Genomic DNA, 461,373 nt, shown 5'->3' on the forward strand with positions numbered 1-461,373 from the left:
GGATGGGATAGCCTCAGCAATTTAGGTACAGTAATGGTGTATATCCGTCATTTGCGCAAAAAGATCGAAGCGGATCCGTCCAAACCGCGTTTTATCGTTACTGTCCGAGGTTTTGGCTACAAATTTATAATGGATCACAAAAGATAGTTCCATTGAACTATCCAGTAGTTATTTCGGCTCCCATTTAAACTGTTTTTAAACTCCCTCTATTATACTATTAAGCGTATACGTGGAATCGTTTAATGGAGGAGAGTTGCATGCCATACTACCATTTCAAAAAAGTCTGGACGCCCCTTAGCATGATAGGTGTTCATTTTTATCAAGATGAACAAGGGGATTATTGGGTAAAATATTGGAATTCGAAAAGACGTCGTTTAAAGGGATAAACGGGAGGCAGCCTATGCCATACATCGACTATAAAATAAGGCCAACAGCCGCTCTTCGAGCGAACTGCCGGCCTTTTCTTGTATCCCGTTACAGATAGAGAAGCTTGGCGATCACTTTAGCCGCTTCGGCGCGCGACAAGGCGTTTTGCGGATTAAACTTGCCGTTCCCGCTGCCTTGAATGATTCCTAACTTCTCGACCAGCGCAATCGCCTCGATGGCCCAAGCCCCGGCATCCTCCATATCGCTAAAGCTTGCCGTCTGACCGTTTTCCTCGCTTGTGCCGTTCATGAACTCATAAGCCCGACCCATGATAACCGCCATTTCCTGGCGCGTAATCTTGCCATGCGGATTAAATTGCTGCGCGCTTTTACCATTGATAATTCCCGCTTCGGCTGCAGCGTTGACTGCATCTGCGTACCAAGCCTCGGCTTCCACGTCATTAAACGTCCCCTCTCCGCTTGCGGGAAGCTCCAACGCTCTGGCGATGATCGCCGTAAATTCCGCGCGGGTAATCGTTGCGGCGGGCGCGAACCTCTCGGCATCTACGCCGTTAACCAGATTAGCCGCAGATAACAGTTGCACGTAATCGTACGACCAATGATCGCGATTTAAGTCCGCGTAGTTCGTTACAATCTCGATAGCAATGTAAGAATGCCCAGTCAGCAGCTCGGGACGATCCGCGGACAAAACAACATTCGCTTGAACCAACGTCAGTTTGCCGTCGCTGCCGATTTCGTACAAATTCGTGTAAGAAGTCATATCGTCCGGCTTAATGCCGAGAGAATAAGATACGCTGGCCGCCTGGTCGCCTGCCATTGCCTTAACCGTAAAGGCTTTGCTTGCGGCTTTTGCCGTCTTTTTCGACGTTTGAATTTGATTCTCGTAAGCCTGTTGCTCGGCTTGGGTTGCATATTCAACCACGATTTCAACCGTCTTCGCTTTGCCATTATCCAGCAGCAGTCTGTTCAGCTCTTGTCCGCTCAAAACCAAATTCGGCTGATTAGGCACGGCGATTACGACCTCTCCATCCCCTAATTGCTCAAACAGAGCAGCCAATCCGGTTGGAATTTGAATCGTGCCGCCTTCGCCGCTTAGATCAATCACCAGTCGCCCGGCCTCGATGGCTTCCGTAACTTCCTTGTCGGACAGCACCTTATCCGCGTTCGGAGTTGGCTCCGTAGGTACACCGCCGCCTGTGCCAGGCAAAGAAGGCACTTCGGTCTTCGGCTTCGTGACGGAGAACTCGTCGATCAGATCGCCTTCGCTCGTGCGCGCTTCGACGCGGATCTCGTCCTGCGTAACTTTGATTGCGGAATAGACGGGAACATCTTCGTCGAATATTTCTTCCAGGTAATCAAACTTTGAGCCATCATAGAATTTCCAGCCAGAGGCGCCGCCGTCCAGATAGACCGTTCCCTCATTCGTTTGTTTATTCGGCTTTCCTTCTTGCATCGGGTAAGTTCGCGAATACACATGATCGTGGCCGACCAGCACCAAGTCTACGCCCATTTTCTCCAGGATCGGCGCAAAATAGGTCTGCGTGTACTCCACGAGCGTGTCGCGGCCCGCTTCCGTATGGTAAGCAGGGCGATGGAACATCGCGATCGTCCATTTCTTGTCGTTTTGCTCCAAGTCTTTTTGCAGCCAAGCGGCTTGATCAATCATTTGCTCCTTCGTGCCTTCCGAATTCAACACGACAAAATGCGTATCGTCGATATCGTAGGCATAGGCGTATTGCATTTGCGATTCCGGTCCGTTCATAGGGAAATTCGCGCCTTTGGTGAACACGTCCTTGCCCTCGCTCTTGACGTCGTGGTTCCCAAGCGTAAGCGCGGATGGATACGTAGTCGCATAGATCGAAGAAGCTCTCCAGAACTGTTTCCACTCATCGAAAGCGCCGCCGGCATCCACTATGTCTCCTCCATGCATAATGAATTGCGTGGAAGGATATTGCGTAAAGGCATTCGACATTAGCTCTTGGTAGATTTCCAAGCCATCATCTTCTTTCGTATGCGAATCCGTCACGAACAAGAAAGAAAACGGCGTAGCTTTGTCTTGATCCATTGTGCTATACGAGTACCATGTCGACCAAGCATCCTCATACCCGATCCGATATTTATAAGTCGTATTCGGCTTCAAATTCTCGACCAGAACATTGTGGAAGCGAATTTCTCCCTTGCTGCCCTTCTCTTTCAAGCTGAGTACTTGAAGCTCGCTCTCGGATTTTTGCTCTTTGACGAGGGAAGCTTCCGGCTCTTCGCCCTCTCCCCATTGACTTGCTTCGATATATTGAATAAACGTATCCCGAGTTGCCGAATTGGTCTGCCATGCCGCGCTTAGTTGCGTCGACAAGTCTTCCGCGACATACGTCTGAAGGTATTCGGGAGTATCCGAGCCGTATTGTTCGACGACATCATATTTGACAACCTTGCTGTTCTCCGTGCCGTTGACCGCTTGCACTTGATAGCTGCCACGCGCCAACGTCGCGAGATCCGTCGTCAATTGCCCCTGGGCATTCGTCCGGCCCAGGCTGCCACTGAGCGATTGGCTGCTCACGTCGGATGCGGCAATGTAACCCGATGTCGTACCGTCCGGCAAAATCACCTCGAACCAACCGTCGTCAGGCTCAGCCGATGCGTAATACCGTTGGCCTGCCGTCGCTTCACCCCATTTGTCAGAGGAAGTGTCATCGTCCTTGTATACGTTAGTCGTTGCGGCGGTGATCGTTATGACGGAGCTTTGCTTTAATAGCCCCATAAAGAAAATATCCGCGCCTTCGAACGGTCGGTTATTGCGATCCGTAACCGTAAAAGTAGTCGTCGTATCGATTCCGACTCCAGTCAGCTCCAGGTGATACGGGAATGCGATCGTGTAGCGAATGGGCGTTGCAAGCGGATTGCCTGTCGGCGTGCCGCCAGACGCAAGCTCGGAGCTGCTCATCGTGATGGACTTGTAAGCCTCGCCTCGCTCCAGTACGGCCGCGGAATTCACTTTGAAGTTCACCGTCACGATTTCGTCGGCCGTTGCCGGGGATATACCGTCCAGGTTCACTTGCACGATCCCCTTGTCGTCATCGACCGTCGAAGTGGCCGCAACGCCGTTGACTTCCGCCAGATCTTCGAATCGAAGGGTGTTCGGATCATAGGCCAATTCGAATCCAGCCGAATCCGCATTCGCGTAGTCATTCATGCCCACCTTAACGGCATAGATCTCATTACTCACCGCCTCTTCAGGCGCCGTCATGGAGAGGCGTTCTCCCGCTTCGATCGTGAAGGCATACGATTTCTCCGCCGGATTGCCGTTATTGTCTCTCACTTGAATATCCAGTACATGATATCCCCCGTCCACCGACTCGCCTGGATAGGACAGTATGCCCGTATCTGGAGAATATTGCACCTCGGCCGTAATATCCATGCCATCCAAAAGGACGGACAATGAACTCATGTCCAGACCGGAATCCAAGTCGGCAATCCCCACTTGCAATGCCGCCAGCGGGGCTGTTAAAACTTCATCCTCAAGCGGCGCTATTGCCGTAAGGACGGGGACATCGTTATCCTCGTCCGTTTCTCCATAGATAAAGCGAATATCGTCGACCCAGATGGAGCCTTTATTTTTTTTGCTCATATCGGATTGCTTCAGTTGGAAAAAGAGTTCGAGAATGATCGGGCCTTGTTTCCCTTGCGGAATATCGGCCTCGATATATTTCCAGCCCGTCCAGTTGATTCCGTCGTTATCCACATCGTAGAATTCGGCCTGGAAGGAAGATCCTCTGCCTTCAAGCTCTCTGAATTTTGTCGTCAGCAGATGTCCTTCGTTGTGGCCGTACACCCACATGCCCACTTTGGTCGGGTATCCCGAGATGGGTTGATGGCCGCTTTGATAGCCAACCTCGATCTGGGAGGGATTGTCCACGATATCGATCATGTCGTAGTCGATTCTAGCGGAGTGCTCTCCGTTCCTTACATACTTGGGATTAGACTCCAGATGGAGCGTGGCCTCGTGCATCCGTTTCGGATTGAACTTGATATCGGCAATTACATTCTCGTCCTCGAAGTCTTCTACCATCACGATTGAATCGCTTCCGTCGGCCGCATGGACAGAGACCCTGCCCCCCAATGCCGCGAGCAATTCCACTCCTAGAAGCGTTATGACCAACGAGAATATGACTTTCTTGCGCCATTCCTTTGCTAACATGTTCATGTTATGATCCTCTCTCTCCTCGCAATATCTGTATATCTCCAAGGAGTCTAACAATCATTTGTTAAGAGAAATCAATCTAGTTGTAAAGGAATTTTATTGTTTTGCGAAACCCATAATGACTCCTGGCGAATATCGAAAGCTGAAAAGCAACGGTTAATTGTCCCAATACAAAAAAACGGGGCTGCCCTTAATGGCAGCCCCTTGCAGGCGTTATCGCAGCTCGTTCTTTCAGCATCCTGAAATTTAGCTCGGAATTTCCGTATAAATTTGAAAGGTTACGCCGAATTTATCCGTCACATCGCCGAAGCCGGGGCTGAAAACCTCCTCGCTGAAAGGCATGTTTACTTGACCGCCTTGACGCAACGCTTCAAAGATTCGTCTGGAATGCTCCACGTCGTTCGTCGTGATGCAGATCGTGACTCTTTTGCCCGCTTCAATTGCCGAACCGCCGGGAGAATCCGAGAACATAAGCTCGGATTCGCCAACTCGCAGTTTGGCATGTGCCACAAGGTCCTTGAGATTTTCGGAGAATGTATCCGGCATGTCCGGCATATCTCCATAGGTCAGGATGGAAAGTACTTCCGCTCCGATTGTTTGTTCATAAAACGCGATGGCTTCCTTGGCATTGCCTTCCAAAGTAATGTACGGGGTAAGTTTTACGGTCATCGATTATTCCTCCTTGGGTTTGTTTGATCATCTATTTCTGCCTTCATAGTTATAGACGATTCAACCGGGAAGAATTCATCGGTGCTTTACAACGGAAAAAACAACGGAAGCACGGCCACCATTACGATGCCCATAATGACCTGCAGCGGCAATCCAACCTTGAGATAATGAGAGAAACGATAACGTCCAGCCGACATGACAAGCGCATTGGGCGGCGTGGAGAAGGGCGAAGCGAAACACATGCTGGCCCCGATCGATACCGCGAACAGAAACGGATACGGATTGGCGTCAAGCTGAAGAGCCGCCGAGAGGGCTATAGGCGCGAACAGGACGGCACATGCCGTATTGCTGATGAACAATGTAAGAAGCGAAGTCGTAAAGTAGACGCCCGCAAGCAAGACCATGGGGCCGTAGCCGCCTAACGCGCCTACCATTCCTTCGGACAGCAGCGCCGCGGCGCCCGTCTTTTCGATCGCGATCGACATTGGAATCATGCCGCCGATCAGCACGACGCTCTCCCAATTGATCGTTTTGTACCCTTCCTCCATGCTTCTCACGCAACCGAACACAATCATCAGGACAGCCGCGATCATGATTGACGCCACTGCGGGAATGAAATCCGATACCAGCAGCACGACCATCAGGAGCATGATGCCCGCGGCGATTGGCGCTTTATTGTCCATCGTCACTTTGCGGGATTCCTCAATCGGCTGCCCTACAACGACGACATCCGATTCGTTCGCGAGCCTCGCGATATCCTTCCACGTCCCCTGCACGAGCAAGGCATCGCCGAAGCGCATCTTCTCTTCCTTCAAATTATGGAGAAGATATTGGTCTTGTCGTTGGATCCCGAGTATATTCAAGCGATACTTCTCCCGGAAGCCGGATTGTTTGACGAGCCTGTTAATAAGCCCGGACGTTGGCGTCAGCATGACTTCGGCGATGCCAACATCCTCCGTCGCAAACAGTTCCGTGCCCGATGCCCGTTTGTTCTCCGCGACTTGATGATCCAGCATCGTCAGGTCGAACTCCCGCGCAAACGCCTCGACACGCTCGAAGGCGCCGTACACGTACATAATATCCTCTTCTTGAATGATCGTATTCGATCCGGCGACTTCCTGGTTAATCGTTTTGAAAAATTGGTTTTTGGCCGATATCTTCCGCCTGATCTCGATCACGTTTAACGTGTACCGCGCGGAGATGTCCAGCTCCTGCAGCGTCTTGAAGCGAACCGGGGAATGGTCCGTCACTTGCACGCGGTACAGATTTTGCGTAAGCTGGTACTTCTTCGCCAGCTCCTTCAGCGAACGCCCCGTCCGCCGGTCGCCTTCATCCTTGTCGTTCTGCGGCAAGAACCTGCGCAGGAACAGCATGGAGACGATGCCTACGGCTATGCAGACGAGACCGATCGGCGTATAGGTGAAGAAGGATATCCCGTTATAGCCGCTCGCGGACAATACCTCCTGAATAACCATGTTGGGCGGGGTTCCGATCAACGTGAGCATGCCCCCCATGCTGCTGGCAAAAGCAAGCGGCATGAGCAGCCTGCCCGGATTCGTCTTCGCGCTCATCGCCAGGCTTACAACAATGGGCATCATGACGGCAATCGTCCCCGTATTGCTCACGAACGCTCCAATGACAGCCGTGACGACCATAATCATGACGAGCATCCGAGTCTCGTTCGTCCCCGCCAGCTTCAGCATCTTCCTGCTGACCATGTTCGCGAGCCCCGTTTGGAAGATACCGCCGCCTACAATGAATAACCCGATCATCATGATGACGACCGAATTGGCGAAGCCGGACAACGCCTCGGCTGGCGTGAGAATGTCAAACAGCATTAAAACGATTAGCGCTCCGATGGCAACCAAATCGGAACGCACTTTCCCGGAGATGAACAAAACAGACGCAACGGCTAGTACGGATAAAGTGAGAATCATAGGACCGTTCACGTAAAAGCTCCCTTCTAACGGTGATACCAGAATATGCCTGTCCTATTAGCATACTAAAAGAGGGAGCATTAATCACCCCCCTAAGCCGGCAGGCTATAATACTCGCATAATCCCGCTTTTATTCTCTGTTGGAAAGCGACGGCGTTGGATGATTGGGATTGGGATAAGAACAAATCAATAATAGGAACAAAAAAGGGGCGCCCTCTGGACGCCCTTCCCGTACGTTTATTTCAGCATTTGATAGACTTGCTCTACATCCTTATCCCCGCGGCCGGACAAATTAATGATAATAATTTGATCCTGGTCCATTGTCGGAGCCAGCTTCTTCGCGTAAGCAATCGCATGAGCGCTCTCCAGGGCGGGAATGATTCCTTCCGTGCGGGATAATTCCTGGAATGCCTCCAGCACTTCCTCATTGGTGACCGTTGCGTATTCTGCCCGGCCCGTCACCTTGAGGTGGCTATGCTCCGGCCCAATGCCCGGATAGTCGAGTCCCGCGGCAATGGAGTAGGTTTTTTGCGGCTCGCCGTTCTCGTCCAGCAGCACCAGACACTTGAAGCCGTGAATAATACTCGGTACACCTTGGGTTAAGGACGGTGCTTGATCCGGTTCAACGCCGATTAAACGAACGGTCGGCTCGTCGATGTAGTGCGCGAATGCGCCAATCGCGTTGCTGCCTCCGCCCACGCAAGCCACTACTGCATCCGGCAATCGCCCCTCTTTCTCCACAATCTGCCGCTTCGATTCTTCGCTAACAACGGCCTGAAAGTGCTTGACCATCGTCGGGAACGGATGCGGACCAACCGCGGAGCCCAGCAGATAAAACGTGTTCTTGTAATTGCGGACCAGATCGCCGAGCGCTTCGTCTACGGCATCCTTCAATCGTCCTTGTCCTTTGTCGACCGGTACGACGGTTGCGCCGAGCAACTCCATGCGGAACACGTTAAGCGCCTGCCTACGCGTATCCTCGGCTCCCATGTAGATGACGCATTCCATGTTAAACATCGCGCAGGCCGTTGCCGTGGCAACGCCGTGCTGCCCCGCGCCGGTCTCCGCGATAATCCGCTTGGCGCCCATACGTTTGGCAAGCAGAATCTGGCCGATCGCGTTGTTGATTTTGTGCGCTCCGGTGTGGTTGAGATCCTCGCGCTTCAAATAAATCTTCGGTCCGCCCCAAGCCTTGGATAACCGCTCCGCATACGTCAGCGGATTCTCGCGGCCAACGTATTCGCTCAGGTAATAGCGCAGCTCCTCCTTAAATTCCGGATCGTCTTTAAGCTTGTAGAATTGGTCGCTCAGGTAACCCAAGACCTCCTGTAATTCCGGCGGGACGAAACTGCCCCCAAACTCTCCAAAGTATCCCTCTCGCTGCAATTGTTGGTCCATAGGTAAGCGCCTCCATTATTCGAAATAGAATTGGCTGTTCACTCCTTACATTTTACCATAAATTACTGAAGTCAACCTTTTGAGATTTAGCTTTTCAATCATAGGAAAAACTGTTAGGATAGTGGCTGTCTATATCGTCAGTCGCGGTTCGTAACCATCCCGCGTTACCAAAACTAAGGAGGCCTTTTTATCATGTTCAATTTGTTGTGGGGCGTGCTTTTTATGCTCGTCCACTTTGGCCTTTTCCTGTTGTGCTATCGCATGTTCGGCAAGAAAGGACTATACGCCTGGATTGGCTTTGCCACCGTGATCGCCAATATCCAGGTCGCCAAAACGATAGAGATGTCCATCGGCACGTTCGGCATCGTCATGACGCTGGGCAATACGATTTACACGTCCATCTATATGTCGACGGATCTGCTTAATGAAAAGTACGGCCGGCAATCGGCCAAGCAAGCCGTATGGTTCGGCTTCTTTACGCTCATTGCGTCCACGATTCTGATGCAGATGACGCTCGGCTTCGTGCCGCAAGCCGATGACTTCGCGCACGAGCCGATGAAGGCGCTCTTTGGCTTCTTGCCGCAGGTCGCGGCCGGCAGCATGTGCGCCTACTTTATCAGCCAGTTTCTGGACGTCCGGGTCTTTAGTTACCTAAAGACGAAGTTCCCGGTGCGCAATCAGTTTTGGATCCGGATCAACGGCAGCTCGCTTGTGAGCCAATTCGTCGATTCCCTCGTGTTTTGCACGATCGCTTTTTACAAGGTGCATGCCTTCGACATTTGGATCCAAATCTTTCTGACGACGTATCTGCTGAAGCTGCTCATTTCGTTCCTGGCCACGCCGGTGCTCTATTGGGCAAGAAATATGAAAGTCCGCGAGGAATAAGCCTCGCGGACCTTGGAAGTGCGCAATTTTAATAGAGGCTGCCCTATTTATCGATACGGGATGAAAGGCCAGCATAGCTAACGGAATTGAGACGCGTTATTCAACGGCAAATGGCGCTTTTGGAGCACTAGCGGAACTGAGCGACTCTATTGCTTGCGATTTGATAGGATTAGCTATAAAAACAGGCGATTAGCAGCGCTCAGTTCCATTAGCATTTAAAAAAAGCTGAAATTCTCGAAATAAGGTCCCGCATTTCCGTTACCGGTCAGCCATTCTTTTCAATTGTAAACCACATGTCAGTACGCTGGCCCGTTTCAACGACCCTTGTCTTTTTGAGCACGATCTGCATGCCTTCAAGATGCTCAAAAAGCCGCTGCCCCTCGCCAAGCAAAATAGGCATAATGCCAATTTGCAATTCATCCACAAGACCGGCCTTTAGCAATTGTTGACCGACGCTCGGGCCGCCCACAACCGTGACATCTTTTTCCCCTGCGGCTTGTTTGGCTTGCTGAATCGCAGCTTCGACATCATCTAAGAACGTAAAGCTTATACGGCCGTTTTCTTTTGGTTTTTTCTCCGGCGCTTGCTCAGTAATAACAAAAATGGGTACTTGAAACTCATAAGCATCGGCGTAGCCATCAGGATCACTAGCCATTCCAAAGGTTCTGCGCCCCATAACTGCAGCCCCGGTTGTGTCAATCCACTCCTGCATCAGGTCGGTCTGGCCAAGCTCAATCATATCAGGATAGAGCAGGGCGACACTGCCATTCGCGTCATTAATGAATCCATCAAGCGACATCGTCATACCAAAGACTACTTTTGTCATTTTCAACTCCTCCTCGAATTATATTACTTTCATTGTTTTGTATAAATATACTATAACCCCCAATTTTCATGTGAGGCAAATTTCCTTTTAACTCTCCTATATCTTTCATAATTCTTTCATAGCAATTTGATATGTTTAGAAATAAGTTCTCGAAACTAGTCAGATATTTATTGGAAAGAAAGGTGGCAACCCATGAATCAGAAAGTTTTAGGCAAATCAATGTTAGTGATACTGGCTGTATTGCTAGTATGGTCCGGCAACACGCTGTACCCTGTGCCTATGGCGCAGGCTGCGGAAAGCGATTACGAATTCCTGTTGACTGTCGATGGCACCGCCGTCCGGATCTCGAATTATTTGGGAGACGAAGCAATAGTTGATATTCCCGCTCAATTTAACGGGCTGAACGTAGTTGAAATTAGTACCGGAGCATTCCGGGGAAAACAGCTAACTGCGGTGAACATTCCAAACACAGTAAAGAACATCGGTGAAGAGGCTTTTGCCGGGAATAGTCTCACAGAGCTCATCATCCCGAACTCGGTAACGGAGATTGGGCGAAAGGCGTTCGAGAATAATCTATTGGCCTCCGTGGAGCTCCCGGACAGCCTAACAACGATCCGACAGTCAGCGTTCCAATACAATCTGCTGAGCTCCCTGGTCATTCCGAACTCCGTAACGGAGATCGAGTGGAGCGTTTTTTCCGACAATATATTGGAAACTGTTGAAATATCTGACAGAATAACAACGATTAATCCCTTAACATTTGCCAACAATAGGCTAACAACGTTGAACATCCCGAGCTCGGTATCGACAATAGGAGTAGAATCATTCAAAAATAATCTGCTGCCCTCGCTGATTATTCCGGATACTGTAACGGCAATCAACCCTGGTGCATTCAGTGAGAATAAACTGACTTATGTGAAAATCCCCGATAGTATAACAACAATTAGCGGGGGGGTTTTTAGAAACAATCTTCTAACAACAGTGAACATACCGGACTCGATAACGGAGATTGGCGAGATAGCATTCATGGACAACCAACTCACCTCGCTAACCATCCCGAGCTCGGTAACGCAAATTGGCGGAAGGGCGTTTATGTCCAATCAACTAACGGAGTTGACGCTTCCTTCCAGTGTAATATCGGTTGGTAGGGCTGCCTTTGGAGATAATGAAATTGTTCACTTGTTGGCTCTCAATCCAAATACAACTTTTGGGAACTATCTATTTGATCTCGTCTCGCCAGCAGGACAGGTTATTTCTGAAAACCCCCTTGAAGTGACCTTCTATAGCGAAGATCCCTCTAATGCGAAGACATATGCCGCGAACAACGGATACCTTTTTCAAGATCTCAATGCGGAGCTGAAAAATTTGGAATTGGATATACCGGGACTGCACTTCAATCCGATTGAGCGGAACTTCAACCTGGCAACGAACGCTGACTCTGTCACGGTGACAGCGACCAGCGCTGTTCCATTTTCGGAAGTAAAGATCAATCAGACCGTTGTTCCTTATGGATCAAGCACCGCGCCAATCGATCTTGTTGAGGGATCCAAGACGATTACTATTGACGTGGAAGCCCCTAATGCATTAACAGAGCAATATCAAATCGAGCTGGAGGTGGATCACACCACTCCTGTCATCGATTTGACACCGATCCCAACAAGTCCAACAAACGGCGATGTAACGGTAATGGTTGATGTGGAGGAAGAAGGCAGCGGAGTCAACAGCTTGAAATGGGCGCAAGGAATGCAAACGACGGGTTATTTTGCAAGCGGGGGCACAGCCTTTACCGAAGAATTTGCCGTAAGCGAGAATGGTGACTACACCGTATATGCGAGTGACCATGCAGGAAACGAAGCGGTAGAGACGATCACGATTGCGAATATTGATCGTCAAGCTCCTGTAATCGGTTTGACGCCGAACCCAACAAGTCCAACAAACGGCGATGTAACAGTAACTGTTGATGTTGCAGATGCTGGCGGCGAGATCAGCAGCTTGAAATGGGCGCAAGGAACGCAAACGACGGGCTATTTTGCAAGCGGGGGCACAGCCTTTACCGATGAGTTTACCGTAAGCGAGAACGGTGACTATACGGTGTATGCGCGTGACCGGACAGGAAACGAATCAGTAGAGACGATCACGATTGCGAACATTGATCGTCTACGCCCTGTTATCGGTTTGACGCCGAACCCAACGAGTCCAACAAACGGCGATGTAACAGTAACTGTTGATGCTGCAGATGCTGGCAGTGGGATCGACAGCTTGAAATGGGCGCAAGGAACGCAAACGGCGGGTTATTTTGCAAGCGGGGGCACACCCCTTACCGATGAGTTTACCGTAAGCGAGAACGGTGCCTATACCGTGTATGCGAGTGACCGTGCAGGAAACGAAACGGTACAATCGATCACGATTGCAAACATTGATCGTCTAGCCCCTGTTATCGAATTGACACCGATGCCAACAAGTCCAACGTACGGCAATGTAACGGTAACCGTTGCTGTTGTGGAAACAGGCAGCGGGATCGACAGCTTGATGTGGGCACAAGGAACGCAAACGGCGGGTTATTTTGCAAGCGGGGGCACAGCCTTTACGGGTGGGTTTACCGTAAGCGAGAACGGTGTCTATACCGTGTATGCGCGTGACCATGCAGGCAACGAAGCGGTACAATCGATCACGATTGAGAACATTGATCGTCTAGCCCCTGAAATCGGTTTGACACCGAGTCCAACGAGTCCAACAAACGGAGATGTAACAGTATCCGTTGCTGTTACAGAGGCTGGCAGCGGGACCGATAGCTTGAAATGGGCGGAAGGAACGCAAACGGCAGAATACTTTGCAAATGAAGGCGAAGCCCTTCTTACCGATGAGTTTACCGTAAGCGAGAACGGTGACTACACCGTGTATGCGAGTGACCGTGCAGGAAACGAAGCGGTACAATCGATCACGATTGCAAACATTGATCGTCTAGCCCCTGTTATCGAATTGACACCGATGCCAACAGGTCCAACGTACGGCAATGTAACGGTAACCGTTGATGTTGGGGAAGCAGGCAGCGGAATCAACAGCTTGAAATGGGCGGAAGGAACGCAAACGGCAGAATACTTTGCAAGTGAAGGCGTAACCTTTACCGACGAGTTTACCGTAAGCAAGAACGGTGACTACACCGTGTATGCCCGTGACCATGCAGGAAACGAAGCGGTACAATCGATCACGATTGCGAATATTTTAGTCGTTCCCCCTACTCAGCCTTGGGAAGGACCGAAGACGGAAGTGAAGCTCAAAGATGGAGTAATTGTGATTAAGGTTGCTCCCAGGGACATCGTAAACATCAAGCAAGATGATGGTGAAGTCGTAGATGTGGTTAAATTACCCGATGTCGTGCTGGAACAGATTCCGAAGTTATTGGAAAAAGTGGATAAACCGATCGTCCGCATCGAAATTAACGAACGCAAATCGCCGGTACAGCTTCCCTTGCCTGCCAAGATATTAAAAGAGGCACAAGCCGTTCGTCCGGACGTCGTGTTTGAAACTCGGCTGGACAGCTCCAGCTTCCAACTGGAAGTAAATGTGCTGGATCTGGATGGGTTGGCTGCAAAGTTAGGTACAGACATAAATGATTTGCACGTAAATATTTTGATCAAAGTCGTGACGGGTTCTCGATTGGAGGGTTTAGTGCAAGCAGCCGAGAAAGAGGGAATGCAGTTGCTTAGCGAGCCGATTGAATTCCAACTCGTCGTGACCGGAGGCGGGCAGACGCTGGAACTAAATGATTTCGGCGGCGCGTATATGATCAAGTCGATTATTCTGGACACTAGCCTGGCACAAAAAAATTATACGGCTGTTTTATATGATCCTGCGGATCAATCGTTTACTTTCGTCCCGGCAGTCTCCTCTTTGTTGCTCGATGGACGTTCGGAGAAAGTGATGCGGATGCCGCACAATAGTATTTATGCCATTATGGAAGCAGATCAGGTTCGGTTTGCCGATATGACTTCGCACTGGGCGAGGCTTGGAGTTGAGCATTTGGCGTCCAAGCGAGTTGTAACCGGTATGTCAAAGACATCCTATGCTCCTGACCGTGCCGTTACTCGAGCAGAGTTTACGGCATTGCTGGTACGGGCGCTCGGTTTGCGCGTCCAATCGGTTGCTGATGGGAATCTATTCGCGGATGTTCAGTCAAGTGATTGGTATGCGTCCGCAGTAGAAGCAGGGGCAAGAAGCGGACTCGTGAGAGGAATCGGCGAGTCGAGCTTTGCGCCGAACGAGCAAGTAACGAGGGAACAAATCGCGGTGATGCTGGCAAATGCATATAGAATTGCGACAGAGGCGACAGTAAGCGCCGGATCAACGGCAGACGTATTAAGCAGGTTTGAAGATGCGGCAAAAGTTTCGTCGTGGGCCCAGGATGCGATGGCTGAATCCGTAGCAAGCGGTTTTATTCAAGGCAAGACCGCAAACCAACTAGCGCCGACAGAAACGGCGACGCGCGCACAAGCAGCGGTTATGTTGGAGCGATTTATGAAAGAGATTGGATTTTTGGAATAGACTACACTATAAAAAATTCGCCACATGGGGTTGTAACAACTCCATGTGGTGTTCGTTTTCAAGGACCGAAAGCTTATACTTTCTTATGTGAAAAAAAATCTTGCGTACCCTTTTTCAAAGCTAGGTTTCCTGGGATTTCCCTGAATATTTTCGATCATATCATACAAACCATAGATTCTATCGTACATTTGGCTTCTTTCATATAGTTTTGTATCTTCTGAACCATACTCCTCAAATACCGCGCGCCTGAATTCCATAGGATAATAAGCCATATACATAAAATCCAATGCGGGGTCTTCTCTTCCCGTTTCGCTAAAATCTATAATTCCAATCCGACCGCTGCTCTCATCCCACAGAATATTATCAAAGTGGAAATCCCCATGTACAATACATCCCTGAACCGATGCCGAAGTTTCATCATATTTTTTTAGAAAGTCCTTCACCTGCTCCATCTCTGATTGTGACAGCTTAGACTGCAGCAACTTAACTCCTTCAACCATATCATTCCGAACATCTTCCGCAAAACCGGTCTGTAAAACCGGCTTTTGTTCTGATGTCATATGAAGTTGCTTCAAAAAACTTCCTACTAGTCGACCTATTTGTTGCGCGCTTTCCAAATGTTTTTTTTCCACATATTGAGGTGTAATTCGCGAACCGGGCACATATTTTTCCACTACAAAAGTTTGGTTTGGAGAACAATACAGACATTCAGGCAAAACCGCCTCTGTCCGCCTTGCTAAACTCCGAAGCAGTTCTTGTCGTACGTTATAGCGTTCGATCTGCAATCCTTTGCGATAGAAAGCAATTACTGTATTTTTATCCAAAATCAAAACATCTTTTTCGCATCCCGTGGTGATGAACTCAACTTCCTGAAAGGACAGTTCCCCCATCTCCGCTCTCACATGTTCCAACCTTTGCTCCATTAATTGCTTCTTCCAATGATCCAAATCCATCAGCTCCCCGTGCGAACGATAGTCTTTCACCACTGTCTGCAACTTCGTTGCACATAAACACGTGTGCAATTATAATTATCCCTAAAGAAGGAGATGTAACAGCTTCTACCTATTATTTTCCAAATGGAGAACTTATGAAAAAAATTGAAGAAACGATATATAAACATTATGAGCTGAACGTGTCGCACCTTACACCTCAACAAGGCGGCTGGTCCGCGCTTGCTTACAAGATGATTGCGGGCAACCGCCCGTACTTCTTGAAAATTTACGATAAAAGCAGAGCTTCCACTCCAAAATGGACAGCCCTGATAAACGAATATGTCCCTGTCCTGATCTGGCTCCATCAACACAGCAGTCTAAATGGAAAAATCCCCGTGCCCCGCGTAACAAAGGACGGTAATTACCAATGCTCTAACGCTGACGGTATTTTTCTGCTCTATGATTACATTGAGGGAGAAACCATTGGAAACCGGGATTTAACGGACAATCAGGTGGTACAACTAGCGAACATAATTGCAGAGCTTCACTCGTACGACGAGCAATTGCCAATTAAAACGCAGCATCTTAAAGAAGATTTCTCCATTCCTTTTGTCAGTCAATTAAAGCAGCTAATCAATGGGCAATCGATTGCTCCATTAGACGTAAGAGAAGTGATAGACCAGCATTCAGAACAATTAAGTGAACTTATCGATGAAATAGAAAAACGATCAAGGGATTTGCCACAACGACCCTTACGAAATGTACTATGCCATACAGACCTCCATAACTGGAATCTGATGCAAACAAAAGAACAGGTTATCCTGATCGATTGGGAAGGATTGCGACTGGCCCCCGTCGAGGCGGACTTCATGTTCCTTGTTGATCAACCTTATTATGAAACATTTTTAAGCGTCTATCGGAAACGATATCCTGAGTTTGCCCTGATCCCCGACGTTCTGCGTTTTTATCAGGTAAGACGCAGACTAGAGGATACTTGGGAATGGCTAGAACAGCTTTTATTCGACCGACAGGAGTCCAATGAACGAACGAAGACGCTGGCTAGCCTCACGAAAGAATTGCAAGAAATGGCCGATTAACGCAAATCCTCGCGCTGTCTGAACACCGCACCTGCCGCGCCGAACAGCAGCAGAAACAGCAGCGCGACGATCGCCGGCTCCAGCACGCCCGCCCCCCCTTGCCCCAGCTCAAGCGTATGCACGATTCGATTGACCAGCCACCATGAGGCGATGCCGGCCCCGTCCTCGCCCAGCAGCAACGCGGCTAGCGCGGACAGACTATAGCCGACAAGATTCAGCGCAAGCAGCAGCCCGATAATCAATCCCGCGATCAGACTGCGCGCCGCCAGCGCCACGAACAGCATCATCACGGCAAATGCCCAATGCAGCAAAAACTGCAGCAGCAGCAGAAGCGCATATTGACCCAGCTCGCCTGTCGGCGCATTTTCAAAAAACAGCAGCCTCCCGAGCGCGTTCGCCGCTACCGCCGCGACAAACAACAATAGCGTAAACAGCGCCAGCAGTAGCGCTTTTGCCAGCACGCTTGATACCCTCGCATGACGCATGGAGATATAGTTTTTGTAGAAGCCGGCGCTGCGTTCGCTCCAAGTATAATGAACCGTGAACACAGCCACATACAGAAGCATCCATGAAGGCGGCTGTGCCAGCATATATTGGAAAAACTCGCTGGCGCTCATCGAGCCCGGCGCAAGCCCGGCACTGTAGCTGTCGGCATAACGGCTCATCATAAATATTCCGAACAACTGAAAGGCGAAAAACACGGCCAATAGCAGGGGCAGCATGTTGTTTTTGCGAAACCGCCGGAAGTCCATTCGCAATATATTAAGCATTCGGCACACCTCCGTCCCCGGTACGCTCCAGAAAATACTGCTCCAGGCTGACCTGCTGCCTGGCGATGCCATGCACCGTGACCCCGCCCTTCACGAGCGCGGCATGAATCTGGTACAGTTCGGCATGCTCGTCATACACTTGCAACAGCTGGCTATCAAGCAGCTTGTAACGACGAATGCCCAGCTCCGCCTCCAGAATCGGAATCGCCGCCTCCGGCTCGGTGAGCCGAATCTCAATGCGCTGCTCGCATTGCCGCAGCAGCTCGTCGCGCGAGACGATTTCGACCATCCGTCCCTCATGCAAAATGCCGAACCGAGTCGCCATCTTCGACAGCTCCTCCAATATGTGGCTGGCAATCACGATCGTCAGCCCCGTCTTGTTCAGCTCCAGCAGCAGATGCCGGATATCGACAATGCCCTGCGGGTCCAGTCCGTTGATCGGCTCGTCCAAGATTAGTACATCAGGGCTGCCCAGCAGCGCGAGAGCAATACCGAGCCGTTGCTTCATCCCAAGCGAATATTCCTTGACCTTCCGCCTGCTGCTGTCGGCCAAGCCGACGCGATCCAGCAGCTCCTCGATCCTGGGTTTGCGCGCCTTCATGCCATAGGCGTCGGCCAGCAGCTCCATATTGTCGAACCCGCTCAGCTGTGCGTACAGGCCGGGGTTCTCCACCAACAGCCCCATTCGTTCATGCAGACTGCGCTGCTCGCGAGTCGAGCGCTCAAATAGCCGCATACTGCCTCCAGTTGGATAGATCAGCCCGCCGAGCAGCTTAAGAAGCGTCGATTTACCGGCTCCGTTGCGTCCGATAAGTCCAAAGATTTCCCCTCGATACAGCTGCAAATCGATCGGGTGCAGCACCGTCCGCGAGCGATAAGCCTTGCTGATCTGATTCAGCTCTATGATGCATTCCTGCATTCCCGTCACCTCCCTACTCTCATTTAACACCGAGAAAGCCAAGTTGACGTCAAGAAAAGGTAAAGAAATCGTAAAACCCGATCTGTAATAGCAGCTTTTGCAGCCTACGGCTCCGCCCGGCTCAGGCGAAAGCCGATTCCCCAGATCGTCTCGATATAGCTTTGCTCGCAATGCGCCTTGATTTTATTGCGGATGTTGCTGATGTGCACCGTAATCGTTTTGTCCTCGCCCATATACGGCTCGTCCCAGGCCAGCGTGTACAAATCCTGCTTGGTAAACACCCGGCTCGGATTTTTTAGCAGCAGCTCGAGAATACGATATTCCTGTCTAGTCAGCTGAAGCGGATGGCCCTTTACGGTCGCCTGATACGTTCGGCTGTCCAGCAGCAGCTGTTTATGCCGGTACGCCGGCTCCGCCTCCGAGGCTGGACCAGCGCGCTTTAGATGGGCGTGTATCCTCGCGATCAGCTCCGCCAGCTCAAACGGTTTGGTCACGTAATCGTCGGCGCCTAGTGCAAACAGCTCCAGCTTGTGATCCAGTTGATCACGCGCCGACAGCACGATGACGGGCACGCTCGAGCGCAGCTCCCCGCGCAGGCGACTGATTAGCGCTTCGCCGCTCAAGCCGGGCAGCATCAGGTCTAGCACGATCAGTTCGTAGCCGGTTTGAGCCAGATGCAGCATCGCCTCGCTGCCGGAATATGCCTGCGTGCATCGGAAGCCTTCGCATCGCAAGCCTTCGGCGATAATTTCGCTGATTTGCGCATCATCCTCCACAATCAGAATTCTGCCATTGGCTCCTCGCTGTTTTTCCGTTCCTCGCATATCGTCGATTTCTCTCCGGCTCATACCCTCTCCTCCCGCTTCTTCGGCCATCGGATCCACAGACAAAATTGCTGATCGAGCTGCTCCGCCCGAACCGATCCCTTCATCTTCTGCACAAGCGATTGCACAATCGTCAGCCCTAGCCCCGAGGTCTGTTCGGTGCGCGCCGGGTCCGCCTTATAAAAACGCTGAAACAACCGCTCCGCGTCAATCGTTCGACCGGGGGGCAGCGGATTGGCGAACATAAACTCCCACTCGCTCTCCGTCTCCCGGCAATGAATGGTTAGTCGGCCTTCGCCATGATGCACGTAGTTGCTCAGCACATTCCCGAATACCCGCTCGATCGCATGCGCCTGTCCGACGACAAGCGCTTGGCTCGGCAGCGCCAGTTCCGGCTCATAGCCGGTAGCGGCGATCGGCTCCAGTTGCATGACCAGGCTGTGCCGCAGCAGCTCCGCGGCGTCGACCGTCGACAACTCCAGCCTGTAGTCCGGGTTCTGCAGCTTCGTATAAAGAAACAGCTCCTCGATCAGCTTGGCCATTCCCTTAATCCGGCTGCGGGCCAGCCGCACATAGTCTGCGCGATGCGAAGCCTGCTCGGCACGTTCCGGCACTGGCTCAGTTCGCTCCTGCACTGGCTTTGCTCGCTCCGCCAGCTGCAGGTAGCCGTCCAACGCTGCCAGCGGTGTGCGAATATCATGCGAGAGGCTCGCGATCGTCTCGTGGATTTCCTCGTTTTTTTGAATAAATCGCTGATTCTGCGCCCGCCGCTCGCGCAACAGTTCATTGCAGCTTTCCACCAGCCGGGACAATTCCCGCGACTGGAGCTGCGTCGTGATCAGCTTGAAGGAGTCGTGCTTGCCGATGAAGTCCAGTTGGCGACCAACATCTCGAATCTGCCTTCTATAATACAGTCCGTACCCGGTTTGCAGCATCAGCAGCAGCGATACGATGAGTAAAGCAGCGAGCATACGGCCACTTCCTTTTCGATTTGGCATCGGCGAAATCTAAACCTCGGTTACAATATCCTCATCTTACCACAGCCAAGTGCCTCAAAGGCGCACTGAATCTCAGCCATTTGACTTACCGATGCCCGCCGCTAAGAATTGCCCTGCAGCGGAACCAACTCCCTCGCTTCGCAATACACTGGAAGGGTAACCATGACATTCGCCCGGAAAGGTGTGCTGATCATGAGAGGAACTGCTACTCCCTTCTTCGTGAGGGGTCATACGGCCAGAGGGCCTTGGAATTTGCTGGAATCGTCGCTGATGGGGATTGATTTGCTGTACGTGGCGCGGCCCGCGCCCGCTGCCGCCCAATCCGCCGCGATGCGGATCATCGCCGAAGAGGCGCTTTCCGCATCCTGCGATGTATGGCTGTTGCATCGGCCCGAGGATCACGAGCTGCTCGACGGTGTCATTATTCCATCCAGGAAAACCGGATTTATCCATGAAGGGGCGCTTCCCCTTCACATGAGACCGTTGCCTGCCGATATTCGCTGCAAGGCGATCCATCTGTCGCTGGCGGCGTCCGGTTCGGAGAGCGGATTGGCATCGGGGGATTTAATCGTGGCGGAGGGCTCCTTGCAGGAGAACGAGGGCAACGCCTACAGTTGCTTTGCCCGCGCGTTGGACATTCATGACGACTGGGAAGCGATTTACATCAGCGCCATGAGCTTCGAAGCGGCGAACCGCGTAGCGAACGCATACGTCTCGCGTCTGTTCGGCGAAACGTCCTTGCCCAAGGAGGGCCGCCGAGACGACCGTTTCCTCGGCGCCGCAACGCCTGCCGGGGCGGTCGATTTTGTACCGGAGCTGACCCAAGGCCTGAAACGCTACCTGATCAAAGGCCGCGCAGGCTCCGGCAAGTCGACGCTGCTGAAGCGGCTCGCCGCTGAAGGATTGCGACGCGGCTACGATGTAGAGGTGTATCATTGCGGCTTCGATCCGAACAGCATCGATATGGTCATCGTCCGCGAGCTTGGCACAGCCGTCTTCGACAGCACTGCGCCGCATGAATATTTTCCCGACCGCGAAACCGATGAAATTATCGACATGTACGATTTATGCATCGCTCCCGGAACCGATGAATTGCATGCCGACCAACTGGCGCCGATACAATCCGGCTATGCCTCCGCCATGAAAGAGGCCATCGGGCATTTAGCCAAAGCCAGACGTCTTCGCAATGCCGTCGAGCAGCCTGCGGCCGAAGCTGTTAACATGCAAGAGATTGCCGATGCCGCCCGGGGTTGGGCAGCCGAGCTGCTGCGAAACGGAGCCAACGGTCTGCGTACCGCCCCTGATGGCACGGCATAATGGCTGATGCCAGGGACTTGGACTTAACAACCTCTGTTCCGAGCAAATTGCCTTGGGACAATCAAGAAGTTCAAGGTTGATGTTTACTAAGAAACACATCACAATCAGGCCTATGCGCATATGCATAGGCCTGGATGCGTGACTATGGACACGACGAACTCTGTCGACTCACGGTTTGAAATGAATGTTTTTTCGTTGCAACGTTACGGTGTCGCGTTTGTTCCATACACTTCAAACTCAAAAATTCTTGCTGCAGTGCCTGCGGTCTGTGTGCCCGTCGTGACGTTCAGCTTAATATATCGAGCCGTTGCTCCCGTAATATTGTCAACAGTAATGCCGCTCGCGTTATTGGTTACGTTGACCACCTTGGTCCAGTTTGTACCGTCGTTACTAACCTGGATATTGTAAGCCTTCGTGTTATAGGAAGCGCGCTCTCCGCCTTCCGAGGCGTGCTTGATGACGAATTGGTTCACTTGTTCTACGGAACCGAGATCAATTTGGAGCCAGCGGTCTCCGGACAAGGAGCACCATTTGCTGTCATTGGTTACGATGCCATCCACGGCTTTGGCCGCAGTCTGCGAGGCATTGCACGTGTTGCTGGCCGTAGCGGGTTTATTTAATGCCAGATTTTGAGGACCGTATACCTCGAATTCAAAGATTCTTGCCGCGGCATTTTGGGTTTGCGTAGGCGTCGTAACGTTTAACTTGATAAAGCGAGCCGGTACTACGGTCGTTTTGTCTACCGTGATGCCGCTCGTATTGTTGGTTGCTTTAACTGCCGAACTCCATTTTACTCCGTCCGTGCTGACCTGGATATCATAAGCCTTCGTGTTGTAGGAGGCCGTCTCTCCGCCTTCCGAGGCGTGCTTGATGACAAATTGGTTCACTTGCTTGACGGAGCCGAGATCGACCTGCAGCCAACGGTTATTGGACTTGGAGCACCATTTGCTATCATTGTTGACGTTGCCGTCCACGGCTTTGGCAGCGGTTTGCGTGGTTGTGCATGTACTGTCAACCGTCGCGGGTTTATTTAATGCCAAATTTTGAGGCCCATATACCTGAAAGTCGTAAATTCTTGCAGCACGGTTTGTAGTTTGCGTAGGCGTCGTTACGTTTAACTTGATATATCTTGCCGATACCGGGGCGATATTGTCTTCCGTCTGGCTGTTCGTATTGTTCGTTACCTTTACGACTTCGCTCCAATTCTTGCCGTCGCTGCTGGTCTGAATATTATAAGCCTTCGTGTTATAGGAAGCCGTCTCTCCGCCTTCCGCTGCGTGCTTGATAATAAATTGGTTCACTTGCTTGACGGAACCAAGATCGACCTGCAGCCAACGGTTGCTGGACAGGGAGCACCATTTGCTGTCGTTGGTGACGCTGCCGTCCACGGCTTTGGCCGCCGTCTGCGAGGCGTTGCACGTACTATCGACCGTCGCGGGTTTATTTAATGCCAAATTTTGATGCTCATATACCTCGAACTCATAAATTCTTGCCGCGGAGTCCACCGTTTGCGTAGGCGTCGTGACATTCAATTTAATATAGTGGGCTTGCGCATGAGGAATATTGTCTACCGTAACGCCGCTCGTATTGTTGTTAACCTTTACGACCTCGCTCCAATTAGTGCCATCGGAGCTAACTTGGATGTTGTAAGCCTTCGTGTTATACGAAGCCGACAGTCCGCCTTCCGATGCATGTTTGATGAGAAATTGGCTTACTTGTTGGACGGAGCCGAGATCGACCTGCAGCCAACGGTTGCTGGACAGGGAGCACCAATGGCTGTCGTTGGTGACGCTGCCGTCTACGACTTTGGCCGCATTTTGCGTGGCGCTGCACGTACTCCCGACCGTTGCGGGTTTGTTTAATGCCAAATTCGGAGAACTTACCGTTACCGTGTAGATAACCTTACTCGTCCCGACTAACGAGATTACGATGATCTTCGTACCCGTCTTGAGTGTCGTCGCTTTAGTTACTCCATCTGCATTGTAAATCTCGAACGTTGCATCCTTTGACGGCGTAATCGCGGCCTTTAACGCGGCTAATTGGATGCCGTTCCCGACAGTGATAGTTTCATTTGCAGTCCCGCCCGTACTTACCGTACCGATTGTCGAGGTCAATGTAGCAAAGCTGCACTGTGCATTTGCGCTCGTAGCGGTCCATTTGGCATACAGCGTCAGGTTTCTAGTAATTTGATCGGACGCATTATAGGCTTGCGTTAGCGCACTGTCGTAGTACCAGCCGGCGAAGCTGTAACAGTCCTTTACCGGCGTTCGCTGAAACACCAATTTGCCTCCGGAGCTCACATGGTCAAAGTCAATCGTTGAGCCCCCGTTTGTTTCATAGGACACGACCACATGCGTGGGGGGCCCCCCGATATCCAGTCCGGCAAGTGCAGGCGCTCCGACTGTCATTAACGAAACGATAATTGCTAGCGCCATCAAGTAACCTCTTATCATTGCTCTAATCCGTTTATTTCCTTGCTTTACTCCTGGCCCTTCCATCAATGTTGCCCCTTTCTCCTATCCAAATAATTCGCACAACTTCATTTAGTCGCGTCAACTGGCCTGGTATGCGGAAACTGGAGTGCATCAGAAGAATACGGACTATTGCATCATTCGTATTGGTATTCACCATAGTGCAGAATGATGCATATGACCGTTCGAAATGCACAAGTGTGCCGATGCATCATAAGCTAGCTCCGCGCCATGGAGATCCTAATCCATAGGATGATGCTTTAAAAATAAAAATACATCGTTATGAGAATACGCGACCCTCATAACGATGTACTTTAATTACATTTATACTTCTACATGTTTCCGAAGTCTCAACATGACAATCGCTGCTTCCGCTCTAGTTGTTTTAGCAAAAGGTGCAAAAGCATGATTTAATCGACCAGTTATTATACCGTGCTCAAGCGCCATTTGAGCAAATCCCTTAGCCCATCCGGGAATCGTTGCTTCATCCGAAAAGGCAGATGTTTGATGACTACCTTCTTGCCAGTTCATAGTTCTAGCGATTATTGCCGCCATTTCTGTTCGATCAATGGACTCAAGCGGACGTAAAGTTCCGTCCGAGTATCCTTGGATGATTCCTTTATCGGTTGCTGTATAGATGGCTGTACGAGCCCACGCTGGAATACGATCATGGTCGGTGAAAACGGGATCCGTCGACTCCTCAAGCTCTTCCATTTGCAACGCACGAAGTATCATCGCGATAAATTCCGCGCGTGTAACAGCTGCATTTGGCGCGAAATGGTTGGCATCCTTCCCCTCAATAACCTTCAACCTTGCCGCTTCGCAAATGTCGTCCTTTGCCCAATGGTTTTCAATATCCTTAAATGTGCATGTGTACTCAACCACTGCTTCTTGTTCACGTTCGACTGTAAAATGATAAACTTTAACAGTACCGTTAGACGCTGTTATCGTAATCTCGATCTCATTCGTTCCAACAACAAGCGGCAAATCTTCACTCTCTTTACCGCTTGCAACCGGGTAGGCCACCCCATTCACTCGTAAATCTATTTTCGCTTGGTTATCCCCTAACGTTGGCTTAACTCTAATAGATTCCATACCGCTCTCTATATTTGCCTTATAACTCAATATATTCGGGTTAAATGCGGGATCTAGTTGCAGCCCTTCCGAGAAAACAATTTTTTCAAGATTAGCATTAGAGCTTGGAATTGGTATATAACTCAGCGACTGATTACGAGTAACCGTTACAGTATACGTCTTAGAAATTACTCCATCTAGTAATGCAACGACTATAGTAATCGTATTCTCCCCTACGTTTAGATCCAGCGCGTCACTGAGTTCACCGCTATTTATCTCTCTTGGAGCGCCACCATTAATGGAGATGATCATTTTGGCATTTTTCGCTACTGTAGACGGCGTCACTTTAATACTGCCAACACTATTTGCAACGCTTGCCGTGTAACTAGTGACGTCCTTATCAAAAGCCGGACTTAGAGCCACATTCAGGGATAAACTCAATCCGCTGAGATCCCTGTGTCGCTTTAAATACGGGTTGCCATTGTTTTGATCGTCTAGGGTCCATATGCTGTCGAAATCCCAATTCACATAGGAGTCTATTACTTTCATGTCGTTTGAAGGTAATCCGGTTCCCTGATTATCCGCTTGTCCTGATGTATCTGTATCATAATAGCTGTTTTCGATTATTCCACCCGCATTAGATCCAACTAAGCCACCGACAACCGTATTTCCAGTTACAGCGCCAATCGAATAGCTATTTTCAACCAAACCTACAATATTATCTCCAACTAAACCACCTACATTGACATTTCCAGTTACGTTGCCCGTTGCATAACTTTCGCGGACAATACCCCCGTAATTGTAGCCTACAATTCCGCCTACCTCACTATCTCCGGTTACATTTCCTGTAGCAAAGCTATATTGAACGATCGAATCCGTCCCGTCATCCGCTACTTCATTCTCGCCCACTAATCCGCCAATAAATTCATCGGTTGCAACAACATCCCCCGTGGCATAGCTATAGGAGATCGTACCCCCCTCGTTATCGCCTACCAAACCGCCGACATCATCGCCACCCGAAACATTACCGGTAGCATAGGAGTATTCGATTGATGTTTTTTCACTGTACCCGACCAACCCGCCTAGATCATCTTGTCCCGTTACGTTACCCGTAGCATAGGAATGTTCAATATGAGAATCCATACTGTTCCCGATTAGCCCGCCCATGTCATCATCCGTATTAGTTAGTTTGGCATGAGAATAGCTTTGGCTGACTGTAGAGTTTTCAAGACCACCTACCAGGCCGCCTATATATTGATGCCCCGACACAGTCCCCCTCGAACCGCTATTACTAATAGTGCCGTCTATAAATCTACCGAATTGACCACCTATATAATAATGGTCAGCGGTTACGCTCCCGTCAAAATAAACGTTATTAACGGTATTATCGTAGCTATATCCCGCTATTCCGCCAGTATCATCATGGCCTGTTACATTACCCGTAACACTTATATCCGTAAGGGTTGATGATTCGCTGTAACCAATGAGCCCCCCTATTCTATATTGCAAGCCGGATACTGAACCCGTGACCGTAATATTTTCAAATATTCCGTTACTGACATAACCTGCCAAAGCGCCGACCTCGTATTCGCCTGCTACATAAACGTCCCTAAGATTTAGATTTTTGATAGCCTTAGGGTTATCCATGTAACCAAATAATCCTAGTCTGAAATCAGCAAATTGAGTATCGACATACAAATTCGAAATGGTATAGTGATTACCATCTAAACCTCCTGTAAAGGGAGCCGCATCTTCACCTATTGGTTGCCATGAATTCATAGAATCATAATCGCTCAAATCAATATCATTCGATAATTCAAAATAGCTTCCGAGATAATTCCTCATCTCATATAACTGATCGGCAGTAGAAATGAGATAGGGGTTAGTTTCCGACCCGTCTCCACCAGCAAAGGTTCCTGCAGCAGAAACTCGTTCTGGATTGCTCCAGCTTGGAATACAGCTAAACACCATTAATAACACAAGTAAATATGTAATGGCCTGCCTACTACAATTGCGTAAACTCATTTGTATCCTCCTTCGATAATCTAAAAAAATAGATTTGATAGGAATGATAGCACACGGACTTAAAAGAAAATTGAAAGAACCCCTATGTTGCATTCGCTGGCAGCTTAAACACCTCCAGCAACCTCCAACAACACACAAAGAAGGCGCCCATCCCTGCAGCGCATCGAATCCGGCCGCAGGTGGTCGCCTAATAGCATCTCTTTAAAGCAACTTGATCAGCTCTTCCAGCTCATCAACCCATACTTTTGCGAGTTCAAACTCATTATTTTTTAAAGCCAGTTCAATTTTCATTTCAACCGATCTTTTATTTTGTTCCTTTTCTAGATAGTCCTTGTCAAAATGGCTGGCATAAATCATCTGTCTAAATTTTCGAATGCTCATCTTTCTGATCGTCTTATCTTCAATGATTAACACATAATCCATACCATTAACCACAGAATAGAAATCATGGGAAATCATCAGAATCGCGCCTTTATAGTCTGCAATAGCTTTTTCCAGCGCGATCTGTGAATAGATGTCCAAATGGCTGGTCGGTTCATCAAGAAGCAATACGTTTGCTTTGCTGGCAGCAGCTTTGGCCAATTGAAGCATATTTTTTTCTCCACCGGATAAAGAGGTTATCCTTTGATTAACGATTTCCCCTTCAAAGCCATAGCTTGCAATAAACGATCTAACTTCATCATACGTTTTAAACCCGGCATCGATGAATTCTTCTAGTATGGTATTAGATTCCTTTAGCACTTCGCCTTGATTTTGCGATAAGTAAGCCACTTTAGCGTCTTCATTGATTTTAATAGACTCATGATTATTTTTAAAGATATCTCGGAGTAAAGTCGTTTTCCCGGTACCGTTCGAACCAATAATGGCTACTTTGTCCGCAGATTTGATCTCAAAGCTCACATTGTCTAAAAGCAACTCATCAAAGGCAGCACTATAAAGATCGACATGTACGACAGTGGTCTCTTCCATTTCAGTATCCATGCCAAAACTAATATTCGGTTGCTTAATATCAACAAATGGCGCTTTAATTCTTCGCGCTTCCAATCTTTCTTGGAACTTGACTCTGGCTTTTAATGCTTTGCCTCTAGAAGCCTCTGAATTATAAGTTGCGATTACTCTAAGATTAGCGATTATGTTCTCGTTTCTCTCCAATTCTTCATCTTCGGCGATTTTGAGCTCCTGCAACTCAACCTTAGTCTGAAGCAAGGAGAAGTTATAATCTATATATCGCCCTTCGAACTCTTGGATCTCCGTGTTTTCAAGGTGTATGATTTTGTTGAAACAATGATTCAATAGATAGCGGTTGTGCGTAACCACCAGCAACATGCCTTTGTGGGAATTAATAAGATTCTTAAGTCCATTAAGGTTTTCAAAGTCTAGAAATACATCCGGCTCGTCCATAATCATTAAGTCTGGACTGCTAAGCATTTCCTTCATCACTTGAATCAGCTTGAATTCCCCGCCGCTCAGGTCGGAAACCTTAAGATCCTTAAGCTTCATGAGGTTTGCCAGATTAAGCTTCTTATTTATGTTGCTTTCAAAATCTTCCCCGCCGATGGAATCTAATGCATCTAAAGCGAATTGATATTTCTCTAATAAAGAATCAAGATCCGTTGAAGTCTCCATTTCAGCGCAAATAGCGGTTATTTCATTTTGTAGCTTAATAAACTCTTCCCCAATATATTCATAAACAGTTGTTTCTTTCGTTTTGTCGAATTGCGGGAATTGACTTACATGCCCAATCCTGCAAGTCGGGTCTATTTCCAGCTTGCCCTCGAACAGATATCTTTCCGGATCCATCAGTATGTCTATCAATGTGCTTTTCCCGTTGCCGCTTGTTCCAATAAAAGCGCAATGCTGCCCCTCTTCAAGCGTAAAGGAAATGTTTTTGTATAGTTCCTTTTGCGGAAATGAGAAGGATAAGTTATCAACTTTTATCATCGTGTTTCCTCTCTTTATAACTGAAATAGAGACTATTATTAGATGTATTGCAAATTATAGTTTCGAGTTTACCGTTGTAAGAGTAACACTGATTATAACCAACTTCAATCTATTTGTATCTCATACCTAGAGGGAAAAGTTTCATGCTACTCCCCGCATACAGGCAAACCTTCAAAGTCGAACCGCGATAAAATGCAATACATTGTTTACATTTTGTTAAACTTCATTTACAATCATTTCAAATCAGCAACCGGAAAGGATCTCTTGCATGCTTGTTAACAACGTACGTGAACTAAGGGCGCGCTTTAGATGGTCGCAGCAAGACCTGGCGGATGCCATCGGAGCCACTCGCCAGACCATTGGGTTAATCGAAAAAGGCGATTACTCCCCTTCGATTACGCTAGCGCTTAAAATTGCCGCAGCTTTTCAACTGCCCGTGGAGAAAGTTTTTTATTTAAAGGAGGAGGAGTAGGATGTTCGCACAGGTTATGCGTTCGCCGTTACTATCAACCCTATTGTTTCTTAGCACGTTAGGTTTGTTTTATCTTCTGAAGTTAATGCTGTCAGGGGAACTTTCGACTACGACGGGAAGAATTTATTGCGCCCTCTTCGCTGTCCCTCTAGGCGTGCTGTGGGTGACGCTTGTAAGAGTTTATAATCGCAAAAATCCGAAAGACCGCATTAATGTCTGGGCCACAATTCCGTTTGAAATTCGGGGCGTGGATGAGGGGCAGCAATGGATCACGTTCAAAGCTTGCCGAAACGTCTATATTTACTACAGCTCTTGCTTGCCCATAGCCGTGGGAACGGTCATATTGCTCCCTTCCAATGCCGTTTATACACTAATCACTTTCGGGTTGCTGGGATTGGGCCAGTTCCTCGTCTATAGTCTAACCATGTGGAAGTATAGCCGCGTCTGATTCCTGTTCAGAAATTAACCTATTTCTACCGAAGGGAGCTCAAATTCCGATGAATCTAGCCGTCAAGTGGGTACGAGAATTCAAAGAGCGCGATAACCAGCATAGGCTTAAAGGCTACCGGGACAGAGCGGAGCTCATTCGAAAACGGAAATTGGAAGCGTGGGACGATGGGCAGCTTCAAACGGAATCCCTCCGGCTGCAAAAAGAAGCAAGCTCGGGTACGCCTTTGGACGAGCTGCTTGTCGATGCCTATGCGCTTGTCTGCGAGGCCGCGAAGAGAGCGCTCGGATTACAACCCTTCGATGTCCAGCTCATGGCTGCCATCGCTCTGCACGAGGGATATGTGATCGAGCAGCATACCGGCGAAGGTAAAACGCTCTCCGCCGTTCTGCCTGCCTATCTGCACGCGCTATCCGGCGATGGCGTTCATGTACTGACCTTTAACGATTATTTGGCGAAACGGGATGCCGATTGGATGGGCCCGATCTATCGGTTCCTTGGGTTAACGGCAAGCGCGGTTCAAGCGGGCATGCCTTTGTCAGAGAAACGGATGGCGTACGCCGCGGATATTACGTATGTGACCGCCAAAGAGGCGGGGTTTGATTATTTGCGCGACACGATCGCTCTGGACGAAGTCGATACCGTGCATCGTCCGTTCCGCTACGTCATCGTCGACGAAGCGGACTCCCTGCTTCTCGACGAAGCGCGGGTGCCGCTAGTCATCGCCGGCGAACCTGGTTCTCCCGGCGATGATGGTTCCCGGTTCGCGGCAGTCGCCAGGCAGCTCCGGCAAGAGGATCATTACGACTTCGACGAGTACAAGCGAAACGTTTATTTAAGCGAAGCGGGTGCGGCGAAAGCGGAGTCGCTGCTGGGATGCGGCAATTTATACGAGAGCCATAATAGCTATTTGTTAATGGCGCTAAATTGCGCGCTGCATGCGGAATTGTTATTGCAGAGAGACGTCGATTACATCGTCCGGGACGGTAAAATCGAGCTGATCGACGAATATACCGGCCGCGTGGCGGAGAATAGGCATTTGCCGGACGGGCTGCAAACCGCGCTTTCGGCCAAAGAAGGGCTGCGGTCGAAAGCCGGCGGGAACATTCTTGGCACGATCACCCTTCAACACTTCCTTAGCATGTATCCGAAGATTTGCGGAATGACGGCTACCGCGCATGTTTCCGCTATGGAATTCGGAGATATTTATGCGCTGGAGGTCGTGCCGATCCCTCCGAATCGTCCCAACATTCGGATCGATTATCCGCACCGGATTTATTCCCATAAGGAGGCCAAACTTAAGGCGCTTGTGCAAGAAATCTCGTCCGTCCATGCAACGGGGCGGCCGATTCTCATTGGAACGTCTAGCGTCGAGGAGTCTGAGATGCTGGCGGAGGCGCTAGCGGCGGCCGACGTACCTTGCCATGTTCTGAATGCGAAAAACGACGCAAAAGAAGCCGAGCTCATCGCCAAGGCTGGAGAACTCGGCGCCGTGACGGTATCTACCAACATGGCCGGACGCGGCGTCGACATTCGGCTTGGGGGCGGCAACCCCGCGCAAGGGGAAGTCGTCGCCAAGCTAGGCGGGTTGTACGTGATCGGTACGCATATGCACCAAAGCGCGCGGATCGACAACCAGCTGCGCGGGCGATCCGGCCGCCAAGGCGACCCGGGGGCTTCCGTTTTTTTCGTAAGCTTGGAAGACGAGATATTGCTTAAGTTCGGCATGGATAAAGAATTGCGCGGTCTCAGACAGGATGAAGCTCTAAGCGAATCCGTGCTCCCCAGCAAGATTTCGCATATTCAGCGCGTGATCATGGGCCAAAACTTCCATATCCGCCAGGAGCTAAACAGTTATTCGGATATGGTGGAGGATCAAAGACGTATGTTATACGCGGAGCGGCTTGATATTTTGAATGGCAAGGCGCCGATGAGCGCTTCGGAGCAGCGGGTACGGCTTTATTTTATAGACAAGTTCTGGGCCGAGCATCTGGCATACGTTTCTTACATTCGCGAAAGCATCCACTTGACGAGCCTTACTAACCGCAATCCAATCGACGAATTCCATGAGCAGATCATCCAAGCATTTGCGGAAATTCCGGCTAACATCGATAAAGAATCTGCGGATATGCTCATAAAGCTGGGAGGTTCCAACGATCCGGCGATGTGGGAAAAGTTCGGGCTAAAGACCCCTGCTTCCACTTGGACTTATATCATCAACGATCAATATTTGGAGTTCCTGCAGAATCGCGGTGCATGGAACCCGGGGACGATAATCGCTTATTGGATGCGCAGGATGCTGCGGCCGGTATTCGGGTGGTCGAAATTTTGATGGTGCGGAGTTCGAGGAAGTCGTCGGTGGACGTGCCGAAGCAAAGCCGACGACCCTCCCGTCGACAGTAACGACACGCGTGATCGATAGATAGCACAAAGAAGCACATTGCCACATGAGCAATGTACTCCGAGTCAAATAATGCCGATTAAGCCTGCCTTCTCTTCGTCACCAGCCGCTGCCGGATTCTCTCTATTCTCACCACCGAGGGCACGTTGACTCTGAATTATTGTCCCACTATAGCAGCCGCGACTTCGACAAACCGCTCCCGCGGGAGCTTATCCATCGCCGAATCGAACAACTGATAGTATACGTAAAGCTCTCCTTCGCCTTCCGCCCAAGCCATCCTTTGCATATCGCTGTCTATATCCTTCAGATAAAATGCCTCCATTTCGCCGATCGTCACTTTTTCCTTAATCAATTTATCCAATTCGCTTGAATAAATCTGCCGGTCAGGTATGTTGTACCAAGCGCTCAGCGTCAATTGATGCCCGCTGCTATCTCGATATACCGCACTGTAACCGGTAGTCTTGCCAAGCGGCACCTTACGCAAGCTGACACTTTCATCCCCACCCGGGTTCCCCCAGTTCAAATCGTGCGCGAACTTGTTCAAATCATGCATAAGTGTTCCCTGATGGAAAACAAAGCCGTCTCCCAGCTCGCGTAGCGGCGCATGCAAGTCGGTTTCGGCTGCAAATTGCTCAAATTCCAAATCGCCATATTCCCGCTCATGCGCAAGTCCGATATATCGATTCTGATCCCTCAAATAAAAAATACCCGCTTCTCCTTCATGCAGCATATCCCTCAAGTCCGGACCGATTGGCTCTATTGACACTTCATTCGGTGAAACGCTGATCAGTTCCAATGAAACCGCCCCGTCCGGGGCAAACAGCTTCCACGATACCGCAGCATATCCAAAGCCGCATGCAAAAATAACAGCCGCCGCGATAAACGAAACGTACAATGCTTTGCCGCTCCTCCACCTGAACGGAGACCGGCCCGACTCCAGCCGCTGCCCGCTCCCGCTCTTGCTGCGAATCGCCTCCATCACGCGATCGGTCACATCAATCCGGGGCAATCGCTCTTCCAATGAGCTCAGGCTCTCTTGCCATTGCATAGTCTGTTGCTTCTCCATCTGCATCCCCCTCCAATTCCATCCATATTCGCTTCAGCTTTAATTTGGCACGCTCCACTTTTTTGCGCAGCGCGGCAGGCGATTGGGGAAACGATTGTCCAATCTCTTCATACGATTTCCCCTCTATTACTCTAAGCACGATAAGCGACCGCTCGACAACCGTAAGCCGCCCTAGCGCAAGCTCGCTTTGCAACGCAACTTCCTTCCGTCTCGCCTCCGCATACCCGTCGTCCGCACCTTCATGGCCAAGCGGCTTGAGCAACTTCGACAGAAGTGCCGTTCTTCGCCGCCTACGCAGCACATTCAAGCAATGATGATAGGCGATCTTATATAGCCACGCTGCAAAAGATTGGTTATACACATACTGCGACAGCTTCTCGTAAGCTTTAATGAATACCTCCTGCACCGCATCCTCCGCTTCCTCGCGCTGCATCAGCAGATGATAGCAGTAGATGTACAACCGCTGCTGATACCTTCCAATGAGTGCCTCGTATCGTTCAGTCGCCCCTTCCCGTACGGCGCGAATGAGCCCTTCGTCGGAAGCCTCTTCTCGTTCCCGTTCCGCCTCAAGCTCCATCGCATTCCCTCCTTTCGACCTTTATGTCTGTATAACACCCGACAACGCCGTTTGTGACACTAGTTAATGCTCCTTGTTGATTCGAAACAAAAAAACATCGGCCGAGGAGCGTAGTCCGCAAACGATGTATTCAAACTACGTACTGATAATTTGAGAAACCGCGCCTTATCTATGTTTGCATGTATAAACTCATGCCGTTATAATAAAACTAAAGAAGGAGCCGTGCGTCAACACGACTCCGACAGCACAGTAGACCGCTTCAAAGGCGGTCGGCTTCGGAACTACGATCAGAAATAGACCGCGACCTGGCAGAGGGGCGGTCTATTTCTTTTGGTTAAACGCTGCGACGATGGCGATTACCAGCGTCAAATTATCTTTAACCTCCATGGGCATCCCTCCCTTCTACGAGAGGTAGCCGACCGCCCTTGCAAGCTGTTCTATGTGCTTGTCTAATTATAGCATAATTTGTAAGAAGCACGGCAGTGCGTTTCTGATTTTACACCTCGTAGGAGGAGCCCGCACGCTAAGCAGGCTACTCAATTAGATCACATCGATGCTTATATACCTCATGGTCATGTCTCTAAGAATCTACTAATCTATATCTTGTAAGCGATTACTTAGTTTAGGAGGGTTAGCTCGCTCAGAACCTTACGCCGCGCTTTCGAGATTTGCATTGAACGTAATTCAGTCAAATCGCATTGCCGCAAATGATTTTCCATTATGTAGAGGAGGTTTTTTTATGACAAGCGTTACCCGCATAGGAGAACGGGCTAAAAAATTTCTCTTGGTTGGGCTGGGCCTGGCTGTCGTGCTGCAAGCGCTCGTGTGGGCGCCTGCGCCGGCGCATGCTGCCGTCAAGCCGCTCCCCGATCCAAACACCCCCCTGTACTTTGACGATTTCGACAACAAAGGCGAGTTCAAGCAAGACTGGCAGAACTGGTATAACCAATCCGGAGGAACAGGCACATTCTCGAAAGCGACGGTCGACACTTTTAAAGTCGGCAAATTCGCGCAGACTCCGGCCTCGAGCTCTTCGCAGGCCAAGTTCGAGCCATGGCATCAGACGGTCGACCTGTCCGGGTACCGTTACCTGAATTTTAGAATGAAAAATCCCGGTTATCCCAATGCCCGCATTCGCATCGTCATCAGCGACGGCTACAAAAACTACGATATGACGGGCGGTTTCGCTTCGGTTCCCACGACTTGGACCGATACGCAGATCGACCTGGACGCGCTCAGCCCCAAAATTAATAAGAAGAGGATTCGCTTCGAAATTTGGCTGAGGCAGACGGCCACTGGCTACGGAGAAATTCTAATGGATCACATTTCGGGTACGACAGACAACACTGGCAGCTCTCCTACCCTGTCGGCTGCGCCGCTTACGTCCAACTCGGGTTCGATCAACAATCAGAACACAACCTATACCTTCAAGACGACTTACACGGATGCGGATAACAACAAGCCGATCGCGATGCAGGTTGTTTTCGGAGACAAAGCCTATAACATGCGTGACGCCGACTACACGGACACGAACTACGCCGACGGCAAGGACTACATCTATCTGTCGAAGCTGCCCGTCGGCACGACATCCTATTACTTCCGTGCGGCCGATGGTTCTTCCCCTGCCGCATCCACGACACCTCAGAACTCGCCAACCGTTACGCAATCGACGAACATCATTGATGTCCTCGTGAGCCAAGTCGGCTACGGCGCAAACGATTATAAAAACGCCATCGTAACCTCCACAACCTTCCTGGCCGACACCACCTACCAGATTATTGACGGCTCGAATACTTCGCTACACACTGGGGCCATGACGTACAAAGGGATGGTTTGGGGTAAATACCTCTATGTCATCGATATCTCCGGCATTAAGACAATCGGCGATAACTACACAGTGAAGACAAACGGCGTTTCCTCCTTCCCGTTCCCCATCACGGACAACGTATGGGATGATTACAAGGACGAGATGACCGCCTTCTACCGCGTCCAACGCGCAAGCGTGGCGACATCCGATGCCTATCCGCCAGGATACAGCACGATTCCGCCTTCGGATAAAGTGTTCCACCCTGCAGGACATCTCGACGATGCCATCAGCCTTGACGGCACGACAAGCTACGACCTGACAGGCGGGCATTATGACGCAGGAGACTACGGCAAATACGGAGCCAATCAATGGGTAGGCGCATCGATCGTCTTGGCCTACCTCCGAAACATCGACTCGCCGAGCGTCAAATTCGATAACGACAATAACGATATTCCCGACCTTATCGATGAAGCAATGTTCGCTAGCGATTATTTGGTCAAGTTTTCCGATCTGTTCGACGGCGCAATGTACAACATCTCCCATCATGGCGCCTTTGTTCATCCCAACAAAGAAACCGATGGCATTCGTGGCAATTCAGATGACCGGAAGCTGCGTACAGACGTACTAAGCGTCGAAGGTTCCGCAAAAGGCGCAGCAACGCTCGCGGCAACGGCACGCGCGATCCGTACGGCAATCGCCGAAGGCGATGTTGCAACGTCCCTCATTCCCGATCTAACCGTTTCAGCCAACGAATACGAAGCGGCTGCCGTTACGATGTACGACTTCATGGCCGCTAATCTGACTACCACCCCTCAGCACGGGGATCCCAACAAATCGAAAATTTTCGCGGATGTCGAGATGTACCTGCTTACAAACGATGTAGCTTACAAAAATGCGGCAACGGCTGCCGCCAACGCCCTCACGTTCGACGACTTGAGCTCGACGGCGTATTGGAGCATGCGGCCGATTGCGCTCGCCGAATTTTATCCGGTAGCCGATACAGCGACGCAAGCGCATATTAAGAGCCTGCTTGATCAGCAGTTCCACTACGTCTTGTCGCTTATGGACGATACGCCTTACGGCACAATGAACCAATTCAGCAACTTCGGCGTAAACGAGCCGCTTATGTCTTATATCGGGGATATGATGCGTTACTACGAGCTCTTCGGCGATCCCGATACGCTCCGCATCATTCAGAGAGCGATGTACTGGGTTTACGGACAGAATCCATGGAATATTAGCTGGGTTTCCGGCATCGGATCGGACTATGTCGACTTCCTGCATACCCGGTTTGACGAAGAAGCTGGTTCTGCGGCAGGCCAAGGCGTTGTTATCCCTGGCGCAATGGTAAGCGGAGCGAATATCAAGGATACGAAGGATTATTACAGCGTCACTCCTTGGTATCAAGACAGATACCAGGGCGCGGACAATATGAATCAATGGCGTTACAACGAATATAGCATCAACATCCAAGCCGGCATGCTGTACACGGTTATGGGACTCAGCACGATTAACAATGCCCCAACCTCTGCATCGAATCTGCCGGAGCTTCAGGTGTTAAGCCCGATTATCGGCGATTACGTACGCGGCGATGTCACGGTATTCACCAGCACCAACGCCGGTACGCCAGAAGTGAGAACGGGCGGTACCTATGTGCCGATGACGTTGGACGGCGCTGCCTATGAGTACACATTCGACACCAGCGCACTCAATCCGCTATCCAATCACATTATGAGGATTCGAGGTAACGATACTTCCGGCAACTATTCGTTTAGCCATATGCACTATACGGTTGCCCGTCCGCTTCCGGATCCGTCGCATCCGCTGCTATTCGATAATTTCGACGGCAAAGGGGTATGGGGATCGATCGGACACCACTGGGTGAACTGGTGGAACCAGAACGGCGGCAACAACGAAGGCACGTTCTCCAAAGTTTTGGATACGCCTGGGAATTACGTCGGCAAGTTTACGCAGAATCCTTCCCAGGTCAGCTCCGAGGCCAGGTTCCAGCACTGGCACGAGTCGTTTAACTTGGACGGCTACCGGTACGTTAACATGAAGGTGAAAAATCCGAGCCACTCGAATCTGCGCATGAAGGTAACCATGTCCGACGGTACGAACGGTTATACCTTGGGGGGCGGCTGGGTCAGCATCCCGACCACCTGGACCGACCTGCAGTTCGACACAAGCGCAGCTCCGGCTAACATGAACAGAAAGAAAGCCGTCCTTACAATCTGGCTGAAGCAGACGGTCAAGGGCTACGGCGAAATGTTCATGGACGATTTCCAACTTACGAATACGGCCAGCGGAACCGCGCCGACGTTAACCGCTGGCAGCGTGAATGCTGCAACCGGCAACAGCCAGACGAATTTCACGTTCAATGTCACGTATACGGATGTCGATAACGAAGCGCCTTATGCCGTGGAGGCCGTAATCGACGGCGTCGTACGTCAGATGGTCGAGGTTAACCCGAGCGATACGAACTACGCGGACGGCAAAGCGTACAGACTCGTCACGAGGCTGTCGAAGGGCAATCATTCTTACTACTTCACGACGACGGATAAGACATCCGACGCGGTCAGCACGACCGTGGCGACCGGCCCGTCCGTCAGCTGACGGCAATCGAATTCAAGCACGTCTCTCAGAAAAAGGTACAGCCCTTCAAGAAAATTGAAGAGGCTGTACCTTTTTTTGAAATTTATAATAACCTCTACACTAGTGTCAACCTTTAGAATAAGGTCGAATCCCTTCTGACAGAGATTCATCGCTCCGATCCGGTCATCTATTGATAGCAGACCTTTCTATTCATCGGATACGCCAAGCGCTTTGTTCCGTTCTTTAAACCTCTCGTTATGCGACGATACATAGGCCATTCTCGGCGCCTCGGGATCGATGTACCGTTTGGCGCTGTTAAGCGCTAAGGCCGCATCCGTAAACGCCCCTGCAATCAGGTTGAGCTTGCTTTCGTAATTGGCGAAGTCGCCGGCCCCGAAGATGCCCGGCAAGTTCGTCTCAAGTTTCGGGCTGACGAATATGTTCCAGTCGTCCATATCCAGTCCCCAATTCTTGATACCTGTAAAATCGGACTTCAGCCCGTGGTTGACGATAACCTCGTCTATTTCCAGCTCGCGCGAGTCACCTGATTCGATATGGGTGATCGTCACCCGTTCAATCGTCTTTCCGTTGCCGCTGTACAACTGCGTAACTTCATATGGCGTAAGCACCTCGGCAGAAGACTCCTTCATTCGAACAATGTTTTTCTCATGTCCGCCGAAGCGGTCGCGCCTATGCACGACTGTAACCTGGGCAGCGATGGAAACCAGCTCGTTCGCCCAATCGACAGCGGAGTTTCCCCCACCCGAAATAAGCACTCGTTTCCCCCTAAAAGGCTCCAGTTCCTGCACCGTATAGTGCAGATTGGACACCTCATAGCGCTCGGCCCCTTCCAGCTCCAGCTTCGCCATTCGCAGAATGCCGCGGCCGATAGCCAGAATGACCGTGCGCGTCCAGTGCTTCTCCCCCGTTGCCGCTTCCAGAATGTACGTCGAATCCGCTTGTTTCTCCAATCCGATGATGTGCTGGCCGAATAAGATTGTCGGGTCGAACGTCTTCGCTTGCTCCGATAATCGAGCGATTAACTTCTCGCATAGGATCGGCTCCACACCTCCGACATCCCAAATCATTTTCTCGGGATAAATAAGCATCCGCCCGCCCAGCTCGTCTTTCGCTTCTATTAGCTTCGTCTTTAAATCGCGCATTCCACTATAGAAAGCAGTATACATTCCCGCAGGACCACCGCCGATAATCGTCACATCGTATAATTCAAGCTGCTCAGTCAATCGAAGTCCTCCTCCAGCCGGCTCATGTAACGTCCATGCTGTGATAATCATTATCAACTTAATTGTAGATTCGGCAACGTGACAATAACAATGGACAAAATCGACGGTTGCCTTATACAAATTAAGCTAACGATCGCAGAATATCATCGATTTTTTTGCCGTTGGAAATAATTCCGTTATTCATCCAAGTTAGAAAATCAACTTCGTAAACGCGGTTGTTTCGTACGGCGGGCAGATCGCGCCACTCTGGCTGCTCCAGCAGCTCTCTCTCCTTTCCTTCTGCCTGGCTATGCCACTTATCGAAAGTAATGAACAGATGATCCGCGGTTAACGTACGCAGATCCTCTACAGAGAGATTGAACATGCCCGGCTTATTCGCTTTTGAAGCTATACCTACCGCGGAGTGGGAGCGCAAGCCAACATCGCCATAGAGAACAGTCGAAACAAAGCCTTGCCCTTCGTCCGTATATTGAATAATGTGGTCCGCCGAGATACGCAAAAAAGCGACCGTTTCATCTTTCATAACCCGACTCAGCTTATGACTCGCGCTCCGTGCTTTGAAATCATACTTTGCGATAGCATCGTCGGCCAACTCCGTACGGCCGAAATAATCGGCGACGGTACGCAGCAGCGTGCGCCAATTATTGGTCTGCTCCCGCAAGATGCACGTGTTGGATATGCGTCGGCACTGGGAATATTGCTGTTGCTCGTAACGATCCATAAGCAATATCAGATCCGGCTTATAGCCGGAAAGCGCGTCAAAGTTGCCGCCGTTCTCGTCAAACGTCGGAATATGGTTTAAGCCTAGATAGTCTTGTTTACCCCATTTCGCATGCCAATACTGGGCGATAGGCTGCATATCCAGCGCGACTATGAAATCCTCCAAATACGGCGCCACTACTCTAAGCTGTCCCTTGCGGCTGCGACGGTATTGTCCTGGCGATATGCCTACCGTCTGCTTGAAGCGACGATTGAAATAATATTCATTGTTGAAACCTGCATTCAGCGCAATATCGAGCAGCTTGTCATCGGCGCTTGCCAGCCACCTCTTGGCTTGATTAATTCGCACTTCATTCAAGTACTGGAGCGGAACTTGACCCGTAGTCTCCTTGAACAGCCGGGTATACTTCCAGCGATCAATGCCTGCGAGGGAGGCCAGCTCCTCCACGGTCAGAAGCTCACGGTAATACTGATGAATATGCCGTATGCTAAGCTCTACCCCATGCCGCTCGCTATCCGTTTCCTTATCCTCGGCAGCAGGTGCATTTTGGCGGAATAGAAAGAGCAGCAGCTCTTGAAATCTCACAAATCGTTGGAACAGCTCGAGCTCGCCTGTCGCTCCGCGGAGTCCATATAACTCGTCAAGCAGCTCCATCATCTTCGCGAAGGGTGCGCAGGCAAGCTCTTGCTTATCCGGCAGCAAGCTCGAAGCTGCATCACCGCTCGTCGCAAAGCTCACTCGGTAATAGCTGCAGCTCATAACCTCTTGATCAAGGAATAAAGATCTTCCGGGTCCCTGCAAATAACATTTTCCTTGTCCCGTCCCGCTCATTATAATGATCAGTTCAAGGCCTTCCGTATCGTTTCTATCGCTGCCGTCCAAATCACTCATTCCTGCTTGCTCGCCCGCAACGATTAAGCGGATCGACCGCAGCACATATTGGACTAAAGAAGCAGTCCCAGCTTGTTTGCGCCGTTCGATATCCATCGTTACTATCAACCGCCTTTTAATTGATATTCATTCTCATTAAATATAGTGTAAATCAAAACGAGCCGCCCATCAACCTTCGTTGAGGAGCGGCTCTTTCCCAAATCACTCTTATTTCCTGTTAAGAAGCCAGCAACCGAAGTAATTCATCCATCTTCAACCCGTTGGCCGTAATGGCTCCCGTCTGCCAATACGATCTCTCTACGGGATATACATGGCCGTTCTTAAATGCGGGGACGGTCTGCCATAACGGATCTGCCTTCATTTCCTCAAGCGCTTGCGCGGTACTCTCATCCTCCCATGTCCCGTTGGACGGAAGCAAAATAATATGGTCCGCGTCAAGCTCCGGAATGACCTCCTTCGACAAGACGATATTGCCCTCCGTCATCGCCTCGGCGAAGCCCGGCGCCTTCAGCCCAAGATCCTCATACAAGATTTGTCCGACGAACGTGTTATGAATGCCGAAAATATTTATCGATTTGTCTACGACGTTCATCCGCAGAACAACAAGCTTCTCATCGCCAATCGCCGCGTTCAGCTTTGCCTTCACATCGGCAATACGGGCTTCGTAATCGGCAAGAACCTGCTCCGCCTTGTCGCTGAGACCAAGCAATTCGCCGATTAAGGTCAATGTTTTGCGCGAATCCGCTAGTACGTCGTCCGGCAAGCGGAACGTCGGCGCAACCTTGGAATAAAGCTCGTATTGCGCTGCATCGACCTCTCCGGCGCCGATGATCAAGTCCGGCTCGGACACAAGCAAAGCCTCGATGCTGCCGGTCACGTCGAACAACGGCACTTCCAGCTTCAAGTAATCCTGCTTGCCCCACATCGGGTTATAATATTGCACAATAGGCTTTACCCCAAGCGCAACCAAATAATCTTCACGATAAAGAGCCGAGATTCGCTTCGGATTGGTCGGAATCTCTACCTCTCCGAAACCATCGGTTACGACTCGCGTTTCCGCCTGAGGCGGAGCCTCGCTTGGCGCTGCCGTTGCCTGTGCAGGCGGATCGGTATTCACCGTGGCCCCATCGCCTGACGAGCCGCAACCTGTCACCGTAATCATTGCTGCCGTTATAAGCGATATCCATCCTGTTTTCATAAATCTCGATCTTGCCATGATTAAATTCACTCCCAAAAGTTTTATGTTTTGTAGCAAAACATTTCATTTAACTATAATGATAATCATTATCATTATTCTAGAGTAGATTGTACCCCAAAATGGATTGCATGCTCAATACACATTCTCTACGACCGGCCTTATACAAACTCATCACTTTCTTTGCGCTACACGGATTCTCATCGAAAGAAATGGAAAGTAAACTTGACATTGATTGGGTTGCACGATATACTTTCATTATGGAAAGCTAGCTTTCCATTAGGAGGATGAAAGCTTTGAACAACCGTTTAGAAGAAATCCGCAAGCAACGCGGAATAAAGCAAGAAGAATTAGCAATGGCTCTTGAAGTGTCACGGCAAACAATCGGTTCGCTGGAAAACGGACGTTATAACCCATCGATCCTTTTAGCGTTCAAGATTGCTCGTTTTTTCGGTATGACTATCGAAGAAATCTTTATTTACGAGGAGGATGAGAATGTATGAACAAGACGATTTTGTCTTATTTGATTACCGTTGCAGGCTTCTCCGTACTAGCAGTCGGTGTGTACTTCATCAAAACAATTGAAGATCCGCAAGGTCTGCTGCGAGCGCTGCCTTATATCTGCGTTGGACTTGGGTCTGGTATGTTCGGCCTCGGTATGGGAGAAATAATGTTGCGCTACGCGATGAAGCATAGTCCCACCGCAGCAAAGCAGCTAGAGATCGAGAAGAAAGATGAGCGTAATCTGGCGATCACTAATCGGGCAAAAGCGAAAGCATATGACATGATGATTTTTGTGCTTGGGGCCTTAATTACAGCAATTGCCTTGATGGCTATAGATTTAACAGTGGTATTGCTATTGGCTTTTGCCTACCTGTTTATTCTTGGATACGGCGTTTATTACCGATTGAAGTACTTTAAAGAGATGTAATTCGACACATATTCATCATGAAAAAAGGAATGAAGACAATGACGAAATTATCTTATAGTGGTTTAAAATACGGAGAAAATAATGTGGAAGTAAAATTATTGGTGGATATACAAAATGATTGGATTGAGATAACACATACCAAAGAAGTATCTCAAGTAATGAATAAATCAAAAGGTGAATATATCGTAGTACATCGCAATACTTTGAAATTCGATGTTGTTTCATAATAAGAGATATTGAACTGAAATCTACGAGACGCTGCCAGATTGGCACTTCCGACACTCTTTCCCAGCCTTGGAGAGCCGCCTCAGGTTCACCATCACCTCTTCGCAATTGGAATATATATCTCAATAATATTGTTAGCATTCTTGAGATTTTCGGGAGTTGCCCAACGCTCGATGTCGAATTCTCTGGCATCGGTATAACCGTGTAAGTCCAGCCATTCGTTAATGGCCACATGCGTTGCGTCAATCCTGCTTTCATCGCCTTGGTGCAAGAAGCGAAGAAACCTCCCCTCAGGAACAACGTGCGCAATCATCCAATCCGGATACACTTGCACCAACATCATACTCCTGTCGACACTATGCGGTACTTCTGCAACCCGGGATGCAAGCTTGTCTCGCAGACCAACCACAATCGCTCCCAAAACATCATCATTCAAGCTTGCCCCAACGCTGTATCCTACCAAGTTCATTTGCTTGCGTGTAACGATTTCAACATCGAGCTGAAGCATCTTACACCTCACGAATTGAATTTTTGAATTATTGCCCGATTTCGCATATTACGACTGACTATGAATTTCTTAAATCATATCATCAAAAGAGAAGGAATTGCCATCTGCCGTTGCACAAAGGAATCGACGACCTGCCATCCAGCAATCGACCGATCATAGAACAATATTAATTCATGCAATATTCCCCTCTCTTAGATACAAAGATAATATTCTATCCAATATTCTGCATGTTGCACGTATAAATAGAGAACGTTATAATAAAACTTAAAGAAAGAGCCGTGCGCTAACACGACTCCGGGCAGCACAGTAGACCGCTTCAAAGGCGGTCGGCTTCGGTGAAACGATCAGAAATAGACCGCTACCTTGCAGGGGGGCGGTCTATTTCTTTTGGTTAATCGCTGCGACGATGGCGACAACCAGCGTCAGCAACGCCACAATTAGCGCCCCAAAACCGATCATCAACGTCAAAGCATCTTTACCCTCCATGGGCATCCCTCCCTTCAAAGAGAGGTAGCCGACCACCCTTGCAAGCCGTTCCACGTGCTTGTCTAGTTATAGCATAATTTGTAAGAGGCTGAGTGAAGAAACTTCAAAACTGTTGGTTTGATGTTGATTACTCATGAAAATGTTTTCGGAGAGCGAGAGTTGACTCCTTGTTGAATTCGGGGCTCCTGATCCCCAACGCAAAGAAGTACATCGCTACATGAGCGATGTACTCTGATTTGAATACTGATATACAGCTTTAGGCTTTTACTCTTCGCCAGTGGCTACAGGGTTCTGCGGATAACTAATCCAATCACTCCAGCTCCCCGCATACAACCGAACTTTATTAAAGCCCGCTTCCTGCAAGGCAATCACATTCGGCGTAGCCGTGACACCGGAGCCGCAGTAGACGATCAGCTCGCGGTCGCGGTCCAGGTCGGCGAAACGTTCGGCTTGCGCATCTGCGTCCTTCCAGGCGCCAGACTCGCCGAGGCCGTCCTTCCAAAAGCGATTAATCGCGCCCGGGATATGGCCGGCGACCTTGTCCAGCGGCTCTACCTCGCCGCGATAGCGGGGCGCTTCGCGGGAGTCGATCAGCGTGACGCGTTCGTCGCCGAGTAACTCCTTTACCTCTACCATCTCGACCAGCATCGTGTGCTGAACGGTAGCGAGATACTTGGACGGTATAAGCACTCTCTGCTCCGCCGATATCGGGAAACCCGCGTTGGTCCATGCCGTAAAGCCTTCGTCCAACACGAAAACTTGCTCGTGGCCAAGATACTTCAGCAGCCACCATAAGCGTGACGCCATGGCGCCGCCTTGGTCGTCGTAAACGACGACGCGCGATTCGTTGCTGATGCCGACGCGGCTTAGCGCTACGGTCAGATCGAAGATGTCCGGCAGCGGATGACGGCCGCCATGGCCATCTTCGTCAAGCGGAGCGGACAGATCCTTCTCCAGATCCAGATAGACGGCTCCCGGGATATGCGATGCCTCATATAATTCGCGGCCGGCGTCCGGCTTACCCATCAGGAACCGGCAGTCGACGATAACGATGTCCGACTCGTATAAACGCGCCAGCAGCCATTTCAGTGATACGATATTGTTCATTGCTTCATTCCGCCTTCCAGCTTCTATCTTTCATGCGTCCTATTATACCGGAAACAAGCCTGAAGGAGAAAGCGGCAAAACAACAAGTATCGCAAGAACCGTCATGACCCAACACATTTTTTCATCCGTGCCGCCCTCCATCTCACCTCCAGGTTCGCAACCTCTCTTGCCAAAATTATGCTATGATCAGTGTATATATCAGCTGGAGTATGATCCATTACCTATGTTAATGACGAACGATACGATCTGAGGTGACGCATGGAACCATCGACCATTATCGGCGCCCTCGCGCGAATGACGACGATTCCCGAGGAAGAGGAGCTGCATTTCTTCAAGCAGTTGCTCTGGAAGCCCGTCAAAAAAGGGCAATTTCTCCTTCATGCCGGAGACTTCTGCGAAAGCATCTACTATTGCGAAGAAGGACTTTTCCGCATGTTTTACGAGAACGAGGACGGCTCCGAGCATATCAAAAGCTTCGTGACGGAAGGGAAGCTTTTTACAGATTACCGGGCGTTGCTAACGGCCGAACCGGCCTTCCTGTCGATTCAAGCGCTGGAAGATTCCCGCATCGCCTATTTTACGAAAGCCGCAATGGAGACGCTGTACGAACGCCATGCCTGCTGGGAACGATTCGGCAGGAAGCTCGCGGAAGAGCTATTCATCGCCAAGTCGCGCAAAGAACGGGAACTCGTCGAACTAACCGCAGAGGAAAGATACCGCTTGTTCCAGAAACAGTATCCGGATCTGGAAAGCCGCATTCCCCAGTATCAGATCGCCGCCTTTCTCGCCATCAATCCCGTATCGCTCAGCCGTATTCGCGGCAAACGATAACAAGCCCACAGTCACGGAACAGGAAACACAAAACACGAAACACGAAACACGAAACACGAAACACGAAATAAGCTGCATCGGCGGTTCCCTGTATACTAACCCGCGAATGCAGCTTATTTGTATAATGGCTGTTGCGGACAGCTCTCCAGCCGTTGCACCTTAATCCCCGTCTTTAGCGCTTCGTCCACGACCAGAATGTTGCTGATCGGACCGTTGCCGAGCGCCAGATTTCTAATGCAGGGAAGAACGTAACACGTTTTTCATTCCCATCGCGTCAACACGATCGGGCCGTCCTTCGTAATCGCGACGGTATGCTCGAACTGCGCCGCCCAAGCGCCGTCGATCGTTCGGGCCGCCCAGCCGTTGCGGGCGTAGAACACGTCCGGCTTGCCGGACGTAATAATCGGTTCGATCGTAATGACCATGCCTTCCTCCAGCTTGACTCCTTGTCCCGGAGGGCCTTGATAGACGACCTCGGGATATTCGTGTATATCACGTCCGATGCCATGACCGAAGAACATCGGTATGACATGGCAGCCCTCCCGCACCGCGCGCTTTTGGACCGCGTGGCCGATATCGCCGATGTAATTGCCGGGAAGCGCCTGCTTGATGCCGTCTTGCATCGCTTGCTTGGCAACGCGAAGCAGCCGCTCCGTGGCGGCCGTGGACTTGCCGACGATGTACGTCCAGGCGGAGTCGGCCTTCCAGCCGTTTAGGTCGGCTACCATATCTATCGTGACGATATCGCCGGATTCCAGCGGTTCCGCGTCGGGAAAGCCGTGGCACGCGACATCGTTGACGGATGCACAGGTTGCGTACGGATAACCTTTGAATCCTTTCTGCGCCGGCACGGCTCCCCGCTCGATCATAAACCGCTCTACGAACCGATCGATCTCCAGCGTCGTCACTCCCGGCGCGAGGCGCTTCGACAACGCCTTGTGGCACGCCGCCACGATCCGTCCGGCCATGCGGATTCCTCTAATGTGCTCCTTCGTCTTTAATTCCACCGCCATCCGCGCTGCCTCCTTCAATACATGAAATAGGGATAAAGGACGTATATGCTTACCCTATTCCGGCATTCGGGAACTCATTCCGCTTGGCGGTAACGGAGTTGTGAATTTCCGTACAACCCGCTTGCGCTATAACGGCCGCTGATGCAGTTGGCGGTATTCTCCGGGCGTCATGCCTATCTTCTTCTTAAAAACTTGGAAGAAGGTACTCTCGTTCGTATAACCTACACTCTTCATAATCTCCGCCACGCTCAGCTGCCCTTCTTCCAAATACTTAAGCGCGTGCTTCAACCGAGTGTCCGTCAGAAATTCGGCAACCGTTCCGGTTTCTCTCGATCGGAAATACCTGCCCAGATACCTGGGAGACAACTCCAGCTCATCGGCGATGACCTGCAGGCACATGTTGGGATCGCCGTAACCGTTCTCGATCATTTCTTTGACCGCCTCGACCAGATACTCTCTACGGTCCGGCCGTTCCTGGATGCGCTGCTCGTAGAACTCCGCCAGCATGGCCCCAATCAGCACACGCGCCTCCAAAAACGTTTCCTGCTCTAGAATCCGGCGCGTGTACGACTGGACGCTGACAAGACAGCTCTGATAGCGGATGGGATCGCCAGCTCGCATCTCTTGCTTAATAAGTGCGAGCACGTGCAGAAGAGCGTCGTCGAGACTGTCGCAATGCAACCTGCCCAAATGCTCGAATACGCCGTCCAGCGCGGCGCCCCATCGTTCTTCCCGCCCTTCCCGGAGGGCGGCGGCCAACTCCGCTTCCACTCCGGCGGGCAGCATTCCCTCTTCGGGCAAGCGGCTTCTGTTCTCGTCGAATTGCGTCGTAATGAGGCTCATCGGCCCTTCCGACATCCGGTACAAGAACAGTCGCTTCACTCTGGCATAATGATCCGATACCTGGCGGTAATCGGGAATCGTATCGGAGATAACGGCCGTCAACGATAGTCGGTAGTAGCCGTCGAGCAGATTTTGAATACGGCGTATTCGCTCCTCCAAGCGCTCCGACGTCACCGCGGATTGACCTGCATCCTCAATCGGAACAAGCATGGCGAATTCGTCGCCGAGCATATCCGTCGTCTGAGTCCCCGGCATATCTGCCATCACGTCGGAAGCGATATTTACGATCGCGAACCGAAGCAGCTTCTGCTCCGCCTCGTCCCTTAGCGTTCTGAAGTCCGCGTACCGGTCCAGCTTGAACAGGCCTAGCAGATAAGACTGGGCCGACTGCCCCTGCAGCAAATATTCGCCAAATTGCTGCTCCGTTATCGCGGCGCTGTCCGTGATCCACAAGCGCTGCAAATACTGCCTCATGACCTGTTTGCCGGACTGCTTGGAATCCCGCAGCTTCTCCATGCTTCTCGACAATTGATCATAGGCCGATGAGATGAACAGCCATTCGTCCTTCTCATCCTGTCTGCCGGCGTCGCCATGCTTCTTCCGGAATTTGCTGACCAGGTTGTACATCGGGCGGTACAACCGGATAGACAGCCATAACGATACCAGAAAGGACATGACCGTCAGGATGAACAGCGCAAGGAAGGAGAACAGGCCGATGCGGTTGACGCTCGCGAACACTTCCTCATAAGGCTGGATGCTGACCATGCGCCAGTTGCTGACGCCGGATCGCAGATACGTGACCATCTGCTTGCCTTCTCCGCCCTTAATGACGAAGCTTCCCGATTCCGGCGAGTCCGTCAATTCGTCTGCGATCAAGCTCCGAGTCGACTCGTCCAGCTGCGGCATATCGATGGAATCGATGATCCGGCCGCGTTCGCTGAACAAGAAGATGCGTCCCAGCGTGTTCCCGGCATGATTGTTAATAGCCTTAACGTTGTCGAATAGCCAATCCGGCTTGACCGTAAGGACGAGCATGCTTTCGCGGCCGTTATAGCTGCCCGTTGCGGCGTACATCGTATAAACAAACACCCGCTGCTGATCCGGTTTGTCCAGATCGGCCGGCACCATCGTGAACTTCGGATAGGATGCCGGATTCCGAATCACGTCGGCCAACACGGGCTCCTTGTTGTCGCCGCATAGGACCGGAGCGGTCGGCGAGGTGGAGTAGGAGCACCCGTTGAAGGCGTTATACACCACGATGGAATCCAGGAACAGATTGGAATTCAACGTCGAATCGAGCCTGGCCAGCTTATTATAGAGCTGGAAGATATCCTGGTCCCTCGTGTTCATCAGCGAGACGATATCCCGGTCGTTGAAGGTGGACACGGCGAGATTTTTGATGAAATCGTTCAGATGATCGATGTTGTAATTGACCTGCTCCAGCACTTTCCGGTTCGCTTCTTCCTGCAGATCGGCGGTGAACATGCGCGAATACATAAAGATGCCCGCGCAGAACAAGGCCATAAACCCGCCTACCAGCACGAAATTAGTCAGTAAAAGCTGTGTAAAAAACCTGCCGGAACGATATCCGCCAAAGCCTGTCTTCATCGTCATCCCCCTAAGCCGCTTTCTATCGGTCTGCCCCAGTCAATAGCCCGTTTGCGAGCAGCCATGCCGCCGGATTATGGCGAACGCGGCCATCCAGCTCCAATTGGCTGATCCACGCCTGTCCACTTCCGATTTTGCGGCCTGCTACCGCCAATGCCGGGGCCCATTCCCCTTCGTCGTTGCGATTGCCGCTCGTTAATACCGGCTGCCAGCCCCCTGCCGTAAAAGTCGTGCCCAGCAAAGGGACAATCCGTTCTTCACGTTCATGATACCATAGGCGGAAATCCTCCGTCCCGGCAAAGTCGACCAGCGGATGCCCCGTATCCCTGGAGACGAAATGGACCGGCATCATGCCGCATGGCCGCACGTCGACCGTACCGCCCAGCAGGTCCCATCGACCCGGGGGAAGCTCCAGAAAGAGCACGGTCGCGCCCGCTTCCGCTAGGCTTCCCACCTCGACCTTACGCTCCTGATAAGCTTCGATGCTCCGTATGCAGATGACGTCTCCGGCACCCGCTTCTTCCAATTCTATCGGCACGACCTCCCCAAGCTCGCGCATCCAATCCGGCAACTTGCCGCCAGCGTTGTCCACTACGGCCACACGTCGACCCTCGCTGTCCCGATTCTCCATGTACCGTGCAGCAGCGTCGGCTCCTCCTCTCTCCTTAGGCCAGACTGCCGCTTCGAGCGTCGTCTCGTGCAGCGGCTCTCCCGATGCGTCCGCGAGCTGAAGCCGGAGCACCGCCGTCGTTCGTTCGGAGACATGAAGGGGCGGCGTCTCGATATATCCTTGGAATCGGCTGTCGCATAACGGAATACCGGCTTCGTGGGAGCCGCAGGCGAGCACCTCTCCTCCCGCTTCCAATCGATAACGCAGCCTGGCGCCGGGATATTCCAGCTGCGTATCGTTGCAGATCCAGGCTTCGACCTTCATGCCTTCGTCGCTCCAGTAAGCGAATCGGTCGGACCGCAGCTGCACCGCAAGCGGCGACAATGCCTCGCGGTAAGCGAAGTAGGCTGGCTTGGGTCGCCTGTTCACGTCCATGATCGTCTTCATCCAGCCGGAAGGGAAGGCGTCGATAAACAGATGGATGGCGAACGTGTTCATCCGGCTGTCCCGCCGGAACGCTTCCGTCATGATTCGAGTCGCCCATGCCTGATAACGGTGACTCTCCGCAACCCAGTGCTCAAGCCCCTTAGGCGTTTCATAGAAAAAATAATGGAACCGGCCCGTCTGCGCGCCGATAATGGCGTTCGGCGACCAGCTCTCTTCCTTCCCGCTTGCCGGAAGCCAATCGGGAGGATAATGGGCGGTCATGACTTCCGCATAGTCGAGCCCTTCCGCGCCAAATTCGCCGCAACCGTAATGCCAGCCCTCCTTGACGGGCAGCCACCCGCCTTTATGCAGCAAGCCGATGTCCATCCCGTGGCCGTTGTACCAGCACGAGTAACAATGGTAGTCCGGCAGGCTGCCGGAAGGCGGATCGTAATCCCCGTCGACGTGTTTGATGACGCGATCGGGATTATGCAGCCTGACGGCGATATCGGCGGCATCGAAGAAACGCTCCAGCTCTTGTCGGTCCAGATGCCGGTGTGGTTTATTGGCGGCGTTCGGGAACGGCTCGTTGATATACGACACCAGAATGTTGCAGGGATGAGGGCGGATAAGACGCTCCATCTCCTCGGCCTGACGGACCGCCTCGACGAACTTGTTCCGGCGCAGCACGCCGAACAACGGCAGGTCGGTCTGCGTCATAAGGCCGAGCCGGTCGCAATAGTCGTAGACCTCCTCCTGCACCGGCCGCTGGGTTAGACGCAGAAAGTTCATATTGGCGAGCTTCGCCAACAGCAGGTCCTCCAGCAGCTGCTCCCAATCCTCCTTCATCACGCATTGCTGCTCGTGCCCCATCGTATTCGCCCCGCGCAGCCGGATCTCCCGATCGTTCAGATAAAATTTGCCCTTCGGCTCCGACTCCATATCCTGACGGAAAGATCGCATCCCAAACGTTCGGCTCCCCGTATCCCGCACATCTCCGCGATCGTCCAGCAGCTTCGCCTGCAATTGATAGAGCCATGGGGTGTCCGGCTCCCACAGCCTCGGCTGCTTCAACTGCAGCGGCACTTTGAAGTAATTGACGCCTTTCGCGACCAATAGCTTGATAGGCTGGCGGTAGGTGCCGTCCCCCTTGACCTTCGCCTCCGTAAAGGTATCGCCCAGTCCCACCTCGACCACGCTTTCGGGCTGCCAGGAATGCCAAGCCACGGTCTCCTCCGCGAAGTTGTACCCGTGCACGGCCAGCTCCAGCCTTATGTTCAGTGCGGCTCTATTCCTGCTGAATACCTCGATCCAGGCTTCCGCGCTCTCCTGCTCCGGCATCGGCCTCACGAAGATGTCGCCGATATGGACGGCAGGACGCGCCTCCACGTAGACGTCTTGATAGATGCCCATCCCGGGCGGACAATGATGCCAGCCGTACAGCGGGTCGTCATAGCCGGGACCGGTCGCGGCATACAGCTTGTCGCCCTCGAACCGCTCCCCCGGCGCCTCTTCCGTCTCGCTGCTGCCAAACGTAAAGTCGTTCTCCACCTGCACGATAAGCACATTGGCGCCGACTCGGACATGATCAGTACAGTCGAACTCGAAGGGAGCGAAGAACCCTTCATGACTGCCAAGACAGGTGCCGTTGACGAATACCAACGCTTTATAATCCACGCCCTTGAACTGGACGAAGATCGATCCGATCTCGAGTTCCGACTGCGTGATTTCAAAGGTCGTCCGGTAATAGACAACGGCTTGGCCAAGGGGACCGCCGTAATGCGGGATTTGCGCTTCTTCCCAGTCGCCATGGCCCTCAAGCACGCGCTGGAACGCCTCTCTGTCCTCCCTTGCCTGCCGGCGATACAGGAAGTGCTTCAGCTTCTTTCGCTGCTTCATTGGAGCGAGCTCCGGGGCCAGGTTTCTCATGTACGGCGCGTAACGTTCCTTCATCTCGTTCAGCGCTTGGCGAAGCTTCAGTTCGTCGTCCACTTTCGCCATGACGGCCCAGTCTCCCGAACTATCGCCACTGGCCTCTTTTACAGCCGATAGCCCTATATCGGGCAGCTTCGGTGGAAGGACGGGAGCCAGCTCGCCGCCCCTGCCCTCGATGCGCCTCGTGCCGATATCGGCGAACACGTCTCCGCCTCCGCCGCACTGTGCGGCGTGCGATAATCTATTGTCAGCAGGTTGATCTGCCATTTCTACCACTCCCGTATCTCTGTCTGTCTACTGTCCGATTGTCAGCATTCTCGCAAGAGCCGCCGCCGCTTGCGCCCGCGTGACAGCCTTAAGCGGCTGGAATCGCTCATTGCCCGTTCCCTGCATAATGCCCGACTCCGTCAATTGCCGTACGGCTTCGAGCGCCCACTCGCTAATCTGGCCGCTGTCCGCATAGGAGGTGCCTGCAGTCGCGCTCCCATTCGTCATACCGGCATAACGGCGTGCGCGATCCAGCATAACCGCCATTTGTTCGCGGGTAACGACTTCTTGCGGATGAACGGCTCCGTCGTAGCCGTTCATAATTCCCGCCGCATGGAGCGCCGCGATCTCGCCCGCATACCAGGCATTCGCCTCAACATCCGAGAAAGCGCCGATTTCGTTGGACTTCGGAAGGCTCAGCATTCGAGCCAGCAGCGCCGCGAATTCAGCCCTCGTAATCGTCCGTTCCGGCTCAAAGCGTTCGTTCGCCGTACCTCGCATGTAATCCCGCAGCCCCAGCTCTGCGATATGCTCATAAGCCCAGTGCTTATTCGTAACATCCGCGTAATCGCGTTCATAGAGGAATACGGACGCCTCTACCCCCGAATGAGCGGTATACGACGCTTCGCCGCCGCCAAGCTCCAGTCCGCTTTCGGCGTAACGCCATTCCTTCGCTATTTCGTCGAAAGCGAACAAGGCGATCCGTTTGCCGCTTGCTTGAAGATCATCGTCCAGATCGAGAAAAACCTTGGCCGACAACCCGACGGCCTGGCCGGTCTTTGCGGTTCGGACAGTCAACTTGGCCGCATCGGCAACCCCGCTGAATCCGCTTCGTCCGAACAAGGCCGGAGCGGTCCCCCATTCGATGATGAGATCGCCTTCCGCAAGCGCTTGGCCTAGCTGCTCCGCCGTCAACAGAATGCGGAATCTCTTCCCTTCGAACTGAAGCTCCCTGCCGGATTCCCGCACTTCCTCGCGTATGGCCGCAGGAACCTCAATCCGGTGCCGGCTGACCGATTGTCCGTCGGCGAATCGTAATTCCACTGGTCCGGATTGGCCATTGCGCAGCTCGCGAACCAGCGGCTCCGCATGGATTCGAATGACGGACCTTCCATCGTGCAAAAGGCTTTCATAGGTGCGCTCGCCATCCGGTTCCTCGCCTCCGTTGCCGCCATTCCCCGTACCGCCAGTGTCTCCGTCGCCATTGCCTCCTGTGTCTTCGCCGCCATTGCCTCCTGTGCCTTCGCCGCCATTGCCGCCTGTTTCGCCTTCGCCCGTTTCCTCCTCTTCCGGCGCGAATTGGAATTTCTTCAGATTGGCTACCCCGAAGCCGCCTTTAAACACCAGGTAGACGTTATGGATGCCCTGCACGTCCCCGGTTATTGCCGTCTGCTGCACTACGAAGTTGGTGAAGGCGCCCGTGGAAGCGACCGTCAGTTTGCCGAGCAGCGGACCGTCCACCGCATGCAGCCGTACTTCGATATCTTTGCCTGCCTGCGCCTCCGCTACAGCCACGTCCGCTATGAAGGCGGTTGCTCCCCGATTGAATTCCACGTTGTTGTACCGCACCCAATCGTTGTTGTCCAGACTTCCGATGGAATCGCTGGCCGCGACGACCGTAACGCCCGACATCTCGTCAAAGCCAGTCGCCGCAATACTCGTATAAGCCGAACGAACAACCGCGTTGCCGTCGGGTACAGCCGTAAAGGCCTCCGTCTCGCGTTCAGCGGAGCCGTATTTGGCCGCAATCGTAATATAATAGGTCGTGTCGTTGATTAGCCCCATCAAGGTATGGTAGGTCTGTCCCGCCGGCAGCTCCGTCTGCGCGTCGGGATTTCCCGGCACCGTGCCGTATCGGATTACATAGCCCATTACGCCTTCATGTCCCGTCCAAGACAACGACACCGCGCCGTCCCGCGGAGTGACGTCGCCGACCAGCGGCGCCTTGAGCTCCAGCTCGGAGCGCGACAGCGACACGTTCGAGAAGACCGCTTCCGCATATGCCTCAGGCGTTCGGGAAGATACCGCGAGCCCCGCCAGCATCTCTTCGGGCATATCCAGAATCAGCTGCTGCATTTGCACCCACTCGCCGTTGCTCATGTAGTAGCTCGTAAACACCTTGTTCTCCCTGGTGACCTTAAGCTTGGTCGGCATCGGTACGGGAGATATATTTTTGTAGGTAGTGAGTCCCCCGTTCGACATGCGCACGGTCGTGAACACCTCGCCGTTCGGCTTCATCCGCAGATAGAAGTTGGCGGCGTCCTGTGTGTCGCGCGAACGGAACATGATGCCCGCCATCGTATTGCTGTCCGTATTCGTCAGCGACTCCAAAGTCGCCTCCATCGCGATCTTCTCTTCGTTCGCGTTCTGGACCCATTGCGAGATATAACCGAATTCGTCGCTTGTTCCCCATACGTCCGCGCCGACTGCGCGAAGCGTATATTCGCCGCGTTCATAGGAGGCATAATTAGGCTGGGTGCCGTAATTCCGAAGCTCCCACGGCGAAGCCAGGCTATCCCACTTCGGAATGCTAATCCGGTAATCGTCGACATCCACGTCCGCGTTCCAAATTTGAAGCCCTGCGGATCCTGCAGCCAACGGGCTTGCATCCTCGTATTCGATGAGCAGCTCGTCATTGACGTACCCCCTTACGTATCCCGGGCTGACCGAAAGCCGGAACGTATACCATTCTCCTGGTACGAGGGTGAAGTCCGTCTCTTGCACCATGCCGCCAGCCGCCCGCTTCTCGAGCTGAAGCTTGCCGGTATTGCGGTACATCAGCTGATACCGCGTTCCGGCCCCGACGGAATTGGAATCATTGCCGATCAGAAACACCGTCTGCGCCGAAGCGTTGCTTCCCAGCCAGTTGTTCACTCTCAGCCTGGATTCGATCGAATAATGCGTGCGGCCCAGCTCGCGCTTCTGATTGCCGAACGTGCCGTTGAAATGCAGCAGCTTGCCGTCTTCGTCATTCGTCAACTGCCAGGTACCGGGACTGGACGAGCTTTCCTGTACCCAGCCCGGCTCCAGCTCGTCTTCGAAGAGATCCTCGAACAACACGGCCGTTCCGCCATAGACGACCGCCAGCGGGGAAGGCCCGCCGGATCCCAGACGATTGACGGCTTCGACGTAATAATAATAGTCGTGCAAGGCGCTAGCGTCGGTGTCGACATAGCTCAGCTCATTCGCCAGCACGGCGATCCGCTCGAATGCCGCATCGGGATGGGAGCCCCGATACACATGGTATTCTGTGGCCATGTCAACCCGGTTCCAAGCGAGATGCACTTGATCCAGGCGGGTAAACGTCAGATTTGGCGCATCCGGCACCCGGTCCGTCACCCGGCTGTCGAATGTCATGACGCCATTGCTATTGGCCAGCTCTGCCGGACGCGAACGCGAGGCGCTATAAGCGATTACCTTCCAATAGTAGGTTTCGTCGTAAGTAAGCACGCCTTCCAAGGCATGCCGTGACTTCTCCGTGACCGTGTCCGACACGATGTTGGCGAACTGATCGTCCTTTGCGACGAGAAGACGGTACTGTACCGCGCCCTCGGAAGGCTCCCAACGGAACTGCACGTTTAACGGATCCACGTCTTGTGCGTCATCAACCGGCGCGCTGGCATAGAACGTCCCCAATGACGCGTTCCAATTTCGGTATTCATCGTCGTACAGACCGATCGACGCAAACGGAATCGGCTCGAATCCGGGAATTTGCGTATAGACCTCCGAACCTGGCAGCAGCTCGAAGTTCATCGCGTCCGCGTCGACAAAGCCGGGATCCGCGTTCGTGATCCAGTTTCCTTCTGCCGTCATGGGGCCATTGCGGTATAAAGCGCCGTCCACGACGACATTGTCCTCCATGACGTTGCTGTTCAGCGGCAGCTCCACGGGCACGCCGTTGCCGTCATAATAACCCGAGAGCACGGGATATTTGCTGGCGTAGGGCTCTTGCTTAATGTTAACGCTGCCTAGCAGCCGATTGCGTTGAATCGGTTCGTTAAGGAATTCCTTCCACCGCGCAGACGTCCAAAGCGTGGCCTGGATGGCATGCGGAATATCGATCGAAATATTATTGCGGAATACGTTATGATGGCCGCCGTGAATATGCATATTGGCATTGCTGCCCGCCTTGTAGAAAACGTTGCCGTGAATCAACTGCCCGCTTGCCCCGTCATCCAGGAAGACGGCTTGGGAGGCATGGTCGCTGCCTAGGTGATGAAAGAAGTTATAGCGAATGACGTTGCCCTGCTCGCTAGCGTTGCGTCCCATATAGATGGAGCCCATATCGTCCGCTTCGCGCAGCACGTGATGAATCTCGTTTTTCTCAATCACATGATCGTTGCCGTTCAAATAAATCGCCATATGCGGCGAGTTGTAAATCTCGTTATTCGCCGCGACATTGCCCACGCCTGTCAGCCAGATGCCCGGTCTGTAACCTTCGTCGCGACGGTTGAAATCGCTGATCTTGTTGTTCCGTACCTGCACGTTGCCTGGAGTCAGCGTTACCCGATTACCCGCGCCAACGTAGATGCCGCCCGCTCCCGTTCCTGTCACCTCGTTGCCGGCAATGACGTGGTTGACGCCGCCAAGCCGGTCCCAATCCTGATTCAGATAGATATGTCCCTGAATATTGCCCACCACGCGGGACTCCGGCACGCCACTAAATTCATGAACGGTATAACCCGGTCCCGGCACGCCTTGACCGACGGAGATCGCCACGGTTCCGAGATTACGGAACGTATTGCCGGCAATCGTATTGCCGTCGCCGCCCTCCATGTAGATTCCCATATCCCGGCTGTTTTCGAAGATAAAGCCTTGTATCGTAATAAACGAAGCATCCTCGATGGCGGCAAGCGGCTCCTCCAGCATGGATGCCTGTATGCGTGCCCCGCTTAACGAATCGTTGGGGTACAAATACAACGTGCTGCTGTCGTAGTCCAGGAAATATTCGCCCGGCTCGTCGATCTCCTCTAGCAGGTTATAGGCGTAATAGGTTTTCCAGGCGGCGCTGGCGGTCGACAAGCCGTACAAATGGGCGTCCGCAAGCTTGATCGTGCGGGCCGCCGTGTCGATCTCCTCCACCCGGATATTGTCTTCCGCGAAGCCGTAGCCGAAGTATCCGTGCAGCATAAGCTGCGTCGCCCCGGTCCAGCGGTCGGCGCGGTCGTAATCGTATTTGAACTTGCCTCCCCGATTGCCGTTGTCGTTCTGCCGCGGAATCGAGCCGGTATCCAGCACCTGTCCGAGCGGCAGGTAACCTTCGTTGGGCCAACGGGCCAGATGCATGGCCTGCTCGTTTACGAACAGCTCCATAGGCGCGGACACAACGTCGTGCAGATAGCCGTGTCTGCGATATTCGCCCAGATCGGTTATTCCTTCCGCGCCCAGATCGATCTGCAGCACATGCGCTCTGCCCTCCTCCGGAATGCGGGCCAGCGTCGCCGGATCGCTTACCGGCGAGAACGCGGTTCCGTCCAGTTGGATGCCTCCGCTAATGCGCACCTCTTCTCCGGGGTACGCGGCATAGACGATCGGCTTCGATGCCGTGCCGGAATCCTCCTCCTGCAATTCGAAGGTGGACGTCAGCCGATATTCCCCTTCCCTTACATAGACGGCAACGCCCCCTTCGGGAAGTCCAGCGCCAGCCTTCAGTTGACGGATGCGGTCTCTCGCTTCCTCAAGCGTCGCAAGCGGATTCGTGAGCGTGCCGGCGTTCTCGTCGTCCCCGGCCAGACTGACGTACAGCTCCGCTCCGGGAGAACTTTCTTCGGCCGACACCGTCGCATCCTTGCGGTATACCGTCTCCAGTACAACCTGCAGGGCGAGCAGAATAGCGAGCAACAACGCTGCTTTGGATTTCATTATTTCTCCTCCTTTTTCATGGCCACTACTATGATAACGCTTTCTTCAATTCCCCTAATAAAAGGGCCGGCGAGGCGGCGTTCCATGCCGCCGTCCCCGTCCCTTCAACGCTGCCTTTTATTGCACGGACGCTTTCCACTCATCCAATTGACGCTGCGCTTCTTCAATGACTCTGTCGATGCCGGCCTGCTTGAGCTTGCCTTGGAATTCTTCCAAAATGCGGTCGGCAGCGACCGTGCCGGTATTAAGACCGGGTCCGTATTCGTCGATGACGGTCGTTACGTTCGCGATCTCCGCGCTGACGCTCTCCGTTACGAATTTAAAGCCGATAATGGGCGACGGCGTAGCGGACTCGTTAAGCTCCTTCGTCTCTTTGGCGACGTTAGGATCCTTGCCCGCAAGCGTATAGCCGTTGAAGACGTTTCCGAATACCCAGTCCGAGGCGGTGTACGCGCTGTCGGGAACAAGCTCCACGCTGCCGTCGGAATTCTTGTTGTAATGGGTTCCCTCGATGCCGAACGCAAGCAGATTAAACAGCTCCGGGTCCGTATTTACCAAATTGATAAGCATCATCGCCCGCTCGGGGTTGCCGGAATGCACGGGAATGGCCTGCAGCGTCGTAATGATGGTGTTCGTGCCTACGTAGGCGTCCGTCGTAAATGCGTATTGCATATCCTTGCCGCCTTGCGAAGCTTTGGCTTCCGCTTCGCCGCCGGGTTTCAGCACGTTATGGAAGCCGCCTACGGCTTGGCCTGCCTTCTGATAGTCGCCGATCGACTTGAGCGTCGCCGCGTCTTCGTTGATGTATCCCTTCTCGTAGAAGTCTCTCATCGTATCCAAATACTGACGGTACTCTTCCGTCTCGTACATATTGACGATCTTGTCCGGATTGTCCAGATGGATGACCGCGATATTGGCAAGCACGCTCTCGAGGCCGTAGGTGCGGTTCATGTAGCTGAACATCCCTTGGCGGCCTACCGCGAACGGGATCAAGTCGGGATGCTTCTGCTTGACCTGCTCCAGCAGCGGCGCAAGGTCCGCCAATTGTTTCATCTCCGCTTCAGGCTTGTATAGATCATAGAATTCCTTCTGCAGGACGAAGCCCTCGCGGTTCGTGACCGTCTGGTAATTCGGCACGCCGTAGATTTGGCCGTCGATCCGGGTGGCTTCCCATACGAAGTCGGGCATGCTCGCCTTCACGTCCGGGGCATAGCGGTCGATTAATTCGTCCAGCGGAATAAACGCGCCTTTGCTTTGATTCTGGACGTAGTTGAAGTTCCAGTTGGAGGTCCAGACGATATCAGCCTTTTCGCCGGAGGCGATGACCGTATTCATCTTCTGCGTATAATCGCCAAAGGCCAGCGGCATCAGCTTGACGGTTGCGTTGATTTTCGGCTCGATGAGCTCGTTGACCTTGCTCTCCACGCTCTTTAGATCGGATGGTATCGCGGGCTGCGGATAATACCAGACCAGCTCTACCTTGGACAGTTCTTCGGCAGGTTTTTTCTCTTCCCCGTTCTGAGCCGTCCCCTTGTTGCCCGGCGCTGGATCGCTGCCGCCGTTTTTGCCGTTGCCGTTGCCTCCGCTGCATGCGGACAGCACTAGCGCAAGACAGAGTACGACAAACAGCATGATGTTTTTCTTCGGATACATGATTGCTCCTCCTTTGATGAAACCCCTTAATTGTATTATATCAACTCGAAGGACAAGGTCCTTCAAGAATGACATCGATAAGCAGACGCGAGTTCGCCTCGCGACCGGCGAGGCGGAGCCAACGTTAGCTCTTGACCGAACCAACCGTCAGACCCGCCACGAAATAACGCTGAAACATCGGGAATACGAACATCATCGGTCCCGCCGCGAGCACGGCCATCGCCATGCGGGTGGACAAGCTCGGGAATTTCGCCATGGTCAGGTTCACATTGACCAGATCCATGTTGGCCGATATAAATTCGATCGTGTCCATGATGCGGTAGAGCAGCAATTGCAGCGGCACGAGCTTCTGTTCGTCGATAAACAGCAGCCCCAGCCACCAATCGTTCCAGTAGGCAAAAGAGATGAACAGGCCTACGGTCGCAAGCGCCGGCGTAGAGAGCGGCAAGACGATGCGGAGAAATATGCGCCATTCGCTCGCCCCGTCGATCTTGGCGGAATCAAAGATTTCGACCGGCAGCTTCTCCAGGAACCCTTTCATGATGAGCAGGTAGAACGGACTGACCAGATAGGGCACGATCAGAGCGGCTAGCGTATCCTTTAGATTCAAATATTGCGTCACCAGGATATAAAATGGCACCAGACCGCCGTTGAACAGCATCGTGAACACGATGAACAACAGGGTGGGACGGCGATAGCGGTAATCTCTGCGCGATACGGCGTAGGCGGCCATCGACGTCATCAGCAAGGCGCATGCCGTTCCGATGATCGTTACTCCGATCGTCACCTGGTACGCCTGCAGCAGCTGCAGCGGGTTGCGGAGCACGATCTCGTAAGCGAATGTGTCCCACTGCGCCGGGATGAACCGGTATCCGTTATGGAGCAGCGACTCCTCGCTCGACAGGGAGATGGCGACCACCAGCAGAAGCGGCGCGAGAATGGCGGCGGATAAGACCGCGAAGAAAAGATTGATCACGATGGGCGCCGCCTTCGGTTTCCGGGTTGTCATTTGTCGCTCCTCCTTACCATAAGGCGTTGTCCGAGTTGATTTTTTTAATAATGTAGTTGGTGGTCAGCACCAGCGCGAAGCCGACGACGGACTGGTACAGCCCTACCGCGGTCGACATGCCGATATCCCCCACCACCCGCAGCGAGCGGTATACGTACGTATCGATGACGTCCGTCGCGCCGTACAGAAATCCGACATCGTTGGGAATGAAGTAGAACAGTCCGAAGTCCGCCCTGAAAATATTGCCGACCGCCACGATGAACAGAATGACGACCAGCGGCGTCAGCAGCGGAATCGTAATATGGCGGATCATCTGCATCTTGCCCGCTCCGTCGATCCGAGCCGCTTCGTAATAACTGGAGTCGATCCCCAATATGCCCGCGTAGTAGATCAGCGTGGAGAACCCCACCGACTTCCATAAGTAGACGAGAATGATGATGACCGGCCAGTATGCCGAGGTCTCGTACCATCGCACGGGATCTTGCCCAAAGAACGTCAACAGCTGGTTGAGGAATCCGCTCTTGTGATCCAGAAATCCCATCGTCACGTAGCTGACCACGACCCAGGATAAGAAGTAAGGCAGAAACATGACCGTCTGGTGGATCTTCAGCCATCGTCGCCCGATCTCGTTCATCATAATGGCAAAAGCGATCGCGATGACGGTGCCCAACACGATAAAAGCGCCGTTGTACAGAATGGTGTTTCTCGTAATCCGAAAGGCCGTATCCGACTGGAAGAAGAAACGGAAGTTATCCCAGCCAACCCAGTCGCTGCCCCACAAGCCTTTGGCGAAGTTGTATTTCTTGAAGGCGATAATCAGGCCTACTAGGGGCAAATAATTAAAGATCAGCTTAAACGTCACGGCGGGCAGCGCCAGCATGAACAGCTCCCTGTTTCTCCGTCCGTGCTTCCACTCCGCTCGGGCCCATGATAGTATTCGCATTGCCGTCCGACTCCTTTTCTGCTTGCTCGACTCATGCCGCCTGCCGGTTGCATATTCCCATTATGTCAGCCGTCATGGGCGTTGTTTACTGTAAATCGGGCACTTTGGACTGTCGTTTGGGACCACTATGAATACGGACTATGCTCCGGGACGCCGTCTGAAGCGGCATTTGAGCGTCTAAAGAAAAAAACCACCCCTGAAGGGTGATGACGGGTGACGGGTTGTCTAAGTTATATGCATGCGTTAAGCTGCTCGCCATCGCCATTCTAACGGACATCAGCGACGCAAATCCTTGGCATTTATGCTTTTCAAAATCGTAACGGACATTACGGCCTCTATTTGCGCCAATCCTTCCTGATTTCGCACCATTTATGCGTAGTAGCGTCCCCCTTGTCCGTTAAAACGTGACTCTAACGAAAAAGCGAACAATAGAGCTTCTGGTGTCCGTTAGCCCAGTTAACCTCTCCACGTTAATAGACGCAGCATCGTCATCCGTATCGCTTTCTTACGCGAAACATCCTATCTACAATAAAAATCAACAACAACAAATCAACAACAAAAAAGCTTTCCCCCAAAGGAGAAAGCTCTTTGAACACAAACTATTATTTATCCAGCGTCCCGACTGCCCTGTCGAAGCCGCTGCACTGGCCATTACTTATCCAGCGTCCCGACTGTCCTGTCGAAGCCGCTGCTCCGGCCATTACTTGTCCAACGCCTCGACCACCGTGTCAATGCCGTAGCTTTGGCCAATTGGTCCGTAGCCCATGCCGAGCGTACCGTTGAAGCCGTACACTTGACCGTTCTTGACGGCCTTCAGACCCTTCCATACTTCGGTTTTCTCCCATTCGTCGGAGACGGCAGCCATGTCCGGATTGTCATAGTTGAAGTACCCCAGGAAGAGATGGTCCGGGTTCAGCGCGGCCAATCCTTCCAGCGACATCTCGGCGCCGGCTGTCATAATGGGATCCTCCGGCGCTTTAAGCCCGATCCCCTTATCGTAATAAGGAGTCAGCGTCTGAGTGCCGCCCAGATAGGCTACCGTATCGCGAATTTGCAGGAAGGCGACTCCGCCTTCTACGTCTGCCAGCTTTTCCTTCGCGTCCTTGATCTTGTTCTCGAAACCGGCGATAAAGTCCGATGCCACTGTTTCTTGACCAAGCATTTCGCCGAATTTGGCGACAAGCGCCGGCCAGTTGGTCCATACGTCCGTCTGCGCTTCGTCGATGACGACGGTCGTCGCGATTTTCTCCAACTGCTCCGTTACTTCGGCGTTGACCGCGTTGCCCGCGATGATGAGATCCGGACCATACTCAAGCAGGCTCTCCATGTTCACCGTCGTGTTCTCGCCAACGACAGCCAGTTCGTCGATCTTGTCGACATAAGGCTTGTAGTTCTCGGAGTCCAGCGAGGAATTTTCCTTTGTAAACGGCAGCGCAAGTCCTACCGTCTTCAGGTCGAATACCAAGATGGATTCGATATATCCCCAGTGAACGACGGCCACGCGCTCCGGCTGCTTCTCGATGACGATGCTTCCGTTTGCCGCTTCGATCGTGCGCGGGAATGCCGCGGTCGGCTCTTGCGTTGCTTCCGAGTTCGGCGAAGCCGTAGGCGATGCGCTTGGCGCGCCTCCGTTATTGGACCCCGCGTTGCCGGAGCAAGCGCTCAGGAACAGGAACAGGCTCAGCAATCCAACGATTGCGGCATAACTTGTTTTGCTCGACTTTCTATTCATGACTAGCATCCTCTCTTCGGCCAACTACACCGATAACGATTCTCATTAACAAATAAAACAGTACCATCCCTCGCGCGGAATGAGAATAGAGAGATTCCCGCGGGAGGGATGGACGATTTCCATCCGAGGATACGTATCAGCGTTCCAGCTCCCTGCTTATCAGTCCGATTTGACTGGGAGCGATGCCTTTATATTTTTTGAACAAGCGGCTGAAATAATACGGATCCGCATAACCGACGCTGCGGGCGACGGCGGACACCGAAAATTGCTTCGTCTGCAGCCACTCCTGGGCCTTGTTCATCCGATAGTGGATCAAGTAGTCGATAGGCCCCATCCCGGAATACTTCGTGAATAGATGCGAGAAGTACTTGGCCTTCAGCTTGTATCGCTCGGCAAGCGTCGCAAGCGTAATTGGTTCCGTAAAATGCGTCTGGATATACTGGATCGCATCTTCGATGACAGGATAACTTTCCTTATTCTGCCCATGACGCTCCGATTGCAATACATTGGCGATAATCTGGTAGAAGATCGACTTCTTCTCCAGCAGATTCATGAAATCCGGGGACGAGTCGGCCTCCAGCAAACTGTCGACGAGCCTCAGCAGCTCAGGCGCAAGCGCAGCCTCCAGCAACGCAATGTCCCGGGGCTCCCTTATTCCCTCTTCAACAGCCGCACTTTCCTCCGAACGGTCGAGTTGGGCCCTATCCGAATCAACATGCACAGGAAAATAATGGACAAGACAATAACGAAATCCCTGTTCTCCGGCAATAATCTCCAGCCGCCTGCCCGCTCCGCCGATCAATACCTTCCCCGGTGCCAGCAGGTAGCTCTCATCGTCGAACAGAAACTCCGCTTCCCCATCGAGCGCTATAATGACGCCGCATCGGGCCGTCGGCTTGTCCACATGTCCGCCGTAGACCCGATTGGCTTCCAACTGCGTGCGGTATACGCCGTACAGCGCAAGCGGCGTATTGGCGAAATATTGAGCCAGCTCCTCGTAGGCATATCCCATTGTCGACAACCTCCTAGCCTCTCGTTCTTGTCATCAAATACAAGAAATAAGGCGCTCCGATTACGGCCGTGACGATGCCCGTAGGAATCTCGGAAGGCTGGATGACCCAGCGTCCGATCGTATCTGCCGTTAGGACCAGTAACGCGCCGACAAGTGCCGATGCCGGCAGCAGTCCTTGATGCTTCGGTCCGACGAGCCGCTTCGCGAGATGCGGGCCGATCAAGCCGACAAAGCCGATACCGCCGCTGACCGCGACGCAGGATGCTGCCAACGCTACGCCCGCCGCAAGGAGCTTAAGCTGCTCGCGCGAGACATGGGCGCCGAGGCCCCGCGCCGTCGCGTCGCTTAAGTTCAGCACGTTCATTGTCTGGGCTTTGGTCATGACGTACGGAATCAGGAACAACAGCCATGGCAACAGTGCCATTACGAACTTCCAGTTGGTGCCCCAAATGGAGCCTGCCAGCCATGTAGCGACCATTTGATATTTCTCCGGATTGAGGCGCAGCGTCAATACGATCATGGCCGCGCTGATGCCGGCGGCCACTGCGACCCCCGTCAGAATGAGACGGGTCGGCATAATGCCTTCATGTTTTTTGTACGCGAGCACATAGATCAGAAAAGCCGTCAGCGCCGCTCCCCCGAACGCCAGCATAGGCAGGAAAAAGACGGGAACGTTGGCCGTTGTGGGGAAGTAAGACACATACAGCATGACGACGAGACCCGCGCCGGCGTTGATGCCCAGCAGGCCGGGATCGGCAAGCGCATTGCGCGTGATGCCTTGCATAATACAGCCGGATAATGCGAGTCCTGCGCCGATTAGCATCGAGATAACGATACGAGGCAGCCTGAATTGGAAAAGAACAAGCTCTTGCCGATCCGTTCCTTGCCCGAACATGGTCATAAATAAATCCTTTGGCGTCAGTTTGATGACGCCGGTGTTCATGCTTATGATGAATGTGGTGAAGATAAGTACGGCAAGTATGCTCATTACCAGGATGGAGCGACTGCGGCGTTTCTTCTCGATGGATTCTGCGGTGATGGCCTGCATCTACAGCTCCCTCCTTTCCTTGCGCGCCAGATACAGGAAAAACGGCACGCCGATAAGCGCGATGAGCGCTCCGATAGGCGTCTCTTCGGGCGGATTAACCATACGGGCGGCAATGTCGGCAAAGATAACGAGCAGCGCGCCCAGAATGGCGGAGCACGGAATGATCCAACGATAGTCGACGCCGACAAGCTTCCGCGTCAGATGCGGAATAATGAGGCCGACGAAGCCGACCGCACCGACGACGGCTACAGCGGAGCCCGCCAGAATAAGCACCACGATGGCGCAAAGAGCTTTAACCAAACCCGTTCTCTGGCCGAGACCGCGCGCAATGTCCTCGCCCAGGCTGAGCATAGTCACCGAACGTGATAACACGATGCCCATTACCAGCGCCACGGCAACCCACGGAACCATAACCTGCAATTGATCCCAGCGTGTTCCCGCGACGCCTCCCGCATACCAGAAAGCGATGTCTTGCCCGATCTTGAAGTAAAGCGCGATGCCCTCTGCCAGCGCGCTAAGCAATGCGCTCAGCGCGGCTCCGGCCAATACGAGACGGGCAGGCGACAGGCCGCCCTTGGCAAGCGCTCCGATGCCGTATACCAAGCCCGCGCCGAGCGCCGCTCCCACAAACGAGAACAGGATAACGGACATGAACGGCAGGCCCGGGAAAAATGCGAAGCAGATAGCAAGCATGAAACCCGCGCCGGAGTTGATGCCCAGCAAGCCGGAGTCGGCGAGCGGGTTGCGGGTCATGCCCTGCATGATCGCGCCGGCCACCGCGAAACTCGCCCCCACCATAGCGCCGCCAAACACGCGCGGCAGACGGAGCTCTCTGATAATCTGGTGATCGGTCAGCTCGGGATTGAACTGAAAGATCGCTTGCCACACGACCTTGAATGAGATGTCCGCTGCTCCGAAGTTAATAGAAAGGAAAAGTCCAAGCACGAGCGCGATAAGACCGCCAAACAAGACGACCGTAGCAGCAATCGGTCTGCTCTTGATGGGGGCGTGCGAGGATGGCGTAATCGTTGCGGTACCAGAAAATGCGGGATGATAAGAATGAGATGACTGCTGCGCTTCCGATAAGGAAGATGTTTGCATTGTCGCATTTGATGCTGCTACGTCCGCTTCTGCCGGCTTGGAGCCGTTTCTGGTCTTGTTTGATCTAGTCGACATGGGTTCCTATACCTTCTTATCTTTTATTGATATTGATTCTCAATAACAATCACATTGAAATTATAGAGGAAATGCCCCCCGATTGCAACGATAAAAACTCTTTGCTCAGGAATTCGAGCGTGACTGCCCGCCTTCAGCGCGTAATATCGGAGGTATAACTCCCCGGCTCTAACGACAACACTGCAAAATTTGTACTTTTTAGAGTCATAAGCGTTACTAACGCCTATGGACGCTATGTCGCATAATTTCCTAAAATAAAAAAGCCCTGCTCCCCGTCCTGCAAACGGGAAACAAAGCTTGAATTGTCACTGTGTCATCATCCTACCGAGGAGTTCAATCTGCCGAGCTCGTCTTCGACAAGGGAAGTTAACTCATCCTCATATCCGCCTGTTATGCGATATTTGCGAATGTAATCCTTCACAAACTTGCGCGGGTCCTTGGGCTGGAAAATTCTCGTAAGTTCCTTCAGGCTTTCCTTGACTTCATTCTGGCTATGCTTCGCCATGAAATCTCCTCCCTTATACGATGGATGGTCGTCCTAAACAGTATAATCCGAGAACGTATGCGGCTCTTACACCGCAAGAACCCCCTTCGGTGCAGGCTAACTCCATGGCCAATGAGTCACAATGTTTTCATTTTTCTTACTATTATATCAGTTTGCCCACAATTATGAAAGTGAACAAAAATTAACCCTTGGTCTGTTTTCGTTCGTCATCTGCCTCCGAGTCCGTGCTGGAGGCATCCTCCGAGGACTTGGATTCGGCGAGTTTCTCCTTTCTATACATACGTAAATAAGCCACTACGCCGACTACGCCAACCGCAATTCCGAATGCGAGCAACGCGATCGTAACCCAATCCCGGGGCATGCCTCCACCTCCAATCTACTTCAAATATCGGCGAATCCCGACGTGGAATGTAGGGTCAAATTGCACAAAAATTATTCCATATATTAGCTAATATTATATCGAAATCAACATAGACTGGCAACTCGTGGAAACTGTCCTTATGGGAAAATTTTCTTGCGATCATATTTTCCGGTAAGCTCCGCTCCCCCAGGCAAGAAGCTTTCCGTCCCCATCCATGACCGACGCTCGCAAAGTAATCGTACGTCCTGTGCGATGAATGGTTTCCGCTTCGCAGATCAGAGTTCCTTCCCTTGCACTGGACAGGAAATGGGTGTTCATATTGGCGGTAACGGTCCGCTCATTGCTCTCGGCAAGCATGACGAGAAGCCCCATTGCATTGTCCATCATCGACATCAACACTCCGCCATGCACGATGCCCAGCATGTTCAGGTGAGAGGACTCGATGTTCAAACTGATCGTCGTCTTGACTCCGTCCGCAGACACGACCTTGCACCCCAGCCTCCCCCAAAAAGTCTCCTCGGCCCGCTCCGCAAGCCGCTGCCATGCTTCTGCCTCCTCGGCTCGGCGCGCTGCCTCGTCTTCCCCCATTGCCGCCTAACCCTCCTTCGCCTTCTCCATCGACTCGGCTTCCTCTTCGGCCAACTTGCGGCGCAGCACCTTGCCTACCATCGTCTTTGGAAGCGTTTCCCTAAATGCATACCGGTGCGGCACCTTGTAAGCGGCCAGCCGGTCTCTGCACCATCGGTCAAGCTGACTGTCCGACACATGCCAGCCTTCCTTCAGGACAATGAACGCCTTGACCGTTTCGCCGCGGTATTCGTCCTTCACTCCGATGACGGCAGCCTCCCTCACCGCCGGGTGCTCGAACAGCACCTCCTCAACCTCGCGCGGGTAGACATTGAAGCCGCTCGCGATAATGACGTCTTTGATTCGGTCCATAATCGTACAGTAGCCCTCTTCGTCGATTGTCGCCAAGTCTCCCGTATGGAGCCAGCCTTCTCGAAGCGTTGCGGCAGTTTCCTCGGGACGGTTCCAATACCCTGCCATTACCTGAGGGCCGCGAACGACAAGCTCGCCCATCTCCCCTGTCTTAAGCCTGCGTCCGGTAGACGGATCGACAATCGCGACATCGGTATCCGGGAACGGGAGGCCGATCGTGCCGATCTTCCGCTTGCCCCAGATGGGATTCGCATGAGTGACTGGCGACGCCTCTGTCAGCCCGTAACCTTCCACCAACCTGCCGCCCGTAAGCGATTCGAATTGCTCCTGAACCTCCAGCGGCAGAGCCGACGATCCGCTGATGCACACGTTAATGGAAGACAGATCGTTTTTGGCGGCGTTCGCATGGTTGATCAGGGCCACATACATCGTTGGAGCGCCAGGGAAAATCGTCGGTTTCTCGGCGTCGATCGTCTTTAGCACGGCGTCCAGTTCGAAGCGCGGCAGCAGCACGAGCATCCCGGCCCGCAAGACGGACATGTTCATAAGTACCGTCAAACCGAACACATGAAACAACGGCAGCGCGGCCAGAAATTTTTCCTTGCCGTCCTCCGCCTTATAGCACCATGCCGACGTCTGGAGCGTGTTGGAGACCAAGTTGCCGTGCGTCAGCATCACTCCCTTTGGCGTCCCGGTGGTGCCTCCGGTATATTGCAGCGCCGCAAGCTCATCCCCGCGTCCAAGCTCCGGCAGCTCCACGGAGGGCGCGTGACCGGCGAGCAGCTTTTTGTACGCCAGCACGCCGTGCTTCCCGTACGGAATGTCGTTCTTGAAACCTTCCTTGCGCTGCTTGATGGGATAAAGCAGATTTTTCGGGAAGGGCAAACCGTCTTTAATGGACGTGACAATGACATGACGAAGTGCTGGAATCGGCCCTTCCTCCGGCTTCTCGCCGCGAACGCGCGACAGCCTGCCGTAGAGAAGATCAATCGTGAGGATCGCGACGGCTCCGCTATCCTTCAATTGATGCTCCAGCTCCCGCTCCACGTACAGCGGATTCGTCTGCACGACGACGGCGCCGGCGAGCAGCACGCCATAGTAAGACACGACCGCCTGCGGACAATTCGGCAGCATAATGGCAACGCGGTCGCCCTTCGAGACTCCGAGCGCGACGAGTTCGGTGGCCAATCGGACGGCGGCGGTATGGAGCTCGCGGTAGGTCATCGTTTTGCCCAGGAAGTGCAGCGCCTTGTGATCGGGAAAACGTCCCACCGAGTCCAGCAGGAACTGCGCGATGCTCTGATTCGGATAGCTCAGCGAATGCGGCACCTCCGCCGGGTAATTCGCCAGCCAAGGCCGGCTAAATGGCGCCTTGTCGCCAGGCGGAGTGCTCTCGCTCGACGCGTTGTCTGCGGTGCCCCCCGAAGGATCCTCTTCGGCGGGTGGGGCATCTGCTTCTTGCAGAACGTTTAACGCCGCATCAGGCGAAGACTCCTCAGACACCTCGCCCCCCGTACCCCTCGAAGAGTCCACTTTGGCGGAAGGAGCATCTGCTTCTTGCAGAACGCCTAACGCAACTTCGGGCGAAGACTCCTCGGACACCTCGCCCGCAGTGCCCTCCGAAGGATCCCCTTCGGCGGAAGGAGCATCTGCTTCTTGCAGAACGCCCAACGCAACTTCGGGCGAAGTTTCCTCTGCAGGCGAATCCGCCTCCTGGAGCGCTGCGGTATCCCCGGCTTGATCCGCTGTCGATTCAGGCGCCGCTTCCGGTGCGCGAGCAGACTCCTCCGGCGGCGGAATGGCATCAACCGGTATTCTCGCAGCCAGAGTCGACGGTCCCTCTTCCCCGACGGCATCGGCGTCATGATCCATCGCTTCCGGCGAGTTAAGAAAGATGTCCGTTTCATCATCGACATGACCAGCGTCTGACGCTTGGTTCTGAGAGGAGGATTCTCCCCCCGGGTCGGTGTCGCCGCTCTGAGCTTGAAGCTCGCTCAGAACTGCCGGACTCTCCCCAGTCCCAGGCTCTGCAACGTCCCGATCCCCCCGAGCCTCCCCAGACTCGGCAGGTTCGGGAGCCGCGTGGCTCCCTTCCGAGGCGTTCTTACGTGCTTGTGGCTCTGCGGATACAGCTTCGGCCGAATCTCCTTCCTGCTGATCTGCGGCGCGCGAATCTTCGTTCGGCAATGAATCGGACGATAGCGGGTCTCCAGGTCTACGCGATTCCATCGCTGCACTCCCCCTCTACACGACATAGTGTTCACTGCGAATCACGCGGGCCGCGATCTCTCGCTTGAGAGCGATCGTATCCGACAGTGGCGCCCGCATCAGCTTCTTCAAGACGGACAGCTGCATCTGCAGCCCGTCGCCGCGCTCCAAAGCAGAGAGCGCAGTCTTGGCAAGCGATTCGATCTTCTCCATGGCCTCCTGCACGAACACCTCCGTCATAGACAGCGCAAGGCGAGCGTCCTCCGTTCGGGCTCCCCCTTCTCTGGACAGCATCTTCTGCGACCGCAGCAGCGCGCTTTCCATCGCGAAGACTTGAATCATCAGATCCGCTAATACGCATAGCACCTCCTGCTCTCTTTCAAGCTTCGTGCCCAGCTTTTGGACCGCGAGACCTCCGATGGCGAGAAATGTTTTTTTCGCTTGGGCAACGCGGTAAGTTTCCTTGTCCAGCGGCTCCGAGAATGTCGGCAACGACATGGGTCCCATCAGCTCGCCCAGAAGCGACTGCGTTTTTTCCATGAGCGGGAGCTCGCCTTTCATTGCTTTTTTGAGCAGCGTGCCGGGGATGAGCATTCGGTTGATCTCATTGGTCCCCTCGAAAATCCGGTTAATCCGCGAATCCCGATAAATCCGCTCTACCTTATATTCGCGAATATAGCCATAGCCGCCGTGAATCTGCACGCCCTCGTCGATGACGGAATCAAGCGCCTCCGATGCAAAAACCTTAAGAATCGAGCATTCTATCGCATACTCGCTGATCGCCTTCACCGCCCTTGCCCCGGCACCCTCCGAGCTTTCGGAGTAATCGTCTCCGCCCCCCTCCTGCTCCTCCAGCTCTCGCAGCGTCGCATCAATGTAACCCGCGATCCGGTATACCATGCTCTCCAGCACGAACGTCGTAATGTTCATGTCCGCAAGCTTGGCTCCGATAAGCGGGTATCGCGACAGCTCGTGACCGAACTGCTTGCGCGTATTAGCGTAAGCGGATGCCAGCTCAATGGTCTCCTTCGACGAGCCAAGGCAAGCCGCGCCGAGCTTGAAGCGGCCAATATTCAAAATATTGAAGGCGATTAGATGGCCTTTGCCGACCTCTCCGAGCACATTCCCGACCGGGACGTGGACGTCCTCGAAGAATAACGGGCACGTCGAAGACCCCTTGATGCCCATCTTATGCTCCTCCGGACCGATACTGAACCCCGCCATCTCCCGTTCCACGATAAACGCCGTAAATCGTTCCCCGTCCACCTTGGCATACACGATGAACACGTCTGCGAATCCCGCATTCGTAATGTATAGCTTGGAACCGTTAAGCACATAAAACTTCCCATCCTCCGTCAGCTTCGCCGTCGACTTCGCACCGAGCGCGTCGGAGCCTGAAGCCGGCTCGGTCAAGCAATAGGCCGCGATCCGATTCCCCGACGCCAGGTCCGGAAGGTACTTGGCCTTCTGCTCCGGCGTGCCGAAGAACACGATCGGGAGCGTCCCAATGCCGGTATGAGCGCCGACCGACAATGCGAACGACGATGCCCTCGCCATCGTCTCGGCAAGCAGCGTCGTGCTCACCTTGTCGAGCCCGATGCCGCCGTAGAGCTCCGGCACGTCTGCGCCAAGCAGGCCCAGCTCCCCGGCTTTGCGCATGAGCTGAACCGTCAGTTCATAATTAAGCGCTTCGACCTCCGCGTCGCGCGGCGCCAGCTCCGTCTCCAGGAACTGCTCTGCCGCCTGAGCCATCATCATCTGCTCCTCCGTGAAGTCCTCCGGCGTCACTACCGACGCCGGATCGCTGTCCTGTACGACGAACCGCCCGCCGAAACGTATCGTTCCCGTCGCCACTATCGCATTCCTCCTCAAGTCATAGTCAGTCGAACATCCCGATGCTTTCATCCCGCCTCCGATGCACATCGTCACGACGCCAATTCCGCCACCGCGACGGCGCCGCTCGTGGATGAGTGTTGCACGCTAACTCTCCGGATAGACCTCAATAACGCCAGCGGCTCCCATCCCGCCTCCGATGCACATCGTTACGACGCCAATTCCGCCACCGCGGCGGCGCAGCTCGTGGATGAGCGTTGCACGCTAACTCTCCGGATAGACCTCAATAACGCCAGCGGCTCCCATCCCGCCTCCGATGCACATCGTCACGACGCCAATTCCGCCACCGCGACGGCGCAGCTCGTGGATGAGCGACACGGTCAGCTTCGTGCCGGTACATCCCAAGGGATGCCCGAGCGCGATCGCTCCTCCGTTCACGTTCACACGTTCGGGATCCAGCCCCAACTCGCGGATGATCGGCACGCACTGGGCCGCGAACGCTTCGTTTAGCTCGAACAGGTCCACCTGCTCCTTCGTGATGCCCGCTTTCGCCAAAGCCTTGGGAATCGCCTCGATAGGACCGATGCCCATCACCTCGGGTGCAACGCCCGCAACCGCGAAGCTGCGAAAAGCGGCAAGCGGCCTCACGCCAAGTTCTTCGGCCTTCTCCCGGCTCGTAACGATGACGGCTGCTGCCCCGTCGCTCATCTGGGAGGCATTGCCCGCCGTCACCGTTCCTTCGCGAGCGAAGGAGGGCTTGAGCGGAGCCAGCGTCTGTGTCGTCGTCTCCGGTCGAACCCCCTCGTCGACTCTAAACACGAATGTCTTCTCCCAAGGACGACCTGCATCGTTCGTGCCGGAGCGTGTAGCGGTAACCGGAACGATCTCGTCCTCGAAGCGTCCCGCCTCAATCGCGGCCGCCGCTTTACGATGACTGCCTGCCGCGAATTCATCCTGCTCATCCCTTGATACGCCGTACCTTCTGGCGACCTCCTCTGCCGTATGGCCCATCCCCATGTATACTTCCGGCATGGCATCTACAATTCCGGGATGCGGCGACAGGCGGAAGCCGCTCATCGGAACGTGGCTCATGCTCTCCACGCCGCCGGCGACGACAACGTCCGCTTCACCTAGTCGAATGCGTTCGGCGGCATATGCGATAGACTGCAAGCCCGAAGCGCAGAAGCGGTTAATCGTAACCGCCGGCGTGGTGACCGGCAGACCTGCGTATAACGAAACGATGCGCGCCATATTAAGCCCTTGCTCGCCCTCCGGCATGGCACAGCCGATGATGACATCCTCTATGGATGCCAGATCAAGCTCCGGCACTTTCTCCAGCGCCCCCAGCAGTACGGCCCTCCCCAGATCCTCCGCGCGGGTCTCGGCCAGACTGCCTTTATTCGCCTTGCCTACCGCCGTCCTCGCCGCCGCGACGATAACGGCATCTCGCCCTGACTGCGCGAATGGCGAACCCGGCAACGATTGCTCGGTCCCCATAGTCAAATACTCCTTTCGCAAAACATAATTGTTGGTCCCGCCGACTTATTCGGCGGATTCGACCGCCGGGCAGTCCTGTAAGGCGGCCTCGCCGACTTATTCGGCGGATTTGGCCGACGGACGAACCTGTAAGGCGGCCTCGCCGACTTATTCGGCGGATTTGGCCGCCGGGCGGGCCTACAAGTCGGCCTCGCCGACTTATTCGGCGAATTCGACCGCCGGACGAACCTGTAAGGCGGCCTCGCCGACTTATTCGGCGGATTCGACCGCCGGGTGGGCCTGTAAGTCGGTCTCGCCGACTTACTCGGCGGATCCAGACGCCGGGCGGAGCTGTAAGTCGGTCTCGCCGACTTATTCGGCGGATTCGACCGCCGGGCGGGCCTGTAAGTCGGCCTCGCCGACTTATTCGGCGGATTCGACCGCCGGGCGGACCTGTAAGTCGGTCTCGCCGACTTATTCGGCGAATTCGACCGACGGACGAACCTGTAAGGCGGCCTCGCCGACTTATTCGGCGGATTTGGCCGCCGGGCGGGCCTACAAGTCGGCCTCGCCGACTTATTCGGCGGATTCGACCGCCGGACGAACCTGTAAGGCGGCCTCGCCGACTTATTCGGCGGATTTGGCCGCCGGGCGGGCCTACAAGTCGGCCTCGCCGACTTATTCGGCTGATCCGGCCGCCGGACGGACCTGTAAGTCGGCCTCGCCGACTTATTCGGCGGATTCGACCGCCGGACGGACCTGTAAGTCGGCCTCGCCGACTTATTCGGCGGATTTGGCCGCCGGATGGACCTGTAAGTCGGCCTCGCCGACTTATTCGGCGGATTCGACTGCCGGGCGGGCCTGCAAGGTCTCGCCGACTTATTCGGCGGATTTGGCCGCCGGGTGGACCTATAAGGCGGCCTCGCCGACTTATTCGGCGGATTTGGCCGCCGGGCGGGCCTGTAAGTCGGCCTCGCCGACTTATTCGGCGGATTTGGCCGCCGGGCGGGCCTACAAGTCGGCCTCGCCGACTTATTCGGCGGATTCGACCGCCGGGCGGGCCTGTAAGTCGGCCTCGCCGACTTATTCGGCGGATCCAGACGCCGGGCGGACCTGTAAGGCGGTCTCGCCGACTTATTCGGCGGATTCGACCGCCGGACGGGCCTGCAAGTCGGCCTCGCCGACTTATTCGGCGGATCCGGACGCCGGGCGGACCTGCATGTCGGCCTCGCCGGTCTCGCCGACAATCTTGCCGAGCCCGACCCATTCGGCCACGACCGCTAGTTCCGCAACGGCTTGCCTTTGGTCAGCATGTGGCTCATCCGCTCCTGCGTCTTGCTCTCGCCGCACAGGCTGAGGAATGCCTCGCACTCCAAATCGAGCAGATACTGCTCGCTCACCCGCGCGCCCTGGCGAACGTCGCCGCCCGAGAGCACATGCGCTAGCTTGCCGGCGATAAGTGCATCGTGCGCGCTAATATGGCCGGAGAGCCGCATCGCCTGCACGCCCATGGCGAGCACCGCCTTGCTCTCCCGGCCGCCGATGGCGACGCGCTCCTCCTCGGGCGCGGTGTAACCCGCGCGGTCGAGCTCGAGCACGAGCCGCTTCGCTTCCGCGATGCGGGCGTCCTGCCGGACGAGCGTCCGGTCCTGCGGGCGTAGCAGTCCCAGCTTGGCGGCGTCATGGCCGCTCGTGGACGTCTTCGCCAACGCAATCGTCTCGAACAGCGCATTCAGATGCGGCTGCAAGTCACCCGGCGTCGCCCCGCCTCTGCCAGCCCCCGCTGCCGCCGAAAGCCCCGCCCGTTGCATCGCCGAGATCGCCGCTTCCTTGCAACCGCCACCGGCCGGGATCAACCCGACACCCGTCTCCACCAAGCCGAAATATGTCTCCGGCGACAGTAGGATGACATCCGCCGGCAAGCAGGCTTCGACGCCACCGCCCAGCGTCATCCGGTGCGGGGCCGCAACGACGGGACGATCCAGCCTCTTGAGCCGGAGCATGCTGTCCTGGAAGAAGCGGATGATGTCCTCCACCTCATCCCACTCCCCAGCTTGCGCCTCCATAAGCAGCAGCATGAGGTTGGCGCCGACGCAGAAGTTCCGGCCTTCGTTCGCCAGCACGAGCCCGCGCCAGTTGCGCGACACCTCCGCCGCGCTCTGTCGGATCGCGGACAGGACATCTCCGCCGATCGCATTGTTCGGTGAATGGAATTCCAGGCAGACGACGTCGTCGCCGATGTCGATCAAGCTTGCGCCGGGCGTGCCGAGCACCGACCGTCCGTCCGCTTTGAGCGCCGCCAACGAAATGACGTCCTCCTCCTGCCGTTCCTCCCTCAATCCGCCGGAAGTCGATGCGTAGAACCGCTTACGCTCCGATGTCTCGTAGAAGGAAGCATGCCCTTCCCGCAGCCACGCCTCCACCCACTCCGGAACGATCTCGCCTTCCTCCTTCATCCGCTCAACGGATGCCTCAAGGCCGATGGCATCCCACAGTTCAAACGGCCCCAGCTCCCAGTTGAACCCCCACTTCATCGCGCGGTCGATATCGACGACGGATTCCGCGATGACACCCACTTGCGCTGCCGAATACAACAAAGTCGCCTTGACGGTCGACCAGGCGAACTGCGCGTATCGGTCCTTCGGATTCGCGCCAAGCAGCGCTTTCGCCTTCGCCGCCGCTCCCTTCGCGGACTTCGCGGCGTCGATGACCGGCGAGGAGACCCGCACCTGCGGCCCGTATTCCATCGTCCCTAAGCGAAGCGACTCGATGCGGCTCCGCCCGTCCGCGTCCTTGCGCTTGCGATAAAAGCCGGCGCCGCTTTTTTCCCCCAGCCTTCCCGACGCCACCAGCTCCTCCAGCAATTGCGGCCTTGCAAAAACAGCCCGCTCCGCCTCGTCCCCGCTCCGTTCCCTCACGTTGTCGACAACGTGCAACAGCGTATCGAGACCGACGAGATCCAGCATGCGGTAAGTTGCGGTCTTCGGCCGGCCCAGCGCCGGACCCGTCAACGCGTCTGCTTCCTCTACCGTGAGCCCGAAACGGATCGTGTCCGCCAGCGTGACGAGCATTCCGTACGTGCCGATCCGGTTCGCGATGAAGTTCGGCGTATCCCTGGCGACGACGACGCCCTTGCCCAGCCGGCTCACGCACAGCTCCTCGAGCAGCTCCGTTACCTCGGGCGCCGTGTCCTCCGTCGGCACGATTTCGACTAGCTTCATGTACCGCGGAGGATTAAAGAAATGCGTCGCCGCAAAATGCTCCCGAAATTCCTTGCTCCTTCCTTCCGCCATCGCGGCTACGGACAGACCGGACGTGTTCGTGGTGACGAGCGTTCCGGGCCGCCTTGCCGATTCGATCGCCGCGAGCACCTCCCGCTTGACGTCCAGCCGCTCGACGACCGCCTCGACGATCCAGTCCGTGTCGCCCAGCAGCGCGAGATCGTCCGTCAGGTTGCCCGGTCTGATCCGCGAGGTCCATGACGAATCGTACAGGAGCGCGGGCTGGCTTCGGGCCATGTTCGCGACGGCTCTGCCCGCCAAACGGTTGCGGACCGCCGCATCGTCCAGCGTCAACCCTTTGCCCGCTTCTTCGTTCGTCAGCTCTCCCGGAACAACATCGAGCAGCAGCACCCGCATTCCCGAGTTGGCCAAGTGGGCGGCGATTCCCGCTCCCATGACCCCCGAGCCGATGACGGCGGCGGTCCGGACGGCTGTCGCGCTCCTCCTTCGAGTCGTTGAAATCGACATCGCTTGCTTCACTCTCCTTTTGAAATGTAGTGTTACCTGCCAAATACGCTCTCCGCCAGCAGCTCCGCCACGTCCCGCGCTTCGACCTCCTCGTCCGCGGACAGGAAGCGGAGTCCGTCCTCCATCATGGTCAGGCAATACGGACAAGCGGAGCTAATGACGGACGGCTTAACCTCCAGCGCTTGCGCCGTCCGGGCGTAGTTGACCCGTGTGCCGGAATGCTCTTCCATCCACATCAGACCGCCGCCGGCTCCGCAACACATGCCTTGAGGGCCGGAACGCTCCATTTCGCGCACGTTAATGCCAGGTATGGATCTCAGCACGCTGCGCGGCGCCTCGTACGTGCCGTTATAGCGCCCGAGATAACAGGAGTCGTGGACCGTCACCCGCTCCTCCACGGCGAACCTCGTCTTCAGCCTCCGTTCCGCCACCAGCCTGGCCAGCAGCTCCGTATGATGTTCCACCAGCACGCCCGGCGACAACCCGAAGTCCGGGTATTCATTCTTGAACGTGTTAAACGTATGCGGACACACGGTCACGATATGACTAATCCCATATTTGCCTAATGTCGCGATATTCTCCCTGCACAGCTCCTGGAATAGCAGTTCGTTGCCGATGCGTCTGGCCGTATCGCCGGAGCTTTTCTCTTCATTCCCCAACGTTGCAAAATCGATGCCCGCATGCTTCAGCAGCCGAATAACGTCAAACAGCACTTTGCGGCTTCTCGTGTCGTAAGCGCCCATGGAGCCCGCCCAGATCAGCAGCGATGGCAGTTTCTCGCCGCGCTGCTTCCGCTCCGCCATCGTGTCAACCCGGATGCCCGTACGGCTGTAGCACTCTTCGATCCATGCGGCGCGCTCCGCACGCGGCAGTCCCCAAGGGTTGCTTTGGCGTTCAATGTTTTGCAGCGCCCGCTGGCCATCTGCCGGAAGCCGCCCTTCCATCAGCACGAGATATCTGCGCATGTCGATGATTTTGTCCACGTGCTCGTTGCCGACCGGGCATTGCTCCTCGCAGTTCCGGCACGTCGTGCAAGCCCACAGCTCATCCTCCGTCATCACGTCGCCGATCAGCTCAAGGTCCTCCGCCTTCGCTCCGGCATGTTTCGCCCATCCGGCCTTCTGCACGTCCATCGTAGGCGCTATATTCGTCTTGTAAGCGGCAAGCGGATCTGCCTCGTCTCCATGACTGCCCCAGTCCGGCATGACGGAGCCCATGGCATGCGCGGCCGGCTCGGCGCCCTGCCATATCAGGCTGCCCGGCAGCCATGGCGACTTTGAGGTGATGGATGCCCCTTTCTCCGTGAGATGGTCGCGCAGCTTCACGATGAGATGCATCGGCGACAGCAGCTTGCCGGTGCTCGAAGCCGGGCACACATTCGTGCATCGCCCGCACTCCACGCAAGCGTACAGGTCCAGCAGCTGCTTCTGCGTAAATTGCTCCACCTTGCCGACCCCGAAGCTCTCCGCTTCCTCGTTCTCCAAATCGAGCGGGGCCAGCCTTCCCGGCGGCGTATTGCGGCGGAACCAGATGTTTACGGGCGCGGTGATGAGGTGGAAGTGTTTGGACTGCGGAACGTACACGAGAAAGCTTAGCAGGATTACGAGATGCAGCCACCAGAAGGCTTCGAACCAGGCATGGGCCAGCGGGCTGCCCCGTGCGACCAGATGGCCCAGCAACTCCGAAACAGGACCGCTGATAGGAGCGTGCCGGGCTTCGACGACAGAAGCCGACCCTAACCTCTCGAAGGAGAGAGACAGCAGGATCGACAACATTAATCCCCCGATGAACCAAAGCACGATTGAGGGTTTCCATCCCTTTTTGAGCCGGGCCAGTTGCTCGCCGTACCTTCTATACCCGCCGTAGACGATGGCCAACAACACGAGGAACACGGTAACTTCCTGCAGCCAGGAGAACGGCCCGTAGAACGGAATCGGCAAGGCTTCGCCGCCGTTAAGCCCCTTCCATATGAGGTCGACCGCCCCGAACTGCAGCATGATGAATCCGTAAAAATAAACCAAATGCATGGTTCCGCTTCGCCAATCATTCAGCAGCCGGCGGTGACCGAACATTTCGCTTCCGATCCCCGTTTTCCCGCCGCGGCGGACGTTTCTCCCCCGCCAACGACTCTCCTTGATTCCGGAATCGGGTTCGCTGCCAACGCTATCCTGCAGAACTCCGTCTTTGGCGGTCTTTCGCGCCAAGCCTCCCGGCCGATGCCGCTCGAACACGGCTGGAGCGCCCAGCTTCATATAGCCGATTCTTCGCCACACGACAGCCGCGAACATCCAGACGGCCGCCGCGACGAGCAGCGCGAACAGCAACCATCTCATCCACGACGCATTAGACCCGCCTGCGGCCAGCAAGGCCGCAAGCGCCCTCTTCTCCGTCGATACGCCAATCTGCCCACCGACAGAAAGGAGCATTATCCATTGCCCTGCCACTTGTCAGCCCTCCCTTGTCGACCGATCCCATCTGGCTCCCCTCATCGCGGAGCTCTAGTTTTGGGACAAGCTTTTGAAGCGCTTTCATAAATATCCGCGGTCCTCCATTTATATGAACGGGATGTCGCGAACATGCTTTTTTCGGATGGCTCGCATGGGGTCTAAAGCCGGCGGCAGCATCATAAGGTAGCACTGATGGACAGTGTGTTCCGACCGGAATAACGTCAGTAAATCCAAGCTCGCAAGGGAGGTTGCCATGCAAACAATTGTGGTTCTGCTTAAACAAACCTTCGACACCGAGGAGAAAATAACCGTCACCCCTCAAGGCATCGAAGAACGGGATGCCAAGCTGGTCATTAACCCGTACGACGAATACGCTTTGGAAGAAGCGCTTCGGATCAAAGAGCGCTCCGGCGGCAACGTCGTCGTTGTGACCTGCGGTCCCGAACGCGCGCAGGAGGCGCTCCGCACGGCGCTTGCCGTAGGCGCCGACGAGGCGGTCCGCATCGACTCCGCCGGGCTCGGCAGCGACAGCCACGCGCTCTCCGCTGCTCTGGCCGCCGTCATCGAGCCGCTGTCCCCCGACCTGCTGCTCGCCGGCTTGTTCGCCGTCGATAGCGGCTCCGGAAGCGTCTCTCTCCAGGTAGCAGAGCGGCTGGGCCTGCCCCATGCTTCCGCGGCCGTAAAGCTCTCGATCGGCAGTGCTGCGGAGCTTGGCGTCGACTCCGTCGGCAGCGCTGCGCTCTATGCGCTTGTGGAGCGCGATGTTGAGGGCGATACGGAGACCGTCGCGATTCCGCTGCCGGCGCTGGTTACGGCGCAACAGGGCTTGAACGAGCCGCGATACCCTTCGCTGCCCGGTATAATGAAGGCCAAACGAAAGCCCTTGAAGGTGGTCGAGCCGGACGAGATCGGGCTAGGCGGCGACAAGGCGGCAGAAGCGATCCGCACCCGCCAGATCTCCCTCTCCCCTCCCCCGCCTCGGGCGGCGGGCAAACGGATCGGCGGAGCTGCGGCGCAGCAAGCTTCCGAGCTTTTCAAGCTGCTGCAGGATGAAGCGAAAGTATTGTAAGCGGGTGACGGCAAAGTGGGCGACAAGTAGTTGAATATGGCGCGCTGTTGGGCATGGTGGGTAGTTGAGCCGCCGTTGGGCCAGGACATTGGTAGGCATGGCGCGCCAGTGGGCATGGTGCGCTGTTGGACATGGTTCGTTGTTGGACATGGTGCGTTGTTGGACATTGTGTGTTAGGCCAGGACACTGGTGGGTATGGTATACCGTTGGGACTGGTGCACTGTTGAGCATGATACGTTGTTGGGTATGGTGCGTTGTTGGGTATGGTGCGTTGTTGGGTATGGTACGTTGTTGGGTATGGTGCGTTGTTGGGTATGGTACGTTGTTGAGTATGGTGGACTGTGATTAACGGGAAAGCGTAGGGGCCGTAGTGGAGTAACTTTCTTTCAAAGACTTGATAGAAGTGGGAGTAACAGTTCCCCTTTACGCATAGCTGACTTTCACATTGCTTCGAAAGGAGTCACGAATCATGAGCAGAACGGTATTAATCTACGCGGAGCGCCGTGATGGCGTTTTACGGCGAGTTGCCCTGGAGGCGCTTGGCGCAGCCAGACGCCTTGCTGGCAACGATGGCGCCGTGCATGCCATCGTTGCTTGCTCGGGCGGCGCTGCGGATGATGTCGACGCCTTGCTGGCGCGTGGCGCGGATGTCGTACATGTTGCCGACAATCCCGCCCTCCAAAGTTACACCCCCGAAGTTTACGCTGCCGTTTTGGGAGCGGCAATGACTGCAATCAGTCCCGACGCGTTGCTGCTTGGCCATACTGCGGCTGGACGCGAGCTTGCGCCTCGTCTTGCCGCAGCCCACGGTGCCGGCCATATTGCCGACGTCACCGAGATCGAACTGTCCGGCGACGGGACCGTCGCCTTCGTCCGCCCGCTCTATGCCGGCAAGGCGTTCGAGCGGCGCAGCTTCGAGCCCGGCCATCCTTGGATCGTCACGGTGCGCCCGAACAATCTCCCGCCAGCCGAGCCGCTGGACGCTGGCGGCAGGAGCGACACTGTCACCGAGCTGGCCTTCTCGGTGCCGCCGCTGGTGACGGCCGTGCGCGGTGTCGTGCGCCGCACGGCCGGCGGCATTGATCTCGCCGAAGCCGACATCGTCGTATCGGGAGGCAGAGGCGTGCGCAGCGCGGCGGGCTTCGAGCCGCTTCAAGCGCTGGCCGCGGCGCTTGGCGGCGCGGTCGGCGCTTCGCGTGCCGCTTGCGACGCCGGCTACTGCGACTATGCCCTCCAGATCGGGCAGACGGGCAAAGTCGTAACGCCGCAGCTGTACATCGCTTGCGGCATCAGCGGCGCCATCCAGCATCTGGCCGGAATGAGTCAGTCGCGTACGATTGTCGCCATCAACAAGGACCCCGACGCCCCCATCTTCAGCATCGCGGACTACAGCATCGTCGGCGACCTGTTCGAAGTTGTTCCGCTGTTTACCGCGGAGATCCTTCGTACCCGATCAGCGGGTTGAAACGGTCGTGCCGCACGAACGTTTCTTCCAACGTGAAGAGGCTGCGTTGCATGAGCAACGCAGCCTCACTTCGTTCCAGTTAAGGATTCTTCATTTATGAACTCACATGCACTCCGCCTTGCCTCTAACCCGATGTAACAAAAAACAGGCTGTCATCCAACTAGTCGCACTGGACGACCATTTGGATGACAGCCTTCTTATTTGTCCCTAAGCGAAATCCGGCATCCGGATTTCCATGACGCAGTCCGGCGACTCGTACCAGTCGTCGCGCACCGCGTTGGTGACGGGGTAGGAGCGCATGAGGTAGCTCTCCATGGGCTCCAGGTGTTTCCGCAGACGGCTGAATTCCGTCAACTTCGGATTCAGCCAGTCTTCCATGCCTTCCGCATCCAGCACGACCGGCACGTTAGGCTGCCAGACGGACATGGCCCCGGAAGAGGCAGCGGTCACCATCGTAAACGCCCGCACTTCCTCCCTGCCGTTTACATGGCGCCAGCAATCGAAAATGCCGGGTATGCCAAGAATGGGCTGGTTCGGCACTACCGTGTGCATGACGCGGGGGTCGCGCTCCTGGCCGAACGTTTTCTGGCCGTAGAAGCCGCTGCAAGGAATGATGCAGCGCTGGCGCTTCAGCATGCGCTCCAGAAACGGCTTCTCCGACAGGGTGCTGTAATCCGTGTTCACGGAATCCTTCGCCCAGAACGGGAACAGCCCCCATCTTGCTTCTTGCAGGACCCGCGTGTCATGCCTGTCGTTCATAATGATGGTGACATTCTGCGTCGGGGTTATGTTGAACCGACCCTTGTGCCCCTTCATATTTTTGCGTACTTGGAATTGATCCATCAACTCGCCGATCTCCGCCGTCAATGAAAACCGTTCAATCATCACATTCACTCCTCACTGGATGCTTGCGTTGTTGACACCAGTGTTTGTTAAGCGAATGGAAATTATGCACAACGGAGGAAATAATCGACGCGCTTCATCTTTCACGCCGCCGATATTTCATGCCATGACCGATTAACACTATGAATTACGCTCACCCTGCTAAGTAGTAAAACGTTTGCGAAATTTAAGAGGCGGCATGCCGGTATGCGCGGCGAACAGTCTGGAGAAATGCGGCGTTTGGCGGAAGCCCGTCTCTTCGGCGATACGCGCGATCGTCCAATCCGTCTTGATCAATAGCAGCTTCGCCTGATCCAGCCTGTAGTAGAGCAGATATTGTTGAGGCGTGCAGCCGAATACTTCCGTCATGCAGCGCGTGATATAGTTCGTATGCAGCTCCAGCACCTCGCTAAGCATGGTGTTGCTGATGGTACTCCGGTAATTGAGCTTCAAATAAGCGGCGGCTCGCTCCGCGATCGACACCGCGGCCTTCGCCGCATCGGAACGCCAGCCTTCATCCATCATCTGCAACAGATGGAGGAACCGCTGTTGCCGGTCCCAAAATGCTCCGTGGGAAGAGCTCTTGGCCGCTTCGTGCAACTGAGAGAAGATTAGCTTGGCTTCGTCGGGATAGCTCAGCTTCATACGCTTCGGCACCCGTATCGCATACGTGTAGTAGTCTCCCCGCAGCGTGCCCGGCTGGCTCCCCTGCGTCTCCTCCCAAGCTCCCGCCGCCTGGAAATGCACCCAATCGAACACCGTGGCCTCATTGCAGGGCTTAAAGGAGTAATGCCAGCTGTCCGGCCTCAGAATAAGCACGTCTCCCGGCGTCAGCGTCCATCTATTGTTCTCTTCCGCGACATGAAGCGTCCCCTCGTTCACGAACAGCATGTCGAACACGCCGAGGTTCGTCCGGTTGGGATGCTCGTCTCCCGGCAAGTAAGTCGTACGGTTGGATTCGATAAAGAAAGGCAACGGCGGCGATCGGAACGTCACTAATAAATCGTCTGACAAAAAATCTCCCCCAGCATGGCAATCTCGTTGTTGTAGAAATTCTCCATCTTATTGTAATCGGCACCGAGCCAATCAACAACGACTTTTTCCGCGAAATGGTTCCTTCCCATCGGTCTCCGGGATGATTTTGCGTAAAAATTCGTCTTATCGCTTGACTCTCCCCTATACGTCACAGTTTACTATTAGAAGCACAAGCCTGACGCAACATATGGAAGGAGCGGTCGTTCCCGTGTATAAAATAGGCAAGCTGGCGGCAGATGCCGGCATTACGATCCGCACGCTGCGCTACTATGATCGAATGAACCTGCTCAAGCCGTCGCTCGTCTCGGAATCCGGCTATCGCTATTACACCATGGACGACGTTCTGCGCTTGCAGCATATCACGACCCTCAAGCATCTTGGCTTCACGCTTGCAGAGATTAAGGCCGTCCTCGAAGACGCCGAGCAAACAACGGGCAGAGCGGATGCCTGGAGACAAGCCATTCGCCTCCAAATCGAAGCCGTACGCAACGAAGTCGAGAGGCTTAATCTGCTGGACCGCATGCTGCATACGACGCTCTACACGCTGGAAATGCGCGGAGACGTCAACGCAACCGAAGTATTAGGCTTCATTCAGCAGATGGCGCATCACGAGAAGATCGACAAGGATAACAAAATTCGTGCAAGCCTTCGGAAGTCACGGTTCCAGCCGGAAGAAATCGAAATTTTGGAAGAGCTTCCGCGACTGGATACGGACGACCCCCGTAATATGGCATGGGTCACCTTGCTTCGCGAAGTTCGCGAGCAGAGCCACGCTCCCCCGAATCCCGAGGTCGAGCATCGTCTCGCGGCACGGCTGGTCGATATCGGAGAAGACTGGTTCCGCGGCAACGACGAGACGCTGGACAAGTATTGGGAGTGGATACGCCCCGAACAAGGCAACGAAGCAAAGGTATTGGGACTCGACTCCGAGACGATGGCGTTTATCGATCGGATCGTGGACAACTATTTGGCGAAAGTCCAACAATAAGGAATGAAAGAAGGGAATCATCGTGAGCGAAACAATCGAACGGAAAGCTCCGCCTAAAGCGGCAAAGCCCCTGTCCAAAAATCGTGCTTGGCTGTACGTCATGGCCGGCGGAGGGCTTGAAATCATATGGGCAATGGGCTTTAAATACGAGGCCGTGCCCTCCCTCGTCGTGCTGATCTCCCTGCTGCTCAGCTTCGACCTCATCATACGCGCCACCAAGGTGCTCCCTATCGGAACGGTCTACGCCGTATTCGCGGGCATAGGCACGGTCGGAACGGTCGTGGTTGAAGCCGTCATGGAAGGCACCATCAGCACCGCCAAGGTGGGCATAATTCTGCTATTGCTGCTCTTCATTATCGGATTGAAGCTTAGCGCTGGAGGGAGCGAACAGAAATGAACGAAGCATGGTGGTTATTAATCGGGGCCGGCTTGATGGAGATTGTCGGGGTCATCGGAATCAAGCGCGTCGCGGAGAACAATAACTGGACCAATAATCTGATCCTGATCGGCGGATTCATAATCAGCTTTCAATTGCTGCTCGGCGCGCTGGAGACGATTCCGTTATCTACCGCTTACGCCGTGTGGACGGGAATCGGCACGGTAGGGGCAGCCGTAGTGGGCATGACCTTCTTTAAGGAATCCAAGAGCCTGCTGCGTATCGTCTGCATTGCAGGCGTCATTGGCTGCGTCATCGGACTGAAATTAATTGGTTGAACACTTGCGCGGCATGCTTCGGACGATGCCGTTTTCGCACTTGCACGCTCACATAGCCGGAAACGCATGTCGGCTGACAGACATCGCCTCGGAACCCTCCAGCATGGACTTTACCAGCCGCATATAATCCAGCGACTTCTGCCATTGCTGCCATTCCGGCCTCCAAGCGAAACGCCGGCCGCTTAGAGGAACCAACGCTTCTACTCGAGAAGGCAGCCGGCCGAACGCGCACATGCCGAATACGACGGTCATGTGGAAGTACAGCTCCAACGACTCCGGGTTTTCGTCGGCGACCAGCTTTTGGACGATATAGCCGCCTTCCCCGTCGGCCTGATCTTGCACAGTGATCAGGTGGAATTGCTGCGTCAGCTCCATGTCCAGCTCCTCCACATATACCGTGAACGACTCGAAGCGCGCCATTACCTCTCCATCGCACGGGTCCTGAACCAAAAACCTCTGCAAATGCCGAATGATATCGCAACGCGTCTGAAGATAATGTTCGCCGGAGTGGAACAGTTGATGCCGGTTGGAGAAGCTGCGCAGGCACGCTTCTTCCACCAAGGCTTCCGTCCGTTCTTGCCGAGGCACCACGCAAATATCATGGACCGCGAGGCATGCGGACAGAAGCACGAGTCTAGGCCAGCCCTCCTTGCGTCTCCCCTTCTCGCCTTGACTGCTTGGGGATTCCCCTCCTCCTCGAAGCATTTGCTCGATCTTAACATCTTCGATTCGAACGAGCGGCGGCATCAGCTTTTGCACAATGCACCTGCCACTATTGCCCCCATACGCTTGCCTTCTTCCTTCTCTTCGCCCGAAGCATTGTATTCGAACTTCAGGCTGGGACATACGATCGACGCGCCAAGCTCCTGCAGCTTTGCCTCGATCAGATCTACCGCCCCGCAATATACGGGATAGCTCGTGTCGCCGGAACCGAACGCCGCCGCTTGCTTGCCGGACAGGTCCAATCCATCCATATCCTCGTAAAAATCAAGGAATTCATCCGGCAGCTCGCCATCCCCCCATGTATATGCGCCTATAACGATAGCATCGTATTCCAGCAGCTCCGCCGGTTTGGCGTCATAGGCTTCCTTGCATACGACCTCGAAGCCCGATTCCTTGGCGCCTTGTGCAATCGCCTCCGCCATTTCTTCGGTATTGCCCGTCAAGCTTGTGTACAGCACGATGACCTTCGGCATCTGCAGGCTCCTCTCCCGAATCCAGCCGCACGTAATACGGCATGTTCTCTACTATATCTCGATGGACTGAACGCCCTGGAACAGCGTCGCCATATATAACCTTTCTCCTTGCACGTCGACATCCGTCACGGGAAAGCCCAGCTTGACGGACATCAGGACGAGCCGATCTGCCACGTAAGCCAGCGAAAATAGGCCCTGATCCGTGCAGACATACACGTTCTTGCCCTTGGTGGTCACGGAGAAGATAAACTTCCCTCCGAATGTGATCCGGTCGAATCTGCCTTGCTTATCGCCGACAAGCAGCTCGCCCTCGTCGCTCGCGCCAATCAGATGCCCGCGGAATACCGCAAGACTGCTGACCCTCCGCCCCAGCTCGAACTCCGCCCACTCATCCATAAACCGGTCGTATAGCGAGATCCCGGTCTCATGGCCGACAATGACGTACTGAGGCAGGTTGATAAAATCATAGATTCGTTTCCCCTCGCATGCCAGCAAGCCCCACTTGCTTCCCGTGCGCATCCAAAGTCCGTTATCCGTAGCCGCATAACGCGCGCCGCCGATGTTGCGGTATTGATAACAGGGCAGCGCGAGCCCGTCGTTCTCCCATTGCTCCCCCGTCCATTCGTAAAGCCCTTTGCTCGTGCAGGCGTGGAGATGCTCATGTTGAAGCTGAAGCCGATGAACACTGGCCGAATCCGGCAGTCCTTGTCCAAGCTTATCCCAATTGGAATTTCCGTCTATTTCATATACGCCGTAACCGACCGAACCCGCATACACGCCGTACGGGGTCGCTTTCACCGACGAGAACGGGAACAGCAGCCAGTTCCACGGTTTATGGGTATCCGTTCGCATGGATTGATTTCCCCTTAAGATTATATTGATAATGATTATCACTTTCATAAACATCATAGCTATTCTCCGTTTTTTTGTCAATGCCTGGCGTTTGAAATGCGATGACGGCGTACTTGCCCGAGATCGCCCATTTTTCGTAAAAATAGTCGAGCGCCTACCGATTCGGGCTATTGCACCCAATCACGAATGCCTATCCCGCCGTAAGATGGATAAACAACTAGGAGGTGCTTAAACTGAAACAACCATTCAAAAATAGAAACCGCTCCGCGAAGAAGCAGCTCGTCTTCGTTAGCAAATACAGCGGCGGCGGATCTTCCGCAAAACATAAACACACAGGCAAAAGAAACGGCAAGAAGAGAAAACGAATCGTCGTTCAAGCAACCGGCAGCGAAAATCGACACCGGCATCCCGACGACTGGATAGGCCCAATCGGACCGACCGGGGCAAACGGAGAAAATGGTCCTCAGGGGGAACGCGGGGAACGCGGCGAGCGCGGCAAAAAAGGCGATGACGGCGAACGCGGCAAACGTGGACATACGGGAGCAACGGGAGCAACAGGTCCAGCGGGGCCTCAGGGAATTCAAGGAATTCAAGGAGTTCCGGGGATTCCGGGAATTCCGGGACTGCCAGGACTTCCAGGGCAGGTGGGCCCAATGGGTCCAATGGGCCCTGCAGGCCCGGCTGGGGCAGCCGGGGGGCCACCCGGCGCGACTGGAGCAACTGGTGCCACGGGAGCCACAGGCTCACAAGGACCCATTGGAGCTCAAGGGCCTCAAGGCGCGCAAGGCTCGGTCGGCCCTCAAGGTCCTCAAGGTTTCCGAGGCGATCAAGGTGTTCAAGGACCTCAAGGCGCCGTTGGCCCACAGGGACCCCAAGGTCCTCAAGGTCCTCAAGGACCTCAAGGCAATGCCGGGCCGGTCGGTCCACAAGGTCCGATAGGCATCGGTCTTGTAGGCCCGACAGGCGCTACCGGAGCGACAGGGGCCGTTGGCGGGCAAGGGCTGCCAGGGGTACAAGGACCACAAGGGAATGCCGGGGCTACGGGCGCAACCGGAGCAACCGGAGAGATTGGACTCCAGGGACCTGTCGGACCACAAGGGCCACAAGGCAATGCTGGACCTCAGGGAACGCAAGGAGCGGCTGGACCTCAAGGACCACAGGGACCACAAGGACCGATCGGAGCGACAGGTGCAACCGGCCCTGCCGGGCCTACCGGCGCTAATGGTCTCCCAGGCTCTAACGGTGCCACGGGGGCCGCCGGAGCTGCAGGCGCGACGGGTCCGACGGGCGCCGACGGGGCTGCAGGTGCGACTGGAGCGACTGGCGCTGACGGGGCTACGGGCGCAACCGGTCCGACGGGCGCTGACGGGGCTACGGGCGCAACCGGACCGGCAGGCTTTGGGGCTACGGGCGCAACCGGACCGGCGGGCGCTGACGGGGCTACGGGCGCAACCGGTCCGACGGGCGCTGACGGGGCTACGGGCGCAACCGGACCGGCGGGCGCTGACGGAGCTACGGGCGCAACGGGTCCGACGGGCGCCGACGGGGCTGCAGGTGCGACGGGAGCGACGGGAGCAACGGGCGCTGACGGGGCTGCAGGTGCGACGGGAGCGACGGGCGCTGACGGGGCTGCAGGTGCGACGGGAGCGACGGGAGCAACGGGCGCTGACGGGGCTGCAGGTGCGACCGGTCCGACTGGACCTACCGGAGCCGACGGGGCCGCAGGTGCGACGGGAGCAACGGGCGCTGACGGGGCTGCAGGTGCGACGGGAGCGACGGGAGCAACGGGCGCTGACGGGGCTGCAGGTGCGACCGGTCCGACTGGACCTACCGGAGCCGACGGGGCCGCAGGAGCGACGGGAGCAACGGGCGCTGACGGGGCTGCAGGTGCGACGGGAGCGACGGGCGCTGACGGGGCTGCAGGTGCGACGGGAGCAACGGGCGCTGACGGGGCTGCAGGTGCGACCGGTCCGACTGGACCTACCGGAGCCGACGGGGCTACCGGTGCAACTGGTCCTACGGGCGCTGATGGAGCAACAGGCGCCGCGGGTCCAGGTACTATCATTCCTTTCGCTTCCGGCCTGCCTCTTGTGCTGGCATCTACGGTAGGCGGATTGGCGTCAACAGTTGGCCTTGTCGGTTTCGGCAATAGCGCTCCCACCATTCTGATAGCGGGCAATAGCATCGATCTGACAGGCGGCGCCGGCACGTTGTTGAACTTCGCATTCTCCGTGCCAAGAGACGGTATCATCACATCAATAGCCGCTTTCTTCAGCACAACTTCGGCCCTCTCCCTTCTCGATTCGACGGTTACCGTCAGCGCTCAACTGTTCGGCACCCCTGTACCAAGCAATACGCTGACAGCCGTTCCTGGAACCGAAGTTGCCCTCTCCCCTCCATTGACAGGCAATTTAGCCATCGGCCAGCTTTTGGATGGCTTGTTGACAGACCTCGCTGTTCCAGTAACAGCAGGAACAAGGCTATTGCTGGGCTTTACGATCACGACAACTGGCTTGACCCTTGTCAGTACGGTCGCCGGATATGGAAGTGCGGGCATTACGATCGAATAACGACATCCTCATAGACCAATAAGCCGTAGAATCGGCTTATTGGTCTTTTCCCCATTTTTATCAGCAATATGAACGTATGGACATCATCTATGAACATATACAGGTTGTTTTCTATTCCTCGAATTAGCCGGTAGATTCGCACATTTTACTTACTTAATAATCGAAAATCTGAAACTTCTTCCCAAACGCACATACAAAATCCCCCACCACCTCGTACTATGAAGAAGCTCAAAAGGAGGTGTTTCAACTGGATAAACCAACAAAAAAAAATCGACAAATCAAACTAGTGAACATGAAAAAGAAGAATAACAGTCAATCTATCAGCATTCATGCCAGCTCTTCCAACAAACACGGCAAGAAAAAAAGCTCCAAAAAAGAAAAGAAAGTCGTTGTCGTCAAACGTTGCAGAAGACCTGTCGGACCTGTCGGACCAACCGGAGCCACCGGACCTACAGGAGCGACCGGCGAACGTGGACGCCGCGGCAAACGCGGTGATGACGGCAAACGTGGTGATGACGGCAAACGCGGCAGAACTGGCGCAACAGGACCTGCTGGAGCCCAAGGTGCTCAAGGACCTCGTGGATTAGCAGGCGCGACGGGTGCCACTGGAGCTACGGGCGCACCAGGTACGATGGAGGGACCAATATTTAATGTAATCGGTGAAGTGGGCAGAGCAGTCATGGAGGTCGGCGACGACCTGATCTTTGTATCCGATACGCTGGATATAACGGTTACCGAGGGCTCCGCAATCGTTCGTATCGAGGACCCATACCTTGGCGAGACGGGACCGACTGGTCCTACGGGGCCTACGGGAGCGACTGGGACAACCGGTACTACGGGAGCCACGGGCAATGATGGCGCGACGGGTGCAACAGGAGCTACGGGAGCCACGGGAATGACCGGTACGACGGGAGCTACGGGCAATGATGGCTCTACGGGTGCTACCGGAGCTACCGGAGCGACTGGAATGACCGGTGCCACGGGAGCTACGGGCAATGATGGCTCTACGGGTGCAACCGGAGCTACCGGAGCGACTGGAATGACCGGTGCCACGGGAGCTACGGGCAATGATGGCTCTACGGGTGCAACCGGAGCTACCGGAGCGACTGGAATGACCGGTGTCACGGGAGCTACGGGCAATGATGGCGCTACGGGTGCAACCGGAGCTACGGGAGCGACTGGAATGACCGGTGTCACGGGAGCTACGGGCAATGATGGCGCTACGGGTGCTACCGGAGCTACGGGAGCGACTGGAATGACCGGTGCCACGGGAGCGACGGGCAATGATGGCTCTACGGGTGCTACCGGAGCTACGGGAGCGACTGGAATGACCGGTGCTACGGGCGCCGATGGCTCTACGGGTGCAACCGGGGCGGACGGCGCTACGGGAGCGGCTGGAGCTACCGGTGCTACGGGCGCTGATGGCTCGACGGGTGCAACCGGGGCGGACGGCGCTACGGGAGCGGCTGGAGCTACCGGTGCTACGGGCGCTGATGGCTCGACGGGTGCAACAGGTGCTACTGGACCTACTGGCACGGATGGCGCTACGGGAGCGACTGGAGCTACCGGTGCTACTGGCGCTGATGGCTCGACGGGTGCCACCGGAGCTACTGGACCTACTGGCACGGATGGCGCTACGGGAGCGACTGGAGCTACCGGTGCTACGGGCGCCGATGGCTCTACGGGTGCAACCGGGGCGGACGGCGCTACGGGAGCGGCTGGAGCTACCGGTGCTACGGGCGCTGATGGCTCGACGGGTGCCACCGGAGCTACTGGACCTACTGGTGCGGACGGCGCTACGGGTGCTACTGGATCAACCGGGGCGGACGGCGCTACGGGTGTGACTGGAGCTACCGGGGCTACGGGCGCTGATGGTGCTACCGGATCGACGGGCGCTACTGGCGCGGATGGTGCTACTGGATCAACAGGAGCTACTGGAGCGGACGGTGCTACTGGATCAACAGGAGCTACTGGAGCGGACGGTGCTACTGGATCAACAGGAGCTACTGGAGCGGACGGTGCTACTGGATCAACAGGAGCTACTGGAGCGGACGGTGCTACTGGATCAACAGGAGCTACTGGAGCGGACGGTGCTACGGGTGCTACTGGATCAACCGGGGCGGACGGCGCTACGGGTGCGACTGGAGCTACCGGTGCTACTGGCGCTGATGGCTCGACGGGTGCCACCGGGGCGGACGGCTCTACGGGTGCGACTGGCTCGGATGGTGCTACTGGAGCTACTGGAGCGACGGGTGCAACTGGCGCCGACGGTGCTACAGGGGCGACTGGAGCTACCGGTGCTACTGGCGCTGATGGCTCGACGGGTGCCACCGGGGCGGACGGCGCTACGGGTGCGACTGGCTCGGATGGTGCTACTGGAGCTACTGGAGCGACGGGTGCAACTGGCGCGGACGGTGCTACAGGGGCGACTGGAGCTACCGGTACTACTGGCGCTGATGGCTCGACGGGTGCCACCGGAGCGGACGGCGCTACGGGTGCGACTGGCTCGGATGGTGCTACTGGAGCTACTGGAGCGACGGGTGCTACTGGCGCGGACGGTGCTACTGGATCAACAGGAGCTACTGGCGCGGACGGTGCTACTGGATCAACAGGAGCTACTGGCGCGGACGGTGCTACAGGGGCGACGGGCGCTACTGGTGCGGATGGTGCTACTGGCGCTACTGGCGCTACTGGCGCGGATGGTGCTACTGGCGCCACTGGAGCTACTGGCGCGGATGGTGCTACTGGCGCCACTGGAGCTACTGGTGCGGATGGTGCTACTGGCGCGGACGGTGCTACTGGATCAACAGGAGCTACTGGAGCGGATGGTGCTACTGGATCAACAGGAGCCACTGGCGCGGACGGTGCTACTGGATCAACAGGAGCTACTGGAGCGGATGGTGCTACTGGATCAACAGGAGCCACTGGCGCGGACGGTGCTACAGGGGCGACGGGCGCTACTGGCGCGGACGGTGCTACTGGATCAACAGGCGCTACTGGTGCGGATGGTGCTACTGGCGCCACTGGAGCTACTGGCGCGGATGGTGCTACTGGCGCCACTGGAGCTACTGGCGCGGATGGTGCTACTGGCGCCACTGGAGCTACTGGCGCGGATGGTGCTACTGGCGCGGATGGGGCTACTGGTGCTACAGGCGGCGGCGGCGCGATTATTCCATTCTCGTCCGGCGAACCACTTGCAGTTACCGTTCTTGTAGGCGGCCTTGTAGGTCTGCCTGGTTTGATCGGCTTCGGAGGATCTGTTCAGGCATTGACTGTGCTTGGCGGAACAATCACGGTTACCGGCTTGACCAACTATGCGTTCTCATTACCGCGGGACGGCGTCATTTCGTCGTTGTCCGGTTATCTCGCCGCTACAGCGGGACTAACGCTTCTGACTCCACTGACGTACCGCTTGCAGGTGTACAGCTCAACTGGGCCAAGCGAAGTGTTCGCTCCGATCCCTGGTGCGCTCGTCGATATCGTCATTCCAACGACTATCACCGTAGGCAGCACGTACAACAACGTCACCACGGGATTGAGCATTCCCGTTACTACGGAAACGCGGCTGCTTCTAGTAGCCAGCGCTACTGGTGGCGGTCTCCTGGTTGCAGGATCAGTCGTCGGATCGGTCAGCGCGGGATTGGCTATCGAGTAACGTACTTTAATAATCTCCGCTCGAATAAAACCAGAAAGCCTCGAAGCCAGTGTAATCACTCGCTTCGAGGCTTTTTCCTTCCCAGAATGGGGATTCGAATCACTTTGATCTACTCCGCCCCAAACGTGACATCCTTAATTTGCATCAGATCTTCGGTAGGCAAATCAAGCGGGCATCACGATCTTTACGAGCAACTCCGAATAATTCTATTATGTATCGGCTTGGTAATATCCCTGAGAAAAAAAACATTCTTTCATACTAACCGATGTGGAGGCGGCTTTTCTCTTAATCCACCAAACTCTAATTCCCATTTAGTCCTACAGAGCCAGACAACAGGCTTATCCCTCTCCCCTGGTAAAAATCAGACTTTCAGCTACGACTAGTTATTAGCACATTTATTTTATTTCTTCAAAAAAGCAGAAGACTGCTAATTCAAACGCACATACAAGAATCACAGACTCTACGTACATTAAAGGAGTATCTGAGGAGGTGTTTCAACTGGATAAACCAACAAAAAAACTTCGACAAATCAAACTAGTGAATATGAAAAAGAAGAATAACAGTCAATCTATCAGTATTCATGCCAGCTCTTACAACAAACATGGCAAGAAAAAAAGCTGCAAAAAAGAAAAGAAAGTCGTTGTCGTCAAACGTTGCAGAAGAGGAACGGTCGGACCGGTTGGACCAACCGGGGCCACCGGACCTACAGGAGCGACTGGCGAACGTGGACGCCGCGGCAAACGCGGTGATGACGGCAAACGTGGTGATGACGGCAAACGTGGTGATGACGGCAAACGCGGCAGACCTGGCGCAACAGGACCTGCTGGAGCCCAAGGTGCTCAAGGACTTCCTGGATTAGCGGGCGCGACGGGTGCCACTGGAGCTACAGGCGCACCAGGTACCATGGAAGGACCATTATTTAATGTAATCGGTGAAGTAGGTACGGCAGTCGTGGAGGTTGGCGAGGACCTGATCTTTGTATCCGACACGCTGGATATAACGGTTACCGAGGGCTCCGCCATCGTTCGTATCGAAGACCCATACCTTGGCGAGACGGGACCGCCTGGTCCTACGGGGCCTACGGGTGCAACAGGAGCTACGGGAGCTACAGGAATGACCGGTGCTACGGGAGCTACTGGCAACGATGGCTCGACGGGGGCAACCGGAGCTACTGGAGCCACAGGAATGACCGGTGCTACGGGAGCTACTGGCAACGATGGCTCGACGGGGGCAACCGGAGCTACTGGAGCCACAGGAATGACCGGTGCTACGGGAGCTACTGGCAATGATGGCGCTACGGGTGCAACCGGAGCTACTGGAGCCACAGGAATGACCGGTGCTACGGGAGCTACTGGCAACGATGGCTCGACGGGGACAACCGGAGCTACTGGAGCCACAGGAATGACCGGTGCTACGGGAGCTACTGGCAACGATGGCTCGACGGGAACAACCGGAGCTACTGGAGCCACAGGAATGACCGGTGCTACGGGAGCTACTGGCAACGATGGCTCGACGGGGGCAACCGGAGCTACTGGAGCCACAGGAGCCACAGGAATGATCGGTGCTACGGGAGCTACTGGCAACGATGGCTCGACGGGGACAACCGGAGCTACTGGAGCCACAGGAATGACCGGTGCTACGGGAGCTACTGGCAACGATGGCTCGACGGGGGCAACCGGAGCTACTGGAGCCACAGGAATGACCGGTGCTACGGGGGCTACTGGCAATGATGGCTCGACGGGAGCCACAGGATCAACAGGTGCTACGGGAGCTACCGGCGCTGACGGGGTTACTGGTGCAACCGGGCCGACGGGCGCAGACGGGACTGCTGGAGCTACTGGCGCTGACGGAGCTACGGGTGCTACGGGAGTCACCGGTGCCGATGGCTCGACGGGTGCAACAGGAGCTACTGGACCTACCGGAGCCGACGGCGCTACTGGTGCTACAGGGGCTACTGGCTCAACCGGATTGACGGGCGCCGACGGAGCTGCCGGTGCTACTGGAGCTACTGGGGCCGATGGCTCGACGGGTGCAACCGGAACTACTGGACCTACCGGGGCCGACGGAGCTACGGGTGCTACAGGGGCGACTGGCTCAACCGGACCGACAGGCGCCGACGGCGTAACTGGAGCTACTGGTGTTACCGGAGCCACTGGAGTCACCGGACCGACGGGCGCCGACGGCGTAACGGGAGCTACTGGTGCTACAGGGGCTGACGGTGTTACCGGAGCCACTGGAGTCACCGGACCGACGGGCGCCGACGGCGTAACTGGAGCTACGGGGGCTGACGGAGTTGACGGAGCCACTGGAGCAACCGGACCTACGGGACCGACGGGCGCCGACGGCGTAACGGGAGCTACTGGTGCTACGGGGGCTGACGGAGTTACCGGAACCACTGGCGCCACAGGTACGGACGGCGCTACGGGTGCTACCGGGGCTGATGGTGCTACAGGGGCGACAGGCGCTACTGGAGCTACAGGGGCTGATGGTGCTACAGGGGCGACAGGAGCTACTGGTGAATCTTTTGGAGCCGTAGGTTTCTCCGCTAGTCGCGATGCTGCAACAGTCACTACGGATGCACAGCTCGGCGGATGGGTCGTAACGACGCCTTACTACGGTGACCCTTCATTTGATCAAGGTACTGGAACATTCACAGCACCAGCAACGGGCAGATATTCTATTAAAGCCACCATTAGCTACTCTACTACTGCAGCGATCACGATCAACTTAGGTCCAGGTATTGACCCGGCATTTGTCGTACAAAATATTACAACAGCGACCCCTCTTATCTCTGGATTGTTTCCTGTGTTGAACGTCAACGTAGCTCTAATCCTTACGTTGAGAACAGTCCTTGGAAACGGAACCGTAACACTAGGCGGAGATGTAGAGCTCACAGCCGGCGATGAGGTAGGTCTCTTCTATGTAGCTGACGGGCTGACAATCGCGCTCAATCTTGGCGGTACGACTGCACCAGTGATCTGGTCGATTCACCAAATCGCTTAATTTTAATTAGAAAGCTTGGCTATGAACTTTGCCGGGCTTTCTTTTTTGTATACTGCACTATAGCTACTAGCAGCCCTCCTCTGTCTCCTCTTCATAACTTGAAAAATAATGATACAAACGTTCCCTAGCTCTCCTCCACTACATAGACTAATTAGGCTACTGACTATAGGGGTGAGGTGAACATGAGTCGGACGAATCGATTCAAAAAGGTTCATTGCTCAAAGCTGATTACCAGTAAGATGCGAAGAATTCAACCTTCTGGGAAAGATCGTATTACTTATTCCACTAGACCAATCAAAAAATGCTGCTTAATTGGTCCGACCGGACCCACGGGTCCAATGGGTCCGGCTGGAGCCAAAGGTAAACGAGGCAAGAAAGGAAAGTCCGGTGCGACGGGACCGACCGGTGCTACGGGAACAATTGACGAAGATTTATTTCGAGTAATTGGTCCGACTGGGGTGGCAACTGTGGCTTTAGGAGAAGATTTGATTTTTGAATCAGATTCTATAGTTATTACGGTCACTGAAGGCTCTGCCATTGTACGTCTTGAAACAACTTGTGGAAATATAGGAGCGACCGGAGCTACAGGGCCAACTGGAGCAACAGGTTCGGCAGGAAGTACCGGAGCAACGGGTTCGGCAGGAAGTACTGGAGCAACGGGTCCCAACGGACCGACCGGGCCAACTGGCGCTGACGGCGCAATGGGTTCCACCGGAGCAACCGGGCCAACTGGCGCCGACGGTGCTACTGGATCCACGGGACCGACCGGCGTTACTGGACCCACAGGGCTGACTGGACCAACTGGACCAACTGGCGCTGACGGCGCTAATGGATCCACCGGAGTGACCGGACCAACTGGTGCCGATGGCGCTATTGGACCCACAGGGCCGACTGGTCCAACGGGTGCTGACGGCGCAACGGGTGCCATCGGAGCGACCGGACCAACAGGTGCTGACGGTGCTACTGGATCCAGAGGACCGACCGGGCCAGCAGGCGCCGATGGCGTTACAGGACCAACGGGGCTGACAGGATCGACTGGCGCTGACGGCGCTACTGGATCCACAGGGCCGACGGGACCAACAGGCGCTGACGGCGTAACGGGTTCCACAGGAGCGTCTGGGCCAACCGGCGCTGATGGCCTTACTGGACCCACAGGGCCGACGGGACCAACTGGCGCCGATGGCGCTACTGGATCCACGGGACCGACCGGGCCAACTGGCACTGACGGCGCAATGGGTTCCACAGGAGCAACCGGTCCAACTGGTGCCGACGGTGCTACTGGATCCACGGGACCGACCGGCGCAACCGGATCCATCGGAGTGACCGGACCAACTGGTGCCGATGGCGCTATTGGACCCACAGGGCCGACTGGTCCAACGGGTGCTGACGGCGCAACGGGTGCCATCGGAGCGACCGGACCAACTGGTGCCGACGGTGCTACTGGATCCACGGGACCGACCGGCGTTACTGGACCCACAGGGCTGACTGGACCAACTGGACCAACTGGCGCTGACGGCGCTAATGGATCCACCGGAGTGACCGGACCAACTGGTGCCGACGGCGTTACTGGACCAACTGGCGCTGACGGCGCAATGGGTTCCACCGGAGTGACCGGTCCAACGGGGCCCACCGGTCCAACTGGTGCCGACGGCGCTACCGGTTCCACCGGAGTGACCGGGCCAACTGGTGCCGACGGCGCTACGGGACCCACGGGGCCGACGGGACCAACTGGCACTGACGGCGCTACGGGTTTCACCGGAGTAACCGGTTCAACTGGCGCCGATGGCGCTACTGGACCAACGGGGCCGACTGGGCCAACTGGCGCTGACGGGGCTACCGGTTCCATCGGCGCCACCGGGCCAACTGGCGCTGATGGCGCTACTGGACCAACGGGATCGACTGGGCCAACTGGCGCTGACGGGGCGATTGGATCCACGGGACCGATCGGGCCAACTGGACCAACAGGCGCTGACGGCGTAACAGGTTCCACCGGATCGACTGGGCCAACTGGCGCCGATGGCGCTGCTGGACCCACGGGGCCGACCGGGCCAACTGGCACCGATGGCGCTACTGGATCCACGGGGCCGATTGGACCGACTGGCGCGGATGGCGCAACGGGTGCCATCGGCGCGACCGGACCAACTGGTGCCAATGGCACTACTGGACCAACGGGGCCAACAGGCACTGACGGTGCTACGGGTTCCACCGGATCGACTGGGCCAATTGGCGCCGACGGCTCTACTGGACCCACGGGGCCGACTGGGCCAACTGGCGCCGACGGCGCTACTGGATCCACGGGACCGACCGGGCCAACTGGTGCCGATGGCGCTACCGGATCCACTGGGCCGACTGGCGCTGACGGGGCTACTGGCTCGACAGGATCGACTGGTCCAACTGGCGCTGACGGGGCTACTGGATTCACCGGAGTGATTGGGCCAACAGGTGCCGACGGCGCTACCGGCTCCACTGGGTCGACTGGTGCTGACGGTGCTACCGGATCCACGGGACCGATCGGGCCAACTGGACTAACAGGCGCTGACGGCGCTACTGGACCAACGGGGCCGATTGGACCGACTGGCGCGGATGGCGCAACGGGTGCCATTGGCGCCACCGGACCAACTGGTGCCGATGGCGCTAATGGATCCACCGGAGTGACCGGACCAACTGGTGCCGATGGCGCTATTGGACCCACAGGGCCGACTGGTCCAACGGGTGCTGACGGCGCAACGGGTGCCATCGGCGCGACCGGGCCAACAGGCGCCGATGGCGTTACTGGATCCACAGGACCGACCGGGCCAACTGGCGCTGACGGCGCTACTGGATCCACGGGGCCGATTGGACCGACTGGCGCGGATGGTGCTACCGGATCCACAGGGCCGACTGGTCCAACTGGTGCTGACGGGGCTACGGGTTCCACCGGAGTTACCGGATCAACGGGGCCGATTGGACCGACTGGCGCGGATGGCGCAACGGGTGCCATCGGCGCGACCGGGCCAACTGGCGCTGATGGCGCTACTGGATTCACCGGAGTGACTGGGCCAACAGGTGCCGACGGCGCTACTGGACCAACGGGGCCGACCGGGCCAACTGGTGCTGACGGGACTACCGGATCCACGGGACCGACCGGGCCAACTGGCGCTGACGGGGCTACCGGATCCACGGGACCGACCGGGCCAACTGGTCCAACGGGCGCCGATGGCGCTACTGGATCCACGGGGCCGATTGGACCGACTGGCGCCGATGGTGCTACCGGATCCATGGGACCGACCGGGCCAACAGGTGCCGACGGCGCTACTGGCTCGACGGGGCCGACCGGGCCAACTGGCGCTGAAGGCGCTACTGGACCAACGGGGCCGACCGGGCCAACTGGCGCTGACGGCGTAACGGGTTCCAACGGAGCAACTGGTCCAACGGGCGCCGATGGCGCTACTGGATCCACGGGGCCGACGGGACCAACAGGCACTGAGGGCGCAACGGGTTCCACCGGAGCAAGCGGTTCAACGGGCGCCGATGGCGTTACTGGATCCACAGGACCGACCGGGCCAATGGGCGCTGACGGCGTTACTGGATCCACAGGACCGACCGGGTCAACGGGCGCTGACGGCGTTGCTGGATCCACAGGACCGACCGGGCCAACGGGCGCTGACGGCGTTACTGGATCCACAGGACCGACCGGGCCAACTGGCGCTGACGGCGTTACTGGATCCACAGGACCGACCGGGCCAACTGGTACCGACGGTGCTACTGGTCCAACGGGTGCCGATGGCGCTACCGGCTCCACTGGGCCAACGGGCGCTGACGGCGCTACTGGATCCACGGGGCCGATTGGACCGACTGGCGCGGATGGTGCTACCGGATCCACGGGGCCGACTGGTCCAACTGGTGCTGACGGGGCTACGGGTTCCACCGGAGTTACCGGATCAACGGGGCCGATTGGACCGACTGGCGCGGATGGCGCAACGGGTGCCATCGGCGCGACCGGGCCAACTGGCGCGGATGGCGCTACTGGATTCACCGGAGTGACTGGGCCAACAGGTACCGACGGCGTTACTGGACCAACGGGGCCGACCGGGCCAACTGGTGCTGACGGTGCTACTGGATCCACGGGACCGACCGGGCCAACTGGACCAACTGGCGCTGACGGCGTAACGGGTTCCAACGGAGCAACTGGTCCAACTGGCGCCGATGGCGCTACTGGATCCACGGGGCCGATTGGACCGACTGGCGCGGATGGTGCTACCGGATCCACGGGGCCGACTGGCGCGGATGGCGCAACGGGTGCCATCGGCGCGACCGGGCCAACTGGCGCTAATGGCGCTACTGGATTCACCGGAGTGACTGGGCCAACAGGTGCCGACGGCGCTACTGGACCAACGGGGCCGACCGGGCCAACTGGTGCTGACGGTGCTACCGGATCCACGGGACCGACCGGGCCAACTGGACCAACGGGCGCTGACGGCGTAACGGGTTCCACCGGATCCATGGGACCGACCGGGCCAACAGGGGCCGACGGCGCTACTGGCTCGACGGGGCCGACCGGGCCAACTGGCGCTGATGGCGCTACTGGACCAACGGGGCCGACCGGGCCAACTGGCGCTGACGGCGTAACGGGTTCCAACGGAGCAACTGGTCCAACGGGCGCCGATGGCGCTACTGGATCCACGGGGCCGATTGGACCGACTGGCGCGGATGGTGCTACCGGATCCATGGGACCGACCGGGCCAACAGGTGCCGACGGCGCTACTGGCTCGACGGGGCCGACCGGGCCAACTGGTGCCGACGGCGCTACTGGATCCACGGGACCGACCGGGCCAACGGGCGCCGACGGCGCTACTGGATTCACGGGACCGACCGGGCCAACGGGCGCCGACGGCGCTACTGGATCCATGGGACCGACCGGGCCAACAGGTGCCGACGGCGCTACTGGCTCGACAGGGCCGACCGGGCCAACTGGCGCCGACGGCGCTACTGGATCCACGGGACCGACCGGGCCAACTGGCGCTGACGGGGCTACCGGATCCACGGGACCAATCGGGCCAACTGGACTAACAGGCGCTGACGGCGTAACAGGTTCCACCGGAGCAACTGGTCCAACTGGCGCCGATGGCGCTACTGGAGCCACGGGGCCGATTGGACCGACTGGCGCGGATGGCGCAACGGGTGCCATCGGCGCCACCGGACCAACTGGTGCCGATGGCGCTACTGGATCCACGGGACCGATCGGGCCAACTGGACCAACTGGCGCCGACGGCGCTACTGGACCAACGGGGCCGACCGGGCCAACTGGCGCTGACGGTGCTACCGGATCCACGGGACCGACCGGGCCAACTGGCGCTGATGGCGCTACTGGATTCACCGGAGTGACTGGGCCAACAGGTGCCGACGGCGCTACTGGACCCACGGGGCCAACCGGGCCAACTGGCGCCGACGGCGCTACTGGATCCACGGGGCCAACCGGGCCAACTGGCGCCGACGGCGCTACTGGATCCACGGGACTGACCGGACCAACTGGCACCGACGGCGCTACAGGACCAACGGGGCCGACCGGGCCAACTGGCGCTGACGGCGCAACGGGTTCCACCGGAGCAACCGGTCCAACTGGCGCCGACGGTACTATTGGATCCACGGGACCGACTGGACCAACGGGTACCGACGGCGTGACTGGCCCGACGGGACAGACCGGGCCAACTGGCGCCGACGGCGCTACTGGACCAACGGGGCCGACCGGGCCAACTGGCGCTGACGGCGCAATGGGTTCCACCGGAGCAACCGGTCCAACTGGCGCCGACGGCGCTACTGGATCCACGGGAGCGACTGGACCAACGGGGCCGACCGGGCCAACTGGTGCCGCTGGCGCTACTGGACCAACTGGTGCTGACGGTGCAACTGGCTCGACGGGATCGACTGGTCCAACGGGCGCTGACGGTGCTACGGGTTCCACCGGAGTGACCGGTCCAACTGGCGCCGATGGCGCTACTGGCCCCACGGGATCGACCGGGCCAACTGGCGCTAACGGTGCTACGGGTTCCATCGGCGCGACCGGGCCAACTGGCGCCGACGGCGCTACCGGACCAACGGGACCGACCGGCAATACCGGCGCTACCGGCAACACGGGACCGACCGGTGCAACGGGGCCAAACTTTGCGACCAACGGATTTTCGGGGCGAATTAATGCGGTATCCGTCAGCACCTCCGGACAACTGGTCAACTGGTCGACGGCCAGCCCCTATTTCAGCAATGCCAACTTTAATGCCGCCACCGGCACTTTCACCGTCCCGACTTCTGGCCGATACTCCATCAAAGCAACGATTAACTACTCCACAGCGGCAGCGATTACCGTCCAACTGGGGGCAGGCGTTAACCCGGCCTTCACCGTGCGCAGAATTACGCCCAGCACAACGGATTTGATTACGGGGATCTTCCCGATCCTGAACGTCAGCATCGCGCTTCTTCTTACTTTGCGCACCATTCTCGGAAGCGGCTCTATTAATATCACGGGAGACGTGACGCTGAACGCGAACGATCAGATCGGTCTCTTTTATGTCGCCAACGGACTTACAATCAATCTCAATCTCGGCGGCTCCGGCAACGAGGGCATCGTCTGGTCCATTCACCAGCTCTCATAGCCGACTGCCTCCCATCGGCCCACGAAAGAAAAAACCCTTCCGGCTTCAAATTAGAAGCGGAAGGGTTTTTCATAATGACGTAAGCATAGATCCCCAAACTCAGAACGGCAAGCTCATATTAAATTCAACCCGTACCGTATTCCCCTCGAACCGGACTTCCTTCACTTTAACCAAATCTCCCGTCGGAAGATCAAGGTCGACAATAATCGTCTCCAGCATGTCTAGAGGCAAGTCGATTCCCTTGATGGATAGCGACTGCGGCCTCAGCGCAAGATTAGGATCCTGCCACTCCAGCCGATACTCCGCCCGGATCGCCATCGGCACGCGGTCCCGATACCTCACGTTCATATTCGCGATCAATCGGTCTCCTTCCAGGTCGAACAACGCTCCTTCTACAACAACGTGTTCGCTCACGTTGGGATCCAGATTCTTTTTGATCAGATTATTAACGTCCGCTTCCGTCAATATCAGTTCCGGCTTAAGCTGCTTGATCATATCGGTCGCTTTCTCGCGAATGTTGATATTCTGATAGGACAAGTCCAATTCCTCATCGGGAGCAATATAGGACAGCAGCCACCATACTCCTCCCGCAGCCAGCAATAACAGAATGACAATGACCGCGAATAACCTTTTTAACACTTTCCCCATGCTCGGCTCCCCCTCTCCCAATCTCTCGCCCATTCCGCACGGCAAAGTGGTATAATGGTTGACAACTATCTCGGCTGCCCTACTTACGGCAACCCATTCCCTATTCAAAAGCTAGAAAGAAGGTTCGTTCGTTATGAGCACACAATCGTTGCATCGCATCGGTCTGGAAGAAATCATGCAAGCACACATGCACCTGAAGGATGTCATCGTTCGCACGCCCCTCCAATATAACCGCGTACTATCAGAGAGATACAACTGCCAAGTATGGCTAAAGCGCGAGGATCTCCAAATTGTACGTTCGTTCAAGATAAGAGGAGCCTACCATCTCATGCGTTCTCTCGCTCCCGAGGATGTCGCCAAGGGTGTCGTCTGTGCCAGCGCCGGCAATCACGCCCAAGGCGTCGCTTATTCGTGTCAAACTCTCGGCATTCCCGGCAAAATCTACATGCCGAGCACCACTCCGCGGCAAAAGGTGAAACAAGTCTCCTTCTTCGGCGGCGATCAAGTTGAGGTCATTTTGACCGGGGATACCTTCGACGATGCCTACTCGGAAGCGATTGCAGAGAGCACTCGCAGCGGCATGGCGTTTATCCACCCCTTCGACGACCGCAAGATTATCGCGGGCAACGGCACCGTCGGTCAAGAGCTAATGGAGAAGGCGGAATCCGCGCCCGATTTTATTTTCGTTACGGTAGGCGGCGGCGGACTGGCGGCGGGAGTGGCATCCTATATCAAGATCGTCTCTCCCGCCACCCATATTATAGGCGTCGAACCGGAAGGCGCGCCCTCCCTTCGCGCGTCGCTTGATGCAGGAGAGGTCGTCCCGCTGGACCAAATCGACAAGTTCGTGGACGGCGCAGCCGTAAAGCGAATCGGCGACCTGACTTTCGCCATTTGCCGCGATCTGGTCGACGATGTCATCACGGTTCCAGAAGGCAAAGTTTGTACGACGATGCTGGATCTGTATAACGAGAACGCGATCGTCGCCGAGCCCGCCGGAGCTCTGCCAATCGCGGCGCTTGACGCTTACCGCGACCAGATTGCGGGCAAAAACGTTGTCTGCGTCGTCAGCGGCGGCAATAACGACGTCGACCGCATGCAAGAGATCAAGGAACGTTCGCTTATCTACGAAGGGTACAAACATTATTTCATGGTCAGCTTCCCGCAGCGCGCAGGAGCTTTGCGAGAGTTTCTGGATCAGGTGCTCGGTCCAAACGACGATATTACCCGCTTCGAGTATACGAAGAAGTCGAACAAGGACAACGGTCCGGCATTGGTGGGAATCGAGCTCAAGCATCGCGAAGACTATGAGCCGCTCATCGACAGGATGGCCAAGAAAGGCTTCCAATTTTTCGAGCTGAACAAGGATCCGGTTCTGTTTAATCTGCTTATCTAACGATTATCCCGGCATTATGCAAGAGGGCTGCAACTCGACATCTTCCCATGATGCGAGGGTTGCAGCCTTTTTTGTTATAAGCTATTACCAGGCGTAAGCCTTAGGAGCATCCCCGCCCGGGCCAGGGAAAATCTCGTCGATTCGGGCCAGCGTCGATGCGTCCAACTCCAACTCCACGGCCCGCAGCGAACGCTCGAATTGATTAAGCGTCCGAACGCCGATGATCGGCGCCGTTACGGCCGGGTTAGAGAGCAGCCATGCAAGCGACACCAGATCTTCCGGCTCGCCAAGCTCGTCGCACAGCTTGGCGTAAGCTTCCAACTGCTCGCCATGCTTGTCCAGCCGCTTTTGATCCCCGCTCCGGCGTCCGCCGTCCTTGCGACGATAGTTGCCCGCGAGCAATCCCCCGTCCAACGGGCTCCACGGAATGACGCCAAGTCCCAGCGCTTGCGATGCCGGCAGCACTTCCAGCTCCGGCAGTCGGCACAGCAGATTGTATTTGTGCTGTTCCGAGACAAGACCCAGCACGCCCCTTGCCTTTGCTTCTCCTTGCGCAACCGCAATGTCCCATCCGGCAAAGTTGCTGGAACCGACATAACCGATCTTCCCTTGCTGCTGGGCCGTTCCGAACGCGCTCCATAATTCGCTCCAGTTGACGTTACGATCGACATGATGCATCTGGTACAGCTCGATGTGGTCAGTCTGCAGACGCTTCAAAGAACCTTCGAGATGACGCCTGATTTTGTAGGCGGACAATCCTTGGTCTCGGTTAGGTCCGTCATATGCGTCATGCATGTCGCCATACACTTTAGTAGCTAGTACAGTGCGCTCCCGTCTGCCGTCCCCCTGCTTGAACCACTTGCCGATGATCTCTTCCGTGCCGCCGGAATTCTTCCCCCAGCCATAGATGTTAGCCGTATCGAAGAAGTTGATTCCCGCATCAAGCGCGGCGTCCATGATCTTGAAAGCTTCCTGCTCGTCCGTATCGACCCCGAAATTCATCGTGCCCAGACATAGTCGGCTAACCCGCAATCCCGATCGGCCCAGATAAGCATATTGCATTCATAATCGCTCCTTCGCCATAAATGATAAATTCGTGGATATTAATCCAAGTATACAAAAAAAATATAAAGGATCCAAACCGCGTTCACTCGGGCTTTACAGTCGCCCCCTACACTTGGGGTCAGGAGGTGTATCCATGCTTTATCCAGCTCATTACCGTCAATCGAAATTTTTGATTCTGTACGCCTCTTACGGAGAAGGGCATATCCAGGCGGCAAGGGCGCTGAAGAACGCCATGGAGCAGTTCGGCAACGATCGCACGGTTCTCTACGATCTGATGGCGGAATCCCATCCGTGGCTAAACGGAGTGACGCGCCGCTTCTACCAGAGCAGCTACACGCATATGCCGCATCTTTACGGCTGGATGTACAACTTCACGAAGCCGATGAAACACGATTCGTTGTTCGGCAATTGGCTTCACTCTTTCGGTCAACATAAGATTCGCCAGCTGTTGGACCAAGAACGTCCGGATGCGGTTATTTATACATTCCCCATCTATGCAATGGGATCCTCGCGCCAAGGGCGGAGCACTCGCCAGATCCCTTCCTACGCCGTCATTACCGACTTCGACCTGCACAGGAGATGGGTTCACCCCGTCGTCGACCGTTATTACGTAGCTACGGAGGATCTCCGAAGCGAGCTGCGCGGAATCGGCATCCCTAAGCGGAAAGTGCGAGTCAGCGGCATCCCCCTCAAGCAGGGCTTCGCGGCTGCCGAGGCTACACCTGAGCTCTACCGGAAGTACGGGCTCTCTCCCTCCATGCGAACCGTGCTGATTATGGCTGGCGCCCAAGGCGTTATGTCGAACGTCGCCGCGCTTTGCGAAAGCCTTCTTGAGGACCCTGCCATTCAATTGGCTGTCGTCTGCGGCAGGAACGAAGAGCTCCGCGCAGACTTGCTAATGCGTGTCCCGGGGCACGACTCCTGCCCAAGGCTGCATGCTTACGGCTTCCAACATGCTATACATGAGCTAATGTCGCTTGCCGATTGCTTGATTACGAAGCCCGGCGGCATTACGCTTGCCGAAGCGATCGCGATCGGACTCCCAACCTTCATCTATCGCCCGGTTCCGGGTCAGGAGAAGCAGAATGCACGTTATCTCGCATCGAAAGGGGCCGCATTCATATCCTATGATGCCAGCTCCCTAACCGACCAGCTTCGGGCGTTGATTCACGATCCCGAAAAGCTGGGCGCCTGCCGCCACAATATCATGAAACTTCGCGCACCGCTCCATGAGCCTATGCAGTTCGGCGAACGTTATTCAACGATGACAGCGAATGCAGCGGAATCCATTATTTTGGATATAATAACCAATAGGGGTATAATGGAACGTATTTCAATCTTCTAACTGGCAAAGGAGCTCGAAACGTGCCTACACAATCCAAACGTTGGTTCGGGGCGGAAATGAGCCTCATCTCGCTCGTTATGTTTATCGTGGAATTTGTCCGGGGAGCCGTGCTCGTCAGCTTGCTGCCCATCTATGGAGCGAATTCGCTGGGCCTCTCGCCCGACGTTATCGGAGCGGCCATCTCCGCTCACTATATTACGGATACGATTCTTAAGATTGCGATCGGTTACCTGCTCGACCGCTTCTCCGCGCGGCTTATCGTTCAGGTCAGTCTGATCATCGCGCTTGCGGGCGTCTATGCGCTGCAATTCGCGGACGTTGCATGGATGTTCATTGGCGCTTCCGCAGTCTATGGCATTGGCATGTCGCCCATCTGGATCGTCTGCTTGACCAAAGTGACGGAGGAGCATCGTGCTACGCAGATGGGCTTCCTCTATACCATCTGGCTGTTCGGTCTTGGCAGCGGCCCGATCGTGTGTAATATTTTGCTCGACTACAGCTCGTCCCTCACCTACTTGCTGCTCGTCCTTCTTTCCGTGCTGGCTTGCCTGCTCTCCTTCTTTATGCCCACGCAGAAGGCGCTCTCCGGCACGACCCGAATTCCGCTGAGAAGGCAAATTTCCGTGCTTAAGGAACGGCTGGTCAAGATGAAGCTGCTGCTGCCCGGCATGATTTTGCAGACGATGGCTGCCAGCATGCTGATCCCCATCTTGCCGGGCTTCGCGGCGGACGAGCTTGGCTTAAGCGGCGCTCAATACTCCATTCTGCTTACCGTCGGAGGATTGTTTGCCGTGGCCGGTCTCATCCCGATGGGCAAGCTGTCCGATAAGCTTGGCGGCGGACGCTGGTTCCTGGTCATAGGCTTTGGCGCCTTCGCTATCGGGCTGTACGTCTTGGCATTGGGGCTTACGTTCTGGTATTGTTTAGGTATTGCGATCATCCTCGGCTTGTCGTATTCGACGATTCTGCCGACTTGGAACGCATTGCTGGCCACTTACGTACCTCCTAAGCAAGAGGGCGTAGGCTGGGGGCTCTTGTCCACGTTCGAAGGGGTCGGCGTCATGATCGGCCCCGTGGTCGGCGGCGTGCTTGCCTTATGGGGCGGCGAGTCGGCCGTGTTCTGGACAAGCGCCGTCATTTTCGCGTTCATCGGAATATTCTATGCTTCATTGAAGGGGATTGGGGCTAAATCATGAGTACATGGCAAGACTGGTTAAATCATCTCAAAAACATGGATATCGACAGCATACAGCGCACGCTCGAAAGTTATTCGCAGTTCGGGCCGCTGCCCGGCCTTCTTCTCCCGTTTATTGAATCCTTCTTGCCGTTCCTGCCGCTTATTCTGATTATCGCGGCAAACGCCAATATTTACGGACTGGGCTTCGGCTTCCTGTTCTCCTGGATAGGCGTGACCGCAGGAGCATTGTGCGTTTTCCTGATCTGCCGCACGCTTGGCAAGAACGTCAAGGATAAGCTGATGAGAAGATTCCCCAAGTCCGAACGATTCTTCAATTGGGTCGAGCGCAAAGGTTTCACGCCTTTATTTTTGCTAGCCTGCTTCCCGTTCACGCCTTCCGTTATCATTACCGTGATTTCCGGTCTCAGCAAGGTGCCCTTCCATACTTTCCTTCTTGCCACCCTGATGGGGAAGGCAGTCATGATCTTCTGCATCTCGATCATCAGCTTCGACATTGCCAATCTCGTCGAGGAGCCTTGGCGGATCTTCGTCTCCGTTACAGCCGTGCTGGTCATGTGGTTCGGAGGCAAAAGTCTGGAGAGCCGTTACCAGGTTAATGGTTAATCAGGTGAAGAAATGAATTGGATCGACTTTGGCGCTACTACGCTGGTGTTGCTGATTGCAGGCGCGCTTATCCTCGCGATGTTCTACATCGTTCGCGTCGCTTCGGGGGAATCAGAGGGCTCTAAGACGATTCGGGACATGGTCGAGACGTTGTTCGGCACGCCGACCCATCTGCGGGGCGGAGACGATTCCGCCTCTGGCGAAGGCTCAAGCGGTGGAAACAGGCTTGCTGGCGCATCGACGCAGCTTCCCTTCCGCGAGCCTTGTCCCGCTTGCGGCGAGGAAGTAACCGAAGAGGATGTCAACTGTCCTTCCTGCGAGCTTAGACTGCTGTAATTCCGCCGATTCCTATCCGGTACTCATACATTGTTTCCTTCCGTGGCAAACTAAGGCCGATCTTCCTTGGGAGATCATATTTCCTGAAGAAGAAGGGGCGATTTATATGTCCGGCAAGCAACCATCACATCTTCAGAAAGCGGCCAGCAAAGCGCAATCGATGGCGGACCGCGGTGCGGCAGGCAAAAAACGCGCCAGCGAGCTGCAATCCGACGCCGACCGCGCCGCCGTGCCTAAGCATGGCCTGTAAGCTTCCGGCCGAGGCGCGGCAGGCATGGGTTCTCCAGCGAGCTGCAAGTCCGATGCCGACTTCGCTGCCGTGCCCCAGCATGGCCTATAAGCTTCCGGCCGAGATGGCCGACACTTTGCACTCCAACCTGTACCATAGGAGGAATTGGGCATCATGAGCAACGAAGATAAGCAGCAGCACCGAATGGAGCCGATCTCCGGCGAGCCGGTGGAAGCCGACGGCGTCTACCGCAACGAATGGGGACGCGACGAACGATTGGAGCGCGGCGACGTATTCCCCGCCGACCCTATGTTAGGTACGACGGAGTGGAAGCAAGTGGAGCTTGAGTTCGATAACCATCATGAAGGACGGACGGATCCCCGCCTTGTGCCGCATGATGACGACGATGATCCCGAAGCGCACATGCAGCATCCGAGACGGCATAAAGGCAGTAACAAGGATCAGGAATAAACACGAAATGGCGCTGCCAGGGAGGTTATCCCTGCATCGCCATTTCTGTCTTTTGTTCTAATTATAGAATAAGCTAGCCGACTGGCTGTTTTTCAAGCTTTAAGTCGGCGCCATCGTTCTAAAGCTCGCCGACCGGCTGTTTTTCAAGATTTAAGTCGGCGGCGTCGATCTAAAGCTCGCCGACCGGCTCCTTTTCAAGATTTAAGTCGGCGGCATTGACCTAAAGCTCGCCGAATGGCTGCTTTTCAAGATTTAAGTCGGCGCCATCGATCTAAAGTTCGTTCGCCGACCGGCTCCTTTTCAAGATTTAAGTCGGCGGCGTCGATCTAAAGCTAGCCGACCGGCTCCTTTTCAAGATTTAAGTCGGCGGCATCGACCTAAAGCTCGCCGACTGGCTGCTTTTCAAGATTTAAGGCGGCGCCATCGATCTAAAGTCAGCCGACTGGCTGCTTTTCAAGATTTAAGTCGATGGCATCGACCTAAAGCTCGCTGACCGGCTGCTTTTCAAGATTTAAGTCGGCGTCATCGTTCTAAAGCTCGCCGACTGGCTGCTTTTCAAGATTTATGTCGGCGGCATCGATATGGCTAATGCCTATCGGCCGGCCTCTCCGGCAGCCACCTGCAGCTTGCTCCTCGCGACTTCGATCCCGTTAACCCATAACGTGAACACATGATCGCCGGCGTAATGCTTGCGCGTGGTCAGATCGGCGAAACGATGCGTACGCTCTCCCTCAACCCGCTTGCCGCCTAGCCATTCCCGATCGGATAACAGGAACCGTTTGAGCGACGTGCTGCCGCTGGACTTCACGAAGTCGATGCCGTATTCCACTCGCAGCTTAAGAGGCTCGCTGCCCTCTTCCCTCTCCGCTGTCGTGAATGCATATCGGAGCTGGACCTCTCCGCCTAGTACTATACTCTCCTCTGATAACGCAAGGGAAGCGTCCGTAATAAGGCGACCGCCGACCGTTCCCGCTTCCGTATAGCCGAACAGATCCATAATGGCCGGATCAGCGCGCTTGATCAACGTTCTGCAGGCATGCCGAACAATCCAGTCCGTCAGCGGGTTATCTCCCTTCCAACGCTTGGCTGTGGCAATAACAAGCTCCGGATGGTCCTTCGCGATATCATTTAGATGGTTCGCAACGCTCTTGCGCACATACAGCGCCGGATCTGCTTTAAGCTTCTCCAGCACGGGCATAACCGGCGAAGGATCCCGCTTGAACATCGGCAAGGCAGGAGCCCATGGCAACCTTGGACGCGAACCTTCGCTGGCGAGACGTCTCACATGCTCGCTCGGATGCTCCGCCCAGATCAGCAGCTGCCCTACCATTTCCTTCGGATGATCAAGGATGAACGGTCTGACGGCGAATTCGGCCGAGGATCGCTGCGTAAATCTCTCCAGTGCCTCCATGGAGTGCGGGAAGTCCTCCTCCTTCCTTCCGAACACTTCTACAAAATCAGGGAAAAACAGATAAGGAAAGCCCGTGCAGGCCTCGTCCACCAAATACAGGACATCCAGCGCCTCGCGGTAATTAGTCGGCAGCACTTCTCCTAGAGACTCCGTTATTCGACGCGTTCTTGCTTTCAACTCCAAGCTCTCCCAGTCCCCTTGGCGGGTTTGCCTGAGGAATCGATCACTATCGAAGGGTGGCCAAGCATCCTTCATGCGTTTTGCAAACCCTTCGAGAAAGAGGCCGTCATATATATGTTTTAATGGTTCCGCCATGACTTTTCAGCTCCTATTTCGCCCTATGCATAAGGGATCATACGTTCCGATCCAGTATACCATACATACGTTCGCGTTAAACAGGCTAAATGATCGATCCGCGTACATCCGGTTAAATGTCGTTTCCTTAGCTATCGCTATCGTCCGGCTTGGAGGTTGCAGGCAATGTAAATTTCAGCGTCGTCCCGCCGCCCAGTTCGCTGTCTATGGTGATCTTGCCTTCATGGTTGTCGATAATCTTATAGGTCACGAGCAGACCGAGCCCCGTTCCCTTGTCCTTCGTCGAATAAAAGGGTTGCCCCAGCTTGGCAAGCTGTTCTTCGGGCATACCGCTCCCATTGTCCGCTACGGTAACGAGATGCGTGTCCGGATCGCCGCGTTTCAGCTCGATCAACAGCAATCCCCCGTCCGGCATAGCTTCCACCGCATTCTTCATCACATTAATAAATGCTTGCTTGAGCTGTACGGCTACGCCGAGGACCCAGGCTGGAGCCGGATCGAAGCGATGTTGGATGCGCACCCGCTGCGCCTTCGCCTGCGCGCCGACAGCAGCAGTGCATTCGCTCAGCAGCTCCCTGAGATTATTGCGTCTGAGCTCTAACGCTTGCGGCTTGGATAACATTAGCAGTTCTGTGACCGTGCTTTCGATACGCGACAGCTCCGATCTCATCAAGGGCAAGTATTGCTGGTCCTGTATTCGCCCGGAAGCGAGCAATTGCATGAAGCCCTTGAGCGAAGTGAGCGGATTTCGGATCTCGTGAGCGACCCCTGCGGCCAACTGCCCCGCTATCGACAGCTTCTCCGCGTTGACGTACAACTGCTCGTTTCGCTTCCGTTCGGAGATATCCCGGATCATGACCTGCTCCACCTGCTTGCCGTCGTAAGTGGCTCGGATCCTCACCATTTCCGTCAAAATGGGGTTGCCTCGCAGCGTCTGCCACTGCAGCTCGATTGGACGCAAGGCAAATTCCCTCCCATCCGGAGTTTGCTGCAGCCATGTCTGCATCTCGAGATGCTTGCCGCCATGCAGGAGCTTGAAGATGCAGTGGCCGACCAGCTCATCCTCGTGCTCCGCTTCGAACAACCGCAAGCCGGAAGGATTGAGATACTCCCACTTGCCTTCGACGATAATGGCGATCGTGTCCGTTGAATTCTCGACCAGCAGCTTGTAGCGCTCGTCGATCTGGGTATACTTTTTCATCCCGAGCCAGGTGGTGTAAGAGAATGTAATGATGAGCAGCACCAGAATACACAGAATGAACGCCAGCAGCATCAGGAATTGGTTCAGTCTGTCCATCGTCATCACATGTCGATACTCAACCGTGAGTGCAAACATCCCTACCGTATGCATGGTCAAGCTGCCAAGGCCGGCAACGAAGCTCGCGGCTGCATAACGCCATTGCGCGGGGCGACGCATAAGCACGAACGCTGCATAACAACCCGCAAAACCTAGAAGGAACGATACGGCTACCAATGGAATATTGAATTCTAGACGATTAATAGAGTGGCTGAGAATGGAGAAATAGTGCAGACAAGCAACTCCTCCAACCATAAGAAGCGCTGAAATAACCTCCGTGAGCCGAACGGGAAGTCTGCCGGAATGATAATAGCGAAGCGACAAAAACACCAAAAACGTAGTGATGGCAAAGTTAATGGCAAGGGTCCACCGGATATCCATCATAAAATCAGAGGCGAGCAGCAGGACGACATGCATTGTCCACAGCCCTAGTGTGAAGACAAGCGCCGCGGCGATGCAGTTGGAAGCAGAAACTTGCGTTCCGCTCGGCTTGCGCCGCCATTGCATGATGAACATCATATAAGTTGCAAAGCTTATAATAAACAGGGAGAGCAACAGAAAGGAAGGGCTCCCGAGCTGAGACAATGGATTCATTGCGCTCCTCCAGGTTACATATTGTGATACATCTCTAGAAAGTTCGACATTTTCCCTAAATATCCTTTTCTTCCGCTCGAAGTATGGCGGTTTATGCCGCAATTCTTGCCTTCGGCTCTTGAAATCGCCGATTAGCAGTGCTAGATTTGGTGTACACTACTAGTTATAATGGAATGATAGTTTGAAAAGGTTGTTCAAAAGTTCGCTTTTAATCACGCAGTATGCCACGAAGCCTACTCGACATCGAATATTGAATTCAGGCGAAACTTCCGGTGCTCACGTAGCTATCACTACGCTCCGCTCCTCAGTTTCTACCTTCATCCAATCTTCTCGGTGCTGAAAACCGAACTTTTTGAACACGACTTAAACGGAGGAGATTGAATTGAAAATTGTAAAAGAGTTTAGAGAATTTGCGATGCGCGGCAACGTCATCGATCTCGCTGTCGGCGTGATCATCGGTGGCGCATTCGGCAAAATCGTCACGTCGCTCGTGAATGATATTATTATGCCGCCGATCGGCATGATTCTAGGGGGCGTCAATTTTAAGGATTTAAAAATCTCCCTCGACCCGAGTTACAGCGGCGACCCGGCAACCGAGCCATTCATCCGTTACGGTCAGTTCATAAACGTGATGCTGGACTTCCTCATCGTGGCCTTCTGCATCTTCTTGCTCGTCAAGGGAATAAATGCACTGCGCCGCCTGAAAGAAAAAGAAGAACCAAAAGCCGAGGCGGCGCCTACGGAGAAGGATTGCCCGTACTGCCTGTCCAAAGTGCCGATCAAAGCTTCGCGCTGCAAGCATTGCACCTCCCAACTGGAGGAGACTCCGGCGAATGCCTGAGGAACGGTTCGATATCTATGACGAGTCCATGAACCACTTAGGAACGGCTGCTCGCTCGGAGGCACATAAGCACGGTTACTGGCACCGCACGTTCCACTGCTGGCTGCTCCGCCATGAGGACGATCGCCTTCTTGTCCGCTTCCAGCGTCGCCAGTTGACGAAGGATACGAATCCAGGCTGCTACGATACGACGGCTGCGGGACATCTGGCTGCCGGCGAGACGATGCGCGATGCCGCCCGCGAGCTCGAGGAGGAGCTGGGCGTAAAAGTGCGGTTCGAGGAGCTCATCCCGCTTATGCAGGTCCGCGAGGACGTCAGCGGTATTGCGGCTGGAGAACTGTTCATCGACCGTGAAGTTAGCGACGTATTCGGATTGGTAACCGACCTTCCCTTGAGCGAGTTCAAACTGCAGCGTGAGGAAGTATACGGCATCTACGAGGCCGAGCTTGCCGATATGCTTGCGCTCTTCCGGGGCGAGCTGGAGTACGTCGAGGCAGACGGCGCCGAGCTGTCGGAAACCGGGGACGGACTGACGCCTTGCGTGCGCAAGGTTCTAGCCAAAGAATTCGTTACCCGCGACAACAGCTATTATATCGACGCGATGCTGGGGCTTCGCGACATGCAGAAGTGAGCCGAGAAATAGAGAGAAAGTCTGCGAAATAATATCTTTTCCTATATCTGAACAAAGAGAGGCTGCCGTCGGCAGCCTCTCTTTGTTTCCATTATAGAGATGATAGAATCATGATTAGAAGACTCCGTTGCCGTAACCACCGTCGTATCCGCCGTACCCTCCGCAGCCACAGCCTCTGTGGCAACGGTCATGCAAGCTTCTTACGCAGATATCGAAGCTCACGATAACGGAGTTGCGACGGCCGAATCCGCAAGCGATCTTTACGCAATCAAAGCCCGGTTTCTTGAAGAAGCACACAGCTCTGCAATCGCGACTTAGCAAACGGTTCACCGCATGGTGATTGCAATGGCGAATGGCCTCTACCAGTCTTCTTGCATTACGGCGATTGCGAAGCCTTCTAAACGTACGACTAAGCTGTCTGCCGGCGTCCTGAACGCCCGCCACGTCGAACTCGATTCTGTCATGATGTCTGAAAGAACTCACCCTCATTTTTTCGGACATAAGAACCCTCCTCTCTACTACGCTTACTCTATGATATGCAGCAGAAGTAGAGACGATTGGGTGGATTCATAGAGTCATTCGCGCAATTCGAGAGGATGCAAATATAGGATGCAATATAGGCTTGACAGCGTCCCCGAAAATTCGTATTCTATTATTTGTCGATTCCATATTCGCTGATGTAGCTCAGGGGTAGAGCAACGCACTCGTAATGCGTAGGCCGGGGGTTCAATTCCCTTCATCAGCATTCTAAAAAAAAGCAATGACGCGGATTCCGGGCAACACCCGATCCGCGTCATTGCTTTTTATCTACCATTTATCCACCCTGCACTCAATTAAAGTGTTAAAGTTCCTTATTTGAACCCACTTCACTGCTCCTTATTCTTCCTGCCTGTATTTGAAGCTCCTATTCCTTTCAGGACCTCTTCCTGCAGGTTAGGAAGAACATGTGAATAGGTATCTAACGTAACCATAATGATGGCGTAAAATAGTTTGTGTAAGGACGGGTTAGGACTAGTACCTTGACCGCATCAAATTTCAGGGTATTATCTGTAGAGCGAAATCCCCCCTCCCGCCAGAGCTTGTCACCTATAACATCATGTTCAAACCCGGCTTCCTCGACGAGTCGCTGCTTCCTTCTCACGATTTTCCAAGCTTGACCCTGTCCTATTTGTTCAAAGACGAATGGGATGCTCGGACGGTTCGCTCCGATCTGCGACTGAGTATGACGGAGCAACACGAATTCGATCAATTGATTGCCCGAATAGAGCGTGAATATAACGAGCGGCAGAGCGGCTACTATGCGATCATTCAAGCCTATATGATCGATGTGATCGTCAAGATCATTCACGGGTCCCAAAGCCGCAGCGAAAACGATTACCCGCAGCTGTCAGAAGAAAATAAAGTCTTAGACTAGAAAATTAAGTGTTAGACTCGGAAAATAAAGTTGTAGACTTGAAAAACAAAGTATTAGACTGACGGTACTTCATTAAGCTAACGGGCAGTATTGTTCAACAGATTTACTCGCACCTCAGTGGCTTGTTTCTGGAATGCAGATATTAGCAATAGCTCAAGCAAGGCTAGAGTATTACTGACTGTAGCTGTCAGCTATATTGAAGTACACTACAAGTAGGAGGCGATTCAAGTGAGCAATAAGTCCAATGAATTACCGGTTATGTTTTTTGGCGAACAGCAATCTCTCGAGAATTGGCTTGAGAATAATCATGACACTTCACCGGGAATCCGGTTGCAAATCTCGAAAAAAAATTCCGGTGTGGTTACCGTATCCTACGATGAAGCACTTGAAAGTGCATTGTGTTACGGGTGGGTTGACAGCCAGAAGGAAAAGTTTGATGAAAAAATGTGGGTTCAACGATTTACTCCGCGTAGGGCTAAGAGCATCTGGTCGAAAGTAAATAAAGACAAAGCAGAGCTTCTCATTATAAATGGAAGAATGAAGCCCTCTGGGTTCAAAGCGATTGAAATTGCCAAAAAGAATGGACAATGGGATAAGGCCTACGAATCGCAAAGTATCGCTTCTATGCCTGAGGATTTCGTAATTGAACTTGAGCGTAATGTCAAAGCGAAGGCATTTTATGATACGTTGAATAGCCAAAATAAATATGCAATCCTGTTCAGAATCCATAATGCCAAGAAGCAAGAAACCCGGGCGAAACGAATTCAACAGTTTGTAGCGATGCTTGAAAAAGGTGAAAAAATATATCCCTAATCAGTCCCTATCGATTTTGAACTAAAGGGAGACGATAGCTGAATAAGCTACGAGGATGAAGCTGCCAGCGCTGATTGGCGGCTTCATTACGTTAACAGGCAGGTTAGTTTCACCAAGCACCGACCGAATTTGATTAAGGTAGCATTAATTAACCTTCAAATTAGGATGTGTAATCATGAAAACAGGTGATTACTTATGACAGAAAATAAATTAACGACCAATTGTAAACATTCGAAAAAACAAGGTGGAGCTCGCCCTGGCGCTGGCCGAAAGCCAATAGGCATCACGCGTAAAATCTCGCTTACCTTGCCAGAGGAATGCTGGGATGAAATAGACCGTTGTTGCGGCAAAGGCAATTACTCTGTCTCCGAGGTACTACGATCCATTATTGAAGACAACTTGCATAAGGCAGACTTGCTATAAAGGGAGTGATGTTATTTTTAATCAAGGTTACATAGATGTTCTGGGCGGAGTACTATTTTATGAAAGCAAAGGTAGTGGAGAGCCGATTGTGTTTATTCATGGCAACTTTAATGATCATCGGATTTGGGAAGAGCAAATGCGGATGTTTTCCGCCCATAATTTCGTTATAGGTTATGATTTGCGAGGCTATGGACATTCTGACACTCCACGGACTTTCTTCTCTAATGTGGAAGATCTGAAGTTGCTACTTGATGCACTTAGGTTGCCAAAAGTAAACTTAGTTGGTTCATCCATGGGGGGCAGCGTCGCAATTGACTTCACTCTGACCTATCCCGATCGTGTTCACCGTCTCATCTTGGCGGCACCTTCAGTCAGCGGCCGTAACTATCCCGCTATTATGCTATGGCAGGGAATTAAGCAGCATTTTCAGGTAAAGCTGAATGGAAGAGAAAAAGCTATTGAAACTTTTATCACTAATCCATTTTGGCGATATTACTTTCCTGCTTCCAAAAAAGAAAATGCTTGGCTTAAAACAATTGACAACGTGCGAAACACTAGTAACTTTTGCCGTTTCCCCCCAAATCTTTCACGCGTCTCAAAGCCTTATGCTGCCAATCGATTAGAGGAAATTCGTCAATCGGTTCTAATCATTATTGGCGAACTTGATCACTTATTCAATAGGGAGACAGCTGAAATCCTGCATACAGAAATAAAGAATACCACAAAAATAGTGATACAAGATTGTGGTCACCTTCCGTTTATAGAAGAACCTGAAACGTTTAGTTCTAATGTAGCAGAATTTCTTAGAATGGAAACCTATGATTAGAAACGCGACTTAGTAAAATGAAAACAGAGAGAATAAGTTTTAACAACATGACATTCTTTGTTCAGAGATTATTTGGTTTGACTCTAATAACAACGCATTGTCATACTGGTGAATTTCAGTGTGCAAATCTTATTTGGAGGATAATAAGTAGTTTAACTAATACAAGATTTTGATTACGCTAACGGGGAACGTTATTTGAACAAAGCAGCGGCAGTATAGGACTTTATTTTGTCGTCCACGGGTGCCGCTGTTTTTAAAATTAGGGGCAGTTTAATACTTTTTTTACGAGATCTGACGGTTTTATAATGTAGATATAATCTCTCTTACCTAGGTTTACTCTTCATGGACGATGAGAAACAGGAGGTCATCAATACATCTTGCTGATGACGGCCTTGGCCGTAATCTCCCGGTACTTGGACGCTTTTCCCTTCATAGCCAACGACACGGTCACGCTAAGAATATCGATGACTGTGATCTGCGACAGCTTGGAGCTCATGGAGCTCCCTTGGAAAGGATTCTCCCTTGCCACGGTCAACAAGACAATATCCGCCACCTTGACGATGGGCGAGCGGGCGTTGCTCGTGATCGCGATTGTTGTTGCGCCCGCATTTTTGGCCAGCGTCAAATTGTCGATCGTGTCCTTGGTGCTGCCGGTAATGGACAGTCCCACCGCGACATCGTTCGAGCTCAATATAGCTGCTTTCATCGCCTGAAAGTGCGAATCCGTTACCGAGCCGCTTGGCTTGCCGAGCCGAAGGAAGGTTTGCGCGGCTTGCTGGGCGGTAAAGCCGGACGACCCAACTCCGAAGAACTCTATGTTCGAGGCCGCCATGAGCGCGGCTACCGCCCGGTTCAACTGAGCCGGCTGCAGCAGCTCGTACGTCTGCTCCAAAATTTGATAGTGGCTGGAAATAAGCTTGCGGCTGACAATATAGGGATCGTCCCCCTCGGCGATCTCCATCGGGAGATGTTCGACCGGTTTGACAAGATCCTGCGCCAGCGATAATTTGAAGTCCTGGAACCCGCTGAACTTCAGCTTTCGACATAGCCGGAGGACGGTTGTCTCCCCGGTATCCGCTCGTTCCGCCAGCTCGGTGACGGATTGATAGATCACATCCTGTGCATTCTCGAGGATGTAATGCGCGACTTTCTGCTCCGTCTTGGTCAAGCCACTCATGTGGCTTCGGATATTAAGGAGCGTCTTCCCAGTCCCTAGGGTATTGCTCACGATCGATCTTCCTTTCTCGTTCAAATGAATCGCAATACGGAAACCATCATGGAATTGGTCCTGTTTCCAGCTTTAGATCTAATGACGGAAGATGGCGACTCAGCGCCATGTTATGACGAATTAATCCTCTTGTCAATATGTATTTTGGAGAATACCCCGTGATATTACCCCCAGCCAATATCACGACACCCCTGAAAGGGCAAGAAGGGAGAGTCCTCGTCATTCGAGGCCTCTCCCCCAAGCCGCTATACGCCCACGGCCCGCTTTGTCTTCACGATCATCTCCAACCTCAAGGCTGGTAGGTGCCTTTCAGAAATTGATAGGTCTTGTCATACACTTCTCTCGCTATTGAATCGGTCGATTCCGCAGCCTTCTTCAACGTTTTGACTTGTTGGTAAAACGCTTTAAACGAATTCATGTACCCGTGCTCGACACCCTCGTCCAGATAGGTATAGTACTTGTCTCTCAGCGCGGCGTCCGTCAACACGCCGTCTGACAGCTCCATTTCGACACCCATGCCGTGATCGTAAGCCGCCTTTGCGATCGTGTCCACGCGGTCCGCAGTCGTATTATGGAACGAATAATTGGGCTGCATAAGGGCCGTGTCGAAACCAGCCTCCCGCCAATCGCTCCAGCCGCGTGCGAAGTAATAAGGAATCCACTGGAGCTTAGCGCCCTTGTCATGCACATAATCGGATGTCCAGCGAATTAGCGCATCCTCGTTTACTGAAGTTTGCCTGGACAGAAATTCGTTGAACCAATAAAAAGCAGATAGCTCGATGTGATCATAATCGGCCGCTTCCCATCGCTTGTACACTTCATCCACGTACCACTTCACGACTTTTGTCCGGTTCGCAAGCGCCTGCTCTTCGCCGACCTCAGACACATTCATATTCTCGCTGACGCCGTCCCCGTCCACATCGCCGAAGTTGCTCTGATCCGAGCGAGGATACGGTATCGAGATAACAACCTTTGCCTCATACTTGTCCTTCTTGCCCTTTTTGCCTTTCTTATCCTTCAACTCCTGCTTCGCTTCGTCGACTGCCTGATTGAGCGCTCCGAGATCATAGTCGGTACGGAACAGCCGGTCAAGCGACTTCACCCAATCCTCCTTGTTGCTCGGCTTGCCGGACGCACCGTAGTTGGCGCCATTCTGCAGCGGAGCGTATTGCAGGAACAGGAAGCCATCGAACATGTAGTCGACTCTGTTCATCTCCGTATCCACATAGGATACGTACGGCTTCAGATCCTCCTTTGTAAAGGAGATCCAATCCGCTGGCTCATACTGCCATTCTCCTGTGTAAAGGAGCACTTGATTGGAGATGCCGGCAGCCTGCTTCGAGCCAGCCTTCGGATAGCCTTTATCCTTGTTCGAACGATCAGGGGTCGGATGAGGCTTCTTGCCCGATTGATCCCGAATGCCAAGCACCTCAATCTCGTCCATGAACATCCACGAGCTGACCGGAATGTCCAGCTTCACATAACGGGCCGACTTGTTGATTCCATCGATGCCGATCGTCTGGGCGACAGGTCCGGCTTGCGTAGTCGGCAACGAGCTCTCTCCGTCCTGAAGTCGCTCCCATTTCTTGCCGTCCAGAGAGACATAATAAGCGACCTTCGATGGGAAAAAGATGCCGTTGGCATTGTCCTGCAGCACGTTGACGCCGATCTGCCGGACATTGCTCCGCTCTCCCAGATCGATCGTCACGATCCGGCTGCCCTGCCAGCTTCGTCCGACGAACGCGGAGTTGGAGAACACCGTGCCTCCGTATACCCCGTCGGTCAGTTGCATGCCGGTGTCGTCCGGATGACTCGATTCGGTCTTGCCGAACAACGAGTCGAGCTGATATGGCGTCTCCAGCGTATAGCTTTTGCCCAATGCCAGATTGACCAGCTCGGGCTCAGGCTCGGGCGGCTTAGGCTTGGCTTGCGCGGGCGCCGCCGTAAGGGTTGTCCCCATCGTCAACACGGCAAGTAAAGTGAGCAAAGTTTTTTTCATAATCATGATCCTCCCTATTCATAAAATTCCTCGATTTGACCTAGCACCGCACCGTTCATAACCGAAGTTCGGCTGCCTGCGTAATAGGCGAACGGTTGCGCACCAAGATACGTTGAGAAAGCGCTGACATATTCTGCATAACGTCCTTGGTATGCGGTGTTGCTTGCATAATTCGTGTCGATCTCCATCTCGATTCCGATCCGGACGGTTGCGCCCGTCCCACGTGGCGTCACGATCACATTATCCCGGTAAGAGATAGCCTGATTGTTTACGCTATGCTTTACGCCGTTCAGGTTGGACTGTACAGTGCTGTCAAAATAGTAATGAGGCTGTAAGAGGACGATGTCGAATATGCTCTCGCCGCCAAATGTCGAGTTGGTCACGTAGCCGATGCGCTTGATGATCTCCGCCGCATTGGCGCCGTAGCCGTAATACGGAATCCACAGAAATTCCTTGCCGAGCGTGTCGTGTATATAAGTACTCAGGTTTTTGTAGAGAGCAATCTGTGGATTGGCCAGCAGATTCGCGTAATTGACGGCCGGATAGATCGCCTCGCCATTCATGTAGATGCCCTGTATGTTGTTGTTCCAGTTCGTCGCGCCCATAAGCGTCTTTACTTCGGCAAGATAGTTCTTGAAAGGCGTAAGCCGTGTGCCGAACGAACTGGTCGGCGTTGTACTATCAAGGCCCGGCGTGCCGATCCAAATGCGGGCCAGGCTGCTCCGCTGAATGATGAGCGAAGCCGTGTTCGCCATGCTGACGGCAAGCTGCGTCTTATAGGACGATTCACTGTCCTGATAGACTTGGTAGGATCCACCAAGCAGAACGAAGTCGGTAACGCCTGCCGCTAGCAGCGAATCAATATCGGCGGCACTGTAGGAAGGATAAGAGGCAATACCCGAGCTCCCGACGTACTTGTCTACGTAAATGAGCATCATTTTAGGTGGAACCTGGGTGTTTGCATAGCCGGTAGGAGTGAGAGTACCTAACAGAAATGCGAGAATGAGCGCAATTTGAACTCCGTACCGTGTTTTTTTCCTCATTAGCATGTCTCCTTCTTCAGCGGATCGCGTTTTGGAAGTCAACAAGAGTATAAACAATAAGGAGGAAATATTCACTATAATCTATATTTTTAGACAATTTAATCTCTAAAATTCTTCTCAATGAATGAGCCTGTTCAGGAAGCTCACCCGATACTTCAACCTCGGCCGCCCGCGCGATACCCCTTTCTCCTCGCCGACGATGTCGACAAGACCGGCATCCGTCCATAACAGCAGAAACCGGTGTACGCTTCGTATCGTCACGCCTAACACGGAAGCCAGTTCGCGCGCATCGTAATCGATCTGGCCGAATCGGGTCGTATGTCCAATCAGTCTGGTCAAATAGATAGAGGTCAGACCGGCGGACTCCGCCCGCTTGAGCAGGGAGGCATCGACGAGCGGCAGATCAATCTGCATAGGCTCCGACATCGCGAGCGGTCCAATCAAGCTGCCGTCCTCTCTTACGATATAGCAGACATCGCCGCCTCCCTCCTTCGCCAGACGGATCGCCCGCCGAGCATGTACTCCGGCCTCTCCTGCCGTATAGCCGAAGCCGACACCGATGCTGAACGATGTACCCGCTTCTCTCAACCTTATAGATTCGCCTGTAAACGGGATTCGCTTATAGCCGCCCGTCTCGCTCTCGAAAATACCTCGCGTGGTGACGAATTGATACTCGCCGTCCGCAATGCGCGTCAAATGCCCATCCAATTGTCGGACAAGACGCTGTACGGCGTGAAGGATATCGAAGTCTAGCTGCTGTATCCCCGACTCTGCGCGACCGCTACCCTCAGTTGCGGCCAGACGATCCGCACGGATCATGCCTACGACGACCTGCGCCTCTCTGTCCCTCCGCCACTCGGTCGAAAGCAAGGCGCGCTCCAACGTGACGATCATATCCTGCTCAGTCGGCTCCATCCATTCGCTGGCTATACCCTCTGCGTTCAGCCGCTCGGCTACGCTCCCCATTGCCGTCAGGACGCCATGCGATCCGTCAGCATCACATAAGCCTCTGTGATAATCCAGCAGCTCGCTGACGCTCGGCGTATCGGACCTCTCGTATACGGATACCATGAGCTTAGGCTCCCCGAGTCTTTTAATCGCGCTTTCAACAATCTTCACCGGCAAACCGTCAACCGAAATCTTCGATATTCCGCATCGTCGCACCAGTCTAAGCAGGCCGTCGTGGAGGGCCGAGACCGTCAGAGGCACAAATAAGGCCGGTACAAGATAACTGCACCTGGCCTTGAAAAGTCTGTAAGAGAGCGCTTCCGTGAACAGGAGCACATCCGCGTCCGCCGCCGCCGCTATGCCAGGCGCCTCCGATAGGTTCCGATACTCGTAATAGGTAGGGCGGAGCGACGGGAACAGCTTAAGACAACGAGACAATGCCTTTGCCCGGCCCTCCGAGCCGATGATCGCGATGGCGATCTCCGACCGTTCCTTCTTGTTCATTCGCTCCTCGATAGACATCCGTATCACCCTTTCCTCATCTTCCTGAACCGACTCCGCACGTTATCCTTAGAGCGGCAGAAGGGATAAGTCGGAGACTGTAAGCCGCGCCGTCCGCTCGTCGACGATAACGGCATCCGGATGAGAGGTCCAGAAGGGATCGACGATGGGCCGATAGTAACGGACCTCCAGCGTATACGGCGCTTGAATTCCGGTGTACGGCGGGATCCCGGACATTCGGCTAACCGCTCGGGCAGCTCCGCCCCGAATGGCGATGCAAGCCTCCTCCGAGGACAGATGGTCGGCGAGCTCGGTGCCCCTGCCCCGCTTTGTGATTGCAGTCTCGATGCCGGGAACGAACATGGACGCTTCCGCCGCCGCTTTATCGTCTCCGGACAAGAAGATAACGGGTACTCCCATCGACCCGGCCAGCAGCGCGCGCGCCCCGAACTCGCCGACAAACGTGTCGTTTATCCGGTAGTACATCACATCCAGCGAGGAATACGTATGATTAAGAGGCGCCGCCACTGTGCCAGCCATCGCATGCTGGCCCACGAAGAGCATTGCGTCGTAACTTCCTTCTTCAAGAAGGCGATAGACAGTCGTGCCGATCAGGCTTATATAGCGACAACCGATCAGATCCTCCGAATGAAGCCCTCCCGTGCCGTGGCCGTCGACCGCGTCGATAACGGCGTCAGGATCCATCGACCGGATCCCGGCGCAGCAGACGTTCACCTCCAGAGCCAATTGCCGCATTCCCGGCCCTTTCGCTACAGGATCATTAGTTCGTGTCTGGCGGAAGGAGTCGACGCCCGCTGCTCCCTCCAGATCGGTGATCAGAATATATTTCATATCGTTCCACTCCTCCACAAATTAGAGATCGACCGTCTCGCCGGTCTTCCTGCTTTCGTTGGCCGCTTCAATGAAGCGGATCACCTCGAGCGTGGCCTCTAACGGTACGGCGGGCACGCCGGTCTCGAACATCCGCATCACCTGTTCGAGCAGGCTGGCATAGAATGGCTTTTCCTCCGCCGGCACGTAGACGAAGGAGGACTGGCGCTCGCGGTGGATCGCCGCCGCGAACGGATAACCGCCCGAACGGCTGCCACGGATCGTGCCAACTGCTCCGCTCCGCCAGACACCCACGATCGTCTCCTGGTCTCCTGAGACGGATGCTAACACGCTGATGCAACCGCTCCCCAATATCGCATACAACATCTCGACTGCATGGATACCGTACCAGTAGTACCCCGTCTGGGTCGGCTCCATGAACATCGGCGCATAACACTCTACGCCAATCACTGCGTCTTCGCTCGGATGGCTGCCGATCTGCTTGGTCAACGCCTCCGCGTAACGCAGCGACGATGAGCTCATCACTGGCAATTGCCGTAGCCGGGCAAGATCCGCAATGGCTCCCGCTTCATTCAAGCTAAGGGCAAGCGGCTTGTCGATGAACACCGGCTTCCCATAGGGAGCGATCTCCTCAAAGAGTTCACGGTGGACCCGTCCGTCAGCGGACAGCAACAGAATCGCGTCGCTGACCTCTGCCACCTGCGCCGGACTGTCAACGATCCGAACACCGTACCCGCTGCTCATCTGCTCGGCGAAGCCCGCTACTCTGGAGATGCTAAGCTCAAAATCCGGAGAACCCCCCGGATACGCGGCGATCACTTCGCCTCCCTGTACGTGATAGCGATGGTTCCGATCGTTCAACAGCTCCGTAAATGCGATGGAATGGGACGTATCCGTCCCGATAATCCCGATCTTCATCGAATTTCGCATGCGATCACTTCCTGCCCCATGAATTGTCCGCCTCTTGCCAATCGATTCAAGTTCACAGTGGGCCCGCTCATTCGTAGCGCAGCAGTACGCCGAGCACCTTGCTGATATCCTGCTTCATGGCGACATAAGCTTGCGGAGCTTCGTGAATCGAATATTCCTGCGTGAAGAGCGGAGCGATATTCGTAATGCCGGCTTCCAATTGGCGCACGTATTCCTCCATATTGCGCCCCTCCGTCCAGCGGACATAAGACTTCGGATAGTCGATATTGCCATCCTCGTACTGCTCGTCATAACGACCCGGTCCCGCAGCCCGCGCGATGAGGAAGTCGGCTTCCTTCTGGAAGAATAATTCTCGGGGGAATTCGATCGGCACATTGCCGACAAGCACGAACTTCCCGCGGAAGGCGATCTTCTCCATGCTCGACGCAATAATCTTCGAACTATGCGAATGGGCGACCAGCGCGATGCCGTCGAACCCGTGTCCGTCCGTGAAACGGTCGATATGCTCATCGAGCCGCTCGTCATTTGCAAGGTACGCTTCGACGCCGAACGATCTGGCCGTCTCCACGCGCGCCGGATCCATATCCGTAGCCAGCACCCGGTAGTTGGCTTGCTTGCAATACTGCACGATCAGTTGCCCCAGCAATCCGAGTCCGACGACCCAGACCGTCTCGCCGAACTGCAGACCGATTCTGCGCACGCTGTGGATCGCGACCGAGCCGAGACCGACAAGGGCGGCTTCGCGCAGCCACTTGTCCGAAGACAGCTTCACGCACAATTGCCTTGGCACGGAGAGCTGCTCGGCATGATAGACATACGGCCCGCCGTAGCAGGCGACCAAGTCGCCCGGCTTCAGGTCCTTTACTTCTGAGCCGACGGCGATGACTTCCCCGGACGCGCTATAGCCCAGTTTAAAACCTGCAGGCACCTCCATGTTGTGGATCAGATTCAGCTCCGTCCCGGGGCTGATGGAGGAATATTTGACCTTGACAAGCACTCGGTGTGGATGCGCATCGGTCAGGACGGGCGCATCGGCCTCTTCAAGCACGGCTGCATGCTGGTTTACTACGATTTGTTTCATAGACTTATTCCTCCTTTATTCTCGATCAATCGGTTCTGGCTGTCAGTTTGCGTCTCGCTCAGTCCGTACTCGGGAGCAAGCGCTATGTTCGCGATCATTCCGGCGAATCCGGCAGCTTTGCGGAATGTCGTCGTCACCGGCGTACGATCCGGCACATCATTCACGATGACTGGTTTGAACACAGCGATGCCTTGCTCTGCCAGCCGATCGGCCGTCTCGGCAAAACGTTTCATAGCGATTTCCTTCAGCTCGGGCCCGCCGCAATGCCATAGCGCCAGATTGATCTCCGAGCTATTGTTCCAGTCCCGGGCCCACCAAGGCGCTTCCGTCTCCTCCGACGGAGGCTCCTTCATCGCGCCAAGCATCGTCTCCATCGCCTCCGCAGCTACATCGTTCCAACGGTTGCGCAACTCTTCGTCCAGCAGTGGCAGCGACGAGTGCGCGAGTTCAATGATGGTAGCCTGATAGGCGACGCTGTTGCCCATCACGACGGATCCATCCCAATTCTCGATATAGGGCCACCATCCCGATTCATTGCGGCCGAAGCGATCGGCCAAGTGGACGAATATCTGTTTCAACTTCTCTAGGTAGACGGGATTGCCCGACAGCGCATAGGCTCTGCAGAACGTACGAGCGGCGTACATATCGCCGTTCAGCACATCGAAGTCCTCGCCGGGGCGTTTAAAGATCACAGCAGGATTCTGCGGAGCGACCTGCGTCAGCAGGTATTCCGCCGAGCGGATGAGACTTTCCCGAGCCGCCGAGCTGTCCGCCACCCGGTGCAGATGGTACAGGCTGTCGGCTGATGCGCCCACCTCGGCAATATCGACAATGTCAGGCTCGCCCTTTTTGATATAAAACGGCTGACCGAAGCCGCCGCTTGCGAGCTGGCGACGGCGCACTTCTTCAGTCAGCGCCAGAGCGATTGTCCTCGAAGCCTCGGATGCGTTACGCCGCCCCTCCCAAGCGTAGAAGACGGCGGCAGCAGCCGTTGTGCAGCAACTGGCCCGGTTATCCAGCTCGTCATCGAATAGGAACAGCTTGCCGGTCTCCGAGTCGCTTCGCAGCAGTCCGTCGAAGTACGGCTTGATGCCCGCGATGATCCGGGGAGCGATCGATTCCATAAAGTCGAATGAATTCATAAGTCCACTCACTATCCTTTCATCCTTCGTCATTCTGTTATTTCGAGCCCGTCATCGTGATGCCTTGAATGAACACCTTTTGCACGAAGAAGTACAAAATGATAATCGGGAAGGTAAACAGCGCGGCAGCCGCCATCAGCATGCCCCACTCGACGTTATATTCGCCGATAAAGGCCTTCAGCCCGACGGACAGCGTCCATAAGTCCGGATCGTTCAGGTAGATGAGCGGCAACTGGTAGTCCTTCCACGAGCTCAGGAATACGAGCAACCCGACGGTGAACAATGCCGGATACGACAAGGGAATGATCATCTGCGAGAAGATGCGGAATTCGGATGCCCCGTCTATCCGGGCAGACTCCGAGATCTCCTGCGGAATCCCCATAAAGAACTGTCGGAGCAAGAAGATATAGTAGGCAGCCCCGAAGAAAGCGGGCAAAATTAAAGGCCAATAGGAATTCACCATTCCCAGCTTGTTGTACAGTACGTACAGCGGCACCATCGTAGACTGCATCGGCAGCATGATGGTCCCCATCATGACCATGAATATTACGTTGCGTCCCTTGAAGGGGATTCTCGCCAAACCATATGCGGTCAAAGGAGCGGCGATCAGCTCGCCGATGACGCAAAGCAACGATACAAACAGCGTATTCAACATATAGCGGAAGAACGGAATCGCTTGTACCGCATTAGAATAATTCTCAAAGTAGAACTGCTTGGGCCACCAGACGAATGGAACGGCGAAGATGTCGTCGATGCTCTTCACGGACGTAAGCAGCAGATAAGCGAACGGTCCGAGGAAGCAGATGCCGGCCAGGCAAAGGATCAAGTGCTTGAACAAAGACTTGAACATACTCTTTGCCGTTCTTTTTTTCTTGAACGATTGCAGTGGCAGGCTGTCCGTGTAATTCGGTTGGTTAGCCATCACTTGTCACCTCCGTAGTAGACCCAACGCGCGGAAGTCTTGAATATAATCAGCGCAAAGATCATGACGACCACGAAGAGCATCCAGGCCATCGCGGAAGCATATCCCATGTTCAGGAACGAGAACGCCTGTTGGTAGAGATAAATCGAATAGAACAGCAACGAATTTTCGGGTCCGCCCATCGATTGTGTTGCTTCGGCGAATACCATGCCCTCCGTGAAATACTGGAATGAAGCGATGAACAACATGATTAATTGGAACAGCGTCATCGGAGAGATGGAAGGGAAAGTGATCGTCCAGAACTGTCTCCACTTGCTCGCTCCGTCGATCTCCGCCGCTTCGTAGAACATTTTGGGTACGTCCTGCAGAGCCGCAAGGTACATAACGGTAATCGTCCCCGTTCCCCAGAAGCCCATCATCACGAGCGCCGGCTTGGTCCAATCCGGATCAATCAGCCAGTTGGGCCCTGCGATGCCGATCGCTTCGAGCGCCATATTGATCAAGCCGTACTGAGAATTGAGCAGCCACATCCATAGCAGCGATCCTGCCACGGCAGGCACGAGCGTAGGCAAGAAATAGATGGTTCTATATATGCTCTGGCCCTTCACCTTCGTGTTCAGCAGCAAGGCCATCAACAAAGCGTATGCCATATGAGGCACCACGCCAACTATCGTAATGTAAAGGGTGTTGTACATCGACTTATAGAACTTGTCATCTTGAAACAGCGCCTTGTAGTTGTCCAGCCCGACCCACTCCGGGGATTTGAACAGGTTGTATTCCGTCAAACTGTAATAGAAGGAAGCTACAATCGGATAAAGCTGAAAAATCAAGAACCCAATGATCCAGGGACTCGTGAACAGTAAACCTGTTATTAAAATCTTTCGTTGTCTCTTTCGGATTCCTACTGCGTTGCCATTTACTTTGGCCATCGTCCGGCCTCCTTTCGCCAAGCTAGAAGCGGACCGCAAGACCGCGGTCCGCCCTTATCGCTATTGCTTATTTGTCGTCAGCCAGCGGTTGAATCTTCTTCGCAACGTTATCCATCGCTTCTTGCGACGACAATGAGCCCTTCAGAGCTTTCTCCGTCTCTTCGGTGAGCGATTGGAGATACTCGTTGATGTAGGCGCTGTTCGGGAAGCCGTTCAAATTCTCGCTCTTGGCGCGCTCGTAGAATTCCCACATCGTCTTGTTCTCTTCGACCATCAGCCGCTCGTCGCTCAGAGCCGCCGTAATCGTCGGGATGACATGAGCTTCAAGCGAATATTGAACTTGGCTGTCCGTCTGCATCAGATATTGCATGAACTCCCATGCTTCCTCTTGGTGCTTGGCCTTCTGAGGAATAAATACCGCGCGCGGGCTTACCATGCCGGAACCCTTCAGTTCAGGCTTATCGGCGGGATATGGGAACGGCGCTACGCCGATCGGGCCATCCTCGCCTCTCTCAGGCATGAAATTGTATTCCCAGCCGACATACATGGCCAGTTGTCCTGTCAGCAATGGATCCTGCGGCGTGCCGCGCTTGCCCATGCCGGATTTGAACTTGTCGATCTGAGTTTGTCCGAATTCTTCGTAGAAGGAACGTTGGTATTCGATCGCCTTCACGTTCGCCTCCGCGTTCGGCGTTACCTTGCCGGATTCGTCAATCCATGATCCGCCGAAGATAACCGGCCAGAAGACATTGTCGATCCACGGATAATCCGGGATAAACCCAATTTGACTGATACTGCCGCTATCATCCTTCTTCGTCAGCTTCTTCGCGTAGTCGTGCAGCTCTTCCAACGTTTCTGGCGGCGCGGTCAGTCCAGCGTCCTCGAAAGCTTTTTTGTTATACATTAGCGAGTTGGCCATGCTCATCGTGAACGGCATCGCATAATATTTGTCGTTGATCTTCATCCGTTCCATAGCCGCAGGAATTACGGAACCGATATCGAAGTTAGACTTGGCGATTGGATCCGTTAAGTCGAGTACGGCTCCGGCATCGGCCCAAGGACCGATGTTGTTCCAGTAAGTCAGCAGGATATCAGGCGCAGCGCCGCCGGAGATGGCCGTCAGTTGCTTCGTCGGATCCTGATTGCCCAACATTTTAACCGTAATATGATCGTTCGTCTCGTTGAATTTGTTAACCAAGGCCGTGATTGGACCCGCATCCTGATCCGTATACGTCGTCCAGAAGGAAATTTCCACCTTCTCCTTCGGCTCTGTGTTCTCGCTCCCGCCGGGGCTTACATTCCCTTGATTGTTATTGTTTGATCCACAACCTGCCAGAAGTGATAAGATAAGTACGCTTGAACCTGCTAGTGCCATCGTTTTTTTTTCTGAAAACGGACATGCTTGACGCCTCCCTTAGTATCGTTCTGAAATGTTTGAAACAACTGGTCGCACTCATTATCCAATGTGCAATCGACGGATTCCATGGTAGAATTCCTAAGTTGCTGGAAGAAAAACTCTACCGTTCTTATGAATTTAATTGGATATATTCTTCACTTAATCCCAAGATGAACGGCTATCTCTGTCCTTAGGCGGCGCAGCGCGTTTCGAGCCATGAAATATAGAGAGCTTAGATTGGCGCGATATGATTTGCTGTCCTGTAAGGAATCCGCTTACAGCTTGCAGCCGTAAAGCTCCAGCTTATCCATTGAGATTTCGCAGCCGATGCCGGGCCCGTTAGGCAAGTTGACTTCTCCTTCGTTAATGAGCGGGCCTGAAGAAATCGGATCATCCGCCAGAAACAGTGGGCCGTTCAGGTCGACCGGCTCCTCAATCCGCAAATAATTGAACAGATGCGCGCTTGCCGTCAAGGCCAGCCTCGACTCCGTCAGCCCGCCGCCCAGCAGGCCGAGTCCCGCTTCTCTCGCCAGCTCTCCGCATCGTTTGGCGCCGGTCAGTCCGCCCATCTTCGTCAGCTTGACGACTACCGTATCGCATGCCTCGGCCCGGATCGCTTGCAACAGGTTCCCCGTCGTCCATATGCTCTCGTCCAACGCGATCGGGATGCTCGTCTTTCTGCGCAACTGGGCATGACCATAAAGATCGTCGGCTCTAAGCGGTTGCTCGAACACATCCACGCCTATTCGCTCCATCACCCGCGCAAGTTTGACCGCCTGTTGCAGACTGTATGCTTGATTCGCATCCACTCGCAGGAATAGACCCGGCGCCGCTCCCTTGACCGCCTCCAGAATCTCGATGTCCGTAACCGGGTCGAGTCCCAGCTTCACATCGAGGCCCCGATACCCTTGAGATACGGCGTATACCGCTTTCCGCGCGGCTTCTTCCGGACTAGGCGTGCTGATCAGGTAAGACAACTGGACAGATGGTCTAAAACCGGAGAACCACATAGTCGACAGGCTGTTCTGTCTCTCCTTGCCGATAGCGTCGTACAGCGCCATATCTACAGCAGCCTTGGCGATCGGCTGTCCGCCGCTCAGATCCGGCTTAATCTCCTTGTTCATCTGAACATGAATGGACTGGAGATCAGCAACTTCCGCTCCAATCAGCGCGGGCTTCAGATAACCCGTAATGGTGCTTGTCACCGTCTCCAGCGTCTCATAGCTCCATCTGTGGCTCGGCCTTGCTTCTCCCCATCCTTCAGCACCGCTGTCTGTAACTACTTTAATGTAAACATGCGGAGCGCCCCGGCTTTGGCTTCCTACCGTTCCGCCCGATATGGCGAAGCTTTGCTTCATGGGAAGCAGTAGCGGATAGATTTGAATATCGGCTATCTTCATCAGTTGCTCACACCTCCTCCCCAACCGCTTTCCCGGAATCGGTTATTCGTCCGGATGCCGTCCCATACCAGCTTCGCCGCGCCGATCGAACCCCTTGCAGATTAGCAACGGCGATTTTAGACAAAAAAGATTATTTCCACTGTCCTCCGCTATTGCCGGACTCTTTCAAGGCGTCATTGACTTCTTTAACGACTTGCGCCCCGCCTTTATCCATCCATTCTTTCACCATCGCGTCCCAATCGGAAACCGGCTTTTCGCCGAAAATCATTTTGGTCTGCTCCATGTAAAGGAATTTGCCCAACTCGGCATCCTTCGTCGCTCTCGTTTCGGAGAATACGGCGTTGACCGGATTAATGTAATGCTTCAGGCCTTCATGCATCGTTTCGAATTGAGCGGTCACTTCGCGCAAGAGCGGCACGGTGTATTCCTTCGAATAGCCATTCGCCGAGTCGCTTGGCGCCCACATGCGGCTGTCAGGCAAGAAATTCATCGGAGCCAGGCCTTTTTCCTCCAGCTCTCTTTGAACGACGCCGTCTACGATTTTGTAGCCTTCATTCTCCAGGCCGTTGATCCAGTTGAAAGCTTCATTGCTGGCGTTGCGTTGATCCAACGGATGGAAGGTACGGCCGAAGTCGATCATTTCCAAAATACGCTTCACCTTTTCCGGATCGTCCTTGAGCTTCGCGCTCAGCATGACAAGACCGTAGAAGCCCGTGGAAGACGTGAAGCCCTGACTGTCGTCCGGTGCCTTGAAGGCCGGAATAGGCGCAAGCTTGGCGTCCGGATTAATGTCGACAAGAGCTTGCATCCAGGATGGATTCATGCCGCGCGGCGTGCCGATGAACATGCCGGCTTTGCCCGCGTAGAATTCCTTCGTATTGACGTTACTCCAGTTCATCAACGCGAAATCCTTTGTGATGGCGCCCTCCTTATACAGATCGGCGAGCCATTGCACATGATCCTTGCGCGCGTTCGAGATGAGGCCTGGAATGAACTGACCTTGCTCGTCCTTATGGTACCAAGCGTTAAGATCCCAATAAGTGCCCATCGCGTATTGCGGGTTGATGTTTTCCGCCATGGCAAGGCCGTAGGTGTCGTCTTTGCCGTTGCCGTCCGGATCGTTTTTCGTGAAGGCGAGCGCCACCTGCTTCATCTCTTCATAGGTAGTCGGCATGCTCAAGCCGAGCTTCTCGAGCCAGTCGGTGCGGATCATCGGCGTCAAGTCGTAGTTCTCGGTCAAATATTTTTGGATGGCGTACACTTTGTTGTCGACGGTGACGGACTTGCGCACGTTGTCCGGGATCAGCTTGAACGACTCGTAATCGTCCATATATTCGTCAAGCGGCAGGAAGGCTCCTTGCTTGGCCCATTTGTAGAAGTTCGCGTCCGGTGCCTCGAGAACGATAATATCCGGGATCTCGCCCGATGCAACCACGGCGCTGAGCTTCTGCGTATAATCGGAATGCACGACGTATTGCGGCTTGAAATCCACGTTGAATTTCTCGTTGATCATCTGGATGCCCTTGCCGTCGGTTGGAGGTAGCGCGCCGTACCGGTAATCGATCATCGATATCGTATGTTTGTCGTCTCCTTGTTGTTGGGATGCCCCGTTGGTAGCTGCCGGCTTTTCTTCATTGTCGGAACCGCATGCCGCAACCGAAGCCGAAAGAGCGATGATCAGACCCATTGCCAAACCTTTTTTCATAACCATGTGTTACAAACCCCTCTCATGGAATAATGATTCGAATTTAGCCTTACTCTAGTTTCCCCTTGAATGAAGCCTTCTTATCTTTACCCTTTGACCGAGCCGAGCATCACCCCCTTGGCGAAATGCTTTTGCAGAAACGGATATACGATCAGAATCGGAAGCGTTGCGACGATAATGGCCGCCATCTGGATCGTTTCCGCGGGAGGCGCGTTTTCGAGCAATATTTGACCGCTAGCGAGCGTATTCTGCGCTTCGTTGACGATGACGATTTGCCGCAGAATGACCTGGATCGGCCACCAGCGCTGATCGTTCATGTAGAGTATCGCCGTAAAATAGTTGTTCCAGTGCATGACAGCGTAGAATAGCCCGAATGCCGCCAGCGACGGCTTGGACAGCGGCAGGATGATTCGCCAGAACGATTGGAGATCGTTGGCCCCGTCAATGGTGGCCGCCTCGTATAGCTCGCTGGGAATGCTTTGGAAAAACTGCCGCATGACGATCAAATAAAACGGAGCGATCGCCACGGGCAGAATAAGCGCCCAAACGGAGTCTAGCAATCCCGTCTCTTTCACGATCAAATAACTCGGAATCATGCCCGCGTTAAACATCATCGTGAACAGCACGAGGAAGGACACGCTCTTTCTACCGAAAACGGGACGGGAGAGGACGTAAGCGAGAGACGATGTGAAGGCCAGATTGACCAGCGTCCCCACCACCGTAATGAGCACCGTCACCCACAACGAACGGAGGAACGAATCCGATGCAAAGATGAATTCGTAAGCGTCCAGCACCCATGTCTTCGGGATGAGCATGAAGTCGCTTTGCATATAATCGGTGTACGACGAAAACGAAACGGCGATGACGTATACAAATGGAAACAGCATAAGCAGCGCTATGACCGTCAGCAATACATAATTAAAGACATCGAGGACTCTGCTCGATACAGTCTTGTCCTTCATAATGGTGGCCCCTTTCCTTCAAGCGTCAATAGACGCCGTCTTCGCCGAATTTTTTGGCGATACGGTTCGCCGACATGACCAAGACGAGTCCGACAAGCCCTTTAAACATACCGACGGCCGTTGCAAAGCTATAATCGGATTGCTGAATGCCCTTGTAGAATACAAATGTATCCAACACGTTCTGCGACTCTTCATTGAACGGATTAAGCATGAGGAATATTTGCTCGAATCCGCTGTCCAGCACGGTTCCCAAACGAAGAATGAGCATGATGACGATCGTTGACCGGATGGCGGGTAATGTAATATGCCAAATTTGCCGCATTCGGCTTGCTCCGTCCACGACGGCCGCTTCGTACAGGCTCGGATTGACGCCAGCAAGCGCCGCAAGGAAGATGATCGTTCCCCAGCCTGCCTCTTTCCATATCACCTGCATGATGACCATTGGCTTAAAGAACGAGGGATCCGTCAAGAACGGAATCGATTCCCATCCGAAAGTATCGCGTAAAAATACGTTAACCAGTCCTTCGCCGCGGAAGAAGATAATCCAGATGCCGACGACGACAACCCAGGATAAAAAATGCGGCAAATAAACAATCGACTGGATGAAGCGTTTGTACACTTGATTGCGCGCCTCGTTTAACATAATCGCGAGCAGGATCGGCATCGGAAATGCGAATACGATCTGCAGGAAAGACATGTAAAGCGTGTTCCATATGACCCGAAGCACTTCGTCATCCGCAAAAATACGCTTGAAGTGATCCAGTCCGACCCACGCGCTGTTAAACATGCCCTGGAACGGATTAAAATCAATAAAGGCCAGGTAAAGGCCGAACATCGGGGCGTACTTGTACATCATAAAGTAAATCAACCCCGGCAGGCCGAGCAACAGTAAGTAGCGATCCTTCCAAATCCGGGTCATCATCCGCTTCCAGACCGTACGATTCGGCTGAACAGGCGGCGACACCGCCGATTGCGTTTCCATCTCTTTGTTTCGTCCCCCTTTGCGAGTCACATCTCTTCTGTCCATATTCGTAGCATACTCCCCGCGCGGTTTTAATCACAATTATCAGTTGCCGGAACGCAGAAGATAAAGGAAAAGCATAGAAAGATAATCATGACGTGCAACGAAACGCAAAAAAACGCCCTCAAGCAATTGGATTGCTTCAAAGGACGTCTATTGGGATCCGTTTTTTAAAAGTCGTCTAACCTTTGGCTTCCAAAGCCTCCTGAACCTAATCAAACTCTCCGTCACGGAACTGCTTCCTGTATTGGCCCGGCGGAATCTGGACCATTTGCTTGAATATACGCGTAAAGTTCTGCACGGATGTGTAGCACAGCTTCTCGGAAATTTCTTTGATCGGCATATCGGTATGAACGAGAAATTCCTTGGCCTTGTCCATCCGGTATTGGATCAAATAATCTCCGAAATGGATGTCGGTCTCTTCTTTAAACGATCGGCTAAGCTGGGACGGAGAGATCCCGAGTTGCTCCGCAACATGCTGAAGCGACAAGTCGGTATCGTAACGATTGTGGATGTAGTCAAGCGCCAGCTGGATATTCGTCTTTTGTTTGGATGACCGCAGACTCCCCATGTGCCGGGCAACGGCAGGAAATACCGATCCCTTGAGCCAATCCGTCACTTCGTTCAGGCTCGTCTTGGCATAAAGCTCCTTATACGGGTCCACGGGAAAAAACGTCTTTGGATCGAGCCCGATATCCTGCAAAAGCACGTCCAGTTGCCCTATCAAATAGGCGAACAAACCGAGCACCGTTTCGGAATTTTGCACATATTGCGGCACTTCCTGCATCATTTCCTCCAGTTCGGCGCCCGCGCCTTCCAAATCCCCCCGCGTTATGCTCGAGATGATTTTCTTCTGGCGCTTGATGATCGTCGTACGGGACTGCTCGACCGATGGCTCGAGTTCCTCGGACGTGATGAATTGATTATGGCCGAGCAGCAGCCGGTAACTGAGCAGTTCCAGCGATTGCTGGTATGATTCGCTGATGCTGAGATATCCTTTGCCCGAACGGCTCAAAGCAACGGTGACTGTGAACTGGAAATATTCGCGCACGGTCCCATTAATTTGGGCGACCATCTCCTCCACCTTGCGCTCGGAATCGCCGTCGATTCGGTCCATACCGATCACGATTGCCACCTGCCCCGGAAGCGGCGCGGCGGTGATGCAGGAGAAGTCGGGCTCCTGCTCACACAACTCCTCGCACATTTTGCGCAGCGCATAAAATAGCAGGGAGCGATCCTTCTCGTGATATGTTTCCCGAAACCGGCCGAACTCGTCGACATCGACAAGGCAGACGCGGAACCAGTTTCCCTTGAGAGGAAAGCCGTAATGCTCGGTCTTTTCGCGTATTTCACGGACGGTCATCTCGCCTCGAAGCAGTTGCTGATAAACGGTCTCCTTCAAATAAGGCAGCTGTTCGTCAAGTCGATGCTGCAGCCGATCGTTCGTCATGACGACGTGGTGGATAAACGAATCAAGTGCCTTCAACCCATCGCGGGGTACTTGGCTGTTACGGTCCCGGTTCTCCCCCGAGAACTTGTTAGTCAATCGCTGGATCGGATTGTACAGACGATTCGTTCCGAACAAGGCGATGCTTACCCAGATTGCCGCCAACGCCGCTACGATCAGCCAGGTGAGCGTTTCGATACGTTCCGCTTTGCCCGTTAGCAACGAGCTTTCCGTCAGTGCCAGATAGGTCCAGTTATTAAAGGCGGAGCGCTCCATGGACACTTGATACGGCACTCCGTCCAAATCGATTTCATTGGTTGATTCGGCGGGATTGCTCCAGTAGCGATACAGCTCTGCCGAATTGATGCGCGTACCGATTTCGGCCGGATTATGACTCGCCACCACCGTGCCCCGGTCGTCCATCACGAGCAATCGGCGGCGGTCCCCGAGTTGAACGCTTTGCACGAATGAACTCAACTTATTCGACTGGACATGCAGCATCACGTAGCCGTCGGCCTTGCCGGTAGTAAACAGAGGTACGGACCGAATGACCAGCAGCTCGTCCTGATTGGGATATGTACTTGGCGAAATGACGAAGGGAGCAGTAAATTTCGCGTTAATTTGTCTGGCAATATCCGCGTAGACAAAATCCTCTTGTTCGATTAACCCGTCTCGGTTCGAATATATTTTGCCAAAGTTGCTGTAGATGATCGAAATATCGTAGGAAACCTCCGAGAAATTGCGTTGGCGCTGCAAGAGGTCGATCATGTCCAATGATGCATCCAAGTGCTGCATGGAGGGACCTACCTTGACGGAGTTCTCGATGATCCTATTGTTAGCTAGGTCAATGGACGCCTTCTCCAGCGTTTGCAGAAAGCGGTCCACTTGAAACTGGATTTGCCTCAAAATGATTTGATGGTTGTGATCGACTTCCTCCTGTACCATCCTGGAGGCGATCGTGGAAGATACCGTACCTAGAATGAGCACCGGAACGATACACAAAAGGAGTGAGTACAGGAACAGCTTATGTTTGAACGTCGTGTTTCCAAGAAGCCGCGAAAGCTTGTTCGCCACTGCAATCACCTCTTCATGGTAAAGCGCCGGCAATAAAGAAGCAGAGCGCGTTAATGATCATTTTATACATAAGTATTGTAATTTCTTTCTCCGCTTAATACAAGAGAGGTGACATATCTTAGTTTACCGGGCTGTCGACCGATGATCTGAGCCAAATGTTCACGCTTCGCAAATTATAGGGCTTCATGTGGCACACTCGGCAGCAGCAACAGTTATGCCATTGACTGCAGAAGAGGCCGTACAAGCTGCCAAAGAATTACGCATATTTCCTCAGGATGCTGAAGTTCGATCAACCAAGCTTGACGTAACCAGAAATTGATGGGTCATAGTATATACTCATTTAGATGCAAAAGGCAACTTTCGCGATGGAACTGTTGAGTTGAACGCTCCAAACGGAAACTTGTTATATTTTACGGAGAGACTGAATTATGAAAGACTTTTTGGAGATATGATGGCACCGCCGTTTGATCTTGCCGACCAAAAAGTCAGTTTTACCGAAGCTGTCGGAATAGGCACTCGTAATGCGTAGGCCGGGGGTTCAATTCCCTTCATCAGCATCCTAAAAAAACAGCAATGACGCGGATTCCGGGCAACACCCGATCCGCGTCATTGCTTTTTATCTACCATTTATCTACCCTGTACTATACTAGCGTGTCGTCCGGCTCCTTCCAGCCGGTCTTCATGGAGCTGATGTCGGTTAATACCATGACCCTTGTTCTCGCGTTCAATAATTAATTCTCCCGGCTCTCCAGAATTCGATCAATTTCCTGACGATAATATTCGTCTGGCCGTACCTTGACGACATACCCGTGTTTGCCGTTCGGATCTTCTTCGAAAAAATTTTCTCCGTTGCTCGCCTCAACCCGCGCCGTTCCTCTCACAACCCGGTAACCCGCAATCTCTTCTATCCCAATGCAAGCCAGCAATACCAGCATCGGATCCCAGGAACTCCTGCCACTCGCAGAATTGTGATTACGTAATGCCTTTGCCACCAGATCCGTAGGCGAAGTGAGCGTACCTCCCGTCAGGATGGCACTTGATACTTCCCAGCCTAGAAAGGTAATAACAGTTGGCCAGTGCTCACATACGTATTTCCCTGCTTCGCGCGAGCGGACATTTCTAGCAAAGTTGTTTTCCACGCCGTTGCCTTTATTTTCCCAGTTGCCGGCCATCATCCACAGTTTCCGAACTTTTGACGCCACTAATTCTAATCCGTTCATAGGGGACAGATCGTCTCCGGAACTCTTCAACAATCGTGCCAAAACTTGAGGATAGCCGATCTCGATGATATCCAGCTTACCATCGGCTTTTGCAAGGCAGCGCCGATACAATCGAACAGCATTCTCGCATTCTTCATTGCTTCTATATCGTGCACCGTCCGCTATCATATTGTGTTGATAAGGAGGGTTGCCTCCAAAATCGACGGCCTCCAGGTCAATGCCGAGTGCTATTCCAGGTCTTCCTTCAGCCGTCAGGAATGCATCGAGAGATGGGGCAGATACCTCCATACAAGCATTAATGCCTATTCCCGCGATCTCAATCAAACCTTGTACTTCAGCCCACACAAGCAAGCGCATGGCGACGACATCGTCGCAGTCTGTCCACCAGTCCGTTCCCATCAATACCTTTCTTCTAATCATTCTTGATCCTTCCCCCTCTTCAGCAGTAAAATCCAATCTCTGCCTCCCTGCGCAACAGAGGCGGGTCTTATGGCGTAACGGTCACGCTAATGCGGGCTTCGGCCCCTTTATATACGGCGACGATATCGGTCACACCGGCATTCAATCCCTGAACCACCGCGTTCTGTCCGCGGGATTGCAGCAACCTCGAAGTGAATCCGTCGTCCACGTACCATACCAGTTTCTCCGGGTCCGCCACCGGATTGTTGTTCTCGTCGTACACCTGGGCGCTGATGCCTTCATCCTCGTACAATCCAAGCGTCAGACTATTGACGCTGATCTGCACCGTGTAAGGCGTAAGGCTCTGGCCCGGCTGGAAATACCCTTTTGTATTGCCGTACACAAGACTATTGAAATCATCCCCTTCTCCATCCCACTCATCGTTGGCGCCGTTGACAAGCTGCGGATTGGTTCCCTGGACTCCCTGGATATATTGCTCCGTATCGGTTGCCGTCAACTGGCCGCCGTTAAGCGCATACAAATAAGTTCCGTTTGTTTTGCCAACAATCGAGTTGTAAAGATTCACTTCATTGGACGAGCTCTCCAACGCAATCTCGCTGTGCTGATTATTGAAGAACGTGCTGTAGTAAACATCCGCCTTGCCCGTTCCGCTGCCCACCCATAAACCGGGCGCGTCTCCGCTGCCGCCGCGTTTGAAGGAATAACCCCCGACAGCCTGAATCAAGGTCGGATTGCCCCAGAATCGATAATTTCTTTTGTTGTCGAAGGCAACCGTTCCGATCAATACAGGGTCAATCGATTTGTCATCCCAGCCGCCGTCCGTGCTGCCGAACGCTTTACTGCGCAGGTAGGTGATGTTATAGGCCTGACGTTCCGCGGTGAAGCCGTCTCCGTTCCAATAATCGGTTCCGTTCTCGTGCCAGCTGTTTTTGCTGACCACATCTTGGAAAACAATGTCATGATCGAAAATATAGGATTGCTCCGGCGAATTGCCGATGCGGAAGCCCATCGGGAAGTTGCCGGGAGCCCAGTTCGCCTGGCCGCCGGCATCGGCCGTTACGTTTATGACGCTGGCAAGATAATTCCCGTTGCGGAATCGGACGGCGCTTTTTGTAAAATTCGTATATTCTCCGTCCTTGATGACGATATCGTGCGATCCCGCATCCGGATTGGACCGGGTTGCCCGCCCCCACAAATAGATTCCGTCGCTCATATCGTGGACGCTAACGTTCAGGATGCGAATGCCTTCGTGTTGTCCGTTCGCGTAAATGCCATTATAGTAATTTCGAATGACGATATCTTGAACGGTCCAATAACTGACGCCGATCGGGACGTTAATAAACGAACGATTGACTTGATTGGTCAACTGGAAGTCGCCCGTAAATTCCGGCAGTCCGCCTCCCGTGTTCACGCCAACCAGCTTTTTCATATTCAGCACGTCGAGACCGCCGCTTGTCATATTCAACGTCTGCGGCACGGTATACGAACCGCTGCCGACATACAGCGTGCTGGTTGGACCCGTCTCCGCCCATGCAGCCTGCAGCCCCCCTGCCTTGTCGCCCTGCATCGCATTGCTCCAGCTAGTGCCGTTCTTTGCGCCGGCTCCTAGCGGCGTCACGTAACGGTCGGCCTGAACCGGAGCGGGAGGCGTTACTGGCGTGCCGACTTCAGCGGCGGACAGAATAAGGTCTCCGAAGGAAGCCGTATTTTGGTAATTGTTCGCAATGCCCGTCCAGACGAGCTGCCCATCCCTTACGCCGCCGTTGTCGTCGTCATTGACGGCAATGTCGAAGCCGATGTCAAGACCAGGCTCCGCCACGAGGCCAAGATTAACCCATGGTATGGCCAATTCAACGGCGTAACCTCCCGCAATCGCGGACCAGCCGTGCTTGACGCCGGCCGTTTCGCTCAATTTCTCCCATAGTCCTGAATCGCCGTAGCCTTTGCTAAACTGCCAATCCTTCAAGTCGTAGACCGCGCCGTGGTTGTGATCGGCATCGATGAATACTTCAACCGAGTCGTCATCGTAATTGCCAGTAGAATCGTTGAACAGTTGGGAGTCCATCACCTTTGCGCCGACATACAAATACTTTTCGTCCCATAGCGCGCCGAATTCAGCGGTATTTCCGCTTGTTCCGACCACCAGCTTGTTGATGCTCCGATCCACGGACCAAACGCTTTCATCCAAAACGCCATTCACCACGATCGGAGCCAATGTCTTGTCAGCCACGTACGGCGGATCCCCGATTGTTCCCTGCACGGTTATGACGGCGTTAGCCTCCAGCGAACCGTAGCCGGCGCGAATGACGGTACTGCCTGCTGCCACACCCTGAACCAGCCCGTTGCCGTCGACGGTCGCGATGGAAGGATTATCGCTGCTCCAGCTCAGCGGTAGCCCGCTTATGATCTGATTTCCCTGATCGTATACGTTCGCAGATAACTGACGAGTTTCTTGCTGCAAAATAACCGCGTTTTGGGGTTCTACGGTCATGCTGGAGGGAACCCGCAAAGCCGTCACCCGAACATCGTCGATCGAGTAGTTGCTTTTGCTGTAGCCTCCGAGCGCTATTTTGCCGGACGCAAGCGACGTATCGCTGGCGGCAATGACCTGCACATCGTCGACATATCCCGTAAGGCTCGAACCGTCCACGTCCAGCCTCAGCTTGTAGAACGTATTGACGCTCAGCGTCATTGGCGCGGAATCAAGCACGTTGCTGGAACCGTTTACAACCCGGAGCAAATAAACGACATCGTTTTTCAAATCAAGCCGTAAGCCATAAAAATTGTTGGCGTTTGCGTATCTGGCATGCAAGCCCGTGGCGTTGTCTTCATTTCCGTTTCTCAAGCGGGCTTCGACCGAATAGCTGGTCCAAGCGGAATCTCCCGCCGCCACGTATTTCGTCGTCGAGGAACCGGAGGTATACGTATATTTGAGCGTTTTCGTTCCCCCTTCAGTAACCACCGCATACCCCGAGCCGCTCCAGCCGTCGGCATTGCCGTCTTCGAAATCGTCGACAAACAGATCTTCGGCAAGCAGACTGGACGCCATAGGCGCGAAACCGTCCGCTTCCGCATGGACAACGCTCTGCGGCATCGCGCCCGCGGAGAACAACAGAACAAGCGACAACATTAAAGCCAACAACCTTTTAAAGCTTCCTCTCATCTCATTTATTCCTCCCTGATATATAGTTGTAAACGCTCAGAACCACATCGTCAAATAAGGACGGGACAATTCCTCCTTCGGCCCGGTTGTCGAAAAATCGCTCCGCTTGCCGCTTCTGGTTTCTGCAACGCCTTGCACAAACGGACTCAGGCCCATGCGCGGTGCATGACGATGCCTGAGCCCGCAGCGAAGTCTATACTGCCGATTCGGTATTGCTACTTATTTGCCTGGTACTGATCGTTAAATTCCTTAATGACCGCGCTGCCGCCGGCTTGCAGCCATTTGTCGACCTCCGCCTTATAGCCCGCCTCATCGATCTGTCCCATAACGAACTTGACCATCATATCGTACCTCATATTGTCCAACTGCTGCCCTTGCTTCGAGTAGGTATCCGACAGATAGGGCTCGACCAGATTGTAGACGGCCACCTTTTCGTTTTCTGCTCTCAGCTGATCCCTTTTTTGTTCGATTGGCAACAGTTTGCTTGGTGTTTCGTTAGCTACAACGCCCACGTGCAGAATGTTCAAATCGCCCCGTTCCGCGCCGAGCTGCTGACTTTCCGGCACGTTGTCCATCTTGACCACCAACCCGTTTTCCTTGGTGTAGTGTCTCCCTTCAATGCCATAAAGCAAGAGATCTTGCACTTCCTGCGAGTTCAGCTTGTCGAGAAACGCCATGACTTTGTCAAACTCCTCTTCCGTCTCCACCGACTTCTTCGGAATCATATAAGTGCCGATATACCCGGTCCCCGCTCTGGCGCGCAGTCCGTGCCCTCCGTCCACCGTGCCGATTATTCCAATCTCGCCGTTCTGCTCCGCGATCCTGGCGTCGGCCTGCCAAGTGCTCAAGCTGCCGGAAGAAGCGAACAACGCTCCGGCCGATCCGTCGAGCAGCATGTCGTTGGCCGTGCCGTTCGTTACGACGGCAAAATCTTGATTGATCAATTGTTCGTCATACAACTTCTTCATAAATTGCAAAGATGCCATATAGCCGTCTGTCATAAAATCGGGAGTCAGATTGCCGGATGCGTCTTCTCCCCAAATATTCGGGCTTCCGAACCACAGCGATACAATGCGGAACATGGCCAGGAACGATTCTTTGTAATACGCCATTCCGTACGTGTCGTCTTGCCCATCCTGGTCGGGGTCCATCGTCTTGAAGGCCTTTAGCATGTTGTAGAATTCATCAACGGTTTTGGGAGTCTCCAGTCCCACATTCTTCAGCCAATCCTGACGGTAGGCTACGCCGACCTGGGCGGGCGGGGCATACTTGTACAGCGCGTAATTTTTGCCGTCCACCCTGATATTGTTCATAATTTCCGCATTGGCGCGGCTCAGGTTAGGGTAATCCTGTATGCTCGGGCCAATCTCCCAGAACGCCCCCGCCTTGGCGGCATTCAGAATGCTTGGAGATTTGAAGCTCTGAATGTACATCAGCTGCGGCAGATCCCCCGATGCCAAAATCAAATTCGTTTTTTCATCGATTTGGGCCTGCGGCACCCACGTAATATCCAAATCGGTGTTCGTAGCCTCTTCCAGCGCCTTTAGAATGGGACTATCATCCTTGATCGCTTCCGGTGCGTATTGCATCAGCATCAGACTTAGCTTGAAAGGCTCCTCCTTCGTGTCCGTTTGCTGCGTTTGCTGCGGTGTCGTCGTCTGCTCCGGAGCCGCGCTAGCACCGGGATTGTTTTCGTTCTTTCCGGCGCAGCCGGCGAGCAAAGCGCCAGTCAGCGCGATCATGCAAGCGATCGGGATGAACCTGCCCCTTTTTGTTTTACGAATTTCCATTGTTCCATTACCTCCCTTTTTTTTTAACAACTATTTACTTATCGCCCCGAACCGGCAATGGAACGGAAGCGGCCAAGTACGCATGGATGCAAGCCATGGTTCAGCTAACCTTTAATGGAGCCTAACAGAACGCCCTTCACGAAATATTTCTGCAAGAAAGGATACAGCAGCAGAATGGGAAGGGTGGCCACCACGATAACGGACATCTTGATCGATTCGGACATTTGGCCCAGCACCGAAGCGCTAAAGTCGTCCGATTCCCCAAGCTGCGACGACAAGATGACCATCTGGCGCAAAATGACTTGCACCGGCCATTTCTCGGAATCGTTTAAATAAATGACCGCGGAAAAAAAGGTGTTCCAATGGCCCACGGCATAAAACAGCGTAAACGTGGCGATGACCGGCATGGAAAGCGGCAGCACGATACGGACTAAAACGCCGATGTCGCTCGCGCCGTCAATCTTGGCCGACTCCTCCAGTCCCGCCGGAAGCTGCTGGAAAAAGTTTTTGATAATGATCAGGTTGAATGCGCTGATCGCTCCGGGTATCGTCAAAGCCCAATACGTATCCAGCATCTGGAGATCGCGAATCAACAGGTAGGTAGGGATCATTCCGCCGCTGAACAGCATGGAGAAGATGATCATCATCATAACCGGCTTTCTGCCGAGCAGATCCCGCCTTGCCAGCGCATAAGCCATCGTCAACGTAAACATCAGATTGACCAGCGTACCCGCCACCGTAACGAAAACGGTAACAAGCAGGCTTCTCGGCACGGCTTCCGTCGAGAACAAATAGCGGTAGGCATCCAGCGAAAACCCTTGCGGGAACAAAATAAATTGTTTGGCTTTGAGTGCATGGGATTCCGATAGAGAAACGGCTATAATGTGCAGGAACGGCAGCAGCGTGACGAGTGCAAACAACAGAAGAAATACGACATTGAAGCTGTCAAAACATAAACCGCCAAACGTTCTTTTCTGAAATCGGTTCATCATGCGCCTCCCGGATTAATATAAGCTTTCCTGGCCGGCTTTTCTGGCTGCATAGTTGGCGGCCATCACCAGTAACAATCCGACTGCCGATTTGAACAAACCAACCGCGGTACTGTAGCTGTATTGCCCTTGAGCCAGACCGACCTGATAGACATAGGTATCGAATACTTCGCCCACGCCTCGGTTCATCGGATTCAGCAGCAGAAAAACATGCTCGAAGCCGGTATCCAAGAAATCGCCCAATCGCAATATAAGCAAAATCACGATCGTGCTGCGGATCGCCGGCAACGTAATGTACCAGGTTTGCTGCCAGCGATTCGCCCCGTCGATAAACGAAGCTTCGTATTGATCCCCGTCCACGCCGGATAACGCCGCCAAAAAAATAATCGTTCCCCAGCCGGTCTCCTTCCAAATAATCTGGCTTACGAACATGGTCCGGAACCACTCGGCGCTTAGCAAAATATTGATTTGCTCGCCGAATATCCGCTCCAGCAGCCCGCTGATCGCGCCGCCTTCCGTCGTGAACAATACGTAAGTGATCGCCACGACAACGACCCAGGACATAAAATGGGGGATGTAAATCATCGTTTGCACGAACCTCTTGAACAGCTGCTTGCGAAGCTCGTTCAATAACAGCGCGACGATGATCGGAGCGGGGAAGAAAAAGATCAGCTTATATAGGCCGATAAACAGCGTGTTCCTGAGCAGCATAAAAAAATCCGGATCGCTGAATAAACGTTCAAAGTGATCGAATCCAAGCCAAGGGCTGCCTCCGACTCCAAGGTAGGGGTTGTACTCCTTAAAAGCAATGATGACCCCCCACATCGGAATATACTTGAAAATGATAAAATAGAGCAGGCCCGGCAGCAATAAGAGATACATCCATCGATCGCGGATCAGCTTGCGAATCGTTTTTTGTTTGTTGGTCTTATTTTTGCCTGCAAGTTTGGCAGTGGACAGCTCTCCCGTTTGTTGACTTTCCGCGGTAACCACCGAATGTCCTCCTTTCCTTTCAAATCGTGTTGACTTAACGACTCCAATCTAGCATCCGCGTCCCGCAACCGTATATAATCATCTTCCTGCCTGCAAGAAAACCGAGGCGTGGCAAGGGTTTCGCCGCCCTCTACAATCCTTGTCGAGACACGGTCGCCGACGCTGTCTATGTCATGATCATGGCGGATAGTCGGCGTCTATCGTTCGCCGGAACCGCAAGCCGGCATGAAAAAACCTCCTGAGAGTCGCTCTCAAGAGGTTAGGTTTGACGAAACTTGGCCCGATATTTCCCGGGCGAAGTCCCCTCCATTTTTTTGAAATAACGAATAAAGTTTTGGGAATTGTTATATCTAAGCCTTTCCGCTATTTCGGTAATCGTAATGTCCGTTTCTTCCAACCACTGCTTGGCGATCTTCAAACGATGCTGCGACAAATAATCGCTGAAGTTCACGCCTGCCTCTTTGCGAAGCACGCGCCATATGTAGCTGGGATGATATTGAAGCCTGGACGCGCAGCTCTCCAGCGTAAGATCCGTCGTATATTCCTCATGTATCATATGGATCACTTCCGCGGCGATGCTGCGATACTTTTCGTTCCTGCGTTCGTCTATCAGCCGGATAATCGGTTCAAGAACAGACTGGGTGAACCACTGCCTGATCTCCTCTTTGGTAGAAAGCTCGAACAGCTTGTCTATAATCGATTTACTCTCCAAATCCATAATGCGCAACGATTCGCCCGAATCCTGCGCCGCGCGCATAATCTGGATCAACAGACGGACAAGCGATACTTGATATTCGTCAAGCCTCATCTCGCTGTTAAAGATCTCCTCGATCCACTCGTCCAGAAGCATGCGGGCTTGCTCGGCGTCGGTTTGCTTGATCGCGTCCAGCAACCGGCCTTCCAGGTGCTCCGGATAGATGGGCCGACCTTCTCTTGACTCCAAATCTTCAATAAAGAGGATGGATTCGAACCCCAGCTTAACCCTGTACTTCAACGCTTCAATGCTTTCCTTATACGCTAGCGGCAGATCCGCAAGACTGCCGTACATCCTGCTGATGCCGCAGCTGACCTTGAGCCGCAAATATTGTTTGACCGCTTGCTGCAGCTTCTCGGTCCGGGAATATACCTCGTTCTTAAAGAGCTCTTTGTTTGCCTGATTGCCTCCGAGCACGACAACGACCGTTTGTCCGGATAGAATGGTACGCAGCGTGTCATTCGACGACGACAGCTCGCTTATAATATTTTTAATGGCGAACAACATAAGATCCCTGTCTCTTTCCTTATAGGGGGTTCCTTCCAACGTATCGATCTGCACGGCCAGGACGCCCACATTTTTCCACAAATCGGTGCGGCCGAGCATGTTCAAGCGATCTTTCATCTCGCTCGCCCGAATTTCGCCCTGAAGCAGCTTGACCATGAAGAAATCGCTCAGCGGTTCGATTTGTCGGTTTAATTGCTCCGTAAGCCGGCTTTCGTTCCAGCTTAATTGATTGATCCGATCGCCGATAAAGCCGAATTCATCCGTTTCGCGCTTCGCCGTGTCGGGCAAACCGACCATGCTGGCGGTTAATTCGTACAAGCCTCTGACCGGCCTGTACATTCGGAAGGAAACGATGCTCGATATCAGAGCCGTGACGGCGAGAACGGACAAGCTCATGATAAGCGCGAACCAGCCAATCACTCGCGACTCCTTGGTAATCTCTTTAATCGGGGTAACCGACAGATAGGTCCAACCGTTATAGCCGGATTTGATAAAGCTGATCGCCGACATGTCTCCATCGATCTTGGATTCCATGGAGCCGGATGAAACGTCTTTGGCAAACCTTTCATCCAGGCTCAATGAAGAGTTCCACAGCGTGCCTATGGCTTCCTCGTCTGCCGCGGCCAACACGCGGTTATGCTCATCCAGTACCATGACGTTACCCGGTTGCGCGTTCTTCAGAATTAATCGGTTAATGTCGCTGCTGGATGTCCGAACCATCAGCAATCCGGAGGGCATGTTCAGATTCAGCGGAATTTTTATAATCAGACTCACTTCGTCCGGCTCGCTGTCCGCAAGCTGATCCGCACCGCTTACCCAATAGGAATTTTCCGGCCGATTGACGAGATAATCGAGTTCATCCTCGCCCATCGCGTCGCTTACCGAACTCAAACCATCCGGAGCGACGACCCAATTTTGGCTAATACTGATCAGCTGCGGTTTGAACATCTCCATCTGAATGCCGGACAAAGCCGTCAAATCCATTTGAATATCTTCGATTAGAGAGAAGTCATGGAAGGTCAGCGGTTTATCTATGTTCGTGTTGACCAATGATGAATTAGCGAAGCGGACGCCGGAATGCTGCAAGGTCTTGAGCATTTGCTCCACCGTCAGTTGCGTCTGCTGCAACAGTTGTAAATCGGCTTCGTAGACCTTCTCCTGTACGTCGGATGACCACTTGGAGTAAGAGAAACCGCCGAGCAATACGACAGGAAGCAATCCGATGAGCAAGCTGAAGCCCAGCAACCTGCGCAAATAACCTGGCAACCTAATCATGACCACCCCCCGGGAAATTGCGCTATGCCATGAAGTATAGCATAATCGAAACTTGTTGTAAGAGGAATAATCACTTCCTTTCCTTGAAGGCTTCTCGATTGAACAGCTTATGACACCTAACAAAGGAACGCGGGAAAAGAGCCTCCTACTCAAATCGCGGGAGACTCGGATGGCTACGGCAAATCCATACTCTCAATCATTAACTCGTACCATTCTTCTTCAGCGATTGAATGCAACGTCAGTTCAAGCGTTCCCGCTGTTACTCTCTTGACGTCAACAGCTTGACCATTGCATATAGCCCGATAACGGCTGCCCGGGTTCATGGTTGCAATGACATTAAAACCTTTACTAGAATTATTGCGCAACAGAGCCCGGCAGGTTCGATTGTCGTCTTCGAAGCTGCAGAAACTCACCCATGTGTTAAAACCCACTGTAAGTCGTCCTGGTCTGTAATAGGCCGAGAACCAGTTCAGCACCGGCGAAGAGAGACCCCCAAATTGATGCCAGCCCGCGCCTTTCCCGGACTGAACGATAAAGTGTTCAAAACAATGATAGGTGTCTTCCGTTTCCCGTTTCCAGAGCGCAAGAGCGGTATCGGCTATTTTCCTTGCCTTGCCCGCCTCGCCTAAATCAAGCATTGTTTTCCAAAGGAACCACTGATGCGGCATCCACACCGCACCGTTCCAATATCCGTCCCCTTTGAAATAAGGCGCGGTCTGATCCACGGAAGAAATGCCAATCGGCGTCCATAAACGCTGCTCATCGAACATATGGGACATGATGCGCGAAGTCTGATGTTCACTGCATATCCCCGCCACCAGCGGCGCTATGCCGTCGATGCCCATATTGAAATTCGCTCCGGATTCATGGCGCAATATATCAAGGGGGTTGCCTTGTTCATCGTGAAGCAAGTAGCCAAAATACCCCGACTCTTCGTCCCAGGTGTAGGCTTGAATCGCTGATGTCATGCTGGCGATATCTTGATCGTAACCATCTAAATCGTCTTCCAACCTGCCCAATTCCAATGCAGCCATTCTTAATATTTTCGCGGCGCGTATGCAGTGAGAGGTCGTTACGGTCGGGGCTGTCTTCCTGCATATCCCTTTATCGTGTATGTACTGCTGCGGAGGGTAATCATCCCATCCGCCGGAATTATAGAAATAATCCCAGGTATTCAGCAGTCCTGAACTCAACCTGCCGATTGTTGAACTGCCTAAACGTCCAATCATGAACAGGTAGTATTGTCGAAGCCTAGGGTAGAAAAACCGTAGGAGCTCTCGCGACTGGGTCCGGTTCCACAGCTCCTGATACAGATACATCTGTACGGGCACCGGACTGCCGTGGTGAATGAAAGCCGCATGCGGATCGCCCGGCTCGGTTACGTAAGCATTCAAGCTCTCGATAGCCCGCTCCAAATCCAGTTCCGCATACCCGAGACCAATAAAGCCCGAATCCCATGTATACAGGCTGTCCCACCATCTGCCCGGCGTACTGTGTTTGATATACGATCTTTTTACGTACACCGGGTATACAACATTCATCAGCAGCGTAGCTGCCATCCGTTCTTGGCTGAATACGTACTGCGAGCCGGCCGAATTGGACAACAAATCAGCCTTGCGGGAATGTGCCGCTTCATACAACCGATCCAATAAAAATTCCGGATGGTTGAAGTCGGCCAAATGTTTTGCAGCTTCTTCATAACTGCTCCCTTCGCAAACCATTCCATACAATACGGCAGTAGAATGCGCTTGTATCGTTATCGGTCGGATATAAATATCCGTAAAATGTCCTGCCCCCTCTCCCTTCAATACCGTTTGGGCATGATGGTGCACAGTGTGCCGCATAAAGCGATCCAGTTCAGCCGTTATAAATTGCCGAACTTGAAAATCCGCGCTCAACCACTTTAGTCCGTAATAATTGGAACTATTGGAATACTTCAGCACTATACTCTGCTTACAGGGTCCTTCCATAATTTCCGGCGTCGGATTCCATGTCACTGGAACAAATTCAAGTTCATTCAATTGATCGGCAGGAACAAGCGCGATCCCGTCCAGTTCCAATTCTATTTCCCCATTCGAGACTAGCTCCACGACCAAATCTCCCGATGAGTATCCCAGTACTTGCAGCTTCAACAATTCAAAGCCGCTGCCGCCCGTAAACTCCAGCTCAGACTGCATGGAGCCTTTCAGCTTGAATTGTGCCGTTTTCCCCGGTGCCACCCGATAACGAAACACCAGCCAAGCATCGTTTGGTACATTCTCGCCCGGAATCCGGTAACTAACCCTGTCACCGCGATCAGCACCAAAACCTTTAGCTAGACCCGATCCGCATACAAATCCATGTCCTCTAGCTTCACCGCGAAACCATCCGTCGTAAACGAGATTATCGGTCGGACGAGTTCGAGAGTATAAGAGGTCCTCGTAGTCCAACGCGTCCACCCATACAGCTCGATCCGTTCCCTCCCTTGTGTATTCGTTCAAAGTCTCTCCATGAGACAAAACCTGTGGGAAATGAATCGAGCTTATCAAATGCAGTACGAGGTTCTGAGTCCGTTCGGTCGAATTCACGGCTTCGCAACGAATCAACCTTGACTTGTCCGTTAACTTGCTGAAGGAAATATCGCAATACACTTCATCTTTCCACTGAAGTTCGTGCCGATGCGAAATATACGAGAGATCCGGCGAAGCCTCCCACGGATGATAGCCGGATTCCCACATGACGTTTGGCACATCCACCTTGCGGCGGTAAAACCCGGGAATGACGCTTAAGTCAAAACGAACCCCTTTCTGTCGATCTGCCACATGGGAGATCCCAATGTACTTTTTGCTGTATGGCCCCCAGTCGGACAAAGACAAGTCATGCGAGCCTTTCAAATGTTCCAAAAATATTCACCTCATTTATATGGCCAACGCTCATATCGTTAAGTTGCCACGCCTAAAGCCACTATATTGTGAGGTAAGGATAACTGTCTATAATCATTTGCATGCTTAGGACTATAATGTTGCTAAACTTAAACGAGAGGATCGAGGACCTGAACAGGATAACTGATAGATCCGCTTTATGGAGCCCACAAGATACACATTTTATACACACGATTGTATCTCGGCACAGATTCCACCGGTTAAATGTCCGCAACCGAACGATAGAGCCAGTCATCTACGACTCGTACAGATAGTGATTTGAAAGAGTTCAACTTAGGTAATCTGTATCCAGCATTTTGGTGTATAATGATGGGGAAATTAAACAATTGGGGGAGATTTATCTTGAAAAGAAAGATTGCATTAATCAGTTCGGTGCTATTTCTGCTCGTAAGCAGTATCATTAGTGCGCATCCAGGCAGAACAGACTCGTCTGGAGGGCATACATGCAGAACGAACTGCGAGAAATGGGGTCTTGAATATGGCGAGTATCACTATCACAATGGGGGTGGTAGTAGCTCTTCATCAACATCATCCACTTCGTCTTCTTATGTGCATGTTGACACAAGGAGTGAAGAAGAAAAAGAGGCTGACGGTTACATCTGGCAAGGTAATTATTATTTTAAACAATCTAGCTACTATAATGCATTCTTTTACTTCTTGAAGGCTAAATCGACAGTATATAGTTGGAAAGTCGATTATTCTAATTATACGACTGCTGCACAAAAGGTAGCAGATCAAGCAATAGCCTTCATGAATAAAGACAACTTAGTATCTGCAAAGCAGTATTTCGATCTTTTGGCACAAGATACTGTTTTAGCTTATACATACAAAGTTTCAGCAAACATCGAATGGATAACAGAGAGACAAGCTTTCTTGAACGCTTTTGGTGATGCACGCTGGTATTACTCTCAGAAAAACTACATTAATGCGGTTTTACTGGCTGATCAAAAGATGAACCAGGGACTTTCCAATAATCCCCATGCAATTGAATTTATGAATGATTCTTCACTTAAACTTTCACAACAAGCCTATGGAGCATTTCTCAAAAAGGATTATGAGCTTTCTCTAAAGTGTTACACAGTTCTCGCAAATTCGAAGTTTGCGCCTGAAAAGTTGAAGAACGGAGCCGCGGTCAACGTTAAAATTGTACAAAGCTATATGGAATAAGTAAAAGGGGTAACGCTTTTTTCAAAATATCTTACCACAAGCCTCGATTTGTATTAAAAAAGCGATAGCCCAGGACAACAAAGCCCTGTGCTATCGCTTGTACATTGAACTAACGTCTCCCGATAGCTCAATGAGGAATGAATGAAGTTAGTCCTAATTTATCTATGAGGAAGTCTCCATGTTCAATTTTCACTATTTTCTTATCGCTACTAAATTCCCATCCATTTTCAATCGCATATCTCATTAAAAGTTCACAATTACTTGGCTTATGAGGGATGAATTTCCAGCCACTTTGCCATGTGAATAAGACCTCAAAATATGAGGTTCTTGAAGAATAGGCCTTAAAATTCACAAATTTATTACTAGGAAACTCGTTAATAACGCAGTGAAATTGAGAACCATCTATCCTTATCTTTTTAGTTCTTTTGCAGAATGTTTTCCTCATTGATATGCCTCCTGATTATGACATTTTCAAATAAGGCTAATCATTCTGTTACCGCATAAATGAGGTTATTCAACAGTCTGAGAGATCCCGCTAAACCTTCCTCCGTCGCTGAACAATGGCATCTACATAAAGTTGGTTACATAAGTCATAGACTACGTTCAAATGCAGACAAATCATGGAGAGATAGCTATACCTGCATACAATTCTTATTGCAAACTTCCCGGCAAAATCGCACCTTGATGTCCCAGCAACTCAAGCGTATCATCGAGATTTACTTGGCGAACCGATATGCCTTGCGCCGCCGCAAGAGCGGCAGCCGCTCCAGCAGCCTGTCCCGTCGCCATGCACGTTGCCTGCACCCGGTAGGCCGAGCTCGCCTCGGTGTCGCCAGAGATACAGCGACCCGCAACCAATAGTCTGTCGCTGCCGCGCGGAATGAGGGCGCCCATTGGGATCGTCGGAAATACGCCAGGCCGGAGCGGTCGAATGTCCGTCGTATTATCTCCATGCCGATGGATGTCGATCGGATAGAAGCTGTGGCAAACCGCGTCCGGCCAATGATATCCGCTCGTATACTCCGACAGAGTCACCCTTTGTTCGCCTACAACCCGCCAAGTCTCGCGAATGCCGCATTCATTGGCGACAAAGTTCACTTGCACTCCCTCGCAGCCAGGCACTTTGCGCAAGAATTCATAGATTCGCATGAGCGATGCGCGTCCCTTGAGCTCGGCTGTCGAACGCGAGACGGAATCCGCGCCATCGATATTCGTAATATGCATGCAGTTCCCGCCGCGCGATCGCAGCTCCTTCATGAAAGGTACCGCTCCCGGCAAATGATCCGTATGCAAGATGCGACCTGCGGCCAGCTCCATGTTATAAAGCTCAGCCAGCCTTTCCTGATCCACATCCTCCAGCCGATAACCGCCGATTTCATAAATCAACGTCCCCGGTTGAAGATGTTCCCCGCGTTCCCGCTCGTAGCCCATCAAGCCGGCCATGTTGGCATCGCCGGTTGCATCGATGACGGTTTTGGCGCGCAGGATGCTTAAGCCGGATTTGCCAGCTACGACAAGATGAACGCGATCATCCTCCAGATACGCATCGGCCGGCATTTCGTGAAAGCGAAGCGTCACACCTGCCTTCACGCAAAACTCGTCCAGTATGGCGCTGTACACGAATTTATTGACGAGAATTTGATGCTCCCAATGACGATGGTTCTCGTAAGGGGTGTCGAAGTCCGGCATGACGGCGCCGCCGCGCCGCGCCGCTTCCTCCAGGACTTCCCAACCTATGCCCTTGATGACTTGCTTCCCCCAGGCATGAAACAAACCGGGAAAGTTGACGGCCGACACCACCGTTGTTCCGCCAAGGATGCCGTTCTTCTCGATGAGGACGGTTCTGGCTCCGGACCTGCCTGCCTGTATGGCGGCCATGCAGCCCGCGGAGCCGCCTCCCACGACAAGCACATCGTATTCGTCCGTTACGGCGAGGTCGCGCCGGAAAGAAACGCTATTCATGCCGATCACCTCATTATTTGATAAATTCCAGTTCCCTCAGCGATTTTTCCGCCTCTTGCAAATATTTGTCCAATTGGAACGTTCCGCGAAGCGTCTTAATGAAGTCGCCCATCTCGGAGACAGGACGTTTGCCATAGACGAACTTGATCATCTCTTCTTCTTCGAATTTCGTTTTATCCGCTGGATTGACGCCTTCCGGAGTGGAGACGAAATTCGTGTATACGCTAATATAGGGAAGTTTATTGGTGAATTCGAAATACGGCGCCAAGTCTCTGAACTTCGTGTTCAGATATTCCATTTCCACGCGACCCGTCGTTTGGTGGATACTCGCATGCCCCATCTCCGACAGTCCCGCTTCGATAATTTCGATCTGGCCATCCACCACTTTGTAGTTGCGGTCCTCGATGCCGAAGTTAACAAGGGTTTGTCCATCTCCGCCGGATACATAGTTGATATACTCCAGAACCTTTTCTACTTTCTTGGGTTCGCTCTCCAGCGACTTAGGAATAACAAGTCTCAGATTCGTGCCGCCTTCATCAAAGAAATCGGCGAATTTTCCGCCGGGACCCGTCATGGCGTCCAACTGCGTCCACTCTTGATTCGGATTGATGGCATTCATTTTCTCGACCATATCCGGACGTTTCATATGCGCCCAGTGCGCATACACGATGCCGGCTTGGCCTTTAAAGGCTTTCTCTTGATGCATAAGTCCGTTGTTGGTCAGAAACTCCGGATCGATCAGCTTCTCATTAATCATTCCATTGATAAAGGTAACGGCCTGTTCGGTTTCGGGCAGTTCCGTGGAGTATACCACTTTGTTGTCGCGTATCATCATCTGTCCAGGAGCCGCTACGCCAAATGCCGCGAACAGCGGGCTGAGCGTTCCGTTAAAGCCGTTGCCTGTAATGCCGATCGTATCGTTAACGCCATTACCGTCTGGATCCTTCTCGACAAAAGCTTTGGCTACGGCTTTAAGCTCGTCGATCGTCTTTGGAGCTTGCAAGTTAAGCTTGTCGAGCCAATCCTGCCGCACCCAAAACGTCGTCTGTACCGGAATCAGCGGGCGGTAAGGAATCGCATATTGTTTGCCGTCCACGACGCCTTTTTTCATATGCGTTTCCGTAAAGCCGTTCTCGGGAGTCAAGTGGTTCATGCTTGCAAGATAAGGAGTCAGGTCGAGCAAAATATCCTGTTCGACAAATTGCTCCATTTGCACTTTGCTTACGCCGAATACGTCCGGAGGATTGCCTCCCGCGATTTTGACGTTCAACTGCTGGTCATACTCCGTCGGAGCCGTGTTGTATTTCAAGTCCATGTTAAGCGCTTTGTTAAGCTCAGGCAGAATGATATCTTTATCCGGAGCCGGCAGCGCCTCGCCTTGACGGAACAGATTGATGGTAACCGGACCTGTGTCCTCGCCCGACTGATTCGGCGTATTGCCGGGTTCGTTCGAATTGTTGTTGCCGCATGCGCTAAGCACCAAAGTAGCGGACATACCGACAGCGAGCAAGCTTGCCATTGATTTTTTCATATAAAATACCCCTCTCATTTTTTATATATGCTAACCTTTTACCGAACCCAATAAAGCGCCTTGGGTGAAATATTTCTGGATAAAAGGATAAACAACAACGATTGGCAAAGTAGACAATACAACCGCCGCCATCTGCAGCGACTCCGTCGGCACGACTCTCTCGAAGTCAAGCTCCGGAAGCTCCGATTGGTTCAGCATCCCCCGCAATATGACCTGCAACGGATGAAGGGCATTATCGGAAACATAGATGATGGCATTAAAAAACTCGTTCCAGTGTCCTACGGCATAAAACAGTCCTACCGTAGCCATAATCGGCATCGAGAGCGGAAGCACGATCTTCCAGAGAATCGTAAGCTCGCTGGCGCCATCGATTTTGGCTGCTTCGTCCAAACTTTCGGGCAAGCCTTCGAAAAAAGTCTTCATGATGAGCAAGTAGAAGGTGGCTACGCTGTTGGGTATGATCATCGCCCATATCGAGTCGATCAATCCCGTATCCTTTACGATCAGATAGGTCGGGATAATTCCTCCTCCAAACAGCATCGTAAAGACGATAAGCATAAGCAGCACGTTGCGGAGCGGCATGTTCTTTTTGCTGAGCGGGTAAGCCATCAGCGTCGTAAGGATCAGGTTGACCAATGTTCCCACAACCGTAATGAATATCGTTACCTGATAGGCACGCGGGATCTTGCTGTCCCTCAGGAAAGTCATATACGTCTCGAAGTCGATTTTGCTGGGGATGATCGCGAATCCGCCATTCTTGACGACTTCCGAATAAGGCGTTAAGGATACCGCTACAACATAAAGCAACGGGAATATGACGCTGAGAGCCGTTATTCCCAGAATGATGTATACGGCCACCATATAGAGCTTCTCGCTTCTGCCCATTACCATATGCCTTCACCCCATCTCTTTGCAATTTTATTTGCAACCAGGACAAGGACCAGACCGATAATCGATTTGAATAATCCAATGGCTGCCGCCAGACTGAAATTAAGCTGCTCCAAGCCTGTTCGGAAAACATACGTATCCAGAATATCCGCCACGGGATACACTTGAACGTTATACATGATGTAGATTTGATCGAAGCCCGCTTCCAGGATGTGACCTAACTTCAGAATGAACAGGAGGATAATGACGCTTCGGATTCCCGGAAGGGTAATATGCCATATATTGCGCAATCTGCCCGCTCCGTCTACCCGCGAAGCCTCGTACAAGGAGGGATCGATGCTTGAGATCGCAGCCAGATAAATAATGGCGTTCCAGCCGAATTCTTTCCAAATCTCCGAGCCTACCAGAATGCTGCGGAACCAATCGGTGGAGGTGAGAAACGGCGTGCTTTGCAAGCCCCAATCCTTCATCGTGGCATTGATCAATCCCGTCGACTCCGACATAAAGATGAGCAGGATTCCGTAGATGATAACCCAGGAAAGAAAATGAGGCAGGTAGGTGACCGTTTGCACGAATCGCTTAAAAAATTTGTTTTTGATTTCGTTTAGCAGGATGGCAAAGATGATGCCCGGCGCAATCCCCCAAACCATCTTGTACACCGATATCAGAATGGTGTTGGTTAAAATCGTTTCGAAATAAGGCGAGTCGATAAAATATTTGAAATGCTTGTACCACGGATCAGCCCATGGACTGGCGAGTATCCCTTTGCCGATATTAAAATCCTTAAAGGCGATAATGGTGCCGTACATCGGAGCATACTTGTATATCGCGAAGTATACGAGCCCTGGCAATAACATCAAATACATGTAACGATAATTCCACATGAGTCGAAGCATTTTTGAATTCTGCATCGTAAGCAACCTCCCTGTACACAAATAATACCCTGTTCTTATTCGTGCTTGAACAGGGTATCGATATGGTTTTTACATGGGATTGTTATGGTCTTCGGGCTGCAGGGCGGGCTGACGAATCGTCACCCGGAGCCCCGAGCTGCCGCTTCTGCCGAAGCTTAGGCCGTAGGTCTGGCCGAAATTCGCCTTTAGTCTTTGACTTACGTTAAATAAACCGATTCCGGTCGGTCGGGCTCCAAGCTGGTCGTTTTGAATCTGCTTTAGCGCCTCAAAGGTCTCATCCGTACAACCGGGCCCGTTATCCTCGACCGCGCATACGATATCCTCGCCTTCCGGATACATATGAATCATGACCTTTCCGGTTCCAGGGGCCATCTTTTTCATCCCGTGCTTGACGCAGTTCTCGACAATGGGCTGAATAGTTAACTTCATGTACGGCATATTCCAAATCGTTGGATGAATATTGTACATAACCTGAAATCCATTATTGTTCCGGATTAATTCAATCATCAGATAACTTTTCACATGCTCGATTTCGCGTTCGACGGTGGTCATCTCTTCTCCGTTATTAAGACTGAAACGCAGCAAATCGGCTAACAATGTAGACATCCTTGCGATGGACGCTTCTCCGGCGACCTCCGCCTTCCATTTGATCGAATCGAGCGTGTTGTACAGCAGATGGGGATTAATTTGATGCATCAGCATTTGCAGCTCTAGCTTCCGTTTCTCCCGTTCCGAGGACTTTGTTGTTTCCAGCAACTCATGCATCCCTTTGATCATCACATTATAGCCGGACACAAGCTGCCCGATTTCGTCCTTTCGCCTCGTGTAGGAGGTACAATACTCCAGTAGGCCGAGATTCATCTTTTTCATGCTGGAGACGACGGCTTTGATCGGCAGCGTAAAGCTGTTTGTAATAACGGCCAACAAGATTGCGATTAAGGACAAGCTGATCAGAATGACGATCCATGTAAATTGTCTGAGCTGAAGGATAGGACCTTTGACGTCCGAGGTCGGTATCGTGGCGACAAGCTTCCAGCCATTGCTCCCGATTGCCATCGATGCCGCGTAGTAGTCCTCCTTCTCTCCGTGCATGACCCGGAATTCCTGTTGCCCGAGGAGCAGATCCTCTTCAAGAAGGCCGGCGTACGTATCCGTTCCCGATGTGGTCGTCCGCGGGAACAGCAAATCCCGGTTCTGCTCATCCACAATGCTGATTCGATGGTTCGGGTAGCGGTCCAGCAGCAGCAATTGTTCCCTTATTTGTTTGCCGGGAACCCGGATCGTCATCACGCCGATATCCTCGAACAGAGGGGCCCGCAAGGAGCGAATGGAGCGAATATAATAAAAATCCGAATGCACGCCGTCAAAGTCGGTACCGGTCTCATTCATCCAATACCCTCTTCCTTTTTGCTCCAAGGCGTGCTCAAACCAATCGATGTCCTTCTCCGGCGAATTTGCCCGAAGCACGTTGTAGTTGAAATAAGGACCCGGATCAATGGGATATACGCTCAAAAAGTAAGAATCGGACAGCTGATGCTGAAGGATGGCAAGCGAATTGATAAATTCGAATTCCTCAATGTTTCCCGCATTGCTTTCCTCCAATAGTTTCTGGAGCTTGTCCGAAGTGTATACATCAATGGACTGGCTTTCGACTTCTTTGAGATAATCCTGGATCCTGCTCATGTTATATCCCAGATTGTCGGACAGGAAGGCGGAAGTCATTTTTTCGATCTGTTCGCTCGACTTGCTATAGGTCATATATCCGACGAGAAGCAAAGGAATATAAACGGAAACGATAAGCAGAAAAAAGAGCTTCTTAAACAATGACGAACCGCTGAACATTCGATTTATTTTCATGGCCCCTGCCTATACTCCTTTGGAGTCGTTCCCGATCGTTTTTTAAATACCTGCCCAAAGTGCTGCAGATCCGTATACCCGACCCGCTCGGCGATTTCGTATATTTTCAGATGGGTTTCGCGGAGCAGACGTTTCGCCTCCTCCACGCGCAGATCGGTCAAATAATGCGAGAACGTGACATGGGTCTCCCGCTTAAAGAGCTGGCTCAGCCATACCGGATGCACGGCCAGCTCCGTCGCCACGCCCTGAAGCGTCAAGTTAGTGGCGTAATGGGTTGTCATATACTCAACAGCTTTCTCGATGATCGGATTTAAAGGGGAGGAGTTCAGTTGCAAGGACAGCTCCGCAAAATGCCGGACCATATAAGCTTTTATCTCCCCGTAGCTATCGCATTGGTCAAGGTCTACCCAAAGCTGAATCGTAATGGGCTCGAGCTTTTGCTTCAATTGATCGGTTATAGCGGCATGAACGTTGACAATCCAGTCTACGCAGGCCTGCACCAGCGCTTGCCTGTTATTGGAGCCGACGGAGACGGTTAGCGAATCGAGCGCGATGCCGATCTCCGCTTCCATCTGCCCGGCTTGCTTCAAATAGACGTACTGGGCCATTTGTTCGTAGTCGTTTCCTCTATTTTTCTGATCCGCTATGGAGGGGTTGTCCGAATAATACAAGATATGCCCTTGCTTGTCGACGCGAGCCAGCTTCATCGCTTGCACGGCTTCCTCGTACGCAATCGCAATGGCCTGAAAGGCGTTCATCCGATTGCTGATCCCTATGCATATCTTGATGTACTGATAACGAAGGAGAGCTTCCGAGATGGCGGTTGTCATCCCCTCCAGGTCATGATTGGCCGTTATGATCACCCACTGGTGATGAATATTTCGGAAAGGCAAAGAAGGCGGAAATTGCAGCAATATTTCTTCCACCACATTTCCGATGGCAAATGTATTTAGCTCGATTTCATTTTCCGTAAGCGGTTGTTTGGACGTTTCGACCCGATCAAGCGCTATTATCGAGTAGGCTCCCCCTGCCAGCCACTCCATATCAAAAAACTTGAGCCTATGCATCGTATTTTCGTTTAGAGGAACAGGGTTCGTACAAAGTCCCAATATGTACTTATCTCGCAATGTTTTGGTCCCAAGCAACGAATTGGGGTCCTGCTTGACCACCTTGTTTAGCTCTCTCTCGTCATAGATGGAATCGATAACGCTTAAGATTTTGTCCGTAAATTCTTGTTTGGCAAACGGCTTTAGCATATAATCGACTGCCCCCAGCTTGATGCTGCGCTGCGCATAGCTGAAATTGCTGAAGCCGCTTATGACGATAACTTTGGGATGATAGCTGCCATCCATAATTTGCTCCATGAGGTCGAGGCCGGTCATCTGAGGCAATACGATATCCGTCACAATAATATCGGGATGATGCTCTTCGATGATTTCTAATGCCGCTTCTGATGTGCCTACGGCAAACACCCTGTCGATTCGCTTATCTAGCCCGCTGACGGACTCTTGCATGCCATTCAGTATATCCGTCTCGTCTTCGATTATCAGGATATCCATAGGGTCCAACCTCACTTTGGTAGGGAATGATGTCTCTTTGATGATTCAATATAACGTATTATCGCAACTTGTTCAATTTTAACCATAGCAAGCTTTTCGCAAAAAAGCGGAAACAGGCGCTCGACCTCTCAAGGCTCGAGCGCCTGTTACTTCTTTTCGGCTGATTACTGAACGGCCACAGAGTCAATAAATGCGGTATTGTCACCGGACACGCTCGTACCTACAAATTTGATCGTATGGTATCCTGCTGAAGCGGCAAAACTGTTCGTCGTATAAGAACTGAAGCTTCCCGAGGTCGGCATATAGGAACCGATCAACGTTTGATCAAAATAAACGTTAAAGGACTGCGTCCCGCCGGAATTCGTGCGTTTCGCCGCTTGGAAGCTTAAAGTATAGGTTCCGGCTTCGAAATCGACGATTTGACTTATTTCGCCATGATCACCGTTCACGCTTTGCAAGAAGGCCGTTTGAACGCCCTCAGGCGCAGGATCCGCTCCGAATGCTCCGCCGTTTTTCTGAACACCCGCACGCGAGTTGAACGTCCAGCCATGCGTCATTGGCCCCTTGAGATAACTGGCGACGCTTGGCGTTTCAAAGCCGTCATTAGCGATAACGAGGGATGGCGGATTTTGCGGTTGAACCAGTTGGATCTTCACTTCATCAATGAAGGAAGTGTTATCGCCGGTTGAGCTGGTTCCGATGAACGTAATTGTATGGTTACCTGCGGATGCGGCAAAATTGTCCGTTGTATAGGCAGTAAAGTTTCCTGAGGTTGGCATGTACGAGCCAATCAACGTTTGATCAAAAAATACGTCAAAGGACTGCGTCCCCCCGGAATTCGTCCGTTTCGCCGCTTTAAAACTTATATTGTAGGTGCCGGCGGCGAAGCTTGCGGTTTGACTGATTTCGCCATGGTTGCCGTTCACGCTTTGCAAAAAGGCGGTTTGAACTCCCTCCGGAGCCGGAGCCGCTCCGAATGCCCCGCCATTTTTCTGAACGCCGGCCCGCGAGTTGAACGTCCAGCCATGCGTCATTGGCCCCTTCAGATAACTGGCGACGCTTGGCGTCTCGAATCCATCATTGATAAGCTCGGCAGCCGGTGGATTAGTCGGTTCGGCCAATTGGATCGTTACCGCATCGATAAAAGCCGAAGCTTCCGAAGACGTAACCGCTCCGACGAATTTGATCGTATGGTACCCTGCCGTTACCGTGAAGCTGTCCGTCGTGCTCGTCGTGAAATTTGCCGTAGAAGGCGTGAAAGAGCCAATCTTCGTATTGTCAACATAGACATCAAACGGCAGCTTCCCTCCATAACTTGTACGTTCTGCCAATTGGAAACTTAAGTTATAGGTTCCGGCATTGAAATTAAGCGACTGGCTCATCTCTCCGCTTAAACCGTCCCTGCTGATCATAAAGGCTGTCTGAACGCCCTCGGGAGCCGTTGCGGCGCCCAATGCGCTTCCATTTCTCTGAACGCCGGATCTTACGTTGAACTTCCATCCGTTCGTAATCGGGCCCGTCAAATAAGTAGATGTGCCAGGTTTCTCGAATCCCGCATTATAGATGGTGACAACGGGCGGTTCCGCAGGAATATCAAAGCTGAAGTAACATCTCTTGGCCGCTCCCGGGTTCGGGTTGCCAAAAACAGCGTTCGTGCAAGGCGTGCCATTCGTAAGCGTCTCGTAATGGAATAAGCCGTCTGCGCCATAAGCTACGCTTGCCGTTCCGGAGAAGCTGCAATCGAATCCATTCTCGTAAGCGCAGAACTGGTAGCCGTCAGGTCCGCCGCTGGCATCCGCGATCCGGTACAGGTTGTATGCTTCGGCCGAAGAAGTCAGGCCCGTCTTGAAGGCTACGGCTTTCAAGCGCGTCATGCCCGGATTCAGGAATATGGGGCCCGTGTACACAGCGGAAGACGAGGTCGGCGTGCTGCCGTTCGTCGTGTACCTGATCGTAGCGCCGGGAGTTGTTGTCGTAATGGTCACCGCTTCGGCAGACGGGTACTTGCCATAGGCAAGGCTGAAAGTCGGAATATCGACCTTCCCTGTCGATGGAGCCGGTCTGACTTTGACTAATGCAATACCATAGCTTGAAGGATCATTGGTGCTGGTTGCCTTGACCGCAATCAGTCTCTCTGCTGCAACTTGCGGCGCCGTATACAAGCCGCCGCCCGTAATCGATCCGTTTCCGCTGCCGATAACGCTCCATGTCACTCCGCCCGTGTTATCGATGACATTCGCGCTTAATTGCTGCGATTGCCCCCCGGTAACCATAGGCTCCAAGGGAGTAATCTCCACCTGGGTTTGGGACGGTATCGTCGTGTAGACCACTACATTATGTTCGGAATCAATGCCGGTATCGGTGAATGTAGCGCCTGCGGCGAAGCTTGCGCTTGCTGCCGGAATAATCGCGTTGCCCTCCAACGTCACGTCATCCCGGTACACATGTTTGTAGAAAGTCTTGCCAATGTTGACGCCGTTGAAATCAAAGGTAACGTCTTTGCTTGTTCCCTCCTTTGTCTCCAACACGATCGTATAATCGCCGCCGCTAGTCTTGAAGACGGCAGCCCGAATATCCGGCGAACCCGTGTTTACGGACACGACCGAGCTGTGAGCAGGGATATAGCGGGTTAAAAGGCTGGTTTCGTAGTAACGTTTGTATGGTTTCGTCCCGACAACCAGCGAATCCCACAAGGCATAATTGCCATTGGTGTCGGAGCCCACATACGGATCGGGAAGCCAGACGCCGTTTAATTGCCAGACTAGAGCCGCGCTCACCCCTTCATTGGCTGCTTTAATGACCGAATTAGCAAGGCCGCCGTCCCAGCCTGACATATCGTCCTGCGCAAAGCCGAATTCCGTCATCATGACAGGCTTGCCCCCGGCATGATTGGTGCGGCTGGCGATCGAGGCGCTTAAGCCATCATAGGTCTGACTATAGACATGGAAGCTGTATGCGTCGAAATACGCATCGGCATTCGCGCTCATATACTGCGTCCACGAGGCTACCGTCTCTTCCGGCCCCCAAATATCCACCAGATCCCGCAGACCATCGGCCGTTAGCCTGTCGCTGGCCTTCTGCACCATGGTGGCGTAATACGCCTGTTGATCTCCAGGCGATTCGAAGTCCCAATTCCCGTTTGGTTCATTATAAAACGTCAAATATTTAATATTCGTGTAACCGCGATTGTTAATGAGCTCGTTTAATACGGCGGACGTGGAAGCCGCATAGGCGTCCAGATCGGCAGGCGCGCTTATTTTGGCATCCACCCCCGGGATGCTGAACCAGCTTTGAATATCGGCGCCCACTTTCCAGCCGAAATTGAATTCAATCTCCGTACCGGCTTCCTTCAGAGCGTCCATATATTTGTAGAAGGTCAACATCTTAGGGCTGTTCCATGTATAATTTCCTTTCGTCGGCTCCATCCAGTCGATTTGGAACCACACCCGCGCGACCTTGGGTTGAAGTGCCAATATCCGTTTCTTGTCCATCTCCCAATGCGCCTCTTGATAACCGTATTGCGAAGTTCCTTCCATGAAGCTTACGGGAATTACGTTTACCCCCACACCTAAGAAGTCATCCTGCACGATTACGTTAGGCTGAATGCTGACAGTATGAGCCGCAGGGTTGGCTTGAAGGGGGGTTGGTGACAGCAATAACGTTTGAAGCAGCAGAACCGCCGTTAACCCCAATAGACATATGGTCTTAACTACCGTTTTGACGCCTTTGTCCATCATTTGTTCTCCCTTCGTCATTCATTTGTTTTTCCTTCTTTTTCGAGCTACTTGCTACTTGGGACTATCCTACATATATCCCATTCTTTATCGCCTCCCTTGTAATCGCTTTCATCTCCCCCCTAATAATCATAATCAACAAGAATATTATGGAAAATGTACGATATTACGAATGGATTGAGAAATCTACTGAATCTATTTCAAAGGTTGAATAATTACGAGACGAAGTTGAAAAAAATAGAGATGCCCGCATGGACACCTCCTTGGTGCTGTGACAGCTATAAATTTAACGGTTGCCTGGAAGCAGCGACGGGCTATCGAATAGCCGCACATCGCCCTTTATTCCCCACTTGACGAAATGCCACTGCGTGCCTGTGGTTCGTTCCGGAGCATCTGCTCTGTCGGCAAAATTTTTCACCCCTTCGTATTGACCGGGACTGGTCAAATGCCTGTCTCCGTCCACATGGCGATGCGGTCCATAAACGTTATACGTGCTGGGATACAACGAAACGGTCAAAGGATAGTTTCCTGCATCCAGTCGCCCCGTCTTCACGCGCCACTCCGGTCCCCAACACCAGCCCAACGCTAGTTCGCCCAGCCATATTTGAGCAGCCGCGGCATGAACATCTGTCAGTTGAAGAACACCGGCCGTTATGCTGCTTTCCACCTTCAGCTCCTTGGTTACCTGAACAGGCGTTCCGGAAAAAGGCAATCCGGACGAAATAAGGTCCGAACAGTCGAGCGGCTGAACGGAAGTCAGCCGGAATTCTCCTTCGGTCATCCATTGCGTCCCGTCTTTCTCTGTATAAGGCGACAAGCTCCCTACGCAGAACCGGCCAGTCAGAAAAGCTAGCGGATTCTGTTCGCCTTTGCCGCGCGTTAGAATCCCGATCAGCAATTCGCCTTTATCGCCGACACAATCATCCGGAACGGAAGCCTCGTATCCGCTCTCCGTCTCCCGCAACTCCAGCCGTATCCCATTAACCGTCGTCTCCTCCACCTCATCGTGCAGAACGATACGCAAACCAGTGAAGGAAGAGGCCCCGTCGAATAAAATCCGCGCTTGCAGCCCGGCTTCCGCATGGTGCAGGAAAGGAATAAGCAATTGGTTGGACTTGGGCAGCTCCGCATGCCAGGCCGACTGCTCCGGCACGAGCTCAGGCAGCGCCTTCGCAGTCATCGGTTCTATTGTTGCCTTGTCGGGATGCCAGGTTGTCGCTTCCCTAACCTGAATGCCGGCCTCCGCCGCTTCGGAGACCCACTTCGGATCATTCCACAGGCAACCTTCAGCCAATACGACGGTACGATAATGACGAGAGCCGATGCGCAGCTTTCCCGGAAGGACTTGTCCTTCGGTTTCAACGACTCTCTCCTCTGTCAGCTCATAATGGATCCCTGCCGCATAACATGCTTCGACTAACCGCAGAAGCTTGTCATTCCATCTCCCGCTTGGAGAATCCGGCACATTCGAGCCGTCATGTTCGTTTAACTGCCGCGCTTCCTCGGGAAGGAAAGAAGCCATAATTCCGCGAGTAGGCACAACGATCAATAGCTCCGGCTCGGCATGGAGATCGGGCAGCCCTGCAGCCTTTGTCCTGATCGACTTCAGCAGCTCCGCGAATGCGTCCTTCCAGGTCAGGTGGCACGGCATGGAAGGCGGCCAATCCTGCACGGCCTGCGTCTTCAGCTTGAACTGATTCAAGTGCAGCACATATTGATCGATGCCGTGTCCCGCCAGCCACATAATATAATCCGTGAAGCTTTGGGGAGTCACTCCCCAGCCGCTGCCGCCCATTGCCTCGACGAGACAACCGTCCCTGCCCTGCTGAACCGCTACGGAGTGCAGCAGACGGGGGTAAAAGTGATTGCCCGGAAACCTCTCCAGCGCATCAATGGCTGGCGTTTCGATGCCTTTTAGCACCTGAAAGCAGGAACCGCTATAAGTCAATTGAAAATACGGATGCTCTTCCGCCTTCAAATGCGCCGTAAATCGTTTGCCGTGAGCTTGGCACCATGCTCCGATCGGTTGATAAAAACCCTCTATTAATGCATCGGTCAACATTTCCCAGAATCGGGCTCTGACTTGTTCGTGCTCTGCTCCATCGACGAACAATAATGGCAAGAGCGGCTCCAATACTTCCCCGTATCTTGTCTCGTACATCGCCGGGAAACGTTTGTCCCAGGGAACTCCGCCTCTGCTTACCGTAACGCCGTGCCCATCGAGAAATCCGACCTCATCGGAGAAGAAACCCTCGACGTAATCAAAAGCTTCCGGCTTCAGTCCCTTTCGGTAGCCTTCATGCGTAATCTCGATGAACAACGCTGCGGCTTCGGCCTGAAACGAAGACACCCCGGGGTGGGAACAAATCGTAATGCCGAATTCCCCACTCTCGAGAGGTCCATATTCCAGCCACTCGCATGCCAGATCGGGCCGTCTGTTCATTACCTCGCCGCCAGCGGTTCCGGAAGGCCAGCCATTCTCGTCGTACAACCAAAATTCCATCCCGATATCCCGGGCATACAAAATGAGATCGGACACCGTATTCAAATAAGAAGGACTCATGTAGCCCGGCTCATTCGGATAATAGCGAGGGTGAAAGACGACACCGTCCAAGCCAGCAGCCTGCAATTCATCTAGCTGGCATTGCAGCTTGCCCAGATCAAGCGCATCGTTAATGGACCAAAAGCTTGAAAATTTCAACCGCTTATTCATACAATGCTCTCCTTGTTGGCCAGAACCTTGATTAAAGCGATCCCACGTCCATCGGGATCGGATTCGCAGATCGCTTGAATCGCGACCCAAACGTCTTCACTCACCCTCGGCGCCGTATATATTCCTGCCTGCGATATAGAGCCGTTACTAGCCGCATCGCCGGCAACGCTCCAGATTACTCCGCCCGCTGCATCGATCACGGTTGCATGAAACGCCAGCGTATCCCCTGAAGCCATCTCGACCTGGACCGGCAGGATCTCGACTTGAGCCTGAGGCTTCATTGTCGTGTAGATGACGAATTGATAGCTTTGATCGATTAACGAATCTTGAATGACCCCGTTTACGGGTTCGATCGGCATGGAAGCGGGAAGAAGAGCATTTCCTTCCAGAATGACATCGGGCTTGTAAACATACTTGACCCATCGCAGGTCCGGCGGCATCTCCGGGCAAGCTATGTCGTAATCTATAGCTTCTCCTCCCCTGTACTCGACTACAATCGTCATATCCCCATCGGCGGATGCAAAGGCTGCCGTTCGCATTTGGTCCGAATCCGTTTCCGTATGAACGACCGAGCTGTGCGCCGGGATATATCTCGCCAGCAGCCCTGCGGCATAATAGCTTTTGTGGGGATTCATCCCCAGCACCAAAGAATCCCACAGCGTATAAACGCCGTTTGTATTCACATTCTCGTCGGGATCCTCGCACCACACACCGTTTAGTTGCCATACCAACGCGGAGCGAATGCCTTCGTTCGCCGCCTTGACGACATAATTGGCGAAGCCCGAATTCCAACCGCTTTCGTCGTCGCCGGACCAGCCGAACTCGGTCATCCCTACCGGCTTGGGCGACGTATAGTCCCGTCTAATCGCAATCTGTTCGCTTAACTGCTCGTAGGAACCGCCATAAATGTGAAAGGTGTATTCGTCGATGCAATCATCCGCATGATCCTTCATGTAATGCATCCATTCGCCGCTGGCGTCCACTTCCTCCGGTCCCCAAATCCGCACCCACTCTCTTCTGCCATCCGCGACCAATCGATCGTTAACCCGTTTCAACATCTCCGCATAATAAGCCTTCTGATCGCCGGGAGCTTCGAAATCCCAATGACCATTCGGCTCGTTGTAGAAGGATAAGTATTTCAATTTGGCGTAGCCGCGACCGACAATCAACTCTTGCAGCAGGGCGGAACATGAGACGGCATAGGCATCCAGATCGCGAGGGGCGCTGATGCGGCCTTCCGTTCCCGGAATGCTGAACCATTCCTGCACGGCTCTGCCGATTTTCCAGCCGAAATTCAATTGGACCTCGGTACCCGCGCTCTGCAGAACATCCATATATTTATAGAAGGCTTTCATTTCAGGACTGTTCCAGGTATACTCGCCTTTCGTCGGTTCCATCCAATCCACTTGGAACCATATTCTCGCCACTTTCGGCTTCATCGTCAATATTCGTTTTTTGTCCATTTCCCAATGCGCATCGGTATACCCTTGCAGCCTGTTGTTCGCCATCAGACATACCGGAATGATATTAACCCCTACTCCGAGGAAGTCGGCATGCAGAACCTGCTCGGGATATATGCGTACACTTGCTTTGTTCATAGGATTACTTCCTTCCGTTATACGTTAGGCACGATTGCGGAATGTTCCCGCAGCACCCGTCTGATCTCCCCTACTCTCACATTGCGCACCGACAGATGCCCCAGAGCCGCCAATGCAGCCGCAGCGCCTGCCGCCTGGCCCGTAGCCATGCAGGTTGCCTGAACGCGGTAGGCGGAATGCGCCGTGCGATCGCCGGAGATACAACGGCCGGCCGTTAGCAGATGATCGCTTCCGCGCGGTATGAGCGCTCCATAAGGAATGGTAGGCACAACGCCTTCGGCCAACGGTCTGACATCGGTATCGTTGGAATTATGCTGGTGAATATCAATCGGATAATAGCTGTAGCATATCGCATCCGTCCACATGGTTCCGCCGATATAACTTTCCGCGTCGATAAACGCCTCGCCGACAATGCGCCGCGTTTCCCGGATTCCGCATTCATTGGCGAAATATTCCACTTGAAGCCCCTCGCATCCAGGAATTTTTTTCAAATACAAGTAAATTCGCATTAATGCCTCGCGCGCCTGAATTTCAGCCCGGGTTTTGGATAAGGAAGTTGCGCCGTCGATCCCGGTAATGTGCAGCGAAGCGCTCCCCCTGTTAGCAAGCTCTCTGTACAACGGAATATCGCCGGGCAAATGATCGGTTTTCCTAAGCGCGCCTGCCTCGAGAGCCGCGGCATAGTTTTCCTTCAGCTTGCCGGCGTCTACCTGATCCAGCTGATACCCTTCCAGCCTATATACCAGGGTTCCGGGCTGCAGATGCTCCTCCGGCGCCAATGCATATCCCATCATAGCCGCCAGATTGGCATCGCCGGTTGCATCTACCAGCTTCTTGAATCCGATTGCGGCCAATCCCGATTTGCCGGCCACGATTAATCGATGCTCGCCATCTCCATCTCCATCTCCATCTCCATGCCCGGCCGCTAAGATCGCTGCGGGCATTTCGTGATATCGCAGCGCTACGCCTGCCTCCAAACACATTTCTTCCAATACGGCGCTATAAACAAATTTGTTGACTCTTACCTGATGCTCCCAATGCCGATCCCCAACATCCTTCGTGAAATCGGGCAATGACGCGCCGCCTTTGGCTACTGTTTTTTCTATAGCTTCCCAACCGATTCCGGCTATCACTTGTTTGCCTTTTACATGAAACAATCCGGGGAAGTTCACCGCCGCAACTACGGTTGTTCCTCCCAGAATGCTGTTTTTTTCAATAAGCGCCGTTTTGGCACCCGCTCTGGCCGCTTGGACAGCCGCGGAAAAACCGGCAGATCCTCCACCGACAACTACAACATCGTAACGCTCCGATATAACCAATTCATTCAGCCGCATAATGGTGATCCTCTCCTCCAAAAATGACCCTGCTTCGGGCTTTCTTTCATGTTAAGCTCGCAGGGGGAGTTACAGAATGGTGGAATATGCGAATTGATTGAAAAATATTGTATCATGATTAATAAAGTTGAACTTTTTATTGATATAGTTGAACATTTTACGGGACCCATTATGCGGAATATAGCAAATTTAAGATAGCGGTCACCGCTTCGGCCCGCATCGTATATTCATTGGGAGCAAACCGATTGTTGCCTTTGCCCTGCATGAGACTCGCTTCAAAGGCTGCCGACACATAGGCGTCCGCCCAAGCAGGGATTTGATCCGCATCGTCAAAGCGATGTCCGGTCCCCTTGTCCACTTCCGTCGTATTTGCCTCTTTTGCCCGGACCAGCATGACCGTCATCTCGGTCCGGGTTATCCTTTGATCCGCGCGGAACGTATGATCCTCGTAACCGTTAACGAGGTTTGCTTCGACTGCCGCATAAATATGCGGCCTGTTCCAATCTTGCAGTTTATCGTGATCGTCAAATTCCACCTTCGGAGCAGCCGAGGCCGGCAGTTGAAGCGCCCGTGCAAGCATAGCGGCAAATTCGGCGCGCGTCACCTGCTTCTGCGGTCGGAAGGTACCGTCTTCATAACCGTTTACGAACCCCAGCTCCAATGCTTCCGCGATGTTCTCTTCCGCCCAATGACCGGCAATGTCCGACAAGGCGGCGAGTTTTCCGTTGCCTGCAACGACAACTTTGCTCAGCACCGGGTAAACCGTCATTTCCAGATCCGAATCGACCAGCTTTGCTTCATGCCATTCCACGACGGCATTCCCTCCGCGTATACGCTCGAACGTCAGAACGGCCAATTCCGCGTTCCCGCTAACGCCCGCTACTTTGCCGACCATCGTATGCGCCAGTTGAATAGCATTGCCCTTCACGATCGCCGGCACCGTATAACCGGCGATTTCGCTTTTGGCTTCAACAAGCTTCAGACGCAGCGAATCGAAGCTTACATTCAGATCGAATGCGAATGCATCGGCGAGATTGCGAGCTTGAACCGTTACCAGAATTTGTCCATTCTTCTCTTCCATCATTTTCAATTGAAACGCAGGTTTGTTTGCGGCATAAGAACTAGAAGGGCTTAAGACAAATACAACGGCCAGGAGCAAGGCCATGCCGGCAGCCAACTGATATCTCATTTCGAAATCATCCTTTCCCTATATAGCCGACAAGAGGAAGGCGTCGCCGCCTTCCTCCGGGCTTTTATTCTGCCAGCCAATCATCCAGAATCATTCGGGCGACCGCGGCTAGAGTACGAATTGTAATTTCGCCTTCATCGAGCAGATCCGCTATCGCGATTTCATTCCAGCTTGCGTTCTCCGAGTTTATCCCATAATATTTAGCCACGATAGACAAATCGGCAATCGAAATTCGGGAGTTGCCTTCAACAAGTGTAACGAGCTGTGAAGCAAAATGTTGAACGGCGTCGTTTAGTCCGGAAACCGCATCATTGACATTCGTTTGCGTAACGCTTGTACTTTCCCTGACTGCCTTTGCCGCATCGATGGCCGTTTGTAATGAAGCCTTCGAGCCCGGCGCATAGTGTCCCAGCTTGCCGTCATCGACAGCGGCGTCATGCTTCGACTGCGCGTTATCGATTGCAGCAATCAATGCGGTCTTGTCTGCCGGTACAGCGACATGGACTGAATTCCGGAACATCATAACGGCTTGCTGCAGCGTCGAGACAGCTTCCATGACTTGCTGTTTAGTCGCATTCGAATTTTCGTTGACCGCTTTCGCGGCCAAAATCGCCGCATGTAGCACATTTTTGGAGCCAACGGGATATTGTCCGCTATGCGAGCCCTCGGTCGCTCCGTCATGAAGCGCTTGCGCGGCCACGATTTCCGCATTCAGAGCGCTTTTATCCACTTCGATCACTTGAACGGTCAACATGGCCTCATGCGAGTCGACCTGCCAGGCGGCGGACTCGTTCGATATCCCGAAGTCGGACAGCGTTATTATAGTTGAGCCTGCCGAGGCAGAAGCTTTCGCTTTGCCTTGAAGAGCAATCACATGGCCGTCCTCGCTTACTGGCGCCCCCGTACCGAGCATCAGAATTCTAATTTGACCTTGCTCCGGCTTCACTCCCGTGCCAATCACTTGCAATTGGCCGACTAACGATTGAATGGCATTAGACGACAGGATCAGATGGCCATCATCATCAACAATGGTCTCGAACTCAAGCTTGGCCGGATCGTAATGAACAATGACATCCATGGCTGAGTAGCCTTCGTTTGCCTTCGATATTCCGATCTTCAGATCAAGCGTATCTCCGGCATGAACTTCGGAAGGGCCCTCCAATAGGGCAACAGGCTCCTCTGCCGGCTCTTCCGGATCAGGAGGCTCGCCGGATACATCCCGTAGCGATACCTCATCGATAAATCCCGTGCTTTCTCCCGTTTCGCTTTGTCCCGATGTGTGCGTCGCAACAAATTTGATCGTGTGCGGTCCTTCGCTTGCGTTGAAGCTAATCGTCGACAAGGACTCGAAATCCGGTGACGTAAGCGAATAAGAACCGATGATCGTATCGTCAAAGTACACATCAAAGGATTGCGTCCTGCCGCCGTTCGTCGATCGTTTGGCAGCCGAAAATTCAAGCTTGTATCTGCCTTCCTCGAAGTTCAAATATTGACTAATTTCGCCGAATTGGCCTCCCTTGGTTTGTAAAAATGCCGTTTGTATGCCTTCAGGTGCCGTGGCTGCAGCAAAAGCCCCGCCGTTCCGCTGAACCCCAGACAAAAGATTAAAGTTCCAGCTGAATTTCATCGGACCTGCCCGATGAGTCGCGACCTGCGGCTCTTCGAAGCCTGCGTTGCCGAGTGTCTCAAGCGGCTTCTCCGGAGGGAGTGGTTCCTGTACGTCCGGCGGCGGAGGCGCCATGCCTGCCGTCCTTACTTTAATCCCGTCAAGGAAGACGGCATGATCCGTTTCCGTTGCGGCTCCAACGAATTTGATCGTATGGTACCCGGCCGCAGCCGTAAATGAATCGGTTTTATGCAGGGTGAAATCCGACGAATTCGGTTCGAAGGAGCCGATCAAGGTATCGTCGAAATAAATGTCGAACGGCAGCTCTCCTCCAGGCGTCGATCGTGATGCCATGGAGAACCATAGCTCGTAATCTCCTTCTTTGAAATGGAGCTTCTGACTGATCTCGCCGCCGATGAAACTCCGTCCAACCATAAACGCGGTTTGGCCGCCCTCGGGAGCTCTTGCGGCTCCGAATTGGCCGCCATTTCTTTGGATGCCGGCCCGCACATTAAAATACCAGCCGTTCGTCATGGGGCCTGTCTGATAATTGGCCACGTTTGGCTTCTCGAATCCGGCATTGTAGACGGTTACGACCGGAAGCTCTGCGGGTATGTTGTAAGTGAAGTAACAGCGCTTTTCGGTCCCCGGATTAGGATCGCCGAAAAGGGCCGAAGTGCAAGCCGCTCCATCGGTAAGGTTCGCATAATGAAACAGCCCGTCCGAACCAAAGGCCACGCTGGCTTCGCCGGTAAACTCGCAATCGAAACCGTTCTCGTAGGCACAGAATTGATACCCATCGGGACCTAAGCTTGCATTAGCCATCTTGTATAGGCTGAAGGACACGGGAGATGGGTTCATTCCATCCTTGAAGGCAACTGCCTTAAGCGGAGTCGTGCCCCGCAACAAGAAAATCGGCTTGGTATACAACTCCGAAGCCAAGGTCGGCGTGCTGCCGTCCAACGTATACCTGATTTCGGCATCCGGCGTGGCTGTCGTAATCGTTACCGCCTCACCCGACGGATATTTGCCGTACGGAAGACTGAACGCCGGAATAGTCGCTTGCCCTTCCGCTGCAGTCGGCCTTACCTTCACCAAAGCGATACCGTAACCTTCATCGTCCTGTATGCTTGTTGCTTTGAGTGCGATAAGCTTCTCCTCGGTTACTGAAGGTGCAGTATAAAGTCCATCGTTCGTAATCGTTCCGTTGCCTTCGCCAATGACGCTCCAGGTCACGCCGCTGCTATTGTCTATGACATTGGCGTCGAATGTTTGGGTTTCTCCTCCCTCGACAGTCGACTCCAGCGGAGTAACCTCGACTTGCGTTTGGGCAGACATGGTCGTGTACACGATGACGTTGTGCTCCGCGTTGATCTCGTCATCCGCGAACGAATCTCCTGCCGCGAAGGTATGGCTCACTCCTGGAATAAGCGCGTTTCCATCAATCGATACATCCGCACGGTAAACATGTTTATTAAAGCTTTTATTTACCGCTTCATTAAAATCAAAGGCAACTTCCTTGTTCGTCCCCTCTTTCGTTTCGAGAACAATCGTCATTTCTCCATCGTCCGTCTTGAAGACAGCCGCTCTAATATCTTCCGATCCCGTGTCTACGGCAACAACCGAGCTATGAGGCGGTATGTAGCGGGTCAGCAAGCTGCTTTCATAATATCTTCTATAAGGATCGGTACCCAATACCAATGAATCCCACATTGTATAATTTCCGTTGGTATCATTGCCGACATAGGGATTAGGGAGCCATACGCCGTTTAATTGCCAGATCAACGCGCCGCCCAAACCCATATTGGCAGCTTTGATGACAGAACCGGCAAGCCCTGCATTCCATGCCGAATTATCCTCCGCAAAACCAAACTCCGTCATCATGACCGGCTTGCCTCCGGCCACGCTCGTGCGGTCCGTTATCGATTTCGTCAGTCCGTCGTACGACTGGCCGTATACATGGAAGGTATAGGCGTCAAAGTACTCGTCGGCGTTCTCCTGCATGTATTGCGTCCAATCAGGCGCCCCCGACTCCTCCGGACCCCAGATATCCACCAAATCTCTCAAACCATCTGCGGTCAGCTTGTCTGACACCTTTTTTACCATTTGCGCAAAGTACGCTTTTTGGTCTCCCGGCGCCTCGAAATCCCAATTTCCGTTCGCTTCGTTATAGAAGGTCAAATACTTGATATGATCATAACCCTTGACGTTAATCAGTTGATTCAATGCCGCCGATGCGGCGTTCGCAAAGGCATCCAGGTCGACGGGAGCGCTGATTCTTTTATCTACGTCAGGGAAGCTGAACCATTCCTGCGCTTCGACACCTACTTTCCAACCGAAGTTAAATTCAATTTCGGTCCCCGCTTCCTGCAGGACGTCCATATATCTGTAGAACTCGATCATTTTGTCGCTGTCCCATTGGTAGACGCCTTTCTCCAGCTCCATCCAATCCGTCTGGAACCAGACACGGGCTACCCTTGGTTTCATCGCGAGAATCCGCTTTCGATCCATCTCCCAATGCGCTTCGTTATAACCGAATCTATTGGTGCCCTCCATAAAGCTTACCGGAATGATATTGGCGCCTACTCCCAGAAAATCATCGTTAATGATCGTTTGAAGATCGATATCTACCGTGAATGACTCTGGCGATGCATTCGCTGCCGCAGGCTCCGGCGAAAACAGCAACGTTTGGAACATTACTGCTGCAGCCAGTAACAACATTCCGTATTTTTTAATTATTTTCATCCTTAAATTTGCCACGTTCAAATCTACCTCCGATCATTTTTCTTTAATATATTGATGTCTCCCTCTCTGATACACCTCCTTTAAAGCGCTTTCAGAGATAATCATAAGCATTTTTATGCGGATATAACACGGAGAAAATCAGGATTTTATTGAGTATTCTACTGATTCGATTGTGACAAGTTGAAATAATTACGGTTGTAGTTGAATGATCCGCGTGTTCGGCATCGTCATCATTGGATGTTCTGCACGCGAAAAAAAAGGAGGCCGCGAGGGCCTCCAAGATGCGGAAGAACCGCCAAGCCTTACTTCTGGTCAAGCGATTTCGTCGCCCTCATGTGTTACGGTTTTCCGATCGACAGAGGAGAAGGAAATAACCGCAACGACCGGCTCCTCGCTAGTGCATTTGGCCCAATGGGGGACTCCTTGGGGAATGCGGATCACGCTGCCCGGCTTCATCTTGACGATGTCGTCTCCGAGCTTGTGGTCGCATTCTCCGGATATGACATAGAGCAGTTCCTCGCAATTCGGATGGGAGTGCAGCGGATTGCGTTCATTCGGATGAATGGTAACGATACCAAAGGTTTGCTTCGCTTCCGGCATGTTATGGTTGCCGATGAGCCAGCTCAACTTTCCCCAGCTTAATTCCACCTTTTCGGTAGTTTCCAATGATTGGACATACTCGGATGCATTGTGAATCGTCATGATCGCTCACTCCTATCAGATATATTCATATTGTTTAATAGCTCCTTCGCGCATCGCAGGGAAAACGCCGGTTCATTGACGGCACAGTCTATCTTGATAATCTGGAAGCCTGAGATGAATTCTTCTCTGCTGCTCATTGAATCATGAACTCCCATCTTCATTCATGGAATCGATTATGTTTTTGACGTAATCGTAGTTCCGTTTGTCCAAATTATTGTAGTCATAGCCAGGTTTGACTTCTCCGTGGGAAGGGTTAAGGCAGATGACCTCGGTTGCTTTGTCCGCCAATACTTGCTTCGTCAACTCCGCAACCGGCCAGGATGCGTCATCCAATGCGCTTTGCCAAACCAGCTTGTCGCCCGACTCGCCGGTTTGGCCGCCCTTCAGATGATAGTATCCCATGAGAGGCCGAAGCTCGCGGTATACATCCATCGTCGGGAAGGTCCCTTCGAACCATATGTTCTGCACATCGAAGGTGAAGCTCACTTTGTCCGGCCTGTTCAATTCTCGGAAGAACCCAATAATTTCGTTTGGCTTGCTCCAGATGCATTTTTTTGCTTCGTTCTCGATGGTCACCTGGAGTCCGGCGCTGTGAATGCGGTCCACGGCTTCCCGGTACATGGGGATGACCCATGGATGATTCGCTTCCATATGTTCGACGCTGTCCAGATACGCATCACGCTTGCTGGATCTGGCGGACAGGAGCCGTACGACTTTAGGCTTCAACACTTCCGCAAGTTGAATGATATGCTCGATCTCGGCGTCGTAGCGGTTCGCGAATGCTTCGCGGCCCAGCTCGATATCATTTAGAAAGATTCCGGATGACAAACAGTATACCGACATATCCCGCTCCGCAATTTGCTCCGCCGCCGCTTTTGCCTCGTCAATCGTCAGCCCCGCCAGATTTTTACCGAAAATGTTCTGACGCAGATCCAGCACCTGAATTCCCCAGGATTTCTGGATATCGAGCGATGCGGCGAAATCCTGGCTCACCATATCGTTTAGAATCGTTATTTGTGCCATTCAAGCACCCCGCTTTCGATAGTCGTATTTAGGTTGAACAAGTGCATGTACAAGCTGTACAAGCTTACAGGGCCTCGTAATGGACCCGAATGATCTCTCCTGTTGCGGCCGAATCGCGGATCGCTTCGTACAAAACCATCGTTTTGTAGCCTTCATAAATCGGAGACCGGGTCGCTCCGCAGCCTCTGCCTTCCTTGACCGCCGCAAAAAATTCAATGAGCTCCGCCAAGTGGCCCGTATCCATGCCGCTGTCCCCGGCGCTTATGAATGTAGGCGGCTCGCGCCATTCGACTCCTTGCTCGTTCTCTGAAATTTTCCAGCTCGACGAATTGTGTACGGTCATGAAATTACCGCCCTTAATGGAAATCTCCACTTCCTCCGTAGGCAGCTTGTAGCTTCTGCCGCAGTTCAAATTGAGGGAACCGACTGCGCCGTTCGCGAACTTCAGGCTAACCGCATAGGCGTCCTTCCCTTTGGCAAAGCAGAATACCTGCTCCACATCCCCGAACAAATAATGCATTAAGTCGATGATGTGCACCGTGAAGTCGAACAAGAAGTCCCGCTTGAGCGAATGGTTCTCGTATTGCCTGGAGGCGTAATCGGCCGAGATGGAATACAAATCCTCCGCCTGGAAGCCGGCCAGCCATTCTTTGGCTCTTGTATAAGCCGCGTTATACCGCTTCTTGAACGCCGTCATGCACAGAATGCCTGTTTCGGCGGATACCCGCGCAACCTCCAAAGCGTCCCGGGACGATACAGCCGGCGGCTTCTCCGTGTAGACCGGATACCCCAGCTTCATCACCTCGATGCCCAGCTTATAGTGCATCTCGGGCCCAATGCAGATGATGACGGCATCCGGCTTTTCCCGCTCCAGCATCTCCTTGTATTCCGAGTATGCGCGTCCTCCGAATCGGGAAGCATTCAGCCGGGCCATCTCCTCATTCAGGTCGCAACAGGCGACAAGCTGTGCGCCGGCCGCGCCGATATACGGATAAATACGCTTTGTCGAAAGCGATCCCGCACCGATAATCGCGATTCTTACATCTTGTTTTGTCATGTACAGTCCAGTCCTTTCACCATTCATTCAACCGAGAACCGATTTATACAGTTAAGTTTATTCTTTGTCCGACTATCGGCCATGTAGCAGTCAACAGCATTGGTCCGCCCTTGCTTTACTTCAGCCGCAGTAACTTTCCTTCCCCCGCCCCAAGCGGCAACTCAACCCGTCCCAAGACGTCCGGGTTCCAATAGCGCTCTTCGGCTGGATCCCAAGCTACTTCCTCTAACGGAAGGCTGACCTTGGCTGTCTCTCCGCCAAAGTTGGCCAGCACCGCATAACGCAAACCATCTGCTCCCAGCAATTCCATCCCGCGGATGAGACCGCGTGATGATCCCAAGCCTGACAGCACCCGGGCCGAGCGCTCCGCCGCATACCGGGCCGTGTACGAATGCGGTTTGCCGGCTTGCAGCACATAGCCGGTATCCAGTATCGTTTCGTTCGGCTCCAGCGAACATAATCCTTGCCGGAGAGGACCGCAGATCTCATCGGCATACAGCGTGCCCTCCCGTTCTTCGAAGCGCAACGAATGCTTTAATCCGATCTGCCTTTGTCCAGGTCGGTCTACGTACAACCGCTCCGAGCCATACACGGGGATAACGCCAAGACGATCATCGACGTTCAGCCATGACGATTCCATGGCAACCGCATCTTTCGTCGCTCCATAGCCATGCAAGGGATGTACGCCGCCATCGTAATAATAACGGCGATGATTGTCATTGTAGACGTCGTTCGGTATAAGCAACTGAAGCCCCTTTACGGCTTGAACGAATACTCTGCGATCAAGCGCCCGCGCATGCTGCAACACGACCATGCCCGTATCGTCCGGCAGTGCGACGCATACCAGCTGATTGCGCGCGATGTCTTCCCGGTCCTTCCCTTCCGCCATAAGACCTTCCGTATAAACCGTCGTGCTTCCCCATGTGAGGAAGCCGCCTTCGAAGCTTCTCCCCGCATGAGCTTCCAGCCGTTGGCCGCTCACCTTGCCGAGACCGCTTATACGGCCCGCGAGATTCTCTCTCCACTCCGCCATATGACTGGCATCCGGAGGCAGGCACAGACCCTGCGGCTTCTCGGCGGATTCCCACACCCAGGACGCGATCCGGTTCTGGCTTCGGTGCAAATAAGCGCCATGATACTCATCCCGCCATGCGATGACAGGCTCAATCGTCTCACGCGCATTAATCGTCGGCAGTTCAAGAGAGGTCGCCTTGCTGTCGGCAAGCTCTCCCCATGCGGCGCCCATCGACAATACGGCCGCCCGGTCCGACTCCAGCCGCGTGTAGTACAGAGGAGATGTCTCAGCCAGGGCGCCCCCCCGCTTGGACAGAAACGTGCCGTCGCCGTTCACGTCCATTTCTCGCTTGATCGTGTCCAGCCATCCCTGCTCCATCCCGTCGCAAGCATCATCCCCGTATAGATCGCGCGCCATCAGCCACACCGGAACCAGATATTCCTGGCAATACGTATACCGCGCCCGCGTATCGCCGCCGATCCGAATCAACCTTCCGTCGGGAAAGGTACATCCCTTCACGAGCTGCCAGAGCTCCTTGACATGATGGTACAAAGACGCCGGAGCGGCGATGCCCCTGACCTTATACGCGAAGTGAAGCATGGCCGCATTGGACAGACAGATAACCATGTAGCCGATGTTCAAGTAACCATGGTGGTTCAAAGCCATCGACTCGAAAAAATTGGCGCCGACGAATCGTTCAGACACCGGCCTCCCGTCTACAATCTTCTTGCTTTCCGCATCGGATGGAACCGATACCGCATTGATCAGCAGCCCGCTACCCTTCTCTTGGTATAGATCCGCGCGCGGACAATCCGGATACATCATCGCCGTCCTGTGAAGCAGAGCGCCGTTCCATAGATTGCTCTCCGGCTTGTTGCGGCCGTCCTTGTTATACAGCCCGCCTACAATGTCGTAATGATCTACAATCCAATCGCTCTCGGAGATCAGCATCTTGCGTAGCAACGCCTGATCCTCCTCGTTCAGATGATCGGAGATGGCCTCCACGCCGTGCATCATTCGCTCCAATCCAAGTGCGCTGATCCAGGTATGGCCCCACCTTGTACCGTCGGCACAACGATAGCCGCCTTCGACATGGCTTTGCAAGGAGAATCGAAGCAGCCTTAGCGCGGTGTCGAGAATACGTTCGCGAGACATTCCCGCGGCATCCGTGTTCAGTTGCTTCGCCGAAGCCAATACCGCATAGGCGGCAAAAGCCTTTTGGTTCGTCTGCACGCCCCATCCGTTGTCTCCCGTCCCGTAACAGGCGAGATCGGGCCGGTCGGAGCTTGTGTACAGATAAGGCGCCGCACCCTTCAGCCACCTTTCCAGCAGTCTGATATATTCCGTTTTCATTCGCGCGCTCCTTTTATGCATTTGTCGTAAGGTCTCCGCCTGCTTCCAAAAAAATGAGACGGATTCCGTAGAAACCGCCTTTCCCTCCCAACATAATGGAATTTAACGTTGTGCGCTCTCCATGATGCGGTCAATTGCAGCTTGATATTCACGATCCGGCTTCATTTTGATCACATAACCGTGTTTCCCTAGCGAATCGGCAAGGAAGGAGTTGGCTCCCGTCTCCGCATCCACGCTGGCCTTGCCCTTCACGACCCGATAGCCAGCCTCCTCTTCATCTCCAATACAGGCGAGCAGCACCAGCATAGGATCCCAGGAGCTGCGACCGTTCGGCGACCCGTGATCCCGCAGCGCCCGGAAGACCGGGTCCTCCGCAGAGGCGATTGTACCGCCGGTCAAGATGTCGCTGGCCACCTCCCATCCCAGGAACGTAATCGGCGTCGGCCACAGCTTGCAAACCTCATGTCCCGCTCTCCGGGACCTCGCATTTCTGGCAAAGTTGTTCTCGAGGCCATACTTCTCATCCTCCCAATTGCCGGCCATCATCCACAGCTTGCCTACTTTCGTTCTGACAAGTTCCAACCCGGTCAAAGGAGACAAATCATCGCCGGAACTATGTAGCAATCCGGCCAATACTTGCGGATAACCGATCTCTATGATATCGAGCCGATCTTCGGCCTCCGCAAGACATCTTCGGTACATGCGGACTGCGTCCTCGGCATCGTCATTGCTTTTACGGGCATGCGGATATTCGAGCATGTTCTCTTGGTAAGGAGGGTTTCCGCCAAAGTCTTCTGCCTGCCTGTCGAGGCCGAGAGCCAACCCGGGCCTGCCCTCCGCCGTCAGGAAGGCGTCCAGCGAAGCGACGGAATGCAGCATGCAGGCGTTAAGGCCGATAGCCGCGATTCTGACCAAACGCTCTCTCTCCGCCCAGAGCAGCACGCGCATCGCCACGACGTCGTCGCAATCCGTCCACCAGTCCGTGCCTGCCATTATCGTTCTGTTCATTCTTGCATCCTCCTCAACAATAGAATCCAATCCCCGCTTCCCGGCGCCTGAAGGCGGACCTCGGCTGCAGAGTCGCATATGCCCTCTCTTGTCCATTCACCTTTCGAAGGATGGAACCAAACCGCCTCATAACGACCCGCTTCGAGAAGGAGAGATACTTCCGGAATCACCGTCGCGGCATCCGCTTGCTCGTCGGTATAGACGCCACCGAAGCCATGCGGGGAATGACCTTCGTACACGGTGGGGTTCGCCAAATATACCAATAGCGAACGTCCGTCGGCGATCCGCATCGCCTTGTACAACAACGGCATAGAGCCCGCCATGCCGTCATCGGGAACGGCTCCGGCCAGGTCGAAGCCCGATTCTCGGAAGAAACGGTGAATATGAATAAAATCATGCGCTCCCTGCTTCAACTTTCCGTCGCGACACGCATCGTAATAACCGTACATGCCGGCAAGTTCGCCGTCGAAAGGACGGAACGCATGCAGTCCGCCGTAGGTGGCGTGACCTCCCGACAGCAGGCTGCTCCACATTAATCTGCGGAAATAGTATCGGGGATGCACCGGCGCCTTCCAGTGTTCGTACCGATCCTCGTCAAGCACGACGGGACGCTCGCCGATAGAACGGTAACGCCTAATGAGTTCACCTGTTACTTGCCCGAGATCCTCCACCGTAATGATGTCCGACCAGCTCTCTCCAACAAACGAATATCCGCCGAACCGGCTCTGATGATTCGTCAGCAGCGTCCCCCATGGCTCCAGACGGGCAAGCTCCATGGCGATGAGCCGAATGCTTGCCCGGAGCCTCGAAGCGATATCCGTACGCTGATCGCCTTCCCGCTCGGCGGCCGCTTCTCCGTTCTCCAGCACCAAATCGTTGGAGATGCACCATTGTACCGCCGGATACGCGGAGAAACGGGCAACGGCATAGCGTAGCGCCAGCGAGATGGAAGGATCCCCCTCCGCGAAGCGAAGCACCGCTTCCTCATCCTCGCCGAAAGGAATCAACTGGAGCTGAAGATGGGGATAATGGCTGTGCGCGTAGGCGATGCGCCTGTCCATCTCCTGCCAGTAAGACAGATTGAGACGTGAGCGGTCGCTCTGGAACAACGCTCCGATATCGCTGCGCCCCTGACAGAACCATACGCGTATCTTCGTGAAACCCGCTGCAGCCGCCTGATCCAGGTACTCTCGCCAATAGGGCTCCGTATCGGCGACATAGCGGTAACCCGTATCGCCGATATGCAGGAAAGGCTCGCCGTTGTTGTAAGTAAACTGCCTGGAGTCGGCGGGATGGAGACGCAATTTGCCGGGCAGCACGGAAGGCTCTACAAGAAATTCGCCTACGTGCCCTTCCAGCGCCTCGTGATTGCTTCGAAGCCGCCAAGACCACAAGCCCTCTTGTCCGCAATAGGCTCTGACCTTGTAGACCCGGCCGCCGTCGTAGAAGCCCTCCGCCAAGGCCATGCTTCCATCCGGCCTTGCGAACTCCGCTTGAAGCCGGATATCCGTGAAAGGATTCCCGAGAGCTCCCGGGACGGAAACCTTAATCTCATGCAAGCCGTGCATTAACGCAATGGGAATGCCGGATGAATAAGGTATTGAAGATGGTTGGCTCATCGTATGTCCGCCCCAACGCCGATCAGCCCTTTAGCGAGCCGATCATGACGCCTTTCACGAAGTATTTCTGAATAAACGGATACACGCACAGGATCGGAACCGTCGCCACGACGATCAAAGCATACTTCAGTACGGCTGCGGCATGCGCGTTCGCAACCTGCAGCTCCGGATCGATAATCATCGTCAGATCGACCTGGTTCATAATGAGAATTTCCCGCAATATAATTTGCAGCGGATATAGATCCCGATCATTCAGGTAGATCAGCCCGTTGAAGTATGCATTCCAGTGTCCAACGGCCGAGAACAAAGCAATGACGGCAATTACGGCTTTGGACAACGGAAGAACAAAGGAGAAAAAGAAGCGAACGTCGCTGCAACCGTCCACCTTGGCCGCTTCGAGCAGCTCGGTAGGCAGCGTGGATTGAATAAAGGTTCTGGCAATGATCATATTGTAGACGGACAAGGCTCCGGGCAGCACCATCACCCAAATCGTGTTCAAGAGGCTCAGATCCTTCATGAGAATGTAGAACGGAATAAGGCCGCCGCTGAAAAACATCGTAAACGTAAACAGGAACATAAAGAAGTTCCGGCCTCTGAGCTTCGGTCTGGACAACGCATAAGCGCAAGTCATGACCAGCGTTACGTTAATGAAGGTGCCTAGCACGGTATAGAGCAGCGTATTCAAATATGCGCCCCATATATCCTTGTTGCGGAAGACAGCCTCATACCCTTCCAGACTGAAATCCACCGGCCAGAGCAGCACCTTCCCCGAAGACACGGCATTGCCCGACGAGAAGGAGGCTGACAGAATAAACACCAGCGGATAAGTTACCGCGAGCAGAATGAATGCGAGTATGACGCCGGATATCCAGTAATAAATTTTGTCCGATGCGGGAGAGGAGACCCGCTTCAATGTGGAGTCGTTCTTCATGGCCAACTCTCTCCTTTACCATAGACTCGTATTGCTGATCTTCTTCGCGGCGAAATTGACGACTATAAGCAGCACAAAGTTGATCAGCGAGTTAAACAGGCCGATCGCGGTCGCGAAGGAGAAGTCTCCCGTGCCGATCGTGAGACCTACCTTGTATACATACGTCGAAATGACTTCGCTGCTGACCAGGTTGAGGTCGTTCTGCATGAGGAATACCTTCTCGAACCCTACATCCATCAAGTTGCCGGCCGCCAGAATAAGCATGATGGTCGCCGTTGGCAGAATGGACGGGAAGTCGATATGGCGCACTCTCTGCAAGCGCGTCGCGCCGTCGATTTGCGCGGCTTCGTGCAAGTGCTCGTCAACCGAGGACAAAGCCGCGATATAGATAATGCTGCTCCAGCCCAAGCCCTGCCAGATGCCCGACCAGACGTACAGATGCTGGAACGAATCCGGATTGGCGAATACGTCCGGCATCAGGGTGTCCGTCAGCAGCGTAAAGATGCCTCCGAACGCACCCGTCCTGGGATTAAACAGCTGTATGAGCATACCCACGATGACGACCGTCGAAATAAAGTGCGGCATATAGGATACGGATTGCACGATTTTTTTGAACTTGTGCCCGGTAAACGAATTAAGAATCAAGGCGAATAGTATGGGCAACGGAAACCCTATAATCAGACTGTAGAAGGCGAGGGAAATCGTATTCCACAGGATTCGTTCGAATTGATAGGAATCGAAAAATCGCTTGAAATTATCAAGTCCCGTCCAGTCGCTGCCCCAGATGCCGGCCGTAAAATCGTATTCCTTGAACGCTAGCTGAATGCCCGCCATGGGCACGTAAGAGAAAATAATGATAAAAATGACGGAAGGCACAAGAAACAGATACATTTGCCAATCCGGTAATAACGCTTTATTCCGGTTCCCCCGTTTCATAGCCCTCAATCCCCCTCTGCACGCCATCATTGGCGGCCCATCAGATCGTTGTCGTCTGCCGGGCCGCCGTAATTACCCGCGCTTTATCATTCCATGAGGCTTATTTCGTGCGATCATATGCGGATTGGGCGACAGCCACGTAATCCTCGAGCCCCATCTTGTTCAATTCGGAAATATAGCTGTCCCATTGCGAGAAGGGACGATTGCCCGTAATAAACGCAACCGCGCTTGTATTGACATAATCGTCGATGGCTGTCTTGCTATTGGCGATTTGCTTCAGTTCGTCGGGCGTGTAGCTCAGCTTGGATATGACCTCCGACGGGAATGTGGACGCGTAGCCCTCTGCATACAACGGCTGCCAATTCGGCGCGGCCTTGGGATCACGTTCCCCTTTCTTGATCGCCGAAGCAGACTTGCCGAGCAACGGCGAACGATAAGCCGGAGCCGCATCGTTCCAATGTTTATTCTGCGGATTGTTCCAGATGCCGGGATTCAATACGGCGATCTGGGCGGCAATGCCTTCGGATGCCTCGAAGTCGCCTTCGTATTCCGACGTCACCGCCGGATCATTGCTCCAATCGACGCCCTTCTCTCCATAACGGCTTACAATGGACATCTCCGGATCCAGCAAGAAGTCGCCAACCTTGAACGCGAGCTCGGGATCTTTGGCGTCTTTCGTAATAAACCACAATTGCGTCGGCAATGTCGGGCTGTGCGGAGTGCCGATCACTCCGCCCGGTCCCTTGACGGGAGGAAGCAGAGTCATCTTATTCTCCAGCTCTGGACCGAATGCACTGTAGCTGCCCGAGCTCACGACGCCCGCCATACCGCCTTGCACGTTGATCAACGCTTTCATTTGCGTCTCGTCTTGCGTGAAGGACAATGAAGAGAAGATTCCTTCCTGAACGAGCTTATGCATGTATTCGAGACCTTGTTTCCACTCCGGCTGAGTGAAGGCCGGAATAATCGCACCGTCTTTGACTGCCAGATATCCTTTGCCCGGATCTGCATAGACAAACGCATTCATGAGATAAACAATCGGATTCTGTGCCCATCCGTTAACGGAACCAATGATGCCGACTTCGTCCTTCTTGCCGTTGTCGTTAGGATCCTTCTCGGTAAAAGCTTTCAGTACTTCTAAAAGCTCATCCGTCGTCGTCGGCATGTCCAGATTCACCTTATCCAGCCACTCCGAATTAATCCATGTGCGATGTGCGCCTTCGTTCCATTGGAACGGATTATAACGCGGGAGGGAGTAAACGTTTCCATCCGCAAGCTTCATGCTGTTGAACACGAACTCCTTCTCCGGAATGTTGTTGAAATTCACGGCCAGATCGGGATTATTCAAATAATCGTCCTGCTTAAGGAAGATGCCTTTGCTTGCGTAGTCGTATACCGTCGATTCATTTAAATACATATTGATGACGTCAGGCAAGGTTTCGCCGGAGGAAACCATCAGCGACAGCTTCGTCAGCGCTTCGTCCTGCTTGTTCGGCAAGACGATAAAATCGAGATTGACGTTCAGCTCTTCTTCGATCAGCTTCGTGTAATGATTGGTTTCGTAATCCTCGATGTTCGGATTCGTCTGCACGGCAACTTTGATCGTAGGACGGCTGTCGCCTGCATTGCCGGGACCATTGCTCCCCGCGTTCGTTCCCTCATTTCCTTCATTGCCCGATGAGCACGCCGACAGCAGCGCTCCCGTCATGCTCATGACGAGCAGGGCGGTCAACATTCTTTTTTTCGTGATCCGTTTCTCTGTTTTCAAACCCTTCATCCTCCCTTATTCGTTTTTGAATCGCTTACATGGCTATTGTAGACGCGGAACGGAGTGCCGCGTCCACAGCCATTCCTCTATTCCACTGTCAAGTCGTCGGATTCCGCTCCTTGCACTTCGCCACGTCGCTGTCAATCGGTATGATTCCGGCGATTTTCCCGCCAAACCGTAGGCGAAACGACGTGTTTTTTTGCAAATGCGCGATAGAAAGTGTTCTCGCTTCCGAAGCCGCACAACTTCCATATCTTGCTGTTGGAATAGTCCGTCTCCGTCAATAATCGTTCCGCTTGGCCAATTCGAATCTCTTCAATGTATTTGCCCAGGCTTTTTCCGGTCTGTTCCTTCACGAAGGAAAACACGTATTTCTCGGAGATGAACAGTTCTTCGGCAATGCTGCTCGCGGACAACACGGGATTGGCATACTGCTCCTCGATATATTTCATAATGTCCGATCTCAGCTTGTCGTTGTTGCTCCTCTTGCTGCTTAATACAACATCGCACAGTTGCAGCGAGACTTGCTTTAATTCCAGGCACAACTTAATGACGTCGCCAGTCTGATCATAATCCGGCACGGATACCGGGTGCTCGTCTCCACCGTTCTTCTTGGCCGAGATGACCTTGCAGGCGTTATGGACGCTTTGCCGGAATGAGAAGAAAATTTGCAGTTGCTCCTGCTCATCCAAGGATTGGGCGGAGATCAGCTTGATACTGCCGGCGAAAATTTGCGATACGATGGCTTTCTCTCCCGCGATAAGCGCGTCGTACAGCTTCAGAGCGATGGCAATATCGAACGATTGTTTCTCGGCGTCCTCGGCCGGCGGCTCGTAGACATGCACGCCGCCGGATACATCGTTGTCGTTAATGCTCAACGCGTACATCGCTTGTTGGTAAGCTCTCTTCGCATGATCCAGGTCCGACGCTAGAGAGCTTAATCCCATATTGATCGTGACCGGCACGGGCGCCTTGGCGCTGATGGTTCGGACAAGCTCCGTCAGCCGCGTTTTCAGCCCCTGGATGCGCGAATCGTCCTGGCGGTCCAGGAACAGGACGAACACGGTTTCGTCAGAATGGAAGTTCAAAGGCACCATGTCCCGGACGGCAATGTTTCGGAACGCCTTTTCGATATCCAGACCGATGTTGTAGCCAACCTTCTGACTCGCCTCCGCGGAATCTTCCAACCGATGACTGACCTTCACGACGAAATAGCAGTCGAACAGATCGCCGAAGTAACCTTCCACCTCTTCCCTCTCTCTAGCGGTGTAGACCCCCAGTATGAGCAAATGCTTCAAGACGGAATATTGAATGGAGTCGTTAAGCGCCCGAATTCGGTGAAGCTGTTCCTCGTTAACCGTATTCATTTCCTGGAAGGCGTTGTTGATGTATTTGTACTCATTTCCTATTCTCGTTCGTGCATGGGAGGACTTCGACTTCGACGCCGCCTCGAGCAGTTTCTTCAGCCACAACGTTTCCTTCATAGAGAACGCCAGCAGCAGCAAAATAATAATGACGATTCCCCCGATAACATACAGCATAACAAGCTCCAGTAAGGAATTGACGTTCTGCTCCATCGCATGCTGTGGAATACCGATTACCGCCTTCATGCCCAGCAAATCGTTGGAATAGGTGATGGCCGTATATTTATTCTGACCAATCGTGATTTCATCCAGGTTCCGTATATCCCGGGGCAACTCCTCGCCGTTATCATTATGAGACAGAATGACGTGATTATCATTGTCCGTTATATACGCGACGTGATCGTCCAACTGATCCTCGTACAGCAGCTTGTTCAAAATATCCCGCTTGTCGAAGTCGACGGCAAGCACGCTCTGCTGCTCGAACGCTGTAAAGTAGGAATTATTTAGCAGCATCGTAATGCCATCAAAGTATTCGCGGCTGTAATAAGAGGAGAATACCTGCTTTGCAGGCATAATCTGTACATTATAATGCTCCGCGAACAAAAGCTCGCGCCACTCTTCTACGGTAATGTCCTCGTAGTTGTAATACCGCTCGTATACATTCTCGTAGTCATCCGATGAAAGATGGTTAGAGATAAAGAGGGGATTGTTCTTGAACACGACGTATACGTTTGTGAACATATCCTGCGTCAAGGACAAACTCTTCAGCTTTGTGTGCAATTGATTAATATCCACGTAATATTCGCTAGCAGGCGGTCCCTTCAAAAAAAACAACCGCTTGAACGAGTCTTCCTGCCTCAACAGGTTCGTGATTTCATGCGCTCGTAACACCTGCAATTCCAGCGTGTCCAGCCCTTCCTGCAATTTTGCGTTGCTTTTGTCGACAGTGAGTTGCTTCGCCAAACCGTACGATTTAAAATACAGCGGCGCGATCATTAAAATCAGCACGGCGAATATCAATACATATTTAATGAGACGTTTCAGAAAAATAACAACCGTTCTATTTGTTTTAAATGTTTCCCCTAACATGACACCAGGCCCCTTTTCACATCATTTCATCCTCTATGGTCAATCATACCTTCCCGAGCGGTATACGTCGAAAAGCATTGTCTAATCTGAAACCGCTTACAAATTTTAGTGTACCGGAAGTACCCATTCACTTAAACCTGCATACGCTAATGCTCCTGTCATGAGGTACGACTCGTCGCCCCCCATTTTCTCCAACCACTGTCGCCCAGTAAGAATGCGGCAACTCTTGGCGCTCTCATTATAGAAAAAGTGACAGTCGGGGACAAATCAAGGTCCCGAACTGCCACGATTAGGCACTATCATATTCTCCCCGAGCCGTCCGATAATAAAACATGGCTGCCCCGTCTTACAGTAATAAACGATATTCAGTCCGAACAGCTCGACATACGAAAGCTTGAAGAAATTATCTCTTAATTTTCATGTTTTTCACAGATCATAATCATATCCGAATTAAACGGATGCATTTCTACAATGCTCGAACGTTTTTCATCATGGCAGGATACGACGGGCAGCAATCGATTCCGGGAGGATAACTCGAACATTTCGATTCGGTAGTCCGATAGATCCACATTTAATACAATTCTCATATTTGCGGGCGAATAGATGACGATGCGTTGTTCGTATGCATCGCTGGCTACGCATACCTCATCTGTCTCTTTGAATAACAAGTCGTTTCTTGGCGTAAGCTCATGCATGTTATACAGCTCGAATAACCATTTCGCATAAGCTACATCCCATGCTCCCGGGAAGCGAAGCGCCGTTTGGAAATCGAACGGCATACCCCATAAAGATTCGCTTGTAAATAAATCGCCGTTACGATGCCAGGACCATAGTCCGTGCGCGCCATAGGTAACCCCCGCCTTTGCCCCGCCAAGCAGACTTTGCCACGTTGCCTTTCTTACATGGAACGGATCCACCCTGCCATGCTCCTTAAAGAACCCAATGGATTCATAACACGGTTCTCCATTGACAACAGGACGTCTCACCGCCAGCGAGTTATAATATTCGGCATCCTTTTGGGGTTTGGCATGCGGCGAATGACCGGATTGATACATATAAAAATCCAGGTTTTTATCCTTCACCGTAACGGAATCAAGCTGGGCGCCCGGCTTGGGATGATAGGTCGTCAGAGCCTCCGGATTATGCGCCTTGATCTTCGCAAGCGCGTATTGATAGGTTGCCGTAGAGCGTTCAGTAAAATCGGTATCGCCGCTAATGAGATAAACGGGATGATACGGATCGAAATAATGCAGGACGCGATCCAGATAACGCTCCAACTCGGACTGCGGCATAACCATCGCAGGATTTTGGTTTGAAGCCCATGTATCGTCTACAAATGAACACCATAATACGACCAGGGACGGTATAAAACCTTTTTGGGCGGCTAATGCAATCATTTGCGCTGCACGTTCAAAATAAGCGATAACAGGCCGGTTGAAATTCCAGGTTCCATCCCCATTGATCTCATAAGGGTTAAAACCGCCTTTGGTGGGAGACATATCGTTTATGATTGGCAGAATACTGATTTGAACGGCATTAAAGCCTTGCATCTTCCTGTAATCCAGATAATATTCCCACTCTTCCATCTCGGCGTTGTGAAATACATTCCAGACGGTATCGGCCAGATAGAAGAAGGGTTTTCCGTTTTCATCCTCAAAAAAATCTTTATTGCTGGAAATTCGAATGGCCGTCATCCTGATTGCTCCTTTTCCATTGAAAACTTGTCTCAAATTATTTGAAAAAATGAATGACCTCATGCTTTCGCGCGCTCTCATAAGTCGCAAAAACAAGCTGCAACGTTTGTATATTATCCTCTGCCCCGGTTTGGAAAGGGATATTTTGCTGCAGACAGTCTATGAAATGCTGCTGTAATCTAACATGGCTCCGGTCATGATCCAAACGGGTGCCTTTATATAGTACAGATTCTACGCCTCTTTGATCAATCAGTGAAATATCGCCGTTCATGTACAGCTTCAGCGTCGCCAGATCACCCTCAATAATCAATTGCTCCCGGTGCTCCGCCTGCACTGCGTCGCCCGGAACGGACGCAAGTTCACGCCGCGTAGCCCAGCTCATGTCGAGCACGACATAATAATCGTCGTATCCCAGCGTTACGATCCCGGAATCCTCGCCCGCAATATACGGGCTGATCCGCTTCGTTTCGGCGTACAGTCTTTGAGGATTGCCGAAGAAAAAACGAATGGTATCAAACCAATGCGCGCCCATTTCCAAAAATAGAAGACGGGGCATTTCCCGAAAAAAAGGTTGGGGCAGCAATGCCCCCGGGCTCATTCTAGGCGTGTAGTAATCGGTATGAATATATCTTGCGACATGAATGTTGCCAAGCTTCTTTTCATTCAACAGTTTTTTAATGATTTGGTTGGGCTGCAGCCATCGCCAATTTTCCGTTATCATCATCCTGACGCCATAATGCCGGGTCAGATCTGTCATTTGTTTGGCTTCTTCCAATGATAGCGCAAAGGGCTTTTGACACATGATATGTTTGCCGGCTTTGGCTATTTTTTCGACAAGCTCAGCATGCGTCTCCGGTCCCGTTACGATATCCACGATGTCGATATCCGCTTGTTCCAAAAATTCATCGATTTGGTTATAGCAAGCGGCGTGCGGAATGCCGAACTGCTCCGCCCGCAGCGCCATCTTTTCCTTCGATCGATTGCACAAAGCTTGAATTTGTACATTTTCTATTGCACCCCAAGCGTTCAAGTGATGCTCCGACCAATAGCCGGTCCCTATTAATCCAACCTTCCACATGGAACGTTCACGCCCCTTTATCGAGCTAATTTCTCAGGGTGAAGCATCACATCGATTTGTTCGCGCACGCTGGCGGGCTCGAATAACGTTTCCCAACCTTCCTTCAACCAATATCGCCGGCCGTATTCCATGGCAACCTTGCAAGCATCGGAGAAGGGATTGCCCGCTTCTCCGAATACAATCGCAAGCTCGATATTCAAATGACCCAGCATAAAATCCCTGGCAGCCTCGTAAGGGACGCCTCTGGTTACCGCCTCGTCCATCACCTGCTTCAAGAAGCTGGCCGCTGCGGCGCCAATCGTTTCGGCCATGGTCGGCTCCAGTATAGCCATTTGCTCGACAGTTATCCGATGCGTGCGCATGACGGGCGCATACATGGCTTGCACCACCTCTTCGCCGACCGCAAAGTGCTCCTCCGGTCCTTGCATCAAGGCGCATACAACGGCTTGCTTCGCTGCTACTCCGCCGAAAAAGTCTTTTCTTGCTTCACGCGTTGTTTCTTCCGAAAAAAGAGGCGGATGACACGGGTGCGCAACAAAGTAGGTCACATCCTCCCGCTCCGGCAAATGACCCATATAGGCTGCCGCAGGATCCAGCACGATAAGCATGGCGCCGGACTTCATGGAAGACACGACGGATGCGGCCACTTTGCCGATCATAACATCGGGAATCGCAAGAATAACGATATCGGATTGCTTTACGGCTTCATCTTGCGCGGTAATCATCAAACCCTTTTCCTTCAGGCTTTCAATCCCTTGCCCGCTCACTTCGACGTATTTCGTTTCATACGACGAATGCATGAGGTTGTTCGTGAGACGTCCCCCCATTTTGCCGCCCGCGCCAATTAATGAGATGGTTTGCATAGTTGCATTCTCCTTATAAATAGTTATCGTGCAGCTTCTCGCACTTCCGCAAAAAAGTTTTCCTTCCCTACCTGACCGCCTTTAAGTACAAATTGAATGTGCTCAAACCGCTCATCAACGGAATAGCCTTTGCATAACGGTCCTCCCGGAGCGACAGGTATGACAGCCTCCAGCGCATAGATGCCTAATTGTCTCGTCACAAATCCCGATGTGTCTCCGCCTGCAATAACGAATCTCCGCAGACCGCTTCGCTCGATAATTTCTTTGGTTAACAGGCCAAGCTGTTCCCCTAACAAACGCCCTGAATCGGCTGCTTGATAGCCCATCGTCAATAATCGGCTCTGGATTCGCCCGATACTTGCGTCCTCGGGTCCTAATGCAGTGTACAGAAGCGGACTAAGGCCCGATTGGATAATCGTTATCGTCTGATCCACTAATTGCCTTCTCAACTTGTCCGCCTCTCCCGGCATGATCAGGCGCTCCGCCGGAATGGCGATTCCTTTAAATCCGTTGGATAATGCATACCTTATTTGCCCTGCCGTTACCGGCGAACAACTGCCAGATACGACTAGGATTTGATTAACCGCTTCTACCGGGACCAACGAATCGTTGGCCGGATCACTGATTCCCTTCTCGTTCCAATGCATGACCAAGCCATATTCAACACCCGATGAGCCTACTACCCAACGATTTCCTTGCTCCGATGCTCCTTCCCAAATTAACCGCCCGGCAGCTTTCAGACGCTCATCGTCCAGCACGTCGAACAATACGATATCGGCATGTTTTTCCAATCTGCTTGCAAGTCTCTTTTGCACTTGCTCCGGCGAACCGGATAGATCATGGATATCCATATTTATGATGCTTTTGTTCGTTTGCTTGGCCAGATGGAGACATAAATCCGCTTCGTCCATTGGCGTAACGGGATGTCTCGACATCGTGGGATGACGATCCAGGCGAAAGGTTTTTTCACCGACTGTAGCAAAGTGATGACCGAATAAAGTATATCGCTTAAGAACCGGCGCACCGACAAGCAGGGGCACGTAGCCCTTTTGCTTATCCGTACAAGGAACAAATTCCATCCCCATATCGATGACATGGCCTATGCTGCCGACGGTAGTCGAGGAATCGAACGTAGAACACATTTTGTAATGCACGATATGCGACGGAATACGGGCAAGCTCCTCCAACAATGGCTTTAACTCCTCATCCATCTGCTTAATTCCCATTGCACGGCTTACGCCGGCCAAGCCGATCGCTTTGACATCTTTGAATTTATTTTGCAGCAGCTCCCGCGAAGGCGGCTCCAGGAACAAAACCGTCTTGATGCCGTTAAACGCAAGCGCCTCCATGGCATCCGTAGAACCGGTGAAGTCATCGCCGTAAAAGGATAGCAAAAGCTTGGGCATATCGTTCACTCGCATTCCTACTCCTTTCGATTGGCGGTTCTTCCGAACATTTCAAGCGCGCGTTTGAGTTCAATATGGTCCGCAGCGTATGCCTCGGCCGTTATGCCTTGAACGGCTGCCTCCCAGGCTTGCTTCATGCTTGCCACACCGCTGGCAGGTCCGTCCGGATGCGCCATAATACCGCCGCCTGCTACATTTAACAGGTCGATAGTACGTACTTTTTGATAGGTCGGCTCGGCAGTCAGGGCGGATTGCCCCGATGACAGCACGGGCATCATCTCATACCCGCCATACAAAGGCGTGCGTATCGCTTCGATGGATCGCAGAACGGAGTAGTTGCTCTCATAGAATTTGCTGTTAAACGCATTAACGTGCAGATGATCGGCTCCGGCCAATCGGCAAAGCTTCTGGTACACCGTAAATTCCATGCCAAGCAGCGGACATCGCGTCATCATCCCCCACTGGTTGCGATGTCCGTGAATAGGCAGCTCGCTGAACGTATTCAAGTATGCCAGCCCGCTTAGTCCTATACTTTGAATGCTGACCATCACGCAAGTGCCTCCGGCCTTTGCCACCAAGTCATGATTGCGCCGAAGTTCATCCATATCGCCGGTGATATTAAAGGCAAACATCGTCCTCTTGCCCGTTATTTGAGCAGCGCGATCGATTTCTTCCATGACGACGCGTACCCGATCCTCCAACGTTGCAAACAAGGGACTCGCGTTTAACTCATCGTCCTTGATGAAATCCAATCCCGCCATGGCCAATTCCCGAACCGTCAATCGCAGCTCCTCTACCGTTAATCCAATGCTAGGTTTAATGATGGTCCCGATAATAGGGCGATCGTACACTCCGGTTAATTCCCTAGTCCCTTTTGTTCCGAACTTCGGTCCTTGATACCGGGATGAGAAAGGCAACGGAAGCTCGACATCCATGAGCCGAATACCCGAGAATTCATGCAATTCGTATAAATTCCCGGCAACAGTCGCCATCAGATTGGGGATCGATGGTCCCACATTAGGATAGGGGAAATCCAATACAATCTCGCAGCGATAGTATTCGCCATTATGATCGGGAGGCAGCTTAACTCCGGGAAGCGAGGGCGAAGAAACGGTCTCTACTACCCTAACGCTTCTAATGAGGGCGGCGCTTCTGTCCTTCACGTCATCAGTTTCGCCGGGGACGGCTACGAAGGTTCCGGTCGATTGTTCTCCGGCAATAATCGTTGCCGCATAATCGGGATCGTATGGCGTTTCAACCAAATAAGCAGCGCGGATATAGGATTGAGTCATGGTTAAACCTCTTTCTTAAGAAGGTTGAAAATAAAAGGTCAGGAACTGATAGGGCTCAAGCGTTGTTGCAACAGGATTCCGATCGTTGTTAGCGGTACGGATTTCCATGTTTACTCTTTCGTTGGTTAAATTGGCCGCAAATACAAGAGTCGTTGTTTCATTGGGCTTGATACCAAGCGCCGCTACTCGTTGACTAACGCCTTTTACCTCGACGACTTCAGCATTTGGATAAAGCATGAGCGTTTGCATAGCTTTAAATAAATCCGTATCCGGATGGTCCTCTAATCCGATTTCTCCAGAAAGATTGTAATAGCAAATGCCTTTCAGAAGGGAGAGATCCTCTTGGCATAAACTTGCAATGCTGCCGATTGTCCAAGCTGCTCCAAACGAAGTATGCTGCCTTTCGTCCATTTGCTGATGAATGGCGAGCTCGCTGCCGCCGTCCGTCGCATTCGGGTTTATGCGGGGCAACAAAGTTACGGGACCCAAGTACAGATCCTTTCCGCATTTTTTAATGGCATCCTTTACGGTAACAGGCTGGGCATGAAGCGTCTCCATAAGAGAACGGTCGTCAAACGCATGAACCTGAGGATTGATGGAATAGACAGTAAAGTCCATCCATTGCAGCGGCATTTCGGCGCGATTATGCTCCGCGTAATAAGCCCGTGTCCCTCCACCGATCGCAATACGGTTTAAGCTCGGATACTGCCGGGATGACAAAGCCGCCTTCAGCTCCAGCAAGCTGGATTCCGCGCTTATCATCGCCCCGTTGCAAAAAGGAATAATGCGCCTCACCTTCATTGCTTCGCTGCCGATATACGCGGCAAACGCTTCCAACTGGCTCGGCTCGTCATACAGCAATTCGATTTCGATGCCGCATTCGGCGTTTAAGCCCGACACCCGCTTTTGAACATAGGCCAGTTGATCGTACCAATCGTTTCTAGATAGGCTGATTAAAGCTCTCAAATAAGATGGAGTAAGCGACAACCGCGTTTTCTCCGTGGCAGCCACGCTTCGTCCATCTCCGGTTAACATGGCCGGAGCATCGATCATAACCCCGAGATCCGGCATGTTTCGAATGACCCTAGAGGTCACGACCAAAGGAACGATGCCGGATTCATCCTTTCTCCGCTCGCCCGTTATGTGATCGGTCTGCTTCAGATGGTTGACCTGCACCGTAATGGATTGATAAATGCTGTCTCCCGCCTTCATTTCAACAGGGAAGGGCCATTCCAGGGGAGTGCAGTAGGTTTTAAACGATGCATCCGTCCAGTTCCTTTGATCCTCCATTTCGAATAAATCACCCTCAAACCGCATATCGACTTGCAGATACGGTTTGGGGGCATATGTAAGCTTCTCTATGTTCTTATAGGGCTGATGAGGTGAAATCGCCAATGGAAACCGACCTTGCAACGTTTGATTTGTTGTTTCCACTTCCAGCGGAAGGCCCGCCAGCTCCATGGGATGCAAAACGCAGAATCCGATTCTATTCTTCAAAAAGGTTGATTTCGCCGTACCATCAAATTCAAATTGCAAGCCGTGCGGAGACAACTGAATGTTGCCCTGCCACGCAAACTGGATATCCCCCTGCTTATGCTCGCAGAGGAAAGAGAGGCGCACCATGTCATCGAATTCCTTCATTGCAATATCGGAGATGGCCGGCTCCACGGTTCCCCAGTTCGGATCACGGACGGCCGCATATATGCCCCTAACGATTTCAACACCGTCATAGGAGATCGTCCGAATTCCGCCACCTTGAAATTCCATCTCCAAGCTTCCTTGTTTCAGAATAAGCGGCATTATCCTACCACTCCGTCTCAAGATTATTATCCCTTCACGGCGCCAAGCATGATGCCCTTCACGAAAAATCGTTGGAGAAACGGATACACGACAACGATCGGCAAAGTGACCAGCATCGTAATCGTCATTTGTACTGATTGGGGTGTCATCACCCGCACTTGGCCGTTTCTCGTCAATTCCTCACCCGTCATGCCGGCAATCGAATTCGTTTGGCTCAGGAAGTTGTAAAGCAGCAGCTGCAGCGTTTGAAGCTTCGGATTGGATACCAGGAAAAAGTTGTCGAACCAGGTATTCCACTGGCCAACCGCCGCAAACACCGCAATGGTCGCAATAATCGGCATAGATAAAGGAAAGACGATATGGGTAAAAATTTTAAAGTAACCCGCTCCGTCGATTTTGGCCGATTCTTCCAGCGAAGGCGGCATTTGCTCCATAAACGTCTTGATTAAAATAATATAAAAGCCGATCAACGCGGTTGGCAGGATGTACAGCAGGAAATTATTTTGCAGACCGTACGCCTTCATGGTCAAATACCATGGAATAAAACCCGCATTAAAGTACATCGTTACCAACACGAAACGGTAGATAAGCTTGCGGAAAGGCATTTCGCGCTTCGTTATCAAATAGGCAAAAAATGCGCTGCAAAGCACGGTAATAACGGTGCCGAGCACGGTACGGGAAACGGAAACGATAGCGGAGTCCCAAATGCCCTTCAGTCGAAAAGATGCTTTGTAGCTTTCAAGCGAAAATCCGGCCGGCCATAAAAAGACGCCTTTTTGCGCTTCGAAGGAATCGCTGATGGAATAGATAAAAATGTAATAAAACGGATATACGGTCACGACAAGCAGCAATAGCAGCAACATATAATTGACGGCGTCGAAAACCATATCCGATAGCTTTTTCTGTTTCATGATCATTCGTAGTCCCTCCCAGATCGTCCGCCGGCGCTAGACAATGCTCTCTCCTCTAATTTTCTTCGACAAACCGTTTACGAGAAACAGCAGAATAATGCTAATGACGGATTTAAACATGCCCACCGCGGTTGAATACGGGTAGTCGTTCAATACAAGTCCGAGCCGATACACATACAGATCCAATACCTCGATTTTGTCGGCTACCATGACGTTGTTAAACACCAGGTATTGCTCGAAGCCGGCCGACAACAGGTTGCTAACCGCCAGTAGCTGAAGCACGATAAAGGTAGGCATTATGCTTGGCACCGTAATATGCCATATGGTTTTGAACCTTCCCGCTCCGTCCACTTTCGCCGCGTCGTAAAGCTCGCTGTCGATGCTGACGATCGCCGCAAGATAAATAATGGCGTTCCAGCCGATCGTCTTCCATAGCAGGATCAGGGTCTGCGTCAACCATACATGTTCGGAATTGCCCAATACGTTAAGCGGCGCGTCAATAAACCCAAGCCGCATCAGAATCGTGTTGATCGCCCCTTCGGAGCTGAACATGCTGAATGCGAGCGAATAAATGATGACCCAGCTAATGTAGTGCGGAAGCGTCGAAGTCGTCTGAAAAATCCGCTTGAACCGATTGCTTTTCACTTCCGAGATCATAACGGCGAGCAGCAGCGGCACAGGAGCGCAAAGCAGCGCCAGAAAGCTGAGAGCCAGCGTATTGGCCAGCACTCTGACCATATTCCGGTCCGTCAGCATCTCTTTAAAATGCTCAAACCCGACAAATTCGGTTTTACTTAACGGGATGCCCGGACGGTAATCAAAAAACGAGTATACCCAGCCGAACAAGGGAACGTAATGAAAGGCAAATGCCAGAATAATAAAAGGAATGGCCATACCCAGCAATATCATTCCTTCTTTGCGAATGCGAGGGCGATTCTTCTTGGGGATCGCCGGTTCTGGATGGTAGGATAGCTCCACGTTATTTCTCTCCTTATGGGTCATGATGATTTCCTGATGAGGTTGTACAGGAAGCGTACTGTTATCATAAGCGCTTATAAGATCGGACTGAATGAACAATCTAACGAATCCGTTGAATATTATTAGGAATGGCCTATGCATCCGGATCGGTTATGAATCTACTTGAACAATTTACAGATTCGAAGTCGGAGTCGTTTTTTCGCAAAAAAAAAGACATAGGGCAGCCGTTCGCCCCATGTCCTTCTCTCAAGCATTCATTAGTTATTCAACTTCGCAGGCAATGCATCGTTGACTTTGCGTCTTTCCGCATAATCGCTTGTATAGAAATCCGTAAATTTCTGAACGCCGTTTGCTTCGAAATCTTTGAGCGCGCTCTCTTTCAGCTTGGCAAACTCCTCGTCCGTTTTGGCCAAAATCAATTTGGCCGCATGACGGGAGGCTAGCTCCTTCAATTGCGCCTCCACCTTCAACAAATCTTCGGGAATGGCGGGCAAACCAACTTTGCCTTCGTTGATCCGTTGTTCCGGCGTCTGTGCTTTGATTACGGTATTGCTGTCAACCAGTTTCCCTTCGGCTATGAGCTTCCCAAGCACGTCGCCCGGATGAGCCCCGCCGTAATAGTCGCTGAAGTCTTTTTCCAACGCGCTCATCCCTTTGGCCAGCGCTTCGGAAGCCGAGAAGAGATCGAGCGGGTATTCCGAATCGGGATCAAGCACCGCGCCGCCAAGGCCGATCAGATTAAGATCAAGACCGATACCGGTCTTTTCCCATTCGGCACCGCCCGCGTTTTTAAGCGCAAAGGTTTCGTCATTAATTTGCGGCTTGCCGTCCACATCGTCCCAATGCACGCCTTCGACTCCGCTGTACATCGTTCTGGCTCCTTCATAGGAATACAGATAGTTCAGGAACTCCATCGCTTTCTCCGGATGCTTCGAGCTTTTGGAGATGGTGTAGCTTTTCCCTGTCCAGCCCAGCGGATTGGCGCCGCCGCTCCACGCGCGTTTGCCTGTAGGCAACACCATATACCCTTTGCCGTCCTTCGCGTATTTCGAATTGAAATCGCCCATCGCCCATGTTGCCGGTCCAATGACGATTTGACCGGCCGTTGCTTTCGCCAAATAGTCGTTATGCTTCATGGTAAGCGCATCCGGATCGAGCAGCCCTCGGCGATTGGCTTTGTTGTAGAAATCCATCGCGACCCAGAAAGTAGAATCTTCCTCGGTCAAAATATTGCGATATTGCGTTTCATCCAGGCTTCTGGCCATCAAATCGCTATTGTTCGTAGCTTGCGTCGTATACCATACGAATGGGAAGATGTACGGCCACAATCCCCAATCCTGCCACATGGAAACGCCATACGTTTTTTTGCCGTCCTCGGTTTCCGGGTGTTTTGCAACGATTTGCTCCAGCACGTCCAGCAATTCGTCAGGCGTGTTGAATGCCGGCGCGCCGATTTCCTTGTAGTAGTCCCAACGGATGGTTGGACCAATCGTAAGCGGCGGATAAACCGGGCTGGGATCCGATTGAATTTGCGGAGGCAGGAAGTAGACCTGGTTTCTGCCCTCGCTCCAATTCTTCCGGCTGTAATCGACTACGGTTGGCACGTTTTGCATAATATCCTTGCCGTACTTCTCGAGCAGCTCATCCATAGGAATAATGAGATCCCCTTCGATTAGCTGTTTGCCGTGTTTAGCCGGCTCGGCCCTTACGATGTCGGGAAGATCTCCTCCGGCGAGCAAAACGCTGAATTTGCTGTCGTCGGATTCGACGTATTCGATCTTAACGCCAACCTTTTTGGCGATTTCCTCCGCAACGGCGGTGTCCGGATACGTGTTCCACTTTGTCCCTGTTTCAATAACAAGAAGTCTGAGCGTCACTAATTCCTCTTCTTTAACCGTACTCCCCGGCGCATTGGTTTCATCTGGGCTATTGCCGTTGCTATTGTTGGTATTGCCCGAGCATGCAGCCAGAAGCATAGACATGCCGAGTATAACAGCTATCGCCGATTTGGCGGCCCCCCGTTTTTTCATGTTGTATCCTCCTCGTATTATTAAATCTCGTTTCCCTATGATCATACTGGTTTGACGCATAAGGATACACGCAGATAATGTAGATTCTATTGAATAATCTACAGAACATGTTTTCCCCGATTGAACAATTTTGTCGCAGGCTTGAACAATTTCCGTTTCAGCCGCAACGTTAACCGACAATGCCTGTACGTTCGATGCTTTCTACGAAAAAACGTTGCACGAACAGGTACATAATAATCAGCGGCAGGATCGCGAGCATCAACCCCGTGCCGACGAGCATGGAATGATAGAACGGATCATTGGCTTCATCATAGCCGAGTCCCATGCCTTGCGTCACGTATACGCCAACCTCGGAGCTAAGGCTGAGGAGTTCATTGGACAATATTTGCATGCCCGGCAAGTAGCTGGCGACAAAAAACGTGTCGTTCCATTGCCAGACGAAGCTGAACAACGCTACGGTAACGATCGCCGGGACGGCGCTAGGAATAATAATTCTCGCAAAGGTTTGAAAGACGCTCGCTCCATCCACTAAGGCCGCCTCTTCCAGGTCCTTCGGCATGTTCATGAAAAACTGTCGGAAAATGTAGATATACAGACCGGACTTTAAGCCGTTGGCCGTTATGCCCGTTAAAATAAACGGCCAATACGTGTTTAACAGGTTGAACCCTTTCTCCGCACCGAACCATTGCATGATTCCTAAAAGATCAAAGTTTTGAAACGTCAAATACATCGGCAGGATGATCGTTTGCGGCGGGATCAAGATCGTGGCCACAACGCCGGCAAAGAGCAAGTTGCTCCATTTGGATTGCCATTTTGCAAATCCGAATCCTGCCAGGGCGCAAGCAACAATCTGCAGGATCATCGTTACGCCGGAAAGGGCGAACGTATTAAAGAGCGTCTGCCAATAATCCAACACTTCAATGACATGCGTTATATTATCCAACGTAAATTTTTCGGGCACTAACAAGACGACGGGATTATAAATATCGTCTTTATGTTTAATGGCGGTTATCGCTTTTAACAAAATGGGATAGATGACGACAAAAATTAAGCCGGTCAGAAGAACACCGCGGGTTATCGACCATGCCGTGTTTTTGACCTTCGCTGCTATCGCTTGCGAATTCATGCATCCACCTCCCTATCGGTTAGTTATTGTAGAACACCTTCCGGGAAATCAAGCCCGTACTAACGGCAAGAATGATTGCGATCAAAAGGAAATAAATCCAAGACATCGCCGAGCTGAGACCAAAATTAATATTTGCGAAACCAATCGTGTTGATCAGTTCCGTCACCTCATTGTTCATAAACGAATCGATGATGGAATAAACGACGATGATCGGAATGAGCGGGCTAACCATCGGAAACGTGATTTTCCAGAAGGTTTCATAACCGGTCGCCCCTTCAATCCTCGAGGCTTCGTACAAAGATACGGGTATGGACTGCAAACCGGCTAAAAAGATCAGGATTTGCACGCCGGATTTGCTGATGATCGCATAAATGCGATCGACGGCTCCGGTCAAATATTCCACGATATTGGGAGGGAAGCCGCTCTCGAGCATCATCATCTCCAGATTCACGCTTTGCAAAAGCTGAAAGCCGCTTGATTCTCCGTCCCCCGACATCAAGCTTGACATCATGCTGGTGCTCTCGATATCGGCTATAATGTTCGAGGCCAAGATGACGGGCAAGAAAAACACGGCGCGCGCGAATGCCCGGCCTCGAAACTTTTGATTGAGCAGCGTTGCGAGAAACAAGCTGAAGATAATGATTAACGGCACGTTGATGATCATATCGATCGCGGCTTCCGTAATCAAGCGATTAAAGGATTCGTGAACCGTAAAGGCAAATTTGAAATTATCGAGTCCTACGCCCGTCAGCGCGTATCCGTTATTGGTGACGTCGAGTTTATTGAAGCTGAATTGCAGCGAAGTGATCAAGGGGTTGACGAAGAAAAACAAAAACCCGATGAACCAAGGCAATATAAACAGGATGGCGAGATTTCTTTTTTTCTGCTCGAACGTGATCTGTTTTCGTTTCATCATGCCCCATCGCCCCCTACGTAATAGTCGCGTGCTTTGATCGTCAACCCATCGACCTGCACATCGTAAGGATTGTAGTTCACGATAATCGTCGTGCCGTCTTCATACTCCGTCTTTCGAACGTCATGTTCTAAAATTTCGTGATTCGTCATGCTCAGACCGATTACATTCTTTAATACGCCGTTTACTTCATGATAAGCGGCAACGGCATCATCCAGCCATGTCTTGTAGTTTACGGAGAACAAGTGATTATAATCGGTTTCTTTGACGAGGGAATTATCCTCGAAAATCCAGCTAAAGTGAAGATTTGATCCGTATTCCAAATTTTTGAGCACGTAATCCCGAATATCCGTGCTCTGCTCCAAATTGAACGGAGCTCCCGCATAATTCGCGTAGCCGTGCAGAACCATCTGATAGAACGGCACCTCTTCGTCGGTAATATTAAATCCGCTGTCCGACAATGGAGCGTTCACGATATGATCCGCATAGGGGAATAGATACGCATTTCCTCCATTCACCATAAAATCCGCATTGGATAATGACTCCTCAAGCTGCTGCGCTTGCTTAACGACGACTTGTGCCGCCTGCGCGCGGTCGACTTGGGAGCCTTGGCGATAATTGCCGTACAGGGTATCCCCGAGATCCTCCAGGCTCAGACCGGACAACGACAGTTTGCTGTAATCCTTAATAAACCGATCAACAACCGTAGGCACAACCTGCGGCGCCAGCAAATGATAAGGCTCGGTTGTCTGATCGCGAGTCCCGAGCGCCGGATCATACGGATGGATCGCCGCCGGCGTGCGGTTTAAATTCCGGACGGCTGCCTTGGCGGGACTATACGTCAAGGAGCTTTGCGGATACATCTTTAACAGCGACACATCGGGATAAATGTTGATCCCGTTGTCCTCGGCATATCGGTCCAATTGCTTCAGCCCTTGTTGTCCGCCCAGCTTCTTCTCCGGAGTCACATTCGACGGCAGCGCATGCTCGATTCCTCCGCTTGACCATCCCGTGTAGCGGACATGAATGTTCGTGACCGACTCGGAGAGCAGTTGGCCCAGAATCGATTGCGCCTGCCCGAACGACGTTAACGGACGCGTCGATTCGTATGGAATACCCAGAAGATGCTCCCGCTTCGATATCGCGCCGATCAATTCCAGGTAGAACGGACTGTCGGGCGCCTTTTTCGTCTCCGTCTCTTGCTTCGCAAGAAGCTGCCGCTCTATCAAATAATGCCGATAGCCTTCCGCCATCCCGCTATAGCTTGCTTGTTCCCCGTTCAGAAACTTGTAGCGGATAACAAAATCGGATGATGTCGCTTTATCCTGGTAGACGGGTATCTCACGAAATTTATTGCCGGATTGCACGCGAACGTTCTCCTGCGATATAACCTTAAAGTCCGAATAGACATTGTTATAGGAACCTAAAATACCGTCCGTGGTGGCATGGATCCGCGCGACTTCATCGCCGCTTTCGATTATGGCCAGCATCGCCTCGTCGCGTTTCTTAATGCCGAATACCGGCATGCGAATCTGTTCCTTGACCGTATAACCGCGGTTTTCCTTGACGGCGAGGTCCTCGCCGTACACAGGCTGCGAATATTGCACGGCGCCGCTCTTCGGGCGATTCATATAGATGAGGCTTCCCGATCCATCCGGAACGAACATATATCCTTCCTCGTCCGGTCCGCCCGCGCCGAAATATTCGAGAACCGTTAATTGCAGCAAAGGGGTTGTTTCAGAGAATTGCAATTGATCGACAGGCACCCGGACGACAAGCGAGTCGCCGTCTAATACATACTCAATCACGACGGTGAAGCGATCAACGTCTTCGGGGAGTACAATGATGCCGTTGTCCGCATTGTCCTTCTCCAAGTCCTCTGCCGTATAGCCGGCCAATTCGAACGCCTCCAGCACTTTGTTGAGCACTGTCCCGTTTAACGTCACATCGACTCTCGAGTATACATTGTTTTCGGAATCCAGCTTAAACGTATTGATAAAATACCGCGCGAACGATGTTCCTACCGACTCCTTTATCCCATCCAATCGATCCTTGCTTATTTGTTGCGGAATTCGATCAATCTTCGCTATTGGTTTGCCCAAATTGTAGGTGACGCGAAGCCCGCCGTCTATCGTCTCCGATGAGAAGCTTCCATGAGCGATACTTTCCGAAGATGCCGTAAATTTCGTCTGCTGCTTGCCCGTGTTAATATAATTCAAAGCAATCGGCGACCGCATGGCGTGTTTATTCGCAGGGGTGGCAAGAGTGTCTTCCTCGATTCCCGACGGGCTGGAGTGCCACAGATAACCCGTCTGTTCGTTGCGCACGGCGATCCCCGTCGTCGTTTCGTCCATATATAAAGAAAGCAGACCGTTAGAGACTATCCCCTTCATGCCATCCAGGCGAACCCCGGGTTCACTGTAGCTTTGTCCCTCGCTTATGCCGAGCGAGTTAGAAATAACCGGAATTGCCGTTTTCCCGGGTTGAAAACCCCAGATGACGGTTGCAACAGCGCCAAGGAGGATCACAGCCGCACTGATGAAAATGATGTTTTTTTTCAACTGTTACACCCCCCTAGTTCCGGAATAAAAATTCCTGATAAATCGTAAAGAAAAACGAGTACATCTGCTGGATTAAACTAAAGAACAGCAATCCCAGAAACAGAAGGAAACCCATGCAGAGGAGTGTCAGAAGGATCGTGACTACCGTTTTCTTCACCGTATATTGATGTACGGTCATCGTCCCGACGAATAACAGATAGGCGGTCCAGATCATCGCCGCGGAGTTGAAGAAAACGTAAAAGACACTCTCTTCCTGCGTCATAAAATTGCTGATAATCGTATTCGGAATATAGATAATGAACATGGGCATCAGCGCATAGGCGCTTGCCATAACGATCTCGGTGAATTTTCCTTCCCCGTCCATCAACGTCGTCAAGGACCAGTTGGCCACGCACCATAAAAAAAAGGGCAGCAGCAGATTCATCAGCTCGTTTAAGCTATTAAAATAAGCCGGGTTAGCGAAATTGACAATAAATCCGGCGTATTGCTTTTGAAATATCATGCTTATAAATACGAGGAAAAATATAAGCGCCGCCATTTTCAAATTGCCCTTGCCCTCGTATTTCAAATCCCAATAACCCGAGAAAGGCCGCACGATTAAGCTGAAAGGAAACAACAAAATCTCCTTAGACATGCTGAGCTTTCCCCCTTCTCTTTCTGATTGCGCGGATAACGATGACGCCCAGCATGGCTGCGATTCCGATCGTAAAGACGTTCCCAAGCTGGTCGCGCAGCACATCCTTGCGATGCCTCTGAAAACCTTTGGAATAGTAATTGCGATCTTTGCCCAGCTCCGCGTAATGCGCCGCTTCCTCGTTCAGCCCTTGACGCAGCAGGGCTTTGCTAATGCCAATGTAGGCAATACCATAGTTTGCGTCGTACTCGATGACCTTTCTCCATAGCTCTGCGGATTGGGCATCCTCCCCCTGAAAGTGAAGCCTTACAGCCTCATTGATCCAAGCGCCGATCGGAGTAACGCCGAATACGGTCAGTCGATTTGTCGCCCGATCGAGCACGACGATATCATCGCCCAAATAATCGATGGCCGCCGGCATGGAGAACGTCCCGACTTGATCGCCCATCTTGCCAAAGACATAAAGCAAATTGCCGTCCCAGTCATAAGTGAATATTTTACCCCGCTTTCCATCCAGAGCGCTGTATATGCCGCTGTCCGTTACCGTGATGTCCGAGAACAAGGAAGGGCCTTTTGCATCCCCGGTGTTCGTAAAATTAAGATCGCCTACCGGCGGCCAATAACCTTGGCTGCGCAATACATCGATGCCCGTCGGATTCAGCCGGCGGATGGGTCTGCTCGTATTCGCGTCCGAGTTCGTCGTGTATATGAACCCGCGCTCGTCGATATCCGCGTTCGTATACTCCGTCGGCACGAATAAGAGCATTCGATTCCGTTGCTCTTGCGTGGCAACCATCTTCCAGAAATAGTCGACGGGGTTAAATTGAACCCTGTTGGCCCCGACAAATCCCGAAAAATGTCCATCCGCATCAAATTCTATAATACCGTCGAACGTCCCTTGCGATACGGCATAGACGCGTTCGGCTTTATCCACGATTACCTTCGTTGGACGGAAGACAAAGCTTGCGACCAGAATCTCGGATTGCGGGGAGTCGATAATTTTGACTAGCCTGTCATCGGCATCCAACTGAACGATTCTCGCATTGTCCATATCCGCGATGTACTTGTCGTTGTCTTCCGTCACGAAAACGCCGTAGGGCGATCGGAAGGAGTCCGTCTCCGTTCCATTACGAAATTCGGTAATTGCCCGAACGAATTCATACCGGTCATTTAGCACAACGATGCGGTTGTTGCCCGTATCCGCGACATAGATGTGACGGTCTGCCGATATGTAAATATCGCGCGGCTGGTTAAAGCTGTCGATGCCTAACGAATAGCCGTCGACAACCCGATCCGGACGATAAGCAATCGGCGATGGAGTCGTCTCTCCCCAGGAGGAGTAGTTATATCCTTCGTAGGGCGCTGACGCAAGAGCCGTCGAAACCGGCGAGAATAACAAGCACAGGATGAATATAAACGGGATCGACAGCTTGGCGATACGAATTAGTTCTCTCATCTCCCTCACTCCTTCATCCCAGAGCTGGCCATTGTCTCGATGATATTGCTCTGCGAAGTAACGAATATCGCAATCGGAACCGACATCATGAGCAAGGCGACAAAAGCGCCGGGACCCGCGCGCACGATTCCTCCCGCGAGAATCTGGCTCAAGGCATAGTTCATCGTTTTTAACTCTTCACTGTAAATAAAGGATCCCCCATCGGTTCCCCATAGCGATTGGAACAACAGAATAACAAGAGTCAGCCATGCCGGTTTCACAAGCGGCATGACGATTTGCCAAAAGATTCGATATTCGCTTGCGCCGTCGATTTTGGCGGCTTCCAGCAAGGCGTCGGGAATTTGCTCCATAAACTGCTTCATCAGGTAGAGACCCAGCGAAGCTGCAATCGCAGGCACGATAATCGCCGAATAAGAGTCGATCCAACCTAACCAGGACATGATGACATAGTTTGGTACGGCCGTTACATGCGGGGAGAACATCAAGGACAGGACTACAATCGTAAACAACAATTTCGAACCCGGAAACTTATGCTTCGCGAGCGGATAAGCCGCGGCGGAAGCAAGGGTGACATGGCCGATTGTGCCTACGACCGTAATAAAGAACGTATTAAACACATATCGCGTGAACGGTACCCACGAATCCGCCATCAAATTAAACAGATCGAAGAAGTTGTCCATCGTAGGGTTCCGCACGAAAAACCTCGGCGGAAACAGGAACAATTCATCCAAAGGTTTAAACGCGTTGTTGATCGTGTAAACCAGCGGAATGACCATGAAGGCGCCGAATGAACAAAGGAAAAGGAATAAAACAAGATCTCCCGTCCATGAACGATTCAGCCGTTTCTTAGAAGCTGCTCCTATTGCGCTCACCTGTTATTCCCCCACTTTCCTTAACAATTTCTGCACGATCATATTCGATCCAACCATGATCGCGAACAAGATTGTCGCAATGGCCGAAGCATATCCCATCTCGAAGCGGATGGAGCCGTAATCCATCAGATGCGTAACGACGGTATGTGCGGCGTAGTTCACACTCGGAAATCCGGCAAGCGCGATGGATACTTCGGCGACGGCGAACGATGAAGTAATCTGAATGACTGCGCCGAACAGCAGCTGCGGCCGCATGGCGGGCAACGTAATGTACCAAAGCTCTTGCCAACGATTGCGAATGCCGTCCACGGAGCCAGCTTCGATCAACGTACGGTCAATCGACTGCAGACCGGCGATAAAGGCCAGGAAGCTGACGCCGAGACTTAACCATAATTGCACAATCATAACGATCCAGAGCACGTAACGTTCATCCTGCAGCCACTGAATCGGCTCCATGATAAAACCAAACTTCATCAAAAAGCCGTTAATATAGCCGTAGCTGTCACCCGAGAACATGATCAGCCAAATAAAGAAAATGTTGCCCGATATCGAAGGAGCGTAGAAAACGAGCGTCATAAGGGCGCGTATTCTCGAAGGCAACTCATTCACGAGCCAAGCGAAGATAAAACAGGCGATATAACTGATCGGGCCTGTAATAAATGCAAACAAAAATGTATTTTTAATTGCAATCAGAAATACTTCATCCTCCAGAAAGAGCCGGGTATAGTTGCCCCAGCCCACCCATTTCGGAAACTCCAGCAGATTGAAGTAGGTGAAGCTGACGATCAAGGACAGAGTCACCGGCAATACGGTAAAGAGGAAAAACAGCAGCATATAAGGTCCCAGCAGCACATAGGACTGGCGATTCTGCCAAATTTGCCGGAATAAAGCAAGCCTGTTTTTCTTCTTATGCTGCTGCAGGGGAAGAACCTGGTTAGTTGTTGTCGTTGTCTGCTGCATGTGCTGACACCTCCGTCCCGTCTCTCAAACCAAATTCCCTGCGTTTGATCGCAATTTCGTTATTGATGATAAGAACATGATCATATAAAGCTTCGCGCGGATTCTCTCCGAGGTTGACCACCTTGCGGAAGGCGTTATCCAGATGTCGCCCGGTAAAGTAGCCGCCCGGCACTTCCGGTATGCCGCGCACCCATTGCCATTGCGCTTCAAGGTTTTTGTAATCCTTTACCGGCCATGGAAGCTCTTGCAACGCTTCGATATTGGCTGTAGGATAACGGGCGGCTGCGCCCATCAAGCTTTCCATCTCGCGTCCAAAACGAATCTGCGTCTCTTTTTCCGTCCACCATTTCATGAATTCCCATGCGGCATCCTTGTTTTTGGCTTGCTGCATCATCATGACCGCCGTACCCGAGCTTGCCGCTTCCCGTCTTATCTTGCCATCCTCCGCCTGCGTACCCGGCACGACGGTAAAATCCCACAGGCCGCGTATTTCCGGCGCGGCAACGGTTAACAGGTTGTACGTGTTGTAAGGCGCAATTCCGATCGGCATCTCCCCGAGCCGGAAACGGTTCATAAAATCGTAAGTGAGCGGGAACTTGTAGCTGGTATAGAAGTCCGACCAACGCTCAAACGCCTTCATCGATACATCATTGTCGAGCGCGCTCCTCTCGCCGTCGTTCACATAATAATCGCCGTCCGACTGGAACAGCAGCATCGAGAATGTATCGTTAGGCACCATAGTGGCGGCCTGATCCTGAATCGGCAAGCCGAATTGCATATAACGCTTCTGCAGCTCGGGGATCATCTCGTACACATCGTCCCAGGTATCGGGGACTTCAAGTTCCAGCTCTTTAAGCACATCCTTCCGATAGAACAACATGCTGAACAACTGTTGCTCCGGAAGCGCGTAGACACCTCCATTGAACCTGAGCGGCACGATCGCGCTTTCCTGGAATCGCCTGGCCACTTCCTCAAAGTCCGGAAATTGGCTCACGTCGTAAGCGGCATTGCGCATCGCGTAATTAACCGGGTCGGATATCCCGATTTCCATCGCAACGTCGGGCCCCTGTCCCGCCAATGTCGCCGATAACAGCGCGCCAATGTTAACGAGCTTTAGATCGACGTGAATTCCGGATTGCGCAGTAAAGGTGTCATCGATCATTTCCTTCATCACTTGTGCTTGGTCGCGACCCGTACCAATCCAGACGGTTACCGATTGTTGTCCCGCTTCGTTTGTATTGCCGATCGTGTTGTAATCTTCGATGAAAGAATAGACGAATTTCCCCGCTTCGTGCCCCATACCGTCTGCAATCGAATGATTGGCCTCCGGCAGCTTGGCGTCGGGCGATGCGACGATCAAATAATCCAGCTGCAACGGCATCTCCCGTACCGTTAGCAGCCAGGTGCCGAGCGATCCGATATTGAGCTTGAACTGCTTAAGACGCCCGGCTATCGTGTTCGGATTATTCGCCATGTCGTCGAGCTGACGGGACATCGTATAGAGGATCGCCGTTTTATCGCTTTTTTCGCCGGTTATCGCTCGCAGCTCTTCTGCAACCGTATACAAGATATCGCGTTGCTTCTCGAACACCCGAACCAATTCCGGAATTCGACGTTCCAACTGATAATCGCGGAAAGTGTCCGGCGTCGCCGACGTAATCATCAATATTTGCCGATAGATGGCATTCAACTCTAATACGCTTGATTCGACCGTATTAATAAGCGGCGATATTTCGCCGAGGCTCGCCTCGAGCCGGAGCATATGCTTCCCTTTCGTCAGATGGAACAGATAAGGTTCGTCCTCCTCGCCAAGCACGTTCATCTGATAGTCCGCATCGTAATAAAATTTTAAATTGGCCATTTCCCGGAACGGGATTTCGCCGTCAATATAAAGCTTGCGACTGGAGTAAACGCCGCGCACCAGGTTTTCTTTTGCCTTCAACGCGATTTTGTACAAGCCGTCCTCCGGCACTTCCAATTCCCACTCCAGCCATTGTCCCGGCATTCGCCAGTTCAGGCCGCCGATCGAATTCATGCGAATTTTGGACACGCTGTATGGCTCCAGAGACGATGACGTATGATCCGGAATCGGATACAGGGTTGGCGAGGATTTATATAAAGCATGCTCCCCTTGCACTTTGATCAGAATATCCGATGGCGAAGAGAGGTTGGCATATCCTGCTTTCATGTCGGCGTAGGCCGGCGCGGCCGGCGCTTGATAAACCTGCAAATAATCGATCGCCATCGGCTCGCGCAACGATTCTAAAGTAATCGTGTTCGCGCCTTTTGGAAAATAGAATAAAAACGGCTCGACCGCCAGTCCGTTCGCATCCTCCAACACCGCCTCTTGCCAGGTGTTGTGCTCGATCTGGCTTGGACGCAATTCATTATCGCGGTTATCACGTTCGAATTCGGTCATCCCGTTTTTCCATACACGATCAAAAATCAACGAATCCGCCCCCTGATAGGGGAGCTCGCCATTAATCCGCAAAGTACGTTCGATAGCGGAGCTTTTGCCCGGAACGGTATAATACCGGATGCCTATTTGGTACAACCCGGCTTCCTTCACTTCGAGGCTCCAGGTGACTTGCCCCGTTTCATTGGTCATTAATGCACGGCCGACATCTCCGCCTAGATCCGTAACGACGGAGACCTCTCCATCCGCTGAACTATACTGCTCCGCCTCGATCCGAATGGACTGAGCAGGACGCGGAGTGTCCTTGTATTTCGTTAGAAAGTTCTGATAGCTGTTCTCCGTAAAGGTTTTCAGGCTCTCCAGCTCAACCAGATTGCCGGACTGAACGTCGGTTTCACGATCACTGGAAAACCACCAGACTAACAAGGCAACGAACGCGATCAAGATGATAGAACCGCGAAATCTGGACAAAACACCGACCATCGAGCAAATCACCTTCTTTTTGCTTAAATTGGATGAAAGAAAAACCGGCAACAGTACATACACCCTGTTACCGGCTCTGCTCTGTACCTATTATTTCTTAAACGCTTCGTCCAGGCCTGTCTGCATAAGCTGACGTTGAGACTCCGCAACCGTGGCAGGGGCAGTGCCCTCAAGAAGAATTTGATTCAAGAACTCGTAGACATTCCAACCGGGAACGAACTCGGAGTAGCTCAGTACATAGTTCGCGGAATTCATCAGTTGTTTGGCTTCCGCAATATCCTCTTCATAAGCGAAGATTTTTTCCAGGTTGTTTTGACCGAAGTAATCTTCCGGAATAATCATGTCCTCGGGAAGTTCATACATTTTGTAAAGAAGGTAGAGTACCTTCTCCGGATCTTCTACGCCTACCGGAATGCTCCACATTTGCGGCGGTGTCGACATCGTTCTTGGGATATCGCCGGACGGCCCTACAGGAAAATGCACAAAACCAAAGTCGACGGCTCCTGTTTCACGCAGGCTGGCGGCATCTGCAACGCTTGCCGAGGCCATCATCATTTCGCCGGCATTAAAGTGCGTTTTCATCGACTCGTTGTTGATTTCATTGATTAAGGAATAAGGAAGCATCTCCTGCATAAAGGCAGTCGCTTCAATCGTCCTCGGATCGGACATCATTTCCTTTTTCGCCTCATAATCCACGTAGTTGCCCCCATTGGAAGCGATAAAGTTATTGCCCGAGTAAAGCGCAGTTCCGCCATACCCATAAATGCCTGCTTGCGTATTCGTCACTTTCGTCACGATTTCCCGGAACGTATCCCAAGTCCAATTCCCTTCCTTGACATATTCGTGCAGGTCCTTTATCCCATGTTCTTGCAGCATCGTTCTGTTGTATACAAGCCCGATAAAGTCGACCTTCGGCGCGTGATACGCATAGACATGGTTGTCGATCGTGGCAAATCCCTTAAGCAGAGGGTCGAACACCGCTCCCGCCGGACCGTTTAAATCGACGTATTGATCAATCGGCTCGATGATCTTGCCCGTGATCCAGCCCGGGAAACCCCAGCGCGTATCGATATAGACCGCATCTCCCATCGGCTCTCCCGCCAGAACGGACGATGCCAGGTTCTCGAACATATTGCCTCTTGTTTCCACAATGTTTTCGATTTTCACATTGTGTTTCTTCTCCAGCTCAGGCACCTTTACATCCCTCATGTACAATTGTTCCGGTGTTTCGTTTCTGTACGGATCGGATTGATGCAGAAACTTGATAGTGCGGCCGCCAAGATCAAAGTCCATCTCCCATTTGCCGTCGGCGACAGGCTCTTCTTTCGGCGATTCTTCGTTAACCTTCTCGCCGCCGTTATTGTCATTGCTTTCGGTTTGTGTCGGCGGAGTTGTTGGTTCCGGATCACTATTGCCTCCATTTCCCCCGCTGCATGCTGCCACGAGTACCATAACGACGATTAACAAAAGCGAAAAACCTTTCTTGGCAAACCTCATCGATCTTCCCCCCACAAAATAGTGTTGTTTATGAATGTAGAGAACCAAACCCGCAACCGTTTTCATAATGGGTGTGAGTCATGTTCAATTACAGATTGATCTTATCTCTTTGCAATTCTTTGTAAAATGACGGATCCTTAGATTTGATTGAATTTTTTAGTTGTGTACATTTTGGCGATTGAAAAATTTACATATTGCTTTGAACAAAAAAAAACAGCGATTGCTCGCTGTCTTTTCGTTATTATTCATCAAGTTTTTTAGGTAAGAGAATCCGCACCAGCGTCCCTTCCGTTTGCGGGACCAGTCGCACGCCGTATTTGGCGCCATAATGGAGCCTAATCCTTTTGTTAACGTTGTACAGCCCTATGCCGCTGCCTATGGCTTCTTTCATAGGCGATCGATTTTCTCCCGATTCCAAACGGTCATTTAAATGCCGCAGCTTCTCATCGTCGATTCCTGCACCGGAATCGCAGACCGTTATCCTGAAATCATCATCCGTTTCAAAGGCATCAATGGCAATGTGGATACCATCGGCGTCGTCCCGGCTTCCATGGGTAATCGCATTTTCGATCAGCGGCTGCAATATTAACCGCGGCACTTGCTGCTCGAGATCGCGCGGATCCACATCAATTTCAAAAACAACGTTATTGCTGAATCTCATATTAATGATTTTAATATAGTTTTCCAGATAATTCAGCTCGTCTCGCAATGTGCACATGCTGTCTCTGCTGGCAAAGACAGGCCTTAATATATTTCCAAGCGCCACGATGCTGTTTACAATTTGATCCGCTTTGATGCCTGAAGCCATCCAGCGTATCATGTTCAACGTATTGTAAAGAAAATGCGGATTGATTTGGTTTTGCAAAGCTTCCATCTCAAGCTCGCGCCGCTTTTCCTGCATTTCGTTCGTCTTCCGGATCAAATCGACAATGCTGAGCGACATCTCATTGAAGCGGCGGATAACCATGCCAAATTCATTGTTCGGCACCTTGGCGAAAGTGATCCCAAGCTCTCCCCGGCTCATATCCTTCATCTTGTGCGCTAATACCTGGAGCGGATGAACCATTTTTTTCAGCCAGAAATACGAAAGTACGAAGATGACGATTAGGCTTAACAAGAACACCGCCACAAGCATCGTTTGCACGGAAAAGATCTGATTCGAAAATTGATTAAGCGGAATTTCTTTCACCATGTACCAGCCTGTCTTATCGAGACGATAATAGACGACCTGGACGGAATCCGAAGCTTTTTCGCCATCATAACTTCCATAACCCGGTCCGCCCATTATATCTGGATAATAGGGGCTATGAGTGCCGATATCGCTTTTTTTGCTGCTGGAAATGATAACGCCTTCCTTGTCAACGATAAACATTTTGCCTTCGGATGCGTTAAGTGAAGTGGAATAAATAGAAGACAGATAATTTTCGTCCACGTTTAATATAAACATGCCATTGGTCAGTGGGGTATATAATGGCCTGATTGCGCGTGCCATGCTGATGATAGAACCGCCGTGGGAATTGACCATATAAGGATTGTAATAGGCCTTCTCGATCCCCCCCTTGATTATCAATTCGGGAAAACGTTGCCGAGCTTCATGAAAAATATCAGAATCAACAAACCTGTCCATCCACTCTTGACTCGTGTGGACTAGTGTCGTTTTGTCAGTGCCTCCGATTGCCCCCTGCGCGTCTCCGATCATGTATATGGAATCAATATAGCCGTAACTGTCAACAAAGTCCTTGATCGTTGCATGCAGATCGGTTTTCACTTCCAGCAATTCGGTGTATCCCATCTCCGTCGAGTAGTTCAAGAATCGCTGCACTTTGTCATCCAGCAAAAAAAACTTGGACAAGGAGTCCACGTCGGCAATCAGACCATCGATGTTGTGGTCCAGTTGCTGAAACTGCTGAAGCAGCAGCGTCTCATTGTTTTCCTTAATAATGCCGAGCATAAAGGAGTATATGAAGTAGGAGGCAGCAGACAACACAACCAGACTGATGATCATATAAAACACGATCAATTGCGTGCCTAGCTGTTGAAACCTGCCCTTGAGCTTCATTTGTAACCTCGAGATTCCGGTAAATATTGTTTGCGGAAATCATTTGGATTCATTCCCGTCATCTTTTTGAATACCTTGCTAAAATAGGTGTATTCCGGGGAGAATCCAACCTTCACTGCAATATCATAGGATTTTAAATTCGTTTTTATGAGCAGTTCCTTGGCGCGTTCGATCCGGTAGCAATTCAGGTACTCGACAAACGTTATCCGCAGCTCTTTCTTGAATAAGTTGCTTAAATAACCAAAACTCAAGTTGACGTGATCGGCTACTTGCTGAAGGCTGATATTCCGGTCATAATTTTGTTTGATATATTGGACTGCCTTCGAAATTTCTTTGCTCATCTGAAGATGGGAGCGGGATTCCTCTACAATTTTTTCGATATATTCGTGGACATGCTCCAACATTTCCGGCAGCGTATCGCATTGATTAAGTTTTTCCGTTACTTGAAACAACAGAATATTTTCATTGTGTTGATCTTCATGTACATTGGCGTTCACCCACTGTATAAATTGATAAAGCATGATTCTTATGGCATTTTTCTCCCCGGTAAGCGCATTCGAAAAAGCGTTTAGATATTGCTCCAATTCATCTTGTTTCATTGGACTGATAATGTCACGCAATGGCGTATATGCCCGCAGATTGTCTATTTGTGCATTTATATGGCCCAGATCGATGGCGTCTTCCGCCTTATGCTTCTGACCCGGGCCGGTAATAAATTTTCTGTCCAGCGCATGCATCGACTCAAAATAAAGCTTTCTCAACGACTTGAATCCGCTTTGTACGCCGCTGATGCCGAAGGATACCGATCCTCCGAAGAAGGTATGGATCGCATCCTTGACTTTATTCAAAACCTCATGCGCTTCGGCATGGATGGATTGCTCCGAAACCTGATCTTCAAAGCTGAACAGAATAAGATAATGTGTTTCATCCAGATAAATCGTTTCGCCCCGCTTACAGGCGTTCATTATTTCATAGAAAATATTTAACAGAGCGGCCTTGATCAAATGCCCGTTCTTATCTTTAAATTTTTCTTTCAACACAAAATAGCTGTCCACCTCGACGGTGCACGCCATCATACGGACCTGCGATAGCCTGAGCCCGCTATTGGCCGCGAACTGTTCAAACTCCTCTACGGAGTAAATCCCGTAAAACAAAAAATCCTTTAAATATTTCTCTTTAATCAAATCCATATTCGGCGGCACAAGCGGCTTTTTCTCTTTGGAATCCTTTAATGATTCCTGAGTTTCCAATTCCGCTCGAACGGCTCCAAGCACCGTTCCGATTTCCTCTTCGGTCATCGTAAGCTTAAGGATATAGTTAGAAACGCCAAGTGACATGGCCTTCCTGACAAGCTCAAACTCCTCCAGGCATGAAAGAACGACAATGCGAGTCTCCTTGTTGTCTTTCCGCACTTTCGTTATGAGCTCCATCCCGTCCATCTTGGGCATTTTGATATCGGTGATAATCAAATCGGGAAAACCTTCATTTAAACAGTAATTCCAAGCGGCTTGTCCATCGGAAAGATCGGCAGCGACCATCATATTAAATTTGCTCCAGTCTACCGAGCTTCGTAATCCAATCCGAACAAGCATCTCGTCCTCAACGATAATAACCTTGTACATTTTGCACCTCCGTCATTGAGCTGCTCATTGTAATATAATATCCAAATGGATAATTACTGTCTATACCGCCCCCCACTCGGTGCAGAGTGGGGCAATCATGACAAGGCCCCCTAGCATGGATCCGTTTCGTTTTTGTTCTTTCTATATTCGACTGACTTTTTCTTGAGTCGCATGATCCACTAACAATATGGACGTCATAACACCTATGTTAACCAGCGAGTGAGCTGCAAGACCTTGTGTTTGACCTTCGTTTCCAGCTTCAACAATACGAGTAACTTCGATATTAAGTACAGAAGAAGATACGGAAATTGTTGTATTGGAAATGGGAATAAACAATGCCCGAGAGATGAAAATAATATCTGAGATTACGAAGACGGGCATAGGCGTTATTACAATCATTGGCGTTTCCCACTTGTCGAGTCTAGGATCGAGGAAGGAAATTGCCTTAGCTAAACTGGAAAATAAAACATAGGAATAAGCGAAATATCAGAGCGCCGAGGTGTTCAGATATTTCGCTTTTTATAAAGTGATCGCTAAAATTTTTGAGCGTTGCTGCGCCACCAAGCCAACTTGGGCTCGCGAACGTTGCAGCCCGGCTATTGGCCTAACGTGTTTTTGGCCCTTTTTTGAGTTCGCGTTCTTTAAGATACCTTTAGAAAACCACCTCTAGAATGGATGATTTCACCGGTAATCCATTGGGTATCGTCGCTTGCTAGAAAAGCGAACAGACAGAATCCATATTCTGGAATACCGGTTCGGCCCATCGGGAATCGAGGCAGCAATGCAAGGTCCTAGACTGTCGCTGTTTCATTGAACTCCCGTTAGAATGAAGCTATTGAAATCATATTTTTATAAAACATTCCATCTACCATTTCATCTACCGACTTAGAAATATCCAATTAAACTTAGAGATACTTAAGTCCCTAATTTACTGGCTTTTAAGTTCTTACAGTACCTTAAAAACACTTATAATACCATCTCGCAACGCACTCGTAATGCGTAGGCCGGGGGTTCAATTCCCTTCATCAGCATCCTAAATAAACCAGTAATGACGCGGATTTCGGGCAATGCCCGATCCGCGTCATTGCTTTTTTCTACTGTTTAATAATAATCGCTAAGATTAACTTTTACGCCCGTCCGGGCGCTATCAATGGCACCGTACACCATGGCCATGCTTTTAATATTATCTCTGCAATCCGTCTCCGCTTGTCTGCCTTCTTTAAGCGAAGCAAACATTTCGTCGAAACATCCTTCATGCCCTGAGCGGCCTTCGCTACTCGTCGGCAGCGCCACGCGGCTGAATTCGTTCATGAATTTGCCGGGCTGGTCCGTAACGACGACGATCTCGGCATAAGGATCGCCGTGTCCGTCCCAGACCACCGTGCCGTGTTCTCCGTTGATGCGCCAAACCGCATCCCATGAAGTGGGAGCTCCTTCCGCGCACCATGACCCTCGGTACGCGAACACGGTGCCATCCGACATTTCGAAGATGCAGACTGCCGAAGCATTGCCTGTGTACCAGGAGCCGGGAGGATTGTACTCGTGGCAGAATACCGACACGGGATCGCTCCCCGTCAAATATCGCGCTTGATCGAACGTATGGATCGCCATATCCAGAATGAGCGGGCTATCCATGGCATCGCGGAATCCGCCAAAGTGCGGTCCGATAAAGAAATCGGCTCCGACATATCCGATTCTCCCCACGCCCCCCTCCTGAATATATCGGCGCATGGACCGCATCGGCGCATTGTAGCGGCGGTTTTGCATAATCGCGTAAGATCGTCCCGTTCGGTCCGACAAGGCAACCAGCTCGCGCGCTTCTTCCATGGATTCCGACATGGGCTTCTCGCCCAATACGTTGGCCCCGTGCCGCATGGCCGTGGAACATACCGCATAATGGCTTGCCGGTATCGTAACGTCGAACACGAGATTGGCTCCCGTCTCCGACAAGGCTTCGGCAACGTCCGTGTAAAGCCCGCAGCTTAACCCGTGACTTTCCGCCATCGCTTGGGCCGACTCCAGCCGAATATCGACGAGTCCTACAATTTGGGTATCCTTTCTTGCCAACGCGTCTTTCACCCAGATGTTGGCCATCCCGCCGCAACCGGCTACCACTACTTTATAGCTCAACTCGATTCCTCCTTTAATAAGCGAATTAAAGCGGATTAGCGACAAAATCTCCGCCTCTGCAGCGCTTCAGATAATTTAAGCCGTGCACTTGCCCCGTCATCTCCAATTCGCCCTTGTAGACGGGATCATGCCAGCCTTCGATATCGATCGTGCCTTGATATCCCGCTTGCCGAAGAATCGTAATGACATCCGACCAGTTCGTGTCGCCGAAACCCGGCGTCCGATGCCAGACGAAAGGATTAGGACCGTGGATTCCGTATTCGCGTACGACGTCCCAGGCGATGGTGGCGTCTTTTCCGTGCACGTGAAAGACCTTTTCCGCCCACTTTCGGAGCTGCGGAACGGGATCGATGAGACTGACCATTTGGTGACACGGCTCCCACTCTAATCCTACATTATCGTGCGGAACCGCATTGAACATTTTCTCCCAGGCGATCGGATTATGCGCGATGTTCCAATCCCCGGTCTCCCAAGTTCCGCCCATATCGCAATTCTCGAAAGCAAGCCGCACGCCTCGATCCTCCGCGCGCCGGGCAAGCTCGCCGAATACTTCCGCGAAGCGGGGGATCGATTCGTCAATGGATTGGTCCGTCAGCCTGCCCGTGAATCCGGAGACGATATCGGCGCCGAACAGATGCGCATGGTCGATCAGCCTTTCCCAGCTTGCCAGCGTATCGGCGTTGTTCCCTTCTCCCGTCAAGGGATTGCCGAACACGCTGAGAGCGGATATGACGATATCCTTCTCTCCGATGGCTTCGCTTACCTGTTTGGCCGTCTCTTTGAGATCCAGTGTCCCCGTCGTCTGTCAGAAAGTTAAATTAAACGATTCAAATCCATGCACCGCGATTTGCGGAATGACTCTTGCGGCATCGCCGCCGCCAACCATCGTGCCAATCCGTAATCCTGCATGTTTTCCTATCATTGATTATTACTCCTTTTTTGAGATAGAATGAGTTTATAAACCGAGTATATCCGCAATTTCATGTATATTCTCTATACAATCTTGCGGTTTATTTAACCGAAATTAAGATTTCCCGTCTCTGCCCGGAGCTTGGAAAGGACTGAACGTCCGGCATGACTTACCCAATGGAATTAAGAGAAAACACGAACCTCAGCGACAGCTTATATCCGGTTAATATGTTCCGCAATTTCAGCCCTTCCGGAGAAGCCGGCCGCACCGTATTGTATCTGCATTGGCATGAGCACTTCGAAATCATCTACATGGCTGAGGGCTCGGCCTGCTTCCGTATTGACCGCCAGCAGTACGAGGCTCGCCCCGGCACCCTCCTGATTGTGCCAAGCGGCGGATTGCACGTTGGGTATGCCGCAACGGATTGCCAGATTCAATACTGGTCTCTCGTATTTAACAGGTCGCTGCTAGAGAGCCCCTTCCAAGATCCGCTCCACGAGCGCTACGTGTCCCCTTACCTGGATGGGGCGCTGAGATTTCCCGTCCAATTGGACGATGGCGAAGGAGTCCGGCCGATCGTTGAAATATTCCGAGGCATGATCAAGGAATTCGAACGAAAGGAAAGAGCCTACGAGCTGGTTGTCAAAGCGCAGGTTCACCTTCTATTCAGCTTGCTGTCGCGGTATTGCTACCCTCTAAGCAGCAATGATTCCCCGGCTCTCTTGGACAAGCGCATGGAACGTTTCAAGAGCTTGATTCTTTATATCCAAACGCACTATGCCGAAAAGCTCCCCCTCTCGGAAGCAGCGCGCATGGTCAATCTAACGCCCTATCACTTCTGCAACGTGTTTAAAGCCGCGACAGGGCGGACTTACGTGGACTTCGTCAACCGATTGCGCATGGACATGGCCGAGCGCCAGCTCAGAGAAGGCGCTAACGTGACGGAGACGGCAAGCAGGGTCGGATTCGGCAATTTGAACTACTTCTCCAAGCTGTTCAAGCAAATAAAAGGAGTTTCTCCTTCGGAGGTGAGAAAGGCAAAAAACCAGATCTCGTGAAAGATCTGGTTGGTATTTCCGAAAAATATTTTATTACCTATTTGGCTCGAGTGAGGGAAGAAGGAGGCCGCCCTTGGACAAAACAAAAGCAGTTATCGTATTACTGGTATTCAATTTGATTGCTGTCGTCTATTTCGGAAATTCCTTAAATAAAAAGATTAGTAATGTCCAGACAAACGTGAGCTCGGAATTGAACAACATGCGCAATAATGTCATGTCCTTGGAGAGTCAAATTGTTAACGGAGTAAGCCGCGTGCTGGAAGCTCAAGACGATCGTATCGACCATGTCGACTATACAGTGAGCGAATACGATGCCGTACGGAAGAGGGCGAGGTTGGCGCTGGAAGTCACTCTAAAGGAAGTGTCTCCCGAATCGAAAATCTCGATTTCTTATAACGCTGAAGGCGGTCCGTCTGGGGAAGCCGAGTTGGTTGAACAAAGCGGTTTGAACTACGGAACCGAGCTGGAGTTGTCGCTGGAGCATAATTACGAATTTGAGGTATGGGAGCAAAGTCCCGCGAGTGGACAAAGAAAAATGAATGTGAACCAGCAGCGACTTCCGCTCTATGACGATTTTTATGCAAACCGTGTAAATAGGAGCGAAAGCGGCACATCGACGTCAAAAGATCAATTGGATGCGGACTTTAGCTTTGCCGTCAGGGATTTGGGCATAGCGGAAACAGAGATGGAACGAGTATATGTTCAGGTGTGGAACGGCAACGAGCCATATGATGAAATCGATGTGACGCAGAAGGTAATGGAGAGCATCGGCGATTATAATCAGATCAGAGATAAGTACAATCTTGCGATTGCTTCCGGATCCATTGATTCGTCCGTTAGCCTGGAACAATTCGCGAAAGACAACCATCTTGAAAAGCTGAAGCCCGGCGCCGATCCCCAATATTCGTTCCGGCATACCATTAAGTTCGGAAAAGATTATCCCGAGTTGGAATTAGATATTGCGAAAGCCAAGCAACTCAGCTTCCGACTGGTCATAACGTTCAAAGACGGATACAGATATGAGTGATATACACGGTAGGCCGACAGGGCGGAGATTTGTCTCCGCCCTGTCGTTCGTGTACCATTCATTTCGTTTATAAAAACGAATGAATGAACGCGGGGACGGGCTGCAATACTTGGGGCTGTAGTGCAGCTACTTTACAACATCATATAAAACCACATGCAGTTTGTCCGAATAAACACATGTCTAGTTGCGATATCCCAATGCTAAAGTTAGAGGTGAACGACGAATCTTAGGAGGGACACTCAACATGAGAAGTTTGATTTATCGCCGGAAGCTGCTGGCGGCGCTGGCCTGTTTGGTCGCGCTTATGAGCCTGCCTTTGGCCATCAAGCCGGGAGTCGCGGAAGCGTCTGCCCTGCTGCTGCAAGACCATTTCGAAGATGGGCCGTCTGCGGCATGGACCGTCGAGAGCGGACAATGGAGCGTCGAAGAAGGGGCAGCTCCCGTATTGTTTTCGGATGACTTCGAAAATGGAAACGCTGCCAAATGGAGTCTGAACGGCGGCAGTTGGTCACCCGTAACGGAGGGCGCCACCACCGCTTATCGGCAAAGCGCCGGAGGCGCTTCCGAGTTGGCGGCAGGCGACGCAGCCTGGACCGACTACGCCTACGAGGCGGATATCAAGCTGCTGAACGGAGCAGGCGCGATGATGGATTTCCGCTACCAGGACAGCCGGCACTTCTACTACCTGTACATGAGCGAATCTTACATTCGCATAATGAAGCAGAACGGCGACTTTCAGAGATGGATATCGGCCTATGAAGGCCCCTCGCTGCAAACGTCCGCTTACGTACGGATCAAGGTGGAAGCGATCGGCGACACCTTCCGCGTGTATCGCAACGGCGAGTTGGTGTTGACCGCAAGCGACGACGATTCCCCCTATCTATCGGGCCGAATCGCGCTCGCGACCTGGGATACTTCCGTCGAAGTCGATAACGTTCGCGTGACCGGGACGGGCATCAACCACGTGTTTGCCCAGACGGAAATGACCGGCGGAACCGTCTATGCCGGAGAAGCTTCCTGGAGCCATTACGAGCTGAAGGCGCGTATTGCGCTCGAGGAAGCCGGACAAGACGGCTCGGTCGGCATTCTCCTGCGGCGGCAAATTTCGGGAGACGGCTATTGGATGAGATACAGCTCAGGCGATGGCGCGGCGCAGATCGTCAAGCGTAGCGGAGACTCGGATATCGTGTTGGCAGAGACGCCGTTCTTCATGGAGCCCGGTCGTTCTTATGACTGGCATGGCGTGGCCGCCGGCGATAAGCTGGCGCTGCACATTGACGGAGCAAAGCTTCTGGAGACTTCGGACTCTGCATTCGCGGCCGGCGGGGTTGCCCTGATGACGCTGCAGGCGACGGCAGGCTACGACAACGTCACGGCAAGCCGCGTAACCGTGCCGGTGGATTCGGTCGGCAATACCGTCTATTATGTCAGCTCGAGTCTAGGGGACGACGATAATGACGGGCTGACTGAGAGCACGGCATGGCGGACGCTGAACAAAATCAATAACGGCACCTTCCGCGCTGGCGACCGGATTCTGCTCAAAGCAGGCGACGGCTGGAACGAGCCGCTCGTGCTGCGCGGCTCCGGCGAGCCGGGCAGCCCCATTGCCATAGGCGCTTACGGCGACGGGGACAAGCCCGTTGTCAGTTGGAACGCCCCGAACGGCGGCAGCGTCGTTACGGGCTACAACCTGAGCCACTGGGTCATCGAGGGGCTGTCCGTTCATATTATCGCGTCTTCGGGCCAATCCTGGGACCGCATTACGGCCGGCATACAACTGCATTACGATAACTCCGCCCTCCATCGGGACGTCAGAATCGAAAACAACGACGTATATAGCGACACCTACGACAGCAACACGAACGGCATCATGATCTCCGCGATGGTTCCCGGGACGGACGGCAAGGAAGTGGCGCGCGACCTTACGATCGCGAACAATACCGTCCACGACGTCGCCTGGTACGGCATCACGACGACAGGCTGGGATGTCGAAAGGAACGAAGAGCTTCGCTCGCAGCTTCTGTACGGCAACGTCAACGTCGTCGGCAACCATGTTTACCGCACGGCAAGCCAAGGAATCGTCGTCCAGAATGCCCACGACTCGGCGATCGAGCGGAATGTCGTGCATGACGGAGGACTCGGCACGGACACCTGGGGCCCGGGCGGTCTATGGTTCATCGCCTCCCGCGATTCCGTCATCCGCTTCAACGAGGTCTACAACATGAAGGACGCCTCGTCCGGCTACGACGGTGCCGGCATCAACGTGGACTGGTATTGCGACAATATTACGGTTCAATACAACTATTCGCACGGCAACAAAGGCAATGGAATGACCACGATGAGCAACAACGGCGCCAAAATCATCCAAAACCGCGTTGAGGGCAACCAGGCGTTGCAGTCTAACGGTAGAGGGCAAATCGCTCTGGGCAATTTCACCGGCAGGCCGGATCTGTCGACCGGACTTCACAACGTCGTGGTCGCCGGCAATATGATTATCGTCGATGTGGACGGCACCGGCGCGGTCAACACCGCCTCCAATCCCCATGGCACATGGACGGGCAACGAAATACGGGACAACAACATCGTCATTCGGCCGAATCTGGCAAGTGCAGACGTATTCAGCATCGGACCGAATACGATCGTCGACGCGATCGATGGCAACAGCATCTACAGCCCGCAAGCGTCCTTCCGCTCGATCCTGAACGGGGCCGCCTACGATACGCTTGCCGCCTGGCAGGAAGCGACGGGGTACGACCTTAGCTCTAGCGTCCGTTTACTGGACGAAACCGCGCCTGCGGCAACGGGAAATCTTGTCGCCGAGTTCGACCGCTATGTGCAGTTAAGCTGGACGGCACCGGAAGAGCAAAGCTCGGGCATCTCGCATTACAATATTTATCGCGGCACGCAGCCCGACTTCGAACCGACCTACGCCAACATGGTCGGCGAATCGTATACTTCGTCTTTCGAGGATCGGGAAAACCTGCAGCCGAACACGACCTACTACTATATGGTGAATGCCGAAGGCAACAATGGTTATTTCGGCGAAGCTTCCGCAGTCACGAGCGTCACGACGGGTGACGTCATTCCCCCGGTCGTCAAACCGTCGCGGGTCAGCTTCCTTGCGCCGCGGGACGGCGATTACATCACGACCGCCTCTTTGGCGACAAGGCCGTATTTGTCTGGCATCGACGATATCCGCAAGGTGGAGCTCTACGTTGACGGACGCCTAACGCGGGAGTTGCAGGCTTCCCCGTTCGCGGCGACGCTGGACGGCTTGGGCAATGGAGAACATGCGCTTCAATACCGCGTGTACGATGCCTCGGGCCTCATGCACGAGTCCGAGACGATTACGATCGAGAAACAGACCCGGGCGCTCAGAAGCCTTTATGCCGAGACCCCGCCGCTTATCGACGGAGATCTAAGCGAATGGGATGCAGCCGCCCCAGGCTTCACGATGGACAAGCAAGATCAAGTCAGAGAGATCGAAGCGGGCTTCATCAACCGCTGGTCCGCCGATGTCTTGACGGTCCAAGGTTCCACCCGTTGGGACGAAAACAAGCTGTACTTGGCTGTCGATGTTCGGGAAAACAAACATCATCTGCCCATCTCAAGCGCGGCCGATCTGTGGAAGGGCTCCAGCATACAGATCGCCGTCGATCCCCAGCGCGGCAGCAAACCCGGCGCCAAAGGCTATACGGAGCTCGCCTTCGGCTTGACCGACGGGGGCAGCGCGCTAGCATACCGTTACCATGCCGTAGCTGGCAAGACAAGCGGTCCTTTCACCGGCGGAGAGCTTGCGGTCGTCCGGGACGGGACTGCCGGCGTAACCCGTTACGAAATCGCCATTCCGTGGCAGGAGCTGCTGCCGGAAGGCGTTATTGCAGAAGCAGGTTCGGAACTGGGAATCTCGATATTGGCCAACTACAGCGACGGAACCGTCGTCAATCCCGACAGCTCCGATGCCCGCAACGGCTGGATCGAATACAACAGCGGAATCGGCGCGGGCAAGTCGCCGGAGTTGTTCGGCTACCTGCTGCCGATGCGTACCGCCTTCGCCGCTCCGATCGCAACCGGAAGTTCGGCGGCAGACGGCACCTTATCCATCCAATGGACAGCCTCGGACGGCGCATCCGGCTATGTGGTACGTTACGGCACTTCCAGCGGAACGTACACGACAACTGTAGATGCAGGCGGAGCGACCAGCTTGAGGCTCGCCGGTCTTTCGCTGCCGCAAACCTATTATGTTAGTGTGCTGGCCTACAATGGCTATGGCGAAAGCATCGCTTCGAACGAGCTGCGTCTGGCAGCCGCCGTTTCCGGAGGTTCCGGTACTGATGGAGCGATCGGCGGAGGCAATGCGGGCGATAACGACGGCGGCGGCACCGGACATGGCGAAGACGGCAAAACCGTCGTTTCCGTAGCTTTGGCGGAACTGGATGCCGACAATCCGCTCAAGTTGAAGCTGGAGCGGGCTTCCTTATCCATTCAACCTTCCTTGCTGCGCGAGCTGTTGCGACTGGCGGGGAACGCCGACGGAGCCAGGCTGGAGGTCTCTGTCGTTCCAATGGAGAATCGGCCGAATGTATTCGTGCCGGCAGCCCAAGACCATGCCAGGCTTAAAGCGGCCGGCCCGCTCTTGCGGGTTGACATCGCTGTGGCCATGGCTGACGGCGAACGCGTGGAGGCGAAGCCTGCTCACGGAGACGCGATCTTGAGCCTGCCATTCGATGAAAGTCTGTCCGTTGACGAGGATTTATTAGGACTATACGCTTATGATCCGGACACCGGAAAATGGTTGTATGCCGGAGGGAACGTCGATGCTGCCGACGGATCCATAACCGCGGCCATTTCGGACAATGGCGTTTACGCCGTTCTGGAATATCGCAAAACGTTCAACGACGTTCAAGCCGCTCACTGGGCTATAAAGGCGGTAACGACGTTGGCCGCCAAACATATTGTATTCGGCATTAACGATACCGATTTCAAGCCCGGCGGCCAGACGACCCGCGCTGAATTTACAGCCCTGCTCGTGCGGGCCCTCCAGCTGCCCGTAGTCCGGTCTACCGCGTTCGCGGACGTGGCGCAGGACGCGTGGTACGCGGACGCGGTCGGCGCCGCGGTCGAAGCCGGCATCGTCGCCGGGCGAGGCGAACAACGTTTCGCGCCGAACGAGCCGATCAGTCGTGCCGAGATGGCCGCAATGATCGTACGGGCGATCGGCCTGCCGACAGGCGGTACGGCAGACGTCGAAGTTGCCGGCTATGCCGATGCCAACGACATTCCCACCTGGGCGAGGCCGTACGTGACCGCCGCGAGGGAAGCTTCGCTGATGCAAGGACGTGCCGACGGGATATTCGCGCCGCTAGCCAACGCCACGCGAGCCGAGGCCGCGCAACTCGTCTACAATCTGCTCCGCTACATCAATCCATAAAACGAACGAACGAGAAATGGACATCCCTGAAGGGATGTCCATTTCTCGTGGGTATGAGCTGCTATTCCTAGTTACGCCAATCCACAAGCTTTGAGCCAGTTCAGCGCGATCAGCCAGTTGCCGGTTGAATTCATGTGCACCTGATCAAGAGTGAGAACTTTGCCATGCTGCTTCCGCAAATAGTCGTCGAATTGCCGGTTTTGCGGCACCAATACGGCATTGAAGCGCTCTGCCGTTTCACGGATGACCGCATTGTAAGGCTTCAGCCGTTCGTTTTTCCCGTCATATGGATTCTCGGATATAATCGTGGTCTCCATCAGGATCAGGGACGCCCCCGTCCTATCCTTCGTCTCCGTCAGCAGCTCCTCGTAGGCGCGCCGATATTCCTCGATGGATACTTCCTTCCATTCGTCGTTGATGCCAATCGATACGGTCAGCCAATTCGGCCCCAGCGCGATAACATCCTCTTGCCAGCGCGACTTCAGATCCATAATCGTCTCGCCGCTGACGCCCCGATTATGGCATTGGAGCGTCAACTCCGGATGCCGCACGTACAAATAATCCCGAATCATGCGGACGTAACCGTCGCCCAGCCCTTCGGGGTCGCTTTCCCTTCCGCAATCGGTAATGCTGTCTCCAATGAACAACAACTTTTGGTCTTGTCCCAGCTCCATGTCTCTTGCGCTCCCCTATGTTCGCTTATATTTTTCTGTCACTTAAAGCGACATGCGTGACTACAGGAAAAAATCCGGACAAAACTTGTGTCCGGATTTTCCCCGCGCGCCGCTTAGCGTCCTTCCGCTTCCGCTTGCTTATTCGTTTCTTCGATGACTTTGTCGCCGCCTTTGGACAACCAGGCTTCCTTGAAGTCGTCGAATTTGGCGGAGACATCGCCCGCTTCCACGATCAAGTTGACAACCGTTTCGTTCACGAAGTCGTTAAGTTGATTCGAGAGGCTGGGATCCAGCGCCTCTTCGCTGATATTCAGGTAAGCGAGCGGATTAGGGACGGCATAATCGCCCGTCGATTGGGACAATGCGACGATGTCTTCCTTGTTTAGCGTGCTGTCCGGTAAGAAGTCGGTGTTCCAGGATACCAGCGCCTTCAGCGAAAACGCTTTATCCTTAGAGCGGTCTTCATCAGACATCAACGAAGCAATCGCGTCGCCATCCTTCTTGTAATGGACGCCTTCAACGCCGTTCAGCATCAGATCCTGCCCTTCGTCCGACAGCAAATAGTCCAGCAGCTCCAGCGCTTTCTTCTGCTTCTCTTCAGAGATGCCGGAGTTGATCGAAGTCACGCACCAGAAATTGTTGAAGCCGTCCATGCGCTGCTTGCCCGTCGTCCCTTTCAGGGTACCGACCCAGGTGAAAATCGATTTGGGATCCCGGTCGGGGTATGCTTGCTCGAATTTACCGAAGATATCGTTATACAGCGTAGCGTTGGCGTTATGAACAATCATGCCTACCTTCCCGGTGACGAACTTCTCGATTTTTTTGTCGTCCGTATTCAGCATAAATTCGGGGTCTAACGTTTTGTCCGCATACATGGCGTTCAAAAATTCGATAGCCTGCTTCGTCTCGTCGGAGATGACCTCCGGCATCCATTTGCCGTCCTTCTTCTCCCAACGATCCGTGCTTGTGTCGAAGGCGTTGAAAATCGGATATTGCCACCATACGCCGCCGGAGCTGGACGTGTACCCGTACGTATCCTTTTTGCCGTTTTCGTCGGGATCCCCATTCGTGAACGCATCCGCTACCTGCTTGAACTCATCAATCGTTTGCGGCACCTGCAGCCCCAGCTTATCGAGCCAATCCTTGCGGATCAGGATGTTATGGCCGCTTACCGCCGTTTTGTCGCTGCCCGCTTCGTTGTAGACCGGCAGAGAGTAGTGAATGCCTCCGGTCGTTTTGGCCAATGCTTCAAAGTTATCGAGCGACTTCTGAATATTGGGATATTGATCTCCGTAGTCGGAGATTGGCAGCAGCATGCCCTCTTTGATCCATTGACGGTATTGCACCGGACGGTCAATTCCGTAAGAGATGAACACATCCGGCATCTCGCCGGACGCGATCATGACATTCAGCTTCTCCTCCCAGTCGTTCCATGAAGCCGTAATCGGCTTGAGCTTGATATTCAGCTTCTCTTGCAGCTTCTGATAGATGATCGAATCCGGAGCGTCGGCTCCTTCAAACATCCAGCTGAATACGGACAGCTCGACCGGAGCTGCCTGCTGCTCCGATCCGTTTCCTTTACCTCCATCACTCTGCGATGTATTCGCCGACGGCGTCGCGACGCCGTTGTTGTTGCCGGCGCAGCCAGCCAGTAGACTGGTCGATGTCAATACGGCCAACACCGGAATCATCCATTTTCTTCTGCTTTTTTTGTTTGTGCTCAACATGCTTGTCCAACTCCCCGTTAATTAGTAGAATATCAAGCCCCCGCATAAGGTTCAACCTGCAAAAGAAGGTTCAACTTTTGATCGAACCGATCATCACCCCTTTCACGAAATGCTTCTGAATGAACGGGTATACGATAATGATCGGCACGACGGAGACGATGACGACGGCGTTCTTGATTGTATCGCCCAGCATAAACTCCTGGCTGACGTAGCTTCCGCCGCGGGTCAGCTCCATGTTGTTGTTGATCAGAATATCCCGCAGCACCATCGCGAGCGGCCATAGATCCTTGTCGTTCAGGAACAGCATCGGCGTATACCAGTTGTTCCACTGTCCCACCGCTATGAACAGTCCGATTGTCGTCAGGGCGGGTACCGACAGAGGCAGAATAATCCGAAAAAAAATCGTCATATAACCCGCGCCGTCGATTTTCGCCGATTCCTCCAGCTCCAAAGGAATGTTCTGGAAAAACGTTTTGAGCACGATCATGTTGTACGTGCTGATCGCCGCCGGAATGATCATGACCGCGAGACTATTGACCATCCCCAGACTTTTAATGAGGAGATAATAGGGTATCAAGCCTCCGCCAAAAAACATCGTAAAAATAATATACATAAAGATAAACGTTCTGCCCGGCAAATCCTGCTTGATTAGCGGATATGCCGTGATCGCCGTAATGAACAGCTGATACAGCATCCCGGCCGCCGTGACGAATACCGATACAAGCAAGGCGCCGACCAACGTATCTTTGGAGAACACGTAATGGTACGCTTCGAAGGTCGGCCGCTGCGGGAATAGATAGATAACGGAGCGGATGGATTCTTCGTAGGGCATGATGGAGCCGATAAGCACATGCCAGAAGGGATACAGCGTCACGGCCGCCAGGAGCAGCAGGAACAGAATGTTAAGGATATCGAATATCGCGCCGGAAATGCTTTTGGATCTAACCACGGACCGTTGTCCTCCTTTCTAATAAATGCCTTGTCCTCCGATTCGTTTCGCCGTCCAGTTGACGATTACGAGCAAGGCGAAATTAATCAGGTTAAGGAATAGTCCGATTGCCGTCGCCACGCTATATTCGCCTTGCGTCAGGCCGATACGGTAGACGTAGGTGTCGATAACGTCGCCGCTCTCGTACACCATCGTGTTGTAGAGATTGAATACCTGATCGAACCCCCCGTTCATCATGCTGCCGAAATTCAGGATGAGCAGTATGGATATAATCGGGAGCAGACTCGGAAGCGTGATATGCAAAATTTGCTTGAAACGGTTCGCGCCGTCGACCGTCGCCGCCTCGTACAGATCGGGATTGACGCCTGCCAGCGCGGCCAGATAGATGATCGTGCCCCATCCGACCTCCTTCCAGATGCCGGAAAGGACGAGCAGCGGCCGAAACATGCCGTTGCTGGTCAGAAAGTTGACGGGATCGCCGCCCAAAGCGATAATCGCTTTGTTGACCAATCCTTCGTTCGATAGCAAGGTGAAAATAATGCCCGCAATCGTCACCCACGAAATAAAATGCGGCAAATAAACAATCGTCTGAATCGATCGCTTGAACAGCCGGTTCCGCACTTCATTCAGAAGGATCGCCAGCAGGATCGGAGCCGGAAAACCGAAGGCGAGGCGAAGCAGGTTGATTTCAATCGTATTGCGGAATACCTGCCAGAACTTGTCGGTACGGAACAGCTTCTCGAAATGTTCGAAGCCGACCCACGGGCTGCCAAGAATGCCTTTGGTCACCCAGAAGTCCTTAAACGCGATGGAAGCGCCATAGATCGGGATATAGTGGAAAATAAACAGAAACGCGACGGACGGCAGCACCATGACGTACAACATCCTGTATTTGAGAATTCGGCGCCATACGTCGTTTGGAGCCTTAAGCGGCTGCGCGGTCTTCGGATTCGCTAATTTCGCTTGCATCTCCTTCACCCGACTTCCCGAAATCCGTGATTGCCGCGAATCTCCACCGAACCCGCCGAATCGGCTTCGACCCATATGCGGTCATCGGTGGCAGGCGCGACAGCTATGCGGCGATTATGCTCGATGATGACCTCGCGGCAGTGGCTCGCCATGATCGTCCCGTGATACAAGCTTCGGTTCGGCACGCAGTTGGCATCGCCATCCCGATCGCTTTTGGGCGGACCCGCGTTAGGGTTGAGCAAGGCATTGCCACGAATAGCAACCCGCTCGCACGAGGAGACGAAAACCGCTTGCTGAGGGCAATCCACAATGGTATTATGCTCGATCGCGATGTCGCGGAAGATAGGGTAACGGGTTCTGCCTTGCTCCAGATAGACGCCCATGTAGATGACGGCCATGCTCCAATGATTGACGTCGCAGCTTTCGATTCGGTTGTTCCGTATCGTGAGATTATCGACGCCGAAACCTTCCGCCCAGCGCGCCTCCGCCCCGCATTCGATCTGGATGGCTGGCCCCTGATTGCGGTAGAAGCAATTATGCTCTACCAATCCGTCGGAAGCATGCAGCAATACTCCCCTCGCCCGGTTATCGTGGAAGAAATTGTGCCGCACGACATAATGCCCCGAATTGTAGCGGCGATTGAATATAATCGCCTTCTCCGACAAGTCGCTCGGCAGGTCATCTCCGAACGTCAGCACGCAGCGCCGTCCGCGCTCGTCCCAATCCGCATCGGCAACCGTAGCGGTGAAGCCCGTTGGCGATAGATCGGGATGCCGGAACTCCACCGGATCGCCCGGCGCGAAGGGATTTCGCCATGGAAATACATTACCGATCGCGATGCTCCTGGAGTCCAATCGCTCGAAGTTCTGAACGGAATTATCGTGAATATTAAGGCAATCGTCCCCGTTCCCGCTGAAATCGCAATATTCCATAAGGAACGAGCCGAGCGAGTTGCTGATATGGCAGCCGTCCGCCGTCGCCGAGATGCAGCGTGTCGTGCCGGGCCGCTTCAGGAGGCGGCAGCGCGCAAGACCCCAATGATGCTGACCGCCGGTGGCTACGAAGGCGTGACCCGGCGCGCCGTATACCGTCACTTCCTCCAGCTTCAGATGCTCGTTCTCGTGCAGTTCGAATGCGGGGGCGTCGTACACGTAATGCCGCACGATGTAGGCCTGACCGCGATTCAGGAAGCGAAAGTTCTCCGGATCCGGCAGCGCGATGCGCATGATGTTGCCGCGTACCTCCAGCACTTCGCCCAGCACATTCCCGCCGAACTCGTGCCCCCATTCGCAGCCCGGGGTCAGCGTTCGAGGATTCATCGGATTCAGCGTGCGGACGTCCAGCCCCGCTGGAACCGACTCGTATTCGGGGAACGCCAACTCGAACCACGACACGTCATCGGACACTCGCTCTACGACTCCAATGCTGGCCAGCGGGCTGTGATCCCAGTCCCAGTCCACCGTCAAGTTGCGAAACTCCATTCGCCGGCAATGCCGGATCGCGATAAACGCTTCAGCCGACCGAAATACGAATTCCGCGCCGCCCCCGTCGAACCGGAAGTCGCTTAATTCCTCGAATACCGGATGTTGTCCGGCGCCGAACCGGTAGACGCCCGGTTGCACGAGCAACTCGCCGATGCCTTCATTCTTGCAATGCTGTATAGCCCTCCGCAGCGCGGCGCCGTTGCAATCGCTGTCCGCGCGTACGCCGAATTCCTCCGCGCGGGCTTTTCGGCCCGATTTTCCCAAAGGCTTCATGATCGTAATCTCCATAGTTTCCTCCTGTGCGTTCGCGTTGCTTTAGTGGGTTAGGGTGTTTGTTAAGGCCGTTCTATTTGTTTTTATTGTGCCATAGCCCTCGACGGCATCCCATGTGCTCATATTGGAAGATCGCTTGTTGTTTGTTACGACAATGCATGGCAGGAGCCAGAGCCATATGCAAAAAAACAACCTCGCTTCTCCGCACAGAGAAACGAGGTTGTTCCATACTTTATGACAAGGGGGTTAATTTTTTTCCATGTAGCCTTCCGTGATTTCTTTTTGTCGTTTCTTGTGTTGCTTGCAATCGTACGGCGATTGGCCAAGATGCTTCTTGAACAACTTGCTGAAATGAGCGTAATCGTCGTAGCCCACCATGCGCGCAACTTCGTACAGCGAAATATCCTGCTCCAGCAGCGCTTGTGCCGCTTCAAGACGGCGGCGGATCAAATAATGGATAAAGCTTTGCCCCTTCTCTTGCTTGAACAGATGGCTCAAATAATTCGGGCTGATGTAATGCTTGCGGGCAAGCTCTTTCAGCGAAATCCGATGCGCGTACATCAGGTCGACCTCGCGCGCGACATCCTCCACGATGAGCTGGGCATTCGGCTCGCCGTTCTGACGCTGTCGGCGATCTTCCAGCTGCTCCGCCATTTCCTCCAGCAGCTCCTGCGGATTGCCGCAGTGCAGCAGCATGTCCTGCGTATAAGCCGAATCCGTCAGCTCCGGCTGCAGACGGGAAGTCAGGTGGTCTATCGCCGCCATGAACGAATTGTACAGCTCCGCTAGACCGCTCAGATGAATGCGTCCGGCTTTGATGCCTTCATGAACGTCGATCAGAATCGCCTTCAACTGCTCCGGCTTGGCCGCCTTGGCGATCCGTTCCCTAATTCCCGTCACAGCCCCGTTCACGTCGGACTTATAGCGATGTACGCCCTTTCGGCCTGCCAGTATCGAAGTGTCTGCCATCATCGCGGCTTGATGATAGACGTTGCCGGAACGGCTGGACGTATCGCAGACGGCGCTGAGCCCTACATCCCAACGTTTCGCCTGGACGAGTCGCCTTATCGCCCTGTACAGCCTAACGGCCGAGCCCGCCTCCAACTGCACGGCGAGCTCCAGCATGTAGCACCACTTGGATGAACTGACTCGGCTTCGGTAGAAGGATATGCCCCCTCCCTCTAGCAGTTCGTCCAGCGGGGCTAGTCCCTCCAACCCGAGCGGTCCGTACGCCTTCACGCAAGCGAACATGACTCGTGACTGCGGCGCGAAGGCCGGTCTGAAGTCAACCAGCCCTTCCAGCAGGCGAACGATCGGCAGATCCTTCCCGATCCCTTCCAGGAACAACATCGCCTGCTCGGCTACCTGTCGTCCGCTGCGCTCCCGCTCCCGCTCCGCCAGACGTCGCTTGCATCTATCCAGCGTGTCCAGCAGTTCCGCTTCGTTGACTGGCTTCAGCAGGTAGCTGAAGCAACCCTGCTCCAGCGCCTGCTTGGCGTAAGCGAATTCGCCGTAAGCGCTCATGAACACCACCAGCGTATCCGGCGAAGCGCGATTCGCGAAGCGAAGCAGATCCAGGCCGCTTTTGCCCGGCATGCGAATGTCGCTGACCAACACGTCGATGCGTTGGCGCCTTAATATGCTCTCGGCGGCCACCGCGTCGTTCGCTTTGCCTGCCAGCCGGAAGCCTGCCTCTTCCCAGTCGATAATTTGCTCCATATCCTTCAGAATCCAATGCTCGTCGTCTACCAACAGCAAGTTATGCATGATTGTGGTCCTCCCCGTTGCGATGCGGTATGGTGATGGTTACGACCGTGCCCCGCCCTTCCCAACTCTTGATGGATAGTCCGTATGGTTCGCCGTAATAAATGCGTACCCGACTGTGAATATTCTCCAATCCAATGCCTTGTCCGAGATGCTCCCTCTCCGGCGGCTCATCGATAAGGCCCGCCAGATGCTCGCGCACCCGCCTCAGCTTCTCTTCGCTCATGCCCATGCCGTTGTCCATGACCATGATGCGCAGATCGCCGCCCTCCGTCTTGCCGGCCTGCACGCGGATCAGCCAGCGCCCGCTTTTCCCTTCCAGGCCGTGGAACAACGCATTTTCTACAAGCGGCTGAAGGATCAACTTGACGATGGCATGTCCCTTGAGCCCCGGCTCCATCTCCGTCCGGAATTGGAGCCGCTTCCCGAAGCGAATGCGTTGAATCGCGATGTACGTATCTAGATGCTCCAGTTCCTTGAACAGCAGGACGTAATCCTCGGTGCGCGTGATGTAGCGAAAATAGGACACCAGATGATCGATCGCCGAAGCAACCTCCTTCTTGGCTCCGGACATCGACATCCCCCGAATGGAATGCAGCACATTGTACAGAAAATGCGAATTGATCTGGCTCTGCAGCCCGCTCAGACGGAAAAGCTGCTTCTCCATTTCCGTATCGTGCAGCTGCTTCTGGGACAGCAGCAGATGGTCCGTCAGCCGCTTGATCTGGTCAAGCATATTGTTGTAATGATCTTGAATGACGGTAATTTCGTTGCGATACCCGAACCTCAGCACGGCGTCGAAGTTGCCGCTGGCCGCCCGGTCGAACGCATCGGCCATCTTCGTGATGGGATGGGTAAGCCGAATATTGAAGGAAACCACGACCAAGATGACGACCGCGATCAGAATGACAACGACGCCAACAAGCGTATATTGGATGAATGTCGCCTTCTCCAGCAGCTTGTCTTTGTTGATTAGCGCGACGAAGGTCCAGTCCATACCGTCGAACGGAATGATCTGGTACAGGTAGTCTGCATCGTCCAAACGGACAGGCCGTACTTCTTTGGTCGGCTGCTCCCGCAGCAGCGGGGCGAGCTCGGCAATGCCTATTTTGCCGGAAGAGGCTCCTACAATCTCGCCATGTCCATTCACGATAAAAAGGCTGGCCTTGTTGTCCATATTCGCCGTCTGCAAGGCATGCCTGATCCATTCGATATCCAGCAGCATCACTCCGATATACAGCTGATCCAGATACCGCGTCTGCTGAATAGACTTGATCTGTCGGAATGCAAGCATGCCCGGCCTCCCGTCCTGCATCTCGAAGAGCGGCGAATATTGAATCCGCGTCGTCAACTCCCCTTCCAGCTGCTTATTGCGAATATGCGTCATCATGGCAGCCGTGATAATGCCCCCTTCCGATACCGTGCGGAATGTATCCGCGTTCACCATTGCCAACGACTTGATTGTCGACTCCAGCGACATGTAGCTGTTCAGATTGCGCAGCAGCGTGTCCGATTCCTGCCAGCTCTGATTGGCGATCATGATTTGCTGCACGTTCCGGTTGTAGAAGATCGATCTGGACAGCTGGTCCATTCGTCCGAAATATTCGTCAAGACGGTCGTTTGTCTGATTGACGATCTGTCCGATGCTGTCGAGCGCGTTTTGCTTCATCATATGTACATATGACAAATAGCCCATTGTCCCTAACAGGAGAATGGGCAAGACCGCAAGGCAAATATTCGTGATGATCATCCGATAGCTCAATGGGTACTTTTTCGTGTAGGATAAAATCTGCCTGAACATGAGCACCTCCGTCGATGCCTGACGATGCGGGGTTTATATGTCCCTACATAATCTCACACTCCGGCAGAAACATCCATGTCATTTCATTGGAAAAAAGCTTGTCGTTTGTTACGATAATACGCCTGCTTCTGCCGACTCATATCGAAGAGCCTCCAGTATTGCTGCTGGAGGCTCTCTTCGTTATGAATACGTAATATCCGGACTCCAAATCGTCGTATCGTATCCGTTGTTTCCGTTTTTGTTCAATAGGAAGTAGATGTTGTCGCCTGCGGCAACTGTTATGCTCACATCATGGTATACGCCGCTAATATCGTCATGCGCTATAAACTGATAACCGCTTGCCGGCCATACTTGCGTGCCGTTTTTCATTATCTTGACGAGTACGCCGTCTCCGCCAGCCCCAGCTTTCTTCACGTTCCCGGAAATACGAATCGTTCCGGACATCGGCGCCATCCAAACTCTCGCTGTATCGTTTGTATCCGGGTGCATAGCACTTCCGTTCCATATCGTATTGTATGTGTACGAGCCGCGCCATTGCTTGTCAACTGAATGCCACGCCATATCGCTGTAGCCTGCGCCGTTCCATTGCTGGTATTTCCAATTCCAAGCGCCTTGATAAGTCTGGAAATCAGTCGTCGCATTGTATGTCGGACGATATGAAACAGCTGCATCCCAGACAGTTGTATCGTAACCGCTGTTGCCGTTCTGATTCACAATGAAATAAACATGATCGCCAGCGGCCACATTGACGATAGGTCCATGGATTAAACCACTGTTATCGTTGTAAGCGACTGTATGCCATCCGCTGCTAGGCCATAGCTGGGTATTGTTTTTCATAATCTTAACCCGTACGCCGTCCCCGCCGGTTATATCCCATTTGAAGACGCGCCCTTTAATTTGAACGGTTCCCGCCTTCGGCGCTTTCCACGCTTTCACTGCATCGTTGGTATCAGGATGGATGAAGAACGGACTCCACATCCCTCCGTATGCATACGCCCCCCTCCACTTCTTCGAACCCACGTTCCACGTCATATCGGAATATGCGCTTCCGTTCCATTCCTTGTAGGACCATTGATTCTCCCCTTGAACGGGGGTATATCCGAGAACAGCGGAATATTCGTCGGTCAACGCATGAAAAAACACATTTTTGACGTACGGGTTGAGATCGAAATGGCGGTCGCCCAGGCTTGTCACTGGCTGCCCGCCGATGGTAACGTTTTCAAAACGAATATTACTAATCTGCTTTTGGTAGCCATATCCATGGAGCCGTATTTCTTTGTTGCCAGTACCTTTGACTGTAACATTGCGGAACGTGACGCCGGATATATATCCCGGCCAAGTCTGATTGCCTTGAATGGAGCCGAACCAGAAGCTATCCTCGAACGATTGGTTAATGAGGCGTTCGCATTGTTCTACACGAATATTCTCGTACAGAATGTTTCTGAACTGCGTCCCGTGCAGCGATGTAATGCCAAACACTGCACGTTCGTTCAGTTGCCCAGGATACGTCTTATCGTCAAAGCTGTACAAAACGTCGATGTTCTTGTATTGGATGTTATCGTAATAGGCCGCTTGCGTCTCAGCGCCAAGCGTAAATACATTATTGGCGTCGCTCCAGAATTGGCTGTTCTGTATCGTGATATTGTAATTCGGCGCACCGAAGGCTGGATTGGCCTCAGGACCGCCTACGCCGCCTTTAATAGCGATACAATCGTCGGCCGTTCGGAAGAATACATTATTATAAGTAATATCATGTGAATTAATAATATTCAGCCCATCTGTACTAGCATAGGTCGGACTGACTACTTTATAACCGCTCACCGTTACGTTATTGCTTAATGCGACTTTGCCCGACCAGCTGCTCGCTCGGCGGTTTACTATAATATCTCGAAGTACGATGTTACTGCTATTCTCGATAAACATGGGACTGTCCCAATAACCGTCGGCCGTGCGCCAGTTCATGGTCAGGATGCCTCTGCCGCGAATGACGGCGCCGCTGGCGGAGTGGACGACGACGCGTCCGTTGACGACCGCACCGCCTGCAATATACAACGTCTTCCCGCTGCCTACATTGATTTGCTCATTCGGCGTATTGCGCAAATCGTGGTATCCCGGACCGAAATAGATAACGTTCGGATCCGTCGGACTCGGGATGTCCATCTCCGGAGCATTGCCGAACAAATGCAATACACTTCCTTGGTAGTTCCCGTCCAGAACAAGCGTTACGTTCGTTGGTTGAGAGAGCACAAACGTAATCGTGTTGCCCGTCCTCGTCGAGGCTATTCCCAACGATTCGGGGGCTAGCTTGTAGGACGCGAAAGGGAAATTAACGATTACCGACACCGATACGGTACCAGAGAAATCGAAAGAACCAAATGACACCGTATTGTTCCAGCCGTTCTTGTCGCCATACAAATCGACATTGCTCGCATCTACCGATACAACAAAGTCGTAGGACCGGGATGCCCCGATCGGCGCATCGTATGTCGTAACCGTGCCCGCTGCCTGTACAGTGGTGTCGAAATCCAAACCTGTCCATAAGATTACAACGCAAATTATTGCTTTTAATGAAGCGACTACCGCTTGTTTTACCATGATACCACCGCCTCCTATAGTGTGCAGACTAATTGTTCTAAGCACTATATTACAAAATCAGGCGGTATTGAATAGGAGGTTTTTCTTTGGATTCATTCACTTCTATTTAGGAATTTAAAACGGAAGTCTTATGGTTATCGTCGTTCCTATGAACTCTTCGCTTTCGACCGTCAATTCAAGCCGCTCTCCGTAATAAATGCGCAGCCGTTGATAGACGTTGACAAGCCCTACACCGCTCGAACGTGCCGATCCTTTAACTGGCTCAAGGGTCATTTGCTCCGAGTCCATCCTTAGTAAATCTCTTACCTTTTTCAGTTCTTCATCGCTCATGCCAATTCCGTTATCCGATACGACGATTACTAACCGTTCGTCTGCCACTTCGGCGCTTATGCTGATTATCCCGTTCTCATATAGGTCATCAATTCCATGCTGAAGCGCATTCTCAATAATCGGCTGCAAAATGAACTTCAGGACCGATGCTGCCAGAGCCGCTTCGTCCAGCTTCCAAACAACGGCGAACTTGTTTTGAAACCGCAGCTCTTGTATCGTCAAGTAGTTGCGGACGTGCTCGATCTCTTCACTAAGCGGTACTACTTCATTGCCGGTATTAATCGTAAAACGAAATATTTTGGCTAAAGAGTGTACCATCGTGCTTACCTCTGTAGCGCCATACTGCCGCGCCCGCATATTGATAGCTTCCAAGGTGTTATACAGAAAATGAGGATTGATTTGCTGCTGCAGCATGCCGAGCTCGGCTTTCATCCTTGAAGTGACCAAATCCTTCTCACGGATCTGCTTGTTGATGTTCTCTTCCATCAATTCATGAATCTGCCCCAGCATCTGGTTAAAGCTCACGACAAGTCGGCCGATCTCATCCCGCGGACCCGTTCTATGCTCAGGCCCGAGAGGCAGCACCTCTTCCTTCTCAACCGCATGCTTCAACCGTTCAATCGGTTTGATCAGCAGGGACGAGACATTCCACATCGCAGCTAAAATAATAAGGAAGATCAGGACGATGAGCACTATAAACCGTTGGAACATGCTGTTAATCTTCAAATAAATATCATCGATTGTCATAAAGACGTAGGTTGACCAGTCCATGCTGCCGATCTCGCGATGCACGATAACCTGATTGCTGCCTTCGACCTGATCAATCCCTACCTTCCCCATATCCCGCACATTCCCGCTCCACCTCTCGCTAGCCGCTTCTTTGAAGCCTTCGGAGGATGTATTCGAATAAATGAATTGGCCGGAATGATCCAGCATAACAAAGCTCTGCTTCCGGTCCGACGTCACATAGGAGAACGCGTCTTCCTTCAAGACGACCTGAAGGTAAGCGTCCGTTGTCTTGCCCGTTAGCAGTGACGGAACGGACAGCTTCTTAATCAGCATCATGGAAGGATGGCCATATACGTCTTCAAGCCCGGTAACCCATACGATCTGCTCCGGATTCAAGCTGCTGAGCAGATCAGGGTCGATCGCAGACAGCTTGAATAAGGTCAGATTATTGTAGAAGGCCGACGAATAGCGGGCAACTCCTCCGACATCGTATAAGACGAAATAGGAGAGATCGCTTAGTCCTGGGTAGCTGGCCACCGTAAAATCTTCAATGTTTTCCTTATACGAATACGGTGAAGTTAAATTCGTCAACCGGCTATCCGTAGACAAACGATTCGTCAGATTCTCGTACCGTTCCATCCGGTCGCGCAGCTCCACGACGAGATGGTTCGACGATTCAACCGATAAATCTACCGCTTTATTGAAAACATAGCTATACATCATAAACAAATGCATGCCGACTGCTATTACGACTGGAATAAGGACGGATGACAGAAGAAGCAGCAATATTTTGCCCCTTATCGTAAATTTCGAAAGCCACCCTTCCGTGAACCGATCCTCGGGAATGACGCTCTGGAAATTGAGATCATTTCCTTTCTTCCATACCATTCTGGCCAGCATCCGGAACGGATACATAATCCAATTAGCCAGCTTGAACGCAATCCCAAATCCAATCAGCAGTGTACATGCAAAAAAAGCGAGGTAAGCGTAAATATAGTTCTTTCCCCACATCGAATCGCTTTTTTCACGTTCAAAAAAGACGATATGAAGCCCATAAGGGGATATCGACATCGTCCTTACTCTATATTCTCCATCAAGCTGCTGCTCCCACTCGGCTAATCCGCTTTCCATTCGCTGCGCGACCATCTTCATAGCGTCGCCGTTCGGCACATTCGACCATAACGTCTGCCAATTCTCGTCCATTACGGCGACATACCCCTCCCATAGACTCGTCGTAGGGAGCTCGGCTGTAAAGATGCGTTCATCAAGGACGATGACAGACAACACGTTCAAATAATTAACGCCGTTATTGATAATCAGATGGCCTTCAATTCGCTTGAAGAACGAATCAAGGCGCTGCCGCTCATCCTCCGTGACACGTCCTTTGTTCGCCTCGATCATGTCCGTGAACATACCTGGCGGAATGTACGTTGGCATGCCGTAATATCGGGTGAACGAATCAAGCAGGCCCGATCTTCTCAGTTCGTCGATCCATGGAATTTCACTACCCGGAATGAACGTACCGTCGATGAATGACTTGCCAAAGTTTTGCTGGTTAATATTTTCACCTATAAAATAAATCTGATCGACAGAGCCCGGCGGCAAATGAAGCTGTTCAAGACGCGAATTCAGCTCGTTCCTAGCCAATACTTCCTCCTCATGCGGGCGAAGGCTTAAGAACGAGCGAGCGTAATTCATGAAATCGAGCGATTCAATCTGCAGCGACAAGGAGTTCATCTCGCCAAGCTTTGATGCGATCTGACTCTCTACATGTTTAGATAGATTTTGCTCGGAAGCGCGCCGAATTTCGGAGCCGACATCCCGCGTATTCCAATAACTGATGCCGACGAACGCGATTTCGGACAGCAAGGTCAGCAGAACTGCGATTAAGACGAGACGGTTGCGGTGATAACGAAATCTCATAATCCAACGTCCGTATCGCCTACGGCATACGTGGCGTTGCGGTATTCGTTCGGTGATTGTTTGGCGTATTTTTTGAATACCAGCGTAAAGTATCTCGGATTCTCGTAACCTACCATTTCCCCGATCTCGTGCACTTTATAGTTGGTCGACTTTAATAGGTTGATTGCCTTCTCGATTCGAAATTCCGTCAAATAATCGATATACTTCTGTCCGGTGAGTTCTTTGAACAGATAGCTTAAATAGCTGGCGTTCAAATGGACATGTTTGGCTACGTCGTCCAACGTGATAGTCCGATCATAATGATGTTCGATGAAATGTTTTGCCTCTTGAATGAGACGTTTGGAGTTCATCTGCCCCATATCCTTGCGAGGCGCCGCTTCTTGGCAAGCTGGCTCTTCTCGTTCATGGCTGCTGTTGTGTTCATTCATCGAAGAAAACGAACGTTCTGCCTCTTGGTATGATACCCGAATATGCCCTGTACCGCTTACAATCGGGCCTACGGAATACGCCGCGTGGGACTTAAACAGTCCGCGAAACCGCTTTAGACCGTCCAGCAGGCGGTCGAGCTCGCCTGCCAACCCGTCCTGGCTTCCCTTAAGCGCAGCTAAGGCCGACGGATTGGTAACAATGAGCAAGCATTGCCCATCTTGATCAACATAATGATACCCAAGCCCTCTCTCGTCCCACAGATCCTGCAGCAAATTATCCAAGGTAAATAAAATTAAGTTCCAATCCTTATCCCCCACGCCCGCCGGCCTTTCCGGATAGGCGGTAAAGCGCAGCAAGCATACCGCATATTCCCCGTTCTCTTCCAGCATCACTTCTGCCGAAACGCTCTCGAGCTCGATGTCATCTGCCGTCATGTCTCTCTGCAGAATATCCCGGAGAAACTTTTTGCGCAGATGCCGGGCGGACAGCTTCGCTTGTCGCTCAAGCGCGGCCGTCCTTGCCTGTTGTTCCTTCTCCTCGCCGATGAGATGAACAACCTTTTTCAATACTTTCTCATATTCCGTGAAATCTAGCGGCTTCAGCAAATAATCCAGCGCCCCAAGCTTCATACTTGCTTTAGCGTATTCAAAATCGTCATAACCCGATAAAATGATTATTTTGGTATGCGGATATCGGGAAGCTACTTTTTCCGCTAATTCCAAGCCATCCATAAGAGGCATCCGTATGTCCGTCACTACGATGTCCACCGGATCGCTTGCCAAAGCTTTCAACGCAAAGAGACCGTTCTCGCATTCATCCGACACCTCGATTCGGAGTGCCGAATAGTCCATGCTTCGAAGTCCTTGCCTAATCTCATATTCATCGTCAACGATCATGAGCTTGTACCGTTCGCCGACCATTCGCTAATCCCCCCTCTGACGACAACCATTTTACTCCATTATATATTAGAGGAACCGGAACTAATCAACTGCAAGTTGCTGGTGAATGCATTGATTCGGAGGTTTGCATCCTTTATCCGCTCAATAGATGCTCGATCCGCGAACAGCCCTTCGATGCGAATATTCTCGACCAGATGGTCCGTATCGAAGCCGTGGAACAGTGAAGGCACGCCTTGCGGAACATGGATGTTGCGGAACAGAATATTCCGGATTCGGCCCGGATCTCTATCAACGGACCAACGGTCCTTGAAGATAAGGCAAACCATCGCATACTGCCGTTCATCCTCAATCCTGATCTGTTCGAACCGCACGTTCTCTATCGTGCCGGAATCTCCGACGATAATGCACAGAGATCCCAGCTCTTCCGTCCAAGTCGCCACGCTGTGCACGATATCGCAATCCTCGAAGACGACGTCGCGAATATCGGTCCGCGTCTCGCCTGTAATGCCGAAGCAGCGAACCTTGTCGTTCCACACCGTGCATCTGCGAACCGTAATATCTCTTCCGCCGATTGCGGGAGGCGCGGCCATCGCTTTTACCACTACGGCGTCATCCCCGGTACGGATCAGGCAGTCCTCGACGGTTACGCCTTGGCAGTTTACGATATCAATCCCATCGCTATTCTCTCTATAGCCAATCAACGTCATATCGGAAACGAAGCAATCGCTCGACTTTGACAGATGAATGGTCCAATGCGACGTTCCGACGATCGTCAATCCCTCGATATAAACGCCGCTGCTCTCATGAATGAACATCGCCTTGCGGGCATGCCAATCGAGCCTGGACATATCGATAATGCCCCGCCCGCGTATCCGAATGTCCTTGCCTCCGTCTGTGACGATGAAATCACGGTACACCTTCTTCTTCGCCCAGTCGCTCTCGACGACCGGAATCTCATTCTCGGGAACGAACACCTGCAGCACGGCCCCTCCCGACACATAAAGCGTCTGTCCTTGGGTCAACTCCATACAGCTCACTTGGTGCAAGCCCGGTCCATAATAGATGACGCCGGAATCGCCTTCGACCGGAATATCCCGCTCTTCGGCATGCACCGTTATGAATAATGGTCGTTCTTCATCGTCGTTCGTCTCCACGATCAGCTTGCAAGGACCGTTAATCGGGATATGAACTTCACGATCCAACACTTCCGGCTGAATGCCTCGAGAGGCCGGACGAACACACGCGCTCTGCACCTTCCTTGCGCTTCGCGCAACAAGCGTAATGCCGGCCGGTTCGCCTGCAAAGGACAATGAAGCAAACGAAGCCGGGCCTCCGTTTGTAACAGGAACAGCATATACGGGAACCCCATGCCCGCACACCGACAACTGCCAATCCCGTGACAATACCAGTCCGTCTGGATCGGCACCGAACGCGTCCTCGCCTTGCAGCCGAAGCCGATCTTCGCTCACCGCGTAAGAAATTCCCGGCGGAGCGGCATCTATACAAATTGCCGTACCATTCTCACGTATAATTGTACTGCTCATCCCCATCACTCCTCTTCTTCCGATCGCAATTCCAGTCCATCCACCATAAGCCTATGGCTGCCTCCTATTTCACTTTCCAATTTTCCGTATACGCGTTCACCGTAAAATGCGGATCGTTTGAGTCTTTTATTTTCTTTCCGTTGATTCTGATATTGTCAAACGTGATATCCGACAGGAGACGATCTTTACTCCAGCCATTCAATTTAATTTCGTTCGTTCCATCCGAATAAGACGTAATATTTTTGTATCGAATGCCGCTAATCGACCCCGGCCAAGCCCAATTCCCTTGAATCGCGCCGAAATAGAACGACGTGTCCATCTGAACGTTAATAAGCCTCTTCGCCTTTTCAACCCGAATGTCTTCGAACGTTATATCCTTAAATTCCGTGCCGTGCAGCGCGAATATATTGATCGCAGAACGATCTGGAAGCACATCCGGATGGTCGCGATCGTCGTAGTTATAGAGTACGTCTATATTTTGAAAGGTAATGTCTTTGAAATAAGCGGCGACCGTCTCGGCTCCGATCCCGATCGCGTTATTGGCGTCTGACCATAGCTGTGAGTTTTTATAGGTAATGTTGTACACTGGCAACGCTTTGGCCGGATCTTCTTCATGCGACAACCCCTTAATGGCTATCGAGTCGTCGGCGGAATGGATAAAGGAACCGTCGAAGACGATATCGTGGCTGCTTATAATATTGAACCCGTCCGAGCTTGCGAACCTTGGGCTTACCGCTTTATAGTTCAACACTTGCACATCGCTGCTTCCGTACAGCGACGATGTCCAGCTGTTCGTGTCGCGGTTCACAATGATATCCCTTACCGTCGAATGAGTAATGTGATTCAACGATAAAGCAATGTCATCGTATTCATCCTTGCTTCTATAGTCGTTTAGCAGAATGCCTCTGCCTCTTATGGTCACATTCGTCGCATTATCCGCCCGAAAACGCCCCCTTACCACCGCTCCTCCGCTAATGTACAACGTCTGGCCCGAGCCGATCATCGTCGGCGCCGTGCCGTATCCGCTTAAATCATGGAAGCCTGGAGCAAAGTAGATGACGTTCGGGTCGGAAGGATCGGGGATATCCGTCTCCGGCGACTCGGCGAACAAATGCAGCACCCTGCCCTGATAGTTTCCGTCGAGCACTAATGTAACGTTGGCAGGACCGTTAAGAGAAAAGGATATGGTGTCTCCATCCCGTTTTCCCTTAAGCCCAAGCGATCTTGGGACCAGTTCATACGTGTCGTACTCAAAGTTCGGAGTAATTTTAATCGTAGTGCCGCCTGGCATATCGAAATAACCGTAAGAGACCGGGTTGTTCCAGCTGTTATTGCCGCCGTTGTACAAATCGATAACGCTCTCCCCCGCTTCCACCGTATAGTCGGACGAGCGGTAATTAGCAGGCAGTTCGGCCGGCGCCGCGTACGACACAACAGGAAGTTCCTTGACGTCTGGCTGCGTACAGCCTGCAAGCACCAGAATAAAAGCCACCATGAATAATGGAAGCATCAGACTTCCTATCTCCAATCTCTTCTTTGTTCCTCCCATTCCAGTCCCTCCATTCTTCTTTCCGTTACCCCTTGATGGCTGAAGAAACGACGCCTTCAACCAAGTAACGCTGCCCCAAAAAGAACACGATGATGATCGGCAAAACGAAAAGGATGAGCCCCGCGCTCTGCACTTGCGTCATCGTAATCTCCTTCTGCCCGGGAAATACGTAGCCAATCGAGAACAAGGCGGTCGCGAGCGGATACTTATCATTTTGTAGAAACATAAACGGTGTAATGTAATCATTCCCCCACGACCCGTTGAAGGCGAGAATGGATACAGTTGCAATAACGGGCAGCGAGATGGGCAGAAATATGTTCCAGAAAATACGGAACGTTGAGCAGCCGTCAATACGGGCCGCCTCTTCGAGATCTTTCGGGAAAGCCGCAAAAAACTGCCGGTACAAAAAGATGCTGAACGCGCTCCCGCCGAGCGCCCAAAACAGCCATGGCCAAAAGGTATTAATGAAGCCGAGCTTGAAAAATATGACGTACGTCGGAATCTGTGTAACGATGCCCGGCAGCATCATCGTAGAGAGCATCAGCAGGAACAGTACGTTTTTCCCCGGAGCCCGAAGCCTTGCAAAGCCGTAGCCTACTAAGGCGCTTGTAATCGTAGGAATCGCGACGGAAATGGCCGTAATGATAATCGAATTTTTGGCATAACCCCAATAATCGATAAAGGTTACGGCGTACTTGTAATTAACGAGGCGCAAGCTGGTCGGCCAGAACGTGGATGCCGAACCTACGATCTGCAAGGAATTGGTCACAAGCCAATACAGCGGGATAACGAATAGGATGGATAAAAGGACAAGCAGCATGTAGATAACGACTCTGAACAGCTTATTTTGTACGCCTGCATTCACCATCTTATTTCCCCCCCTGATCGACTTCGTAGAATACCCACAGCTTGCTTGTAGAAAACACCACGACCGTTAGCGCTAAAATCATAATGAAAAGCACCCACAGTAGCGCTAGTCCGTAACCAAATCGGCCATAGGCAAATATTTGCTGAAAAGCATGCACCGAATACACGTAATTCGGACGGATCGGCGTGGATAGCAAGCTGTTCGAATTAGCGGCGAGCAGAATAGGCTGTACGAAAATTTGCAAGGAACCGATAATGCTCATAATGAATTGAAAAAACAATACCGGAGTAACGAGCGGAATGGTGATTTTTGCAAAGCGCTGCACCGTCGTCGCGCCATCGATGGCCGCTGCCTCGTACAGGTCTTTCGATACGCCCTTCAGCCCTGCCAAATAAATCAGAATGCCGCCTCCCACACCCCACAGAAGCATAATGAAGAGCGGATAGATTGCGTAATCGTACCCCAACCAATCGACGGGCTGCAGTCCGAGCTGTAACAGCAGATTGTTGATGACGCCGTCTTCTACGAATAAGGATCTCCACATCGTCCCGACTGCCACGACGGGGATAATGGAAGGGATAAAAAACAGCGTACGATAAATACCGATACCCTTTATGTTCTGGTTCAGCAATACTGCGAGCAAAAATCCAAGCACAATACTCGCCGGTACCATGATTACCGTAAAGAAGATCGTGCGCCCCAGCGAATACATCGCATCATTATCGGTAAACACTTTTCGATAGTTGTCGAACCCGACATATACAAGCCGGTCCATGTTGAAGCCCGCATAGTTAGTGAAGCTGAGATACAAACCATATAACAGAGGAATAAGGCCAAGCAAAATAAAAACAATGAACCATGGCGAGATGAATACGTAAAACTCCAGCGCTTCCTTGAAGCTTCGACTGCGAAAGCGTTTGGATCCATAAGATGCAGACTTGCCTGTTTGAGCCGGCTGATTCAAGTTAAGCCCCCCTTGCTTTGCGTAACTAATAACGAATTCGAAGTATAAAAAAGGCTGCCGGAGACGTATCTGCTCCGACAACCCTATAACGTGCTTTACTCCGGGCTGACGAGTTGCTTACCTTCGCTAATGAGCGTGTTCAACTCTTCGGTCATTTTTTGCGTTGCGCCATCGATCGAATCTTTGTCGAAGTATACGGGAGTAAAGTATTTCTCGAAAATCGAATTTACGGCCTGATAGTTCAAATATGGATTGTAAGGCAGACTGCCGTCCGTATATTTCAGTTCGTTTTGGATAAAATCGTAATTCATTTTGTCGAATTCCGTCGATTGCGGAAGCATCTCCGCAAGCGTCTGCGTACCCGGCAAACCGTATCCCGCTTTCGCGCGATCTTCCGCGGGCTTTCCTCCGAAGAACCACTCGAACACTTCCCATGCCTCTTTCGGATGCTTCGAGTTTTTGTAAATGATCGCTCCTGTTCCCGCTCCGGTTGGCGAGATCCGCTTGCCGCCTTCCATCGTCGGCGCTGGAGCTACGCCAAAATCGCCTAACCGGTCTTTGGTCAGCTCGTTTGTCTTCAAAAACCCGGAGAACCAGTAACCTGCAATAATGATCGCCGCTTTGTCATCGACGAACAACTGTCCGCCCCAATCCGTTTCTTGATGCAACGGGCTAGGACCAACTCCGGATTTCGCCGTATCTACCCAGAACTGAAGCAAGTCCTTCATCTGCGGAGTCGTTAAGTCCGCTTGGCCAAAATCGTCGCTGTACATGCTGCCGCCTTGCTGAAGCAGTTGCAGATTAATTAAATCCTGATTCGCAATGGTACCGCCATTAAAATACACAAGACCGTATTGACTTACTTTGTTACCGTTCTTAACGGTAAGTTTCTGCCCTAATTCAACGAGTTGCTTCCACGTCATCGCCTCCGTACTGCTAGGTACAGGTACGCCCGCCTCTTCGAACATCTTTTTGTTGTAATAGATCGTATAGTCAGGCGACCAGTCCTTCGGAAAACCATACAAAGCGCCGCTTCCATGCTCTCCCGTAATGGTGTCGTATTTGAATTGGTTGACCACGGGAAGGAAGTCCTCCGTCTTGAACACGCTGCTTGTATTGAAATTGGACGTCAGGTCAAGCGCCATTCCTTTCAGAACATAGCCAGGCAGCTCAGTGACGGAGTTCGTTCGAATGATATCCGGTCCGTTTCCAGCCGCCATCATCGCCATCAGCTTGTTGTAATCCGCTGACACGATCTCTACCTTGATGTGAGGATGCGTCTTCTCGAATTCCGCAACCATCTCGCTCGTGAATTCGCTGTCATACATCGTATGCCTAATGACGACCGGCTTGCCTCCTGCAACCGGCTTCTCGGATACGTCACCGGCGTTTGCATTTTCGGAAGAAGCCGCGTTCTTCTCGGGAGCGTTATTGCTATTCGTATTACCTGCACATGCGCTAAGCATTCCGGATAGTACTAACAAGGATAAACAAGTCGTCCACAACGTTTTTTTCATTTGAATCCCCCTAGAAGTGATAAATCGTAGCGCGCTCTACTTCTCAAATTATAGAATTGATGCCTGCCGGCAACAACGTTGTATATCTTTTGATTCGTTCTTATTTATTTAGAAGTTGCTCTGTTGCTCAAAGGTGCAAAATCCGAATCATAACAAATAAGCCTGCTCGTGGAATGATGCTCCGTAAGCAGGCTTATTTCAATAAGGATTACTATCGTTTGCCGGAGAACGGCATCGCATTCGGCTGGCATCAGATGCATCAGAGGGCGCGGCCATTCGCTTGAACGGCATTGCAACGAAAACCGGCGACAACCAAGGACGTTTAACGAAGTCCGTGGCCGTCGCCGTTTCATTGGTTAGGTCGGGATCCCGGCCCCTTTCAATTGAAATCGAATCAGCTCCGCGAATAAAATAAAGTGGCTGTCCAGGATTTGGTCATACGAATATTGTGCTCCCGGAGCGTTCAACATCGTATTGGATTCGAACGTCATGGACATGCCGCCGCTTATATGATGCAACGCGGACGTCAGATTGAAGGACGGCGGAGGATACGCGGCCCCGTCTTCCCAGTTGCCGCTTACGTCGAACGGAATATGCTCCCGATCGTGAGCCGCCTTGACATGCAAGGCGAATTGATGTTGCACCTGCTGGATATACTTTGGTGCGTAACGGATCGGCACGATGAAGTTGGTGCAGTTGGCTCCGCCATGCAGCAATACCGACGCATCCACCCGCTCCTCGTCCGCCAAACGCAACAACGATCTCGTTTCCTCGGCCATCGGCAAGAAAAAGTTGTCGTGCATCAAATTGATGCCGTCATCGTTAAAGTAACCGCCCAAGAAACCTGCTTCGTCTTTCATGGGATGCACCTTTTTGCAATCGGGCCAGTTGCATAACTCGCCGTTCTTCCACGTTCCTTGCACGTAATAACGCATTTGCTCCATGCTAAGGCCGGCAAAGGAGCGAAGGGGGATCCGCGCCCTGCCGTCCGGGTTCATGCATGGAATCAGAACGAGCCGGCACTGGCGGAGAAGCTCGAGCAACTCGTCATGCCGCTTGCCTCGATGGTCTTCCCCCGTCTCGAGCGCATGAATCAGATTCAATACGGCCGCGATGCCCTCCAATTCGCCGCCATGAATCCCGCCAACAAGGAGCAGCGTCTTGCGGCTATCCTTATCCATTGACTTGTAGCTGGCCAAATCTCCCGCTCCGCAAGCCGAATTATAATTCGCCCGCCTAGGATAAGGCTCTTGATCGCCGTAGACTACCGCCTTGATTTCCCTGCCACCCGCCGACTCACCCAAGTCGATGACGGTTCCTATTTTCACCTGGCCCAGCTCGTCATCGATGTCCCGGAGCCGGGTGCGCCAAAAAGGAGGAATAGGCCCGCTTTCCTTATTCGCAAATTTCTCATTCTCGTTATGAACCAACGGGTTCCCTTCTTTCTATCCCTTTAGTGAACCGATTAAAGCGCCTTTCACGAAATACTTCTGCACAAACGGATAAACGGCCATAATCGGCAGCGTGGAGACGATAATGGTGGCAAACTTCAAGGATTCGTCCACAATGGCGTCGCTTCCCGCCCCCGCGGTGATTCCGCCGTCCATGACCTGGCCGGCCAGCACCAGATTGCGCAAAATCACTTGCAGCGGGAACAAATTAAGATCGCGCAAATAAAGCAACGCGCTGTAGAAGTTATTCCAAATGCTTACGGCGTAAAACAAGCTGATCGTGGCCAGAATCGACTTGGACAATGGAAGAATAATCCGTATAAAAATGCCGATATCGTTCAAACCATCGATCTTGCCTGCTTCCTCCAGCTCATAGGGCAAACCTTTGAAAAAAGTACGCATGATAATTAAATTCCATGTGGAAATCATCCCCGGAATAATCATCGCCCAGATGCTGTCCATCATCCCGACGGAACGCACGACGAGGAACGTGGGAATCATTCCGCCGCTAAAGAGCATGGTGAATACGACAAGCTGCATAAAAAATTTGCCGAATACCAGCCTTCTGCGCGATAGCGCATAGGCCCCCATGGACGTAAAAGCCAATGAAATGACGGTGCCTAAAACGGTATAAAGAATGGTGTTTCTATAGCCGATCCAGATGCGTTCATCCTGGAGCACGTATGTGTAAACATCTAACGTGAACCCTTTCGGCCATAGTCCTACTTCGCCGCGCATGACATATTCGCTAGAGCTGAGAGAGACGACGACCATGTAATAAAAGGGATACAACGCGATGAAGGCTACGATCGACAACAACAGAACATTGACGGCAGAAAATAGCGAAAATTTCTTTTTCATTGGACCTCCTACCATAAGCTCGTCTCCGTCAGCTTGCGGCTGGCATAGTTGGCGCCAACGACGAAGACCAACCCGATGATGCCCATAAACAAATCAATGGCGGTGCCGTAGGAGAAATTGCCTTGCACAATCCCCGAACGGTATGCGTAGGTCGATATAATATCGGCCGTTTCGTACGTTGCGGCATTATATAGCAAGAACACCTTCTCGAAGCCGATATCGATAATGCTGCCGATATTCATGATCAGAATGATGATGATGGCGGGAGCGATGCCCGGCAAGGTCACATGCCGGATTTTCTTCCAGCGTCCCGCTCCGTCGATATCGGCGGCCTCGTACAAGGTCGGATTAATCGCCGTCAACGCGGCCAAATATATAATGGAGCTCCAACCCGCTTCCTGCCAGATTCCCGAGGTCACATAGATCGTCCGAAACCATTTGGCCTCCGACATGAAGTTGATCGGCTCCAATCCCAAAGCCTGCAGCCAGTCGTTGACAACCCCGGCGCTGGGGGAGAGGAAGACCGTAATCATCCCCGCCACCACGACCGTTGATATGAAATGAGGCAAATAACTGACGGTCTGCACAAACCGTTTGAAAAACGAAATTCTCACTTCGTTCAACAGAATCGCCAAAATAATCGGAAACGGAAACCCGAAAACAAGCCGATACACGCCCAATAAAAAGGTATTGCGAATGATTTGAAGCGCATCCGGGCTGTTGAAAAATTGGTAATAATATTTTAAGCCTACCCAGTCGCTAGCCCATATTCCTTTCACCAGGCTATACTGTTTGAACGAAATGACGATGCCGGCCATCGGCAAGTATTTAAACACGATGTAATACGCGATCAGCGGCAATAGCAAGAGCAAGATGTACCTGTCGCGGACGACATCTCGCCCCGTTCTGCGTAACCAACCGATCATTGGCCGCTGCCGCTTCGCTGGTCATCCCACGTTTGTTGGTAGATCTCCAGCATCTCGGGCACGCCAAGCTTGTTCATTTCTTCCGTGTAGCTGCTCCATTCGCTAAGCGGACGATTGCCCATAATGAACCTGGCCATGCTCTCTTCATAGTGCTTCGAAATTTGCGGGTTCAACAAATTGACGCGTTCCAACACATCGCCATTGAATCTCGGGGACACGACCTGGACCGGGAAGTTGTACTTCGGCGCCTCTTCGTAGGCATATTTCTCGTCATCCGCTATCATGCTCAGATACGCGTTCGTATCGAACTTTCCGTAGGTTCCGTGGGTCATAATGCCGGCTTCTCTGCGAAGGTCGGCGAATTGCTTGTATTCCGGAAGGAATGTCCGCTCGCCGTCGGCTACCGTATAGGTTTCGTTCTCTTTGCCCCAGCTCATAATATCGGAGCCCTCCTCGGAATACAGGAAATCGATGTATTGCAGCGAAGCATCGAGATTTTTGGTTTTGGCGTAAACGGCGAAAGAGCTCGACTCCATATTCGTGCTCGGAATATAGGAGCTGCCCGGTACTCCGGCGGGAGGCGCCATAAAGCTCATATGCTCTCCCTCGCGCAATTGGTTATTCACGATCTCCATTTGCGGAATATACTGCACGGTAATAAAGGACTTGCCCGTCGTTATCGCCTGGTTCCACACCTTCACGTCCATGGACAACCAATCCGGCGGGAATAACTTCTCTTCGTAGAATTTATTCAGGTAGGTCAGCATTTCCTTATAGTTATCCTCGATAGGTCCGTACCGGTACTCGGACGTCTCGGGATCCGGGAAGAATTGGTTGGTTGTATTGAACGTTGTCGCAAAGTTGGCTAAGTTGCCCAAACCGTGCCTGAATATGAACGGATAACTATCCGGGTACAGCTCCTTTAACTTCTTGCTGACTTCATACAGTTCATCCCAGGTCGTCGGAGGCTGAAGATCGTGTTTGGCGAATATATCGTCCCGGTAGAACCAGATCATCTGGTTCGTCACGCCAGCCCCGTCTATAATCGCGCTATAGATGTTCCCGTTGGAATTGGTCGCTCTTGTTTTAATGTTCGGATTGTCGTCGAGAAATTTTTTGAAGTTGGGCATTTTGTCTAAATGCTGGGCAAGATCCAGAAGCACTCCTTCCTCGCCGTATTTGTCCGTATTAAACATGTACAGAACATCCTGAACTTCGCCCGAAGCAATATTCAGCGCCAACGTATCCTCGTAGCTTCCCGAAGGAATTTGGACATCTACGGCGATGTTCGTTTTTTCCTTAATCCAGTTCCAAGCCGGCCATTCTTTTTTGTACGGCCATGAAGCCGCGACTTCGGTAAACATCGATATCGTTTGCGGCTCCTCGAAATAATAAGAAGTATGGTCGCCGGAGGAACCGTTATTCCCTTCCGTCCCGCTTGTTGCGGGCTGACCCTCTTCGTTTGGCTTGCCGCCGTTCTCCGTTCCGCTGCTACAGGCCGCAAGCGTCGCCGTCAACGCCACGGCCGACAGCGCAACCATCATGCTTTTCGATTTGTACCACTCCGTCATCCTGAACCCATCCCCTTTGTCCTGATTTGATATTTGGAATATCCCTGCCTTGTGCTCGTTCATCATAAAAAAATAAGCCAGCCCTCACAATCATACGATTGCGGGGTGGCCTCACGATTTATCGAATGATCCGTAAAACAGACCATGATTCGTAATTCAGGTTAGGATCGCGGTCGCTGCCTATACTCCGTAGGCGTCATGCCTGTATATTTCTTGAACATTCTGTTGAATGAGTTAATGTTCTGATACCCGGCGAGCTCGGCAATTTCCCGGGCCTTCAATTCCGTGTCGCGCAGCATCTCGCAAGCCTTATCGATTCGGATTTGATTCACGTAGTCGACGAAGTTGGTTCCTGTCTTCTCCTTGAAGTAGGTGGAGAGATAGCCGCTCGTAATTTTCAACTCTCCGGCTACGTCCTCCAGGTTGAAGGCTTTGCTATAATGGGTCCCCACGTATTTGGTGGCGAAATCAATGATTTTATCCGTTCCCACTTGTTGCTTTTGTTGTTCCGTCTGCTCGTGCAGCTGCAGGAAGAAGGACATCAGGCAGCTTTCCAATTCCTCGTAGCTTAAACAATTTTCGATCATGCTTTCGGCTTGTGCATGAGAGAATGGATGGTCGACCGTAAGCAAACCCGTTCCTTGATTGTAGAGATGAATAGTCCGATCCATGAGCAGCTTGGCCAGCTTGATCGCCTCCGTCGCGGGATATTGCCGTTCCCGCAGCTTGCCGAAGAGCTTGTTCATCGCGTGCCGGACGTTCGCGAAGTTCCCGGCAGACAGTTGCGAGGCGATCTCTCGCAATTGGTCGGCCGAGACGGTTGGTTGAACGCGTTTGTCGAGTGAATCGTCTTTCATGATAATGGTTGCGGCTTGCAAAGGCCGCATTTGCAAACGCAGCAACGTTTCCTCGTAGGCCTCAGTCAACTCATCCGAATGAGAATAAACGGAGCTCACCGATATAGTGGCAAACCCGTAGGATTGATCGATATCCAGCGTCGTTTTTATTTTCTCCAAGACAGGTGCTACTTCTTCCGCGGATTCGCAAAACACGATCGTCATCAGCTGGTTTTTTTCCATATGGAAGCTGATTGGCTGACGATGCTCATGCGAGATCGTCAGATCGATGTATTCTTTGACATAGGAATACCATCTGGATTCGTTTTTTTCGCGGTGCTCCGTGATCATATCGCCGAAGGTGTGGCGGATCGTCAAGTGGATCATAATCAGCAGATAGGGTGCGTCGGAGAACTGGACCTCCAGTTCGTTTCTAGTCCAAATATCTTTCATTTTGTTAACGTAAGCGAAGTTTTGCAACAACGACTTCTGCGACTTCAGCTCGTGATCGGCTTGTTCCTTGGCGTCGGACAAATGGCGGAACTGCTCGCTAATCGCGTCGAATTCTTTGATTCTGCTCGACTCCGGCATTTTTTTATTTTGATTCAATAGAGATTCGATAATCTGCTTCAACGGGTTATTGATCTTCCGGACAAACCATACCGCCGACAGGATCGCGATGAAAATTGACAGAATCAGAACGGACAACAAAACCGATTTGATCTTTAGCTGCGCCGAGATGGTCTCCACGGGAACGATGCTTACGTAGGTGAAGCCCGTTCCTTTCCCCTGCTTGTAGAAGTAATAATAATCGTCATCGATATGAAACCCTTTGTTAGCGGCGAAGTTCAGATTAGAATCGGGGATACGATGTTCCGCCTTATTCTCGTACAGGATTTGATCGTTGTTCATAATGATCAGATTGTCGTGTACGGAAATTTGCAGCTGATTGAACATTTTTGCCGAATCCAGAAGTCCGACCATATAAAAAGGGCTGTCGGCATATCCCTTATAAACGACGGGCAAATACACATACGATGTTGCCGGGGCATTGGCGTAAGCCTGTTCGTAGAAGGTGGCGTCGGCAAGCACCTTATAGCTGTAATCCTCCGTATATTGCCGCGCCCAAAACTCCTTCGTATAGGTTTCCTGCTTCAAAAACACGGAAAACATCTGGTCTGCCACCGTGCTTTTTTTGTAATCCAGCACCTGTTCGTCGGTACCGGAATAGAGAAAGACGTCTTCCATCATTAACAGCGAATTGCCCACTAATCGTTTCAGTTCCTCTTGGATAGCGGGATATTTGATAAAGTTTTCGCGTTTGCCGAATTGCTGGATATTCTCGTTAATGTAGAAGGACATCATCGTTTTGCGAACCAGTTCGAAATGCTGTTCGTAATTGCCGGCCGTTCTCTCCAGATTAGCCGAATTGTAGCTGACAATTTCACGACGAATTTCGGTCGACATTAACGATATGGTCAAATAGTTGAGACCGATCAAAAAAAAGATAATGACCATAAACGCTACGACAAGCTTCGTAAATAACGAACTCGTTTTGTTTTTCGGCATAAATAACCGCTGAATCGTAATCAACTTCAAGTCACTCCTTGTACCCTTACGCCAAGCGGATGGCCTGGATAAAAAATGCATGGAAATATAATATCATAAATGGCGAACGTTGCAGCCCGGCTATTGGCCTAACGTGTTTTTGTTAAAGTGTCTGCGCTTCCCCTTAACCGTTTTTCCAAAATCAAGCGCAGCTCATCGGGAATCCGTTCAAATTCGACCCCTTTCCCCAAAAACAAAAGCCAATCCGCATAATACTCTAGCGCCTCAACATCGGTCACATCCAGTTGAGCATTGAAAATCCCGCTCGACTGGAACATCCCTGTAAAGGACAAAATAATCCCCGGCGGATGCAAGCGCTTAAAGCGCTGAATTCCAGTCGTATCAAGCTTTACAATCAGATTAGACTCATGTGCTCCAAGCCGTTTTTTGCTTAAAATCTCTTGCTCGGACCGCTTCATCTTCTGCTCAGAAATGGCCGAATCCCGCAGCATCTCAACAGGCAAATAACGAAACTCATCTGTATCAAGATCATAAACCTCGACCAGCCAACGAGCGTTTGAGTTAAAAATATGAATCAAAAAAACATCCATCAACTGCGGCCAGCCAGGACTCCGCTCATACGTCAAGCGCAAGTGCTTATCCCGCGCGGCAAGCGAAATCAGCTGGTTCAACTCCGCAGGCGCCGCATCATCGAGTTCCAAAAGATTCGGATTAGCAGGATTTGTATTTTCAAAAAGCAAGATATTATTCAGCTCAATCAGCTCGTCGTGCTGGGTTTGCGACGCGATGCCGATGAGTTTTTCAGTGATGGAGCGGCGATTTTGCAAATAAGGCAGCTGCGAATTTTTTGATGCGATAAAGCTGATAAATATCGCTTTCAGCTCTTCTGGCGTGAAACGGACGGCGGACAGATACTGATTTTGCAAGACATTGTAGCCGCCCCCGCGACCAAGCTCGGTCGTCAGCGGAAAACCCATCGCTTGAATCTCGTTAATGTCGCGGATCGCCGTCGCGCGAGAAATTTTGAACTCCCGCTGGATCTCTGCAATCGTAAAATGCGCGCGGTTATTGATGAAGCGCATGATCAGGCTCACTCGTTCTGTCTTTTTCATAATTTTATTGTATCAGAAATGTAGCACCCGTACTGATTTTGATTCTGTTTTTGCAATACTTTTTGATTTCCGATAAAAGGTATCGTTTTTTGATACATTTAGAGAATATTATCAATCTTGTAAAAACAAATCCGCTAAGGAGAGATTAAAATGTCTAATTACTCCATCCAAACCATCTCAGAAAATTACAAAATGACTGCTTTCGGTGTTTTACTTGAAGACTACAACGACTGGTCAGGCAATGCAGCAAAAACTGCAGCGAAAAAAGCTGAAATCACTGAAAACGGCAAGCTTGCCGAACTTCTCACGCTCGCTGACGGGCAAGAATATCAAATCAACTACGTCATCGACGGCAAGGCTTGGCGCGGCTTCGGCGTGATGGATGCATACGACGTGGAAGGCGCGGTCGTCCTTGACTTCCTCGCCGGGGACTACCTCGTGGTGTCTGGCACAGGCGCCGAAAAAGACCGCCTCGCTGACGAAATAACAGGCAAGGTTTTCGGTGGATTGCTGCAAGAAATCACAGACTACAAATACGTTGGTCCTGGTAACTCAACATTCGTCAAAGCAACTGAGGACGGTACATTCTACGGCGAAATGTGGCTTCGTGCAAAAAAAGTAACAGGCTAATCTCAGTCAAAGGAGCACTCCAATGGCAAATTACACAGTTGAACATAAGAAATCATTTACATTGACCGCTTATGGTTTTTCAATTCAATCCAATTTTCAAGACGCGCCAGCTTTGCAGAAGGAAAAAGCAGAGTTTTGGGGAAGACTCAAGGCTGACGGGCGTTTTGATAAGCTCAAAGCGGCCGCAAAAGATGATCGCGAATGGTCAGTCAACGAGGTTTATCAAGGCAGACCGTGGAATTATTTCGCGGTAGAAGCTGGCAAATCGGTGGCTGACGCAACACGCATCATCGAGTTTCCGGAGAGCGAGTACATAGTGCTCGCAGGAACCGGAGACAAGGAAACTTTGTTTAATCAGTTGACTTATCGTGCTTTTGGCGAAGTCTTGTCTCAAATCACTGACTATGCTTACATCGGCGGCCCCAATGCGACTTATCGCAAAGAAAACGGTGACGGCACTTTCTACGGCGAATTTTGGGTTCCTGTGGTTAAAAAATAGTAGGATTGCTCGCAATGCGTAGGCCGGGGTTCAATTCCCTTCGCAATGGGTAGAATGATTTTCCAATCCAATACCCGAGGATACAGCATGAATGATAAAGCATAGATTCCCTCCCTTTGTATAAGCTAAATCATCTTATACGAATACAAGAGAACGTATGCTTCTCTTTTGAGAGAGATTATCCGTTGAATTGCTTATTGCTCAGGTTATTTATAGGTTATTTGACAGGTTATTTATTGCTTTCAATCTTGTAGGTATAGATTCCATCCTTTATAATAAGAATAGAAAAGGAGCCGTGCGCTAACACGGCTCCTGACACATCAGCCGCTTTTAAGGGCGGTTGGCTTCAAAGGTTTACCTGTGAATTAGGCCGTTACCTTGTGCAGAGGCGGCCTATTTCTTTTGGTTATTAGCTGCGACGATGGCAACCACCAGCGTCAGCAGCGCAACTATTAGCGCCCCAAAACTGATCATCAACGTCAACGCATCTTTAACCTCCATAGCATCACCTCCCTTCCGGGAGATTAGCCGACCGCGCTCTTAAAGCCTTCCAATGTGCTTCCATGAGTATAGCATGTCTGACCAAAACCTGTCATTACTTAGAACAGCTCTCTGCACTTCGCCACAACTGCCTGCAAATCCGACTCGTGCAAGCGTCGGATAATACTGTCAGCCGGGATCGTATGTAGCTTACTTGTCCTGGCAATCGAAGATTTAGCCCCCCCCCCCTGCCTCTGAATGTCGCCTTTTCCAGCAGCTTGTCTTTGTTGATTAGCGCGACGAAGGTCCAGTCCAGACCGTCAAACGGAATGATCTGGTACAGGTAGTCTACATCGTCCAAACGGACAGGCCGTACTTCTTTGGTCGGCTGCTCCCGCAGCAGCGGGGTGAGCTCTGCAATGCCTATTTTGCCGGAAGTGGCTCCTACAATCTCGCCATGTCCATTCACGGTAAAAAGGCTGGCCTTGTTGTCCATATTCGCCGTCTGCAAGGCATGCCTGATCCATTCAATATCCAGCAGCATCACTCCGATATACAGCTGATCCAGATATATCTTTCTCTTTCGGAGTGCCGCTCCTTACGCCATCATAAGCACCGCCCTGTCCTAGTGTTAAGAAGTTCTGACCAGAAGCGTCTTACAGGACACTTCAGACCCGAGATTACAACCCGGCTTTCGAAGTAGAAATCGTATTTGGTCACATCAAGGGCAACCGGTCGTTCCGACGGTTCTCCTTGCGAGGGCTGGGCAAAGTTCACACGGAGTTAGGGATTGTGGCCATGGCCCACAACCTACTAAAAGTGGCGGGCATCCGCCTGAATTCCTGCAACAGCAGGTGACGCAAAAAGGCTGAACGGAAAACCTTGCGTTTTCTCGCCCAGCCTTTTTATTTGGGGGACTTATTGGACGGCCCCTCCCTGTGCTAATCATTGCGGAAAGTCAACCCGCCAAGCGGAGCTTGATCCAGCGAATGTTGCCGACACCGTCTTCAACCGCCCAGAAACTTACGAAAATATGATTCGAATGCGTACGGGACAGCGAAGGCGCACCGAACTGCAATGCGGTGAAATCCGCTGCCATGTTGCCCGAATGAGCGGTCAGCCCTGACCTGCCGCTGCCCCATAACGGATACTCCGCTTCGTTCACCCATTCGTCGCCCGCGATCCGGGAAATATTCGCCCATAGCCCAGGCACATCCGTTCTGCGATAAACGGTCAGCACCCTGCCCGGCGCGATTTCCATCAAATTCAGCGTTTGCCCTTGCAAGCCGCATGACCGCGGCTCCGTGAACGGGCTGCCGATTCCCGCCGCGCGGGTAATGACGTAGTGATTGTCCCGATCCTTCCCCGCCTCCCGGTCATATACCCAGGCTGCAGCCAGTATTCTGCCGTCCGTCAGTTCAATCATCTTGGACTCCCAGAAAATATCGATGTCTCTCGCATCCGCCATAACATCGATGTAATCCGGCCAGGTGCTGCCTTGGTTATCGGAACGGAATGCGACCATCTTCATGCCGTTCGGGCAATAGCCGTCGAAGCCTTTCCAGGTACAGGTCGGCAATATCCACGTACCGTCGCGCAACGGCACGATCGGTGAAGTCATTTCGAATTCCGGGCCGACGAGCGGCGGGGCGATCGTCTGCGGCTCGCTCCATGTGCGTCCTCCGTCAGATGACCGGAACAACAACTGCTCGGTTTCGACGAACCCCAGATTGTCGGGATTGACAAAGCCGCAATCCTGACGGGAACGGTCATGACGAATAACGTATGCGATCACTTCTCCGTCGGCGCCATGGGACAGGCGGCATGTTTCCGAAGTGACCCTGTCCGCCGTTCCGGGATATAAGCGGCCTTCATGCACCCACGTGGCTCCCTGATCGGAGGAGCGCGACAGTTCCGTGTGCAGGTCGGCGGATTCGAAGGCTTGGCCGACCGTAAACGATGCCAGCATCTCGCCGTTCGTCAACTGAATCACCGAAGGAAAATAGGCATGCCGGGCGTAGACATGGGGCAGCGGGTTACGAAAAACAAGTCCGGTATCGACGATTTCAAGTTCAATGTGATCGGCAGTCATGTCGGACATAGGTGAATCCCCTTTCGTCGAATGAATAGTCTGTTCGGATAATACTGGTTCAGCCGGTCGATGGAATCCGGCGGCAATTGCCTTGCGCATTCTGTGGTAACGATTGTCCGTTACGCACCTGAACCGCAGGACAGACCTGTACGGCTACCTGTCCGTCAACATCCGTACCGGGTATAACCGCCGTCACTTGGACGGATCCGGCATGATTCGGCGCCTGGAACAGGGCAGAGAACGCTCCGTCTTCACCGGTTGCGATTTCTGCAGGATCGATCATACCTGACGAAGCGGACAAGCGGACCGTAATACCCGCCATGCCAGCTCCCTCGGCGTCATACACGGCGCCGGTTACAACCGCTTGCTGACCAAACGCGACACGGTCGGCATCCATCGCGAGCGAGATGCTGGCAGGAACCGGCGCCGCGTTCACCGTCACCGCGCTGGTTGCCGTCCATCCGCCATCGATGGCCGTTGCCGTTATATGTGCCAGGCCCGGCGAAATTGCGACGACCCGACCCGCTTGGTCAACTGTTGCCGCATCTTCATTGTCCGAAGTCCACAACACGCGCTTATCGGTCGCATGATCCGGCGCCAATGCAACGGTCAGGACATAATCTTCTCCTTCCCGCAGTTCCAGTTCCGCAGGTGTCAATTCAATGCCGGTTGCGGCGAAAATTTTGGAGAAGCGAATATGGTCAATGTACAGCTCGTTCGTACCGGACTCTCTGTCAAGCGGAATCGAAGCAATCTCGATATGTTCCGGGTTCGGGTCTGCGAAGCCCATTCCGGCATGCTCCGCGATCTTCACCCCATCCAGCCAGAGCGAAATGGCCGATTCCCCGTCATAGCGAATTTCCCAAGCGTGGAACTGATCGTCATTCGGCATCTGAATCGGATAAGTACCAACATTGCGATAAGCCTGGTCGCCACGGAAAGTTACCTTGGCCTTCCCGGTAGCAGGATCATAGGAGTTGAAAGCCAATACATACTTCAATCCGTTCGCATTCACCCGGAACAGGATGCCCCGGTCCGGCAAATAGTTGGCCGGCGTCATCAGATCGGCGAAACGTGCTGAAAATTCCATCTTCCAAGGTCCCTGGCCGATCGCCAGATTGCGAAGCATCGAGCCCCACTTGCCGCCCGAATTTCCATCTCCATAAAGCAGATATTGGCCTTCCGTCACCGGTTTCAGCGCAACTCCCTGCGGGTTGCCGAGCGTATTCGCAGAATCGGTGATGTAGACGCCCGGTTGCGGCGACGTCACTCGCCAGCTCTTATCTTTCAGACTTGCAGCGTCATCGTTGAACAATAAGCTGCGCGGCGCCCCCTCGACATAGACGCTGTCCTGCGTCCATTCGGCGGGATACGCGAATGTATGCCACTTCTTCACTTTCACTTTGTCTCCCAGCTCACCGCGAATGACGCCGCCATTCGCCGCCGTTCCTCGCCAGTTGTTGTAAATATAGATGCCGTCGTATCCGGCTTCATAGAACTGGTGCGCCCGCAACAAATACTGCTGTTTGCTCACATAATTGAACCCGGCGGTAATCGGAATGCCGCGCTTCTTTAACTCTTCCTCGATTTTGGTCAATTCATGGCCGGACAATGTCCCTGTTATACCGCCATACAGCTTCACATTCGTCCCTTCCGCCAAATCGGCGAACTCATCGATATTGCTGAAGAAACCTTCATGGTCAATCGAGGCCGGAATGAGAATGTCGATCAGTCCGTCGTCGATCCACGTTTGCAAATCGAGCGCAGTGACCGGATAATAAGGAACACGCACCGCAATTTGCTTGCCCGGCATCGCAATGCGAAGCTCGCGCAGGAAATCGGTCATGATCGTCGCCGTCGACATGCTCGCCGCCTCACTGCCGAACAAGTCCGGATAGCGATTAAAGTCGAGCTCCACGCCAGACACAACCTGCTCGCCCTGATCATTCGTCGCAAAGGCTGCTTCCACCAGCACATCCTTAACGAATTGCCGGAATTCGGGATAGGCATAGCTCATCCGGAAGCTGCGCGAGCCATCCCCCAATTGCTGCCAATACCCCTTGTTCACAAACTCATCGTATCGCGGCCCGTTCAAATAAGGGTGTTCTCCCGGATTGTAAAAGGCGTTCATCCGCAAGGAGGCAAACCCGTTCATCCCAAGCTCTTCCGCCCGTCCGGCTACAAGCGCCAACGGATCTTTGCCGCTGTTGATCAACTGCAGAATCAGATTCATTCCCCGAACGTCATCGGACCGCATTAAATCTTCCTGCTCCGGCGTCAGGTTTGTATATGGCTTCAACGCTGTCTCGCTGTCGCGAATAATCATCATCGTCGCCCCCAGCGACCAATAGATCGCTTCCGCGTCCTGGCCGGCCAGAAGATCAACGGCATACTCCTTCAGCTTCGTTTCATCCGCATACAATCCCGAAGTAAAGTCGCTATAACCATCGTTGTTGTAAATAACCCGTTTTCCTCCGCCAAGCGCTGTTTCGTCCGCTTCCATGTAAAGGGCGATTTCATCCGCAGTCAATTCTTTGAGTTTAACGTAGGCGATTCGCGCTTGTTTCCCTCCCGCTGTCTTCAGGGTGACGGTTCCATTCTGAAACTCGGAAGCGAAGGCGAAGACTTCCGCAATAGCCTTGTTGCCATACGACTGACCAGGGTCGATAGCGCTGCCGCCGACCGTCACCGTCTGCTCCAGCGTGCCGTCGCTAACGATAAACTGTTCGGTCCCGGTCACATAGCCGACATAAACGCCGAACCAGCCGTTCAGGTTGATCGGCAAGGAGAGCGTATGCGCGTCGCCGACATTCTCCAGGAAGACGCCGCCTTCTTCGGTTCCTTCATATTGGTACGTGGCAGTCTCCCAGCCGGAAGTTCCCTTCACAAACACCATGTTCGCCGTCTCATCCCACACACCCGTCATTTCCTTGTACAGATAGACCGCACCGGTCGTCGCCGTACCGCCTGCCGCCGTCGCTTGCTGTCCGGGCGCGAGTTCCTCAACCGTCGGATAAACCTCGAGATTCCGGGTATATGTTGTCAGTTCGGCGCCGTTGTGCAGCAGCCTGACGGTCAACTCCATCCGGCCTGTCGCCGCCACGGCATCCAGCCGTACGGACACAGCCGGCCCGGTTGCCGCTTGCAGTTTGCTGGCCATCATTGACCCGTTCTGCCGCAAGCTCGCTTCTACTTGCAAGGAACCATCCTGATAGGACAGCGGATTCGCATCATCAATGGAGACGACCGTCTCGATGCCGTTTGCTTGCGAGGAAGCCGGCAATATGGAGATACTCGTGATAGCAGGCGCGAATCGAGCCCAGTCCGGAAGCGCGTTCTTCACCAGACGAATCCGGTCAATGTCGGCTTCCGTCGTGCCGGTAACCGCTCCGGTCGCATCGTTGTAAATGCGCACACGATCCGGCCCGGCCTGGGCCATACCTAGCCCTTGCCAACTGCCCAACTTCATCCCATCTAATGAAACGATAATCTGATGCCGGTCGTAGGCAATGCCCCACTGATGAAATTGCTGGGCGTCCGGTATCGTCAATTCCAGTGTTTCATAACCGCCATCGGCTTTCAGCAAGCGCAATTTATCGCCATCATGCCAGACAAGCCGGTACAACTTGCCGTCTGCGACGATTTCCAGGCCAAGCCCCTTGGAAGGATCGCCGACCGCAGCGTCCAACTCGACCAGTGATTGGATCCGGGCATCGAACTCCAACGCCCATGGCGCGCCTGCAATCGCGACCTGTTTGGATAGCTGAGCCGCCTGGCCGCTCCCCGCTGCCGCATAGGTCGCATAAGTGCCCTCGGCCGCCGGTTTCATGCCGGCGATTACGCCGTTTGTTTTCCTGTAGTCCGTGAAATAAGCATTCGCCGCCGGGGGATCGACCTGCCAGTTCATCGTCGGAAACCCGGACCCTTCATCATCGATCAATACATTCGGGTTGCCCTTCACGGATTTGCTCAATCGGATATCCTCGAAATAAACTTCATTTGCACCGGCTTCCCAATCCAGCGGAGCATTGAAGATATACAGACCATCCGCAGCGTTTACCGTTCCCGCAATGTTCTCGAATCGAGCCAGAACGACGCCATCGACGCTGACCGATACGGCATTTACGCCATCATAAGCGATCTTCCACGAATGGAACAGGTCATCGTTGGGCATATTCACCTCTCTGACATCCACCGCGCTGCCGGACCCGACCTGGGCCACAATGCGGTTGCCGGAGTTAAAGGCGATCTTGTATCGCTTTTGATTGGCGCGGACATCGAAGAATATGCCCCGCTCGGCCAGATAACGCGAAGGGGTCATCAACTGACTGAATTTCGCCGAAAATTCCAGTTCCCATGCCCCTGCGCCAATCGGCATACTTTGACTCATATAACTATATTTATTGAGACCGCTTGCACGCTGATCGCCATAGAACAAATACTGTCCGGCAGGGACAGGCTGCATGGCTGCCCCGTTCGGATTGCCGAGCGAATCGCCGGAGTCCGTTATATACAGCCCGTCGATCGGAGCTTGAAAGCGGGTCCAGCCGGCATCCGCCAATGAATGGGCGTCATCCTGCGCATAGACGTCCGGATTTCCTTTGTACAGTTTGAAATAATCAAAGTAAACTTCATTCGTTCCCGCTTCCCAGTCAAGGGGCAAGTTGCCGATGACGACGCTGTCGTTGCGCCCGGTTGCCGGAAGGGCGATGCCGGAGAAAGCGGCAACCTTGATTCCGTCAAGTTTAACCGAAACCGTCTGCAATCCATCGAATGTAATTTCCCACTGGTGGAAGGCGTTATCTTGAGGAAACTCGATCTCCTTGTCCTGGAATGTCGTGCCATGGGTATTGGTCAAGCCGTACAGCTTGTTCATCGCATTGAAGGCAATCTGATACCGTTTCTCGTTGGCATATACGACGAACAGAATACCGCGTTCTGCCGGATATTGTTTCGGCTTCACCAGGTCGACGATCCGCGCGGAGAACTCGAGTGTCCATTCACCTTCGCCGATTGTCGCCGACTTGGTCATCATCGTATAGCGAATGCCGTCGCTTGCCTGCTTGTCGCCATAAAACAAATATTGTCCCGGATCGACCTGCTTCATCTCGATTAAGTTCGGGTTGCCGAGCGAACGACTGGCATCAGTCGCATAAACGCCGCTTTCGGGCGGCTTGCTTAACGTCCATCCGGCCTGCTGCATATTGTCGGCATCATCTTCGAACAACACCGGGAGGGCGTCGATGGAGGCGGGAGCAGCGCCCGCCCCGTCGGCCATGTTCGCATTCAATGGAAAGGCTCCAACCGGGAATATAAGTCCTGCAGTCAATACAGTGATCAACAACTTGCTGACAAACCTGTATTTCATCTACAACACCTCATTCTGAACTATTTGTATTCGCCTTTTACGCCGTTTGCCTTCATCGCCTCATTGACTTCCTTGATCATTTGCGCGCCGCCCTTGTCTCTCCATTCTTGAACCATCTTGTCCCAATCGCTGATCGGCCGTTGCCCGAAGATCATCTTCGTCTGTTCTTCGTACAGGAACATATCCAGTTCCGAACCTTTGGAAATATAGGTATCCGAGAAAATCTGGTAGATCGGATTGATAAAATGTTTCGTGTTTTTGTGCATTTCCTCCAGCTTTTGGGCCAATTCTTTAGCGGCAGGCGATTTATACGTTCGGGAATACTCATTGGCATCATCGCTTGGCGCCCACATCAGCCCGTCAATGTAGAAATTAATCGGAGCGAGCCCTTTCTCCGCGCTTTCCGCCTTGGCAGTGCCATCTTCAACCGTGTAGCCGGTTCCTTCATTGCCGTACATCCAGTCGTAATCCGGGTTGCTCTTGTTCCGTTCGTCCAACGGATAGAACGTCCGGCCGAAATCAAGAAACTCAAGCACACGATGCAACTTGTCCGGATCGTCGGCCAGCTCTGCGCTCAACATCGTCATGCCATAATACGCCTTGTAGGCCATGAATCCCTGTTCTCCATCCGGAGCGACGAACGGTTCGATCGGTTCGATCTTCGCATTCGGGTTAATCTTCAGCAGTTCGTTGAACGCCGCTTCATCCATCCCTCGCGGAGAGCTAATCCAAATGCCGGCTTTGCCGGAGAAGAAATCATTAGTCGCCTGTGTGGCATTGACAACAGCGGAGTTCGGCGTCAGCGCTCCTTCTTTCTCCAGATCGGCCAACCAGGCGACATGTTCTTTGCGCGTATCGGATATGAAGTTCGGGATGTAATTCCCTTCCTCGTCCTGATGATACCAAGAGCGGAATTCCCAATAACCGCCCAATTCATAAGCCGGGTTGACGTATTCGGAAATTGCCATGCCGTAAGTATCATCCTTGTTATTGCCGTCCGGGTCGTTCTTCGTGAAGGCAATGGCAACTTCCTTCAGCTCTTCATAGTTCGTCGGCGCCTTCAGACCAAGCTTGTCGAGCCAATCCTTGCGAATGATCGGCGAACCCAGGTAAGAGGATGGGAAATACCGTGGAATCGCATAGATTTGGCCGTCGAGCGTCATCGACTTCCATACATAATCAGGGACGAGCTTCAACGTCGGGTACTTGTCGATATAGTCGTTAAGCGGCAAGAACGCCCCTTGCTTGGCCCACTTGTAAAAGTTGGCGATCGGCCCTTCCATCGTCATAATATCGGGTACCTCGCCGGAAGCGACGTTGGCGCTCAACTTCTGCATATAATCGTTAATGACGACAAACTGCGGCTTGTAATCGATATTGAACTTCTCGTTGATCATATCCAGTCCACGGCCGGTTGCCGGCGGAATCGCGGCAGGGTTTCGAAAGTCAATCGCATTAATCGTAAATTTCTGTCTGCGAGCATTGTCTCCATTGCCGCTTGTTTCGCTCGCCGAAGGTGAATTTGATGCAGATGGCTGATCTCCTGTCGACGGTTTGCTGGGATTGTTTCCGCCGGTTGAACAAGCTGTAAGAACCAAGCATAACAACACAGTTGCAATGGCCTTGTTTCGTTTCATGTGGATCCCCTCCTGAAATGAGTTCCTTGCACATTCGATTGCACGATGCCAATCATTATACAGCCTTATCCCTTAACCGAGCCCAGCATCACCCCCTTGACGAAATGTTTTTGCAGGAACGGATAGAGGATCAGGATGGGCAATGTGGCCACCAGTGTCGCCGCCATCTGTACCGTTTCCCCTGGCGGAGCGAATTCCCTGGGCATATTCAATGCGGCCAGCGGTTCGTTCACGATGACCATCTGCCGAAGAATGACCTGAATCGGCCAGTCGGCCGGGTCATTCAAATATAAGATCCCGGTAAAGTAATTGTTCCAATGCGCTACCGCATAGAACAACCCGAATGCGGCCAAAGCCGGTTTCGACAGCGGAAGCATGATTTGCGCAAAGATATGCAGATCATTCGCGCCGTCTATGGTGGCCGCTTCGCTCAACTCCCTCGGAATATTGAGAAAGAACTGACGCACAACGACCAGATTAAAAGAATTGATCGCCGCCGGAATGATGAGCGCCCAGATCGAATTCAGCAATCCCGTCCCCTTCACAACGAGATACGTAGGAATCATGCCGGCCGAGAACATCATTGTAAAAACGACCAGAAACATCATAATGCGCTGTCCGATAATCGGACGGGCAAGCACGTACGCGAACGTCGTGGTGAAGAGCAGGTTCACCAATGTTCCGATGACCGTAATTTCCACCGTCACGAACAACGAACGTACGAACCGTGAAGAAGCCAGAATATATTCATACGCATCCAGGACGAACGACTTCGGAATAAGTGTAAAGCCGTGCTCCAGATAATCCCGGTAAGACGAAATCGATATAGAAAATACGTACAGAAAAGGAAACGTCATAATAATTGCGATCAGAAACAGAAATACATAGTTGAATCCCTCGAACAAACCGATGCCTTGGTTTCGGCGAGCAGCCCGTTTGCTCATGGACATCTTCCTCCTTTCATTGTCTCGTCCAAAATTGCCTCAGTAAATGCCCTCTTCCCCCATTTTCTTCGACAATACATTTGCCGCGCTGACCAGAACTAGCCCCACGACGCCTTTCAACAATCCAACCGCCGTAGCGAAACTGAAATCGGATTGCTCAATTCCTTTGTAGAACACATAGGTATCCAGCACTTCTCCAGTCTCTTTGTTGAATGGATTCAGCATCAGAAAGAGCTGTTCGAAACCGACATCGAGCACGCTGCCCAGCCGGAGAATGAGCAAGATGACGATCGTGCTTCGAATGGCCGGCAATGTAATATGCCACGCCTGACGCAACCGGTTCGCGCCATCCATCGTGGCTGCCTCGTACAATTGCTGGTTAACGCCGGCGAGTGCTGCCAAAAATATGATCGTTCCCCAACCTGCTTCCTTCCAGATCACCTGCAGGATAACCAGCGGCCTGAACCAGTCCGGGTCGGTCAGGAACGGCACCGGAGACATGCCGAACAGGTTCTTCAATGCCCCGTTCACCAGACCGTCGCCCTGCAGAAAGATGACGAATATGCCGACAACAACAACCCACGATAGGAAATGCGGCAAATAGATGATGGTTTGAACGACTCTTTTGAACATCCGATGACGAACTTCATTCAGCATCAGCGCCAGTACAATCGGGATTGGGAAAGCGAATACAATTTGCAAAAGGGAAATGACAAGCGTATTCCATAACACATTCATGACTTCAGGCTCTGCGAAGATAGCCTGGAAATGCTTCATCCCCACCCACGGACTGTCGAAAAAACCGAGAAACGGGCTATAGTCGCTAAAGGCAATCACAAGACCGAACATCGGGGCAAATCGATAGATCAGGTAATACAACAAGCCCGGAAGCCCGATCATCAGCAACAACCAATCTTTACGCAATCGTCTCGCAACAACCATGCGCACTCTGCCTCCCTCTGTCACGACTCTCTCTTTTCGGATGATGGCGGTTCTCCAAGCATAATGGCAACCTCGCTTACGCGGGGCGTGCTACCGCTATTGACCGCTCCCAGCGCCAATCGATATTGCACCCATTTGCCGGATAGAGATCCGACGACGGTTTCTCCGTTCTTCTCGAACCAGCTATCCGCGCCGTTTTTCCCTATCCAGGGAGCGCCATTCAGATCCGCCTCGCTGGGTGCGGTTCGAATTTGCGCTTTCACCCACGTTTTGGCTGGTATTTCCGCCATCCAAGAAATGCCGCCGATTCGTGAATCTTCCGACAATTCAATCGGTCTTGATTCATAAAGTTCTTCATCTCCGCGATCGGCGATGTTGCCGATATCCGAATGGGTCATCCCGTGCGGGCCGAAGGTCGGGAGCTTGGTTACGCGTCGTTCAGTGAAACCTTCAGGGCCATTCCACCATACATAAGACATGCCGGGATGGTTGCCTTGCGTCTTGTGATTGACGACTGCCAGATCGATGAAGCCGTCTTCGTCGAAATCGGCGGCCAACGCTCCGGCAGCCGAATGATGCGGCAAGACGGTCCGATTGGATTCGGAATACACGCCTCCCGAGCCGCCCCAATAGATGAAGGAGTCGATGTCACGGCTCCGCAGGCCGTGATAGCAGGAGACGAAAATATCCAATATGCCGTCGTTGTTGAAGTCGGCAATCGTAATATCCGCCGCGAAGCTGGCCGGAAGCTGCGTTCGACGATTGTTGGAGAAGCCTTCCGGCCCGCCCCAATAGATATAGACGAACGTACTGTACGGGTCTCCGGGATCGTCCCCCTTGTACCCGCCCACGATCAGATCCAGCCATCCGTTGCCGTTCAGATCGGCTGCCCGCGAAGATATAGTCGGACCTGAGGGAAGCAGGGTCGCACGGCTGGCGACGAAGCCGTCGGGGCCGCCCCACAAGATGATTGTTTTGCCGGAGGAGCCGCATTCGGGAATCACAAGATCCAGCCATCCGTCACGGTTAAAATCGGCCAATGTCATGAACCTCGGATTATCGAAGACGATTCCTTCGATATCCAGCTTGATCCGCTTCGGCTCATCGGCGAATCCTCGCTCGGATCCGTAAAAGATGAGCAGCTCATTATTGCTGAAGCCGACAACGAGCAAATCCAGATAACCATCTCTGTTCAAATCCGCGCAGCACGAGCTCATATTGTAACGGGTCGGCAATTCCACCCGATGATTCTCGGAGAACCCGTTCGGGCCGCCATAATAAAGAAAGGATCCTCTGTCCAGATGCATCGCATTTTCATTGCTGTTCACAACAAGCAGGTCTACATGCCCGTCGTCGTTAAAATCGCAAGCCCGAACTTCCGTCGCGGCCCAGCCCGGCAACTCCTCTCTGCGGTCCGGCGAGAACCCGTCCGGACCTCCCCAGTAAATATAAACGGGGACATTGCCCAGAATCCGGTTGGAGAGATGATTCAGAAACACGAGCCGCGCCGGCTCGCCGACCGAATCGCGGGAAATGAATGCATCCAGAGCACAATGGGTTTCCAGCCGGATCGGCGGCTGATGGATGCCTGCCGGAGAGCCCCTATAGAGAAGGGAATGGTGGCTGTACCACTCTTCCACCTTATCCTGACAAAAGACAATGTCCCCGCAGCCGTTGTCATTGCCGCTCAGACGACCGATGATCACGTCGTTGGCGCCGTTCGTCGCGACGGCCGTCCGCCGTTCGTTCGCGTAACCACCCTGTCCGCCCCAGTAAATCCAGGATCGTTGCCCGCCCAGTTCGTCGGTCTGCCGCGAGGCCAGCACAATATCCTGTTCGCCGTTTCCCCGGATGTCTCCCACAGCAGCGCTCATCGCCTCCCCGCTGTTAAGTACAAGCGGCTCACCGGCTTGGCGGTTCGCACCGAACGGAATAAACAAGGTCTGTTCTCCTATGCAAACAAACAGATGCGGGCGGCTCTGCAGAGCGACGACTTTCAACCGGGGCCTCGCCGGAACGCCGTATACGCGCAGCGTCGCGCCTCCTGCGCCGCTGGCAGCCAAATCGATCCCAATCCCGATGAGCCCTTCCCCGGACAAGCGCTTGTCCAGCTTCGTCCGCCTGTCCGCACGAATCCCATCCGGCCCGCCCCAGTACACTGCGATCGACCGGTCGCTGGAGCGGACGACCAGGTCGGCGTATCCGTCGCCGTCCAGATCGGCGGCGGCAATCGACTCCAGATCATGCGGCAGATCGATATCCGTATAGCCGCCGGAAGCAAAACCTTGCTCTCCTTGGTAGAAAATCCGCAGCTTCTCCCGGCTGATCAACGCGATGTCAGGTCTGCCGTCGCCGTTGAAATCACCGATTTCCACATCTTTGGAGGAAGGAGCCCACAGCTTCAACATCCGCTTGACGCTGAAGCCCTCGGCCGATCCGTAATAAACTTGCGCATATACCTCGTTGGATACGCCGTCATATTGATTGGCGATGACCAGATCGTCATACCCGTCGCCGTTAATATCTCCCATCGCAGCTGCATAGCCGCCGTCCGTAGGCAACTCCAAGCGTTCCCCGTTTACGGCAGGATTCCGATAAATATAGACCGGAACCCGCGTATCGTCATCATGCGAATTGGCAAACGGCAGATCGATATAACCGTCGCCGTTGATATCGAAATGATGGATGCGCTGAATCGTTCCGGCACGGGAAACGTACAGATTTTGCCCCGCATTGCCGAACGCCCCTCGTCGGAATGTCTCAAACCCGGATTCCTTGATAGCGTTCATTTTTTCGTTGCGCCCTAGCGGCATGTCGGTCACTCCTCTTCACAGATCAAACTGTCGCGAATCCTCGTTCTTCCTTTGTTCAATTCCGATTTCGGCCATGGCTCACTCTTCGGATTCACGGCTTCAGCATAAGGCATCCTGCATTACAGCACAATTTTCATTTCACAGCACGCCTGTTTATAAAGAACAATATCGTTGCGCAAAAGAAAAAACCCGCAAAATCGCTGTAGCGACGCGGGTTTCAGGCGATGGTTCGAATGGATAAGTCAGGAGTGGGTCATTCGTCTAGTCGAGATTTCTTCCGGTAATAACCAGGAGGGTCGTTCGTCATCTGCTTGAATATTCTCGTGAAATTTTGCACGGAGGCGTAGCGCAGCCGTTCAGCAATCTCGCGAATTGGCATTTCGGTATGAGCAAGCCATTCCTTCGCTTTCTCGATTCGGTAACGCAAGACGTAGTCGCTGAACGACTCGTTGCGCTCTTCGCGGAACAACCGGCTCAATTGCGGGGGCGTTATCTGGAACGTATCGGCCACATGCTGCAAGCCCAGATCCGTGTCGTAATGCAAATGAATATATTGCAGCACCTGCTGAATCAACTTCGTCCGTTTCGGAATGTTCGCATCTTGCAGCGCATTCGTCACCAGCGGGAAAACCGTATCCGCAAACCAACGCTCCGTCTCCGCCAGCGATGACATGGCCAGTAATTGTTTGTACAGTTCCTTCGTATCCAGTTCCCCTCCGCCATCGCTCCACTCGCGCACGAGTTGGTCGAACTCTCCGATCAAATAAGCGAATGTGCCCAGCACGGATTCAGCGTTGTGCATATGTTGCGGAATGGCTTCGATCAGCGCCGACAAGCTTGACCTCGCTTCGGATTCGTCCCCCTTCGCCATCGCAGATAAAATCTTCTTCTTCAGTTCGATCAGCGAATATCCGGTCGGCCCCATCGGCATTCTGACGGAATCTTGCACGATCAATTCATCGCTGCCGAGCAACATCCGGTAACCGATCAGTTCGGACGCATCCTGATAAGCTTCGCTAATTCCGGTGTAGTCCCGGCATGCCCGGCTGAGCGCCACAGTGACAGGCAGGTGAAAGTGATTCTGACTATTGCTGCGGAATTCCATCGCTTTCCGCCGTACAGCCTCATCCGCCCGTTCGCTGGCGTCTTTTGTGCCGATCAGCACCGCAACCTGATTCGGCAGCGGAGATACCGTTACGCAGGAAAAATCGGTCTCGCATAATTCTTCCAACATTTTGCGCAGGGCATAGATCATAAGAGAACGGTCGTTTTCCTTGTATTTCTGCTTAAATTGAGCGAAATCATCCATCTCCACAAGACATACATAGAAGCGCGAACCTTTCAACAGAAGGCCGTATCGTTCCGTCTTTCCGCGTATCTTATTATCGGACATCTCCCCCCGTATCAGTTGAAGGAAAATCGAATCGCGAAGATAAGGCAGTTGTTCGCGGAATTCCCCCTGCAATTTCTGTTGCATCCGCTGAATAGGGGAATAAAGCCGATTCGAACCAAGGAACGCCATCAAAATAGCCAAGCCTACAAGCGAGCCAGCCAGCCCGAGCGTGAACCGGCGCACTTCCCCTGCTTTTTTCGTCAACTCCGTGTAAGGCGTAATCGCGATGTACGACCAATTGTTGTAGGAAGAATGGATCGACGCGGAGAGATAATCTTCCCCATTCATCGACGCTTTGCCTGCCTCTTCCCTTGACGATTCCGCTGAAACAACTCCGGCTGTCCCCCGAAACATGTACGGTTCCAATGTTGCCGAAATTCGCGAACCGATCTCTGAGGCATTCTGGCTGAATACGACCGCGCCCTGTTCATCCGTGATGAGAATTTTCCCGTTATGACCCAGTTCTACCTGTTCCAATATTCCAGTCAATAGAGATGGATCAATATGAAAGACGAGGATGCCATCCGGGCGGTCCGAATAAAATGCCGGCACCGGGCGCAGCATGAGCAACTCATGCGCGCGTTGGCCAGTTTCCGGCGGAACGACGACCATCGAGTTGAACCGGACGCCGACCGACTTCAGCAGATCGCGAAAAGGAAAATCGGTCAAATCGACAAACCCATAACGTGTCGAATACACTTGTGCCTCTTCCATGTATACCAACGATACGTCGAAATGAATTTCTTGCACGCTGCGGGCTTTTTTGATCACATCGATCGTACCGAACGTATATCCCAAATCATTGTTGATCGGTCCAATTTCAACCGACTTCTCCACAATGCTGTTGTTGGCGATTTGAAAAGATGCCCGATCCATACTTTTCATAAACTGATCGAACTGATACTGAATTTGGCGCAATACCATCAGATGGTTGCGGTCTACTTCCTGCTGAACGATCGATGCCGCGTTATTCGATGAGAACATGCCAAGAACAAGAACGGGGATGACGCTTAACAACAAGACAATAAGCATCAGCCGATGTTTGAAAGTTAAATTTTTCGAATAGTGTAAATCCCGTGCCGGACGCATCATGCGTTCATCCCCAATGACAGCGTTTTCAAAAATATTTCCATCCGAATGCTGTCAAGATTATATCATCCTCAATCAGAAAGAACAATGGAATGGAATAGCCCGAATTCTTCATCATAAATTGTCCGGTAGTATGTCCTGTTTCATAAGCTTCACTTTAACAACAAATAGGGGAGGGCTTTCGCCTCCCCAAGAACTATACAATATATGAACATGTTCCTCGTTTCTTCCGCAGCCGCCTTACCCGAGGCAACCTCTCCGTTACGCTGTTCATTGCGTCAACAGCTTGGCTGGTCTCAAGCTGCGTTACGCGAATAAGATCCGAGATCCGCTTGGCTGAAATGCCAGATTCGGAGGCGAGTCCTTTGACTTCGTTCGCCACTACGCCGAAGCCCCTGCCGCTTTCCCCCGCACGTGAAACAGTAATCACATAAACTAAGCGTTATGAGCTGCTTTTTTATGTTTTATGCCGATATGCGGTCGGCAGCATGCCGATCTCCCTACGAAACGTTCGGATAAAATAGCTTTTGCTATCAAAACCAAGCCGATCGGAGATTTGCTCAATGCTGTAATCACTATGATCCAGATATTCGCAAGCCCTCTCCATTTTTAGCCGCAACACATAGTCGACAAAATTTTCATTTGTTTCTTTTTTAAATAATCTGCTAAAGTAGGATGCATTCAAGTGAAGGCGCTGAGCTACCTCCGACATCGAAATTTTCTCATGCAAATGCTCCATCACATATCTTTGGGCCTCAATAATTTCGCGGCGTTTTGAGCTTGTGTTAATATACTGCACCACATGAAGCAAATCCGCCAGTTGGGTCCACATCATATCCTGAAAATGATCCAACGATTCCACCCAAAACAAGTTTTGATGGACAACCTCCTCGGAAAAACGCGTTTCAAAATAATGCAGCGACTTAATTTTCATTCTGAGGTCGAGTAATATTTTAAGTCCCCATTCCCGTACCACTTGAGGCTTGTATCTTGTTTCCCTAATTAATGAAATCCAATCCGCTAGCTTCCGCTTAAGATTTTCGACATCCTCTTTTATAATAAGTTGCTGAAAGTGCTCGGTAGCTTCCACATGATGGATAAACAGATCTTCTTCGGAATACTGATAATCCAGCGCGTCCAGCTTAAGAATGGATCCCTCCAGCCGATAAAAACAATGATCCTTTCCTTTAAGCAACTGCTTAATATTAGATTTGAGCGAAGTGGCATTTTCTGAATTTGTGCCGACAATAAAAGTAACCGAAAACTTCAAATAATCTTTAATAGCATCATTAATTGTCCTCAGTGTACCCTCAAGCGATTCATACACATTTGTTTTAACAAGATCCCTGTATTGAAATAACAACACCGTTTCTTTTCCGTTATAGGACAAATGAAAAATCCCTTGCTCCATCTCTTTCGCAACAACTTCCTCGATTACATTCTGCATGGAAAAAGACAGCAGTTTCTTAGACGAGTACCGCTTCTCTGCAACCTGTTGGCGATTGATAACACAGAGAACGGGGATGTATACATAAGTTCTAAAATCCAGTCCTATCTGATCCGTCTGATCGGCCCATGCCGCTTCATCTAATAAAGGATTATCTTCGAGCGACGTGATCAGTTCCTTGCTGACTTCCTGCTTTTTTAGAGTTTTTTCCTCATCCAGGCTATGCTTCATTTGCTCCAGCAGCTTTATTAATGAAACGGGATCAAGGGATTCCTTCAAAATATAATCCACCACATTAAGCTTGATCGCCTGCATAGCAAAAGAAAACTCATCATGACAAGACAAAATAATCGACCGAAGATTTTTTTTCCGCAACGTAAGCGCATTAATCAGCTCCAAGCCATTCATGACAGGCATTCCGATATCCGTAAGCAAAATATCAGGTGGATTTTCGACCGCGTAATCATACGCCTTTTGCCCATTGGAAAACCCGCCGATTACCTCCATATTAAGCGCTTGCCATGGTATGGCTTGCTGCAAATACTCAATCACCGGATAATCATCATCAACCAGCATGACTTTATACATAACGTGCCTCCCCCGCTGTCATTGGAATTAGCAGCGTTATTTGCGTGCCTTGATCGGGAGCGCTATCGATCAACACCTTAACAGTAGGTCCGTATATAAGCTTCAAACGCTCATAAACATTTTTGACCCCAATTCCGGAAAGGCCTCCTTTTCTTTCCTCGGTAGACAGCGCCTCTTCCTCCATATGAAGATGTTCGAGCAATAGCTTCCATCGATCTTCTGTCATACCCTTCCCATTGTCCGCCACAGTTACGCGCAGGCACTGGTGATCCACACGGGATGTGATCGTAATCGTACCTCCGCCTTCATTTAACCCATGAATATAGGCATTTTCAATGAGTGGCTGAATAAACAAACGAGGCACCTCAACCATTCTGGCTTCCTCTGTCATATCAACCTCATATAAAATCGGATGCTGCTGACGCATATTCATCAGCTTGATGTAGTGAGATACGATTTCAATCTCTTGATATAACGGAATAAATTCATTATTTCGGTTAATCGTCATCCGCAGCAAATGAGACATGGCTTGGATCAACGATGCATTTTCCTGATCGTTTTTCATTAAAATTTTAAGTCGAATCGAATTTAAAATATTAAATAAAAAATGCGGGTGAATTTGCGCCTGCAGCATCTCCAGTTCCAGCTTGCGCTTCTTTGTCTGATCGAGCACCGCTTGTTTAATCATCGCTTCAATCCGATCCAGCATCTTGTCAAATGATCGGCCTACCTTTCCGATCTCATTATTCCCTTTAATTTTAGCACGAATCGTTAAATTCCCTGCTTCAATCTCCCCAGCAACTCTTCCAAGGCGAGCCAGAGGCTTGGTCAACTGTCGCACAAAAATAATCAATATAAATAGAAAAAGCGAAAAGAACGAAACCTGAATGAACAAATTCGTTCGCCAAATAAAATTAATTTTTTGGGTAGCATCCTTATAACGAGTTACATGAACGAGCGACCAGTCCGAATAAGTCAACTTATGGCTTGCCAATAAATATTGCTCCCCATCGATCGTCGTTACCTGAGCGTCATCTTCATTAAAGCGAATCCGATCGGCATACGGAAAAGGCTGACCTATTTTATTGGAGTCCTGATGCGACAATACGTTCCCTGTCGAATCCACCAGCATAATTTCTTGATTGCCAGAAATCTTCGAAAAAGACTCGTGAAAATCCGTTTCTTTAATGCTGATAATGGCATAGCCTGAAGGTACGGTAGAGTATTGAAGTTTTCTCGCTATCGTCATCAAATAAGGACTGCTCTGCTTGGATGACAGTATATAATTAGGCTGTCCCCCTAGCCAGTGCAGTTCATGAGCATCCGTTTTTTTCAGTTTGTCAAACCAAGGCTCATCATAAAACAGCTGAAAGTTATGATTATAAAGGGAGTAATTTGTATATCCACTCCCCTCTTCCTCTTCCGTCAATATGGTGATATAAATATCATTTAATGAATTTGCAATGCTCCCCAGCTTGTTTGTTATTTTCACATTATTAAGTGCGCGCTCTCCATCATTTTTACTTTCCTTGCCAGCACTGATAAGCGAATTCATCTCGCCATCAAACTGGATATAATTTGTAATATAGAGCATGGTGTTAATTAATCCGGACAAATTTAACTCGACGATTTGCATCGTTTCTCGGGAGTTACTGATGGCATTATCCATCAGCACATCCTTAGCAAAATAATTCGACACCGTCGTAGATATAAGCAGCGGTACCAGCAAACAAATTACGGCGGTAACTATCAGCTTTTGGCGCAAAGAGATCATATTCCACTTATTGAGCAGCTTCTTCGTCACACTATACACGACCCTTTTCTAGTCATCCGAAAAGCGGTACAGCAGAATAAGTGATTACCCTTTCACACCGCCAACGGAAATCCCTTCGATAACTTGCTTTTGAGCGACTAAAAATACGATTAACAACGGTATGATCGCCGACACGGCGCCAGCCATCGTCAAAGCATAAAATTGACCTTCGCCATCGGCAAATTGACGCATTCCTATTTGAATGGTGTACAGTGCCTTATCGCGTATAAAAATAAGCGGCGTCTGATAGTCGTTCCACGTCCAAATAAAACGCAGGATCGCGTAAGTGGCAATCGCGGGACGCACCAACGGCAGCGCAATGCGAAGGAAGATTTTAAAATAGCCGGCTCCATCCATTTTCGCAGACTCAATAAATTCCGGATGTATGCCAATAAAAAACTGTCGCAGCATAAAGGTGCCAAACACGCTAAAGCTGTTTAAAAGAATCATGCCCAGATGAGAATCATAAAGATCCAACGATTTAAAAATTAAAAATTGTGGAACAAGAATAGCCTGTGTTGGAATCATATACAGCATCAAAATTAACACGAACAAAAAGTTCTTGCCTGCATATTGCAATTTCCCAAAGGCGAATCCAGCCATACTCGATATAATAACAGACACGACAGTCGTCAGTACAGCAACTTTCATCGAATTTAAATAATACAATAGAAATGGATATTGCCCCATCCAGACTTCACGATAGTTCTCAACCATATTCCAGCGCACAGGCAACCACTCGATAGGGAAGTTAAATACATCATTCTCAAATTTAAACGAGGTCACAAGCATCCATACGAATGGCAGGAGGAAAATTAAACCCACGATTAACATAATTATTGTCGTAATAAGCTTTCTAATATCAATACGTTGAAGGCTCCGCATCTTCGTCCTACTCCCTTCTATTCATTTACCCATTTTTTTTGCGCTACCCATTGAATCAGGGTAATAATGAATACAAACAGCAGGAGCACCATCGCAATCGCTGAAGCATAACCTGATTTCAAATTAACAAATGCTGTATCATACAAATAATAAACCGCCACGGATGTAGAATTGGAAGGTCCGCCAGCTGTTAGCACAGCTATTAAATCAAATACTTTAAATGTTCCGATTATTCCGATAATAAGCAAGAAGAAGCTTGTTGAGGATAACATCGGTAATGTGATCTTTTTAAATTTATGCCAGCCATTTGCCCCGTCAATAGAAGCTGCTTCATATAAATCACGTGGAATGTTCTGCAATGCAGCCATATAAATAATTAATTTAAAGCCGATTTGCACCCAAATCATTATAAACATAACGGAAGGCAAGGCAAAGTTTATATCAGACAGCCACTTTGGCGGATTATCAATGCCAATCGATATTAAAAATTGATTGATCGGTCCAAAAGTAGGGTGGAATAACACCTGAAATACGACTGCTACAGCTACGACGCTAGAAATATAAGGCATAAAGTAAATAACCTTCATCGTATCCTTCAAATAAACGTGACTATTAATAATAATAGCTAGCAATAGGGCAATCGCCATACCTATTGGAACGACAAATAACAATAAAAAGTTATTTTTCATCGATGTGAGAAAGATATCGTCGTCCAGCAATTTAGTGAAATTATCTAAACCGATAAACTTCGCTTGTTCAAATCCTGCTACGAAATTCCAATCCGTAAAACCTAGTACAATCGTTGCCAGCACGGGAATTAATACCAGTATGATAACCCCTATTAACATTGGACCCATAAACATATAACCAGCCATGGTTTCCCTCTGTGCTGCTTTGCTTAATTTTTGGCCAGCCGCCACAATTCCCACCCTCTTCTCGCTGTCAAGTTACTCCATTGCGAATGTAATCGTGAAAGAGTACACTCCTTTGTTTACATTTGTCATTTTCCAACATAATGGTAAGCATTGAATCGCTGGAAATACGCTGCTTATCAATTCCCCATTACCTGTTTGTTTAGAGAACTGTTCTCCAGTCCCGCTGACTATGAGCGCAGCTGCTTGTTTAGTGAGCTGCATACCGCTCATTGTTTCTTTTACTTCCGCATGATCCGGGATAATAACCGGCTCGGTTATACTAAGCTCAGTAACTGGTATTTGAACATCAATATAATAGGTTTTAATGATTTGCTTGTCTGACCATTCGTAATCAATCGTATAAAATAATTGGCTTTCAACTTGTACAACTGCCAAAGGAACAGACTTTAATTTTCCAGTCACGCGAACATTGCGCTGATCTTTCATCTGCTCATGGAAAAGAAGAGCTGGCTGGTGCTCATATAAGCTGCTAACGACTTCCCCATTTATAGCAGCTTCTATTCTGGGCGTTGTCGGTCCTTGAAATAATCCTGGGTATTGTGGCATATTAACGATTTCAATTCGCTTATAAACCGTAGCAGAACCAGCTTGCACTGCACCTAGTTGTTCATTCCACAAATAAGACATCATGCCGCCAGTAGGAGCGTTTATACTGCCATAGCCACTAATCGTTCCCATCCAAGACTGACTGCGTATATGCGCGCTATTAAGAGACGGATAATATTTGAAGTTAAAAATGTTGTCTGAAGGGAGCTGAGCCGTTTGATTGGTTAATGCTCCCCATTTTCCATAAACCAAAGCAATGGCCAGGCTATCCGCCCGATTAAATGTGCTATGGATGCAGGACTCATCGAATATTTGCTCATGTGCCGGTCCATAACCAACCATGCCTTGTTTCGTTATGCAGCTAATCAGATAATCCATATTACGTTCTGCTGCAACTGCAAATGCAGGGTCCATATCAGCCAACATCATATACGCCATCTGACAGCCGTGGGCTGTTTTACTGCCGTACATGGTCCACTTATAACTGCGGCTGCCAAAGGAATTATCAAGCGAGCCATCCGGATACATCATCTCCATATGGGCTCGTAAAGCACGAACGGCTTCCGCTCTCACACTTTGATCACCTGTCAGCATCGCATATTCCGCTATGGCTCCAATGGTCATATCGATATTGTAGCCGATATCAATTTGATCGCCGGCGGCATGCGGAAACTTGGATTCACCTACTATAAATCCATCACGATTTATACGCAGCAGCGAGGTCTGCATTAATTTACTAGCTTCTTCGGCATAATCAGTTCTTTGCAAAATTTGCGAACACCACTGTAAAGCTGCAGCTGATGAAATCAAATAATTTATATTATTTTTTGGAATACCGCCTTTACAAAAAGCCCAGACAAGGTATTCCGCTGCATTCTCAATCATAGGCAGTAATGGCTCTGCTTCTTTTTGTTCGCCAGCTTTCAACAAATAGTCGTAAGCATGACTTAACGATAACACTTGAAATACAGTCGTGCCTTTCCAGTCGGACGGCTCGTCATTGAGCCAAGAACCATCATACAATTGTCTTTTTTTCATATAAGAAACAAGTAGCCTAGCTGCTTGCTTGTAACGCAGCTCGCCAGTTTCTACTGCCATAAAATAAAGCGGAAATATAGCATCACCGCTGCGTCCATGAATACTTTTACACGCTGGACAAGCAAAGCCGCCCTTCCAGCTCGGCAATAAATCTGTTACCTGATGATCGATTAAAGTATTACAAAATTGTTTGACCAACTGCTTCATTTTTGTATAAGCCATCATCGTCCTCCTTCCATGCTCCGGGCAATAACTTATGTATCGCCCGGAGCTGAAGAGATAAAGTTAACTTGAATCAACAATTACTTATTCGTTTCAATTATTTTTTCCACTTTTGTTTTAATGTTCGCCATTGTTTTATCAATATCTTGTGTACCAAGCAAATATAATTGAGCCTCATCAATAAATGCTTTTTCTGCTTCAGTAATATAAACCGGCGGGATGATTGTCTTTGCCGGCACCGATTTTTCAATCGATTTGATCAGGGACTCTTTATCAATTGCTTCAGGCCTTTTCGTTCCAGCTACAATATTGTCTACGGATTCGATCGTATTTGCTTGCTTCCAACTTGACAAGCTTGTACCTTGTACGTCAATTCCTTTCGTTGTAAACCAGCGTACAAATTTATAAGCAGCTTCTTTGTTAGCCGACTTTTTTGCTACACCAACAATGTCGCCTTGCGGTCTAATATAGACTTCCTTATTTTCGGCATTTCTAGGCAAGGGAGCCCAAGCTATTGTAAAATCAGGTGTGAAATTCCCCCACTCGGAAATAAGCCAGCTTCCCGCCACCATCATACTAACTTTGCCGCCAAAAAATTGTTGACGGTAGTCAAGTTTTTGGGAAATCGCCTCTGACAATGGAACTGCCGATTTATCAACATTCTCCAACGTGTTGCGCAGTTCCAACGTACTGCGATAGATTGGGTTGTCGCCATTATACGTATCGTCACTTACGAGGTAGTTTTTATCAGGCAAACTCCCCTCTCTTACGACATAGTGCACATATGAATCGCGCAAGTAAGTACCATATCGTTTAGCTGCACCTTCACCTTGCGTTAGTTTTTTAGAATACTCCGCAAACTCTTCCCAGGTCCAATCTGTTGGAATCGGTAAATTTGCCGCATCCAGATGCTCTTTGTTCAACAAAACCATTGGTACTACATTTTTTGCAGGTAGACCATAATATTTTCCATCAATTTTTGGATCAAGCGTGTATTCTTCTGCCACATTGACGCCATCTTTAGCTAAAAACTCATCGATCGGCTCCATCATTCCGATTTTTACGCGCTTAGCAAACTCACCGCTAGTATGAAAAGCTACAACATCCATTTCTTCACCCGATGCCGTCATCAGATCAAGCTTTTTCAAATAATCAGCTGCGTTTACGTTATCAACCAACGGCATCGATTCCACTTTAATTCCTGGGTGCTCTTTTTCAAATTCTTCAATAAGGCCGCTCCAGTTTCCGCTGTTTTCGTTAAACCAATGTAAAAACTTAATGGTCACGACTTCTTCCTTGTCACCGTTGCCCGGCTCTTTTTTCGATGGATCTGCCGGTGTGCTGGAGCATGCTGCAAGAAGCAATGCAACCGTCAATAAAACAGTAAGCAAACTCGTTATTCTTTTTCTTTTGTTCACTTGTAAAACCTCCCCAAGATGTATAATTATTGTTGTAACTATAACTTCTATACAACATAATCGTAGAATATCATTTTCTTAATAGAGTCAGAAAGTGTACTCCCTCTACTAAATTGAGATTTTTTTGACTTTCTGCATCACTTACCATCGTTGATCAAACAATTTTCTACTTTCTCCGATTTCTTTTAGCTATTATTTCCAATATTTTCTCTCTAGGCTTGACTCCACAGCGAGTTGCCCAACGATCATATTGCACGATCATTTGTTGTACTCTTGCAGGGTATTGATCTGCTAAATTGTACATTTCAGTACGATCCTGAGCCATGTCAAACAGCTCCCATTCCCCAGGATAGTTTTTAACCAGCTTCCAATTCCCTTCTCTAACGGCCGCGTTGCCCTCATGCTCCCAAAAAAGAAATCGATCCTCGGCATGATCATCGCTCACAAAAAGCTTTTTCATACTTTTGCCTTCAGGCGGGCAGATCGCATGTCCATTATAAGTTGCAGGGTATGCTGCATTTGTAATATCCAGTATCGTAGCCATAACATCCGTTAATTGGCATGCCGTATGACGAATTTCACCCTTTGATTGGATTGCTTCCGGCCAATGAACAATAAACGGTGTTGCTATTCCGCCTTCATGAACCCAGTGCTTATACAGACGAAATGGCGTATTCGATAAATTGGCCCATGCAATGCCGTAGCTCTGGAATGTTGTCTCTGCTCCCGGCATAACATCAGGCCGATTACCAAAGGCTACATCTGCTCCAGTACTTGTTCTACCCCAGTTTTTCGGTATTTTATTCGGTTGAACAGGTTCGAATTCCTCAGCACAGCCACCATTGTCTGATAAAAAAAAGATTAGCGTCTGCTCTAATTGACCCGTTTCCTCAAGAGCTTGCAAGATCCGGCCAATGCCTTGATCCATGCTGTCAATCTGAGCGGCATAAACCTCCATGCGACGCTGTTCCCATTCTTTATGTGTCGCTTCTTCCCATGCGGGCTGGCTGATATCACGGTCTGTTAATGACCAGTCGGCATTTAAAATACCCATTTCTTGCATACGCTGCATTCTTTCTATTCGCAGTTGATCCCACCCGGCATTAAAACGATCTTTATACTTAGCGATATCATCTTCTTTGGCATGCAGAGGCCAATGTGGAGCAGTATAAGCTACATACTGAAAAAAGGGTGTGTCCGGATACTCCTCGACATGCTCCTTAATAAACCTGACAGCCTCATCGCTAATAGCATCTGTGTAGTAATAATCTTTAGCTAACGCTTCATGTTCAATATTTTCATTATCACGTGTCAATGTTGACGGGTAATAAAAGTTTCCAGAACCGGCCAACGTGCCGTAGTAACGTTCAAAACCGCGTTGCAAAGGCCAAGTATCAGTAACCTCGGAAATATTATTCGCGATATGCCATTTACCGCTCATATAGGTACGATAGTTCGCTTGACGCAGCACTTCAGCTATCGTGACGCATTGCTTATTTAAATTGCCTCGATAACCCTCTGGCCCATCATCATCAACTAATACCCCTATTCCTGTTTGATGGGGATGCAAGCCAGTAAGTAAAGACGCCCTTGATGGACTGCAGCGAGCCGTATTATAAAACTGCGTAAACTTTAGTCCCTTTTCCGCTAATTGATTCAAAAAAGGGGTGTCCACCTCTCCCCCATAACATCCAATATCTGAGTAACCCATATCATCATTTAAAATCAACAATATATTAGGGCGTCTAGCCTCTTGTTCATGACTTTTCTTCGCCACTTCATTTCGCCTCGTTTTCCACAATTTAGATTCGGCATTCCGTCTTGCTCACCGCTCTCATTTAAGAATACCATGCAGTAAAACTATGCATGCAGACCACACCATTTACTTTATTGAGATTATTTTGACTTAAAAAATATATCAACATCCGGGTTAGCAGGAGGCCGCGGGCTCCGACTCGGTATAAATCCCATGGTCTTCGTAAATATTAAAAAAATGGAAAATATGCTCAAGGGATGGGGGATCAAAGTTGGGTCGACGCCATGTTTTTAGCGATCGCAGTGTCATTAACCGAGAACAGGGTTCATCTCATACTTCTACCCAACTTATGCTTAATGAGAAGTTGGAAGTAAACTTACGATACGTTCTGGACGAATTTGGTGAAAGTATTGATCTTGTCTGCCGCCAAATACCATTCGGCTCTACTGGATTTCTATCGGCCGTTTTGTACTTGGACAGTCTTGCCGACGAAAAGACAATTAATCAGCAAATCATCCAATCCGTTCAAACGATTGAAATCGACTCCGACTCCGCATTTTCGAATCCTCAAGAAATAATGGAGTTGTTTTCGGACCGTCTGCTGGCTTTGGCCGACGTAGAATCGCTGACAACGCTTGACGAACTTATTGAAGCGATATTGAGAGGCCGCACCGTATTGTTGGTCGACGAATGTACGCTTGGGCTTGGGATGTCCACAATCGGCTGGGAGAGTAGAAGTATCAAAGAACCTCAGAACGAAAACGAAGTTCGGGGTCCCAAAGAAGCATTTATCGAGAATTTGAGTACGAATCTCGCAATGATAAGACGAAAAATTAACAATCGCAATGTACGATTTACCGTGCTTGTGTTAGGAAGCCAAACAAACACGAATGTTTGTTTGGCTTATTTGAACGGAATCGCGCCACAATCCTTGGTTGACGAAGTAAAGAGCAGGATGGGCAAAATCGACGCCAGCAGTCTATTCGAAACCAACGATATCGAAGAATGGATCCAAGACCATCCTTACTCTGTGTTTCCGCAGATGGAAATTACGGAAAAACCGGACCGGGTCGCCGCTATGATGTTGGACGGAAAAATCGCCATACTCGTGGACGGTACTCCTCATTCATTGATCGTACCAACCGTTTTTATGCAATATTTCACGACGACGAGCGATTATTACACCAACTTTTATTTTTCTTCACTACTGCGCGGACTCCGTTTGTTTGCTTTTATCATCGCCTTGATAACACCGGCGTTATATATCGCGATCACGACGATGCATCAAGAGATGCTTCCGACGATTCTGGCGCTTGAGATCGCCGGAACGCGTTCAGATGTTCCGTTCCCAGCCGTAGTTGAAGCGTTGGTGATGGAAATCGCATTTGAGCTGCTGAGAGAAGCCGGGATTCGGTTACCCAAAGTTGCGGGTCAAGCGATAAGCATCGTGGGCGCCCTAATTATAGGAGAGGCGTCAGTACAGGCGGGAATCGTCTCGCCATTCATGGTTGTCGTTGTCGCGATAACCGGGATCTCGTCTTTCGCCATACCGAGTTTCAGTCTCAGCCAAACGGTTCGGATGCTGCGTTTTCCCCTTATGCTACTTGCATCAATTTTGGGATTGCCTGCGCTTGCACTGGCCATGCTCTGCCTGCTCACTTACATGTCCGCGCTGAAGTCATTCGGAATTCCTTACCTTTCTCCATTCTCGCCTATCCAAATTGGGAAATGGAAAGATTCAATCATCCGGTTTCCACTTCCGCAGTTGGTCAGAACCAAACAAAAATCAAATCGATCTGTTCATCATGACCGAAACGAGTTTAATCCGGAGGACTGGTGATGCATATGAAGCCGACAATTAACGCCTTTCAGCTTGCGCTTCTTATTGTGGCCAACAGGGTTGCCTCCATGACGGTATTTCTGCCTGTTGTGACCCGCATGACCGGCGGAGGCAGAGACGCTTGGATTGCGGCCATTATCAGTGGAGTTGTGTCCTGCGGAATCGCCTGGCTGGTAGTCTCCTTGTCAAGACGCCATCCGGATCTTACGTTAATCGGGATGAATAAACACTTGCTTGGGAAGTGGATCGGAGGGCTCGTATCGATAATATTTCTATATTACTTTTTGCATGTGTCGATCATCTTGATCCGCGATTTTGCCGAAGTCATCAATACGTCGTTAATGCCGGAAACGCCTGTTACCGTATTTATCGCCTGTATGACCGTGGCTTCTGTCTATTGCGTTTACAAAGGTCTCGAAGGCATCGTTAGGACAAATAGCATAACATTACCCTTCGCTGTGGCTTCTATCGTGCTTATTCTTGTCATTGTGACCGGAGCTTTTCATTCTGAAGAGCTTTTGCCTCTGCTGGATGACGGATGGAATCCAATCTGGGTGCGCGCCATTGTTCCGACGGCATGGAGCGGCGAAGTCATACTGGTCACGATGTTGTATCCCTATATAGCGGATAAAACCAATGTGATGCGATTTACGATTTGGAGCGAAATCATCGTGACTGTCTTATTGGTTTTTTTGGCTATATTTGTTGTGGGCGTTTTTGGAGCACGGGAAGCGGTGGATATGACTTTGGCCGTTTTTTCCCTTGCGCGCATAGTTTCAATCGGCGACTTTTTTGAACGGATCGAAGCGGTCATGATTGCGATCTGGATCAGCACCTTTTTAACGAAAACTTCTATTTTTTTGTATATAGGAGTTCAGGGCACCGGAGAATGGCTTGGCATAAAGGGAAAAAAAATATTGATCATTCCGTTAGCCATTACGGCTATGATCTTAGCGACGGTTTCTTATGATAGTATCGCCGATCTCGTATTTAGCTTATCGCCCCGCAACTGGGGGAGCTTCGCTTTGTTTACGGGGGCGGCGCTTCCGATGATACTGTTGATGGTCTCCATTATTCGAGAAAAGAAGGTCGGATCATGAAAGGATTCCGTCGGCATCTTCTCTTGACGATTAGCCTTGTTCTCCTTTCCGTCATCCTAACGGGTTGCTGGAACCGAAAAGAAATCGATACGCTTGGTTTCGTAATCGGCGCGGGGATCGACACTAGCGACCAAGGATATTTATTGAGTGCCCAACTTGCCAATACAAGGGCAATCGGGAAAGATAAATCCGGAAAAGAACCGCCCTATTTTAATTTTCGCGCAAACGGAAAAACCTTTTTCGATGCGATTCGCAATATTACGAACACATCCCAAATCGGTTGTTCTGGCCGCATACCAAAGTATTGGTTATTGGCGAATCGATGGCTCAAAGAGGGATTAAGCCCGCCCTTGAGTTTTTCAGCAGGGATGCTGAAGAACGACGCAGCGTGTTATTGGCCATTTCCCAAAGCCGCGCTGAGGACATCATCAATGCCAAAGTCAAGACCGGAGGCATGCCTGCTCTTTCGCTCGTCAATACGATGAAACAATATAAATCCCATTCCAAGACAGTCGAATTGAACTTGAACGATTATTTCAGAATGTATCACAGCTCGACAGCTATAATGTTCCCGACCGTCAGCGTCGTGAACGAACAGGGAGAAGATATTGGCTACCATGTAGCCGGATCGGCTATCGTAAACGGCGAGCAACTCGCGGGGTATTTGACTCCGATTCAAACAAGAGGTGTTTTGTGGGTTATCGGGAAGGTGAAAAGTGGCATTATCGTTGCCAGATGCCACGGTACCGAAGGGCGAACACCAGCGAATAAGCTTGCGTTCGAGATTATGAAAGCTGATTCGAAGGTGAAGGTCGAAAAATCCGGCGAACGGTTCCGGATCAAGGTTCAAATCGAGGAAGAAGGCAATCTGGCCGAAGCTTCGTGCTCGGAGGAAGAAATTAACCCGGATCGAATTGCCCAATTGGAAGCCATCCAAAAAGCGGAAATCGAAAAGGAGATTCAGAGCGCAATCATGCAGGCCAAGAAGTTCAAAGCGGACGTCTTTGGGTTCGGAGAAGCTATTCATCGGGCTGACCCCGTAAGCTGGAGAAGCTTAAAAGAGAATTGGAGCGAGATCTTCCCAAAACTCGGCATAGAAATTCAAGTCGAAACAAAAATAGTAAGCAGCGCCTTAAATCAACGAAAATCTAAGTAGGTGAGAGTCATAATGATTGCTTTGACGATGTTCCTGTTGACGCTTTTCGGCATGAAGGAGATATCCCCCCTTATTCGAAAATCAGCAAAAAAAGAATTGGCAGTATACCTATTCCTGTTAGCGCTGAACGTTTTGTTAATAAGCATGCTCATTCTAAAGATCGAGATAGCGACACCTCAGGACATGATTAATGGTTTGGCCGCTAAAATATTCGGAAGCGAATAATATTTGAATGGAGCCGCGAATGGAGGCCGAGCAATGACACTCGGCCTTCTGTTCGCGTTGAATATTTATCTAACCGCCTGTTCCACCGCAGCGATAAGGCGATGTATGTCCTCCACTCTAACATCGCCAATACTTCCAATTCGGAAGGTGTCTGCCGAAGAAATTTTCCCTGGATAAATGACGAACCCGGATTGCTTGAGACCTTCATAGAAAGCAGGAAACGTAAAATCAGATACCTCGTTGGCATGAGGATAATGAAAAGCCGTAATAAAAGGCGATTGTTGCTCCGGCGGGAGCAGCGTACGGAAACCGAGACGCGCCATGCCGTCCACCAGCGCCTGCTGGTTATCGGCATACCTGATATGTCTGGCTTCCGGTCCGCCTTCTTCCTCTAACTCTATCAGCGCCTGGTCGAAGGCGCGTACCACATGCGTCGGCGAAGTAAAGCGCCACTTGCCTCCTTGCTTCTCCATCGTTTCCCATTGGTCGAACAAATCAAGCGAAAGCGAGCGGGCTCGTCCCTTGCAAGCTTCGAGCGCTTCCCTTCTGGCGATTACGAAGCCAAAGCCGGGGACTCCCTGAATGCATTTATTGCTGCTGCTGATTAGGAAATCAATCGACAGCTCCGCCATATCGAGCGGAATGCCGCCAAAGCTGCTCATGGCGTCGACGATCGTGGTTAGGCCGCGCCGTTTTGCCGCGAGAGTCGCCTCGGCGATCGGATTTAACATGCCCGTCGTCGTCTCACAATGGACAACCGCCAAATGCGTGGCGTCCGGGTGGGCATCGAGCGTCTCCTCCAGCATTGCGGCGCTGATTGGCGATGTCTCGCCTACATCAACGGCAACGACTGGCATATGCAGCACGCGAGCGATCTGGACGATGCGCCGTCCGTATGCGCCGTTTACCAGGACGACTATTTTTCCGTCTTGAGAAACGACGGAGCCTACGGTTGCCTCGACGCTAAAGGTGCCGCTGCCTTGCATGGGAACCACCGTATAGGCATCCGGCTCCAGCCTGCTCGCAAGTTGGACAAGCCGGCTCCGAATATGCTGGACAAGGCCATTATATTCGGAGTCCCACGTACACCAGTCGCGCAGCATGGCCTCTTTAACCGAAGCCGTCGTCGTAAGCGGTCCAGGCGTAAGCAGCAGGTAAGGATTATCGGGTAGAGCACTTGTACTGTTCGTTTTCATCCTAATATCTCCCTTTGAACAATTGCTCTTCTTTATAATCTGAATGATGATATCGTTTGTTGCAAATCGTCTGCGAGTTTCGACAGCTGGGAAGTCGATTCCGAAATTTCTTCCATGGAAGCTGCTTGCAATTCCGAAGCTTGAACGACGCTTTTTGCGTTCTCGTTAGCCAAGCGCGCATTTGAGGCCGTGAGAAGAAGCGTTGCTGATACCTGTTCGGTGGAAGCAGCCATTTGATCGGATGTAACGGACACTCCCATTATCTCGTTATTTATCGTCCTGATCTCTGTCAGGATTGCAGAGAACATGTTCCTCGTTTCTTCTGCAGCCGCCTTACCCGAGGCAACTTCCTCCGTTACGCTGTTCATTGCGTCAACAGCTTGGCAGGTCTCAAGCTGCGTTACTCGAATAAGATCCGAGATCCGCTTGGCCGAAATGCCTGATTCGGAGGCAAGCCCTTTGACTTCGTTCGCCACTACGCCGAAGCCCCTGCCGCTTTCCCCCGCACGTGCCGCTTCTATTGAAGCGTTAAGCGCGATCAGATTAGTCTGATTTGCAACTCCGGTTATTAGCGTTACGATTTCCCCTATTTGCTCGGAGCGTGCACTGAGATTCTTCATTAATTTCTCTAAATCCGTTAAAGAGGCTTGTATGACCCCCATTTTCCCTACGAGGTCTATAATAGAAGCATTGCCTTGCTCCGCATGGCGAGAAGTCGATTGCGTCTTTTCGGATACCGAAGCCGAAGCCGCGGCGACTCGCTCTATACCTAAAGCTATTGTCTCCATTGATATGGAGCCCTCCTCCATTCCTGCCAATTGTTCTTCCGAGCGATTCGACACTTCCTGTATCGAAGTCGCTACTTGCAGAGATGTCATTGCAGCCGAATTCGCGCCGACCGAGAGTTCTTCGGACATGGTCGCGACCCGAGAAGAGGTGTCGGCAGTATCTTTAATCGCGAGCCGCAAGCTCACCACCATATCCTCTGCAGCTTTTGACAACACCCCGAGCTCGTCTTTCCTCCGATTGAGTAACGGTTTGACAGTGAGATCGCCAGAAGCCACTTGCACGATATGAGCCGTGACCCGCCTCAAAACCACAACGATTTGATAATGAAAGATAATGATTATCGCGAGTACGACAAGCAGACTAGCCGCCATCGTAGAGTAGATCATGATGGTGCCGCTTCGGTTCGCATTCTCCACCTCGTTGGCGGCGGCTATAGCGCCTTCACGATTTAACAATTTCAGTTTGTTAAAATTCACCTGCATGGAATTAAATTTCACTTGCCCATCGGCCAATAGTTCTGCCGCCTCATCTATTTCGCTATTTCTGCTCTTATTTAGCGTAAGCAGGTTCACTTCTTTAAATGAATGCCAGGCCGATTGCAGTTGAACGAAGATCTGATGCTCCTCCGCAGTCGACAGGGTTTCGTCATAGACTTTAAGATTCTTTTCAAAGCCGTTATACAACTGCGTTATGCCAAGCTCAATCGTATCCATCTTCACCTTGTCTTGCTCATCCTTATGTCGATACGTCATGGTCAATATATGCTCTGCTTCGTAGTTCATTTCATTTAGCGTTTCTACGGCCGGAAGCCAGGATTCCGTAATAGCGTCGACCCGTTCCTTCATGTATTCCATTCTGGATACAGAGAAGTACCCTAACACGAATAGCAAAAGCAATACAACCCCGAAACCTATCCACATCTTCTTGCCCACGGTAATGCGCATGAACCATTCCACCTTTAGCCGATCGTACCAAGAAAGAGCCCGCCTATTTGAGGTAGGCTCTAAATCTCCGCTAGAGCAATGAAGCTTCCAGGACCATCCGTACAACTTTCGTCGCTTCGGCCCGTGTTACATAGCCCTGCGGATCGAATAGATCACCCGGCTTGCCGCTCAATATGCCGGCGGATTGCAATTGACGAACGGAAGAAGCTGCCCAGACGGATATCGCTTCCTGGTCTTTAAACGGACGGGATTCGTTCGTTGATGACGACTCGATTTTTGCATAATCCATAAACCTGGTAATCATGATCGCCATTTCCTCCCGCGTTATTTGACGATCTGGAGCAAACTTGCCCGCTCCGACCCCGTTTACGATGCCATGCTCGTTCGCATAAGCGATATAAGGCGCGTAGTAGGCGTCGGCGTCTACGTCTTGGAATGCGTTAACCGTAGCCGTTCCTTCGATGCCCAGCAGACGGCCAAGCACCGTAACGAACATGCCTCTTGTCACCGATTGGTCGGGGGCGAACCGTTCGTTGCCGACACCGAGGAACAAGTTTCTCGCCGCCGCAAATTCGATATTCGGCTGAGACCAATGATTCGCCGCGTCCGTAAACGTCTTCGCGTTGTAGCCGATTTCGTACGTGCCCGCTTCGGTTGCGGCAATCAAGACCTGCCCATCCAACATGGCAGATTGGGAAATGATCGATCTCTGCCCGCCCGTTGTCCGATAAGCGACGATACCCTGGTTCGTTTCAGCGTTAGCCCGTTCATAAGGAATCGATAACTTCAGCTTCCCATAGAAGCTCTCGATTTCTTTTCCATCCGCGGTAATGACAATGGTTCTAGCCGGCTTCTGTTTCGAGCCATTGGCTATTTCGATTTGGATTTCCGCGCGGCTGTTTCCCAACTGCTTGAGATCAAGCGAATCGATCTCCAGGCTTCCGATCGGCGTTAGAATGGCCAATCTCTTGCCGCTGGATGCGATTTTCTGCATCGTTTCCTGCTCCAACTCCAGCCGTACGCTCCTTGACGTGTTTGGCGCATCAACCCTGATCGTCGTGCGTTTGACATGTCCGTCGTCGATGACGACTTCCTGCGTCGCCTTGTTGTCCACGCTGACTTTAACCGTCCAAAGAACTCCTTGGACAGTAAAAGTTCCCGCCTTGCTCGTCATGTCGGCCGGCGTGTTCAGTTCCACGAAACCTTTCAAGTCCGTTACCTTGAAAGGTTTAACTCCAGATTTTTTAGCCTTGAAGGTCAATTGCGCGATCGCAGCCGGGGTGTTCGAATTAAAACCGTCGACGTGGACGGCGGCGATTCTAACCGTGCCGCCCGAGGCATTGACCTTATGCTCGAACATCCAGCCCTTCACGTCGGCGCCTTGCGCGACGTCCCGGTCGGCGATTTCCAGCGCATCGCGATCGTAATGAAGCGTGAATTCAAAGGTCTTCAGTCCTTTCGGCCGGTTTATGACAATCTCGACAGCGGCGCTTTGGCCCAGTCCCGCCTGAACGGACTTGACCTCCAGTTCAGGCTCGCTTCCTTGCGCATTGATAAATGCGGCAGAAGGGATGAGCAACGACAAAATCAACAAGCAGATCGTCCATTTCCAGGTATGTTTGTACATCGCTATTCCCTCCTAATTACGACCTTTTCCCATTACTCTGCCAGCTTGTCCGCGATCATCTGCAGAAGCATCAGAACGTCGTTCGTGTCAACCGTGCCGTCACGATTAATGTCGGCCTTGGCAAGCACAGCCTCGCTTCCTCCGCCCGACACGATGAGCTTCAGAATCGTTCTTGCATCAAGCAAATCGGAGCTGTCGTCGCCGTTCAAATCACCTGGATTCTGACTCACGATCGTGATGACGGCATCTTCCGTCTGTACCGGGACGTATGCCGATTCGCCGGCACTGTCCGTCGTGACGCCTCGTACGTTGGCAAACGAAATAGTTGCCGTCGCATTTCCAACGAGATCAGCCTTCGCTCGGAACGTTACGTTCGTAATGATTGTCGCCTCATCCGTGCCAAGCGCGTCGCCCGACACGCCCGCGAAGCTAATCTTGCCCGGCGTTGCCGAATTTACGGCTCCGGTTGCGCTGAATCCCGCAAAGTCAAAGCTTTCAAACGTCAGCAAGCTCGAATCGTATGACAGGATGCCTTCGAGCCCCACCATTATGGAAGCTTGCTCGACCGTTACCGGCACCGTGAACACGCTGCCCTTGTTAACCGTCCGATCGTCCGCGAACAACCGGATCGTCTCGTCTTCGACCGCTTCGCCGGTAAAGTCGATTTCGCTCATAAAGACGAACTTCCCGGTTCCGTATGTGCTTGTAACTAACAGCTTGACGTAACGTCCTTGAACGGGTTTATCCAGCACGGCGAAATCCTGATACGTATTTCCGGCGGCCGTTTTGCCGAACGTACCTGACGCCCGTTTCGCCTCGTTGCCAAGATAGGCCGGATCGTTTAAGTCGGCCAAATCGTCCGAAGCGTACAATTCGAAATCTTTCGGGAATTCCAACGCCGTTAAATTAGGGCGGCTCGTCCGCTGGATACCGCTCAGCTTGAAGGACTCCTTCATATCGATGATGATCCAGTGAGGCAGATCAGGAATCGGATCATGCCAGCTCGTATGCCATATCGTGGAGTAATCACCGTCCAAAACATATTGCGGCAAGTTGTCCGATTCTACGTCATACGAATTATAGGCTTCGATTGTAAAGCTAGTCTTCGGCAGGAACGTATACGCGATCGATCCCTTGTTGTCTACCAGCATCCGCGTCAAGTCGACGTGGGCTTGATGGATAACGGCCTTATCGTCGCTGGACGTCAGCGCTTTGGCGGCAGCGATTTGTGCCTTGAGCTCGCTCATCTTCGGCAGGGACAGACCCGGCGTCGATTCGATCGAAGCGACGAATTGCTCCGCTTCCGCAAGCGTTGCTGCAAGCTGCTCGAAGGAATGTGGTTCCGGATATAGATTCAGCTCCATGGAGAACTGGTTTTTCTCGCGGAACAGCTTGTCGTTCTTTACGGAATACCAATTTACGCCGACGTCGTTGCTGCCTTCCTTGATCGACATCAGCATGACCATGCCAAGGTCTCTCGGCTCCATAAATTGCGCGTCCACCAGCGCCTGCTTGACGGAGCTGCCGTAATTGTTCGAATCCTCGCGGACGACCAGGTCGGGATAGCCGATATGGCCGGACAGCACCAGCACGATGTTGTCATGCTTGCTGACGAATTCGTTCCACATATCGTCGCCGTTATTGGCATCGCGGATGTACGCGCTCGGGTAGTCGATATGGCTCGGCCCGATCTGCTCGCCGTTGTGATACATGTACGAGTGGGTCGACATAATGACGCGCTTGTCCGGATGGGCCGCCACGACCTCGTTCGCCCACGCCAGCACGGCGTCGTTCGGAGCGAATTCCATCGCGAGCACCATATATTCCACGTCGCCGATTTCGAAGAAGTGGTACGTATTCTCCATTTTCCCTTCCACGAACGCACCGCCGAATGTCGCGTCATCCGAGTACTTGCTATAAGGGAAGTATTTATTGTAGTTGGTGTAGTTCCGGGTCAAGTTCGTATTATTGAGAACGACGTCATGGTTGCCCGGCAGCACCACGTACGGAATAACTCCATCAAGATACGAATACGATTCGGCCGCCACCGCCCATTCCGCCTCGCTCGACGGCGTATCGACGATATCGCCTACGCTGATCGCCAGCTTGATATTCAGATCGTCGGCGTTATCCTTTAGCCAGTTGAAATAAGCTTTCATCGCGTTCGGATGCTGCCGTGCCATATATTGCGTATCCGGGATGACCGCAATCTTATAATCGCCATCCGCGAATTCGGGCTCCAGCCAATTATAGGCTGCATTGTCGTAAAGCCGCGCGTCGTTTCCATGAAGGGACAAGTCCGGATACGCGCCGTTGATCGCCTGGTCCAGCTTCCAGTTGCCCAGCAATCCGGATTCCTGGCCTTGCAGGAAAGCCTTGTAGCCGGATTCAATTTGTTCGGCCGTTCGTGCCGTTGACCATACGCGGACATCGGCGAGCTGCCCTTTGAAGTTCGTTTGAGGTTTCCCATCGGCCGCGTATCCCATATAGTCGGACCCGATCTTAAGCTCGCGGGCGGGGAGAACCGTCGGAATTGGAACATTTAGCGCCGTTTCGTCGATCTTGCGGCCGTTGATATAAGCCGATGCCGACTTCGCCTCGTCATCCAGCACGATTGCGACATGGACCCAATCGCCGACGTTGACTTTCGCATTGACGACGTAGTTGATCTCGTGACTTTTGTGGGCTCTCCAGTATAATCTCGGTTTGCCGTTCGCGCCAATCTCGAAGCTTAGTCGGGATACGTCGCTGTAATAATAACTTTCGTTGTTCCCGATCACGACGTTCGCCGACTGGCTGGCTGGCGTGTTTGCCGGCACGTTAACCCAAGCCTCGAACGACCGGGGAGGAGCCGACAGCTTCTCCTCTGTCTTTAACTCCAGCTCTCCGTTCGAGAAGTCCGCGCCGCTGCCCGTGAACTCGCTCTCATACGGCATTTCGATTTCGTATGCCATCTCGAAGCCGAACGGGATTCCGTTGAGCTTGCCGGCCTTGTCGTAGACGACATTTGCCCCGGGCAATAGCAACGATTTGTCCAGCGTCCAGGCGTGCATCAGTCCTTCTTCTTTGCCCGTCAGCACCGCTTCGGCATTGTCCTTGAGCTCGTCCAGCGAACGAACGTCGTCCCACAACCGTACTTCCGCGATTTCCGCACGGACGTGCATCTGGTTGCGCGTGTCCATTCCGATGCTGTGCACGTTCTGCAGCTCGACCTTCTCGGGCAGATCCAGATTCTCGAACGACGCGACGACCGTTCCGTCCTGGACGAGCGTCACCTTCCGGTTGGCCGGATCCCGAAGGACGGCCAGATGCGTCCATTGTCCCGTCGTAATGGACAGGCCCTGCGTCGATTTGTCGATCAATTTGCCGTTCGACAACTCGTAATAACGGAACTGATTGTCGGCTTTTAGCTCGATATTGAAATTCGATGCCGCGTTCGCGTTGTAATTGCCGAATAAAATTTGGCGTTGATTCGGATTGACCGCAAATTTCGCGTACATTTCGAAGGTGGCCGGCACATTTGCCAGCAACCCCTCAAGCTTGACCGAATTCTGCTCGGCAGCATCAAAGAGAAGCCCTTCCCGTTCGCCGGCCGCGGATGCCGCGGCTGGCACCGTATCCTCCGCTTGCGCTTGCGCCGATGTCGCGCCAAACCCTTGCAGCAGCATAACAACCGCCAGTGTTAAGGCCATAAACCATTTTCCCTTTCTCAATGCCGTTCACCCTTTCAGAATTTATATGGTCTGCCCGGCGATCAACTTGTCCGCTATGATCTGCAGCAGCGCCAGAATATCGTTCGTGTCGACAACCTTGTCGCCGTTGACATCGGCCGCAGCAAGTTCGGCTTCGCTGCCTCCGCCTGCCGCGATCAGCTTCAGAATCGATCTTGCGTCGAGCAGATCAAGGCTTTCGTCGCCGTTGAGATCGCCCGCCGTCCGGCTGACGATCGTAATGACCGCATCGTCCGTCTGAACCGGGACATACGCGGATTCGTCCGTCTCGCTTGGCACGATGCCGCGCACGCTGGCGAACGAGATTGCCGTCGTTGCATCCGCCGAAAGATCCGCCTTCGCGCGGAAGGTCGCGTTCGCGACCACGGTTGATTCGTCCGTGGCCAGCGCGTCGCCGGATATGCCCGCGAAGCCGACCTTTCCCGGCGTCTCGGCATTTACCGCGTTTGTTGAGCCGAACGCCGCGAATTCGAAGCTTTCAAGCTCGAGCAGGCTGGAGTCGTAGTTCAGGACGCCCTCCAGACCGACCAGCTTGGCCCCCTTCTCGATCGTGACCGGCACCGTAAAGACGCTGCCCTTGTTCACCGATTGATCCGCGGCGGACAGCCGGATTTCCTCGTCAGGCCCCCCTTCTCCAGGCGTTCCCGAATGCAGATTCAGCTCCATAGAGAATTGATTTTTCGCGCGGAACAACTGGTCGTTCTTTACGGAGTACCAGTTTACGTCCACGTCGTTGCTGCCTTCCTTAAACGTCATCAGCATGATCATGCCGACATCTCTCGGGTCCATGTATTGGGCATCCGCAAGAACCTGTTGCACGATATTGCCGTGCTCGCCGAGATCCTTCTTCACGACCAGATCCGGATGACCGATGTGGCCGGACAAAACGAGCACGATATTATCGTGCTTGCTTACGAATTCGTTCCACATATCGTCGCCGTTGTTCGCATCGCTAATATAAGAGCTAGGATAGTGATGGTGATCGGTGCCGATGCGCTCGCCGTTGTGATACATATAGGTATGCGTCGACATGATCACCTTTTTGTCGGGATTGGCCGCCACGACTTCGTTGGCCCACGCCAACACGGCGTCGTTAGGCGCAAATTCGATGGCAAGGACCATATATTCCACGTCGCCTATGTTGAAGAAATGGTACGTATTCTCCATCTTGCCTTCGGCGAAGGCTCCTCCGAAAGTCGGCTCCTGCGAAAATTTGCTATACGGGAAATATTGATTGTAATTCGTATAATTGCGGGTCAGCTGCGCATTGTTCAAGATGACGTCGTGATTGCCCGGCACCAGAACGTACGGGATAACCCCGTCCAGTTCGGCATACGCGTCGGCGGCCGCGGCCCACTCCGTCGTGCTCGAAGCCGTGTCGACGATATCGCCCACGCTAATCGCCAGCTTGATGTTCATGTCGTCGGCGTGATCCTTCATCCACTTCATGTAATCTTTCATCGCTTGAGGATGCAGCCTGGCCATGTATTGCGTATCCGGAATGACGGCGATCGTGTAGTCGCCTTCCGCGAAGTCGGGCGCTAGCCAGTTCGAAGTCACTTCGTCATACGGCAGCGCGTCGTTTGCGTACGCCGAGGAGTCCGAATACACGCCGTTCTCGGCCGTATCAAGCTTCCAGTTGCCCATGAGTCCTTCCTCTGTTCCTTGCAGCGACTCCTTGTAATTCGCTTTGATTTCTTCGGCTGTTCGAGTTGTCGACCATACCCGCAGATCCGCGATTTCCCCTTTAAAAGACATCGTGGTCCCTCTGAAATCGGAGCCGATCTTCATCTCGCGGGAGGTCGTATCCTTTGGAAATTCCGGGATAGCAAGCGTTTCTTCATGAACCTTCTCGCCGTTAATGTACGTAGTGCCCTTTTTGTTCTCTTCGTCGAGAGCCATCGCAATATGCACCCAATCGCCCGCGTTTACGTTCACGTTATTGGCCACATAGTTCAATTGATAATCTTTGTGGTTTACCCAAAACAATCTCGGAGCCCCGTTGTTGAAAATTTCGAAGCTGAATCGCGATACGTCGCTGTACGAGGAATTTTCGTAATTGCCCATAATGACGCCCACACGTTGGCCGCTCGGCGTATTCGCCGGAACGTTTACCCATGCCTCCAACGTGCGCGGAGCTGCAGCCACATGATTTTTTGTCGCGATCTCGAGGCCGCCCGCAAAGTTTGTCCCCGTGCCTTGGAACTCGCTCGTGTATTGCCGTTCGAAGCCTCTTGGCGTGCCGTCAAGCTTGCCGGCCTTGTCCCGGATGACGTTCGTAATCCCGTTAAGCGACGAGTCGTCGAGCGTCCATGCATGCATAAGTCCCTCTTCGTCACCTTGGATATCCGCATCGGCATTGTCGCGAAGCTCGTCCATCGTTCGCACGTCGCTCCACAGCCTGACTTCCGCAATTTCGGCTCTGACGTGATAGCCATTTCTCGTATCGGTGCCGATGCTATGAATGCTTTCCATAACGACCTGCTCCGGCAGGTCGACATTTTCAAAGGTCGCTACCACCGTTCCGTCCTGAATCACATCGATCTTTTTGTTTGCTGCGTCGCGTATGATGGCCAGATGAGTCCATTGACCCGTCGTAATAGATAAGCCCGTCGTCGATTTGTCGATCAGCTTGCCGCCGTTCGAAATCTCATAATATCTGAACTGGTTGTCGGCCTTAAGCTCAAGGCTAAATTGCGTGCCGGCCCCTGCCCGGTAATTGCCGAACAGTACTTGCCGCACGCCTGGATTGGCCGCGAATTTCGCTCGCATCTCGAAAGTGGCCGGAACACCTTCCAGCATCGCGTTTAAAGCGATGGAGTTTTGTTTCGCCGAGTCGAAGAGCAGGCCTTGCGGAGCGTTCGTCTCCGCAGATACAGCCGAAATCGCTCCAAAGCATTGCGCTGCAATTGCAATGACCAGCATCCAAACCGCCAGCGATTTTCTGACAATCATGATTTTAATCCACTCCTTTTGGGTATATGGGTTTTGCCCCAAACTGAGTATATAGAAAAACAGCAATTATAAGCAATATCAATTACATGTTTTTGCAGTATCTTAATATTTCATGTCGAATATTACCGCTAAATATTGCACATTGGTGAAGGCGCTTAAAATGCGATGCGTTTTTTTACAAAAAAATAAGCGTATTCGACACCGCTTCGAAACGGCGACAAATACGCTTTCTGTCATTCACCGTCCAATCGGACGGCGTAAATCAGTTTTGCGGGTAAACGACCTTAATCCCCGAATTTTTATATTTTCTCACGACGTCTTCGTTGATCGTGGAATCAGTCATGATCATGTCGACGTGATCCAGCGGGCATACGTTCAGGTACGACACCTTCTCGAATTTGCTGGAATCCGCCGCGACGATCGTCTGTCTGGCGCTGCTCATGATCGCTTTGATAATATCGATCTCGTGGATGCGGAAGTCGGTCAGCCCTTTGGTCACGGAAATCGCGTTGATGGATATGAAGGCCAGATCGATATTGTAGCCTGCGATATCCTCTTCGCACTTTTTGCCGTACAGCGCATACTCCTGCTGATCCAGCACGCCGCCTGGCACAATGACCGTAAAACCCTGCTTGTTCGCGAATTGCTCGATAATGCGCAGACCGTTCGAGATGATCGTCAGCCGCTCGAAGCGTTCCGCCAGCTTCTTGGCGATTTCCAGATTCGTCGTTCCCGCGTTTAACGCAATGGCTTGTCCTTCCGATACGTGCTCGCATACGAGCTGCGCAAGCTCGACCTTTTTCTCCTTGTTCTTGCTCTCGCGATAGGAGAAGACGTTCTGGTCGCCCCGCTCCTCGGGCAGGATGGCGCCGCCGTGCACGCGCTTTAGCAGCTTCTTCGCCTCCATATTTTCCAGATCGCGCCTGACCGTATCGATCGACACGTTAAGGACGCTAACGAGCTCCGTCACCTTGACGGAATCATTCTGCTTCAGTATCTCCTGAATCTTTTTATAACGTTCTTCCTGCAGCACTTTATCCCCCGCTCCCGCCATCAATTCCGCTTCTTCTCCCTCTAGTATACATGCCCGCTACGAGCTCCTCAACTATTTTAGTTTTTTGTACTACTTTTTGCTTCTTTTTACCGTTAGTTATAAAGTTACGCAAAATACAGCGCACCCATACATGAGCGGCTGTATCTTAACCTTAAGCGTTGACTGCCAGCTTTCTTTTAATCCATCTTGCAAGAAGCTCCAGAAGGATCGCGAACGCCAAAATCATATACGTAATAAAGCCGATCTCGCGGATATCGAAATAGAAGTTGCTGGCCATAAACATATCGAATCCGATGCCGCCTGCTCCCGCAGCCGCACCCATGGCAACCGCTACGGCGAAATTGATTTCGAACCGCACGAACGTCCAGGAAATGATATACGAGATCGAAGACGGCAGCACCGCCTGAAATACGATCTGCCACCATCCCGCTCCGCTGGCGCGAAGCGCTTCGATGACGCCGTCTTCCAGCTCCTCGATCGACTCGGAGTAGGCTTTGACCAGGTAGCTGATGGAATGAAAGGTCATGCCGATGACGGCGGCAACACTGCCAAGTCCCGCGGCTACGGCGAAGATCAACACCCATAGCACGGTAGGCACGGCGCGTATAAAGGCTACAACGCTTTTGATCGCGAGCGAGACAGCGGGACGGGACAGATTGCGCGCCGTAAGTAAAGCAAGAAACAGCGCGATGACCGCTCCGAACAGCGTCGTCAGGAACGCAAGTCCGATGGTGATGGTGACTTGCCCGAGAGCCTCGCCGAAGGTGAAATGTTTGGCATGCGGCTCGATCAGCATCGTCCCCAGCGTATCCCCCGTCTTGCGAATCGCTTCCGATAAAACCAGATCCTTGTAGTCGAACGTCAGCAAGCCGAACAGCGTAAGCGCTACAAGCATCAGCAATGTCATTCGGATAACAAAAGATGATTTGTTAAACGGCTTGGCCGGTATGTTGGTGTTGGCATGCATCTTACATGATCACTCTCCTGACGTAATTCGAGACCGATTCGATGATCATGATGGCGACGACGATCGCGATGACGGCCAGGGAGGCCGAAGCGTAATTCAAGCTTTTGTAATATAGGTTAAACAAGAAGCCGATTCCGGTCCCTGTTAATATTCCGATTAAAGTCGCTTGCCGAATATTGGTCTCGATTGTAAACAGCACCCAGCTGATCAACTGCGGCAGACTCGACGGGATGACCGAATGCGCCACAATATGGATATAACCCGCTCCCGTTGCCCGAAGCGCCTCGACGGAGCTCATGCTCATCTCGTCGATCGACTCCATAAACGCGCGTGTCAGAAAACCAAAGGAGCAGAAGAACAGCGCCAAATATCCGGTGAGCACGTTCTGGCCGAAAGAAAACAGCAGAATCATCGACCATGCCGCGACGTCGATATTGCGGAACACGGTGGCGATCCAGCGGCTGACCATACTAAACGGGCCTCCGATGCCCGTCTTCTGAGAGCCTAACACGGCGAAGACAAGCGCGAATACCGCAGCCGTGCTGGTCGCCGCGATCGATACCAGCAGCGTTTCGAGCAGTTTGTCGATAATGTCCGGCAGCTTATCCAACGCCTTCCCGTTCGGGACGAAATTACTGACCGCCCATTCCGCCGCCTTGGGGACGGAAGTAAACCCTTTAACGACATCATACTCCGTAATGATGATCGCGATCATGGTAAGCGCGAGCACGAGCGCGCAGAAAAACAACGTGTTGAGCCGTTTGCGAAGGAAAAAGCTACCCGACATGGCGACCGCCTTCCTCTTCCGTCAGCTTGTCATAATCGGCGCCATATATCGCGCGAAGCTTTTCCTTCGTCAGTCCGGCAGGCGGACCGTCATAAACGACCGTTCCTTTATTGACTCCGACAATACGATCCGAATAGTTCATCGCTACATCGACCTGATGCAGGTTCACGACGACCGTGATCCCCATCTTGGAGCAAATATCTCGCAGATGCTCCATGATGACTTTGGAAGAGTTGGGGTCGAGCGAAGCGATCGGCTCGTCGCAAAGCAGCATTTTCGGATCCTGCACAAGTGCCCGCGCAATGCCGACCCTTTGCTTCTGACCGCCGCTAAGCTGGTCGCAGCGCTTATACACTTGCTCTTGCAGCCCGAGCACCTGCAGAAGACGGTAAGCCTGCGCCTTCTCCTCTTTGGTGTACAGGCCCAGCACCCCCGCCAAAGTCGACTTGTAGCCGAGTCTGCCATGCAGAACGTTTTCGATTACGCTGAGCCTGTTGACGAGATTATAGTGTTGAAAGATCATGCCGATCCGGGTTCTCAGCTTCTTAAGCTCATTTTTGTTCAATGCCAATACGCTTGCGTCGTCAAAGACGATTTCTCCGCTGCTGGCGTCAATCATGCGATTAATGCAGCGAAGGAGAGTCGATTTCCCCGCTCCCGAAGGACCGATGATTGAAACGAACTCCCCTTCCTTCACAGCGAAGTTAACATCCGACAACGCGCGCGTCTCCGAGCCGTATTGTTTGGATACATGCTTGAATTCGAGCAGCGTCCTCATGTTAATTCCTCATTTCTTATTCATGCGCTAGTAGACGTTTTCCATGGAGTAGCTATCCCAAATTAGTTGCCCGACAATTCTCTTACCGGGTCAAAGAACGCGTCTTCAACGGCCACGAACTTCTCTTCGCCCGACTTTTTCTTAAAGATAGCTGTACCTTCCGCGTCTTTCGGCAAAAATATTTTTTCGTTGTTCGTTACCGCATCGGATGTAAACAGCTCGAGCAGCTTCTTCTGGTCGTCGGCGCCAAGCGTATCGGTATTGATCGCAAACGGCTGGTTCAGTACCGGCGTAACGGAGATCAGGACGAATTCTTGGCCGGTAATCGTATTAAACGGCTCCTCCGCGCCTTCTTTTACCTTGTAGACCGAGCCCGGCTTGTTCGCGTCGCCGGATACCAGTTCCACATAGTTGGCTACGCACGTGTCGCAAAATGCCGCGACATCGGACTTCCCAGTCAACAGATTGACCGCGGAGCCTTGATGCGACCCGCCGAACAAAACTTCGGTGAATACTTTGTCGCTGCCGCCTTGCAGCAGGTCTTCCGCCGTAAGCTCTTTGAACTTTTCCATTTGGCTAAAGTGGTTTACGATACCCGCGGAAGGCACTTTAAAGCCGGAAGTCGACGAGTTGGATACAAACGAAAACTTTTTGCCGGCGATGTTGTCGATCGAGAACTCGCTCCCGCTCTTATAGGCGTCCTCTTCGCCCTTCTTGACCGCCAGCCAGCTGTAATATACGGCGTCGTCAAGGGTGCCGGACTCGCCGCTCTGCACGAACAGCGGTTGCACCTTGTCGCTCTTCGCGTTGGCTTCTACGTAACCTTGCGCGCCCATGTATCCAATGTCGGCATTGCCGTTAGCCATGGCTTCGATTGCGATAATGTAGTCCGTTGTCGTTTGATGCTCGACCTTCTTGCCCGTCGCTTCTTCGATAATACGAGAGAATTCGTCCCGCGCATCCTTGAGCTCCGAACCGGATTCGTTAGGATACCAGACCATCGTGATGGTGTCCTTGGATCCGGAAGAAGCCGAACCGCCGTTGTCTCCGGCTTCATTGCCGCCGCATGCGGCGAGAAGACCAACGAGAACCAAAGTAAAAACGAACGATAATGCCTTTTTCATTTCAATACTCCTCCATCATAATCGGGATTTGTTAACGCTATGTGTTATAGCAATGAAGCCAACATTAAATTCAACTCTTCCGGCGTAATCGCAGCCGGATTATTATCCATTCGGCCTTTGGTGTACGCATGCGCGACGATCGTCTCGATATCCTGCTCCGCCACGCCGTAAGCCTTAAGGGAATCGGATAGTCCGTAGGCGGCGTAAACGGATTTCAGAAATCGTTGCACGCCATCCGCATCTTCCGCGCCGAAAGCGCGAAGGAGCTTATGCGGTTCGATCAAAGTTGCATAATTATGTTTCAGAACGACGGCGAGCGACAGGCTGGCCGCAATGCCGTGATCGATGCCGTGAAGCAGCGTGAGCGGATAGGAGATCGAGTGGCATGCCGTCGTCTTGGTATTGCTGAACGCGAGGCCGGCCAGCACGCTTCCGAGCGACAGCTTTTCTCTGCTGTCCAGATCGTTCGGATTCTCCTTAAGCCGGGGAAGCGCCTCGCGAATCCGCTCGATCGCCTGCAGCGCGTAAGCGCGGGAGATCGGATTGGAATGCACGGACCAGTACGCTTCGGTCGCATGGCACATCGCGTCCAGCGCGGTGGCCACGCTTAAGCGGAGCGGCATCGTTATGGTCAGCTCCGGCAAGATAAGCGCGGCATCCGCAAACAGTCTCTTGTCCGAGACCGAATATTTGCAGCCGCGTTCCTCGTCCCACACCGTCGCCCAGCATGTCACCTCGGAGCCCGTCCCGGATGTGGTCGGAATACCGATCCAAGGCGCGAGCGACGGCTTGTTTGCATACATCTCGTTCGTAATGTACTCCCTTACGTCCGCCGGGCTTTGGATTTGCGCATGTTGCAGGGCCGAGAGCGCCTTCGCCGCATCCATGACGCTGCCGCCGCCGATCGCGATAATCATCTGATAGTCAAAGTCGTCTACGCTCTGAAGCAATTTATAAATATCCGCGATATCCGGATTGTTGAGCGTGACTTCCAGCACTGTTGTATGCTTGCCTTCAAGAGCATCTATTAACGGCGCCAGCAATTCGTTACGATCCACGCCGCCGCCTCTGGTCAGAATCAATACCCGGCTGAAGAGCGAACCTTGTTTGCGTACTTGCTCCGCGCAAGCCTGCACGGATTCTTGACCGAAGTAGATCGCTACCGGGTTGTAAAAAGAGTTCATTACAATCCCCTCGCCAATCTATTGCGTTCCAGCGTTGCAATCTCCCCGGGCAGTTGCGAGATGGAGTCAATAATATAATCCGCTCCCGCCTTTTCGAACGTGTGTCTGACTTCATCCTTCCTTGCCTTCAGCTCGTCCTCGTCCATATCCTGCACTTCCGCCTGCGTCAAGCCCAGCTCGCTGCTGCCCATAATAATGCCAATCGTCCATACCCCCGCATTTTTTCCTTCGTGGATGTCCGATACCGTGTCCCCTACCTTAACAACAGATTCCGGAGGAAAAACGCCAAGCTCGTTCATGTTCTGAAAGATCATGTACGGATAGGGTCTTCCCGCCCTCACCTCGTCCGAGGCTACCATGTAGTCCGGCGAGTAGCCCTTCCGCCGCGCTTCCGGCACGATAACCTCCATCATCCCCTTCGTGTAGCCGGTCGTCGAACCGATTATAAGTCCGGCAGCCCGCAGCTTCTCGACTGCTTCCAGAGCCCCCGGGATAGGATCGGTATATTGTTTCAGCGACTCCATCAGCGTGCTTTCGAATCCGGCATACAAACGATCGACATCCTGAATCCCTGGCTCTTTGCCGTGTCGCTCCGTCCACGCCTTCTTGACTCTATCCATTTTAAGGATCGTTTGAATATGATCCCGCTTGAGCATCCCCATCGGTTCTCTCGCTTCCCGATTCGTAATCGGTACTCCCTCTTGCTCGAATGCGTTCAGAAAAGCATGCATAGGAGCGAAGCAGCCGTAATCCACTACCGTTCCTGCCCAATCGAATATGACCGCTTTAATGCGTCCGCCGTTGTCCATTTATGTCTCCTCGTTTCGTTATTCTTAGGTTCGTTTAACAATTTTGATTATAGAGCTCTCTCACGCTTACTTCAATAGTTTTTGCGTTATTTTACGTAATTTTAACATTTCTATTGCGTTTTTATGCTGTTTTTATACTGCGAAAACAAAATAAAACAGCAAAAAACCCTTTTCTCTTCATTCTGTGAGAAAAGGGCTTATAGATTTGAATGGATCGTTTATGGAGTGCTAAAGCTCTATCGTGCGGACTCCCCCGGAGGTTTGCTACCCTCGCCGGCCTTTGATTGTTGTTGCCGAAGCTTGACTAACTGCTCGTACCGCTCGCGGATATTCGGTATTGCCTCCTCGCGTAGCTTTTCGAGCCTCTCAGTTGACAGACGATTGAGTTCCTCTTTCTGCTCCGGGCTGACCTTGTACACTTTCGTCGTTATAATTTCTCCTGTTTCATACACCTTCGCTTTCTCCAGAGCCTGTTTCTCCTTGTCCCCGTTCGACACGTTCTCTCGCCTCCTGATTCGGTGAACGACCACTTGATAACCAAGTCCTTCATCTTAGTCTTGTTTATATTTTTCTTTTAGGATACTTGAGCCGATTCCCCCAGCTATCATTAAAAACAAAGAACCGAAGTTCCAAAAAAATGATCCGCCATACAGTGTAATCTCGAGTGACGTTACTTTATTTAGGAGGAGGACACCGAGTTTGATCACCAACAGCGCTAAGCCCACTAAAACGAAGAAATCAAATAATAACTTTATCTTCGGATGGGCTAATTGCTTACTTTCTTTTATCACCTTTTTTGTCAACTCTTCGTCACTCTTTAATAACTCATCGATAGTTACCCCAAACAGATCGCTTATTTTAATAATGATTTCAATGCCTGGGTAGTTCTGGCCATTCTCCCATTTCGAAACAGACTGTCTGCTTATAAACAGTTTCTCAGCAAGTTCTTCTTGAGACCAACCTTTCTTATTTCTTTCCGTTTTTAACTTCTCTCCAAAGATCATAGCCGCAACTACCTTTCTGCAATTTATAAGCCTATATTGGATTAACCCCTTGCAGAAGTAAAGACCGCTTTGGTTGCGTGGCCCCGCAACCCCTAGTTGCATGTGATCTTACAGGGCTTGTTAAGGTTTTTTCACTGGATTCATTTAATGCTGTTTGCGTCTGACGCTGTAATAACGCATCGCGGCGGGTACGCCTTTTATTTCGAGAACTCCATCATAGATCAGCTCCCTTAGCCGATATTCAAAATAAGAATCCCCGATATATTGCTCGCAATAACCAATCGCCTCTCCAATTAAACGTGCTGACTTCAGGAAGCCGTTATCTTTCACAGGTGGCTTAAGACCGTCCAACTTCTCTAGCAGGTATTGATCAAAATATTCTGCTGACACCTCAAGCACATCGTTGTCCTGCCAAATGCGCAGCGTTCCTGTTTGTTCCGTGAGCTTCTTCCATTCCCGTACCAGCTTCGCGATATCAGCAGTGCATAACTTACCTTTGCCCTCTAGTTGAACGATTGCTTTCTGTAGTTTGTCCGAAGGAATTTCTCCCGAATACCTATACTCCATGTATGCATTTGGTCGGTTGTAAAGCTCCTCACAAAATGCGCATGCGTCATTTACGGAAATGGCGTTTCTTTTGTTGCGAAGCAGATAAAGCGCGTGTCTCATTCCTGCCTGCTCGCATGTATTGCCACTGGTCCAAACAATGATTTCCGCCGGCTCCGGGATTTGCTCTATCTTGTCTAAGAGCTCATTGTATTCATTTTCGAATTCAGTGTAAGCTTCGAAGGCTTCCGTAATATTGTTGCGGAACCAATCGCCGCGTGCCATACGTCCTTCAGGTAAGTCCAGACCGTAGATCGGGCCAATAGCGTAATTTTCCCGTAACGATATCAGCTTGTGCGTTTCCGTGCAGCCTAATTCTTTTAATGCCTGTTTCATGCTCCCCGCAAAGGAATCCCCGATAACGATATGGACATGGGTACAGGTCGGGACAGGCTTCCAGACCGCTCTTTTTTCCTGAAGCCCCATCAACTCGTCATACAGCTCAATCAGTTTGGAAGCCGCTGCTTCAAACGTATCTTCCTGTTCCTTCATCAACTTGATTTCTGCCAAAATAAACTGCAGATAAGGCTTCAATTCCTCTACTCCCAAACGATCGGTTGCCTGTTTAATTGCAAAAATATCTTTCAATTTGATTTCACCGCTCTCCGTATTCGCTTTATCTTGATGTATATTTGTTTCTACTATTTCTTTTAAAAGCACTGCTGCAAAAAAGGTTGCCAAGAAATTATTTAACTTCTTCGATTTCATCGAGTGTATCGTATCCATAATTACCATCTTTTTCAGCAGGTATCCCTGTTATCTTGCGTGGGCGGCTGCCGTCATGTCGTGGTGTTATCGTTCCCGGTCAGCGTGATGTTAGCTACTGTCGCAAGAACGAATCCAGCATCACGCTGTGATGATTATTCAATCATTGAGAATCCGCACTCTACTACTGCATCCTTCAAAAGTGGTTCCACTCGCCGCTGTCGTCTGGATGATACTTGTGAGCTGTTTAACCATTCGCTTACCTCCCTGTAATTTTTTTAGTCTTTCTAACCGACAAAAATAATAAAATAGATTTGAGAGGAATGACAGACATGCGTCTTAAATATCTAATTCTTGGGTTGGTCTCTGGCGCTTTGCTGGCTACTGCCGGAACGTCCATCGCAGCTCCGGTAATTGAGAAAGTGACGGCCACGATCCGCCCTGATTTCGACCTTCAGATCGATGGCGAAATCGTCCAACTTGAAAACGCTCCACTGAATTACAACGGAGCGTCTTATCTACCGGTGCGTGAGTTATCCACGTTACTGGGCAAGGATGTCGATTTTCAGGACAATACGATTATCTTGCGTGACCATTTACCCGAAGTTGAAGAGTGGATTACTTTAAGCTCACTAGTCAAGGATTACGATTTTACGATTAGGCCGTCTAATACAGACATAAAATTCTTTGGTCTTATGAAAGACGATAAGGTGCTTTTAATATTTGATTACGGCAAGGGATTCGCTTTCACACCTGAAGGACAATACGTAGATTACTATATTAGCACCAAGATCACATATATTAGCCGTAAAGATCTTGAACATGTCGGAATACTAACTCCGACATCAGGGTGATTTTTTTCTGTCTCAATAGTCTTAGGAGAGATAGTAATTAAGTCCTCCATTAAAACTAAAGTTCTCCTCCATTAGTTGAACGATGTATCTCATTAAATTACCGCCAAATATTGGATGGGCTAAACTTTGGTGATATACTAAATACAAATTTTGTATCTTGGAGGATTAATAACATGTTTAAAGAAAAACTTAAGGGTTTCGCGGCTGGAATCATTGTAAGTACTTTATTTGCTGGAACAGTTGCCTATGCAGCAGGCGGAAGCGCAATGTTAGAAGTCTTTTATAAGGTTAATGATATCAAAATTAATAAGGTATCGAAAATGCCGACAGATGCGGGTGATAAGCCATTTATTTACAATGGATCTACATATGTCCCACTACGATATATTGCCGAGAATCTGGGTCAAAAAGTTGGGTGGGATGGTGAGACAGGTACGGTCTTTATAGGAGAAACAAATGGACCAAATGAAGAGTTTCTTGGAGAACGAATTCAACCAATGAATACTCAAGTAATTAACTCTAGTTGGGATAATATTTCTTTAATCTTAGAAGGAAATAAGGTCCGAGACAATCAATCTAACGAGTATGAGAATTACGTTACATTCCTTGCAAGCATGGCTGTCAAACAAGGGGAATCAATATATCAAGATTACCCATTAAACGGGAAGTACACTTCTTTCAAGGCCACAGTAGGAATTATGAAGGATGAACAAGACTCCCCCAATATCGTTACTTTCGTAATTGAAGGTGATGGAAAAGAGGTTTATACTCACAATTTTGGACCTGGAGATTTTCCTGAGAACGTTTCTGTTAATGTGGAAGGTATAAAAAAACTTACGCTAAAGGTAACACTGAAAGAAGAAAAAGATTTTAATGCTCATAGCATGATTGGAGTATTTAACCCTACGTTGACTCTAAAATAGATATCGAAAAATAGAAGCCCGCCTACCATTATGGTTAGCGGGCTTTGGGCTCTTTGAATAAAACAACCGTTCGTTTGACCAGCTGCCGTCATGTCGTTGTACTATCGGTCTTCGTTAGCGGAGGTCCCTGAAGTTTTACTACCGTCGTCTGTCTTTGATTGTTGTTGCCGAAGCTTGACCAACTGATCGTACCTCTCGCGGATATTCGGATTGTCTCCTCACGTAGCTTATCAAGCCTTCAGTTGACAAAGCGTTCAAGTTTATTTTTCTGCTCCGGTCTGACCTTGTACACTATCGTCGTTATGATTTCGCCTGTTTTATATACCTCCGCTCTCCCCCTGATCCTGTTTCTCCTTGCCCATGTTCGACATGTTCCCCAACCTCCTTTTGCTTTAGGATACTTCTGTTTCCTCTTGTCTATTAACTTATCCATGTATCGTTGGCTTTGGTAACTTGCCATTTGCCGTTTAGGAACTCGACTTCGACCAATGTTCCTATCGCACCTTTTGCGGATTTGTATACGGATCCTTTGATAGTAACCTTATTTTCCAGGATCTCGGTGCTCTCCACTCTAAGTAAAACGCCATCGATTGAACTAGCATCCTTAACTAGACCTTTCTCCTCCAATTGCTCCAAGTTGCTGTCTATTATGTCCACGTTATATTTACTAAAATACTCTAATATCTGCTTTTTATCTTTATCAGATAAATCCGTTAAGTTGCTCATATCAATGGCGATATACTTCATGTCATCAATAAGTCCCTTCCAGAGCGGTAAGTAAGCGTCTAAAGCGAGCTGATAAATTTCTCCCATATCTCTTTCTGGATCGGAATCATCCGTTTCTCCCGATATATCTATACATTGACCTTCAGGACATCGCACTGTATTGAACGCTTTAACATATTTATCATTATGATTCACTACAATAACGTCTCTATCATCTACGTCTTTAAACGCATATATCTTGCTACCTACCGCTAAAGCGTTACTATCTCCATCCTGTTTCACATATGGTTGTTCATTAACGTCATCTTTTATCGAAATCAAATCAAAACTAGAGATATCCCTTTTAACTTGCCCGATCTCGCCTCCTACTTCATCATTCTCTATGAGAGTATTGGTAATCATATATGTCTGTCCGTTATCCCAAAAGACGAATGGATATGGCCAAGACGCTTGGCAGCTGACTCCACCTTTAGACGGTGGGGCTTGATCAAACTTCACTGCGGTTGCATGATCAACATCCCTTGATTGACCGCAACCACTCAAAAGCAAAAGAAATACTAATAAGTAAATTCCAAAAGGATTCAATTTGATCATTCTGCACCTCCCAAACTGGTTTTGTTTTATGAACGTACCAATGACATTAAATGTTACAATATCCTGCACGTTCATATTATCAACCGATTCTTTCTAGTCGATCCTTATTGCATTACGCTGTTAAGGTAAACCTCACAAAGTGGCTTTAGTGGCATGTCAAATAAGCTAGATCATTGGTTGTATGCTATTAAAAAAAGCAGAAAAAAAGATACAGCCTCTTCAAATTCCTTGAAGGTCTGTACCTTTTTTTGTTTGCTTATTGGTTTAGTGAATCAACTTCATCCGAGAAGGCTTCTTTGTACTGCTGATACAATCCGGTATCAAACTCATATTCTTCATCGTTTGCTTTCGGAGGATTAACTTGAAGTTTTTTATACAAGGTATCTATCTCGCCCGAAACCTTCGTCCACAATTGTTTCACTTCATCATACTTTGAATCTAATCCCTGGATATAGGTATCGTATTCTGCCTTCTTTTCCATCGCTTTTCCGAGTTGCTGAATCATAAAATCAATATCAATGGTTTGTCCCGTTGCATCAGTTCCACTGTGGGCATAATGGCCGATGTTAACAAACCCGTCGTTCCAAATTTCCCCGACAAGGAAGTTCGTAATTTCCATTAACTCTGATTCTACAGTAGGCGGTTCATCTGACTTAGACGAAGTATCGAGCTGTATACCAGCATCTTTAAACGCTTGCTCTAACTGTTCCTGGATTTTTTCCTCATCAGATTTCTCTTTTCCGCAACCTGCTAATACAACCATTGTGATTAAGCACAGAATGATGTAAAAGCTGCTTTTCCTCCAATTCGGCATTTCAAATATCTCCCCCGTATATAATAATTTACCATCTTTTTCTTTATCGGTTTTGTTTAAGAGAATATGAAGACAGTGTTGAAATTTCACTACCTAATCCAAGCTCAGATTCTCAGGCGAGAGAGTGCATTCCATTTCTTCGTTATTGTATAGTCTAGATCTTTTATCCCTGAGTCTCCATGTAATCATCCATATAGACAGTTAGAAGAGCAGCTGCCGCTCCGGCAAACTGCTCCTGGATCATTAAACCGTAACGTAACATGGCTATTTCTCCAACTCATAGCGGGTCGCGATAATGCCCGACTTGAACGTTCGGCTGGACAGCAGCTTGAGCCTGATTTTCTCGCCGTCGCCGTCGAATACCGATTGTCCGCCGCCCAGGACGACCGGACAAATTGTGAGCAGGAATTCGTCGATCAGGCCGAGCTTAAGCAGCGTCTTGGCCGCTCCCGGGCTGCCGAAGATAACGAGATTTTTGCCGGGCTGCTCCTTGAGCACCTTGATTTCCTCTGCGATATTATCCTTGATCAGCATCGTATTGTTCCATTCCACCTTGTCCATCGTGCCGGAAATAACGATCTTCTTAACATCCTGCAGCCATTTGGCATGCTCCATATCGTGCTTTGACGCACTCGGATTGTCCAGCATCGTGGGCCAGTAGCTCTCCATCATGCGATACGTCGTGCGTCCGTAAACGGGAGCTCCGACTTCGGCTACGATCTCCTCGGCGTATTTCTCTAATTCCTCGTTGTACGGAATCCAATCGAGTCCCCCTTTCGAATCCGACGCATACCCGTCCAGCGACACATGCATAAACAATACGAGTTTTCTCATGTCCGTTTCTCCTCCGATTTTGAATTTATTTTGTTCGATTTTTATGGCGATCCTGCGTTTCATCCTACTGTTGCGTTTATAATAAATCATTACGTTACGTAAGGTTCAAGTGGAAATTTTACATAGCCGGTACACTCCATTCCAGTCCACGTTACAGGTTGACAATTTGCATCCTTGATTTTATAATGAATAAAATTTCATTCATTAAAGGAGCAACCCAAATGCCCCGTACACCTGAACAATATGAGGCCATGCGCCTTGCAACTCGCACCAAAATCCAGACAGCGGCGATGCAGCTATTCGTTCATCAGGGTTACGGCTCCACCAATGTGCAGCATATTGCCGACCAGGCTGGCATTAGCACCGGTCTGCTGTACCGCCATTACAAAACAAAGGATCAGCTGTTCGAGGAACTGGTCCAGTTCGCCATGGCCGGACTTGGGACGCTGATCGTCAAATTTCAGACTAGCGATGAGCCTGCTGAGGAACTGGCAAGGTTTGCAGACGAGGTATATCTCGACCTGTCTTCCGGCGATGACTTGGGACACCTCTTACTGCTGATGACGCAATCCTTCTTCTCCAAGGAGACGGACGGGTGGAAAGCGGCTCTCAAGCAGATCAATACCGATCTGCTGCAAGCGACTGCCGCGCTCATCGTCCAGGGTCAACAACAAGGCAAGCTTCGAGAAGGGAACGCTTTTGAGATGGCGCAATATTTTTTTTCCTCCATCCAGGGACTGGCGATGATGAAGATGATGCTGGAGGAAAAATTTTCAATGCCATCGAGATCGCTCTTGACCTTAGTATTCGAAAAGGAAGGTGAAACGTTGTGAAGCACTCAGGCGCATTTGAGGTTGTCCGGGCAGACCGCGCTTGTGGAGAGGTCAGACACCAGATGGCGGAAATTTTCGCCGATGGCTTCTCGCAGTGGCTCACGTATTTCTCTAGAGACCGGGATGTCATCGTAAACGCGTTCGCCCATATGTTCGTGCTGGATCAATTTTATGTAGCGCTAGCCGGCGATCGGGTGGCAGCCTTCGGCGCATGCACGGATTGTCGGAGCTTCTCCCTAGAACTTCAGAGCGCACCGCTCCGTCGGTACCTGGGCTGGTTCAAAGGCTCGATGGCTGCACTCATTCTGAAGAGGGAGTTCCAAAAGCCGTTTGTCGACCCGCCATCCGAAACGGGCTCGGTGGAGTTCATCGGTACTGCCTTATCCTTCCGCGGCCAAGGAGCGGCTTCGGCAGTTATTCGATATATGCTGGATCATTTGCCGTACCGTAACTTTATTATCGAAGAGGTCGCCGATACCAATATCCCGGCCATTCGCTTGTATGAGAAGCTGGGGTTCACGGAGTACAAACGCAAGTCCCTATCCCCCGGGCAGGCCCGCAGATCTGGTATCAATCACATGGTCTCGCTGTGTTTGGAGAAGGCCTGAGCCACAACAAGCGCCGATAACATTTATAAGATTTGCGTATCCTTCAGATACCGTTACATTCACTAAGTATGGTTATTCATTAGTCAAGTTAATAATCTTATCAAAGCAAAATGAATCTTTGTCATAGCCATTATGCTCATAGAAAGCATGGGCATTGGTTCGCTTCATCCCGGTACACAGAATAATGCTGGATATTCTACTGTCTTTCGCATAATTTTCTGTGTATCGTAGCAGTTCAGTGCCTACCTTATGACGCTGAAACTCCTTACGAACAGCCAGGCCGGTTATATGCAGATAACCATTTTCGGACCCTACAGCTAAACCATGAACGATAGATATGAAACCAACAACATGATTCTCAAGTAACGCTACAAACGTTTTGTAATTGCCGGCTTTGATCATCTGCTCCATCGTAACGCGAAAGTTCTCATCCGTAACCGTATGCACTCCAAGTACATCGTTCCATAAAACAACAACTTCGCTATATTCATCTGCTGCAATTTCCCGTATTTTAATTTCCATGCCCTACCCCCGTTAACGTAATGAAGCTGCCGGTCAGCACCGACAACTTCAATTCGTCGTTTATTCAACTATCGTTATCCGATAACGTAAAATCCGCCTTATTAACCCTAGTTAGTTAATCGAATGACATCCAACAAGTTAATCTTTTGTTCAGTACGTTCATGAATCAACCAGTCTTCTCGAACATGATCAACAAATAAAACGCCGTTTAAATGGTCGATCTCATGTTGTATGCACCGGGCTAGGTAACCTTCCCCTGTAAAAATAATGGACTCCCCTCGGCGGTTTAAGGTTTTTACCTTAACTGTAAGAGATCTCTTAACAATTCCGTAATAACCGGGAAAAGACAAACAAGCTTCGGAACCGTATTGTTCACCATTCATTTCTAATATCTCAGGATTTATTAACTCTATAAGTCCATTTCCGCAATCCATGACAATTAATCTTTTCAGGACTCCTACTTGAGGTGCGGCAAGACCAGCACGTCCGTCATCAGCATACAAGGTCTCAGCCATGTCATTAAGAAGTTTTATCGTTCTTTCATTGATCTCAGTCACTGGCCTAGCTATTTTACGCAAAATCGGATCTCCAAAAGGCAGAATGCTCTTTACCGACATGTCTAAACTCCTTTCACTTTTTGAGGGGAAGTATATACCCACAAGTCATTGGGGGTGCATTCCAAAGCTGTGCAAAGTGCATCCAGAGTCTCAGACTTCATTTGCCGTGGTTCGCTATTTAATAAACCGCTAATGGAAGCACCAGACAGGCTGTAATTCGCTTTTAGTTTCAACAGTCGCGCCAAAGCAACTCCAGTCCAAATCCCGCGATCGGCCATTACTTGCCGCAATGCCCATTCAAGCATCAAAACCACCCCTTAAGCACCGGTTAATTTTATTAGCTGCTACCTAATTAAATTACCATAAATAGGGTCTAACAAAAAGAGTAATATAAAACTTTTTTCGAAAATTGGTGTAGTCTGGCCTTAAGTAAGTAAAACAAGCGGTGGATCGCTTCCACCGCTTTACCTTCATGTTCGTTAGCGTAATTCACAATCAGACAGACTTATCTATATTGTTTTTCTGCTTAGAGTTCGATTTACTTATTTCGATCAGTCTGTATATTGCATCATCTAAATCTTTACTTTTTCTAAGCTGTCTATTCCACATAACCAAATTGAGAATCAAAAGGATTATGATTATGATCATAAGAAGTAAACTGAATATAAAAAAATCTCCAGTGGCCACATAGCTTAATCCTATTTTCTCGATAATTCATTAAAAATTTGTAGAATTTTTGAATTCCTTTATTTTTTACATTAATCCTTAATAAATTTTTCAAAGGTAACTAATTACTTTGTCGTTTGTTAACTTCAATTGTAATAAACTCCGGTAAATAGTCAGGTGTACATCCCTTTGATACCATTTCATCTTTGTAAAGGCCCGTTCTTTCACCAAGTTTAATACAACGTGCGCGATTCTTTTCATCATAAACGCCTATCCAGCCTGCGGTGAAATTCATAGCCCATTGAACTTCCGGTTCTTCTTGCGTAATATTGGATTCTAATTTAGATATTAAGTCTTCGGTGTTATCAGGCGGTGCTTGTCCAGTCCATCTCAATCGCGCTTGATAATACCAGAAAACTCGTCTTTGAAGAGCAGAAGGGCTATTTCCCCATGACTCCATCAATGCAATTGTCTTCTTGTCTTTGGTAAGCTGATTAGCCATTAACCAATCCATTAAGTTATTTCGCTCATCAAAAGCGTGAGTCAGCATATCCTTATCAAGCTTATTTAACACTTCTTGTGAAAGAAGTTTTTTATCCATAATCAAGATTGCTAATAGTCTGGGCAAATACCCCTCGGTTGACCAAAGTTCCATAGCTAGTTCGTGATCTTTTTTAATGTCCTTTGCGATTTTTCGTAAGTCGCCTAACTTAGTTTGACAATTGATCTGAATTAGAATGTTTTCTGCTTTTGAAGAACGTTTTATTTCCGTACCTTTATTTTCATTCATTTTATACAACTCCTTATTAAAGCACTGTTTCATAATGTTGCATCTGATAGACTAAAAACAATGTGGACATATCCACCATAATACCACATATTGGTAGTTTTCCGCCTATTACTTCAATAAACAACAGCAACCGAATGGGTGGCCGACTGCCGTTTTGTCATGATGCTATCGTTCCCAGTTGGTTCAATGATTCGTACTTCTACTTATGATACGGTTCTCCGGGTTGTCTGTAACGGCAAGTTTTAAGGCCATTCTTTTACGGGATGGCCCTTTCTTTGTAGAGTATGACTAACTGAACTAACGTTTCCGTTTGTTAAATTATCACTTACATACCATCAATAAATTGCCATCTGGGTCACGAAAAGCAAACCAGTGTCCATATTCAATACCAGTAACCAATTCTACTCCGTTGTCCTTCATGAATTGATAGGAGCTTTCGATGTCATCGGTTGCGAACATAAATGCAGGTGTCTGATAAGTAGGTGGTCCGTCAGGTTCTTTGCCTCCCCACATCGGCATCGTGTCCAAAATAAGTCCTGCACCTTGCATTGGAAGTGGGCACAGATGTCCACTCATTATTTCAGGTGTTTCCGAAATGCCGAAGATTTTGCAATACCAATCTCGTGCCCTTTCGATATCCCTAACTGGCATGAACGTACCACAGATTCGGTTTTTAATTGGACTGGTTGATTTGCTCATAAAGCACCCCCTTAGCAGATTATGGTAACCTATTCGATTTCATATGCTTTATTTCCTTTGTCAATCTACAAACAATAGTCACTCTCGCCTAACGGACATAAATGAAGCTATTCTTCGAGTTTTTAAGTTTTCGAAAATCTAACGGACATCCATGACGTTATTGGCATCATCATCAAGTAAATTGGCTCCATTACGACCCAATAGTGACTTCCCTGTCCGTTAGAAATGTTTGAGGTTAAAAAACGGACAAATAGCGTCTCTGGTGTCTGTTAGATTTTTCAACCTTTTGTTCACAAGTTCACAAGTCCTGGAGTTGCATAATCTCCTATTCAAAAAATGCTGACGTCGGTAAGACACCTGCGCCAGCTATTTTTGGAATTATCGACTTCTGCATGCGACCCCAAATTACGGCATATTCATTAATAATTGATTGATAACCGCGAGCGAGTACACCCCTGACCCAATTCCGATGAAAGTGGTGAAGACGTATATGTTCTACCGTCAGAACAAGCTTCAGATCGAGCTCCCGCCCTCCCCCTACGCGGACGCCAATGCGGCTGCTGCCGTACAAGAGCTGCTAGGCGGCAAGTTCGGAGAGATGTCCACGCTAAACAATTACATGTACCAGTCCTTCAACTTCCGGAACAAAAAAAAGCTGAAGCCATTCTACGATCTGGTCTCCAGCATTACGGCGGAAGAGCTCGGCCACGTGGAGCTCGTCTCTGCCGCCATTAACATGGTGCTTACCGGAACGACGTCACCCGGCGATCCCGATTCCGCACCGCTACGGCCCGGCGTAGACAAACGCAACAGCTACTTCTTTATCAGCACCGCCCAGACCTCGCTGGCCGGCGATTCCATGGGCAACCCATGGCGCGGCGACTACGTGTTCAGCAGCGGCAATCTTGTGCTGGACCTGCTGCACAACTTCTTCCTGGAATGCGGCGCCCGTACCCACAAGATGCGCGTCTACGAGATGACCGACCACCCAACCGCCCGTGCGATGATCGGTTATCTGCTCGTTCGCGGGGGCGTTCATATTCTCGCCTACGCCAAGGCGCTGGAGATTGCGACGGGCGTCGACATGAAGAGGATGATCCCGATCCCTAATCTCAGCAACGAACACTTCGAGACGGCACGCAAATACGAGGCCATGGGCCTAGGCAACAAGCTGTATACGTTCAGTCCTCAGGATTACAAGGACGTCGTGCTTATCTGGAATGGGCAGAATCCGCAAACAGGCGCCAAGCTGGAAGTCATCCAGGGCGCTCCGGAGGGCGCTCCCATGTTCGACCTGGAGGCTGTCCCGGAGGAGTTCGCGCCCGGCATCTCGGAGGAGGACTTCCTCGAGATCGCAGCCAGACTAAAAAAGAACGCCGGCCTATAGCCAACGCTCTGTTATCCTGTCGTTCCGACGTTCTTTTATCCTGTCGCTCTAACGTTCTGTCGTTTCCGCCACCGTCTCCTCCGTTTCTCCCTTCGCTTAAGGCTATGGTATACTTAACCTGCTTAATCAACTTGCTCAGCGAAGGTGAGAATCTACATGCAATGGCTTGCTATGCTTACCATGTTAATCGACCACATCGGCGCCGTATGGTTCCCGGACGAGGCTGTCCTGCGCATCATCGGGAGACTCGCATTCCCGCTGTATGCTTACGCCATCGTCATCGGTTATCACCGCACACGCAACTTGAATCGTTATCTGATGCGAATGGCGATCTTGGCCGGCTTGTCGCAGCTGCCGTTTATGTTGGCGTTCCAGACCTGGGAGATGAATGCGATCGCGACGCTGCTCGTCTGCTTGCTTATGCTAACGCTTTTGGACCGCTATCAGAACAGCCGGGCGCTTCAAGTGCTGCTCATCGCGGCCGCCATCGTCACGCTGGAGATCATCCCGTTCGACTATGGCGCCTATGGACTTCTGCTCGTCTTCATCTATCGTTATGCCAAGCCAAGCCATGTCGTCTGGCTCCACCTCGGCCTTAATATAGCGGCCGTATTCTCCAAGGGCTGGGGATTACAGCTCTTCAGCTTGTTCGCCAGCGTGCTCCTTATCTATCTGCCCGAGTTTCTGCGAAGCATAGATCGTCTGCAAGTGCCGCGCGTCGTCTGGAGAAGCTTCTATCCGCTCCATCTGGCTCTTATCGCGGCAGCTTACTACACCCTGGCTTAACCAACTGCCTGTCATGCCCAGGCTTCTCGCTCCAACGTAGCAATAAGCTCATCGAGTTCCCGCTCGCAAGCTTCCGTCGATGGCCAGGCCGACTCGTCATTGAGCAGCTTGCGCAAGAAGTCACGGACGAGAGCCGGCAATGCCAGCTCTTCCTCCCAGCTTCGCTCGACCTGCCCCTCGACTGCCTCGTAGCCTGCATACATGACGAAGAGAAACAAGTGGCCGAGCCCGAACCAATCGCTGGAGGGGTGCGGGTGTCTCATGCGCCGCTTGATCGCCGCCGCGCTTCCGGCAAGGTCGCTCCCCTCGCCCAGCGCGTCGCGAAGCTCCTGCGGAAGCTCCTCCCCCACAGCGCATGACAGCCCAAGATCGATCAGATGCGGCAATCCCCCTGCGAGAATGACATTGGGAATACGGACGTCGCGGTGGACGAATCCTGCGTCATGAAGCTGTTTCAACGGCTGGATTAGTTGTTTAAGTAATTGAAGACCATTAGTAGCCGAGAAGGTTAGATTCCTCTCATAGATGGCATACTCTAAATTATAACCTTCAATATATTCCATAATGAGCGCTTCCTGCTTGCCCCTTTTTGAGTAGTCGAGTGCCCGTGGTATCTGTGGATGAGATACCGCTTGCATAATCCGATACTCTCGTCGCAAAAGCAAGAGACCCGTGTTTCCTTTGCTGGGCTTGTTGCATTTCATCAGCACGCTTTTCCCGCTAACCTTGTCATGGCATAAGTACGCTTGACCGTAGCTGCCCATCCCGAGGAATCGTTCTACGGCATATCGTCCCTGCCACGTCTTGCCAGGCTGCAGCGGATAATCGCGAAAGTCCGTTATGATTTGAGCCCATCTGGCCCGGATGTTTGTTAACAATGAAATCAACTCCCGTCTTAAGATTACCGATATCGCCATCCATTGTCGAGATCCGCAAAGTTTGGGCCAACAACAAGAAACCTCTCCCTCCCGATTGACGTATACTTACCAAAGTGCGCGTTCAAAAAGTTCGGTTCTCAGTACCGTGAAGATTGAAGGCAACTAGCAGAGCTACGTGAGCAACGGAAGGTTCGGTTGCGTTCAATATTCGATGTCGAGTAAGCTTCTAGGCATACCTCGTAATGAGAAGTGGACTTTTTGAACAACCTCTTAAAGCTATGCCATCAACCGATTCCTATGAAGGAGGAAGTTCTATGTTAAAGCGTATCATACATTCGTTGACGGGACGTCACGGATATGGCTACCATCGTTATAGCAGCAGCGACTTCAAGAAAGGTTATTACCCGCCGCCGCATTATCCGCCTTACCCGAACGGTCATCATCACGGACCGCCGCATCATCCGCACCAGCATCATGGCCATCCGCCATATCCGAACCAGCCTTACCAAGGTCAACCGCCTTATCCGGGCGGGCACCATCCCGGACCGCCTCCGCACCCGAACGCGCACGGCCCATATCCGGGGCAAGCACCTTACCCGAACCAGCCGATGCATTATCCGCCGCCAAGATACAATCATCATTACGGCCACGGGTACTATAAGAAGAAGTGGAAGTACAGCAGTTCTTAGAACCCGGGATGTCGAACGATGGAAGCATGGTCCATAACCTCGGCATGAATTTATGTTAGGAAATTGTGAGCAAAATAAACAAACTCCTTACGACAGTTTCATAAGAGGCTAATCTGTTCTCGGTATAATGGGAAAAACGCAAATCGGAGGTGCATGGCATTATGATGCGAGTTCTAACCTTCAAGAATCGTTCCGTCCCTGTCTACTACCCTAACGAACAATCAGCATCTGTAGAGCTGCTTCAGCATAAATTGTACGAGATGGAATTGAACTTCGACTTCAGAAAAAAGTGGAAACGAATCAAATCCGTCGAGATGGTCCGAGACGTCGCGATCTTTCAGTACAACGATGGAACCAAGCTGTACCTGGAGGTCAGCTAAGCGATGGGTAGCATGACAGAGGGCTGTTCTTCAAGGAGATCAATGATGATCGCCTGGAAGAACAGCCCTTTTTGAGTTTATCGCCCTATCCAGCCAAGATGATTGGCTGGATACATGGCGTTGCCACTTATTGCGGACAATAGACGCGGCATTCCGCGGCATTAGTTTCGCCATCGTGGTGGCTGCTCCCGCTCTCCGCCCGCTCTTCGGTGCTGGCTGCTCTACGGAACATGGAGGTATCCATCATTGTCGGCTCCATTGGGGTGCCTAGCAGATAACCCTGCACATAATTGCAGCCCCATTCCTTAAGCAGGCGGTATTGCCCTTCATATTCGACGCCTTCGGCAATGACCTCTACGCCAAGCTTCTGCACAAGTCCGATAATGGATTCGACGATATGACGCTCCGCTCCTTGAAGATCAATCTTCTGTATGAAGCTCTTGTCGATCTTTAAGCAATGAATGGGCAGCTGCTTCAGATTACTGAAGGAAGAATAACCCGTCCCGAAATCGTCCAAGGCTATACGTACGCCTGTTGCTCTCAATCGGCTAAGCGCGGTCACGGCAGTCTCTGAGGAATGAAATAAATAATGTTCCGTTATTTCGAGCTCGATCGAAGAAGGCTCCAGACGATTCTCTTCAAGCACGTTCAGCAGTGTATTCATGAAGGAAGGATCATGCAGTTGCAGGGGCGATATATTGATCGACATCCGCAAATCATGCAAGCCGTACTTGCGAATGCGAGCCAGCATCTTGCAGCTCTCCCTGATCACCCACTCCCCGATTGGGATGATAAGTCCGCCATGTTCGGCGATTGGTATAAATTCTTTGGGCGAAACGACGCCTAACTCCGGATGATTCCAACGGATAAGGGCCTCCAGCCCCCTCAGCCGACCGTCCCCCAGCCTGTAGATCGGCTGGTAGCTGAGATGGAATTGCCTCTGATACAACGCGGGGCGCAAACCACTTTCGATCGCGATGCGTCTGTTCATCCGGTCCGTATCCTCGGACTTATAAAATGTAATGCGATTGCCCCCGTTCTCCTTCGATTGCTGCACCGCTGATTCCGCCCGGCAGATGAGCGCTTCGCCAGTCACCCCATCTTGGGGGAAGTAACAAGCTCCGATGCTTGCGGTTAAGTAAAGCTCCGAATCTCCATCCGGTACGGGACGTTCTGCCGCATGTTTCATTGCTTCCGCCGCTTGCCAACAAACATCGAATTCCGAGTCTTCCTTCGAGATATAGAGAAGCAATAGAAACGAATGACTTCCCCAATTGCTTAAGACAGGCGGCTCCGAGCCTGCGAGCTGCTTCGACAGCTCGATTAGCCGATTCATCATGACGTCGAGTACTTCATGCCCGAAATCCGTACCTTTCGTATCGATTACGCGATAGAATCGGTCCAGCTCCACGATCATGGCCAATATTCGCTTTCCCTCGGCTCTGGCCTCATGTACGCTTAACTCAACCTTCGCATACGATTCCTTCCTGCTCAGCAATCGAGCGGAGCTTTCCATTTTCCAGCCTCCCTTATTTTTTCAAGCTTCTTCGAACATTTCTCTGATGAATTCATCATCGCATAGAATTATTAGAAATTTACGGAAGTACCCTTTAGAAGATTGTTAGAATCATTAAGACTCGTTAGCATTTTCTAGAATTGCAAAAAGCCGCCCCGCGAGTCATAAATGACCTCACTGAACGGCTTTCCGGCGTGTGTTATAAACTAGCGTGCATGTGCCTTTGGTTACGTTGAGACAAGCGCGGTGTACTTGTAACCGAAACCCCACACCGTACGGATCAGGCGCGGCTCCTTGGGATTCAGCTCAATCTTCTTTCGCAAGTTGACGATATGTACGTCGATGGCCCGATCGGTAACAAAAGAATCGAATCCGCGAATGGCGTTGATGAGCTCCTCCCGGCTGAATACCTTCCCCGGGTGTGCCAAGAACAGCTTCATCAGCTCATACTCCGAGAAAGTCGTCTCAACCAGCTGTCCGCGTACAAGCAACAGTCTTCGCTCGACATCGAGCTGAATCATCTCCGGCGAGGCCGTAACAGGCGACTCAGCCGCCACCGCCACGGCAGATTCTCCGTAGATGACGTTAGAACGGCGAATTAACGCCTCCGCGCGCGCGGTCAATTCGTGCATGCTAAACGGCTTGCAGAGATAATCGTCCGCTCCCGACTTCAGCGCCTGCACGCGTTCCGAAACTTCGCTCTTCATAGACAGAATCATGATAGGCACGTTCGATGTCTTGCGTACTTCCAGGCAAACCTCTATTCCATCCACGTCGGGCAAGATCAGGTCAAGCAGGATAAGGTCGGGCAACACGCTGCCAGCCAGCTGAAGCCCCTCGTCTCCCCGGAATGCTTGGCTGACTTGATAGCCTTCTTCCGTCAGATACATCGACAGCATGTTACTCATCATAACGTCATCTTCAATAACCAATACTTTATACATCGGCGTCACCCTTTAAACATATTGAAGATTTCTGTCGAGCTTTTGTAGTATGTGTTTACAACCTATTATAGTATCTCTACTATACATGACAGCGGGCTGACGAACAACAGAATGTTAGAAAAATGTTAGACGATTCTGTCGAATTGTTGGTCTGCATCCCTTAATCCTCTCAGAAGAAAACCCATCTTCGCTTCCAATTGATCCAACGCGATGCCCAGCACTCCCGTATCAGTCCCTCCCGACTTCAGCAAATCGCTGACTTCGTTGACGGCATTGACGAGTTCCTCCGCCGACAAGTATCCTGCGGCTCCCTTGAGCGTATGCAGCATTCTAAGCGCTTTGTCCATCTCCGACTGCCCCAGCGCCAGGCGCAGCTGATCCATGAACCGTTCGTAATCAATCTTGAATTGCAAAATCATATGCCGTAAAATCGGCAGCTTCCCATTTACTCGTTCCAAGGCGCTATCCACATTCATACCCTCGATTGGACTAAGCGTAACAGGCGGAGCGGCAGCGCTTGCAGTCTGTCTCTCCGACCAATGGGACAAGGCTTCTTCCCGCTTGCTCAGTTCGCCGCTTTTTTCGGCCAATGCCTTGCGCTCCAGCCAATAGGCCAACACTTCATGCATTCGCTCCACGGAGAGCGGCTTCGTAATGACCTCGTTCATGCCAAGCTTCAAGTAACGTTCATGATCCTTCTTCACGACATTGGCCGTCACGGCGATAACCGGGATCGAGTCGTATTCCCGCTTGCTCCGCATAATGCGAACGGCTTCCGTCCCGTCCATAATCGGCATATGGATATCCATCAGCACAAGATCCCAGCGGCCCTTTTCCAGCATGCGGATCGCTTCTTCGCCATTTTCCGCCAGCTGCGCCTCATAGCCGGCATCCTTTAACATCTCCATCGCAACCATCTGATTGATCTTATTATCTTCGGCTAACAATATGTTGACTCGGCGCCGCTGTTCCTTGACAGCCTGCACGGCGTCAACCGTATCGGGAGCGGCAAGCTTCTGGCTCTTCTGTTCTGTCGCGTCCTTAAACGCGCGGAGCAGCGACGTCCGCGTGACCGGCTTGGCGATAATGGCAGCAGGGCGATTCTCGAGGGGAAGCTGCAGCAGCTCGTCTCTGCCAAAGGTAGTCGTGAGCGCTATTACGGGCACGCCCATCTCCGCCGCGACGCCATGCAAGTCAAGCCACGTCTCCGTGCCGTACATATCCGGCATCTCCATATCGGTTAACAGCAGATGAGGTCTTGCCCCCTCGCCGACGATCCGCAGCCGTTCGTACATCGTCTGCCAGCTTCCGAAGGCAATGGTCGTCAGACCCATGCTCTCCAGCAACTGCGTCCAATGTTCGCGCATTCGCCTGCTGTCCTCCAAAATCCATACCGTCTGCTCGTTGCTGAAAGGAGGCTGTTTGTCCACGCTGTCGATGCGTACGGGATCGACTCCAAATGGCAGCGTAAAGTAGAATCGGCTTCCTGCTCCTTCGACGCTGGATACGTCCAGCGTGCCACCCATAAGCTTTACGAGATTCTGCGAGATGACGAGGCCGAGACCCGTGCCGCCGAACTTGCGAGTCGTGGAGCTGTCAGCCTGCGTAAACGGCATAAACAGCCGTTCCACCTGATCCTTGCTCATGCCGATTCCCGTATCCGAGATCATAAAGCGAATCCAGATTTGTCCCTCGATCTCCTCTTCCTCTTCGAGCTCCAGCCTGACGATCCCTTTGCCCGTGAATTTAATCGCGTTCATGCAAAGGTTTAGCAGCACTTGTTCCAGCCGCAATGAGTCCCCGATCAACGTCTGGGGAATCCGCTCCGGCGTCTGAATCATGAATTCGAACTGCTCCTTGCCGCCCAGGAATACGCTAAGCTGATTTGCAAGTCGGCTCAGCAGTTCCTCCGGCTTGAACGGGAAACGCTCGACCTCGACCTTGCCCGCTTCGATTTTGGAGAAGTCCAGCACATCGTTAATAATGCGAAGCAGGGATTCCGACGACAAATGCATTTTGTCGATATAGTCCTTCTGAATAAGGGACAGATCCGTCTTGCGCATCAGGCTGGTCAAGCCGATGATGCCGTTAAGCGGCGTGCGGATCTCATGGCTCATTAAAGCAAGGAAGCTGCTCTTCGCTTTGTTCGCTTCTTCCGCTTCCAGCGTGGTCCGGACAAGCTCCTCCTGAACCAGCTTCTGCTCGGATATATCTCTGGCGATGCAGGAGAAGAAGGTTTCGCCGGTATAATCATCCTCTTGCACGACGATCATCATGGATACGAACAAAAGCTCTCCGTTTACCTTTTTCATCTGCAGACTGCCGTTCCAATATCCATGCTCCAGCGCATGCTTGCTGCCTTCCATCATCTGTTCGTGCATGGAAGGGTCGACATAGGTACGAACTCGCGTCGAGTAAGCGTCTTCTTCCTTAAGTCCCAACATCGCCTTCCCTGCCCGGTTGACGTAGACGATATGGCCCTCCAGATTAATGGAGGCGATCAAGTCCTGCGCGGACTCCACGATATTAAGAAGCCGGTTGCGAGCGTTCTCCACCAGCTTCCGGTCCGAGATGTCCCGCACCATGCCGACGACGCCCGCAAACTTCCCCCGCCGGTCCCGCAGTCCGCTCGAGCTGTGCAGCATAGGAATGCGGGTGCCGTCCTTATGCACAAACGTCCACTCGCGCTCATAGGAGAACTGGATATCCCTCAGTGCGCGGAAAACGTCAAGTCCGGGCATTACCTCGTACCCCAGCTCTGCGCTGAGGCGCGCGGCTTCCCGCTCGTTCTCTTCCATATCCATAAATACCAGAGGCGTCGCATGTCCCACAAGCTCCTCCGACTTGTAGCCTAACATTTCCTCCGCCGTCTGATTCAGGTAAGTTACCCGATAATGATCGTCCAGCACGATAAAGCCGTACTGATTTTGGTTAATGATGGCGCCCCATCTGTCGAACATCTCTTGCAAATGCTCCATCATCCCGTTCACGGAGTGCGCTAGCTGCCCGATCTCGTCGAATTGGGACGTATCGAGATGCTCCGCTTCGAATTCTCCGGCGGCCGCTTGCTCCGTTACGCTCAGGATCTTCTCCAGCCGTTTGACGATTTTCTCAAAATACAAGAAGAAAAAGACTCCGATAATAATCTCCGAGATCGCAATCGTCGATATGGTTCTCCACAGTATAGGAGAAAGCAGCTTCTCCATTTTGGAGAGGGGTTCCGACATCGCAATTCGCCAAGGGGTTCCATTAACCTTGGAATAGAACACCATATAATCCTCGCCGGCATCCTTGATCTGCGCTCTCCCCTCGTTCTGTTGCAGCATATCCCTTGATTTCGCCGCCAGTACCGGATCCTCCGCAATAAACTTGGGCGGATTAACAGATACTTTGGAGGAATAAATAATTTCTCCCTCGTCGTTATAGAAGCGAACAGGCGTCGTCGCCTGCGCGAAGTCGAAAAACCGGGTAAACGAAGTAAAGGGGATCGAAGCATAGATGACGCCCTCGATATTCGTCCCGCTTCCATAGACCGGCACCACGATATACGATTGGTCCACGAGCGAGAATTCCGGCTTATAAGGATCCGTGATCGTAACCGTACCCTTCATGGCGGATTCAAAAAACGGCTCGCTGCTCATATCCCGGTCCGGCCCGTCGCTGCGCACAGCCATCCCGTCCGCCGCGATGAAGCCGATGGTATGATAGGCAAAGCCGCTCCTCACGAGCTCCCGCTGGAAATAGGTTTTGCGTTCGGAGGCCGTGCCGTAGCGGACCACGTCCGTGCGGCTCATGACCATGACCTCCGCTCGCCGAATTTCCATCCAGGCTTCGATGTTATCCGCCCGAACGCCAAGCTTGCTCCCGATCCTGTCCATCTCCGATCGAAGCATGGCCTTCTTGACCGCCGAATAATTGCCCGCTCCTGCAAGCAACAAGGGGATAAACGATATGAGTACGATAAAAATCAAACCTTTGGTTCTAAGCGACATCTTATTCACTCAAATCATCCCCCATCCGAATCGGCTCCGGAGATCTCCATTATCGTCAAGCCGTTCCATCTGTCGTGCAGAGTGATCAACCGATCCCTCCGCAACTCCTTGTCAGCTATTGTCGTTTTTATTCTAACATTAGAAGCTTCCGACATGAATAGCGGATGAACTGAAAAAAAGCGCTTTTTTTTATTTAAGTTTAAGGTTTTTCAGACAAGCATTTGGTATAGTAGTTGAAGAATTGCAATTTGAAGGGAGTTTCGAGTAAATGAGCAATCAAGACGAAACACAGCCGAACGATAAGAAAACAGAGATCGGCAAAGAAAAAGAAGAACGTTATACGTACGAGACTGGGGAAGCACCTGCCGAAACGGAAGTGCTTGCCGAAGACCGCGCCGACGACGAGCTTTACGTCGAAGACGAGGATGACAACGACGCCCGTAAGGAAACGGCGGCAGCCGCTGCCGCGGTTACGGCGGCTCCAGCCGCTATGCTGGCTTCGACGCCTACGGTACAGCCTGCCCAAAAAGGCGGCCGTATGGGCTGGATTATTTTGTCCGCCGTGCTTGTGGTCGCGCTAATCGTCGTATTGGTCAAGCCTCCGTTCGGAGGTGACAGCAACGGGGCTGTCGCGACTGTCAACGGGACGAAGATTTCGAAGGAGCAGCTGTACGACTTGCTCGTTAATGCAAACGGCAAAGCCGCGCTGGACAACCTGATCGTGGAAAACCTGGTGCAGCAAGAAATGTCGGCTAACAATATCGCGTTCTCCGAACAAGATATTGATCAAGAGATGGAAGCGGTCAAGCTACAATTCGGCACGGAAGAGGCGTTCCAATCCGCCCTTCTTCAGTACGGCTATACCGAAGACGTTCTCCGCAGCGAGATGAAATTAAGCGCCATGATCCGCAAGTCGCTGGAATCCAAAACCGAAGTAACGGACGAAGAGGTACAAGCTTACTTCGACCAGAACAAGGCGATGCTGGGTACCACCGAGGAGCAGGTACGCGCATCCCACATTCTCGTGGATACGAAGGAAGAAGCGGACAGCATCCTTGCCGAGCTCAAGGCAGGCGCAGACTTCGCCGAGACGGCTCAAGCCAAGTCGAAGGACGGCTCCGCTGCTAACGGCGGCGACCTGAACTTCTTCGGACGCGGCCAGATGGTTGCGCCATTTGAGGAAGCTGCATTCGCGCTTGAAGTGGACGAGATCTCCGAAGTCGTAAAAAGCGACTTTGGCTTCCACATTATCAAGAAAACGGACTACAAACCAGCGTACGAGCCTAGCTTCGAAGAGAAAAAAGCCGCTATCCATACCCTGCTTGTGGGTCAGGAAGCTCGCACGCAATCCGAGACATGGATCTCCGAGCTTCGCAACAAAGCGAAAATTACGAATACGCTGGAAGAAGAAGCTCCAGCTGCATCCGATGCTCCTGCAGCGACGGACGCGCCGCCAGCAACGGACGCGCCAGCAAAAGAGTAGTCCATAAACCCAAAAGGGGCGTTCCGAAGTCACATTTGACTTGCGGGACGCCTCTTTTTGCTGGCAGTTGGCGCGCAGCTCGCTTATGGTCCGGCGGGCTCTGTAGCCCGATTTTTTCGGGCTACTGCGCTCGGCAGCTCCCGCGGCGCTCCAATAGCCCGACTTTTTCGGGCTATTGCGCTCGGCAGCTCCGGCGGCGCTTCAATAGCCCGATTTTCTCGGGCTATTGCGCTCGGGAGCTCCAATAGCCCGATTTTCTCGGGCTACTGCGCTCGGCAGCTCCGGTAGCGCTTCAACAGCCCGATTTTTTCGGGCTATTGCGCTCGGCAGCTCCGGCGGCGCTCCAATAGCCCGACTTTTTCGGGCTATTGCGCTCGGCAGCTCCGGCGGCACTCCAATAGCCCGATTTTTTCGGGCTACAGTTCCCATAGTCGGGACGCGGGGCTCTGTAACCCCTTTTTTCGAGCTATTGCTCGCCATCTGGCTCGGCCTTTCTCGCAAGGGGCAGCAAAGCTTTACTCGGGCGCCGCTTTCAGGCACAATGGGAAGACACTAACATCATGCTGGAGGTATGAGCTAATGTCGCAATTCAAGGTATCTCAATATACGGATACATATGTTATTTATGAACTAGTAGAGACAAGCACGGACTCCCGTGTGCTCGTCTGTCCGGAGCGAGGCGGCATCGTCATTGGCTGCAAGCTTCTGGGCAAGGAGCTCTTTTATCTGGACAAAAAGACCTTCGAGGATCCAGCCGCTAATATTCGCGGAGGCAATCCTGTGCTCTTCCCCATCTGCGGACCCTTAAAGGATTCCCAATACAATTGGGAAGGCGAGACCTACCGTATGGGGCAGCACGGCGTCGCGCGGAATCGGAGTTGGGATATTGTAGGCACGTCCGAAGACAACGAAGCTTCCATCACGATTCGCCTTCGTGCAGACGAGGAGACCTTGGCGTCATACCCGTTCCGTTTCGAGCTCATTTTCACCTATGCGCTGGTAAATGGAGAATTGCATACTCGCCAGACCTATCGCAACATTGGCGATAATAGTCCTATGCCGTTCTATGCCGGCTTCCACCCCTACTTCGCAATCGAGGGCAGCAAGGATATCGCCTACGACACCGACGCCACACGTTATATCGATTATAACGACAATGTCGTGAAACCCTACACGGGCTCCGTGGATCTCGAACCTATGGTGGAATCGTTCTGTTTGCTGGATGCGAAACGCAGCTCCATCTCGTTCCCTAACGGCAGCGGTTCGCGAGTGCGTCTAACCTACGATCCCTTATTCAAATACGTCGTCATTTGGTCGCTTAAGGACCGTCCGTTCGTCTGCGTGGAGCCGTGGATGGCGCAGCCGCTCGAGATGAACCGTCGCGAGGAGCTCGTGCTGCTGCTTACTGGCGAAGAGCTTCAAGCCAATATGACGATCAGTTGCGAGAACGTGTCCAGCTAAAAGAAAACAAGCCTCCGAAAGAAACAAACCTCCGAATTGCCTGAATAGGCAACTCGGAGGTTTGTTTGCGTGAAGAAATGATGTTCGAAGTCTGCCTGCCAGCAACAGCGGACTTTTTGAAAAAACCTATTAGTATCCTTCGCCGTTGCCGCCGGATACGATGGCCACGCTCGCGCTGGCGCCGATACGGGTAGCTCCGGAAGCGATCATCGCAAGCGCCGTCTCCAGGTCGCGAACGCCGCCGGATGCCTTGACGCCGAGATCCGGGCCGACCGTCTTGCGCATAAGCGCGATGTCTTCCTGCGTCGCTCCGCCTTTGCCGAAGCCCGTGGAGGTCTTCACGAAGTCGGCGCCGGCCTTCACGCACAGCTCGCACGCGACAACCTTCTCTTCGTCCGTCAGCAGCCCCGTCTCCAGAATGACCTTGAGCGGAGCCTTGTCCTTGCACGCGGCAACAACGCCTTCGACGTCGCGCCGCACTTCTTCGAAGTCACCGGATTTTAACAAGCCGATATTCAGCACCATGTCGATCTCGGTCGCTCCGTCTTCAATAGCTTGCTTCGTCTCGAACGCCTTCGAGGCCGTGCTTGTCGCGCCAAGCGGGAATCCGACGACGGTCGTCACGCCTACGCCGCTCCCTTTCAGCAGCTTGGCCGCAAGCGGCACCCAGCCGGCGTTGACGCACACCGTTGCGAATTTGTACTCTCTTGCTTCCGCACAAATTTGCTCTATTTCGCCCTTTGTTGCGTCGGCCTTCAATATCGTATGATCGATCATCGCCGCCACTTGGGCGGATGAAAGGTTTGTTTCATGACTCATGAAATGGTCCTCCAATAGTGGAATGGTTAGTGCTCGTACCCATTATACGAAGCTTTCAGGCAAACAACAACTTGCCCCCTCGCCGTACTTCCGCCTTGATTTACTTTCTCCGGTCCGATAGGCTATTATTGGAGTGGTTCGGCGCCTTGCTGAACATACTGAGTACAACCCAAGCAAGGGAGATGTTACACGCATGGACAACGTATTAGCAAAAATAAACGAAGCATCCGCCTATATCGAAAGCAAACTCTCAGCCAAACCGCAAATCGGTCTGATCCTGGGCTCCGGACTCGGCGTAATGGCCGACGAGGTGGAGAACCCTGTCGTCATTCCGTACGGCGACATTCCTCACTTCCCCGTCTCCACGGTAGAAGGACATTCCGGAGAGCTCGTCATCGGCGATCTGGAGGGCAAGAAGGTACTCGTCATGAAGGGACGGTTCCACTATTACGAGGGATACTCCATGAAGGAAGTCGTCTTTCCGGTCTACGTCATGAAGGCGCTTGGTATCGAGACGCTGCTCGTTACCAATGCCGCGGGCGGCATGAACCGCGATTTCGCAGCCGGTGATCTCATGCTTATTACTGACCATATCAACAACACGGGCAGCAATCCGCTGATCGGCGGCAACGTCGCGGACCTTGGTCCTCGCTTCCCGGATATGTCGCAAGCTTACAACCGGGAGCTGCGCGCCATCGTTGCGGCCCAGGCCGAAGAGCTGGGCGTCAAGCTTCAGCAAGGCGTATACGTCGGCATCTCAGGTCCGACTTACTGCACGCCGGCCGAGCTGACGATGATGGCTCGCTGGGGCGCCGACGCCGTAGGCATGTCCACTGTGCCGGAAGTGACGGCAGCCAATTACTGCGGCGTGAAAACCGTCGGCATCACCTGCATCACCGACATGGCGATCGGCGATGAACTGGAACCTCTGACTCACGAGCAAGTGGTCAAGGTCGCAAACGAGACGCGTCCGAAATTCATCTCCTTGGTGAAGGCATCCGTCCGAGCGTTTACGGTGTAAGCTTTAGCTCCAATGGGCATCTGTGACACGCTCGCTCTTCTTCTGCAGCTTGTGATTTTTCGAGCCCTGCGTTAAGTCGGATTTTTTCAAGAAAAAGGACCTCGTCCCACTTTTTAGTGGAATTCGAGGTCCTTTCACGTATCCCGTTCGCCCTCATTATAGCAAATTTACAGCCTGACTTCTCTGCCGGTTTCCGCCGATTCGTAAATCGCGGCCAAAATTTTGATCATGTCGACGCCCTGCTCCGGCGTGATCGTCGGTTTCGCGCGTCCTTCCAGGCAATCGACGAAATGTTTGATGTTCTCGGTATGCTGCTTCACCTGGTCGGCGCCCTTAATAACCGGCACCGTGTCCGTCAGTTGTCCGGCCGCTTCCGAGTAGATGCCAAGCTTGCCATTGCGCAGGCTCGCTCCCGCCTTGGTGCCGCGCAGCTCGACGAAATTCATTTCCTCCCCAATGTTGGAGGCCCAGCTGAATTCGATCTGCAGCGTCGCGCCGTTGTCGAAGCGGATAAAGCCCGTTGCCAGGTCCTCTACGTCGAACGTGCCATCCTCCTGACGGTCGCCGAAGGAGCTATGGACAGAATCGGCAATGGTATCATTGGCGAACTTCGTGTACTTCGCTCCCGTGACGGATACGGGCTTCGGGTTGCCCATGATCCACATGGCGAGATCGATGAAATGTACGCCCAGGTCGATTAGCGGCCCGCCGCCCGACAGCTCCTTCGTCGTGAACCAGCCGCCCTTGCCCGGAATGCCCCTTCTCCGGATCCAGCCGCAGCGTCCCGTGTAGATTTCGCCCATGCCGCCTTCATCGGCCAGACGCTTAAGGAATTGCGAATTCGGATTGAAGCGATTGTTGCGCATGACCATCAACAGCTTACCCGATGCGGCCGCCGCATCCGCCATCTTCTGCGCTTCGACGGGATTGACCGCGTCCGGCTTCTCGCAGAATGTATTGTATCCCGCTTCCAGTGCGGCAATCGCTATCTCCGAGTGATACAGGTTCGGCGTGCAGATATCGACGATGTCGAAGCCGCCTTCGCGCAGCATGTCGCGATAATCCGTATAGACGCGGCTCACACCCAGCTTCCCGGCAATTTCTTGCGCACGCTCTTCTCTAATGTCGCATACCGCCACTACTTCTGCTTCCGGATGCTCCAGCCATGCCTCCATATGGGCCGCTTGGAAGATGCCGCCTGCTCCGATGACGCCTACTTTATATTTTGCGCTCATGTTCTGTTCCTCCCCGAATTATAAAAGAATGATTATTTTATCGTTCAGCTCTCTGCTCCATCAAGCTCAGCAGATTGCCATAGCTCGTTCGCACGCATGCCATGGGATCAGTTTTGCAGGAATCCTGCTCCACCACGTACCACTCTACGCCGTTAGTCTCGCCCCATTCGATAATGGGAGCAAAATCGATAACGCCCGTACCGATTGGCGCAAACGTGGCTTCCTCATCGTCCGTCATATCCTTCATGTGTACGATGGGCATTCTGCCGCCGTAAGGCTCGAAGAAAGCAACAGGGTCGTGGCCAGCCTTCTTTAGCCAGTACACGTCGAGCTCCGCCAAAATTTCGTTGCCTGGAGCAGGCTCTAGCAGGTAGGACAATGCGTCCTTGCCGTCCACCTTCGTCTCGAATTCGAACGCGTGATTGTGGTAGCTGATCCGCATTCCACGGTCCTTGAGCTTAGCCGCGATAGCGTTCAGATCGGACCGCACTCCCTTGTAACCGTCTTCGGTCCGGATTGCCTCGGCTATGCCCGGGCAGATAATGTCGATCGTGCCGAGCACTTCAGCCTCGTCCGCCACCTGATCCCCGCGTTCAAGCAATTCGTTAAGGCCGACGTGCAATCCCGCCGCCTTAAGCCCGGTCTCGTCCAAAATGTCTTTAAGCGCTTTCGGGTCGTGACCGTGAAAACCGGCGAATTGCACGCCTCCGTATCCAATTTGACTTATTTCACGAAGCGTTGCCGGAAAGTCGTTTGCGCACTCCTCGCGCAACGTGTATAACTGAACTGCAATCTTCTCCCTCATTCTCTTCTTCCCCTTCCATCGACAATTACACCCAGTATAAAATGACGAAATAAGGAAGTGAATATCCGATTCTCCGCTTGTTGACTTATTTTGCAACGGTTATGATAGAGTCAATACTTCCTGATACAAGGAGAGGTGGTTACGCCTGTGGCCTCGCAAACGCAATCATGGACCATTCCCTTATCCGTCGGTTATTCCCGACATGTCGTGCCCTTCCAAGGCTACATGAAGCACGACGATTCCGATCACCGCGTGCTCCTGCGCCTTCAAGCAAAGGGACGATGCCGCGTCTCGGTAAATGGCGTCACCTACCCCGTGGAGCCGGGCGATCTCATCCTGAGAAGACCTTGCGAAGAATACCGGCTCGATATCGAAGCGGTTTACGATGAGCAGGATGGCGTGATGCTGCCTATTGATAGCGTGGACTATTATTTGACCTGCGACGGGGAGTGGATCGAGAATTGGGCGCGGCGAAGCAAGGTTCAGGGCATCGTCCGCGTGGAGCCGATCGACGAACTGATGTCGCTCTGGAGAAAGCTGATCTATGAGAAGAGGAATTTGCACGGGGACAATTCGGAGATGATGGATGCTCTTGTCAAGGTGATATGTCTGTCCATCGATCAGCATGCGCAGAAGGCGGGGTCCGCATCACGGCCGGAACGTTATATCCCTTACCAGATCAAGCGCTACCTCGAGAAACATGCGACCGAGCCGCTCAAGCTGGATCGGGTGGCCGCCCGCTTTGGCGTCAGCGTGTCGACGGCCTCGCATCTGTTTAAGGGGACGTTCGGCCTGCCCCCCATGCGCTATGTCGTCGATATCCGGCTGGCCATCGCATCGGAGAGGCTTCTGCACAGCGATATGAATCTGGAGGATATCGCCGAATCGGCCGGCTTCCGAAGCTATCCCTATTTCAGCCGGGCGTTCCGCTCCCGCTATAATGTCAGTCCAAGCGAATACCGTGCGCGGAACGGCATCCAGACTCACTAGTCGGCTGCGATAGTAGGGCATAAAAATGGAGCTGTCCCAACAGTCAATGTTAGTCGACTTGTCGGAGCAGCTCCTTGTTCATTTTCCCTATAAGCAATTCGTTTACGGCTATTCTTTATTGCTGCACTGGGTGTTGGCGATATTGTTCGCGATATTGGCAACCGATCTCATCTGTTCTTCCATATCCTTCACGTAATCGTCCACGACCTGAACCTCGATCATGCAGTTGTTCGTCATAAATTTAAATACGCCGTTGTTAAAATCCGTTCCTAATTCTTTATAGAAAATGCCCTCGTAGACATCCTGATGCGTATGACTGAAGCTAAGCCTGTACTTCGTCTCTTCCTGCAGCAAATAAGCGCGAACGCCCTTCTCATAGAAGCCGTCGCCGTTTTTGAGCTCCCGCGAGACCGAAATAATATGAAGATCGACGAACGGAATCTCATTCAGCAAAATATTGATGAATGATCCCTTCGTAATCTCCTTCCAACGGCTCTGGGCGGTTTGTCCGAGAACAAGCTGGGTAATATTGTGTTTTCTTGCCACCTCGCCGATGACCTTGGCGATCGGGCGGCTCTCATTGTATTTGACGATAAACTGCTCGGCGCCATGCTCTTTGGCCAATTCTTTCCACTTCTCGACATAATGGATCTTTTCGATGTCCAGTTCGTCTTCAGGAAGCGGGTCCACTGTCAACACATAAAAGGGGCAGTTCAGCATGTTGGCAATTTTGCCGCCACGACGGATAAGCCTTTCACCGTTTGGTCCATAATAGACGCATACGAGTATGCTCTCATCCATTCTCCCGTTCTTCAATTTAACGATTCACCTCATCTAAGCTTCTAATACGGCAGCCGCGAATGAACATCCGAGAGTGCTCCCGTATCGAGACATTGACTACAGAGTACTGTTTTTACTTGGTTCTGTCAATGCGATTAGTGTATACTATTAGTTGGCATTACTATCTGCGCGGGTTAAAAATTGCGTACAGCCGATATGAACTATAATGAGTTTAAGTACATATTAGGAGGTCACAAGTTGTCTTTGCTGCATTTTGCCGTTTTGCTGCCTTTCCTCTATACCATCTTTGTGCCGTTGTTTTTCAAGAAATTGCCCCGTATCCACACGGGCTGGTTCGTGATCGTGATCCCTCTGCTTCTATTCGTTTATTTCCTGACGAATTTCCCGGTTCAGACCGACTCTCCCCCCATTGTTCATTCCGTTCCATGGATTGCTTCTGCCGGCATCCACTTCTCGCTGCATCTGGACGGTCTGGCGCTTTTATTCGCTCTTATCATTACAGGTATTGGCACTTTGGTTGTACTTTATTCCATTTATTATATGTCGATGAAACGCGAAGCTCTCCATAACTTCTATGTTTATTTGCTTTTGTTTATGGGAGCCATGCTCGGTATCGTTTTATCCGATAATCTGATGGTTATGTATGTGTTCTGGGAGGCGACCAGCGTATCGTCCTTCCTGCTCATTGCCTATTGGTACCAGCGCAAAAAATCGCGTTACGGCGCGCAGAAGGCGATGCTTATTACCGTATTCGGCGGCTTCGCCATGCTTCTCGGCGCGCTGATGATCGGGACGGCCGCAGGAACATTCAGCATTCGCGAGATCATCGGCATGCGGGAGACGCTCGCCGATCATGCTCTGTTCCTCCCTGCCATGCTCCTGATTCTGCTTGGCGCGTTTACCAAGTCCGCGCAATTTCCGTTCCATATCTGGCTGCCCGACGCGATGGAAGCGCCGACTCCGATCAGCGCTTTCCTGCATTCCGCCACGATGGTCAAGGCCGGCGTCTATCTGGTTGCCCGCTTCACTCCCGTGTTCGGCGGCGATATGAACTGGTTCTGGATTATTGCGATCGTCGGTACGCTAACCCTGTTCTGGGGTGCTTTCATGGCGATCCGACAGACCGACCTTAAGGCGCTTCTTGCCTATTCCACCATCAGTCAGCTAGGGCTTATCATGTCGTTGCTCGGCATCGGCTCTCTGGCGCTTAACCCGGATTTCGCGGCGGAGGCCGATTGGTTCGAGGCCGCCATTCTCGCCGCAATCTTCCATCTGTTCAATCATTCCATATTCAAAGGCTGTCTGTTCATGGTTGTTGGCATACTTGACCACGAGACGGGCACCCGCGATATCCGCAAGCTCGGCGGACTGATGAGTCTGATGCCCGTATCTTTTACGCTGACCGTCATCGGCGGCTTGTCTATGGCCGGCCTGCCGCCGTTCAGCGGCTTCCTGAGCAAGGAGATGTTTTTTGCCGGGGTGCTGGCAGCGAACACGCATACGGAACAATGGACCTTGTGGCTGCCGATAGCGGCCTGGGTAGCCAGCATTTTCACGTTTGCCTATTGCCTGATTCTCGTATTCAAGACGTTTACGGGCACCTACCATCCGGACCGACTGGACAAAAAGCCCCATGAGGCGCCGATCGGCATGCTGATTCCGCCAATCTTGCTTGCTCTTATCGTCGTATCCGCGTTCTTCTTTCCGAATCTGCTGTCCTATAGTCTCTTCGAGCCGGCCATACATTCGGTTCTGCCCGGACTGCGGCTGCCTGGGGAGACCTTCTATGTAAAGATTAAAGCTTGGCACGGCTTGAACACGGAGCTGTACATGACGATCGGCATAGTCGTAGTCGGCACGCTTCTGTACCGCACCTATAAGAAGTGGGGTGACGTCTACAACCTTCTTCCGCACAAGTATACGCTGGGCAGTCTGTACGACAACGGGCTTGCAGGCGCCGAGAAGCTTTCAGCCCGGATAACCAGCACCTATATGAACGGCTTCCTTCACAGCTATCTGAGCTATATCTTTGTATTTATCATCCTTCTTGTCGGCGGCTCGTTCGTGCTGCTGGACGCTTTCGGCTACGACCTGTCGACCAACGCCGAGATCGGCTTGTACGAATACATTCTCGCGGGCGCAATCGCCGTATTGGCCGGCTTCGTCATCTCCGTCACCTCCAGGCTGACGGCCATCATTGCCGTGGGAGCGGTCGGTTATCTGGTCTCGCTGCTGTTCGTCATCTTTAGGGCGCCGGATCTCGCGTTGACGCAGCTCGTCGTCGAGACGATTACGACCGCGCTGTTCCTGCTGGCCTTCTACTTCCTGCCCAAGCTGAAGACGGAAGTGACACGCATTCGGGTTAAGATATCCAATCTGCTCATCTCCATCGGCATCGGTGCCCTGTTTACGCTAATCGGCATTGCTGCCCAAGGAAGCAATCAATTCAAGCCGGTATCCGAATACTTCCAGAATGCCTATGAGCTGTCCGGCGCCAAAAACATGGTCAACGCGATTCTGGTCGACTTCCGCGCGTTCGACACGATGCTGGAAAGCGTCGTGCTGTTCACGGCAGGCATTGGCGTATACACGCTGATCAAACTTCGCAAGTCAAGGAAGGGGGGACAGCAGTGAAATTCCCTGACGTTATTCTGCAGACCGCAGCAAAAATACTTGTGTTTATCATCATGATTTATTCCATCTACATCCTGTTCGCGGGGCATAATAATCCAGGCGGCGGCTTTATCGGCGGTCTGATCACGGCTTCAGCGATTATGCTGCTGTATCTGGCGTTCGACGTGGAGACCGTAGGCGAAATTATTCCGTTAGACTTCAAGATCATCGGCGCCGTCGGCGTCATGCTGGCTCTGCTGACGGGGTTCGGAGCGGTGCTGTTCGGAGTGCCGTTCCTGACGCAGGTCTATCAATACGTGAATCTGCCGCTGCTCGGCAAGACCGGGCTGGGCACCGCTTTCGTGTTCGACCTGGGCGTCTATCTGGCCGTTGTCGGCACTACGGTAACAATAATTCGAAGCATTAGCGAGGACCTATAGTATGGAAATATTGATGACAATCGTCGCCGGTACGTTGTTCACCTCAGGTGTCTACCTCATTCTTAGCAAGACGCTTCTGCGCATCATTATGGGTCTGTCCCTGTTCACGCACGGCGTTCACATTATGTTGATGTCCATTAACGGCTTAAAGCGGGGCGCGGCTCCGCTGCTGGAAGAACAGGCTGCAAGCTATACCGATCCGGTGCCGCAGGCGCTTATTCTGACATCCATCGTTATCAGCTTTTCGCTAACCGCATTTTCGCTTGTGCTGGCTTACCGCACGTATAAGGAGCATGGCACCGACGATGTGGAGCGGTTAAGGGGACAAGATCATGAATAATATCGTTGTTTTGCCATTGTTTATACCTTTAATTTTGGGCGTTTCCCTGTTTTTCATCCGCAAGCATATCCGGCTCCAGCAATGGATAGCGGCTTTGGCCGCTCTTGCCACGCTCGCGGCATCGCTAATGCTGATGGGCCAGATTTCTTCGGAAGGCATACAGGTGCTTCATATGGGAGGATGGGAAGCTCCGTACGGCATTCCGCTCGTTGCGGATATGCTGGCCGCTATACTCGTCGCCGTCGCTTCGATCGTTACATTCGCTTGTCTGCTGTTCTCCTTTCATTTCATTGGAGAAGAACGGAAGAACTATTACGTGTATCCTCTGATGCTCATTCTACTGTGCGGAGTAAACGGATCGTTCCTGACGGGCGACATTTTCAACCTGTTCGTCTTCTTCGAAGTCATGCTTCTCTCGTCTTACGTGCTCCTCAGCTTAGGAGGCGGGAGAGTTCAATTGCGCGAAACCGTCAAATATATTGTCATTAATATTGTGGCATCCAGTCTATTCGTTATTGCCATTGCTTATCTGTACTCGATCACGGGCACGCTTAACTTGGCGCATATCGCGGAGCGTGTAGCCGAGAACGGCCAGAACGGCTTGACCACCACCGTCAGTCTGCTGCTGCTCACCGTATTCGGTCTGAAGGCGGGATTGTTTCTATTTTTCTGGCTGCCCGGCTCTTACAGCGCGCCCTCCGCTCCCATCGCCGCGTTGTTCGCGGCGCTGCTGACCAAGGTCGGCGTCTACGTCATTATCCGGATGTTCACGCTTATCTTCAATCATCAGCCGCAAATTACGCACACGATCATCCTGTGGCTGGCCGCCCTGACCATGATATTAGGCGCGATCGGAGCCATTGCGTATTGGCGCATCAAACAAATCCTCGCTTACAATGTCGTTGTTTCGGTCGGCTTTATCCTGTTCGGCGTTGGCGTCGCCACCGATGCCTCCTTGGCGGGCTCCGTCTTCTACCTGGTCCACGATATGATCGCCAAAGCGCTGATCTTCATTCTTGGCGGAGCCGTCGTATTCGTCGCCGGTACCGACCGGCTGCGCGAGATTAGCGGTTTGATCCGGTACCGCCCTATATTGGGCTGGCTGTTCTTCCTGTCAGCGCTGGCGCTTGCCGGCGTCCCGCCGCTAAGCGGCTTTATCGGCAAATTCCTTATTCTGCAAGGCGGCGTGCAGGCCGAGCATTATCTCATGGCCGCAATCAGCCTGCTGACGAGCCTCATGGTGCTTTATTCCGTTATCAAAATTTTCATCAACAGCTTCTGGGGCGAATCGCTGCTAAGCGAAGGGGAGCAGAAGTCAAGCGCCCGCGGCACCCTGCTTCCGGGCTTCCTGCTCGCCGCGCTGGTCGTCGGACTCGGACTTGGAGCGGATACCTTTATGCCTTATGTAGATCAAGCGGTTGAGCCCCTGGTGAATCCGCGAATTTATATCGACGCGGTATTATCGTAATGCGCGCGCAACAGATGCATTTCGCCGGAAGGATGTGTTCGGAATGACCCTGCAAATCTTGCTTAATCTATTGATTGCCGCCATGTGGATGATGCTTCACGATACATGGAACATGCTGACCTTCGCAATCGGCTTCGTGCTTGGCGCAATCATCTTGTTCGGGATGAGAAGATTTTTCCCTGCCCCCTTCTATGGAAGAAAGTTCTGGTTTCTTCTCAAGCTGGGCTGGCTGTTCAGCATCGAGCTGCTTGTCTCCAGCATTGTAGCCATCGAACAGATCATTCGGCCCCGGCTCAACATACAGCCTGGCGTATTCCGGATGCAGACGAGAATGAAGACCGAATGGGAGCTGTCTTTGCTCGCCAATCTTATGACGCTCACGCCGGGGTCGGTTGTTATGGAGATTGCCCCGGAGGATGGGTTGATGTACGTACACGCCATGGACGTGCCCCGGATGAAAAAGGGCATTATCCGAACGAAGGACAAGTTCGAGGATGTCATAATCGAGGTGATGCGCTAATGTTCCAAACACTGCTTATGGCGTCCATTATTATGCTTACCATTTCGATCTCGATCGCGCTTTATCGGGTCATTCGCGGCCCTTCGCTGCCCGATCGGATTCTCGCGCTGGACTCCATCGGCTACAATATTATCGGCATCGTCGCCGTATTATGCATGATGCTGGACTCCAGCTCCTATCTGGAGACGATCCTGCTGATCGGCATATTGGCTTTCCTGAGTACGGTCGCGTTGTGCAAGTTTTTGGAGAGGGGCGTTGTCATTGACCGGAATAGAAACGATTGAGTCTATCGTCGTCGTCATGGTGTTGATCGGTACGGTGCTAAGCTTGCTCAGCTCGCTCGGCTTCCTGCGTTTTCCGGATGTATATACACGTTCCCACGCGGCAACGAAGAGCATTACGCTCGGCATTTTATTTATCTTGTTAGCTACGTTCCTTTACTTTTTATTCGTCCACGATCAAGTCAGCGTACGGCTGCTGCTCGGCATCATATTCGTCTTCCTTACGGCGCCCGTGACGGGACATCTTATCGCGAGATCCGCTTATCGTTACGGCGTCAAGCCATCAGGCGTTCAGGATGAACTGGCCGCCGACCTGGAGAAGGCCAAAAAACGCGCAAGCGCGTTGGACAAATGAGTAAACCTCTGTATTAGGCACGTCAACGATGGCGGGCCTCCAGCTTTGCTTTGCAAAGCTGGGGTTATGCAAAGTTGCTTTCATAAGGACACAGAGTTCAACGCACAAGGTAGGTTTGACGCACAAGAGGTTTAAGGAGCAAGAAAAGTTTATGCACAGAGTAGATTTATGGCACATGGGAGGCTTTATCAATCTCCAAGTGTTGATAGAGGGAAAACCTCCCTCTAATCCTCACTTTTTCGCCCTTTTGGAAAAATAGAGGGAAATGTCCCCTCTAAACCGTGTGATTTCTGGGCTTAACCACGTATTTGCCTGGATTAGCGGGAGGATTTCCATTTATTCTCGCTGAATCCGTTAATAATCGAAAAATAATGGGACTTTTTCCCGTTAATGTATAAGTCGTGGGTAACGTTTCCCATATCTATAATCAGAAAAAGGGGTTGTCACTTCAGGTGACAGCCCCTTTTTCTCTCACTTTAAGCCGATTTTCTCGGCATACAGCGCTATGGGCGCCCTCCCACCAGCCTCTAAGCCGAATTTCTCGGCTTACAGCGCTTTGGGAGCCTTGGTTAATGGCGAGCTGCGCCTTTGGAGTTAGCTCATCCTTCTAATTCAATTTGTATATGCGCAGAATCCCATTATCCGCGGCCGAATTGCGCCTCATGCAGCCGGCTGTAGATGCCGCCTGCTGCAACCAGCTCATCATGACGTCCTTGCTCGCTGATGCCCTCTTCGGTAACGACGATAATTCGGTCGGCGTTCTTGATCGTCGCCAGCCTGTGCGCGATGACCAGCGTTGTGCGGCCGACGGACAGCTCGGACAGCGACTGCTGGATCGCTTGCTCCGTCTCGGTGTCGAGCGCGGAAGTCGCTTCGTCGAGGATCAGGATCGGCGGGTTCTTGAGGAACATCCGCGCGATAGCCAAACGCTGCTTCTGTCCGCCGGACAGCTTTACGCCGCGTTCGCCGACGACCGTATCCAGACCATCCGGCAACGAACCGATGAACGCCTCCAGCTTCGCCCGGCGCGCCGCTTCCATGATCGCCTCGTCGCTTGCGCCCAGCTTGCCGTAAGCGATGTTCTCGCGGATCGTGCCCGCGAACAGGAAGACGTCCTGCTGCACGATGCCGATGCTCTTGCGCAGCGACTCCAGCTTCAGATCGCGTATATCGTGTCCGTCGACGGTAATGCGGCCGCCGGAAATTTCATAAAATCGCGGCAGCAAGCTGCATAACGTTGTTTTGCCCGCTCCTGACGGGCCAACAAATGCGATTGTCTCCCCGGCGTTAATGGAAAGATTAATGCCGTCAAGCACCTTGGCTTCGCCTTCGTAGCCGAAATCCACATTCTCGTAACGAATATCTCCGCGAAGACGGTCCACTTCTTTTGCATCGGGTCGATCCGCCACGTCCGGTTCGGTATCCATCAGCTGAGTGTAACGTTTGAAGCCTGCGATGCCCTTCGGGTAGCTCTCGATAACGGCGTTAATTTTTTCGATGGGCTTGAAGAAAATGTTCGTCAACAAAATGAACGTGAGGAAGTCGGCGTAGGACATTCCATCCGTAATGACATAATAAGCGCCCGCGATCAGCACGAACAGCGATACGACACGCATCAGCATATAGGATACGGAAGCATTCATGCCGATGATTTTGTACGAAATGAGCTTCGCCTCGCGGAACCGCAGATTGTTGCCTTTGAACAGCTTGCCTTCATGTTTCTCGTTAGCGAACGCTTGAACGACGCGAATGCCGCCAACCGTATCCTCGACGCGCGCGTTGAAGTCCGCCATGTCGCTGAAGAGGCGATTCGCCGCTTTCGTCATGCGCCCGTTGAAATAAAGCACGAGCCAAATAATGATCGGCACGATAATGAAGGTCATGATCGCCAGCATCGGGTGAATGAACAGCATGATCCCGAATGCGCCTACCAGCGTCATGGCCGCGATGAACATATCCTCGGGACCGTGATGCGCCACCTCGCCAATCTCGAACAAGTCGTTCGTAAGACGCGAGATAAGGTGGCCCGTCTTCGTGTTGTCGAAGAAGCGGAATGAAAGCTTCTGCACATGATCGAACAGCGCGCGACGCATATCCGTCTCGATATTGATGCCGAGCATATGCCCCCAGTAGGTGACGATATAACTCAAAAACGTGTTGATGACATAAATAAGCAGCAGCACCGCGCCTGCCGATACGATCAATCCCCAGTTCTCATCCGGGAGCAACGTTTCGACGACGTAGCCAACGGCCAGCGGGAAGCTGAGCTCCAGTATAGCCAACAGCACCGCGCAGCTGAAATCCAGGAAAAACAGTTTCTTATAAGGCTTGTAATACGAAAAAAAACGACGCAGCATGGTAGTCTCCTGTTCATCTGTATTCGATCCTCCGTCCATGGCTGACGCCTCTAGCCGGGTTACGGTCTTGATAAAGGTTTTCAATAACCTCTTTAGCATTTTCACCTAACGCTTGTCGTGTGTCAAGGTAATCCATGACTTATAATCAAACGTTCCCGGTGCGTATATACGCTAAATCTCCGTCCCCGGATGAATCCGATGCAAGTAATGCCTAACTCGTCCGCAAGCTTGAGCGCGAGATCGGTCGGGGCGGACTTGCTGAGCAGCAAGCCGCAGCCCATCTTGGCCGCCTTGAGCACGACCTCCGACGACAGCCTGCCGCTGAACGCGATAAGCTTATCTCCCATCCTCGCGCCATGGAGCATGCTGTAGCCGTACAGCTTGTCGAGCGCGTTGTGCCTGCCGATGTCCGTACGCACCGCAAGCAGCTCTTCCGGCGTACATAACGCCGCATTATGGACGCCGCCCGTGCTGATGAAGTCCGCCGAACTCTCCTGCAACGCGGCCATCAGCGACCATACCTGCTCATCCGTCACCGTCATCCGCGTCATAATCGTCCTGGCCGTCAACATATCCCCGTGGTAATAAAACTGCCGACCCTTCCCGCAGCAGGAGCCGATAAATCGCTTGGACGAACGCTCCCGGCCGATCGACGGTTCTCCGTCCAGCACGACGTACGCATAGCCGCGATCTCCATCGATCGTCAGCTTCTTTACCTGCGAGGCGCTTCGAATCGCGCCTTCGGAAGCGAGGAAACCGTACACCAGCTCCTCCTGATGCGTAGGGGAACAAACCAACGTGCCGAATTCATCGCCGTTCAGCACGACCGTCAACGCGTATTCGCTTGCGATCTCATCCTCCAGCTCGCGAGGGATGCCGTCTTCGCCGACATGGAGCGTCTGCCACTTCGTCACGTTGCCGCGGCCGCCGTCATCCATTCCCGTCACCTCCGCAACTTCGTTTATTCCGGTACGTCCGTCTCCAGCTCCTCTAACCGCTTCTCCACGTACTTGGCATCCTTGAGCGCATGGAAGGTATCCGCCCGCTCCACCGCGACCGACGCATTGTATTCCGGAATACCCGCAAACGGCTCGTATTGACCGGCGGCGAACAACACATTGCCTTCCGGCCAGAACAGCTCGATATTGCTGGGAGCCACCGGTGCAAGCTTGGCCCGGCCATGGAACACGCCGCCCCGATTGTAAACGACGATAGCTTCCCCTTCGCGAATGGACAGCGTTCCGGCATCCTCGGGGTTGATCAGCACATCGTACCGATCCGCGCCGTTAAAGCTGTCCTTCTCTCCATAAATCATGGAGTTGAACTGCTTGCCGCGCCTTGTCGTCGCGTAGAATCGCCCTTCCGCCTTGCGCAGCTCAGGCAGCTCGACAGGTATCAGCTTCGCCTTGCCGTCCGATGTCGGACATTCGCCGTCCTCGCACAGCCAAGCTCCTCCCCATTGAAACACGTCCCCGCGCTTGCCAAGGCGTTCGATGCCGCGATAGTATGGCGCCGCCAGCGCGATCTCCGCCCGAATCGCGGCCGCGTCCCGTAATTTGACGGCGAAAGCCTCCGCCCCTTCCGGACGCACCCGCGCCGCCAACTCGCCGAAAATATCCCATTCGGCGCGCGCCTCAGCGATCCGAGGCCCTTGGATCTCCGGCGAATAATAGACCATCCTCTCGGTCGACGTCGATGTGCCTCCTCCCGGCTGCTCGTATCTGGTCATGGCGGGCAGGAGGATGACCTCCTCCGCGGCATCCAGCAGCGCCGAGCTGTTAAGTACGATATCCTGGTGGACGCGCAGCTCCACCGCCTCCAGACTGGCCTTCACGGAGGCGGGATCCGGCATGGTCTCCAGGAAATTGCCGCCCGACGTATAGAACAGCTTAAGCTTCCGCTCATGACCTTTCGGCAGCAACGCGTTTTCGAGCGAGACGCCGACGATGTCGCCCTGCCAGTCCGGGAGCTTAAAGCCCCATAGCCGCTCCAGCCGCTCGGCGTCCTCCGGCGAGAACTCGCCTCCCGGCAGGCTGAACGGATCCGCGCCCATCTCGCCGGAGCCCTGCACCCCGCTGTGCCCGCGAATGGGCATAAGACCGCAATGCTCCCTCCCCAGAAATCCCCGCAGCAGAGCGAGATTCGATACCTGCGAAATATTGTCCGTGCCGAATCGATGTTGCGTCAGCCCCATGCTCCATACGAATACGCCGGTGCGGGCTTCCGCCAACAGCTCGGCAAACTCGCGAATCCGCTCTCGCGACAGCCCGGAGGAGGACTCCAGCAGTTCCCACGGCTGCTGCTGCACATGAGCCCTAAGCTCCTTGTAACCATGAGCGTGACGCTCCACGAATGCATGATCAATCGCGGAGCCGGGGCGCTCCTCCTCCATCTGGAACCACGTCTTCATAACGCCGTGCATGAACGCGATATCCCCGCCGATGTTCACCTGATAGAAGTCGTCGGCGAGCTTCGTCCCGAACATCGCCGATTCCGGAATGGACGGGATCCAGTAGCCGTCCATCGCAGGTTCTCTATAGGGGTTGATGACGATAATGCGCGTCCCACGGCGTTTCGCGGCGTACATATATTTGGTCGAGACGGGCTGATTGTTCGCGGCCACGCTACCCCAAAAGACAAGCACATCGGTACCGATCCAGTCCTTATAGCTGCATGTCGAAGCGCCGACTCCGATGGAGCGCTTTAATGCAGTCTTCGAAGGCGAATGGCAGATGCGCGAAGCGTTGTCGATGTTGTTCGTGCCGATCCACCTGGCTGCTTTCGCCGCCGCGTAATATGTCTCGTTCGTAATGCCGCGGCCCGTCAAATAGAAAGCGATCGACTTCGGGTCGACGGCGCGCGCCTTATCCGCTATGCGAGAGAGCGCTTCGTCCCACGAGAGTCGGCGGAACCTCGTCTCTCCCCTCTCGCGAATGACGGGATAGGGCAGCCGTCCCAGCCGGCGCAATTCGGCGCTGCTGAGCTTGCGCAGCTCCTCGATGTCGGCATGCAGCAACCTTTCCGATATGGCTCGCATCGTATTTAGGCGCAGCACGTTCAAGCGCGTCGTGCATAGATGCGGTCCTTCCAGCGTCTGGTCGTACAAACCGGAGACGCCAAGCGCGCAGCCGTCGCAGACGCCCTGAGTCAATATTCTGTAAGCGTATGCAAGATTGTCCCGATTATCCCACGCCGCCTTCATCGTATCACGGATATGATGCGGCTTCGTTAGTCCCAGCCCAAATGGCCGCTTGCTGACCCACAGCTTGGCGTCCGGCCGCATGGGCAGCTTGATTCGTCCGGTATGCTGCGTCCTCCCCATCCTCTCGCCCTCCTGTCTTTATGTCCCAAAGCAAAAGGACCGTCTGCGCGAATGATGACACCACGATTGGCTTGCTCATTCCATGACGGTCCTGATTCTGGTTGCGCCTTGCTTGCGGTCAGTGTAACAAGAAATCGGCTTGCGGGCAATCCCTCGTTCGCGGCCTCTATGCGGCAAGCTTTGTACCGCCTAGTTATACCGGCAGCATCTCCACCGCTGCTTGCTTGCCGCTGAGCTGTATGCCCGTCGCTTTCTTCCCGCTCTCCGACAAGTCGGCTACCAAGCGTTCCAGCAGCGCCTTCGCCTTTGGCCCCTCCTTGCCGGAGATCTTGACGACGAGCAGCACCCGGTTGCCGGAATCCAGCAGCTTGGCCGCCTGCCTCAGCTTCGTATCGTAATCATGATCCTCGATGTCCGGCGTCAACCGAAGCTCTTTGACCTTGCCGGAGCCTTCCTTCAAGCGGCTCTCCTTGTTCTCTTGATCCCGCTGCGCCTTAGCCGAGCCGCGGCTGACCAGCTTGCAGGGCGGGGGACTGCTCATCAGCGACGTGCAGACGAGATCTGCCTTGGCCTCCTTGGCGAGCGCGAGTGCCTCTTGGCGGGACAACACGCCGAGAGACTCGCCATTCAGCCCCGTCAGCAGCACCTCGGAGCTTTTTATTTGTTCGTTCATCAAAAGTTTGCCTGACATATCGCGCTTCCTTCCTTTCCGTACTTGCATTCATTCCTTCCCAAACTTGCATGAGAAAACCTCTATCGAGGCCTCTCAACGATGAGCGACCGCGTTTAAATGTAGGTTTTATCGCCAATAAGAAAGCCGTTTTCGAAGACCGAAAACTTATACTTTCTTATGTGGTAAGAGAAGCGGGCTCTCCCTGCATTATACGTCAAGAGCGCCTTTTTGACGAACGCCCCGAATAGGCTTTGCCTCGACAGCCATGTCGCCGCCGGCTTCCCGCAGCTTCTTCCGCCCCCGCCATCGCATAAACGACAGCGCTCCCCGGAGATATTCATCCATAATCATTGCGACATAGATGCCCGTCAGCCCCCAGCCCAACCCGATGCCGAACCAATAGGAAACCCCGGTGGCAATGACGGATAACGAGCTCAGCGAGATCCACATCGTGTACTTTGTATCGCCGACGGCGTTCAGCGAGTTCTGAAGCGCCATGTTGACCATTTTGCCCGGCTGCAGAAGAATGTTAAGACCCAGAAGCGAAACGCCGAATGCGACGATAGCGCTATCTTGCGTGAACAAGCCAAGCACCGGCTTGCCGATCGCATAGATGACTAGGGCGTTTACGAAGACAAGTCCCAGACCGATCGCCAGCCCCCGATATGCCGTTCTGTAAGCCTCTTGCATACGGCCTGCCCCGAACAGATGGGCGATCTGGATTTGCAGTGCCAATGCGATGGAATATCCCAGCATAAAGCAGAATGATTCCAGCGTGTTCATATACGTCCGCGCCGCCAGCTCCGCCGCGCCGATCATGGCAATATAAGAGAATATCGCCATCTGGGAGAACACCCAGCACGACATATTGACGCCCAGCGGCCAGCCGATGCGCATGATTTCGCCGAACAATCCGCGATCGAACAGCTTGAAGTCACGGAGAGCGATGCGGCGTTCGAATGTATGCAGGAACATATACAGCAGCACCAATACGGCCAGCAGACGGCAGATAACGGTGGAGAGCGCCACGCCAAGCAGACCCAGCTTCGGGAAGCCCCACACTCCGAAAATAAACGCGTAATTCAGCGCAACGTGAACGACGTTCATTCCGATGGCGATATACATAGGGCCCTTCGTATTGCCGGTATTGCGGATAGCCGTGCTGAGCGACGACATCAGCGCGACCAGCACCATGCCTCCGCCGACGATCGACACATACGTTTCCGCTAAAGGAAGCAGCTCGCTTGGCAGCTGGAGCCAAGCCGATACCTCCTTCGGATACAAATAAAGCACGACGCTGAGCAACAGTCCCAGCCCGCCGCTGACGGTCAGCGACATGATGCCGATTTTCCTTGCATCCTCGCCCTTTCTTGCCCCCAGCTTGTGAGCGATCAAAATGCCGGCTCCGCTTGCTACCGTCACGAACAACGTCATGACCGCCGAAAATAATTGATTCGAAAACCCCACTACGGCAACCGCATCGTCCGAGATGCGGCTTACCATCAGCGTATCTGCCGCTCCAAGCAGAAACTGCAGGAACAGCTCGATGAAAATCGGCCAGGCGAGCGCCCATAATGTTAGTTTTTTGGCAGTATGATCCATGTTACAGCCTCCCGCCGGGGATCTGCGTAACAGCCCCTCATGTAGCTTGATGTCTTCTTGCATTATAGTTGGTATACTGAAAAAAAGGGTTCATAATTTCAACCGAAACTTTCAATATTCCAACCTGCTCGCCAGGAGGATTTTCGCATCAGAAGGATTGCCAAGTTAGGAGGATTTCCGCATTATGAGCATTATCGAATTTACGGTTCCGCCGTTGCCGCATTACATAATAGGAGGACATGCCGACATGCCGCCAGGGCGCAAGCATCCCGGACGCAGAGCCATCGGCGTGTTCGATCTGATCGTCGTAATCAAGGGAAGCCTCTATCTTGGCGAAGAAGATCGCCATTACGAAGTGAGAGCCGGACATGTGCTGATCCTGCGGCCGGATGCGGAACATTATCCGACGCGCGCTTGCGAGGAGGACACGGAATATTATTGGGCGCATTTCCACACGCTTGGAGGCTGGTCGGTAGCGGAGGATACGCTCGCCCCCGCAAGAATGAGCGATTCCGCTGAGCCCGTGCCCGTCGACGAACAATTCGCGCCGCGCCTGTTCGTCAAGCGGATTCCTCAATTCGCCAAAGCCGTCAAGCTGACCGTGCTGGAAAATAAGCTGCTGCAGCTGTCCCAGATGAGCATCAATGATCATATTCACGGCGTCCGCTGGAAGCAGCAGCTCCTCTTCCAGGAGGTTATCGACCTGCTGTCCGCTTCGGTCGAAGCCGGATCGCCGACGCCGGCGCTCGCGTGCGCCGAAAAAGCCGCCTCCTACCTCCGGCATCATTATCGGGAGGACATAACCGCGCAGTCGCTCGGCGAGAGCATCAACTTCCATCCCGTCTACATCGCGCGCTGCATGAAACGCGAATTCGGCTGCTCGCCTTTCGACTACCTGCTGCGCTTCCGCATTCAGCAGGCCAAGCTGCTTCTGCTGCAGACGGACCTCTCCGTCTCCCGCATCGCCGAGGAGGTCGGCTTCAATCAGTCGGCCTACTTCGCGACTTGCTTCGCCAGGTTCGAGGGGCTATCGCCGCGCCAATACCGCCAGCGGTTCTCGCTGAATTAGTTTTAGTTCGCCAAATTGGGAGGCAAGGGGCACGAGTATGATTTTTCGAGTACATTGCTACGGTTTGGGGCTACTGCGGCGTATCCTGTATGACTATTCGAGTACATTGCCACGGTTTGGGGCTACAGCGGCGTATCCTGTATGATTTTTCGAGTATATTGCCACGGTTTGGGGCTACTGCGGCGTATCCTGTATGATTTTTCGAGCACATTGCCACGATTTGGGGCTACTGCGGCGTATCCTGTATGATTTTTCGAGCACATTGCCAAGGTTTGGGGCTACTGCGGCGTATCCTGTATGATTTTTCGAACACGTACACTACTTTGCGGTTGCGAAAAAAACACTACCCTCTTTCAAAAGAGTCGTAGAACTCCCATGAAATCGGATAGTGTTTTTGTTGAACTTTTTTACATTCAGCCGGTATAGGACGACTCGACTGCCCCTTACCTAATACATCGGCTCCACGCGCACCGCGCATACCTTGAAGCCCGGCATCCGGCAGGTGGGATCAAGCGCTTCGTGCGTCAGCTTGTTCACGCTTTGCGTGTCGCCCCAATGCATGGGGACGAATACCGTGTCCTGGCGGATCGCGGACGAGTACCGGCTGCGCAGGAAGATGCTGCCTCTGCGCGATGTCACCGTGACGAGCTCTCCGTCGCCGATTCTCAGCTTGCGCGCCGTTGCCGGGTGCAGCTCGACAAAGGATTCCACGTCACGCGAAGCCAACGAAGGACTGCGGCGCGTCTGCACGCCGGTCAAGTAATGCGTCAGCACCCGGCCCGTCGTCAGATACAAAGGGTATTCCCCATCCGTCATCTCCTTCGGAAAGTGGTTTTCTACCGCTACCATCTCCGCTCTGCCGTCGGCATGGGCGAACCGTTCCTCGAACAGCCGACGCTCTCCGGGATGATCCTCGGACGGACATGGCCAGTAGACGCCTTCTTCGCGTCTCAGGCGGTCATACGTAATGCCGTAATAGTCGGCAATGCCGCCCTTGCTCGCGAGGCGCAGCTCCTCGAATATATCCTCGGCCTTGTCGTACTGGAACCAGCGATCCCTGCCCAGCAAGCGGGCAATGTCGCAGAGCACCTGCCAGTCATGGCGAGTCTCTCCCGGCGCGGGCCGCATCGCCTCCCGAAGCAGAACCCGGCCCTCCAAATTCGTCATCGTGCCCTCGTTCTCCAGATATGCCGTAACCGGCAGCAACAAATCCGCCATTCGCCCCGTTTCCGAGACGAACATGTCCGCCACGACGAGGAAATCCAGCTTCTCGATCGCCTCCTGGACGAAGTTGGCGTTGGGATTGGAAACGACGGGGTTGGAGCCCATGAGGAACAGCGCCCGGATCTCCCCGGCATGCACCTTCTCCATCATCTCGTAAGCGGAGACGCCTTTGCCCGGAAGCTCATCCGGCTCGATGCCCCACACGCCGGCCACGTAAGCACGGTGCTCGGGGTTGTCGATCATCCGGTATCCGGGCAACTGGTCGGCCTTCTGACCATGCTCGCGACCGCCCTGTCCGTTGGCTTGGCCGGTGACCGCGCCATATCCGCAGCCTTTACGGCCGATCTTGCCCGTCGCGAGTACAAGGTTAAGCAGATTGCGTACCGACATATAGCCGTCCGTCTGCTGCTCGACTCCCCGCGCTGTAAATACCATGCCCGTGACCGCTTCGCCGAAAGCCTTTCCAGCCGCGCGAATCTCGTCTTCGCTTACGCCCGTCATGTCCGCGATCTCCGCCATATCCATGCTTTCAAGGTGGCGAAGCACGTCGGAGAATCCTCTTGTCCGCCGCTCGACAAAAGCTTCGTCGACCAACCCCGCCTCGACGACCGCCTTCAACAAACCATTCGTGAGAGCCGCGTCCATCCCCGGCTTCACCTTAAGATGCAGATCGGCTAACTTGGCCGTGGCCGTCTCGCGGGGATCGATGACGATGAGATAGGCGCCGTTCTCCTTCGCCCTCGTGAAGTAGGGCATAAGAGTAGGCTGGCATTCCGCGATGTTGGTGCCCGACAGAATAATGCAGCGGGCATGCTCGATATCGGAGAGAGCATTCGTCAGGCCACGATCGATGCCGAACGTCTTGTTGCCTGCCGACGCCGCCGCGGACATGCAGAACCGCCCGTTGTAGTCGATATGCTTCGACTGAAGCGCCACTCGCGTGAATTTGCCCAACAGGTAGGCCGTTTCGTTGGTCAGAGATCCGCCTCCGTACACGCCAATGCTGTCGCGTCCGTATTCGCTTCGTGCCGCCGCGAAACGCTCTTCGATGATGGAATAGGCTTCCGCCCAAGACACCCGCATCATCTTGCCGTTCTGCCTCGCCATGGGGTACAGCAAGCGATCACCCGTCAGCGCATGCTGGTATGCATTCATTCCCTTTACGCAGAGACGGCCCTCCGAAGCCGCGTTAGGCAATGCCGTAATCGTATAAGCGGCCTCGCCGGCCGCATTTCTTTCCTCGACGACCTGCATTTTGCATTGCACGCTGCAGAATGGGCATTGCGTCTTCATTACGAATGGCGATTCGCCGCCCTCCGTTATCTCCATGATGCTATTCATCCGCGAACACCTCCGCCATCTCGAACTCCGGCGCAAGACCGGCCGTTACAGCCAATCCAAGCTCCGCCAGCAGCAATTGCCGGTTGGATGGATGGAGCAGCCGTTCCCGGACGCCCACAAGGCCGAGCTCGGTTAGCCATTCGCCGACAGGCTGCCCGTAATTGGCCGACATTCGGTACCATTGCAGCAAAGCCAGACTGATCTCGAGCGCGTCCTCATCCTTCAACTGGGAGAGCAGCAACTCGCCTAGCCTGACCACGGCCCCTCCTCCCGCACCCGCGGTACGGCGTCCGTCGCTGCCCCCGGCATAGAGCTCCCAGCCGCCGGGGGCACCGGCCAATCCGAGATCCTTGGCCAGCGTTCCCGCGAGATGCAACGGACTTGCCGAAACGCCAACTGCTAGATTCGTTGGGAAAGCCACGCCAGCGAGCCTGCTCTCCAATGCTTCGCTCATCGCAACGGAATCCCTGAGCGCCGCACGTTCGGCGTGCAGCCCAGGGCTGGCTTCGATTCGCGCAGAACCGTCGCCGGGAGACCCGACGCAATGCCAGTACGGCTTGATGACCGCCCCTCTTCCCGCACCCGCGAGCGCCGAGTAGTAGCGGACGGCGGGAACGCAGACGCCGCACCCTTCGGCCGTGCTCCAACCCAGCCTTCCGAGCGCAGTTCCGACGGACTCCGCATGAGCCGGTCCGGCAGCATCTTCCGCATTCGCATGGATGGCCTCCCGGAGCTCTTCGTGGCTCATGTCGGTGCAGCCGCATACGGGCCGCTTCCGCACTCCTCCGTCCAAGCCGTTCGCCAGCGCGTAGGCGATAATGGCTTCCACCACAGGCTTGCACCCGCCGCAAGAGCTCGACGCTCGCGTGCAGTCGCGCACTTCCGGCAGCGTCTTCAGCCCTTGCTCGCAGACGGCGGACATCAACGCGCCTTTCGTTACGCCATTGCAGGAACAGACCGTCTCGGCGTCCGGCATCGTCGCCGCGTATTCAACGCCGGAGGCGGCCCCGCCGGATTCGGCTTCCTCAAACACGGACACATCCGCGCCGTTCTGAATGTAGCGAAGCAGCCCGTTGCCCTGCGACGTATCGCCGAACAGAACCGCTCCGGCAATGCGGGTGCCTTCCAGCGTTATTTTGCTATAGGTGCGCCGAAGTCCGTCATACTTCATGATCGATACCGTATCGGCCGACTCCCTGATTTCCCCCGCCGAAAATACGTCGACTCCGGATACCTTCAGCTGCGAATATAGCGTAGAGCCCGCATAACCTCCCGTCTCCCTGCCGCAGATCGCCTTGGCGAGCACCTTGCCTTGCTCGTACAGCGGAGCGACCAGGCCGTACGCGATACCCCGATGCTCCGCGCATTCGCCGACCGCATAGATGCCGGGAACGTTCGTCTCCATGTAGTCGTTGACGACGACGGCCCGATTCGTCTCGATGCCGCTCGCCGCCGCCAGCTTCACGTTGGGACGAATGCCAACGGCGAAGACAACAAGATCCGTCCCGATCCGCGCGCCGTCCTTGAATTGAAGACCTTCCACCCGTTTCCTGCCCAAAATACGCTCCGATTGTTTCTCCAGCAGGAAGCGCATTCCTTGCCCTTCGAGCTCCTTGCGCAGCATATCCGACGCGGTGCGGTCGAGCTGTCTTTCCATAATATAGCCGTGGATATGGACGACCGACACATCCATGCCCAGATTCAGCAAGCCGCGCGCCGCCTCCAGACCGAGCAGGCCGCCTCCGATGACGACAGCCCGCTTGAACGTGCGGGATGCTTCCATTAATGCATTGCAATCCTTAATATTCCGAAAAGCCAGCACGCCCGGTTTGTCCGCGCCCGGCAGCGGCAGCATAAACGGATCCGACCCCGTCGCGAGAATCAGCTTGTCGTAGTCCACTTCGCGACCCGCGGAGGTCCTCACTCTCCGGCGGCCCGTATCGATGGCGACAGCTTCTTCTCCCTTATGCAGCACGATGCCGCGCTCATCGTACCAGGATTGGGTATTCATCGTAATGTCCTCGATCGAGGTGTTTCCTTGGAGCACCTTGGATAATAGGATTCGATTATAGTTGGTATGCGGCTCGCTGCCAATAATCGTAATGTCGAACCGATCCGGCTCCAGAGCCAGTATCTCTTCGACGCATCGGACGCCCGCCATGCCGTTCCCAATCAGAACGAGTCTGCTCTTCATGGATGAACACTCCCCACATCGTAGATATAGTAACAACTTGTGTTATATATATCCCGATATCACACTACCCCATCTATAATGTCATATTACGTGACGTATATATTCTAACTTTAAAGGATGTCAGGGGAAATGACAATAGTTGTGTAATTATTCATTACACAACTATTGGGGCATAACGTGTTTCATCACCCGATAAGCGAAGGCGTTATTACCGATCACGCTTTCGAGAACACGCCTTCCGTAAACAGCTTGAAGTCGAAGTCCGACAGCGACTCCGCCCGGTAACAGCGATCCGACGGATCGAACGATAACAGCTTGGTCAGCGTATTCGGCACGATCACGCAGTGCATCCCCGCCGCGACCGCCGCCCGTGCTCCGTTAGGCGAATCCTCGATTGCGACTGCTTCGTCCGCCCGTACGCCAAGCGCTTCAATCGCGCTAAGATACAGCTCCGGATCGGGTTTCACCCGACTCACGTCATCTGCCGACCGGATAACCTCGAAATATTCGCGGATGTCCAACTGGTCCAAATATTTATCGATCCAGGCACGATCAGAACTGGATGCGAGACCGATGCGCAGCCCCGATTCCTTGGCCATCTTCAAATATTCACGGATGCCCGCCCGCACTTCCTCCACTTTCATTCTGGCCGTATGGTCTACACGGATTCGATTGCGAAACTCCGCTATATCGATGGGCAGCCCCAGCTCTGTCGCAAGGTATTCATACGGGTTGAACAGATGCAGACTCGTGCCGAGACATTGCGAATATTGCTTGACGCCAAGGTCGACGCCATGTTCTTTGTAAGCATCCCGAAAGGCATAATACCATGCCGTCTCCGTATCGATGATCGTTCCGTCAAAGTCAAAAATAATCGCTTTAATCATTTCCTTTCCCCTTTCCGTTCATAAATCGTAGGAGCTACTGCAAGTTGAACGCGACCTCCAGATCGCGGATACAAGAATCTTCGATGTGGACAATATCCCCTAGCGCGCGGGCTGCAAGCACGGATTTCGCGCTGTATTCCGCAACCTCCAGCCGGTCGAATGCCTCAAGCAGACTTTTACCCGTTACGATTACGCAGTTGTTCTCGACGATGGCCAGCGGCGTACTGACATTTAACAATCGGGCGGTTTGCTCCGGATCGCGATAGACGGCGTCGAAAGGCAGCTTCGGCGTGCCTCGCAACAAAATATAGCTTTCCGGAATCGTTCGGGAATCGAAAGCAAGCTCCGTCACGGCAAACGCCATAATATGAGGCGGGTGCGCAATCAACACGGCGTTGACGTGGGGCTGGCTTTCGTAGATCGCCTTATGCAACAGAACGGATTTGCTGGGCACTTTTCCTTCTTCTGTTTTGCCATCCTTGATCGTAATCAAATCGGCAGGCTCCATATAGTTGCGATCCAGCCCATAAGGCGTAATGACAAAATCATTGCCCTCCGTTCTACGGGAAAACGTGCCCTGCGTGCTGGTAAACAGCCGTTGATCATAAGATCGCCGAATGAAATTGCACATTTCTTTCCGTGCTCCGTTTTCCAGCGTCGTTCTGCCCTGAGACTTATAACTTTCGTATGCGACATCGCCTTTGCTCCGCACCATCTCGTAATTTTTGTCCGTGAGCAGCTTCGGTTCCCCGATCCGCCGGGCTTCGATTTCAAGCCGTGCGCAAAAATCCAAAGTCTCGAACATTTGAAACGCCTTAAACAGATTGTCCGCTCCTATGACGACGCCGTGATTCTCCAACATAACGGTATCGTATCCCTTGACGAACACGTCCGCGATTTTCCGCCCCAGCTCCTCGCTGCCGGGAAGGGCGTATTCGGCCATGCCGATCGGACCGCATATTCGACGTTCGTTCGGAAGCAGGCGCGTGTCGGGAATTCGGCGAACGATGCTAAAGGATACGAGCGCCGGGGGATGGGCATGAATGATGGCTTTAAGATCCGGCCGCGACTTGTAGATCAGATTGTGAAACGGAAACTCGCTGGAAGGCCTGTGCACGCCCTCTACCGTGCCGTCCGCTTTGACGCATACCATATCCCTGGCGGTAAGCGAGCCTTTATCTATACCGGCGGGGGTGATCCAGATATCCCCTTTATCGTCCTTGATAGACAGATTGCCGCCTGACGTAGTCGTCATTCCGTATTTGTAAATCCGCTCCATCAACAGAAGGAGTTGGTCTCCCGGATGCATGTATTCCTGTTTCATTGCAATCGCCTCACATTTCCGTTTGTTTTTGTTTTTATTTGATTTCTTTTATTATACCGCAAATTTAATGGCGGGAAGTGAGATTTTTGTCACAGACATGCAGATTAAATCATCTGAAGGTAATGCGAAGACCCCAAAAGCGCTCAGTCACCATTAGCTTGAATTGTGGAGCTCCCTTATTACATGCCCGCAAGTATTAGAGTTGCATCAATTCCTAATACAATGTAAAAGTCCGCCCTTGACGACGAGAAGCCCCGAAGGCCCGCACGCCGCCAATTGCGGACTGGTTGTAACATGTATTCCCGATGCGTTAGTGACCTCCGGAATGGACTTTATCGCCCTCCGCTACCGCCGAAGGATCTAGCTTGCTTCTGCCCATAAAGAACGACCCAAGCAGCGCCAGAGCAGCCGGAACAATCGCGATGGCGAACGTTAACGTAATCGACGAGGAGAGAGCGGACACAATCGTATCCAGCACCTCGGCCGGCATTTCGGCGCGTTTTTCTGGAGCCAGCAGCTCTCTGGGATCGCCGCCGACGGCAGGACCGCCCGTGGCGCCGCCAAACGCTTCATTCAATCGGCTGGAGAAGTAGTTGCTCTGAATAATACCGAATACGGTAATGCCTACGGTCATCCCCAGCGAACGGATGAAGTTGAGGGTAGAGCTCGCCGTGCCGCGCTGACGAATGGAGACGCCATGAATGGCCGCATTGCTGAGCACCGAAAACGATGCGCCAATACCCAGACCGAGCAGAATCATGTACAGCGTCACCTGCAGCTTGCCGGACTCCGGAGACAGCGTCGTGACGAGCACCGTGCCTGTGACAAGCAGGATCAGCGTAGAGACCATGACGTTTCGATACGGTATTTTCGTCATGAGCACGCCGCCGAGCGTAGCCGTCACGACGGAGCCGAGCATCATAGGCAGCAGCACGAGACCCGAGTTCGTCGCCGTGCCGCCGAGCACGCCCTGAATGAAGATCGGGATATAGACCGATGCCACGATGAAGGCCGCGCCGCTGAAAAACGCGACGATAATGCTTGTCGAATACAGACGATTTCGGAACAGCGAATACGAGATGATAGGCTCCTTAGCCTTCGTCTCCACATACAGGAACACGATTAGCAGCAGCACGCATGCCGCAAACATGCCGATAATTTGCCACGAGTCCCATGCAAAGGTTTTGCCGCCCAGCTCCAGCGCGAACATAAGAGCCACGACGGAACCGATCAGGGTAACGGCTCCCGTCCAATCGATCGGCTGTTTGGAATGCTCCAGCGATTCCTTGTAGAAAAACGCGATCATGCAGAGGGACAGAAGTCCAAGCGGCAGGTTGATGTAGAACACCCACTCCCACGCGATATGATCCGTAATATAGGCGCCCAAGAGCGGCCCGAAAATGCTCGACATGCCGAACACGGCTCCGAATAGGCCTCCCAGCTTGCCGCGGGATTCAAGCGGCACAGCATCGAACATAATCGTGAACGAAGTCGGCACCATTGCGCCTGCCCCGATACCCTGCACGGCGCGGAACAACGCCAGCTCCTCAATCGAAGAAGCCGTACCGCATAAAGCGGAGCCGATCATGAAGATGATAATGCCGAAGACGAAAAATCGCTTCCGTCCATACATATCGGATAACTTGCCGAAGATCGGCATGCCCGCCATTTCGGCAATCATGTAGGCGGAGGTCACCCATACGAATTTGTCCAGCCCGCCTAGCTCGCCGACGATGTTGCCCATCGCCGTGGCGACGATCGTATTGTCCATCGAAGCCATAAGGATGCCGAGCAGGAGGCCGGCGATAACGATGCCGAGATTTTTGTTTTTTGCCGTCGCAGTCACGCTTCACGCAACCTTTCTTTATTCAAATGAGGGATGATGATGAAACTCGCACTTCCTATTGTATCCATCGTTATCGTGCTTTTATAACCTTTCGGCCGGTCCCGTCTTCGACTTCGCGTGCGTCTCGAAGCTTTGCCGGTATTCGATTCTGCCAATCTCGCAGCCAGGCCCCACCTTGACCGTATTCCCTCGTACCAAATCCGCGCGCGTATATTCGATGTACACCTCATCCCCCTCGATTAAAGCCGCAGTAAGCCCCGTTTCGACAGATGGCTGCATCAGGCTTTTGAGGCCCAATCCTCTGCTCCTGCGCACCACAATGGTGCCGCCTACAATCTCCCCCGCTTGGGAGGGCCCGTATAATCTAATGGTCGCATGCTCGGCGTTAATGACGCTTTCCGTCTCGACGGCGCCTCGAATATCCAGCTTCTCCGCTTCGATCGGACCTCCGGAATGGAGCATTCCCGACAGGACAATTTCCTCGCCCCTGATGCCAGTTTCCGTTCGAAGCTCTCCCAAGCCTCCGATTCTCCCGCCTCTTAACGAGCCCCCCACCTGCAATTCGCCCGTAAACTTCAGCCTGCCGGCTTCCAGATCCCCTTGCAACTTGGCCGTCCCCGTCAATAACAGCTGGCTGCAAGCAACACGCCCCATCAGCTTGGCGTCACCTGTAATGCGGATCTTTCCGAATATTCCTCCGGCCATTTCGGAAGTGCCGACAAGTCTCAAATCCTGAACATGCTCATTCACCGAGTTTCTCCTCCTTCTCGACGATGCTGTCGGGATGAACCGTCAGTCGTGTCTTGAATTCGGCCCTGCCGATTCTGCAGCCCTTGCCGATGACGATCTGTCCTCCTCGCACGACCGCCGCATGCGTGTACTCCAACCGAACGATATCGCCTTCGATGACTTCGGCGTCCAGCCTGGATTCGGCGCTTGGCAACGCCCAGCTCCAAAGCCAGCCCCAACCGCTGCCGCCAAGCCTGCTGACGATAACGGTCTCGCCGCCGATCTCTCGTATTTTACTTGCCTTGTGCGCAAGTCCCAGCTCGATCGTCTCTGCGTTTAGCAACCCCTCCGACTTCACGACGCCTCTGCCGATAAACGTCTCGGCTTCGATGTCTCCGCCTGCCGTCAACATGCCGTCGAGCTTCACGCTATCGGCTTCGATGCGCCCCCCAACCTTGCACATGCCATCCAGCAGCGTTGTTCTGGCTATAAGCGCTCCTTCCACGGACAACTTGCCTTCGCTTCGCAACTCGGGGGTATAGACGCTGCCTTCGATCGTCGTAACACCGCTGGAACGGATGCCGTACACAGCGCTTAGATGGCCTGCTACCTTAGTGACGCCGTCAATCTGTACGTTCCCATATTCGCCTCCGCTCGCCTTGCCATATCCGCTCATCGTCAAATTCGGCAACCCGCTCCTGCTCTCGAAGTCCTTCATCTCGAGGTTTTTCATCGTGGGGATCTTCGTCGGGTTCTTCATCTCCATGCCTTCGCCTCCTTCTCTCATTGCAGTTTGCTCTTCAGTTGCTCTGCCGTCTCCCGCATGCTTAACCTCCGCACCATCTTGACCCCTTCGTCAAAATACAACGCGGACGATGCCGTTACCAGAACGAACGACGCCATGCCCATCTTCCGGGTAAACACCAGATCGCATGGTTCACCGTTAAACTTGGGATAATGCTCCTCAAGCGCGGCCAGCAAAACATCTCCTTCCTCCAAACCCATCTCCCCTGTTCGAAGCAACATATCCACAGTGAATAACTTCAGCATCCGGTCGAACGAATACATCGTCCCCTCCTCGTCCCGGTTCATATAACGTTGCGCCGATATAAACGAAACAATGTTTCGTTCAATCATATCATCCTTACCGAGCTCTGCATCGATAGGACCGTTCACCAACCTGCTCGCAAGCTCGTCGAGCGACAAGTCGTCCTTCAGATTTAGCACTTTATCAATACGAGCCAGTATAAGCTCCTTTGGGAAAAACGTCTCCTGGCCCGTAAACACGGACTTCCGAATAAACCATTCCTCGGGAATGAGCCCCTTCCGTTTCCAACGATACAGCTGCCCGTACGATATGCCTGTCGCGTCCAGCAGCTCCTTCTTCGATATAAGCTCCCTCTCCACGCACGCACCTCCTTATCACGATAATCATCGTAACATAACATTGTTACGTAGTAAAGATGGAGAAAATAGATCCACAGTAGTGCAACCAGGAGCTGTGTGCAACTTGCTTTGTGGGATTCATCCACAATGCAAGTTGCACACAGGTCGAGGCTGATGCGCTGGGGATCCGTCACAGGAACAGGGATTTATACACAGAGCTACGGGGGATCAGTCACATGGACAGAGATGTATGCACAGAGCTGCTGGGGATCCAACACATGGACAGGGATTTATGCACAGAGTAACTGGGGATAGTGGGTATGAGTAGTCCCGTCCCCATGGTATCCACATGGGATACACACAATACGCCGGACACACTGCAATCACGCCGGATCAGTATGAAATTTCATACACAATTCGTCGTCCACACTGCATTTGGGCCTGATCAGTATGAAATTTCATACACAATGCGCTGACCACACTGCATTTGCGCCGGATCAGTATGAAATTTCATACACAATTCGCCGACCACACTGCATTTGCGCCCGATCAGTATGAAATTTCATACACAATGCGCTGACCACACTGCATTTGCGCCGGATCAGTATGAAATTTCATACACAATGCGCTGACCACACTGCAATCGATCACGTCCGATATGTGTATAGGAATGAGTCATCGCCGATTACAGCCACGTAGCAGCCTCTGATATGTCAATGCCCTCTCGCAGGTTCTCCCCACATGCCTGCTCCACTGCTCCAAATTTATATTAAGTCCGGGCTTTGCATAGTGCCGATATACTCGTAGTACATCACCCGTTGCGATTCTCCTCTCGTCACGGCTCTGAATTTGCCCTTTTCGACTAATCTGCGGCAATATTTGATGACCGTCATGTTGTGAAGTTCAAGTTGCCTAGCCGCTTCCTTCGGGCGGATCAATCTATTGTGACGTATCGCTATGCGCATGAGCTCGCGCTCCATTCTGTCATACTGTCTCTCGACCGTCCCCGTGCTCCCATTCATTGCAGCCAAATACGGAGTCAGAATATGCCGCAGCATGGACAAGATAAAGGAAGGATTCTCTTTTAGCTCATCCAGAGCAATGCTATATACCCTGCAATCCTGCGATTGCAAAAACAATTCCCTGTTCAAATCCAGCCTATACTTGGTACGATCCGTGCCATGCGAACCGTAATCCATAATTTCAAACACGATTCGCGCATCGCCGGTCAACCACATGAAATCCACAAAATAAGATTTGCCACGCCCATCCTTCACCTCATACTCAGGATGGAGCCCATGAAAATGACCCGCAAGCGGCCACCAAACCTGCTCAACAAATATCTTGTTTCCAAAGCCGTGCCCACGTTTTAACGCGTCCAGCCGTTCTCCTTTTCTACGCTTCAAATGATACGAGATCCACTTCTCATGTTCATAAGAAAAACCCGCAACCACATTCATCGCCAACCTTTCAGGTTATTTAGCATGCTAGTAGAGGCCACTCGTGATTTGATTCAAGCGCGCTGGTCCTGCTGCAAAATTCACGAAAAAAGCCCCGTCTCCTTGATCCAAGGAAACGGGGCATTCTTTGCCTCCGGCAACGCTATGGAATTTACTTTGCCACAAAACATGAAGCTGCGCAACCATATAACAATGGCTCGCTACTTCCGATGCATCTTGAACTCCAGAAACAGCTCGTTGTAGTGGGACAACATGCGCGGGCCGAGGTTGTCGTACACCTCAAGGCGGTCCGTCAGCTCCTTGTCCGGGTAGAAACGCTCGTCACCCGAGATATCCTCCGGCAGCAGCGCCAACGCCTCCTTGTTTGGAGTCGAGTAGCCGACGTATTCCATGTTCTGCGCCGCCACTTCGGGGTCCAGCATAAAATTGATGAACGCGTGCGCGCCCTCCAGATTGCTCGCCGTTTTCGGAATGACCATGTTGTCGAACCAAAGGTTGGAGCCTTCTTGCGGCACGACGTAGTCGAGGTCCTCGTTCTCGTCCATGATCTCCGAGGCGTCGCCCGACCAGACAAGACCTGCGGCGGCCTCCTCGTTCGCGATCAGCATCTTGATCTCGTCGCCGACGATCGCCTTCACGTTCGGAGTCAGCTCCGACAACTTCGCGAGAGCCTCTTGCAGATGCTCCTCGTTCGTATCGTTCAGCGAATAGCCGAGGCTGTTAAGCCCCATGCCCATCACCTCGCGCGCGCCGTCCAGCAGGAAGATATTGTTGCGCAGGCTTTCGTCCCACAGGTCGTCCCAGCTTTCGAAGGTCAGGTCGCCCACCATGTTAGGGTTGTAGATAATGCCGACCGTCCCCCAGAAGTACGGCACGGAATAAGCATTGTCCGGGTCGAACGACAGATTCATGAAATCGGGATCGATATGCTTCAGGTTCGGCAGCTTGGCATGGTCGATTTTGAGCAGCAGATCGTCTTCTTTCATTTTGCTGATGGCGTATTCCGAAGGGACGGCCACGTCGAACGTGGTGCCGCCTTGCTTGATCTTGGTCATCATCGCTTCGTTGGAATCGAACGTCTGGTAGATGACCTTGATGCCGCTCTCCTTTTCGAACTGCTCGATCAGCTCAGGGTCGATATAATCGCCCCAGTTGTAGATCGTCAGCGTATTGCCTCCGGAGTAGCCTTCGCTCGAATTCAACGCAGCCACCGCGTACATCAGTCCGAACGCCACGATGAATACCAGCAGGAACGTGCGCACTAAACCGCTCATGCCCGCTCCTCCCTTCCAGCCGGACGACTGCTCCGGCGATTAATGAAGTAGTAGCCGATAACCAGCAGAATCGTGAACAGGAAGATCAGCGTCGACAAGGCATTGATCGACAGCGACACGCCTTGGCGCGCCCGCGAGTAGATCTCGACCGACAGCGTCGAGAAGCCGTTGCCCGTTACGAAAAACGTGACCGCGAAGTCGTCGAGCGAATACGTTAATGCCATAAAAAATCCTGCGAATATGCCGGGTTTGATATACGGCAAAATAACGCGAGTCAGCACCTCCCAGGAGCTCGCGCCCAGATCGCGCGCCGCATCGAGCAACGTGCCGCTCATCTCTTGCAGCTTCGGCAGCACCATGATGACGACGATCGGAATGCTGAACGCGATATGCGACAGCAACACCGACACGAAGCCGAGCTGGATGCCCGCAATCGTAAACAGAATGAGAAAGCTCGCCCCGATAATGACGTCCGGGCTGACGATCAACACGTTGTTGAGCGTGAGCAGCGTTCCTTTGGGCCGGTTGCTGCGGATGTAATGAATGGCGATGGCTCCGAACACGCCAATGATTGTCGAGATCGCCGAGGACAGCAGCGCGATGATAAATGTATTGAGCACGATGATGAGCAGTCGCGTGTCCTGGAACACTTCCCCGTAGAATTCCCAAGTGAAGCCTTCAAATTCCCGCATGGAACCGCCGCTGTTAAACGAATAGAACATCAGGTAGAAGATCGGCGCGTACAAAATGGCGAACACGGCGATCAGATACAGGTTGGAGAGCTTCCAGCTATTTTTTCGCAATGTCGATCAGCCCTCGCTTTCTGTTGCCGGTGAGCAGCATCAAGAGCGCCATGGCAATGATGAGGAAAACCGCGATCGTCGCCCCCATGCCCCAATCCTGCGTCACGAGAAAATGCTGCTCGATCGCCGTACCGAGCGTAATAACGCGGTTGCCCGCGATGAGGCGCGTAATCATAAACAACGACAACGCCGGAATGAAGACAGCCATGCAGCCCGCCTTGACCCCGTCCAGCGTCAGCGGGAAGATGACCCGGCGGAACGTCGTCCATGCCGAAGCTCCGAGATCGCGCGCCGCGTAGACGAGAGTAGGATTCATTTTCTCCAAGGCATTAAAGATAGGCAGCACCATAAACGGGATAAAAATATACACCGACACGAACACAAAGCTGAAGTCCGTAAACAACAACTGCTTCGTACCGATCCCTGTCAACTCCAGCACGGCGTTGACGAAGCCGTAGGTGCCGAACAGGCCGATGAAAGCATACGCCTTGAGCAGCAGGTTAATCCAGCTCGGCAGTATGATAAGCAGCAGCCATAACCCTTTGTGCTTCGTCCGCGTCAGCAGATAAGCCGTCGGGTACGCGACCAGCAGCGAAAAAAACGTGATGAGGAAAGCGTACCAGAAGGAGCTGAGCGTCATTCGCAAATAGACAGGGGTGAAAAACTTCTCATAGTTGCTCAGCGTGAACTCGCCCTCCACATTAAAAAAGGAGTAATACACGATGAGCAAGATCGGCGCGACGACGAACAGAACGATCCAGAGCAGGTAGGGAACAAGATAAAAATTGCGCGCTCTAGCTTCCATGACGACCAGCCCCGCCTTCTCCGCCTCGATTGTCCTGCTTCAAACCGGCAGCCGACTGGCTTGCCGGGGCGGACGGCGCTCCTTGCCCAAACTTCTTGTCGGCGCTCCCTCCCTGCTCATCGTCCTCATACGACTCCAGCCGCTTGTCGAACTCCTCCTCCGTCTCGCCCAGACGCATAACGTGGATCGCCTCCGGTTCGAAGGTCAGGCCGATCCGTTCGCCTACCGTCGCCTTGCGCGTGGAGTGGACCAGCCACTCGTTGCCAGCATCGTCGTAGGTGCTGATCTCGTAATGCACGCCCCGGAACAGCTGCGTATCGACGCGCACCTGCAGCTTGCCGTTATCCTGCGAAGTGATCTCCAGATCCTCAGGGCGAATGACGATATCGACGACTTCGCCGTCGTTCAAGCCTTGGTCGACGCATTCGAACGACCGACCCGCGAATTCCACCTCGAAGTCGCGCAGCATGCGGCCCTTCACAATGTTCGACTCCCCGATGAAGTCGGCCACGAACCGATTGATCGGCTCATCGTAAATGTCCGTCGGCGTGCCGGACTGCTGGATCGTGCCTTCATTCAAGACGAAGATCTCGTCCGACATCGCGAGCGCTTCCTCCTGATCATGCGTGACGAAAATAAACGTAATCCCCAGCCTGCGCTGCAGCTCGCGGAGCTCGTATTGCATTTCAGTACGAAGCTTCAGGTCTAGCGCCGACAGGGGTTCATCCAGCAGCAAAATTTGCGGCTCGTTTACGATTGCCCTTGCGATGGCGACGCGTTGGCGCTGACCGCCCGACATTTCGGTAATTTCGCGGTTCTCGTAGCCTGTGAGGCCGACGAACTTCAGCGCCTCCTTAACCTTCGAAGTGACGGCATCGCCCTTCATCCGCTTGACGCGAAGCCCGAACGCTACGTTCTCGAACACGTTAAGATGCGGGAACAGCGCGTAGTCCTGGAACACCGTGTTCACCTGCCGTTCGTTGGCGGGAACGCGGTTAATGATTTTGCCATCAAACGTGATATTGCCGCTCGTCGGCTCCGTAAAACCCGCGATGAGGCGGAGAATGGTCGTTTTGCCGCAGCCCGACGGGCCCAGCAGCGTATAGAATTTGCCCCGCTCGATCTCGAAGCTGACTTCCTTGAGCACCGCGGGGTCGGATCCGCTATATTGTTTCGTTACTGAGTCGAACCGGATAATCGGCATGCCTGTCATCCTTCAACCTCCTTCGTTTCCCTTGCCGCATGGCGTCGTCCCTTATCGCAAGGACCCATGGTGCTATTAAATCAATGTGATTATACAGCATTCTCGCAAAAGGGCAACTTAAATATTGGTGAACCTTACACTATCTTTATGGGCGCCTAATAAATATATAAACAGATTAATATTTAATCGTATCAACCTGGAAAAAGACCCTATTATGCTTACTATTTCACGAAGCACGGCTCGTTATCCAAAGCTTGGCATTCGTGGTAGACTGTCAGAATAGCGAAATGAAAGGGGAATTAAAAAATGGCAGTGGGGAAAACATGGCGCACGGACGCTCATCATCGACGATTCGTTGCGTCTTACAGCGGGGGCAAGGACAGCTCGCTGGCGCTTCACTTGGCCATGCAAACCGGAGAAGCCGTGGGGCTTATCGTCATGCTGGAGGAGAAAGGAGAGCGCTCGCGGTCGCACGGCATGCCGCCGGAGCTTATTGCCGCGCAAGCGGAATCCATCGGGCTGCCCGTATTATCCGCCGCCGCAACCTGGGATGATTACGAGGAGGCGTTCGTCCAGCTGCTCGGCCGGGCCAAGGAGCTGGGCGCCGAGGCTCTTGTGACGGGCGACCTGGACATGCCGGAGGAGGGCTGCTGGCATGACAAAGTCACGAAACTAGCCGGCCTGGAGCTGGGCATGCCTCTGTGGCGGATGGATCACCGCCGTTGCGTGGAAAACTTCATCGAGCTGGGATTTATCGCAGTCGTCGTGACGATCAATCTGACTTTGGGGATGACGGAGGCGGATCTGGGGAGGAGCATGACGCGGGAATTCGTCGACGAACTCGTCGGGCGCGGCATTGATCCCTGCGGAGAGGGCGGAGAATTCCATACGACGGTCCTGGACGGCCCCATTTTCCGCAAGCAAGTGCCTGTACGACGGCTCGCTATCGTCAGGGACGGCGACTACACCTTTCTGCCCCTTGAGTTGGATGAAGCAGCGTGGCGGCAGTAATCAAGTGTGGAGTCGAAGGAACAAGGAAGGCCGGATGATTGAACAAGTCTGATATGTAACCGGATTACCTGGCGATTACGCGGCTTGGAAATCAGGGAGGATCTGTGACAGCGACTTAAAGCTCGGAAAATTTGCGACTGGTGGGATTTAGATCGGTCCCAGCCACTTAAAGCTCGGAAATTGTGCGACTGGTGGGATTTAGATCGGTCCCAGCGACTTAATGCTCGGAAAATGTGTTACTCGCGGGATTTAGATCGGTCCCAGCGACTTAATGCTCGGAAAATGTGCGACTGGTGGGATTTAGATCGGTCCCAGCGACTTAAAGCTCGGAAAATGTGTTACTCGCGGGATTTAGATCGGTGGCAGCGAATTATAACTCGGAAAATGTGCGACTGGTGGGAATTAGATCGATGTCAGCTACTTAAAACTCGGAAATTGTGCGACTGGTGGGATTTAGATCGGTCCCAGCCACTTAAAGCTCGGAAAATGTGCTACTGGTGGAAATTAGATCGGTCCCAGCAATTGAAGTACAATCGGCGCTTCGGACATAATAGCCCGAGAAAGTCGGGCTACTGGCACGAGCGGCTTAAGTCGGAGGTTGATTCATGCACTACTCAACTAGTCGGCACGCCGATAGACAGCGCAAAGGCCATCCCCGCAAACATTCGGGGATGGCCTTAAATTTAACCTGCGCATAAAGCCGCTTAAGCCGCGGCATTGCCCGCTTCCTCTTCGTTCCGTCGGCGCAGCAGCGTAAAGAATGCGAACGACAACACCGCAAATGTTGCCGCGAATATCGCCAGCACGCCGGCGTCGGTCCACATGCGGCTGACGTAGCCGCTGGAGATGACATCGCGGAAACCCGCGACGGAATAAGTCATCGGCAGCCAAGGAGCGACCGCCTGCAGCCAGCCCGGAATCAGCTCCACGGGATATGTGCCGGATGAAGTCGTGAGCTGCAAGATCAAAATGATGATCGCGATAAATCGGCCTGGATTGCCCATCGTCGCGACAAGGAATTGAATGATCATCATATACGTGATGCTCGTCACTATAGAGAACAGAATAAAGTCCGTTACGTTCTGCACCTCAAGCTTCAGCACGAACAGCAACACGGAATCGACGATTAGCGCCTGCGCCGCGCCGATGACCATCAACGTCAGCGCCTTGCTCCAGAACCAGCTCCAGCCGTTTTGCGGCTTGATGGCCGGCTCGCGAACGGAATACACGATCGTGATAAGCAGCGCGCCTACATACAGTCCAAGAGACAGGAAGTATGGAGCAAGTCCCGTGCCGTAGTTCGGCACGTCGGTCAGCCGTTCCACGTCGAGCTGGATCGGCTCGGCGAACATGCTCGCCTTCTCGTCGGACAAGGATAAGTCCGATGTCTGGGAGGAAGCGTCGTTCAGCTTCGTCGACAGCTCCTGCGAGCCGTCTTCCAACTCCAGCAACCCAGATGCCATCTTTGTTGCACCGTCCTGCAACTGCTTCGTGCCGGAAGACAACTCCTGAACGGAGCTGTTGAGCTTAGTCAAACCAGTAGCCAGCTCACCGGCTCCGCCTTCCAGCGCAGTAGCGCCCGTCGACAGCTCTTTCGCCCCGCCCTCGGCCTCTGCCAGCTTCTGATGCATGGTGTCCGCGCCCGCAACGAGACTATCCAGCCCTTGCTTTAACCCGCTTGCGCCCGCCGCCAGTTGCTTCTGTCCCACAGCGGATTGCTCCGTTCCGGCCGCCAGCTCCCGGCTGGCGGCAAGCAGCGCTTGGTAATTCTCATCCTTCGTCAGCTCCGGATGAGCTTCCGCCCAGCCCGCCAGTCCATCAGCCAGCCCCGCCGCTCCGGCGCTCAGCTTATCCGCTCCGGCAGATGCGTCAGTTAGTCCTTTCGCAAGCTTTCCCGCGCCTGAGTGCGCTTCGTCCGCTCCTGCTGCAAGCTGTCCGCCGGCATCAGCAAGCTGGCCGAGCCCGCCTGCCAACCCGCTCGCCCCGGCAGCCAGTTCCTTGCTGCCGTTAAGCAGCTTCCCACCGGCAGCGTCAAGCTTTGCCGCCCCATCCTGCAGTTGCGTCGTACCTCCGGCCAGCTTGGCCAGATTATCGGCGAGCAGCTCCGAACCCGATCTTGCATCGCTTGTGCCGTTGGCAAGTTTGCCTGCGCCTTCGCTTGCTGCCGAGATCCCGTCCGCCGCTTCCTCAAGCTGCTCGAACACGGTCCGCGTATACGCCTCCGTCACTTCCTTGTTAAGCGTGCTCTTCATGGTCTCGACCGCCGAATTACCGATCTGGCCGGCCAAAAAATTCGTACTGTCGTTGCGCAAATAGATCAGCTTCGCGGGATCGGGCTGCTCGGAGGTCAGCGTTGTCGTCCGCTCCGAGAAATCTTCCGGAATTTCGATTGCCATGTAATACACTTTGTCCTTCATCCCCTGAAGCGCCTCTTCCTTGCTCACGAACGCCCAGTCAAACTTGCCGTTCTCCTTTAGTTCTTCCGTGAAATCCTGCCCGATATGCATCTCTTCTCCTTCGAAAACGATACCTTTGTCGGAATTGACGACTGCAACCGGCAGGTCCTCCAGTTTGCCGTAAGGGTCCCAAAATGCACCGAGAAACATCGCCGTATACATAAGGGGGATTGTCAACACGCCCGCTACTGGGATCAATATTTTAGGATTTCGCGCAATGGCGCCTATTTCCGCTCCGAATTGTTTGAAGCCTGCCCATTTAAATTTCATCTTCTTTTTCACTCCTCATTCGTAATACGAAATGACCGTTTTCGATATCCAGTCAATTTTACTCACAAAAAAAGGCAACTCACTTTAACGCCAGCGAGGACTGCCCCTATATGAACAAGCTGTATATGCATAGCGTCTCAGTTGCGGGTTAACCCTTCCTCCAAATAGAATCGAAGCTGCTTTGCCACCTCATCCTTGCCAAGCGGCTCGTGTGTCTTCTTCCAGTCTACTGCGAGCGCCATGTAGAGCTTGAGCATGACAAATGCGGTCATCTCAGGCTCGCAAGGCCGGATATCGTCCTTCTCTACCGCCGTGCGCACTCGCTCGGCTATATATCCGACAACAGCCCGCTCGATCACGTTAAGCGCATCAACAGCCATTGGCGTACCGATCTCCCGCACCTCTTGCGATAGCTTGAGAGCAAGCTCGTGCTCCTCCCGGAAGTCCAGCAGACGCTCCAAGGCGTTATACAGATTGTCGAAGAACGGGAGCTGTTCGTCAATCGCCTCTTCCGCGACCGTCTTCATCTCCTCGATCATCCGGTTCATGATATGGCCGAATAATTCCTCCTTGTTCGAGAAGAACGTATAGATCGTTCCCTTGCCTACGTTCGCGATCTTTGCCACGCCATCCATCGTGGTCGCCTTATAGCCAAACAAGGAGAAGGATTTGGCCGCCGCATCAACGATCCATTGCTTCCGATCCATCACCGTTCCCCACCACCGTTCGTAATTTGACGAAATGACCACAATTCACTTTCGGTCAATCGTTCAATGGATTCATATTAACACGGATGAATTGTTTTCGCAACAGCGGTATAATAATGGCAGGCCCCAGGCCAACATCACTCATTCTTCATGAGATATAAGGAGCGAATCCACAATGACATACCGGGAAATTACTTCGCAAGAACAATGGTCGGAGGCTCTCCAGCAATCGGACAACCGTCCGCTGGTCGTCTTCAAGCACAGCACGACATGCCCTGTTAGCGCCAATGCTCACGAGGAATTCAGCAATTATTTAAATGGATCGCCGCGCGAGGATATCGATTACGTGCTCGTTAAGGTGATCGAGTCCCGTCCCGTATCGAACAAGATCGCCGAAGATACGGGCGTGAAACATGAATCGCCTCAAATCATCTATATCGACAAAGGCGCCAAAGTATGGACGGCCTCCCATTGGTCCGTGACCAAAGCGCATATTAGCGCCGTATTGGATTAAAAAGGCGAATCGGCTGTCGCCGCCTCTGGCGGCGCGGAGGATTTCATTCTGAGAAGTATAGATCCGGTATGGAGAGGTTTATACTTATCCGTATGTAAACAAGAAGCTTCCATACCACAGCTCTGTGGATGGAAGCTTCTTTAATATATACTTTTTTAAGATGCAGCTTTCTTCAAATGAGTTACCCATTGCCCATGCAGTTCCGACTCTGAGCATCCTAAAGCCTCGTTGAATTGCTCCGCATCGCGAACCAGACGATTTAATGCATCCATCCCATAACGATCCACAATGAATTGCACGATCAAATATGTGAACTGAAAGCCCTTCATCTCCTCGAAGCGGAACGAATCCTCATTAAGTTCGCGAAACGTGGGCACAATCCCCCGGACAATAGTATCCTTGACGCTATCGATAATAAAATCTGGCGACATTTGCTTGGATTCGTAACCACCGACGCCTTGGCAGATCCACTTGGGAGCCGACGCGTTGATATCCTTTACAAGCCACATGGCGTATAAGTGGACCGTCGATTGAAGAATCGAATGGTACGAATGCGCCGGTCCAGGATTGAGCGGCGAAACGATCTTAAGAGTGTTGCCTTCAAAGGTTCCCATAAACCAATCCGGCGCGCCCGGCTCACCCGTGGCCTGATGGAAGGCCGGAAGATCGGGATAAATTTCGATCACGACCTTCTCCGACGGCCGATGCTTAAACTTCTTTACAAGTTCTTCCACGCTGCCCTTCAGCTTGCCGAACAAATCCCGATATACGTGCTCCATCTCCTCGGAGTTTGCCGCATTGCCGTTCGCGTCTACAATGTCCACCATATCTTGAATCGTCCTCACGGCGATGTCCCCCCATTCTTTTAATTCTTTCCTGAGCTTCTGCAGCCCGCGATACAGCCTGTTCTTAACCGCGCTTTCGCGCATGCCCGTTATGACGGCGATCTCCGCCAACGTGCATCCGACAAAGAAACGTAAAGAGATCATATGCCGATCCCGCTTATCCAGCTTCTCCAGCGCAGAGCCGATATCGATACGGATATCGACATGCCTGGCGTAATCGAGTCCGATCGAATGACCGGCGCAGGTTTCCATGTCTACAGACTGCTCCTTGTTGCGGGACGAGCTGCGATATTCGTTTTTAATTACGTTCTGGGCGATCTTGAAAATCCACGTAAACAAACTCGAGTTCCCTTTGAACGTATGCCGCCTCTCCATCGCTCTCAGGAAGATGTATTGCAGCAAGTCGTCTACCTTCATGGGATGCACCTTCATCGCCAAGTAATTGCGAATTGCCGGCCGATATTGCCGATAGGCTTCTTCGAATGATTGGTTTGTGGCCTGTTCACCCGGATAAACAGGGCCGTTGTCTTGAGCTCTCGACATCGGAAGCTTCACCTCCTGACCTTACAACTCATTAGACACCGCCGCACGGCAAAAAGCCACAAGTCCAAAAAACTTTTTATGCGTCCCTTCCATTGAGAATGCCTTTTCGCCTACATAACGAGAACCAGGTGAGCATGATGAACTAGCTTCGATCAGGGCCAATCGATGCACCCCTGCCCTATTACCTCCATTTGCCACATGCCAAAAGACTTTGCCGCCCGCGCTAGAACGATCCCCAAGGTTGCATCAAACTGCCCATTCTAAATAACGAATGGATATGGTTAGCTATTTATTGTCGGATAATATCGAAATAGGGGGATTAATCTCTATGAAACGAGTTCTACATTTATGGGTCGGCCTTATGCTTCTAGCCGCCGCCGCTCTCCCGCAATACGCTTATGCAAGCGCGGCAGCGACCACCGCCGCCTTCAACGATATCGGGAACCACTGGGCCAAAGATACGATTCAAACCATGGTTTCGAGAGGCGTGCTGGACGGTTACCCTGACGGTTCTTTCCGGCCGGAGGAGCCCGTGCAGGTCGACCAATTCGTAAAAATGCTTATTCTGTCCTACTCGGAGCTCCATCAGAACGGGTCGCGCAGCTGGAAGACCAACTTCCTAAACACGCTGAGTCCGGAGAATCAGGCGATCATAAAGCAGGACTATCGGTACTTCAGCTTCAAGCCGAACACGGTCGGCTACTGGGCCAAGGATTTTATCGATATCGCAAGCGACCTGCATTTTCTGAACAAAAGCCGTTATACCGACTTCCAGGGTGATATGACCCGGGAGAACGTGGCCGAAGTTCTGTATTACACGCTTCAAGAAACGGAGTTTCTGGAGGACGGCTTGTTCGGGCAAAAGATGGCTCAATCCTACGGCGATATCACTAGCGCAACGGAGAGAGAGCAGCGCTTTATCGCGGAAGCATTGGTTAAGGGCATTATGGAGGGGTATCCCAATGGATTTTTTGGCGTCGGGAACAAGGTGACGCGCGCGCAAGCGCTGGTTATTCTGAATCGCTTGACGGATAAGGAGAGCCGCATTAAAATCGCCGTCTCGCCGGACAAGCTGGAGCGTCTCGTACCTACTCAGGCTGGCGGCGACAAAATCGTCATCTTCCCGGATAAACGGATGTGGGATATGTACGATTCGCTTGCCGCGATCGGTCAGTTGCGCGGAGCGAATTACGATCTGTTCGACACGACGCTGAGACTTTACAAGGATCAATCGGAGAAGGAGCAAGTGCAGAATCGTCCCTCCGGATCGGCCGCCGTTCAGGAGGAAGCCGCGATTTGGCTTGATCCCGCCTACAATACATTCGGCATTACGATTCGGCTTAGAGACGGCTCCCTGGCCCGTAATCAGGAGGTTGTGGAGCAGTTCGCGAACGGATTGTTCGGCTATAACGCATATGCCTTCAAGGAGTTGTTCGCCTCCGTCTGCGACAAACTAAGCCGTGGCGAGGCCGTGACCAGCACGTACAGCCAAATCGGCGGAGACGCCGTCAACATATTGGTCGATAACTCTGCAAAGACGGTTATTTTTACGGTCGCGGCCAAAAAGTAGTCATGAACGTCAAGCTATGTACGCTGAAACGCCTCTTCCCCCGCATACTGCGGAAGGGAAGAGGCGTTTTGTGTTTTCAGATGACTAGGGCGTGTCTGAATACTCCGAGGGTAGCAGATTTTGCCGAATTTTCGTTCCATGCAAAGAACTTTTGTGAAGGCGTTACCTAAGGCTACGTCAAGCAAAAGTGACGAAGCAGGGGGCGGAAAGGCGGTGAAAGATGCCCCCGAGCGGGTGTTCAGACACGCCCTAGAGCACCGTCTTGGCTTTGTTGCAATTTAGCCTATAGGTCACGCCGTATTGCCTGCCATAATGAATAATGCGCCGAATCATCGTCTGGTCCTGCAGAATGGCGAAAGGACAATGATCCGGCGTCGTGTTCACCTCCAGAATCCACGGCCGAAGCTGACTGTCGATCGCGATGTCCAGCCCGATCTCGACCATCCCCGGATAACGCCTCCGCAGCTGCCTGATCGTTTGAATGCCGATACGCTCCAAATGGGCGATCATCGCATCCTTCTGCCCCGAACCGACATGGGGCTGGAGTACCTGGTCAGCTGGCAGGATAGTTCCGCCTTGGCTCCCGTTTGTAACGATTTTGCCGGGATAGGAGACTCGCGCCACCGTTCCCGTCGCTTCAAAGCCCCCGCTTGGCGACTTCTGCACGACGACGCGCAGATCGAAGGCTCTGCCCTCGTATTTTAATAGATGGATGCCTCGCTGCACGAGATACGACTTGCCGGCAATATCCCTCTTTATAGCGAGATGGCAGGCATCGAAGCTGCCGAAGCTGCGCCGATTGCTGCCCAATTGGTAGGCATACCCGCCTCCCGCCTCCCGTTCGACTCTCATAACGCCTCTCCCAAGCGAGCCGCGAACCGGCTTTACATAGACCATGCCGTAAGCTTCCAACATAGATCGCAGCGTGTATTGGCTGAACCGCCGGGTTTGCGGAATATAGAGGCGCAGGCCCTTGTCCCCTAGCAGCGCATTCGTTTTTGCCCATTTGTCGGAGATGCGGTGTCTTCTCTTTTTGCCCGATTTCACACTAGCAAGGCCTCCTTTATCGTACTTAAGAGTTCAAAAGTGCGCTTTTCAGTATAGACTTCATGCGGTTGTCTCTGGGAATCTTTCTTTTATTAGTATACGCAGCAGTTGCGGACGTGCCTTAGGCCGCTGTCGTCATACCCGAACATTCCGCCGCGGGACACATATGCTTTAAGAGGATGAAAACCGAACTTATTGAACTCGCACTTTAAGGGGAGCCCTTAGTCCATCACGAGGAGTGTGCGCGGCATGTCCTTGCATCCAAGCGCGCTGACGGCGCATGTCCATCTTATTGCACGATTGCACCCATGGTATGGAAAGCTTCTGGAGGAAAAGCGCAGTTCGGAACGCGGTCGCCTTGACTACGCCGATAACAGGGAGAAGACGCTTCTTTCGCTGAACGAGCTGCCCCTGCTGAACGCCGATCTATTGGCAAGGCATTATTATGCGGAACCGCCGCGATCCGAAGCCGGCTTATCTGTCTACCGCACCTCCGGCACTTCGAGCGGCATACGCAAGTCGATCTATTATTCACCCGAAGATGATCTTCATTATATAGCCGCGAAACAAACGAGCTTCGAAGCATGGTTGAACGCCAAAGAGAAGCCGATGACCGCTGACGGAGAATCGATAGAGACCGCTTCGCATTCAATAGTTCCTAAGTACGGTCCGATCCGGCGGGCCCTGGCCGATCTGGGCACAGGTCATGCGGCAAGCACGGCGCTGAGCATCTTCTCGAGTATGGGTATGGAGGGCGAGGCCATCTCCTTCTCTGCCCCCATAGAAGAACATGTAGCGAAGCTAAGAACCTATCGGCCGGAGCTGCTGTATACGATGCCCTCCCTTCTGGAGAGCATAGCCGATGCCTGGCCGGAAGATGAACCGTTCCCCGTGCGGAAGATCATCCTGGTCGGCGAGATCGCCTCCAGGGAATGGCAGGCCAATATGGCGGCCCGATTATGCCTGTCCCCTCCGGATCTGCTCGATACGTACGGCTCCATCGAGGTCGGAGCCATTGCCGCCTATTCGCATGAGCGAAACAGGTATGTTCTCTCGGAGGGCATGTGGGGCGAGGGGCTGACTGTACAGGAACTGGGAGAGAGCTTCGAGCCGTTGGCGGACAACGAGAGGGTGCTAGTCCTCACAGCGATGAGCAGGCTGATGTTCCCGGTCGTTCGTTTCGTTACTTACGACGTCGTGCGCGACTTCGAGGTCACCCTGATCGACGGCGTTCCGCGGGGCACTTTTACCGGCATAACGAAGCGCATCGGCTCCGAGCTGAAGCATGGGGAGAAGATCAGCTTGTACGACATCGAGGCGGCCGTCCACCTTGTATTAACGGACGCGGCCGTGCGCGTAGCCGTAAACGGCAATCGGCTCATGCTCCATATTCGAAGCGACCAATTGGCGAAGCACCCGGAGAAGCTCCGGCATGTGCGGAACGAGGTCGAGCAACGCATACCGGATATCGGCATGATGATTCGCGGCGGCTTGCTGAAAGGCATCGACGTCATACCGGTCGACGCTTTCCGCCAACTTCCGGGTCACGGTTCGGTGAAAGGAAAAAAGATCTACCCCTCATAACCCGGAATTCGACTGTTTAGAAGAAAGCGGCGGTGAGATAGGCATGGAGGATGGTTGGTTGAACGGAATTGGCGGCACGCCTCTAGTCCGCTTATCCCGATTGTTTCCAGAGCTGCGGGGCATACGGGTATTCGCCAAGCTGGAGCTGATGAATCCGACGGGCAGCGCCAAGGATCGCCCTGCCCTCCGCATTCTGAAAAATGCCCTGCGGGAAGGGCTCATCGGTCCGGATACGGTTATTGTGGAATCCAGCTCCGGCAATATGGCGATCAGCATGGCGTCCATATGCAGGCGGCTCGGACTTCGTTTCGTCTGCGTCATTGACCCCCGCACCTCAAAGACGAACAGGACTATTATGCAAGCTTACGGAGCGGAGGTCTCCTACGTGGAAAAGCCTGATCCCGCTACGGGGGAGTTTCTCCCCGCCCGCCTTGCCCGCGTGCAGGAGCTGCTGGCCGCCCATCCCGACAGCTTCTGGCCGAATCAGTATGGGAACCCCAATAACTACTTGGCCCACAGCGAGGGGACGATGCCCGAAATCATTCGCGAGCTTGGCAAGGTCGATTATGTGATAGGCGGCGTCAGCACTTGCGGCACGATGCTGGGCTGCGCCGACTACATTCGCCGGAACGGGCTGGCCGCGAAGACCGTTGCCGTCGATGCCGCGGGCAGCGTCATTCTTGGCGGGGAGAAGGGCCCGCGCCTCTTCCCCGGACTTGGCGCGGGCATCGTTCCCCCGTTTGCGGCGAACTCCTTTATGGACCTGGCCGTCTACGTAACAGACAAGGAAATGGCTTTGGCATGCCGGGAGCTTGCCGCAACGGAAGCCATCCTTGCCGGTCCCTCCTCCGGAGCGGTCCTTGCTGCCCTGCGATCGATATGGGATGAGCTGCCTGACGGCAGCACTTGTGCCGTTATTATGCACGATCGCGGAGAGCGTTATATGGATACGGTGTTTAACGACGAGTGGATGGCTGCCGCTTTTGGCGAGCCTGGTTGAGAGAAGAACGGAACGAACAGGGAGGAAGTCACTGCGCCATGATTTATTACGGAGATGAGCAGCTTAGAGAGATCGGCGAGCCGTGGCGGGAGCTGGTCGATCGGATTCAAGAGACGGTACAAATTATGGACAGAGGCGGCGTCGTTCAGCCGCTCAAGCCTTACCTGCGCTACGGCAACCCGGATAATCGCATCATCGCGATGCCCGCTTATGTTGGCGGGACGGTCGCCGCGGCGGGTCTGAAGTGGATCGCCAGCTTCCCCGGCAACATTAATGCCGGCTTGCCTCGAGCCCATAGCGTCACCATACTAAACGAAACTTCTACGGGAGAACCGCGCGCAATCGTCAATTCCTCGCGAGTGAGCGCCGTCAGAACCGCGGCCGTCAGCGGACTGATGCTAAGAGAGTGGCTTCGTCATCGCTTGCTCGACAATCGCCGTGATGAAGCCGAAGAAGGGCTGCGCATCGGCATTATCGGACTGGGACCTATCGGGCGAAAGCATCTGGCCATGACGTTAGCCTTATTTGGCGAGCATATCGATCAAGTTATGTTGTACGACGTTCGTGGCATTAGTCCTGAGGAAGTCATGCCGCACAGCTTTGGCAAACGCACAGGCGCCGGACCAACGCTGAAATTCGGAGATCCGGCCGAACAATCGAAGCCTCTCCGCATCAGGCAGCTCCGTAAGGACATACCGATTCGGTTCGCCGGATGCTGGCAGGAGTTATATCGCTCGTGCAACGTCATTTTGACATGCACGGTTAGCCCCGTGCGTTATATCGACATCCCCCCGGCGCCCGGCAGCCTGCTGCTCGACATCTCGCTCAGGGATTACGGATTGGACGCTATACGCGGCATTCGTTCCATCGTGGTCGACGATTGGGCGGAGGTATGTCGCGAAAACACCGATATCGAGCTGCTTCACCGGGAGACCGGATTGACAGCAGAAGATGTCATGTCCCTTGGCGATATTGTATGCCGGGACGCGTTCTCCTCTCTCCGTTCTGAGGAGCCCGTGCTGTTCTGCCCCATGGGCATGGCCGCCTTTGACGTGGCGATCGCCGACTGGTATGTCCGCAAGGGAGAAGAATTAGGGATAGGCGTCAGGCTTTAAGCGCCTCACTTTCACCGGCCACTCCCCTCCTCGACCTTGACACCTCCAGGCTGCAACACTATATTAAATTTAATGCAATTTAATTGAAAATTTTATCGAAGTTGCCGTCTTGGAGGAGAAACGATGAATCCCATTGAACATATGAAGCTCGATAATCAGATTTGCTTCGCGATCTATGCGAGCTCCCGCGAAATTACAAAGCTGTATCGCCCGCTGCTGCAAAACCTTGGACTTACCTATACGCAATACGTGACGATGCTCGCGTTATGGGAAAAGGACAATGCCACCGTCAGCGAGCTTGGAACCAAGCTGTACCTGGATTCCGGCACGCTCACTCCGCTGCTAAAGAAGCTGGAGGCCGCGGGCCTCGTCAAGCGTACGCGCGACAAGAAAGACGAACGAAGCGTCCTCGTTACGTTGACACCGGATGGTGAAGCGCTGAGGGAGAAGGCCATCGATATTCCCGGACAGCTGGCCTGCAAGCTGGACGCAACGCCGGAGGAAGGCGCCATGCTGCTGGGGCAGATGCAGGAGCTGCTGGACCGCGTGAAACGTTATTCCGCTCAGCCAGGCGAGGAGTAGGAGCGCGGTGCAGCACCCCTGATTCGCCATTTACGATTCGGTGGACAAGCTCTCCGCCATCATTCGCAATCCTGGTTTCCGCTGTGTTACTATGGAAGCTGGACACATGCATAAGAGGTTGTTCAAAAAGTCCGCTTTTGATCACGAAGTATGGTCGCGTTGCCTACTCATCATCGAATATTGAATTCAGGCGAAACTAAGCGAATGCTTACGAAGTATGTTTCCTCCGGAAACATTGCAGGTGCTCACGTAGCTTCCACTACGCTCCGCTCCTCAGTTTCTACCTTCATTCAATCTTCTCGGTGCTGAAAACCGGACTTTTTGAACACGCATTATAAGGAGGGTAATAAACGTCAATGAAAGCAATGAAACGGCATTATCGGCACCCGCTTCTGCTCGCGGTTCTAGCCGTATTCTTGATCGTGGCAGCCGGCTGCGGCGTCGATCAAGGCAAGCAGAACAACAGCCAAGGCTCCGGCGGCGGACAAGCTACGGCATCTCCGTCCCCATCGCCGTCCCCTTCTCCTACGGAAGCCCCGGCAGAAGAAGAGGGACCCGAGCTCCTCGGTCCGGAGAAACATCCCGAGGTCACGATTGAGCTTAGCAACGACAAGTTGATCAAGATCGAGCTCTACCCGGAGGTCGCTCCGAATACGGTCAACAACTTTATCTCGCTCGTGCAGTCGGGATTTTATGACGGCCTGATCTTCCATCGCGTCATTCCCGGCTTCATGATTCAGGGCGGCGATCCGGATGGCAACGGCACGGGCGGTCCCGGCTATTCCATCCCCGGCGAATTCAGCGAAAACGGCTTCGAGAACAAGCTGAAGCATACGCGCGGCGTCCTCTCCATGGCGCGCTCAAACGCGCCGGATTCCGCAGGCTCCCAATTCTTTATCATGGTCGAGGACGCTCCGTCGCTGGACAACCTGTATGCCTCGTTCGGCAAGGTGATCGAAGGCATCGAGGCGGCCGACGAGATCGTGGCGCAGGATCGGGACGGCAGCGACAAACCTCTTGAACCTATCTCCATGAAAAAAGTAACCGTCGATCTTAAAGGCATGACCTTTGATCCGCCTGTTAAGATGGAATAAGCGCCAGATCCTTTAAACTCGGCAAGGCGAAACGGCTCCGCTGTCCTTTGGCGGCGGAGCGCGTTTCGTTCCGAGAAATATAGAGAAAGTGCGGCGAAATCATATACTTTCCTATATTTGTACAAAGAGGGCATCGCTGCTCAGCCGCTGGCTGTTGCGATGCCCTCTTTGCGTATGGTCGGAAGTCTCTTGTAATCCACCTGCCGCTACAAAGCAGCAGCTTCTTCTTCCCGATAGACAAGCTGCCTCACGAACTCGAAGTCCGGCGTAATAATAAGATTGTCCAGATAAGCCGACGTCATGCTGCCCGGCATTCTCGCGCGGTTAAGCTTTTCGATAATGTCACCTGCGGAACCGATTCCGATCCCGTGGCCGAAAAACAGGTTATCGTCGAGCTTGATGGCGTTCTCGCCCTGCCACTCCGGCGTAGATCGGTCGTAATCGGGATTTTTGAAATACATCGTATCTCCGTGGTACGTCTCGTTCAGATTGTAAGTGGCGTTTAGTCTGAGATCGCGGTCCGTTTCCCAACTGATCAGATACAGGTTGCGGAAGTGCCGGTTGAACGCGGCTTCTCCGATCGCATCCAGCACTGCCTTATACAGAATGATAATAATGGCGCCTGCGCACTCGAAGGCATATAGATGCCCATTTTCAAAAATATCGTTCACCGCATCGGATGGCAGAACGTTGGGCCGCAGCAAGAAGCCGCCCTGGGGCGTACGAATCCAATACTGCTCGTTGCTGCGGGAATTGCTAAATGACGCGAAGCTTACCCCGCTTGCATACATCGCTTTGGCCGCTTCCACGATGTGAGACCTCATCTTAAGCTCGAAGATCAGAGAATCCAGACTTGGATAGCTGTACAACATCGGACTTGCCATCTTCCTCGTCAAAGTTTTCCTCTCCAGCATCGTCAGCAGCCGCGGCGGTATTGCGCCCGGGTTGCTTCCGTCCGTAATTACGATCACGTTATACCCCCCAAACCAGTAATATGGATTAGGTTATAGTACGTGAGCCCGCCCGGATTGGTGAACTTTTTGATTTATAGAACGGCAGATAGCTGCCCAACGAAAATAAATGATTAAACTGGATACGAAAGGACCAAAAAAGCCATCAACATCTCTCATGTCTGTGGTGTTTGCTCGCTCTTCTCTCGAATAAGAGGAAAAACGCCCTCTAATGTCCCTGTCTCCTCCCTCGCTTGCACTTTAGAGGGAAATCCTCCCTCTACTCCCGAACGAATCGCTGTATTCGGGCATAATCGCCCCGATTAGAGGGAGCTTTTCCCTCTATGCCAAACCGATCGCCTGACTTGTTCAGATTAAGAGGAGCTTTTCCCTCTGTTTTCCGATGCGGTGTACGATTTCCCGTGCGATATACGATTTTTCCGATGCGGTAGACGATTGTCCTCTCCTCGCGGCGTCCTTTCTATGGACGCCATCGTTTCATCGGAACTTGTGGAGCGAGTATGGAGCTAATAGGAGTAAATGAGGAACAGTGCGTACAAGCTGTCGGCCATGCCGACAAACTCGCCCGATTTGGCTGCTTTTGACTACGGATCCATTGACTTACCCTACCGAAAACTTATTTTATTTGAACGGCAACGCCCTCGGAACGCAGCAATCCCGCCTCGATCAAGCCGTTGCGAATGCCCCGCTCGTCCACATGCGACGTCACGAAATTCGCGTAAGGCAGCAATTCCGGATGGGAATTGCCCATCGCGACGCCGAAGCCGACATACTCCAGCATTTCCTTATCGTTAAGCCCGTCTCCGAATGCGACGGCATCGGCCGCCGTCAGACCCAGCTTCTCCAGAAGAGCCGCCACGCCTTGCGCCTTGGAGCCGCCTGCCGGCAGTACATCCATCGCGGCGCGATGCCAGCGGATCAACGTAAAATCATCCTTCAACGCTTCATACAGATGTTCTTCGTGGCTCTCGCAATGCAGGAACACCTGGAAGATGTCGTCAGTCTGCCAGAAGGCCGGGTTAAACGACGGCAAGTCCACCTTAAGCGATAGAACCGCTTCCTCAATAAACGGATGGTTCTCGCGATCGCTGCAGAAAGCCGTCTCTCCCTCGAATACCAGTCCGTGATCGTGCGCGGCGGCAAGCTCCACCAGGCGGCCCAGCTCCCGCTTGCCGATCTCCCGGCGGTACAGCGGCTGTCCCTTGTAGACGACGTAACCTCCGTTTAGGGTGACAAAGGATTCGATGCCCAGCTTCTCCGCAAGCGGCTTGATGAAGTAAGGCGCGCGGCCCGTCGCGATAACCGGCTCCACGCCCTGTTCCTTAAGCTCGCGGATCGCCAGCACCGTATCCTCAGGTATTTCCTTTTGCTCGTTCACCAGCGTGCCGTCGATGTCAAAAAATACGATTTTGTAGCTCATGGTCCCATTCTCCTATCCGTTATCTCTATCGTTTTTATAGCTAACTCTAGTATAAGGAATGGGAGAAGGTTCGGCTACCCTTACCTACCAGCCAAAGTTTAACGTCTTGCCCGTCTCGACATAACTCTTAAGGTTGCTGACCACGACGGCCCAATTGTCCTCGGAGCGCTCGAAGCTGGGATGGTTTTCGGTGAATTGATCATTGACCAGCGTCAGCTTCGTCGTCTCCCCTACCGCATCCAGCGTATAGGTAATGCGCGAGGTCAACTCGGCATGGTTCTCGTAGTAGGACGGCCCCGGATGTTCGATAACGGACATCATCCGGCCTGGATCGATATCGATGATTTCGCCGTATACGTGAACGGTCTCCTCCCCGTCATTGCCCGGGCCAACATAAGCGAACTTGCTTCCCGGCGTCAGCTCGGACTGGAATAGGCAATCGAAGAAGATGGCGCGGGTTCCCTCCGGGCCGATCAGCGTATCCCAAACCTTTTCCGGCGTTGCTCCAATATAAGAGATGAATTTATGCTGCATGTACATGCACTCTCCTTTTTTGATCATGGATTCTAGCCTCTCCCTGCCAGTATACTAGAGACATATCATCCCGTATTGTAAAAAAGCGTCAGCCCTGTAAAGGAGAGATTCCGAATGTCGTCTTCCCCGTCCCAAACCGCGAGCATGGGCATTTTGCAAGCGCCGGAAGCGTTCAACAAATTCCGTCTGCGCCGTTTCGCTCCATCCGAGGCTCTTGCGCCGTTCGTGATGCATCATTGGATCGTCGAATGGGATCTGCCGGAGAACGAAGTATTCCTCCAGGACAATATCCCGAATCCTTGCGTTAATCTAGTCGCAGAATTTTCAGGCAGCGCGGTCTACGGCGTCTCCAGCCGCAAATATACGAAACGGTTGTCCGGCAAAGAGCGCGCGTACGGCGTTAAGTTCCGGCCGGGCGGCTTCTACCCCTTCGCAGGCAAACCGCTTTCCGAATTTACCGATGGCTCCATGACCTTCGCCGAAGCATTTGGCATGGACAACGACAGTATGAATGCGAAATTGACAGAAGCACTCCGATCGGATCAGCCGGCGGAGACGCTTATTGCCCTCACGGAAACGATGTTAATGAGCTGCCTGCCCCATCCCGATGAGACGGTTGATCGGCTGGTCGACATCATTCGTTACATTCAGAGCGACCGTACCGTCTCCAGCGTCGAACAGTTGACCCGGACCTTCGGTATCGGGGTGCGTACGCTGCAGAGACTGTTCAGCAAATATGTCGGAGTCAGCCCCAAGTGGGTCATCCAGCTTTACCGGCTGCAGAATGCCGCGGAGACGCTCGACGCCGGTTACAAAGGGAGCTGGGCGTCGTTGGGCGCCGAGCTGGGCTTCTACGATCAGTCCCACTTCATCCGATCGTTCAAGGCGATGATCGGCAAAACGCCGGAGGAATACGCTGCCGGCCATTCGCTGTAAAGCCCGTATATTAGAGCGTGCGTTCGCCTTCGGTATTGACCGCTCCCGCCTCATAAGGTATAATCGGGACAAATACGGATCGGACAAGCGGGAAGCACCCGCAAGACAGACGAACATCGTCTGCCTTGCGGGTGCTTTTTTTGTTGTTTTTTGATTACTGCCCGCCTGCTCCGACCGATTCTCAGGAGGTATGATTATGCGTATCCGTAATCGAAGAATGAGCATGGGCATGACGATTGGCATGGCTGGGTTGGCGTTTCTGTTGTCGCTGAACCTGTCCATGACGGCGTTCGCGGCGCCGTTCGAATTTACGCCCACCGCGAAGAAGGCATTCGACAAGATGGTCTCGGCTGTATCCTCTTCCGTCTCCGCCTCGCTTAAGAAGCAATACGCCGAGCTGCAGACGCTGCAGCGCCAGGATCTGGACTGGGACTCGAAAATCAATGCGCTGCATTTTAAGAACGAAGAGAACGAAGGAAAACTGCGCAAAGCCATTCGCGAGATCGACTCAGCCAAGATAAAAGCGTTGGAAAACGCGGCCGCTTCGCTCAAGAAGCAGCATGAGCCGTTGTTCAAGCTGTATGAAACCCAGAAGACGCAGCTTAGCCTCGCCCGCTCGTTCAAGAACAAAAATCTGACCTCCGCCCTGAGCGTCCAGGTCGAGATGACGAAGGCGGCCGTTCAAGCCGCGAAGAAGAAGCAAAGCGACAAAAGTGCAGAGCTCAAGAAGGCGAAGTCCGACGCCAATGCCAAGATGAAGCAGCTTCGCCGGATGTTGGACGAAAACGACGCGACGGAGTCGAAGATCAAGGCGGCCAAGGCCGCTGCCGGCACCTACAAGAAGATGTTCGCGACGGAGGGCAAAGTGCTTGGGGGCGCCGTTCGCGGCGGCGATACGAATGGGACAGCCGCCTCCTTCACGCGTATGATCGCGCATCAGCGGCAAATCCTCGTCCAGAAGTACCTCATCCATTCTTATGAGGAACGAATTGCCGGCGCCATCGCGAAGACCGAGACGAAGATGCGGAGCTTCTAGGTCTGGAGGCGTTAATAACGCCTATAGCTCTAAAAAGCAGGCGAACGAGCTGCTGTAGGCGTTAATAACGCCGATGGAGCGGAAAGTTACTCAAAACAGCGTCCATAGCCGATAATAACGTCTGATGGAGCTTCAAACAGCAGCAAAAAACACCCCATAGACGCTAATAACGTCTATGGGGTGTTTTACCAACTTTTCCCTATCTTACTACGTATGCGTGCTGCCGAATTTTCTCGACGCCCAGGCGATGAGCTCCACTAGAATGCCCAGTACGAAACCGGCGGCCGACAAAAACATGAACGTGATAAATCCGACGAGGTCGCCCCAGCCTGATGTATCCTGGCTCTTCACCGCCATAAATACAATGCCTGAGACAAATCCGATCGTAGAAAGCAGCCAAATCCATTTCGCGCCGAACCACCCCGCGGCTGCGACTACAAGCGATACGACAACGGCAAGCAGGACCAGCATAAAAGCGTTGCCCAAGTTCCATTCCTGACCGATAATGCCGAATCTGACCGCCAGCAGCGCTGCTCCCAGCAGTGCGGCAGACACACCTGCGATTCTCCACCATGTTGCATGACCGCTTTCGGGAAGCCAACGCATGGACGCACTCTCCTTATCTTCTCGTACTTTTGTCTCGGTAACAATTATGTGTACTTACACCATTAGACGATACCCGAATCGCAAAGGTTTCGCGCCGCGATCTTCCCCGCGCCTGATAAATTAATGGCAGAATAAGAATCATTCCTCTTTTCTGTATGGGCCTTCAAGTCTATAATGATAACAAAGAGAGGATGAGCCTTATGGAACAGAAGCGTATGTGTGTCCGATTCGAGAAGGCGGTCGAGCTGCTGAGCAAACGCTGGGTTGCGCTTATCGTGTACAGCCTGCTGCCTGGTCCCAAAAGATTCTCCGACATCGAGCAGCATCTCCCCAATCTGAGCGGCAAGGTGTTGTCAGACCGGCTGAGAGAGCTTGAGCTCGAAGGCCTGATTCGCCGCGACGTTTATCCCGAGATGCCCGTGCGAATCGAATATTCGTTGACGGAGAAGGGCCATGCCTTATCTCCTTTGTTCAGCAGTATTACCGATTGGGCGCATCAGTGGGTTCACTTGGAGGATGAGGAGATTCAGGAGCCTCAATAAACGGTTATAAATGTTTAGTCGGTTGCTTCATGTTTCGTCCTTGTGCTACACTGTTCTCATTCCAAAGGAACGGAGGGTTTCGTGTGATAGATTACATCCGAGTCAGGTCTTTGCGCGGCTAATTGCAAAGTATATACCGCTCTGCCCATACGGCGGAGGACTCAGGACAGGTCTGTCTACATGAAGCTTTACTTCAACTGCAGCAGCCGAGACGCGGGAGCATTGGCCCCCGTCGGATTGGCCGTCTATTGCCGCACGGCTTGCTTTGGTGCAATCGCCTAAGGATTGGACCATAATCAAGTTCCGCGAGCGGCGGCGATCCCATGCTGTAGCGACGCCTTCCTATCTCCTCAGGTCGTATATCGTCGGGCACGGGCAGGCATGCCTGTGTTTTTTTGTACCCAAACCTAGTTCGTGTCTGAAAATCTGCTCCCTTCGGAGTATTCAGACACGCCCTAATTCCGGAGGATGATGAATAATGACAGAACCAAACGAAACGAAACAAAAAGCGATTATCGTCGGCGTCCAGTTGAAGAACGGCTCCGACTTCGAATATGCCATGATGGAGCTCCGCAACCTGGCCGATGCCTGTTATATCGAAGTGGTGGATGAGCTCAGCCAGAAGGCCGACCGCATCAATCCAACCCATTACATCGGCACGGGCAAGATCCAGGAGCTGCGAGCTCTGATGGAAGCCCATGAGTGCGAGCTGGTCGTCTTTAACGACGAGCTGTCCCCTTCCCAGATCCGCAATCTGGAAGCCGAGCTCGCTTGCACGGTCATCGACCGCACAATTCTGATTCTGGACATCTTCGCCGAACGTGCTAAAACCCGTGAGGCGCAGCTCCAGGTCGAAGTCGCGCGTCTGCAGTATTCCCTCCCGCGCCTCGTGGGCCTTCGCGCTTCCCTTGGCCGTCAGGGCGGCGGCTCCGGCCTGAAAAACAGAGGCGCAGGGGAAACAAAGCTCGAGCTCGACCGCAGGCGCATCGAGGAGCGGATCACCGCGCTGCAAGCCGAGTTGGAGAAGCTCGTGGCGACGCGCCAAAATCAGCGAAAAAAGCGGAAGAAAAACGAAATGCCCGTCGTCTGTTTGGTCGGATATACGAATACCGGCAAATCCAGCCTTATGAACGCTCTTCTGGAGGCGTACGACCCCGACACGACGAAGCAGGTATTCGCCAAGGATATGCTGTTCGCTACGCTTGAGACATCGGTACGCAGCATCGAGCTGCCGGACAACAAGTCGTTCCTGCTTACGGATACCGTCGGCTTCGTCAGCCAGTTGCCCCATCACCTCATCAAAGCGTTCCGTTCCACGCTGGAGGAGGTAACGGAAGCCGATCTGCTCGTGCACGTCGTAGACTACGCGCACGAAGATTACGAGCAGCTCGTAACCGTCACTAACGAGACGCTGGGCGAGTTGGGCGCTGACGGCATCCCGACTGTCTACGCCTACAACAAATGCGATCTGACGGAGCATCCTTATCCCATGAGGTCCGGCAATTCGGTCTATATGTCGGTGAAGGAAGGCCAAGGGATCCAGGAGCTGATCGAAGTCGTTCGCTCCCATATTTTCGCCAATTACGTCAAAAAGGATATTCTCATCCCCTTTAATCAGGGAAAGCTCGTGTCTTACTTCAACGAGCATGCCCATGTCATGTCGACCAGCTACGAAGCCGAGGGCACGCGTATGCTGATCGAATGCAGGACAGCCGACTATGAACGTTTCAAGAACGACTTTGTCGAGGTGGACGCCGAGAGTTAAGCAAGATACGAATACCAAAAAATCCGGAAAGGGCTTTTGCCTTTCCGGATTTTTGCATTAAATTGATATATTCTGAAATTGCAGTACAAACGTCGTTCCTTTGCCGGGCTCGCTATCGATATGTATCATCCCGCCCATCTTCTTAACGATATTAAAGGATACCATCGTGCCAAGACCCGTTCCCTTATCCTTGGTGGAATAATATGGCGTACCTAACCGTTTAACCTGGTCGGCGCTCATGCCGATACCCGTATCCGCAATCCGGATTACCGCCGTGTTGGCCTGCTTGCCAAGCTCGAGAGAAAGATCTCCGCCATTTGGCATCGCCTCGATGGCATTTTTGCCGATATTAAGCAGCACCTGTCTAAACTTGTGCCTGTCCCCCATGACGGCCAGCTTGCTCTCCTCATAATAGGAAACATGTAATCGGATATTGTTGAAGTTAGCGTAATTAAGAAGCAGATTGAACGTATAACCCAGCTCCGCATTAAGGTCAATCTCTTCGATAACCTCCAGATCATTGCGGGCGAGCGACAAGTAATCGGAAATAATGCCTTCCGCCCGGTCAAGCTCCGCAAAGCAGATGGCCTTGTATTGCTCCTTCTTCTCGGGAGAAAGCTCCTTCGTGCCAAGCAATTGAATAAAACCCCGAACCGAGGTGAGCGGGTTGCGGATTTCGTGCGCCACGGACGCGGCAATTTCGCTGACAATCTTCATCCGCTCCGTATTGACGACCTCGTCTTGAATGCGGCTGTATCGCCTCATAAATTCGATGATCAAGACTCCCATTACCAGAATAAAACTTTGGAATACATAGGTGGCAATAGTCTCCATCAAGTTGTTAGTCAACAGATAAAGCTGGCCCTTCGTAATCAAATAGGTGGTGAACGTCACTAATTTAATGAGCGCGCATGCCAGCACGGCGATAACCGCCTTCATGCGAAGCGACGCCGCGTCGTACCCCTTCATCGCCAGCCACGCGATACAAAAGGTGGGCAGCAGCGAAAATATGTACAGCAGAATATCGGATATTCCCAACACGTACCTCGTGGCGATAATGACCCCGTACAGAAGCAGGGATACAACGGGACCTCCGTACAAGGTGCCGATTACGAGCGGTACGGAACGAAAGTCGTAAGAGATTCCGTTCATCATGACCGGGAAACACATCGTCGCCAGGATGGCTATGCAGCAAAGCAGGAACAAGTAGGCGCGGTATACGTTGACCCTGTCTCTGATTCTGTGCAAATAAGGGTATAATACGAAAGGAGATGAAATAATAAAAACGTTAAATAAAAACTCCTTTAGAAAGAGCAGCACGACGAAGTCCCCTTCACGAATCTCCGAATCTGTATCCTGCCCTTAATATAGCATATTTTTCCGATTTGTTTTGAGATAATTTATATTCCATTTTTATCCATACTTGAAGATTTCCTTGTTCTTAAAAATCGCCTAACCTAATGCTACCCAGCAATTGGGTATGATCGGCGACAACTTGATCCAGCTGAAAATCGATCAGCAGCATCCAACAAGTGAAAACTTTTAATTGTGATTGCATTGAGGAAAAAACCTCGGCCCGCTCCGGTTGGAGCAAGCCGAGGTTTTTTTAATTGCCTGTCTAGAGGCGAAATCCGCCGGTTTTTATCGCAAGTCTCGCACGCTGCACGCTGCAAGCTGCAAGCTGCCGGTTAAGCCATCACTTGCACGAAATCCATTAAGCAGAAGCTGCTTTTCGCTCGCTCGGCGATACGCCTCCATTATTCAACCGGCTACTATAAACCTCAAAAGCAGATAAAGTCGGACACCATCTCGAATCTATAATCGTTATCCGTAAGTACCTGGATTTGACGGCAGGAAAACGGCATATTCGCTTATGGCCGATAACCGTTCCGGCATATAGCGGCTTCCATTCGCCCGCCGCTTCATATTCCAGCGTAAACCTTTCTATTCTTTGACTATAGCGGTATTCTTGCAGAACGACATGGTCGAACAAGGTATTCCGCTGCAAATCAATCTCAAGAAGCGCTCGCTCCGTCCCTTCCTCCGGGGCCCAATAAGAATCTTTATTTCCGTCAAAAATATGGCCTGCCTCATAGCCGATCCTCTGTTCGGAAGCGGAAGCCGATGCCGTTGCAGCCAGATTATTCCGGAACGTTTGGCGTAGAGCATCGCCGAATTCCCGAAGCCGCTTCACGTCGTTCTCGTGAATCAACCCTCTCCTGTCGGGAGGAATATTTAACAGAAAGGTCGCATTCCCTCCAACGGAGCCGTAGTAGACGTTAAGCAGTTCTTCGAGCGATTTGACTTGATTGTCCTCCGAGGCATGATAAAACCAGCCCGGCCGAATCGACGTATTGACTTCCGCCGGATACCAGACCAGTTCTCGCTCTTGGCTGATGATCGACCTGCTCCCGAGATCCCGATCCTGCGAATCGTATCGTTTGGCGAACTCGCGGTCATCCGCTTGCTGCGATTTTCCCTGAATCTTCTCGTTATCCCGCAATGAAGCCGGAACGACGCTCCATTCCGATTCCCGGCAGTGCCCCGCTTCGTTTCCGCACCACCGAATATCCGGGCCGCAGACCGTGATGGCAGCATTCGGCTGCAGCTCGCGGATCAACGCATAATAAGCATCCCAATCATAGACTTGTCGTTTTCCGTTCGGTCCTTCACCGCACGCTCCGTCAAACCATACGCAGAAAATGTCTCCATATTGAGTCAGGAGTTCTCTCAATTGATTTTTAAAAAACTCGTTATACAGCGGCGTATCCCCGTATGAACGCTCATGTCTGTCCCACGGAGATACATAAATGCCGAATTTAAGACCGCCTTTTCGGCAAGCATCGGCAACTTCCTTTACGATATCGCCCTCTCCGTTGCGCCAAGGGCTGTTCTTTAGCGAATGCTCCGTATAACGAGTCGGCCATAAACAAAATCCGTCATGATGCTTGCAGGTGAGAATTAGCCCCCGCATTCCGGCAGCTTGACAAGCTCCCACCCATTGATCTGCATCGAATGCAACCGGATTAAAAATCGCAGGATCCTCGCTTCCGGTTCCCCATTCTTTGTCCGTAAACGTATTTACCGTGAAATGGATGAATGAATAAAATTCCATTTCTTGCAGCGCCAGCTGGCGTTCCGAGGGCTGTATTTGCGCAGCGTATCGAATATAATGTTCCATGTCTGCTTCCTCCTCCACCTCGGCATTGCAATCTCTACTATTGCTATTGCTTTGCATCATACGCTTCCTGATAGATTTGCAAATAGCGCTTGAGGTTCATGCCGTCCAATGTTTTCAAGTACCCGTCCCATTCCTTCTCGAGATCGATATCGCCGGTTACCGCTCTGGCCAAAAACTCGTTTTTGTAATCGGTTATCGTCTTGCTCAATCCGGCGAGCTCCTCCGACTGATCCTTCGTGAAGAACAACGGCGGTACCACTTTATCGGCATCGATTTTGTATGGCTCATATTTTTGCTTCGTCTCCTGGTACAGAATCGTTTCCTGCGTGCCAGGCGCCGCCGCCTCGCTTAAGCGAAATGCACTGGTTCGCACCGACGGACCCGTTTGCGACCATCCGAGGTTTTGCAAGCCCGACAAGTTCTCTAAACGTATCCATTTAGCCGGTTCCCCCGCAATTGAAACGTCGCTCGTGCCTGCCGTAGCCCATTCCTGGTCAGGCCGGCCGAAAATGGCTCTCATCGTCGCTTCTTCGCTATACATGAAATCCGCCAAGCGGAATGCCGCTTCAGGATTTTTGGCCTTATTCGTAATCACATACGCCCCTTGCGTAAGCCCAAATGGATTAAGAGAAACGGATTTCATGCCGCTTGGGCCTTCCTGGGGAGGTACGGCTACGTAGTCCTTTATTCGATCGGCGCTAGGTAAAAAAGAACCTGAATAGTTGGATGGGGCCGATCCCAAAATGACTTCCGAATTGCCCGACATTTTCTTCAAGCCGTTCAAGTCTTGCGTAAACGTTTCCGGAGCGATCAACCCCTCCGCATACAGCTTACGCATATAAGAAAGTCCGTCCTTCCACCCCGGCTGGGTGAATGCAACATCAATCTTCCCATTATTTATAATCATATCGTTCATGTCTTTCTCGACAAATGCGGACATCAGAAACTTTTCGGGACCGGAACTTACATATCCCGCCATAGGGATTTCATCTTTTTTGCCATTGCCATTGGGATCCTTCTCTTTAAATGCTTTCAACACCTCATAAAATTCATCCGTCGTCTCCGGCATTTGGAGTCCGAGCTTGGTCAGCCAATCTTGATTAATCCACATTTTTTGGGACATGGTGCAATGATAGCATTCGTTGATCTGCGGCAAGCCGTAAATGTTGCCGTCCGGCGCCGTTATCGTTTCTTTTGCATAGGTAACCGTGTTAAACATCTTTTTCGTTTCCACGCCGTACTTCTCGATCAAATCATTTAAAGGTATAAAAACGCCGTCTTTCCCGTAAAGAGACATTTGTACAGGCGATATACTGAAGCCCATAATGACGTCCGGGTAATCTCCCCCCGCCAACGTAATATTCAGTTTTTCTTGCGCTGATTTTTCGGGAGCCACTTCCCACTCGATTTGAATATTCGTTTTCTCTTCCAGCCATTTGGTATATTCATTCGTTGCGAAATTTTCTACCAGGCTGTTGCCGTACATCAGGACCCTCAAAGTCGTTTTATCCGGCGTAATCGGCAAACTTCCCGCTTCCGTCACGTTTTCGGAGCTTGAAACCTCCGGCTTTTCTTCTTTCTGGGAACAAGCGCCCAAAAGCAGCGATAAACTTACTGCCGCGCTTAGTACAATGCTCATTTTTTTCTTCATGCGACAATCTCCCCTCTTCAAATGGCCATTCTTTACCCTTTGAGCGATCCTATCATCATTCCTTTGACAAAATGCTTTTGAATGAACGGATAAATGATCAGCACCGGAAATGTTGATACGACGATCAACGAGTATTTCAGCAGTTCCTTGAGCCCTTCCCGAGCCATGGCTTCCTCAACATCGACGATCATCGAGGAATCCACCTGGTTTTGCACCAAAATTTCTCTAAGCACCAGCTGCAGCGGATACATGCTCTGATCCTTCAAGTACAACATCGCATTGAAGAACGAATTCCAGTGGCCTACCGCATAAAACAGCGTTATAACTGCAATGATTGGCCCCGATAACGGAAGCACGACCTTCCAAAGGAACTTGAAGTCCGAGCAGCCGTCCATTTGCGCTGCCTCCAATAATTCGTCCGGAAATGTCGTGCGGAAGTACGTTCTCGCAATGATGACATTCCAAACTCCAATCGCTCCCGGGAGAAGCAGCGCCCATCTCGTATTTAAAAGCCCCAAATCCTTAACGAGCAGATACGAAGGAATCAGTCCTCCAGAGAATAGCATCGTAAAAACGAAAGTCGCCATGATCCAATTACGGATATAGAAATCTTTTCGAGAAAGCGGATACGCAGCCATCAAAGTAAATACGACGTTAATGATCGTGCCAACGCCGGTATAAAACAATGAATTCAAAAAGCTTATACCGATCAGCCTGTGCTTGAATACCGCTCGATACCCTTCCAGCGAAAAATCGACCGGCCACAGCCACACCTTTCCCGACATGACGGATTCCGGCGTGCTGATCGATGCGCTCAAAATAAAAATCAATGGATAAAGCACCGATAAGGTAAAGAGGAAGAGCGTCACATTGATCAAAGCATTGAATAGCCGGTCTCCGCTCGGTTCTTTAATTGCTGTGCTTTTCATCGTTCTCCCCCTTTACCAAAGACCCTCTTGTCCGACTTTTTTCGAAAGCCGATTGACGAAGAGAAGCAGGATTAAGCTGATAATGGATTTAAATAGACCGATTGCCGTCGAATAAGAGTAATTAATTGCCGTGGAAGCGAGCCCCACCTTATACACATAGGTATCGATCACCTCGGATACGTTCATATTGAGCGGATTTTGCATGAGCAACACCTTCTCGAATCCCGTATCCAAAATACGTCCCGTATCAAGAATAAGAAGAATGACCGCAATGGGAAGTATCCCCGGCAGATCGATGTGCATCATACGCCGAACTTTGCTCGCACCGTCCATTACAGCCGCCTCGTGAAGCGAGGGATCGATCGAGCTTAAAGCCGCCAGGTAAATAATGCAGGAAAAACCGACATTTTGCCAAAGTCCGGACCACACGTAAATGGATGAAAAGTATTCCGGATTGCTTAGAAAGTTAACCGGCTCCATCCCCAAAAACTGCAGGATGGCGTTAACTACACCCGTTCGCGGATCCAATATTTGAAAAATGATGCCAACCATGACTACCACCGATATAAAGTGCGGGGCGTACGTAATCATTTGCACGGACTTCTTGAAGAACGCATGCTTCACATAATTCAGGCATAACGCCAGCAAAATGGGAAACGGGAAGCCAATTATTAATTGATAAAAGCTTAACCAAATCGTATTTTTCATGACGCGCCAAAACTCATACGATTCAAAAAAACGTTGAAAATATTGAATTCCGACCCATTCGCTTCCGAGGATCCCTTTGGAAGGCACGTAGTTTTTGAACGCGATCAGCGCCCCGTACATGGGCACATACTTGAATATCACGATGTACAGGACAGGAAGCAGCATCAATAAATACAGCTGCCAACCTTTTTTCATGCTGCGAAGCAGTGCGTTTCCACTCTGTGGGGTGCTCAAGTCTACACGATGCCTTTCCCTGCTAATATCCAATCCTAAAGCTCCTTTCCCGGTAAGATGAAAGTTGCTGCAACTTGATTACAATATTAGCTTCGTTTCGCCCTGTAAACATCATCATAATTTATTGTCGTATGAACGATTTTACGATACCGGCAACTTCCTAGGCGCTCGGACGGCGGGCATCCGAAAAAGGACTGTAGTGCCTTCGCCAGGCTCGCTGGTCACGGACAGCCCATACTCGTCGCCGAATACCATCCGAATACGGCTATGAACATTTAATAAGCCGATGCCGCCGTCCGTATCGAGCTTACCTTCCAGCATCTCCGACGGCTCTTGACTTTTCAGCCTGCTTTGGATCTCGGACAAGTTTTCGGCAGACATGCCGGCCCCGTTATCCGATACTGCAATCAGGAACAGATCGTTTTCGATCTTTGCATCGATATGTATCGTATGATACTCCTCAATGCCGTCCGGAAAAGCATGCTTAAAGGCATTCTCCACAACGGGCTGCAGTGTAAGCGTGACCATCTTCTCCAAAAGAAGCTCGGAAGGAATGGCTACGTCAAGTGGAAACTCACGTTCGAAACGATGATTCATGATCGTCATATAATGCAGCAAATGCTTCAACTCATTGGCGACCGTCACCTCTTCGAGATTCGTGCGAATGGCATAACGCAGCATATAGGCTAATGCTCGCACAATTTCACGTATTTCTTTGGAATCTTGAATAATGGCGTAGCTGACGATCGTTTCCAGCGTGTTATACATGAAATGGGGATTGATTTGCAGCTGCAGCGCCTGAAACTCTGCGGTTTTTCGGTGCAAAAGATTAGCCCTGTTTTCCAATTCCGATTTGTACACCTGATCTACCATTCCAGATAAACGGTCCACCATGATGTTGTAGCTTAAAATGAGCCTGTCGCGCTCATCCTTCTTGCCGAGCAAAGGCACGCGCGTCCAGTTTCCTTTCTCCGTTTCCCTCATCGCAGCTACCAGCATTTGAATTGGCTTCGTAAACGATCTGCCGAATTTAAACGCAACGAGCAACGCAACCAAGCAGGTTAATATGGCGGATACGAATGTCGTTTGTCTGACATTAACGATCGGCTTCCTCAATTCGTCGAGCGACCTTGAAGCGACGAGCGTCCATCCGGAAAAATCCGATCTTTTGTTATAGAAAACGCGGTCCACTCCATCCAGCTCGGTTGTTACCGGCGAATTTTGATGATCCATGATCAGCGTAAACAAATCGCCGTTCAGTTGTTTGCCGATCTGTCTGGCATTCGGGTGGTAAATGATTCTCCCGCGATCGTTCACGATAAAGAGATAACCGCTATTACCTAGATTGATGCCTTGCCAAAGCGTTTTGAGTTCCTCGATTCTCATTTCGATGCCCAATATTCCCTTGTAGGCTCTAGATGTTTGCCGAACTGCGATTTTCCTTGTCAGCGCTACCGTTCCGTCTATAAAGCTGTAATCCATCACCGTCATCCGTCCGTCTTCTCTGGTTTGCTGTTTCAATTCTTCAAGACTTTCCAGAATCGGTTCCTCCTTGAACGCCGTTACGTTGTTGAAATCGGTTATGATTTTCCCGTTATAGCCGAGCAAATAAACCATTGCGATTTCCGGATTCGTTATCGTGACCGGCCGGAAAACGCGATCTATTATTTCATTGGACTTCGAATAATATTGATAGACGTTGCCGTCGTTAAGCTCCAGGAACTCATTGACAAGCGAAGAAGTTAGGACGGAAAGCGTTGCCCGCTCGTATTTCTCCAAATACAGATCTGTATGGTGTAGGGCATTATTCACGATTTGCGACAACATCGCTTCGTTATTCCGCTCCAATTCGGCGGATGAACGGACGTATATCGAGAAGCTCGTAATGGTAAGGGCAAGCAAAATCACGGTGACAAAACTCATGAAAATTTTGAAAGTCAAATTCGAACGCATCATTATTTGATCCCCAACATGGCGCGATATTCGGTCGGGGAATAACCGGTCACCTTTTTAAAAACCTTATGAAAATACGTATAATTGGAAAAACCAGCTTCAAGTCCCGCATCCACTACTTTGTACTGAGGCATCTCGAGAAATCCTATCGCCAACTCGATCCGTTTGCGCATGCGGTATTGCACAAATGATTCTTTGGCTATTTTCTTGAAATAGTGACTGAAATACGCCGGCGTTAACCCGACCTTTTCCGCAATGCACTCCAGACTGACATCTTCTTTAATATGTAAATCGATATACCGAATCGCCTCATCGAATAGCTTCTTTTGATTTCCGCTTCTGAATTGCAAAATTTGATCGGCAATTTCGCGAATTGCTTTATGGAAATAGTCTGCGGCCTCGCGGATAGTTAATGCGCTAACGACGTTATGCGGCAAGACTGCCGTAAAACCTCGCGCTTGAAGCCTGCTTTGCAAAATATCCAAACCGTCGGCAACAAGCTGCTGACATTGACTTACTTGAACCCCCTCTTTCGCATAAGTCGTCCTCCAACGCGCCAGCAGTTCCGCAAGTTGGCCGTCATCCAACGTCCAAATGGCCTCCTCCGCTTCCTTCAGCCACTTTTCGTACAAAGAAAGCGAAACAGCGGTAAGCGTTTTCATTTGAAGGAGTTTATCCAGTACGGGATAAAGCTCCGCTTCGGTAACCGGCTTCAATAAATACTCCTTGACTCCGTAGGAAATGCATTGCTTCGCATATTGGAAATCATCGTATCCGGATATGATGACGATGCTTGTATTCGTCTTCGTTTCATGGATTGCTTTGCTCAGCTCCAAGCCGTCCATTTTCGGCATGCGAATATCGGTTAGTACGATGCCCGGCGAGTAGTGCAACATCTTTTGCAAAGCGTCATGCCCATTACTTGCGGTGCACACATCCAGCGAATCGTCGTACTGCTTTAATAGGGTTACAAAACCTTTCCGAATCATCGGTTCGTCATCTACAATAAGAATTCGATGCACAGAATGCACCTCCTTATCAAAATTAAAGCCCACCTAATTGACTGCGTTTTAGGCGCAATCCATTTAGTGAGCATAGCACAAATCATAGCAGATCGTCTGCCAATCGAGTTTGGGAAATAATTACATAAATAAACCGGCGTATGGATCGTTGACGTGCTTCATCCAACCGGTCAACTCCCGCTCAAGCTGTTCAAGTTGCGGCCGGTACCGGGGATTGCCAGCCAGATTGTTCAGCTCCCAAGGATCGTTCGCGAGGTCGAACAATTGCACGAAATCGCATCCTTGACCGGTTTCAGCCGAACGGCGGTACCGGATCATTTTGTAGCGATCGTCCTTCACCATACGTTGAATATCTTTATATAGCGAATAGACCGTGTCTCTCCCCCGGTTCGACTCGCCGCTGATCAAAGAGTTCATGCTTTTCCCTTCGATTCCGGAAGGCGCGGCAATGCCCGATAAATCGCAAAGAGTCGGAAAAATATCGAATTGATAAACAAGCTCGTCGATGCGCTTGCCGGCAGGGACTCCCGGACCTTTGACCAGCCACGGCACGCGAATGCTGTGATCGTACAGATTTTGTTTGCCCAGCAATCCATGCTGGCCGACGGCAAGACCGTGATCCGCCGTATATACAATGATCGTGTTATCCGCTTTTCCCCTAGCATCCAGCGCTTGCAATACTTTTCCGATTTGATGATCCATGTGAGATATCATCGCGTAATAATCGGCAATATGTCGGCGGACCTCCTCTTGCTTACGTGGATATGCGGCCAAATTCTCGTCGCGGATATCGAGCTCTCCGTTATCGAAGGGATGCTCCTCCATATAACTCGGCGGCAGCGGTATTTTCTCGGGATCATACATGCTCGCATAAGGCTCGGGTGCCGTTCTCGGATCATGCGGGGATGTATAGGCCAAATATAGATAAAAGGGGGCATCACTTTCGTATTGTTCGATAAAGTCAATTGCCGAATCGGTAAACAGCTCCGTCGAAAATTTCGTTTCTAGCCGCAGCGCTGAAGGAGGATAATACCCATCAGCATTATAATCGAAAACAGGTACTTGCCGATGCTCGCTCATCCCCCCGAAAAATAGAGCGTCTCCGCCGCAAAAACCGGCTGTGAAGCTAGCCGTGTCATTATGCCACTTGCCGATCGCGTGGGTGTGGTAGCCGTGTGCGCGAAACCATGCCGGCATCGCCGCCGCGCGATTACGAATGACATTCGTACGCGAATGATCTCCGATTTTCTGGCTTTCCGTTGCCTGGAAAATATGGGTTCCCGTATTCACGCAAGCCCGGCAGGGGACGCAAACGGCTCCGTCGACTCCTCCGATCATATGCGTCGAAGCCATCATCGTACCGGCCTCGGCTATAGCGTCCAGCACTGGCGTACGTACCGTCTTGTCTCCTGCCGCTCCGATCGCGTTATAGCGGTGATCGTCGGCTATGATAAAAATAATGTTTGGTCTCGAAGCCATATAATCCTCCTTGAATTACATGTTATGATGGCTATAATTATAGTCGTCATAATGCGGAAACTACATGGCATAAAGGAGGAATCTCATGTCAAAAAGTCTGAAGACTCACGAGGCTTCCGTCTTCCTGGACTCCCTTCTTCATTTAGCGCTTTCTTCACAGACGTTTCAAATTCAAACCTGCTTTAATGTAACGGTACCCTCTTCTTGGCGCATTGAAGAGCGCGTGCTCGATGAGATTCATATTTTGTATGTCAGAAGCGGAATTGTCACTTATCAGGTTGACGGATTTCCCGTGAAGCTATCGGCAGGATGCCTGCTCTTTCTATCCGACGGTTCGCTGCATGAGGCGTACATGGATTTGAATGAACCGTTAAGCATCATCCCGATCCGCTTTAAAATAAGGCGATACGAGGATACGAACGGAAAATTCCTTGCTTCGTCCGTCCCCTGCTTTTTCTCGTTTCTTCCGCGCGATACGCAAAAATTCCGTCTGCTGTTCGAGACGATTCACCGCCATTACCGCCTGCCGCCTTCCGTAAGAAGAGACGCGCTGTGCCATGCTGCCATAGGTCAAACACTTGCGGAGATGTCGAACGAACTGGAGGAACTCGAACGAAGCAAGCCGATACGACCTGCCATTATACATATAAAAAATCATATGGACACGAATCCGGCCGACCGGCTTACGGTCAAAGAGTTAGCCGCTATATCCGGATTAACGCCAAAATATTGCTCGCAGTTGTTCTATCAAATGTTCGGTTTGACGATCAAAGAGTATCAGATCAAGACACGTATCGATTATGCGCGTTACTTGCTGGAGCATTCGGATCAATCCGTTAAGGAAATCGCGTTCCATCTCGGCTACCCCGACCCTTTCGTTTTCTCCAAGCAATACAAATCCGTCATGGGTATAGCTCCTTCCGAGACGCTTCGCGAGGACCGTTCAACTGGTGGACGATCGACTTGGATTTAGATCAAAAAAAGAAGAAATCAGCATGCATATTGTGCACAGACTGAATTTCTTCTCCTATCAGACGTTTTCATGAAAACTTGTCATTATACCGTGACGCTGCTTCGGGCGAATGTAAGCTGATTTTTCCCTTTGCTCTTGGAGGCGTAGAGCGCTTCGTCGGCATCCCGCAGCAGGCTTAACGGATCGCGGTCGTCCTGCGGCCACATCGCGAGTCCGATGCTGCAGCTTACCCCCATTATCTTGCCATCAATCTCATACGGCTGCCGCACGGCCTCCAACACGCTCGTCGCTACCGCCTCCGCCTCTTGTTCGGCATTCGCTTGGGACACGGACAGGATGAGGACGAATTCGTCTCCGCCCATACGGAACAAGTAATCGCCGCTTCGCGCATTCTTCCAAAGCCTGGCGGCAACCTCCTTTAGAAGCTCGTCCCCGGCCGCATGGCCATGCGTATCGTTAATGTTCTTAAAGCCGTCGAGATCCATATAAACGAATGATAGCGAGCTGCGCTGCTCCTCCGCTTGCCTGACGGCACGCTGAACGATGCCATCCATCGCGGACCGGTTAAGCAATCCCGTCAGCTTATCGTGATGGGCCTTGTCCTCCATTCGAACAAGCTGAGTCTCCGTCTCCGTCAGATCCGCGATCAGGGATCGCAGAGAACTAGACAGCAACTCAATGTCCTTTATCCCCTTCGAATAAGGAATTTCGGCATTCTCTCCTCTGCGGAGCTTGTTCGCTGCTTCGGCTATAAGCGACAGCGGCCTCGATACTTTGCGAGCGAGCAGCCATCCTATCAGCGCGCATGCCACGGCCAGCGCGAGACCTAGCAGGGTCATGAACGCAATAAGCTCCTGCACGGGAGCGAAAGCCAGTTCCGCCGGCTGACGAACGACAATCCTCCAGCCTAGCCCGGGGTAGTTGCCGTAACCCGAACTTTGAGCGAAGCCGGTCAAATACTGCTTCCCGTCCGGCCAACGTCGCACATCCCATTTGTTGTCCGTACTCAATGTTTCCAGATCAGTCAAATGAAGCAATTGTCCGATCATATCCTCGGGACCCGACAATACCGTATTATCCTTCTCCCTTAAGACGAACACCTCAAGCTCCTGCTTTCGGTCTCTATGATAAGGAGCAAGCAGCGATTTCTGCAGCTCCTGCGACCATTCCCAGCTCAGTTGCGCTGCGAGTATGCCCGTAAACATTCCTTTGTTGTCGTATAAAGGCGTGCTGATATCGACGACCTTGAGCGGATCGCCCGACGGGCTCGTCAACTGCTCGGCCAACAGCACGGCTTCATGCACATCGCCGATGAACGGCTTTTGGAGCGCCTCAAGAAAGACGGGACGTTTCTCGAAATTCACTCCGATCATAAGGTCTTTGGTCGCCGCCCTCACGTTGCCTTGCGCATCCAGCAGAGCTACCCAAGAGAACGCCGGAATGTTGTCCTGCAATTCGTTCAGCAGCCGGCTGACCTCCTTCAGATCCTCCTGCTCCTTCAGCGTGTTCAGCGTACTTAACAGCATGATCTCGTTATAGCGCGACCACATGTAACGGTCCAGCTTATCGGTCATCCCGTATGCCAGGGCGGCGACCTGTCCCCCAATTTCCTTCTCTAACACGGTTTTTGTCCGCTGTCCATATAAAGTAGATACTGATGCAATGACAAGTAAAATAATTAGTGCAAACGATAATGCAAAATAAGTTCTCAGTTTCAAAGCTTGTCCTTCCCAATCTCGCGAAAAGATTGTCCATATTTGTCGAACAAGCAGTATTATAGACGAATTAATCAATGAATGGAAGGATATTGCTACATATACGCTGGAGTTGCATCATGTAAATGCTTGTCCTGTAATACTATGTATGTACGTTCTAAGATTCGGTTATCCGAATTTCGAATGGCTCCGAAACAATTCGAAACGATTGCCTTCGGTCTCCGTTCAGCTTCACTTCAAATGTTGCCGTGGCCACCAGCGTGTACGTTCCCGGCTGTTCGATCTGAATGATTCGTTTGCCCGACTCGTAGATCTCATTATCGGGATTGTACGTTTCATTGGGCTTCGCTATGCCGTTAATGCCAATATCATCGGTAACATGCATCTCAATCCGGGGCTGATCGCGCTCATCGTAAATTTGCACATGGATAAGCGGGGAGGCGTGATACACAGCCGCCGATCGATTCGTCAAATTAATTAACCCCGTCGTTATTTCGATATCTTCGTTGACCTTCCACGTCCCTGTTCCCACCGTTTCAACCATGGCGGCAAAGTCCGTTTCCTCGAACATCTTATCTTCCGGCTTCGTGCATGCGGTTGCCGTTATTATAAGCATCAGAATAACCACACCACTGATCAAACTTCTTTTCCCTTTGTACGAACCTCTCATTGCATGACCACCCTTCGTTCTTCTTACTACATTAGACCTCATGCATGATCCAAAGGTTGCTAATCCCCGCCGCTCACACATTCAACCGATACTCCGAAGGACTGAAGCCCACTTCCCTGCGGAACGTTTTGGAGAAATAGTTGGCGTCGTCGAAGCCCGTGGCCGCGGCGACCTCCTTTACGCTTCGGGACGTCGTCTTGAGCAGCAGCTTGGCATGATCCATGCGCTTGCGGCTGACGTACTTGAGAGGCGGGATGCCGAAGTGGCGCTTAAAATATTTGCTGAAATAGTTGGGATGCAGATGCAGCACCTCCGCCAGCTCCTCCAGCGTCATCTCTTGATCGAGATGCTCGTCCACATATCGCTGAATGAGAGTCAGCCTTTCCATCTCATGGCTCTGGCTCTGACGGATGCGAACGGGCTGCGCCTCCATTAACAAAGACAGGATGTGAAGCAGAATCGCCTTCTCCTTAAGTCTGGCTGCGATGGACGAATCCTGGTGCGCGGACACAAGCTCGCGGAACAGCTCCTCCACTACGGCTCGGTCCAGTCCCGCGAAGCTGCATGGCAGATCCAGCCAATGAAAAACATCCGTCTGCCCCGTTATAGCAGTGAAGTGGCACCAATATTTGCGGAAGGGGCGATCGCTGATCGCCGAAAACGATTGCTGTTTATGCGCGGGCATCAACACGACTTGCCCCGGCTCCGGATACAGCTCCCGGTCTTCGATTTTGATCCAGCCTTCCCCGTCCAAAATAAAGTACAGTTTATTAAAAGCCGGACGATAATCCAGCTCGCGCCAGCCCGTCCAGCATTGCGTCAACTTCGCTTCAAGCACCTCAACCTGCATACCCAATACCATGTCGCGCGCGGCTCCGCCGATGACGCTTCCGTCCATGCGTACCTCCCCGTTCTGTCGCTTGAACAGGAACTTGTCCAAGCCTGGTTATCCCGCTATTTTTTTACCCGCGATAGTTAGTTTCCTTCTCTGTCCATTCTAACATAACCTTGTTAAACTGATGCTGAACATTACGAGACAGGAGGTTTCTCGCATGAGTACTGGCCAACAATTAATCAAGGAACGAACGGAGCGGACCGAATGGTTCCTTAACGACCGGTTCGGCATGTTTATCCACTGGGGGCTGTACGCTATCCCGGCTCGCGGCGAATGGGTCCGCAGCTTCGAGCAATTGACCGTGGAAGATTATCAGCCTTACTTCGAACAATTCGATCCCGCGGACTACGATCCCCGCGCATGGGCGAAGGCGGCCAAGCAGGCCGGGATGAAATATGCGGTGCTGACCGCCAAGCACCATGACGGCTTCTGTCTGTTCGACAGCAAGCTGACGGATTACAAGGCAACGAACACGAAGGCCGGTCGCGATCTAGTGGCGGAATTCCTGGAAGCATTCCGAGCGGAAGGGCTTAAGGTGGGGCTCTACTACTCCCTCATCGACTGGCATCACGAAGATTATCCCGCTTATGGCGACCAGATCCATCCCATGAAAAATAACGAGCAATTCAAGCGCGATCCCGCAAACTTCCATCGTTACTTGACCTACATGCACGGGCAGGTCCGCGAATTGTTGACGAACTACGGCAAGCTCGACATCATGTGGTTCGACTTCTCTTACGGGGAGATGAGCCAGGAAAAGTGGCAAGCGACGGAGCTGATCGGGATGATGCGCTCCCTGCAACCGCACATTATTATCGACAACCGGCTGGAAGGAAGCGGAGAGCACGGCGGCAGCATCTATTCCGACGAGCCTTCGGTATACGCGGGCGACTTCGCGTCGCCGGAGCAGATCATTCCGCCGCGGGGCATCACCGGCGCGGACGGCAACCCCATCCCTTGGGAGGCCTGCATCACGCTGAACAACAACTGGGGGTATGCCGCCGCCGACCGTCAGTACAAAAGTCCGGCCACCGTCATCCGCAAGCTCGTGGAATGCGTGAGCAAAAACGGCAATCTGCTCCTCAACGTCGGACCCGACGCCAAAGGCGTCATCCCGAAGGAGTCGCTCGATATTCTCGCCGAGGTCGGCGACTGGATCGCGCGCAACGGCGACAGCATCTACGGCTGCGGCGCGTCGGAGCTGCCGAAGCCCGATTGGGGCCGATACACGAGCAACGGCGGCAAGCTGTACGCCCACGTATTCGAAGAAAGCATCGGTCCCATCGTCTTTGCCGGCTTGGCCAGCCGCGTCAAGTCGGCGCGTCTGCTCGCGGACGGCTCCGAGCTTATCGTAAACACGCCCTGGAGCGCCAAGGAATTCAAGGAGGACGCATTCGTAAACTTCGCCCGTCCTGAACATTACACCTATCCGTTGCCGGACAAACGCGACACCGTTATCGAGCTGACGCTGAACGACTAGATTATTCTCCATTAATATTAATCATAAAAATTCCATCATAGCCGAGGTACAGCCAAACAAACGTCTCCCTTCCCGCACGCATACGTTGTCGTATGTATCGAAAGGGAGGAATGTAGATTGGCAACTTTCAGAGCTAGACTTCGCGGACGCAACGAAGTGCCGCCGGTGCGCACGAACGCCACCGGCAGCGCCGTGTTCCGCGAAGTTTTCGGACGGACCGGCATTGACCGCAGACGCGTGCGCGCGCTTCAATTCCGTCTCACGCTGAACAACATCCGCAGAGTGACGCAGGCGCATATTCATCTTGGCCGCCCCGGTCAGAACGGTCCCGTGGTCGCTTTCCTGTTCGGACCGAACCGTCAGGGCGTATCGTTTAGGCGCGGCGTTATTCGAGGCACGCTCAGAAGCAACGATCTGGTTGGACCTCTTAGAGGGCAAAGCATTCGTGCGCTCGTTCGCGAGATCGAACGCGGCAACGCCTACGTAAACGTGCATACGGTCCGCAACCCGGATGGAGAAATACGCGGGCAAATCCGTTGATGAACCGAAATAATTCGAGGCATTCATCGATCCTGCATGAATGCCAACAAAAAAGCGGACTTATCCGACTTTCAAGCCGGATAGTCCGCTTTTCTCATTCCTTCCAAGATCAACTGTCAAAGCAGATCAGCCTGACGGACCTTTGAGCTCGAGTTCGGCCACATAGCGTGAACTTAAGGAACTTGCCGCATCGGTATGAATTCCCTATCGCCAATGCCTTACCTATAAGGTTCATCTCCCATAGAGAAACTCGTTGCCGGAGTTGTGCAGGGCATGGGCTGAAAATCGGCCTCTCTGCACATTTGTGCATTTCTCCCCAATTTCTTAGGCAAATGGGGCCTCTGTACAGCAAATTGTACGAAATTACACAAATTCTCGCTTCCTATCGTCGTTCGAGACCTCTTCGAACCAATATTTATGTATATATGTACAAATGTACGGATAAAGGGCTCTAAACTTATCTTAATTGTGTATTTTCGCTCAATTGTTGTGCCGTTTGCGAAAATAGCTTAGGGCGCACACGAACCCCGGCCAGTCCTTGGCAGAGCAGGCCTTTTCATCCCGAGATATATAGAGAAAGTATGGCGGATGCTTTCCGATAATTCAAAAATCCGCAGCCTTATTCGACTGCGGATGGTTCGTTGTTAATCGGTTATTTGATATAAACGCTGCCGAAAGGGAGCACTTCGCGAAGCAGCCGCTTGAACCAGCCTTCGTCGCTGAGCCGGCTCTCCAGTCCGCTGTCCCGCGAACCCGTCTGAATAAGCACCGGTCCCTTCCCTCTGAGCTCCCACTGCACGTTCATATGCTGGCTCGCGAGGGAATTGCCGTAGACGGACAGTTGGATGGAGGCGTTATCGGGATACGCGACAAGCGCTCCCTTATCCACGAACAACGGCGTCTCCTGATCCAGCTGAATGACCGCCAGATCGCCTACCGACAGTACGCCCAGCGTACCCGGACCGCTGAACTGGATGCGGATCAGCTCCCGCGTAATCCATGCCGTCTTGAGCCGCATCACCTTGCTCTTGAAGGTCATATCGTCGGAGAGAAACATAATATGGCGGAAGTCGAACAACAGGCTGCCTCCCTCCGGCACCTCGATGGGCACAAGCGAATAACCTGCCGGAAGCCCCATGACAAACGAGGCTGGCCCCTGAAGCCTGGAACGGATCCACTTCTTCTTGCGGAAGGCTCCCCCGATGTTCATGAACTTGTCCTCGCGATTTCTGGGAGCTCCGCTGAACGCGATAATCGATCGCGGATGCAGCACCTGAAGAGCTTCTTCTTGACCAAGCTCGACGCGCACATGCCCTAGCGGAGAAGGCGCCGCTATGTTCATGGCAGCGTCACTCCGCGGCTGTCGTCATGCGCTCTGCCGCCGCGGCCTTGTCGGCGCCATGTCAAGAAGCGCCATACCCGTACGGACAACGCATAGACGGCAATGAGCGCTACAAGAGCTCCCGCGGCGATTGCCGCTTTGCGGTACAGCGACTGACGGTTCTGCTCCAGCTCTTCCATCTGGCCCACCAATCGTGCATTCTCCCGTGCCAGCTCCTCATTGCGTGCCTGCATCTGCTCGTTTTGCTCCCGAATAGCTTCGTTGCTGGACTCCAGCTCCTGCTGGCGCTGGAGCATCTGCTCGGCTTGGCGGCGAGAATCCTCCAGCTGTCCTTCCACGGCCTTGATGCTGGCATCGTAAGCCTCCTGGAGCTCGTCCAGCTTGTCGGGCGCCTGGTAAATATCCTTGATCCGGTCGAACATGCCGGCACTCGCCGTCTCTATCGGCACGGCAACATATAATAGAGATAGAATCATAACGGTATACAATAGTTTCGCTACTTTCATCGCATTCACCCGCCTTCTGCGATTTATCCACGAAAGATGCGGGTTTCGCGCTTCCGCGTCGCCTTGCATCCTTCGCCTGCATCCATACTAATTGTCTCTTATTCTAGCATAAATTAGTCGGGACATGTCGAAATACGCAGAAGTTGCCATAGCGTTCCAACTTAGAGGATTTGCGACTGTTTCGCGGGCACTTAAAAACTGCATGCAACAATCTAACAACCCACTAGCAACCTAGCAACAAACCAACCAGATAGCAACAAACTAGCAGCAAACTAGTAATAAGCTAGTAACATAGCAACAAACTAGCAATAAGCGGAAAATCGCCACTTAATTTCAATAAAACTACTCTCCTTGAGCTATTAGAGGGAAATTCGCCCTGTAATTCAAGCCGTTTCGAAATATTGGCGAAAAAGCTATGTCATTAGTGGGAGCTTTTCCCTTTAAGTGGCGTCGACGGCCGGAATTGTTGAGATTATAGGGAGCTTTTCCCTTAAAGCGGAGCCATCAACCGGACTTGGCAAGAGTGAAGCTGACGGCCGGCATTGTCGAGATTGGATGGAGTTTTCCCCTTAATGCGAGCCAACAGCCGGACTTGGCAAGTGTCAAGCTGAGCCGGCATTGGCAAGTTTGGATAGAGCTTCCCTTTATGATCAATTAAGCAATCATTCGGCGTTCAATCGCAGTTGCCGATTAAGGCTGCGCCGGCGTGACCGCCTCGCGAATAAGCGTATCCAGTTCCGCCACATAACGTTCGCGCTGCTCCACGCTCCAGCCGAGCTCCTGCTCCATGGCCCGGATAACGGGCTCCTTCCATGCGCGGACCGCGTCCATGCGGAAGAAAAGATCCCCCGTGCGGCGGACGAAGAAGTCGGCCGGCGTGACCGCCATTTCGTGAAGCATCGAATACCGCAGCATCGCGGCCAAATCCGCCGGCAGTCCGTAGACACTGGCCAATCGGCCGGATTGTTCGGCGTCGTCAAAGATTCTGCCAACGTTCGAGCCGTATCGCCTTGTCAGGAAGTCCGCATCGCGTCTGCTGAAGCCTGCCCTCTCTCCATCTGCAATAGCCGAACGGACATAAGCTTCGAATCGCGCAGAGCCGCCTACGTCACCGCCCGAGATCGGCAGATCGCGCGTCATACTGCTGCCGTACGACCCGCCGTTGCCGTTGCTCTTCATGAGCGAGACAACCTTGTCGACAACGTTCTCCGCCATCTTGCGATACCCCGTCAGCTTGCCGCCCGCGATCGACAGCAAGCCGGATTCCGATACGAATAGCTCATCTCGGCGGGATACCTCCGACGGGGACTTTCCTTCCTGTTGGATAAGCGGCCGCAGTCCGGCCCAGCTCGACTCCACGTCCGTGGACGTCAGCCGAAGTCGAGGGAACATGCCGTTCGCGGCTGTCAGCAAATAGTCGCGGTCAGCGGCCGTCATGGCCGGATGGGCCGTATCGCCCGCATAGTTCGTATCCGTCGTGCCGAAGTAAGTCTTGCCGTCGCGCGGAATCGCAAACACCATGCGGCCGTCCGGCGTATCGAAGTACACCGCCTGCCGCAGCGGAAATCTGCCTCCGTCGAATACCAAATGCACGCCTTTGGTCAAGCGAAGCGTCTTGCCCCGTTTAGAGCCGTCCAGCTCGCGCACGTTGTCGACCCATGGGCCCGCCGCATTGATAACGTAAGTGGCCGACAATCGATGCGTTGTTCCGTCGATGATATCGTGCACTTCCGCTCCTTGTACCGTCCCCTTGCCGTCATACAGCAGCTTCTCTGCACGCGCATAGTTGACCGCCATGGCTCCGGAATCGATCGCCTTTTTGAGCACCTCGATCGTCAGTCTCGCATCGTCCGTCCGATATTCGACATAATAGCCGCCGCCCTTTATGCCGTCCTCCTTTAGCAGTGGTTCCTTTGCCAGCGTCTCGGCCTTGCCAAGCATCTTCCTGCGCTCGCTCCGCTTGACGCCCGCCAGGAAGTCATACACTCTGAGGCCGATCGACGTGGTGAACTTTCCGAATGTTCCGCCCTTGTAAAACGGCAGCAGCATCCACTCCGGAGTCGTCACATGCGGTCCGTTCTCGTATACGATGGCGCGTTCCTTGCCTACCTCGGCGACGACGCCGATCTCCAGCTGCTTCAAGTACCGCAGACCCCCGTGCACCAGCTTCGTCGAACGGCTCGACGTGCCCGCCGCGAAGTCCTGCATTTCTACCAGTCCGACTCTCATCCCCCGAGACGCCGCGTCCAGGGCGATACCGGCCCCCGTAATGCCTCCCCCGATGATCAATACATCCAACTGACCGGCCGCCATCGCGCGAAGACTGCCGCTACGGCTGCTCGCTCCGAAAGCCGTATCGCTGGCCTGCCCGAATCCTCCTCCGAATTCGCCTGCTTCGTTCCCTGTTCCTATTCGTTCTTGTTCCATATCCGATTCCTCCGTTCGCTCTCCTGTAGACACGTTATGTTTATCATTACCCGAATGCCAGTATTATGCTCATCCCCACGGTCTCCAAATTGAAACCTGAAACACTATAGAAATCGAAAAAAACCGCCCAGACCATCCTCCTCCCTTGTGGAAGGCTGATGGCCTAAACGGTTTCTCCGAATCTCCGACCTTTATTAACTTAACCTCACTATAGCATGTGCCAAAGCCGATCGCAAGCCTAGACTGTTCAGTTGCTAAATGCCATCGCCGCCGCAACCGCCCGCTTCCAGCCGCCATATAACTCTTGTCTGCGGACATCGTCCATGGCAGGCTCGAATAGACGATCCACCTGGCGCAGCGCCTCGATCTCGGTCTTATCCTTCCAGAAACCTACGGCGAGACCGGCCAAATAAGCCGCTCCAAGAGCCGTGGATTCCAGCGATAGCGGACGCTCGACCGGTACGCCGAGCAAATCGCTCTGGAACTGCATCAGAAGACCATTCGACACTGCGCCTCCATCCACCGCCAGCGATTCCAGATGGACGCCGGCTTCCTCCTCCATCACCTTGAGCACATCCTTCGTCTGATACGCCAGCGATTCCAGCACTGCGCGCACGAAGTGCGCCTTGGTCGTGCCCCGCGTCAGACCGAATACGGAGCCTCGTACATCGCTGTTCCAATACGGCGTGCCAAGACCCACGAAAGCGGGCACGACATAAACGCCTTCCGTTCCTCCCGCTTCGGCCGCCAGCGCCTCCGTCTCGGAAGCCGATTCGATCAGCTCCAGCCCGTCGCGCAGCCACTGGATGGCAGCACCGGCCACGAATACGCTGCCCTCCAGCGCGTATTCCAGCTTTCCGTCCAGCTCCCAGGCGATCGTAGTGAGCAGTCCCTTCTGCGACATGATCGCTTGCTCGCCGGTATTCATGAGCATAAAGCAGCCCGTCCCGTACGTATTTTTCGTCGCTCCCTTGCGGAAGGCGTTCTGTCCGAACAGCGCGGCTTGCTGGTCGCCGGCGGCGCCGGAGATCGGAAGGGCAAGCCCCAGCAACGATTCCTCCGTGTATCCGTAAATTTCGGAGCTGGACTTCACTTCCGGCAGCATCGCGCGAGGGATGTGGAGCAAGCTCAACAGCTCATCATCCCACCCGCGATCATGAATGTTGAACAACAGCGTGCGCGACGCATTCGATACATCCGTCACATGCACCTTTCCGCCTGTCAACTTCCAGATGAGCCACGTCTCGACCGTGCCGAATAGCAGCTCCCCGCGCTCGGCGCGTTCCCGGGCGCCGTCCACATGCTCCAGCAGCCAAGCGATTTTGGTCCCGGAGAAATAAGCGTCGATCAACAGCCCCGTGCGAGCATGAATATTGTCCCCGTGTCCATCGGCTTTAAGACTGTTGCAAATATCGGCCGACTGGCGAGACTGCCAGACAATCGCTGCATGAATGGGCTCTCCTGTCGCTTTGTCCCAGACGATCGTCGTCTCTCTCTGATTCGTAATGCCGATGCCCGCAATCTGCTCCGGCCGCGCGCCCGTTTCCTTCAACACGCCGCGCATGACACGTTTCGTTGATTCCCAAATATCCAATGCATCCGCTTCCACGGCGCCAGGCGATGGGTAATCAAGTTTAAGCTCCTCTCGCGCGATGCCAGCGATCCGCCCCATGCGGTCTACAAGCAGCGCTCTCGTGCTGGTCGTCCCCTGATCCAGCGATAACATATAGGTTTCCACAACGCTTCCTCCTCATACCAGATGGTTCAACAACTATCGATCAATCCTTAAACCGATAAATGATCACAATTCATTAAACCGAATCCCATACTGCGGTCCTATTCCCGCCAAAGCTCGCTCCGCGACGTCGTAATCGCGGCGGCGCCCGCCGCCAGCGCCTGCCGCACATGCTCCTTGGTGCGTATCAGTCCGCCCGCTATGACGGGGATGCCGGTCCGCTCCTTCACTTCCGCGATAATCTCGGGCATTAGTCCCGGCAGCACCTCGACGTAATCGGGCTGCGTCTTCTCCAGCAGCTTGCAGCTCTTCTCCAGCGCATCCGAATCCAGCAGGAACAGCCTCTGTACGGCGATAAGCCCTGCTTGCTTCGTCCGGGCGATCACGCCCGCGCGCGTCGAGATAAGCCCTGCCGGGCGAATCGTCTGGCATAGATACTCCGCCGCGTATTCGTCATTCTTAAGGCCGTCGATGAGATCGGCGTGCAGAAGCACTTTTTTGCCGCCGGCTCTGGCCAGATCGACAAGCCCTTGAACATGTCCCAGATGCCCGCCCAGCAGAACCATGTACGTATAGGGCGACGCGATAATCGCCTCTACTTCCTTCGCCTTTCGAGCCGCCGGAAGCAAGCTCTGCTCCCTCGTCAACAGCGGCATACCCGCCACCTCCCGAATCAGTCATCCTACACACTAAGGTAATACGAAGTGCGGTCCAAGCGCAAATAGCAAATTTACTCCAGCTGTTTTCCGCATGGTGAAATAGGGGCTGTCATATGCTACAATACGGTGATCTCAAACGCATCCAGGACTAGGAGGGTGAAGCTTCGCCCATGTTAATTATCGGTATCGCAGGAGGCACCGGCTCCGGCAAAACAACCGTCGCGCGTTCCGTCATCGACCGGATCGGCGCAGACAAAGTCACATTCATCTCGCAGGACAATTATTATAAAAATTTCCCAGAGCTTATCCTCGAAGAACGCGAGCGCCTCAATTACGATCACCCGCTGGCCTTCGACAACGAATTGCTTATTCGCGATCTCAAGCTTCTGCGCGAGGGACGTCGGGCCGTCGCGCCGGTCTACGACTTCTCCCGTCACGCCCGCTCCGAGACCGAGACGATGGAGCTTCTGCCAAACCGCATCGTCGTGCTGGAAGGGCTGCTCGTGCTGGCCGACCAGCATGTGCGGGATCTGCTCGATATCAAAGTGTTCGTCGATACCGACCCGGACGTCCGCATTCTACGCAGGGTGCTGCGGGATATTCAGGAACGCGGCCGCAGCATACAGTCCATTTACGACCAATATCTGGAGACGGTAAAACCGATGCATGAAGCCTTTATCGAGCCGTCCAAAAAATACGCCGACCTCATCATCCCCGAAGGCGGGCATAATCAGGTTGGCATCCAGCTCCTCACCGCGCTTATGGAGAACGTGCTCGCCGAAGCATAAACTTCGGGCATTGCAGGCTGAATGGCGGCGGGTTATGGGCTCGCCGCTTTCGTCCGCTTCTTAGCGTCATCACTGGTGTCATGGATTGACATGTTGAATATAGTACCGTATAGTACTAATATGACTCCAACAAAACGTACGAAATCCAATCGTGAAATTGCTCTGGAAGCCGCGTCACATCTCTTCTTGACCCGGGGCGTGGCAGTCACCAGTATGGATGACATCGTCGCCTACAGCCATGTTTCCAAGACGAATATCTATTATTACTTTAAGAGCAAGGAGGAGCTCTTGCTCACGATCGTGGACGGCTTGACGTCGCATTACGAGCGAAGGCTTGCGGCCATTCTGGCGGAAGAAGAGTTGTCCGTCTACGACAAGCTTGAGAGGGTCGTCCGCGCCCTATCCCTGGAGAACGAAAATAACGACTATCTCGGCGGATGTCCTTTCTTGACGCTGTACGTCCAGACAGCTGGCGAATATCCCGCCGCCAAAGAGAAATTCCGGCTTTTTTTCGCCGGACAGCTGAGCAGCCTGGAAGCCTTGCTTTTGGATGGAATCGGCCGAGGCGAGCTGCGCAGGGAGCTGCCCGCGCACGCGACGGCCGCAATGATCGTCTCCGTGATCGAAGGCGGATTGTTTGTTGGCCAGAGCACCGGCATGAATGGGATACTAAAGGATGTATTGCCTGCTTTAGCGCTTTTGCTAAAGTAATTTTTTTAGGTAATTTAGTACCGATTGGTACTATAAAATTAAATGGATGGGACGGATGAAAAGTGAACATATTTTTGACCGGGGGAACTGGATTTATAGGCAAACCACTCTTGAAGAAGTTGGCGGTGGAGGGTCATCGCGTCTATGCGCTTGTACGTTCGCTGTCGAAGTTCGAAGCCGTGCTAGAAGAACTGCGAATGACGGATATGGGACAAACAATCGTGCCGATGATCGGCGACCTGACCTTGCCGAAGCTGGGGCTTTCCAAGGAGAATATCGCACAATTGCTGAATTGCGATACGTTTATCCATGCCGGCGGACCGATGAATATCGGACTGGATCTGACCGAGGCCGAGATCGTGTTCCGCGAAGCGGCCCGGGAAGCGGCCGGACTTGCGGAGAGTCTTGTCAGGGAGGGCAAGCTGAATCACTTCGTTCATGTCGTCGGATTCATGAGCCCGTACGACGAGAGCAACGCGCTGACCGATCTGTCCGGCTCCGGCGGCCACGCCCCGCCTTACGAGATCATGAAGTTCGAGGCCGATTCCTATATTCGCAAGGCTTTGCGACCGCTTGAAATAACCTTGTCTACCGTCAATCCCAGCGTCGTGGTCGGCCACTCCGCCACCGGCGAGACAGAGCAGACGGGCGGACTCGGCATTCTCGTCGATGCCGTTCGCAAAGGTGCGATGCCCCTGTCTCCCGGCGGGGCGGATCATTGGCTGCCCATGGTCCATGTCGATCATACGGCGGCGTTTATCGCAAGGTTGGTCGGAGAGAAACCTGCCGTCAGCGATACTTATTATTTGCTCGATGACAAGGGGGACAGTCTTGCCATGCAGGAGCTGACAAAGCTTATTGCCCGGGAGCTGAGAGTGATGTCTCCGCTCGCCGCGGCTCCACCCGCCTTGATGCAACGGTTGTTGTCCTGGGGCGGCAGCCGGCTGCTCGGCATCCCCTCCGAATCGATGAACTTCATCGTGCGAAAAGAGTTTCCGACGGCATCCAAGGAGCGCGTACTGCGAGGCCTTGCCGTCAACCAAGAGACGCTTCGCCGCGTGGTAACCGATCTCGACTATCGGCTGAGCCATCAGGACCGCAAGCTTCCCGGGGATGTAAATCTTCATGTCCGCGAGGGGATGACGCTTCTGGTATTGGAGGATGGGATTCGGTCAGCGTCGGGTATTACGGCGAAGGTTATTTCGGAAGAGGTTAGCCTCCCTTCCGCTAATCGGAATTCATCGCTATCGAGCGCCGGTCAACCCATGCCGCTCTTATTAGTTCCCGGCATCTACAGCTCCGCCGAACAGCTGCTGCCGCTTGCCCGGGCAGTCAGGCATGACGGGCCCAAGCTGATCCTTGAGCTTCCCGGTCTCGGTCGCGCGCCTTACCACCATCATCCTTCGGTCATCGAAGGGTACGTTGAGGGTCTCTCTCGCCTGCTGCGAAGCTTCGACGAACCTGTCGTGCTGATCGGCCATTCCTTTGGCGGTTTGATTGCGGCGAAAGCGATGGAGAGCGTGCCCGGCGCCGTTCGCAAGCTGCTTCTGCTCCAGCCTGCGCTTCATCCCGTACGCAAGGCCGCGTATCGTTTCCCGAAGCTGAGCGCCCGCTTGTTCAGGCGCGGCTCGTTTCGCCTGATCTCCAAACAGCTCAAAAAATCCGGCACCTTCGCCATGAGCGAGAATGTGCCGGAGGACTATGTTCGTTACGTCCGGGAGGAGCTGGCTTCTCCCAGAGTGTTGTCGACGACGGCGGAGATTTCCCGGCATTTAACTCGCGCGGATACTTTCTTGCCGATGCCGCCGGCATGGAAACGGGGCAAAGCCGCCATCCTGTGGGGCAAAGCGGATGCCGTTTGGCGGATACCGTTCGCCTTGCAGGAATGCCATGTGGAGACCTTGCCTTTCGGCCATCAATTCCCCATCTCCCGGCCGCTCGAGACGGCAGCTTGGATCGATGGACAGTTGGCCGACCTTCGGGATTCCATCAACCCCGAGCTTCTCTTCGATACTCCGTAAAATAGAATGCGCCTGTCGTATGCGCCGAATCGATAATGCAGTTCATCACTTTGCATACATGCTGCATAGAATCGATGTCCTTAAGTGTAGAGGCCATCTGATGCAACGTATTGAGGCTCCCGAGCGCATGCTCCTTGCCAACGACCCCGTTTTTTAAATTGGCAACAACCCGATCGATTTCTATGTGGATGAACCAGGCCGTCCTCTTTCTAAGCGATTTTTTGTCCAAATAGCGCCCCTCCGTCATCTTGAGTAATAATCTCTATGACTAGTATAGCGAGCTTGATCGCAGAGGGGTGTCGAAGCGCGTAGTCGAAACGCAATTCTTTCTGACAAGATTCTAACTACAATTCCGACAAAATACGATGGTATACTTTGGGATTTAAGTTTAACAATTGGATTATATTTCAATTTGGTGAACCTGGGAAGTTACACCGGATTGCTGCAGGTAAGTAACGCTAGACCGATCGATGTCAGCTGCATCAGCGTGCGCAGCGTCTCCATCCTTGCGTACGTGCTTCATGGCATTCCGGCGCTGCTGGAACTATTCCTGATTGGAATCCGCTGATGCAGGATCGCAACATTGTATGAACTTAATACCGTGTGTGACCTGAACACCCGGTACCTTCACCATTAATTGTGCATTTTTACTCAATTTTACCGATGCCAGCAACCCCTGGATCGCAATTTGTACGAATATACACAAATCCTCGCTCTACACCGTTTCTTTGAAGTCTTTCAAACCAAAATTTATGTATATTTGTACAAATATACGGATATCTAGCTCATTCTCGGCTATATTTGTGTATTTTCGTACAATTGTTTTTCTAATCGCGTTATCGTACCGATAGTTTGGCCAAATAGCCTTTTCGTTGCAGCCAAAAAACGCCCCGGCTGCCGTTAGGCAACTCAAGGCGCGAGACTCATAAATTAATCCAGCAAAGCGGCCTGCCGCTTATAATGGTCCTCGATAACCATGCAGACCATCGCCTCGATAACCGGTACAACACGAGGGCAAATGCTGGGATCATGTCTGCCGATCGTCGTGATCGGCTTCTCGTTTCCTTCCACATCTACCGTCATCTGGGGCTTGGAGATGGAGGAGGTGGGCTTGACGACAACGCGGAACACGATGTCCGCACCCGTACTGATGCCGCCGATGATGCCGCCTGCATGATTTGTCTTGAAGCCGTCCGCACCCATCTCGTCGTTATGCTCGCTGCCCCGCATAGTGGCCGCCTGGAATCCCGTCCCGAACTCGATGCCTTTGATGGCGCCGATCGACAGCATCGCCTTAGCGAGCTCCGCGTCCAGCTTGTCGAATACCGGCTCGCCAAGACCTGCCGCCACGCCGCTGATTCTGCACTCGACGATGCCTCCGCAGCTGTCGCCCTCCAGAGCCAATCCCTCGATGTGCTTAATCATGCGCTCGGCCGCCACGGGATCGCATGCCCGCACCGCATTCCGCTCGATCGCATCGGGATCGAACGTTTCGCAGCGGATGCCGCCGATCTCCTTCGTATAGGCGAGTACGGATACGTTCCGCTTCTCCAGCAGCTTGCGCGCCACGGCTCCTGCCGCCACGCGGGCTGCCGTCTCCCTGCCCGAAGCTCTTCCGCTGCCCCGGTAATCCCGAATGCCGTACTTCTGATCGTACGTGTAATCCGCATGCCCCGGTCTGTACAACGACTTAATATCGTCGTATGCCGATGGCTTCATATCCGTATTGTTCAGGATGATGCATAACGGCGTGCCCGTCGTACGTCCTTCGAATATGCCGGATACGATCCGAATTTTGTCATATTCCTTCCGAGGCGTCGTTACGGAGGATTGGCCGGGCCGTCTGCGGTCCATCTGAACCTGAATATAGGCCTCGTCCAGCTCGACCCCAGGCGTGACGCCGTCTACGATGACCCCCACCTCCAGTCCATGCGATTCACCAAATGTCGTCATCTTCAATCGTTCCCCGAATGTGCTGCCCGCCATAACGCAAGCCTCCCTCTTTTTTCATCGTCCGAGTGTTCTCTTCTTCATTTTAGAGGTATACTTGGAATAAATGAAATTACAATATTTGATTCCTGTCATAGAGAGGGTTGATGTCAATGGTGTCTCATACGGAGTGGTATCGCATTTTCCTGTATGCCGCCGAAGCCTCGAATTTAACCAAAGCCGCTCAGCAGCTTCATATGACGCAGCCTTCCGTCAGCTACGCGATCAAGCAGTTGGAAGAAACGCTGGGCGTTACCCTGTTTAATCGATTGCCTAAAGGCGTGCAGTTGACCGAGGAGGGCAAGGTGCTGTATCGACATGTTCGACTTGCCTTCGAGGAGCTGGGAGCCGCCGAACGGCATATGAACAATCTCCGTCAATTGCATGAAGGGATTGTGCGCATTGGCGCGAACGGAGCCATTATTCGGGATAGCGTGCTCCCGGCGCTGGATGCGTTCCAAGACCGTTATCCGGATATCCACATCCAGCTTATCCAGGATCAATCCAGCAGTATTGTCGATCGGCTAAAGAAAGGAGAGCTGGATCTCGGCTTCGTCCATCTTCCGGTCTCGGACGACGAGATCGAGATCGTCGCATCGCGCATCTCCCCATACTGCGTCGTGGCAGGAACGGCCTTCGAGGAATACGCGGACGGACCTTTATCGGCGGAACAACTTACTAAGCTTCCGCTATTGCTGCTTTCCTCCGGAAGCTCAACGCGCAAATACGTTGAACGCTGGTTCCAATCACAAGGCATGGAGGCCAAAGCCGATTTCGAATTGAGCAGCTTGGATATGCTGGCCGAGTTCGCGGAACGGGGATATGGCGTAACGTTCCTGCCCCGGGCCTTCATCGCCTCCGGCATCTCCCGGAGATCGCTCCTGGAGCTTCGCACGGAGGTCCCGCTGCCGGATCGGCAGATTGGCATTGCCGCCAGAAAGCAGGCTCCCCTCTCCATCGCGGCGGAGTCCTTCCGGGACCTGCTGCAAGCACAGCAGTAGCGTCTTCCGCAGAAGACCAGCGCTTCTCGCGTTCCTGGGAGACAACTCGGCCAGGCATGGAGGCTGGCAGTGGCGTCTTCCGCAGCAGCCCAGTGAGCCTCGCATTCCTGGCAGACAGCACAGCCTGGCATGGAGGCCGGCTTTTCGAAGTTTACAAAAATCCCATCGAGCGGGACTTATCCGCGACCATCCAGTCGCCGCTGCGGCTCTTGGCGTAATCCGACTTCATCTCCTCGACCAACCGTTCCAAATCCGCTTCCCCTTCGTACTGGCGTTGCAGGGCAGCGGATACGTAGAGCTCGCCAAGTTGCGCGAAAGTAAAACCCTCCGTACGGCGGGCGATATCGGCGATCTGGTCCTCGGCGGCGAATCTGCCCAAGCCTTTGCGCGTCAGATAGGCAAGACGCAGTCGTTCGTCCGGCAGCTTCACCTCGTATGCCCGGTCGAAGCGACCGGCCCGGTTCATAAGAGCGGGATCGATCTTCTCCGGATAGTTGGTGGTCCCGATCAGGAAGACGCCTTCCTTGGAAGCGGCGCCGTCCAGCGTGTTCAGGAAATACGATCGGCAGGACTCCGGCATGGAGTCCAGATCCTCGATGACGAGCACCATCGGAGCCATGCGGGCCGCGGCCGCGAACACTTCGGCGATGGACTCGCTGTTCGTATACTCCGTAATTTGCCAATACGCGACAGGCGCGTCGACGGTAGCCGAGATCGAACGGACGAGCGTCGTTTTGCCGTTGCCGGGTTTGCCGTAGAGCAAAATGCCCCTTTTATACGGAATGCCATACTCTTGGAAGAACAGTCCCTCATTACTGAAAAATTCGTCCACCGAGCGGTAAATTTGCGTCTTGAGCGACTCCTCCATAAATACGTCGTCGCGCGTCACCTCGCTCTTGGGGTTCATCCGCTCCTGCTCCAATCCGTCGCGCGTATCGCTAAACAAGATCAGCTTCCTGCACTCCAGCTGGCGCTTGCGCATATCGGCGAGGAACGCTCCAAGCCCCTCATCATTCTCCGCGAAAATAATATCCTCGTTGCCAAGCCCGTACTGCGTCTCTCTCGGAATTCGGGCAAAGGCCACACGAAACTTGTCATAGACGAAAAGGTTGTTGCGAGCGGACGGACGAATCTCGTAGCCCGACAGCCGCCGGTCCGGCTCCGACTCGAACTGGAATTGGCTCGTCTCTACCAGATTGTACAGACTGGCAACATGCCGAAGCCCTTCGTAGCCGCTGCGGATGTCCTCGCAGAGCGCATCCCAGACGTCGTTGTTCTCATCCTGGTAATAGAGCTTGGGCTCTGCATCCCAACGTTCCGTCAGATTGACCATGATCCGTTCCATCATGGCCACATAGTTGAAGTAGTTATGCCTCCCGCCGATAGCCGCGCCTTTATCTTTGGCATCCGCGGACCGCACGATGAATGGCGTTTCGGTTTTCGGTTCATGTTTGAATACGATGTTCATCTTGTTCATTGTTCATCACCTTTATGTTAAATGCCTTTAATTGTCGCCATGGGCGGCATTTCGCGACAACGGATGCCAGACCCGCTCCGACTACGCTGTCCACGATTTCATCAACGTCCTTGTACGCTTGCGGGGATTCGTCCAGAATAGCCTCCAGCCCGCGATGGTTCACCACGATCTCGTCCTCTTCGCCGACGCGCATGGAACGGGCGAATTCGTCGACCGTGACCAGCTGCTTCGTCGCGTTGCGCGACCGTATTCTGCCTGCTCCATGACAGATAGAATGGTAGTTGGCCGCGCCGCCTGGGGCACCGACCATAAGATAGGAGGCCGTCCCCATGGAACCCGGGATAAGGGCGGGATGTCCCGTCTCCAAATACGGCGCGGGGTTGCCGGGATGGCCTGCGGGCAGCGACTTGGTCGCTCCTTTGCGGTGGACGAAGTAGGCGGACTCCCCTTCCCCCTCCTCGCAGGCGTAGTTATGCATCAAATCGTATAACGTGCGAAGCTCGGCAGCCTTGCCCAGCGTCTCCTTAAAAGCCTCGCGGACCGCGAAAGCCATGAGATGGCGATTTACAATGGCGAAGTTAAGCGCGGAATACATCAGGTTTACGTACGCGTACCCGGCCCCGCTGTCCAGCGGCGCGAACTGCAGCTTCGGATCTGCCGTGCCGAGTCCCGCGCGGCTCATCGTCTTCGCTACCTCGGAGCCGCAATACTGGTTGACGGAGCCGCCCCATGCCCGGGAGCCGGAGTGGATCATGACGACGACCATGCCGTCCTCAAGCCCCCACTGATTCGCAATCTCGCGGTTGTCTTCATGGATGCGTAGAGATTGAATCTCCACAAAATGGTTGCCGCCGCCCAGCGTTCCCAGCTGTCTATGGGCGCGATGCCACACATGCTCCGGCAGCCGGTCGAGCTCGGCTTCATCGAAGCGGAAGCCGCTGCTCTCGACATGCGTAAGCGAAGTCGCTTTCTTGGGCGTGTAGGCATCCGGCACGTATTTGCCCGGGAGACCGTGCAGCCCTTTGCGCAGCACATGCTCCAGCCGGATATCGGAGAAGAAGCCCCTCGCGTGGTTCTCCACCGGGATGAGCCGTTCGATCGCCTTTACCAGCTTGCGCCTCAGCCGAACGTCGCGAAGCTCTTCCTCGCGAATGTTCGTCAGGTGGACGCGCATGCCGCAGCCGATGTCGCTGCCCACGATGGAAGGCGAGACGAATCCGTTCTCCATCCCCCATACCGCCGTCGTCCCGATGCAGGTCCCGACGCCGACATGGGCGTCCGGCGTGTAGCTCATGAAGCGGATATTCGGGATTTGCAAATTGTTGTTCGCCATCTCGAGGACCTTGTGCCCCATTCCGTGGAACAGCGGGTCGCTGGCGTAGACATGCAGATCCCCTGCGGGCAGATCCACTCGTCTGTAATAAGTTTGTTGTGTGCTCATATGTCGGTACTCCTTTATTTTTCATTGGTTTCTTGACGCGGAATTGATCGGCGGCGCCGACCTGCTTTGCGCCAGGGGCGCGGTACCCGGCTTTTAGATTCGGCTAGGCCGACTGACAAGCAAAAACAAAGGGAAAACCTCCCACTATTTCGATCCCCTAGGGTCTCTGCATCAAATTAAAGGGAAATGTTCCCTCAATATTGCGTAATTACGAGTCCTCCGGCCGATTTCACGATAATTAGAGGGACACTTTCCTGCTATTGTCCCAAATATAGATGGATTGGCGCGAGAGTAGATGGAGCTTTTCCCTCTATTCGTGTCATGGGGCTGGATCCCGTTAGACCTTTGCGGGAGTTCTCGCGCAGTGATTTCACACTCATTCCCACCCTGCGGGTCCGGCAGGCTCCCCCAAGAAAAAAACCGCAAGCCCGAGGGCTCACGGTTGAACTGTGCAACAAGACAAACGCTTCACCGCTCCGCTCTGCAAGGGAGACAAATGTCGCGAATTCTTTCTCAGATCAGGCCCGTAGAGGCCGATGGACAATAAGCGTATGATATTGTGCCGCAGCTTGTTTGCGTTTTGTCGTCGTCGTATCGATCACGGCCATCGGCCTCCCTTCTCCATATAGTAAATCCATCTTACCCCTGCCGAGGTTCAAGTTCAAAGGAATAAACGGTTTAGTACCGAACTTTACCTCCACGCCTCGGTCAACGTATCGCGAAAAACCTCATCCAACCGTTCCATCCGTATCGGGTCAGCAGGCAATTCGGCGGCACGGGCCATCACCTCCAGCATGATTAGCTTCGAATCCAAATAATCATGAAGGACATCGATACGAGGCTCTCGGTCCAATTCTTCGCCGCGCATCTTACGAGCGAGAAGCTCCTGAATAACGGCATGAAGCTCGTTTCCCTCCGGCACGAGCTCCTCCACCAGCCGATGTAATTCCAGCGGCGGCATCTCTCCGAATTTGACAATCCACTCGCAGGCCAGCACCGGCCGCAGCACGTAGAAATATTTTTTGATGCGAACGACGTCGCCTTGCAAATATTCGCGGAAGTTGCCTCTTGCCATATTCAAGTAATGGAACATGCACGACTTGGGAGAAAAGGCTTCGGACGCCAGACGCCGTATCCGCTCTGCCGAGCTATAATATTCGCCATACTTGATAGGCGACTGCAGCCACTCCAGCAGCGGAGGATTGGACTTTCGCAGCAATCCCAGGGCCTTGCGCAGATCCCATCCGCTAATGTCCAGCATGTCGCTGATTGGCCGCTCGATCACATCGCGACGTTCGAAGACGGACAAATACCATTCCACCGGCCTTATATAGATAAATCGGACATCGTAATCGCTATCCTTGGAAGGAAATCCCCACGCCCGGCTCCCCGATTCGCAAGCATAGAGAATGCGGACGTTCTCCTCCAGCTCCAATCGTTTCAGCTCTTCATGAATAACTTCTTTTTTGATCTCGGTCATGTTTGCCGCCCCTCCCTTGCCCTCTCCAGTTACTCGACTTCCTCCATTTTCTTCTAAAACCGACTAGATGAACATGGCGGAAATATGGCGACATCTCATTTGGCAGCCCATTCCACAACAAAAACCTGCAAATCTCTTGATCTGCAGGCTGAGTACTCAAGCGCTGTTTGGAAATGCTTTATTTGTGATGCCCGCGAGGTTTTTTACCGCTCCAACGCTCGTCTACTTTCTCGTTAACGGACTGGTATCTCGTGTCGACGCTTAGCCGGTATTGATTAGTCGTATTTTCCAGTGAACAATGCATAAGGAACATTCCGAAAATTAATACGTCTCCGGCTTTATATTCTGTTGTCGCCCATTTGCCTCCGAATTTTTCTGTGACGACAAGAGGATCGTCTGTATAGTGTCCAAACCCGATATTGTCCCTGTCCGAGTCCTTGGAGCCGTAGGAACGTTTAAGCTCTTCGAAATTGTGAGAGTCAAGGCAAATCGCGAGCCCTCCCATGGCATAGTTGATATCGCCGAGCGGAGACCAGACGGTGTACAAGTTGTATGTCCCTCTTCCCATATATACGATATCGTAATGGGCACCGGTATAATCGCCTTTCCCGACCGCGCGCAACCATTTATAGTGGTAGGTCATCGATTGTTCGCCGAGCAGCTCATCGAAGAATCGCATAACATGATCGCCGTTAAGTACGCTAAGCAGCTCCGGGAGATCCTCGTTTGTCCCGCCGAAAAATATCGTTTTGCTACCGTCCGCCATTACCCCGTCTTCCAGCAACGTATCCCGTTCCAGTTTGCCCATCCGGTCCATTTTCTCCAGAATGCGTTGACGTGCTTTCATGACTTGTTCCCGGTCATGGAAATCTCTAAGCAAGAGGTAACCGTCTTCTTGCATTCTGTTTCTTAAAGCATTGATATCGTGAAGCAAATCGTTCGAGCTTCTTAATTCAGTCAGATGCGGGCCCCCTAACTCAAGCTCTCTGCTGCCGACTTTGACTATCATAACGGAACACTCTCCCTTGTTATTTATGACCAAAGTATAATTATTCCGCAAACGCGAAACCATGGAGAAATGTCTTCATTACATGTAAAATAGTACATGAATATGTCCGAATATTATTATCACAAGCAGTATTTATGTATAATTGACCAAAACGGAGGATGGAAGCGTTATGCATAAAATCATGAACATTCCATACGTATTAGCCCCAAGCGATAGTCGACTACCTTGCCGTTTCCATTCCATCTGGAAGGTGCATGCGAACGAATCGTATCAAGTCGCGAAACAAAATGGTTTTTCCGAACCCGGTCTATTCGTAACAATAGAAGGTGCTGGTAGTCTAACGTTAAATGGCGAAAAAAAGCTATTGCATGCTGGTACTTTTTTTATAGTTGACGTGGATATGCCATGCTCTTATTGCTGCATAGACGGCAATTGGAAATTTTATTTCATAGACTTCGCCGGAATGGATATGATTAAGGAGCTTGAGCTTGCTATTGGACAAGTGAAGACGAGCGCTAAAGTTGCAGATAGTGTTAAACTCTGCGAGAAAATAATCGAGGCTCTCATCGTTAAGCCTGTAGGTTATGTATATTCAGTCAACATTCTCCTTCAAGAATTGCTCCTTCTGTTCGCCCGAGAAAAATCGATCACAAACACTACTCGCGATCCTGAGCTCGATACCGTTCTTTATCATATGCACCAGAACATCGATAGGCTGTTCCGTGTCCAGGATTACATTGCGGAAAGCGGCCTAACCAGAACGACGTTTTTTTCGCGATTCCGCGGAATGACGGGACAATCTCCCGCTCAGTATATGCTCGACCTTAAGCTCGCCTCGGCAAAAGCATCATTGGAGACAACAAATCTGTCCTCCAAGGAAATTGCCTTGGCGTTAAACTTTTATGACGAATTCCACTTCTCGAAGATGTTCAAGCAACGTTATGGCTTTTCTCCCCGGACATACAGGAAAATGAAAATAGAATCGGATAGCAGTAGGCATTAATTTGATTTAGAAACAACGTGCCGCTCGTTAGGACAAAGGATAACTTTTTGACATACGGGGGTGGTGAATTGGAGAATCGAATCCAGGAGATTCGTAAAGAAAATGGCATTTCGCAGGAACAACTCGCAGCGGCTTGTACCGTTTCCAAACAAACGATCTATGCCTTCGGGAATAATAAATACGATCCGACGCTACAGCTTACCTTTATACTAGCGAAAGTTTTAGGCATGACAGTCGATGAGTTATTCATTCGTAATGCTTCTAGCTTATATCGTAGGGGGACTATTCTTCCTGTTGTTCTGTCAGATGTTCTACCGGAGGCTTCAACGAAATACGCTTGGAGTTATTGACGATTTTATCCGTTTGGCGATTCCGCTCGGAGTCGTAATAACAAACCGGATGGCGGCCGATGGGTTTCCCCAAGGTGACGGTAGTTAATCGGTCATAAACCGTTGAGAAGAGGATGAAAGAAAAAGCCGAGCGAATATCAGAGGATACCTGAAATACGTCGGCTTGACGGTACACTTCAAGCAATAAGCATGACAAGAATTATTTGGTGAGAATATTGTATAGCACTTGTGCTGCTTCAGCACGAATCGCAAAAGAGCGCGGATCGAATTGACCATTACCCTTTCCTTGCATCAGTCCAGCAGCAATTGCCTTGCTTACTTCTACAATCGCCCAGTCGGATACATTAGCGCCATCTGTAAAGACATCCGGCCCTGCGCTATCAACCTCAATGCTGCCATTCGCAAATTCGTATGCGCGTACCAGCATTGCCGACATTTGCTCGCGGGAAATGTTGTCCTCAGGTGAGAACGTGCTCGCCGATGTACCATTAACGAGTCCCGCCAGATGAGCTGTGACAACTTCCGAAAAGTACCACTGATCCGAGGTTACGTCAGCAAATGGCGATGCTTGTTCTGACAATTCGATTCCTAGAACTCTCACAAGCAGCGCTGCAAACTCCGCCCGCGTTACATCGCCATCGGGTGTGAAGTTCTTATCGTCTGTCCCGTTGACCAAATGCTTGGCAGAGAGAATTTGCAATACTCTGGCTGCCCAGTGGTCTGCAGGAACATCATCGAATAGCTTCGTATATAGGAAGACGGCATACTTCCCTAGGCGATCGATGTTTACAGATATTTGCCGGTTCTCCTTGTCAACGATACCACCGACATAGCGCCACTCCTGCGCATCCTCATCGAATACGTAGACACCGAGAAGCTCCTTGTCAAATACATCATCGTAATCCAATGTCAGGTTCATAGCCCCCTTAACTTCTCCAAGCTGAAGCTTACTGCCATCCGCAGTCCGTAGATACACGTCAAACATGGTAGCTGTGCCAGCCCGTTCGATACCAGTCGGATTACCCTCTACGGCAGCCTGCAGTTCCCCTTCGGATACCGCTGCTATACTCACTTCAAGCGTCGCACCGTTTGGATCCTCCAGCTTACTGAGGAGAGCTTCCAGCACCCCTTGCTTGATACGTAACTTTGCATCCTTTGATTGAAGGACAAGCGCTAACCCCTCTAGCCCTTTTACCGGTATCGAATATGCCGATTTTTTTTCATCAAGCTGCACAATCGCACTGCCGCCATTGATTTCTACTAGCTTCACTTCCGGTACGCCAGGCAATGTTGGATATTCAATGATAGGGCTAGTCGTTTCTTCCGGTATTTGATCATGAGGGATAACGTATTCCGTAAGAATCGGAACGATGATCTTGATGGATCCGTCCGATTGTTTCTTTACTGTTGGCTGAGTCGCGTTCCGGTTACCTTCGATCTGGTACAGCTGTCCGGCATAAAGCACTTCCTTTAACCCCATATTGTCAAGCTCGGCAGGCAGATTCGGCTTGATGTGCAGCCCATCCGACCTTGCTTCTACGCCCAGGAAGCCTTCCAGCATGACCATCGGTACAATGCCTGACTCAGAATATTCGCCAACGATGCCAAACACCCATGGCCCTCCAACAGGATTGATGGGATCTCGGCGCAATTCATCCTGATGGAATTCTTCCAGTATTTTCTCCATTCTTGCAAATGCGCTGTCTGCTCCGCCAGATGTCTTCAATCTGCCCATCATATCGTCGAAGGAGGTATAGAAGATCGCCCCGCCATTCTCCAGATGTTCGCCCCATCTCGCGCTGCTTGAAGGATTATTCGGGTCTACGCTGATGGCTCCGTTATAATCAAACCACCAATACGGCTCCTTGGATTCAACTGCTACCGTATTCGCTCTTGGCGCCCAGCCCCAGTGATAGATATCCTCCCCTGTCGAAGTATCTCCCTCAATAATTCGGTTGCCATCCAACCAGTCATATATAAAATCAGCACGATCCTCATCGGCCAAACCATACATAACAGCCATTGCATTCAAAAAGGTGAATCCGTAATCATGCTCTTCATCGTTCACGTCAATCGTAGCAATATATCGCCCAAGCTTATCATTCCAGAACGTCTCATTAAACTTTTCCTGGATTAGCGAAAGCAACTCGCGCAGTTCAGTTGCCCGATCCGGATTGCCTGCCGCATCCTCAAGATCAGCCATTGCCTTCACCGATCCATAGAACAACACATTTTCATAGGCACTCTTATAGCCCATCGGGTAGTTGTCCCAATAGTTGGAGGCATGAGCGTCTGCCGTACCGTCATTTTCCGGATCCTTAATAATTAGCAGACCATTTCTGCCCTCTTGATCCTCAAGCATAAATTCCATCGCTTCACGCACTTTATCCAACATCGTGTTCACGCCTTGAGGGTAGGCCGGTGCTGCTCCATATGACAGAGACGGCAATGGATTACTGAACAAGGAGTTATCCCGTGTCCACATATACAGCCTGTGCACGCCCATAATAAACAAAGGGTTATTGGAATAATGCCTGGACAGATCCAGATGCTTCTCCCCATACGCATGCGCCCAGATAAATCCATCATCTAACGGCACATCGAGCATCTGCCGGTAGAGCTCTTTTTTATTCGCCGTATCATTCGTCCAGGCCAGCTTCTGCGCTGTCCATAATTGCCATTCTGTCGGTCCAATGGCAAGGTTGCCGCCTGGGCCGTTCAACCAACGATTTCCTTCCGGTGTCAGCTCATTTTGCGCCAAACCATAAACCGTGAACATATTGCTCCAATCAGCATCATAGATGTCGCCTTTGGATGTATAGAATCGTGTTCCTTCCTTGCCAATCACCTTAAGCTCGGCTAATTGAAAGCCTAATTCGCTCTGATCGTCCTCGCCAAGCTCGTTTGCTGTAATCTTGAAATATTTAGCCGCAAGTCCGCCTGTCTCCAATACGAAATTAGAATCAACTGGACCAGGCACGGTCATATTTTGGTAAATGGGTACATCGTGCCAGATTAGACCATCTACACTATAAGATAATGTTAGCGCTCGCGGGAAACCATAACCTCCGGCTCGAGGGCTCAGCACAATTCGGTCAACCGTGTATACGCCCCCCAAATCCACCGCAAGATGCTCCTCTTGGGAAGGGTCATCTGCATGCAATTCACTGGACCAGTATGAGCTCGGATCGCCATCCAAAGCATGTATCCCGGCATAAGCCGCGTCCCGTTCAGAAGAAACGGAGGAGACTTGCACTCCGTTTATCGCATGATCGCCAGACGCTTCTGCAGCTTCTGTAACGACAACCTGTAGAGGCTCCGACCATTCTTGAGACGGGTTGCCTTTATTATCATAGGCCCGGACTTTAACCGAATATGTCCCTGGAGCTTCCCATGCATGTGAAGAATGTCCATTACGATACGCTTCACTAGTAGTTCTTGGTTTAACCGGCGATGACATGGACAACGAGCCGTCTCCCCAATCGAACAAATACGCAAGCATCGATCCAGCCCCGTGGGATGCTCCGCTAAAGAATTCAGCTGTTTCTCCTGTCTTGAGCGTTGCAGAACCTGTTGGAACTGCAGGCTTACCCGGTACTACTCCTGAGATGAAACCAACCTCTGCCTGATAGTTAAAGTTTTGCAATATCACTCCATTGGCATAAGAGATGGACGGATCCCCATTCTGACGATCATAGCCATAAACTCCGATCCATTCTACCGGATCGCTCAGCTCCCAGAGATAAGATCCCTGAGGCTGCTCCGGAAACTCCAATTCCAGCCAGGAATTATCATTGAAATTAACAAATGTTTTACTTATAATTGCTTCCTTGCTTGTAGTCGTTACATAGTCAGTATCCCAAGCATACAGAGACAGCGTCAGTTCTCCGACATTGTTCCCATAGCTTGGCGCCACAACTCGGAAAGAATCAAATCCTGATAATACATTAAATCTTTGCCCTCTTGTTGCTGTTGCGTTAAAATCAAAGGCGGGTCTATCTCCTTGCGGACTATAAAGCTTTGTCCAACCCATCACAGCAACTGCCGATCCTTCGGGATCTACTGCTCCTCCTTCGCTTAATTCAATTTCCGACATATAATTATAGCCCGGGAGCTCCACACCGTTGTCGAATGAGACGGACTTATCGTTACCATTTCGAGCAAATCCATATACCCCGACCCACTCTTCATGACCGCTTAATTCCCAGAGATAATCCCCCTCATCCTGTGTTGCAAAATTAATTTCCAGCCAGTCACTATCTATAAAATTGACAAATGTATCGACTTTGATAGGCTCCTGACTTGTTGTCGTTTCATAGTCAGTATCCCAGGCATACAAGGAAAGTGTAAGCTTCCCCGTATTGTTCCCATAGCTTGGCGCCGACAGACGCAATGAATCAAACTCAGCCTCGGCAGTAAATTTCTGGCCCTTTGTTTTTGTAGCGCTTGCATTAGTCGGAAACTCAAAATGAGCTTTATTCTCATTTCCAGTGTGAGTATACAGCCTGATCCAGCCATCCGCGCTAACTCGGGATGGGATCAAGGACAGCGAGCTGCATGCAATAATCAATGCAAGCAGCAATATTCCAAGTGTCCTGCAGTACTTGTTGAAATCACTAACATATGTCTTCATCCATCTTTTCCTCCGCTCTATGTCATAATAAGAGCCATAGCCAGTCCGCCTTTAGAAGGTTGTCTCTGCAACTGCTCTAATGCTGGAATTAAACTATGGCCCTTGGGTCAATACGAGCTACTTGATATAACCAAGCGCCTTGTATTGTTCCGTTGCGCTGTCGAGAAGCTGTTGGCCGCCGGCCTTCAACCATTCTGCCTTGAATGCTTCATAATCACTCGTATTTCCTAAGACGTATTTGATATCAAATTCGTTCTGAAGTCTCGAAACGTCATTCAACAACTGCGGATCCAGCGTCAATAACGATTCGAAATCTTGAAAGCGCGCGGCACCGATAGTCTCGTTATCAAGCTCAAATGTCTTTTCTTGAACCGCTCCCGGTTCTTTCGCCGTACTTTGAAGCACACTGTCACGATTGGTAGCGATCCATGTGCCATAATCCCATGCTCCCGGTAGATTACTGCGATAATTGCTGGAGTCTTTCAATTCGCTAAAAAATTTGGCGCCATTATCCAGGTCGGTCATCGTTTCTCCTGTAATGCCAACACCCCAACGTAATTTCCAGTACCCGTCATTTGGATAGGTTACGCCTTCAATCAATTGAAGCACTCGTTCAAGCTTCTCCGGATCCTTTGCCGCACTTGCGGAAATCGCCAGCATGCCGCTAAGCGGAGCATCTGCAGGCAATTTGCCCCCCAAATCCGCGCCTTTCGGCATTGGAAGGTTCGTCCATATTTCCGCCGCTTTTCCAGTATTGTTTGTATTCGCTTCGTACTCTGAAAGCAGAACGCCAGGATATTGATCCACGCCAACCTTGTCTGTACCCAGCTTCACTTTCTTTTGCTCCCAATCCTGCGTGTACCAGTCCGGATCAATAATCTTCTCATCCTGCAGCAGTTTCACGAAATCCAAAAATTTCTGATGAGTACCATTAAGAATGGAATGATCTACCTGGTTATTGGTCACTTGGAAGCCCATTTGACCATACATATTTTCTAATTGCGACAAGGAGCTGAAATTGGCACCTGCGCCTGCAGAGGTAGCTCCCCATGTATCGTCTTGATTGTTGCCGTCTGGATCGTTGAAGGTAAACTGCTTGAATACTTCAATTAATTCAGTATCCGTCTGCGGAATTTGCAAGCTTAGTTTATCCAGCCAGTCCTTGCGGATTTTGAACGACCATGTATTGGCATCCGGCTGTCTGGGCAACGCAAACATCTTTCCGTCTTGAGATACATATTGCTTGGCTACATCGGATATTGTGGCTGCTGCGGTCGGCACTTTATCCAGCAATGGGACCCAATCATCAAGCAGTACTCCCTGATTGTATAGCTTCTGGAACAAGGTTCGATCCGTACCTGCAACAAAGATCAGATCAGGCTGATTGCTTCCCGAGAAACGAGTGAACAGCTTGCTCTCGAAATCATTGGCAGGGATTGTCGTCAAGGTGAAGTCAATGTTAAACGTTTCATCAATCCACTTCTTGAAAGGATCACTGTCGTCTGTAGGTGTGTTAACCCAGCCCGTCTCGATCAATTCGATAGCGAACTTCTTATCGCTGGCTTTCTCAGCGTCGGTAGCTCCAGCTGTTGGACTAACCGTATTCGAAGGACTTACATTGTTCGAATCTCCTGATGAGCATCCTGCAAGCATAATGATTCCGGCAAGCATCAGTGTACCTACTGTTCCCCATTGTTTTCGTCTCAACATTCAAATCATGCCTCCTATATTTGTTTTAACCCTTTACAGCCCCCAAGTACATTCCTTTAGTAAAATATTTTTGCAGAAAAGGATAGACGCACAGAATTGGCAGAATACCGTAAACAACCAATGCCATCTTCAATGATTCCTGCGAAATGGATGGAATAATCGTGGCCGCTCCCGCATTTTGCATAATTGAGAATTCGCGATCATTCTCGAACATATTGCGAATAAGAAGCTGCAACGGATACAGCTTGCGATCATCGATATAAATAAGAGCATCAAACCATGCATTCCAATGACCAACGGCTGTAAAGAGTCCAATTGCCGCCATGGCTGGCGCCGCCATCGGAATCATAATTTTCCACATAAGCTGAATCTCTCCAGCCCCATCGATTTGAGCCGATTCTTCTACCTCTGTGGGCAGATTTTCAAAAAACTGTTTCAACACCAGCACACTCCAGCTATCCACTAATCCCGGGATGATCAGCGCCCAGATCGAATCCAGCAGTTGCATATCCCTAACGACCAGATAGGTTGGAATCAGGCCTCCGCCAAACAGAATGGTGATAAGAATGGCTAGCAGCAGCACTTTCCGACCAGGAAGCTTCTTCCTTGACACCGCATATGCCGTTATAACCGTAAAAGCTAAAGTCAGTAACGCCCCCATCGCCGTCCTTAATAACGTTACTCCCATCGCCTTTGTGAACAGGGTGCTTGCAAACATTTGCTGATATGCCTGCAGCGTAATTTCATCCGGCCAGAGAATAAAGCCGCCCTTGGCGTTCCATTCCTGTATGTACACAAGCGAAGATGATATCGCATACCACAAGGGTAGGACGGAAAAAACGCTTATTACCGAAACAATAATCGCTGCGGACCATTGGTAGACCCGTTCGGACATTCTTCCTCCTCCTTCCTCCTCGAGTTACCAAATGCCGGTCCCCGTCAATTTCTTCGAGATCGAGTTCGACGACAATACTAATATGAGGCCAATTACGGATTGAAATAAGGAAACGGCCGTTGTCATGCTGTACTGCATAGAGCCTAGACCCTGCCGATACACATAAGTATCGATGACATCACCCACGCTATAGGTGGCTGGATTATAGAACAACAGAATCTGTTCCGCACCCGCATTCAAGATGCCTCCTAATGAAAGTGTGAACAAAAAGATCATGACCGACTGGAGCCCCGGCAGCGTTACGTGCCATATGCGTTTTAACGGGCCGGCACCGTCTATCTTGGCTGCATCGTACAGCGAGGGATCAATCATTGACATTCCTGCCAAATAAATAATCGTGCCCCATCCGATTTCCTTCCATATCGCCGATCCAATTAATAATGGCCGGAACCAATCCGCATCAAGCAGGAAGTTCTGAGCCTTGCCTCCTATTTCCTCTAGCAAATGATTGACTAATCCCGTGTTTGAGAACAACGCATATACAAGTCCATACATAATGACCCACGAGAAGAAATGGGGAATATAAAGCAACGTTTGACTTATTCTGCGAAGAAGGGAAGAATGCAAATCGTAGAGCAGAATAGCTAGTATGATCGGCGGAAGAAATCCAAACGCTAAACGCAGTAAACTGATAGCGATGGTATTCCTCAGTACTTGATAGAATTCGTTCTTAGAGAAGATATGCGTAAAATTATCGAAACCAATCCATTCGCTATGCCAGATCCCGCCAAGTAGCGTAAAATCTTTAAATGCAAGCGTCACCTGTACAAGCATAGGATAGTAACGAAAAATGCCATAATACACGAGAACAGGCGTGATCAGCAGATATATGAACCAAAAGCGTTTCATCTGCTTTAACCCTATCCAGCCAAGAGGATTTGGTCTTCTATCAACCCGGCCGGCCATCTCATTATCGCGATACTCCATCTGATAATTCACCCCCTTGCAGCCTATTTCGCTACGGCTTGATTAGCTTGCATTGTCATTTTATCGAACGGCCAATTGCATTTAAAGGTGACAATCGAAGCAAAAGGGTATAGATATTGACACAACATCATTTGAATGTTGCTTGCATGAATCTTCTATTTTATACTCATGATTATCACTTCATTGAATAGAAAATAAACCGGCTGGAGCGGATGAGCTTGAGAAAGTTATCGCGCTTGAAATATCGAAACTGGCCTATATTCTACAAAATGGCCATTGTCTTCTCTCTGCTGTCGACCAGTCTGATTCTAAGCACTGGGTTCTTGTCGTATGTCATTTACCGCAATAGCTTGGAGAACCAAATCGGTGAATTCGTTCCGCAAGTACTCTCTCAAGTCAATCATCAGGTAGAAAATTATTTGGATGATCTCAAATCAACATGGCCGGATAATTTGGAACAGGCATTAAAGGAAATCAATCTTAAGGAAGGTCTGCCCTCCTTGGAGAAAACGTTAATGATTCGTGACATCATTGATACACTTAAATTACAGTTGAAAGGCTCTCTCTATGGGGTCACGTTCTATACAGATCAAGGATATGCTTATGTAAACGAACAATCCGGCGGTGTATGGAAGAATGTCTCCTACGTGAACCAACCGTGGTATAGCCAATTGGACTTGGTCGACTTTTCTCCGATTGTGCTGGGTACCGTCCATCAACAAATTGTGAATAATAGCAACGGAACGTTTTTCTTCTCCATCGTCCAGCCTCTTCGTCTTACCGGTACGAAGAATTTGGCAGGCGTCATGCAAATTTTCGGCACGATGGAGCCTTTGAATACGATTATGAATGGAATTGATCTAGGACCCGACTCCAGATTCTATATTCTCGATAACGATAATAAAATTGTTTATTCTACGTTTTCATCCCAATTCGGTAAATATTGGAGCCCGACATTCGGATTCGACATTAGCAAGCAAGTGCCTGGAGCCCATTCGGACACTGTGATGCTCAATAACAAAAAATATATGCTGAGCTACAATTGGTCATCCGGAACCAACTGGAAGGTGATCGGATTTGTGCCGATGGACAATTTCAGCAAAGGTATATCCCGAATTGCCCTGTGGACGGGGATTTGGGGAGTAATCGGGGTTGTGATTGCAATTCTATTATCGAGTCTTCTAGCTTACGGATTTACCCAGCGTCTCAAACAATTGAGCAAGCAAATTCGTTCGACCCAGCTTGATGAATTAGAACAGAAGCAGGAAGCGTTGCAATATGATGAGATTGGTTATCTATCCGTTTCCTTCCGAAGCATGATCAATCGCATTCGCAATTTGGTCGACGAGGTGCTGAAGTCAAAGATTTTGAAACAGGAGGCTGAAATCAAGGCGCTTCATAGCCAGATCAATCCGCATTTTCTCTATAATGTCCTGGAATCCATTCGTATGACCGTCAAGAAGGGGGAGCATGCCGCGGCAGAAGCTGCTTTAGTGTCTCTTGGGCAGCTTTACCGCTATCAAACCAATCAAGAGAATGATCTCGTTACAATAGGTAAAGAAATGGAATTTATCGAGCAATATTTGCACATTCAACAATTCCGCTTCGGAGACTTGCTGGAGGCCCAAGTAGATGTGGCCTCAGATGTCCATAATTTCCTCTTCCCTCGGATGATCCTCCAGCCGCTTATCGAAAATGTGCTTAAACACGGTCAATCTCAATTCGACATGTTCATTCAGCTGCTCGTTCGTATTCGTTGTGAACAGGAGTCCATCCTCGTCGATATTGCGGATGAAGGCGACGGGATGAGCGTTGTAAGATTGCAAGAGGTGCTCGACGGATTAGAGCAGGGAGTTACAGTTGACCAACGATTCGGTCTTGCGAATGTATATCAACGCATCAAGAATCTATATGGAGAGCGAGGAATCATGCACATTGAAAGCGAAGAAGGAGCGGGAACGATCATCCAAATACGCATACCCGCTGAACATTATACGAAGGCTGCACACATTTGAGAGGGGTTGCTCCAATGAACGTATTGATTGTGGATGACGAATATTCGATCCGAGAAGGACTTCGCGACATGTTAAAGCAGTTTGCCATTTCCGGCATTCCGATACACCAGGTTGAAACATCAATTGACGGTAAACACGCGATGGATGTTCTTCATTATTATCATTTTGACTTATTGATCACCGACGTGCGAATGCCAGGGATGGACGGGTTAACGTTATTAGAACATGTGCAAAGCCGATTTCCAAAAATGAAGACAATTATACTTAGCGGCTTTGATGATTTCGCATACGTCCAACAAGCTTTGCGTCTAGGAGCTGTAGATTATCTGCTCAAACCGGTAAACGTGACCGATCTGACGAAAACGATCGAGCGTATTTCAACCGGGTTAAACGATAACTATAACATTCATCGAAGCTGGAAGCGCTTTAACGAGCTGGATGCATTTAAATTATTGACAGTCGTCGATATTGACAATCCTCAAGAATCCCGTGCCCTTGAATTTGGAGATTGGCAAACTCTTTCGTGGATGCTTAGAAAATCCTCATTTGAAATCTTACAAGATATGACTGGCGTATACCTCATTGAAGAGATGGAGTCTCGGATGGATAGCTGTAATATGATATGCGGCTTCACCGGCGAGTCTCCCGAACGAGCCATGGAGCAATTCGAACGATTCGCCTCTACTCTGTTCGAATTTTGGAAGGATCGCGTGCGTTTATCCATTAGTATCGGAGTATCCCGTCCTTACCGGCACGATCATTCGGAAGAAGCTCCCTATTCGGAAGCTCTGACAGCACTGCTTACGAGACTTTACAGAGGCAGCTGTATTCAGAAATACCCTGAGGATGAACAAGCTGAGATGGGTTCCGCTTCCTTTGCTCGCTTATGGCAACAGCTTGAAGCCTCTCTCGACGTCGGTGATATCGATCGTGTCATCGAACGCCTCCATGACTTTGTTCGCGAGAGTATGAAGCAAGGTACTCCGCGTCAGCTTATGTGGTCCGTGGAACGCTTGATGCTGGATCTGAATGGGCGCATTAATCAGAATGCACTAATTCCTTTTTCGATAGAAGCACGTCACATTACTCAGAAAGTCAATCAAATGCAATGGTCACGCAGCGAGGAAGCGTTGCAGCAGCAAATCGGAAAATGGATAAACGATCTTCTTCTGTCTAACGATCCCGAAGAGCAGGAAGGGCAAATCATGCTCAAAGCCAAAAAATATATCCGTGAACATTTGGGAGAAATGATTTCATTAGAGGAGGTCAGTCAACATACCTATATAAGCAGGTCACATCTAAGCCGACTTTTCCGCAATCGAACAGGGCAAACCTTTCTGGAATACCTAACTGACTTAAGAATCGAAGAGTCCAAAAAAATGCTTACGGAGCCTGGAATTAAAATATATGAAGTAGCCGAAAAGCTAGGTTATCGAGATTGGAAGCATTTCAGCAGGACCTTTAAAAATAAAACAGGGTATGGTCCCGCTGAATACAGAGCCAATCTCAATATCAGTCCATTAGAGTAAAAGCAACCTCATAGGTTATGCCCGGTACATCGATGCAAAGCTCGTACCAGTCGTCAGCAAGCTTTGTTATGATATTCTGCCCCGCATTTGGATCGTGGCGGCTGCGGAAATGCAGCCGCCCCTTACCTGCAGGTATCGAACAACGTATCGACTCGCGATTCATGAATACATATACTTCACCTGCAGGCACAGGAACTTGTCCCTCCATCCATTCAAGCTCTCCAAGCGCTGGACGAATGAATACCTCCTCATAGCCGGGCCTTGCGGGAGTCACTCCGAGATAGTATCTGCCGATCAAATATATCGGACTAGCCCCCCAGGCATGGCAAAGGCTCTTGCCATACTTGCGTCCGTACATGGCATACTGATCCGGCATCGCTATAGCAGGATCATACTCTTCCCAGAAAGAGGTTGCTCCCAAATCCAGCATGCCACCCCAATAATCCAACATTTCATGGAGAACAAACGATTGTTCACCCACCTCGCACAAAGCCGCAAGCTCATAAAATCGCATATTAGGAGTCGTAATTTTCGGAACGGAAGGATTCAGGAGCACCTGCTCCTTCACTCGATTCATCTGTTTGGCATCCGCAAATCCATACAGCACTGCCATCATGTTAGGATGTTTAGTCACGAACGCATCGAGTGAGCCGTTAATGATGCGATGAATATAGGCCCCTCTTTCTTCGTCCCAAAAGAGCTGGCGAATTTTCTTCCGAAGTTGTTCGGCTTGGGGCCGATAGTAGTCGCCTGACGCCACATCACCCAACAGCTCCGCAAAACGAACAATGGACTCCAGGGAGAGGCAGTACAGCATTTGCTCGAAAGCCAGTGCTCCTTCCTTATCCATATCCGCCCAATCCACAAATACCCAATCGCCATTCTGCCCCTCTAACATGCCATCTTCATTTGACCGTGATTCACAGAACTTGATCAGGCGCAGCATGGAATCGTATTGGTCTCTAATAAACGACAAATCTCCAGTGAATTGATAGTAATCTTCAAGTCCCATAAACCAATAAAGGGTATAGTCCATAATCGTGTTCAAATGATGCTCAATTGGATCCTTTCCTCTAAGCGCGATCATCGTTCTCTGTGTTACCGGAAGGTCAAAGAACAGATAATAGTTCATGAGATAGCTTTGATACGCATCCCCCGACCAAACCCAACGATCCCGTTTGATCCCGTCAAGGAAAAATTCCCGAGTATTCAGATGGAACGTATAAGAGGATACCTCCCATATTTGGTTTAGCTTTTCATTGGAAGACTTGAATTGACCACGATAGGTCAGCGGCAAATATTCATACAGTAATGTGACGGAGCCAATGCTCACACCTTCATCGGACGTGATCCGAACATACCGAAGGGCGCGTGAACGAGACATAGTTAAACTCGTAGTCAAGCTAGTGACATCAACGATATCATAAGTCTCGCAATGCTCGAAGTCGTTCGCCTCCTCGAGCGATTCGCCGTAAACAAGCCGTACCTTGCCTTGCCCTTGTATATCATGAAGCTGTACATAGCCGAAGGTTTCCTTGCCAAAATCTATGAGCAATGCTCCTTCTTTAGAAACAGTGTTCACCGGTTCAATCTCTATCGTATCCAATCTGAAGTCTGATGGCGGAATCTCCTGCTGATGAAAGCCTGCACGCCCAGCCTTCACGTAGCCGGATTGCCACAAATGACTGACTTCCCAATTATGATCCGACTTAACGGTTGGACCCTCCACAAATAAAGAAGGGACTCTTGTGAAATGATGGACTTGAACGAAGATCGAATGCTCCCCGGCTTGAATGACAACTCCTTGCTCTGGGGAATTCATCGTTACATCGTCGATCTGCAGCATAAACTCTCCATCTGCCCTAAAAACAACAGATTCCGCTGCCTCTAAATGTACGGTCCTCCGAAATCTAACTGCCGTGTATGGACTATCGACACGCCAGATTGGCGGAATCGTTATTCTTCGTTCATCACGTCTGAATTCCACTTCTCGGCGAAGCCATATTTCGAAGTCACCTGGGTAAAAAATCCACTCGGCTCTTTTACTCTCCATTCATTCACACCTCCATGTATTCAAAACCGTTTGGTACCTATTCTATCAATCATCGTATAGGCATAAAAGGAGCTAATTACATCAAAATGGAATGAAAATAACTATTACGCCTCCCGAGAGTTACCGTCGCCAGCTCCGAACGCGCTACCAAACCATAGAGCGATGCTTTGCTGACGCCAGGGAGCTTCACGTGCTTCGTTATTGTCGTTATCACGGACGCAAGAAGGTGCAGCAACAAGCTTTGATGACGCAACCTGCGAACTTAAAGAAGATCGCCAATATCCTGGCCAAGAAGGCGAGATAAGGAGCGATCTTCTTCAGTTCAGAATCAAAATGGCCTTCATCCTGAATTAACAGGATTTCTTCTGTCGTATTCCAATATAAACTACCTTCAATCGATAAACCCAATCTTCCGCAGCATGCGGTCGATCATCGCGGCCGCTTCCTCCCTTGTCGTCGTCTCCTTGGGGAGCAGTTGGTTATTCCCGTTGCCTACGATCAGACCGGCTTGCAAGGCCGCGGACATCTCATCCCTTGCCCAAGGCGATATTTCGCCTGCGTCTCGAAAACGATTCAGGATCCCAACGTTGGCCCGATCCGGTCGATCAACCGCGTAGCGCATCCCCGAAACGATCATGACCGCTGCTTCTTCCCGGCTGATTCGATCCTCAGGACGGAAATTGCCCGTCTCGTCCCCCTGCACCAATCCTTCACGGAAAGCCGTTACCACCGCATCGGCATACCAGCTTGCCGGGTCCACATCCTTGAATCCGGCCACTCCCACCGCCACTACCTGCAAACCCAGGGATCGCGCCAACATCGCCGTCATTTCCGCGCGGGTCACCGGAGCATCCGGAGCGAATCTTGTGTCATCCATACCGTTAACAATCAGCTTCGAGCCGAGCCGATTGACGACCTCTTCCGACCACAGGCCCTTCACATCCGCGAATGCCTTTTCGTGAACAAGCACGGCAGCGATGCCGCCTGAACGGCTCTGAAACGCCGCTTTAGCTCCCTCCATTCGGGACGGTGCGTAATGGTAGGTTTGATTCGATCGATCGTAGCGTGCCCCGATTCGTGCAGTGGGATCTCCTGCGTCATCCAAAGCCAAAGTATAAGCAACATAATCTGCGTAGCGATCCATGTTCCGTTCCTCGTAATCCGTCATCACCGTCAATTCCAACTCAACAGGAACCCCTGCCAATCGGGCGCCGATCGCCGCAGCCGCTTGCTTCATATCTCGCAGAAGGATGGAATCGGCGAGACGGATTGTTAGTTTCGTTCCTGATACCTCTGCTGTGTCGATCTCGGACAACACCGCCACCGGCAAGTCGGTTCTAATTGTCACGATTGTTTATTCTACGTACATCCGGCTGACACCGTCCAGCTCGCACCTGGTTGCAGATCCCCACCATGAGCGGTCCTCATCTAGTAATCGCTTCCCCCCACGCGTCGCGCAGCAACGACACTCCTAACGCCAGCTCCTCCTCGCTCAGGTCGCCTAAGCCCAGGTACACGGTCGCCTCCCCCTTGCCGGGAATCGACCCCATCCAGGTTCGGGCGTAGTCGTACACCCGAACACCTCCGTCCGCGGCCAGCTCCATCAGCTCCGCCGCCGTGCGCTCCGTCCGCACGGTCACGCCGAGATGGAGTCCGGCGCTGCCTCCGAAGACGGCGATGGCGTCTCCAAAATACTCCTGCAGGAGCTGCGACAATCGTTGATGCTTCCTTCGATAGGCATTGCGCATCCGGCGGATATGCCGATACCAATGCCCCTGCTCGATAAATGTCCGCATGGCCAATTGGTCCATGCGGGAAGGAACGCTTAGCAGGTGGCCAATGGCGCCCAGCCGGGGCAGCAGCGCTTCCGGTATGACCATGTAATTCATACGGAAAGCGGGCGCGAACGCCTTCGAAAACGTACCGACATAGATCACTCTGCCTCCGGGATCAAGGCTATGCATGGAGGGGATCGGCTTGCCCCGGTAACGAAATTCCCCGTCATAATCGTCCTCGATAATGTAGGCGCCCCTCTCCCGTGCCCATTCCAGAAGCTTCAAGCGTTCTCCGTACGGCATGACAGCCCCGGTAGGAAATTGATGCGAAGGCGTGACGTAGACGATATCCGCCTTGCTCTCCTCCAGCTCCTCCAGACGGATGCCCAGCTCTCCGACGGGGATAGGCTCCACGACAGTTCCGGCCGTCAGGAATACATCCCTAACGGTACGGAAGCCGGGCTCTTCGGTCGCCGCGATTGCGATGCGATCCAGCAGGGACAATATCACCTTCAGGCTGCCGGCCATGCCCACGCCGACGACGATCTGCTCCGGCGAGCAGATTACGCCCCGCGATTGCCCGAGATACTCCGCCAGTATGGCGCGCAACTCATACTCCCCCTGCGGGTCTCCGTAACCGCTGTGATTCAGGAATTCATGCTCAAGCGTATCATGCAGCGCCTTCTTCCACGCGCGAAGCGGAAACAAAGCCGCATCCACCCCGACCGGGTTGAAGTCGATGCGATAAGCTCTCGGGGGCTGGAGAACGCCCTCCCGGAATTGCCGTTCCGACAGCGGGATGTCGGGGTATAACCCCGCCCTTCCATTCTTTTGTCTCCCCGCGTCCGGGATCGTTCCCGCTCGGGGAGCTACGGCGAACAGCCCGGATCGCGGCTTGCTCACGGCGTACCCCTCGGCGACAAGCATCTGATATGCAGTTTCGATCGGCGTCTTGCTCAGCTGAAGCGCGGCTTGCAGCGCTCTTACGGAAGGAAGCCTCGATCCGTCCGCAATGCTTCCGTTCGTAATCCGATTCCGGATTTCATCATAAAGCTGCCTGTATTGAGGCTGATTGGAGCCCGAGTCGGCGTCCAGCCAAATGTCCAGCATATTTGTCCCTCCTCATCGAGGTCAATCTGTCTTTTAATTTTCGCGAATTCTGTCCATTTATTGCAAGTCAGTTTTATTGTAAAGTAAGCTGCATGAACCCGCAATGATGAAGGAGAGATGCTCTTATGATACTTACCGCAACGGAAATAAAAGCCTATCTAAAGCGGCTGGATATATCGGACATCGAAGCGCCGAGCTATTCGTACTTAAAGCGATTGCACCGCGCCCACGTGGAGCGGCTGTCCTGGCAAACGCTCGATATCGTCGCCGGCAGACCGGCGTCCATCGATCTTGAACATTCCGTCGGACTTGTCTTGAGCGGTAGGAGCGGCTACTGCTTCCACTTAAACGGGGCGTTCGGCACGTTGCTTCGTTCTTTGGGATTCCGCGTGAACTGGCATCGGGCGGGCGTGCAGCCCGCAGGCATGGAACCGAGGATCAACGGCTTTCATCTGGCTCTAACGGTCGGAACAAGCAATGAGGACGGCGAAGAGGAGCTTTGGATCGCGGATGCGGGACTCGGCGATATGCCCCATGATCCCCTTCCTCTTGCGCAGGGAATCTATCATCAGGGACCTTTCGCGTATACCGTGACGCATTCGGAGCTGGCGGAGAACGGCTGGCGGCTTGTGCATGACCCCCTCGCGACGTTCGCCGGGGTCGACGTGGCGCCGGAGATCGTTCAGGATTTGACTCCGTTCTACGACAAACACGCCTATTACAGCACATCGCCGGAATCCCCTTGGCTGCATACGTTTTTGGTGCGCCATCGTCATGCGACTGGCAGCAACGAATTGCGGGGCTGCGTGTGGAGCAGGCGCGAGGGAGGGCATATAACCAAAACGGAGCTCGCTTCTCAAACCCAATGGCTGGACGTGCTCGGAGACGTGTTCGGCGAACCTCTTGTCGCCTATGACTCGGCAGACCGGGATGCCTTGTGGAAGCTGGTGCGAGGCTGGCACGAGGAGTGGTTGCGGTCGCGGGAACAAGCCGGCGCGGTCGACGGCTAAGCCGCTGTCTTGACGCGCCGGGCAACAGAAATCGCTTTAAACTTTGATTTTTATTCCGCTGCGCCGACAGGATTACCGTTCGACCGGCACGCAAATTTCGCAAAAATCATGGATTTCCATATTGCCGACGTATCTTTCGATAATCGGCTTATCGGCTTGACGAAGCCCACTATTGTGCATAGCCGGGAAAATAGCGCCCCATGCTTGTTGAACATCTTCTGGCGTATGTTTGACCGTAAATATCGCGTATTCTCCGCCAACGAGCTCCCTTTCGCCGATCGCCCCATCAATCGCGTTATGGTCGGCAAGAACAATGCAAGCATCGTATCTGCATTGCTGGGGTGAAGTTATTCGAGGGTCGTCGTTGGCGATTCCCAATAATACGGTCGACTCCGTAAGCAGCCCCTTCGCCCTCGACCATTCCTTTATTTGTTGCATGGCTTGAGTATTGGCCGGGCCGTATGGCCCCGTCTGCCTCACATAGGCAAGGCGGTAATTCGGGAGAATCTCCATTCTCATATTCATCGTATCATCCCTTTCGGTTCATTATGCGTTACCCATCGAATGCTAACATGTTATAAAAAGATATGCATTATTATATTAAAATGAAAATATTTACATTTAATTTCATTGATTATACGATGGTACTATAAAAGATAGAACTTCTTGCATAGTCCTTTGTGCAGTATGATGCAAGTAATGGAACGCGGAGTGTGTTCTGCACGAAGGGGGAATACCGCAATATGCAGGTGTCTTTCAAACAAATGTTCATGAGAAAGCTGATAAGCGCAGCTATTGTGACTTCCTTATTTTCGATTCTTTTACCTTGGAGCGGTTTCGATCCATTCGACAACTATAGTCGTCTCTATTCTTTTAAAGACCACCTGCACGACGCCATCGGCTACACAATGATATACATGATATATGCCGCGCCTGTTATTTATATCTACGGGGTTCTGACGTCCGCGATCAGCGAGCTGATTGCCCGCGCCGCGACATCGCGCAAGTGGCTGCGGCTGGCTATATCGGCCAACCTGCATGCCGCTTTTGGTCTGGTTCTCCTGTACTTCAGCCTTTTTGCAGCCATCTTATTTTTCCTGGCCGATACCCTCTTGGCGATATTCCGTAAGAAACCGTACACCATACAATTCGCGCTTGCAAGCATGCTACTGCCTCTGACCATTTGGCTTGCGTGCTTGGCCTATATCCATATCATGGGTTGAATTGCAGAGGGTACAAATAAATAACCAACAACACCAGCTAACAACGATAGCACCTGCTAACGGACATGAGAAACCTTATTTCGATGAAATCGCCCGCACTCGTGTTCTAAGAGACAAGAACGACGCTATTTGGGCCAAAAGCCTCTCCAAACCGCTCCACGGACCTCAATAAGCTCTTTCCTGTCTGTTAGAATTGGAAATCGGCGTTTTCCGCCCCAATAACGTCGCTGGTGTCCGTTAGCCGCGCAGGCCCGTCCTCATCCCCCTCCCCATCCCCCTCATGCACAAAAAAACCTGCCCCATAAAGGCAGGTCGACTCATTCGATAGATGTGGAGGGGAATTCCGTCCGGCCCAGGCCCCATGGGTCCTAAACGGGTCCTAAAGGGTTGGAGCTGTCGTGTTCTGCCGGTATTCCGAAGGCGTGCAGCCGGCCTTCTTGCGGAAGATCTGGGAGAAGTGGCGGACGTCGGGATAACCCACCTTTTCGGCGATTTCGCCGATCTTGAGCTCCGAATCCCGGAGCAGCTCCATCGCTCGCTCGAGACGCAGCCCCGTCACGTATTCCTTGAAGCCGCCGCCCGTCTTCTGCTTGAACAGCTGGCTGAAGTAAACAGGGTTCAAATAAACGACGGAGGACACCTTCTCCAGCGTCAGCTCGGAGGCCATATGGGAGCGAATATATTGAATCGCCACCTCCACCGCCTTCTCGCCGCCGCTGGCATAATGATCGTAGACCTGCGATTCCGACGACTTGTGCATTCGCTTGACTTGCTCCGGCACGGTGTCCAGGTCGGTAATCCGGTCGGAGTGGACGACCTGAAACGGAATCTTGAGATAACGCTTGAGATGCGAACGCATCTGCTCGATCAGCGGACCCAGCCCCTGCTCCTCCCGCAGCGTGACGAGTCCAAGCAGACTCTTGGAGTCGACGCTGGCGACGAACCCGTCGCCGGCGGAGTCGATCAGCTCGGACATGACGTTTTCCACGATAAAGTGCTCCAGCCTGAGATCGGTTTCGCTGTCGAGACGCAGCATGATGAGATGAAAGTACGGATGATTGCCTACGAATGGCGCCAGATCGATGCCGCCCAGGTCCAGATCGGAAGCCCATCTGGCAAAGATCGCTTCGCGAAGGAAACGGAGATTGCGAGACAGCAGCTGGGCTTCCTTGTTCCGTTCGTTCTCTTTCTCGATCTCCAATTCAAGCTCCTTGATCTTGTCGATCAGCGTATCCTTGCCGATCGGCTTCAGCAAATAATCCTTCGCACCGAGACGCACGGCCTCCTTCGCGTAAGCGAATTCGGAGTAAGCCGAGATGACGATCCACTTGATATGGGAGTGGCGACCCCGCGATATTTCGATAAGCTCCAGCCCCGTCATGCCCGGCATAAGCACATCGGTCAGCACAAGATCGATAGGCAGGCTTTTGAGCAGCTCCACGGCCGCTTCGGGACTGTCCGCCATGACCACGCGATGCTGCGGGAACGCTTTGCGTATCGTCCGCTCAACACCGCTCCTTATCACTTCTTCGTCGTCGACGACCAAAATGTTCATCCCTTTGCCTCCTCTCTCTCCTGAGCCGGGAACGACGCGATCACAGCCGTCCCTTGCCCCTTGACGCTTTCGATACGAAGTCCGTACGTTTCTCCGAACATGAGCCGGATACGGCGGTGGACGTTGAGCAGCCCGATGCCCCTGCGCTCTTGCGACTGCCCGCCGCCGGCCAAAGCTGGCATATTCCCGGCATCGCCGATCGACCTGTTGTCCTCTATTCCGATTGCTTTCGAAACGTCCAAAGCTCGATTAGGCAGAGTCGACTTATGGGATGATCCCCCGCCTGACTGCCCCGGCATAACGGAATGCTCCTCCAGCATGTCGCTCAGCCTCTCGAGCGTTTCTTCATCCATGCCGACGCCGTCGTCCTCCACAACGATCTCCAGCCTGCCACCGTCAGCCTCCCTGGAGTAAACGCGCAGCAGACCCGGACGGTTCAGCGGCTCCAGCCCGTATTTGACCGCGTTCTCCACGATGGGCTGAAGAATCATTTTCGGGACTTCGATATCCAGCCACTTCTCCTCGACCTCGATGGAGGTCGTCACTCTATCCCCCAAGCGAGTCTCGATAATCGTAAAATAATGCCTGAATTGCTCCAGCTCCAGCCGAAGCTTCGCCTTCGACGCTTCCTCCCAATCGCTGCTGTAGCGGAAGATGCGGGACAGCGCCAAAATGACGCGGCCTAACCGGTCGTTTTCCCGCTCGTCCAGCATCCAGTAGATCATATCGAGCGTGTTGAACAGGAAGTGCGGGTTCACCTGCGATTGCAAAGCTTGCAACTGCGCGTTCTTCTCGCTGATGGAGGCCAGCTTGATCCTCTCGATCAGTTCGTCCATCTGCTGAACCATCCGGTTGAAGGAGCCGACGAGCACGTTAATCTCGTAATACGAACGCACTTGCACTTCGCCCTTGAAATTGCCTAGTTCGACCATCTTCATCTGCTGGATGAGCCGCTTGAACGGCGAGGAAAACGAACGCGAGACGAAAGTGGCCAGCACTGTTGCCGCGACGATGAGAATGAGCGCAAGCGTAATGAGGAACTGCTGCGTTTCCTTGAGCTCCAGCCGCAGCTCATTGTTCGGCGTGACGCCGATCATCGTCCAATCCGCCATGCCGATTCGCGCTGCCGTCGATGTGACGTCATCCGAGTCGCGCACGACGACCTCGCCCTGTCGCAGCGTTCCCGGCCAATCCGCTGGCACAACGGCCGGTTCGACGCCTTCGGAAGCACCGGTGCGAATGATTTCTTCGCCTCCCGCGCCTCGAATAATAACCTGGCTCCCCGGCCCAAGGCTTGCGTTCGTAAGCGCCGTCTCGATAGCGTCGGCGTCCGTCTCGATCAGCACGATGCCGATCGACTTCAGCGTATCAAATTCGTACAACTGTCTCCCGAATGCAAAAACAGGCCGCTGAATTCCCGCGCTCATTAGCGATTCCGGAAACACGCCCAGCCATTTCATCTCCCCCGTCGATCCCTTGAGCTCGGTAAACCAGGACGTCTCCGAATATTGCCTTACGCTGGCTCCGTTGGTCCGGTCGAAGCTGAACACCTTGTCGTAGTTGGTTACGATATGGATGCCTACCGTATCGCTGCGCGAATAAAAGATGGCGCCGATAATGTCGGTAATCCGCTTCTCCAGCTGCACGGCCTCGACGGATTCCGATCCGGCGTATTGCTTGAGCAGACGGATGAGCTCATAGTTGCTGTTCAGCGATTTGGTGACGCTGTCATACCCTCTTAGCAGCAGGTCGAACAGATTGACGGTTTGCGATATATTTTTTTCGGCGATGGAGCCTACCCGATCCCTGATCTGCTCCGTCGCCCGCTGGTAATAAACCACCGTGACGACGAGCAGAAGACCCAGCATGCTAAGAAGGAACATGGGAAACAGGCGGCCGTGAATGGATTGGAATTTGTTCATCTCTCCATCTTACCCCTTTACGGCGCCTGCTACCATCCCTTTTGTAATTCGCTCGGAGAGCAGAAAATAGACGACGATGACCGGCAGCGCGCCAAGCACCAGGAATGCGCCGATGGCGCCATAGTTGACGGAATACTGGCTGACGAAGCTGTTTACGCCGAACGGAAGCGTCTTGAGCTTCTCCGACGAGATGAATGTCGCGGCCAGAATGTATTCGTTCCAAATGTTGATGAAGGTCAGAATGCACACGGTCACAATAGGCGGTACGGAGATCGGCAAAATGATGCTGCGGAAGATCCGGAATACGCCCGCGCCGTCGATAATCGCCGACTCCTCGATCTCGTGCGGGATCGCCTTCATGAAGCCGCTCAGGATGAAGACCGAGATCGGCGTCTGGAACGCGATGTACGGCAAGATCAGAGACAGGTGCGTATTTAGAATGTCCATATTTTTGAAAATAATCATAAGCGGCAGCAGCGTGCTTTGCAGCGGAATCATCATGCCGAGCAGGAACAGCAGCAGTACCAGCTGGCCATACTTCCAGCGGAATCGCGTAATGGCGAAAGCGGCCAAAGCAGCCAGCACGATGACGCTGGCCATCGTAATCGACGTGACGAACAGGCTGTTGCCGAGGTATCTCCAGTAATTGCCGCTCTCGATGGCGGCGCTGTAGTTCTCGATCTGCCAGACGGACGGCAAGGAGAAGAAGCTGCCGGACAGAATCTCGTCGTTCGTTTTGAACGAATACAGGAACAGCCAGAGCAGCGGGTAGAGCTGCGTGACGAGCAGGATGCCCAGCACGATGTAGATCAGCGGCTTGGCGACGGAGATGCGGCTGCCTCCCGTGCGGACAGTCGCGTCCGGCGTGGTCGCCGTGGTCGCGGTTCGGCTCATGACAAGCGCCTCCTTCTTACGTATACTTTTTGTCCAATCGATTGAACAGGAAGTTGATGATGACGGTCGCGATCAGACAGACGGCGACGAGAAAGGTCGCGATGGCGCTTCCGTATCCGAACTTCTGCGACAGGATCGACATCTTGTACATATGGCTGGCAATTACGTCGGTTGCGTTGCCCGGCCCGCCGCCCGTCATAACCATAATCAGGTCGAAGGACTGCAGGGAA

General features: G+C 52.3%; 339 protein-coding genes, 1 tRNA gene and 3 pseudogenes (2 of these 343 only partly in view). 94 read left to right on the forward strand and 249 right to left on the reverse strand.

Annotation, left to right across the window (positions count from 1 at the left end; translation table 11 throughout):
* Positions 1-147, forward strand: the 3' portion of a protein-coding gene (locus tag H7F31_RS31120; RefSeq protein WP_187101991.1) for a response regulator transcription factor. 549 nt of this gene lie to the left of the window's left edge; 147 of the gene's 696 nt are visible here — the last part of the coding sequence; its start codon lies beyond the left edge, outside the window; it ends in the stop codon at positions 145-147.
* 327 nt (positions 148-474) lie between these two features.
* Here H7F31_RS31120 and H7F31_RS31125 read toward each other — a convergent pair whose 3' ends face one another.
* The 4 genes from H7F31_RS31125 to trpB all read right to left on the reverse strand — a co-directional run bounded on the left by H7F31_RS31125 (position 475) and on the right by trpB (position 8,588).
* Positions 475-4,587 (reverse strand): S-layer homology domain-containing protein, encoded by a 4,113-nt coding sequence (locus H7F31_RS31125; protein WP_187101992.1) that lies wholly within the window; start codon positions 4,585-4,587, stop codon positions 475-477.
* 243 nt (positions 4,588-4,830) lie between these two features.
* Entirely contained in the window at positions 4,831-5,253 is a 423-nt protein-coding gene (locus tag H7F31_RS31130; RefSeq protein ID WP_187101993.1) for a VOC family protein, read from the reverse strand.
* An 86-nt stretch (positions 5,254-5,339) separates the two neighbouring features.
* Positions 5,340-7,202: an SLC13 family permease gene (locus H7F31_RS31135; RefSeq protein WP_222622730.1), complete on the reverse strand. Its 1,863-nt coding sequence runs from the start codon at positions 7,200-7,202 to the stop codon at positions 5,340-5,342.
* Positions 7,203-7,427: 225 nt separating this feature from the next.
* Positions 7,428-8,588: a tryptophan synthase subunit beta gene (trpB, locus tag H7F31_RS31140; protein ID WP_187101994.1), complete on the reverse strand. Its 1,161-nt coding sequence runs from the start codon at positions 8,586-8,588 to the stop codon at positions 7,428-7,430.
* Between the two features lie 192 nt (positions 8,589-8,780).
* Between trpB and H7F31_RS31145 the strand changes: the two genes are divergently transcribed.
* On the forward strand, positions 8,781-9,473 hold the full coding sequence (locus tag H7F31_RS31145; protein WP_187101995.1) for a queuosine precursor transporter: 693 nt from the start codon (positions 8,781-8,783) through the stop codon (positions 9,471-9,473).
* Between the two features lie 265 nt (positions 9,474-9,738).
* Here H7F31_RS31145 and H7F31_RS31150 read toward each other — a convergent pair whose 3' ends face one another.
* Positions 9,739-10,299 carry a dihydrofolate reductase family protein gene (locus H7F31_RS31150; RefSeq protein WP_187101996.1) on the reverse strand — a complete coding sequence of 187 codons (561 nt, stop codon included), beginning with the start codon at positions 10,297-10,299 and terminating at the stop codon, positions 9,739-9,741.
* Positions 10,300-10,491: 192 nt separating this feature from the next.
* Between H7F31_RS31150 and H7F31_RS31155 the strand changes: the two genes are divergently transcribed.
* Positions 10,492-14,841, forward strand: a complete 4,350-nt coding sequence (locus tag H7F31_RS31155) for a leucine-rich repeat protein (protein WP_187101997.1) — start codon at positions 10,492-10,494, stop codon at positions 14,839-14,841.
* Between the two features lie 83 nt (positions 14,842-14,924).
* Here H7F31_RS31155 and H7F31_RS31160 read toward each other — a convergent pair whose 3' ends face one another.
* Positions 14,925-15,788: a phosphotransferase family protein gene (locus H7F31_RS31160; protein ID WP_187101998.1), complete on the reverse strand. Its 864-nt coding sequence runs from the start codon at positions 15,786-15,788 to the stop codon at positions 14,925-14,927.
* A gap of 140 nt (positions 15,789-15,928) precedes the next feature.
* Here H7F31_RS31160 and H7F31_RS31165 point away from each other — a divergent pair, with 140 nt between their 5' ends.
* On the forward strand, positions 15,929-16,870 hold the full coding sequence (locus H7F31_RS31165; RefSeq protein ID WP_187101999.1) for an aminoglycoside phosphotransferase family protein: 942 nt from the start codon (positions 15,929-15,931) through the stop codon (positions 16,868-16,870).
* Here the strand turns inward: H7F31_RS31165 and H7F31_RS31170 are convergent.
* From H7F31_RS31170 to H7F31_RS31185, 4 genes are all read right to left on the reverse strand, one after another.
* Positions 16,867-17,640 carry an ABC transporter permease gene (locus tag H7F31_RS31170; RefSeq protein ID WP_187102000.1) on the reverse strand — a complete coding sequence of 258 codons (774 nt, stop codon included), beginning with the start codon at positions 17,638-17,640 and terminating at the stop codon, positions 16,867-16,869. The two genes, H7F31_RS31165 and H7F31_RS31170, sit on opposite strands and share 4 nt — an antisense overlap.
* A complete protein-coding gene (locus H7F31_RS31175) occupies positions 17,633-18,559 on the reverse strand; it encodes an ABC transporter ATP-binding protein (RefSeq protein ID WP_187102001.1) in 927 nt (308 codons plus the stop codon). Before H7F31_RS31175 ends, H7F31_RS31170 begins: the two co-directional genes overlap by 8 nt.
* Positions 18,560-18,663: 104 nt before the next feature.
* Positions 18,664-19,407, reverse strand: coding sequence for a response regulator transcription factor (locus tag H7F31_RS31180; protein WP_261800200.1), 744 nt, complete (start codon positions 19,405-19,407; stop codon positions 18,664-18,666).
* A complete protein-coding gene (locus tag H7F31_RS31185; protein WP_187102002.1) occupies positions 19,404-20,354 on the reverse strand; it encodes a sensor histidine kinase in 951 nt (316 codons plus the stop codon). The genes H7F31_RS31180 and H7F31_RS31185 overlap by 4 nt, the downstream gene beginning before the upstream one ends.
* Before the next feature lie 219 nt (positions 20,355-20,573).
* Here H7F31_RS31185 and H7F31_RS31190 point away from each other — a divergent pair, with 219 nt between their 5' ends.
* Complete coding sequence (locus H7F31_RS31190) at positions 20,574-21,698, forward strand: hypothetical protein (RefSeq protein WP_187102003.1); 1,125 nt, start codon at positions 20,574-20,576, stop codon at positions 21,696-21,698.
* Positions 21,699-21,901: 203 nt separating this feature from the next.
* Here the strand turns inward: H7F31_RS31190 and H7F31_RS31195 are convergent, their stop codons facing one another.
* From H7F31_RS31195 to H7F31_RS31205, 3 genes are all read right to left on the reverse strand, one after another.
* A complete protein-coding gene (locus tag H7F31_RS31195; protein ID WP_187102004.1) occupies positions 21,902-24,133 on the reverse strand; it encodes a discoidin domain-containing protein in 2,232 nt (743 codons plus the stop codon).
* Positions 24,134-24,493: 360 nt separating this feature from the next.
* Positions 24,494-27,268, reverse strand: a complete 2,775-nt coding sequence (locus tag H7F31_RS31200; RefSeq protein WP_187102005.1) for a GLUG motif-containing protein — start codon at positions 27,266-27,268, stop codon at positions 24,494-24,496.
* 201 nt (positions 27,269-27,469) lie between these two features.
* On the reverse strand, positions 27,470-29,209 hold the full coding sequence (locus H7F31_RS31205) for an ABC-F family ATP-binding cassette domain-containing protein (protein ID WP_187102007.1): 1,740 nt from the start codon (positions 29,207-29,209) through the stop codon (positions 27,470-27,472).
* A gap of 268 nt (positions 29,210-29,477) precedes the next feature.
* On the opposite strand from H7F31_RS31205, the gene H7F31_RS31210 reads away from it, so the two are divergent.
* The 3 genes from H7F31_RS31210 to H7F31_RS31220 are packed head-to-tail and all read left to right on the forward strand — an operon-like array spanning position 29,478 to position 32,461.
* The gene (locus H7F31_RS31210) at positions 29,478-29,681 is read left to right on the forward strand and encodes a helix-turn-helix transcriptional regulator (protein ID WP_187102009.1); all 204 of its coding nucleotides are present in this window, start codon (positions 29,478-29,480) and stop codon (positions 29,679-29,681) included.
* A gap of 1 nt (position 29,682) precedes the next feature.
* Complete coding sequence (locus H7F31_RS31215) at positions 29,683-30,129, forward strand: hypothetical protein (RefSeq protein ID WP_187102011.1); 447 nt, start codon at positions 29,683-29,685, stop codon at positions 30,127-30,129.
* A gap of 49 nt (positions 30,130-30,178) precedes the next feature.
* A complete protein-coding gene (locus tag H7F31_RS31220; protein WP_187102012.1) occupies positions 30,179-32,461 on the forward strand; it encodes a preprotein translocase subunit SecA in 2,283 nt (760 codons plus the stop codon).
* Positions 32,462-32,687: 226 nt separating this feature from the next.
* Here the strand turns inward: H7F31_RS31220 and H7F31_RS31225 are convergent, their stop codons facing one another.
* Positions 32,688-33,596: a hypothetical protein gene (locus tag H7F31_RS31225; protein ID WP_187102014.1), complete on the reverse strand. Its 909-nt coding sequence runs from the start codon at positions 33,594-33,596 to the stop codon at positions 32,688-32,690.
* Positions 33,526-34,173 carry an RNA polymerase sigma factor gene (locus tag H7F31_RS31230; protein ID WP_187102016.1) on the reverse strand — a complete coding sequence of 216 codons (648 nt, stop codon included), beginning with the start codon at positions 34,171-34,173 and terminating at the stop codon, positions 33,526-33,528. The genes H7F31_RS31225 and H7F31_RS31230 overlap by 71 nt, the downstream gene beginning before the upstream one ends.
* A gap of 739 nt (positions 34,174-34,912) precedes the next feature.
* On the opposite strand from H7F31_RS31230, the gene H7F31_RS31235 reads away from it, so the two are divergent.
* Positions 34,913-38,596: a glycoside hydrolase family 9 protein gene (locus H7F31_RS31235; protein WP_187102017.1), complete on the forward strand. Its 3,684-nt coding sequence runs from the start codon at positions 34,913-34,915 to the stop codon at positions 38,594-38,596.
* Positions 38,597-38,781: 185 nt separating this feature from the next.
* On the opposite strand, the gene H7F31_RS31240 is transcribed toward H7F31_RS31235, so the two are convergent.
* From H7F31_RS31240 to H7F31_RS31250, 3 genes are all read right to left on the reverse strand, one after another.
* A complete protein-coding gene (locus H7F31_RS31240; RefSeq protein ID WP_187102019.1) occupies positions 38,782-39,819 on the reverse strand; it encodes an NAD(P)/FAD-dependent oxidoreductase in 1,038 nt (345 codons plus the stop codon).
* 121 nt (positions 39,820-39,940) lie between these two features.
* Positions 39,941-41,527 carry a helix-turn-helix domain-containing protein gene (locus H7F31_RS31245; protein WP_187102021.1) on the reverse strand — a complete coding sequence of 529 codons (1,587 nt, stop codon included), beginning with the start codon at positions 41,525-41,527 and terminating at the stop codon, positions 39,941-39,943.
* A 121-nt stretch (positions 41,528-41,648) separates the two neighbouring features.
* A complete protein-coding gene (locus H7F31_RS31250) occupies positions 41,649-42,647 on the reverse strand; it encodes an ABC transporter substrate-binding protein (RefSeq protein ID WP_187102022.1) in 999 nt (332 codons plus the stop codon).
* 275 nt (positions 42,648-42,922) lie between these two features.
* On the opposite strand from H7F31_RS31250, the gene H7F31_RS31255 reads away from it, so the two are divergent.
* Genes H7F31_RS31255 through H7F31_RS31265 form a run of 3 tightly spaced genes read left to right on the forward strand, consistent with a single transcriptional unit; the run spans position 42,923 to position 43,784 of the window.
* The gene (locus H7F31_RS31255; RefSeq protein WP_187102023.1) at positions 42,923-43,129 is read left to right on the forward strand and encodes a helix-turn-helix transcriptional regulator; all 207 of its coding nucleotides are present in this window, start codon (positions 42,923-42,925) and stop codon (positions 43,127-43,129) included.
* On the forward strand, positions 43,126-43,557 hold the full coding sequence (locus H7F31_RS31260; RefSeq protein ID WP_187102024.1) for a hypothetical protein: 432 nt from the start codon (positions 43,126-43,128) through the stop codon (positions 43,555-43,557). The genes H7F31_RS31255 and H7F31_RS31260 overlap by 4 nt, the downstream gene beginning before the upstream one ends.
* Before the next feature lie 38 nt (positions 43,558-43,595).
* On the forward strand, positions 43,596-43,784 hold the full coding sequence (locus H7F31_RS31265; protein ID WP_187102025.1) for a hypothetical protein: 189 nt from the start codon (positions 43,596-43,598) through the stop codon (positions 43,782-43,784).
* A 92-nt stretch (positions 43,785-43,876) separates the two neighbouring features.
* Here H7F31_RS31265 and H7F31_RS31270 read toward each other — a convergent pair whose 3' ends face one another.
* From H7F31_RS31270 to H7F31_RS31280, 3 genes are all read right to left on the reverse strand, one after another.
* Complete coding sequence (locus H7F31_RS31270) at positions 43,877-44,290, reverse strand: GyrI-like domain-containing protein (RefSeq protein ID WP_187102026.1); 414 nt, start codon at positions 44,288-44,290, stop codon at positions 43,877-43,879.
* Positions 44,291-44,668: 378 nt separating this feature from the next.
* On the reverse strand, positions 44,669-44,776 hold the full coding sequence (locus tag H7F31_RS31275; RefSeq protein WP_187102027.1) for a putative holin-like toxin: 108 nt from the start codon (positions 44,774-44,776) through the stop codon (positions 44,669-44,671).
* Positions 44,777-45,040: 264 nt separating this feature from the next.
* Entirely contained in the window at positions 45,041-45,883 is an 843-nt protein-coding gene (locus H7F31_RS31280) for a sulfurtransferase (protein ID WP_187102028.1), read from the reverse strand.
* A 258-nt stretch (positions 45,884-46,141) separates the two neighbouring features.
* Between H7F31_RS31280 and H7F31_RS31285 the strand changes: the two genes are divergently transcribed.
* Positions 46,142-46,714, forward strand: coding sequence for a Crp/Fnr family transcriptional regulator (locus tag H7F31_RS31285; protein WP_187102029.1), 573 nt, complete (start codon positions 46,142-46,144; stop codon positions 46,712-46,714).
* A 260-nt stretch (positions 46,715-46,974) separates the two neighbouring features.
* Here the strand turns inward: H7F31_RS31285 and map are convergent, their stop codons facing one another.
* The 20 genes from map to H7F31_RS31385 form a co-directional block, all read right to left on the reverse strand.
* A complete protein-coding gene (map, locus tag H7F31_RS31290) occupies positions 46,975-47,727 on the reverse strand; it encodes a type I methionyl aminopeptidase (protein WP_187102030.1) in 753 nt (250 codons plus the stop codon).
* Positions 47,728-47,853: 126 nt separating this feature from the next.
* Positions 47,854-50,178 carry an AraC family transcriptional regulator gene (locus H7F31_RS31295; RefSeq protein WP_187102031.1) on the reverse strand — a complete coding sequence of 775 codons (2,325 nt, stop codon included), beginning with the start codon at positions 50,176-50,178 and terminating at the stop codon, positions 47,854-47,856.
* A 22-nt stretch (positions 50,179-50,200) separates the two neighbouring features.
* Complete coding sequence (locus tag H7F31_RS31300) at positions 50,201-53,416, reverse strand: glycoside hydrolase family 2 protein (RefSeq protein WP_187102032.1); 3,216 nt, start codon at positions 53,414-53,416, stop codon at positions 50,201-50,203.
* Between the two features lie 27 nt (positions 53,417-53,443).
* The gene (locus H7F31_RS31305) at positions 53,444-59,278 is read right to left on the reverse strand and encodes an S-layer homology domain-containing protein (RefSeq protein WP_187102033.1); all 5,835 of its coding nucleotides are present in this window, start codon (positions 59,276-59,278) and stop codon (positions 53,444-53,446) included.
* Between the two features lie 117 nt (positions 59,279-59,395).
* A complete protein-coding gene (locus H7F31_RS31310; protein ID WP_187102034.1) occupies positions 59,396-60,931 on the reverse strand; it encodes an ABC transporter substrate-binding protein in 1,536 nt (511 codons plus the stop codon).
* A 124-nt stretch (positions 60,932-61,055) separates the two neighbouring features.
* Entirely contained in the window at positions 61,056-61,940 is an 885-nt protein-coding gene (locus H7F31_RS31315) for a carbohydrate ABC transporter permease (RefSeq protein WP_087570469.1), read from the reverse strand.
* 13 nt (positions 61,941-61,953) lie between these two features.
* A complete protein-coding gene (locus H7F31_RS31320; protein WP_087570470.1) occupies positions 61,954-62,883 on the reverse strand; it encodes an ABC transporter permease in 930 nt (309 codons plus the stop codon).
* A 700-nt stretch (positions 62,884-63,583) separates the two neighbouring features.
* Complete coding sequence (locus H7F31_RS31325) at positions 63,584-64,615, reverse strand: ABC transporter substrate-binding protein (RefSeq protein WP_187102035.1); 1,032 nt, start codon at positions 64,613-64,615, stop codon at positions 63,584-63,586.
* Positions 64,616-64,751: 136 nt separating this feature from the next.
* Entirely contained in the window at positions 64,752-65,627 is an 876-nt protein-coding gene (locus H7F31_RS31330) for a helix-turn-helix transcriptional regulator (protein ID WP_187102036.1), read from the reverse strand.
* Positions 65,628-65,640: 13 nt separating this feature from the next.
* Positions 65,641-66,675 carry a FecCD family ABC transporter permease gene (locus H7F31_RS31335; protein WP_187102037.1) on the reverse strand — a complete coding sequence of 345 codons (1,035 nt, stop codon included), beginning with the start codon at positions 66,673-66,675 and terminating at the stop codon, positions 65,641-65,643.
* Positions 66,676-67,851, reverse strand: a complete 1,176-nt coding sequence (locus H7F31_RS31340) for a FecCD family ABC transporter permease (protein ID WP_261800201.1) — start codon at positions 67,849-67,851, stop codon at positions 66,676-66,678. It abuts the gene before it with no gap.
* A gap of 316 nt (positions 67,852-68,167) precedes the next feature.
* Positions 68,168-68,356 (reverse strand): hypothetical protein, encoded by a 189-nt coding sequence (locus H7F31_RS31345; protein WP_068687297.1) that lies wholly within the window; start codon positions 68,354-68,356, stop codon positions 68,168-68,170.
* A gap of 181 nt (positions 68,357-68,537) precedes the next feature.
* On the reverse strand, positions 68,538-68,717 hold the full coding sequence (locus H7F31_RS31350) for a hypothetical protein (RefSeq protein WP_087570476.1): 180 nt from the start codon (positions 68,715-68,717) through the stop codon (positions 68,538-68,540).
* Positions 68,718-68,876: 159 nt separating this feature from the next.
* On the reverse strand, positions 68,877-69,305 hold the full coding sequence (locus tag H7F31_RS31355; protein ID WP_187102038.1) for a PaaI family thioesterase: 429 nt from the start codon (positions 69,303-69,305) through the stop codon (positions 68,877-68,879).
* A 6-nt stretch (positions 69,306-69,311) separates the two neighbouring features.
* Entirely contained in the window at positions 69,312-71,006 is a 1,695-nt protein-coding gene (locus H7F31_RS31360) for a long-chain-fatty-acid--CoA ligase (protein ID WP_261800584.1), read from the reverse strand.
* 894 nt (positions 71,007-71,900) lie between these two features.
* The gene (locus H7F31_RS31365) at positions 71,901-73,721 is read right to left on the reverse strand and encodes an acyl-CoA dehydrogenase family protein (RefSeq protein WP_397374772.1); all 1,821 of its coding nucleotides are present in this window, start codon (positions 73,719-73,721) and stop codon (positions 71,901-71,903) included.
* A 123-nt stretch (positions 73,722-73,844) separates the two neighbouring features.
* Complete coding sequence (locus H7F31_RS34645) at positions 73,845-73,949, reverse strand: hypothetical protein (RefSeq protein WP_187105637.1); 105 nt, start codon at positions 73,947-73,949, stop codon at positions 73,845-73,847.
* Between the two features lie 12 nt (positions 73,950-73,961).
* Positions 73,962-75,194 (reverse strand): acetyl-CoA C-acyltransferase, encoded by a 1,233-nt coding sequence (locus tag H7F31_RS31375; protein ID WP_187102040.1) that lies wholly within the window; start codon positions 75,192-75,194, stop codon positions 73,962-73,964.
* Positions 75,195-76,453: 1,259 nt separating this feature from the next.
* Positions 76,454-78,922: a 3-hydroxyacyl-CoA dehydrogenase/enoyl-CoA hydratase family protein gene (locus tag H7F31_RS31380; RefSeq protein WP_187105638.1), complete on the reverse strand. Its 2,469-nt coding sequence runs from the start codon at positions 78,920-78,922 to the stop codon at positions 76,454-76,456.
* 32 nt (positions 78,923-78,954) lie between these two features.
* Complete coding sequence (locus tag H7F31_RS31385; protein WP_261800585.1) at positions 78,955-81,255, reverse strand: (Fe-S)-binding protein; 2,301 nt, start codon at positions 81,253-81,255, stop codon at positions 78,955-78,957.
* A 367-nt stretch (positions 81,256-81,622) separates the two neighbouring features.
* On the opposite strand from H7F31_RS31385, the gene H7F31_RS31390 reads away from it, so the two are divergent.
* Both H7F31_RS31390 and H7F31_RS31395 read left to right on the forward strand, forming a co-directional pair.
* Entirely contained in the window at positions 81,623-82,438 is an 816-nt protein-coding gene (locus tag H7F31_RS31390; protein ID WP_187102041.1) for an electron transfer flavoprotein subunit beta/FixA family protein, read from the forward strand.
* 469 nt (positions 82,439-82,907) lie between these two features.
* The gene (locus H7F31_RS31395) at positions 82,908-83,903 is read left to right on the forward strand and encodes an electron transfer flavoprotein subunit alpha/FixB family protein (RefSeq protein WP_187102042.1); all 996 of its coding nucleotides are present in this window, start codon (positions 82,908-82,910) and stop codon (positions 83,901-83,903) included.
* Positions 83,904-84,110: 207 nt separating this feature from the next.
* On the opposite strand, the gene H7F31_RS31400 is transcribed toward H7F31_RS31395, so the two are convergent.
* Positions 84,111-84,788 carry an SOS response-associated peptidase gene (locus tag H7F31_RS31400; protein ID WP_087572719.1) on the reverse strand — a complete coding sequence of 226 codons (678 nt, stop codon included), beginning with the start codon at positions 84,786-84,788 and terminating at the stop codon, positions 84,111-84,113.
* A gap of 159 nt (positions 84,789-84,947) precedes the next feature.
* A complete protein-coding gene (locus H7F31_RS31405; protein WP_087572720.1) occupies positions 84,948-85,799 on the reverse strand; it encodes a helix-turn-helix domain-containing protein in 852 nt (283 codons plus the stop codon).
* Positions 85,800-86,028: 229 nt separating this feature from the next.
* Here H7F31_RS31405 and H7F31_RS31410 point away from each other — a divergent pair, with 229 nt between their 5' ends.
* The 3 genes from H7F31_RS31410 to H7F31_RS31420 are packed head-to-tail and all read left to right on the forward strand — an operon-like array spanning position 86,029 to position 87,522.
* The gene (locus H7F31_RS31410; RefSeq protein ID WP_187102043.1) at positions 86,029-86,808 is read left to right on the forward strand and encodes a MerR family transcriptional regulator; all 780 of its coding nucleotides are present in this window, start codon (positions 86,029-86,031) and stop codon (positions 86,806-86,808) included.
* 22 nt (positions 86,809-86,830) lie between these two features.
* Positions 86,831-87,205, forward strand: coding sequence for a DMT family transporter (locus tag H7F31_RS31415; protein WP_261800203.1), 375 nt, complete (start codon positions 86,831-86,833; stop codon positions 87,203-87,205).
* Complete coding sequence (locus H7F31_RS31420; protein ID WP_187102044.1) at positions 87,202-87,522, forward strand: DMT family transporter; 321 nt, start codon at positions 87,202-87,204, stop codon at positions 87,520-87,522. Before H7F31_RS31415 ends, H7F31_RS31420 begins: the two co-directional genes overlap by 4 nt.
* Before the next feature lie 48 nt (positions 87,523-87,570).
* Here the strand turns inward: H7F31_RS31420 and H7F31_RS31425 are convergent, their stop codons facing one another.
* Genes H7F31_RS31425 through H7F31_RS31435 form a run of 3 tightly spaced genes read right to left on the reverse strand, consistent with a single transcriptional unit; the run spans position 87,571 to position 89,570 of the window.
* Complete coding sequence (locus tag H7F31_RS31425) at positions 87,571-88,281, reverse strand: hypothetical protein (RefSeq protein ID WP_187102045.1); 711 nt, start codon at positions 88,279-88,281, stop codon at positions 87,571-87,573.
* A complete protein-coding gene (locus H7F31_RS31430; protein ID WP_108996084.1) occupies positions 88,269-88,718 on the reverse strand; it encodes a flavodoxin in 450 nt (149 codons plus the stop codon). Before H7F31_RS31430 ends, H7F31_RS31425 begins: the two co-directional genes overlap by 13 nt.
* A gap of 51 nt (positions 88,719-88,769) precedes the next feature.
* Entirely contained in the window at positions 88,770-89,570 is an 801-nt protein-coding gene (locus tag H7F31_RS31435; protein ID WP_187102046.1) for a hypothetical protein, read from the reverse strand.
* Positions 89,571-90,223: 653 nt separating this feature from the next.
* Between H7F31_RS31435 and H7F31_RS31440 the strand changes: the two genes are divergently transcribed.
* The 4 genes from H7F31_RS31440 (at position 90,224) to H7F31_RS34410 (ending at position 105,424) form a co-directional block, all read left to right on the forward strand.
* Positions 90,224-92,140, forward strand: coding sequence for an exosporium glycoprotein BclB-related protein (locus H7F31_RS31440; protein WP_397374775.1), 1,917 nt, complete (start codon positions 90,224-90,226; stop codon positions 92,138-92,140).
* 292 nt (positions 92,141-92,432) lie between these two features.
* Positions 92,433-95,795, forward strand: a complete 3,363-nt coding sequence (locus H7F31_RS34400) for a collagen-like protein (RefSeq protein WP_187102047.1) — start codon at positions 92,433-92,435, stop codon at positions 95,793-95,795.
* A gap of 1,185 nt (positions 95,796-96,980) precedes the next feature.
* The gene (locus tag H7F31_RS34405) at positions 96,981-98,798 is read left to right on the forward strand and encodes a beta strand repeat-containing protein (protein WP_397374777.1); all 1,818 of its coding nucleotides are present in this window, start codon (positions 96,981-96,983) and stop codon (positions 98,796-98,798) included.
* Positions 98,799-99,499: 701 nt separating this feature from the next.
* Positions 99,500-105,424, forward strand: a complete 5,925-nt coding sequence (locus H7F31_RS34410) for a beta strand repeat-containing protein (RefSeq protein ID WP_315970582.1) — start codon at positions 99,500-99,502, stop codon at positions 105,422-105,424.
* A gap of 99 nt (positions 105,425-105,523) precedes the next feature.
* On the opposite strand, the gene H7F31_RS31460 is transcribed toward H7F31_RS34410, so the two are convergent.
* Positions 105,524-106,072 (reverse strand): hypothetical protein, encoded by a 549-nt coding sequence (locus H7F31_RS31460; protein WP_187102049.1) that lies wholly within the window; start codon positions 106,070-106,072, stop codon positions 105,524-105,526.
* Positions 106,073-106,205: 133 nt separating this feature from the next.
* Here H7F31_RS31460 and ilvA point away from each other — a divergent pair, with 133 nt between their 5' ends.
* The gene (ilvA, locus tag H7F31_RS31465; protein WP_187102050.1) at positions 106,206-107,468 is read left to right on the forward strand and encodes a threonine ammonia-lyase IlvA; all 1,263 of its coding nucleotides are present in this window, start codon (positions 106,206-106,208) and stop codon (positions 107,466-107,468) included.
* 84 nt (positions 107,469-107,552) lie between these two features.
* On the opposite strand, the gene H7F31_RS31470 is transcribed toward ilvA, so the two are convergent.
* Complete coding sequence (locus tag H7F31_RS31470) at positions 107,553-108,530, reverse strand: aldo/keto reductase (RefSeq protein ID WP_187102051.1); 978 nt, start codon at positions 108,528-108,530, stop codon at positions 107,553-107,555.
* Between the two features lie 136 nt (positions 108,531-108,666).
* Here H7F31_RS31470 and H7F31_RS31475 point away from each other — a divergent pair, with 136 nt between their 5' ends.
* The 6 genes from H7F31_RS31475 (at position 108,667) to H7F31_RS31500 (ending at position 112,715) form a co-directional block, all read left to right on the forward strand.
* On the forward strand, positions 108,667-109,878 hold the full coding sequence (locus tag H7F31_RS31475) for an MGDG synthase family glycosyltransferase (protein WP_187102052.1): 1,212 nt from the start codon (positions 108,667-108,669) through the stop codon (positions 109,876-109,878).
* Positions 109,879-109,898: 20 nt separating this feature from the next.
* The gene (locus H7F31_RS31480) at positions 109,899-111,074 is read left to right on the forward strand and encodes an MFS transporter (RefSeq protein ID WP_261800205.1); all 1,176 of its coding nucleotides are present in this window, start codon (positions 109,899-109,901) and stop codon (positions 111,072-111,074) included.
* Positions 111,071-111,679 (forward strand): TVP38/TMEM64 family protein, encoded by a 609-nt coding sequence (locus tag H7F31_RS31485; RefSeq protein ID WP_187102053.1) that lies wholly within the window; start codon positions 111,071-111,073, stop codon positions 111,677-111,679. Before H7F31_RS31480 ends, H7F31_RS31485 begins: the two co-directional genes overlap by 4 nt.
* 12 nt (positions 111,680-111,691) lie before the next feature.
* Positions 111,692-112,015, forward strand: coding sequence for a zinc ribbon domain-containing protein (locus H7F31_RS31490; RefSeq protein WP_187102054.1), 324 nt, complete (start codon positions 111,692-111,694; stop codon positions 112,013-112,015).
* Positions 112,016-112,121: 106 nt separating this feature from the next.
* Entirely contained in the window at positions 112,122-112,265 is a 144-nt protein-coding gene (locus tag H7F31_RS31495) for a hypothetical protein (protein ID WP_179216006.1), read from the forward strand.
* Between the two features lie 153 nt (positions 112,266-112,418).
* Positions 112,419-112,715, forward strand: a complete 297-nt coding sequence (locus tag H7F31_RS31500) for a transposase (RefSeq protein WP_187102055.1) — start codon at positions 112,419-112,421, stop codon at positions 112,713-112,715.
* Between the two features lie 592 nt (positions 112,716-113,307).
* Here H7F31_RS31500 and H7F31_RS31505 read toward each other — a convergent pair.
* Together H7F31_RS31505 and H7F31_RS31510 are read right to left on the reverse strand one after the other, a co-directional pair.
* Complete coding sequence (locus H7F31_RS31505; RefSeq protein ID WP_187102056.1) at positions 113,308-114,441, reverse strand: DNA alkylation repair protein; 1,134 nt, start codon at positions 114,439-114,441, stop codon at positions 113,308-113,310.
* Positions 114,442-114,568: 127 nt separating this feature from the next.
* A complete protein-coding gene (locus H7F31_RS31510; RefSeq protein WP_187102057.1) occupies positions 114,569-116,332 on the reverse strand; it encodes an ATP-binding protein in 1,764 nt (587 codons plus the stop codon).
* A 415-nt stretch (positions 116,333-116,747) separates the two neighbouring features.
* Between H7F31_RS31510 and mscL the strand changes: the two genes are divergently transcribed.
* A complete protein-coding gene (mscL, locus tag H7F31_RS31515) occupies positions 116,748-117,173 on the forward strand; it encodes a large-conductance mechanosensitive channel protein MscL (RefSeq protein ID WP_246608878.1) in 426 nt (141 codons plus the stop codon).
* Entirely contained in the window at positions 117,166-117,804 is a 639-nt protein-coding gene (locus H7F31_RS31520) for an NUDIX hydrolase (protein WP_187102059.1), read from the forward strand. The genes mscL and H7F31_RS31520 overlap by 8 nt, the downstream gene beginning before the upstream one ends.
* A 114-nt stretch (positions 117,805-117,918) precedes the next feature.
* Here the strand turns inward: H7F31_RS31520 and H7F31_RS31525 are convergent, their stop codons facing one another.
* Positions 117,919-118,305, reverse strand: a complete 387-nt coding sequence (locus H7F31_RS31525) for a hypothetical protein (protein ID WP_187102060.1) — start codon at positions 118,303-118,305, stop codon at positions 117,919-117,921.
* Positions 118,306-118,477: 172 nt separating this feature from the next.
* On the opposite strand from H7F31_RS31525, the gene H7F31_RS31530 reads away from it, so the two are divergent.
* The 4 genes from H7F31_RS31530 (at position 118,478) to H7F31_RS31545 (ending at position 121,280) form a co-directional block, all read left to right on the forward strand.
* Positions 118,478-118,549: transfer RNA gene (locus H7F31_RS31530), tRNA-Thr, on the forward strand.
* A 351-nt stretch (positions 118,550-118,900) separates the two neighbouring features.
* Complete coding sequence (locus H7F31_RS31535; RefSeq protein WP_187102061.1) at positions 118,901-119,218, forward strand: cupin domain-containing protein; 318 nt, start codon at positions 118,901-118,903, stop codon at positions 119,216-119,218.
* A 228-nt stretch (positions 119,219-119,446) separates the two neighbouring features.
* Positions 119,447-120,031 (forward strand): YdeI/OmpD-associated family protein, encoded by a 585-nt coding sequence (locus tag H7F31_RS31540; protein WP_187102062.1) that lies wholly within the window; start codon positions 119,447-119,449, stop codon positions 120,029-120,031.
* 511 nt (positions 120,032-120,542) lie between these two features.
* Complete coding sequence (locus H7F31_RS31545) at positions 120,543-121,280, forward strand: alpha/beta fold hydrolase (RefSeq protein ID WP_187102063.1); 738 nt, start codon at positions 120,543-120,545, stop codon at positions 121,278-121,280.
* 367 nt (positions 121,281-121,647) lie between these two features.
* Here H7F31_RS31545 and H7F31_RS31550 read toward each other — a convergent pair whose 3' ends face one another.
* From H7F31_RS31550 to H7F31_RS31660, 23 genes are all read right to left on the reverse strand, one after another.
* Entirely contained in the window at positions 121,648-122,508 is an 861-nt protein-coding gene (locus tag H7F31_RS31550; RefSeq protein WP_187102064.1) for a MurR/RpiR family transcriptional regulator, read from the reverse strand.
* Positions 122,509-122,797: 289 nt separating this feature from the next.
* The gene (locus H7F31_RS31555) at positions 122,798-124,507 is read right to left on the reverse strand and encodes a DUF4855 domain-containing protein (protein WP_261800206.1); all 1,710 of its coding nucleotides are present in this window, start codon (positions 124,505-124,507) and stop codon (positions 122,798-122,800) included.
* Between the two features lie 14 nt (positions 124,508-124,521).
* Complete coding sequence (locus H7F31_RS31560) at positions 124,522-125,550, reverse strand: DUF4855 domain-containing protein (RefSeq protein WP_187102065.1); 1,029 nt, start codon at positions 125,548-125,550, stop codon at positions 124,522-124,524.
* Between the two features lie 117 nt (positions 125,551-125,667).
* Complete coding sequence (locus H7F31_RS31565) at positions 125,668-127,029, reverse strand: hypothetical protein (protein WP_187102066.1); 1,362 nt, start codon at positions 127,027-127,029, stop codon at positions 125,668-125,670.
* 39 nt (positions 127,030-127,068) lie between these two features.
* Positions 127,069-127,851 (reverse strand): M55 family metallopeptidase, encoded by a 783-nt coding sequence (locus H7F31_RS31570; protein ID WP_187102067.1) that lies wholly within the window; start codon positions 127,849-127,851, stop codon positions 127,069-127,071.
* Positions 127,852-127,872: 21 nt separating this feature from the next.
* Positions 127,873-128,781, reverse strand: coding sequence for a Gfo/Idh/MocA family protein (locus tag H7F31_RS31575; protein WP_187102068.1), 909 nt, complete (start codon positions 128,779-128,781; stop codon positions 127,873-127,875).
* 67 nt (positions 128,782-128,848) lie between these two features.
* A complete protein-coding gene (locus H7F31_RS31580) occupies positions 128,849-129,862 on the reverse strand; it encodes a zinc-dependent alcohol dehydrogenase (protein ID WP_187102069.1) in 1,014 nt (337 codons plus the stop codon).
* Positions 129,859-131,016, reverse strand: coding sequence for a hypothetical protein (locus tag H7F31_RS31585; RefSeq protein WP_187102070.1), 1,158 nt, complete (start codon positions 131,014-131,016; stop codon positions 129,859-129,861). The genes H7F31_RS31580 and H7F31_RS31585 overlap by 4 nt, the downstream gene beginning before the upstream one ends.
* Before the next feature lie 25 nt (positions 131,017-131,041).
* A complete protein-coding gene (locus tag H7F31_RS31590; RefSeq protein WP_187105645.1) occupies positions 131,042-131,854 on the reverse strand; it encodes a carbohydrate ABC transporter permease in 813 nt (270 codons plus the stop codon).
* A 71-nt stretch (positions 131,855-131,925) separates the two neighbouring features.
* Positions 131,926-132,855 carry a carbohydrate ABC transporter permease gene (locus H7F31_RS31595; RefSeq protein ID WP_187102071.1) on the reverse strand — a complete coding sequence of 310 codons (930 nt, stop codon included), beginning with the start codon at positions 132,853-132,855 and terminating at the stop codon, positions 131,926-131,928.
* Between the two features lie 67 nt (positions 132,856-132,922).
* Positions 132,923-134,230 (reverse strand): ABC transporter substrate-binding protein, encoded by a 1,308-nt coding sequence (locus H7F31_RS31600; protein WP_187102072.1) that lies wholly within the window; start codon positions 134,228-134,230, stop codon positions 132,923-132,925.
* A 296-nt stretch (positions 134,231-134,526) separates the two neighbouring features.
* Positions 134,527-135,651, reverse strand: coding sequence for a mandelate racemase/muconate lactonizing enzyme family protein (locus H7F31_RS31605; protein WP_187102073.1), 1,125 nt, complete (start codon positions 135,649-135,651; stop codon positions 134,527-134,529).
* Between the two features lie 130 nt (positions 135,652-135,781).
* Positions 135,782-137,362: an extracellular solute-binding protein gene (locus H7F31_RS31610; protein ID WP_187102074.1), complete on the reverse strand. Its 1,581-nt coding sequence runs from the start codon at positions 137,360-137,362 to the stop codon at positions 135,782-135,784.
* An 80-nt stretch (positions 137,363-137,442) separates the two neighbouring features.
* Positions 137,443-138,318 carry a carbohydrate ABC transporter permease gene (locus tag H7F31_RS31615; RefSeq protein ID WP_187102075.1) on the reverse strand — a complete coding sequence of 292 codons (876 nt, stop codon included), beginning with the start codon at positions 138,316-138,318 and terminating at the stop codon, positions 137,443-137,445.
* Positions 138,319-138,343: 25 nt separating this feature from the next.
* Positions 138,344-139,240, reverse strand: coding sequence for an ABC transporter permease (locus tag H7F31_RS31620; RefSeq protein ID WP_261800587.1), 897 nt, complete (start codon positions 139,238-139,240; stop codon positions 138,344-138,346).
* Between the two features lie 310 nt (positions 139,241-139,550).
* Entirely contained in the window at positions 139,551-141,860 is a 2,310-nt protein-coding gene (locus tag H7F31_RS31625; RefSeq protein ID WP_187102076.1) for an AraC family transcriptional regulator, read from the reverse strand.
* 731 nt (positions 141,861-142,591) lie between these two features.
* A complete protein-coding gene (locus H7F31_RS31630) occupies positions 142,592-143,500 on the reverse strand; it encodes a nucleoside hydrolase (RefSeq protein ID WP_187102077.1) in 909 nt (302 codons plus the stop codon).
* A gap of 67 nt (positions 143,501-143,567) precedes the next feature.
* A complete protein-coding gene (locus H7F31_RS31635; protein ID WP_187102078.1) occupies positions 143,568-146,663 on the reverse strand; it encodes a sugar-binding protein in 3,096 nt (1,031 codons plus the stop codon).
* A 215-nt stretch (positions 146,664-146,878) separates the two neighbouring features.
* A complete protein-coding gene (locus H7F31_RS31640; protein WP_187102079.1) occupies positions 146,879-148,453 on the reverse strand; it encodes an extracellular solute-binding protein in 1,575 nt (524 codons plus the stop codon).
* A 104-nt stretch (positions 148,454-148,557) separates the two neighbouring features.
* Positions 148,558-149,442, reverse strand: coding sequence for a carbohydrate ABC transporter permease (locus H7F31_RS31645; protein ID WP_187102080.1), 885 nt, complete (start codon positions 149,440-149,442; stop codon positions 148,558-148,560).
* Positions 149,443-149,457: 15 nt separating this feature from the next.
* Entirely contained in the window at positions 149,458-150,402 is a 945-nt protein-coding gene (locus H7F31_RS31650; protein WP_261800588.1) for an ABC transporter permease, read from the reverse strand.
* A 292-nt stretch (positions 150,403-150,694) separates the two neighbouring features.
* Positions 150,695-152,971, reverse strand: a complete 2,277-nt coding sequence (locus H7F31_RS31655) for a helix-turn-helix domain-containing protein (protein ID WP_187102081.1) — start codon at positions 152,969-152,971, stop codon at positions 150,695-150,697.
* Between the two features lie 173 nt (positions 152,972-153,144).
* Complete coding sequence (locus H7F31_RS31660; protein ID WP_187102082.1) at positions 153,145-155,853, reverse strand: MGH1-like glycoside hydrolase domain-containing protein; 2,709 nt, start codon at positions 155,851-155,853, stop codon at positions 153,145-153,147.
* Positions 155,854-156,201: 348 nt separating this feature from the next.
* On the opposite strand from H7F31_RS31660, the pseudogene H7F31_RS31665 reads away from it, so the two are divergent.
* Positions 156,202-156,438 (forward strand): annotated as a pseudogene (locus tag H7F31_RS31665) (YHYH domain-containing protein); the annotation flags it as partial.
* Positions 156,439-157,186: 748 nt separating this feature from the next.
* Here the strand turns inward: H7F31_RS31665 and H7F31_RS31670 are convergent.
* From H7F31_RS31670 to H7F31_RS31880, 43 genes are all read right to left on the reverse strand, one after another.
* Positions 157,187-157,504, reverse strand: a complete 318-nt coding sequence (locus H7F31_RS31670) for a hypothetical protein (protein ID WP_187102083.1) — start codon at positions 157,502-157,504, stop codon at positions 157,187-157,189.
* Between the two features lie 206 nt (positions 157,505-157,710).
* Positions 157,711-159,021: an FAD-dependent oxidoreductase gene (locus H7F31_RS31675; RefSeq protein ID WP_187102084.1), complete on the reverse strand. Its 1,311-nt coding sequence runs from the start codon at positions 159,019-159,021 to the stop codon at positions 157,711-157,713.
* 13 nt (positions 159,022-159,034) lie between these two features.
* Positions 159,035-160,552: an extracellular solute-binding protein gene (locus H7F31_RS31680; RefSeq protein ID WP_187102085.1), complete on the reverse strand. Its 1,518-nt coding sequence runs from the start codon at positions 160,550-160,552 to the stop codon at positions 159,035-159,037.
* Between the two features lie 30 nt (positions 160,553-160,582).
* On the reverse strand, positions 160,583-161,443 hold the full coding sequence (locus tag H7F31_RS31685) for a carbohydrate ABC transporter permease (protein WP_187102086.1): 861 nt from the start codon (positions 161,441-161,443) through the stop codon (positions 160,583-160,585).
* A complete protein-coding gene (locus H7F31_RS31690) occupies positions 161,437-162,351 on the reverse strand; it encodes an ABC transporter permease (protein ID WP_187102087.1) in 915 nt (304 codons plus the stop codon). Before H7F31_RS31690 ends, H7F31_RS31685 begins: the two co-directional genes overlap by 7 nt.
* Positions 162,352-162,423: 72 nt before the next feature.
* On the reverse strand, positions 162,424-164,211 hold the full coding sequence (locus H7F31_RS31695) for a cache domain-containing sensor histidine kinase (protein ID WP_187102088.1): 1,788 nt from the start codon (positions 164,209-164,211) through the stop codon (positions 162,424-162,426).
* Positions 164,208-165,770 carry a response regulator gene (locus H7F31_RS31700; protein WP_187102089.1) on the reverse strand — a complete coding sequence of 521 codons (1,563 nt, stop codon included), beginning with the start codon at positions 165,768-165,770 and terminating at the stop codon, positions 164,208-164,210. The genes H7F31_RS31695 and H7F31_RS31700 overlap by 4 nt, the downstream gene beginning before the upstream one ends.
* Before the next feature lie 164 nt (positions 165,771-165,934).
* Positions 165,935-169,525: a chitobiase/beta-hexosaminidase C-terminal domain-containing protein gene (locus tag H7F31_RS31705; RefSeq protein ID WP_187102090.1), complete on the reverse strand. Its 3,591-nt coding sequence runs from the start codon at positions 169,523-169,525 to the stop codon at positions 165,935-165,937.
* A gap of 265 nt (positions 169,526-169,790) precedes the next feature.
* Positions 169,791-172,217, reverse strand: coding sequence for a hypothetical protein (locus tag H7F31_RS31710; RefSeq protein ID WP_187102091.1), 2,427 nt, complete (start codon positions 172,215-172,217; stop codon positions 169,791-169,793).
* The gene (locus tag H7F31_RS31715) at positions 172,214-173,815 is read right to left on the reverse strand and encodes a glycoside hydrolase (RefSeq protein ID WP_187102092.1); all 1,602 of its coding nucleotides are present in this window, start codon (positions 173,813-173,815) and stop codon (positions 172,214-172,216) included. Before H7F31_RS31715 ends, H7F31_RS31710 begins: the two co-directional genes overlap by 4 nt.
* 17 nt (positions 173,816-173,832) lie before the next feature.
* Entirely contained in the window at positions 173,833-175,149 is a 1,317-nt protein-coding gene (locus H7F31_RS31720; protein ID WP_187102093.1) for an FAD-dependent oxidoreductase, read from the reverse strand.
* Positions 175,150-175,318: 169 nt separating this feature from the next.
* Entirely contained in the window at positions 175,319-176,338 is a 1,020-nt protein-coding gene (locus H7F31_RS31725) for an S-layer homology domain-containing protein (protein WP_187102094.1), read from the reverse strand.
* A gap of 64 nt (positions 176,339-176,402) precedes the next feature.
* Positions 176,403-180,689, reverse strand: a complete 4,287-nt coding sequence (locus H7F31_RS31730; RefSeq protein WP_187102095.1) for a chitobiase/beta-hexosaminidase C-terminal domain-containing protein — start codon at positions 180,687-180,689, stop codon at positions 176,403-176,405.
* 312 nt (positions 180,690-181,001) lie between these two features.
* Positions 181,002-181,391 carry a cupin domain-containing protein gene (locus tag H7F31_RS31735; RefSeq protein WP_187102096.1) on the reverse strand — a complete coding sequence of 130 codons (390 nt, stop codon included), beginning with the start codon at positions 181,389-181,391 and terminating at the stop codon, positions 181,002-181,004.
* A 141-nt stretch (positions 181,392-181,532) separates the two neighbouring features.
* Entirely contained in the window at positions 181,533-182,414 is an 882-nt protein-coding gene (locus tag H7F31_RS31740) for a sugar phosphate isomerase/epimerase (protein ID WP_261800208.1), read from the reverse strand.
* Between the two features lie 64 nt (positions 182,415-182,478).
* Positions 182,479-183,471 carry a Gfo/Idh/MocA family protein gene (locus tag H7F31_RS31745; RefSeq protein WP_187102097.1) on the reverse strand — a complete coding sequence of 331 codons (993 nt, stop codon included), beginning with the start codon at positions 183,469-183,471 and terminating at the stop codon, positions 182,479-182,481.
* A gap of 115 nt (positions 183,472-183,586) precedes the next feature.
* Positions 183,587-185,839 carry a hypothetical protein gene (locus H7F31_RS31750; RefSeq protein WP_187102098.1) on the reverse strand — a complete coding sequence of 751 codons (2,253 nt, stop codon included), beginning with the start codon at positions 185,837-185,839 and terminating at the stop codon, positions 183,587-183,589.
* A gap of 102 nt (positions 185,840-185,941) precedes the next feature.
* The gene (locus H7F31_RS31755; RefSeq protein ID WP_187102099.1) at positions 185,942-186,847 is read right to left on the reverse strand and encodes a nucleoside hydrolase; all 906 of its coding nucleotides are present in this window, start codon (positions 186,845-186,847) and stop codon (positions 185,942-185,944) included.
* Positions 186,844-188,466: a glycoside hydrolase family 140 protein gene (locus tag H7F31_RS31760; RefSeq protein ID WP_187102100.1), complete on the reverse strand. Its 1,623-nt coding sequence runs from the start codon at positions 188,464-188,466 to the stop codon at positions 186,844-186,846. The genes H7F31_RS31755 and H7F31_RS31760 overlap by 4 nt, the downstream gene beginning before the upstream one ends.
* 22 nt (positions 188,467-188,488) lie before the next feature.
* Complete coding sequence (locus H7F31_RS31765) at positions 188,489-189,397, reverse strand: carbohydrate ABC transporter permease (protein ID WP_187102101.1); 909 nt, start codon at positions 189,395-189,397, stop codon at positions 188,489-188,491.
* A gap of 15 nt (positions 189,398-189,412) precedes the next feature.
* Positions 189,413-190,333 carry an ABC transporter permease gene (locus tag H7F31_RS31770; RefSeq protein WP_187102102.1) on the reverse strand — a complete coding sequence of 307 codons (921 nt, stop codon included), beginning with the start codon at positions 190,331-190,333 and terminating at the stop codon, positions 189,413-189,415.
* Between the two features lie 100 nt (positions 190,334-190,433).
* Positions 190,434-192,101: a type 2 periplasmic-binding domain-containing protein gene (locus H7F31_RS31775; RefSeq protein ID WP_187102103.1), complete on the reverse strand. Its 1,668-nt coding sequence runs from the start codon at positions 192,099-192,101 to the stop codon at positions 190,434-190,436.
* 140 nt (positions 192,102-192,241) lie between these two features.
* Entirely contained in the window at positions 192,242-194,554 is a 2,313-nt protein-coding gene (locus H7F31_RS31780) for a helix-turn-helix domain-containing protein (protein ID WP_187102104.1), read from the reverse strand.
* 410 nt (positions 194,555-194,964) lie between these two features.
* On the reverse strand, positions 194,965-196,248 hold the full coding sequence (locus tag H7F31_RS31785; RefSeq protein WP_187102105.1) for a glycoside hydrolase family 140 protein: 1,284 nt from the start codon (positions 196,246-196,248) through the stop codon (positions 194,965-194,967).
* Positions 196,249-196,285: 37 nt separating this feature from the next.
* A complete protein-coding gene (locus H7F31_RS31790; protein ID WP_187102106.1) occupies positions 196,286-197,326 on the reverse strand; it encodes a Gfo/Idh/MocA family protein in 1,041 nt (346 codons plus the stop codon).
* 17 nt (positions 197,327-197,343) lie between these two features.
* Positions 197,344-198,189: a phosphogluconate dehydrogenase C-terminal domain-containing protein gene (locus tag H7F31_RS31795; protein WP_187102107.1), complete on the reverse strand. Its 846-nt coding sequence runs from the start codon at positions 198,187-198,189 to the stop codon at positions 197,344-197,346.
* A 23-nt stretch (positions 198,190-198,212) separates the two neighbouring features.
* On the reverse strand, positions 198,213-199,595 hold the full coding sequence (locus tag H7F31_RS31800; RefSeq protein WP_397374780.1) for a four-carbon acid sugar kinase family protein: 1,383 nt from the start codon (positions 199,593-199,595) through the stop codon (positions 198,213-198,215).
* Positions 199,596-199,612: 17 nt separating this feature from the next.
* Entirely contained in the window at positions 199,613-200,887 is a 1,275-nt protein-coding gene (locus H7F31_RS31805) for a ribulose-bisphosphate carboxylase large subunit family protein (protein WP_187102109.1), read from the reverse strand.
* 15 nt (positions 200,888-200,902) lie between these two features.
* On the reverse strand, positions 200,903-202,654 hold the full coding sequence (locus H7F31_RS31810; protein WP_187102110.1) for a D-apionate lactonase family protein: 1,752 nt from the start codon (positions 202,652-202,654) through the stop codon (positions 200,903-200,905).
* 59 nt (positions 202,655-202,713) lie between these two features.
* Positions 202,714-203,604: a carbohydrate ABC transporter permease gene (locus tag H7F31_RS31815; RefSeq protein ID WP_222622731.1), complete on the reverse strand. Its 891-nt coding sequence runs from the start codon at positions 203,602-203,604 to the stop codon at positions 202,714-202,716.
* Between the two features lie 30 nt (positions 203,605-203,634).
* A complete protein-coding gene (locus H7F31_RS31820; protein WP_261800209.1) occupies positions 203,635-204,576 on the reverse strand; it encodes an ABC transporter permease in 942 nt (313 codons plus the stop codon).
* 257 nt (positions 204,577-204,833) lie between these two features.
* Complete coding sequence (locus H7F31_RS31825; protein WP_187102111.1) at positions 204,834-206,606, reverse strand: extracellular solute-binding protein; 1,773 nt, start codon at positions 206,604-206,606, stop codon at positions 204,834-204,836.
* Between the two features lie 169 nt (positions 206,607-206,775).
* On the reverse strand, positions 206,776-207,732 hold the full coding sequence (locus tag H7F31_RS31830) for a carbohydrate ABC transporter permease (RefSeq protein ID WP_187102112.1): 957 nt from the start codon (positions 207,730-207,732) through the stop codon (positions 206,776-206,778).
* A 19-nt stretch (positions 207,733-207,751) separates the two neighbouring features.
* Complete coding sequence (locus H7F31_RS31835; RefSeq protein WP_315970537.1) at positions 207,752-208,648, reverse strand: carbohydrate ABC transporter permease; 897 nt, start codon at positions 208,646-208,648, stop codon at positions 207,752-207,754.
* Entirely contained in the window at positions 208,645-211,206 is a 2,562-nt protein-coding gene (locus H7F31_RS31840) for a DUF5696 domain-containing protein (protein ID WP_187102113.1), read from the reverse strand. The genes H7F31_RS31835 and H7F31_RS31840 overlap by 4 nt, the downstream gene beginning before the upstream one ends.
* A gap of 13 nt (positions 211,207-211,219) precedes the next feature.
* Positions 211,220-211,840, reverse strand: coding sequence for a Yip1 family protein (locus H7F31_RS31845; protein ID WP_187102114.1), 621 nt, complete (start codon positions 211,838-211,840; stop codon positions 211,220-211,222).
* Positions 211,833-213,296 carry an NHL repeat-containing protein gene (locus H7F31_RS31850; RefSeq protein ID WP_187102115.1) on the reverse strand — a complete coding sequence of 488 codons (1,464 nt, stop codon included), beginning with the start codon at positions 213,294-213,296 and terminating at the stop codon, positions 211,833-211,835. The genes H7F31_RS31845 and H7F31_RS31850 overlap by 8 nt, the downstream gene beginning before the upstream one ends.
* Before the next feature lie 5 nt (positions 213,297-213,301).
* Entirely contained in the window at positions 213,302-214,168 is an 867-nt protein-coding gene (locus H7F31_RS31855; RefSeq protein ID WP_261800210.1) for a carbohydrate ABC transporter permease, read from the reverse strand.
* 3 nt (positions 214,169-214,171) lie between these two features.
* Complete coding sequence (locus H7F31_RS31860) at positions 214,172-215,128, reverse strand: carbohydrate ABC transporter permease (protein ID WP_187102116.1); 957 nt, start codon at positions 215,126-215,128, stop codon at positions 214,172-214,174.
* The gene (locus H7F31_RS31865) at positions 215,103-218,027 is read right to left on the reverse strand and encodes an extracellular solute-binding protein (protein ID WP_187102117.1); all 2,925 of its coding nucleotides are present in this window, start codon (positions 218,025-218,027) and stop codon (positions 215,103-215,105) included. Before H7F31_RS31865 ends, H7F31_RS31860 begins: the two co-directional genes overlap by 26 nt.
* Before the next feature lie 90 nt (positions 218,028-218,117).
* Positions 218,118-219,524 (reverse strand): ABC transporter substrate-binding protein, encoded by a 1,407-nt coding sequence (locus H7F31_RS31870; protein WP_187102118.1) that lies wholly within the window; start codon positions 219,522-219,524, stop codon positions 218,118-218,120.
* A gap of 241 nt (positions 219,525-219,765) precedes the next feature.
* Complete coding sequence (locus H7F31_RS31875) at positions 219,766-221,583, reverse strand: cache domain-containing sensor histidine kinase (protein ID WP_187102119.1); 1,818 nt, start codon at positions 221,581-221,583, stop codon at positions 219,766-219,768.
* Entirely contained in the window at positions 221,580-223,205 is a 1,626-nt protein-coding gene (locus H7F31_RS31880; protein WP_187102120.1) for a response regulator transcription factor, read from the reverse strand. The genes H7F31_RS31875 and H7F31_RS31880 overlap by 4 nt, the downstream gene beginning before the upstream one ends.
* Before the next feature lie 322 nt (positions 223,206-223,527).
* Between H7F31_RS31880 and H7F31_RS34650 the strand changes: the two genes are divergently transcribed.
* Complete coding sequence (locus H7F31_RS34650) at positions 223,528-223,677, forward strand: hypothetical protein (protein ID WP_397374782.1); 150 nt, start codon at positions 223,528-223,530, stop codon at positions 223,675-223,677.
* A 169-nt stretch (positions 223,678-223,846) separates the two neighbouring features.
* On the opposite strand, the pseudogene H7F31_RS34420 reads toward H7F31_RS34650, so the two are convergent.
* The 3 genes and pseudogenes from H7F31_RS34420 to H7F31_RS31895 form a co-directional block, all read right to left on the reverse strand.
* Positions 223,847-223,987 (reverse strand): annotated as a pseudogene (locus H7F31_RS34420) (oxidoreductase); the annotation flags it as partial.
* A 319-nt stretch (positions 223,988-224,306) separates the two neighbouring features.
* Complete coding sequence (locus tag H7F31_RS31890) at positions 224,307-225,341, reverse strand: Gfo/Idh/MocA family protein (protein WP_187105653.1); 1,035 nt, start codon at positions 225,339-225,341, stop codon at positions 224,307-224,309.
* Positions 225,342-225,360: 19 nt separating this feature from the next.
* Positions 225,361-226,125 (reverse strand): sugar phosphate isomerase/epimerase family protein, encoded by a 765-nt coding sequence (locus tag H7F31_RS31895; protein ID WP_261800589.1) that lies wholly within the window; start codon positions 226,123-226,125, stop codon positions 225,361-225,363.
* Positions 226,126-226,421: 296 nt separating this feature from the next.
* On the opposite strand from H7F31_RS31895, the gene H7F31_RS31900 reads away from it, so the two are divergent.
* The 3 genes from H7F31_RS31900 to H7F31_RS31910 all read left to right on the forward strand — a co-directional run bounded on the left by H7F31_RS31900 (position 226,422) and on the right by H7F31_RS31910 (position 233,761).
* Positions 226,422-227,303 (forward strand): AraC family transcriptional regulator, encoded by an 882-nt coding sequence (locus H7F31_RS31900; RefSeq protein WP_187102122.1) that lies wholly within the window; start codon positions 226,422-226,424, stop codon positions 227,301-227,303.
* Positions 227,304-227,376: 73 nt separating this feature from the next.
* Positions 227,377-228,330 carry a hypothetical protein gene (locus tag H7F31_RS31905; RefSeq protein ID WP_187102123.1) on the forward strand — a complete coding sequence of 318 codons (954 nt, stop codon included), beginning with the start codon at positions 227,377-227,379 and terminating at the stop codon, positions 228,328-228,330.
* A 244-nt stretch (positions 228,331-228,574) separates the two neighbouring features.
* Positions 228,575-233,761 (forward strand): S-layer homology domain-containing protein, encoded by a 5,187-nt coding sequence (locus tag H7F31_RS31910; RefSeq protein WP_187102124.1) that lies wholly within the window; start codon positions 228,575-228,577, stop codon positions 233,759-233,761.
* A 71-nt stretch (positions 233,762-233,832) separates the two neighbouring features.
* Here the strand turns inward: H7F31_RS31910 and H7F31_RS31915 are convergent, their stop codons facing one another.
* The 21 genes from H7F31_RS31915 to H7F31_RS32015 form a co-directional block, all read right to left on the reverse strand.
* Positions 233,833-234,435: an SGNH/GDSL hydrolase family protein gene (locus tag H7F31_RS31915; RefSeq protein WP_187102125.1), complete on the reverse strand. Its 603-nt coding sequence runs from the start codon at positions 234,433-234,435 to the stop codon at positions 233,833-233,835.
* Between the two features lie 113 nt (positions 234,436-234,548).
* Complete coding sequence (locus tag H7F31_RS31920) at positions 234,549-236,162, reverse strand: extracellular solute-binding protein (protein WP_187102126.1); 1,614 nt, start codon at positions 236,160-236,162, stop codon at positions 234,549-234,551.
* Between the two features lie 70 nt (positions 236,163-236,232).
* Entirely contained in the window at positions 236,233-237,111 is an 879-nt protein-coding gene (locus H7F31_RS31925; RefSeq protein ID WP_187102127.1) for a carbohydrate ABC transporter permease, read from the reverse strand.
* A gap of 18 nt (positions 237,112-237,129) precedes the next feature.
* Positions 237,130-238,080: an ABC transporter permease gene (locus H7F31_RS31930; protein ID WP_187102128.1), complete on the reverse strand. Its 951-nt coding sequence runs from the start codon at positions 238,078-238,080 to the stop codon at positions 237,130-237,132.
* Between the two features lie 5 nt (positions 238,081-238,085).
* Entirely contained in the window at positions 238,086-239,852 is a 1,767-nt protein-coding gene (locus H7F31_RS31935) for a right-handed parallel beta-helix repeat-containing protein (RefSeq protein WP_187102129.1), read from the reverse strand.
* Between the two features lie 231 nt (positions 239,853-240,083).
* On the reverse strand, positions 240,084-241,604 hold the full coding sequence (locus H7F31_RS31940) for a response regulator (protein ID WP_187102130.1): 1,521 nt from the start codon (positions 241,602-241,604) through the stop codon (positions 240,084-240,086).
* Positions 241,597-243,402 (reverse strand): cache domain-containing sensor histidine kinase, encoded by a 1,806-nt coding sequence (locus tag H7F31_RS31945; RefSeq protein WP_187102131.1) that lies wholly within the window; start codon positions 243,400-243,402, stop codon positions 241,597-241,599. The genes H7F31_RS31940 and H7F31_RS31945 overlap by 8 nt, the downstream gene beginning before the upstream one ends.
* Positions 243,403-243,582: 180 nt before the next feature.
* Positions 243,583-245,997, reverse strand: a complete 2,415-nt coding sequence (locus H7F31_RS31950; protein ID WP_187102132.1) for a glycosyl hydrolase family 28 protein — start codon at positions 245,995-245,997, stop codon at positions 243,583-243,585.
* Between the two features lie 114 nt (positions 245,998-246,111).
* Positions 246,112-248,979: a sensor histidine kinase gene (locus tag H7F31_RS31955; protein WP_187102133.1), complete on the reverse strand. Its 2,868-nt coding sequence runs from the start codon at positions 248,977-248,979 to the stop codon at positions 246,112-246,114.
* A complete protein-coding gene (locus H7F31_RS31960) occupies positions 248,976-250,328 on the reverse strand; it encodes a response regulator transcription factor (protein WP_187102134.1) in 1,353 nt (450 codons plus the stop codon). Before H7F31_RS31960 ends, H7F31_RS31955 begins: the two co-directional genes overlap by 4 nt.
* Before the next feature lie 38 nt (positions 250,329-250,366).
* Positions 250,367-251,851, reverse strand: coding sequence for a glycosyl hydrolase family 28 protein (locus H7F31_RS31965; protein ID WP_187102135.1), 1,485 nt, complete (start codon positions 251,849-251,851; stop codon positions 250,367-250,369).
* Between the two features lie 64 nt (positions 251,852-251,915).
* A complete protein-coding gene (locus H7F31_RS31970; RefSeq protein ID WP_187102136.1) occupies positions 251,916-253,400 on the reverse strand; it encodes a glycoside hydrolase family protein in 1,485 nt (494 codons plus the stop codon).
* 25 nt (positions 253,401-253,425) lie between these two features.
* Positions 253,426-254,268, reverse strand: a complete 843-nt coding sequence (locus H7F31_RS31975; protein WP_087571278.1) for a carbohydrate ABC transporter permease — start codon at positions 254,266-254,268, stop codon at positions 253,426-253,428.
* Position 254,269: 1 nt separating this feature from the next.
* Positions 254,270-255,232 (reverse strand): carbohydrate ABC transporter permease, encoded by a 963-nt coding sequence (locus H7F31_RS31980; protein ID WP_087571279.1) that lies wholly within the window; start codon positions 255,230-255,232, stop codon positions 254,270-254,272.
* Between the two features lie 95 nt (positions 255,233-255,327).
* On the reverse strand, positions 255,328-256,749 hold the full coding sequence (locus H7F31_RS31985) for an ABC transporter substrate-binding protein (protein WP_187102137.1): 1,422 nt from the start codon (positions 256,747-256,749) through the stop codon (positions 255,328-255,330).
* 356 nt (positions 256,750-257,105) lie between these two features.
* The gene (locus H7F31_RS31990) at positions 257,106-258,179 is read right to left on the reverse strand and encodes a M14 family zinc carboxypeptidase (RefSeq protein ID WP_187102138.1); all 1,074 of its coding nucleotides are present in this window, start codon (positions 258,177-258,179) and stop codon (positions 257,106-257,108) included.
* Positions 258,180-258,194: 15 nt separating this feature from the next.
* A complete protein-coding gene (locus tag H7F31_RS31995) occupies positions 258,195-259,061 on the reverse strand; it encodes a carbohydrate ABC transporter permease (protein ID WP_187102139.1) in 867 nt (288 codons plus the stop codon).
* A gap of 8 nt (positions 259,062-259,069) precedes the next feature.
* Complete coding sequence (locus H7F31_RS32000) at positions 259,070-259,987, reverse strand: ABC transporter permease (RefSeq protein ID WP_187102140.1); 918 nt, start codon at positions 259,985-259,987, stop codon at positions 259,070-259,072.
* Complete coding sequence (locus H7F31_RS32005; RefSeq protein WP_187102141.1) at positions 259,984-261,558, reverse strand: extracellular solute-binding protein; 1,575 nt, start codon at positions 261,556-261,558, stop codon at positions 259,984-259,986. Before H7F31_RS32005 ends, H7F31_RS32000 begins: the two co-directional genes overlap by 4 nt.
* 161 nt (positions 261,559-261,719) lie before the next feature.
* Positions 261,720-263,987 carry a helix-turn-helix domain-containing protein gene (locus H7F31_RS32010; RefSeq protein ID WP_187102142.1) on the reverse strand — a complete coding sequence of 756 codons (2,268 nt, stop codon included), beginning with the start codon at positions 263,985-263,987 and terminating at the stop codon, positions 261,720-261,722.
* A 104-nt stretch (positions 263,988-264,091) separates the two neighbouring features.
* Positions 264,092-265,075, reverse strand: a complete 984-nt coding sequence (locus tag H7F31_RS32015; protein ID WP_261800212.1) for a helix-turn-helix transcriptional regulator — start codon at positions 265,073-265,075, stop codon at positions 264,092-264,094.
* A gap of 150 nt (positions 265,076-265,225) precedes the next feature.
* Between H7F31_RS32015 and H7F31_RS32020 the strand changes: the two genes are divergently transcribed.
* Both H7F31_RS32020 and H7F31_RS32025 read left to right on the forward strand, forming a co-directional pair.
* A complete protein-coding gene (locus tag H7F31_RS32020; protein ID WP_187102143.1) occupies positions 265,226-265,705 on the forward strand; it encodes a hypothetical protein in 480 nt (159 codons plus the stop codon).
* Positions 265,706-265,727: 22 nt separating this feature from the next.
* The gene (locus tag H7F31_RS32025) at positions 265,728-266,204 is read left to right on the forward strand and encodes a GyrI-like domain-containing protein (protein ID WP_187102144.1); all 477 of its coding nucleotides are present in this window, start codon (positions 265,728-265,730) and stop codon (positions 266,202-266,204) included.
* Positions 266,205-266,597: 393 nt separating this feature from the next.
* On the opposite strand, the gene H7F31_RS32030 is transcribed toward H7F31_RS32025, so the two are convergent.
* Positions 266,598-266,705, reverse strand: coding sequence for a putative holin-like toxin (locus tag H7F31_RS32030; protein WP_187102145.1), 108 nt, complete (start codon positions 266,703-266,705; stop codon positions 266,598-266,600).
* A gap of 94 nt (positions 266,706-266,799) precedes the next feature.
* A complete protein-coding gene (locus H7F31_RS32035; protein WP_187102146.1) occupies positions 266,800-267,231 on the reverse strand; it encodes a cache domain-containing protein in 432 nt (143 codons plus the stop codon).
* Between the two features lie 158 nt (positions 267,232-267,389).
* Between H7F31_RS32035 and H7F31_RS32040 the strand changes: the two genes are divergently transcribed.
* The gene (locus H7F31_RS32040; RefSeq protein ID WP_222622775.1) at positions 267,390-267,542 is read left to right on the forward strand and encodes a transposase; all 153 of its coding nucleotides are present in this window, start codon (positions 267,390-267,392) and stop codon (positions 267,540-267,542) included.
* Between the two features lie 100 nt (positions 267,543-267,642).
* Here the strand turns inward: H7F31_RS32040 and H7F31_RS32045 are convergent, their stop codons facing one another.
* The 15 genes from H7F31_RS32045 to H7F31_RS32115 form a co-directional block, all read right to left on the reverse strand.
* Positions 267,643-268,785, reverse strand: a complete 1,143-nt coding sequence (locus tag H7F31_RS32045; protein WP_187102147.1) for a sialidase family protein — start codon at positions 268,783-268,785, stop codon at positions 267,643-267,645.
* A 49-nt stretch (positions 268,786-268,834) separates the two neighbouring features.
* Complete coding sequence (locus H7F31_RS32050) at positions 268,835-274,144, reverse strand: Ig-like domain-containing protein (RefSeq protein ID WP_187102148.1); 5,310 nt, start codon at positions 274,142-274,144, stop codon at positions 268,835-268,837.
* A gap of 20 nt (positions 274,145-274,164) precedes the next feature.
* The gene (locus H7F31_RS32055; RefSeq protein WP_187102149.1) at positions 274,165-275,781 is read right to left on the reverse strand and encodes an extracellular solute-binding protein; all 1,617 of its coding nucleotides are present in this window, start codon (positions 275,779-275,781) and stop codon (positions 274,165-274,167) included.
* Positions 275,782-275,846: 65 nt separating this feature from the next.
* Complete coding sequence (locus tag H7F31_RS32060) at positions 275,847-276,725, reverse strand: carbohydrate ABC transporter permease (RefSeq protein ID WP_087571298.1); 879 nt, start codon at positions 276,723-276,725, stop codon at positions 275,847-275,849.
* Positions 276,726-276,764: 39 nt separating this feature from the next.
* Positions 276,765-277,667, reverse strand: a complete 903-nt coding sequence (locus H7F31_RS32065; RefSeq protein ID WP_087571299.1) for an ABC transporter permease — start codon at positions 277,665-277,667, stop codon at positions 276,765-276,767.
* Between the two features lie 20 nt (positions 277,668-277,687).
* The gene (locus tag H7F31_RS32070; RefSeq protein WP_187102150.1) at positions 277,688-280,480 is read right to left on the reverse strand and encodes an FG-GAP-like repeat-containing protein; all 2,793 of its coding nucleotides are present in this window, start codon (positions 280,478-280,480) and stop codon (positions 277,688-277,690) included.
* 253 nt (positions 280,481-280,733) lie between these two features.
* Positions 280,734-282,965: a helix-turn-helix domain-containing protein gene (locus H7F31_RS32075; protein WP_187102151.1), complete on the reverse strand. Its 2,232-nt coding sequence runs from the start codon at positions 282,963-282,965 to the stop codon at positions 280,734-280,736.
* A 193-nt stretch (positions 282,966-283,158) separates the two neighbouring features.
* The gene (locus tag H7F31_RS32080; RefSeq protein WP_187102152.1) at positions 283,159-283,392 is read right to left on the reverse strand and encodes a methyl-accepting chemotaxis protein; all 234 of its coding nucleotides are present in this window, start codon (positions 283,390-283,392) and stop codon (positions 283,159-283,161) included.
* Between the two features lie 27 nt (positions 283,393-283,419).
* Entirely contained in the window at positions 283,420-284,997 is a 1,578-nt protein-coding gene (locus H7F31_RS32085; protein WP_187102153.1) for a response regulator transcription factor, read from the reverse strand.
* Positions 284,990-286,801 (reverse strand): sensor histidine kinase, encoded by a 1,812-nt coding sequence (locus H7F31_RS32090; protein WP_187102154.1) that lies wholly within the window; start codon positions 286,799-286,801, stop codon positions 284,990-284,992. The genes H7F31_RS32085 and H7F31_RS32090 overlap by 8 nt, the downstream gene beginning before the upstream one ends.
* Before the next feature lie 54 nt (positions 286,802-286,855).
* Positions 286,856-287,695: a carbohydrate ABC transporter permease gene (locus H7F31_RS32095; RefSeq protein WP_108992714.1), complete on the reverse strand. Its 840-nt coding sequence runs from the start codon at positions 287,693-287,695 to the stop codon at positions 286,856-286,858.
* Between the two features lie 17 nt (positions 287,696-287,712).
* The gene (locus H7F31_RS32100; RefSeq protein ID WP_187105655.1) at positions 287,713-288,570 is read right to left on the reverse strand and encodes a carbohydrate ABC transporter permease; all 858 of its coding nucleotides are present in this window, start codon (positions 288,568-288,570) and stop codon (positions 287,713-287,715) included.
* A 72-nt stretch (positions 288,571-288,642) separates the two neighbouring features.
* Positions 288,643-290,436, reverse strand: a complete 1,794-nt coding sequence (locus H7F31_RS32105) for an ulvan lysase-like protein (RefSeq protein ID WP_187102155.1) — start codon at positions 290,434-290,436, stop codon at positions 288,643-288,645.
* An 80-nt stretch (positions 290,437-290,516) separates the two neighbouring features.
* Positions 290,517-291,854: an ABC transporter substrate-binding protein gene (locus H7F31_RS32110; protein WP_187102156.1), complete on the reverse strand. Its 1,338-nt coding sequence runs from the start codon at positions 291,852-291,854 to the stop codon at positions 290,517-290,519.
* 166 nt (positions 291,855-292,020) lie between these two features.
* Positions 292,021-293,631, reverse strand: a complete 1,611-nt coding sequence (locus tag H7F31_RS32115) for an arylsulfatase (protein ID WP_222622732.1) — start codon at positions 293,629-293,631, stop codon at positions 292,021-292,023.
* A gap of 250 nt (positions 293,632-293,881) precedes the next feature.
* Between H7F31_RS32115 and H7F31_RS32120 the strand changes: the two genes are divergently transcribed.
* The 3 genes from H7F31_RS32120 to H7F31_RS32130 all read left to right on the forward strand — a co-directional run bounded on the left by H7F31_RS32120 (position 293,882) and on the right by H7F31_RS32130 (position 297,706).
* Positions 293,882-295,450, forward strand: a complete 1,569-nt coding sequence (locus H7F31_RS32120) for a spore germination protein (protein ID WP_187102157.1) — start codon at positions 293,882-293,884, stop codon at positions 295,448-295,450.
* Positions 295,451-295,455: 5 nt separating this feature from the next.
* Positions 295,456-296,550, forward strand: a complete 1,095-nt coding sequence (locus tag H7F31_RS32125; protein WP_187102158.1) for a GerAB/ArcD/ProY family transporter — start codon at positions 295,456-295,458, stop codon at positions 296,548-296,550.
* A gap of 304 nt (positions 296,551-296,854) precedes the next feature.
* Positions 296,855-297,706, forward strand: coding sequence for a Ger(x)C family spore germination protein (locus H7F31_RS32130; protein WP_261800213.1), 852 nt, complete (start codon positions 296,855-296,857; stop codon positions 297,704-297,706).
* A gap of 290 nt (positions 297,707-297,996) precedes the next feature.
* Here H7F31_RS32130 and phnW read toward each other — a convergent pair whose 3' ends face one another.
* The 15 genes from phnW to H7F31_RS32205 form a co-directional block, all read right to left on the reverse strand.
* The gene (gene phnW / locus H7F31_RS32135; RefSeq protein ID WP_187102160.1) at positions 297,997-299,127 is read right to left on the reverse strand and encodes a 2-aminoethylphosphonate--pyruvate transaminase; all 1,131 of its coding nucleotides are present in this window, start codon (positions 299,125-299,127) and stop codon (positions 297,997-297,999) included.
* A gap of 32 nt (positions 299,128-299,159) precedes the next feature.
* A complete protein-coding gene (locus tag H7F31_RS32140) occupies positions 299,160-300,860 on the reverse strand; it encodes a HAMP domain-containing methyl-accepting chemotaxis protein (RefSeq protein WP_187102161.1) in 1,701 nt (566 codons plus the stop codon).
* A gap of 70 nt (positions 300,861-300,930) precedes the next feature.
* The gene (locus H7F31_RS32145; RefSeq protein ID WP_187102162.1) at positions 300,931-302,487 is read right to left on the reverse strand and encodes an S-layer homology domain-containing protein; all 1,557 of its coding nucleotides are present in this window, start codon (positions 302,485-302,487) and stop codon (positions 300,931-300,933) included.
* Between the two features lie 32 nt (positions 302,488-302,519).
* Complete coding sequence (locus H7F31_RS32150) at positions 302,520-306,200, reverse strand: LamG-like jellyroll fold domain-containing protein (protein ID WP_187102163.1); 3,681 nt, start codon at positions 306,198-306,200, stop codon at positions 302,520-302,522.
* A gap of 21 nt (positions 306,201-306,221) precedes the next feature.
* Positions 306,222-309,173, reverse strand: coding sequence for a LamG-like jellyroll fold domain-containing protein (locus H7F31_RS32155; protein WP_187102164.1), 2,952 nt, complete (start codon positions 309,171-309,173; stop codon positions 306,222-306,224).
* Between the two features lie 262 nt (positions 309,174-309,435).
* Positions 309,436-310,227, reverse strand: a complete 792-nt coding sequence (locus tag H7F31_RS32160) for a DeoR/GlpR family DNA-binding transcription regulator (protein WP_261800590.1) — start codon at positions 310,225-310,227, stop codon at positions 309,436-309,438.
* A gap of 151 nt (positions 310,228-310,378) precedes the next feature.
* Positions 310,379-311,194 (reverse strand): PhnE/PtxC family ABC transporter permease, encoded by an 816-nt coding sequence (locus tag H7F31_RS32165; protein WP_108993134.1) that lies wholly within the window; start codon positions 311,192-311,194, stop codon positions 310,379-310,381.
* Between the two features lies 1 nt (position 311,195).
* Positions 311,196-311,981, reverse strand: coding sequence for a PhnE/PtxC family ABC transporter permease (locus tag H7F31_RS32170; protein ID WP_187102166.1), 786 nt, complete (start codon positions 311,979-311,981; stop codon positions 311,196-311,198).
* Complete coding sequence (gene phnC, locus H7F31_RS32175; protein WP_187102167.1) at positions 311,971-312,759, reverse strand: phosphonate ABC transporter ATP-binding protein; 789 nt, start codon at positions 312,757-312,759, stop codon at positions 311,971-311,973. Before phnC ends, H7F31_RS32170 begins: the two co-directional genes overlap by 11 nt.
* A 62-nt stretch (positions 312,760-312,821) precedes the next feature.
* Positions 312,822-313,883, reverse strand: a complete 1,062-nt coding sequence (locus tag H7F31_RS32180; RefSeq protein ID WP_187102168.1) for a PhnD/SsuA/transferrin family substrate-binding protein — start codon at positions 313,881-313,883, stop codon at positions 312,822-312,824.
* A gap of 44 nt (positions 313,884-313,927) precedes the next feature.
* Positions 313,928-315,067 carry a phosphonoacetaldehyde reductase gene (locus H7F31_RS32185; RefSeq protein ID WP_187102169.1) on the reverse strand — a complete coding sequence of 380 codons (1,140 nt, stop codon included), beginning with the start codon at positions 315,065-315,067 and terminating at the stop codon, positions 313,928-313,930.
* Entirely contained in the window at positions 315,067-315,876 is an 810-nt protein-coding gene (phnX, locus tag H7F31_RS32190) for a phosphonoacetaldehyde hydrolase (protein WP_187102170.1), read from the reverse strand. The genes H7F31_RS32185 and phnX overlap by 1 nt, the downstream gene beginning before the upstream one ends.
* A gap of 236 nt (positions 315,877-316,112) precedes the next feature.
* Complete coding sequence (locus H7F31_RS32195; RefSeq protein WP_187102171.1) at positions 316,113-316,373, reverse strand: hypothetical protein; 261 nt, start codon at positions 316,371-316,373, stop codon at positions 316,113-316,115.
* A 54-nt stretch (positions 316,374-316,427) separates the two neighbouring features.
* Positions 316,428-316,880 (reverse strand): helix-turn-helix domain-containing protein, encoded by a 453-nt coding sequence (locus H7F31_RS32200; protein ID WP_187102172.1) that lies wholly within the window; start codon positions 316,878-316,880, stop codon positions 316,428-316,430.
* A gap of 144 nt (positions 316,881-317,024) precedes the next feature.
* Complete coding sequence (locus tag H7F31_RS32205; RefSeq protein WP_261800214.1) at positions 317,025-318,194, reverse strand: DUF1835 domain-containing protein; 1,170 nt, start codon at positions 318,192-318,194, stop codon at positions 317,025-317,027.
* Positions 318,195-318,523: 329 nt separating this feature from the next.
* Here H7F31_RS32205 and H7F31_RS32210 point away from each other — a divergent pair, with 329 nt between their 5' ends.
* Positions 318,524-319,045 carry a stalk domain-containing protein gene (locus H7F31_RS32210; protein WP_187102173.1) on the forward strand — a complete coding sequence of 174 codons (522 nt, stop codon included), beginning with the start codon at positions 318,524-318,526 and terminating at the stop codon, positions 319,043-319,045.
* Between the two features lie 173 nt (positions 319,046-319,218).
* Positions 319,219-319,968, forward strand: a complete 750-nt coding sequence (locus tag H7F31_RS32215; RefSeq protein WP_187102174.1) for an NPCBM/NEW2 domain-containing protein — start codon at positions 319,219-319,221, stop codon at positions 319,966-319,968.
* Positions 319,969-320,388: 420 nt separating this feature from the next.
* Here H7F31_RS32215 and H7F31_RS32220 read toward each other — a convergent pair whose 3' ends face one another.
* From H7F31_RS32220 to H7F31_RS32230, 3 genes are all read right to left on the reverse strand, one after another.
* Positions 320,389-321,288: a hypothetical protein gene (locus tag H7F31_RS32220; RefSeq protein WP_187102175.1), complete on the reverse strand. Its 900-nt coding sequence runs from the start codon at positions 321,286-321,288 to the stop codon at positions 320,389-320,391.
* 256 nt (positions 321,289-321,544) lie between these two features.
* On the reverse strand, positions 321,545-322,192 hold the full coding sequence (locus H7F31_RS32225) for a hypothetical protein (protein WP_261800215.1): 648 nt from the start codon (positions 322,190-322,192) through the stop codon (positions 321,545-321,547).
* A 174-nt stretch (positions 322,193-322,366) separates the two neighbouring features.
* The gene (locus H7F31_RS32230; protein ID WP_187102176.1) at positions 322,367-322,936 is read right to left on the reverse strand and encodes a dihydrofolate reductase family protein; all 570 of its coding nucleotides are present in this window, start codon (positions 322,934-322,936) and stop codon (positions 322,367-322,369) included.
* Positions 322,937-323,157: 221 nt separating this feature from the next.
* Here H7F31_RS32230 and H7F31_RS32235 point away from each other — a divergent pair, with 221 nt between their 5' ends.
* Together H7F31_RS32235 and H7F31_RS32240 are read left to right on the forward strand one after the other, a co-directional pair.
* Positions 323,158-323,769, forward strand: a complete 612-nt coding sequence (locus H7F31_RS32235; RefSeq protein ID WP_187102177.1) for a TetR/AcrR family transcriptional regulator — start codon at positions 323,158-323,160, stop codon at positions 323,767-323,769.
* Between the two features lie 62 nt (positions 323,770-323,831).
* A complete protein-coding gene (locus tag H7F31_RS32240; RefSeq protein WP_187102178.1) occupies positions 323,832-324,377 on the forward strand; it encodes a GNAT family N-acetyltransferase in 546 nt (181 codons plus the stop codon).
* A gap of 72 nt (positions 324,378-324,449) precedes the next feature.
* Here the strand turns inward: H7F31_RS32240 and H7F31_RS32245 are convergent, their stop codons facing one another.
* The 5 genes from H7F31_RS32245 to H7F31_RS32265 all read right to left on the reverse strand — a co-directional run bounded on the left by H7F31_RS32245 (position 324,450) and on the right by H7F31_RS32265 (position 327,611).
* A complete protein-coding gene (locus H7F31_RS32245) occupies positions 324,450-324,899 on the reverse strand; it encodes a GNAT family N-acetyltransferase (RefSeq protein ID WP_187102179.1) in 450 nt (149 codons plus the stop codon).
* Positions 324,900-325,006: 107 nt separating this feature from the next.
* Entirely contained in the window at positions 325,007-325,516 is a 510-nt protein-coding gene (gene def, locus H7F31_RS32250; protein WP_187102180.1) for a peptide deformylase, read from the reverse strand.
* 2 nt (positions 325,517-325,518) lie between these two features.
* On the reverse strand, positions 325,519-325,761 hold the full coding sequence (locus H7F31_RS32255; protein WP_187102181.1) for a helix-turn-helix domain-containing protein: 243 nt from the start codon (positions 325,759-325,761) through the stop codon (positions 325,519-325,521).
* Positions 325,762-326,243: 482 nt separating this feature from the next.
* Positions 326,244-326,912 carry a DNA alkylation repair protein gene (locus H7F31_RS32260; protein ID WP_187102182.1) on the reverse strand — a complete coding sequence of 223 codons (669 nt, stop codon included), beginning with the start codon at positions 326,910-326,912 and terminating at the stop codon, positions 326,244-326,246.
* Between the two features lie 321 nt (positions 326,913-327,233).
* Complete coding sequence (locus H7F31_RS32265) at positions 327,234-327,611, reverse strand: VOC family protein (protein ID WP_187102183.1); 378 nt, start codon at positions 327,609-327,611, stop codon at positions 327,234-327,236.
* Between the two features lie 490 nt (positions 327,612-328,101).
* On the opposite strand from H7F31_RS32265, the gene H7F31_RS32270 reads away from it, so the two are divergent.
* Positions 328,102-328,998, forward strand: a complete 897-nt coding sequence (locus H7F31_RS32270; protein WP_187102184.1) for a manganese catalase family protein — start codon at positions 328,102-328,104, stop codon at positions 328,996-328,998.
* Between the two features lie 156 nt (positions 328,999-329,154).
* Positions 329,155-329,784: a TraX family protein gene (locus H7F31_RS32275; RefSeq protein ID WP_187102185.1), complete on the forward strand. Its 630-nt coding sequence runs from the start codon at positions 329,155-329,157 to the stop codon at positions 329,782-329,784.
* An 11-nt stretch (positions 329,785-329,795) separates the two neighbouring features.
* Here H7F31_RS32275 and H7F31_RS32280 read toward each other — a convergent pair whose 3' ends face one another.
* Entirely contained in the window at positions 329,796-330,662 is an 867-nt protein-coding gene (locus H7F31_RS32280; protein ID WP_261800216.1) for a serine/threonine protein kinase, read from the reverse strand.
* 314 nt (positions 330,663-330,976) lie between these two features.
* Here H7F31_RS32280 and H7F31_RS32285 point away from each other — a divergent pair, with 314 nt between their 5' ends.
* The gene (locus H7F31_RS32285) at positions 330,977-331,351 is read left to right on the forward strand and encodes a hypothetical protein (RefSeq protein ID WP_187102187.1); all 375 of its coding nucleotides are present in this window, start codon (positions 330,977-330,979) and stop codon (positions 331,349-331,351) included.
* Between the two features lie 161 nt (positions 331,352-331,512).
* The gene (locus H7F31_RS32290; protein ID WP_087571926.1) at positions 331,513-331,731 is read left to right on the forward strand and encodes a hypothetical protein; all 219 of its coding nucleotides are present in this window, start codon (positions 331,513-331,515) and stop codon (positions 331,729-331,731) included.
* A gap of 127 nt (positions 331,732-331,858) precedes the next feature.
* On the opposite strand, the gene H7F31_RS32295 is transcribed toward H7F31_RS32290, so the two are convergent.
* The 3 genes from H7F31_RS32295 to H7F31_RS32305 all read right to left on the reverse strand — a co-directional run bounded on the left by H7F31_RS32295 (position 331,859) and on the right by H7F31_RS32305 (position 338,183).
* Positions 331,859-333,247, reverse strand: a complete 1,389-nt coding sequence (locus H7F31_RS32295; RefSeq protein ID WP_187102188.1) for a putative bifunctional diguanylate cyclase/phosphodiesterase — start codon at positions 333,245-333,247, stop codon at positions 331,859-331,861.
* A gap of 227 nt (positions 333,248-333,474) precedes the next feature.
* A complete protein-coding gene (locus H7F31_RS32300; RefSeq protein WP_187102189.1) occupies positions 333,475-334,191 on the reverse strand; it encodes a response regulator transcription factor in 717 nt (238 codons plus the stop codon).
* Positions 334,192-334,316: 125 nt separating this feature from the next.
* Complete coding sequence (locus H7F31_RS32305) at positions 334,317-338,183, reverse strand: response regulator (RefSeq protein WP_261800591.1); 3,867 nt, start codon at positions 338,181-338,183, stop codon at positions 334,317-334,319.
* Positions 338,184-338,451: 268 nt separating this feature from the next.
* Here H7F31_RS32305 and H7F31_RS32310 point away from each other — a divergent pair, with 268 nt between their 5' ends.
* The gene (locus tag H7F31_RS32310) at positions 338,452-339,666 is read left to right on the forward strand and encodes a peptidylprolyl isomerase (protein ID WP_187102191.1); all 1,215 of its coding nucleotides are present in this window, start codon (positions 338,452-338,454) and stop codon (positions 339,664-339,666) included.
* Positions 339,667-340,245: 579 nt separating this feature from the next.
* Positions 340,246-341,127, forward strand: a complete 882-nt coding sequence (locus H7F31_RS32315; RefSeq protein ID WP_187102192.1) for an aldose epimerase family protein — start codon at positions 340,246-340,248, stop codon at positions 341,125-341,127.
* A 129-nt stretch (positions 341,128-341,256) separates the two neighbouring features.
* On the opposite strand, the gene deoC is transcribed toward H7F31_RS32315, so the two are convergent.
* A complete protein-coding gene (gene deoC, locus H7F31_RS32320; RefSeq protein WP_187102193.1) occupies positions 341,257-341,946 on the reverse strand; it encodes a deoxyribose-phosphate aldolase in 690 nt (229 codons plus the stop codon).
* A 193-nt stretch (positions 341,947-342,139) separates the two neighbouring features.
* On the opposite strand from deoC, the gene H7F31_RS32325 reads away from it, so the two are divergent.
* Complete coding sequence (locus tag H7F31_RS32325) at positions 342,140-342,967, forward strand: purine-nucleoside phosphorylase (RefSeq protein ID WP_187102194.1); 828 nt, start codon at positions 342,140-342,142, stop codon at positions 342,965-342,967.
* Between the two features lie 167 nt (positions 342,968-343,134).
* On the opposite strand, the gene H7F31_RS32330 is transcribed toward H7F31_RS32325, so the two are convergent.
* Positions 343,135-344,202 (reverse strand): Gfo/Idh/MocA family protein, encoded by a 1,068-nt coding sequence (locus H7F31_RS32330; RefSeq protein ID WP_187102195.1) that lies wholly within the window; start codon positions 344,200-344,202, stop codon positions 343,135-343,137.
* Positions 344,203-344,239: 37 nt separating this feature from the next.
* Positions 344,240-345,007 carry a sugar phosphate isomerase/epimerase family protein gene (locus tag H7F31_RS32335; protein ID WP_187102196.1) on the reverse strand — a complete coding sequence of 256 codons (768 nt, stop codon included), beginning with the start codon at positions 345,005-345,007 and terminating at the stop codon, positions 344,240-344,242.
* Positions 345,008-345,154: 147 nt separating this feature from the next.
* Between H7F31_RS32335 and H7F31_RS32340 the strand changes: the two genes are divergently transcribed.
* Positions 345,155-345,997, forward strand: a complete 843-nt coding sequence (locus H7F31_RS32340) for an AraC family transcriptional regulator (protein ID WP_187102197.1) — start codon at positions 345,155-345,157, stop codon at positions 345,995-345,997.
* A gap of 108 nt (positions 345,998-346,105) precedes the next feature.
* Here H7F31_RS32340 and H7F31_RS32345 read toward each other — a convergent pair whose 3' ends face one another.
* Positions 346,106-346,798: an adenine nucleotide alpha hydrolase family protein gene (locus H7F31_RS32345; RefSeq protein ID WP_246608882.1), complete on the reverse strand. Its 693-nt coding sequence runs from the start codon at positions 346,796-346,798 to the stop codon at positions 346,106-346,108.
* A gap of 237 nt (positions 346,799-347,035) precedes the next feature.
* Between H7F31_RS32345 and H7F31_RS32350 the strand changes: the two genes are divergently transcribed.
* The 7 genes from H7F31_RS32350 to mnhG are packed head-to-tail and all read left to right on the forward strand — an operon-like array spanning position 347,036 to position 352,815.
* A complete protein-coding gene (locus H7F31_RS32350; RefSeq protein ID WP_187102198.1) occupies positions 347,036-349,432 on the forward strand; it encodes a Na+/H+ antiporter subunit A in 2,397 nt (798 codons plus the stop codon).
* Complete coding sequence (locus H7F31_RS32355) at positions 349,429-349,851, forward strand: Na(+)/H(+) antiporter subunit B (RefSeq protein WP_108995335.1); 423 nt, start codon at positions 349,429-349,431, stop codon at positions 349,849-349,851. The genes H7F31_RS32350 and H7F31_RS32355 overlap by 4 nt, the downstream gene beginning before the upstream one ends.
* Before the next feature lies 1 nt (position 349,852).
* Complete coding sequence (locus H7F31_RS32360) at positions 349,853-350,191, forward strand: Na(+)/H(+) antiporter subunit C (protein WP_087571939.1); 339 nt, start codon at positions 349,853-349,855, stop codon at positions 350,189-350,191.
* The gene (locus tag H7F31_RS32365) at positions 350,184-351,659 is read left to right on the forward strand and encodes a Na+/H+ antiporter subunit D (protein ID WP_187102199.1); all 1,476 of its coding nucleotides are present in this window, start codon (positions 350,184-350,186) and stop codon (positions 351,657-351,659) included. The genes H7F31_RS32360 and H7F31_RS32365 overlap by 8 nt, the downstream gene beginning before the upstream one ends.
* Before the next feature lie 43 nt (positions 351,660-351,702).
* A complete protein-coding gene (locus H7F31_RS32370) occupies positions 351,703-352,179 on the forward strand; it encodes a Na+/H+ antiporter subunit E (protein ID WP_087571941.1) in 477 nt (158 codons plus the stop codon).
* Entirely contained in the window at positions 352,179-352,463 is a 285-nt protein-coding gene (locus H7F31_RS32375) for a Na(+)/H(+) antiporter subunit F1 (RefSeq protein ID WP_187102200.1), read from the forward strand. The genes H7F31_RS32370 and H7F31_RS32375 overlap by 1 nt, the downstream gene beginning before the upstream one ends.
* A complete protein-coding gene (gene mnhG / locus H7F31_RS32380) occupies positions 352,441-352,815 on the forward strand; it encodes a monovalent cation/H(+) antiporter subunit G (protein ID WP_261800217.1) in 375 nt (124 codons plus the stop codon). The genes H7F31_RS32375 and mnhG overlap by 23 nt, the downstream gene beginning before the upstream one ends.
* A gap of 638 nt (positions 352,816-353,453) precedes the next feature.
* Here mnhG and H7F31_RS32385 read toward each other — a convergent pair.
* The 5 genes from H7F31_RS32385 to H7F31_RS32405 all read right to left on the reverse strand — a co-directional run bounded on the left by H7F31_RS32385 (position 353,454) and on the right by H7F31_RS32405 (position 360,769).
* Positions 353,454-355,172 carry an ABC transporter ATP-binding protein gene (locus tag H7F31_RS32385; RefSeq protein WP_187105659.1) on the reverse strand — a complete coding sequence of 573 codons (1,719 nt, stop codon included), beginning with the start codon at positions 355,170-355,172 and terminating at the stop codon, positions 353,454-353,456.
* A gap of 122 nt (positions 355,173-355,294) precedes the next feature.
* Positions 355,295-356,110: a formate dehydrogenase accessory sulfurtransferase FdhD gene (gene fdhD / locus H7F31_RS32390; RefSeq protein ID WP_187102202.1), complete on the reverse strand. Its 816-nt coding sequence runs from the start codon at positions 356,108-356,110 to the stop codon at positions 355,295-355,297.
* A 23-nt stretch (positions 356,111-356,133) separates the two neighbouring features.
* On the reverse strand, positions 356,134-358,494 hold the full coding sequence (locus tag H7F31_RS32395) for an FdhF/YdeP family oxidoreductase (RefSeq protein WP_187102203.1): 2,361 nt from the start codon (positions 358,492-358,494) through the stop codon (positions 356,134-356,136).
* Between the two features lie 193 nt (positions 358,495-358,687).
* Entirely contained in the window at positions 358,688-359,185 is a 498-nt protein-coding gene (gene infC / locus H7F31_RS32400; RefSeq protein ID WP_187102204.1) for a translation initiation factor IF-3, read from the reverse strand.
* Between the two features lie 189 nt (positions 359,186-359,374).
* On the reverse strand, positions 359,375-360,769 hold the full coding sequence (locus H7F31_RS32405; RefSeq protein ID WP_187102205.1) for an MATE family efflux transporter: 1,395 nt from the start codon (positions 360,767-360,769) through the stop codon (positions 359,375-359,377).
* A 184-nt stretch (positions 360,770-360,953) separates the two neighbouring features.
* Here H7F31_RS32405 and H7F31_RS32410 point away from each other — a divergent pair, with 184 nt between their 5' ends.
* Positions 360,954-361,838, forward strand: coding sequence for a helix-turn-helix domain-containing protein (locus tag H7F31_RS32410; protein WP_187102206.1), 885 nt, complete (start codon positions 360,954-360,956; stop codon positions 361,836-361,838).
* Between the two features lie 447 nt (positions 361,839-362,285).
* On the opposite strand, the gene H7F31_RS32415 is transcribed toward H7F31_RS32410, so the two are convergent.
* The 13 genes from H7F31_RS32415 to H7F31_RS32475 all read right to left on the reverse strand — a co-directional run bounded on the left by H7F31_RS32415 (position 362,286) and on the right by H7F31_RS32475 (position 378,324).
* On the reverse strand, positions 362,286-364,403 hold the full coding sequence (locus H7F31_RS32415) for an assimilatory nitrate reductase catalytic subunit NasC (protein WP_261800218.1): 2,118 nt from the start codon (positions 364,401-364,403) through the stop codon (positions 362,286-362,288).
* A complete protein-coding gene (nirB, locus tag H7F31_RS32420; protein ID WP_187102207.1) occupies positions 364,396-366,597 on the reverse strand; it encodes a nitrite reductase large subunit NirB in 2,202 nt (733 codons plus the stop codon). Before nirB ends, H7F31_RS32415 begins: the two co-directional genes overlap by 8 nt.
* 215 nt (positions 366,598-366,812) lie before the next feature.
* On the reverse strand, positions 366,813-367,484 hold the full coding sequence (locus H7F31_RS32425) for an HAD family hydrolase (protein ID WP_187102208.1): 672 nt from the start codon (positions 367,482-367,484) through the stop codon (positions 366,813-366,815).
* Positions 367,485-367,518: 34 nt separating this feature from the next.
* A complete protein-coding gene (locus H7F31_RS32430) occupies positions 367,519-368,808 on the reverse strand; it encodes a class II aldolase/adducin family protein (RefSeq protein WP_187102209.1) in 1,290 nt (429 codons plus the stop codon).
* Positions 368,809-369,118: 310 nt separating this feature from the next.
* Entirely contained in the window at positions 369,119-370,654 is a 1,536-nt protein-coding gene (locus H7F31_RS32435; protein ID WP_261800219.1) for an MFS transporter, read from the reverse strand.
* Between the two features lie 81 nt (positions 370,655-370,735).
* Positions 370,736-371,404 (reverse strand): hypothetical protein, encoded by a 669-nt coding sequence (locus H7F31_RS32440; RefSeq protein ID WP_187102210.1) that lies wholly within the window; start codon positions 371,402-371,404, stop codon positions 370,736-370,738.
* A complete protein-coding gene (locus H7F31_RS32445) occupies positions 371,397-372,149 on the reverse strand; it encodes a hypothetical protein (protein WP_187102211.1) in 753 nt (250 codons plus the stop codon). The genes H7F31_RS32440 and H7F31_RS32445 overlap by 8 nt, the downstream gene beginning before the upstream one ends.
* A 17-nt stretch (positions 372,150-372,166) precedes the next feature.
* Entirely contained in the window at positions 372,167-372,790 is a 624-nt protein-coding gene (locus H7F31_RS32450; RefSeq protein ID WP_187102212.1) for a YhbD family protein, read from the reverse strand.
* 743 nt (positions 372,791-373,533) lie between these two features.
* Positions 373,534-374,175, reverse strand: coding sequence for a hypothetical protein (locus tag H7F31_RS32455; protein ID WP_261800220.1), 642 nt, complete (start codon positions 374,173-374,175; stop codon positions 373,534-373,536).
* Positions 374,176-374,429: 254 nt separating this feature from the next.
* The gene (locus tag H7F31_RS32460) at positions 374,430-375,503 is read right to left on the reverse strand and encodes an ABC transporter substrate-binding protein (RefSeq protein WP_187102214.1); all 1,074 of its coding nucleotides are present in this window, start codon (positions 375,501-375,503) and stop codon (positions 374,430-374,432) included.
* Complete coding sequence (locus tag H7F31_RS32465; RefSeq protein ID WP_187102215.1) at positions 375,500-376,306, reverse strand: ABC transporter permease; 807 nt, start codon at positions 376,304-376,306, stop codon at positions 375,500-375,502. The genes H7F31_RS32460 and H7F31_RS32465 overlap by 4 nt, the downstream gene beginning before the upstream one ends.
* Entirely contained in the window at positions 376,293-377,111 is an 819-nt protein-coding gene (locus H7F31_RS32470; protein WP_108995349.1) for an ABC transporter permease, read from the reverse strand. Before H7F31_RS32470 ends, H7F31_RS32465 begins: the two co-directional genes overlap by 14 nt.
* The gene (locus tag H7F31_RS32475) at positions 377,101-378,324 is read right to left on the reverse strand and encodes an ABC transporter ATP-binding protein (RefSeq protein WP_187102216.1); all 1,224 of its coding nucleotides are present in this window, start codon (positions 378,322-378,324) and stop codon (positions 377,101-377,103) included. The genes H7F31_RS32470 and H7F31_RS32475 overlap by 11 nt, the downstream gene beginning before the upstream one ends.
* 297 nt (positions 378,325-378,621) lie before the next feature.
* Here H7F31_RS32475 and H7F31_RS32480 point away from each other — a divergent pair, with 297 nt between their 5' ends.
* The gene (locus H7F31_RS32480) at positions 378,622-379,326 is read left to right on the forward strand and encodes a Dph6-related ATP pyrophosphatase (RefSeq protein ID WP_187102217.1); all 705 of its coding nucleotides are present in this window, start codon (positions 378,622-378,624) and stop codon (positions 379,324-379,326) included.
* Positions 379,327-380,030: 704 nt separating this feature from the next.
* Here H7F31_RS32480 and H7F31_RS32485 read toward each other — a convergent pair.
* Both H7F31_RS32485 and H7F31_RS32490 read right to left on the reverse strand, forming a co-directional pair.
* The gene (locus H7F31_RS32485) at positions 380,031-382,052 is read right to left on the reverse strand and encodes a YhgE/Pip domain-containing protein (protein ID WP_187102218.1); all 2,022 of its coding nucleotides are present in this window, start codon (positions 382,050-382,052) and stop codon (positions 380,031-380,033) included.
* 137 nt (positions 382,053-382,189) lie between these two features.
* Complete coding sequence (locus tag H7F31_RS32490; protein ID WP_187102219.1) at positions 382,190-382,759, reverse strand: TetR/AcrR family transcriptional regulator; 570 nt, start codon at positions 382,757-382,759, stop codon at positions 382,190-382,192.
* A 175-nt stretch (positions 382,760-382,934) separates the two neighbouring features.
* Between H7F31_RS32490 and ytxJ the strand changes: the two genes are divergently transcribed.
* Complete coding sequence (gene ytxJ / locus H7F31_RS32495; protein WP_187102220.1) at positions 382,935-383,273, forward strand: bacillithiol system redox-active protein YtxJ; 339 nt, start codon at positions 382,935-382,937, stop codon at positions 383,271-383,273.
* Positions 383,274-383,428: 155 nt separating this feature from the next.
* Here the strand turns inward: ytxJ and H7F31_RS32500 are convergent, their stop codons facing one another.
* Complete coding sequence (locus tag H7F31_RS32500; RefSeq protein WP_187102221.1) at positions 383,429-384,661, reverse strand: RNA polymerase sigma factor; 1,233 nt, start codon at positions 384,659-384,661, stop codon at positions 383,429-383,431.
* A 328-nt stretch (positions 384,662-384,989) separates the two neighbouring features.
* Between H7F31_RS32500 and H7F31_RS32505 the strand changes: the two genes are divergently transcribed.
* Complete coding sequence (locus H7F31_RS32505) at positions 384,990-386,231, forward strand: S-layer homology domain-containing protein (RefSeq protein WP_187102222.1); 1,242 nt, start codon at positions 384,990-384,992, stop codon at positions 386,229-386,231.
* Positions 386,232-386,480: 249 nt separating this feature from the next.
* On the opposite strand, the gene H7F31_RS32510 is transcribed toward H7F31_RS32505, so the two are convergent.
* Positions 386,481-387,278 (reverse strand): YheC/YheD family protein, encoded by a 798-nt coding sequence (locus H7F31_RS32510; RefSeq protein WP_187102223.1) that lies wholly within the window; start codon positions 387,276-387,278, stop codon positions 386,481-386,483.
* Between the two features lie 249 nt (positions 387,279-387,527).
* Between H7F31_RS32510 and H7F31_RS32515 the strand changes: the two genes are divergently transcribed.
* From H7F31_RS32515 to H7F31_RS32535, 5 genes are all read left to right on the forward strand, one after another.
* A complete protein-coding gene (locus H7F31_RS32515; RefSeq protein WP_187102224.1) occupies positions 387,528-388,862 on the forward strand; it encodes a phenylacetate--CoA ligase family protein in 1,335 nt (444 codons plus the stop codon).
* A 58-nt stretch (positions 388,863-388,920) separates the two neighbouring features.
* Positions 388,921-389,862, forward strand: coding sequence for a 2,3-diaminopropionate biosynthesis protein SbnA (gene sbnA, locus H7F31_RS32520; protein ID WP_315970538.1), 942 nt, complete (start codon positions 388,921-388,923; stop codon positions 389,860-389,862).
* 38 nt (positions 389,863-389,900) lie between these two features.
* Positions 389,901-390,977 (forward strand): 2,3-diaminopropionate biosynthesis protein SbnB, encoded by a 1,077-nt coding sequence (locus H7F31_RS32525; protein WP_187102226.1) that lies wholly within the window; start codon positions 389,901-389,903, stop codon positions 390,975-390,977.
* Positions 390,978-391,100: 123 nt separating this feature from the next.
* Positions 391,101-391,559, forward strand: coding sequence for a MarR family winged helix-turn-helix transcriptional regulator (locus tag H7F31_RS32530; RefSeq protein ID WP_187102227.1), 459 nt, complete (start codon positions 391,101-391,103; stop codon positions 391,557-391,559).
* A 356-nt stretch (positions 391,560-391,915) separates the two neighbouring features.
* On the forward strand, positions 391,916-392,653 hold the full coding sequence (locus H7F31_RS32535) for a peptidylprolyl isomerase (RefSeq protein ID WP_261800221.1): 738 nt from the start codon (positions 391,916-391,918) through the stop codon (positions 392,651-392,653).
* 206 nt (positions 392,654-392,859) lie between these two features.
* Here the strand turns inward: H7F31_RS32535 and H7F31_RS32540 are convergent, their stop codons facing one another.
* The 3 genes from H7F31_RS32540 to H7F31_RS32550 all read right to left on the reverse strand — a co-directional run bounded on the left by H7F31_RS32540 (position 392,860) and on the right by H7F31_RS32550 (position 395,605).
* Complete coding sequence (locus H7F31_RS32540; RefSeq protein WP_261800222.1) at positions 392,860-393,624, reverse strand: protein-glutamine gamma-glutamyltransferase; 765 nt, start codon at positions 393,622-393,624, stop codon at positions 392,860-392,862.
* 616 nt (positions 393,625-394,240) lie between these two features.
* Entirely contained in the window at positions 394,241-395,044 is an 804-nt protein-coding gene (locus H7F31_RS32545) for a Cof-type HAD-IIB family hydrolase (protein WP_187102228.1), read from the reverse strand.
* An 84-nt stretch (positions 395,045-395,128) separates the two neighbouring features.
* On the reverse strand, positions 395,129-395,605 hold the full coding sequence (locus H7F31_RS32550; RefSeq protein ID WP_397373509.1) for an SRPBCC family protein: 477 nt from the start codon (positions 395,603-395,605) through the stop codon (positions 395,129-395,131).
* 87 nt (positions 395,606-395,692) lie between these two features.
* On the opposite strand from H7F31_RS32550, the gene H7F31_RS32555 reads away from it, so the two are divergent.
* Together H7F31_RS32555 and H7F31_RS32560 are read left to right on the forward strand one after the other, a co-directional pair.
* Positions 395,693-396,514: a helix-turn-helix domain-containing protein gene (locus tag H7F31_RS32555; protein ID WP_187102229.1), complete on the forward strand. Its 822-nt coding sequence runs from the start codon at positions 395,693-395,695 to the stop codon at positions 396,512-396,514.
* 196 nt (positions 396,515-396,710) lie between these two features.
* Positions 396,711-397,550, forward strand: coding sequence for a hypothetical protein (locus H7F31_RS32560; RefSeq protein ID WP_187102230.1), 840 nt, complete (start codon positions 396,711-396,713; stop codon positions 397,548-397,550).
* 207 nt (positions 397,551-397,757) lie between these two features.
* On the opposite strand, the gene H7F31_RS32565 is transcribed toward H7F31_RS32560, so the two are convergent.
* Positions 397,758-398,156, reverse strand: a complete 399-nt coding sequence (locus H7F31_RS32565) for a hypothetical protein (protein ID WP_108994054.1) — start codon at positions 398,154-398,156, stop codon at positions 397,758-397,760.
* Positions 398,157-398,356: 200 nt separating this feature from the next.
* Here H7F31_RS32565 and H7F31_RS32570 point away from each other — a divergent pair, with 200 nt between their 5' ends.
* Together H7F31_RS32570 and hflX are read left to right on the forward strand one after the other, a co-directional pair.
* Positions 398,357-398,698 (forward strand): winged helix-turn-helix transcriptional regulator, encoded by a 342-nt coding sequence (locus H7F31_RS32570; RefSeq protein WP_187102231.1) that lies wholly within the window; start codon positions 398,357-398,359, stop codon positions 398,696-398,698.
* A 478-nt stretch (positions 398,699-399,176) separates the two neighbouring features.
* Positions 399,177-400,463, forward strand: coding sequence for a GTPase HflX (gene hflX, locus H7F31_RS32575; protein WP_187102232.1), 1,287 nt, complete (start codon positions 399,177-399,179; stop codon positions 400,461-400,463).
* Between the two features lie 57 nt (positions 400,464-400,520).
* Here the strand turns inward: hflX and H7F31_RS32580 are convergent, their stop codons facing one another.
* From H7F31_RS32580 to H7F31_RS32615, 8 genes are all read right to left on the reverse strand, one after another.
* Positions 400,521-401,783, reverse strand: coding sequence for an ATP-binding protein (locus H7F31_RS32580; RefSeq protein WP_187102233.1), 1,263 nt, complete (start codon positions 401,781-401,783; stop codon positions 400,521-400,523).
* 394 nt (positions 401,784-402,177) lie between these two features.
* Positions 402,178-403,644 carry an alpha-L-fucosidase gene (locus H7F31_RS32585; protein ID WP_187102234.1) on the reverse strand — a complete coding sequence of 489 codons (1,467 nt, stop codon included), beginning with the start codon at positions 403,642-403,644 and terminating at the stop codon, positions 402,178-402,180.
* Between the two features lie 43 nt (positions 403,645-403,687).
* Positions 403,688-405,295: an ABC transporter substrate-binding protein gene (locus H7F31_RS32590; RefSeq protein ID WP_187102235.1), complete on the reverse strand. Its 1,608-nt coding sequence runs from the start codon at positions 405,293-405,295 to the stop codon at positions 403,688-403,690.
* A 32-nt stretch (positions 405,296-405,327) separates the two neighbouring features.
* Positions 405,328-406,224, reverse strand: coding sequence for a carbohydrate ABC transporter permease (locus tag H7F31_RS32595; RefSeq protein WP_187102236.1), 897 nt, complete (start codon positions 406,222-406,224; stop codon positions 405,328-405,330).
* A 12-nt stretch (positions 406,225-406,236) separates the two neighbouring features.
* Positions 406,237-407,127, reverse strand: coding sequence for an ABC transporter permease (locus tag H7F31_RS32600; protein WP_397374787.1), 891 nt, complete (start codon positions 407,125-407,127; stop codon positions 406,237-406,239).
* 180 nt (positions 407,128-407,307) lie between these two features.
* Positions 407,308-409,122, reverse strand: coding sequence for a cache domain-containing sensor histidine kinase (locus tag H7F31_RS32605; protein WP_187102237.1), 1,815 nt, complete (start codon positions 409,120-409,122; stop codon positions 407,308-407,310).
* Positions 409,122-410,141: a response regulator transcription factor gene (locus tag H7F31_RS32610; protein WP_187102238.1), complete on the reverse strand. Its 1,020-nt coding sequence runs from the start codon at positions 410,139-410,141 to the stop codon at positions 409,122-409,124. Before H7F31_RS32610 ends, H7F31_RS32605 begins: the two co-directional genes overlap by 1 nt.
* A gap of 120 nt (positions 410,142-410,261) precedes the next feature.
* A complete protein-coding gene (locus H7F31_RS32615) occupies positions 410,262-411,620 on the reverse strand; it encodes a sulfatase family protein (protein WP_187102239.1) in 1,359 nt (452 codons plus the stop codon).
* A gap of 85 nt (positions 411,621-411,705) precedes the next feature.
* On the opposite strand from H7F31_RS32615, the gene H7F31_RS32620 reads away from it, so the two are divergent.
* Positions 411,706-412,593, forward strand: coding sequence for a helix-turn-helix domain-containing protein (locus H7F31_RS32620; protein WP_187102240.1), 888 nt, complete (start codon positions 411,706-411,708; stop codon positions 412,591-412,593).
* A gap of 83 nt (positions 412,594-412,676) precedes the next feature.
* On the opposite strand, the gene H7F31_RS32625 is transcribed toward H7F31_RS32620, so the two are convergent.
* The 3 genes from H7F31_RS32625 to H7F31_RS32635 all read right to left on the reverse strand — a co-directional run bounded on the left by H7F31_RS32625 (position 412,677) and on the right by H7F31_RS32635 (position 415,876).
* A complete protein-coding gene (locus tag H7F31_RS32625) occupies positions 412,677-414,311 on the reverse strand; it encodes a sensor domain-containing diguanylate cyclase (protein ID WP_187102241.1) in 1,635 nt (544 codons plus the stop codon).
* A gap of 154 nt (positions 414,312-414,465) precedes the next feature.
* Positions 414,466-414,978, reverse strand: coding sequence for a hypothetical protein (locus H7F31_RS32630; RefSeq protein ID WP_187102242.1), 513 nt, complete (start codon positions 414,976-414,978; stop codon positions 414,466-414,468).
* Between the two features lie 73 nt (positions 414,979-415,051).
* Positions 415,052-415,876: an AraC family transcriptional regulator gene (locus H7F31_RS32635; RefSeq protein WP_187102243.1), complete on the reverse strand. Its 825-nt coding sequence runs from the start codon at positions 415,874-415,876 to the stop codon at positions 415,052-415,054.
* A 154-nt stretch (positions 415,877-416,030) separates the two neighbouring features.
* On the opposite strand from H7F31_RS32635, the gene H7F31_RS32640 reads away from it, so the two are divergent.
* Both H7F31_RS32640 and H7F31_RS32645 read left to right on the forward strand, forming a co-directional pair.
* Entirely contained in the window at positions 416,031-417,353 is a 1,323-nt protein-coding gene (locus tag H7F31_RS32640; protein WP_187102244.1) for an alpha-L-fucosidase, read from the forward strand.
* A gap of 117 nt (positions 417,354-417,470) precedes the next feature.
* Positions 417,471-417,893, forward strand: a complete 423-nt coding sequence (locus H7F31_RS32645) for a CHRD domain-containing protein (protein WP_187102245.1) — start codon at positions 417,471-417,473, stop codon at positions 417,891-417,893.
* A 652-nt stretch (positions 417,894-418,545) separates the two neighbouring features.
* Here H7F31_RS32645 and H7F31_RS32650 read toward each other — a convergent pair.
* Together H7F31_RS32650 and H7F31_RS32655 are read right to left on the reverse strand one after the other, a co-directional pair.
* The gene (locus tag H7F31_RS32650; RefSeq protein ID WP_087567334.1) at positions 418,546-419,235 is read right to left on the reverse strand and encodes an AIM24 family protein; all 690 of its coding nucleotides are present in this window, start codon (positions 419,233-419,235) and stop codon (positions 418,546-418,548) included.
* Complete coding sequence (locus H7F31_RS32655) at positions 419,232-419,741, reverse strand: DUF3450 domain-containing protein (RefSeq protein ID WP_187102246.1); 510 nt, start codon at positions 419,739-419,741, stop codon at positions 419,232-419,234. The genes H7F31_RS32650 and H7F31_RS32655 overlap by 4 nt, the downstream gene beginning before the upstream one ends.
* Before the next feature lie 514 nt (positions 419,742-420,255).
* On the opposite strand from H7F31_RS32655, the gene H7F31_RS32660 reads away from it, so the two are divergent.
* Positions 420,256-420,399, forward strand: coding sequence for a hypothetical protein (locus H7F31_RS32660; protein ID WP_187102247.1), 144 nt, complete (start codon positions 420,256-420,258; stop codon positions 420,397-420,399).
* Between the two features lie 32 nt (positions 420,400-420,431).
* On the opposite strand, the gene H7F31_RS32665 is transcribed toward H7F31_RS32660, so the two are convergent.
* The 3 genes from H7F31_RS32665 to H7F31_RS32675 form a co-directional block, all read right to left on the reverse strand.
* Positions 420,432-422,054, reverse strand: a complete 1,623-nt coding sequence (locus H7F31_RS32665; RefSeq protein ID WP_187105666.1) for a glycerol-3-phosphate dehydrogenase/oxidase — start codon at positions 422,052-422,054, stop codon at positions 420,432-420,434.
* Positions 422,055-422,415: 361 nt separating this feature from the next.
* Positions 422,416-423,906 carry a glycerol kinase GlpK gene (gene glpK, locus H7F31_RS32670; RefSeq protein ID WP_187102248.1) on the reverse strand — a complete coding sequence of 497 codons (1,491 nt, stop codon included), beginning with the start codon at positions 423,904-423,906 and terminating at the stop codon, positions 422,416-422,418.
* A gap of 98 nt (positions 423,907-424,004) precedes the next feature.
* Positions 424,005-424,559: a glycerol-3-phosphate responsive antiterminator gene (locus H7F31_RS32675; protein WP_187102249.1), complete on the reverse strand. Its 555-nt coding sequence runs from the start codon at positions 424,557-424,559 to the stop codon at positions 424,005-424,007.
* A 173-nt stretch (positions 424,560-424,732) separates the two neighbouring features.
* Here H7F31_RS32675 and udk point away from each other — a divergent pair, with 173 nt between their 5' ends.
* From udk to H7F31_RS32690, 3 genes are all read left to right on the forward strand, one after another.
* Complete coding sequence (gene udk, locus H7F31_RS32680; protein WP_187102250.1) at positions 424,733-425,350, forward strand: uridine kinase; 618 nt, start codon at positions 424,733-424,735, stop codon at positions 425,348-425,350.
* A 90-nt stretch (positions 425,351-425,440) separates the two neighbouring features.
* Positions 425,441-426,061 (forward strand): TetR/AcrR family transcriptional regulator, encoded by a 621-nt coding sequence (locus tag H7F31_RS32685; RefSeq protein WP_261800224.1) that lies wholly within the window; start codon positions 425,441-425,443, stop codon positions 426,059-426,061.
* Between the two features lie 62 nt (positions 426,062-426,123).
* The gene (locus tag H7F31_RS32690) at positions 426,124-428,082 is read left to right on the forward strand and encodes an alpha/beta fold hydrolase (protein ID WP_187102252.1); all 1,959 of its coding nucleotides are present in this window, start codon (positions 426,124-426,126) and stop codon (positions 428,080-428,082) included.
* On the opposite strand, the gene H7F31_RS32695 is transcribed toward H7F31_RS32690, so the two are convergent.
* Positions 428,051-428,311, reverse strand: a complete 261-nt coding sequence (locus H7F31_RS32695) for a hypothetical protein (protein ID WP_187102253.1) — start codon at positions 428,309-428,311, stop codon at positions 428,051-428,053. The genes H7F31_RS32690 and H7F31_RS32695 overlap by 32 nt on opposite strands.
* A 210-nt stretch (positions 428,312-428,521) precedes the next feature.
* On the opposite strand from H7F31_RS32695, the gene H7F31_RS34425 reads away from it, so the two are divergent.
* Positions 428,522-428,650: a hypothetical protein gene (locus tag H7F31_RS34425; protein WP_261800225.1), complete on the forward strand. Its 129-nt coding sequence runs from the start codon at positions 428,522-428,524 to the stop codon at positions 428,648-428,650.
* Between the two features lie 362 nt (positions 428,651-429,012).
* On the opposite strand, the gene aroC is transcribed toward H7F31_RS34425, so the two are convergent.
* The gene (gene aroC / locus H7F31_RS32700) at positions 429,013-430,068 is read right to left on the reverse strand and encodes a chorismate synthase (RefSeq protein WP_187102254.1); all 1,056 of its coding nucleotides are present in this window, start codon (positions 430,066-430,068) and stop codon (positions 429,013-429,015) included.
* A gap of 116 nt (positions 430,069-430,184) precedes the next feature.
* Here aroC and H7F31_RS32705 point away from each other — a divergent pair, with 116 nt between their 5' ends.
* Positions 430,185-431,072, forward strand: a complete 888-nt coding sequence (locus tag H7F31_RS32705; RefSeq protein WP_187102255.1) for a LysR family transcriptional regulator — start codon at positions 430,185-430,187, stop codon at positions 431,070-431,072.
* Positions 431,073-431,223: 151 nt separating this feature from the next.
* Here H7F31_RS32705 and H7F31_RS32710 read toward each other — a convergent pair whose 3' ends face one another.
* The 4 genes from H7F31_RS32710 to H7F31_RS32725 all read right to left on the reverse strand — a co-directional run bounded on the left by H7F31_RS32710 (position 431,224) and on the right by H7F31_RS32725 (position 436,479).
* A complete protein-coding gene (locus H7F31_RS32710; RefSeq protein ID WP_187105667.1) occupies positions 431,224-432,540 on the reverse strand; it encodes an AAA family ATPase in 1,317 nt (438 codons plus the stop codon).
* Positions 432,518-433,990, reverse strand: coding sequence for an RtcB family protein (locus H7F31_RS32715; RefSeq protein ID WP_187102256.1), 1,473 nt, complete (start codon positions 433,988-433,990; stop codon positions 432,518-432,520). Before H7F31_RS32715 ends, H7F31_RS32710 begins: the two co-directional genes overlap by 23 nt.
* 691 nt (positions 433,991-434,681) lie before the next feature.
* Complete coding sequence (locus H7F31_RS32720) at positions 434,682-435,470, reverse strand: nucleotidyltransferase domain-containing protein (protein WP_187102257.1); 789 nt, start codon at positions 435,468-435,470, stop codon at positions 434,682-434,684.
* Between the two features lie 178 nt (positions 435,471-435,648).
* The gene (locus H7F31_RS32725; protein ID WP_187102258.1) at positions 435,649-436,479 is read right to left on the reverse strand and encodes a phytanoyl-CoA dioxygenase family protein; all 831 of its coding nucleotides are present in this window, start codon (positions 436,477-436,479) and stop codon (positions 435,649-435,651) included.
* A 250-nt stretch (positions 436,480-436,729) separates the two neighbouring features.
* Between H7F31_RS32725 and H7F31_RS32730 the strand changes: the two genes are divergently transcribed.
* Positions 436,730-437,482 carry an AraC family transcriptional regulator gene (locus H7F31_RS32730; protein WP_187102259.1) on the forward strand — a complete coding sequence of 251 codons (753 nt, stop codon included), beginning with the start codon at positions 436,730-436,732 and terminating at the stop codon, positions 437,480-437,482.
* Positions 437,483-437,550: 68 nt separating this feature from the next.
* Positions 437,551-437,733 (forward strand): annotated as a pseudogene (locus H7F31_RS34430) (helix-turn-helix transcriptional regulator); the annotation flags it as partial.
* A 298-nt stretch (positions 437,734-438,031) separates the two neighbouring features.
* On the opposite strand, the gene H7F31_RS32740 reads toward H7F31_RS34430, so the two are convergent.
* The 4 genes from H7F31_RS32740 to H7F31_RS32755 all read right to left on the reverse strand — a co-directional run bounded on the left by H7F31_RS32740 (position 438,032) and on the right by H7F31_RS32755 (position 446,057).
* Positions 438,032-442,465 carry an S-layer homology domain-containing protein gene (locus H7F31_RS32740; RefSeq protein ID WP_187102261.1) on the reverse strand — a complete coding sequence of 1,478 codons (4,434 nt, stop codon included), beginning with the start codon at positions 442,463-442,465 and terminating at the stop codon, positions 438,032-438,034.
* 117 nt (positions 442,466-442,582) lie between these two features.
* Positions 442,583-444,175 carry a type 2 periplasmic-binding domain-containing protein gene (locus H7F31_RS32745; protein WP_187102262.1) on the reverse strand — a complete coding sequence of 531 codons (1,593 nt, stop codon included), beginning with the start codon at positions 444,173-444,175 and terminating at the stop codon, positions 442,583-442,585.
* 25 nt (positions 444,176-444,200) lie between these two features.
* Entirely contained in the window at positions 444,201-445,070 is an 870-nt protein-coding gene (locus H7F31_RS32750; RefSeq protein WP_187102263.1) for a carbohydrate ABC transporter permease, read from the reverse strand.
* A gap of 24 nt (positions 445,071-445,094) precedes the next feature.
* Positions 445,095-446,057, reverse strand: a complete 963-nt coding sequence (locus tag H7F31_RS32755; RefSeq protein ID WP_261800226.1) for an ABC transporter permease — start codon at positions 446,055-446,057, stop codon at positions 445,095-445,097.
* A gap of 218 nt (positions 446,058-446,275) precedes the next feature.
* On the opposite strand from H7F31_RS32755, the gene H7F31_RS32760 reads away from it, so the two are divergent.
* Both H7F31_RS32760 and H7F31_RS32765 read left to right on the forward strand, forming a co-directional pair.
* Entirely contained in the window at positions 446,276-448,072 is a 1,797-nt protein-coding gene (locus H7F31_RS32760; RefSeq protein ID WP_187102264.1) for a sensor histidine kinase, read from the forward strand.
* 14 nt (positions 448,073-448,086) lie between these two features.
* Positions 448,087-449,601 (forward strand): response regulator transcription factor, encoded by a 1,515-nt coding sequence (locus H7F31_RS32765; protein ID WP_187102265.1) that lies wholly within the window; start codon positions 448,087-448,089, stop codon positions 449,599-449,601.
* On the opposite strand, the gene H7F31_RS32770 is transcribed toward H7F31_RS32765, so the two are convergent.
* Entirely contained in the window at positions 449,585-451,654 is a 2,070-nt protein-coding gene (locus H7F31_RS32770; RefSeq protein WP_187102266.1) for an alpha-L-rhamnosidase-related protein, read from the reverse strand. The two genes, H7F31_RS32765 and H7F31_RS32770, sit on opposite strands and share 17 nt — an antisense overlap.
* Before the next feature lie 103 nt (positions 451,655-451,757).
* On the opposite strand from H7F31_RS32770, the gene H7F31_RS32775 reads away from it, so the two are divergent.
* The gene (locus tag H7F31_RS32775) at positions 451,758-451,958 is read left to right on the forward strand and encodes a transposase (RefSeq protein WP_261800592.1); all 201 of its coding nucleotides are present in this window, start codon (positions 451,758-451,760) and stop codon (positions 451,956-451,958) included.
* A gap of 87 nt (positions 451,959-452,045) precedes the next feature.
* Here the strand turns inward: H7F31_RS32775 and H7F31_RS32780 are convergent, their stop codons facing one another.
* Both H7F31_RS32780 and H7F31_RS32785 read right to left on the reverse strand, forming a co-directional pair.
* Positions 452,046-453,002 (reverse strand): S-layer homology domain-containing protein, encoded by a 957-nt coding sequence (locus tag H7F31_RS32780; RefSeq protein ID WP_187102268.1) that lies wholly within the window; start codon positions 453,000-453,002, stop codon positions 452,046-452,048.
* A 76-nt stretch (positions 453,003-453,078) separates the two neighbouring features.
* Positions 453,079-454,539: a MocR-like pyridoxine biosynthesis transcription factor PdxR gene (locus tag H7F31_RS32785; protein WP_187102269.1), complete on the reverse strand. Its 1,461-nt coding sequence runs from the start codon at positions 454,537-454,539 to the stop codon at positions 453,079-453,081.
* 125 nt (positions 454,540-454,664) lie between these two features.
* Between H7F31_RS32785 and H7F31_RS32790 the strand changes: the two genes are divergently transcribed.
* Entirely contained in the window at positions 454,665-455,549 is an 885-nt protein-coding gene (locus H7F31_RS32790) for an arylamine N-acetyltransferase family protein (protein ID WP_187102270.1), read from the forward strand.
* Positions 455,550-455,621: 72 nt separating this feature from the next.
* On the opposite strand, the gene H7F31_RS32795 is transcribed toward H7F31_RS32790, so the two are convergent.
* Complete coding sequence (locus H7F31_RS32795; RefSeq protein ID WP_187102271.1) at positions 455,622-456,074, reverse strand: AraC family transcriptional regulator; 453 nt, start codon at positions 456,072-456,074, stop codon at positions 455,622-455,624.
* Positions 456,075-456,292: 218 nt separating this feature from the next.
* On the opposite strand from H7F31_RS32795, the gene H7F31_RS32800 reads away from it, so the two are divergent.
* On the forward strand, positions 456,293-456,772 hold the full coding sequence (locus tag H7F31_RS32800) for a hypothetical protein (protein ID WP_187102272.1): 480 nt from the start codon (positions 456,293-456,295) through the stop codon (positions 456,770-456,772).
* A gap of 379 nt (positions 456,773-457,151) precedes the next feature.
* On the opposite strand, the gene H7F31_RS32805 is transcribed toward H7F31_RS32800, so the two are convergent.
* The 4 genes in view from H7F31_RS32805 to H7F31_RS32820 are tightly spaced (at most 16 nt apart) and all read right to left on the reverse strand, a layout consistent with a single transcriptional unit that may run on beyond the window.
* A complete protein-coding gene (locus tag H7F31_RS32805) occupies positions 457,152-458,327 on the reverse strand; it encodes a response regulator (protein WP_187102273.1) in 1,176 nt (391 codons plus the stop codon).
* Complete coding sequence (locus H7F31_RS32810) at positions 458,324-460,249, reverse strand: sensor histidine kinase (protein ID WP_187102274.1); 1,926 nt, start codon at positions 460,247-460,249, stop codon at positions 458,324-458,326. The genes H7F31_RS32805 and H7F31_RS32810 overlap by 4 nt, the downstream gene beginning before the upstream one ends.
* A 9-nt stretch (positions 460,250-460,258) precedes the next feature.
* Positions 460,259-461,143 carry a carbohydrate ABC transporter permease gene (locus H7F31_RS32815; protein ID WP_187102275.1) on the reverse strand — a complete coding sequence of 295 codons (885 nt, stop codon included), beginning with the start codon at positions 461,141-461,143 and terminating at the stop codon, positions 460,259-460,261.
* A 16-nt stretch (positions 461,144-461,159) separates the two neighbouring features.
* Positions 461,160-461,373: the final stretch of a carbohydrate ABC transporter permease gene (locus tag H7F31_RS32820; protein ID WP_187102276.1), read on the reverse strand. Its footprint extends 680 nt past the window's final position; only the last 214 of its 894 coding nucleotides appear in the window; the start codon falls outside the window, past its right edge; it ends in the stop codon at positions 461,160-461,162.

It is taken from the genome of Paenibacillus sp. PAMC21692 (assembly GCF_014303795.1).
GTDB lineage: Bacteria > Bacillota > Bacilli > Paenibacillales > Paenibacillaceae > Pristimantibacillus > Pristimantibacillus agaridevorans.

Coding starts and splice junctions, on each gene's coding strand:
- H7F31_RS31125 (WP_187101992.1), bottom strand. CDS start 4,587: ATGAACATGTTAGCAAAGGAATGGCGCAAGAAAGTCATATTCTCGTTG.
- H7F31_RS31130 (WP_187101993.1), bottom strand. CDS start 5,253: ATGACCGTAAAACTTACCCCGTACATTACTTTGGAAGGCAATGCCAAG.
- trpB (WP_187101994.1), bottom strand. CDS start 8,588: ATGGACCAACAATTGCAGCGAGAGGGATACTTTGGAGAGTTTGGGGGC.
- H7F31_RS31145 (WP_187101995.1), top strand. CDS start 8,781: ATGTTCAATTTGTTGTGGGGCGTGCTTTTTATGCTCGTCCACTTTGGC.
- H7F31_RS31150 (WP_187101996.1), bottom strand. CDS start 10,299: ATGACAAAAGTAGTCTTTGGTATGACGATGTCGCTTGATGGATTCATT.
- H7F31_RS31155 (WP_187101997.1), top strand. CDS start 10,492: ATGAATCAGAAAGTTTTAGGCAAATCAATGTTAGTGATACTGGCTGTA.
- H7F31_RS31165 (WP_187101999.1), top strand. CDS start 15,929: ATGAAAAAAATTGAAGAAACGATATATAAACATTATGAGCTGAACGTG.
- H7F31_RS31170 (WP_187102000.1), bottom strand. CDS start 17,640: ATGCTTAATATATTGCGAATGGACTTCCGGCGGTTTCGCAAAAACAAC.
- H7F31_RS31175 (WP_187102001.1), bottom strand. CDS start 18,559: ATGCAGGAATGCATCATAGAGCTGAATCAGATCAGCAAGGCTTATCGC.
- H7F31_RS31180 (WP_261800200.1), bottom strand. CDS start 19,407: ATGAGCCGGAGAGAAATCGACGATATGCGAGGAACGGAAAAACAGCGA.
- H7F31_RS31185 (WP_187102002.1), bottom strand. CDS start 20,354: ATGCTCGCTGCTTTACTCATCGTATCGCTGCTGCTGATGCTGCAAACC.
- H7F31_RS31190 (WP_187102003.1), top strand. CDS start 20,574: ATGAGAGGAACTGCTACTCCCTTCTTCGTGAGGGGTCATACGGCCAGA.
- H7F31_RS31195 (WP_187102004.1), bottom strand. CDS start 24,133: ATGGCGCTAGCAATTATCGTTTCGTTAATGACAGTCGGAGCGCCTGCA.
- H7F31_RS31200 (WP_187102005.1), bottom strand. CDS start 27,268: ATGAGTTTACGCAATTGTAGTAGGCAGGCCATTACATATTTACTTGTG.
- H7F31_RS31205 (WP_187102007.1), bottom strand. CDS start 29,209: ATGATAAAAGTTGATAACTTATCCTTCTCATTTCCGCAAAAGGAACTA.
- H7F31_RS31210 (WP_187102009.1), top strand. CDS start 29,478: ATGCTTGTTAACAACGTACGTGAACTAAGGGCGCGCTTTAGATGGTCG.
- H7F31_RS31215 (WP_187102011.1), top strand. CDS start 29,683: ATGTTCGCACAGGTTATGCGTTCGCCGTTACTATCAACCCTATTGTTT.
- H7F31_RS31220 (WP_187102012.1), top strand. CDS start 30,179: ATGAATCTAGCCGTCAAGTGGGTACGAGAATTCAAAGAGCGCGATAAC.
- H7F31_RS31225 (WP_187102014.1), bottom strand. CDS start 33,596: ATGGAGAAGCAACAGACTATGCAATGGCAAGAGAGCCTGAGCTCATTG.
- H7F31_RS31230 (WP_187102016.1), bottom strand. CDS start 34,173: ATGGAGCTTGAGGCGGAACGGGAACGAGAAGAGGCTTCCGACGAAGGG.
- H7F31_RS31235 (WP_187102017.1), top strand. CDS start 34,913: ATGACAAGCGTTACCCGCATAGGAGAACGGGCTAAAAAATTTCTCTTG.
- H7F31_RS31245 (WP_187102021.1), bottom strand. CDS start 41,527: ATGGATATCGAACGGCGCAAACAAGCTGGGACTGCTTCTTTAGTCCAA.
- H7F31_RS31250 (WP_187102022.1), bottom strand. CDS start 42,647: ATGGCAAGATCGAGATTTATGAAAACAGGATGGATATCGCTTATAACG.
- H7F31_RS31260 (WP_187102024.1), top strand. CDS start 43,126: ATGAACAAGACGATTTTGTCTTATTTGATTACCGTTGCAGGCTTCTCC.
- H7F31_RS31265 (WP_187102025.1), top strand. CDS start 43,596: ATGACGAAATTATCTTATAGTGGTTTAAAATACGGAGAAAATAATGTG.
- H7F31_RS31270 (WP_187102026.1), bottom strand. CDS start 44,290: ATGCTTCAGCTCGATGTTGAAATCGTTACACGCAAGCAAATGAACTTG.
- H7F31_RS31275 (WP_187102027.1), bottom strand. CDS start 44,776: ATGGAGGGTAAAGATGCTTTGACGTTGATGATCGGTTTTGGGGCGCTA.
- H7F31_RS31280 (WP_187102028.1), bottom strand. CDS start 45,883: ATGAACAATATCGTATCACTGAAATGGCTGCTGGCGCGTTTATACGAG.
- H7F31_RS31285 (WP_187102029.1), top strand. CDS start 46,142: ATGGAACCATCGACCATTATCGGCGCCCTCGCGCGAATGACGACGATT.
- map (WP_187102030.1), bottom strand. CDS start 47,727: ATGGCGGTGGAATTAAAGACGAAGGAGCACATTAGAGGAATCCGCATG.
- H7F31_RS31295 (WP_187102031.1), bottom strand. CDS start 50,178: ATGAAGACAGGCTTTGGCGGATATCGTTCCGGCAGGTTTTTTACACAG.
- H7F31_RS31300 (WP_187102032.1), bottom strand. CDS start 53,416: ATGGCAGATCAACCTGCTGACAATAGATTATCGCACGCCGCACAGTGC.
- H7F31_RS31305 (WP_187102033.1), bottom strand. CDS start 59,278: ATGAAATCCAAAGCAGCGTTGTTGCTCGCTATTCTGCTCGCCCTGCAG.
- H7F31_RS31310 (WP_187102034.1), bottom strand. CDS start 60,931: ATGTATCCGAAGAAAAACATCATGCTGTTTGTCGTACTCTGTCTTGCG.
- H7F31_RS31315 (WP_087570469.1), bottom strand. CDS start 61,940: ATGACAACCCGGAAACCGAAGGCGGCGCCCATCGTGATCAATCTTTTC.
- H7F31_RS31320 (WP_087570470.1), bottom strand. CDS start 62,883: ATGCGAATACTATCATGGGCCCGAGCGGAGTGGAAGCACGGACGGAGA.
- H7F31_RS31325 (WP_187102035.1), bottom strand. CDS start 64,615: ATGAATAGAAAGTCGAGCAAAACAAGTTATGCCGCAATCGTTGGATTG.
- H7F31_RS31330 (WP_187102036.1), bottom strand. CDS start 65,627: ATGGGATATGCCTACGAGGAGCTGGCTCAATATTTCGCCAATACGCCG.
- H7F31_RS31335 (WP_187102037.1), bottom strand. CDS start 66,675: ATGCAGGCCATCACCGCAGAATCCATCGAGAAGAAACGCCGCAGTCGC.
- H7F31_RS31340 (WP_261800201.1), bottom strand. CDS start 67,851: ATGTCGACTAGATCAAACAAGACCAGAAACGGCTCCAAGCCGGCAGAA.
- H7F31_RS31345 (WP_068687297.1), bottom strand. CDS start 68,356: ATGGCGAAGCATAGCCAGAATGAAGTCAAGGAAAGCCTGAAGGAACTT.
- H7F31_RS31350 (WP_087570476.1), bottom strand. CDS start 68,717: ATGCCCCGGGATTGGGTTACGATCGCGTTGCTCGCATTCGGAATTGCG.
- H7F31_RS31355 (WP_187102038.1), bottom strand. CDS start 69,305: ATGGGGGAAGACGAGGCAGCGCGCCGAGCCGAGGAGGCAGAAGCATGG.
- H7F31_RS31375 (WP_187102040.1), bottom strand. CDS start 75,194: ATGGGGACCGAGCAATCGTTGCCGGGTTCGCCATTCGCGCAGTCAGGG.
- H7F31_RS31380 (WP_187105638.1), bottom strand. CDS start 78,922: ATGTCGATTTCAACGACTCGAAGGAGGAGCGCGACAGCCGTCCGGACC.
- H7F31_RS31385 (WP_261800585.1), bottom strand. CDS start 81,255: ATGAGATGGTTGCTGTTCGCGCTGCTCGTCGCGGCGGCCGTCTGGATG.
- H7F31_RS31390 (WP_187102041.1), top strand. CDS start 81,623: ATGCAAACAATTGTGGTTCTGCTTAAACAAACCTTCGACACCGAGGAG.
- H7F31_RS31395 (WP_187102042.1), top strand. CDS start 82,908: ATGAGCAGAACGGTATTAATCTACGCGGAGCGCCGTGATGGCGTTTTA.
- H7F31_RS31400 (WP_087572719.1), bottom strand. CDS start 84,788: ATGATTGAACGGTTTTCATTGACGGCGGAGATCGGCGAGTTGATGGAT.
- H7F31_RS31420 (WP_187102044.1), top strand. CDS start 87,202: ATGAACGAAGCATGGTGGTTATTAATCGGGGCCGGCTTGATGGAGATT.
- H7F31_RS31430 (WP_108996084.1), bottom strand. CDS start 88,718: ATGCCGAAGGTCATCGTGCTGTACACAAGCTTGACGGGCAATACCGAA.
- H7F31_RS31435 (WP_187102046.1), bottom strand. CDS start 89,570: ATGCGAACGGATACCCATAAACCGTGGAACTGGCTGCTGTTCCCGTTC.
- H7F31_RS31440 (WP_397374775.1), top strand. CDS start 90,224: ATGGGTCCAATGGGCCCTGCAGGCCCGGCTGGGGCAGCCGGGGGGCCA.
- H7F31_RS34400 (WP_187102047.1), top strand. CDS start 92,433: ATGAAAAAGAAGAATAACAGTCAATCTATCAGCATTCATGCCAGCTCT.
- H7F31_RS34405 (WP_397374777.1), top strand. CDS start 96,981: ATGACCGGTGCTACGGGAGCTACTGGCAACGATGGCTCGACGGGGGCA.
- H7F31_RS34410 (WP_315970582.1), top strand. CDS start 99,500: ATGGGTTCCACCGGAGCAACCGGGCCAACTGGCGCCGACGGTGCTACT.
- H7F31_RS31460 (WP_187102049.1), bottom strand. CDS start 106,072: ATGGGGAAAGTGTTAAAAAGGTTATTCGCGGTCATTGTCATTCTGTTA.
- ilvA (WP_187102050.1), top strand. CDS start 106,206: ATGAGCACACAATCGTTGCATCGCATCGGTCTGGAAGAAATCATGCAA.
- H7F31_RS31470 (WP_187102051.1), bottom strand. CDS start 108,530: ATGCAATATGCTTATCTGGGCCGATCGGGATTGCGGGTTAGCCGACTA.
- H7F31_RS31475 (WP_187102052.1), top strand. CDS start 108,667: ATGCTTTATCCAGCTCATTACCGTCAATCGAAATTTTTGATTCTGTAC.
- H7F31_RS31485 (WP_187102053.1), top strand. CDS start 111,071: ATGAGTACATGGCAAGACTGGTTAAATCATCTCAAAAACATGGATATC.
- H7F31_RS31490 (WP_187102054.1), top strand. CDS start 111,692: ATGAATTGGATCGACTTTGGCGCTACTACGCTGGTGTTGCTGATTGCA.
- H7F31_RS31495 (WP_179216006.1), top strand. CDS start 112,122: ATGTCCGGCAAGCAACCATCACATCTTCAGAAAGCGGCCAGCAAAGCG.
- H7F31_RS31500 (WP_187102055.1), top strand. CDS start 112,419: ATGAGCAACGAAGATAAGCAGCAGCACCGAATGGAGCCGATCTCCGGC.
- H7F31_RS31505 (WP_187102056.1), bottom strand. CDS start 114,441: ATGGCGGAACCATTAAAACATATATATGACGGCCTCTTTCTCGAAGGG.
- H7F31_RS31510 (WP_187102057.1), bottom strand. CDS start 116,332: ATGAATCCATTGTCTCAGCTCGGGAGCCCTTCCTTTCTGTTGCTCTCC.
- mscL (WP_246608878.1), top strand. CDS start 116,748: ATGCGCGGCAACGTCATCGATCTCGCTGTCGGCGTGATCATCGGTGGC.
- H7F31_RS31520 (WP_187102059.1), top strand. CDS start 117,166: ATGCCTGAGGAACGGTTCGATATCTATGACGAGTCCATGAACCACTTA.
- H7F31_RS31525 (WP_187102060.1), bottom strand. CDS start 118,305: ATGTCCGAAAAAATGAGGGTGAGTTCTTTCAGACATCATGACAGAATC.
- H7F31_RS31535 (WP_187102061.1), top strand. CDS start 118,901: ATGTTCAAACCCGGCTTCCTCGACGAGTCGCTGCTTCCTTCTCACGAT.
- H7F31_RS31555 (WP_261800206.1), bottom strand. CDS start 124,507: ATGAAAAAAACTTTGCTCACTTTACTTGCCGTGTTGACGATGGGGACA.
- H7F31_RS31560 (WP_187102065.1), bottom strand. CDS start 125,550: ATGAGGAAAAAAACACGGTACGGAGTTCAAATTGCGCTCATTCTCGCA.
- H7F31_RS31570 (WP_187102067.1), bottom strand. CDS start 127,851: ATGAAATATATTCTGATCACCGATCTGGAGGGAGCAGCGGGCGTCGAC.
- H7F31_RS31575 (WP_187102068.1), bottom strand. CDS start 128,781: ATGCGAAATTCGATGAAGATCGGGATTATCGGGACGGATACGTCCCAT.
- H7F31_RS31580 (WP_187102069.1), bottom strand. CDS start 129,862: ATGAAACAAATCGTAGTAAACCAGCATGCAGCCGTGCTTGAAGAGGCC.
- H7F31_RS31590 (WP_187105645.1), bottom strand. CDS start 131,854: ATGTTCAAGTCTTTGTTCAAGCACTTGATCCTTTGCCTGGCCGGCATC.
- H7F31_RS31595 (WP_187102071.1), bottom strand. CDS start 132,855: ATGGCCAAAGTAAATGGCAACGCAGTAGGAATCCGAAAGAGACAACGA.
- H7F31_RS31600 (WP_187102072.1), bottom strand. CDS start 134,230: ATGGCACTAGCAGGTTCAAGCGTACTTATCTTATCACTTCTGGCAGGT.
- H7F31_RS31605 (WP_187102073.1), bottom strand. CDS start 135,651: ATGAAGATAGCCGATATTCAAATCTATCCGCTACTGCTTCCCATGAAG.
- H7F31_RS31610 (WP_187102074.1), bottom strand. CDS start 137,362: ATGGTTATGAAAAAAGGTTTGGCAATGGGTCTGATCATCGCTCTTTCG.
- H7F31_RS31615 (WP_187102075.1), bottom strand. CDS start 138,318: ATGAAGGACAAGACTGTATCGAGCAGAGTCCTCGATGTCTTTAATTAT.
- H7F31_RS31620 (WP_261800587.1), bottom strand. CDS start 139,240: ATGATGACCCGGATTTGGAAGGATCGCTACTTACTGTTGCTCGGCCTG.
- H7F31_RS31630 (WP_187102077.1), bottom strand. CDS start 143,500: ATGATTAGAAGAAAGGTATTGATGGGAACGGACTGGTGGACAGACTGC.
- H7F31_RS31635 (WP_187102078.1), bottom strand. CDS start 146,663: ATGAGAGGAAGCTTTAAAAGGTTGTTGGCTTTAATGTTGTCGCTTGTT.
- H7F31_RS31640 (WP_187102079.1), bottom strand. CDS start 148,453: ATGGAAATTCGTAAAACAAAAAGGGGCAGGTTCATCCCGATCGCTTGC.
- H7F31_RS31645 (WP_187102080.1), bottom strand. CDS start 149,442: ATGAACCGATTTCAGAAAAGAACGTTTGGCGGTTTATGTTTTGACAGC.
- H7F31_RS31655 (WP_187102081.1), bottom strand. CDS start 152,971: ATGATTAGGTTGCCAGGTTATTTGCGCAGGTTGCTGGGCTTCAGCTTG.
- H7F31_RS31670 (WP_187102083.1), bottom strand. CDS start 157,504: ATGAGGAAAACATTCTGCAAAAGAACTAAAAAGATAAGGATAGATGGT.
- H7F31_RS31675 (WP_187102084.1), bottom strand. CDS start 159,021: ATGAATAGCGTTTCTTTCCGGCGCGACCTCGCCGTAACGGACGAATAC.
- H7F31_RS31680 (WP_187102085.1), bottom strand. CDS start 160,552: ATGAAAAAATCAATGGCAAGCTTGCTCGCTGTCGGTATGTCCGCTACT.
- H7F31_RS31685 (WP_187102086.1), bottom strand. CDS start 161,443: ATGGTAATGGGCAGAAGCGAGAAGCTCTATATGGTGGCCGTATACATC.
- H7F31_RS31690 (WP_187102087.1), bottom strand. CDS start 162,351: ATGCAGAATTCAAAAATGCTTCGACTCATGTGGAATTATCGTTACATG.
- H7F31_RS31695 (WP_187102088.1), bottom strand. CDS start 164,211: ATGAAAATAAATCGAATGTTCAGCGGTTCGTCATTGTTTAAGAAGCTC.
- H7F31_RS31700 (WP_187102089.1), bottom strand. CDS start 165,770: ATGGATATCCTGATAATCGAAGACGAGACGGATATACTGAATGGCATG.
- H7F31_RS31705 (WP_187102090.1), bottom strand. CDS start 169,525: ATGACGAAGGGAGAACAAATGATGGACAAAGGCGTCAAAACGGTAGTT.
- H7F31_RS31710 (WP_187102091.1), bottom strand. CDS start 172,217: ATGAATAAGCGGTTGAAATTTTCAAGCTTTTGGTCCATTAACGATGCG.
- H7F31_RS31715 (WP_187102092.1), bottom strand. CDS start 173,815: ATGAACAAAGCAAGTGTACGCATATATCCCGAGCAGGTTCTGCATGCC.
- H7F31_RS31720 (WP_187102093.1), bottom strand. CDS start 175,149: ATGCGGCTGAATGAATTGGTTATATCGGAGCGTTACGATGTTGTAGTT.
- H7F31_RS31725 (WP_187102094.1), bottom strand. CDS start 176,338: ATGAGATATCAGTTGGCTGCCGGCATGGCCTTGCTCCTGGCCGTTGTA.
- H7F31_RS31730 (WP_187102095.1), bottom strand. CDS start 180,689: ATGAAAATAATTAAAAAATACGGAATGTTGTTACTGGCTGCAGCAGTA.
- H7F31_RS31735 (WP_187102096.1), bottom strand. CDS start 181,391: ATGACGATTCACAATGCATCCGAGTATGTCCAATCATTGGAAACTACC.
- H7F31_RS31740 (WP_261800208.1), bottom strand. CDS start 182,414: ATGGCACAAATAACGATTCTAAACGATATGGTGAGCCAGGATTTCGCC.
- H7F31_RS31745 (WP_187102097.1), bottom strand. CDS start 183,471: ATGACAAAACAAGATGTAAGAATCGCGATTATCGGTGCGGGATCGCTT.
- H7F31_RS31750 (WP_187102098.1), bottom strand. CDS start 185,839: ATGAAAACGGAATATATCAGACTGCTGGAAAGGTGGCTGAAGGGTGCG.
- H7F31_RS31755 (WP_187102099.1), bottom strand. CDS start 186,847: ATGAACAGAACGATAATGGCAGGCACGGACTGGTGGACGGATTGCGAC.
- H7F31_RS31760 (WP_187102100.1), bottom strand. CDS start 188,466: ATGAGCCAACCATCTTCAATACCTTATTCATCCGGCATTCCCATTGCG.
- H7F31_RS31765 (WP_187102101.1), bottom strand. CDS start 189,397: ATGAAGAACGACTCCACATTGAAGCGGGTCTCCTCTCCCGCATCGGAC.
- H7F31_RS31770 (WP_187102102.1), bottom strand. CDS start 190,333: ATGAAACGGGGGAACCGGAATAAAGCGTTATTACCGGATTGGCAAATG.
- H7F31_RS31780 (WP_187102104.1), bottom strand. CDS start 194,554: ATGTTAGGGGAAACATTTAAAACAAATAGAACGGTTGTTATTTTTCTG.
- H7F31_RS31785 (WP_187102105.1), bottom strand. CDS start 196,248: ATGACGGCCATTCGAATTTCCAGCAATAAAGATTTTTTTGAGGATGAA.
- H7F31_RS31790 (WP_187102106.1), bottom strand. CDS start 197,326: ATGTGGAAGGTTGGATTAATAGGGACCGGCTATTGGTCGGAGCATCAC.
- H7F31_RS31795 (WP_187102107.1), bottom strand. CDS start 198,189: ATGCAAACCATCTCATTAATTGGCGCGGGCGGCAAAATGGGGGGACGT.
- H7F31_RS31800 (WP_397374780.1), bottom strand. CDS start 199,595: ATGCCCAAGCTTTTGCTATCCTTTTACGGCGATGACTTCACCGGTTCT.
- H7F31_RS31805 (WP_187102109.1), bottom strand. CDS start 200,887: ATGACTCAATCCTATATCCGCGCTGCTTATTTGGTTGAAACGCCATAC.
- H7F31_RS31810 (WP_187102110.1), bottom strand. CDS start 202,654: ATGGAATTTCAAGGTGGCGGAATTCGGACGATCTCCTATGACGGTGTT.
- H7F31_RS31815 (WP_222622731.1), bottom strand. CDS start 203,604: ATGATCATGAAACAGAAAAAGCTATCGGATATGGTTTTCGACGCCGTC.
- H7F31_RS31825 (WP_187102111.1), bottom strand. CDS start 206,606: ATGAAAAAACGGGGGGCCGCCAAATCGGCGATAGCTGTTATACTCGGC.
- H7F31_RS31830 (WP_187102112.1), bottom strand. CDS start 207,732: ATGAATTCGCAAGCGATAGCAGCGAAGGTCAAAAACACGGCATGGTCG.
- H7F31_RS31835 (WP_315970537.1), bottom strand. CDS start 208,648: ATGATGAAACGAAAACAGATCACGTTCGAGCAGAAAAAAAGAAATCTC.
- H7F31_RS31845 (WP_187102114.1), bottom strand. CDS start 211,840: ATGTCTAAGGAGATTTTGTTGTTTCCTTTCAGCTTAATCGTGCGGCCT.
- H7F31_RS31850 (WP_187102115.1), bottom strand. CDS start 213,296: ATGAGAGAACTAATTCGTATCGCCAAGCTGTCGATCCCGTTTATATTC.
- H7F31_RS31860 (WP_187102116.1), bottom strand. CDS start 215,128: ATGCAGCAGACAACGACAACAACTAACCAGGTTCTTCCCCTGCAGCAG.
- H7F31_RS31865 (WP_187102117.1), bottom strand. CDS start 218,027: ATGGTCGGTGTTTTGTCCAGATTTCGCGGTTCTATCATCTTGATCGCG.
- H7F31_RS31870 (WP_187102118.1), bottom strand. CDS start 219,524: ATGAGGTTTGCCAAGAAAGGTTTTTCGCTTTTGTTAATCGTCGTTATG.
- H7F31_RS31875 (WP_187102119.1), bottom strand. CDS start 221,583: ATGAAGCTCAAGGGCAGGTTTCAACAGCTAGGCACGCAATTGATCGTG.
- H7F31_RS31880 (WP_187102120.1), bottom strand. CDS start 223,205: ATGTACAAGGTTATTATCGTTGAGGACGAGATGCTTGTTCGGATTGGA.
- H7F31_RS34650 (WP_397374782.1), top strand. CDS start 223,528: ATGGGAATAAACAATGCCCGAGAGATGAAAATAATATCTGAGATTACG.
- H7F31_RS31900 (WP_187102122.1), top strand. CDS start 226,422: ATGGAATTAAGAGAAAACACGAACCTCAGCGACAGCTTATATCCGGTT.
- H7F31_RS31910 (WP_187102124.1), top strand. CDS start 228,575: ATGAGAAGTTTGATTTATCGCCGGAAGCTGCTGGCGGCGCTGGCCTGT.
- H7F31_RS31915 (WP_187102125.1), bottom strand. CDS start 234,435: ATGGAGCTGGGACAAGACCAAAAGTTGTTGTTCATTGGAGACAGCATT.
- H7F31_RS31920 (WP_187102126.1), bottom strand. CDS start 236,162: ATGTTGAGCACAAACAAAAAAAGCAGAAGAAAATGGATGATTCCGGTG.
- H7F31_RS31930 (WP_187102128.1), bottom strand. CDS start 238,080: ATGCAAGCGAAATTAGCGAATCCGAAGACCGCGCAGCCGCTTAAGGCT.
- H7F31_RS31935 (WP_187102129.1), bottom strand. CDS start 239,852: ATGGAGATTACGATCATGAAGCCTTTGGGAAAATCGGGCCGAAAAGCC.
- H7F31_RS31940 (WP_187102130.1), bottom strand. CDS start 241,604: ATGCATAACTTGCTGTTGGTAGACGACGAGCATTGGATTCTGAAGGAT.
- H7F31_RS31945 (WP_187102131.1), bottom strand. CDS start 243,402: ATGTTCAGGCAGATTTTATCCTACACGAAAAAGTACCCATTGAGCTAT.
- H7F31_RS31950 (WP_187102132.1), bottom strand. CDS start 245,997: ATGGTAAAACAAGCGGTAGTCGCTTCATTAAAAGCAATAATTTGCGTT.
- H7F31_RS31955 (WP_187102133.1), bottom strand. CDS start 248,979: ATGAGATTTCGTTATCACCGCAACCGTCTCGTCTTAATCGCAGTTCTG.
- H7F31_RS31960 (WP_187102134.1), bottom strand. CDS start 250,328: ATGGTCGGCGAACGGTACAAGCTCATGATCGTTGACGATGAATATGAG.
- H7F31_RS31965 (WP_187102135.1), bottom strand. CDS start 251,851: ATGAGCAGTACAATTATACGTGAGAATGGTACGGCAATTTGTATAGAT.
- H7F31_RS31970 (WP_187102136.1), bottom strand. CDS start 253,400: ATGGGAGGAACAAAGAAGAGATTGGAGATAGGAAGTCTGATGCTTCCA.
- H7F31_RS31975 (WP_087571278.1), bottom strand. CDS start 254,268: ATGGTGAATGCAGGCGTACAAAATAAGCTGTTCAGAGTCGTTATCTAC.
- H7F31_RS31985 (WP_187102137.1), bottom strand. CDS start 256,749: ATGAAAAAAACGTTGTGGACGACTTGTTTATCCTTGTTAGTACTATCC.
- H7F31_RS31995 (WP_187102139.1), bottom strand. CDS start 259,061: ATGAAAAAGAAATTTTCGCTATTTTCTGCCGTCAATGTTCTGTTGTTG.
- H7F31_RS32000 (WP_187102140.1), bottom strand. CDS start 259,987: ATGATCGGTTGGTTACGCAGAACGGGGCGAGATGTCGTCCGCGACAGG.
- H7F31_RS32005 (WP_187102141.1), bottom strand. CDS start 261,558: ATGACGGAGTGGTACAAATCGAAAAGCATGATGGTTGCGCTGTCGGCC.
- H7F31_RS32015 (WP_261800212.1), bottom strand. CDS start 265,075: ATGAAAAAGACAGAACGAGTGAGCCTGATCATGCGCTTCATCAATAAC.
- H7F31_RS32020 (WP_187102143.1), top strand. CDS start 265,226: ATGTCTAATTACTCCATCCAAACCATCTCAGAAAATTACAAAATGACT.
- H7F31_RS32025 (WP_187102144.1), top strand. CDS start 265,728: ATGGCAAATTACACAGTTGAACATAAGAAATCATTTACATTGACCGCT.
- H7F31_RS32030 (WP_187102145.1), bottom strand. CDS start 266,705: ATGGAGGTTAAAGATGCGTTGACGTTGATGATCAGTTTTGGGGCGCTA.
- H7F31_RS32045 (WP_187102147.1), bottom strand. CDS start 268,785: ATGTCCGACATGACTGCCGATCACATTGAACTTGAAATCGTCGATACC.
- H7F31_RS32050 (WP_187102148.1), bottom strand. CDS start 274,144: ATGAAATACAGGTTTGTCAGCAAGTTGTTGATCACTGTATTGACTGCA.
- H7F31_RS32055 (WP_187102149.1), bottom strand. CDS start 275,781: ATGAAACGAAACAAGGCCATTGCAACTGTGTTGTTATGCTTGGTTCTT.
- H7F31_RS32060 (WP_087571298.1), bottom strand. CDS start 276,725: ATGAGCAAACGGGCTGCTCGCCGAAACCAAGGCATCGGTTTGTTCGAG.
- H7F31_RS32065 (WP_087571299.1), bottom strand. CDS start 277,667: ATGGTTGTTGCGAGACGATTGCGTAAAGATTGGTTGTTGCTGATGATC.
- H7F31_RS32070 (WP_187102150.1), bottom strand. CDS start 280,480: ATGCCGCTAGGGCGCAACGAAAAAATGAACGCTATCAAGGAATCCGGG.
- H7F31_RS32075 (WP_187102151.1), bottom strand. CDS start 282,965: ATGATGCGTCCGGCACGGGATTTACACTATTCGAAAAATTTAACTTTC.
- H7F31_RS32085 (WP_187102153.1), bottom strand. CDS start 284,997: ATGTATAAAGTCATGCTGGTTGATGATGATTATCCGGTGATTGAGTAT.
- H7F31_RS32095 (WP_108992714.1), bottom strand. CDS start 287,695: ATGCGGAGCCTTCAACGTATTGATATTAGAAAGCTTATTACGACAATA.
- H7F31_RS32100 (WP_187105655.1), bottom strand. CDS start 288,570: ATGGCTGGTTATATGTTTATGGGTCCAATGTTAATAGGGGTTATCATA.
- H7F31_RS32105 (WP_187102155.1), bottom strand. CDS start 290,436: ATGGCTTATACAAAAATGAAGCAGTTGGTCAAACAATTTTGTAATACT.
- H7F31_RS32125 (WP_187102158.1), top strand. CDS start 295,456: ATGAAGCCGACAATTAACGCCTTTCAGCTTGCGCTTCTTATTGTGGCC.
- phnW (WP_187102160.1), bottom strand. CDS start 299,127: ATGAAAACGAACAGTACAAGTGCTCTACCCGATAATCCTTACCTGCTG.
- H7F31_RS32140 (WP_187102161.1), bottom strand. CDS start 300,860: ATGCGCATTACCGTGGGCAAGAAGATGTGGATAGGTTTCGGGGTTGTA.
- H7F31_RS32145 (WP_187102162.1), bottom strand. CDS start 302,487: ATGTACAAACATACCTGGAAATGGACGATCTGCTTGTTGATTTTGTCG.
- H7F31_RS32155 (WP_187102164.1), bottom strand. CDS start 309,173: ATGATTGTCAGAAAATCGCTGGCGGTTTGGATGCTGGTCATTGCAATT.
- H7F31_RS32160 (WP_261800590.1), bottom strand. CDS start 310,227: ATGGCGGGAGCGGGGGATAAAGTGCTGCAGGAAGAACGTTATAAAAAG.
- H7F31_RS32165 (WP_108993134.1), bottom strand. CDS start 311,194: ATGCATGCCAACACCAACATACCGGCCAAGCCGTTTAACAAATCATCT.
- H7F31_RS32170 (WP_187102166.1), bottom strand. CDS start 311,981: ATGTCGGGTAGCTTTTTCCTTCGCAAACGGCTCAACACGTTGTTTTTC.
- phnC (WP_187102167.1), bottom strand. CDS start 312,759: ATGAGGACGCTGCTCGAATTCAAGCATGTATCCAAACAATACGGCTCG.
- H7F31_RS32180 (WP_187102168.1), bottom strand. CDS start 313,883: ATGAAAAAGGCATTATCGTTCGTTTTTACTTTGGTTCTCGTTGGTCTT.
- H7F31_RS32185 (WP_187102169.1), bottom strand. CDS start 315,067: ATGAACTCTTTTTACAACCCGGTAGCGATCTACTTCGGTCAAGAATCC.
- phnX (WP_187102170.1), bottom strand. CDS start 315,876: ATGGACAACGGCGGACGCATTAAAGCGGTCATATTCGATTGGGCAGGA.
- H7F31_RS32200 (WP_187102172.1), bottom strand. CDS start 316,880: ATGATCTTTGGAGAGAAGTTAAAAACGGAAAGAAATAAGAAAGGTTGG.
- H7F31_RS32205 (WP_261800214.1), bottom strand. CDS start 318,194: ATGAAATCGAAGAAGTTAAATAATTTCTTGGCAACCTTTTTTGCAGCA.
- H7F31_RS32210 (WP_187102173.1), top strand. CDS start 318,524: ATGCGTCTTAAATATCTAATTCTTGGGTTGGTCTCTGGCGCTTTGCTG.
- H7F31_RS32215 (WP_187102174.1), top strand. CDS start 319,219: ATGTTTAAAGAAAAACTTAAGGGTTTCGCGGCTGGAATCATTGTAAGT.
- H7F31_RS32220 (WP_187102175.1), bottom strand. CDS start 321,288: ATGATCAAATTGAATCCTTTTGGAATTTACTTATTAGTATTTCTTTTG.
- H7F31_RS32230 (WP_187102176.1), bottom strand. CDS start 322,936: ATGAGAAAACTCGTATTGTTTATGCATGTGTCGCTGGACGGGTATGCG.
- H7F31_RS32235 (WP_187102177.1), top strand. CDS start 323,158: ATGCCCCGTACACCTGAACAATATGAGGCCATGCGCCTTGCAACTCGC.
- H7F31_RS32240 (WP_187102178.1), top strand. CDS start 323,832: ATGGCGGAAATTTTCGCCGATGGCTTCTCGCAGTGGCTCACGTATTTC.
- H7F31_RS32245 (WP_187102179.1), bottom strand. CDS start 324,899: ATGGAAATTAAAATACGGGAAATTGCAGCAGATGAATATAGCGAAGTT.
- def (WP_187102180.1), bottom strand. CDS start 325,516: ATGTCGGTAAAGAGCATTCTGCCTTTTGGAGATCCGATTTTGCGTAAA.
- H7F31_RS32255 (WP_187102181.1), bottom strand. CDS start 325,761: ATGCTTGAATGGGCATTGCGGCAAGTAATGGCCGATCGCGGGATTTGG.
- H7F31_RS32260 (WP_187102182.1), bottom strand. CDS start 326,912: ATGAATGAAAATAAAGGTACGGAAATAAAACGTTCTTCAAAAGCAGAA.
- H7F31_RS32265 (WP_187102183.1), bottom strand. CDS start 327,611: ATGAGCAAATCAACCAGTCCAATTAAAAACCGAATCTGTGGTACGTTC.
- H7F31_RS32270 (WP_187102184.1), top strand. CDS start 328,102: ATGTTCTACCGTCAGAACAAGCTTCAGATCGAGCTCCCGCCCTCCCCC.
- H7F31_RS32275 (WP_187102185.1), top strand. CDS start 329,155: ATGCAATGGCTTGCTATGCTTACCATGTTAATCGACCACATCGGCGCC.
- H7F31_RS32285 (WP_187102187.1), top strand. CDS start 330,977: ATGTTAAAGCGTATCATACATTCGTTGACGGGACGTCACGGATATGGC.
- H7F31_RS32290 (WP_087571926.1), top strand. CDS start 331,513: ATGATGCGAGTTCTAACCTTCAAGAATCGTTCCGTCCCTGTCTACTAC.
- H7F31_RS32295 (WP_187102188.1), bottom strand. CDS start 333,247: ATGGAAAGCTCCGCTCGATTGCTGAGCAGGAAGGAATCGTATGCGAAG.
- H7F31_RS32300 (WP_187102189.1), bottom strand. CDS start 334,191: ATGTATAAAGTATTGGTTATTGAAGATGACGTTATGATGAGTAACATG.
- H7F31_RS32305 (WP_261800591.1), bottom strand. CDS start 338,183: ATGTCGCTTAGAACCAAAGGTTTGATTTTTATCGTACTCATATCGTTT.
- H7F31_RS32310 (WP_187102191.1), top strand. CDS start 338,452: ATGAGCAATCAAGACGAAACACAGCCGAACGATAAGAAAACAGAGATC.
- H7F31_RS32315 (WP_187102192.1), top strand. CDS start 340,246: ATGTCGCAATTCAAGGTATCTCAATATACGGATACATATGTTATTTAT.
- deoC (WP_187102193.1), bottom strand. CDS start 341,946: ATGAGTCATGAAACAAACCTTTCATCCGCCCAAGTGGCGGCGATGATC.
- H7F31_RS32325 (WP_187102194.1), top strand. CDS start 342,140: ATGGACAACGTATTAGCAAAAATAAACGAAGCATCCGCCTATATCGAA.
- H7F31_RS32330 (WP_187102195.1), bottom strand. CDS start 344,202: ATGAGCGCAAAATATAAAGTAGGCGTCATCGGAGCAGGCGGCATCTTC.
- H7F31_RS32335 (WP_187102196.1), bottom strand. CDS start 345,007: ATGAGGGAGAAGATTGCAGTTCAGTTATACACGTTGCGCGAGGAGTGC.
- H7F31_RS32345 (WP_246608882.1), bottom strand. CDS start 346,798: ATGGATGAGAGCATACTCGTATGCGTCTATTATGGACCAAACGGTGAA.
- H7F31_RS32360 (WP_087571939.1), top strand. CDS start 349,853: ATGGAAATATTGATGACAATCGTCGCCGGTACGTTGTTCACCTCAGGT.
- H7F31_RS32365 (WP_187102199.1), top strand. CDS start 350,184: ATGAATAATATCGTTGTTTTGCCATTGTTTATACCTTTAATTTTGGGC.
- H7F31_RS32370 (WP_087571941.1), top strand. CDS start 351,703: ATGACCCTGCAAATCTTGCTTAATCTATTGATTGCCGCCATGTGGATG.
- H7F31_RS32375 (WP_187102200.1), top strand. CDS start 352,179: ATGTTCCAAACACTGCTTATGGCGTCCATTATTATGCTTACCATTTCG.
- H7F31_RS32385 (WP_187105659.1), bottom strand. CDS start 355,172: ATGCTGCGTCGTTTTTTTTCGTATTACAAGCCTTATAAGAAACTGTTT.
- fdhD (WP_187102202.1), bottom strand. CDS start 356,110: ATGGATGACGGCGGCCGCGGCAACGTGACGAAGTGGCAGACGCTCCAT.
- H7F31_RS32395 (WP_187102203.1), bottom strand. CDS start 358,494: ATGGGGAGGACGCAGCATACCGGACGAATCAAGCTGCCCATGCGGCCG.
- infC (WP_187102204.1), bottom strand. CDS start 359,185: ATGTCAGGCAAACTTTTGATGAACGAACAAATAAAAAGCTCCGAGGTG.
- H7F31_RS32405 (WP_187102205.1), bottom strand. CDS start 360,769: ATGGATCATACTGCCAAAAAACTAACATTATGGGCGCTCGCCTGGCCG.
- H7F31_RS32410 (WP_187102206.1), top strand. CDS start 360,954: ATGAGCATTATCGAATTTACGGTTCCGCCGTTGCCGCATTACATAATA.
- H7F31_RS32415 (WP_261800218.1), bottom strand. CDS start 364,403: ATGAATAGCATCATGGAGATAACGGAGGGCGGCGAATCGCCATTCGTA.
- nirB (WP_187102207.1), bottom strand. CDS start 366,597: ATGAAGAGCAGACTCGTTCTGATTGGGAACGGCATGGCGGGCGTCCGA.
- H7F31_RS32425 (WP_187102208.1), bottom strand. CDS start 367,484: ATGATTAAAGCGATTATTTTTGACTTTGACGGAACGATCATCGATACG.
- H7F31_RS32430 (WP_187102209.1), bottom strand. CDS start 368,808: ATGAAACAGGAATACATGCATCCGGGAGACCAACTCCTTCTGTTGATG.
- H7F31_RS32445 (WP_187102211.1), bottom strand. CDS start 372,149: ATGGAGATGAAGAACCCGACGAAGATCCCCACGATGAAAAACCTCGAG.
- H7F31_RS32460 (WP_187102214.1), bottom strand. CDS start 375,503: ATGAGCGGTTTAGTGCGCACGTTCCTGCTGGTATTCATCGTGGCGTTC.
- H7F31_RS32470 (WP_108995349.1), bottom strand. CDS start 377,111: ATGGAAGCTAGAGCGCGCAATTTTTATCTTGTTCCCTACCTGCTCTGG.
- H7F31_RS32475 (WP_187102216.1), bottom strand. CDS start 378,324: ATGACAGGCATGCCGATTATCCGGTTCGACTCAGTAACGAAACAATAT.
- H7F31_RS32480 (WP_187102217.1), top strand. CDS start 378,622: ATGGCAGTGGGGAAAACATGGCGCACGGACGCTCATCATCGACGATTC.
- H7F31_RS32485 (WP_187102218.1), bottom strand. CDS start 382,052: ATGAAATTTAAATGGGCAGGCTTCAAACAATTCGGAGCGGAAATAGGC.
- H7F31_RS32490 (WP_187102219.1), bottom strand. CDS start 382,759: ATGGATCGGAAGCAATGGATCGTTGATGCGGCGGCCAAATCCTTCTCC.
- ytxJ (WP_187102220.1), top strand. CDS start 382,935: ATGACATACCGGGAAATTACTTCGCAAGAACAATGGTCGGAGGCTCTC.
- H7F31_RS32500 (WP_187102221.1), bottom strand. CDS start 384,661: ATGTCGAGAGCTCAAGACAACGGCCCTGTTTATCCGGGTGAACAGGCC.
- H7F31_RS32505 (WP_187102222.1), top strand. CDS start 384,990: ATGAAACGAGTTCTACATTTATGGGTCGGCCTTATGCTTCTAGCCGCC.
- H7F31_RS32515 (WP_187102224.1), top strand. CDS start 387,528: ATGTCCTTGCATCCAAGCGCGCTGACGGCGCATGTCCATCTTATTGCA.
- H7F31_RS32525 (WP_187102226.1), top strand. CDS start 389,901: ATGATTTATTACGGAGATGAGCAGCTTAGAGAGATCGGCGAGCCGTGG.
- H7F31_RS32530 (WP_187102227.1), top strand. CDS start 391,101: ATGAATCCCATTGAACATATGAAGCTCGATAATCAGATTTGCTTCGCG.
- H7F31_RS32535 (WP_261800221.1), top strand. CDS start 391,916: ATGAAAGCAATGAAACGGCATTATCGGCACCCGCTTCTGCTCGCGGTT.
- H7F31_RS32545 (WP_187102228.1), bottom strand. CDS start 395,044: ATGAGCTACAAAATCGTATTTTTTGACATCGACGGCACGCTGGTGAAC.
- H7F31_RS32550 (WP_397373509.1), bottom strand. CDS start 395,605: ATGATCAAAAAAGGAGAGTGCATGTACATGCAGCATAAATTCATCTCT.
- H7F31_RS32555 (WP_187102229.1), top strand. CDS start 395,693: ATGTCGTCTTCCCCGTCCCAAACCGCGAGCATGGGCATTTTGCAAGCG.
- H7F31_RS32560 (WP_187102230.1), top strand. CDS start 396,711: ATGCGTATCCGTAATCGAAGAATGAGCATGGGCATGACGATTGGCATG.
- H7F31_RS32565 (WP_108994054.1), bottom strand. CDS start 398,156: ATGCGTTGGCTTCCCGAAAGCGGTCATGCAACATGGTGGAGAATCGCA.
- H7F31_RS32570 (WP_187102231.1), top strand. CDS start 398,357: ATGGAACAGAAGCGTATGTGTGTCCGATTCGAGAAGGCGGTCGAGCTG.
- hflX (WP_187102232.1), top strand. CDS start 399,177: ATGACAGAACCAAACGAAACGAAACAAAAAGCGATTATCGTCGGCGTC.
- H7F31_RS32585 (WP_187102234.1), bottom strand. CDS start 403,644: ATGGAACATTATATTCGATACGCTGCGCAAATACAGCCCTCGGAACGC.
- H7F31_RS32590 (WP_187102235.1), bottom strand. CDS start 405,295: ATGAAGAAAAAAATGAGCATTGTACTAAGCGCGGCAGTAAGTTTATCG.
- H7F31_RS32595 (WP_187102236.1), bottom strand. CDS start 406,224: ATGAAAAGCACAGCAATTAAAGAACCGAGCGGAGACCGGCTATTCAAT.
- H7F31_RS32600 (WP_397374787.1), bottom strand. CDS start 407,127: ATGAAAAAAGGTTGGCAGCTGTATTTATTGATGCTGCTTCCTGTCCTG.
- H7F31_RS32605 (WP_187102237.1), bottom strand. CDS start 409,122: ATGATGCGTTCGAATTTGACTTTCAAAATTTTCATGAGTTTTGTCACC.
- H7F31_RS32615 (WP_187102239.1), bottom strand. CDS start 411,620: ATGGCTTCGAGACCAAACATTATTTTTATCATAGCCGACGATCACCGC.
- H7F31_RS32620 (WP_187102240.1), top strand. CDS start 411,706: ATGTCAAAAAGTCTGAAGACTCACGAGGCTTCCGTCTTCCTGGACTCC.
- H7F31_RS32630 (WP_187102242.1), bottom strand. CDS start 414,978: ATGAGAGGTTCGTACAAAGGGAAAAGAAGTTTGATCAGTGGTGTGGTT.
- H7F31_RS32635 (WP_187102243.1), bottom strand. CDS start 415,876: ATGGACGGAAGCGTCATCGGCGGAGCCGCGCGCGACATGGTATTGGGT.
- H7F31_RS32640 (WP_187102244.1), top strand. CDS start 416,031: ATGAGTACTGGCCAACAATTAATCAAGGAACGAACGGAGCGGACCGAA.
- H7F31_RS32650 (WP_087567334.1), bottom strand. CDS start 419,235: ATGAACATAGCGGCGCCTTCTCCGCTAGGGCATGTGCGCGTCGAGCTT.
- H7F31_RS32655 (WP_187102246.1), bottom strand. CDS start 419,741: ATGAAAGTAGCGAAACTATTGTATACCGTTATGATTCTATCTCTATTA.
- H7F31_RS32665 (WP_187105666.1), bottom strand. CDS start 422,054: ATGGCGGCCGGTCAGTTGGATGTATTGATCATCGGGGGAGGCATTACG.
- H7F31_RS32675 (WP_187102249.1), bottom strand. CDS start 424,559: ATGCCGCTGTTGACGAGGGAGCAGAGCTTGCTTCCGGCGGCTCGAAAG.
- udk (WP_187102250.1), top strand. CDS start 424,733: ATGTTAATTATCGGTATCGCAGGAGGCACCGGCTCCGGCAAAACAACC.
- H7F31_RS32685 (WP_261800224.1), top strand. CDS start 425,441: ATGTTGAATATAGTACCGTATAGTACTAATATGACTCCAACAAAACGT.
- aroC (WP_187102254.1), bottom strand. CDS start 430,068: ATGGCGGGCAGCACATTCGGGGAACGATTGAAGATGACGACATTTGGT.
- H7F31_RS32705 (WP_187102255.1), top strand. CDS start 430,185: ATGGTGTCTCATACGGAGTGGTATCGCATTTTCCTGTATGCCGCCGAA.
- H7F31_RS32710 (WP_187105667.1), bottom strand. CDS start 432,540: ATGAACATCGTATTCAAACATGAACCGAAAACCGAAACGCCATTCATC.
- H7F31_RS32715 (WP_187102256.1), bottom strand. CDS start 433,990: ATGAGCACACAACAAACTTATTACAGACGAGTGGATCTGCCCGCAGGG.
- H7F31_RS32720 (WP_187102257.1), bottom strand. CDS start 435,470: ATGACCGAGATCAAAAAAGAAGTTATTCATGAAGAGCTGAAACGATTG.
- H7F31_RS32725 (WP_187102258.1), bottom strand. CDS start 436,479: ATGATAGTCAAAGTCGGCAGCAGAGAGCTTGAGTTAGGGGGCCCGCAT.
- H7F31_RS32740 (WP_187102261.1), bottom strand. CDS start 442,465: ATGAAGACATATGTTAGTGATTTCAACAAGTACTGCAGGACACTTGGA.
- H7F31_RS32745 (WP_187102262.1), bottom strand. CDS start 444,175: ATGTTGAGACGAAAACAATGGGGAACAGTAGGTACACTGATGCTTGCC.
- H7F31_RS32750 (WP_187102263.1), bottom strand. CDS start 445,070: ATGTCCGAACGGGTCTACCAATGGTCCGCAGCGATTATTGTTTCGGTA.
- H7F31_RS32755 (WP_261800226.1), bottom strand. CDS start 446,057: ATGGAGTATCGCGATAATGAGATGGCCGGCCGGGTTGATAGAAGACCA.
- H7F31_RS32765 (WP_187102265.1), top strand. CDS start 448,087: ATGAACGTATTGATTGTGGATGACGAATATTCGATCCGAGAAGGACTT.
- H7F31_RS32770 (WP_187102266.1), bottom strand. CDS start 451,654: ATGGAGAGTAAAAGAGCCGAGTGGATTTTTTACCCAGGTGACTTCGAA.
- H7F31_RS32785 (WP_187102269.1), bottom strand. CDS start 454,539: ATGCTGGACATTTGGCTGGACGCCGACTCGGGCTCCAATCAGCCTCAA.
- H7F31_RS32790 (WP_187102270.1), top strand. CDS start 454,665: ATGATACTTACCGCAACGGAAATAAAAGCCTATCTAAAGCGGCTGGAT.
- H7F31_RS32795 (WP_187102271.1), bottom strand. CDS start 456,074: ATGAATATGAGAATGGAGATTCTCCCGAATTACCGCCTTGCCTATGTG.
- H7F31_RS32800 (WP_187102272.1), top strand. CDS start 456,293: ATGCAGGTGTCTTTCAAACAAATGTTCATGAGAAAGCTGATAAGCGCA.
- H7F31_RS32805 (WP_187102273.1), bottom strand. CDS start 458,327: ATGAACATTTTGGTCGTCGACGACGAAGAAGTGATAAGGAGCGGTGTT.
- H7F31_RS32810 (WP_187102274.1), bottom strand. CDS start 460,249: ATGAACAAATTCCAATCCATTCACGGCCGCCTGTTTCCCATGTTCCTT.
- H7F31_RS32815 (WP_187102275.1), bottom strand. CDS start 461,143: ATGAGCCGAACCGCGACCACGGCGACCACGCCGGACGCGACTGTCCGC.